The organism is Pseudomonas sp. AM8 (assembly GCF_036346475.1).
In the GTDB taxonomy this organism is placed as follows: Bacteria; Pseudomonadota; Gammaproteobacteria; order Pseudomonadales; family Pseudomonadaceae; genus Aquipseudomonas; species Aquipseudomonas marginalis.
In genome coordinates, this window is sequence record NZ_JAOTNX010000002.1 from 172402 (window position 1) to 627788 (window position 455387).

Here is a 455387-nt window from a genome sequence, read left to right on the forward strand (position 1 = left end):
CGTGGCCAGGCTCAGCAGCGCGGTGATTTCATGGCGCAGGCTCTCGGTGGCCGAGGCCTTGATGTCACCGTCGAAATCCAGCACGAACACCCGTGGCTTGACCTCGGGTTTCTTCTTGCCGTTCTTCTTTTCGGCTTTGCTTTCGGACTTGCGCAGGGCCTTGAGCTGCTCCTTGTCGAGCAGGCTCGACTCCAGGCGCTCACGCAGGCCCTTATAGAAGTCATTGAGCTTGCTGACTTGCAGTTGGCCGGCGGCTTTGCGACGCCCTTTACTGCGCAGTGCCGCGAAGCTGATCAAGACCACCAGAATAGCGACCACCAGGGTGACAGTCTTCGCCAGAAAGCTCGCGTATTCAGCCAAAAAATCCATGTGTCTCCTTAACAATGCACGGCGCCAGGCGCGGATTGCCCAAGCATACCGACGGGATCGCCGGGCGGCCAGTGCTCAAACCGCCAGCAGGAACGCGCTCCAACGAGCTTTTAAAACAAGCGTATGTTTTTTCATTGACAGCACCCTGGCATCCTCATAACCTCGCCAGACTTTCAACGTACCGGGAAAACGGACGTGGGCAGCATCTATTTGATTCGACATGGCCAGGCCTCCTTCGGTGCAGACGACTATGACGTGCTGTCGCCCGTCGGCGTGGAACAAGCGCAAGTGCTCGGCCGCCACCTGGCGGATATGGGCCTGGTGTTCGACCGCTGCATCGCCGGCGACCTGCGCCGCCAGCAGCACACCGCCACTGCCGCCTTCGATCAATACAGCACCCTCGGCCTGCCGGTGCCTGCATTGGAAACCGACAGCGCCTTCAACGAATTCGACGCCGACGCAATCATCCGCGCCCTGCTCCCCGACCTGCTCGGCAGCGAACCCGACGCCCTGGACATCCTGCGCAACGCCGCGCAAAACCGCAGCGAGTTCCAACGCATCTTCGCCCTGATCATCGAGCGCTGGCTGGCCGGCACCTATGACCCCCCGGGGCTGGAAAGCTGGCTGGGGTTCGTCGAGCGCGTCCAGGGTGGCCTGCAACGCATTCTGGAAGCGGCGGACAACACGCAGAAGATCGCGGTGTTCACCTCCGGCGGCACCATCACCGCCCTGCTCCACCTGATTACCCGGATGCCTGCCGCCCAGGCCTTCGAACTGAACTGGCAAATTGTTAACACCTCGCTCAACCAGCTGAAATTCCGCGGTCGCGAGGTGGCACTGGCTTCCTTCAACAGTCACACCCACTTGCAACTGTTGAAGGCGCCGCAACTCATCACCTTCCGATGAAGTGCGGCCAACCGTGACCCCAAGGTCACTGGACTCACCATAAAAGGATCGAAACCATGACTGACGTAGCTAAAGCCGTAGAAGCAATGAAAGCCAAATTCAACCCAAGCGCTGCCGAAGGCTTGGACCTGGTGTTCGGTTTCCGTATCGACGACACCAAGAACTTTTCCCTGGTGGTCAAAGACAAGACCTGCGAACTGCAGGAAGGCGAAAACCCGGACGCCCAAGTGACCCTGGTCATGGACAGCGAGACCCTGGAGGGCATCGTCGACGGTTCCACCGACGGCATGCAGGCCTTCATGGGCGGCAAGCTGCGCACCGAAGGCGACATGATGCTGGCCATGAAGCTGAGCGAACTGTTCCCTTCCTGATTCACGGGCAACCCTGAATCCCTGTGGGAGGGGGCTTACTCCCGATGGCGGTTTGTCAGTCGCGTCATCAGTTGACTGACCCACCGCTATCGGGGGCAAGCCCCCTCCCGCATTTGGGCTGTAGCAGCAACGCCACCAACGCACTCCATCCGGTCTGGTGCGAAGCCCCCAACCCCCGCCCCGTCTCGCCATGGAAATACTCATGGAACAACACCAGGTCACGACTGGCCGGGTCCGCCTCCAACTGCGCATACCCCGCCATCGACGGTCGTGAACCGTTTTCATCCCGCAGAAACAGGCGGGTCATCCGCTGGCTGAGGCTGTCGGCCACGTCCTCCAGGGATGCCAGATACCCGCTGCCCGTGGGGTATTCCACCGAGAAGTTGTCCGCGTAGTAGCGGTGAAATTCGCGCAGCGATTCGATCAGCATGTAGTTCACCGGCATCCACAAGGGCCCGCGCCAGTTGGAATTGCCGCCGTACAGGCGCGAGTCGGATTCACCCGGCTGGTAACGGGCGCACAGGGTGTCGCCATTCATCTTCAGCGCCAGTGGCTGCTCGGCGAACGCCTTGGACAGGGAACGCACGCCAAAGGCCGAGAGGAATTCGTCGTCATCGAGCATGCGCCGCAGCAAATCCTTGGTGCGCTCGCCACGCAACAGCGCCAGCAACAGGCGATTGCCCTGCCCCGGTTCGTTCCAGCGCGACACCAGTTTGGCCAGGTCCGGCCGGTGGTGCATGAACCCCAACAGCCGTTCACGCAACCCTTCCAGCCCCTCGTGTTCGCGTTGCTCCAGCACCAGCACGGCAAACAACGGCATCAGGCCGACGATGGAGCGCAGCCGCACCGGCTCGTTCTGGCCATCGGGACGGTGCAGTACGTCGTAGAAGAACAGGTCCTGCTCGTCCCACAGGCCTTCGGCGCTGTCGTCGACGCGGTTGATGGCGCCGGCGATATACAGGAAATGCTCGAAAAACTTCACCGCGATATCGACATACACCGCATTGCGCTTGGCCAACTCCAGGCCGATACGCATCAAGTCCAGCGCATACGCCGCCACCCAGGCGGTGCCGTCGGCCTGATCGAGCTGATACCCCGGCGGCAACGCGGCCGAGCGGTCGAACAAGGCGATATTGTCCAGCCCCAGGAAGCCGCCCTGGAACAGGTTGCGACCCTCGGCGTCCTTGCGGTTGACCCACCAGGAAAAATTCAGCAGCAGCTTGTGGAAGATCCGCTCGAGGAAATCCAGGTCGCCCACACCGGTCAGCGCCTTGTCCTGCTGGTACACGCGCCAGCTGGCCCAGGCATGCACCGGTGGGTTGGCGTCGTCGAAGCGCCATTCATAGGCGGGCAGTTGGCCGTTGGGGTGCATGAAGCGGTCCTTCACCAGCAACAACAGCTGTTGCTTGGCATACCCCGGATCGATCAGGGCAAACGCCACCGCCTGGAAGCCCTGGTCCCAGGAGGCGTACCACGGGTATTCCCAGGTGTCGGGCATGGACAGGATGTCGAAGTTGGACAGGTGCCGCCAATGGGTATTGCGGATATGCAGGCGCTCGGGCGGTGGCGCGGGCTGGGCGGGGTCGCCGTCGAGCCACTGGTTCACATCGAAATAGTAGAGCTGCTTGGACCACAGCAAGCCAGCCAGGGCCTGGCGCTGCACGTTGCGCGCGTCGTCATCGACGAGGCCTTGCTGCAAGGCGGCGTAGAAGTCATCGGCTTCCTGGCGACGCTGCTCAAACAGTTTGCGCGCGTTGACCTCCGGCGCGTCCACGGGTGCAAGGCGCAGGTAAAGGCTTTTGCTTTGCAGGCCCGCCAGCTCAAGGATAAAGCGTGCGGCCACCTTGGTACCGGTGTCGCGGCGAATCGCAGCGTCCAGCCCTTCAACCACATAATCGTTGATCCCGTCCTTGAACGGCCCCGGCGCCGGTTGCCCGCCCAGTCGCGGGAAGTTGCTCTCGTTTTCACAGAACAGCCATTCCACACTCTCCTGCCCCCAGGTGCTGAGGCGCAGATCGGGCAGTGCATGATGACGGGCCAGCACGTGTTCGCCGTCCAGCCTCAACTGCGGCTTGGGCGCATCCGAGGTCCAGCTCCAGTCATTGCGCGCCCACAGCTGCGGCAGCACCTGCAGGCGCGTCGGCTGCTGCGAACGGTTGTGCACGGTGACGCGCATGAAAATATCGTCGGGCTGGTGCTTGGCGTATTCGACGCTGACGTCGCAGTAATGGTTGTCTTCGAACACGCCGGTATCGAGGATCTCGTACTCGGCATCGCCCAGCCCACGCCGGGCGTTCTCGGCAATCAGGTCGGCGTAGGGAAAGGCCGCATGGGGGTATTTGTAGAGCATGCGCATATAGGCATGGCTGGGCACACCGTCGACGAAAAAGTACAACTCCTTGACGTCTTCACCGTGGTTGCCCTCGGCGTTATTCAGGCCGAACAGGCGCTCCTTGAGGATCGCGTCGCGCTCGTTCCACAGGGCCAGGCCCAGGCACCAGTGTTGCGCCTTGTCGCTGAACCCGGCCAGGCCATCCTCGCCCCAGCGGTAGGCGCGGCTGCGTGCATGTTCATGGGGGAAGTAAGCCCAGGCATCGCCGTCGGCGCTGTAGTCTTCGCGCACCGTGCCCCATTGGCGTTCGCTCAGGTAGGGGCCCCACTCGCGCCAACGCTCGGCCTCCGGCGTCGCCAGGCGTTGGCCTTCGATCGTGTCCAGTATTCGGGTGTCGGGTGTGGCCGTCATCGGGTCCTCCATCGCCTACCAGGTGAGGAGCAGTGTAGAGCCCAATGACGCCCGGGTGCACATGAAGACTTAGAAGATGGCGTAGGTGTAGTTGAAGATCAGGCGGGTCTGGTCCTGGTCGGCGGTGCCGGTGTTTTTGCCGTGATAGGTGCCGGTACGCAAGGTGGTACCGAAGCCTTTCAGAGGACCGGCCTGCACCACGTAGTCCAGGCGGAAGTCGGTTTCGTTTTCTTTCTGGTCAGGGCCACCGGCGACCTTCGACTTGATATCCGTACCGTCCAGGTAGGCCACGGACGCTTTCAGGCCCGGCACGTAGGCCTTGAAGTCATACGCATACTGCCCGAAGTTGACCTGCTCGCCCGCCCGGGAGAACTGGCCCACCACTGCGTCGGTGAACAGGTAGAAGTCGCTGCCGCCGGCGCCTTGGGCGTGGGGATCGGCAAGGCTGCCCTGGTTGACCCAGACAAAACCACCATCGTCACCCACGCCGATATGGCCAAGCATCAGGCTGCTGCCGCCCAGTTGGTAGGTGAACGCGGCACTGTAGGTTTTGTTGTCCACTTCGTTGGCGTGCTTGGCGTAGCCGCCGTTGTTGTTGAACTGGTAGCCACTCTCGCCATTCTTGCCGTCGCTGCTGCTGTCGAAGTAACGCAGGTCGGTCTTGAACGACTGGTCGTTGCCCAGGGGCAGCACGTGGACCAGGCCGACGTAGTTCTGTTTGTAGAAGTCCTGCAACTGGGCGTAGTAGTACTGCAACGTCAGGTTTTTTGCGATGGCGTTGTCGGACGAACCAAACGGCTTGTAGTCCACCCCACCGAACTTGAAGCTGTCGCTGTCGCGCGTACCGCCGGCCACGCTCAAGCCCGTGGAGTTGCTGGAGGCACGGCCTTCGGCGCGGTTCAGCTCGCCGCCGGTGAAGGTGACGTTGGGAATATCGTTGGAGGTGAGGATGCCGCCGTCAAAGGTTTGCGGCGCCACGCGGCTGTCGTTGGAGACCAGGATCGGCAACACCGGCGCCAGGCCACCACCGACATGCAACTCGGTCTGGGAAATGCGGAACTTCACGTTGCCGGCCGCGCGACCGAAGGAGTCGGCCGGCTCGGTGCCGTTGTTTTTGGTTGGGAAGAAGCTGTTGCCATTACCCGCCAGGCCCGGGCCCGCAGTGTGACCATCGCCACCGTCCAGGCGCAGGGCGCCGAAGGCCATCACGTCGAAACCCAGGCCAACGGTGCCTTGGGTGAAGCCGGATTTGTAGTCGAAACGCAGTGCGGTAGCAGCTTCGCGCAAGTCGTTATTGGTCCCCGAGCGGTTATCTGCGCTGTAGTACATGGTCCGCGAACTGACGGACGCATGGCTGTCTTCGAGAAAGCCGCTGTGGCCATTGCCCGTGCCCAGCGCGCCGAGCCCGAAGTCATCAGCGTAAGCCTGTTGTGCAAGAACGGCGGCGGTGATCGACAGCGCCAGTGTAGAAATTTTCATTAACTGCGGCCCCTGAATGTTTTTTTATCGTGTTTGGCGTGCAAACCCACTGTCGGCTCTGCAAACGTGACGATTCTTTCATGCCGGCCAGGGCGGACCTCGTGAAGCTTTCTTTAGAAAAGGGCCTGGAAAATGAAATTTCCCTGCCGCCGTTTTTTGTCATATTCACGTCATTTCATTCATTTGCAGAATGAAGTCCAGAGGATTCTTCGTTTGCACGCCCGCCCACAGCCCAACAAAATCCAGGTATCGGCCGCGCCCATCAGCGTCATCAGGAATTTTTCTATGCACAGCACCGCACATGTCAGCCCCGACGAGATCCGCAAGGGCTTTTCCAAGGCCATGTCCGACATGTACCGAGATGAAGTTCCGCTGTATGGCGCACTGATGGAGCTGGTCGCCGCCACCAACGCCCGCGTACTCGCCAGCGAACCGGGCCTGGCGCAACAGCTGCAACGCACCGGTGAGATCCAGCGCCTGGACATGGAGCGCCATGGCGCCATCCGCCTCGGCACCGCGGCGGAACTGGCGACCATCGGCCGCCTGTTCGCGGTGATGGGCATGCAGCCGGTGGGTTACTACGACCTGACCCCTGCCGGCGTCCCGGTGCATTCCACGGCGTTCCGCGCCGTGCACGAAAGCGCGCTGCAGACCAGCCCGTTTCGCGTGTTTACCTCATTGCTGCGCCTGGAGCTGATCGAAAACCCCGAGCTGCGCGGGTTTGCCGAAACCGCCCTGGCCAAGCGCTCGATATTCACTCCCCGCGCCCTGGCGCTGATCGAACAAGCGGAGAAGGACGGTGGCCTCAACGCTGCGGATGCCGATGAGTTTGTGCGCCAGGCCCTGGAAACCTTCCGCTGGCACCACACCGCGACCGTGACCGCCGCGCAGTACCAGCAACTCAGCGACCAGCACCGCCTGATCGCCGACGTGGTGGCCTTCAAGGGCCCGCACATCAACCACCTGACCCCGCGCACCCTGGACATCGACCAGGTCCAGGCCGCCATGCCCGGCAAGGGCATCACCCCCAAGGCCGTGATCGAAGGGCCGCCCCGCCGCCAGTGCCCGATCCTGTTGCGCCAGACCAGCTTCAAGGCCCTCGACGAACCCATCGCCTTCACCGATGCCCAGGGCAGCCATAGCGCGCGTTTCGGCGAAATCGAACAGCGTGGCGTGGCGCTGACGCCCAAGGGCCGCGCGCTGTACGACCAACTGCTGAATGCCGCGCGCGACGAACTGGGCGCCTTCCCCAACGAGGGCAATGCCGCGCGCTACATGCAGTTGATGGAGCAGCACTTCCAGGCCTTCCCGGATAACCACGGGCAGATGCGTGAGCAGGATCTGGCCTACTTCCGCTACTTCGCCACGGAGAAAGGCCTGGCGGCACGCGGCCAGGCCGATCAACCGCGCACACTGGAGGCACTGGTCGCCGCCGGCCATGTGGCTGTCGAACCCTTGGTGTATGAGGATTTCCTGCCAGTGAGTGCGGCGGGGATTTTCCAGTCGAACCTGGGGGATGGGGCGCAGAGTCACTACGCGGCCAATTCGAACCAGGCCGAATTCGAGAAGGCCCTGGGGCGCACGACTGTCGATGAATTGAAGGTGTATGGCGAGACGCAGCAGCGCTCCATAGATGAATGCACCCGGACACTGCTGGTGTAAAAACGGAGAGTGCCCACCCGGCTCACCGGCGCAATCCTTGCGCCGCAACAGTCCCCAGGGCCGGGCGGGCGGGATCATAGACAGTGGCGTGAATGATGTCCCTAAGACAATCCTGAATAAATACGCTGTGCTTTTTGTAGGAGCGAGCTTGCTCGCGAAAAACTTGAGAACGCCGCGTTAAATCAGAAGAGCTGCGTAATCGTTGACGTTCTTCGCGAGCAAGCTCGCTCCTACCGGTGGGTCAAGATTTTCATTTAACCCAATCGCCCCACAATCTCGTCCTTGACCAACAGGCGTTTCTTCTTCAGCTTCTCCACCTCCTCATCGCTGGCCTTGGCCGATTCCGCCTTCAGCACCTCCCCATCGGCCGCATCGTATTGAGTGAACAGCGAGTCCAGGCGTTTGTCGTTCGCCCTGCGTTCGTGAACGGCTTCCTTGCTCAACCCCAAATCCTGATACAGGTCGTGTTTCACTGGCATGGCGTACCTCCGCATGTTGATCAATGGCTTACCCCCTTGAAGCTAGCCCATTCCAGCCGGTCTTGTCATGTTCAGGGTCAATCCATCCCCGTTCGTCGTGGCGCGGGCAATGGGATCAAACCTTTGCCACACCCAGCCCTCCACTGTAGATCGCCACCCGAGGGAGAACGGTTTCATGACTCATGCTGCCACCGCTGTCGACACCCAATGCATTAACACCCTGCGCACCCTGGCCATGGACGCCGTGCAGAAGGCCAACTCCGGCCACCCCGGCACGCCCATGGGCCTGGCGCCGGTGGGGTATACGCTGTGGAGCCGCTGCCTGCGCTACCACCCCGAGCATCCCGACTGGCCCAACCGTGACCGCTTTGTGTTGTCGGTGGGGCATGCGTCGATGCTGCTGTATTCGCTGCTGCACCTGGCCGGTGTGGTCGAGATCGATGCCCACGGCAAACGTTCGGGGCAACCGGCGATCAGCCTGGACGATATCAAGCAGTTCCGCCAGATGAGTTCCAAGACCCCCGGCCACCCCGAGTACCGCATGACCACCGGTGTGGAAACCACCACCGGGCCGCTGGGCCAGGGCTGCGCCAACAGCGTCGGCATGGCCATGGCCGAACGCTGGCTGGGCAAGCGCTTCAACCGCGACGGCCAGGTGCTGTTCGACTACAACGTCTACACCCTGTGCGGCGACGGCGACATGATGGAGGGCATCAGCAGCGAAGCCGCGTCCATGGCCGGGCACCTGAAGCTGGATAACCTGTGCTGGATCTACGACAACAACACCATCAGCATTGAAGGCCACACCGAGCTGGCCTTCAGCGAAGACGTGATCAAGCGCTTCCAGGCCTATGGCTGGCACACCGTGCACGTCACCGATGCGAATGACTTGCAGGCCTTGAGCGAGGCGCTGAACACCTTCAAGGGCAACACCGGCGCGCCGACCCTGATCGTGGTCGACAGCGTGATCGGCTACGGTTCGCCACACAAACACAACACCGCCGCCGCCCATGGCGAGCCCTTGGGCGATGAAGAGATCCGCCTGACCAAGGCTGCGTATGGCTGGCCGCAGGATTCCAGCTTCCTGGTCCCCGACGAGGCCCGCACGGTGTTGCGTGACGCCCTGCTGGAGCGCAGCCAGCCGTTATATGACGCCTGGCAGCATAGCCTGGCGCAGCTGCAGCAGCACGAGCCGCAACTGGCCGAAGAGCTGCGCCGCATGCGTGCCGGCGAAATGCCGGAGCATTGGCAGGATGACCTGCCCGGTTTCGACCCCGACGCCAAGGGCGTGGCCAGCCGTGCCGCCGGTGGCGAAGTACTGAATGCCTTTGCCCGGCAGATCCCGTGGCTGCTCGGCGGCTCGGCGGACCTGTCGCCCTCGACCAAGACCAACCTCACCTTCGACGGTGCCGGGCGTTTCAGCGCCGACGACTACAGCGGGCGCAACCTGCACTTCGGCATCCGCGAACACGCCATGGGCGCGATTGCCAACGGCATGGCGCTGTCCTACCTGCGGCCGTATACCTCGACGTTCCTGGTGTTCAGCGACTACATGAAGCCGCCGATCCGCCTGGCCGCGATCATGGAGTTGCCGGTGGTGTTCGTCTTCACCCATGACTCGATTGGCGTAGGCGAAGATGGGCCGACCCACCAGCCCATCGAACACCTGACCCAACTGCGCGCCACGCCGGGGTTGCTGACCCTGCGCCCCGGCGACGCGAATGAAACCCTGGAAGTGTGGAAGGTCGCGCTGGCGCAGACCCACCGGCCAAGTTGCGTGGTGCTGTCCCGCCAGCCCCTGCCGACGCTGGATCGTACGAAGTACGCAGCGGCATCGGGGGCGGCCAAGGGCGCCTATGTGCTGGCGAAGGCGGATGATCCTCAGGTGATTCTGCTGGCGAGCGGCAGTGAAGTCAGCCTGGCGGTCGCGGCGTATGAGCAGTTGAAAAACGAAGGGATTGCCGCGCAGGTGGTTTCAATGCCCAGCTGGGAACTGTTCGAAGACCAGGACCAGGCCTACCGCGACAGCGTGTTGCCACCGGCAGTGAAGGCCCGGGTAGTGGTGGAACAGGCCGGGCCACTGGGCTGGGACCGCTATGTCGGCCAGACCGGCGCCAAGGTGGTGATGAACAGCTTCGGCGCGTCGGCGCCGCTGGCGAAGTTGCAGGAGCAGTTCGGGTTTACGGTTGAGAATGTGGTGAAGCAGGCCAGGGCACAGATCAACCTGAACCAATACTGATCAAATGTGGGAGGGGCGGTAAGACGATTCGGCATGAGTATCTACACAACTTCAATAGTGCGTAGCAGCTGCCGAGCGCAAGCGAGGCTGCGTCAGGCGCGCTGCCGATTCAAGCTCGAGTCGCGACCGACGCAGCCTCGCTTGCGCTCGACAGCTGCTACGGATTTGCGCGGTGTTGGATAAGACGGTATCTACGCAGAAGGCTCGCTCAAGCTGTGTAGATACCCATGGCAATTGGGGGCAAGTCGAATCGTCGCACCGCCCCTCCCACATTTGGACCTCATGTTTGTTAAAGCAGCTCTTGAGCGAGAAACGGTGCAGTCCGGCTTTTCTTGTTTTTGGCCACCGTCTGCGGTGTCCCACTGGCAACCACCTTGCCGCCCAGGTCCCCGGCTCCCGGTCCGATGTCGATCACCCAGTCACTCTGGGCCACCACACGCATTTCATGTTCCACCACGACCACCGTATGCCCCCCATCCACCAGTTGATTGAGCTGACTGAGCAGGCGGTCGACATCCCGCGGATGCAGCCCGGTGGTGGGTTCGTCCAACACATACAAGGTCGCGCCACGGGCATTGCGTTGCAGCTCGGTGGCCAGTTTGATGCGTTGCGCTTCGCCGCCGGACAGTTCCGTCGCCGGCTGCCCAAGGCGCAGGTAACCCAGGCCTATATCCCGCAGCACTTGCAGTGAACGCAGTACCCCAGGTTGCTCGGCGAACACCTCCACCGCTTGTTCCACGGTCAGCCCCAGCACCTGGGCGATGCTCAGGCCTTGCCATTTGACGGCCAGGGTTTCAGGGTTGTAGCGCGCGCCGTGGCAGGTCGGGCACGGTGCGTAGACGCTGGGCATGAACAGCAATTCGACGCTGACAAAGCCCTCGCCTTCGCAGTTCGGGCAACGGCCCTTGGCGACGTTGAAGGAGAACTGCCCGGCGTCGTAATCGCGCTTCTTCGCCGCTGGCGTGGCGGCGAACAACTTGCGCACGTTGTCGAACAAACCGGTGTAGGTCGCCAGGTTGGAACGCGGGGTGCGGCCGATGGGTTTCTGGTCCACCTGCACCAGGCGGCGAATGTGCTCCAGGCCGGCACTGATGCGCCCGCCGCTGATTTGCGGGGCGTCGTCTTCCAGGCTCGGCTCTTCGTCGTTTTCCACCCGGCTGCCGAGGCCGCTGCCCACCAGTTCCAGCAGCGCCTGGCTGACCAGGCTGGACTTGCCCGAGCCGGAAATACCGGTGACCGCCGTAAAGCAACCCAACGGGACATCCACGCTCAGGTCCTTGAGGTTATTGCGCGTCACGCCTTCCAGGCTCAGCCAGTTGCTGGGTTCACGGCGCGCCGGGTTCCCAGGGCGCTTGTCGGCGAACAGATAGGCCCGGGTCTGCGACGCCTCAACGTCCGCCAGACCGGCCGGTGGCCCGCTGTACAGCACGTGCCCGCCATGCTCGCCGGCGGCCGGGCCCACATCGATCAGCCAGTCGGCGCGGCGCATGGTTTCCAGGTCATGCTCCACCACAAACAACGAATTGCCCGCCGCTTTCAAGCGTTCGAGCGCGGTGAACAACGCTTCGCCATCTGCCGGATGCAAGCCTGCCGAGGGCTCATCCAGCACATAGATCACGCCGAACAACTGCGAGCCCAATTGCGTGGCCAAGCGCAGGCGCTGCAACTCCCCGGACGACAGGGTCGGCGTGCTGCGCTCCAGGGACAGATAGCCCAACCCCAATTCGATCAAGGTACTGACCCGCTCCAGCAGATCCTCGGCGATGCGCTGGGCCGCCAGGCGTTTTTCCACCGACAGCTTCATCTTGTCCTGCCCCGCCGCCACCGGCCGCAACAACGCGGCCAATTGCATCAATGACAGTTGCGACAACTCGCCAATGTCCACCCCGGCAAACTTCACCGACAGCGCCGCCCGGGTCAGCCGCTTGCCCTCGCACAACGGGCAGGCGCTGCCCTGCATGAACTGCGACACGCGCTTCTTCATCAGCGCGCTTTGGGTGTGGGTGAAGGTGTGCAGGATGTAGCGCCGCGCACCGCTGAAGGTGCCCTGATAGCTAGGCTCCAATTTGCGCTTCAGCGCTTCGCGGGTCTGCTCGGGGGTGAAACCGGCATACACCGGTACGGTGGGGGTTTCTTCGGTGAAGAGGATCCAGTCGCGCTGCTTTTTCGGCAGGTCGCGCCAGGGAACATCCACGTCATAGCCCAGGGTCACGAGAATGTCGCGCAGGTTCTGGCCCTGCCACGCCAGGGGCCAGGACGCCACCGCGCGCTGGCGGATGGTCAGGGACGGATCGGGCACCATCAGCGCCTCGGTCACTTCATACACACGGCCCAGGCCATGGCATTGCGGGCACGCACCCTGGGGCAGGTTCGGCGAAAAGTCCTCGGCATACAGCATCGCCTGTCCCGGCGGGTAGCTGCCGGCACGCGAATACAGCATGCGGATCAGGCTCGACAGGGTGGTCACACTGCCCACTGAGGAACGCGCACTCGGCGTGCCGCGCTGCTGCTGCAACGCCACGGCGGGCGGCAGACCTTCGATGCTGTCGACATCCGGCACGCCGACCTGATCGATCAGGCGCCGTGCATAGGGCGCCACCGATTCGAAATAGCGGCGCTGGGCCTCGGCATACACTGTGGAAAATGCCAGGGACGATTTGCCCGAGCCGGAGACGCCGGTAAACACCACCAGGGCATCCCGGGGAATGTCCACGTCGACGTTCTTCAGGTTGTGTTCGCGGGCGCCGCGCACCTTTACGAATCCAAGGTGCTGGGCAGTGATCGGAGGCATGTTGCGCTGTGACGTCATGAACAACCTTGTCTGGCGGTGAGCACGCTGCGCAGCCGTTGCGTCAGGGCCTCGGGGCTGTAGGGTTTGCTCAGCAAATGAATGTCAGCGCTGAGCAGGTGATTGCTGGAGAGGATGTCGCGGGTGTGCCCCGAGGTGAACAGCACCGCCACCGGCGGCGATTGGACGCGGGCCCACTCGGCCAGGTCAGTGCTTTTGATACGGCCGGGCATCACCACATCGGTGAAGATCAGGTCGGGCCGCACGCCGTCCTGCAAGGCTTGCATCGCGCGGTCGCCGTCTTCGGCGGTCAACACCGTGTAGCCTGCCTGTTCGAGCAGATCCACCACGGTCACCCGCACATCCTCGTTGTCCTCCACCACCAGGATGGTCTCCTGGCCCATGTCGTGGGGCACGGGTTCTGAGTGAGTCTCCTGGACTTCTTCGCCCAGGCTGCGCGGAAAGTACATTTGCACCACGGTGCCCTTGCCCTCCTCGCTCCACACGTCCACATGCCCACCGCTCTGGCGGACAAAACCAAACACCATGCTCAAGCCAAGGCCGGTGCCGTGGCCATCGCGCTTGGTGGTGAAAAACGGCTCGAACACTCGCGACAGGATCGCCGCCGGCATGCCCACGCCAATGTCGGTGACAGCCAGGCGCACATACTCGCCTGGCTTGATGCTTTTGCCGCGGCAATCCTTGGGGTTGAGGATGATGTTTTCGCCGGTGATGCGAATCACGCCTTCGCCTTTCATGGCGTCGCGGGCGTTGATTGCCAGGTTGAGCAGCGCATTTTCCAGCTGGTTGCGATCGACGTTGATGCACCAGGAATCCTGGGGCAACTGCACATCGATATGAATGGTTTCACCCAACGCACGTTGCAGCAGTTCGCCCAGCCCGGCATAGATGCGCTGCGGGTTATACACGGCCGGTGACAACGGTTGGCGCCGGGCAAAGGCCAGCAGTTGCGAGGACAGTTTGGCGCCCCGCTCCACCGCGGCGATGGCCGCCGTGACCCGCCGCTGCACCTGGGCATTCTCCGGTTCATGGCGGGCCAGCAGGTGCAGGTTGCCGGCGATCACTTGCAACAGGTTATTGAAGTCGTGGGCCACGCCACCGGTCAGGCCACCAATGGCTTCGAGCTTTTGCGACTGGCGCAGTTGGTCTTCGGCGGCGGAACGCGCCTGGACTTCGGCGGCCACCCGTTGCTCCAGGTTATGGGTCAGTTCCTGGCGCACGCGTTCGGAATGCACGTGGGCGGTGGTCTCCACCACAATCGCCAGCACGCCGGCCGGTTGCTGGTTATCCCCGGCGACGGGGCTGTAATAAAGATCCAGCCACACCGTTTCCGGCTGGCCGTTGCGCAGCAGTACCAGGTCTTTGTTGTTGAACGACAAGGTGCCGCCGGCCAGGCAGGTGTCCACCACATGGCGGTTGAAGTCGGCGACTTCCGGCCAGCCCAGCTCCACCGGCGTGCCGAGCAAATAAGGATGGCGGCCACCGGCAAACACCGAATAGCTGTCGTTGTAGATCATGTACCCCGCCGGCCCCCAGAGCATCACCATGGGCACGGGGGATGCCAGCATCATCTGCACGGTACAGGCGAGGCTGGTGGACCAGCGGTCAAGGGGTCCCAGGTCGGTGGTTGACCAGTCAAATGCGCGAATGCGCTGGGCCATTTCGCCGGCCCAACCTTCACAGCCGTGGGGGTCGGATAAGAATTGCATCGTTCGGCTCTGCGCAGAGAAAGGACGGTCGCAAAATTTGGAACGTATCAAGGGGCGATGGTTTCATTTTGTATAAATTAGGGGGTAATCATCGCCGGCGCTACCTGCCTCAGTGAAAATCCCGGCTGCGCACCGTGATGCCGTCCAGCAGCGGCGTCAGGTCGGTCAGGCGCCCGGCAATCAGGTGCCGCACCTCGCCCACCGCCTCCCAACGCCCGTCCACCTTGAGCAATCGCGACCCCACCAGGGCCTGGCGCTGACGTTCGGCCAGGTCGCGCCAGACCACCACGTTGAGGTTGCCGAATTCATCTTCGAGGGTGACAAAGGTCACGCCACTGGCCGTGCCGGGGCGCTGGCGACCGGTGACCAGCCCGGCGACGCTGACAGTGCGCCCATGCTCCACCGCCTGCAGTTCATTCGAGCTGCGGCAACGCCGCTTACGCAACTCGGCGCGCAGCAGCGCCAATGGGTGCGGGCCAAGGGTGGTGCCAAGCAGGGCGTAGTCGGCGTGCAGATCCTCGCCCACCGTCGGTTTCGGCAGTTCCACCCGCGCCTCATCGGGGCTGGGCAGACCGGCGAACAAGCCAAGCTGCTTATGCACCCCTGCCACGGCCCAGCGCGCCGTATGCCGGTTGCCGGCCAGGGCACGCAAGGCCCCGGCATCCGCCAGCAACGCCTGGGTGCGCGCATCCAGCCCGGCGCGGGCGTCCAGATCGGCAATATCCCTGAACGCCCGGCGCTGACGTGCGGCTTCGATGCGCCGCCCATCCTCTTCGCGAAACCCCGAGATCATGCGCAACCCCATGCGAATCGCCGGTTGCTGGCCATCGATGGGTTCCAGGCTGCAATCCCAGTCGCTGGCCTGCACATCCACCGGGCGGATCTGCAAGCGATGGCGCCGCGCATCCTGCAGGATCTGGTCCGGGCTGTAGAACCCCATGGGCCAGCTGTTGATCAGCGCACAGGCGAAAGCCGCCGGCTCATGGCACTTGAGCCAGCAACTGGCGTAGGTCAGCAAGGCAAAACTGGCGGCGTGGGACTCGGGGAAACCATAGCTGCCGAAGCCCTTGATCTGTTCGAAGATCTGCGCGGCAAAAGCCTCGGTGTAGCCGTTTTTCAACATGCCGGTGCGCAGGCGTGCTTGATGCGGCTCCAGGCCACCGTGGCGTTTCCAGGCGGCCATGGAACGGCGCAACTGGTCGGCCTCGCCGGGGCTGTAGTCGGCGGCGACCATGGCGATCTGCATCACCTGTTCCTGGAACAGCGGGATGCCCAGGGTGCGCTCCAGCACGGTTTCCAACTCCGGCGACGGGTAAGTCGTGGGTTCTTCCTTGTTCCGCCGGCGCAGGTACGGATGCACCATGCCACCCTGGATCGGCCCGGGGCGCACGATGGCCACCTCGATCACCAGGTCGTAGAATGTTTGCGGCCGCAACCTGGGCAACATCGACATCTGCGCCCGCGACTCGATCTGGAACACGCCAATGGTGTCGGCCTTGCTGATCATCGCGTAGGTGGCCGGATCTTCCTGGGGGATCGTCGCTAGCGACAGGTCACGGCCACGATGGCGGCGCAGCAGATCGAAACAGCGGCGGATCGCGCTGAGCATGCCCAGGGCGAGAATATCCACCTTGAGCAGGCCGACCGCATCGAGGTCATCCTTGTCCCACTGGATGATGGTGCGCTCGGCCATGGCGGCGTTTTCCACCGGCACCAGGGTATCCAGCGGGTATTCGGAAATCACGAAGCCCCCGGGGTGCTGGGACAGGTGACGGGGAAAACCGATCAACTGTTGGGTGAGCGTCAGTACACGGCGCAGGATCGGGCTGTCCGGGTCGAAGCCGCCTTCGCGCAGGCGTTCCAGGGGCGGCGCATCGTCACTCCAGCGCCCGCAGCATTCGGCCAGCGCGTTGATCTGGTCCGGCGGCAAGCCCAGGGCCTTGGCCACATCGCGCACTGCGCCGGCGGCGTGGTAACTGCTGACCACCGCCGTCAGCGCCGCGCGGGTACGGCCATAGCGCTGGAACACGTACTGCAGCACTTCTTCGCGACGTTCGTGCTCGAAGTCGACGTCGATGTCCGGCGGCTCGTTGCGTTCCTCTGACAGGAAGCGCTCAAACAGCGTACTCGTCAGGCTCGGGTCGATCTCGGTGATGCCCAGGGCAAAACACACCGCCGAGTTGGCTGCCGAGCCCCGGCCCTGGCACAGGATCGACCGGCTGCGGGCGAAGCGCACGATGTCGTGCACCGTGAGGAAGTAGCTTTCGTAACCCAGTTTGCTGATCAATGTCAGCTCGTGATGGATCTGCTGCAAGGTCTTGGCGTCGACCCCGTGGGGCCAGCGCCGGGCGATGCCTTCGTCGGTGACGGCGCGCAACCAGGATTCGGCATCGTGGCCCTCGGGCACCAGCTCGCGCGGGTAGTGATAGCGCAACTGGCCAAGATCGAAGCGGCAGCGCTGGGCGATGGCCAGGGTTTCGTCGAGCAGCGCCTGCGGGTACAGCGTGGCCAGGGCGTCGAGGCTGCGCAGATGCCGCTCGCCGTTGGGGTGCAGGCGCGTGCCGGCGTCGGCCACCGGCACGTGATGGCGGATCGCGGTCATGGTGTCTTGCAGGGCGCGGCGGCCACGGGCATGCATATGCACATCGCCGCAGGCCACCGCCGGAATCTGCAGGCTGGCGGCCAGGTGCAGGCGTTGCTCCAGATGCCGCGCATCGTCCTGGCCGCAGTGCAGGTGCACCGCCAGCCACAGGCGTTCGGCGAAGGTACGGCGCAGCCAGTGGATGGAGACCTGGGTGTCGCTGTCTTCGGCGACCCACAGCGCCAGCAGGCCGGGCAACGGCTGCTCGAAGTCTTCCAGCAGCAGGCGGTAGCGACCTTTTTCAGCCCGGCGTCGGGCCACGGTGATCAAGCGGCACAGGTGCTGGTAGCCGCTGAGGTCCTGCACCAGCAGCACCAGTTTCGGGCCGTTTTCGATGCGCACTTCGCTGCCGATAATCAGCGGCAAGCCCACCGCCTTCGCCGCCTGCCAGGCCCGCACGATGCCCGATAAGGTACATTCATCGGTGATCGCCAGGGCGCTGTAGCCCTGGCGCTTGGCCCGCTCGAACAACTCCAGGGCGCTGGAGGCGCCGCGTTGGAAGCTGAAGTTCGACAGGCAGTGCAGCTCGGCATAACTCATGGCCACCGCCGCCTGTAGGAGCGAGCTTGCTCGCGAAGCGCGTTAACGATGACGCGGGAGCCCTGGGTCATCGCGGTGCCCTTAGGTTTTTCGCGAGCAAGCTCGCTCCTACAGAGGGCCGGTTGCAGCCTATGGGGGCTCATGCGAACCAGCCCTGCAGCCACAGCCCATCGCTTTGTCCCACGCAGCGATAGGCCCAGCCTTGCTGGCCGGCGCGGGTCTGGATCAGGTAGTAGTCGCGGCGAATGTCGGCACCGTCCCACCAGCCGGATTCGATGCGCTCCGGGCCCATGAGGATCTGCACGCCCTGCTCGGCCAGCAAGGTCGGTTCGTCAAGCAACCAACCGGGACGCCGCACCTTGCTCAAGGTGGCGCACGGGCTTTTATCCGCCGCCATTTGCCAGGCGCATTCGGGCCGATGGTCGGCATGGAAGCGCAGGCCTTGCACCGCCTCATCCCCCAGGCGTGCACGCAGGCGTTCGCGCAGTTGTTCCCACGGCAGGGTCTGTTGCGGGCGATCGTCGAACAGGTCCTGGCGTTGCGGCACGAACGCCGGCAGGTCCTGGGCCACCAGGCGAAAACCACGCACCGGCGAGGTGACTTGCACGTGCTCCAGGCGCCCACGGGCCAGTTCGAACAGCATCGCCGGCTCACGCTCGGCGCTCAGCAGGCCGACCTTGATCACACTGTCCGGTGCATCGGCATGTTCCAGGTGCAGGTCGAAACGCTGCACGCCACTGTCACGGCCGCAGAGGAACGCCGAGAGGTCGCCGGTCAGACGGCGCAGGGGGAATAACAAGGCCTGGTGGGATTGCACATCGAAATTCAACTCGATGCGCACATCGAACTGGTCCGGCGGCTGATAGAACGCCAGGGCCAACGGCCGTTGCCCGGTCAAGGCATCGAGGTGCTTGAGCAGGCCGGCATCAAAGCGCCGCGCCAGGGTGTGCCGGGGCAACGCCTGCACCTGGGCCAGGGTACGCAGGCCCATGCGCGACAACGCGGTGGCCGCCTGCGGGTCGAGGCCGGCGCGGTCGATGGGCAATGGCGCCAGGGCCTGGAGCAACGCATCCTCATCGGCCACGGCCAGGCCATCGTAGAGATTGGCCAGCACCCGCGCCGCCGCCGGGTTGGGCGCGGCGACGATACGGTGACGAAAGCCCAGCTCGGTCAACTCCTGGCGCAGGCGTGCCTCGAACCGAGGCCAGGGCCCGAACAGGCCCAGGCTCGATTCGATCTCGAACAGCAAGGCACGCGGGTAATACACACTGACCTGGGAGCTGAAGCGGTAGGCCCAGGCGGCGAGAAACTGCTGCCAGCGCTCGATCTCCACGGGGTCGTATTCGGCACTGGCAAAGGTCTTGGCCAGGGCATGGGCGGCCGTCAGCGATTGCCCCGGGCGCAGGCCCAGTGCGCGGGCGGCGTCATTGACGGTTTGCAGCACGCGCCGCTGCGGCGTGCCGGCCAGCAGCGCCAGGGGTTGGTCGGGCTCGGGGTGCAGGCGCTGCACCCCGTCCAGCGCCAATTGCGGGAAGACAATACACACCCAGCGCATGGCAACCTCAGTGCCCCGCCAGTGCAATCGGCGCCGGATGAGCCAAGCCACCCCGGCACTTGAGCACCCGCACCTGGGCAGGTTTGGCCTCGACGGCCAGGCGCAGGGCGGCGGGCGAAGGGTTGATCGCTTCACTCAAGGCGCGCCAGGCAAACGCCAGGGTCTGCCCGGTTTCCGCGGCCACCTGCAAGCGACGCAAGGCGCGGTCATCCGCCTTGTGCGGCCAGCACAGCACCGCGCCGCAACTGCCGGAGCGCAGGCATTGTTCCACCGCCCACAGCACATCCCGCGCCTCGGCCTGGACCACCGACAGCTGGCGCAAATCCACCCCGGCGTTCTGCCATGCGTGGGGGTACGGGGTATAGGGCGGCGCCACCAGCACAATGCGCTCCCCCGCCGCCGATAATCGCGCCAGGGTCGGCAGCACCAGTTGCAGTTCGCCGATACCGTCCCTGGCCATCAGGATTTCGCTCAAGGCCGACTCCGGCCAGCCGCCCGTGGGCAGCACCGCATCCAGCGCCGCCAGCCCCGTAGGCTGCACGCTGGCCGGAGGCGCGACAGGCCGGCCTTTCCAGACGCGGCCGCCATTGAACAGCGTATCCAGTGCAACCACGGCGCCCATCAGCCTTGCCTCACCAGGCCGCAGAACACCCCTTCGATGGCCAGGTCCTGGTCGGGGCCGACCACGATAGGTTCGTATGCGGGGTTACGCGGCAGCAGACGCACACGCTCGCCACTGCGCTCGAAACGCTTGATGGTGACTTCACCGTCCAGGCGCGCCACCACAATCTGCCCGTTCACCGCTTCGGCACTGCGGCGCACACCCACCAGGTCGCCGTCGAGGATGCCGTCCTCGATCATCGAATCGCCTTGCACCCGCAACAGGTAATCCGGGGTTTTCGCGAAAGTGCCGGGGTCGAGTTGCAGGCGGCTGTGCACGTCGGCATCCGCGCCGATGGGCCGGCCTGCCGCCACTCGGCCGAGCACAGGGACATCCAGCCACTCCGGGCGCGGGGGCTGGTTGAGCAAACGAATGCCGCGCGCCTGGTTGGGGTTGACCTCGATGAAACCGGCTTCGGCCAGGGCCACGACGTGCTTGCGTGCGACGCTGCGGGAGGCAAAGCCGAACGCCTCGGCGATCTCGGCGAGGCTGGGGGGTTGGCCTTGCTGCGCGATACGGTCGCGGATGAAGGTCAGGATGGCGGTGCGGCGGGGGGTCAGGGTCGTCATGGAGTACATTTGTACTCCTCTGGGAAATTTCTTACAAGAGCCGGTAGTCGGGGTTGGGGGGTATGCAGATCAAACCGGGGGAGGCCCAGAAGCCGCCAAGCTCACCCCCCTCCCGCCATATGCTGCGCAATCCTGCCCCTCAACCAGCGCTCCGCCGGGTCATTGTCATGCACCCCGCTCCACACCATCGACAACTCCGCCGCATCGATCGCAAACGGCGGATCCTCTGCCCGCAGCGCCGTGCCCTCGGTCAACGCACACGCCGCATAGTCGGGCACCGTGGCAATAATCTGCGTACCGGCCAGCAGCGCCCGCAGCCCACTGAATTGCGGCACCGCCAGCACCACCCGCCGGGCACGGCCGATACGGGCCAGGTCCAGGTCGATATTGCCGCTCAAGTCCCCCGAGAACGACACCATCGCATGGGGCCGTGCGCAATAATCGTCGAGGGTCAGCGGTTCGACGCCGTCATCCCCGCGCAGCACCTTGCAGGGAATGTCCCGCAGTTTCCTGCGCTTGGCATTCGCCGGCAGTTCAGTGGTGTAGCTCACGCCCACCGAGATCTCGCCACTGGCCAGTAATGCGGACATCAGCAGGTAATTGGCGCGGCGTACCACCACGATAATGCCCGGGGCTTCTTCGCGCAGTTGGCTGAGCAACGGCGGGAACAGGCCGAACTCGGCGTCGTCGGACAGGCCGATGCGGAACACCGCACAGCTGGTGGAAGGGTCGAAATCCTTGGCGCGGCTGACTGCGCCTGAAATGGTGTCCATGGCCGGTTGCAGCTCCTTGAGTATCGCCACGGCACGTGGCGTGGGCTCCATGCCCCGGCCGTTGCGCAGCAGCAACGGGTCGTCGAACAAATCTCGCAGCCGGCCCAATGCCGCACTCACCGCCGGTTGGCCCATGAAGAGCTTTTCGGCGACCCGGGTCAGGTTCTTCTCGAACATCAGCGCTTCGAAAATCACCAACAGGTTCATGTCGACGCGGCGCAGGTCATTGCGGTTCATGGCGGTATCCAAACGGTTAGCAGGCTGCCAGCTAAGCAGACAGGACACTGCCTGGATTGCATGCCTGTGCTGTCTTTTCCGCGACCGAACCTGGCGAAATTAACAACGATTAACTCGCCAGCCAGACGGTACGGCGCCAAAAATGAGCCGGTCTACACTGCATCCATTCACCGGGAACGCTCCCATCGACTGCGGATATCCGTCATGGCCCGACCTGCGTATTGTGCTCCTCGCTTATCCGCCACCGGCGGCCTGTGCCCCCGGCGCGAACGAATCGCCAAGCAATTGATCCTCGCCAACCTCGGTGAAAGCCTGGCGATTGCCGACCTGGCCCAGGCCTGCGCCCTGTCGCGCAGCCATTTTTCCCGCGCATTCAAGTGCACCACCGGGCTGTCGCCCCAGGAATGGATACGCCAGCAACGCATCCAGCGGGCCAAGGAACTGATCACCGGCTCCTCCTTGAGCCTCACGCAAATCAGCCTGGAGTGCGGGTTTTGCGACCAGGCGCATTTCTGCCATATGTTCACGCGCAGCGAGGGCGTCAACCCGATGACCTGGCGAAATCACCAACTGCGTCACAAGCCTCGGGAGATCGCTGCCTAGTGGTCTGCATGCACTTGGAATATGCTGGCCGCTTACTTTTTCCAGAGCATGGCCACCCATGAGTGACCCACGCGACCAGGCCGTGCATTTCGGTCCTTACCGTGTCCACCCACGCCAGCGCCTGGTGCTGGAGGCCGGTCGCCCATTGCGCTTGGGACGGCGGGCCGTGGACATCCTGCTGATCCTGCTGGAGCAGGCCGGCACGGTGGTGAGCAAGCAGGAACTGATCGCCCGGGTCTGGCCCAAAAGCGTGGTGGAAGACGGCAACCTGCGGGTGCACATGGCGGCGCTGCGCAAGGCCCTGGGCGATGGCCAGGCAGGGCAGCGCTATATCGTTACGGTGGCCCAGCGCGGCTACAGTTTTGTGGCGCCACTGAGCATCGAGCCGATGAGCCTACCGACCGAAGGCGCCCCCCAACGCCCGAGCCACAACCTGCCGCTGCGACGCACGCGCATGCTTGGCCGCCAGGCCCTGATCGACAGCCTGGTGCAACAGCTGCCCGAGCAACGCTTTATCACCCTGACCGGCGCCGGTGGCATCGGCAAGACCACCGTCGCCTTGCGCGTGGCGGAATTGTTGATCGGCCATTACCGCGACGGTATTCGCCTGCTGGACCTGGCGCCTCTCAGCGCGCCGTCGATGATCCTGCCCAATCTCGCCGCGCTGCTCGACCTCACCCACACCGAGCACGAACCGTTGCCCGTGTTTGCCCGTCGCCTGCAGGAGCACCAGCTGCTGCTGGTGATCGACAACTGCGAACACCTGCTGGACGACATCGCGCTGATCAGCGAGGCCCTGCTGCGCCACGCGCCCCAATTGCACATCCTCGCCACCAGCCGCGAGGCCTTGCGCGCCGAGGGCGAGTCGGTGCAGCGCCTGGAACCCCTGGCCTGCCCGCCCGCCACCGGTAACCGCGCTCAGGCCCTGGGTTATCCAGCCCTGCAACTGCTGATCGAGCGGGCCATGTCCCATCAGGACAGCTTTGAACTGAGCGAAGCCGAACTGCCCCTGGCCATTGATATCTGCCAACGCCTGGACGGCATTCCCCTGGCAATCGAGTTGGTGGCCGCGCAGATCGAGCGCTTCGGCCTGCCCGGCCTGCTGGTGCAGATGGAAGACAACTTTCGCCTGCTCACCCGTGGCCGACGCAGCGCCCTGCCCCGCCATCAAACCTTGCGTGCCACCCTGGACTGGAGCTTCGAATTGCTCACCGGCTGCGAGCAGATCTGTCTGCGTCGCCTCGCGGTGTTCCGCGGTGGTTTCAGCCTGGCCAGTGCGGCGGCGGTAATCGCCGGGCAAAAGGTTGCACCGGCCGAGGTGCTGGGTTCGATCACCCAACTGGTGGCGAAATCCTTGCTCACAGTGGAAGCCGGGGATGACGAGGTGGTCTACCGCCTGCTGGACATCACCCGCACCTATGCCCTGGAAAAACTCAGCGTCGCCAATGAACTCGACGCCACCCGTGAACACCACGCCAAGCGCTGCCTGGTGCTGATGAACCAGGCGCAGGACGATTGGGAACAGACCGCCACCCAAACCTGGATCGACCGCTATGCGCCGCTGCGCGAAGACATTCGTGCCGCCCTCGACTGGGGCCTGGGCGACCAGGGCGTGCACCTGCTGGGCATTCGTCTCACCGTCAGCGCCATGCCGTTGTGGCAGGAGCTGTCGCTGCTGCGCGAACACGGCCTGTATGTGGGCAAGGCCCTGGCGCGGCTGGGGCAATCGAGCACGCCGAGCCCGCACTTGAACATGGCCCTGCAGTTGGCCTTCGGCAGTTTTTCCTATCACATCCAGGGCGGTACGCCGCAGACCATCGAAGCCTTTGCCCATGCACGGCGCCTGGCCGAAGCCGACAGCAACCTGGTCGGCCAACTGCGCGCGGTGTCGGGGCAAATGGCGGTCAGCCTGTGTGGCGGCAACTACCGCGAGGCCCTGGAACAAAGCCTGCATTTCGACCGGTTGGGACCTCAGGCCGAGCCGTTGCTGGCCCTCAGCGCCCAACGCCTGAGGGTGCTGGCGCAGCACTTCGCCGGCAATCAGATACTGGCGCAGCAGAATGCCGAACAGGTGATCCAGCGCATGGCCCAGAGCGGCCATCTCAACCGGTTTACCCACGGCTTTGGCGTGCAGTACGACCAGAGCGTGGCCTCGTTGACCATCCTCGCGCGCATCCTGTGGCTGCGCGGTTTTCCCGAACGTGCGTGGCGCACCGCAAGCCAGGCGCTGGAGTTGGCGTTGCAGATCAACCACGGCACGTCGATTTGCTACACCCTGGCCCTGGCCGGGGTGGTCATCGCCCATTGCAACGGCGACACCCTTGCAGCCCGCGACCGCTTGGACCTCCTCCTGCAACAGGCGCAAAAGCATTCAGTGCAGTTGTTCCACACCTGGGCGCAATGCTACGAAGGCACGGCGCAGATCGCCGATGTGCAGGGATTGGGGCTGGTCGCAGACATCCTGGTGACCTTCAATGCCCGTGCAGTGGATGAGGCCTTGTTCGAACGCGCCCGGAGCGGTGCCGCCGGCTGGTGCAGCCCGGAAATCCTGCGCGTGCGCGCCGAGGCCATGGCCGATCCCCACGGGGCCGAGGCGCTGCTGCTCGAAGCCCTGGGCCTGGCACACCAGCAAGGCGCGTTGGCCTGGGAACTGCGCTGTGCGGACTCCTTGGCGCGGCTGTGGCAACAGCAGGGTCGTGTGCAGGCTGCTCGCGACCTGCTGGGTTCGGTCTACGCGCGATTCAGCGAAGGCTTCGCCACCCAGGACCTAGTCCGCGTACGCCGCCTGCTCGACGAGTTGCAGGACAAACGGCCGGCCTGAGAACGTCCCCAGGTAATGCCCATAACCCTGCTGCAAACGCGCCACCTGCTGCGGGTTGCGCAGGAGTGCCAGGCCATAGCTGCGCACGCTGTTGAGCAGACGATAGCGTGGATAACCCGGACCGGGTTCGAGACTCAGCAGCGAGGTATCAACCAGCCGCCCGAGCAGGTACGACAAATCGGCGTGTTCCAGCTCGGTGCCGGCCACCAGCTTACCCAGGGTGGGCAAGGTCACGGCCATCTTGAACAGGCTCAGTTGCAGGAACAGCCAGCGCTCCGGCAGGCTCAGGCGCTCGTAGGTCCAGTCCAGGGCGGCGGTCAGGGATTGGTGGCGCTCCACCGCTGTGCGGCGGCCCCGGGTCAGTACCTGCAATCCACTGTGCAACTGCGCCTGTAGACCGCGCACGCCCAGCGCATCCACTTGGGCCGCCGCCAGTTCAAGGGCCAGGGGAATACCGTCGAGGCGCCGGCAGATGTCCCGCAATGGCGCCAGGTCCTGTCGGCGCAACACAAAGCCCTGTTGGCCGGCACACGCCCGGGCGACGAACAGTTGCACGGCGGGGAACGCCATCGCCTGTTCAACACTGCCCAGCGCCGACGGCGCCGGCACGGCCAATGGGGGCACGCGCAGCACCCATTCGCCTGGGGCCTGCAACGCTTCGCGACTGCTGACCAGCACGCTGACCTGGGGCGCATTTTCGCGCAGCGCCCGCAAAAGATGTCGACAGGCACCGAGCAGCAGGTCGGCGCCGTCGAGTACCAGCAGCAATTGCCGGGAGACCAACTGGCGGCACAACTGCGTGACACTGCCGCTGGGTTCCAGATGCAGGATCGTGGCCAGGTGGCGCAGCATCATCAGCGGCGCCTCCACCGTGGCCAGGTCGATCCACCACACACCGTCGCGGTAGCGCGGCAACACGCGCTCGGCCAGGGCCAGGGCCAAGGTGCTCTTGCCCACGCCGGCGCAACCGGTCAGGGTCATCAGGCGTTGCCCGGACACCCGCCGCACCAGCACGCCCAGCAGTTCATCGCGACCGATCAGCGGGCTGAGCCGGGGGGCAAGGTTATGCCGGGGCAGCACCGCGGCAGCCGCGACCCGCACGGGGGCGGCGAAGCAGTAACCGCGCTGGGGGTCGTTGATAATCAAGCGTTGCCCGTCAAGGGCACGGCGCAGTGCAGCGATGTGCACCCGCAGGTTGTTCTCTTCCACCACGCTGCACGGCCAGACCCGCTCGATCAGGGTGGCCTTGCTGATAAATTGCCCTGGCGACTCCAGCAGCACCGCCAGAATATCCAAAGCCCGCCCGCCCAACGGCACCGGCCAACCCGCCTTGCTCACCAGCCGCTGCTGCCGATGAAAGGCATAGTCACCGAAGCGCACCGTGCTATCCGCGTCAATCGCCTGAGGCATATTCATGTCTGCAATCGCGCTGAAACGCCCGATCTTGGGCTTCCGCGCATCCTTTTCCATGGGCTCGACCTTATCTTGCCAGCTACCTGTAACAGGGCAATGCTGGCACAGGGAGCGATACGGACAATCGGGTGCGCGAGACGGACATCCTGTCGTTAACTGAACTGCTGGCGATATTGGGTCGGGTTGAGGCCGAGTTTTTCACTGAATAGAAAGCGCATGTGCCGCACGCTGCCGAAGCCTGCGTGGAACGCCACGGTCTTGAGCGGCAGGTCGGTGGTTTCCAGCAGTTGCCGGGCGCGGTCGATGCGCGCGCCCTGCAGGAAGGCCATGGGCGTCATCTGCACGTCCTTGGCGAACAACCGGGCAAAGTGGCGCGGGCTCATGCCGGCCAGCTCGGCCATGGACTCGATGGTGAAGGGCTGGTCCAGATGGGCGAGCACATGGTTCTGCACCCGGGTGATCGCGGTTTCCTGGGGCGCCACGGACGCGGTCATCGGGCTGAACTGGGCCTGGCCGCCCTGGCGCTTCATCACCACCAGCAGCACCTTGGCCACGTCCACCGCCACTTGCTTGCCGTGGTCCTGGGCGACGATCGACAACGCCAGGTCGATACCGGCGGTGACCCCGCCCGAGGTAATCAACCGCCCGTCCTGCAGGTAGATGCGATCCGTCTCGACGATGGCCTTGGGGAAGGCCTTGATCAGGCGCTCGGTGTAGTGCCAGTGGGTGGTCACGCGGCGTTCGTCGAGCAGCCCGGCGTGGCCCAGCACAAAGGCGCCGGTGCAGATCGAGCCGAAGCGCCGCGCCCGTGGCGCCGCCGCCTTGAGCCAGGGCAGCAGCGCCGGATGGCATTCGTTATAGGCACCCGGGCCGCCGGGCACCAGCAGCAGGTCATAAGCCGCCCGGGCCTGGTCCAGCAGCAGGTCAGTCTGGACCAGCACCCCATTGGAGGCGCGCAACGGACCGGGCTCGGTACCCAGGGTGAGGATCTGGTAATGCTCCGCCGCCGGCAGGTAGCGGTTGGCAATGGAAAACACTTCGAGCGGCCCGGCCATGTCAAGCAGGAGGAAGTCCGGGAACAGCGCCATGGCCACGGTTTTCATACGGGAAGCATCCATCGAGGGGAAGAAAGCGAAAGGCATTATGGCATGGCTTTTACTGTCAATCTCAAGGAGACAGTTATTCAAATTTCAGCTTCTTAATGAATTTTCAGGTTGCCAGTAACCTTCTTCTCAACGCAAGCGCCCTGCATCTCGCAGCCCGCGCTCACTTGAGGACAAGACCATGCTGACCCTTCGCAAAGCTTCCGAACGCGGCGCCGCCAATCACGGTTGGTTGAAGTCGTTCCACACCTTCTCGTTCGCCAACTATTGGAACCCCGATGAACAGGGTTTTTCCGACCTGCTGGTGATCAACGACGACCGCGTCGCGGCCGGCAAAGGCTTCGGCCAACACCCGCACCGCGACATGGAGATTTTCTCCTATGTGCTTGAAGGCGCCCTGGAACACAAGGACACCCTGGGCACCGGCTCGGTGATTCGCCCCGGCGATGTGCAACTGATGAGCGCCGGCAGCGGCGTGGCCCACAGCGAGTTCAACCACAGCCAGACCCGTGGCGTGCACTTCCTGCAAATCTGGATCGTGCCCGCCGTGGCCGGTGCCGAGCCGCGCTATCAACAGGAGCACTTCAGCGCGGCGCAGAAACAAGGGCGCCTGCAACTGATCATCTCGCCGGACGGCAGCGACGGCTCCCTGACCGTGCGCCAGGACGCCCGGGTGTACGCCGGGCTGTTCAACGGCGACGAAGTCGCGACCCTCGACCTGCCGCCGGATCGCCACGTGTACATCCATGTGGCTCGGGGCAGCGTGGACATCAACGGCCAGCGCTTGCAGGAAGGCGACGGTGCCCGAGTGCGCGATGAGCGGCAAATCCGCCTGAGCCAGGGCCAGGATGCCGAGGTGCTGGTGTTCGACCTGCGCCCCCAGGAACGGCCACAGATGCCGTGACCGGCTCGGCGATGGCCCTTTGAAACGGGCCATCGCTGGCATCGATAGTCACCATCAGCCCAATGAAGTTCTCTTAAAAAATGCAACGCGTAACATCAAACCCATACCAGGCAACACCCAACTAAAACACTCGGAGCACACCATCATGAAACGCCAAATCTTGCTTAGCCTCGCTTTCTCGGTACTCGCTGCAAACGCATTTGCCCACCCTGTTGTTGCTGAAGGCGGCGCGGATCGCCTGATCGAAAGTCGTGTTGCCGAAGGTGGCTCGGATCGCCTGCTGGAACGTCGTGTTGCCGAAGGTGGTGCCGATCGCCTGATCGAAAGTCGTGTTGCCGAAGGTGGCTCGGATCGCCTGCTGGAACGTCGTGTTGCCGAAGGTGGTGCCGATCGCTTGCAGCAACGCGGTATTGTTGAAGGTGGTGCCGATCGCCTGCAAGGCAACCGCGTCGCCGAAGGTGGCGCTGATCGCTTGCAGGAACGTGGCCTGGCCGAAGGCGGTGCCGATCGTTTGCAGCAACGCGGTATTGTTGAAGGCGGTGCCGATCGCCTGCTGGACAACCACGCTTAATCCCGCACTGTTCGCGGGGCACCCCAAACCGGCCTGATCAGCCGGTTTTTTTTCGTCTTCGATTAATGCAGGTCGCGGTCCACCCACACCACAGCCTTGCCGATTTGTTGCCGCGCTTCGATGCGCTCATGTACCTGATGCAGCGTTTCCAGCGTGTAATGCCCTTCGATAGCCACCGTCAACGTACCTTCGAGCATCGCCGCAAATACCGCGTTGGCACGCCGTTGTACGGTGGCGCCGTCGGCCATATGGTCGGCCAGACGGGGGCGCGTCAAAAACAGCGAGCCCGCCTCCCCCAGTTCCATCGGGTCGAGATCGGTCAACGAACCCGAGACATTGCCATAGTTCACGATCAGTCCCCGCGTGCGGCAGGCGCGGAAGCTGTCACGCAGGGTGCTTTTGCCGAGCGAATCGAAGACCACATCCACGCCCTGCCCGCCCGTGGCCTCCAACACCCGCTCGGCAAATCGGCCGCCGTCATAGACCCAGGCCTGGTGGGCCCCGCGCTCGTGGGCAATGGCACAGCGTTCAGCGGTGCTGCCGGTGGCGAACACCGTGGCGCCTGAGCGCCGGGCCATCTGCACCAACAGCTGGCCGATGCTGCCGCACGCGGCGTGGACCAGGCAGGTGCTGCCGGCCTCCAGCCTGGCGACATCCTCGATCAAGTAGTGGGCGGTACAGCCTTGAAACATCGCCGCAGCCGCCTGATCGAAGGCGATGGCACCGGGAATCTGCGCCACCCTGGCCGCGGGCACCAGGGCGTACTCGGCGAAGGCGCCCCAGGCGATGCACCACGCCACCCGATCGCCGACGGCCAAATGGCTGACGCCTGCGCCGACTTCCACCACCACGCCGGCGCCCTCCATACCCAAGGTGCAGGGCAGGCGCACCGGATAGGTCGACGACTGCGCATATTTGCCTTGCCGGGTATGGATATCCATGAAGTTGATCCCGGCGCACGCCACCTTGACCAGCACATGCCCGGCCAACACCTGGGGTTTGGGGACGTCATGGCGCAATTGGGCGACTTCAGGGCCGCCGTAGGTTTGTAAGGTAATGGCTTTCATCGGGGACAACTCCGTGTGCACTGGGAAGCGGCCATGGTAAAAGGACGCTCTCAGTAGGAAAATTCCCCAAAGCTTCCCAACCTCCGTGCGGAAATAACCCGATGTTCGATTGGCAGGACCTGTATTACTTCACGGTACTGGCACGTAGCCAGTCGTTGTCGGCGGCCGCCCGCGAGTTGCAGGTGGAGCACGCCACCGTCGGGCGCCGCGTCGATGCGCTGGAAAAAGCCCTCGGCGTCAAACTGGTGGACCGCCTGCCGCGCAGCCGCCCACTGACCGCTCAAGGCCTGGCGCTGGCGGAGTTGGCGGCGGGCATGGACGAAATGGCGACGCAGGTGATGCGCCTGTCGCGGGTCGCGTCGATCGAAATGGCCGGCACGGTGCGGGTCAGTTGCCCGCCGTCTATCGCCCACTATTGCATTGCGCCCCATATAGCGCGGCTGCGCGCCCAATACCCGCAGTTGAACCTGGTGCTGATGCCGTCGACCCAACTGGCCGCGCTGGACAAAGGTGAAGCGGATATTGCCCTGCGCACGGTGCGTCCCGATGAGGAAGCCCTGGTACGCAGGAAAGTCGGCGTGGTGCGCTTCGGGCTGTATGGCCCGCCGACGTTCCAGCAATTGCCGGCTGCGCAGTGGACGTTCATCGCCTACGACAGCAGCCGTGACCACCTGCCCCAGCAAGCCTGGATGCACCAACTGCGCGGCGGCCGTGAGATCGCGTTTGCCGCAAGCGACCTGGCCACCCAGCAAATGGCGGCCAGGGCCCAGGTCGGCGCGGTGGTGTTGCCGACCCTGGTGGGCGATCACGACCCGCTGCTGGTCAGGCTGCCCACTGCGGTCGAAGGCCCTTTACGTGATATCTGGCTCACGGTGTACCCCGACATGCGCCGCTCGCCGTCCGTGAAGGTGGTCATGGAGTTTCTGGTGGCGTGTATCGAGGGTGAGGTGCAGTTGCGCCGTTGAGGCCATCCGAGGGGCCGGCCGCCAACCTTCGGGGCGCTCTGCAGGCGTTTTTCCGGCCTGAGAAGGTCAACGCTTAAACCTGCACCCGTCAAAAAATCGTTGGAACTAAAATACTTATCGAGCATTAAGAGTTTGCACTAGCATATGTGTAAGTCGGTACAACCTCCCATGAAATATCCCCCTCTTACCCCCTGCGCTCGTAAAAACCAAGTGGTGAATGTTAAAATTTGTCACGTTTTAGCGGAATCAATTCGATTAGTATCTAAACGCTAGCAGCGATTGAACTGACGGCCTTGCATGCCGGAAAAGGGAGTAGGTGATGCATTTTTCCAACGTCCTCGCTATTGCACGGACTCAATCGAAATCAGAGGACTTTCGGGCGCTTTTAGTTCGCACTGTAGCGAATAATTTAAAAGTCGATACACGTTGCTACGGGCAACTAATTGACACCCAGGAAAGCCACGTACATTACCGTGCCATCATTATAGAAATTGATACACCCTCCGCCAGCAATCTGAGCCTGGACATAATAAAAAAAGCGCGAACTGAAAACCCCGACTGCACGATATTCGTCGTGATCACCTTTGCATCGACCCTGAGCAAAACAAAATACTACCTGGCTGGCGCCGATTACTGCATCAAGGCGATCGAAACTTCACCCGAAAAAAAGTTGAATCTGTTTGATGCCTTTCTCAGTGAAAGCGCTCGACTCAATCAGTGCGACCTGATTCTCGACCAGGACCGCATGTGCCTATATGGCGACGGGAAAAAGTTGGAAATATCCTTCGTCGAAATGAAAGTATTGGAAGCGCTTATTCAGAATCGACTGCTCAGTCATAATGAGATCGCCCGTGTCATGGGACTTAATACCAAGTACTACGACTCCCGCGCACTGGAAAAATCCATCAGCCGTTTGCGCAGTAAAATCAAGGCGCACTACGGTGAAAACATCATCCAAAATATTCGCGGTTATGGTTATAAACTCAGCCGGGGTCTTATTTGCGCCAGCCATTTCCACCCCACTAAGGAGGGGCCGAGCCGTGAATAGTGAAAAAACGTCCCCTGTACATACCCCGCACTTCAAGATCATCAGGCAAGCCATCGTTGATCGCGGTCATGCCTGGTGGGGCAGCGAAATCAGCGTAGCGGATGGCGTTGATCCCGAACAACTTGAAAGTGCCTGCACTGAGGCCTTGCGCCATATCCACCCACCGCGCAAAACGCTTAAGGCGGTCAGCCCGGCGACGAGTCATACGCTTCTGCGCATGGGTCAATCGGCCCTGATGAACGAGGACATCCTCAAGGCGATCATTCAGGCCGCGCGGGCATTGGAAGACCACAAACACCCCTTCACCCTCAGTCTCGACAACCCACTGGACGCCCTGCCCGGTCCGGTAGAACGCCGGGCGATGGTGCGTCAGTTGTATAAGTTGAAAGACCATAGCGGTATCACGTTGGCCTACAACAACTACAGACTCGATACAAAGCCGGCAGACCTGCTGGTCGACCTCGAGCTCTACGACTATATAAAAATGCCCTTTCCGGATTCTGCCCTCAGGCTCAGCCTCAACACGCGTTCGGACCTGTTCGACCGGCTTTACGATCACATGCTGGAACTGATCAGTGCCTGCAGGGTCTGCTTCATCGCCGATCAGGTCGAGTTTGCCGACAGCGCCATGCTGGCTAAAAACTTGCCGTTCGAATACTTTCAGGGCGGCTATTACTCCCCCGCTGACTGCCTTTAACAACTGCATCTTCCTGATATGGGTGGACCCTATGAGTTCTTTCAAGAAACACGCCTTCGCTCCAACACTTGCGTCTATCGCACTGCAGGACTTCACGCCCAACGCAGAGTTCTTCTATTACGATGTAAACGCCCCGGCAACCACAGACCCCGCCGATACAAATCCGGCGTTTTCCCAACCACAGATCACCCCGCATTTTAATACCTACATTATTACCCACACCCTCAACTTGCCCTCACAATCGTTTAACCCCAAGCGGCAAGAATCCAGAATGCCAACCGCCAAGGCCCCTGACAGCGCGCCGAATAACCATACGCGTACTCAAGAGATCAGCGCCGAACGAACGCCACTGTATCCACAGGATTTCTGGCTGCTCACCCAACATGATCGAGCACTGGTCAAGGGCGGCCTGCGCATTTCATTGACCACTATTGAATCGGCGCTGATTAAAAAGATGCTGCACCATGAAGAACGCGTGGTCAGCAAAGAAGAGTTGATTCGTAATATAGGTCGTGAACCCGATTTATACCGCGGATTGGAAATGTGCCTGAGTCGTTTGCAGGAAAAGTTCAAGCGGGTCAACGACGGTGAACGCCTGTTTCGTGCGGTAAGAAACCGTGGTTATTGCCTGACGCAAAAAATCAAAAAGCCGCTCGAGCTTAGTCAGCCACGCCGTTAACAAAAATAAAAACAACACCGCCCTTTTTAATTCACCCTGCCTATTAAAAACTCTTCTACCTGCCCTTTTATAACATCCACTTCGCCAGACCCTCCTGACCTTGTTATAAGTCGTCAGCCACTGCCCCCTGCCGTTCATTACTATCAATGGGCACGCGCCTGCGCGTGCCTGTCATTTATAAAAGTTAACCGTTAACCCTTAACGCCTGCCACCACGTGCGCGGTCATCACCGGGAGCAGAACTATGCTTAATAACACTAGAATGCATCGCAACCTGACCCCCAGGGGTTTGACGTTCTGGGGGCAATGGACACTCGCATCGAGCTTAGTTGTTGCACTGTTATTTACGCTGGTTATCTTGAAGACTGGCCAACTGGAGTATTACTACCGCGTCCTGGCCGCCTTTACGATATTGGCCTCTCTCCCGGCGTATACCTTGTGCGATGTCTACAGCAAGAAAGATGATTATGCCGTGGGCCTTGGGCGCTTGTTCATGGGCTGGCTGTTAACCATGGGTATATTGTTTGCCGTGGGCGTAGCCTGTAATGCCAGCGCACTGTTCCCTGTGGAAACCTTATTACTCTGGGCGGCGGTCAGTTACCCGTTATTGGCACTGTGTTACATACCGCTGCACAGCCTGTCCCGGTATTACCACCGCCAACTTCACGAACGCCAAAAATCATTGATCGTGGGCACTGGCAAGCTCGCGGTGGACCTGGCCAGGACCCTCTCACGGCAAAAACGCTCGCCCCTGGTGGGTCTGGTCGGCAGCCGTGCCGAGGCGACCGAGGATGCGCAAGCGCAGATCCTCGGCGAGCTGCCGCAACTGCCCCAATTGATCCGGCAACACGGCATCCGCCGGCTCTACATCACCCATTCATTGCAGGACGCCACCCACATTGAGGCGTTGTACCTCAACCTGCTGGAGATCAGCGTGGATGTGATCTGGGTGCCCGACCTCAATAACATGCTGCTGCTCAACCATTGCGTGGCCGAAGTGGATGGGCTGCCGGCGATCTACCTCAACGAAAGCCCGCTGACCAGCCGCCCCACCGCTGCACTGAGCAAGTCGCTGCTGGACAAGAGCCTGGCTGCTCTGGCGATCATCGTGCTGAGCCCGCTGCTGTTGCTGGTCGCCCTGCTGATCAAGCTCACCTCCCCCGGCCCGGTGATCTTCAAGCAGGACCGCCACGGCTGGAATGGCGAGGTGATCAAGGTGTGGAAATTCCGCTCCATGCGTGTGCATGACGACCATGAGGTACGCCAGGCCAGTCGCAACGATTCACGCATTACGCCGGTGGGCCGGTTTATCCGGCGTACCTCCATCGATGAATTGCCGCAGCTGTTCAACGTGCTGCAAGGGCACATGGCCCTGGTCGGCCCACGCCCCCATGCGATTGCACACAACGACTACTACTCGGGGAAAATCCGCGCCTACATGGCCCGCCATCGGATCAAACCCGGCATCACCGGCCTGGCGCAGGTCAATGGCTGCCGGGGCGAGACCGAGACCCTGGAGAAGATGCAACAGCGCGTCGATATCGACCTGCGCTACATCAATACCTGGTCGCTGTGGCTGGACATCAAGATCCTGTTGAAGACGCCGTTTACGCTGCTGTCCAAGGACATCTACTGACCCCCTGCGTAGCAAGGCTGCGTCAGCGGTGTGCCTGGCAGACCGTAAACGCAGCCTCGCCGCGGCTCGACAGCTGCTACGAGTGCCAATCCCCATCACCACCTCACCCCCGTAGCAGCTGCCGAGCGCAAGCGAGGCTGCGTCAGCGGTGTGCCTGGCAGGCCGTAAACGCAGCCTCGCCGGGGCTCGACAGCTGCTGCGAGTGCCAATCCCCATCACCACCTCACCTGCGTAGCAGCTGCCGAGCGCAAGCGAGGCTGCGTCAGCGGTGTGCCTGGCAGGCCGTAAACGCAGCCTCGCCGGGGCTCGACAGCTGCTACGAGTGCCAATCCCCATCATCACCTCACCTGCGTAGCAGCTGCCGAGCGCAAGCGAGGCTGCGTCAGCGGTGTGCCTGGCAGGCCGTAAACGCAGCCTCGCCGGGGCTCGACAGCTGCTACGAGTGCCAATCCCCATCACCACCTCCCCCCCGTAGCGCAAGCGAGGCTGCGTCAGCGGTGTGCCTGGCAGACCGTAAACGCAGCCTCGCCGGGGCTCGACAGCTGCTACGAGTGCCAATCCCCATCATCACCTCACCTGCGTAGCAGCTGCCGAGCGCAAGCGAGGCTGCGTCAGCGGTGTGCCTGGCAGGCCGTAAACGCAGCCTCGCCGCGGCTCGGCAGCTGCTACGGATTTGAGCGGTGCTGGATGAGACAGTATCTGTGTGGGTGCATTTATTCGGTGATCTTGTCGATGTTCTTGTAGAACAGCTCACTGTCGCGCCCATCGGTCATCGAATGCAGTGAGTAGGCGCGGTTCAAGCGTGCGCCGCCATCGCGGGTCAGTGGCGCCCATACCAGGTTGGCGCGCCGCATCGTCGACAGGCTCATCAACTCATCGAACGGAATGGACAGGTACAGGCCTTTGTCGAAGCTGCCTTCGCCGTACTCTGCGCTGGATGCAGTGGTGCGGGTGATCCACGCGCCAATCCGCACGCCATTGTTGAATTCCCGCGACAGGTCCAGGGTCGCGCCCCAGTCCCTGGCCAGGTAGCGGCCGACACTCAAGGCGCCCTGAATGTTGAACGGCAGATCGGTGTAGCCGGTGATATGTCCGGTGAGGGTGCGGTAATCGCGCAAGCTGAAATCCTGCTCGAAACCACGCTGACGCACGTAGTTCAGGTCGGCCCCCAATGCCCAGCGTTGGCCCATCGGGCGGTACAGCACTTCACTGCCGACACCGGCGTACATCGACTCCAGCAAACCACCGTAGACCATACCGTAGAGGTCCTGGTCCAACTGCTGCGCATGGTTGAGCTGGAAGGTCGGCAGGGTCACATCGGAGGTGGTCATGTACCGGCGCAGGTCGGTCCGCACCCGGGGCAAGCCACTGGGCGCATCGTAGGTAAATCCGTCGTAGTTGTTCAGCAGGTTGACGCTGAGCAGGCCGCTCCACCACGTATTGCGGGTGAAACGATACTCGCCGTCGAGGTCGGCGGACACCTGGTAGAGCAAGCCATCCGGCCCGCCGACGTTCTGCTTGTAGCCCAGCCCCACCCCATAGGTGAAGGGTTTGGGCGGCTGGGTGTACAGCACTGTCTGGCTGCGGTTGCTGGCACGATTGACCTCGACCTGGCGATGCAGGTTCTGCAGGTCCTCGCGGTGGTTGACCACCTCGCGAAAGGTCTCGCGCGGCACGCTGGTTTCTTCGATCGGCAGCGCATAACGCTCGCTCACCAGGGTGAACCAATCGATCTGGTCATTCACGCTGCCATCCAGAATCCGACTGGCGCGGCCCACCGCCTTGGCGCTGTAGAAATAGCGCTGCTGTTCGCCGTACACCAACAACTCCGGCCCGCGCTGGGTAATACGCTGCACGTTGTAGCCGGCATTGTCATGCAGGCGCTGGGATACGGCGGCCCAATCCACCTGGTCCATCGGCGTGGTCGGGGCCTTGGCAGGCAACTTGGGGGCGGGTGGGTCGTAGGTTTTTACCGGGGCCTTGCGGCTGACGAAATTGGTGTGCAGGGTGATGCCGAACATGGCGGTGTTGCCACGTTCCCAGGCGGCACTCACATCGATGGAGTCGGCCAGCTTGTAGACCAGGCCCAGGTTGATGGGCGAGTCCTGGCGCTGGTTGTTGTCGCGGGGTTCGTTCTGATAGTCGTTGCCCTCGTATTCCAGCTTGAGGCTCAGCGGTGCCCAGGGTGTCTGATAGGCAATCCCGCCGAACAACGCGGGCCGGCCGCGAAAGTAGCCGTTGGAAAAACTGCCGGAGCCTTCGGCGGTGGGCCGCTGGTTGAAACGATCATCCAAGGCGCCCAACGGGTTGCCGAAATCACCGCGACTGCCCAGGTACCCCCAGGCGATGCCGGCACTGAAATCCACGTCACCGTAGCGCTTGTTGGCCACCAGGTACTCGCTGGAAAACAACCCGGTGCCACCCAGGTCCATGAACCCCAGCGCCACCTCGGGCAGCCAGTGGCTTTCCTGATACAGGCGCACTTTGGCGTCGACGGCCTTGTCCTTATAGCTCTGGCCGCCGCTGAAGGACTCGGCGCCATAGGGGCGGTTGGTGATCGCGGTGTAGCGAAAGGTGCCCTCCAGCCAGTCCAGGGGTTGCGCCGAAAAACTGTAGCGGCTGTAGGGTTCGGTGCGGTTGGCATTCACGCTGAGTTCGCCGGCGGGCGCCATGCGGGCGGTGGGGGTTTGCAGCAGCCCGACGCCGCCGAAATCGCTTTGGGTGTAACGGGGATCGCCATGGGCGACGCCACAGGGCACCAGCAGCACCGCTGCAATACATAATTTCAAGGCGTGACCTCGGCCAGGGGTTGGGTGGCAAGAAACTCGGCCAGTTGCTGATTGAGTTCGGGGGTGAGCGGGTCCAGGTCGTCGCTGCGGATCGGCACCAGCAACGTGCTGCCCGGTGCGGGAGGCGTACCCTCCTCGCGATTCCATGCCGCGATACCCAGGCGCGTGACATGGCCGTCGGGCTGGATCAGCCACAGGTAATCGCGGTCCGCTTCCGCCAGGGCCGGACAGGCGTGGAGGTAATCGAGGGGCCGCTGCAGAGGCTGGAATGCCAACGTGCAGGCCGCGGCGACGGCACCCACGACACGCACGCTGTGCGGCCTCGGCGGATAAACCAGGCGGTCGCCCTCACTGACCAGCGGGTTCGGCGCAAAGCCGACTTCCACCGCCACCGGATCCAGCATCGCCTGTTGGCGGCCGGTCACCGGCAAGGCCTGCACCTGTTGATAGAGCCGAGCCGCCGCATGCGCGCGACCTTCGCGACCGGCCGCCAACGCCGCACGCTGCAGGGTTTGCAGGTCAAACAGCACACCGGCCTTGAGCCGTGCCTGCTGTGCCAGCAAGGGTTGGCGCAGCCAGGCCGCACCGAGCCAATAGCCCTGGGCATCCGGTTGCGACGCGGTGATCACATCCAGCAAGCGCGCCTCGGGCGCCAAGGAGATCGGCCCCGGATTGCGCACCTCGCCACTGACGGTCATCGCCGCCAGGGACACACTGGCGCCACTGCACAACAGCACCAGCGCGGCCAATTTTCGCAGCATCATGGGGCATCCTTGCGAGTCGGTTGCAGTTGGGTAATGGTGAGCGTCAGGTCGGGCGTCAGGTGCTGCTCGCTCTGCACGATAAAACCGTCGCCGGGGTCGACCCAGTAACGGTTACGCGCGTGAAAGCCGGCGGCCTCGATGTCTTCATCCACCCGCAGCAAGGCATAGGATTTGTCGAGAATCTCGACGCTCTCCAGCCCATGGCGCGTCATGTGGCTGTTGACCGTAATGCCCAGGCGATAGCCGTCCACCACGTCGATCTGGCGCGTGCTGCGATAGCCGTCCGGGACACGATGCAACCCTTGCTGGAACGGTGACCGGCCCTGCCAGCGCGTGCCATCCAGGTCAGTGCCCAGGCCCACCGTGCGCACCACCAGACCATCGCGCAGCAGCAGCACCTGTTTGCCGGACGCCACCCAGAACTGCAGGTCGTCACGCTGGCGAATCAACGCCATCACCCCAGCGCCGGACACCGTGGTGACCTTGATCTGGGGGAACGGCACCGCATCCACCTGGGCCTGGCTCAACACCAGCGGCGGCGGCCCGCCCACGGCAGCCCTGAAGGTATCCAGCGAGGCCTGCATCAGCGGATTGCAGCCAGCCAACAGCCACGCCAACCCTGCGTACGTACCGATTTTCAGATTGTTCACGCAGGTACCACCCTATCGGCTGCTGGCTTCGCTCAGGTTGTTCTGGGTGGATGCACCAATGCCGATGATCGACGCGGACGGTACCAGTTGGCTGATAAAGCGGTTCCAGCGCGTGATATTCGCCGGGCCGACAAACACCACGTCCTGGGGCTGCACATCAAAACGCGTGGCCAGGGCCATGGCCGAGGGGGAGCCGGCTTCCAGCTGGAACACCTTGGCCGGTTCCACATCGATGTTCTGCGCGCCGCGAATCACGTAGATGGCATCGGCGTTGGAGGTGTTCTGGTTGACTCCGCCCACTGAACCCAGCACGTCGGAGAGGTTCATGCTGCGGGTCTTGAAACTCAGCGCGCGGGGTTGCATCACCTCGCCCATCACGTAGATGCGCTTGCGGTCGTTGTAGGCCAGGTAAAGCTGGTCGCCGTCCTTGAGATAGATGTCATTCAGGCGCGACTGCTCAAGGTTGAGCGTGTCGAGGTCCAGGGTGTAGCGCTTGCCGCCACGGGTGAGGGTGAGGTTCGACAGGTCGGCGTTGATCGGGTCGATCCCGGCGGCGCCGAGGGCCTCGCTGACGTTCATCGCAATGGTGGTGAGGGGCACCGGCCCGGCCTTGATCACCGCGCCGCTGATCACCACTTTCTGGCTGGCAAAACGCAACACGCTGACATCCACCTGGGGGCTGTCGATGTACTGGCGCAGCTTGTCGGTGATCTCGCTGCGCAGCGCTTCAATGCTACGACCCTTGGCAACCACCTCGCCGACATAGGGGTAAAACAGGTTGCCCTCCGGGCTGACCAAGCGACCGTTGGCATCGATCTGCTGCTGCGGGCCGGACGGCGCGGTGAGTTCAGGGTGATCCCACACCGTGATATACAGCGCGTCATTGGCGCCGATCAAATACGGCCCGGGTTTATAACTCAAGAGTTCTGCGGGAATGGAATAAGGCACATGACTTGCCGCGTCCATGGCCAATAACTTTGGGGTAATCGGAATTAAATCCACGCGACTGTTTTCAGGCCCGCCCTCTTCGGTCAGGGCGGCCGTGTCCATATATTGACCCGGGGAAAACATGCAGCCTTGCAACAATGCAGCGGCCACGGCTGCAATAGAAAAAATACGCATCATAGTGCTAGGACACTCGCGATAGACGACAAGAAAAAAAGACCACTTGGGCGGGGATTCCAAGCGGTCTTAAAAGCGGAAGGTGTACGACTAGTTGCTGGTACCCGTAGTGCCGGTGGTGCCGGTAGTACCCGTGGTGGTGCCGCCATTGGAGCTGCCGCCGCTGTTGGAAACAGCGGCAACACCGGCAACCAGGGCAGTGCCGACCAACAACGTTTGCCCCACCGTAACGGTTCCGGCCACTGTGGTATCAAGCCCCAACGGTAACTCGTCGGCCATCGCCGAGGTACTCAAGACACTGAGTACCAGAATAGCCAGTGATTTTCTCATTTCAGACTCCTTATCATCAGTGAGCAGGCAAACTGATAGTGCCATTCAACTAAACAGCACACCAGACAGATAATATTCAACCGACTTAGTTGAAAATAACGTTTTCCCGGCAAGCCCCCGGCCTTCAATGCATTGCGCCCGGTAAAGTTATTAAAAACGTTATTAATTGTCGGAAAACCTCAGGCCCTGCCGTACTTGTCTTCGAAGCGCACAATATCGTCCTCGCCCAGATAAGAGCCCGACTGCACTTCGATCAACTCCAGCGGGATCACCCCCGGGTTTTCCAGGGCGTGCACCTGGCCGATGGGGATATAGGTCGACTGGTTTTCCGACACCAGGTAAGTCTGTTCGCCATTGGTCACCCGCGCCGTACCGCTGACCACGATCCAGTGCTCGGCGCGATGGTGGTGCATCTGCACCGACAACTTGGCCCCCGGCTTCACCGTGATGCGTTTGACCTGATAGCGCTGGCCGTTGTCCACCGAGTCGTACATGCCCCATGGCCGATACACCTCGCGGTGGTTGAGATGCTCATGGCGCCCGGCCTGCTTGAGCAGGTCGACGATGGCCTTGACCTGCTGCACCTGGTCCTTGTGGGCCACCAATACCGCGTCCTTGGTCTCGACAATGATCAGGTCCTGCACCCCCACCGTGGCCACCAGCCGACTGTCGGCGTGGACGTAGGTGTCACGGGTGTCCAGGCTCAGCCCGTCGCCGCGTATCACATTGCCGCTGGCATCTTTTTCGCTGGCCTCCCACAACGCCGACCACGAGCCGATATCACTCCAGCCGGCCTGCAACGGCACCATCACCGCGTCATGGGTGTTTTCCATCACCGCGTAGTCGATGGAGTCGTCCGGGCACGCGGCAAAGGTCGCGGCATGCACGCGGGTGAAGGGTTGATCCTGGCTGCCGCCTTCCAGCGCCACGCGACAGGCCTCGAGGATAGCCGGCTGGAAGCGTTCCAGCTCCTCCAGGTAACGACTGGCGCGGAACATGAACATGCCGCTGTTCCAGTAATACCCACCGTCGGCCACATACGCCGCAGCGGTGACGGCGTCGGGCTTCTCGACAAAGCGCTTGACCCCATAACCGCCCTCGCCCGCCGCCGCGCCTTGTTCGATATAGCCGTAGCCGGTATGGGCGCAAGTGGGCGTGATACCGAAGGTCACCAGCTTGCCGTCGCGGGCCAGCGGCAGCGCCACTTCCAGGCTGGCATGAAACGCCGGGACGTCTTCGATCAAATGGTCCGCCGCCAGCACCAGCAGGATCGGGTCCTGGGCCTCGGCCAGCGCCTTGCACGCCGCCAGCGCGATGGCCGGCGCCGTGTTGCGCCCCACCGGTTCCAACAGGATGCTGGCCTGTTCCAGGCCCAACTGGCGCAATTGCTCGGCCACCAGGAAGCGATGCTGCTCATTGCAGATCAACTGCGGCAGCGCGACGTTGGCGCCTTCCAGCCGCGTGATGGTCTGCTGCAGCATCGACAGGTGCGCGTCGGTCAGGCGCAGGAACTGCTTGGGGTTCAGCTGCCGCGAAAGCGGCCACAGGCGCGACCCCGAACCGCCTGCCATGATCACCGGTAACAACATGAGAGCGTCCTCGGGAGAGAGAGTCAGAAATAGGCCCGCGTGTGTTCATGCACCCGCGGGCTGATGCGCAGTTCATCCTCGGACCACCAGCGGTAATGCTGGTGTTGCTCCGTGGGCGGCTGCAGGGTCTGGCCTTCCGCCAGGTCCAGGCAATAGCCGAGCACCACGTAATGGGTGTTCGGCCCGGCCCCAGCGTTGGCGAACACGCTGTCGTCGTAGAAGTGCTCGTACACCCCCAGCAGCCGCGCCTCGGCGCGCTCGAACGGCTGTCCCAGTTCGTCGCGGGTGATGCGCCGGAAGGCGTTGTCGAGGTGTTCGTTTTTCTGGATACGCCCGCCGGGCACGAACCAGAAACCATAGGCCGGCCGATTGACGCGCAGGCCCAACAGGACCTCGCCACGGGCGTTTCTCACCACCAGGTCGATCGCCACCAGCGGCGTCGATGCCACGACCGTATTGAAGGTCGGTAAATCAAGCCACATACCCATCAGACCTGTGCCATAAAGCGTTGCAGAATACGTTCCTTGTCGAGGAACTCCTTGGCGTAGTCCAGCGCCACCTCATTGCGCGCGGGCAATGCCAGTGCCCGCTCGATCCCGATGTTCAGCGCCGCGACGGACTCCGGTTCAGCCAGCACCGCAATGCCGGGGTGTTCCTCGCACAGGCGGCCGAGGGTGGTGCCGGGGTCGGCGGTGATGATGGCGTGGCCGCCCACCGCGAGGATATTGGTCAGCTTGGAAGGCAGCACCGCGTCCGCCACCCCGCGCTTCTGGATCACCAGGTGCACGTCGGCCGAGGCCAGCAGCACCGGCAGATCCTCGTAGGGCTGCAACGGCGCAAACAGCACGTTGCGCAGGCCATCGCGCTGCACACGCTCGAGCAAGCGGGCCTTGCCGGTGCCCTGGCCGACGATCAGGAACACCAGCTCCGGGCGATCGGCATAGGCCTGGGCGGCGTCGAGGATCAGTTCCAGGCCCTGCTTCTCGCCGATATTGCCGGCGTACAACAACACCCTTTGGCCTGGTGCCACACCCAGGCGCTGCAGCAGCCCGTGGCTGCGGGGCACCTGGCGAAAGCGGGCGGTTTCCGACCAATTGGGAAAGAACAGCAGGCGCTTGCTGTTCACGCCTTTGCCCCGGGCCTTGTCGAGCATGCCGCTGGAAATCGTCGAGACCCGGTCAAAACGCCGCAACAGCCAGCGTTCAAGCCCAAACGCCAGGCGCCGCACAAGGGAGCCGCCACCGATGCCGAGGCCGAACATCGCGTCCACTTCGTAATCCTGGATATGCAGCACCGAGCGGGCGCCACTGAGCTTGGCCAACAACAGTGCCTGGGGCGCACAAAACAGCGTGGGCACCACCAGGATCACCAGGTCCGGTTTCCAGCGCCACTGCCCCATGACCGCCAAAAACGAACTGGCGGAAAAGCTCATCAGGTGCAGCAGGCGCGTCAACGCCGTGGGCTGGCGTGGCACATACAGCGGGCAGCGAATCACCGTCACGCCGTCGTCCTGCTCGGTGCGAAAGCGCCACGGCGAATAGCCCTCGCCCACCTGCCACTGCGGGTAATACGGCGGCGCCGTCACCACTCGCACCTCATGGCCCTGGCCCGCCAGCCAGCGCGCCTGTTCACCGCTGTACTTGCCGATGCCGGTGAGCTCCGGGCTGTAGTTGATGCCGTACAGGAGGATCTTCATCAGTGGCCCCGAGGCTGTTCGAGGGCCGCGAGGTAGGCGTTGTAGGCGTCGCGCAGGCCCTCTTCCAGCGGCACATAGGCTTCCCAGCCGAGGGCGTTGATCCGGCTCACATCCAGCAGCTTGCGCGGTGCGCCGTCAGGCTTGCTGGCGTCAAAGCGCAACTGCCCCTTGAAGCCGGTGACCCGCACCAGCGCCTGGGCCAGTTCGGCGATAGTGCAATCCACCCCGGTACCGACGTTCAAATGCGAACGCATCGGCTGGGTCTGCTCGCGGTAGCGTTCCTGGCTGAGCTCCATCACATGCACGCTGGCCGCCGCCATGTCATCCACATGCAGGAACTCGCGCCGTGGTTTGCCACTGCCCCAGATCACCACTTCCTCATCGCCACGCTGGGTCGCCTCATGGAAGCGCCGCAGCAAGGCGGCGATCACATGGCTGTTCTGCGGGTGGTAGTTGTCGCCCGGCCCGTACAGGTTGGTGGGCATCACGCTGCGGTAATCGCGGCCATGCTGGCGGTTGTAGCTTTCGCACAGCTTGATCCCGGCGATCTTGGCCACCGCGTAGGGTTCGTTGGTGGGTTCCAGCGCGCCGTCGAGCAACACCGCTTCGATCATCGGTTGCGGGGCATGCACCGGGTAGATGCATGACGAGCCGAGGAACAACAGCTTCTCCACGCCATGGCTGTGGGCGGCGTGGATCACGTTGGCCTGGATCATCAGGTTCTGGTAGATGAAATCGGCCGGGTACGTTGCGTTGGCGTGAATCCCGCCGACCTTGGCGGCCGCCAGGTACACCTGGTCCACACGGTGCCTGGCGAAGTACGCCTGCACCGCCGCCGGGTCGAGTAGGTCGAGCTCGTCACGGCCGGCCGTAAGCAACTGTGTGTAGCCCAAGGCCCACAGGCGCCGCACGATGGCCGAGCCGACCATGCCGCGATGGCCGGCCACGAAGATTCGCGCATCAAAGTCACGTGCCATGCTCAGTTCTCCACGGCAATCGGTGCGTCATGCCCGTGCAGGCGCAACAAAGCGTGGCGCTGGGCGACCTTGAGGTCTTCGCGAACCATCTCCGCGCACATTTCCTGGGCGCTGATTTCCGGCACCCAGCCGAGCAGGCGCTTGGCCTTGGACGGGTCGCCCAACAGCGTCTCGACTTCGGCCGGGCGGAAGTAACGCGGGTCGACGCGCACAATCACATCGCCCACCAGGATGCCCGGCGCCAGGTCGCCGTCGATCCGCTCGACCACCGCCACCTCTTCCACGCCCTCGCCGACAAAGCGCAGATGCAGCCCCAGTTCCGCCGCCGACCAGCGAATAAAGTCGCGCACCGAATACTGCACACCGGTGGCGATGACAAAGTCCTCGGGGTGTTCCTGTTGCAGCATCATCCACTGCATGCGGACGTAGTCCTTGGCGTGGCCCCAGTCGCGCAGTGCATCCATGTTGCCCATGTACAGGCACTGTTCCAGGCCCAGGGCGATATTGCTCAGGGCGCGGGTGATCTTGCGGGTCACGAAGGTTTCACCGCGACGCGGCGACTCGTGGTTGAACAGGATGCCGTTGCACGCATACAGCCCATAGGCTTCGCGGAAGTTCACGGTGATCCAATAGGCGTACAGCTTGGCCACCGCATAGGGCGAACGCGGGTAGAACGGCGTGGTTTCCTTCTGCGGGGTTTCCTGCACCAGCCCGTACAGCTCGGAGGTCGAGGCCTGGTAGAAGCGGGTCTTCTTTTCCAGGCCCAGCAGGCGGATCGCCTCGAGGATGCGCAAGGTGCCGAGGGCATCCACATCGGCAGTGTATTCCGGCGAATCGAAGCTCACCGCCACATGGGATTGGGCGCCGAGGTTGTAGATTTCGTCGGGCTGGATCTGCTGGATGATACGCGTCAGGTTCGACGAATCCGCCAGGTCGCCATAGTGCAGGATCAGGTTTTTACGCAGGGCCTGGGGGTCCTGGTAAATATGATCGATGCGCTGGGTATTGAACGACGAAGAACGGCGCTTGAGGCCGTGCACGGTATAGCCTTTTTCCAGCAGCAGCTCGGCCAGGTACGAGCCATCCTGACCGGTGATCCCGGTAATAAGCGCGACTTTATTCATGTCTGTCTCCCAATTGATAGGCGAGCGAAGGCCGACACCCAAACTTGGGTGTTTGTTAAAAAACGCTCAGTTACTTCGGTGTGGGCAGGTTCAAGTTATGGCCGGTCAACTTTGAGAGTTCCCGGACAATGGCTTCCTTATCGTTTAAGTGCGCAATCGCGGTTTCCAGTTCGAGCACTTTGGCGCCCACCAGAAAGCGGTACCAATAGCCCTGGAGCAGGTGATAGACCAGGCCGCTGCGGCCATCGAGAAACCCCAGCTGGATGATGTAGCGCCACAGGAAATACGCGGTGGAACTGAGGGTGAACGGTACGCGGTTGTACACGCGGTTCTTGACCAGGCGCTTGGCCTTGGCCTGGAACGAACTCTGCCCGGCATGCAGTTCATCGCGTATCGCAAACAGCCCCAGCCGCGCGTTAAGCACTTCAATCGCTTCGCGGGTGGCGTACTGGTTGTGCTTGTGGGTGAAGAAGGTCAAGTCATGCAGGTTATGGTCGGCAAACCCGCCGTCGAGGGTGATGGTGCGGCCCTCGGCGACCGAGATGTGCTCGTCCATCCAACGGTCCTCCATGCGCCCCTGGCCGGTGCGCCACAGCCGCAGCATCTTCAACGGGTAGCGGCCACCATGGCGCACCCAGCGCCCCATGAAGATATGCTTGCGCTTGAAGTTGATGCCGGTGATATCGCGGGCCAGGGTCGGCAGCCGGGTATTGATCGCGGCGGCAAGGTCGGCCTCGATGATTTCGTCGGCGTCCAGGCGCATCGTCCAGTTGCCGGTAATCGGCAGGTGATCCAGCGCCCACTGGAACTGCTTGGCCTGGTTGACGAAGGCATGCTGCACCACCAGCGCGCCATGGCGCCGGGCGATGTCGCAGGTGTCGTCGGTGGAAAACGAATCGACCACCAGCACTTCGTCGCTGAAGGCCCGTACCGACTCGATGGCCCGGGCGATATGCAGGCTTTCGTTGTAGGTGAGGATGATCACACTGACGGTTTCGCGCTTCATATCAGCCACCGTGCATCTGCAGGACTTCGGTGGTGAGCCGGCGCGGTGAACGCGCGGCCCGGAAGTGGCTTTCCAGGGGCAGCCCCACGGCGATCATCATGATCAACCGCTCGCTGGCCGGGATGGCGCCGATGCCACGGATCTTCTTTTCCACCGAATTGAGGATCGCCAGGTTCAGCGGGCACGCGCCCAGGCCATTGGCGTGGCAGGCCAGCAGCAGGCCCATGGAAAACAACGCACCGTCGACGTAAAGCTGGTTGCGCTGCCCCGCGCCGCCCCAGGCGGTGACTTCGGACGTGACCACAAACAGGTTGTCCACCGACTGCGCAAACCCGCGCGAGCCGCCTTGCAGCTCCAGCAGCTGCGCGATCACCGCGCGGTCCTGATACACATGCACCCGCGACGACTGCCGGTTGCATTGCGAGGGTGACGACTGCGCCAGCTCCACCAGGGACGTCAGCAGGCCACTGTCGATCTTGCCGGCCTGGAACATGCGGCAACTGGAGCGCGATTGCAGGAACGCCTTGGCATCCAGCCCTCCGTTGCCCAGCCACGGCGCCGCACGCTTGATACCACCGCTGCCGGCGGTGCCGTCGCGCTTGAGGTGCTCCACATAGGCATCCAGGTAAAACACGAAGTCGTCGCTGATGCCGAGGGTGCGGTGCAGCTCGAGGTAACCCTGGAACGCGCCGAGGGCCATCTCTACCGGCAGCGCCGAATACGAGCGGTCGTATTCGTTGAGCATATGGATGATGCCGTTGATCTTGTCCTTGCCGAACAGCGGCTTGGGTTCCTTGAGGGACAGGCCCTTTTCCACGGTGTGGGTTTCGATGAGGATTTTGTAGAACAGTTTCTTGTTGCGGCTTTCCAACGGCGAATAACCGTTGTGGCGAATAAACGTGAGCATGTCGCGAAAAAACTCGCTGACGAAATACATCAACTTCCATGCCTTATCCATCATGGGTTTCACCTGTTTCATAGTGCGATGTCTCTCGTTTTGAGGGGGCGGCACGGCGCACCGACGCAAATCATCCAGGCCGGCTGGCTGGCCGTGACCACCGAGCGCGCGCCGACCACGCAGCCCTCCTCCAACACGCAACCGGGGTGGATAAAGGCCTCGGCGGCGACCCACACGTGGTCCTTGATCACAATCTCGCGAGTCACCAGGGGCCGCAGCAGGCTGCGGGTGTCGTGGCTGCCGGTGCACAGGAAGCTGCGTTGGCTGATGGTGACTTTGGAGCCCAGGGTGATTTTGGCCATGGCGTACACATCGACCCCATCGCCGATGGCGGTGTAGTCGCCGATCTCCAGGTTCCACGGCGCCCAGATGCTGCACGTGGGCGCGATGCGGCAGCCCACGCCGACCTTGGCGCCAAAGCAGCGCAGCAACCAACGCCGCCAGTTGTGCAGCATCCAGCGCGGCGTGGGACGAAACAGCAGCTGGTAGACGATGCCCCACAACAGCCGGCGTGCCTTGTTGCTGCGCGGCAGGGTGTCGACGTACTTGAGTTGCGCGAAGTCGCTCATGGCCGCAGCGCCGCCAGTTGTTCCAGCAGGTAGCGCTCGCCCACCTGTTGCAGGGCCTGGCGCCGGGCCCGCACCGCCACCCAGTCGATGGGCGCCGCGATCAAGGCGTGCACCTGGTCGGCATCGTCTGCGGGCAGGAAGCGTTGCGACAGCTCCAGCTTCTCCAGCAGATTGCGCACACGGGCGTTCAGCGAGGCCTTGTTGCCCGGCAACCCCACGGCGATAAACGGCTTCTCGAAAATGATCGCGAACACCGTGGCATGGAAGGAGTTGGTCACCACGTAGGCGCTCTCCTTGAGCAACTTGAGCCAATCCTGTGGGCCCACCTGCACGGTCTCGCCGATCTGCCGCCAGCGCCGGTGCGCGTTATACGGCGAGACAATCGGCCCGGCCACCTGCCGCGACAGCGCCTGGGCCACTTCGCGCACGCCCACGCCAGTGCGCAGTGCGTAGCAGAACACGTGGCCGGTGCGGGTCTGGGTGGACGTGGCGAGCAGCGCCGAATAGTCGCGGTGCAACAGCGTCGGGTCCGGCACGCACTGGGCGGCCAGCCCCGAGACCTGGTGCACGATGCTCACCCCGCTCTCCTCGCGCACGCTGATCGCCGACAGTTGCTTGAGCAAGCCCTCGGCTTCGGCGTGGTACTGCGGCTCCAGGTATTCTTTACCGAAACTCGCGGCGTAGGAGATGCGCCGGATCGCCTTGTCGCAATCGAAGGCGAGGAAGTACGCCGGGTCGAGGCCGGTCTGGCCCGAGGGGTTCCAGATCTGGTCACTGCCGGCCACCAGCAACTGCTGGCCGGCCACCGCCTGGTTGAGCTGGTGGGCGTGGGCGTAGCGCGGCGCCTGGATATTCAGGAAGCGCGTCTTGAACGCCTCGAACTGGCGCGACTGGGCATTCGGCCCCAGCACCCGGGTTTTCAACGCCAGGGCCTTGAGGTACAGGGCCTTGAGGTTGGCCTTGAGCTGGCGCGGGTTGAACAACTGGCGAATCTCGCTGCCATCCTCCACGTAGGCCGGGTGGTAGTTGATCAGGCTTACCTGCAAGCCCTGTTGCTGCAACCAGCGCTGCAGGGCATAGGCTTGCAGCACCGCGCCGAAGTTTTCGCTGAAGTGGTACGTCAGTATCCCGGCCCTGATGGGGCTAGCAGGTGCGTTCATGATCCAGCCTGTTTCAGTAAGTAATTGGGGTAAACCGCCTGGCGTGCAGGCGCAGCCTTGTTGAGCAGGCCGATGAACATCGACCACACCAGCAGGTAGCTGCCATCGAAGGTGGTGAAGAACTGGTAGCTGGTCTTGAACGAGAAAATCAGCAGGATCGCCACCACGGCCAGGGATACCGGGCTGCGCGGCAACCCGCTGAACAGCAGGCAAAACAGCGCCACGCCGAGCACCCCCAGCTTGGCGGTCACGCCCCAGTAGCCGTTCTCGATATCGAACTTGGAGTTCTCGAACCAGCGCTCGTCATTGGTGGGCACGCCGGGGGTCAATTGCTTGGCCAGGCCATTGCCCAGGAACACCGTGGCCGGGTTGTCGAGAAACGACTCCTTGGCATGGGCGATCTCGAACGCACGGGTTACGTCCTCGCCCTTCTCCTCGAACAGGTAAGTGGCAAAGCGCGACACCGCCAAGGGGCTGGCATAGAACGTCAGCGTGCCCAGCGCGCCGATGGCCACCACCAGCACCGCCAACGACTTGAGCTTGCGCTGGGTAATCGCCGACAACAGGATCATCACCGCCATCGCCGCGAGGATGGTCTTGGACCCGGCCGCCAGCAACGTGACCGCGAGGATCAGCATCAAGCCGACCCTGCGCTGGCAACAGGCATAGAAAAACAGCAGCACCGCCGAGCTGGTGGGAAACAACATGATCCGCCCGACTTCGTCGCTGGACTTGGACGCGGCGTTGGTCAGGTCGATGCCCACGCCATACAGGCTGACCTGCAGCAACTGGCCAAGGGCGAAGATGTAGATGATGCGTTCGAGGATGCGCCGGTAGTTGACGCTATGGGCCAGCGCGATTTTTTCCACATTGGCCAACACATAGCTGTACCCGGCCAGCAGCAGCACAAAATAGAAAAACGGAATGCCGGAACGCAGGAACTGGTACAGCGAGATCTTCGCCCCACTGCTGAGCAAAACCTGCAACACACTGGACGCGACCACCAGCGCCAGCAATGGCAGCGCGCGAGTAAAGCCACGCGCCGCGTACACCACGAACGGCAGCAACAGCAGCAGCGCCAAGGGTTGCGAGAGGTTGTTGCTCAGCGCCAGGGGCAAGGCGAAGAACGTCAGCGGCAGGTAGAGGGTCAGGCGCGCCTGGGACAGCATCATGGGCCGACCTCCCCCACGCGAATCACCCGCAGGTACACCAACACCACCAGTTCCGGCAGCGACAGCAACAGCGACGCGCCCAGCAGCGGATCGATGTGCTCCTTGCATGCCAGCCACAGCAGCAAGGCCATCACGCTGCTTACGGCATAGATCACTGAGGTGAGGGTGTGGCGATTGGTGGAAATCAGCATCGCCGCGAGGATGAACCAGGCCACATTCAAAATCGTATGGGAGCCGATCAGCGCCAATGACAGGCGATCGACCTGCACCAGGCCATGGCTCCACAGCAGGATGACCTGCGGCCCGGCCCAGATCCCGGCGACATACACCAGCAGGCACAGGCCCAGTACCAGGGAGCTGGCGCGCTGGGTAAAGCGTCGCGCCTGCTCGAACTCGCCGCGCCCGGCCAGCCGTGAGATTTCCGGGGTCAGGGCGTTGCTGCAGGTGATGCCCAACTGGATGATCAGGCGCATCAGGGTGCGCGCCATGGTGTAACCCACCACCACCGCCGGGCCGGCGATCTGGTTGAGCACTTGCAGGCCGCCTTGCAGGGTGATCGCCTGCGCCAGCGGGATCGCCGCGCTGCCCAGCGCCGGTTTCCAGATACCACGGAACTCGGCCCAGGACGCGGACGCCAGCCCCAGCAGCGGCCAGGGTGAAATCCGCCGCACAAACAGGGTCACCAGCACCAGGAACAGCACCTGGCTGAAAAACATGCCCTGGGCCAATTGCAGTTCGGAGCCACCCAGCAGCAGTACGACGATGGACAGCACAATGTCCAGGGTCCTGCGGTTGGCCATGATGAAGACGCCGCCGACGGTTCTGTCGATGGTGCGAAACCAGGCCTCGATCGGCCCACCCAGCAAGCGCGTGCACAGGTAGCCGGACATGAACAGCACCACCAGGCCGGCCTGCTCGGCGGTCAAGGTCTTGAGCCCGAGCAATGACACCCAGTCGAGCCACTGGCCCAAGGTCAGGGCGAATACCAGCACCAGCGCGACCACCGCCAGGGTAAAGGCCAGCGCGGTCTGCACACTGCGTCGCGCCCCCGGCACATCGCCCTGGCTCGCACGCAGCGTGGCGCTGGTGGCCGACGCCTGGGCCACCCCCAGGTCCAGCAGGCTGAGCATCGACGGAATACCGGTGAGCACCAGCCAATCGGCATAGCGCCCGGTGCCCCAGGCGTGCAGGAAAAACGGCACCAGCACCAGTTGCGCCGCCAGCGTCACCAGTTGGGTGTAGCCGTAGCTCAGCACGTTGAGGCGAAACCGTCGCGACAACGAGCGCGGCATTTCAAGCACTTTGCTCATGGTCATCAGGCCTTGTCGGACTGATAGGCGTAGCTGTAGTAGCCGTAGTCGCCATAGCCGTAGCTGGCGGACCGGCGTTTTTCCACACCATTGAAGATCGCACCCTTGAGCTCGATGCCGTTCTGATGGAAGCGGCGCAGGGTCAACTCGATCTCCTTCGCCGAGTTCACGCCAAAACGGGTGACCATCAGGCTGGTGCCGGCCTGGCGCCCGACAATCGCGGCGTCGGTCACCGCCAGCAATGGTGGCGTGTCGATGATCACCAGGTCATAGCGCTCGCTGACTTCGGCCAGCAACGCAGCAAAGTTGGGGTGCATCAACAGTTCAGACGGATTGGGCGGGATCTGCCCACGACCGATGAAATCGAAGCGCTCCACGGCGGTCGGGTGAATCGCTTCCTGCAGATCACAGCGCTTGGCGAGCAGGTCGGACAACCCCGCCTCCACCGCCTTGCCGAGCATCTTGTGCAAGTAGCCCTTGCGCATGTCGGCATCGATCAGCAGCACGCGCTGACCCGACTGCGCGACAATCGCCGCCAGGTTGGCCGAGACAAACGTCTTGCCCACCTCGGGGCTCGGGCCGGTGATCATCAGGCGGTTGTTCCTGGCCTCGAGCATGGCGAAGTGCAGGCTGGTGCGCAGGCTGCGCATGGCTTCCATCACCAGGTCATGGGGGTGATTGACCGCCAGCAGCGACGGCGCGACGGAACGCCCCTTGGCCGCGTTGGTTTCCTCGGCCTTTTGCAACAGGCTGAAGGGGATCGAGGCGTACACCGGCAGGCCGAGTTTCTCGATCTCATCCGGGCTTTCCAGGCCACGGTTGAGCAGGCTGCGTACCAGCACGATGCCTACCGAGAGCATGCCGCCGAGCAGCATCGCCAGCAGCACCACGATGACCTTGCGCGGCGCCACAGGCTTGGCCAGGTTGACGTCGGCACTGTCGATCAGGCGCACGTTGCCCACGGTGCCGGCGCGCATCACGTCGAGTTCCTGGGAGCGGTTGAGCAACTGGGTGTAGATCTCGGTGCCCACTTGCACGTCGCGGGTCAGGCTGAGCAATTCCTGCTGGGTCGTGGGCAAGCCTTCGACGCGCTTGGTCATCTGCGCCTGCTTGGCGTTGAGTTCCGCCAACTTGGCGATCAAGGCACGATAAGCCGGGTGCTGGGGGGTGAACTTACGGTCCATCTCAGCCTGTTGCAGCTTGAGTTCGGAGATGCCGGTATCCAGGGCCACCACCTGGTCGAGCACCGCCTTGGCTTCGAGGCTGATGTCGATGGATTTGCTGCGGGTCTGGAAGCGGTTCAAGGCGTTCTCAGCCTTCTCCAGGTCGCGCCGCACCTGGGGCAACTGGTCATTGAGGAACGACAGGCTCTGTGCCGCCTCGGCCGAGGTACGGTCGACGTTCTGCTTCACATACAGGTTGGAAATTTCATTCAGCGTACGCACCGCCAGGCCCGGACGCGTGCTCTCCAGGGACAGGCTGATGATGCCCGACTCCTTGCCGCGTTCGATCACGGTGAGCAGGTCCTGGTAGTCGGCCACCGCGTCCAGGCGCGGCTTGCGCACGATCTTGAAATGCGCGCCCGGATTGGCCCGCAGCTCCTTGACCAGCACCTCGACGCCCTCGGCGGCAAACGGCACGCCGACGCTTCCTGCGGCGATCTCGACGCCGTCCTCATCAAATAACGTGTAGGCCTGGGCCTCGCCGGCCACCAGTACCAGGGTGGTCCCGAGCAACGCCGTCGGCAGGTTCAAGCGGCTCAGCACCAGGGCCTCGCCTCCCGCCGAGTAGCGATTGAAACCGAACAGCGGCGGCGCAACATCGCCCTTGTGTTCAGGCACATAACGCCGCGCGAGGAAGCCACCGATCAACGGAAAATGCTGGGGCGTGATGGTGATGTCCAGCGCCAGGGTATCGACGGTCTTGCCAATGATGGTGCGCGACTTGATCAGCTCGATCTCGGTCACCGCCGGCGATTCCTTGCCCAGCAGGCTGCTGACGTCGGAGAAACCGAGCATGTCGTTCTTCTTCGGCTCCACCTGGATCAACGCATTCGCCTGGAACACCGGCGCCGACAGAATGGCGTAGGCGGCACCGATCAGCATGCAGGTGCCGGTGATCCCGGCGATCAGCCATTTGTGATCGATCAGGTTGCCGAGCATGCCGAGCACATCGATCTCGTCACGGTGAGGGCTTTCAGGGGAAGCGTTCTGGGGTGAATACATAAATCGCGTCTTCGTCCTTGCAATCGTTTAAAGAGGGAGCGTCAGCGCGCCAGGCGCTGGGCCCAGGCCTGTGCGGCCTGTTCGATCAAGGCATAGGCCTGCACAAAGGCGGGCTTGCCCTGGCGATAGGGGTCGGTGATCTCGCGATCGTGCTGCCACTTGCCCAACAGGAACACCTTGCCCCGTGCCTCGGGGGCGAGGTCGAGCACGCCGTCGATGTGCCGTTGTTCCATCACCAGGATCAGGTCGGCCTCACTCACGGCGCCGGCGTCGAGTTGCCGGGCCCTGTGCACCTGGGGCACATGCCCGTGCTCCGCCAGCACCTGCCCGGCCAGGGGCTCCAGCGGATGGTCACGCAAGGCCGCCAGGCCCGCCGAACTCACCTGGATCCCGGAAGGTGCAAGCGCAGCACCCAGCAAGTGTTCCGCCGTGGGGCTGCGGCAGATGTTGCCGATGCACACAATCAATATCTTTTTGAACAAGGCAACCTCCCACGCACCGCACACTTATTCTTCGGCAAAAGGGACGACCTTATTTAATGAGCTGCAACTAACGACCGAGTAATTATGACCACAGCCTACAAACCGAGACCATCTATCGCGCAAGACAAAAAATAACAATCCCGGTATTGACCGACTAAAACTAACATTCCGGTATTTTTGCACCGCCCCATAATAAAGTGCGATTTGAATGCACCAGACAGGGGACGGCCATGAACACGTCAAAGTTATTGGTAGAGCGTATTGGCCTATTTCCTTCTTCGGGAAATATTCATGTGGAAGTGCATGATTCAACCCATGTCGTCGAACGCCTGCAGGTGCTGTATGCGGATAACTCACTGGACAGCGACGCGTCCGGCGCCGGGTTTTCCATGGTGTTCGCCGACTGGCGCTTCAAGTTGCAGGTCAGTGACCCGTTGTCGGTGTGCCTGTGCGTGGAAAGTCGCGGCGACAGCCAGTTCATGCAGGTCAAGACGGCCGAACTGCTGGCCAATATCTGCGGCACCGAGGAGCGGCCATGAGCCTGTGGGCGGGCTTGAGACGCGGCTATGCGTTGCGCAGGCTGACGGGGATGTTCGAGGGGTTTGCCGAACCGGTGCAGGGCGCGCAGTACCAGCGCAACACCCGGGCCATCGGCCATTGGCTGGACCTGTTGCGCGGCAGCTCCCCCCAGCAGATCACCCATGCGCTGTTCCAGCAGATGAAACGCGCGCGGCGCCGTGGCAATGCGCAACGGTTCAACGCGCAGACCACCCTGCTGGCGCTGATGGTGGAAAGCAACCTGGCGCTGGACCTGGCGACCTACTCGGCCTTCCTGTGCGCGGTTTCCAGGCGCCAGGCAGGCTCCTGATGGGCCTGGTCGGCACCTGAGAGGGTCACTGCGACGCGGTTGAGCAGCCACTCCGCGTTGTACTTGGGCACCAGCCCACAGACCAGCAAAAACACCAGCCCGCCGCCGATGAACACGGGGGATACCTTGATGGGCGCGGCATCAATACGCCACAGGAACACACTGGCCGCTGTCGCACCCAGTGCGGCACCGGCCAGGGCTTCATTCAGCGGATGTATATAAGGCGCGACACAATAAGCACTGAACCCGATACTTATCACTAACCCCACCAACGCCGCCGGCCAGCGCCAGGCCAGGTTGAACTGGCGGGCCAGCAAACTCGTTGCCACCGTGACCATCAAACAGGTGTTCATGGCATGGCCACTTATTACAGCAATATCCAAGTGCTGGAAGGATAAGCCCCAACCTTTAAACAGCAACTTGCTGGCCGCCACGATCGAATAAGTAATACCCAGCGTTATTATCCAGGCCCGCAATGCCCACGGCGTGGAATACCTTAACCAGACAGCAATCATCAGTGCGGCCGGAATCATGACGGTAATGCCGCCATATTGCGCAAGTTCTGCCCGCATCACTGCTTAACCTTCGACGTGCCATTTTCGGCGCTCATCAGACCTCAGGCCCAAAAAAAACACAACGTTATCTAGCGTCAGCAACGCCTTCAAAATGCAATTTACTGATCACCACATACAAATATGATTCTATATTTTAATAATTAGGTTAGAACCAAACGGCATTTTACACAGGCTGTCGCGGCCCCTACCGTGGACGAGCATGACCGACCCCCTGCCCGGCGGAGGTACTCACTCCCTACTCGACAAGGACAGACCATGAGCATTGAATTCATCGGCTATATCGGCGGTCACCACGCTTCCGAGATCCACCCACGCAGCGGCCCTGCCCTGCAACCGGACTACGTGGAAACCGTGGCCCGCGCCCACGAAGACGCCGGTTTCGACCGCGCGCTGGTGGCGTTCCATTCCAACAGCCCGGACAGCACGCTGATCGCCGCCCATGCCGCCAACGTGACGAAAAAACTGCAGTTCCTGATCGCCCACCGTCCGGGCTTCGCCCAACCCACCCTGGCCGCCCGCCAGTTCGCCACCCTTGATGTGTTCAATGGCGGGCGCACCGCCGTGCATATCATCACCGGCGGCGACGACCGCGAACTGCGCGCCGATGGCAGCCATATCGGCAAGGACGAACGCTATGCGCGCACCGATGAATACCTGAGCGTGGTCCGCCAGGAATGGACCAGCGATCAGCCCTTCGACTTTGCCGGCACCTACTACCAGGTCGAAGGCGCGCACTCCGCGGTGAAGTCGCCGCAGCAGCCGCATATCCCGCTGTATTTTGGCGGCTCTTCCAAGGCCGCGATTGAAGTGGCGGGCAAGCATGCCGATGTGTACGCGCTGTGGGGCGAAACCTATGAGCAGGTACGCGAGATCGTGACCCAGGTGCGCGCCGAAGCGGCCAGGCATGGGCGTACGATTCGCTTCAGCCTGTCGCTGCGACCGATCCTCGCCGCGACCGAAGAACTGGCGTGGGCGCGTGCCGACAGCATCCTGCAACAGGCCACCGAGTTGGCAGAGAAGAATGGCTTTGTGCGGCGTGAACCGCCGAATGAAGGCTCGCGCCGGTTGCTGGCGGCGGCGGCGCAGGGCTCGCGGCTGGACAAGCGCCTGTGGACGGGGATTGCGGGGTTGCTGGGGGCGCAGGGCAACTCCACCTCATTGGTGGGGACCGCCGAACAGGTGGCAGAGGCATTGGTCGATTATTACGACCTCGGTATCACCACCTTCCTGATCCGTGGGTTTGATCCGCTCAATGATGCGATCGACTATGGCAAGCGGTTGATCCCCCTCACCCGGCAGTTGATTGCTGAACGCGAGCAGGCCAAACAGGTCGCGTAAGCAAGAACACCACAAACCCCATGTGGGAGGGGCAACTCCTCTCCCACATTTTGATCTTCACCTGGCTCGAAATCAGTTCTTGTAGTCCGTATCAGTCCGCTCCAACTGCCGAATCAGCGCATTCCAATGCCGCGCCACCCCCGGTCCTTCGCCACTGGCAAACACCTTGGCCTGTTGTTCGACTTTCTCCACCACTTCGGCCGGCGGGAAGATCAACTCCACATTCCCCGCCGCCTGCGCCGCCACCTGGATATTGCACGCGCGCTCCAACTGTTGCAGCTGCACAAATGCATGTTCAACGCTGACGCCGGCGGTCAACAAGCCATGGTTGCGCAGGATCATCACGCTCTTGTCGCCCAGGTCCGCCACCAGCCGCTGGCGTTCGTCCAGGTCGAGGGCCACGCCTTCATACCCGTGGTACGCCACGCGCCCGGAAAAACCAATGGAATGCTGGGAGATCGGCAGCAGGCCGTCTTTCTGCGCCGACACCGCAATGCCGTCGCGGGTGTGGGTGTGCAGCACCGCCTGCAGGTCATGGCGTGCGCCGTGGATCGCGCTGTGGATCACATAACCGGCGTAGTTGATGCCCAGGCCGGTAGGGTCATCGACGATAGTGCCGTCGAGGTCGACCTTGACCAGGTTGGACGCACTGATTTCATCGAACAACAACCCGAAGGCGTTGATCAGGAAATGCTCCTCCGGCCCCGGTACACGGGCGGAGAAATGGGTATAGATGTGGTCGGTCCACTTGTACAAGGCAGCCAGGCGATAAGCGGCGGCCAGTTTGACGCGCACCTCCCACTCTTGCGGGGTAACGCGCTGGCGAACATTGCTGGTGAGATTGGTGATCGAGGTGACGCTGCTCATGGCAAAACTTCCTGGATGGCCTTAAGGACTTCCAGGCAAGCCTAGGGGATGGCCAAAAATAATAAAAAGCACATTTTAATCTAAGCTAATTATTATTTTTTTTCATATAAATCGTACCAATAATACAGGGCAAATGTGGGAGATCCCACAACCTCTTCGACGCAGCGCTGTCGCGCAGCAAACTGTGGCGAGCGGGCTTGCCACAAGAATGCGGTCGCCTGAAATTGTTCAGGCAAGACTCAAGACTTCAGGGTGAAATTTTAACCCCCTAAAATCATTCAGTTATTTTAAGTTTGATAAGAGGGGGCTTGCCCCCGATGGCCATGAGTATCTCCCGCAACGCTAACACCGATGCGAAGCGAGCCGCCCTTGATCTTGCTTTAGATCTTGATCTCAGGCGCCCCGTTAACCACGCTGGCCGGAATTCGATAGTGATTTGGGGGGGTAAACCGGCAGGGATGCCGGTTTAGCCGCCCCGCGCCATGGATGGCGCGTGGCGGCGGCCCCCCCACATCACTGTCGGATTACGGGCACACCGAGCCTAGGCGAGGTGCCGAGTGGTGGGGCAAGAGCCCTTTGCTTACTTTGGGGCTTTTCCAAAGTGAGCCGCCGTCAGGGCGGAACCCTAAGCCGCCGTTACCGCAGCAACGGATATGTACCCGGTCCAATCCAAAAAAATGGTCGGCCCAGAGGCCGTCATCGGGGGCAAGCCCCTTCCCACAGGGTTACGCGGCGTCGCGGACTTTATGCAGCGACGCCGCCACCCGCTTGCCAAACGCATCCACCGGCCCCTGCAGGTTGCCCAGGAAGTGCGGATAGATCAGCCACAAATCCATCACCGGCTTGAAATCCTTGAGCGGCATCACCGCCAGCTGCTCACGGTGCGCACTGCGTTCCAGCAACGGCCGTGGCACCAGGCCCAAGCCCAGGCCGTCGGCCACCAGGCCCAGTTGCAGTTCGGTGCCGAAGGTCTCCAGGTTGACCCGCAGGGCCAGGCCCTGATCGGACAAGGTGCGCTGCAACCCGGCACGGAAGCCGCAGCCGTCCGGGTTGAGGACCCAGCCGTTCTGGTACACATCGGCCAGTTTGCAGGGTTTCTTCGGCAGTTGGGCCTTGGCGCAGACCACCACCAGTTCCATCTTGCCGATGGACTCGCCGACGATGTTGTCCGGGAAGATCTTGCCTGCCGGGAACAGCGCCGCCGCCGCATCCAGTTCGCCGCGTTCGATCTTGCCCACCAACTGGCTGCCCCAGCCGGTGGCGACCTGGGCACGCAAGTCGGGGTATTCGCTGCGCAGGTGCTTGAGCGCGTCCAGCAGCACCACGTCGCCGATGGTCTGCGGCACCCCCAGGCGCAGCAGGCCGGTGGGCGGTGCGTCGGTGGCCACCAGCTCGCGCAGGGCATCCATCTCGCGCAGGATCAACCGGCACTGCTCATAGACGCGGGTGCCGATCAATGTCGGCTTGAGGGGTTTGGTGTTGCGGTCGAACAGCTCCACGCCCAGCGCCTGCTCGAAGTTCTGCACGCGGCGGGTAATGGCCGGCTGGGTCAATTGCAACGACTCGGCGGCATGGCTGATGGACTGGCAACGAATCACTTCGACAAAGGCATCGATATCGTCAATTTTCATTTGGGCCGCACATAGAGAACAGTCATTAAGATGTGTGTGAAGCATAGTTGCAGGAACGCAGCGTGAATAGCCCGTGCTGCAATCGATAACGTCTAACGCTATTCAGACCTGTTCTAAATTACCTTCAGCTATAAGCTAATCATTAAAAAATAGCATATTAACTATAAACATTATGCTTAGATAACCCCATCCCTGCGACCACACGATGGAAGTGCCATGACCCAGGCCCGACACCCCGAGAGACTCAGAGCCTTCATAGGCGCCCTGGCGGAATTGATAGACGGCAACCCACGGGAAGGCGACCTGTTGCACCGTGGCGGCAAGCTGCTGGCGCAACTGGTCAGCCATGACGACTGGCTCCCCGATGAGTTTGCCCAACCCGACCCCGAGCGCTACCAGCAGTTCCTGCTGCATGCCGATTCGCGCCAGCGTTTCAGCATCGTCAGCTTTGTCTGGGGGCCGGGGCAAAGCACGCCGATCCACGACCATCGGGTGTGGGGGCTGATCGGCATGCTGCGCGGGGCAGAGTTCTCCCAAGGCTTCGAACGCGCGCCCGACGGCAGCCTGATCGCCGAAGGCCAGCCGATTCAACTGGTGCCGGGCCAGGTCGAGGCGGTGTCGCCCAAGGTCGGCGACATCCATCAGGTGAGCAATGCCCACAGCGACCAGGTGTCGATCAGCATTCATGTGTACGGCGCCAATATCGGCGCGGTGCGCCGTGCGGTGTACCAGCCCGACGGCAGCGAGAAACTGTTTATCTCCGGTTATTCCAACGCCTTCCTCCCGAATATCTGGGATTTGTCCAAAGAAAAGAGCCCTGCCCTATGACCACCGTACCGACCCGTAGCTTTGCCCGGATTCGCCAGGCCCTGTTGGACCGTGAAGAAGTCGCCCTGGTGGACGTGCGCGAAGAAGCGCCGTTTGCCGAATCCCACCCGCTGTTCGCGGCGAATATCCCGCTGTCCAAGCTGGAACTGGAGGTGTATTCGCGCATTCCACGCCGCGATACCCAGGTCACCGTCTACGACAACGGTGAAGGCCTGGCCGCCCGTGCCGCCGAACGCCTGGTTGCGCTGGGCTACACCCAGGTCAGCCTGCTGGAAGGTGGCCTGGACGGTTGGCGCCAGGCCGGTGGCGAGCTGTTTATCGATGTGAACGTGCCGAGCAAGGCCTTTGGCGAGTTGGTGGAGAGCGAGCGCCACACGCCGTCCCTCGCCGCTGAAGAAGTGCAGGCGCTGCTCGACAGCCAGGCCGATGTGGTGGTGCTCGACGCCCGCCGTTTCGACGAATACCAAACCATGAGCATCCCCACCGGCATCAGCGTGCCCGGTGCCGAGTTGGTGTTGCGTGCGCGGGAACTGGCGCCCGACCCGGCCACCCGCATCATCGTCAACTGCGCCGGGCGTACCCGCAGCATTATCGGCACCCAGTCGCTGATCAACGCCGGCGTGGCCAACCCGGTGTCTGCGCTGCGCAATGGCACCATCGGCTGGACCCTGGCCGGGCAGAAGCTCGCCCACGGCCAGTCGCGGCGCTTTGCGCCAACCTCGGAAGAGCATCGCCAGATCGCCGCCGTCGATGCACGCCGCGTCGCCGACAAGGCCCGCGTCGGTCGCGCCACCCTCGCCGACCTGCACGCCTGGCAGCAGGAAACCAACCGCACCACCTACCTGTTCGATGTGCGCACCCCGGAAGAATTCGAAGCCGGCCACCTGCCCGGCGCGCGCTCGACCCCGGGCGGCCAACTGGTGCAGGAAACCGACCATGTCGCCAGCGTGCGCGGTGCGCGCCTGGTGCTGGCGGATGACGATGGCGTGCGGGCGAACATGTCTGCGTCGTGGCTGGCCCAACTGGGCTGGGACGTGCATGTGCTGGATGACCTGCAAGCGGCGCACTTCAGCGAAAAAGGCGCCTGGGTCGCTCCAGCCCCCGCGCGCCCCCAGGCCGAACTGATCAGCCCGCACACCCTCGCCGAATGGCTCGAGCATGGCGACACCGTGGTGCTGGATTTCACCGCCAGCGCTAACTACGTGAAGCGCCATATCCCCGGTGCCTGGTGGGTATTGCGCGCACAACTGCCCGAGGCCCTGGCCAAGATACCCGCCGCCCAGCGTTATGTGCTGACCTGCGGCAGCAGCCAACTGGCGCGCCTGGCGGTGGCTGAAGTCGAAGCGATCACCGGCAAGCAAGTGTTCCTGCTGCAAGACGGCACCGCCGCCTGGATCAACGCGCAACTGCCACTGGAAGAAGGCGAAACCCACCTGGCCTCGCTGCGTATCGACCGCTACCGCCGGCCGTACGAAGGCACCGACAACCCCAAGGAAGCCATGCAGGCCTACCTGGATTGGGAGTTCGGTCTGGTGGAGCAACTGGCCCGCGATGGGACCCATGGGTTTTACGTCATTTGACCCCAGGCACGCCTGCCCCCATTGCGGGAGCAGGCGCTGCCCCAGGCTGATGGGGCGGGGGTACTGCGTTACTTTCTTTCTTCTGTGTCGGTGCAAGAAACCGTCCCCGAGCTACCGCTCAACTGAGACTGCATGGCGTGGACACCCGCCTCCATTTGCGAGGCCACGCTGAACTGGGCACCGAACAGCAGACTGAACATGACGCATGTGGTTGCCAATAATTTGCACATGACGAATCCTCACTGGTTCGCTGAGAGGGTACAAATACCCCCATCGTTTACTCGCAGCTGACTTGGCTGCGTACTGTCATTTTCTGCCCGACGCAACGCCTGGACACCTGTGAAGAATGACAGTGGCCTAGACAACTTCGCACTATGCAAACCTGCGTTGAGAGCGATTGGCGCCGCCCCCCTTGGACACCCAGGCACCCCAGCCGCAATTACCTATTCGAAAATACATAAAACGCATATTAGATAACAAATTATCTTAATATTATTCATAATTAACATATAACCAAAAAGACTTTCACAGCAGGTTTTTATGGGCATAACGTGAACTCCTCACCGACCCCTTCTCCAGGCGGAGGTAGCCGAACCCTTTTTCGATCTGCCTGGAGCCTGCATCCCATGGTCTTTTCCACTCCGTTCAAACGCCTGCTCCTGGGCACCGCCCTGGCCCTTGGCCTGGCCACCGGCGCCCACGCCGCCGACCTGCAACCGCTGCGGGTGGCCAATCAGAAATCGACGATCAAGACGCTGCTGGAAGTCTCCGGCGAAACGAAAAACGTGCCCTATCAAATCCAGTGGTCGGAGTTCCCGTCCGCCTCGCCCCTGGGCGAAGCCTTGAATGCCGGTGCCGTGGATATCGGTGCCCTGGGCGATGCGCCCTACGTATTTGCCCTCGGCGCCGGCGCCTCGCTAAAGGTGGTCAGCATCATCCACGCCGAAGGGCGTAACACCACCGCCCTGCTGGTGCCCAAGGATTCGCCGATCAAGACGGTGGCCGACCTCAAGGGCAAGAAAATCGTCACCGGGCGTGGGTCCATCGGCCATTACCTGGCGATCAAGGCGCTGGCCACGGCCGGCCTGACCACAAAGGACGTGCAGTTCATTTTCCTGCTGCCCAGCGAGTCGCGCCTGGTGCTGGATAACGGCACTGTCGACGCCTGGTCGACCTGGGACCCCTACACCACCGTCGTCACGTCCCAAAGCCAGGCGCGGATCCTGGCCAGCGGCAACACGCTGTTGAGCAATCACCTGTACCTCGCCGCCACCCGCCAGGCCATCGCCGACAAGCGCACGCAGCTGGACGACTTTGTCGCCCGCGTCGACCGCGCCTACGCCTGGGCCAATACCCACCCCGACGAGTACGCCGCCGCCCAGGCCAAAATCACCGGGCTGCCGCTGGCCGTGCATGTGGCCGTGGCCAAGGAAACCCGCCTGAGCCCGGTGCTGATTGACGACAGCGTGATCAGTGGCCTGCAGGCCACCGCCGACACCTACCAGCAAGAAGGCCTGCTGCCCCGGCACATCGACGTGTCCCAGGGCTTCGACACGAGCTTTAACGCCAAGCGCGCCCCCAACAACCAAGCATCACGCTGAAGGAGCAGAACATGAGCACGCCACATCCATTGAAACCCCGCCATTTGAAATTAGGCGCCATGGTCCACGGTGTCGGACACGGCTGGGGCGAATGGCGCCATCCGCAGGCGCAACCGAATGCCAGTACGAATTTCGGCTTCTACAAGCAGCAGACCGAACTCGCCGAAGCGGCCAAGTTCGACTTCGTGTTCATCGCCGACAGCCTGCACATCCACGCCAAGTCCAGCCCGCATTACCTCAACCGTTTCGAACCGCTGACCATCCTCTCGGCCCTGGCCGCGTTGACCACGCATATCGGCCTGGTGGCCACCGTGACCGTCAGCTACACCGAGCCCTACCAGGTGGCGCGCCAGTTCGCGTCCCTGGACCATATCAGCGGCGGGCGCGCCGGCTGGAACGTGGTGACCTCGTGGCTCAGCGGCACCGCCGACAACTTCGGTAAAGCCGAGCACCCACCCCACGCCGTGCGCTACCGCATCGCCAAGGAACACCTGAACACGGTCAAGGGCCTGTGGGATTCCTGGGAAGACGACGCCTTTGCCTACAACAAGCAAAGCGGTGAATTCTTTACCCCGGGCAAGCTGCATGCGCTGAACCACAAAGGCGAGTTTTTCTCGGTCAAAGGCCCGCTGAACATTGCGCGCTCGCGCCAGGGCCAACCGGTGATTTTCCAGGCGGGCACCTCCGAAGATGGGCGTAACTTTGCGGCGCAGAACGCCGACGCCATCTTTGTGCATGTGGAGAGCATCGAAGAAGGCCTGGCCTACACCCAGGACCTCAAGCGCCGCGCCAAGGGCTTTGGCCGCGACGCCGACAGCCTGTCGATCCTGCCGGGCATCCGCCCGATTGTCGGCCGCGACGAGGCCGAAGTGGAAAGCCGCTACCAGCAGGCCGTGGAGCTGGTCACCGTGGAAGACGCCATCGTCGCCCTCGGCCGCCCGTTCAACGACCATGACTTCAGCCAGTACCCGCTGGACGCCCCGTTCCCGGAACTCGGCGACCTGGGCGCCAACAGCCAGAAAGGCGGCTCCGACCGCATCAAGCAACTGGCCAGGGACGAAGGCCTGACCCTGCGCGAAGTGGCGCTGCGCTTCTCGCGGCCCAAGCGTGATTTTGTCGGCACCCCGGAGCAAGTCGCCGACGCGATCCAGACCTGGTTCGAACGCGGTGCCAGCGATGGTTTCATCATCAACTCGGTGCTGCCGGACGGCTTGCAGTACTTCACCGAACTGGTGGTGCCGGTGCTGCAACAGCGTGGCCTGTTCCGTAGCGAATACACCGGCCACACCCTGCGCGACAACCTTGGCCTGGCCGTACCGGCCAACCGTTACAGCGTCACCGCCGAGGTCGAAACGCAACAGGAGGCGCTGGCATGAGCGAATCCCTCAACCGTCAGTTGGCGGCGCTGCACGCCGAGCGTGTAGCGACCTGGGCACCGGCGGCGTTGCAGGTCAATATCGACCAGCGCCAGCGCCTGGTGGATGAAGCACGGGTAGACGACTACATGCAGCTCGGCGATGAACTGGACCCCTTCACCCTGCTCAATGTGGAAGGCGGCGAACTGACCCGCGAACGGCTGCTGGCCGACGGCCCGGCGGTGTTGATCTTCTTCCGTTTCGCCGGCTGCCCGGCGTGCAATATCGCCCTGCCCTATTACGAACGCCAACTCTACCCACGCCTGCGCGAACTGGGCGTGCCTCTGGTCGCGGTGAGTCCGCAAGTGCCAGAACGCCTGGTTGAGATCAAGAGCCGCCACGCCCTGCAATTGCTGGTGGCCAGCGACCTGGACAACCACCTCGGGCGCCGCCTGGGCATCCTCTACAGCTTCGACGAAGCCTCGCGCAATGCAGCCTTGGCCAAGGGCAATCACATCGGTGAAACCACCGGTACGGGGACCTGGGAGTTGCCACAACCGACCGTGGTGGTGATTGCCCAGGACGGCACGGTGGCGTTCGTGGACGTCAGCCCGGACTGGCTGGTGCGTACCGAAGCCGAGCCGGTGGTGCAGGTGGTGGAGCGCTTGTTGGGCCAACAGCCTGTACGCATCGCCATCTAGGCCCACCGCACCTCCCACATTTTGACCGAGTACATTCTCATGACCCAACCGTCTCTACGCTCCGTGGAGGTCGCCAACTTCGAGGCCCTGCTCGAACGCCTCAGCGCCGAGCTGGCCGGCACCGCGCACCTGTATGACGAGAGCGGCGCCTTCCCCCACGCCAACTTCCAGCGGCTGCATGACCACGGCCTGGTCGCCCTCACCGTGCCCAAAGCCCTCGGTGGCGGCGGTGCCAGCCTGCCCCAGGCGCGCAAGGCGATCAGTGCAATTGCCAAGGGCGAACCGTCCACCGCACTGATCCTGGTGATGCAATACCTGCAACATACCCGCCTGCAAGACAGCAAGACCTGGCCGCCCCATCTGCGTACACAAGTGGCCGAGGACGCGGTGCGCAACGGCGCATTGATCAACGCCCTGCGCGTCGAACCCGACCTCGGCACCCCGGCCCGTGGCGGGCTGCCGGCGACCACCGCCGTGCGCACCGCTGAGGGTTGGCGCATCAGCGGGCGCAAGATCTACTCCACCGGCAGCCATGGCCTGAGCTGGTTCAGCGTATGGGCGCGCAGCGATGACGCCGACCCGCTGGTGGGCGCCTGGCTGGTGCCCAAGGACAGCCCCGGCGTGAGCATCATCGACACCTGGGACCACCTCGGCATGCGCGCCACCTGCAGCCATGAAGTGCTGCTCGACAACGTACTGGTGCCGCTGGACCACGCCGTCAGCGTCAGCCCCTGGAGCGCGCCGCAACCGGAACTGGATGCCGAGGGTTTCCTGTGGATGTCGGTGCTGCTGTCCTCGGTGTATGACGCCGTGGCCCAGGCCGCGCGGGACTGGCTGGTGAACTGGCTGGAAGAACGCCAGCCGTCCAACCTCGGTGCAGCGTTGTCGACATTGCCGCGTTTCCAGGAAACCGTCGGCCATATCGACACGCTGCTGTTCGCCAACCGCAGCCTGCTCGACGCCGCCGCCGACGGCCACACCCCGGCCGCCAACGCCGCGCAGTTGAAGTACCTGGTCACCCACAACGCGATCCGCGCCGTGGAACTGGCCATCGAGGCCTCCGGCAACCCCGGTCTGTCACGCCATAGCCCGCTGCAACGCCACTACCGCGATGTGCTGTGCAGTCGCGTGCATACCCCGCAGAACGATGCGGTGCTGCAAGGTGTCGGTAAAGCCGTGTTCGCCCAACGCCAGAAGGAACGCACATGACTCAGGTGATTATTGCCAGCCAGTTGGACGAAGACTACAACGAGGTGATCCGCGCACGCCTCACTGCGATCCACCCCGGAGCCCAGGTGATCGGCGTGCCGGCGGGCGTGCCGAGCGACCTGCCGCCCCAGGCGAATATCCTGCTGCTGCGCCCGATCAACGTGCGCGGCTACACCGCCCCGGACACCCCGCCACCGGGCTGGCCCTACGGCGCGCAATGGGTGCATTTGGTCTCATCGGGCATCGACTTCTACCCGCAATGGCTGTTCAACGGCCCGCCGGTGACCACCTCCCGGGGCAGCGCCGCCGACAACCTCGCCGAGTTCGCCCTGGCGGCGATCTTTGCCGCGGCCAAGCATTTACCGGACATCTGGGTGAAGGACTCGCAATGGAATTTCACCGCCCTGCGCCCACTCAAGGGCACCACCCTGGGCATCCTCGGCTTTGGTGCGATTGGTAAAAGCCTGGCGCAAAAAGCCCTGGGCCTGGGCATCAACGTTGTGGCCCTGCGTCAGAGCCAGGCACCGTTCGGCGCAGGAGTGCAGGCCGCCAACGACATCCACGACCTGTTCGCCCGCGCCGACCACCTGGTAGTGGCCGCGCCACTGACCGACGCCACGCGGCATATCATCAACCGCGATGTGCTGGGCAGCGCCAAGCCGGGACTGCACCTGATCAACATCGCCCGGGGCGGTCTGCTCGATCAGGAGGCGTTGCTCGAGGCCCTGGATAACGGCCAGATCGGCCTGGCATCGCTCGACGTGACCGAACCGGAGCCTTTGCCGGATGGGCACCCGTTGTACAGCCACCCACGGGTGCGGTTGTCGCCGCACACGTCAGCGATTTCGACCAATAGCCGCAACGAGATTGCCGATACGTTTTTGGCGAATCTGGAGCGCTACGTTTCAGGGATCGCACTGGCGAACCTGGCTAACGTCTGACGCCGTTCAAAAATGTGGGAGGGGCGGTGCGACGATTTGGACTTGCTCCCGTGGCGGCCTTCGGGCCGACCATGTGGTTAGGTTTTATCGAGTACATATCCGTTGCTGCGGTAACGGCGGCTTAGGGTTCCGCCCTTACGGCGGGTCACTTTGGAAAAGCCCCAAAGTAACCAAAGGGCTCTTGCCCCAACACTCGGCACCTCGCCTAGGCTCGGTGTGCCCTCACTCCGGCTTGAATCCGTGGGCCGCCGTCATGGGCCATCCTTGGCCCAGGACGGCTAACCCGGCGTCCTGCCGGGTTACCCACGGATTCAAGCCTGCGTTCGGCCAGCGTGTTTGACGGGGCGCCTAGGATCAAAAGCAGAGCAAAAGCAGGCTGAGGTCTGCCTGCTGGATGGAGATCCAAATGTGGGAGGGGGCTTGCCCCCGATGAGGGTGGGTCAGTGATACTTGGGTTGACTGACTCACCGCTATCGGGGCAAGCCCCCTCCCACATTTACCGAGTACACCAGGCACAACTCCGGTCGGCTCTAAGGCCGCCGCGCTTTGGCTTTTGATCTCAAATCGCCCCATCAAACACGCTGGCCGAACGCAGGCTTGAATCCGTGGGTAACCCGGCAGGACGCCGGGTTAGCCGCGCTGGGCCATGGATGGCCCATCGCGGCGGCCCACGCTCCAAAGCCGGAGTGAGGGCACACCGAGCCTAGGCGAGGTGCCGAGTGTTGGGGCGAGGACCTTTTGCTTACTTTTGGGTCCCTCCAAAAGTGAGCCGCTGTAAGAGCGGAACCATAGGCAGCCGTTACCGCAGCAACGGATATGTACTCGGTCAAAGCCAACGACATGGTCGGCCCGAAGGCCGCCACGGGGGCAAGCCCCACATCTGGTTATGCGGCCAGGCGAAAAACATCATCAGATATACGCATCATAAACAAATATTAACTGCATATTTTTAATAATTAACATATAACAAAACGGACTTTTACGAACGCCTTTCCTATCCATATTGTTATGTCCAGCACCGACCCCTGACCAGGTGGAGGCCTTGCCTGAACCACCACTTTCTCAGGGTCCTACCATGAGCCACATCGCCGCGCCCAATCGCCTCACCCTTGCTGTCTCCCTCGCCCTGTTCGGCGCGTACGCCCACGCCGATGACGCCGCGCTGCCGGTGGTCAATGTCACGGCCGAGCACCGCAGTGAAGACTTGCAGAAAACCCCGCTGGCGATTTCCGCCTTCGACGAGAAGAGCCTCGACGACAAGCAGATCCGCAGCGTGCGCGATCTGTCGGGCCAGGTGCCGAACCTGACACTCAGCCGCCAGTCGATCTCCTACAGCGCCCAGACCTATGGCATTCGCGGCATCGGTGAAACCGACCCGATCCAGGAAGCCGCCGTGGCGGTGTACGCCGACGACTTGTACATCCCACGGGCTATTTCCTCGATGCTCGACTTCAATGACGTCGAGCGCGTCGAAGTGCTGCGCGGCCCCCAGGGCACCCTGTACGGGCGCAACAGCAGCGCGGGGGCGATCCGCGTGATCACCCGCGACCCCAACCAGGAAACCCGTGGTTTCGTCGAGCTCGGTGCGGGTAATTACAATGCGCAGAACGGCCGTTTCCTGATCAGCGGCCCGCTGGTAGACAACGCGTTGTTCGGCAGCTTTTCGGCGATCCGCCTGAGCCGCGACGGCACGGTGTCCAACCCGACCCGGGGCAAGGATGTCAACAACGTCGATATCCAGTCCTACCGCGGCAAGCTGCGCTACAAGCCGGAGGATTCACCCTGGGATGTGCAGTTGACCCTGGCCGGCACTTTTGACCGTGGCGACACCACCAGCTACTCGCCGTTCGACGCCAATGGCCGTTTCGACAAGTTCAAGAGCTACAGCAGCCTCGACCCGAAAAACCGCCTTGACCAGGGCAGTTCGGTGTTGCGCGCGATCTATGCGATCAACGATCACTTGAATGTCAAATCGGTCACTGCCTGGTCGTCCTTCAACCAGCCGGTGGACTACGACAACTCTGGCCAGGCCGCGCTGATCCAGAACAACCTGATCCTCTACAAGCAAAACTACGCCACCCAGGAATTCCAGCTCAACGGCGACTATGACGACCTCAGCTTCAGCACCGGCCTGTACCTGTACCGCGAACGCTTCGATGCCGACCGCGACAACCTCACCTACTCCATCGCACGCAACCGGGTGATCGGCCAGGGCCAGTACAGCACCACCAACACCGAAAGCTACGCGCTGTATGGCCAGGGCACCTACAAGATCACCCCGCAGCTGTCGCTGATCGCCGGCCTGCGCTTTACCCGCGAACACAAGAACTTCGAGTTCACCAATTACACGATCAATACCGACCGGCAGATTACCGGCACCAACTTCGCGGCCGAGTCGAGCAAATCCTGGCAATCCACCAGCCCGAAAATCGGCTTCGAATATGCCTGGACGCCGCACCTCAACCAGTACGCCTACGTCGCCAAGGGCTTCAAGGCCGGCGGATACGACAACCGTGCGCCGACCCGCGCCGCCGCCGAGCAGGCGTTTTCGCCGGAAGACGTGACGACCTGGGAAACCGGCTTCAAGGGCGACTTCTTCGACCAGCGTCTGCGGGCCAACGTCGCGCTGTTCTACAACGACTACAAAGATCTCCAGACCAACGCCTACGACCCGGCGCTGGGGGTGAGCCTGCGCACCAACGTCGGCCAGGCCCACACCTACGGCGTCGAGCTGGAAACCCTCACCGCCCTGAGCCGCGACCTGCAACTGAGCGCCAACCTCGGCTACCTGGAGAGCCAGTACGACGACTTCCAGAACGCCAGCGGTGCCGGGGTCGATGCCAATGGCAAGCAACTGGTGTTCTCGCCGCGCTGGAACGCCAGTGTCGGCCTGAACTACACTATTCCCGCAGGCCTGCCGGGCACCTGGCTGGCGGGCACGGATGCGCAGTTCCAGACCAAGTCCTACGCCAACGCGCTGAACGACGACATCCAGGAAGTGCCGCAGCAAACCTTCTGGAACGCCAACACTCGCTACATCAGCGGCAACGGCCACTGGACCACCACCCTGGCGGTGAAAAACCTGCTGGACCGCGCTTACCCGCAATCGGTGGGCTATGTGCCGTCCAGCGGCGCCCGTTATTACTCGGTCAACGATCCGCGCACGCTGTTGCTGTCGGTGCGCTATGACCTCTGAGTGCGTTACTTGATGCGGTAGTGGAAGGTATTGCGCACCGCCGGTACGGCCACGGCCTTGCCGTCAACGATCCTCGGCTGGTAGCGAAAGGTGTTCGCCGCCGCCAGTGAAGGCCGGATAAACAACGGGTGGCAGCCGTCCAGCACCTTGGGATTTTCCACGCGGCCTTGCGTGTTGACGCTGTACTCCAAGGTGCAGTCGCCCTCGATGTTCTTGTCCAGGGCGCGCTCGGGATAGTCCGGTGCCTCCTTGCTCAGGGGTTGGTATTGGCGGCTGTCGAAGGCGGTTGCCGGGGCTGGCGCGGGGGTGGCAGCCCGAGCTTTTTCAGCGGCCAGGCGTTGCTGATCGAGGCGTTGTTGTTCCAGCTCGCGGTTGCGTTGTTCGCTGGCCAGGCGTTCCTGCTGCTGCTCGATCTTCTTGTCTTCGACGCGTTTACGCGCCAGGGCGGCTTTCTCGAGTTTTTGCGCCTGGACCTGTGGATCGACCACGGGCTTTACCGGCACCGGTATCACCACCGGCTCCGGCGGTGCGGGGGCAGCCACCACCGGTTCAGGCTCGGGCGCTGGCGCCGGTGGCAGCATGACCAACTGCGTGTGCATCACCCGAGGGGCATCCACCACGGGCTTTTGCGTCGACCAGCCCAGCATCAACGCGGCCAGCACGCCGACGTGCAGCGCCACCGCCAGGCTGGCGGCGAGGCTGTTTCTCCAAAACCCCGAAGCATCCCGGGGCGCCATCGTCAGGGTGGGACTGTGCATGATCATCGCCGTCATTGCGGGGCCTCGGTCACCAGCCCCAGGTTGCTGACACCACCCTTCTGCAACACCGCCATGGCCGCGACCACACGGCCGTAACCGGCGTTGTCGTCGGCGCGGATATAGACTTGGGTGTCGCTGCGCGCCGCCACCACCTGCATGACCTTGGCGCCCATTTCATCCAGGCTCACGGCGCTGTCGGTCTGGTGCCGGGTATCGAGTTCGCCGCCGAGGTTCCAGTAGTAGCCACCGTCGGCCTTTACCGACAGCGTGAGGATCTGCTGGCGGGTGTCGGTGGCCAACGCCTCGGCGGCGACCTTGGGCAGGTCGATCTTCACGCCCTGGGTCAGCATCGGCGCGGTGACCATGAAGATCACCAGCAGCACCAGCATCACGTCGATATACGGCACCACGTTCATCTCGGCCTTGGGCCCGTGCTTGCGTTGCGGCCTGACTAACATGGGAGTTGCTCCTTTCAGGCGGCGACGGCCAGGTTGATCGACGTACCGCGCAGGGTGCGGTGCAGGCGTACCTGCAGCTCATTGCCAAACGCGTAGTAACGGGTGAGCAGGGTCTGGCCGCGCGCCGCGAAGCGGTTATAGGCGATCACCGCCGGGATCGCCGCAAACAGGCCGATGGCCGTGGCGATCAAGGCTTCGGCGATGCCCGGCGCTACGGTGGACAACGTCGCCTGTTGCACCTGGGACAAGCCGATAAATGAATTCATGATGCCCCACACCGTGCCGAACAGGCCGATGTACGGGCTGACCGAACCCACGGTCGCGAGAAATTGCAGGCCCTTTTCCAGCTCGATTTCCTGCTCGGTGATCGCCACCTGCAAGGCCCGCTCCACGCCTTCGAGCACCGCCGGGTCATGGCTATGCAAGTGCTGGTATTCCTGGACCCCGGCGATAAAGATCGGCGCAATGCCGCCCTCGCCCGCCAGCTGGACCTCACGGCACAGTGCCTGCAGATCCGGCGCGGCGCGAAAGCGCTGCACAAACGTATTCAACTGCCGCTCCAGGCGGCGCAGCACACTGCCGCGCTGGATAATCAGGTACCAGCTGAGCAAGGACGCCAACAGCAAGGTGAGCATGACAGCCTTGACCAACAGGCTGGCGTCGCTGATCAAACCCCAGATCGTCATATGTTCCATCGTCGCGTGCATGGTGAATCTCCCATTCGATTAAAAAGTGATGACCGGTTGATGACGGTTCACGGCAATTTCAATGCGCGGGTGACCTCGGCCCAGGGCACGAACTTGAAGTTCTGGGTCTGCTCGGGCATGCGCTTGCGCCCGTCCTGCACCACCAGCATGCCTTGGTTCCATGGTCCGCCGAGGTTGATGGCGGTGACTTCCAGGCCATCGGTTTCCGACGCACCGTCGATACCGGCGGCGGCGTTCAAGCCGACGCGGAAGCCGCCGTGCACGGCAAACGGCGGTTCGGCATCCACCACCAGGTAGCTGTCATTGCCTTGGCTGGAGATCACCAGGTAGTCATGTTTATCGCTCTGGTACAGCGCCAGGCCCTCGACATCCGCATGCAATTGCGCGCCGACCTTGATCACGCTGGTCAACGTCGCCGGTTGATCGGCGCGCGCATCCACCGCCCACACGCCGACGTCTTCCTCACCGATAAACAGGCGCTGGCGCTGGTCGTCGGCTACACAGCCTTCGGGTTGGCTGTCGACCTTGAACTGGCGCACCAGCTCGCCATGCACACGGCCGTCCGGCGCGCTGAGGCGGTATTGCAGGAAGGTGCCGTCCTTGCCATTGGCAATCGCGTAGATCTCGCCGCTGACGGGCTGGAACAGGCAGATGCCATAGATTTCCTTGAGCGGCGTGGGCACTTCACCGGCCTCACGCAGCTCGCCGCTCTGGCGGTCGATGCTGAACAGGCTCAGGCTGTTGTGATCGCGATTGCTCGCCACGGCCAGGTCCACCGTTTGCGCGCCAAGCTTGAAGTTGGGGCGTACGTCGACGTTATTCAGGCGGCCCACCGCCAGTTCCTGCAACAGCTTGCCGTCGAGGTCGTAGGCGAGCAGGCCCTGTTTCTTGTTGGTGCCAAGCACACGGCTGTTGGCCGGGGTTTGCGGGTGAATCCAGATCGCCGGGTCATCCGCCGCGTCGCCCTGGCGGCCGACCGGGTCGCTCTGGCGCAAGGCCGCGACTTCCGGCAGCACCGCAGCCGCCGCGACGGGCGTGGCCTGCCAGTCGAGCCTGGCCTGGTAGAGCGTGCCGCTGTCGTCATCGCGTACCAGCAACTGGCGGCCATTGAGCGCCAATTGCTCCGGCTCTTTCAGACCCGGCAGGCCCAGGCTCGATTGCTCCACCCAGCGCTCGCCGGTGTGCTGGAACAGGTGTAACCGGGCGGTCTTCGGGTCCAGGGCAACCAGGCCACCGGGTACCAGCGCCATGGCCCCGGCTTCGCGCTTGGAAGTGTCGAACAGCGCCACCGGCGTGCGTTTCACCTCGGCTTCCGGGTGCGCCGGGTAGGCCCACCAGCCGACATTCTCTTCATTCACCAGCAACTGCTGGGTGGCATCGTCCACCTGGCAGAACTGTGCCGACGGCGGCAGCGGCAGACCCCGTACACGCTGGGGGGCGGTGAGCAGCGTCGCGCCGTTGCCCACCAGCCATTGCTCGCCCTTGCCCTCTTCGCCCACCAGGAACACAAACAGGTTGGCCGCGGCGTCGCGGTACAGGCACAGGCCATTTACCGGGTAGTCGCGGGTCGGCAGGTACAGCGGCTTGCCCCAGCTTTTGCTGGTGCTGTCCAGGTTGATCAGCAACGCCTGTTGGCGCTCGTTGTCGAGGCTGGCGACCAGCACCTGGGCACCTGCGGCGCGGGTGTCGAGGCTGCTGAAGTTACCCTTGAATCGCGCCAGCTCGGCGCCCTGGCTGTCGAGCAGTTGCAGGCCGTCGCGGGTGCTGGTGGCCACGCGCTCGGTGGTGTTGGGCAGGAAGGCCACGGCTTCGGCCTTCAAGGATGGCGCCCAAGGCGTCAGGGTCAGATCGGCAGCCAGTGCATGAGTGCAGGTCAACACCGATATCAGCAAGTACAGCTTGGAAATTCTCATGTACAAACAAATCCTTCGAAAACAATGGAGTTCCAATGTGGGAGGGGGCTTGCTCCCGATAGCGGTCAATCAGTGAAGGATGCACAACTGGCCCCCCTCATCGGGAGCAAGCCCCCTCCCACATTGGAATCGAGGTGTGAGTTAGAAATGAGTGAAGGTCAGTCCCACCTTGTAGGTCGGGCCGTACTCTTCGTATTGGCCGTTGTAGCTGCGGTGGCCGGTGTAGACGAAGTACGACTCATCGGTAAGGTTCTGGGCTTCGAAGCTGACTTGCAGGTTCTTGGTCAGCGAGTAGCGCGCGCTGAAGTCGACGAAGGTCTGGGCGTCGACGTGCAGGTCGTGGGCCTTGTCGTTGATCGAGGCCAGTTCATACAGGTAGGCCGACTTGTAGTTGGCCGACAGGCGCAGGCTGAGCTTGTCGTCCTCCCAGCCGAGCATCAGGTTGCCGACGGTGTCCGACTGGTTGGGCAGGCTGATGTTGCGCTTGCGATCCGTGCCGCTGGCGGCGTCGAAGCCTTCGATATCGGCGCTGGAGCGGCTGAAGGTGCTGTTGGCGCCGATCAGCAAACCGTTCCACGGTGCGGGCAGCCAGTCGAACTTCTGTGAGTAGGCCAGTTCCAGGCCGTAGAGCTTGGCGCTGTCGCCGTTGGCGTAGGTGTGGGCCTCGGCGAAGTTGGTCCAGGCGCCGGTGCCGGCGAGGTCGGTGTTGTAGACGAAGTTCTTGATGTCCTTGTAGAACACGAACGCCGACACGGTGCCGGCACGGCCCATAAAGTGCTCGATGCCCAGGTCAAGGTTGCTCGACTCCAGGGGCTTGAGGTCCGGGTTGCCGAAGGTGGCTTCGTCATCGTCGATCACAAAACCCGGCGCCAGCTGGCCGAACGTCGGGCGCACCACCGACTTGGTCCAGGCCGCGCGCACCTGGGTGTTCTTGTCGATCTTGTAGCGCGCATGCAGGCCCGGCAGCCAATGGTGATAGCGGCGCTTGGTCTCGGTGGGCGTGAACACGCCATCGGTGGCACCGGTGCCCTTGGCTTCGAACTCGGTGCCTTCGTAGCGCAGCCCGGCGATAAAGCGCCAGTCGTCAACGTCGAGGGTGTTCATCAGGTAGCCGGCGTTGATGTCCTCGCGGATGGTGAAGTCGTTGACCCGCGATTCGGTCTCGTCATAGAAGTCCGCCGGGTTGAGGCTGCCGATCAGCTGCTTGATGGCACCGGGGCTGATGCCGGGGCCGTAGTTGCCCAGGCGATAGTCGACGCTGCCCTTCTGGAAGCGGCTGAGGTTGAGTTGGTCGGCACTGAAGCCGAGGGTGTCGAAGTCTTCGTAGACCCAGGCCTCCAGGTCGTTGTCCTTGTTGCGGCGGCTGACCTTGCCGCCGAACTTGACCTGGGACGCATAGCCGCTCAGGTCATAGTCGCGAGCCAGGTCCAGGCGCAGGTTTTTCTCGGTGTCCGTGGTGTTCTGTTTTTCCCAGTCGACCTTGTCGAGGCTGAAGTTGCTGGCGTCGTAGAAGCCGCTGCCGATGATCGGGCGGGGTTTGTCCTTGTCGTAGAAACCGCTGTTGGCAAAGTCGCCGCCGTCGAAGGTGGCGCCGGCGATATGCGCCGGGCTGTCTTCGCTGGACTGGCTGTAGCCGGCCTGGCCGCTTAAGGTCCACAGGCCGAGCATGCGTTCGCCGCCGAATACATAGGATTGGATTTCCTGGGTTTCCTCACGGTTTTTCAGCTTGCGCTTGCCCTCGGCATCGCCCAGTTGGCCCGGGGCCTGGGGGTCGGCAAACTCGATGCTGGTGGAGTTGCGGGTTTCGGTGTCGGTGTAGCGGCTGTAGAGGGTGCGCAGGTAGTAGCTGCTGAGGTCATCGGGCTTGTAGTCGAAGTTCAGGCCACCGCCGGCACGCTCGCGGCTGATGTCGTAGTCGCGCTGTTCGAACTCGTTGAGCCGGGCGCCGTCGGTGAAGTCCCAGGCGCCGCCGGTTTCGACGTTGTCTGAGCCGAAGTCGCGCTTTTGCCAGCTCAGTGCCGCGGCGACGCCGAAGTTGTCGATGCCGTCGCCGAGGCTGAAACGGTTACTGGCGGCACCGGAGAATTTCGGGCTGGTCTGGCGGGTGTTCTTGTCGTAGCTGGCTTCGCTGCTGCCGGTGTAGAACAAACCTTTATGGTCGAAGGCCGAGAGGCTTTGCACATCGACGGTGCCACCGAGGGAGTTGGCATCCATGTCCGGGGTGAGGGTCTTGATCACCGACAGCGATTGCACCAGTTCCGAAGGCAGTACATCGAGGGCCACGGCGCGGCGCGCGCTTTCCGGGGCGGGCACCAGGGTGCCGTTGATGGTGACGCTGTTGAGGTCCGGGCCCAGGCCGCGCACGCTGACAAAGCGCCCTTCGCCCTGGTCGCGCTCCACACTGATGCCCGGCAGGCGCTGCGCCGCTTCGGCGACGTTCTGATCCGGCAACTGGGCCACGCCGTCGGCATGCACCACGCTCTTGATGCTGTCGGCGCTGCGTTGCTCCTTGAGCGCCTGGTCGATGGCGGCAGCCTGGCCGACCACCTCGACGTGCTCGGTGGCGCTCGCTTCGGCGGCGCTCAACCGTTCACTGGCCATCGCCAGGGCCAAGGCGGTAAGCGTAAAGCTGACGAGCCCGGTGCGCTTGTACATGCAATCCTCCCCAAGAATCCGTTGGCGCCAGGCAAGGGGCCCGGCAACTGGGAGGGCACGCTAGGGGTGGGGGATGACGGTTCTGTGACAGGGGTCGGCGCGAAGGCCTGTAAACCGGGGTTTAGAGCAGTCCTGCAGGTGCAAATGAGCTGATATGACCTGTGTAGATCCCCTGTGGGAGGGGGCTTGCTGTGGTGAGGAGGCTTGTCCCCCCGACGGGTTCACTGAGGATACGGGGGGCCTGCTTCGCAGACCGGCGCGGGGCAAGCCCGCTCACCACAGCAAGCCCGCTCACCACAGCAAGCCTGCTCACCACATCAAGCCCGCTCACCACAGCAAGCTCCTCCCACATTTTTTGATCGCCCGTGTGTTTGAGCTGAGCTGATTCGACCCTCCTCCACCGTCATCCAACGGTCACATCCATCTGCTGTGCTGGCGCCCACCACTCATTTGCCCAAGGACCCGCGGCCATGTTTTCCGTGCTCAAGCCCCACCGCTGGAAACTCTCGTTGCTGCTGATCGCGGCCAACCTCGGGCTGATCCTGCACCTGGCCTGCGGCGAGTTGAAAAGCGTCAGCGAATGGGTATGGCTGGATATCTTCGGCGAAGGCGGTTCCGCCCTGCTCGCCCTGGTGTGGCTGGGCCTGGTGCTCAAGAGCCGCCCCGCCGGGCGCGTCACCAATTACCTGGCGCTGGGCCTGTCATGCATCTTTTTTTCCTGGTGGATCGACAGCCTCGACGAATTTATCCGCCTGCCCGATAGCATCACCTGGGACCATTGGCTCGAGTCCGGGCCGATGCCGGTGGGCATGATCCTGCTGACCATCGGCATCTACCACTGGCACCGCGAACAACTGGCGATCAGCGCGCAGATGGAAAAGCGCGAGCGCTTGTTCCGTGAGCATCGGTTGTTCGACAAACTCACACCGCTGGCCGGCGCCGATTACCTCAAGCGCCAGCTGGCCGACAGCCTGCAGGACAGCCGCGAGCAGCAACAACCGCTGTCGCTGCTGGCCCTGGACCTGGACAACTTCGCCGCCATCAACCAGGCCTACGGGCATGCCGAAGGCGACGCGGTGTTGCAGGCCCTCAGCCATTTGCTGCTGCTCAACCTGCGCCGCCAGGACCTGGTGTGCCGCCTGGCCGGCGACCGTTTTGTGGTGCTGCTGCCCAACACCGGCGAACGCCAGGCCAAGGAGCTGGCGCTGGAGTTGCAGCAAGCGGTGCGCGGCCTGGCCCACAAGACCCGGCAACAGGGCGAACGCCTGCAACTGGCGGCGACCACCGCCGTGGTCATGGCCCTTGAAGAACCGCCCCAGGACTTGCTCAAGCGCCTGAACCTGGCCTTGGCCAGGGCCAAGCAACCCCTTGCGAAAAGTGCCTGAGATGGCCGTGAAAACCAGCTGGTATGAAGCCGACAGCCGCTTTATCCCAGGGCATTACCAACCCGCCACGCTGATCGACCTGGCCTTGTCCCGGGACATCGACAGCCATCGCCTGCTGCGCGGCACCGGGCTGTTTCACGAGGACATCCTGGCCGGCACCGCGCACCTGAGCCCGCAGCAGTTTTTCGGCTTGATCGGCAACAGCCGCAAGTTACTGGACGCCGACGACAGCAGTTTCCTGTTTGGCCAGCGCCTGCTACCGGGCTATTACGGTGCCGCCAGCCACGCCCTTGGGCATGCGCAGAACCTGCACCAGGCCCTGGAGATCCTGATCCAGCAACAGGTGCTGCTCAGCCCGTTGGCCACCCTGCAACTGGAGCTGGATGAGCACCACGCCTACCTGTACTGGCTGGACAGTTGCGGCGCCGGCGAACACTGGCGCTTCCTGCTGGAAGCCAGCATGACCTCGCTGGTTGCCATGAGCCAATGGCTCAGCGGCGAGCGCCTGCCGTGGGCGTGCAGTTTCAGCCATGCCGAACCGCGTTATATCGAGCAGTACTGGGTGCATCTGGGCGAAGACACGCGCTTCGAGCGCCCGCTGGACATGATGACGATCCCGCGCGAATACCTCACCCGCACCTGGCCGGGCGCCTCGACCACGGCCGGCCAGGTTGCACGTCGGCAAGCCCGCGAGCAGATCGAGCAGCTGGGCTTTGCCGGCAGCTTTCTCGACTGCCTCTACGAGTACCTGCGCGACCAGGTGCGCCAGCCGCCCAGCCTCGAACAGGCGGCCCAGGCCTTCGCCATGAGCCCGGCGACCCTCAAGCGCAAGTTGCACAAGCACGACACCGGTTTTCAACAGCAGGTGGACCGAGTGCGCAAGCAGGTGGCGTTGCACCTGTACCAGGTCAAGGGCTACAGCAATGATGAAGTGGCGGCGTACCTGAACTTCAACGATGCGGCGAATTTCCGGCGCTCATTCAAGCGCTGGACCGGCAGCACCCCGAACCTGATCCGCCAGCTGTTCAACAGCCGCTAGCCAGGCGTTCGCGCAGAAACTCCACCAGCGCCTGCACCGGCCGTGAGCTTTGCCGATGCTGGGGATACACCGCCGACAGGGTCAGGGCTTCGGGGGCAAAATCATCGAGGAGCGTGACCAGGCGCCCGTCCTTCAACGCGTCGCCGACGATGAAGGTCGGCAGGTAGGTGACGCCCAGGCCGGCGACGGCGGTATCGCGCAGCAACTCGCCGTTATTCACGCGCATACGGCCGGTGACATTCAGTGCTTGCAGCTTGCCTTTGAAGCGCCATTGCACCTGGCGGCCATGGCCGTAGGGCAGGCAGTCGTGTTCGGCGAGGTCTTCGGGTTTAAGCGGCGTACCGCGCAGTGCCAGGTACTCGGGACTGGCGCAATACACACGCTCGATGCTGGCGATACGCCGAGCGATGAGGGTGGAATCTTCCAGGGTGCCGATGCGCAGCACCAGGTCGTAGCCCTCACCGATGAGGTCCACCGGGCGGTCGCTGAGGTCAACTTCCACCGACACCTGGGGATGGCGCTGCAAGAACACCGGCAACAGGCAACCCAGGTGCGCCATGGCGAACGACAACGGCGCACTCAGGCGAATGGTACCGCGCGGCTCGCTGTTCTGGCCGGCGATGCCCTGCTCCACTTGCTCGACTTCACCGAGCAGGCGCAAGGCGGACTCGTAGTAACTCTGGCCCAGGGGCGTGACATCCAGGCGGCGCGTGGAGCGGTTGAGCAGGCGCACGCCGAGGCGATCTTCCAGCTGGATCAGGCGGCGGCTGACGAATTGCTTGGACAGGCCCAATTGTTCGGCGGCGGCGGTGAAGCTGCCGGATTCCATGACCTGGCAGAACAGGCGCATGTCTTCGAAGGGGTTCATTGTCGCTTCTCGGTAGACGATGGGCTGTTTTATAACTGGATGGTCGCAACACCACAAATCAAATGTGGAAGGGGGCTTGCCCTAATGCCAGTCAGTTAAGGCTTTTTGTAGGAGCGAGCTTGCTCGCGAAAAACTCAAAGGCGCCGCGTTCATTCAGGAAGCACGCGTTATCGTTGACGTTTTTCGCGAGCAAGCTCGCTCCTACAGGAGGCGATGTACGCTTAACTGACTAGGCATTAGGGCTTGCCCCCGATAGCGGTGCATCAGTCAACAATACTGAGACTGACACACCGCAATCGGGGGCAAGCCCCCTCCCACATTGATCACCTACAGGCTGAGAACAACTTACTTGGCCGTAAACGCCGAGTAGCTGTTCATCAGGTTGCGGTAGTTGGGGATGCGCGGCGACAGCAGGTTGGCCAGGCCTTCCATGTCGTTGCGCCAGTCCACTTGCAGCTCGCAGGCCACGGCGAACCAGTTCACCAGTTGCGCACCGGCGGCGGTCATACGCGCCCAGGCGGCTTGTTGCACGGTTTCGTTGAAGGTACCGGAGGCGTCGGTGACCACGAACACCTCGAAGCCTTCGTCGAGGGCGCACAGGGTCGGGAACGCCACGCACACGTCCGTCACCACACCGGCAATGATGATCTGCTTACGACCGGTAGCCTTGACCGCCTTGACGAAATCCTCGTTGTCCCAGGCGTTGATCTGGCCAGGACGGGCGATGTACGGCGCGTCCGGGAACAGTGCCTTGAGTTCCGGCACCAGTGGGCCGTTGGGACCGCCTTCAAAACTGGTGGTCAGGATGGTCGGCAGGTTGAAGAACTTCGCCACGTCGGCCAGGGCCAATACGTTGTTCTTGAATTCGTTGGGGGAGAAATCCTGCACCAGGGAGATCAGGCCGGTCTGGTGATCCACCAACAGCACCACGGCGTCATCTTTGTTCAAGCGCTTGTAAGTCATGGGTTAACTCCTTTGTGGGTTTAGGTATCAGAACGCAAAGCACGAGCAGCCAAACGCCCCCCAGAAACCCTGGAAGTCGCTGACCGGCACGCTGGAAAGGCGCGCCTTTTCGTGGCTGTGGGAATGCACGCCGCACGGGCCGCTGCATTGGTGAACTTGAGCCTGCACAGGCGAACTTGGACGCCAGTGCCCCGGCACCTTGACCACCGGCGACCAGTCCGGCAGCACGGGCACCCGCGGCGGTGCAAAGTCTTCGAAGTCGCCGGTGCCGTAGACCACCTTGCCGCCAACCACGGTGAGCACCGATTCGATCCACTTGATGGCTTCTTCATCGACGCTGAAAAAGTCCGCCGACAGCGCCGCCACGTCCGCCAATTGGCCGACCTTGATCTGGCCTTTCTTGCCCTGCTCGGACGAGAACCAGGCGCTGCCATGGGTGAACAGTTCCAGCGCGGTCAGGCGCGGCAGGCCTTCGGCGTGCAGCTCCAGGCCACCGACGGTGCGGCCGCTGACCATCCAGTACAGCGAAGTCCACGGGTTGTAGCTCGAGACTCGCGTGGCATCGGTGCCCGCCCCCACCGGCACGCCTTCGGCCAGCATGCGCTTGATCGGTGGCGTGGCTTCGGCGGCCTTGGCGCCGTAGCGCTCGACAAAATATTCGCCCTGGAACGCCATGCGGTCCTGGATCGCGATACCGCCACCGAGGGCGCGGACCCGCTCGATATTCTTCGGGGTGATGGTTTCGGCATGGTCGAAGAACCACGGCAAGCCATTGAACGGGATGTCGCGGTTGACCTTCTCGAACACATCAAGCATGCGCGAGATGGACTCGTCATAGGTGGCATGCAGGCGGAACGGCCAGCGCTGCTCCACCAGATGGCGCACCACCGGTTCCAGCTCCTGCTCCATGGTCAGCGGCAGGTCGGGACGGGGTTCGAGGAAGTCTTCAAAGTCCGCCGCCGAGAACACCAACATTTCACCGGCGCCGTTGTGGCGCAGGTAGTCATCGCCCTGGTGCAGGGTGACGCTGCCGGTCCAGTTCTTGAAGTCGCTGAGTTCTTCCTTGGGCTTCTGGGTGAACAGGTTGTAGGCGATGCGCACCGTCAGTTGCTCATCCTTGGCCAGTTGCTCGATCACCGCGTAGTCATCGGGGTAGTTCTGGAAACCACCGCCGGCATCGATGGCGCTGGTCAGGCCGAGGCGGTTGAGTTCACGCATGAACTGGCGGGTGGAGTTGACCTGGTATTCCAGCGGCAGTTTCGGGCCTTTGGCCAGGGTCGAGTAGAGGATCATCGCATTCGGCCGCGCCACCAGCATGCCGGTGGGGTTGCCGTGGCTGTCGCGCACGATCTCGCCACCCGGCGGGTTCGGCGTGTCCTTGGTGTAGCCGGCCACGCGCAGGGCGGCGCGGTTGAGCAAGGCACGGTCATACAGGTGCAGCACGAACACCGGGGTATCCGGTGCGGCCTGGTTGAGTTCTTCCAGGGTCGGCATGCGTTTTTCGGCGAACTGGAATTCGTTCCAGCCACCGACCACCCGCACCCATTGCGGCGTCGGGGTTCGGTCGGCCTGCTCCTTGAGCATGCGCAGGGCATCGGCCAGGGACGGCACGCCTTCCCAGCGCAGCTCGAGGTTGTAGTTCAACCCGCCACGGATCAGGTGCAGGTGCGAGTCATTGAGGCCGGGGATCACGGTGCGGCCCTTGAGGTCGATGACCTGGGTGCCGCTGCCACGCAGGGCCATGGCCTCGCCATCGGTGCCGACGGCAACAAAGCGCCCCTCGCGGATGGCGACGGCGGTTGCCCGCGGGTTTTCACGGTCCACGGTGTGGAACTGGCCATTGAACAGAATCAGATCGGCGTTCATAGGGTTTCCTTTACAGAGGCTTCAAGCCAGGGAGCGAACAGGCGGGTGGCGGCCGGCATCAGCAGGTAGACCACCAGCAGGACGATGGTCACGGTGACCAGGAAGGTCGCGACCACGTAGTTGGAGAGAAACGGGTGCAGGCCGAGGATCGGGGCCCACACGATCGGCACCAGCAGGGTCAGCGGCAGGATCACGCACAGGGTCACCACCGCCTGCTTCCAGCGCGGCGGCTTGGCGGCGCTGTCGGCCAGGGGCGTGAACCAGAACTCGTTGAGCGCACCGATTTCGGTCTTGTCGCCGTCGGCCAGCATCGGCGTGGCTTCGGCGATCAGGGTGTTGCGCTCGGGGGAATTGAGCCAGGTTTCCAGGTCATCGGTGGAGCGGTAGCGCAATACGCAGGTGAACAGCGTCAGGCCGTTCTGTTTGCTGCGCACCACGTCGACACCGAGGTGGCCGGGACGCTCGCCGGCGATGCGCACGGTGCGGCGTAGCCAGGCTTCGTAGTCGGCTTCGCGGCCGGCCTTGATCAGGTGTTTGACGACCAGGGTGACGACTTCGTCGGGCCCTGTCTGTGGTGCTGGGTCCATGGGATGCCCCTCTGCCTTGAAATGTCAGCGATGAGGGGAGTTTGCCGAGGACAGCGTCAGGAAAATTGCATGTACGTGCTGTTTGAGGGGGATGGCTGGAAAGGGCTCACCAGCCTTCTTTCAGCATGCGCAATTCCAGGTGCTGCAACAGCATGATGGTCTTGCCGTCGGCGATCTCGCCGCTCTGCACCATGGCCAGTGCCTGCTCGAAACCCAGCTCCAGCACCTCGATGTCCTCGCCCTCCTCTTCCAGGCCGCCGCCATGGCCGACCCGGTCCCCCGGCTGGTACTCGCCGAGAAAAAAGTGAATCCGCTCGGTGACCGACCCCGGGCTCATGAACGCCGCATAGATCTTCTCTACATGGCCGACGCGGTAGCCGGTCTCTTCCTCGGCCTCCAGGCGAATGCGCTCTTCGGGGCTGGCGTTGTCCAGCAACCCCGCCGCCGCTTCAATCAGATAGCCGTGGTAGTCATTGACGAAGGTGGGCATGCGGAACTGGCGAATCAGCAGCACGGTGCGTTGCTCGCGGTTGTACAGCAGGATCGTCGCGCCATTGCCACGGTCATACACCTCGCGGGTCTGGGCTTGCCAACTGCCGTCGCGGCGACGCAGGTCGAAGCTGTATTTTTTCAGCAGGTACCAGTTGTCCGAGAGGGTTTCTTCGGCGGTGATGCGAACGGGGCTGTTGTCCATGGTCAGGCCTTTGCTCAAAAGAGCACGAGCATGTCGCGCCGGCATCAATGGCGTCAAATGCTGTAACACTTTGCAAGCAATCGCCGTGGACGGCCGTCGAATTTATACCTGCCTGTGCAGGCCATCTGGTAAAACCCCAGCTTCACCTTTGCCCAGGAATCTCCATGCCCTTTCGTTTTCTATCGCGCCTGAGCCTGCGCTGGTTTCCCCTGCTGTGCATGGCACTGTTGATCGTCGGCCTGCCCGTGGGCTGCGCGGTGCTGCAACACAAGGAGCGCGAGCTGGTGTTTCGCATCGAACCCGGCACCGCCAGTTGGTACAGCGGCTTGCCCAAGGCGGTGCAGGAATTCGAACTCAAGCCCGCCAGTTTCAAATCGGGGCAGAACATTCATGGCTGGTGGTACCCGGCAGCCAACAAGGACGCACCGGCGATCCTCTACTTGCACGGCGTACGCTGGAACCTCACCGGGCAGCTGTTTCGCATCGAGCAGTTGCACGCCCTGGGTTACTCGGTACTGGCCATCGACTATCGCGGTTTCGGCCAGAGCCACGGCGAGCTGCCCTCGGAAACCACGGTCTATGAAGACGCGCGCATCGCCTGGGAACGCTTCCAGGTACTGCAACCGGACCCCGGCAAGCGCCTGATCTACGGGCACTCACTCGGCGGCGCGGTAGCCATCGACCTGGCCGCCGAACTGGGCAAGCAAACGCCACTGCCGGTACGTGGGCTGGTGATCGAGTCCACCTTCACCTCCCTGGCCGATGTGGCCGCGGCGGTGGCCAATACCTCGCTGCCGGTGCGTTGGTTGCTGTCGCAGAAGTTCGACTCCATCGACAAGATCGCCGATATCCATATGCCATTGCTGGTGGTGCATGGCCTGGATGATCGCTATGTGCCGCCGCGTTTCAGCGAGCAACTATTTGAAGCGGCCCGGCAACCTAAACGCCTCTTATTGGTGCCGGGTGCCAGCCACAACAACAGCATGAGCCTGGCCGGTCGCAGCTATCGCCAGGCACTCGACAATCTGATGCAAGCGAAGATGCCCGCCCAGGTTGTCACCCACGCAACCGGCCGTGACAACGAGTCATAAATCCGTTTTTCGGCACTGGATTCGCGCTTGGCTGTCAAGCGCAAACCCTGCCCATACTGGCCCTCGCCGGCAGTTGATCAAATATTAACCTTTGGTTAAATCGCCAACCCTGCCGGGCGTTCGCAAAGTTATCCACAGAGATACCCACGGTTTTCGTGGACAACTCTTTTTATTTTTTTACGATTTTTTTGCTGATTAAACGATTTTTGGAAATGTACCCGGCAGCAGAATCTCGCGATTCACATCGCGTATATCGTTATAGCCACACAGCGCCATCGACACGTCCAATTCACGGGCGATGATCTCGAGCGCCTTGGTCACCCCTGCTTCGCCCATCGCGCCCAGACCATACAAATGCGGGCGACCGATCATGGTGCCCTTGGCGCCGAGTGCCATCGCCTTGAGCACGTCCTGGCCGGAGCGAATGCCGCCGTCCAGCCACACCTCAATGCGCTCGCCCACCGCGTCGACAATCGCCGGCAGCTGGCTGATGCTCGACGGCGCACCATCCAACTGGCGGCCACCGTGGTTGCTCACCACCAGTGCATCCGCCCCGGAATTGGCAGCCAGGCGCGCGTCTTCCACATCGAGGATGCCCTTGATGATCAGCTTGCCGCCCCAGCACTGCTTGATCCATTCCACATCGTCCCAGCTCAGGCGCGGGTCGAATTGCTGGGCGGTCCACGATGACAGCGAACCCATGTCCGCGACGCCCTTCACATGCCCGACGATATTGCCGAAGCCACGCCGCCGGGTACCGAGCATGCCCATCACCCAGCGCGGCCTGGTGGCCATGTTGAGGAGGTTCGGCAAGGTCAGCCTGGGCGGTGCCGACAGGCCGTTGATCAAATCCTTGTGGCGTTGCCCGAGGATCTGCAGGTCCAGGGTCAGCACCAGTGCGTCCACGCCGGCCGCCTTGGCACGTTCGATCAATTGCTCGACAAAACCACGGTCGCGCATCACATACAGCTGGAACCAGAACGGCTTGCCGACTTGTTCGGCGATGTCCTCCAACGAACAGATACTCATGGTCGACAAGGTGTAGCGCAGGCCAAACGCGGCGGCGGCGCGGGCGGTAAGGATCTCGCCATCGGCATGCTGCATGCCCGCCAGACCGGTGGGGGCCAAGGCAACGGGCATGGCCATGTCCTGGCCGAGCATGGTGGCGCGGATCGAACGTTCATCGATATTGCGCGCCACGCGCTGGCGGAATTTGATCCGGGCAAAATCGCTTTCATTGGCGCGGTAGGTGCTTTCAGTCCAGGACCCGGAATCGGCGTAATCGTAGAACATCCGTGGCACCCGCTTTTGCGCCAGCTTGCGTAAATCTTCGATGGTTGTAATCAACGACATCTAGGTCACCTCTCCCTGAACTGAGCGCAGAGAGTAACCGCCCCACGGGTGGGCAACCAACCATTGCGTTTATATCGACTGCAGACTAATCTCGCACAAACCCGCAAAAAAGCGCACAAACATGCACAACACCCATCACGCCATCGACCTGCCTTCCCTGCGCAAACAAAAGATCCTGTTACTGCTGGAACGCGACGGCAAAGTCACTGCCTCGGAGCTGGTGGAGCACTTCGCCGTGTCCCAGGACACCATCCGCCGCGACCTCGGCGAACTCGCCGCCGCCGGCCTGTTGCAGCGCGTGCACGGTGGCGCCCTGCCCCGGCCCAAGGACACCGGCAAGGACTTCTTCACCCGCGTCGGCGAAACCAATGAAGCCAAGCGTCAACTCGCGCAGCTCGCCGCCGAGCGCGTGGAAGACGGCCAGATCGTGCTGTTCGATTCCGGCTCCACCACCTTGCAGATCGCCCAGTCATTGCCGCACTCGATCCGCCTGACGGTGGTCACGCCATCACCGATGATCGCCATCGCCCTGGCCGACCATCGCGATGTGAAGGTGATACTTGCCGGTGGCCAACTCAACCCGGCCACCTTGTCCACCAGCGGTCACGAGGCGGTGCGCCTGATCCAGAGCATCAAGGCCGACCTGCTGTTTACCGGGGTATGCGCACTGCATCCGCAAGTGGGCATCAGCTCGCTGCATTTTGATGAAGTGGCGGTCAAGCAGGCCCTGCTCGACAGCGCCTCCCATGTGGTGGCGGTGACCATGGCCGACAAACTGGGTGCGGTTGAACCGTTTGTGGTGGCTCCGTGCAACCGTATTCACACGTTGATCACGGAGTGGCATGTGCCGAGTGTGGAGGCGTATGAGCAGTTAGGGTTGGAGGTGTTGCGGGTCGAGGTCGAGTAGGTACAGGGCATCAAATGGCGGTGTGGCTGGCAGGCTTTTTTTGTGGTGAGCGGGCTTGCCCCGCGCTGGGGCGCGTAGCGGCCCCTCATAAGGCCACCGCCATTATCCTGCCTGCCTGAACGCGGTGACTGGTTTAGGGCTGCTTCGCAGCCCAGCGCGGGGCAAGCCCGCTCACCACAGCAAGCCCGCTCACCACAACAAGCTCACTCACCCCAAAAAAGCTTGCTCACCACAGCAAGCTCACTAGCCACAACAAGCCTGCTCACCACGACAGCACCTTGGCCGCATCGCGCATGAAAATCTCGATGGTCTTGGGCCCCACGCCGTCAAATTCACCCAGGCGCTGTTCGAACGCCTGGCGGTTTTCGCTGGCACTGCGGATGTGGCTGATCTTGCCGGCGTACTCGGCGTTCAGCTTGGCACTCAGGTCCAGCAGGCGCTGCGCGGTGCTTTCGTCGTACCGCACGTAGTGGGCACGCCCCAACATCGCCACCAATTCCTTGGAGGTGCAATGTTGCAGCTTGCGCGCCGTATCGCGCCCCTCTTCTTCAACGATCACCTTGTAGGCCTGGGCCGCAATCAGCGCCTGGATGCGCTTGCCCATCAGGAAGCTGGCGACAAGCCACTTGAACAGGCTGGCGTCATCCCCAGGTTTGAGATCGATGCCCAGTTCAGCCGCTGAAATAGCCTTGGCCATGCTCAGTGCCCCAGCTTGCGCTCGGCCTTGTTCGCCTGCTCGTTGATGGCGTCGGCCTGGCGTTCGGTGTCCTTGATCGAGGTGGGTGTCAGCACTTTGTCGACGGTTTCGGTGCTGGGATTCGGGCGTTCCAGCGTCTGGCCCTTGGCGGCTTTATCAGTACCTTTTTGCGCCTGTTCGGAACTGATCGGGTCTGGGGTTTTATCGGCAGTCACAGTGAAATCTCCTGGCAGTTGAAGGCTCGCGAAAGCGGCGGGCACTTACGCAGCAGAGGCCTGTGAATGTCGATAGTTCAAGGAAATTGCCGCGGACAAACAGGAACAAAAAAATTTAAACCTTTTGCCCCGGCCTCGGCTCAACAGTCAGGTAACGGCATCCCGCCACTTTCAAGGAGCTCCATCATGACCACTCTGCTGATGAAACAAATGGGCCTGACTTTCGTACTGGTTGCCGGCGCAATATCCAACGCCATGGCCGCCACCTCCAACAGCTTCGTCGATGACGCAGCCCAAGGCGGTATCACCGAGGTGGAAGCCGGTAAACTGGCCCTCGAAAAAAGCAGCTCGGCCGACGTGAAGACGTTTGCCCAGCACATGGTCACCGACCATACCAAGGCCAATCAGGAACTGATGGCCCTGGCAAAAAAACTCGACATCGAAGTGCCGGATGACGCGGCCCTGACTGACAAGGCCAAGAAAGCCATCCTGGAACTGCGCGACGAATCATTTGACAAGGCCTACGCCAACAACCAGGTCGACGCCCATGAAAAAACCGTCGAGCTGTTCAAGAAGGAAGCTGCTTCCTCGGACAATGCCGAGCTGAAAGCCTTCGCCACCAAGACGCTGCCAACCCTTGAAGCCCATTTGAAAATGGCCAAGGAGCTGCAAGCCAAGCACGACCATTAATTCATTCCTGACTCAAGGAGACATTCGATCATGAGTTCGCAACTCAACGGCAAGAAGATTCTGGTCATCACCTCCAACACCGGCATCGAGCGCGACGAACTGCTCAAGCCCCTGGAAGCACTGCGCGGCTATGGCGCCACGGTGACCCACGCGTCCAGCAAAGGCGGCTCCACCCAGACCTTTGTCGGCGACACCGAAAAGGACAAAACCGTGGAATCCGACGTGCAACTGTCGGACGTGGCCAGCAGCGACTTTGACGCCCTTGTGATCCCTGGCGGTACCGTCAATGCCGATACCCTGCGCCAGGACGCGGCGGCGCTGCGCCTGATCAAGGACTTTGCCCAAGCCGGTAAAACCATCGCGGCGATCTGTCACGGCCCATGGACGCTGATCGACGCCGGCGTAATCAAGGGCAAGACCCTGACCTCGTACAAAAGCGTGCGCATCGACCTGGAAAACGCTGGCGCGGCCGGGTGGGTCGATACCGAAGTCAAGCAATGCCAGGCCAATGGCTGGACCTTGATCACCTCGCGTACACCGGACGATCTGCCTGCTTTCAACGAGGCGATTGCCCAGGCTGTCGCTGGTTGAACCGCCAACATTGAACGCAAACAGGCGCCTTTCGGCGCCTGTTTTGCTTTACCCCTGCCACTCAGCTTTTACGCTGCTCCGGCATCTCCCGCTTGGGCCCGAACATAGCCCATGCAATCAGGCCCACCAGCGGTACGAAGATCAGGATCACCAGCCATAAGCCCTTGGTCTCCCAGCCACTGGTGCTGCGCAATACGATATTGATCGCCCACAACTCCAACAGCAGCAGAATCACCGCCAACGCAATCCAGATATATTGAATTTCCATGCTTCACCTCCTAGGTCGTATGCGTTAGTTCAAGTATCGGCCGCGAGGGTTCATTTAAATTTTCCTGGGTGGTGGAATGCAACGTGCCCCCAGGCCGACCATGCAACCTGCACGACAGGCGCTCTCTGCAATCCTCTTCAACCAATTGAATTGAAAGGCCAATTTAAAATCGCTCAAGTTGGTACGCCTGATGCACCACTGCACTGGACGAGGCGTGCATATCGACGCGCCCTGAGTTTCCCGTGAGGTGTCACCGATGAATGCCATTGACCTGCTCAAAGCCGACCACGAACGCGTAAAGGCCCTGTTGACTCAATTGAGTGAGTCCACCGAACGCGGGGTGAAAAAGCGCACCGAGCTACTGGCCAAGCTGGAAGCGGAAATCAGCCTGCACACCAGGCTGGAAGAAGAAATCCTCTACCCGGCGTTCAGAAAGGCCGGCGGCAAGGAACAGGACATCATGTACCACGAAGCCAAGGAAGAGCACCGCACCGTCGACGCCCTGGTGCTGCCCGACCTGAAGCAGACCGAACCGTCGACCACCGAGTTTTCCGGCCGCGTCAAAGTGGTCAAGGAACTGCTGGAGCACCATATCGAAGAAGAGGAAACCGAGATGTTCCCCCAGGCCAAAAAGCTGCTGGGCAAGGCATTGCTTGAAGAGTTGGGCGCCGAAATGGAAGCCATGAAAGCGGCGCATAAAAAGTCGCAATCGAGCAAGCCGATGGCGGCTTGATCGAGGCAGGACCGGAGCCTGGAATTCATCCAGGCTCCTGATACATCTCCACGATAGGGGATAGCGTCATGAAGACCAGATCGTCCCAACGGATTGTGCTTATCGTCGGCCTGTCAGCCCTGCTCACCGGCCCCGCCCTCGCCGCCTTTGGCGATAACCCGGAACCTGCCGCCAACGCCTTGAGTGGCGACAGCGCCGCCGGCTCCGCCCTGCCACCGGGGACTTACCCCAGCAGCCCCTCGGACAGCGACAAAAAAACCAAGGATACCGCCAAACCGCCGAGCAAACCCGCCAGGCCGGCTGACACCCCTAAAGACGGCAAGGAAAAACCCCGCTCAGGCAGCTGACGGTTCATCCGCCACCGGCGGCTCGGGCCCTAGCCCCCAGTCGCCATGCTCGTACCAGTCATCCCCGAGCATCTCCGCCGGGTGCATGGTGCGGTCGGCGCCATTGCCGCAAGCCAGGTCGGTGGCGGCACAGTAGCGATCACAGCCCCAACAGATACGTTCGGGATGCTTGGGGTGCAGCGGGAAAGGCTTGGCCATGAGTCGACTCCCTGGCGACGAACACTCCCTGCAACCTACCGCCATCCAGCCTGTACAACCTTGACCGGCATCAAGCCTGGCCAAGATGAAATATCCTCGGAACTTGACAAGAATCATTATTATTTACTGCTGACCTTCCTAGACTCGGGTTCTCTCCCTCACCCGTCAGGAAGCCTCCATGCGTACCTCCTCTTTGCTGTCCCTTGCCCTGCTGCTGAGCACCTCCGTGGCAGTTGCCAAGGAGTACCCCATCGGCGAACCGCAACACTGCCCGGGCCTGGAAATCGGCGCGGTGTACCTGCAACCGATCGAGATGGCACCCGCCGGCATGATGCGCGCCACGGCCGATTCCGATGTGCACCTGGAGGCCGATGTACGCGCCACGGCGGACAACGCCCAAGGGTTTCAGGAAGGCAGTTTCGTGCCCTACCTCAACCTGTCTTTCACCCTGAAGAAACAAGGCAGCGACACGCCCATCAGCGGCGACTTCCACGCCATGGTCGCCAACGACGGGCCGCACTATGGCGATAACGTCAAGCTGCAAGGCCCGGGCAAATACACCCTCACCTTCAGCGTATTGCCGCCCACCGGCCACCACTCCCTGGGCCGTCATACCGACAAGGAAACCGGGGTCGCCCCGTGGTTCGAACGCTGCGAAGTGCACTACGAATTCGTCTACGCCGGCATCGGCAAAAAAGGCGGCTATTGATGCGCCGCGCCCTGTTGCTCGGCGGCCTGCTGCTAAGCGGTGCGGCAGTGGCGGCGCCGTTGCCCACCTATGAGTTGAGCCTGCAGGACGGCCACTTCGACCCGCCACAACTGGTGGTCAAGGCCGAAGAGCGTTTCAAGATCGTGCTCAAGAACATCGGCCAAGGCCCGGCCGAATTCGAAAGCACGCCGTTGCGGGTCGAGAAGGTGTTGTCTGCGGGGGTGACCACCTTTGTGGTGATCCACCCGCTCAAGCCGGGGTTGTACCCGTTCTTCGACGAGTTCAACCCACAGTTGCCCGAAGGCAGCATCCTCGCCGAATAGGAGCCGTTGATGAATCAATCGATGTTTATTGTCTGGCGTGAAAGCGTCGAGGCCCTGCTGGTGATCGGTATCCTGCAGGCCTGGATCAGCCGCCAGGCCGGCCATGCGCAACTTGCCCGCTTCCTCTGGGCCGGGGTGCTGCTGGGGTTGCTGTGTTCGGCCGGGCTGGCCGGTTTGATGCTGTGGGCCGGTGACACCATGACCGGCCCACAGGGCGAGTGGCTGCAAGCGGCGCTGACCCTGTTGGCCAGCGGCTTGATGGTGCAGATGGTGTTCTGGATGCACCGCAACGCGGCCACGCTCAAACACAGCCTGGTACGCGAGGCCGATGAGCGCCTGGCGCGCCAGGGCGGCTGGGGGGTGTTGTTACTGGCGCTGCTGGCGGTCAGTCGCGAAGGCAGTGAAACCGTGGTGTTTTTGTATGGCGCCGGGGCGCGCCTGCACGATGAGGCGCAAGGCCTGTTCGCCCTTGGCGGCCTGCTCGGTCTGGCACTGGCGGGGCTCACCGTGCTGCTGTTGCGCGGCAGTCGGCGCTTTATCTCCTGGTCACTGTTTTTCGCCCTCAGCGAGGCGCTGCTGTTGCTGCTCGGCGGCGCCTTGCTGATCGCGGCCGTGGACCGTATCAGTGGGCAACTGCTGGGCCTGGACATGCCCGAGTGGGCCTACGCCGCAGTCGGTGACAGCCGCTGGGACAGCAGCGCGCTGCTCAGTGACAGCCACGGCCTGGGCGCGCTGCTGGCCGACTTTGCCGGCTACCGCGCGGCCCCCAGCCTTATCACCGTGTTGATACTGCTCGGCTACTGGCTGTGGGTGGGCAACGGCCTGCGTCGCGCCCGGCACGCGGCATGAGCTGGTTGCAGCAACTGGGCGATGGCATGCGCCGCCATGGGCGCTTGATCCGTGCTGCGCAATGGGTGGTGGTGCTGGTCTACGCCGTGTTGCTGGTGCTGCCCGCCGTGCTGCCGTTGCCCGATAGCCAAGCGCGCATGGTGAACAACCTGACGCTGCTCGCGCAATTTATCTTCTGGGGGATCTGGTGGCCGTTCGTGTTGCTGTCGATGGTGCTGTTCGGGCGCCTGTGGTGCGGCGTGCTGTGCCCGGAGGGTTCGCTGAGCGAATGGGCCAGCCAGCACGGGCGCGGCCTGGGCATACCGCGCTGGCTGCGTTGGGGCGGCTGGCCGACCCTGGGCTTTTGCCTCACCACGCTCTACGGCCAGTTGATCAGCGTGTACGACTACGCCCAGGCAGCATTGCTGATCCTCGGCGGCTCGACGTTGGCGGCGGTGGCGGTCGGCCTGCTGTTCGTGCGCGGCAAGCGCGTGTGGTGCCGTTACCTGTGCCCGGTGAGCGGCGTGTTCGCCCTGCTCGCCCGCCTGGCGCCGGTGCATTTCGCCGTGGATGAACAACGCTGGAAAGCCAACGACGCCCCGCGCCTGCCGCTGCCCAACTGCGCGCCACTCCTGGACATCCGCCGCCTGCAAGGCGCCAGCGACTGCCACGCCTGTGGCCGTTGCAGCGGGCAACGCGGCGCGGTGCAACTGATCGCCCGCTCATGCAATCAGGAGATTCTCCACGCGCCCCATCAACCCGGCTCACCGTGGGATGCGCGCCTGCTGCTGTTTGGCGTGATCGGCCTGGCCATGGGCGCGTTCCAATGGACCGTAAGCCCGTGGTTTATCGCGCTCAAACAAACACTCGCCGAATGGCTGGTAAGCCGCGACTGGCTATGGCTGCTGCAAGACAACGCGCCCTGGTGGCTGCTCACCCACTACCCGCCACTCAACGACAGCTTCAGTTGGCTCGATGGCCTGTGCATCGTGCTGTACCTGGCTGGCAGCGCACTGCTGCTCGGCGGTGGCTGCTGGCTGCTGCTGCGCCTGGCCGCGTCTGTGGCCGGCGACCGCGCACTGTTTCGGCCCTTGGCACTGACACTCACGCCCCTGGGGGGTGCAGGGCTGTTCCTGGGGCTGTCGGCGACGACGGTGAAGTTGTTGCGCTATGAAGGGTTGGCATTGGCGTGGGTCCAACCGGCTCGTGCACTGATGCTGAGCGCCGCGATTGGCTGGTGCTTGTGGTTGGGGTGGCGACAGCTCCAGGGGCTTGGAACCCGGCGCCGTTGCCTCGGATGGTTGTGCGTACTGCTGAGTAATGGGCTGGTGGGCTATGGCTGGTGGTTGCAGTTCTGGGGGTGGGCTGGCTGATGCACACCGATCCAAATGTGGGAGGGGGCTTGCCCCCGATAGCGCCGGGTCAGTTAAAAAATAAGTGACTGACACTCCCTCATCGGGGGCAAGCCCCCTCCCACACTTTTTACCGAGTACACCAGACCCAGCTCCGGTCGGCTCTAAGGCCGCCGCGCTTCGGCTCTTGATCTAAAATCGCCCCGTCAAACACGCTGGCCGAACGCAGGCTTTGGAGCGTGGGTAACCCGGCAGGACGCCGGGTTAGCCGCGCTGGGCCAGGGATGGCCCATCGCGGCGGCCCACGCTCCAAAGCCGGAGTGAGGGCACACCGAGCCTAGGCGAGGTGCCGAGTGTTGGGGCGAAGCGTTTTTGGTTACTTTTGGCGCTCTTCCAAAAGTGACCCGCTGTAAGAGCGGAACCCTAAGTGGCCGTGACCGCAGCAACGGATATGTACTCAATCAAATCCAACGACATGGTCGGCCCGACGGCCGCCACGGAAACAAGCCCCCTCCCACAGTTTTGACCGCACCAGCCGAAGTTACACCTTGAACCGCGCCACCGTCTGATGCAGCGTCCCGGCCATCCCGGCCAGGTCGTGCCCCGCCGTTTCGGTATGTATCGCGCCCTGCAACACCTGCTGGGACAGGTTGCGAATGCCCACCAGGTTGCGATCCACTTCCCGCGCCACCAGCGCCTGTTCTTCGGTGGCGCTGGCAATCATCATATTGCGTTCGTTGATCTGCGAGATCGACCGGGTGATCTCGTCCAGCGCCTCTCCCGAGCGTTGCGCCACGTTCAAGGTCGCCTGTACCCGCTCGCTGCTGCTGTGCATGGCGGCCACGGCGTGTTCGGTGTCCTGGCGGATATTGCCGATCATCTGCTCGATCTCCTGGGTCGAGACCTGGGTACGATGGGCCAACGCGCGCACTTCATCGGCGACCACCGCAAACCCGCGCCCGGCTTCCCCGGCGCGGGCCGCTTCGATGGCCGCGTTCAACGCCAGCAGGTTGGTCTGGTCGGCAATGCTGCGGATCACTTCGAGCACGCTGCTGATGTCTTGCACGCGGCCGGCCAGTTGCTGGATACGCTCCGAGGTTTCCACCACACCGGTGGCCAAGGTATTGATCGACGCCACGGTTTCCTGCACCTGCGCCTGTCCACGCTGGGCGGTCTGCTCCGACAGGCGTGAGGCTTCGCTGGTGCTCACGGCGTTGCGTGCAACCTCGTCGACAGCGGCGGTCATTTCATTCACCGCCGTGGCGGCCTGTTCGATTTCCTGGCCCTGCAACTGCAGGCTGCTGCTGGTCTGGCCGCTGACTGCGCTCAACTCTTCCGACGAGCTGGCCACGCCGTCCACCGACGTGGCGATATGGCGGACCATCTGGTTAAGGTTCTGCTGCATCTGGTGCAGGTTGCGCATCACACTGCCGTCGATACTGTTGCCCAACGGCACCTCGAGGGTCAGGTCGCCCTCGGCGATATGACTCAACACCCGCGCCACCTCATCCGGCTCGCCGCCCAGCGGGCGGGTGACGCTGCGCGTGACGATCACCGCCGCCGCCGCCACCAGGGCCAGGCACAGCAGGAACAGCCCGAGCATGGTGCCTCGCGCCTCGTCATACAGGGTTTGCGCCGCCTGCTGACGCTCGGCGAACAGCCGCCCCTGCATGGCCATCAGCGCATCCAGGCTCTTGAACACCTCAAGCTCGGCCGGGATCACCTGCTGTTTGAGCTGGGCCAGGCCCTGCTCGCGCGCCCCTTGCCGGATCAGCGCCTGCACCTGGGTGAAGGCCGCCACGTAGGCTTCGCGGTGGGTTTTCAAGGTGGCATAGGCGGCCTTGCCTTCGGCGGTGTCGAGCAGCGGCTCGAGGGTGGCGAACGCCTGGGTGATGCGCTCGCGCGTGGTGCCGATGGAGGCCTGGGCCTGTTGGTTATCCTGGTCGATCAGCAGGTCGCGGGTGTTGCGCCCGTTATCGCGCACCCCGGTGGCGATCACCATGATCGGCGCAATTCTGGGCCAGTCCTGCTGCACGATCTGCTCGGACTGCTGCTTGAGGGTCGCCAGGTCGTGAAGGGCGTAAAACACCAAGCCGACCAGCGCCAGCGGCGCAATCGCGAAGCCGACGACAATGCGTTGTGCCGTGGTTAATTGCTTCATTGTGATAGTCCCTGATGAAAACCTGCCCGTCATGGGCAGCATCTATAAAAATCCGCTTGAGGGCGCCGATCACCCTCGCAATACAAAAGCAGGAAACAACTCGCGCAATCGGCTCCATAACTCCGGCAAGGCAGCCTGTGCCGGAGAACTCGACAATTGCGCATCGAGCATGCTGGCCGTGCGCACCATTTGCACCGCAAAGCGTTGCACGCCGTTGGCTTGCAAACGCTGGGCCAGCAACAGCAACCGAGGCGGGTCGATCAAATGCCAATGCACCGTGGTGCGGCACTCGTACTCGACGCCGCTGGCCAACAGGGTGTCGAGGCTGCGCCAGTTGGCGGCGCCGCTGTGCTTGACCTGGGTAATCAACTGGCAATCCTCGGCCAGCGCCTTGACGTCAAAGCCGACCCAATCGGCATGCCGCAACGCATTGGCAAACCCTGCCGGCTTGATCCCGGCGCTGTGCAGGCCGACGCGAAACCCCATCGCCCGCACTTCATCCATGGCCGCCGGCAAGCCTTCCTGCAAGGTCGGCTCGCCACCGCTGAACACCACGGCGTCGAGCAAGTCCTTGCGCCGCTGCAAAAACAGCAACACCCGGCGCCAATCCACCTCCGTGCTACCGCGCGGCGGGATCAGGTCCGGGTTGTGGCAGTAACGACAGCGCCACGCACAGCCCTGGCAAAACAGCACACAGGCGAGCATGCCGGGGTAGTCGAGGGTGGTCAGGGGCACCAGGCCCCCGACCCGTAGCGCTCGACTCATTGGCGCCCGGCCACGGCGGCCGTTTCAGTGAAATGCACCCGTTCCTTGTGCTCGGATTGTTTGCCGGGATTGAACGCCGACACGGGCCGGTGATAGCCCATCACCCGGGTCCAGACTTCGCAGCGCTGACGTTGTGGCTGGGATGCTTGCATGGTGAATCTCCTTGCGGGTTGGAAGATCGGTTCAGTGCGCAGCGGCCAGTGCCAGCACTTCATCGCACTTGGGACAGAACTCATGCTCACCGGCGAGGTAACCGTGCACCGGGCAGATCGAGAACGTCGGGGTGATCGTCAGGTACGGCAAACGGAAACGCCCCAACGCCTTGCGCACCAGTTGCTTGCAGGCCTGGGTCGAGGAAATCTGCTCGGCCATGTACAGGTGCAACACGGTGCCGCCGGTGTACTTGCATTGCAGTTCGTCTTGCAGCTCCAGGGCTTCGAAGGGGTCTTGGGTAAAGCCCACCGGCAGTTGCGAGGAGTTGGTGTAGTACGGCGCGACGTCGCTGCCGGCCTGCAGGATGTCCGGGTAGCGCTTGCGGTCTTCCTTGGCGAAGCGGTAGGTGGTGCCTTCCGCCGGGGTGGCTTCGAGGTTGTAGAGGTGGCCGGTGTCTTCCTGGAAGCGCAGCAACGTAGCGCGCACATGGTCGAGCAGCTTGAGGGCAAATGCGCGGCCTTCCTCGGTGTGCATGCCCTGCTCGTCGCCGGTGAAATTGCGCAGCATCTCGTGCATGCCGTTGAGGCCGATGGTGGAGAAGTGATTGCGCAAGGTGCCGAGGTAACGCTTGGTGTACGGGTACAAACCGGCGTCCATATGGTGCTGGATCACCTTGCGCTTGACCTCCAGGCTTTCCATGGCCATGTCCATCAGGCTGTCCAGGCGTTGCAACAGGCCCGAGGTGTCGCCCTTGAACAGGTAGCCGAGGCGCGCGCAGTTGATCGTCACCACGCCCAGGCTGCCGGTCTGCTCCGCCGAACCGAACAACCCACCGCCGCGCTTGAGCAGCTCGCGCACGTCCAATTGCAGGCGGCAGCACATCGAGCGCACCTGGTTGGGTTGCATATCGGAATTGAGGAAGTTCTGGAAATACGGCAGGCCGTAGCGCGCGGTCATCTCGAACAGGCGGTCGGCGTTCTCGCTGTCCCAGGGGAAATCGTGGGTGATGTTGTAGGTGGGAATCGGGAAGGTGAAGACCCGGCCCTTGGCATCGCCGGCCTGCATCACTTCGATGTAGGCGCGGTTGATCAGCGCCATTTCCGCTTGCAGATCGCCATAGGCAAACGGCATTTCCTCACCACCGATCACCGGCACCTGCTCGCGCAGATCCTCCGGGCACACCCAGTCGAAGGTCAGGTTGGTAAACGGCGTCTGAGTGCCCCAGCGCGACGGCACGTTGAGGTTGTAGATGAACTCCTGCACCGCCTGGCGCACCTCGGCGTAACTCAGTTGGTCCTTGCGCACATAGGGCGCCAGGTAGGTATCGAACGAGCTGAACGCCTGGGCGCCGGCCCATTCGTTTTGCAGGGTGCCGAGGAAGTTGACCATCTGCCCCAGGGCGCTGCTCAAGTGCTTGGGCGGCCCCGCTTCGACACGGCCCGGCACGCCATTGAGGCCTTCGTGCAGCAGCGAACGCAGCGACCAGCCGGCGCAATACCCGGCGAGCATGTCGAGGTCATGGATATGCAGATCCGCCTCACGATGCGCGCGGCCGATCTGCTGGCTGTAGACCTCGTCGAGCCAGTAATTGGCGGTGACCTTGCCCGACACGTTCAACACCAGCCCCCCCAGGGAGTAGCCCTGGTTGGCATTGGCTTGCACGCGCCAGTCTTCGCGGTCGAGGTATTCGTTCATCGAGGTGGCGACTTCCACCAGGGTCTTGCGGTCGCGACGCAGGCGGCCGTGTTGTTCGCGGTAGACGATATAGGCGCGCATGGAGAGGAAGTAGCCGGCGTCCATCAGTACGCGTTCGACGCTGTCCTGGATTTGTTCGACGTCCAGGTGTTCGATGCCCCTCAGGCGGGCCAGGACAGCGCCCAGTAACAGGTCGACGTCGGCCTCCTGGTACTCGCCGGTGGCGGTACCGGCGGCGGTCAGGGCGTGGTGGATTTTTTCGGCGTTGAAGGGGACCAGGCTGCCGTCGCGTTTGTGTAGGCGGGTGCTGACCAGCGGGGTGAGCGTGTTTTGCATTTTCCGGGCTCCAGGCACTACATATAGATGTTTTTAGTCTTTAAGACACAATATGCAGTGAGGTTACGGAGAATGGGGTGGGGGTCCCTTGATCGGGGTCAAGGTTTTTTGATTGGGTACATATCCGTTATTTAGGTAACGGCGGCCTATGGTTCCGCTCTTACAGCGGGTCACTTTGGAAAAGCCCCAAAGTAACCAAAGGGCTCTTGCCCCAACACTCGGCACCTCGCCTAGGCTCGGTGTGCCCGAACGAAGGCTTGAATCCGTGGGCCGCCGTCATGGGCCATCCTTGGCCCATGACGGCTAACCCGGCGTCCTGCCGGGTTACCCACGGATTCAAGCCTGCGTTCGGCCAGCGTGTTTGACGGGGCGCCTAGGATCAAGATCAAAAGCCAGAGCAAAAGCAGAGCAAAAGCAGGCTGAGGTCTGCCTGCTGGATGGAGATCCAAATGTGGGAGGGGGCTTGCCCCCGATGAGGGTGGGTCAGTGATACTTGGGTTGACTGACTCACCGCTATCGGGGGCAAGCCCCCTCCCACATTTACCGAGTACACCAGACCCAACTCCGGTCGGCTCTAAGGCCGCCGCGCTTTGGCTCTTGATCTCAAATCGCCCCGTCAAACACGCTGGCCAAACGCAGGCTTTGGAGCGTGGGTAACCCGGCAGGACGCCGGGTTAGCCGCGCTGGGCCAAGGATGGCCCATCGCGGCGGCCCACGCTCCAAAGCCGGAGTGAGGGCACACCGAGCCTAGGCGAGGTGCCGAGTGTTGGGGCGAGGACCTTTTGGTTACTTTTGGGTCCCTCCAAAAGTGACCCGCTGTAAGAGCGGAACCCTAAGCCGCCGTTACCGAAGAAACGGATATGTACTCAGTACCACACCACCCCACACCTCCCCCTCACCCCCCACTCATATTCATAAACCGCACCACCTGCACCTCCCCCTCCCCACTGAAGTCATGCCGCAACGGCTTGCCCTTCAACCCCCTGTGCAACGCCTCGACCAACGGCCCATCCTCCAGCGGATAGCGCCGTAACAACGCGCGAAAATCCAGCGCATCCTCCTGCCCCAGGCACAACAGCAACTGCCCTTCCACCGTCATCCGTACCCGATTACAACTGCCACAGAAATTATGGGAATTAGGCGAAATAAACCCCACCCGCGTCCCAGGATGCCCCGCCAATCGCACATACCGCGCCGGCCCGCCGCTGTTCTCGGTGCTATCGATCAGCCCATGCTCACGGGCAATCACCGCGCGCACTTCGTCGCTGGAGCAGAACGTCTCCCCCCGCGATCGCCCCACGTCCCCCAGGGGCATTTCCTCGATAAAACTGATGTCGACACCCTGGTCAATGGCATACCGCACCAACGCCGGAACCTCGTCAAAGTTGCGCCCCTTCATCACCACGCAGTTGAGCTTGACCCGCTCGAACCCCGCATCCCGCGCGGCCTCGATACCGTCCAGCACCTGGCGCAGATCACCGTTGCGGGTAATCCCGCGAAAGCGTTGCGCATCCAGGCTGTCGAGGCTGATGTTCATGCGCTTGACCCCCGCCTCCACCAACGGCCGCGCCAGTCGCGCCAACTGCGAGCCATTGCTGGTCATCACCAGTTCACGCAAGCCCGGCAGTGCCGCGATGTTGCGGCACAGCCCGACAATGCCCGGGCGAATCAGCGGCTCGCCCCCGGTGAGGCGGATCTTGCGCACGCCCTGCCCCACGAACAGCGCGGCCAGGCGTTGCAGTTCTTCCAGGGTCAACACCTGCTGGCGCGGCAGGAATGTCATGTTTTTCGCCATGCAGTACACACAACGAAAATCGCAACGGTCGGTCACCGACAAGCGCAGGTAATCGATCGAACGGCCCACCCCATCCACCAGGCTCATGTCACTGCACCAACGGTGAGTCGGCACCCTGCAGCGCGATGCCGAGGATGTCCGCTGCGCCGATCAGGGTTTGCAGGTACTGCACCAATGCCTTCTGCCACACCCCTTGCTGCAACTGGGTGCGAATCGCGACCGCGACCGCTTCATAAGGCAGCGGCTGGCCTTCGATACGCTGGTCGACGCTGATTACGTGCCAGCCATAACGGCTCTCCAGCGGCTTGGCGGCCAGGCCTGGGGCCAGGGTGAACAGCTGGCGCTCCAGCTCGGGCACGGTCTGGCCCTTGCTCACCTGGCCCAACGAACCGCCCTGGGCCTTGGACGGGCAGGCCGAGTACTTGAGCGCCAGTTCGGCAAACTGGCCCGGATGTTCTTCCAGGCTCAGCAGCAGGACTTCAGCCTGGGTGTGCGCCAGGTGGCGCGCCTCGGCGTCGTCCGGCGCGCACTCGAGCAGGATGTGCCGCACCGCCAGCAACGGCGCGCTGTGAAAGCGCCCACGGTTGTTCTCGAAGTAGCGCACGCAAGTAGCCTCGTCACAGTCGGGCACTGTGACCTCGCGCTCCAGCAACAAGCGCGTAGCGGCTTCCTCTTCGTTCTCTCCAGCGGCGATCTCCACCGCCAGGCCCAGCTCGGCGATCCGTTGTTGCAACAGCTCGCGGATCACCAGCGCGCGGGCGGCCAGGTACACCGCTTCCTCACGGCTGTCGGCCGGGTGGTATTGCAACTCCAGGGCCATGGCCTCGGGGGTGACCGCCACGCCGTTGACGCTGATGATCGGCCATTCCTGTTCACTGCTGGCGATCAACTCCGGCGCCTTGATCTCCTCGAAAGAAGCCTGGGCCACGGCCTCGGCCATCACCGGTTCCTTGGCCGACGAGCCGCAACCACCGCTGCCGCCGTTACCGCCACCACATCCGCATCCTGTAGTCATGACGTTCTCCTCAATACTTCTGCCGCACGATTTGATAACGACGCCCCAGGTACCAGATCGGCGCGCTGACCATGTGCACCAGGCGGGTAAACGGGAACAGCACAAACAGGGTCAAGCCCAGCGCCACGTGGGCCTTGTAGATCAGCGACACCCGCGCAATCGACTCGGCCGCTTCCACCGGCCGCAACAGCACCACGTTCTGCGCCCAGTCGGCGAGCATCACCATCACCGAGCCGTCCATATGCCCGGTGGAGGCGACGATGGTCAGCAGGCCCAGCAGCAACTGCGCGAGCAGCACCAACAGGATCAGGATGTCCGACGGGCTCGAGGTCGCCCGCACGCGCGGATCGCCCAGGCGACGCTTGACCAGCATCAGCAAGCCCACCAGGCACAGCAGGCCGAAAAAGCCGCCCGAGACCATCGCCAGCAACTGCTTGTTCTCAGTGCTGATCACATGGTGGTAAACCGACGCCGGGGTCAGCAGACCGACAAAATGCCCGGCCAGCACGAACAGCACGCCGATATGGAAGAAGTTGCTCGCCACGCGCATGCCCCGGTTGTTGAGCATCTGGCTGGAACCGGCCTTCCAGGTGTACTGCGACAGGTCGAACCGCGCCCAACTGCCCAACAGGCAGATCGCCAGGGCCACATAGGGGTACACCCCGAATACCAGCAAATTCCACTTAGACATTACCCACCTCCCCGGCGGGCGCTGCGGCCCGGCCTTCTTGCTGAAAATCCACCCAATGCAACGGCACCGCGCTTTCTTCGCGGGCCTTGCCGGGGGCGCTTGGCATCGAGCCGCAGCGGTCCTGTTGCTCAGCCTGCATAAAGTCCACCGCCTCCTCTTCCCAGATTTTGTCCAGGGCTTCGAGGGAGTCGTCCCGCGGTTCGGCGGCGACCTGGGCACGCAGTTCGGCCACGGCCTGGTGCGGCTCGGCGCCGGCAATCTGCAACAGCGCACGGAAGCAACTGGCATAGCCGCTCTCACGCTCGTCCAGACGCGCAGCGAGCAAGGCCAACAGGTGCGCCACATCCGCCAGGCCCTCGCGGGCCTCGATGTCTTCGCGGGTGGACAGGAACTCCAGGTACAACGGGATGTAGTCCGGCAGCTCCTTGACGCCGATGGCAAACCCGGCTTCTTCGTACTGGGCCATCATGTCGACCATGGCCTGGCCACGGTCGCGGGACTCGCCGTGCACGTGTTCGAACAACAACAGCGACAGCGAACGGCCCCGGCCAAACAGCGCGCCGTAGTGTTCCTGGCCGTCCATCAGGTCATTGGCGCAGATCAGTTCCAGCAGCTCGAACAACGCACCGCGCTGCTTGGGGCTGATTTCCCGGGATTCGAGAATCGCCTGTTCCAGTTCGTCGCGACCGTTCACCAAGGTTTCAGTGGGGTAGTCCAGCAGCAACGAAATCACTTTAAGAATGCGCATGGCTCAGTCCTCCCAGATCTGGACGGTTTTCAGCACGTCACGGCGGTTGGCTTTCTTGGCGCCGAACATGTTGGTGTCGGAGCTGCCGCTGCAACCGCTGCCGAAGCTGAAACCACAGCCGGAGCGTTCGGCGAACGCGTCGCTCATGGCGTCTTCACGGTGGGCGCTCGGTACCACGAAGCGGTCTTCGTAGTTGGCGATGGCCAGGTAGCGGTACATCTCTTCCACCTGTTCAACGCTCAGGCCGACGTCTTCGAGCACTTGCAGGTCCTGTACGCCATCGACTTGCTGGGAGCGTTTGTAGGCGCGCATCGCCAACAAGCGCTTGAGTGCACGCTTGACCGGTTTTTCATCGCCGGCGGTGAGCATGTTCGCCAGGTAGCGCAGCGGAATACGCAGGCTGTCCACATCCGGGATCACCCCGTTCATGCCCACGGTGCCGGCCGCAGCGGCGTTCTGGATCGGTGACAGCGGCGGCACGTACCAGACCATCGGCAAGGTGCGGTATTCCGGGTGCAGCGGCAGTGCCAACTTCCAGTCGACGGCCATTTTGTACACCGGCGAACGCTGGGCCGAGTCGATCACCGACTGCGGCACGCCATCGGCCAGAGCCTGGCGAATCACCGCCGGGTCATTCGGGTCGAGGAAGATTTCCAGTTGCTTCTCGTACAGGTCCTGCTCGTTGGCGGTGCTGGCCACTTCGCTGATACGGTCGGCGTCGTACAGCAGCACACCGAGGTAGCGAATCCGACCCACACAGGTTTCGGCGCACACGGTCGGCATACCGGCTTCGATACGCGGGTAGCAGAAGATGCACTTCTCGGATTTGCCGCTCTTCCAGTTGAAGTAGATTTTCTTGTACGGGCAACCGCTGATGCACATGCGCCAGCCCCGGCACTTCTCCTGGTCGATCAGCACGATGCCGTCTTCTTCACGCTTGTAGATCGCACCGCTCGGGCAGGATGCCGCGCACGCCGGGTTGAGGCAGTGCTCGCACAGGCGCGGCAGGTACATCATGAAGGTGTTTTCGTACTCGCCATAAATGTCGGCCTGGATCTGGTCGAAGTTCTTGTCCTTGCGGCGCTTGGCGAACTCGGTGCCGAGGATTTCCTCCCAGTTCGGGCCCCACTCGATCTTTTCCATGCGCTTGCCGGACACCAGCGAACGCGGGCGTGCGGTCGGCTGGTGCTCGCCCAATGGCGCGGTGTGCAAGTGCTGATAGTCGAAGTCGAACGGCTCGTAGTAGTCGTCCAGGCTCGGCAGGTCGGGGTTGGCGAAGATGTTCGCCAACACGCGGAACTTGCCGCCGATGCGGGGGTTGATCGAGCCGTTGGCGTTGCGCACCCAGCCGCCCTTCCACTTGTCCTGGTTTTCCCACTCTTTGGGGTAGCCGATGCCGGGCTTGGACTCGACGTTGTTGAACCAGGCGTATTCCATGCCTTCACGGCTGGTCCACACGTTCTTGCAGGTGATGGAACAGGTGTGGCAGCCGATGCATTTGTCCAGGTTGAGGACCATGCCGATCTGTGAGCGAATTTTCATCTCAGTTCTCCTCGATGTCAGTCGGCAATGGGCGCGGCAAGTCATCGCCGCTGGAGCCATCGAGCCAGTCGACCTTGGCCATCTTGCGCACCACGACAAACTCATCGCGGTTGCAACCGACCGTGCCGTAGTAGTTGAAACCGTAGGCCTGCTGGGCATAGCCGCCGATCATGTGGGTCGGCTTGAGCACCACGCGGGTTACCGAATTGTGGTGGCCGCCACGGGTCTTGGTGGTTTCCGAACCCGGCACGTTCACGATGCGTTCCTGGGCGTGGTACATCATCACCATGCCTTCCTTGACGCGCTGGCTGACCACCGCACGGGCGGTCAATGCACCGTTGACGTTGAAGCATTCGATCCAGTCGTTGTCTTCGATGCCGGCACGCTTGGCGTCGATTTCCGAGAGCCACACGATCGGTCCGCCACGGCTCAGGGTGAGCATCAGCAGGTTGTCGCTGTAGGTGCTGTGGATGCCCCACTTCTGGTGCGGGGTGATCCAGTTCAGCACAATCTCGGTCTCGCCATTGCTGCGCTTGCCCTTCACCCCTTCGATGGTGCGGGTGTTGACCGGTGGCCGGTAGCTCATCAACTGCTCGCCGAACGCCTGCATCCACGGGTGATCCTGGTAGAACTGCTGGCGGCCGGTGATGGTGCGCCATGGGATGTTTTCATGCACGTTGGTGTAGCCGGCGTTGTAGCTCACGTGCTCGTCTTCCAGGCCTGACCAGGTCGGGCTGGAGATGATCTTGCGCGGCTGCGCCTGGATGTCGCGGAAGCGAATCGCTTCGTGGGCCTTGGAGATCGCCAGGTGGCTGTGGTCGATGCCGGTGAATTCCGACAGCGCGGCCCAGGCTTTCAAGGCGACCTTGCCGTTGGTTTCCGGGGCCAGGGACAGGATCACTTCGGCGGCGTCGATGGCCGTGTCGATTTTCGGCCGGCCGTGGCTGATGCCCGCAGCGCTTTCGTGATGGTTCAGCTCGCCGAGGAACTCGACTTCTTCATCGGTGTTCCAGTTGATGCCCTTGCCGCCGTTGCCGAGTTTTTCCAGCATCGGACCCAGGGACGAGAACTGCTTGTAGATGTTCGGGTAGTCCCGCTCCACCACCGCCATGTTCGGCGCGTTCTTGCCCGGCACCGGCGTCACACCGGCGCTTTTCCAGTCGGTGCCGCCAAACGGCTGGGCCAGTTCGCCGACGCTGTCGTGCATCAACGGGACGGTGACCAGGTCTTGCTCCACGCCCAGGTGGCCGACCGACATGGCCGAGAACGCCTTGGCGATGCCCTTGTAGATTTCCCAGTCGGAGCGCGACTCCCACGCCGGGTCGATGGCCGCCGACAACGGGTGGATGAACGGGTGCATGTCCGAGGTGTTCATGTCGTCTTTTTCGTACCAGGTGGCAGTCGGCAAGACGATGTCGGAGTACACGCAGGTGGAGGACATGCGGAAGTCCAGGGTGGTCACCAGGTCGAGCTTGCCGATGGCGCCGTCTTCGACCCATTCGGCCTCGGTGGGCTTGCATTCGGTGCTGTGGCCGATGTCTTCGTTCATCACGCCGTTCTTGGTGCCCAACAGGTACTTGAGCATGTACTCATGGCCCTTGCCCGAGGAACCGAGCAGGTTGGAGCGCCAGATAAACATGTTGCGCGGGAAGTTCACCGGGCTGTCCGGCTGTTCGCAGGCGAAGCGCAGGCTGCCGTCCTGCCAGGATTTGACCACGTAGTCTTTCGGCGTCATGCCGGCGGCGGCCGCATCACGGCAGATGTGCAGCGGGTTGGTGTTGAGCTGTGGCGCACTGGGCAACCAGCCGGCGCGTTCGGCGCGGATGTTGTAGTCCAGGGCGTGTTCCGGGAATTGCGATTTGTCGGCCAGCGGCGAGAGCACGTCATGCATGCTCATCTTCTCGTGGCGCCATTGCGAGCTGTGGCCGTAGAAGAAGCTGGTGCCGTTCATCTGGCGTGGCGGGCGGTTCCAGTCGAGGCCGAAGGCCAGGGGCAGCCAGCCGCATTGCGGGCGCAGCTTTTCCTGGCCGACGTAGTGGGCCCAGCCGCCGCCGGTCTGGCCGACGCAACCGCAGAGCATGAGCATATTGATCAGCCCGCGGTAATTCATGTCCATGTGGTACCAGTGGTTCATCGCCGCGCCGACGATGATCATCGAACGGCCCTTGGTCTTGTCGGCGTTGTCGGCGAACTCACGGGCGATCTGGATGGCTTTCTCGCGGCTGACGCCGGTGATCGCTTCCTGCCACGCCGGGGTGCCCGGCACGCTGGCGTCGTCGTAATCCTTGGCCACGTTGTGGCCGCCCAGGCCACGGTCGATGGCCAGGTTGGCGGCGGACAAGTCGAACACCGTCGCCACTTTGGCCACGCTGCCGTCGGCCAGGGTCACGCTGTGCACCGGCACGCGGCGGAACTGCACGGCATCGCCAGCCACGTGCTGGAAGTGCTCGTGGGCTTCGCCGGCAAAATACGGGAAGGCCACTTCGGCGACGTCGTCACCGATCAGGCTGAGCTTGAGGTCGATGGCGCGGCCTTCACCGCCCTCCTTCGCGAGGATGTTCCACTTGCCCTTCTCGCCCCAGCGGTAGCCGATGGACCCTTGTGGCGAGACCAACTCACCGCTCTCGTCGAGGGCAATGGTTTTCCATTCCGGGTTGTTGTCCTGGCCGAGGTTGCCGGTGAGGTCCGAGGCGCGCAGGAAGCGGTCAGGCTGGAAGCCGGCGCCAGGGGCGAACCCGGTCATCGGCTTGAGCATCACCAGTACCGGCAAGTCGGTAAAGCGCTTGGCGTAGTCGGTGAAGTAGGCGCTCGGTTTATCCAGGTGAAATTCCTTGAAGATCACATGGTTGAAGGCCTGGGCCAACGCGGCGTCGGTGCCCTGCTTGGGGTTGAGCCACAGGTCGGTGAGCTTGGCCACTTCCGAATAGTCCGGGGTGATGGCCACGGTCTTGGTGCCCTTGTAGCGCACCTCGGTGAAGAAGTGCGCGTCCGGGGTACGGGTCTGCGGGACGTTGGAACCCCAGGCGATGATGTAGTTGGAGTTGTACCAGTCGGCCGATTCCGGCACGTCGGTCTGCTCGCCCCACACCATCGGCGAGGCCGGTGGCAGGTCGCAGTACCAATCGTAGAAGCTCAGGCACACGCCGCCGATCAGCGACAGGTAACGCGAACCCGCCGCGTAGCTGACCATGGACATGGCCGGGATCGGCGAGAAGCCGACGATGCGGTCCGGGCCGTATTGCTTGATGGTGTAGACGTTGGAGGCGGCGATGATCTCGTTGACCTCTTCCCAGTTCGAGCGAATGAAACCGCCCATGCCGCGCTTGCTCTTGTACGAGTCGGCCTTGACCTTGTCCTCGACGATGCTCGCCCACGCCTCCACCGGCGACAGGGTCTGGCGCGCGTCACGCCACAGCTTGAGCAGCGGCTTACGGATCTTCGGGTACTTGAGGCGGTTGGCGCTGTAGATGTACCAGCTGTAGCTGGCACCCCGTGGGCAGCCGCGCGGCTCATGGTTGGGCAGGTCGTTGCGGGTGCGCGGGTAGTCGGTCTGCTGGGTTTCCCAGGTGATCAGGCCGTTCTTCACGTAGATCTTCCACGAGCACGAGCCGGTGCAGTTAACGCCGTGGGTGGAGCGCACGATCTTGTCGTACTGCCAGCGCGAGCGGTAGACGTTCTCCCAGTCGCGGGACTCCTTACGGGTCTCGCCGTGACCGTCGGAGAATTCGTTTTGCTTGCGGTTGAAGAACCGCAGTTGATCCAGTAAGTGACTCATGATGCTTTCCTCATCAGGCGTGCCGTGGGGTGCGTTGCCCCGCAAATTCGTGGTCGATCAGCAGGGTGTGGCGCAGCCTTTGCGGGCGTACCACCACCAGGTCACGACAATGCAGCTCAGGTAGAAACCGACAAACATGTAGAAGGCCATCGCCGGGCTGCCGGTGGCGGCCATGGATGTGCCGAAGGACTTGGGAATGAAGAACGCACCGAAGGCACCCATGGCCGAGCTGAAGCCCAGCACGGCGGCGGATTCCTTGCCGGCATCCTTGATCGCCTGCTCGCGCTCGGCGGCGGACTTACCGGCACTGGCCTTCTCGTGCTGGGTGCGGAAGATCACCGGGATCATGCGGAAGGTGGAGCCGTTGCCGACGCCGGTGGTGATGAACAGCAGCATGAACATGCCGAGGAAACCGTAGAAGCTGCCGCCCTGCCCGTTCTGCGGCAAAAAGTGCAGCACGCCGAACACCATCACGATCATCAGCACGAAGTTCCACAAGGTCACCCGTGCGCCGCCCAGCTTGTCCGCCAGCCAGCCGCCGAGTGGGCGCACCAGGGCACCGACCAGCGGGCCGAGGAAGGCGAATTTCAGCGCCACCACATCGGGGAACGAGGTCTTGATCAGCAGCGGGAACGCCGCCGAAAAGCCGATGAATGAGCCGAAGGTGGCCAGGTACAACCAGCACATCAGCCAGTTGTGCTTGCGCTTGAAGATCACCGCCTGCTCGCTGAAAGAAGCGCGGGCGCTGGACAGGTCATTCATGCCGAACCAGGCCGCCACGGTGACGGTGAGGATAAACGGCACCCAGATGAAACCGGCGTTCTGCAGCCAGAGTTGACTGCCATCCGGCAAGGTTTGCGGTTGACCGCCCACCAGGCCGAACACGCCGAACGTGATCACCAGCGGCACGCAGAACTGCATCACCGACACCCCCAGGTTGCCGAGGCCGGCGTTCAGGCCCAGGGCCGTGCCTTGCTGCGACTTGGGGTAGAAGAAGCTGATGTTGGACATGCTCGAGGCGAAGTTGCCGCCGCCGAAACCGCACAGCAGCGCGATCAGTACAAACACGCTGTAGGGGGTGTTGGGGTCTTGCACCGCAAAGCCCATCCACAGCGACGGCAGCAGCAGCGACGCGGTGCTCAGGGCGGTCCAGCGGCGGCCGCCGAAGATCGGCACCATGAACGAGTAGAACACCCGCAAAGTGGCACCGGACAAGCCCGGCAACGCCGCCAGCCAGAACAACTGGTCGGTGGTGAAGGTAAAGCCGATGGCGTTCAGGCGCACGATCACCGTGCTCCACACCATCCACACGGCGAAGGCCAGCAACAGCGCAGGAATCGAGATCCACAGGTTGCGGGTCGCGGTCTTCTTGCCGCTGGCGCCCCAGAACGCCGGGTCTTCAGGGCGCCAGTCGTGGATCACCGGCCCCGAGCCGGGCTTTTGCGCGATGGACATGTTCATTCTCCTTGGAGAGGTTGGGCGGTTTTGCCCAACAGCGGTTGCTTGCGCATTTCGCTGAAGTACATCCAGGTCAGGGACACCCAGACCACGCCGTACATCAACATGAAGCAGGACGAGCGCACGCCGGTGAGGTCCACCAGGGCGCCAAACAGGATCGGCAGCACAAAGCCGCCCAGGCCACCGGCCAGGCCGACGATGCCGGACACCGCGCCCATGTTCTGTGGGTAGTCATTGGCGATGTACTTGAACACCGAGGCCTTGCCGAACGCGAAGGCGATGCCCATCACAAACAACAGCACGGTGAACAGGGTGGCGTTGAGGCCGATGTGGAAATCCAGGGGACCGTTGACGGTCTGCACCTGCAATTGGGTCTGCGGGTAGCTGAGCAGGAACAGGCAGATCCAGCTCACCCACAGCACCCACCAGGTCACGCTCTGGGCGCCCCAACGGTCGGACATCCAGCCGCCCACCGCGCGCAGCACGCCGCCGGGCAGGGAGAAACACGCGGCCAGCAACGCGGCGCTTTGCAGGCTGAAGCCGTATTCCTGCACGTAGTACTTGGTCATCCACAGCGCCAGGGCCACATAGCCGCCGAACACAATCGAGTAGTACTGGCAGTAGCGCCACACGGCCGGGTCTTTCAGGCACAGCAGCTGCTGGCGCAGGGTGGCGCCGCCGGCACTGCGGTGGGCCTTGTTCTCGCTGGTGAGGAACCAGAACAGTAGCGCGGTGATAAACAGGATCGCGCCGAACACCTTGGGCACCAGGTGCCAGGTGCCGAGGGCGATCAGCGCCGGGGCCAGGAACTTGGTGACGGCGGCGCCCGCGTTGCCGGCGCCGAACACGCCCATGGCAAAGCCCTGGTTGTCTTTGTCGAACCACTTGGCCACGTAGGCGATGCCCACCGAAAACGAACCGCCGGCCAGGCCGACGAACAGGCCCAGCACCAGGAACTGCCAATAGGCGGTGGCGTAGGTGATCAGGTACAGCGGCAGCACACAGGCGAGCATCAACAGGAAGAACACGATGCGCCCGCCGAAGCGGTCAGTCAGCAGGCCCAGGGGCAGGCGTACCAGGGAGCCGGTCAATACCGGGGTAGCGGCCAGCAGGCCGAACTGGGTTTCGTTGAGTTGCAACAGCTCTTTGATGGGTACGCCAAGCACGGCGAACATCATCCACACCATAAAGCAGACGGTGAAGGCGAGTGTGCTCATGCCCAGCACCAGGCCTTGTCTCATACGGGGTTGAGTCACGGTATGCGCTCCAGAAAGTGATTCCATGGGCGCAGGTTAGGGGCGACACCCCCGTGGAACTTGACCCAGGTCAACGTCCGCCTGGGGGGTATGGGGCTATGCTGGCCCCACATACCTCTAAGGAGGTAGTCCTAACAACAAGAGAAAGTCTTTATTTATCAATGGATTGGTCTCTTGTGCCGGCGTTTTCCCGTGGGAGGGTTTGCCGGCAACTCTTTAGAGGTAGTGCGCCAGGGATTGCGGTTTTTCAGCCCTTTTCCCTTTGCAGGTGCCGCCATGCAGGCTTCCAACCCCCTTCGCTTACGCCGCCATGTTTAACTGGCTGCGCAGCTCCCTGCCCGCTCGCGCCGGGCTGGCGGTGATCCTGATCGCCATCCTCGCCCTCGCCAGTTCCTTGAGCGCCGGCCTGATCGCCTGGTTCAGCCAGGGCGACGCGGCCGCCATCAACACCGCCGGTTCGGTGCGCATGGAGACCTACCACCTGAGCTGGAAACTGGCGGCCGGCGCGCCTGCCGACGAGATCGACGCCATCACCCACAGCCTGCAAGGGCGCCTCGACAGCCAATCGCTCAAGGCGGTGCTTGAAGACGGCCCGCGCAGTGCCCTGCTGCAGAGCTACCAACAGATCCAGCAGCGCTGGGACACCGATCTGCGCCCGGCGCTGGCCCGTGGCGACGCGGTGCTGTTCCAGGCCAGCGCGCCGGGGTTCGTCGAGCAACTGAACCAATTCGTCAGCCTCCTGCAACAACACAGCGAACAGAAACAGGGCTGGCAGCAAGGCATCCAGGGCCTGGCGCTGTTCAGCACGCTGATCATCCTGCTGATCGGCCTGTATGAACTGCAGTACGGCGTGGTCAACCCCCTGGAAGAACTGGTGCACGCGACCCGGCGCTTTCGTGATGGTGACTTCAAGACCCGGGTCAATCACCGCTCCGAGGATGAACTGGGGCAATTGGCCCTGAGCTTCAACGCCATGGCCGAGACCATTGAACACTCCCACCGCACCCTGGAGAGCCAGGTGCGGCAGAAAACCCTCAACCTGCAACAAGCCAACGCCGCCCTGGAGCTGCTTTACCAGAGCAGCCGCAGCCTGGCCACGCGCCTGGCGAACGCCGAGGGCCTGGATGAACTGATCCGGCGCTTCCAGAAACGCCTGCCGGGGTTGCGCCTGTCGCTGTGCCTGCAAGGGCACTTCCTGGCGCCGGCCCAGCAGATGCTCTCCCTGAATGGAGGGGATAGCCGCAACGTTTGCGCCATCGGTGATTGCGCAACGTGCCAAAAACAGAAAGTGGCGCTCCCCCAGGTATTCAGCATCAGCAACCAGGGTTCGGAACTGGGCGAACTCAAGGCCCACTTCGACGATGGCCATCCCCCCCAGGATTGGGAAAAACAACTGATCCAGGCCCTGGCCAACCTGATCGGCACCTCGCTGTCGCTCAAGCGCCAGCGTGAACAGGACCACCGCCTGCTGCTGCTCGACGAACGCACCATCATCGCCCGCGAACTGCACGATTCCCTGGCCCAGGCGCTGTCCTACATGAAGCTGCAGGTCAGCCGCATGCAAACCCTGATCCGTCGTGGCGAACCGGTGGAAACCCTGGCCACCGTCACCGCCGAACTGCGCGATGGCCTGAACAACGCCTACCGCCAACTGCGCGAATTGCTCACCACCTTCCGCCTGCAAATCCACGATGCCGGGCTGGTGCAGGAACTGCAGGAGACCGCCGAAGAGTTCTCGCGGCGTGGCGAGTTCCAGGTGCACCTGCATGTGGACGCCCTGGCCTTCCAACTGTCGGCCAGCGAACAGATCCACTTGTTGCAGGTCACCCGCGAGGCCCTGTCCAATTGCCTGCGCCATGCCCATGCGCAAAACGCCTGGCTGCAACTGCGCCAGGAAGGCGAGACCGTGAGCCTGAGCATCGAGGACGACGGCCGGGGCTTCTGCGGTGAGGTCGACACCCGCGAACACCACGGCCTGACCATCATGGACGAGCGCGCCCGCAGCCTGCATGGCCGCCTCGACATCAGCCCCCGCGAGCCCCAGGGCACCCGCGTGCAATTGCGTTTCCAACCGGAATTTCTCGGCCACTCCCTACAAGGCACCGCCTCATGAACACCCTCACCCGCCACCGTATCCTGCTGGTCGACGATCACCCGATGATGCGCCACGGCATGCGCCAGATGCTTGAACTGGAAGACGACCTGCAAGTGGTCGGCGAAGCCGGCAACGGCCAGGAAGCCCTGGACCAGATCGACGGGCTGCAACCGGACCTGGTGCTGCTGGACAACAACATGCCGCACATGAACGGCCTCGAAACCCTGCGCCGCCTGCGCGCCATGAACTATGGCGGCAAGGTGTTGCTGTTTACCGTGTCCGACGCTGAAGACGATATTCGTGATGCGTTGCGCCTGGATGCCAATGGCTATCTGCTCAAGGACATGGAGCCGGAGTTGTTGATCCAGTACATCCGTGATGCGTTGCATGGCGCGTTGGTGATCAGCCCCGGCCTGACCCGCGTACTGGCCCAGGCCCTGCGCTCGCCGCAGCCCCATGGGGCAGTGGAATTGACCGAGCGCGAACGCCAGGTGCTGAGGACGATTGCCAGTGGGCACAGCAACAAGGTGATCGGGCATAAGCTGGGGATTACCGAGGGCACGGTGAAGGTGCATGTGAAGAATTTGCTGCATAAGCTGGGGTTGCGGTCGCGGGTGGAGGCGGCGGTTTGGGCGATGGAGCATTTGCGGCAGGCGGGGTGAGGCTGTTTGATGCATACCGATTGCAGAGGGTCAGCCACAGATGCATCAACTGACACACCCTCCTCGGGGCATGGGTATCGACACAACGTTGGCTCAACGCTGAACGCGCGGCAGATAGGGCTGTTGTGGTGAGCGGGCTTGTCCCGCGCTGGGCTGCGTAGCAGCCCCAGTCCAGAACAATGCGGTGTATCAGACACTCTGTAGACACTGGTTTTGGGGCTGCTACGCAGCCCAGCGCGGGACAAGCCCGCTCACCACAGGGAGATTTGTCTGGGTCTGAAAAGTTGTGTAGATACTCATGCTCATCGGGGGCAAGCCCCCCCACATTGTTTACACAAACCCCGCAAGAGGTACCCCCACAGAGGCATATCAACCCCGCCCCAAGCCCTCTACGCTAGCCCATTGCGGAGGCCCAACCATGCTCACCCATCCCCACATCGTGCTCACCCTGCGTCGCCATCACCTGTTCAGCCAGCTCCCGGAAAAAACCTTCCAGGACGTCTGTACCCTGGCCAATCTCAAGCGCCTGCCCGGCCATGCGCCCTTGATGCATCAGGGCGACGCGGCCGAGCGTTTTTTCCTGCTGGTCAGCGGCCAGATCAAGCTGCACCGGGTCACGGGTGAAGGCCAGGAACATCTGGTGGAAGTCATCCAGCCCGGCCAGACCTTTGCCGAAGCGCTGCTGTTCACCCAGGCCAAGGCCTATCCGGTGAGCGCCACCGCGCTCAAGGACAGTGTGCTGGTCAGCATCGAAGGCCAGCACTACCGCCGGGCCCTGGAGGACCAGCCGAAAATCTGCCTGGCGATCCTGGCCAGCATGAGCATCCACCTGCATCAGCGCCTCAAGGACATCGACACCCTGACCCTGGCCAACGCCAGCCGCCGGGTGATCAACTTCCTGTTCCAGGAGCGCGATGCGCTGAGTGGCGAGGTGGTGCTGCAAGTGCCCAAGCGCCTGGTGGCGTCGAAGCTGGGGATCCAGCCGGAGACCTTTTCAAGGATCCTGCACCGGCTGGTGGAAGGCGGGTTGATCGAGGTGCAGCGGCGCACCATTCGAATCCTCTGCGAAGAACAGTTGATGGGCTATCAGGCCGGCTGATCAGTGCCCGCTATGGCCCGCTGACGCCCGCCCCGCCCGCTCCAGATTCCGCCACAACCAAGGCGGCAACACATCCGGGTCCAAACTGTCGATCAGATTCTTCAACCCCAACCCCAATTCCGTATCCCCCTCAATCACCAACCGGCGGCGAAAGAACAGCGTATCCGGATCTTCCTGGCGGCTGGCCAGCAACAGAAACTCCCGCCAATTACCACTGATGCTGACCTGCGCCTCAGCCTTTTGCGCAATCCGCAACCCATCCCGCCCCAGGGTCAGGTACCAGCACAACCCCAGGTCAGGAATACGCAAACACAGCCAACGCCCGCGCAGCAGGTCAAACCCGCCGTCGCGCAGGGGTTCGGCCAGGCAGCGGTTGAGGGCCTGCTGCAAGACCAGGCGCTGTACGCCAAACGGCACACGGCGAATCAATGGCAACAACCGGTCGGCACCCTTGAGCAGCCATGGTTTACGACTCAGCACAGGCCCACCTCCTCAACCCGCAACATGCCCGCCTGGCCGTGCCAGTAGCCGTTGCAGCCTTCGACATACAGCGGCGGCGTAGCGCCCTGGCGTACCTGGTCGTAGGCACGCACCACCTCGACCATGCCCTCGGCCCGTGGGCTCAGGCGCAACAGATCGGCACCGCTGGACACCAGGCCGGGGTAATCGGCCAGCAGGTTGGTAACGTCGGCGGACATGGTCTGGATGCCATTCAAGGTGAACAACGCCTGCCCTTCCTGGCTGGTCAGTGGCATGCCGTCGGGGTAGTTGCTGCAGCAGAACTGGCAATCGTCCTTGGGGCGGTTTTCCGCGCGGGCGGTGAAGCAACGCGCCGAGTAGGCCAGGGGCAAATGGCCGTAGGCGAAGATCTCCACTTCGGGCAATGGCCGGCCCAATTCGCGCACCTGTTCCAGCACGTCGGCGATCAAGCCCTGGGAGCACTCCACCGGCGGCACCCAGCGCTGCATGCCGGCGTCGAGCAGTTGCACCAGGGCGTGACCGTTGTAGAGGTTGAGCGCCGGGCCGCCGACAAAGGGCAGTTTGCGCTCGATCAGCATCTGCACCGCGCCCATGTCGTTGGCCTCCACCAGCAACTCGCCGTTGTCACACAGGCGGCGCAGGCTCGACAGTTCGGAGGCGGCTTCGATCAAGGTCAGGCTCGACAACACGATCTGCGCCGGGCTGCAGGTCTGCAGCTCCCGCCCCAGGCCCAACCAACGGTCCAGGGAAAACGCGCGGCGCTTGGCGCACACGGTTTCGCCCAGGTAAATCACGTCCAGGGGCAAGCCGGCCATGTCCGAGTAGAAGCGCCCCAGGTGTTCCTTATCCCAATAAAACAGCACCGGTCCCAGGCTGAGTTTCATCTGTGTCTCCTCACTGCCATGCACGATGGTAGGCGCCGAGTGTGGTCTGGCTGCCTTCGGATAACCCGGCCAGCACCTGGCGCCATTGGTCCTTGACCACAAAGCTGGCCGGTGCGCTGCGGTGGGCGTCGAGCGCGGCGCGCCAGACCCGGGTGACTTGTTCCACATACGCTGGGCTGCGTTGGCGGCCTTCGATCTTGACCGCTTCGACGCCGATGGCGCTGAGCTCCGGCAGCAGGTCGAGGGTGTCGAGGCTGGTGGGTTCTTCGAGGGCATGGAAGCGTTTGCCGCCGACCAGGAAGCGGCCCTTGCACAGGGTCGGGTAACCGGCGGGTTCGTCGGGGGTGTAGCGGTCGATCAGCACGTCGCTCAGGCGCGCGCTCAAACCCTCGGCATCTTCGCTCCAGCGCACCGCCTTGGCCGGCGAGCACACGCCGCAGAGGTTGGGCGACTCGCCGGTGATGTAGGAAGACAGGTGGCAACGCCCCTCGGCCATGATGCACAGGCTGCCAAACCCGAACACTTCGATGGGCACCGGGCTGCTCGCAGCCACCTGCTTGACCTGGGCCAGGGACAGCACACGGGGCAATACCGCGCGGCGAATACCATAGCGTTCGGCATAGAACTTCAGCGCCGCCGCGTGGGTGGCCGAGCCCTGTACCGAGAGGTGCAAGGCCATGTGCGGATGCTGGCGGCTGGCGTAGTCGAGCACGCCGGGGTCGGCGGCGATCAGGGCGTCCACGCCGTGGTCCGCCGCGCGGTCGACGGCGCGTTGCCAGCGCGCCCAGATCTTCGGTTGCGGGTAGGTGTTGACCGCCACGTACAGCTTGCGCTGGTGCTGGCGAATAAAGGCGACGGCACCGTCGAACTGTTTGTCGTCCATGTTCAACCCGGCAAAGTGCCGGGCATTGGTGTCATCGCGAAAACCGACATACACCGCATCGGCGCCTTGACGCACAGCGGCTTTAAGCGCAGGCAGGTTGCCTGCCGGGCAGACCAGTTGCATGGGGGCTCCTCAGAGAAATTCAGCGAAAGACACAAACGGCACCGGTTCATCCTTGAGCACCTGATGCTCACGCTCGACGATCACCAGGCCATCGGCCCAACAGGCGGCGGTCAGCATCGCCGAGCTTTGCTGGGGGTGCAGCACGGCGCGCAATTGCCCGTCCTCGCCAGGGCTCAGGCGTGCACGCAGGTACTGGCGGCGCTTGTTGGGCGTGAGCCATTCGAACGCGGCCGGCACCTGGATCGGCACCGGCAACACCCGCTCCACCCCTTGGGCGCGCAGCAGGAACGGGCGCACCACCACCAGCGCGGTGATCAGCGCCGCCGACGGGTTACCGGGCAGGCCCAGCCACGGCTTGCCCGCCACTTCGCCAAATGCCAGGGGTTTGCCGGGCTGGATCGCCAGGCGCCAGAAGTCCACGCGACCGAGCGCTTCGATGGCCTGCTTGAGATGGTCCTCCTCCCCCACCGACACACCCGCCGAGGTCAGCAACAGGTCGCATTCGGACGAGGCCAGGGCCAGGGCATCACGGCTGGCGGCCAACTCATCGGCCATCACCCCGTAGTCGTGCACGTCCACGCCCCAGCCACGCAACAACGCGGCCAGGGCATAGCGGTTGCTGTTGTAGATCTGCCCCGGCACCAGCGCCTCGCCCGGATCACGCAACTCGTTGCCGCTGCTGAGCAGGCACACCCGCAACGGGCGATAGACTTTCAACCGAGGAATGCCCGCCGAGGCGAGCAAGCCGATATCCTGGGCGCGCAGGCGCTTGCCGACGGCGATCAGGGTCTGCCCGCGCTGCAGCTCTTCACCCTGCTTGCGCACGTGCTCGCCGAGACGTACCGGCGGGCACCAGATGCGCTGGCCGTACAGGCGACAACGCTCCTGGGGCACCACCGTGTCAGCACCAGGCGGTAGCGGCGCACCGGTAAAGATGCGCACGGCCTGCCCGGCCTGCACGCTCACCTTGCTGTGCTGCCCCGCCGCAATGCGCCCGGCGAGCATCAGGTAGCCGCCTTCGGCCGGCACGTCCTCGGCGCGCAGGGCGTAGCCGTCCATGGCGCTGTTGTCGAAACCGGGCAAATCCAGGGGCGAGAACAGCTCTTCAGCGACCACCCGCCCCAGCGCCTGCTCCAGGCCAATCACCTGGGTGCTCGGCGGCGGCGGCGCCTGGGCCAGCAGCGTGGCGATGGCCTCGTCCACCGGCATCAGGTGGCCGCTGTCACACACCGAGACACTCATGAACGCGACTCGCAGGCTTGCAGGGTTTGCTCAGGCTGGGGCTTGAGGTGCGGCACGAAGTTGCACGGGCCGGTGCGGCTGTCCAACTGCCCCGCCAGGATCTGGTCCCAGCCGGTGCGACACGCCCCCGGCGAGCCCGGCATGCAGCACACCAGCACGCCGTTGCTGATGCCGGCCAACGCGCGGGACTGCACGGTGGAAGTGCCGATTTCGGCCAGGGATACTTGGCGGAACAGCTCACCGAAGCCTTCGACATGTTTGTCCAGCAACGGCAACACCGCCTGGGGCGTGTTGTCGCGGGCGGTGAAACCGGTACCGCCGGTCATCAGCACCACTTGCACCTCGGGGTCCGCGATCCACAGGGAGACTTGCGCACGAATCTGGTAGATATCGTCGATCACCAGGCCACGGTCGATGAGCACATGCCCGGCACTTTCGAGGCGGTCCACCAGGGTCTGGCCGGAGGTGTCGGTGTCGAGGGTACGGGTGTCACTGATGGTCAGCACGGCGATGTTCAGGGGCACGAAATTGCGTTGTTTCAAATGGGCCATGATCAAGGCTCCAGGCGTCAAGAAAGTTGCCGTCAGCCTGCGCCGCAACGGGCGCAGGGCCTATTCCTCCAAGGAGGTATCTCGTTCAGGGGGCCAGGCGCGTGCGCTGCCAAATGCCCGCGTGCAGGCGGTAGTCGAGACGGTCATGCAGACGGTCGGGCCGGCCCTGCCAGAACTCGATGCGCTGAGGTTGCAGACGGTAGCCGCCCCAATGCTCGGGGCGTGGCGGTTGCTGCCCGGCGAAACGCTCGGTGACCTCTCGCAAGCGGCTTTCCAGCTCGCTGCGATGGCCAAGGGGCTGGCTTTGCGGCGACGCCCAGGCGCCCAACTGGCTGGCGGCCGGACGCGCATCGAAATAATCGTCCGACAACTGCGCATCCGCCCGCACCACCGGGCCTTCGATACGCACCTGACGCTCCAGCCCCGGCCAGAAAAACGTCATGGCCGCATGGGGATTGCTCGCCAACTCCTGGCCCTTGGCACTCTGGTAATGGCCGAAAAAGAAAAAACCCTCGGCGCTGAAACCCTTGAGCAGCAAGATGCGGCAATGCGCATGGCCCTGGCTGTCCACGGTGGCCAGCGCCATGCTATTGGCCTCCGCCGGAGGCACCTCGGTTTTACGCGCCTGATCCAGCCACTGACCGAACAGCACCAAGGGATCGTCCTGCGCCAAGTCATCACGCAAACCATAAAGGGTGTAGTTACGGCGCAATTGCGCAAGAGACAAGGGCATGACACGGTCCTCCAGAAAGTTCGCCACAGTGTGGGAACTACCGCGCCGTTATCCCTTGACCACGATCAACATTCACCCGTGGCATGACGCCGCATGTGATTGCTTGAGGTGTGGGGTTCTACAGAACGGATCGCGTTGTTGCTGTTGCTGTTGCTGTTGCTGTTGCTGTTGCTCTGGCTCTGGCTCTGGCTCTGGCTTTTGATCTTGACCCTAGGCGCCCCGTCAAACACGCTGGCCGAACGCAGGCTTGAATCCGTGGGTAACCCGGCAGGACGCCGGGTTAGCCGTCCTGGGCCAGGGATAGCCCATGACGGCGGCCCACGGATTCAAGCCTGCGTTCGGGCACACCGAGCCTAGGCGAGGTGCCGAGTGTTGGGGCAAGAGCCTTTTTGGTTACTTTTGGGGCTCTTTTCCAAAAGTGACCCGCTGTAAGAGCGGAACCCTAAGTGGCCGTTACCGCAGCAACGGATATGTACTCATTCCAACCCCAGCAAATGGTCGGTCCAGAGGACCCATCGGGAGCAAGTCGAATCGTCGCACCGCCCCTCCCACATTTGATCTCTATACATCAGGTACCTATCAGCCTGCCTGATCAGCGCAACATCAACTTGGCCAGAATCACGATCACGACCATATGCCCCAGGATGCTGCGACGAATCCACGTCGCACGCCTCGGGCTCAAGCGCTGATGGCCCAGCAGGTACGCCAGCCACAGGTAATGACCGATGATGCTCAGGGCCAGCAGGATCTTCAGGCTCAACAGCGCGGCGAAATGGCTGGCCCAAGGCACCACCAACAGCCCGCGATAATGCCAGGCCAGGCCGATGCCCGCGCCGTACAGCAACACCACCACGCCGTGCAGTACCTGGCGCGAACGCCGTGCAATGGCGTGATCGGAGGTGAATTGCGCCGACCAGGCCAATTCCTCACGGGCGCTGTGCCAGATCACTACTTCGAAAAACAGCGTGCCGATAAACGCAATCGCCGCCAGCAGATGCACGATCAACAAGGTGGAATAGAGCATGACGTCCCCCTAGCCTGGATGCCCATCGACCCGCGCCTGCCACAGCATCGGGCCATACCGCCACAGGTACAGGCCGAGCCCGAGGGTCCAGCACACACCCGCCAGCCACAACGCGGCCATCGGCAACAGCAGGACCAGCACCACCCGGCACACACACGCCAGGTTCAGCAGCCCAAAGGCCAGGGTCATCCCGACCGGCGGCTGCAACGGGCGGCCGGTGTGGCCCAGGCTGACGCGGGCGATCATGGCCAGGATCAGCCCGGCCATGGCGCCGATGGTCAATGCATGCACGGCCAGGCTGGGATTGAGCGGCGCACCGCAGTGCCACAGCGCCATGCCCAGGCAGGCCACGGCCAGCCAGGCATACGCCAGGTGCAATGACCACAGCAACGGCACGCGCCAGAGGCCGCGATCATGCCAGCGGACCAGGCGGACCAGGTGCCCCAACCCGAGGGCGGCGAACAGCAGGCCGATCCACAGGTTGGCGCCCAATGCAGGCCCTGCGGCATACAGCACGGCGATCAGCAGCGAGCCGCCAAGCAATATAAGGTCCAGCCACACCCAGGGTTTGACCGCTTCGACCCGGCCCAAACCGCGCTGGGTGAAAAACGGAATCACCCGTCCGCCGATCAGGCCCATCATCGCCGCCACCAGCCACAGGCCTGTGAGCACCGCCTGGCGTTGCAGGCCGGGGTCATTGCGCAGCAAGCCATACAGCGACAGCGCATCGGCCACGGTCAACAGCGCCAGCACCAGCACAATCGGGTAATTACGCTTCTGTCTTACCTGCCAGAGGGTCCAGCCCATCACTGCGGCGACAGCCAGGGGAAAGGTCAGCTCCAGCACCGCCAACAGCGGCCAGTGCAGGTTGAACAACCACCCCAGGCGCGCCGCCAGCCACACGCCGGCAAGCAGCGCCAGGGCGTTGCCGCTGATGCCCGGGCGGCCGGTCCAGGTCTGCACTGCCGTGAGCAGGAAGCCGGCGATAATCGCCAGGCCAAAGCCGAACAGCAGCTCATGGCGATGCCAGGCCAGCCAGCCGCCCGCCGGCTGCCAGCTGCCGAGGTGACCGCCCAGGGCCAGCAGCCACAGGGGGATTGCCAGCGTCGCCAATACACAGGCGCCGAGGAAGAATGGCCGGAAGGCCAGGCGAAACAACGGGGTAATCGACATGGCCTTGCGCCGATCGAGCACTTGCATGACACGGTCTCCCTTCAGGACTGCGGCAATCTTGCGCCGATGAGCGTGCGTTGCCCTTGTCGTAGATCAAGTCGCAAACCCACTTCAACGCTTACGCTTGCGCTCACTGTAGGAGCGAGCTTGCTCGCGAAGGACGTTAACGATGACGCGGGCATCCTGATTAAACGCGGTGTCTGTGGGTTTTTCGCGAGCAAGCTCGCTCCTACAACACCTTTAGCATGCTTTGGAGCCATGATGAAAAACGCCTATGTCCCCCTCGCCTGGTTTGTGATCCTCGGCTCCATGCTGGCCGCCGCCAGCGGGCTTTCGCTGGTGCTGGTGTGAACGCTCCGCTGCTGTTCAAGGAACCGGGCATGGTGCTGCATCGTGTGCACCACCAGATCCTGCGCAGCCATCACCTGTTCGAACCGCTGAACGACGAAGAACTCAACGAGCTGATGGGCAACAGCCAGTTGCTGAGTATCGACAAGGGCGAGCCGCTGTTCCGCCAGGGCGAACCGGCCGACGCGTTTTACTTCGTGATTGCCGGTGCGGTGAAGATCTACCGCCTGACCCCCGACGGCCAGGAGAAGGTCTTCGAAGTGATCGGCGAGCGCCAGACCTTCGCCGAAGCCATGATGCTGATGGACACCCCCAACTACGTGGCCTGCGCCGAAGCGGTGTGCCCCACCCAGTTGTACCGTTTGTCCAACGCCACCTACATGCGCCTGCTGCACAGCAACAGCCGCCTGACCTTCGCCCTGCTCGGCACGTTGTGCGTGCGCTTGCACCAGCGCGTCAACGAGATCGAAACCCTGTCGCTGAAAAACGCCACCCACCGCGTGGTGCGCTACCTGCTGACCCAACTGATGCGCCTGCACAGCACCGACGCCACATTCGAACTGCCCATGGCCAAGCAGTTGATCGCCGGGCACCTGTCGATCCAGCCGGAGACCTTTTCGCGGATTATCCGGCGCCTGATCGATGAAAAGATCATCACCCAGGACGGGCGCCAGATCGCCATTCTGGACCGGCTGCGCCTGGAGCAATTCGAGTGAAAACCTGTCTGTACTGCCAGCAGCGCAATGCCGACAAGCATCAGCAGTGCACGGATTGCGGTATGGCCCTGCCCGCCTCGGACGCCGGCATACAGGCCCTTCGCTTGCGGCGTTTCCAGTGGTTCTGCCTGAGCCTGACGCTGTTTTGCATCGCGATGTTCTTCTGGTTGCCGCGCGACTTCTACTGACCCTCGGTCAGTTGCCGGTACAGCTGGGGCAACCGCAGCGGCAGCTGCTCCGGCTGGCGGATCAGGGTGTAGCCATGGGCACCGAACATGTAGGGCAAGTAGTCGCCGGCCTGTTTGTCGATGGTGATGCAGAACGGAACCAGGCCCTGGCGCCGCGCCTCGACCACTGCCTGGCGGGTGTCTTCGACCCCGTAGCGGCCCTCATACAGATCCAGGTCATTGGGTTTGCCATCGGTCAGTAGCAACAACAACTTGCGCCGCTGTTTGCACGCGCCCAGCAACTGGGTGGCCTGGCGAATCGCGGCGCCCATGCGCGTGTAGTACCCCGGCTTGAGGGCCTGGATGCAGCCGCGCGTGCGGTCGTCATAGACTTGCTCGAAGGTCTTGAGCTGGTGCAGGCGCACCTGATGGCGGCGCAGGGACGAGAAGCCATACAACGCAAACGCATCCCCCAGCCCGTCCAGGCTTTCGCCGAACAGCAACAGGCTGTCGCGGATCACGTCGATGACCTTTTGCTCGTCGTTCAGATGCGCGTCGGTGGACATCGACAGGTCCGCCAGCAGCAGGCATGCCAGGTCGCGTCGGGTGTGACGTTGCTCCTGGTACAAGCCGCGTTCGGTGCAGGCGCCGTGTTGGCGTTGCACCTGGAAATCCACCCAGGCTTGCAGGTCCAGCTCCGCGCCCTGGGGTTGCTGACGCAGCCATTGGCGGTCGGTGCGCAGTTGCTGGAATTGACGGCGCAGGCGCTGGGCCGGGCCGAGTAATCGGGCCGGTAACGGTTGCGGTGCATCGGCACGTGGCTGCATCAGTTGCAGATTGACGAAACCGGGTTGCAGGCATTGTTGACGGTAGCCCCACTCGGGCAGCTTGATGCCCTCGCCGAGGGGGATGTCGTCGACGTCGGCGGGCGGCAGGTCGAGGTGCAGCTTCAAGCCGCCACTCTTGCGCACGCGCTGGCGCGACAGGCTCAACTGATCGAGGTCTTCGGCGACGCGGGCGGCGTCCGGGTCCTCACTGTCGTCGGCCCAGCGATCGAGGTCGACGTGCTCGGTCCAGCTGAACAGGTTTTCCAGGCGCACCACCAGCAGGCCGCCATCACGGCTGTGATCATCCACACGGCTGGCGCGTTTGGGCGCGCCCTGCTGCTCCCCGGCCGGGGTGGCGAGGTCGTCGGTGTCGTCTTCAAGGTCGAGGGCCTGGGGCGTGTCCAGGTGCAACGGCGGGTACAGCCATAAGGGCAACGGCCAGGCGGCGCGTTCGCTGCGGGGTAAATGGCGCACGCTGCCGGGCTCGCGCAGGGCCTTGCGCAAGGCTTTTTCCAGGGCGGCTTCAGCGGGGCTCAGGCTGGCGGGGTCGGGGCGCAGCGGGATATGGGCGTCCACCAGGCGCTGGTAGCTGGGCAGCAGCGCCGGGTAGCGTTGCAGCAGCAGCCAGGTCCAGCGCTGGTTGTCCCGGGCCCAATGGTTCATGGGGCCTGCATGGGCGGCCAGCAGCGCCAGCCAGCGGTACAGCTCCCGGTTCAACGCGACCGTGGGGTACACCGCCAGGCTCGACGGCAGGCGCAGACGGTTACCATCGCAGGAGGCCAGGGGTGCATGCTTGCAGGTGCCGGCGATGCGCATCAACAGGTTGCGGCGCAGCAGCAGGTCGCGTTCGCTGGCGGCTTCGAGGGCGATCCCGCTGGCACCGCCCAGGGCGCGAAACAATACGGCGAGGCTGCGCTGGCGGTCGACCAGCTCGACCCGCGCCGCCGGGAAATCGACACTGGCGCGGCGGGTGATAAAGCGGTGCCAGGCACTGCCGACCCATTCTTCCAATTCAAGGGTAAAGGCCATGGGATGGGCTCCAATTGCTTGATATTTGACGGGCACACTGCAGTCAAACTCGACGATTCGACTTGCTCCCGATGGCGGCCTCTGGGCCGACCATTTGCTGGGGTTGGAATGAGTACATATCCGTTGCTGCGGTCACGGCCACTTAGGGTTCCGCTCTTACAGCGGGTCACTTTTGGAAAAGAGCCCCAAAAGTCCACCAAAAGGGCTCTTGCCCCAACACTCGGCACCTCGCCTAGGCTCGGTGTGCCCGAACGAAGGCTTGAATCCGTGGGCCGCCGTCATGGGCCATCCCTGGCCCAGGACGGCTAACCCGGCGTCCTGCCGGGTTACCCACGGATTCAAGCCTGCGTTCGGCCAGCGTGTTTGACGGGGCGCCTAGGATCAAGATCAAAAGCCAGAGCAAAAGCAGAGCAGAAGCAGACCGAGGTCCAGCTGATATATGGAGATCCAAATGTGGGAGGGGGCTTGCCCCCGATGAGGGTGGGTCAGTGATACATGGGTTGACTGACTCACCGCTATCGGGGGCAAGTCGAATCGTCGCACCGCCCCTCCCACATTTGGACCGCGTTACTTCAGTAGACGATCGGCACCGGTGCTCCAGCCGTCCGGGCACGTTGCCGGAAGCTGCACAGGTAGCAGACCAGCCCGAGCAGGAACACCACCCCACTGACCAACCGCGCCCAGAACAGTCCCTGCAAATGCTCCACCGTGGCCATGAACGGCAAGGCCACCCCATCCACCTGCCAGCGTTGCAGCCAGACTTGCACGGCCCCGGCGGCGGTGAGGAACAGCGTGATCATCACCATCGACAGCACCATCATCCAGAAGCCCCAGATCTCGAGGGTCTGCGAACGCGCGTCCGGCGCTTCACCGATACCGCGCAGGCGGGGCATGGCGTAGCTGATCAGGGTCATCACGATCATGGCGTAGGCACCGAAGAACGCCAGGTGCCCGTGGGCGGCGGTGAGTTGGGTGCCGTGGGTGTAGAAGTTGACCGGTGCCAGGGTGTGCAGGAAACCCCACACGCCCGCGCCGAAGAACGCCGTGACCGTGGTGCCCTTGGCCCACAACGTGGCCGCGCGGTTGGGGTGCTGGCGCCGACGTTGCTTCACCATGGTGAAGGCGAACATCACCATCGCCAGGAACGGCAGCGGCTCCAGGGCCGAGAAGATCGAACCGACCCACAGCCACACCTCGGGCGCGCCGATCCAGAAGAAGTGGTGACCGGTGCCGATGATCCCGGTGATCAAGGCCATGGCGATGATCACGTACAGCCATTTCTCCACCACTTCGCGGTCGACGCCGGTGACCTTGATCAGCACGAAGGCCAGCATCGAGCCCATGATCAGTTCCCACACGCCTTCGACCCACAGATGCACCACCCACCACCAGTAGAACTTGTCCCGCGCCAGGTTGCCGGGGTTGTAGAAGGAGAACAGGAAGAACACCGCGAGGCCGATCAACCCGGTCATCATCACCATGCTGACGGTGGTCTTGCGGCCCTTGAGCAGGGTCATGCCGATGTTGTACAGAAAGCCCAGGCACACCACGACGATGCCCATTTTGGTAATGGTCGGTTGCTCCAGAAACTCGCGCCCCATGGTCGGCAGCAGCTCGTTGTGGGTCAACCTGGCCAGCGCCGCATACGGCACCAGCAGGTAGCCGAGGATGGTCAACACCCCGGCGGCAGCGAACACCCAGAACAGGACGATCGCCAGTTTCGGGCTGTGCAGCTCGCGTTCGGCCTCCTCGGGCACCAGGTAGTAGGCCGCGCCCATAAAGCCGAACAGCAGCCACACGATCAGCAGGTTGGTGTGGACCATCCGCGCCACGTTGAAGGGGATCAACGGGAACAGAAAGTCGCCGATCACGTATTGCAGGCCCATGATCAAACCGAACAGCACCTGACCGAGAAACAGGATCAAGGCGAACACAAAGTAGGGTTTGGCCACGGCCTGGGATTGGAATTTCAAGTATGGATTGGCACTGCGCATGGCTCAGCCCTCCTTGTTCGGTGGCCAGTTATTGGTATTGATCTTCGAGCTCCATTTGAGGAACTCGGCCATATCGTCCACCTCCTGGTCGCTGAGATTGAATTGCGGCATGGCCCGCCGCCCCGGTACACCCAGGGGCTGCATCTTCATCCAGGCATGCAGGAACGGCTTGAACCCTTCTTCGCCGCCCCGGCGCTTGAACACATTGCCCAGCTCCGGCGCGAAATAAGCGCCCTCGCCCAGCAAGGTGTGGCAGCCGACGCAGTTGTTGCGCTCCCAGACGCCCTTGCCGCGCACGACGGATTCGCTGAGTTGGTCGACGTTGCTGCGGGCGGGAAAGGTTTGTTCGGTGTGGTAGGTCAGGGCCAGGAAAATCAGGAAGAAGAACACGCTTCCTCCGAAGTAGATATTCCTGGCCATGCCCTTGGTGAAGGTCTCTGACATGGTCGCTTCCTCATTGCTTGGCCAGGGGATGATAGGGAGGTGGGGGGTGAAAACTGCTTGATGGCGATCAAGAAATGTTGATGGTTTTGGTGGGGTATTTTTTGGGTTGGGTTGGGTACATATCCGTTATTTAGGTAACGGCGGCTTAGGGTTCCGCCCTGACGGCGGGTCGTTTTGACGGGGCGCCTAGGATCAAGATCAAAAGCCAGAGCAAAAGCAGACCGAGGTCTAGCTGATACATGGAGATCCAAATGTGGGAGGGGGCTTGCCCCCGATGGCAGTGGGTCAGCCAAAGATGCATCAACTGATACTCCCTCATCGGCGCAGATACCGTCTTATCCAGCACCGCGCAAACCCCCGTAGCAGCTGCCGAGCCCCGGCGAGGCTGCGTCGGCCGCGACTCGAGCTTGAATCGGCAGCGCGCCTGACGCAGCCTCGCTTGCGCTCGGCAGCTGCTACGGGGGGAGGCCTTGATGGGGTTGGCATTCGGGGGTGCCCCCTCCCACATTTTTAACCGAGTACACCAGACCCAACACCGGTCGGCTATAAGGCCGCCACAGCTTGGCTTTTGATCTGGAATGAGGGCATACCGAGCCTCGTAAGCAGCCGCTACGCAAATAACGGATATGTACTCAGTAAAGCGACCACAACCACCCCCCACCCCACCATCACAAACCGCCACAACCACGGCCCACGCCGCAACGCCATAAACCCATCCACAATCACCCACCCCTTGACCACCGCCAGCAACAACACCCCCCACCACAACCCGGACGCCCCCGTCAGTACAGTGCCAACGCTCAGCACCACCAACATCAGCCAACACAGGATCAGCGTCTGGGAATCCGTCATACCCACCTCAGTGAATCACATAGACCAACGGAAACAACACCACCCACACCAGATCCACCATGTGCCAATACAGCACCCCGGACTCCAGCCCGCCGACTGACAGCCCGCCGCACCAGCAGCCCAGCGCCAGCCACCCGAGAATCACCATCCCCAGTAGCACATGCAGGAAATGAAACCCCGTGAGTATCCAGTACAAGGTAAAAAACGTGCTGTGCTCCAGGCCCAGTCCGGCAGCGCCCAGGTGGGCGTACTCGGTGAGTTTGATCGCCACATACACCAGCGCCACCAACAACGCCGCGACGAACAAACCGGCGCCGCGTCGCCAGCGCTGCAATCGCACCTGCTGCACCGCCAACGCGGCCAACAAGCCCGCGGTCAGCAGGCTCAAGGTCATCGCCAACCCGGTCGAGGTATCCAGCTGTGCGCGCCCGGCGGCAAACAGCTCGGGCTTGAGCACCTGGGTCACGGCAAACGTGAGGATCAGAATCGCGAACACCGACAGCTCGGCGAGGATAAAAAACCACATCGCCAGGTCGCCTGGCAGCCGGCGCGGTTCAGGCAAAGTGCACATCCACCACGTCCATCAGCGCGGCGACGGTCTGCGGGTCGTCGCTCAGCGGTTCGGCCAGGCACGCCAGGCAGGCTTCGCGTGGGCTCATGCCGGCGCCGATCAGGCGGGCGGTGAAGATCAGCAGCCGGGTGGAGGCCACCTCCTCCAGGTCATGCTGGTCAAGCCGACGCAACGCCTGGCCCAGGCGCACGACCTGGGCGGCCAGCGCCACATCCACACCGGCCTCGCGGGCGACGATGCGTTCTTCGTCGGCCACCGGCGGGTAGGCAAACCGCATCGCCACGAAGCGCTGGCGGGTGCTGGGTTTCATGCCCTTGAGCAGGTTCTGGTAGCCGGGGTTGTACGACACCACCAGCATGAACGACGACGGCGCCTTGAGCACTTCGCCGGTGCGTTCCAGGAACAGTTCACGGCGTTCATCGGCAATCGGGTGCAGCACCACGGCGGTGTCCTGGCGTGCTTCGACAACTTCGTCGAGGTAGCAGATCCCGCCTTCGCGCACGGCGCGGGTCAGTGGGCCGTCCTGCCACCAGGTGCCGTCGGTGCCGATCAGGTGGCGGCCGAGCAGGTCGGCGGCGCTGAGGTCGTCGTGGCAGGCCACGGTGTACAGCGGCAGGTTCAGGCGATGCGCCATGTGCTGCACGAAGCGCGTCTTGCCACAGCCGGTGGGGCCTTTGATCAGCACCGGCAGATGGTGGCGCCAGGCGTGTTCGAACAGTTGCTGTTCGTTATCCAGCGGTTGGTAGAAGGGCTCGGTCATTACGCGTACTCGCAACGGGTTCGGCCCCCACGCTAAGGGCCCCTGCGACAACCTGGCAAGCACGTACAACGGCAAACTTGATCGCCGTCAAGCGAGCCTTGCGCCACTGCAACATAGTCTTGCCTGGCACTAAGAACCTGCGCTCTACCCCGCCTTCGCCGGGCATCGCAAAGGTCTTGCCTGAGGAGATATGGAATGCTGACTCGCAACAGAAAACCCTGGGTCCTGAGTCTTGCCAGCCTGAGCTGCGCCCTGGCCCTCGCATTGCCCATCAACGCCCATGGCGACGCGCCGACCGGGATGGTGAAAAGCCCCGGCGCGCCGGATATGAGCCAGGCGGAGTTCGACGCCTCCAAGCAGATTTACTTCGAACGCTGCGCAGGCTGCCACGGCGTGTTGCGCAAGGGCGCCACCGGCAAGCCGCTGACCCCGGACATCACCCAGGCCCGTGGCCAGGCCTATCTGGAAGCGCTGATCACCTACGGCTCCCCGGCCGGCATGCCCAACTGGGGCACGTCCAATGCGCTGACCAAGGCGCAGATCACCAGCATGGCCACCTTCATCCAGCACACCGCGCCCACCCCGCCTGAATGGGGCATGGCCGAAACCCTCAAGACCTGGAAAGTGCTGGTCAAGCCCGAAGACCGGCCGAAAAAACAACTGAACACCCTCAACCTGCAAAACCTGTTCTCGGTCACCCTGCGCGACGACGGCAAGATCGCCCTGGTGGACGGTGACACCAAGCAGATCATCAAGCTGATCGACACCGGTTACGCCGTGCATATCTCGCGTATCTCCGCGTCTGGCCGCTACCTGCTGGTGATCGGCCGCGATGCCAAGATCGACATGATCGACCTGTGGCCCCTGGAGCCGACCAAAGTCGCCGAGATCAAGGTGGGTATCGAAGCGCGCTCGGTGGAGACTTCGAAGTTCAAGGGCTATGAAGACAAGTACGCGATTGCCGGCTCCTACTGGCCGCCGCAGTTCACCATCATGGATGGCGAAACCCTGGAGCCCAGGCAGATCGTGTCCACCCGGGGCATGACCGTCGATAAGCAGGAATACCACCCCGAACCCCGCGTGGCGGCGATCATCGCCTCCCACGAGTGGCCGGAGTTCATCGTCAATATCAAGGAAACCGGCAAGGTGATGCTGGTCAATTACCAGGACATCAAGAACCTCACCATCACCACCATCGACGCCGCGCCGTTCCTGCATGACGGCGGCTGGGACAGCACCCACCGCTACTTCATGACCGCCGCGAATAACTCCAACAAGGTCGCGGTGATCGACTCCAAGGAGCGCAAGCTCACCGCGTTGGTAGAGGTCGGCAAGACCCCGCACCCTGGCCGTGGCGCCAACTTCATTCACCCCAAATACGGCCCGGTGTGGGCTACCAGCCACCTGGGCGACGGCGGTATTTCGGTGATCGGCACCGACCCGGTCAAGCACCCGCAATACGCCTGGAAGCAGGTGGAATCCCTCAAGGGCCAGGGCGGCGGTTCGCTGTTTATCAAGACCCACCCCAACTCCCATCACCTGTATGTCGACACCACCCTCAACCCCGACGCCAAGCTCAGCCAGTCGGTGGCGGTGTTCGACATCAACCAGCTGGACAAGGGCTACACCGTGCTGCCGATTGCCGAGTATTCGGGCATCAAGCAAGGCGCGCTGCGGGTGGTGCAACCGGAATACAACAAGGCCGGTGACGAGGTGTGGTTCTCGGTGTGGAACGGCCAGACCGAAGAGTCGGCGCTGGTGGTGATCGATGACAAGACCTTGAAGCTCAAGCAGGTGATCCGCGACAAGCGCCTGATCACGCCGACCGGAAAATTCAACGTCTACAACACCCAACACGACATTTATTGAGCCCCATCAACACGAGGTCACCGAATGAAAAATATTCTCCTCGCACTGCTGGCATCCGCCGCTGCGCTCAGCCTGCAACCGGTGTTGGCACAAGACGGGCCGGGGTTGTTCAACAGCAAACCCTGTGTGGGCTGCCACATGATTGACAGCAAACTGGTGGGGCCGGCCTTGAAGGACGTCGCCGCCAAGAATGCCGGTGTGAAAGACGCAGCCACCACCCTGGCCAGCCACATCAAGAACGGTACCCAGGGCAACTGGGGGCCGGTGCCGATGCCGCCGAACCAGGTCACCGATGATGAAGCCAAGGTGTTGGCCGATTGGGTCCTGACCTTGAAATAAGCACAAGGAGCACGCCATGCAAGCATCGATGATCGGTACGGCCATGGCGCTGCTCCTGCTGATTCCCGCGCGGGCAGCGGCCACCCCGGACGCTGCCCGCCTTGAACACCTGTTGACCCAGGATTGCGGGGCCTGCCATGGCCTGCACCTCACCGGCGGCCTGGGCCCGGCCCTCACACCGCAAGCCCTGGCCCACCACAGCCGCGACAGCCTGATCGCCACCGTGACCTACGGCCGCCCTGCCCGCGCCATGCCCGGTTGGGGCCCGCTGCTGAGTGCCGGCGATATTGCCTGGCTGGTCGACCGCCTATTGCAAGGAAGCCCCCCACCATGATGCGTCCTACCCTGTTATCCCTGTGCCTGTTGCTGGGTGCCTGCGCCCAACCCGCCTTGCGCGGCAGCGGCGACCTGGGCCTGGTGATCGAACGCGCCAGTGGCAGCGTGCAGATTATCGAGAGCACCGGCATGACCGAACTGGCCCGTATCGAGGGGCTGGGCGACCTGTCCCACGCCTCGGCGGTGTTTTCCCGCGACCAGCGCTATGCCTACGTGTTTGCCCGCGATGGCGGCCTGACCAAGATCGACCTGCTGCGCCAACGCATCGAGCGGCGCATCGTCCAGGGCGGCAACAGCATCGGCGGCGCCATCAGCCAGGATGGGCGCTTGATCGCCGTATCCAATTACGTGCCGGGCGGGGTCAAGGTGTTCGATGCCGAGAACCTGGCACTCATTGCCGACATCCCCTCGACGGAAATGGCCGATGGCAAACGCTCGCGGGTGGTCGGCCTGGTGGATGCGCCCGGGCAGCGCTTCGTGTTCAGCCTGTTCGACACCGGCGAGATCTGGAGCGCCGACTTCAGCCACGGCAACCCGCCGCTCATCACCCGCTTCAAGGAGGTCGGCGAGCAACCCTATGACGCGCTGATCACCGCCGACGGCCGCTACTACATGGCCGGGCTGTTCGGTGAAGACGGCATGGCCCAGCTCGACCTGTGGCACCCGGAGCGCGGCGTGGTGCGTGTGCTCAAGGACTATGGCCGGGGCGAGGCCAAGCTGCCGGTGTACAAGATGCCCCACCTGGAGGGCTGGGCCGTCGCCGATGACCAGGCGTTCGTGCCGGCGGTGGGACGCCACCAGGTGCTGGTGATGGACGCGCGCACCTGGCAGCAGACGGCGGCGATCCCGGTGGCCGGGCAGCCGATCTTTGTCACTGCGCGGCCCGACGGGCGCCAGTTGTGGGTCAACTTCGCCTACCCGGACAACGACCGGGTGCAGGTACTCGACACCGAAACCCACCAAGTGGTCGCCGACCTGCGCCCCGGCCCCGGTGTGCTGCACATGGAATTCAGCGGGCGTGGCGAGCAACTGTGGCTGTCGGTGCGCGATGGCGAACAGCTGCAAGTGTGGGACCCGTACCGCCTGACCCTGCTGAAAAGCCTGCCGGCCCAGAGTCCCAGCGGGATTTTCTTCAGCCTGCGCGCGCAAAAAATGGGGTATTGAAATGGACCTTGATTCGCTCAGCCAGCAATTGATCGAACGCTTCCAGCACGGCATGCCGCTGTGCGCCGAGCCCTACCGCGAAATGGCCCAGGTGCTGGGTTGCAGCGCGGCCGAGGTGATGGCCTGCCTGCAACGCCTGGAACTGGCCGGCGCCTTGTCGCGCATCGGCCCGGTGTTCGAACACACCCGCGCGGGCGCCAGCACCCTGGCCGCCCTGGCGGTGCCGATCGAGCGCCTGGAACAGGTGGCCGCGCGGGTCAGCCAGTACCCGGAGGTCAATCACAACTACGCCCGCGAGCATCATTACAACCTATGGTTCGTGCTCACCGGGCCCCACCGCCAGCACCTGCAGCAGATCCTCGATGAGCTGGAGCAAGACACCGGCCTCACGCCCCTGGACCTGCCGATGCTCACGGCCTATCGCATCGACCTCGGTTTCCCCCTCGAAGCAGGAGAAGCCCCGCACGTAGCAGCTGCCGAGCCTTGGCGAGGCTGCGTCAGCAGTGGGTCAGACACACCGCAAACGCAGCCTCGCCAAGGCTCGGCAGCTGCTACGAGAGATTTTTTTGAGGTGGGTAGTTTGGGAGAGCAGCCGTGATCGCGCCACTGAACCACGAGCAGATGCTCGATCTGCGCCAGTGCCTGGAACGCGGTTTGCCCATCGTGCCACGGCCCTACGACGAGCTCGCCGAGCAGATTGGTGCCCACCACGATCAGGTGCTGCAACAGATGCAGCAATGGCACGACCAGGGCCTGTTCCGTCGTGTCGGCCTGGTGCTCAATCACCGCGCCCTGGGCTATGTGGCCAACGCCATGCTGGTGCTGGATGTGCCGGATGCGCTGGTCGATGAAGTCGGTGCGCGCCTGGGCCGCGCGCCCGGCGTGAATCTGTGTTACCAGCGCCCGCGACGCCTGCCGCAGTGGCGCTACAACCTGTTCTGCATGGTGCACGGGCGCGAGCGCGCGGTGGTCGAGGCGCAGATCCAGGCGTTGCTGGAGCAGCATCTGCTCAGCGACCTGCCCCACCAACTGCTGTTCAGCACCCGCGCCTTCAAGCAATGCGGCGGGCGTTTCGCGCCGCCGACGTCACAGGTATGGGCCCATGGATGAGCTGGATCGACAATTGATCAACCGCCTGCAACACGGCCTGCCGCTGGTGCGCCAGCCCTGGCAACAGGTGGCCGAGGAACTGCACACCCATCCGAGTGAACTGCTCGACCGCTTGTATGCCCTGCTCGAAGACGGCGTGCTCACGCGCTTCGGCCCGATGTTCGATATCGAGCGTCTCGGCGGCGCTTTCACCCTCGCGGCGCTCGCCGTACCCGAGGCGCGCTTTGACGCGGTCGCCGAGCAGCTAAACGCCCTGCCCCAGGTGGCCCATAACTACCGCCGCGAACACCGCTGGAACATGTGGTTCGTGCTGGCCTGCGCCACCGCGCAGGAGTTGGCCGCCACCCTATCGGACATCGAGGCCCTCACCGGGCTGGCGGTGCTCAATCTGCCGAAGGAGCACACCTACCATGTCGGTCTGTATTTCCCGGTCTGACAACACCCTGGCCCTGCAGCTGGTCGCCCTCACCCAAAGCGGCCTGCCGCTGGTGGAGGACCCGTGGGCCTGGCTCGCCGAGCAGTTGGGCATCAGCGTCGAATCGACCCTCGACCTGCTCAAGCGCCTGCAGGCCGAAGGCGCGATCCGGCGTATCGCCGCCGTGCCCAACCACTACCGCCTGGGCTATCGGCATAACGGCATGACCGTGTGGGACGTGGCCGATGTGCACCTGCCGCGCCTGGGAGAACTGCTCGGCGCCCAGCCGTTTGTCAGCCATTGCTACCGTCGCCCCCGGCGCCCGGACTGGCCCTACAACCTGTTCGCCATGGTGCATGGCCGCAGCCGCGAAGAAATCGACAGCTACCGCGAGCACCTGCGTTTCCTGCTGGGGGATGCCTGCCACGCCGACGAGATGCTGGTGAGCAGCCGCATCCTGAAAAAGACCGGCCTGCGCCTGACGCCGGCGCACTCAAAGGAATAGCCCATGCTGCGAATCAGTCAGTACCTGCGCACCCTCGCCGGCCAATGCCCGCCGCCGCGCACCTCGCCCCCTGGCAGAGAGCGGCCGCCGGTGGTGATCTGGAACCTGCTGCGGCGCTGCAATCTCACCTGCAAGCACTGCTACGCCACCAGCGCCGACAGCGTGTTTCGCGATGAACTCGACACCCCGGCAGCATTGCGGGTGATCGACGATTTGCACGACGCCGGGGTTCGCGTGTTGATCCTGTCCGGGGGCGAGCCGCTGCTGCGCGAAGACCTCTTCGAGCTGAGCGCCTATGCCCGTGACAAAGGTTTTTTCGTCGCACTGTCGACCAACGGCACGCTGATTGATGAGCACAACATCCAGCAGATCGCCGACGCGCGCTTCGACTACGTGGGCATCAGCATCGACGGCCTGGAGGCGACCCACGACGCGTTTCGCCAACTGCACGGCAGTTTCCAGCGCTCCATGCACGCCATCCGCCTGTGCCGCGAAGCCGGGATTCGCGTGGGCCTGCGCACCACCCTGACCCAGGACAACCATGGGCAGCTCCCGCAGTTGCTGGCGCTGATGCGCACCTATGATGTACAGAAGTTCTACCTGTCACACCTCAACTACAGCGGGCGTGGCAAACGCAGCCGCCAACTGGATGCGCACCGGCAGATGAGCCGCGAGGCCATGGCGCTGATTTTCCAGCAGGCCTGGAGCGATATTCAACACGGCGTGGACAGTGATTTCGTCAGCGGCAACAACGACGCCGACGCCGTGCTGTTGCTGCAATGGGTGCACCAGCACCTGCCCGAACACTACCCGCAGCTTGAACACCTGCTGCACGGCTGGGGCGGCAATGCCTCGGGCAGCGGCATCGCCAATATCGACAACACCGGCGAGGTGCACCCGGACACCTACTGGTGGCAGCAATCGGTGGGCAATGTGCGCAACACCACCTTCCGCCAACTCTGGCTGGAGCAGCCCGACCCGTTGCTGCTACGCCTGCGCGAACACCCGCGCAGCATTGGCGGACGCTGCGCCGAGTGCCGCTGGCTGGCGATCTGCAACGGCAATACCCGCACCCGCGCCTGGGCCGATGGCGACCTGTGGGGCCCGGACCCCGGTTGCTACTTCAGCGACGCCGAGATCGCGCGCCAGCCGCTCAACCTGATCCCTTGCTCGACTACCCGGTGACACAACCGGGGGCCGCCTACCTGATGATGAACCAAGGACGTCGCATGCACACTTCAACTGCCCAACCTTCAATTGGCCTGCCGGCCAGTCTGCACAGCCCCTTGCACCCCGGCGAAGTCGCGTTGGTGGGCGCCGGCCCCGGTGACCCGCGCCTGCTGACCCTGCGCGCCTGGAGCCTGTTGATGCAGGCCGACGCCGTGGTGTTCGACCGGCTGATCAGTGCCGAACTGCTCGCGCTGATCCCGTTGACCTGCGCCCGTCATTACGTGGGCAAGGCCAGCGGTTGCCACAGCCTGCCCCAGGATCAACTCAATGAACTGCTGGCTGAGTTGGCCGACCAGGGCCAACGGGTGGTGCGCCTCAAGGGCGGCGACCCGTTTATCTTCGGGCGCGGCGCCGAGGAGCTGGAGTACCTGCTCGCGCGCGGTATCCCGTGCCAGGTGGTGCCGGGCATCACCGCCGCCGCCGGCTGCAGCGCCTATGCCGGTATCCCGCTGACCCACCGCGAGCTGGTCAATTCGTGCCGCTTCGTCACCGGCCACCTGCAACGCGACGGCGCGTTGAAACTGCCATGGGCCAGCCTGGCCGAGCCGAGCCAGACCCTGGTGTTCTACATGGGCCTGTCGAACCTGGCACTGATCGCCGAGCATTTGGTGGCGGCCGGTTTGCCCGCAGATACGCCGGCCGCCCTGATCAGCAACGGTGCGCGCGCCGATCAACAGGTGGCCCGTGGCACCCTGCGCCAGTTGCCCACCCTGGCCGCCGACTGCGAACCCGGCGTACCGACGCTGACGGTGATCGGCCACGTCGTCAACCTGTTTGCCGACGCCGCCCTGCACTTCCCCGCCAGCCTGGCACCGGCCCGTGAAGCGGTGGCGGTATGAAGCGCCTGCTGCTGGTGCCGCTGCTGTGGGCCACGGCCGCGCACGCTACGCCCGCGCAGGACTACCGCCAGTATTGCGAAAGCTGCCACGGGCTTAATCGCATCGGCGCCACCGGCCCGGCGCTGCTGCCGGAGAGCCTGGGGCGGATCAAGCCGGATGAAGTGCGCAAGGTCATCGAACACGGCCGGCCCGCCAGCCAGATGGCCGCGTTCAGTGCGCAACTGAGCGCCGCGCAGATGGATGGGCTGGCGCAGTTTCTGCAACAGCCGCCTGACTCACCGGCGACCTGGAACGAGCATGACATCCGCACCAGCCACAGCGTGCTGGCGGACCTGCGCCAATTGCCGAGCACGCCGCAGCATCACGCCGACCCGCTCAACCTGTTTGTGGTGGTGGAATCCGGCGACCATCACATGGATATTCTCGACGGCGACACCTTTGCCGTGCTGGACCGTTTCCCCACCCATTTCGCGGTGCACGGCGGGCCGAAATTCTCCCCGGACGGACGCTTTGTGTACTTCGCCTCGCGGGACGGCTGGATCAGCCAGTACGACCTGCACAACCTCAAGCTGATCGCCGAGATCCGCGTGGGCCTCAACACCCGCAACCTGGCGGTGAGCAAGGATGGGCGCTGGGTGCTGGCGGGCAATTACCTGCCGGGCAACCTGGTGCTGCTGGATGCCCGCGACCTGTCGCTGGTCAAGACCCTGGACACCGGCTCACGGGTCAGTGCGGTGTACACCGCGCCACCGCGCAACAGCTTTATCGTCGCGCTCAAGGACGTGAACGAGGTCTGGGAATTGCCCTATGCAGATGCCCGCCCCAGTTTCGAGCCCCGGCGCATCCAGGCCCAGGATGTGCTCGACGACTTCTCGTTCTCGCCCGATTACCGCCAATTGATCGCCACCTCCCGCAAGGCCGGCGGCGGCCAGGTGATCGACCTGGACAGCGGCCGTGTGGTCACCGATATCCCGCTGTCCGGCATGCCGCACCTGGGTTCCGGGACGTATTGGCAACGCAACGGGCAATGGGTGTTTGCCACGCCGAATATCAGCAAGGGGCAAATCTCGGTGATCGACCTCAAGACCTGGAGCCTGATCAAACAGATTCCCACCCTCGGGCCGGGCTTTTTCATGCGCAGCCATGTGAACTCGCGCTATGTGTGGAGCGACGTGTTTTTCGGGCCGGACAATGATGCGATTCATCTGATCGACAAGCAGACATTGGAGATCGCCCACACCCTGCGGCCGATGCCGGGCAAGACGGCGGCCCACGTGGAATTCACCCGGGATGGGCGGTATGTGTTGCTGAGCATCTGGGCCACGGAGGGGGCGCTGATTGTGTATGACAGCCAGACGCTCGAGGAGGTGAAGCGCATTCCCATGAATAAGCCGTCGGGCAAGTACAACGTGGGCAATAAGGTGGAGTTTGCGGAAGGGACATCGCATTGAACACGGGTGACAGGCAGGAAGCAGCCAGGTCATAGAGCGCATGGGCACCGCTGATCCCCTCTGGGAGATGTCGAGCTTCAGCGAGGCTTCCATGGCGGCGGCACAGTTGATAGAGGTGCTGGCTGACCCACCGCCATCGGGAGCAAGTCGAATCGTCGCACCGCCCCTCCCACATTTGAGCCCGGTTGGCAGGTGGGAAGTTGCCCGGCTGTAGATCTCGTGGGCACCGCTGATCCCCTGTGGGAGATGTCGAGCTTCAGCGAGGCTTCGATGGCGGCGGCACAGTTGATAGAGGGGCTGGCTGACCCACCGCTATCGGGAGCAAGTCGAATCGTCGCACCGCCCCTCCCACATTTGAGCTCGGTTGGCAGGTGGGAAGTTGCCCGGTTGTAGATCTCGTGGGCACCGCTGATCCCCTGTGGGAGATGTCGAGCTTCAGCGAGGCTTCGATGACGGCGGCACAGTTGATAGAGGTGCTGGCTGACCCACCGCTATCGGGAGCAAGTCGAATCGTCGCACCGCCCCTCCCACATTTGAATGTTGTTGACAGGTAGAAAACGTCCGGCCGTAGGTCTGATGGGCACCGCTGATCCCCTGTGGGAGATGTCGAGCTTCAGCGAGGCTTCGATGGCGGTGGCAGGGTTGGTAGAGGTGTTGGCTGACACACTGCTATCGGGCTGCGTGGTGGGTCAGACGGTGCGGGAGAATTGGCCTTTGTGGGCACCGCCCAGGTAGGCGTCGAAGGCCATGGCCACGCTGCGTACCATCAGTTGGCCCTTGGGCAGCAGTTGCAGCGCGTCGTCCCGAACCAGCAACAGCCCGTCCGCCACTTGCTCGTCCAACTGCGTCAACGCTTGGGCAAAATACTCATTGAAGCGAATGCCATGGGCCGCTTCCACCTGGGCGACATCGACGCGGCCGTCGCACATCAACCCATTGATCACCTCGCGGCGCAGTACGTCGTCGGGGTTGAGCCGGTAACCGCGTTGCACCGGCAGCATGCCCGCATCGATGCGCGCGTAGTACTGGGACAGTTCCTTGACGCTCTGGCTGTAGCTGTCGCCGACCTTGCCGATGGCCGATACGCCCAGGCCGATCAAGTCGCAATCGGCATGGGTGGAGTAACCCTGGAAGTTACGTTGCAGGCTGCCGTTGACGCGGGCCAGTGCCAACTCATCGTCGGGCAGGGCGAAATGGTCCATGCCGATGTAGACATACCCGGCCTCGGTGAGGCGGCGAATGGTCAGTTCCAGCAGCTCCAGCTTGCGTGCCGGGGGTGGCATGTCTTCGGGGCGGATCATGCGCTGGGCGCGGATCTGGCTTGGCAGGTGCGCGTAGCTGTAGGCGGCCACGCGGTCGGGGCGCAGGGCGATCAGCTTGCTCAGGGTTACGTCGAAGCTGGCCACGGTTTGCAGGGGCAGGCCGTAGATCAGGTCGACACTCACCGACTTGAAGCGCGCCTCGCGGGCCGCCGCCACCAGTTGCAGGATCTGCGCTTCGCTTTGCACGCGATTGACGGCGGCCTGGACGTCGGGGTCGAAGTCCTGCACGCCGAAGCTCAGGCGATTGAAGCCCAGGCGGCGCAGGGTGTTGATGCGCTCGAGGCTGATGGTGCGCGGGTCGACCTCAATGGAGAACTCATGGGCGTCGCTGTCATCCAGGCTGAAGTTGTCCGCCAGGCAGGCCATCAGTTCGGCCAGTTGCGCATCGTCCAGATACGTCGGGGTGCCGCCGCCCAGGTGCAATTGGGTCAGGCGTCGCGAGCGCTCGAACAGCGCGCCCTGCATCTGGATCTCGCGCTTGAGGTACGCCACATACTCGACGGCGCGATGGGTCTTGCGGGTGATGATCTTGTGGCAGCCGCAGTAGTAGCAAAGGCTCTGGCAGAACGGAATATGGATGTACATCGACAACGCCTTGGGCGCGGCGAGTTGGTGACTGGCGCGCACGGCCTGGTGATAGTCGTCCAGGGCAAACGCGCTGTTGAACTGCGGCGCGGTCGGGTACGAGGTGTAGCGCGGCCCCGGGCGGTCGTATTTGTGCACCAGGGCACGGTCGAACTCAAACGCCGTCATGGTCGATCACCTCGTCGTTGGCGCTGACGGGGGTGGTCAGGGGCTCGGTGACGTACAGACGCGCCGGGTCGGCGGTTTCGTGAAACCTGCCACAACAGGTGGCGAGCTGGCCGTTGCTCAGCTGGGCGCAGTACTCACGGGCATCCAGGGTGTTCTGGACACACAGCGTGTCGATCTGGCTGATGGCCCCCAGGCCAAAGCCGATGTGATCGCAGTAGCCGTGCAGGGTGAAGCCTTCGCAATTACGGCTGAGGCGACCGCGCTCCTGGGCCTGTTTGAGGTCATCGTCGGTGCGCGCGAACTGGCCCAGGCCGATGTAGTGATACCCGGCGGCGGCCAGGTGTTCAAAGCCGCTGCGGCGCATGGCGCGTTTATCCGCCGTGCTGCAAAACGCCTGGGATTGACAGCCCTGATAGCGCACTGGTGGCTGGGCGTAATCGAACAGTTGCAGGCGGTCAGGCTCCAGGGCAATCAGGCTGGCCAGTTTCTGCTCGAAACTGGCCGGCGTCTGCCAGGCATGGCCGTAGCCGAGGTCGATGTTCACCGAGCGAAAGCCAAAGGTGCGCGCCGCATCCACCAGCGATTCGATAGGCGCCGGGTCCTGGTAGCGCGCCTGGCACAGCGGTCCCTCGCGACTGACGTCGGGCACGCCGATGCTGGCATGGTTGAAGCCCTGGTCGCGCAACAGGCCCATGGTGGCCCAGTCGATGTGCCAGGGGTCGAGGTCGATTCGGTAGTCGCCACGGTCGTGGTCGAGAAAGTTGAAGCGGCTGTGCAGGTGTTCCAGCAACGTACACACCTGCTCGATCGTCGGCGTGGTGCCGCGCAGGTGAAAGTGCTCGACCGGTTGGCGCGGGCCGAGCTGGCAGCCGATCAACTGGATTTCCTCGGTGAGGCTGCGCAGGTAGTCGGCGCCGCCGTCAACCGCCGGCCACTGCAGGTTCAACGCCAGGGGCCGCTGGCGCTGGCGACTGTCGCGCAGGGCACGCAACAGGTCGAGGGAACCCACACCGCCATGGAAGCGGCGCGTGTCCGCATCGCAGGCCAGGTCCAGCACGCCCTGGCCCTGACGAAAGCGGGTGGGATGAAGATGGGTGCGCATGGCGGACTCCGGAGCGGGCGGCGGTGGTGCATTGTCCGGTGCGACTGGTCGGCGCACCTTGATATGCATCAAGGTCGTTACCAACTGAGGTAAAACATGCCCTTGGCCAGCAACACAATGGCGACCATGTGCGCGAACAGGCTCAGGTGAATAAAGCGGCTATAGCGCGCGCTGACCTTGCCCCAGCGCATCCGCGCCATGGTCACCAGAAAGTGCAGCAATACGCTGGCGGCCAGGATCAACTTGAGGCTCAGCAACGTGCCGAACGAGGACGCCAACGGTGCCGCCAACGCCGGCAGATAACGCAGCCAGACCATGCCGAGCCCGGCGCCGAACAGCACCAGCAACACCCACGGCATCACTACCCGGGCGCGCCGGCCGACGCCCTGCTCCACCAGCACCATCACCCGAATCGGCAAGTGCTGGTGCAGGTGCCCCAGGATCAGCACCTCGAAAAACACCGTGCCGATAAAGATCAGCGCGGCGAACAGGTGGGCCAATAGCAACAGGAGGTAGAGCATGGAGGCCTCGCAGAGGGACCGGCCAGTGAGGACCCTCAGTGTGCGGACTTGCGCAGGCCGTGGCCTTGATGCCGATCAAGCGCGGTTCACGGCAGCGGCAACCAGCGGTTGAATTCGCCCAGGTGCGTCAGCGGGCTCCAGGCAAACTCCCACGCTGGAGCGGGCAGCACCTGTTGTTCGGCAGCCGCGAACCGAGCGTCCTTCCAATCGAACACCTTCGACCCGCGCCACGCCAGGACGATGCCCAGCGCAGGGCTCTGATCGGTACTGATCCAGCGCGCTGCGGCGGCGGCCATGAAGGCCTCGATGGGCTCGTCGCCAATCTGCGCGCGATACGCCGAGCCCAACAGCCAACGACAGACGCTCAAGTGATACGTCCAGTCCTGGGCCGGGCGGTTGCGATAGGCCCAGGTCATAAAGCTGCGAAACAGGTTCAGGCCTTCGGGCGGGTCGAGCTTGAGCAGCGTCGGGCAGATGTCGAACACGGTGTGCCAATACGGCAACAGGCGTGCATCCAGGTGCACAAAGCAGCGGGCATTGCTGGGGTAGTCCGGGCGTGCCGGTTCCACGCGCGGGCGGCGGGACGCCTGGCTGACCAGGCGGCTGGCGCCTGCAGGCAAGTGATGGTTCATAAAGCGCACTCACAGTCGTGACGATAGAACGCCCCCTGGTCACAGGAGGCCCAAGGCACACGTCAGAATGCGGGGGATGCGCGGGGGTTGGCCGAGGGCCAGGAATAACGCGGCGGTGCCTTGTTGCGCCGTTCATGGGCCGGGCGCGGGGTTTGCCCCAGGCCCAGCAACCAGGCCAGGCCGATCAGGAACACCAGCGCGACGGTCACGGCGTTGCACACCGGGCAGGCAAAGTAGTTCGAGATGTTACTGGAAGACGGCGCGCCCAGCCCTTTGTCGGAAAGTGGCGCCTGTTGGCCGTCCACTCCACAGAACGCGCCACCGATCCCGTTGAGCTGCTGGCCGGTCATCTGGCCATGGCCCAAACCGCACACGAACAGGTTCATCAGCACGCAGAAGTACAGGGTCCAGACGATCAGGGAACGGTCGGGGTGGCTCGATTTCATGGCGGCGACTGTACCACCAGCGGTGCAAAAGGATGAAATCCAGCGTGCCCCTGTGGCAGAACGTCGCAGATTACGCGGGCTGGCCAGGGTTGGTAGACTTGGCGCCCTCCTCGTTTACTCCTATTCAAAGCCCGCCGAGTTGATTTCGCGCAATGCGGGCGTTTCACAGGATGCACCGTTGATGAGTACGTTATTCACCCGCCGCAAGGTCCTGACCGGCATGGGCCTGTTGGGCCTGGGCCTGCTGGCCGGTTGTGACAACAGCCCCAAGTTGAACTTCAAGTACGGCAAGGACTTGAGCGACAAGATCATGGGCCGCACCTTCAAGCTCAAGAACACCGAGGGCGACACCGTCACCCTCAGTTCCTACCGTGGCCTGATGCCGGTGGTGTTCTTCGGTTTCACCCAGTGCCCGGCCGTGTGCCCGACCACGCTGGCCCGCGCCGCCCAGGCCAAGAAACTGATGGGCCGCGACGGCGAGATCATGCAGGTGATCTTTATCACCCTGGACCCGGAACGCGATACGCCGGAGATTCTCGACAAGTACGTCAAGGCCTTCGACCCCAGCTTCGAAGCGCTGTATGGCACCCCGGAAGAAATCGCCGTGGCCGCCAAGGAGTTCGGGATCTTCTATGAAAAGATCCCCGCCGGCGACACCTACACCCTGTCCCACACGGCCACCAGTTTTGTCTTCGACACCCGTGGCAACCTGCGCCTGGGGTTGCAGGCATCCCTTACCGCTAAAGAGTGCGCAGAAGACCTGCTCACCGTCATGGAGGTCTGCTAATGACTGCCGTTCAACACCTCAAGCGCTTCACCCTTGGCCTCACCCTGCTGGGCCTCACCGCCCACGCCAGTGCCCAGGTGCAAGTCACCGACGCCTGGGTGCGCGCCTCGGTGCCGGGCCAACCGTCCAGCGGGGCATTCATGACCGTGACCGCCGACAGCGACAGCAAGCTGCTCAGCGTGGCCTCGCCGGTGGCCAAGGATGTGCAGATCCATGAGATGAGCATGAAGGACGACGTGATGCGCATGGCCCCCGTGGACTCGGTGGCCCTGCCGACGGGCAAGGCAGTCAAGCTCGACCCGGACGGCTACCACGTGATGCTGATGGGCCTGACCGGCCAGATCAAGGAAGGTGACCAGGTGCCGCTGACCCTGACGGTGCAGGACGCCAAGGGCGAAAAGCAGACCGTTGAGGTCCAGGCCACGGCGCGTGGGCTGGATGGCATGGACCATAGCAAGATGCATTGATACAGCGGATTTAAGGGGGTGCCTGTTCCTGTGGCAAGCCCTAACGGCAGGCAGTTAAGGGCGAACACCGTACCTGTGGCGAGGGAGCTTGCTCCCGTTGGGCCGCGAAGTGGCCCCCGCTCTTTGTTTGAAAAAACGGGACTGCTGCGCAGTCCAACGGGAGAAAGCCCTTATCAAACTTGAAATAACTAACTGATTTTAAAGGGTTAAAATTTCACACTGAAGTCTTGAGTCCTGCATAAATAATTTCAGGCGAGCGCATTCTTGTGGTGAGCGGGCTTGTCGAATCGTCGCACCGCCCGCTCACCACAGAGTTATGTGTCAGCCTTTAAGAGTTGTGTAGATACCTATGCCCCGATAGCAGTGTGTCAGCCAGTACATTCGGGGCAGACAGTACGCTATCGGGGCAAGCCCCCTCCCACAGTTTTGTCCGCGCCAGGCTTGGTGGTGGGTGCTGTTTTCGATGCATGTTGGTCAGGGCCATGACGTTCAAGAGGCAGTGTGGAACCCGCCAAAGCGGGTTTCCTCACTGCTCAAGTCACATTAACTCACCGTAAACACATCCGCCACGTCCTGGACCAGGATCCGGGCGGTATTGGCGACGGTGCAACCGATTGGCAGAACGACTGCTCGGCCTGAGTGCTTGATAGGATTAAACTGCCAAAGCGGGAGCAAGCTCCCTCACCTCCCTTATTCATTCACCCGGGCGGGCAACGGAAATCCATGACGGAAGGACCCATGCTGGAAATAAAACGCGCCACCCCCACCGACGCCAACGCCGCTTTTGACATCCGCCGCGCAGCCATTCGCAGCCAATGCATCGGTGCCTACACCGCTGAACAAATGGCGCTCTGGACCCGTGGCAAGGCCGAGGACGGCTACAGCGCGCTGATGGAAAAACCGTTCTACCTGGGCTGGTTGAACGGTGAGCCGATCGCCACTGGCATGCTCGACCCGGCCAACAACGAAGTCGGCGCGCTGTTCGTGTTGCCCGCATTTACCGGATGCGGGTATGGCAAGGCGATGCTGGATCACCTTGAGCAGGTCGCGCGGGAACTGGCGATTGAAGAGGTGGTGCTGGACGCGACGTTGAATGCCGCGAGTTTTTATCGCGCGTGCGGCTATGTGGGCGATGAACAGGCGATTTATCACTCGCCGTCGGGGTTGCGGTTGGCGTGTATTCCGATGAAAAAACAGATGGGTTGAAACGGAGTTCCAACCAAAAAAGCGCCATTGGCTTGTTACGCAATAATCTACTCCGCCCGTCACCCGCAAAGTCTGGTCAATAACCGGCGATGTTATAGTCCCGGCGCTTTTTTACCTTTTGATCGCGCCGGGAGGCCCTAGGAGACTCCGCATGAACCTCTACACCGCAGGCTACGAAGGACTGTCTATCGACGCATTCATCGCGCGACTCAGGCAGGCCGGGATCGACAAGGTGCTGGATGTGCGTGAATACCCGCTGTCGCGAAAAAAAGGCTTCTCCAAAAATGCCTTTGCCCAATGCCTGGCTGCGGAGGGGATCGCCTATGAGCACATCCGGTCGCTCGGCTGCCCGAAGCCCATACGCAAGCAATACAAGGAAGACGGTAATTGGGCCACCTATGCGCGTGAGTTCAGGGCTTATATCCGCACCCAAGGCACTGTGTTGAGCGAGCTGCTTTGCAGCGCGGTTGAACTGCGTATCTGCATGGTCTGCTATGAGGCGGACGCAAGTTTTTGCCATCGCAGTTTGATCGCCGAAGCCGCGCAGGAAGTGGAGCCGTCGCTGGATGTTCAGCATCTGCCGGTCAAAACAACGCTATTTGTTGATCGTCTTCGTTCTGTCGCTTAGGCGGATAGATCAAGCTTATAATCAGCCACTGTTTGGGAAAACGATGGATCGTGCCCATCAACAGCATGAGGTCTTTGTCGGGTAGATCGGTTTCCAGCTTGTGCCGAAAGGGGGCTTCCCAACCTTTTACACCGTGTTTGCGATACACGTTTCTAAAGAGTTGACTGGCTTCCCAGTCGACAATTTTGTGGATATGGGTTTTCAGCTCACCGTCGACCAAACACTCATAAACGTAATGAAAGTCGAAGGGCACTTTCTCCAGGCGCTTGATGCTGGCGTGTTCCTGCTCTTCAAACAGGCTGGGTTGGCGTTGCATCGATTGCAGCTTGTCAATTTCCTCTGGGGTCCATTCTGTAGATGCTGATTTCTGGATGCGTAACGCTGCGATGCGTGCCGGCCTGATCAGGCCTAGCGTGACGTTATGCTCAATCCTGGCCTTTTCCAGTGCGTCAAAACTTTCATAAACCATCAGTCTGTCCAGCAAGACTTGTCTTTCGTACCAATCGCCTGCGGGCAGGGCCCTGCCCACACAAATACTGTCCACGCCGATCTTATGGCTTTCTGGCCTGCGGTCCGCCGGGCTGCGTTCTACAGAGGCTTCGATCCATTGCCACTTGGCAAACTGCTGATCGCTAGTCACCAAGCGAAACGGTACGGGATACAGCCGTATGAGATTGCCGGCCTCATCCATCCCCGCAACGCAGGATGTTTCGGCATATTTTGCGCTCGGGGAAGGGTAGGTTTTGCACAGGATCAAGATTCGAACTTTGCGTTTCATGGGGGTCATATCCAGAAGTCTTTTCTGAACTGTATCCAGACATCGGAAAGCTGCCAGACAGACTTGTAACGGCACATGCACACATGACGAAGCACGTCGATTTCTGATGCTACGCCACCACCCGTGCCGATAAGTCAGCTCCCGCTGGGGATCTCCATCAGTGACGCAAATGCACGCGCAAGCTCTCGATCACCTGCTTAACCGACAGCCCTTTGATCACCGGCGGCATCAGGCTTTCACCCAACTCCCGCCACACAAACAGCGTCAGTTCCGCGCCATCGGTGAGGGTTTTGGCCAGGTCCTGGGAACCCAAATCCTGCAACCGCCGATAACGCTCGTCCCGCCAGAACGCGTCTTCCACCCAGTCATACACCGGGATGAAATGAAAGTGCAGCGGGAACCCCGGCAGATGCCCATAGCGGCTGATATACAACCACTTGGGCTTGAGTTGCGCCTCCATGACACGCTGGGTTTTCGCCAGCAGTCCACCCAGTTCGGCCAGCGCTGCATCCGGCATATCGGCGAGGGAATCAACAGGCGCCTTAGCACCCAGCATCAGGTAACCCGGCAGCTTCGAAGCCAGGTGATGGTTGAGCAGCCAGTGCTCGGTCTCAAACAGGATGTAGGCGGGGTCGATCTGCATCAGTGCGCGTCCTTGGGAGCAAGGTCGGCAGGATAACAAGCACGCACGCCTGTATCCCACAAAACCACGGGATCTGTGTCTACCCCATGCAGCCTCAGCCCGATAGCTTCCCGTCACGACCACCCACGACCGAGCAAACCATGGAACTCACCGCTGTCCCGTTTGGCATCACCGACTGGTCCACCGTCGAACCCGAGCTTCACCCCGGCGTCAGCGGCAGTGCCTCATGGCGCACCTGCCACTTCGGCACCACCCGCGTGCGCAGAGTGGATTACAGCCCCGGCTACCTGGCCGATCACTGGTGCCGGCGCGGGCATGTGCTGCTGTGCCTGGAAGGCGAGTTGCACACCGAGCTGGAAGACGGCCGCCGGTTCACGCTGACGGCCGGGATGAGTTATCAGGTGGGCAATGACATGGAGGCGCATCGTTCCTCGACGAGTGTCGGGGCGAAGCTATTTATCGTGGATTGAAGGGTGACCTTTGTGGCGAGGGAGGTGCCACTACCTCTTCGACGTAGCGCTGTCGCGCAGCAAACTGGGACCTCTGTGGCGAGCGGGCTTGTCGAATCGTCGCACCGCCCGCGTTGGGGTGCGAAGCGCCCCTGATGAAGACAGATGTGGTGTATCAGACACTCCTCTGCGCCTGGTTTTGGGGCTGCTGCGCAGCCCAACGCGGGACAAGCCCGCTCACCACAGGAGCCTAATTGCCATAGATTCCGTATTCACTGGAAGTTGTGTAGATACCCATGGCCATCGGGGGCAAGCCCCCTCCCACAATTTCGATCTGTGTTCTGCGCAGAGTCCCAGCGAGGCCGTTATGATGTGGCCTTTCGCTCAACGCCCCAGGAAACGCCCATGCCCGCCCTCACCTTGCGCAACGCCCTCCCCGCCGACGCCGCCCGTTGCTTTGAAATTGAAATCACCGCCTACGAGGGCGACGAAGCCGCGACCCTGGAAAAGATCGCCACGCGCATTGCCCTATACCCGCAAGGTTTTTTGATCCTGGAAGCCGATGGCGAAGTGGCAGGTTTTATCAACAGCGGCTGTGCCCACGAAGTGGTGATGTCGGACGAGGCGTTCAAGGAACTGGTGGGGCATTCGGCCGAGGCGCCGAATGTGGTGATCATGTCGGTGGTGGTCGACCCGGCGCATCAGGGCAAGGGGTATTCCAAGGTGCTGATGAGCGAGTTCGTGCAGCGCATGCACGCCATGGGCAAGCGCACGATTCACCTGATGTGCAAGGAACAGCATGTGCCGTTGTACACCCGCATGGGCTACACCTACATGCAGCCGTCACCCTCGGATCATGGCGGCATGGCCTGGCATGAGATGCTGATGACGCTTTAACCAACGGAGGGTTTCGCAATGACCGCAGCGCTTATTGAAGTCAGCGACCAGGCCAATCCCGACGCCGAGCGTATGCTCGGCAACGGCCTGGCTGCGTTCAACGAAGGTATCGCCGGCTACAACGATCGCCTGCCTCTGACGGTATTGCTCAAAGATCCCGATACCCGGCAGATCGTCGGCGGCATCACCGGCAAAACCACCCTGGGCATGGCTTTTCTCGACCTGTTCCACCTGCCCGAGACCCTGCGCGGCACAGGCCTCGGCAGCCGATTGCTGCACGCCTTTGAGCACGAAGCCCGGCGTCGCGGCTGCGCGAACGCGGTGCTCTATACCCTCAGTTTTCAGGCACCGGGCTTTTATGAAAAGCATGGGTGGGTGCGGTTCGGGGAAGTCCCATGTGAACCGGCAGGCAGCAGTCGCGTGTTTCTGTCCAAGCGGCTGTAACGTCCAAGGCTTTGCCCGACAGCCGCTTGCAGCCTGGCGTCACGCCGAACAACCGCCGATTACCAACTCCCCGACGCCCCGCCACCGCCACTGGAACCACCGCCCCCCGAGGAACTGCTGCTGGAGCTGGAGCCACTGGAGCCCGAACCGGAACCACCGCCCGAACCGGACCCCGAGCCGGAACTGGCGATGCTCTGCACAAACACGATAAACGCCACAAAGGAGGCCACTGGAATCGCCACGATCCAGCCCTGATACCCGTGCCCCAGCAGTGTCGCCGCAGCGACGTAGATGGCCATGACCGCCAGCGCACGCAGGAGGAAAAAGCGCGGGCGCTTTTTCCAGGATGCCCTGATGACGAAGAACAACCCGAGGTACAAGCCCAGCACCAACGCCGCGCCAAACGGCCACACCAGCCAATGGATATAGCTGACCTCCACGAACCGGTTGGCGATCACCACCCCGGCGATGTAGGCCAACAGCCCTATCACGCAGTAGAACGCCGTGCGCGCCAGCCACAAGGCGCCGAAGGTGGCGCCGCCGATCAGGAGGGTCAGCGGCAGTACCAGCAGGTACATCGGCCATTCCCGGCCACCGGCGAATACCACCAGCGCCACGGTAACGGCTGCGGTGGCGATCAGCGCCCCACGCCAGCCGAGCTTGCGCGCCGCGACCAGCACGCCGCCGACGGCACCGCACAAGAACGCCAGCAACACCGCAAGCGCCTCAAGACTGCCGCCCTGCCCGGCCACTTGCGGCAAGTCACCGCCATCCACCAGGACAACCAGGTCGTTCACGCCCTGCTCGACACCGCCGGCATAGTCGCCCTGGCGAAAGGCCGGGGTGATGTGTTCTTCAATAATCCGGTGGGCCAGCAGGTCGGTCACCGTGCCCTCCAGGCCATAGCCCACCTCGATGCGCACCTTGCGATCGTCCTTGGCCACCACCAGCAGGATGCCGTCGTTGACATCCTTGCGCCCCAGTTTCCAGGCGCGGAACAGTTGGTTGGCGTAGTCCTCGATGCTCGCGCCACGGGTGGTGGGCACCAGCAACACCGCCACCTGCGCGCCTTTGCGCTGCTCAAGGGCGGCGAGCTGGTCTTGCAGACGGGTGGTGGTGGCGGCGTCGAGGGTGTTAGTGAGGTCGATCACCCGCTGGTCGAGGGCCACGCCGATGGGCGACGTCTCGGCCTGGGCGGTGATAAACAGGCCGGCGGACATCAATACCAGCAGACTCAAGACGGATTGCCGCAACCACCGCATCATGTTTGTTACCTGAAGTTTCTTCCTGAAGGCGCCGACTTTACCCTATCGGCGCTATAACGCGTGACCCAAAGCCATCGACTATCTAAACTGCAGCACACCTAGCAATACGCCATAACTTCGAGATCCCCATGGGCCTACTCCAGCGCAACAACGTCAACGTGATGAGTGACGGGCCCTCGACCCTGGTGTTTTCCCATGGTTTTGGCTGCAACCAGGCCATGTGGAACTACCTCGCGCCGCAGTTCAAAGAGCGTTTTCGCGTGGTGATGTATGACCTTGTGGGCGCAGGTCTCTCCGACCTCAACGCCTTTGACAAGGCCAAGTACAGCGCGCTGGACGGCTATGCCCGCGACTTGAACGAGATCATCGACGCCTTTGCCGAGGGCCCGGTGATTCTGGTGGGGCACTCGGTCAGTGCGATGATCGGCACCCTAGCCGACCGCCTGGCCCCCGGCCGTGTCGCAGCCCATGTAATGATCGGACCGTCGCCACGCTATCTCGATGCCGACGGCTACGTGGGCGGTTTCAAACGCGCCGACATCGACGACCTGCTCGACACCCTCGACAGCAACTACCTCGGCTGGTCCAGCGCCATGGCCCCGGTGATCATGGGCGCCCCCGGCCAACCGGCGCTGAGCGACGAGCTGACCGAGAGTTTCTGCCGCACCGAGCCGGAGATCGCCAGGCAGTTCGCGCGCGTGACCTTTATGTCGGACAACCGCCAGGACGTGATCGGCCTGCCCACCCCGGTGCTGATCCTGCAATCGAGTGACGACCTGATCGCCCCGGTGGCCGTGGGTGAATACCTGCACAGCGTGCTGCCCAACAGCACCTATTGCCTGGTGGACAACGTCGGCCATTGCCCGCACATGAGCGCGCCGCAGGCCTGCACGGCGGCCATGGACGCCTTCCTGGTGCCCTGGATGGCCGCACGTGCCGGCTGATCTGTTCGACAGTGCCGCCTGCGCCCTGGCCGTCACCACGGAAGATGGCACGATCCAGCAGGCCAACGCGCGCTTCAGCGACTGGCTGGGGTTCAGCATCGCCGAGCTGCATGGCCGGCGCTTCCAAGACCTGCTGAGCATGGGCGGGAGGATCTTCCACCAGACCCACCTGGCGCCGATGCTGCGCATGCACGGCAGCGTCACCGAGGTGAAGCTGGACCTGCTGCACCGCGACGGCCACAAGCTGACCGTGCTGCTCAACGGCAACAAACGCGAACAGGCCGGCGCCGTGGTGTACGACCTGGCGCTGTTCGGCACCACCGACCGCGACAAGTACGAGCGCGAGCTGCTCAACGCGCGCCACCTGGCCGAAGCGCTGTTGCAGGAAAAAACCGCCACCGAAGTCGCGCTGCAACAAGCCCAGGCCGAACTGAACGAGGCCTACGCCATCGCCCAGCGTCGCGCCCTGTTTGCCGAGCAGATGGTCGCGATTGTCAGCCATGACCTGAAAAACCCGCTCACGGCGATCCGCATGGCCTCGGACTTTCTCAGCCGTGGCGAACGCACACCCAAGGAGCGCCAACTGCTGGGGCATATCGGCCAGTCCTCCGAGCGCGCGCAACGCATGATCGCCGACCTGCTGGACTTTACCCAGGCACGGGTCGGCCAGGGCATCACCATCAAGGCGGCGCCGCTGGACCTGCACGAGGTGATCCATCGCGCGGTGGACGAACTGCGCGTGGCGTTCCCCAAGGCAACGCTGGAGCATCACGCACAGGGCCGTGGCGACGCCTGCCTGGATGCCGATCGCGTGCAGCAGATCATCGGCAACCTGGTGGCTAACAGCGTGGCCTATGGTGACCCGCGACGGCCGATCACCATCACCTCGCGCCTGGATGCCGGCGCTTGCGAAGTGGCGGTGCACAACCACGGCACGGCGATTCCGGCAGGTTTGCTGGCCGGGCTGTTCGAGCCCATGACCCGTGGCACCGACCAGGGCAGCGACGTGCGCAGTGTGGGCCTGGGCCTGTATATCGTGCGGGAGTTGGCCAAGGTCCATGGCGGCGATGTGGCGGTGAGTTCCTGTGCCACGGCCGGCACCACCTTCACGGTGACGTTTCAGAACAGGTAGGCGCTGCCCTGCATGATCGGCTCCACACTGCCCGTCAACACCACACCGCCCTGCCCGTCCCAACACACCGTGACCGTACCGCCGTCGCACTGCACCTGCACCGTGGCATCCAGCAAGCCACGGCGGATGCCATTGACCACCGCGCCGCAGCAGCACGAACCGGAGCCCAACGGCACGCCGCCGCCACGCTCCCAAATGCGCAGGCGGATATGCCCACGGTCGAGCACCTGCACGAAATGCACATTGGTCCTGGCCGGGAACAGCGGGTGAATTTCCAGCGCCGGGCCGACGGCGGCCGGATCGATGGCGTTGATGTCGGCCACAAAAAACGTGCAATGGGGGTTGCCCATGCTGCACGCCGCCGGGTTGCCCGCCAGCGGTAACGTACCCGTATCCATGGCCTCGGCCAGCGGCACGGCCGACCAGTCCAGCGACGGCTCACCCATGTTGACCGACACTTGACGATCCGCTACCCGCACGCAGGTCAGCAGGCCCCGGTCGGTGCGCAGCACAACCGAATCGCTGCGGGTTTCATGCATCAAGCGGTCGGCCACCCCGCGCGTGGCGCTGCCACAGGCTTGCAGCGGCGTGCCATTGGGGTTCCAGAACTTGATGCGCGCAGCGGCGTCTTCGCAGTCGAGCACCACGGCCAATTGATTAAAGCCGATACCGGTGTGGCGATTGCCCAGGCGGCGGGCGACCTCGGGGGTAACAGGGTCGTCCAGGCCACGGCGGTCGATAATGATGAAATCGTCGCCGTGGGCGTGCATCTTTGTGAACGGCAAGGTCATGGGCTGTCCTGGGGTCGACCGGTGGGGGAACTGGAGGATACCCTGAACCGACCCAAGCTTATCGAGAGTCAAGCATGCTTATCGTCTTCAGCGGCCTGCCCGGCACCGGCAAAACCACGATTGCCCGCGAGTTGGCGCGCCAGACCGGTGCGGTTTACCTGCGCATCGATGTGATCGAGCAGGCGATTCGCGACGCGGGCGTATTGGCGGGTGATGTCGGTGCCAGCGGTTACGGCGTGGCGAATGCGCTGGCGCTGAGTAACTTGCAGTTGGGCCATAGGGTCGTCGCCGATTGCGTGAACCCGGTCAAGGAGAGTCGGGCAGCCTGGACAGCGACGGCCGCGACGGCAGACGTGGCGCTGGTCAATATTCAGGTGGTGTGTACAGACGCACAGGAACACCGGCGCCGGGTGGAAACCCGTAGGGGCGACATTCCTGGGTTGACGCCGCCGACTTGGCAGTCGGTATCGGCGCATGAATATGAGCGTTGGGACCAACCCGTGTTGACCCTGGACACGGCCTCCGTGACAGCTACCGAGGCCGTCACGTCAATCGTTGCCCACACGGCAATGCCCTAGAGCACACTCCCCATCGCCTTCATCAACACCAGGTCGCGCCCATAAATATCCGGCGCATACACCAGGTCACCCTGGCCGTCGACCTGCACCGTCCAGTAGCCCAACAGCACCGGCACCGGGGTGGCCAGCCGGAATTCATGGGTCACGCCGGTGGCCAGCAGTTCATCGGTGCGCGCGCGTTCGGCCGGGCTGACCAGCAGGTCGCGCAGCAGCAGCGGTTGTTCGACCCGCACGCAACCGGAGCTGAACGCCCGCGGGCCCTTGGTGAACAGCGGTTGGCTGGGGGTGTCGTGCAGGTACACCGAGTACGGGTTGGGGAAGCGCATCACGATCTTGCCCAGTGGGTTGCGCGGGCCCGCTTCCTGGCGCAGGAGGATATTGCCGGGGCGCGCCCAGTCGATATTTTCCGGCGCCAGCGGGTGGCCTTCGGCGTCGAGCACTTGCAGGTTCTGCTGGCGCAGGTACTCGGGGTTGAGGCGGATGGCCGGGAGTTTGTCCTCGCGCATGATGGTGGGCGGGATGGTCCAGGTGGGGTTGAGGGTCAACCGGGTGATGCGTGACTTGAGCAGCGGCGTCTGGCGTTCGGCGCGGCCCACTTGCAGGCGGGTCTGCCACACCGGGATGCCGCTCTGGTACACGCTCAGTTGCGCGGCGGCGACGTTGACCAGTACGCCTTCGGGCTCCAGGTCCTGGGCCAGCCAGCGGAAACGCTCGAGGTTGATGCGCAGTTGTTCGCGGCGCATGGCCGGGCTGATATTGAGTTCGGCCACGGTGCCGGCACCGATCACGCCGTCCGATTGCAGGGAGTGGCTGAGCTGGAAGGCCTTCACCGCGGTGACCAGTTCCGGACCGTATTGTTTGCCCGCGCCCTTGGGCTCGACAGACAGGTAGCCACCGCTGTGGAGCCGACGGGCCAGTTCCGGGACACGCGGGTCGTCCATGCCGGGGCGCAATAACGGGCCGCTGCCGACCGGATCCCAATGGGGCAAGGGTTGCAGGCGGACCGTGGAATAGGCGTTGCGCAGGCTGCGGTACAGGTCGGCGCTGGGGCGCGCCTGGTCAAAGGCTTGCGCCATGTTTTGCAGGCCGAGGGCAGCGAGGGCCAGCACTTCGGTGTCGGGGTCGCGGGTGGGCGGCTGCGAATGCCACAGCGGTTCGAAGCGCGATTGCTGCAGGCGCCCGTAATGCAGATCCTGCAGGGCTTGCAGGTAGTGCTGGCTGATGTCGATGTCGCTGCACAGCACATTGGCCGTGGCATCCGCCGCAGGCAGACTATAGTGGGTGGGGTCCAGCCCGTCATCGGCGAGCAGCTGCAATTGGGCGTGCAGTGCCTCGCGGCGATCGTTGGCGGACCACAGCGGCCCATTCCCCTGCTGCTGGTAGAACGCCTGCAGGCGCAGTTGGGCGGCGGCGTCTATCTGCGCGGCAAGGCCGGGGCAGACACCCGGCATTTGCGCCAGTGCCTGTTGCAGCGGGGCCAGTTCGACCGGCGCCGGCGTGGTGACCGGCAATGGCTCGACCGGCAGCACGTCGGCTGTGGCGACCAATGGTGCAACGAGCAGGCAAATGCTCAAGTAACATGCGTGTTTTTTGAACAATAGCTTTGCTCCAATCCACAGTGGGGGGGATGTACTGTAGATGCTGACTTTTATGTGCCGCCTCGGTTTGGTCACCGTGGGCCTGGCTTTACTGAGCACTATTACGCTCGCCGCCAATGGCAACCCTCCTTCCTTGTATAGCAGCCTGGCGCGCTCGGCTCCAGAACTCAATCCCACGGTACTGAAAAGCGCCCTGAACGCCGTGCAATGCGCCGTCAATAATGGCGAGGAACGCTCCGAGCGCCTGGCCGTGATTGACTATTCCCAACCTTCAACCGCCCGTCGGCTGTGGATCTTCGACCTGCGCAAGAAAACCCTGGTGCTGCGCGACCTGGTGGCCCACGGCGCAAAGTCCGGGGAAAACTTCGCCACCCAATTCTCCAACCTGGAAGGCAGCCATCAATCCAGCCTGGGCCTGTTCCGCACCCAGGAAAGCTACCTCGGCACCCATGGCTACTCGCTGCGCATGGACGGCCTGGAGCCGGGGTTCAATGACCAGGCCCGCGACCGCGCCATCGTGATTCACGCCGCCGACTACGTCAGCCCCTTGTGGAGCAAGCGCGAAGGCCGCATCGGCCGCAGCCAGGGTTGCCCGGCCGTGCGCCCGCAGGTGGCACGCCAGGTGGTGGACAAGCTCAAGGATGGGCAGTTCATGTTTTCGTGGTACCCCGACCAACGTTGGTTGAAGTCCTCGACGTACCTCAATTGCAAACCCCAGCAGGTGGCGAGTAGTCGTACAATCCGTGGCGGTTAGCCTGTCCCCACAGATAAAAGAGAGCTTCGCATGCTTCTACATCAATCGACCTGGATCGAGATCGGGCAGTTCCTGGAACGCAGCCGCACGGTGGTGATCCCCATCGGTTCCAACGAACAACACGGCCCCACCGGCCTGCTGGGTACCGACTGGATGTGCCCGGAAATCATCGCACATGAGGCGCAAAAGAACGCCGACATCCTCATCGGCCCGACCTTCAATATCGGCATGGCCCAGCACCACCTGGGTTTCCCCGGCACCATTTCCCTGCGCCCTTCCACTTTTATCGCTGCGATTGGCGACTGGGTGCGCTCGCTGGCCGGGCATGGCTTCGACAAGATCCTGTTCCTGAACGGCCACGGCGGCAATATCGCCACGATTGAAGCGGCGTTTTCCGAGCTGTACGCCGAGGCGAGCTTCGGCCGTCGCCCTGCCGGGTTTGCGTTGAAGCTGGTGAACTGGTGGGACCTGGAAGGCGTTACTGACCTGGCGCACCGCCAATTCCCGGTGGGCCATGGCAGCCATGCGACGCCTTCGGAAATCGCGGTGACGCAGTGGGCGTACCCGGACGCGATCAAGTCGGCCGACTACTCCCCGCAGATCGCCAACACCGGGCCGATCCGTGAAGCCCTGGACTTCCGCGCCCGCTTCCCCGACGGGCGCATGGGCTCGGACCCGGCGCTGGCGACGGTGGAGAAAGGTGGGGAGTTGGTGGCGCTGGCGGCTCAAGGGCTGGTGAAAACGGTTAACAGCTTCAGCAATGAAGCCAGACCTTAGGCCTTATGCAGATTCAAATGTGGGAGGGGGCTTGCCCCAATGCCAGTCAGTTAAGGAGGAACACTGTAACTGTGGTGAGCGGGCTTGCCCGCGTTGGGGCGCGAAGCGGCCCTAAAACCCGCAACCCGGTTCAGCCTGGAAGAATGCAGTGACTGTATTGGGGCCGCTTCGCGCCCCAGCGCGGGGCAAGCCCGCTCACTACGACGGGCTTGTTTACCACCATCAGCGTTGTTTCATGCGGTCGATGACCACCGCCAGCAGCAGGATCGAACCGCTGTGGTGAGCGGGCTTGGGGCTTGCCCCCTCCCACATCGGTTATCTGCAGTCCTGCGCCACCTGTTCAAGCCGCGACGGCGTAATGGTCGACGCCAGCGGCTTGCGCTCATACAAAAACACCTTGCCGCCGTCCCCCGCCTTGTAGACCTCCAGCACGTCATCGGCGGCAATCTTGCTGGTCAACACCAGCTTGGCGTGGCGTGAGTTCTGGGTCACCGTCGACGTGATGCCGTGCTTTTCCAGCTTGGGAAGCAGGCATTGCACATAGTCATCCGGGCTCTTGCCGGTTTGCAGGGTCAAGGTCGGATTATTGGGAGCGGAAACACAACCGGCCAGCAACAGGGCCGCGACCGGTACGAAAAAAGAGCGCATGAAAAAATCCTGAGTCTAAAAATAAAGGTTCACATCAACCCGCGCGAACCAGCGCCTTGAGCGAGGCATCGAACTGCTTCAACGCATCGAGCTGCACATCCCGCTGCTGTTCGATCCGCGCGGCAATCTCCGGTGCGGCCTTGTCGTGCACCCACACCGAGGGCACCTGCCTGTGCACCGAGCCTTCGGCCTTGGCGATGTATTGCAGGTTCGCGTCATAAAACCGTGCGATAAAACGCGCCTCGACCTGATCGTTGCGCTGGGTCAGCAGTTGGTTATGGGTATCGAGCATCACCACCACATCGGGGCGAGCCTGCACCAGGGCATCCAGGTTGTCGTAGACCGTCACCGACAAAAAGGTTCCCTGCAGCGAGCTCATCAACCAATCAATGGCCAGTTCCGGGTCGGAGCTGTTGACGAACGCCTCGCGGATACCTGCATCAAGGGCATCCCTGGCGCCGTTCAAGGCCATGTCGTGGTAGCGTTCAAGGTAGCTGAGGTTGTCGCGGGTGTTATCGCTTAACAACACCCCCACCGATTGCGCATGCTGCAGGGAGTCTACGCTACCGACGATAGGTAGCAAATGGCCTGCACGCAATTCATCAGCGATCGCTGCGTTGTTGACGATCACAGTGCCCAGCATCAGCATCATTAAACCCAGCTGAATCAACGTCCTCATCGCGCATTTCCTTGAACAGCGTCTCGATGCAGGCGATTTTGCGCTTTTCCTGAAAAAACAGAACTTGCGTTGCATGATGGTGACTATTATCTGAACCGATAGTGCTCACATAAAACCTATAAGGACCACGCCATGAAGCCTCACCAGAAAACCTTCGACCGCATCCGCGAAGCCGTCTTGCCGGAGTTTCGCGAGCGGGTCGCCGATTACCTGGTCGAGTATGAACAGGTACTGCTGGATGAGGCGTCAGAGGCCGACCAGGTGCACGCCAGTGCCCAGCAATTGCGCGGTTACCTGCGTGGCTTGAACACCACCCGGGTGCTGGGCATGGCCGATTGGGAAGACCTGGACCGGCGCGTCATGCAAATGACGACCCGCGCTACAGCGCAGGACGTTGCAGGTTGACCCACGCCTGCACGGACGGCCGGCGCCACTGGCGCTGCGCATAAGCCACCAACTCGGCAGGTACGCTGTCGCCGTTGAGAATCAGGCGATTGAGCATCACCGCCAGGTCCACGTCAGCAATGCACCACTCACCGAACAAGTACGAAGGGTTGCCCGCCAACAGCACCTGCGCCGCACTGATCAAGCGCCGGGCTGCCCCTTGGGCGTCGGCTGACAACGGCGGCATTTTCTGCCCATAAAACACCACCAGGGTCGAACGCTCCTGGCGAATCGGCAGCAAATCACTGCGCAACCACGCCTGCACCTGTCGTGCCCTCGCCCGCTGTTTGGGATCGGCCGGGTACACGGCTGTCTCGGGGTAGGCCTGGTCCAGGTATTCGGTAATCGCGGAGGATTCCGACAAGGCAAAATCGCCTTCCACCAGGGTCGGCACGCGCTGGGTCACGGATAGCTGGGCAAAGTCGGCTGTCTGGTTTTGCGCGGTGTCCAGGTCCAGGGTGACCAGGTCGAAGGCCAGGCCTTTTTCCCGCAGGGTGACGAACACCGACATCGCGTACGGGCTGGTGTAGAGCGAATCAACGTAGAGGCGCAACGGGGGCTGGTTCATAACGGGGCTCCTTGGGTGAAGCCCTACGCTACGAGATGCGCGCCGAGAAAGACAATGCGCGGTTTTTATGGGGGCATTCCCGGGCGGAATAGCGGGTTAACCGGCAAACCCGCCCTTGTCCAGAAAGGCGCGCTCTTCATCCGTGGTGACCCTGGCCAGCACCGCATTGCGATGGGGAAAACGCCCGAAGCGCTCGATGATCTGCGCGTGTTCCTTGGCCCAGCGGTAAGTGTTGGCGTCCAGTGGCTGGTTGAGGGCCAGGGAGCGTTGCTGGTCCCTTGGGTCTTCCGAGTGTTCGAACGGCAAATAACAGAACGCGCGCAATGCCGGCTCCACCTGCTGGTCGAGCCCGGCGTCCACCATGCGCTGGGCGTACAGGCGCGCCAGCGGGTCGGTGGCGAACATGTGCGCAGTGCCGCGAAAGGCGTTGCGTGGGTATTGGTCGAGCAGGATCAACAAGGCCAAGGCGCCTTCGGCCGAATCCAGCCAGCTTTCCAGCTCGCGCCGGGCGGCTTGCAGGTGGGTGGCGTGGAAGGTGTCGCGGAAGGTGGCGTCGAACCCATCGTCCTTGGCGAACCAGCGCTTGGGGCCGGCGTGCCGCCAGAAGTCGATGACGGTTTGAGGGGTGCTCATGCTCAGGGGCTCCGGGTGTGAATTCACTGAAGGTATCAGAAGCGGGATCAACGGAGGGCAACGCGTTGATTAATGTTATAGGATAACGCCAATTTTCCGCCCTGCCCTGTGATCCCGCCCATGACCGATGCCGTTCCCCTGCGCCAACGCCTGCTCTCCATCGACGCCCTGCGCGGCCTGGTGATCCTGTTCATGCTGCTCGACCACGTACGCGAGACCTTCCTGCTGCATCGCCAGGTCAGCGACCCGATGAGCATCGACAGCACCGAGCCCGCGTTGTTTATCAGCCGCACCCTCGCCCACCTGTGCGCGCCGGTGTTTGTGTTGCTCACGGGCTTATCCGCGTTTTTATACGGCCAGAAATACCAGGGCCGCCGCGATGTGTCGGCGTTCCTGTTCAAGCGCGGGTTGTTCCTGGTGGTGCTGGAGTTCACCCTGGTCAACTTCGCCTGGACCTTCCAGTTGCCGCCCAGCGTGATCTATCTGCAGGTGATCTGGGCGATTGGCATCAGCATGCTCGCCCTCGCCGCCCTGGTGTGGTTGCCGCGCCCGCTGTTGATCGTGCTGGCGCTGGTGATCATCGGCGGGCACAACCTGCTGGATGGCCTGCACTTCGACCCAGGCTCGGCGCTGCATATTCCGTGGACGATCCTGCATGAACGCAGTTGGATTGACGTATCCGACACCCTGCGCCTGCGCACGACCTACCCGGTACTGCCGTGGATCGGCGTGATTGCCCTGGGTTACGGCCTGGGACCGTGGTTTGCCAATGCCACGCGGCCTGCCGTGCGCCAGCGGTATTTGCTGCTCGGCGGCTTGGGTGCGTTGCTGGGGTTTGTGCTGTTGCGTGGGCTCAATGGCTACGGCGAGAAACCCTGGCAGGCGTATGACAGCGGCGTGCAGACGCTGATGAGCTTTTTCAACGTCACCAAGTACCCGCCTTCGCTGCTGTTCCTGGCGTTGACCCTGGGGATTGGGCTGTTGCTGTTGCTGGCGTTTGAACGCGCGGGGCATCGACGCTGGATCGGCGTGTTGGCGGTGTTTGGATCCGTGCCGATGTTCTTTTACCTGTTGCACCTTTATGTGCTGAAAGTGCTGTATGTCGCCTGTGTCGCGCTGCTTGGCCTGAACCAGGGCAACTACTTTGGCTTCGACAGCATGGGCGCGGTGTGGCTGATGGCGCTAGTATTACCCCTGGCGCTCTACCCGCCGGTGCGCTGGTTCGCCGGGCTCAAGGCCCGCCGCCGCGACCTGGCCTGGCTCAAATACCTCTGACCTGACACGGATCCAAATGTGGGAGCTCGCCCATACTCATCGTGGCATAGGTATCTACACAATTTTCAGAGACTGGCGAGTTCCCCCTGTGGCGAGCGGGCTTGTCCCGCGTTGGGCCGCGTAGCGGCCCCAAAACAGCCGCTATGGAGTTTCTGATATACCGCATTCTGCTTTACTGGGGCTGCTGCGCGGCCCAGCGCGGGGCAAGCCCGCTCACCACAGCAAGCCCCCTCCCACATTTTTTACGATATCAAGCCAACTCAGCGCGTAGCTGGCGAGCTGCAGTGACCATATGAATCAACGCCGCCTCCGTCTCCGGCCACCCCCGCGTCTTCAACCCGCAATCCGGGTTCACCCACAGGCGCTCGGCAGGAATCCGTTTCGCCGCCTTGCGCAACAGGTTGGCCATTTCCGAGGCATCCGGCACCCGTGGCGAGTGGATGTCGTAGACGCCCGGGCCAATGTCATTGGGGTAGGCAAAGGCTTCGAACGCGTCCAGCAACTCCATGTCCGAGCGCGAGGTCTCGATGGTGATCACGTCGGCATCCATGGCGGCGATGGACTCGATCACATCGTTGAACTCGCTGTAGCACATGTGCGTGTGGATCTGGGTTTCATCGCGCACGCCCGAGGCGCACAGGCGGAACACTTCGGTGGCCCAGTCCAGGTAGCCTTGCCACTGCGCCTGGCGCAACGGCAGGCCTTCGCGGAACGCGGCTTCGTCAATCTGTACGATCTTGATGCCGGCGGCCTCCAGGTCGACCACTTCGTCGCGAATCGCCAGGGCCAGTTGGCGCGCCTGCACTTCGCGGCTCACGTCTTCGCGGGGGAACGACCACATCAGCATGGTCACAGGTCCCGTCAGCATGCCCTTCATCACCTTGCGGGTGAGGCCTTGGGCGTAGCGGATCCACTCCACCGTCATCGCCTTCGGGCGGCTCAGGTCGCCGAAGATCACTGCCGGCTTCACGCAACGCGAACCGTAGCTCTGCACCCAGCCGAAGCGGGTGAACACATAGCCGTCCAACTGCTCGGCGAAGTACTCGACCATGTCGTTGCGCTCGGCTTCCCCGTGCACCAGCACATCCAGACCGAGGTTTTCCTGCACCTCGACGGCGTGACGAATCTCGCTGTGCATGGCTTCGACGTATTCGGCCTGGCTCAACTTGCCCTGTTTGTAGGACTGCCGCGCCAGGCGGATCGATGCGGTCTGCGGGAACGAACCGATGGTGGTGGTCGGAAACAGCGGCAGGTTCAGGCCCGCACGTTGTTTCTCGATACGCTGGGTAAACGGCGACTGACGCTGGCTGTCCTGGCGGGTAATCGCCGCCACCCGCGCCTGTACCGCAGGTTTGTGGATACGCGGCGAGGCCGCGCGGGCCGCCTGCACCGCGCGGCTTTCGGCCAGGGCAGCAAGGACGTTGGGCGCTTCAGGCTGGTTAACCGCTTGCGCCAGCACCGCCACTTCAGCGCATTTTTGCACGGCGAATGCCAGCCAGCTTTTCAGCTCGGCATCCAACTGGTCTTCACGGCCCAGGTCCACCGGGCTGTGCAGCAGCGAGCAGGATGGCGCCACCCACAGGCGATCACCGAGTTTTTCATGGGCGTGCTGCAAGATGGCCAGGGCGTTTTCCAGGTCGCAGCGCCACACATTGCGGCCGTTGACCACACCCAGGGACAGCACCTTGTACGCCGGCAGGCGGTCAAGGATGGTCGGGTACTGCTCCGGCGCGCGCACCAGGTCGATGTGCAGGCCATCCACTGGCAGGTTCGCGGCCAGGCCGAGGTTCTCTTCCAGGCCACCGAAGTAGGTCGCCACCAGCTTTTTCAGCGGGTCGCGCTGGATCAGGTTGTAGGCACGCTCGAACGCGTTCTTCCATTCCTGCGGCAGGTCGAGGACCAGGATCGGCTCGTCGATCTGCACCCATTCCACGCCGAGGTCGGCCAGGCGCTGGAAGATCTGGCCGTACAACGGCAGCAGGCGCTCAAGCAGGTCGAGCTTGTCGAAATCACCCCCCTTGGCCTTGCCCAGCCACAGGTAGGTCAGCGGGCCGATCACCACCGGCTTGACGGTGTGGCCCAGGTCGAGGGCTTCCTGCACCTCTTCGAACAACTGCTCCCAACCCAGGTGAAATTGCTGGTCGACGCTGAATTCAGGCACCAGGTAGTGGTAGTTGGTATCGAACCACTTGGTCATTTCCTGGGCATGGGCACCGCCGCAGCAGCTGTCGCTGACACCCCGGGCCATGCCGAACAACGTGTGCAGGGTGGCGTTGCCGTCGGCTGGACGGAAACGCTCGGGGATCACACCGAACATCAGCGAGTGGGTCAGCACCTGGTCGTACCAGGCGAAATCACCGGCGGGCAGCAACTCGATACCGGCCTGTTTCTGCAGATCCCAGTGGGCCTTGCGCAGTTCACGGCCGACGGCCCGCAGGCCGGCTTCGTCGAGTTCGCCCTTCCAGAACGCTTCCTGCGCTTTTTTCAGTTCACGATCGCGTCCAATGCGCGGAAATCCGAGGGAATGAGCGACTGCCATGACAAAAAACTCCAATCTGTTGAGATGGGAGCCATTGTCGGCAGTCAATCATAGTGAGACAAACTCATTTTATTTTATACGAACACAAATTTAATTCATGATCACAAGCTGCAAACCCGCCCTTTTCGCGGTGGCGCATTGGGTGATGTCTGAATGGGGATCAGCTCAGGCGCGCGAAGAAGGGACGTGTCCGTTGTAAAGGTTCCACCAACGAGGCGGTACCGGAGGACGGGGGATGGGATAGAGCTTGCGCGCAAATTGCTTGTCGCCTTCTGACAACTCACTGCCGCCCTCGACATAATGTCCACTGTTCCGAAAATCCTTGAGAATGGTGTAGTGCATGACGGACGCTTGATCATAGGGGGAGGTGACAACCGTCTGTGAGTCGAACGGGAAAAACCATTCATGGGCCGAGGGCTCATTTTTCTCTGTGTGATATTTGCGAATCCGCTCAAAATTCAGGTCGAGTGTATTTTCCGGGTGCTGATGCTCATGGGCTAATCCCAATGCATGACCGAACTCATGCATTATCACGCGAGCGTTGAGTTCATTCAGCCCACCCTTGAAGCCGATATTCATCGTAGGCTCACCGGCACCTGCCGTTTGTTTACCTTGGGTGCCGTAATAGGAGTTCCCACCGAGGAGGTCATTATCTGCCTTGATTCTGATATCGCCATCGAGCTCTTTGGTGAACTCCAGTTTCAGGTTGATATACGGCGCCCATTTGTTGATGTTGTCCTTGATGAATTTTTCCTGTTCCTTGGTCATCTCCATCAGAGAAATCCTGACCGTCGAAAACTGTGGCCACAACGCAGCCTCTAGGGCCACCCCACGCTTGCTCCTGGATAAAACCGGTGCGTCGACGGGCTGTTTCTGGCCAGTGTCATCATTCGGCTGGGCGTAGGAAGGCGGTATAAATGGCTGAATATTAATTCCTGTCATCACAATCATGATCTCCGTGGTTGTCCGGCTTTTTGCCACAATGAACAGTTGGTGCCGAGAGCGCCAACGGTTCCGCGTGAAGTACAACCGCCCATTTCAACCACTCATCTCAGGGCGCAATCACGTGCAGGTAAAACGCGTAAAACATGAAATACGCACACCCCACCAGCGCCAGCCCCCTGCTGAGCACGGCGCGCTCGACCGCAGCGCTGTTGGCGGTGCAACTGCACGAGCGCCAGCTGGAAGTGTCTTTGTTGAGCAAAGCACCGATCATGCGCAAGGGCGACCTGGACGCACCGGATATCCTCACGCTGATGGAACTGCGTACGCAATCACGCGCCGAATATGCCTGGATGGGCATCGCCGACGCCGATGGCCAAGTGCGCCAGGCCGTCAACGGGCTGCTGGTCAATCAATCGGTGCAGCATGGTTCCAGGCCGGCCTGCGCGGTGAGTACACCGGCGATCCCCACGAGGCAGTGCTGCTGGCCAAACTGCTGCCGTAACGCAAAAAGACGCCCTCCCCGATATCGAGGCCTTGATTGTCGACTTCGATGGCAAGGTGCTTTACCCCGAAGCCCTCGCGGGTGAACAGATACCCGCAGACAAGCTGCTCACGTCGGCCGGCTGGTTCTCCGGCAACGGCTACGTCACGGCCTCCGTCGCCGTGCCAAGCCCGTCCAACGCCAGGATGAACTGGTACATCATGGTGCGCCAGCCGTTGGACGTAGCCCTGCAACCGGCGCGCAGCCTGCTGTACAAATTGCTCGTGCTCGGCCTGCTCGCGGCGATCACTTTTGTAGTGGCCGCGTATTACCTCGCCTCCTCCCTCAGCCGTCCCATCGAGCGCCTGGCAAAGTCCGCCAAACAGGTGCAGGACCATCAGCCCGGCGCGGTCTTCCCCCAGGAACACCCGGTGCTGGAGATTGCCCAACTGGGACAATCGCTCACCGGCATGACGCAATCGCTGCTCGCCAAGGAACGTGAACTGCAAGACGCCAACGCCTCCCTGGAAGCCACCGTGGCGCAACGCACCGCCGACCTCACCCAGGCCAACGCCGACCTGCTCAAGCTGGCCACCCACGACGCCCTCACCGGCGTGTTCAACCGGCGCCGCTTCGACGAAAAACTCGCCGAGAACAGCCTGCTGTTCCAACGTACCGGCCGCACCTTCGCCCTGCTGCTGATCGACGCCGACTATTTCAAGCGCGTCAACGATACCTACGGCCATGCCATCGGTGACGATGTGCTGTGCCAACTGGCAGCCCTGATAGAAAACACCACGCGCGCCACCGACTTCGTTGCCCGTTATGGCGGAGAAGAATTCGCCGTGCTGCTGCCGGAAGTCGAAGCGCCGGACAGCCCTGACGTGGTCGCCGAAAAGATCCGTGTGGCTGTCGAGGCGGCAGTGTTCCCAAGCGTGGGTCGCCTGACCGTGAGTATCGGCGTGGGCGTGGCCGAGCCTTCTGACCGCGACTCCCTGGCATTGCTCAAGCGCGCGGACATGCGCTTGTATGAGGCCAAGGGCGCGGGCAGGAATCGGGTGGCGTGAGCAAGCCCCCCTGTAGGAGCGAGCTTGCTCGCGAAGAACCCAAGGACACCGCTGGCATTCTGAACAGGCGCGTTATCGTTGACGTTTTTCGCGAGCAAACTCGCTCCTACAAAGATGAGGGGCTCAGCGGTACTACATCAACGGAATCGAATAACTCACAAACACCCGATTCTGGTCCTGGTCCCGCGCCACTTCACTGCGTGACACGCCGTTACGCCAGCCGAAGCCGACGTTCTTGAACGTGCCGCTCTGCACCACGTAATCCAACGAGATGTCCCGCTCCCACTCGCTGGCGTCGTTGCCGCTGGTGGTGAGGATGTGCTCGCCCTTGAGGTACATCACCGAGGCCTTCAGGCCGGGTACACCCAGCGACGCGAAGTCGTAGGCGTACTGGGCAAAGCCGGTGCGTTCGCCGGCCTGGATGAAGGTCTGCACGGTACGGTCGGTGTAGAGGTACAGGCTGGCACCGCCCTCGCCTTTGTTCACCAGGCCGCCCTGGTTGAGTTGGGCGAAGTTGCTGTCGTCCGAGACTTGCTGGTAGCCGGCGGTGATCGCGTGCGGGCCGAGGGAGTAGATGAACGCGGCGCTCCAGGTGTTGTTGTCGATTTCACCGTTGCCGTTCTTGGTATAGCCGCCCAGCTTGTAGCCCTCGGCACGGCCGGCGACGCTGCTGTTTTTGCCGTCGGAGCGGGTATTGAAGTAGCGCAGGTCGGTTTTCAATGAGCCGTATTCGCCCAGCGGCAATACGTGGATCAACCCGGCGAAATGTTGTTGGTAATAGTCTTCGAGGTTGGCGTAGTAGTACTGGACCATCAGGTCCTTGGTCAGTTGGTAGTCCGCACCGGCGTAGGTAAATTTATTGCTCTCCCGGGTACCGCCCGCCGCTGCCAGGCCGCTGCGGTCGCTGGAGCCGCGACCGGTGGTGTGCTCAAGCTGGCCGCCGACCAGGGTCAGGTTGTCGATGTCCTTGCTGGTGACCTGCCCGCCTTCGAACGACTGCGGCAACAGGCGGCCGTCGTTGCTCACCAGGATCGGCAGGTTCGGGCGCAGGTAGCCGTAGCGCGCTTCGGTCTTGGCAAAGCGCGCCTTGGCCGTCGCGCCACCACGGGCCCAGTTGTCCGTGGCCTTGCCGTCTTCGGTGGGGATCATCGAGCTGCCGACATGGCGCGCGGCGCTGCTGTCGAGGGTCACGCCGAGCATGCCGATGGCGTCCAGGCCAAAACCGACGGTGCCGTCGGTGAAGCCCGACTGGTAGTTGAGGATAAAGGCCTGGCCCCACTCTTCGGTCTTCGACGGTGCCGCCGTGCCGTCGCGGTTGTCGTTATTGAAGTAGAAGTTACGCATGCTCAAGTTGGCTTTGCTGTCGCTCAAAAAGTCAGCAGACGCCAAGGGGCTCAGGGCAATGCCCAGGCCGCCGGTCAATACACTTAATACATTCAACGTGGCTTTCATCAGGACGAACTCCGGCGCGGAACCCAGGTTCCGGGCGCAAAAAATGGGCAGCAGGATGCCGTCGGCCAAATGTGAAGTTGGCCGCGGCGTTAACGGTTATTCAGTTGCTTAGTTGTTAGCGAGTTGAGTGAAGTGAAACCTCCGTAAACCTCAGTCAATCAATCCATGAGCGTCATAAAACGGGTACGGCCCCGGGTAATCCCCGAACACGCCGTTGTGGCTGATCAGGCCCTGTTGCGCATCCCAGCGATGCAACAGATACCCCGCCGGCTCCAGGTTGAAATGCGCGGGCGCGGCGTCCTGCAGGTCCAGCACAATCTGATGGGAAGTACCGGGGCACACACAACTCAAGCTGCCGCCAAAGCGTCGTTGCATCGGTCGGTGCAGGTGCCCGCACAGCAGGCGTTCCACTTGCGGGTGGCGAGACACAACTGCTTCCAGCGCCGCAGCGTTGATAAAGGGTTCGCGGTCCATATGGCCGATGCCGCTGATAAACGGTGGATGGTGCAGGATCAGCAACGTCGGCACGTCCGGGCGTCGTGCCAGTTGCGCGTCCAACCAGTGCAATTGGCTGTCCAGTAGCTGGCCGCCGTGCCCACCCGGAATAGTCGAGTCCAGGCCGATCAAGCGCAGCGGATGCTCGTCCACCACCCAGTCCAACGGCCCCTCTGCCGACAACGGCAAATAGGCGTGATCACGGAATGCCTCGAGCAACGGACCGCGTGTGTCGTGGTTGCCGGGCACCAGGTAGCACGGCATGTGCAGGCGCGCGAGTTCGGGGTGCAGCACGGCGTATTCATCGGCGCGGCCGAAGTCCACCAGGTCACCGCTGACCACCACGATATCGGGCCGTGGGTGGCTGGCGTTCAAATGGTCGACGGCACGGCGCAGCGCGCCCAGGGTATCGACCACCCCATACGTCAGGCGCTGGCCGGCTTTAAGGTGCAGGTCGCTGATTTGCGCAACAAGAAACGGACGATTCACAAGCAAACTCTCACGCATTCAGGGTGAACAACATGTGCGGCGCAATCGCCAGGGCAATCGGCGCGCCGACGGCGTACAGGTGGTTGTCGCTGCTGTCCACCAGCAGCGGTTGCGGGCCGCCCACGTCCACCAACAGGCGGCTTTGCGCGCCCTGGAAAAACTGCGCCAATAGATGGCCGTGCAAGTGCCCTTCGCTCTCCATCACCCGCAAGTGTTCGGGGCGGCAGTACACCGTGTTGGGCACGTCGACGGCCTGCCACGGCAACTCGCCGCCGCAGACTTTCAGGCCATGGGCTGTTCGCGAGGTGACGGCAAAGGCATTGAGGTTGCCGACAAAACCGGCGACGAAGGCATTCGCCGGCTTTTGGTAGATCTCCCGTGGGCTGGCCAGTTGCGCGACGCGGCCGTGCTCCATCACCAGGATACGATCGCCCAGGGCCATGGCTTCGCCCTGGTCGTGGGTGACAAATACCGAGGTGATACCGAGGCCGCGCAGCAGTTCATTCAGCTCGCTGCGCAGGCGCTCGCGCAATTGCGCATCCAGGGCGGCCAGCGGTTCATCCAGCAACAGCACTTTAGGGCGCGGCGCCAGGGCACGGGCCAGGGCCACCCGTTGACGTTGGCCACCGGACAATTCGTGGATGCTGCGCTTGCCATGCTGTTGCAGGCCGACCAGCTCCAGCAGTTCCTCGCAGCGCTTGTTCCGCGCAAGCGGCGCCATGCCGCGAATCTTCAAGCCGTAGACGATATTGCCGGCCACATCGAGGTTGGGAAACAGCGCGTAGTTCTGGAACACCATGCCCACGTCGCGGCGCTCGATGGGCAGGCGGGTGACGTCGTCGGTGCCGAAAAAAACCTGGCCCACATCCGGGCGTTCCAGGCCGGCAATCAGGCGCAAGGTGGTGGTCTTGCCGCAGCCGGACGGGCCGAGGATCGCCAGGGTTTCACCGCCTTCGACGGTCAGGTTCAGGTCATGCACAGCCACGGTGCCGTCGGCGAACGCCTTGCGACAGCCTTGCAGGCGAATAGTGATAGCGGTCATCGACGCTCTCCACGGGACAAACGAGCGCTGATGGCCTGCAACGCAATCAGCAGCGGCACGATCATCAGCAAAAAGATAAGGGTGTAGGCGCTGGCGATTTCCAGGCGCGCCGAGGCGTAGCTGTCGGCCAGGCCCACGGGCAATGTCTTGGTCATCGGTGTGTGGAGCATCCAGGTCAGGTTGAACTCGCCCAACGACAAGGTCACCACCATCAGCACGCCGGCCAGAATCCCCGCCCGGCAGTTGGGCACCACCACGCTGAAAAAGCGCTTGATCGGCCCGGCGCCCAGACTGGCCGCCGCCTCTTCCAGCACCGGCAGTTGCTGGCGTTGCATCACCGCCATCACCGGACGTACCAGGAACGGCAAGGTGAACAACACATGGCCGACCAGGATGAACAGCCAACTGCTGCGAAACGTGCCGAACTGGCCATAGGTGAGCAGCAACGCCAGCGCACTGGCCAGCCCCGGCATCGCCACGGGCAGCACCATCAGCTCTTCGAAGGCACGGCTGAAGCGGTTGTTCATGCGCACCAGCGCATAGGCCGCCGGCACGCCGATCACGCAGACACACACCGCGCACGCCAGGGCCAATTGCAACGACAGCCATACGGTGGGCGAATAGGCCTGCCATACCTGGATCAGCCAGTCGAACGTCAGGCCGCTGGACAGGCCGACGAAGAAATTGCGCGTCAACCCGGCCAGCAACGACATCAGCACCGGCACCAGCATGAACGCGCACACCAGCAGGGTGAACAGCAGTTGCATCACAAACAGCGATGAGCGTTTCACAAGACCGTCCCCGCATTTTTCACCAGGCGTCGCGTGAGCAACAGCACCGCCCAGGTCACCGCGCCGAGCACCACCGACAACGCGGCGGCGACGGCAAAATTGGCGTAGTTGGTGAATACATTGTAGATCGCCACCGGGGTTACATTCAGGCGCGTGCCCAAGGTGAACGCGGTGCCGAACGCGCCCATGGACGTGGCGAAGCAGATCGCACCGCAGGACGCCAACGCCGGCGCCAGGCCCGGCACGATCACGTCGCAGACCACCCGCCAGTGCCCTGCTCCCAGCGAATGCGCGGCTTCTTCCAGGCTGCGGTCGAGGCTTTCGCACGCCGCCATCACCGTGAGGATCACCCGCGGAATCGAGAAGTACAGGTAGCCGACAAACAGCCCGGCCAGCGAGTAGGCAAAGATCCAGCGCTCACCGGCCAATTGCAGGCCCAGGGACGCCAGCAACCCCTGGCGCCCGGCCAGCAGGATCACCAGGAAGCCCACCACCACCCCCGGAAACGCCAGGGGAAACGTGAGCAACGCCACCAACGCCGAGCGCCCGAAAAACTGCTGGCGCGCGAGGAACACGCCGCTGATGCCACCGATCAACAACGCGGTGAACGTCACCACGATGGCCAGCACGCAGGTCTGCGCCAGGCTGCCCAGGTACTGCGCGCTGCTGAGCACCTGCCAATAGCCGCTGCCGTGGCTGTCGCGGCTTTCGGCGCCGAGCACCATCAAGTGCGCCAGCGGCAACAGCCAGAACGCGAACAGCACCGCAAAGGCCGGGGCCAGCGCCCAGGCCGCCTGTTTTGCCGATGCAGCCACTTACTTGACCTCGTTCAGGTAACGGGCGGCGAAGGCTTCCTGCACAGCGGCCATTTTCTGATAGTCCACCACACCGGCGCGGGCGTAATCGCTGTCGGGCAGGAACTGCGCGGCCACTTCAGCCGGCATCTGCACCGGACGCACCGGGCGCAGGTAGGCCTTGGCCCAGAGTGCCTGGCCGGCGTCGGACAGCACAAAGTCCAGCACCTTCTCGCCATTGGCGCGGTGCGGCGCGTTGGCCACCAGGCTCATCACATAGGGCACGCTGATGCTGCCTTCCTTGGGGATCACGAAGGCGACATTGGCGTTGTCCTTATAGCGGGCGCGGTAGGCGTTGAAGTCGTAGTCCACCAGGATCGGCAACTCGCCGGACAGTACCCGCGCATAGGCGGTCTGCTTGGGCACGATGGGGGCGTTTTTCGCCAGTTTCTGGAAGTAGTCGATGGCCGGGGCGAAGTTGTCCAGGTCGCCGCCCATTGCGCGGTTGATCGCCACGGCAGAAACGTAACCGACGAAAGCGCTGGACGGGTCCAGGTAGCCGACCATGCCTTTATATTCAGGCTTGAGCAGGTCGGCCCAGCTTTGCGGCATCGGCAGGCCACCCAATGCCTCGACGTTGACCATGATGCCCAGGGTGCCGGAGTGGATCGCAAACCACTGGCCGGCGGGGTCTTTCAACCCGGCGGGGATCTGTTCCCAGCCCTTGGGCTTATAACCCTCGACCACGCCGGCCTTTTGCGCCTGCAAGCCGAAGGTCACGCCGTAGTAGACCACGTCGGCGACGGGCGCGGCCTTTTCGGCCACCAGTTGCGCCAGGGACTGGCCGGAGTTCTTGTTGTCCAGCGGCACCTGCACACCGGTGCTGGCGGCGATGGCCTTGAGCTGGGTGCCCCAGTCGGCCCAGTCCGGCGGGCAGTTGTAGCAAATCGCGGTGTCGGCGGCCTGGGCCAGGCTGGCCACACCGCAGAGCAGCACGGTGGCCAGGGTTTTACTGAATGCGCGCATCAAGGGACTCCTCAAAGGGTTGGGTACTTTCGCCCGGCCGGATATGGCAAGGCAGGCAATGGGAAATGGGATCGTTGCCGGCGATCTGCGCCAGCAGTTGGTCAATCACCGTGCTGGCCAGCAGCGCGATGGGCTGTACCACGCTGCACAGGGTCGGGTGCATCTGGGTGCCGAGGGCGATGCCGTCAAAGCCCATCACCGACAGTTGCCCAGGTACATTCCAGGCGTTGCGGCGCAGCTCGGCGATCAGGCTGATAGCCAGGAAATCGTTGGAACACACCAGCGCGCTGGGGGCGTCGGGGCCGTTGAGGTACGGCTGGATGGCAGCGAATTCAGCCTGGGTATGGGCGGGCATTTCGATCACCGCGCGGCTTTTGAGACCGTATGCCTTCATCGCGTCGCAGTAACCGGCATAGCGCAGGCGTGCGCGGTCAGACTGCAAGGCGGGGCCGGCGACCATGCTGATGCGTCGATGACCGGCCTCCAGCAGGTAGCGCGTGGCCAAGGCCATGCCCGCGCGGTTGTCCACCGACACGGCGCTGTAGTTGGGGTTGCTCGGTTGGTGATAGGCCAGCACGAACGGGGTTTGTTCGGTATTCAGGCTGCTGAGCACACTGTTGCTTTCGGCATCGGTGACCGTCAGCACCAGGCCATCGACGCGCTGGCGCAGCAGTTCTTCCACTACGATGCACTCGCGCTCGCTGCTGTAGTCGGTGGTCGCCAGCACCAGGCTGTAGCCACGCAAACGTGCGGCACGCTCCATGGCCTGGAACTGTTCGGCGAACACCGGGTTGAGCAGGTTGGGCACCACCACGCCGATCAACTGGGTCGTTTGCAGGCGCAGTTGGCGGCCGAGCAGGTTGGGCCGAAACCCCAACTCCCGGGCAGCGGCGAACACCTGCTCACGGGTCGCCGGGCGCACCTGGTCGGGGGAGGCAAAAGTGCGGGCGGCGGTCGCGCGGGATACGCCGGCCAGTCGCGCGACGTCTTTCAGGTCAGTCATGTTTACTCGCTTGAGATCGATCTCATTGGCGAGGACAGTAACGGCGGAATGTGGCAGGAAGGTGGTGGGGAGATGACGATTTGATGGCAGCCAGGCCTGGGCACGCTCTTACGAAAACCAATTCACCTCACGACCCCACCCCCGTAGCAGCTGCCGAGCGCAAGCGAGGCTGCGTCAGGCGCGCTGCCGATTCAAGTCCGAGTCGCGGCCAACGCAGCCTCGCCGGGGCTCGACAGCTGCTACGAAAACCAATCCACCTCACGGCCCCACCCCCCGTAGCAGCTGCCGAGCGCAAGCGAGGCTGCGTCGGGCGCGCTGCCGATTCAAGTCCGAGCCGCGGCCGACGCAGCCTCGCCGGGGCTCGACCGCCGCGGGTTTGCGCGGTGTTGGATAGGACGGTAGCTACATGCGATCGCGCTGAAAGCAGGCAAGCCTGCTGGCTCTATCCGCCGGTCCTCGTCAGGCACGAATCACCAGGCCCTCCTCAGCCGCGATCGCCAGGATGTCTTTGGCTGAAACGTTGAGCCAGGTATCTGCATCAGGCGCTCCTACCGATGCCAACCATAATCCGACCACCTGATAACCCAAGGCATACCCCAGCCATCGAGGCTTGTCGCCGGTGCCAAAAAACCAGGTGCTGTGATCGTAGTACGTCGCCTCAAGCTCTCTAAGGTGTGCAGGAAAACGCCTGAGTGCATCAAGGCTGAACGCCCTCTCCCACGCCTCGGCTTCGCTGCCCAGCACATGCTGTACAAACCGTCCCGCCAGACCTTCGCTGACCAGGGCCTCCCCCAGCGTCCAGCCATACCCCGGTCCAGCCATGCGCAGGCAATGATGCACCTCATGCACCACATGCCGACTCATTGCGCCGCCTTCGAGGCTCGTGGCGAAATTTGGGTTGTCGGGGTCCAGGGTCAGGGAGAACATCGTGCTGCGATAAGCACGGCCAACCAGGCCCAACTCCGGGATGGTTTCGCCCGGCAGCCGTTGAATCAGAACATCCAAGCGTGGTGGTGGCATCACTTGGGAGATCCCCCGGTAGGCAACATCGAACGCTTGCATCAATTCCTTGCGATGCGTGGCCAACGAGCCCGATGCTTCCAACCAGTGCAGTGTCCACGCGTCCATTCTCACCTCTCGTCATCCCAACGTCGTGTCGTCACCCCAGTGGCTCATCATACCCACGGGCTGTCACATTGGCAGGTCAGATTAAAAGCGGCGCAGCAAAATCCGCCCACTAACCTTTCGATTCGATCCAAGTGCGGGCACAATGCGTGTCCTTTTTTGGCAGGCACCGCCGCAGGCTCTCAAAAATGATCAAAACGCCGTACTACCTCATCGATAAACAGAAGCTTCTGGTCAACATGCAGAAGATTGCTTACGTGCGCGAGCAGTCCGGCGCCAAGGCCCTGCTGGCGCTCAAGTGCTTTGCCACCTGGTCGGTGTTCGACCTGATGCAGGAATACATGGACGGCACTACCTCGTCGTCGCTGTATGAGTTGAAGCTCGGTCGCCAGAAGTTCGAAGGTGAGGCGCACGCCTACAGCGTGGCCTGGGCCGATGATGAAATCGAAGAGATGCTCGATAACTGCGACAAGATCATCTTCAACTCCATCAGCCAGCTGCAGCGTTTTGCCGAACGCAGCGAAGGCAAGACCCGCGGCCTGCGCGTCAACCCGCAGGTGAGCAGCTCCGACTACCTGCTGGCCGACCCGGCGCGTCCGTTCAGCCGCCTGGGCGAATGGGACCCGGTGAAGATCGAAGGCGTGATCGAACAGATCTCCGGCTTCATGTTCCACAACAACTGCGAGAACGGCGACTTCAACCTGTTCGACCAGATGCTGAACACCATCGAAGAACGCTTCGGCGCGCTGCTGCACAAGGTCAACTGGGTCAGCCTCGGCGGCGGCATCCACTTCACCGGTGAAGGCTATGCCATCGACGCCTTCTGCCAGCGCCTCAAGGCGTTCTCGCAGAAGTACGACGTGCAGGTCTACCTGGAACCCGGCGAAGCGGCGATCACCAACAGCGCCTCCCTGGAAGTCACCGTGCTCGACACCCTCTACAACGGCAAAAACCTCGCCGTCGTGGACAGCTCCATCGAAGCCCACCTGCTGGACCTGCTGATCTATCGCCTCAACGCCAAGCTGGCGCCGAGCGAGGGTGAACACACCTACATGGTGTGCGGCAAATCCTGCCTGGCCGGGGACATCTTCGGCGAGTATCAATTTGATCGTCCGCTGGCCATCGGCGATCGGCTGTCGTTCATCGACACCGCGGGCTACACCATGGTCAAGAAAAATTGGTTCAACGGCCTGAAAATGCCGTCCATCGTAGTGAAACAACTCGACGGTACAGTCGAAGTGGTTCGTGAATTTGGTTACGACGACTACCTGTCCAGCCTTTCGTAAGCTGGCGGATATAGGAGAAATAAAGCAATTGAAAAAGAACGTTCTTATCATTGGTGCAGGAGGTGTCGCCAAGGTGGTGGCCCACAAGTGCGCGCAGCACAACGACGAACTCGGTCGTATTGCTATCGCGTCGCGCAACATCTCCAAATGCCAGGCCATCATCGACAGCGTCAAGGCCAAGGGTAGCCTCAAGGTGCCCGCCGACATCCAGGCCTTCGCGCTGAACGCCCTGGACGTGGAAGCGACCAAGGCCCTGATCCGCGAGACTGAATCGCAGATCGTCATCAACGTGGGTTCCGCGTTCCTCAACATGTCGGTACTGCGTGCCTGCATCGACACGGGCGTTGCGTACCTCGACACCGCCATCCACGAAGAGCCGGGCAAGGTCTGCGAGACCCCGCCGTGGTACGGCAACTACGAATGGAACCACCTGGAAGAGTGCAAACAGAAGAACATCACCGCCATCCTTGGCGTGGGCTTCGACCCGGGTGTCGTCAACGCGTATGCCGCGCTGGCGCAGCAACAGCATTTCGACCGCATTGATTCGATCGACATCCTCGACGTCAATGCCGGCTCCCATGGCAAATACTTCGCCACCAATTTCGATCCGGAAATCAACTTCCGCGAATTCACCGGGCAGGTGTGGAGCTGGCAGAACAGCCAGTGGACCAGCAACACCATGTTCGAAGTCAAACGCACCGACGACCTGCCGGTGGTCGGTTCGCAGAACCTGTACCTGACCGGCCACGATGAAGTGCACTCGCTGTCGAAAAACCTCGACGTGCCCAACGTGCGTTTCTGGATGAGCTTCGGCGAACACTACATCAACGTGTTCACCGTGCTGAAAAACCTCGGCCTGCTCTCCGAGAAGCCGGTCACCACCGCCGAAGGCCTGGAAGTGGTGCCGTTGAAAGTGGTCAAGGCCGTGCTGCCCGACCCGTCTTCGCTCGCCCCGGGCTACACCGGCAAGACCTGCATCGGCGACCTGGTCAAAGGCACCAAGGATGGCCAGCCACGCGAGATGTTCATCTACAACGTGGCGTGCCACGAAGAAGCCTTTGCCGAGACGGACAGCCAGGGCATCTCCTACACCGCAGGCGTTCCACCGGTAGCCGCAGCGCTGCTGGTCGCCCGGGGAGAGTGGGATGTGAAACACATGGCCAACGTCGAGGAACTGCCGGCTGAGCCGTTTCTCAAGGCGCTGGACGTGATGGGCCTGCCGACTCGCATCAAGGACGAGAACGGTGATCGGGCCTGGGATGCGGTGGCCTGATAGGCGATAGCTGACCGAACAAAAAAATGCGCCCTCAGGGGCGCATTTTTTGTTTGGGCGGATACCTATTTCCAAGACACTGAAAATTCAATGTGGGAGGGGGCTACACCCCGATAAGCATGGGTATCTACACAACTTTTCAAACCCTGAAAAATCCCCCTGTGGCGAGCGGGCTTGTCCCGCGTTGGGCTGCGCAGCAGCCCCAAAACCAGGCACAGAGGAGTGCCTGATACACCGCATTCGTCTTCATCAGGGGCGCTTCGCCCCCCAACGCGGGACAAGCCCGCTCGCCACAACTGCCCTATCTGCCGGGCGTTCAGCGTTGAACCAACGTTGTGTAGACACCTATGCCCCGATGAGGGCCCCTTGCTGCCCTGCATACACCCAGGTCCGGAACAGCTTCGGGAAATGCCGTATGACTTGCCGAATCAGCCCACTATCAGCTGAATCCTACTGCCCGCAACGCTAAGAGCTGTCCATTCTCCCCGCTTACCGCGCACGCAAAACCCGCTAGGCTTAGCCACGAAACGGCTGACCTGCAGGTTTGCTGCCCATTCACCCTGTGGGAAAGGCATGCTCATGCACCTCGACAACAACCGCACCGCCCGTGCCATCGGACTGGTGTACAGCGCCTGCTGCTACGTGGTGTTCCTCATCACGTGCTTATATTTGATCGGCTTCGTCGGCAGCGTGGCGGTGCCCAAGAACATCAACGATGGCCCCCTCCTCGCGTGGCCAATCGCCGTGCTGATCAACTGCGCACTGATCCTGCTGTTCGGCGTCCAGCACACGGCCATGGCGCGTAAAGGCTTCAAGCTGTGGCTGGCGGCAGTCATTCCGACGTCCGTGGAACGCTCCACGTATGTGCTGCTCAGCAGCCTGGTGCTCGGGTTGATCTTCTGGCTATGGCAACCCATCACGCTTACGGTGTGGGAGGTCGAAGAGACCTGGGCCAAGGCCCTGTTGATCGGCTTGTTCTGGATGGGCTGGGGCATTGCGCTACTGTCGACCTTTCTGATCAATCACTTCGAGCTGTTCGGACTCAAGCAAGCCATCGACCGTTGGCGCAAAACCACACCACAGGCACCAGTATTCAGGACGCCGCTGTTTTACAGGATCGTGCGCCACCCGCTGTACCTGGGCTTCCTGATCGCCTTTTGGGCAACGCCGTACATGACGGCCGGGCACCTGTTGTTTGCGATAGGGATGACGGTTTACCTCTTCATTGGCGCCAGCTTTGAAGAAAAGGATCTGGTGGCGTTGTTCGGTGAGCGGTATCGGCGATACCAACAGCAGGTAGGCATGATTTTGCCGGGGTTGAAGACGCGCAAAAAAGGACGCTGAATAGCCGTTTGTGGCGAGGGAGGCCCCACTACCTCTTCGACGTAGCGCTGTCGGGCAGCAAACTGGGACCTCTGTGGCGAGCGGGCTTGTCCCGCGTTGGGGTGCGAAGCGCCCCTGATGAAGACGAATGCGGTGTATCAGGCACTCCTCTGCGCCTGGTTTTGGGGCTGCTGCGCAGCCCAACGCGGGACAAGCCCGCTCGCCACAGGATGTAGCGTCTGGCCATGAGGTCCCTAGGACTTATCCCACGACTATTTCAGGTTGTCGCTCGGAACTTCCCTGACTAACCTCTCCGCCGTCGCTGCCAATTCAGCGACCGGATTTGACCGTCCGACTTCAAAGAGCAACTGCGCCAACACCGAGCTTAGGCGTTTTTTTACGTCTGATGTATCGTGTCGCGGCAGCTGTACGCGGGATACCTTCGGGTATGCCGGTTTTGTTCTTTGGGCCGGTCGGTCAACCCGCGTACAGCTGCCACCCTCTTCGATTGACCGCGAATCGTGGCAGCCCCATTTACAAAGGAGCTTCACCATGATTAAAGACACCCCCAATCCCCCAGAAAAACTCTTCACCGTGCGCCCCGACCTGGGCACGGAAACCCTGCTGGTCAACGCGTCCCAGGATCTATCCTCCATCACCGACATCGCCACTCACCTGGCCTTTGAAGTCGACGGTACGCAACGCAATGTAGCGTTGGGCATCTGCCGAATGCTGGAAGGTGTGCAATTGTTGGTGGACAAAGCATTGGATGACGCCCATCCAGCGGCATGACACTCAGATGATCGTTCCCACGCGCGTGGGAACGATCTCAAAACACCGACCACCCAATCCGCTCACTCAACAACTCCAACGCCTTGATCCCCGCCAGCGAATTCCCCGCCGCGTTCAACTCAGGCGACCACACGCACACGGTAAATTGCCCCGGCACCACCGCGACAATGCCGCCGCCCACACCGCTCTTGCCCGGCAAGCCCACGCGATAGGCAAAATTGCCCGCCTCGTCATACAGCCCGCTGGTGGCCATGATCGAGTTGACTTGCTTGGTCTGCCGCGCGGTAAGGATCTGTTCGCCGCTGTGGGCACTCGTGCCCTCGTTGGCGAGGAAGCTGAACGCCTTGGCCAGGTCCAGGCAGCTCATCTGCAGGGCGCAGTAGTTGAAGTAGCTGTGCAGCACCGCGTCCACGTCGTTGTGGAAGTTACCGAAGGATTTCATCAGGTAGGCCATGGCCGCATTGCGCGCGCCGTGCTGGGCTTCGGAGTCGGCGACGACGCTGTTGACCAGGATCTGCGGGTTGCCCGACAGGCGCCGCACGAAGTCGCGCATCGACAGGATCGGCACGGCAAAGCGTGATTGGTTGATGTCGCAAATCACCAGTGCGCCGGCATTGATGAAGGGGTTACGCGGGCGGCCGCGTTCGAATTCCAGTTGCACCAACGAGTTGAACGGTTGCCCCGAAGGCTCGTGGCCCAGGCGTTCCCAGATGGTTTCGCCGCCGTGGTCGATGGCCTGCACCAGGCTGAACACCTTGGAAATGCTCTGCACCGAGAACAGCGTATCGGCGTCACCGGCGCGGTAGGCCGAGCCGTCGTTGCCGTATACCGCGATGCCCAGTTGGTTGGCCGGTACATCGGCCAGCGCGGGAATGTAGTCGGCGACTTTGCCGCGGCCGATCAGGGGGCGCACTTCGTCGAGGATCGACTCCAGCAGCGCCTGCATGTCTTGTCCTGTCATCTGTCTTTGAATCGGTGGAAAGCGGGGTGCGGAGGATACTTCAATGGGCGCGGAAGCCCCACACAATCTCTACCACCCGCTCGGCCACCACCAGATAAACCAGGATCAGTAACAGCTGCAATGCCAGGTGATAACGCAGCTTGGCCAGCCGGCGAATGCCATCGCTGACGTTCAACAGCATCAACACTGTCGACAGAATGATCAGCCCCCACCCTGCCACGCTGGAGGCAAACACCCCGATAAACAGGTCCTGCTGCCCCACGAGGGTATTGGTGCCCGCCGCAAACAGCAGCGCGCACACCAGCAGGTTTTTGACGTTGTCGAAAACTTGCGTGCTCAGGTCGTTTTCCAGCAGGGCCACATACCGCTTCCATAACGTGCGCATGAGTCATTACCGGGTGGGGATCGCTCGTCAATCAAAGTAGTTCAATTGCCCTTGCACCGCGCGGCGACGGCAAAAAAAGGTCAAACCGACGACACAGTGTGCGTGGACTAACGCCGTAAGCGCTGCAAATAACGACCCAGCATATCGTCGGTAAAGGGCACCGGACGAAGGCTGCTGTCTCTGAGAAATGCCCGGGTATTGCTGCGATCCCAGGCATAGTTGTGCTGATACAGTTCCAGAATGGTTTCGCCTTGGCACATGTCATCCTTGAACATTCCCAGCAAGGGATACAGCAACGCGCCCCCATCGTTTTCCCACAGCGCCACCCAGCGCTTGAACGGTATGACTTCCAGCTTGCGCGCATAAAAATGCGCCACCCGCGCACAGAACTGCTTCAGGTCGGGGTCGGTATGCAACGGTTGGCACAGGTTGAACTTTTTGCCCAAGGCGTCGGGCTGACGGGCGATGTGGGCAACAGCGCCAGCCATGTAGTCGACGGTGGTCAAGCCTTCGCGCATTTTACGCAGGTCCGGCATAGCGCCGTATTGGAGGCAGGTTTGAATGAACCGGCCCCACCATTGGTAATGGGCACACAGGCCGGTGCGACTGTGACAGGTGGCGTAGCCCAGGCGAAAGGTCATCAGTGGCAAGCCTTGCGCGCCGGCCAGGTCAGCGAGTTTTTCCATTACCCATTTGCTTTGCACGTAACCCAGGTCACGGCGGATCGCCGGCAAGTTTTCGTCGATATCATCAGCCTCATACACGCGGCGCTTTTGAGTAAAACGATGCCCCCAGCTGTAGATGGAGATAGTCGACATCAGCATCAAAGCCTTGGTTTTGCCTGCACCGCAAAAACTGATAACGCGCCTTAGTCCCTCGACGTTATCGGTACGCAGGTAGGAGTAAGGCATGATGAAATTGACCGCGCTGGCCGAATGCACCACCACGTCAACCGTTGCACACAGCCACTCATAAACGGCGGGGTCCAACCCCAGTTTGGCCTGGGGCAAGTCGCAACGGTAGACCGTAACCCGCGCCCAGTCGCGCGCGGCGATCGGCACTTCGTAGCGCTCGCTGATCTGCTGCAACCGCGCCAGCCCATCCGCCGGCTGTTCGCAACGTAGCGGGCAATGAATCGCGGCAGTACTGGTGGCCAGCAACCGCTCCAGCAAATGAATGCCGACAAACCCGGTGGCGCCGGTCAGCAGCATATGCGCGGGATCGGTAAGTTGGGCGGCGTCGAAGTCCCTGCGAAACTGTGTGCCAGGATCAAGGAACACATCACGCTCGAATGCATTGCTCGTCTCACCTGTGTCGTTATCGGGCTCAGCCGTGCGGCGGCGCAACTCAGCGGCCAGGTCCTTGAAATGGATGTGCTCGTAGATGTCACGCACCGATACCCTCAGTCCTACCCGCTGGGAAAGCATTTTGGCGAGCAATGCAACGCGCAGCGAATGCCCACCCACCGCCATAAAGCTGTCATGCGCAGTGAAATTACCGTGCCCCAGCAACTCGAACCAGGACTGCGCCAGGTCTTGTTCGGCACCTGGGGCAAAGCGCTCAAGCACCAGTGAGTCGGGCGGCTGGTGGTGCAGCAAATGCTGCAAGGCCGGTTTGTCGGTCTTGCCGTTGGCATTGCTTGGCAGCGCGTCCAGACACTGATAGTGCTCGGGCAACATATACTCGGGCAGATCCGCCTCCAGGCTACGGCGCAGGCTGGCAATCAGCTGTTGCGGATGAGTGTGCGGGTCGCGCCGCACCACAAACGCCACCAGCCGTTTGTCGGCTTGGGTGCCGCAGTCGTCCACCACCACGGCTGCGTTGTTGACCTGCTGCTCCTTAAGCAGGCGTGCCTCGATTTCACCCACCTCCACCCGGTAGCCGCGAATCTTCACCTGTCCGTCCATGCGGCCGAGGAACTCGAGACTGCCATCTTCCAACAATCGCCCCTGATCGCCGCTGCGGTACACCCGACAACCGAGGGCCTCGCACTGGATAAAACGCTGTGCGGTGAGTTCGGGAGCATTCAGGTAACCCCGGGCCAGGCACGGTCCACCAAGGCACAACTCCCCCACCTCTCCCGCAGAAACAGGAAGCAGATACTCATTGAGGACGTAGACCGTGCAGTCGCCAATGGGCCAGCCAATGGACGCCGGTTGCCGCAAGCGTTTGTCAGGCACCACGCGGGACGTGACAAAAATGGTGGTTTCGGTAGGGCCATAGCAGTCCAGCAAGCAGTAGGACAAATGGTCCACCGCCACCGGATGCAGTTTCTCGCCACAGGTATAGAGATACTTGAGTTGCAGGCCAGCGGGTTGCCTGGCGTTGACCACGTCATAGATTTTCAGGGTGGGAACAAACCCATGGGTAATCCCATGCGTTGCACAGAAGTCCAGGAACGCGTCGCCGTCGAGCAGCGCCTGCTGGTCCAACACATACAGGCACGCGCCCGCCACCAGGTTGGACCAGATCTCCGCCTGGCACAGGTCGAAGCCCACGGCCGCCATCAAGGTCGAGCGGCTGGAGGCATCCAATTGCAGGTGTTTAGTGTGCTGCTGCATCAACTCGATGACCGAATGATGCTCGATGATCACCCCTTTAGGATCGCCGGTGGTGCCCGAGGTGAAGATCACATATATCGCGTCATCCCCCCGTACCTCGACGGCCTCGAACGTGGCGGCAGGAGGGGCCCCGAGCAAGCCATTGATGGTCCGCACGTCACACGCCAATAGGGGCGCGGTGTCCTGATCATGGGTCGACAGCACCAGGCGCGCCTGGCACTGGCGGGCAATATAGTCCTTGCGATTGTGCGGAAGATTGCGGTCCAGGGGCACGAAGGCAGCGCCCGTCTTGACCACCGCCAGCAAGGCAATGAGCAATCGTGCGCTACGCTCGGCCTGTACCAGCACCAGATCGCCACGCCCCAGCCCCACGGATTGCATGTACGCCGCCACGTGAGTGCTGTATTCATCGAGTTGAGCGTAAGTGAGGTGCTGAGTCCCCTCCACCACAGCCAGCCGCGAGGGGTTGGCAGCGACCTGTCGCTCAAACGCACTCAAGACAGTGGGTGTAACCACTTTCAGGACTCCTTAATGTTCCTCCCTGGCAACAAACTGTCTGCCCCATCGACGCTGTATTCTTTCGCAGGCCACACGGACCGGCAGCTGTGGAAACTGACAGTTTTTTATATCAAGAGTGAATAAACTCAATGCCACGAGCATTGTTCTATTGCTAGAAATGCGCCACATCCGACACCCGCTCATCCAGCACATCCCGCGCCAGCGCCCACGCCTGCTCCTTGGATTCCACCACCAGCAACGGGTAGCCCCAGGCCTTGCCGAACATCACCGCAAAGGGTTTGAGTGCCAGGCGTTTGGCCGCGCTGGGCTCGACCTGGATCATGCCTTTGACGAACGTGCGCAACGCCTGTCGGTGCTTCTTCATCCAGATCGAGGCTTGCTTGCGCTGTTCATGGGAATGTTCGTGGTTGTTTTCATCCACGGCTTTTTCGTGCAGCAGCAGGAAGGATTGCTGGCGTGCCAACAGGTCTTCAAAGACCCGGAAGGCGTCTTCCGGCCCGCCTTGGTTCGGTGCATCGAAGACGATTTTCACCACAGGGAACGTTGTACTGTCGAGTCGCATGGCAAAGCTCCTTAATGAGAGTGGATCTCAATATAAAGCTCGAACCCCTGGACGGCATTGCACAGAATAGCCAGACTGTTTCGCAATCCGGCCAATCTGCGATCTCCGCCATGAAGCACCACCGTCTTGATCTGCTCGACCCGTTGATGGCCAAGGACGCCGACCTGTTCCCCCGCGCCGTGGTGGCCGTGGGCGCCACCAGTACGTCGGACACCTGGGAACATGCCCAGCACGCCCACCGCAAGGGCCAGTTGATGTACACCCTGCGCGGGGTCATCCACTGTGAAATCGAAGCGGGGATCTGGATCGTGCCGCCCCAGTGTGCACTGTGGATTCCCGGCGGCACGCCCCATTCGGCACGCGGGTCCGGCGAAGCGGAGGTGTATTGCCTGCTGATCGAGCCCGACGCCGCCCACGCACTGGCGCCACGCTGCTGCACCCTGGCGGTGTCGGGCCTGCTGCATGAATTGATCAGCAAGGCCGTGAGTTTCCCGCAGTTGTACGACGAGACCGGCCCCCAGGGTCGCTTGATCCACACGTTGCTGGACGAACTGGGCGCCGCACCGATCGAAGCCCTGCACCTGCCCATGCCCCAGGACGCCCGCTTGCGCCGCCTGGCCAACAGCCTGCTGGCCGACCCGACCGATAAAGCCACCCTCGGCCAGTGGGCGGTGCGCATCGGCATGAGCGAGCGCAGCATGACGCGCCTGTTGCTGGAGGAACTGGGCCTGAGCTTCGGCCGCTGGCGCCGGCAGTTGCATGTAATCCTGTCCCTGCAACGGCTGGCCAAGGGTGAAAGTGTGCAACGGGTGGCCCTGGACCTGGGTTATGAAAACGCCAGCGGCTTCATCACCATGTTCCGCAAGGCGGTGGGCCAGCCGCCCGCGCGTTACCTGGCGGACCGTGCCGGTGTCTCAAGTACGACCACCCAGGCCATTGCGCTGAAAGACGCCCACTGACTACCAGTTTTCGCCCAACCCCAGCAGGCCCAGTATCTGCCGCCGCAGGTCCACCAGGTAAGGATCGTCCCGGTGCCGTGGATACGGCCTATCGATGCTCAACTGTGCCTGGATCTTCGCCGGGCGGTCGCTGAACACAATCACCCGGTTAGCCAGCAGCAAGGCTTCTTCCACATCGTGGGTCACCAGCAACGCCGTGTAGCCCTGGCGCTGCCACAGGTCGATCAGCTCTTTTTGCATGGTGATGCGGGTCAGGGAGTCGAGCTTGCCCAAGGGTTCGTCGAGGATCAGCAACCGCGGCTGGTTGACCAGTGCACGGGCCAACGCCACCCGCTGGGCCATGCCGCCGGACAATTGCCGAGGATAGGCGCGGGCGAACTGGCCGAGGCCGACCTTGTCCAGGGCCTCATCGACTTTGGCCGAATGGGTCTTGAGCAGGCCTTGGGCTTCCAGGCCGAGGGCGACGTTGTCCCACACGCGGCGCCATGGGTACAGGGTCGGGTCCTGGAATACCACCACACGGCTCGGGTCCGGCCCGGTGATGGGTTCGCCATCGGCCAACAGTCGTCCGGCGTCCGCCGGTTCCAGCCCCGCCACCAGGCGCAGCAAGGTGGACTTGCCGCACCCCGAAGGCCCGAGTAAAGCCACAAACTCTCCCGGCGCCACGTCCAGGGACACCCGCTCCAACACCGGCAAATGCTGGCCGTCCAGAGCAAAACCATGGCTGAGGTTTTCTATGCGCAGCGCCAATCCTTCCGAAGCCGATACCGCGTGTGCCAGGGCTACCATTTCATCGCTCCTTTCTGCCAGGCCAGCAACCGATCACGCACCAGGAACAACCCGGTGATCAACCCCGAACAGGCCAGCGCCATGATCAGCAGTGCGGCGTACATGTTCGCGTAGGCGGCCCAGCCCTGGGCCCATTGCAGGTACCAGCCGATGCCGGATTTGACCCCCATCATTTCCGCCACCACCAAGGTGGAAAACGACGCGCCCAGGCCCATGAACAGGCCGACGAAGACGTGGGGCAGCGCGGCGGGAATCGCTACTTTGAAAATCAGAAAACCCGGCCGGGCGCCGAGGGTGCGCGCCACGTCGTAATAGGCCTTATCGACGCTGGCCACGCCGGACCAAGTGAGCACCGTGACCGGAAACCAGGTGGCCAGGGCGATCAAAAACACGCTCGCACTCCAACTGCTGGGAAACAGGAAAAAACACAGCGGCAACAACGCCGTCGATGGCACCGGGCCGAGGATGCGCAGCACCGGGTGCAGCCAGTAGCCGATACGCGTGGACCAGCCAATGGCGACGCCGGCGACAAACCCGGTAGCGGCGCCCAGCGCCACCCCCGAGCCCAGCAGCAGTGCCGAATGCAGCAGGCTGTCGGCCAGGCGTGCGTAGTCTTCGATATACACCGCGAGCAAGGCTTGGGGGGGTGCGAAGAACGGCACCGGCAACAGCGCAAGCTTGGCGGTGAGCAATTCCCAGAGGCCCAGCAGCACCGGCAAGGCGATCAGCCAGGGCGCGGCCGTGCGCAAGCGCAGCGCGAGTGTCGACAGCCTGCGCCCCAGCAGGCTCAGCACAATAAACAACGCCGCCACGCCCAAGCAGAGGTTGGCCAGGCCCTGGGTCATCGGCCAGTTGCGCACCGCGTTGGGCCAGTAACTGATCAGCAGCGCGACGGCCACCCAGGCCGTCACCACCGCCGCGCCTTGCCACCCGAGCTTGAGCGCCACAGGCGGGTTGAGGACGGTTGCGTCAGTTGAAGACATCGGCAGTGATCTCCTTGGCAAACGCTATCGGGTCGGTGCCTTTGCTGATCACTTCCACGGTTTTCAGGTCGGTGACGTAGGTGGTGATCTCCTGGGTCAGCGCCGCGCCGACCGCGTGGTGGCCGTGGGTGTGGTCGTGGAGGATCGCCTGGACTTCTTCGGTGGAGGTGTTCAGTGCGTAGGCCTGGAAGCCTTTGGCGACTTCCTCCGGGTGCTGCACGGAATAGTCATGGGCTTCGAGGATCGCCTGGGTCAGCGCCGCGACCACGCGCTTGTCTTCGCGGACCAATTTGCCGGTGACGCCGACCACGCAGCAACTGAGATTGGCGTATTCCTCCACCAGGTTGGTGGACAGCTCCCGCGCCACGCCGGACTTGATCAGACGGTACATGAACGGATCACTGCCGCTCACCGCCTGCACTTCACCACGCTCCAGCGCCGTGCCGAGCAGATCGGCCGGGTACAGGCGCCACTCCACATCGCGCACCGGGTCGACGCCGTGTTTTTTCAGCAGGATCGAAAAGAAGTTGCGGTCCGGGCTGGCCATGTCGGTCACGCCGATGGCCTTGCCCTTGAGGTCTTCCAGCTTGCTCACGCCGCCGTTGGCGGCACTGAGCAACCGCAGGCAACCGCCATGGGTGCCGGCGGTGAGCTTCACGTCAAAGCCCTGCTCCAGGGCCTTGAGCCAGCGCAGCGCCATGCCCACGCCTGCGTCGGCCTTGCCGGTGGCGATGGCTTCCAGCAAGACCTCGGTGGAGTTGCCGAAGTTGACCAACTCCACGTCCAGGTTGTGCTTACTGAAGAAGCCTTGCCCATGGGCGATCACCACAGGCGCCAGGCACACCGCGTTGAGGTTGACCGCCAGTTTGAGTTTGCGCGGCGCGTCGAGGCGGATGAAATCGCCCGTGCCGGCGGGCTCCTGGGCGATGTTGTGGCCGGCATGTGCGTCAGCGGCAAAGCCCAGGCGCGGCAGCGACAGGCTGGCCAGGGTCAGGCCGGCCAGGCCCAGGAGGCGGCGACGGGTCAGGTGGTCAAAAGCAGCCATGCGAAGTATCCCTATTGAATGGATCAGCCCGCTTCAGAGAAAGGCCGACAACGTCAAAAATTCAATTTTAATTATATTAACGACTGACTTTTATGAAAGAACCATATAATTCTATGGTTATGCCTGATGGGCAGGAAGCGGATGAAAGCGCCCTAAGCTCAGATCGAAAGAGTATTTATCGAATGGTTTTCAGATCATTAAGCTTGGATCTATTTCGCTGAAGATCGAGCCCACCATGTCCCTTCGTCGTCCCCTCGCCGCTGTATTAGGATTGCTGGCCCTTTCCGTTACCGTCAGTGCGCACGCCCAGGAAACCGTGCGCATCGGTTACCAGAAATCCTCCACGCTGATCACCCTGCTCAAGACCCAGGGCACCCTGGAGAAAGCCCTCAAGGCCGACAACATCGAGGTGAGCTGGCATGAGTTCCCCAGCGGCCTGCCGCTGCTGGAGGCGCTGAACGTCGGCAACGTCGACATCAGCGCCGACGTGGCTGACACCGTGCCGATCTTCGCCCAGGCTGCCCAGGCCAAACTCACCTACTTTGCCCAGGAAGCGCCCTCGCCTTCGGCCCAGGCCATCGTGGTACGCAAGGACTCGCCGATCCAACAGTTAGCGGATTTGAAGGGCAAGAAGATCGCGGTGACCAAGGCCGCCGGCACTCACTATCTGTTGATTGCCGCGTTGGCCAAGGCCGGCCTGGCGTTCTCGGATATCGAGCCGGCTTACCTGTCGCCGGCCGATGGCCGCGCGGCGTTCGAGAACAACAAGGTGGACGCCTGGGTCACCTGGGAACCCTTCCTCACCAGCGTGCAGCGCCAACTGCCGACACGCACCCTGGCGGACGGTGCCGGGCTGGCCAGTTACAAGCGTTACTACCTGACCGGCACGCCCTACGCCAAGGCGCACCCGGAGGTATTGAAGGTGGTGTATGCGCAGCTGGAAAACGCCGGCCACTGGGTAAAAACCAACCCGCAGGACGCGGCAAAAGTGCTCGGCCCGCTGTGGGGCAACCTGGATGCAGCCACGGTGGAAGCGGCGAATGCGCACCGCAGTTATCAGGTGCAGCCGGTGACGATTGAGCAGTTGGGTGAGCAGCAGAAGATTGCCGATGCGTTCTTCAAGGCGGGGTTGTTGCCCAAGGCGGTGGATGCCAAGGATGTGCAGACCTGGCGGCCTTGAAGGCGGGTGTGATCTCAATGTGGGAGGGGCGGTGCGACGATTCGACTTGCCCTCGATGGGCATGGGTATCTACACAACTTTTCAGACTCTGACAAATATCCCTGTGGTGAGCGGGCTTGTCCCGCTCACCACAACAGCCCTATCTGCCGGACGTTCAGTGTTGAGTCAACGTTATGTAGATCCCTATGCTCATCGGCGGCAAGCCCCTCCCACAGTTGGTTTGCATATGCGGTTAGAGGAGTGTTCGGGCTAGAGCCTTTTTCCACTCTGAGTAACGCTCCGCCATCGCCGGATCCTCCTGCGGCTCAAAGCGCTCGCGCTGGCGCTCCAACTGCCCCAGCGCCGCATCACTCGCCCACACCCCCAACGCCCGTCCCGCCAGGTGCGCGGCGCCCAATGCCGAAACCTCCGGCGACAGGCTGCGCACCACCGGGCGTTGCAGCAGGTTGGCCAGGAACTGCATCAGCCAGCGGTTGCGCGTGGCGCCGCCATCCACCCACAGTTCCTTGAGCGGGCTGCCGATGTCTTGCTGCATGGCTTCGAACACATCACGAATCTGATAGCCGATGGATTCCAGCGCCGCGCGCAGGATGTGCGCGCCGGACGTGGCTTCGGTCAGCCCGCAGATCAGCCCACGGGCGTCGGCCTTCCAGTGCGGTGCGCCGAGGCCGGACAGCGCCGGGACAAAATACACGCCGCCGTTATCCGGCAGTTGCGCGGCCTGTTCGGTCAGCGCATCCAGGGATTCTCCCGCCACCAGCTTCGACGCCCACTGCACGGCAGCGCCGCTATGGACGATATTGCCTTCCATGCCGAAAGTAGGTTGGCTGCCGTCGTGCCAGGCCAGGGTGGTCGACAGGCCATGGGTGGAGGCAATCGGCCCGCCCATGGGCGTCATCAAGGACGAACCGGTGCCGAGGGTGGCCTTGACCAGCCCCGGCGCGAAACCGCCCTGCCCGTACAGCGCCGCATGGGAGTCGCCGATCATCGACATCACCGGGATGCCGGCGGGCAAGCCGCCCAACGCGACGGTTTCGGCGAAGAAACCGGCGCTCGGCCGGATCGGCGCCAACGCCGCAGCCGGAATGCCGAACAGCGCCAACAGCTCAGGATCCCAGGCGCAGGTGTGCAGGTTGAACAGTTGGGTGCGTGCGGCGTTGGAATAGTCGGTGGCGAACACCTGGCCGCCGCTGAGTTGCCACAACAGCCAGCTGTCGACGGTGCCGAGGCAGATATCGCCTGCAGCAGCGCGGGCGTGACCATCCTCAAGGTGATCGAGAATCCAGCGGAATTTGCCCGCCGAGAACATCGGGTCCAACGCCAGCCCGGTCTTTTCCAGGATCAGCGCTTCATGACCCTGCTCATGCAGTTGCGTGCACAACGCCGTAGAGCGTCGGCACTGCCAACTGATGCACGGCGACAATGGCTCACCGGTATGCCTATCCCAAGCCACCACCGATTCACGCTGGTTGCTGATGGCCAACGCAGTGATCGGACGGTCCACCTGGGCCAGGCATTCTTCAATCGCAGCCAACGTGTTTTGCCAGATCAGCAGCGGGTCCTGCTCGGAAAACCCGGCCTGGGGATGGCGGATGCTCAAGGGTCGCGAACCGCGCGCAATCACCTGGCCAAGTTCGTTGACCAGCACCGCCTTGGCGTTGCTGGTGCCTTCATCTATCGCCAGGATCAGCGGGGTATTGTTATTCATTGAATTCACCGCAACCGAGTGGCAGCCGCCACGATCCCAGCCGCGTCGATGTTATGCAAGGCGCGGGTCGGTTCGCGGGCACCGGCGGCGGCGTACTCGCCATCGCCGATACCCAGGCGGATCAGGGCAATGCCCAACCCGGCTTCGGCCAGCACTTCGGCGACCAGGCTGCCGACGCCGCCATTGATGTTGTGTTCTTCCACGCTGATAACCGCGCGCGTGCCGCTCAAGGCGCTGAGCAACACATCACGCTGCAAGGGCCGGATCGACGACAGGTTGATCACCTGCGCCTGGATGCCCTGCTCCGCCAGCAATGCCGCTGCATCCACCGCTTCATGCACCACCGAGCCCAGGGCCACGATGCTCACATCGGCGCCCTGGCGCAGGATGTCGACCTGACCGGGCACAAACTGATAATCGGCGCCGTGCACGTCGGGCAAGGCTTTGCCGTCGAGGCGGATATACACCGGGCCGTGGTAGCGCAGCGCGTAATCGACGATCTGCCGGCACTCGACGGCATCGGCGGGGGCGAAGATCTGCACATTGCCAAACCCGCGCATCACCGAAATATCGTCGAGGCTGTGGTGGGTGCTGGCAAGCGGGCCATAACTGGTGCCGGCATTCAGGCCGAACATCTTCACGTTGGCCTGGTTGTAGCAGACGTCCACCTTGATCTGCTCATTGGCCCGCGAGATCAGGAACGGCGCCGCATTGCAGGTGGCGGCGATCTTGCCGCCCAGGGCCAGGCCCGCCGCGACGCTGACCAGGGATTGCTCGGCAATGCCCACATTGATCAGCCGCTCGGGAAAACGCTGGGCAAACGGGCCGATCTTGGCCGTAGAGGTGGAGTCGCTGACCACCGGCACTACGTCCAGCCCGGCATCGACGGCAGCGATAAACGCTTGCACCATGACGCTCGCCAAATGTTCACTCGCCATGGTTCAACTCCTCCAGTGCTGCGTTGATTTCATCACCCTTGGGCACGCGGTGGTGCCATTCGGGGCGGGCTTCGATAAACGACACGCCCTTGCCTTTAATGGTGTGGGCGATCAGCACCTGGGGCGCGCCGGTCTTGGTCTGCATGCTTTCCAGGGCTTCGATCAATTGGCCGACATCGTTACCGTCGCACTCGCTGACGCGGAAGCCAAAGGCCGCCCATTTCACGTCCAGTGGGTCCAGCGGCATGATCTCGGCGGTCAAACCGGCAAGCTGCAGCTTGTTCTTGTCGACGATCACAAACAGGTTATCCAGGCCGTACTTGGCCGCCGCCATCGCCGCTTCCCAGTTGGAGCCTTCGGCCAGTTCGCCGTCACCGGTGAGCACGTAGATGCGCTTGTTGCTGCCGGACATCTTCGCCGCGAGGGCCAGCCCGACCGCCACCGGCAAACCGTGGCCGAGGGCGCCGGTGTTCAGTTCGATGCCGGGGGTTTTCTGGCGTACCGGGTGGCCGGGCAGGTGCGAGTTGAAGTGCTGGTAGGTGGGCAGCCACTCGGTGGGGATGTAGCCCGCCTGCGCCAGGCAGCAGTACAAACCGCCCACGCCGTGGCCCTTGCTCTGGATATAAATATCGCGCTCGGGGTCTTCGGTGCGTTCCGGGCCGGTGTTGAGGACGCGGAAATACAGGGTGGCGAGGATGTCGGTTTCGGAAAGATCCGCCCCGGTGTGCCCGCCGGCCGGTGAGTCGGCGTTCAGGCGGATCACATGGCGACGAATCAGGCGGGCCTGTTCCTTGATCTGGTGGGCGTCGTACTGGAAGGCATTCATGCAGCGGCTCCTTTGAGGCTGACCACGCGGGGTGAAAGTGTCCAAGGCTGTCTTTGAATATTTATTCAGCAGTGACAATATATTTCTATTTAGACGCCGATCCTCCGGCAGGTCAAGTGAGCGAACCGCCGAAAAATCAAATAAAACTCGGAAATCCCCCTCGGACAAACGGCCAAAATCCCACGCCGGCTCCTCTAGACCGTAGCTTTGCGCCGGGCAAAAACACCGTTTCAGCGGCAGGCAAGAAAAATTAAGCGCTTGACTTTGACACGGTGTCACTGGAATCTGAATTAACAGTCAGGCACGCATAAATATTCAAGAAGCCTGAAGCACTCCAAAAAAAATAACTCAGGAGAACACTGTGGACGCCAAAGCTATTGTCCAGCACCCGGCCGAACTCAAGCCGCCACCTCGCCCACGTATTGTCAAACTGCTGCCCAGTAATATCGGCGGCCCGTTGATCGGGCTGGTGCTGCTGGTGCTGGTCTTCTCCTTCAGTTCCGAATTCTTCTTCTCGTTGCGCAATGGCCTGAACATCCTCGATCAGGTCACGGTGCTGGGCATCCTGGCGATCGGCATGACGGCGGTGATCGTGATCGGCGGCATCGACCTGTCGGTTGGCTCGGTGCTGGCCTTCTCGATGATGATGCTCGGCTGGCTGTATCAGGATCAGGCGGTGCCCCTGGGCTTTGCGATTCCGATCTCGATTGCCAGCGGCATGCTCGCCGGGCTGGTCTCCGGCGCGTTGATCACCTACGCCAAGCTGCCACCCTTTATTGCCACGCTGACCATGATGTCGGTGGCCCGTGGCCTGGCGAATATCCTCACCGAAGGCCGGCAGATCGTCGGCTATCCGGACTGGTTCACCAGCCTGGCGACGGTGCGTCACTTCGGTTTCCTCTCGGCCACCGTGGGCCTGTTCCTGGTGATGCTGGTGGTGGCTTGGGTGTTCCTGCGCTTTCGTGCCGGTGGCCGCAACCTCTACGCCATGGGCGGCAGCCCCGAAGTGGCGCGGTTGTCGGGCATCAAGGTGCGGGCGATTACCCTGTGGGTGTACGCCATCAGCGGTGCGCTGGCCGGCATCGCCGCGGTGACCCTGGCCGCGCGCCTGGACTCCTCGCAACCGAGCGCCGGGCTGAGCCTGGAGCTGGACGCCATCGCCGCCGTGGTGATTGGCGGCGCAAGCCTCAGTGGCGGCGTCGGCAGCATCGGCGGCACCCTGGTGGGCGTACTGATCATTGGCGTATTGCGCAATGGCCTCAACCTGCTGGGGGTTTCGCCCTTTATTCAACAAGTGGTGATCGGCGTGGTCATCGCCCTCGCCGTCACCATCGACACCCTGCGACGCCGCTCCAGCACTGCCCGTTAAACCTGTTCGACAGTTGACACCCTCCAACAATAAAACCAGGAGTCACCGACATGTTCAGCCCCAAGAAATTGCTGTTGGCCACCGCTCTCGCCGCCGCCACCCTCACCGTTGCCGGCACCACCTGGGCCAAGGATTTGACCATCGGCCTGGCCGTGGCCAACCTGCAGGCCGACTTCTTCAACCAGATCAAGCAATCGGTGGAAGCCGAAGGCAAAGCCAAGGGGGTCAAGGTGATCACCGTGGACGCCCAGGGCAACTCCTCCACCCAGGTCAGCCAGATTGAAGACCTGATCACCCGCCAGATCGACGTGCTGATCTACATCCCGGCCGGTGCCACCGCCGCCGGTGTGCCGGTGAAAGCCGCCAAGGCTGCGGGCATCCCGGTGATCGCCGTGGACCGCAACGCCCCCGACGCACCGGGCGACACCTTTATCGCCAGCGACAGCGTGGCCGGCGCCAAGACCCTGGCCGAGTACGTGGGCAAGATCACCGACGGCAAGGGCCGCATTGCGATCCTGCAAGGCCAGATCGGTACCACCCCCGAGAATGATCGCGCCAAAGGCTTTGAAGAGGGCCTGAAAGCCTTCCCGGACCTCAAGGTCGTCGCCCAGCAACCAGCTGAATGGGCCCAGGACAAAGGCTTCGCCGTGGCCCAGGACCTGCTCCAGCGTGACCCGAACATCACCGTGTTCTTCGGCAGAGCCGATGCCATGGCCTTGGGCGCTGCCCAGGCGGTGAAAGTCGGCAACCTCGATCACAAGGTGGTCGTGGTCGGTTTCGACGGCGACGTGGCCGGGCTCAAGGCCGTGCAAAGCGGTGTGCTGAACGCGACCATGACCCAGCAGACGCAGAAAATGGGGCGCCTGGCCGTTGCCTCGGCCATCGACCTCAAAGCCGGCAAGACCCTGCCCAAGGAGCAGTTGTTGCCCACCGTGCTGACCACTAAAGAAAACGTCGCGCCGTTCCTGCAACAGCACCCGTAAGCCTTGGAGGTCGTCATGCAAGCAGCAGCCGTTGACACCGCTCGATCAGACGCGGTGCTGTGCCTGCGCAATATCAGCAAGGCCTACGGGCCGGTGCAGGTGTTGTCGCAGGTCAACGTGGACATTCGCCCCGGTGAAGTACTGGCCCTGCTCGGTGAGAACGGCGCGGGAAAGTCGACCTTGTCGTCGATCATCGCCGGGCTGGTGCAACCGGAAGCCGGGGGCAGCATGACCTGGCTCGGCGCGCCCTACGCGCCGGCGTCACCGGGGGCCGCGCTGGGGGCCGGGATCGGCCTGATCCACCAGGAAATCCGCCTGCTGCCGCAACTGTCGATTGCCGAGAACATCTTCGTCGGCCGCCTGCCCATGCGCCGTGGGCGGGTGGACCGCGAGTACATGGAGGCCCAGGCGCAGATCCAGTTAGAGCGCCTGGGGCTCAAGGTGCCGGCCTCGCGCAAGGTCGAAGGCCTGAGCGTGGCGGCCCAGCAACTGGTGGAAATCGCCAAGGCGCTGACGCTGAAGGCCAGCCTGTTGATCCTCGATGAACCCACCGCCGCATTGGGTGGCGAGGAAACCGAGCTGCTGTTCAAGCAGGTGGAACGGCTGAAGGCCGAGGGTGTGTCGTTTATCTATATCAGCCACCGCCTGGAAGAGATCGCACGCATCGCCGACCGCGTGCTGGTGCTGCGCGACGGTCGCCAGATCGCCCTGCATGCCACGGCCCAGGTGCCGGTGCGGGAGTTGGTGGAGCAGATGGTCGGGCGCAGCCTGGAGCGGATCTTTCCTGCGTTGCAGGCGCCCCAGGAGCAGGTGATGTTGCAGGTCAAGGCGTTGAGCTGCCGTGAGTTTGCCTTGCACGGCATCGACTTCAGCGTGCGTGCCGGCGAGGTATTCGGCATTGCCGGGGTGGTCGGCGCCGGGCGAACCGAGCTGGTGCGTACCATTGCCGGCGCGGCCCAGGATATTCGCGGCCATATGGTGCTGGATGGCGAGGTCCGCCAGTTGCGCTCGCCCTTCGAGGCGATCCAGGCCGGCGTGGTGCTGGTGCCCGAAGACCGCAAGCAGCAAGGCGTGGTGGTGGAGCATCGCATCGAAGACAACCTGATTTATGGCAACACCGACCTGCTGGATAAACGCGGCTGGGTGTTCCCTGCCCCACTGCGCGAATTCGCGCGCACGGCGGTGGCGCGACTGGGGGTCAAAGGTGCGCCGCAGTCGCGGATTTCCAGCTTGTCCGGCGGTAACCAGCAGAAGGTGATCATTGCAAAGTGGCTGGCGCGCAACCCCAAGGTGTTCATCCTCGATGAACCCACACGCGGCATCGACGTGGGCGCGCGGGCGGCGATTTATGAAGTGATCGCGGACCTGGCGGCCAAGGGCATGGCGGTGATTGTGGTCAGTTCCGATCTGGATGAAGTGCTGGGCTTGTCCCATCGGGTGATGGTGATGAGCCGAGGGCGGCAGATGGGGATTCTGGAGCGTGGCGAGGCCACTCCGGTTGCGGTCATGGAAATGGCCACCGCATAACCAAAGACCTACAAAGATCCAAATGTGGGAGGGGGCTTGCCCTAATGCCAGTCAGTTAAGCGTACATCGGCCTCTGTAGGAGCAAGCTTGCTCGCGAAAAACGTCAATGATAACGCGTGCTTCCTGAATGTACGCGGCGCCTGTGGGTTCTTCGCGAGCAAGCTCGCTCCTACAAAAAACCTTGGGGCAAGCCTCCTTCCACAGGGGTTCCACTGTGATTTCAAAAATTGGAGTTATTCATGCAGCTTTTTAGTCTTCAAGGCCAAGTGGCCTTTGTTACCGGCGCCGGCAGCGGCATTGGCCAGGCTATCGCCGTCGGGCTCGCCGAAGCGGGCGCGGATGTAGCCTGCTTTGATCTTCCGGGCAGCCCCGGCATTGCCAGCACGGTAGAACGCATCCAGGCCCTGGGCCGGCGCGCCTTGGCGTTGAGCGGTACCGTCACCGAGCGAGCTGCCCTGGATGCAGCGGTCGCGCACACCGAGCATGAGCTCGGCCCGCTCAGCGTGGCCGTCAACTGCGCCGGCATCGCCAATGCCCAGGCCGCCGAAGACCTGGAGCTGCAACGCTGGCAAACCACCCTGGACATCAACCTCACCGGCATTTTCCTCAGTTGCCAGGCCCAGGCCGCGGTGATGTTGCCGCGTGGCAAAGGCGCCATCGTCAATATCGCCTCCATGTCCGGCAGCATCGTCAACCGCGGCCTGTTGCAGGCGCACTACAACACCTCCAAGGCCGGGGTGATCCACCTGAGCAAAAGCCTGGCGATGGAATGGGCCGACAAAGGCCTGCGCGTCAACTGCATCAGCCCCGGCTACACCGCCACGCCGATGAACTCACGCCCGGAAGTCGCCGACCAGGTGAAGATCTTTGAACAAACCACGCCCATGGGCCGCATGGCCAGCGTGGAAGAAATGGTCGGCCCGGCGATTTTCCTGGTCAGCCAGGCCTCGTCTTTCTGCACCGGTGTCGACCTGCTGGTCGATGGTGGTTTTGTCTGCTGGTAAGGAGTTTTGTCATGTCGCAACGTTTCAGCGGTAAAACCATCGTGATCACCGGCGCCTGCCGTGGCATCGGTGCCGGCATTGCCGAGCGCTTCGCCCAGGAAGGTGCCAACCTGGTGCTGGCCTCCAACGACCTGGAGCGCGTGACATTCACCGCCGATCAACTGGCCCGGGAATACAAGGTCGACACCCTGGCCCTGGGCATCGACGTGACCCGCGAAGAAGACATCGAAACCCTCTACCGCGAAGGCCACGCGCGCTTCGGCAGCATCGACGTGTCGGTGCAGAACGCCGGCATCATCACCATCGACCACTACGACAAGATGCCCCGCGCCGACTTCGACAAGGTGCTGCAGGTCAACACCACCGGCGTGTGGCTGGGTTGCCGGGAAGCGGCCAAATACATGGTCAAGCAAGGCAGCGGGCGCTTGATCAACACCTCGTCCGGCCAGGGCCGCCAGGGGTTTATCTACACCCCGCACTACGCCGCCAGCAAAATGGGCGTGATCGGCATTACCCAGAGCCTGGCGCTGGAACTGGCGCGGCATAACATCACCGTGAACGCGTTCTGCCCCGGCATCATCGAAAGCGAGATGTGGGACTACAACGACCGCGTGTGGGGCGAGATCCTCAGCACCGACGAAAAACGCTACGGCAAGGGTGAACTGATGGCCGAATGGGTCAGGAACATCCCCCTGCGCCGGGCCGGCAAGCCCTCGGATGTCGCCGGTCTGGTGGCGTTCCTGGCCTCGGATGACGCGGCCTACCTGACCGGCCAGGCGATCAATATCGACGGCGGCCTGATCATGTCGTAAGGGTTTGGTATCCTCACCCGCATTGATGTCATCACTGAGGCCTTCATGAGCCAGATCGAAGAACAGCGCCTGATCACCAAGATCGCGAGCCTCTATTACGAAGACGGGCTCAAGCAGTCCGAGATTTCCGCCCAGCTGGACCTGTCCCAATCCTTTATCAGCCGCGCCCTGCGCCGGGCGCTGCAGGAAGGCGTGGTGAAGATCAGCGTGATGCGCCTGCAAGGCCTGCACCTGGAGCTGGAAAACCAATTGCAACGCCGCTACGACGTGCGCCAGGTGATCGTGGTGGAAGCCACCGAGCCCGGCAACGATGAAAGCATCAAGCAAGCCATCGGCTCGGCGGCTGCCCACTACCTGGAGACCAGCCTGTCGCCCCAGGACCATATCGGCATTTCGTCGTGGAGCAGCACCATTCGCGCCATGGTCGGCCACCTGCATGCCCAGCCGGGCAAACAAGGCGCCCAGGAAGTGGTACAGCTGTTGGGCGGTGTCGGCAACAAAGGCGCGTTTGAAGCCACCCTCCTCACCCAACGCCTGGCCACCCTGCTCAACTGCCCGGCGTTCCTGCTGCCGTCGCAAAGCATCGAGCAATCGGTGGAAAGCAAACAGCGCATCGTGCAGATGGAAGAGGTCAAGGAAGTGCTGCAACGCTTTGACAGCATCACCCTGGCGATCGTCGGCATCGGCGACCTGGAACCCTCACAGTTGCTGCGCAACAGTGGCAACTACTACACCGAGGACATGCTGCGCCTGCTGGCCGAGCGCGGTGCCGTCGGCGATATCTGCCTGCGCTACTTCGATGCCCAGGGCAAGCCGGTGCTGGAGGAAGATGAAGAATTCGTGGTCTCGGTGGCGCTGCCCAAGTTGCGCAGTATCCACCGCGTGCTCGGCCTGGCCGGCGGGTTGAACAAGGTCCAGGCCATTCGTGGCGCGCTCAAGGGCGGCTACCTGGACATCCTGATCACCGACCTGGACACCGCACAGGCCCTCAACCAATAACCTTTTTTGGAGATTGCCGCTCATGACGTCCAAACTCGAACAACTCAAGCAATTCACCACCGTGGTCTGCGACACCGGCGACCTGGAAGCCATCAGCCGCCTGCGCCCGGTGGACGCCACCACCAACCCGTCGCTGCTGCTCAAGGCCGCCGCGATCCCGGAATACGCCGAGCTGCTGCGCAATGCCGTCAACCTGGCCAAGGGCGACGTCGGCCTGGCCTGCGACCACTTCGCGGTGTCAGTGGGTGCCGGCATTTTGAAGGTCATTCCCGGGCGTATTTCCACCGAAGTCGACGCGCGCCTGTCCTTCGATGAAGACGCGCTGTGGGCCAAGGCCAACCAGTTGATCGCCCTGTACGACCAGGCCGGTATCAGCCGCGACCGCGTGCTGATCAAGCTCGCCTCCACCTGGGAAGGCATCCGTACGGCCGAACGCCTGGAAAAAGCCGGTATCCAGACCAACCTCACCCTGCTGTTCTCGTTCGCCCAGGCCCAGGCCTGCGCCGACGCCGGGGTGTTCCTGATCTCACCGTTCGTGGGCCGCATCTACGACTGGTACCGCAAGAACACCGGCCTGGACTACACCGGCGCTGATGACCCGGGTGTGCAATCGGTGACGCGCATCTACAACTACTACAAGGCCAACCAGATCAACACCGTGGTGATGGGCGCAAGCTTCCGCACCCTCAGCCAGATCGAACATCTGGCGGGATGCGATCGCCTGACCATCAGCCCGGAGCTGCTGCAGAAGCTCGACGAAGACCAGGGCACGCTGGCACGCAAATTGGTACCGGTGACCGAAGGCGAAGCGCGCCAGCCAATGAACGAAGCGCAGTTCCGCTGGGCGTCGAATGAAGATGCGATGGCCACGGAGAAGCTGGCGGAAGGGATTCGACAGTTTGCGCGGGACCAGGAAAAACTCGAGGCAGTGTTGTCGGCGCTATGACCCCCGTCCAGCCGCTCGGCCAGTCGCGCACCTTGGTGTTCCTGGCCTACCCGCAAATGGGCCTGCTCGACCTGACCGGTGCCCAGACCGTGTTCTGGGCTGCCACCAAGGCCATGGTCGAGCGTGGCCTGCCAGGCTATGTGGTGCACACCGCCAGCCTGGCGGGCGGCTTGATGCCAACGGCCGAAGGATTGAGCGTCGACACCCTGCCATTGGCGCAATTTGACCCCGCCGCCCTGGACACCTTGATCGTACCCGGCGCCCCCGCCATTCAACAGGCGCTGGCCGCCAACACCGACCTGGTGGACTGGCTGCGTCACGCCTCCACTCGGGCCCGGCGCACGGCCTCGGTGTGCAGCGGCACCTTCCTGCTGGCCCAGGCCGGCTTGCTCCAGGGACGACGTGCTGCCACGCACTGGGCGATGTGCGACATGCTCAAGCGCGGGTTCCCCAGCATCGATGTGGACATGGACGCGATCTTTGTCCAGCAAGGCAATGTGTGGACGTCGGCAGGCGTGAGTGCCGGCATCGACCTTGCGCTGGCGTTGGTAGAGGCCGATTGCGGGCGTCACGTCGCCCTGCAAGTGGCGCGGGAACTGGTGGTGTTTCTCAAAAGGCCCGGCGGCCAGGCCCAGTTCAGCCAACTGCTGCAAGCCCAGACCGACGACACTGCCGGTTTCGATGCCTTGCACCTGTGGATCGCCGACAACCTTAGCGACAGCGAGCTTACGGTGGAGCGCCTGGCAGAACAAAGTCGCATGAGCCCGCGCAACTTCGCCCGGGTCTACAAGCAAAAAACCGGGCGCACCCCGGCCAAAGCCATCGAGTTGTTTCGCGTGGAAGCCGCACGGCGCCTGCTGGAAGACTCCCAGCGCAACATCGACCAGGTGGCGCACCTGTGTGGCTTTGGCGACGAAGAACGCATGCGCTACACCTTCCATCGCCACCTTGCGATTTCCCCTCGCGACTACCGCGCGCGCTTTTCCCGCTGACGGCAGGCCGCTTGGCAGTTATTCAGGGTTTTCTGTCCTACCCGCCAAACCGCGGCGCTCTTAGAGTAGGCCGGTAACGCATTGCGCCTTGAGCAATCGTATCGACCTGGTCCCTGGAGCATCCCCATGAAGCAGCACATCCTTATCATCGGCGCCGGGTTCGGCGGTGTCTGGAGCGCCTTGAGCGCCGCGCGCCTGCTGGATAAACATGATCGCCATGACGTGCAGATCAGCGTCCTGGCCCCGCAGCCGGCGCTACGTATTCGCCCACGTTTCTACGAGGCCGACGTGCATGCCATGCAGGCACCGCTGGGCCCCTTGTTTGCGGCAGTCGGCGTGGACTTCATCGAGGGCGCCGCCGACCGCATCGATGAACACGGCAAGCAGGTGACCTACCGCAACACGGCAGGCATCCCCACCACCCTCAAGTACGACCGCCTGGTGCTGGCCGCCGGCAGTCGTCTCAATCGCCCGCAGATGGAAGGCCTCCAGCACGTGTTCGATGTGGACCAGATCGAAGACGCCACGCGCCTCGAAGCCCATATCAAGGGTTTGAAAAACCTGCCCGACAGCCCGGCACGCAACACCGTGGTGGTGGCCGGCGGCGGGTTTACCGGGATCGAGACCGCCACCGAAATGCCGGCACGCCTGCGCGCAGCACTGGGTGACGACGCCACTATCCGTGTGATCGTGGTGGACCGTGGCCCGCAGATCGGGGCATCCATGGGCGATGGCATTCGCCCGTCCATCGTCGAAGCCAGCCAACACCTGGGCCTCGAATGGCGATTGAACACCTCCGTGGCCGCGGTGGATGCCGGCGGCGTGACCCTGGCCGATGGGCAGCGCATCGAGTCCAGCACCGTGATCTGGACCATCGGCTTTCGCGCCAACCCGCTGACCGAACAGTTCAGCGGTACCCATGACCCCCAGGGCCGCCTGCATGTGGACGGCAACCTCAAGGTGAAGGGCCAGGCCGATGTCTTTGCCGCCGGTGATGTGGCCTACGCCGCCACCGACGACCTCGGTCACTTCGCCGGCATGTCCTGCCAGCACGCCATCGCCCTGGGCCGCTACGCCGGCAACAACGTCGCCGCCGACCTGATCGGCGTGGCCCCGATGACCTACAGCCAGCCCAAATACGTCACCTGCCTCGACCTCGGGGCCTGGGGCGCGGTGTACACCGAGGGCTGGGATCGTCAACTCAAGCTGGTGGGCCAGGAAGCCAAGGAGCTCAAGCAGCAGATCAACACGGTGTGGATCTACCCGCCAGCCGCCGAACGGGCCACCGCCCTGGCGGCGGCTGACCCGCTGATTCCGGTGGCCTGACGCCCCACACCCGGTGCCCGCCAGCCCACTGTTTGCTGGCGAGCATAAATGCCAGGAGCGATCAGGCTCGCTCCTGCCTCAGCTTTGCGCGACACCCGTCCCAAACTTGCGAATCGCCAGGCAATACCCGATCAATGCCAGCGCCGCCAGCAACCCGCCCGCCACGCCGACCCAGGCGAAGCCGAAGTGGCTGCCGACCCAACTGCCCATCAGGGCGCCACCGCCAATGCCGATGTTGTAGATACCGGAGAACATCGCCATGGCCACGTCGGTGGCGTCCGGGGCCAGCACCAGTACCTTGGACTGCATGGCGAGGCCGAAGCCCATGATCGCCATGCCCCAGAACACGCTGAGGATCACCAGGTACGACTCGGCGCCGCTCAAGGGCAGCATCAGCGCCAGGCACGCGGCCAGGATAAACACCGCGCCGACCACGAACAGGTGGGGGTTGAAGCGGTGCACCAGGCTGAACAACAGCGAACCGATGATACCCGCGCCGCCGAACACCAGCAGGATCAGGGTCACCGCGCTGCCGCTCATGCCGGCCACGCCTTCGACGAAGGGTTCGATGTAGCTGTAGGCGGTGAATTGCGCGGTCACGGTCATGGCGGTGAGCACATACAACGCCACCAGCGCCGGACGCTTGAACAGCAGTGGCAGGCTGCGCAGGGAACCGGAGTTCTGGCTCGGCAGCAACGGCAAGGTGCGCGCCAGCCAGAACACCAGGGCGGCGGCGAAAGCACCGATAACCAGGAACGTGGTGCGCCAGCCCATGGCTTCGCCGAGCAGGCGGCCCAGGGGAATGCCCAGCACCATCGCCAGGGACGTGCCGGTGGCGAGCAGTCCGAGGGCTTGCACCTGCTTGCCTTCCGGCGCCAGGCGCACCGCCAGGGAGGCGGTGATCGACCAGAACAGTGCATGGGACAAGGCAATGCCGACGCGACTGACCATCAACAGGCCGAAGCTGGTGGCGACGCTGGACAAGATGTGGCTGGCGATAAACAGGCAGAACAGCACGATCAGCAGCTTGCGTCGCTCGACGTTACGCGTCAGCAGCATCACCGGCAGCGAGGTCAGGGACACGATCCAGGCATAAATGGTGAGCATCAGGCCGACGCTGGACACGGGCATGTCGAAGCTGGCGCCAATGGCGCTGAGCAGGCCGACGGGGACGAATTCGGTGGTGTTGAACACAAAGGCGGCCAACGCCAGGGCGATGACCGGTTGCCAGTTGGCTTGGGGGGTTGCGGCTGAAATGCTCATTTACAGGTCGTCGTACTCGGTTTCCGCGCGGGTCAAGGCGGCCCAATGCCGGCCCTTGAGCAGCGCGGAAAAATAGTAACACGGACCTTCAAGGATCCACCTGTGCCATCAGTTCCGGGATTGACTCCGGCCGCTTGGCATAACGCTGGGCCAACGCCGCACAGACCATCAACTGGATCTGGTGAAACAGCATCAACGGCAAAATCAGCACGCCCATGCTCGCCCCGGCGAACAGCACCTGGGCCATCGGCACACCCGTGGCCAGGCTTTTCTTCGAGCCGCAGAACAGGATGGTGATGCGATCTTCCTGATTAAAGCCAAAGGCCTTGCCCAACAGGGTGGACGCCACCAGCACCAAGGCCAGCAACACGCAGCAGGCCACCACCAGGCCGCCCAGTTCCCACAGCGGGATCTGGTGCCAGATGCCTTCGTTGACCGCTTCGCTGAACGCGCCGTACACCACCAGCAGGATCGAACCCTGGTCGACGAACTTCAGCCAGGCTTTATTGCGCCCCACCCATGCGCCGATCCAGCGGCGGGCGATCTGCCCGGCGATAAACGGCAGCAGCAGTTGCACGCTGATTTTCAGGATCGCATCGACGGTGGAGCTGCCTTCGCCGTGCACATTGAGCAACAGCGTCACCAGCAACGGCGTCAGGAAGATGCCGAACAGGCTGGAGGCCGCCGCGCTGCAGATCGCCGCCGGGATATTGCCCCGTGCCAGCGAAGTAAAGGCAATCGCCGACTGCACCGTGGCCGGCAAGGCGCAGAGGTAGAGCATGCCCATGTACAGGTCCTTGCCGATCAGCGGCGACAACACCGGCTTGAGCGCAAGGCCCAGCAGCGGGAACAGTACAAAAGTCAGGCTGAACACCAGCAGGTGCAGACGCCAATGGCCCGCACCGGCGACGATGGCCTGGCGCGACAGCTTGGCGCCGTGCAGGAAAAACAGCAGCGCGATGGCCAGGTTGGTGACCCAGCCGAAGGCCACGGCGGTCTGGCCGCTGGCGGGCAGCAGGGAGGCGAGGATCACCGTGGCGATCAAGGTCAGGGTGAAGTTGTCGGGCAGAAAACGGGGGCGAGTCATAAGCGAATCTTCCGGGGGTTGCCAAGAGCGTCATGGCGACTCTAACGTAACGCCTTGTTACCGACTAACGCCAATGAGCCAGTAAATGCCGCCTAAAGGACATGCCAATACCGTACGCCGCAGTGTGCCTGGGCTTTCCAGCCTGCCACGACCGGTGTATGGGCGCACCGAATCGCTGCCCAACCGTGCGCTGACCCGCCGGCACAGCCACCCGTGGGTGCAATTGTCCTACGCCATTTCCGGGGTGCTGGAGATCCAGACCAGCGCCGGCCGCTTCGTCGCACCGCCCCAGCGGGCGGTGTGGATCCCGGCGGGCATGCCGCATCGGGTGTACAGCTCGCCCCATACCGAGATGCGCAGCCTGTACCTTGATTGCAGCGTCACCGCCTGGGCCGCAGAGCGCTGCCAGGTGCTGGAGGTAAGCAGTCTGCTGCGCGAGTTGATCCGCAGTTTCAGCGAGCTGCCGGTGGAATATGCCGAGGATGGCCCGGATGGGCGCTTGGCCCAGGTGGTGCTGGACCAGTTAGCGGCAGCGCCCCAGGTGGACCTGATGCTGCCCTTGCCGCTGGACCCGCGCCTGCGGCAAATCTATCGCAGCCTGAACCTGCACCCGGAACAGCAGACCACCCTGGGGCACTGGAGCCAGAAGCTAGGGGTGAGTGAGAAGACGCTGAGCCGGTTGTTCTTGCGTGACACCGGCCTGACGTTTCGGGCCTGGCGCCAGCGTTTAAGGTTACTGAGCGCCCTGCCCGCCCTGGAGCAAGGCGAGCGGGTGACGGATGTGGCGTTGAACTGTGGCTATGAGTCCACCTCGGCGTTTATCAACGCGTTTCGGCAGCAGTTCGATGCCACGCCGGGTGAGTTCTTCCGCTGACACTTCAAACGCTGAACGTGCCACAGTTACAGTGTTCCTCCTTAACTGACCGGTATTAGGGCAAGCCCCCTCCCACAAAGTTGAGCGTATTTCCAATGGGGATCGACGTTCAGCTGCCGTTACCGCCATGAGCCTCTTCGAAAAAGTAGTCCTTCCAGCTCGCCGCCTTGTTTTTCAGTACGCCCAGTTCCTGCAATTTCTCGGCGTAGATATAGGTACGCTGCGGCACGATAGTGAAATCGATTTCCGGGTCCTGGACGATTTTTTCCACCAGGTCCAATGGCAGCTTCGACTGTTCTACGCGGATGTACGCCTTGGCCGCTGCGGGCTTGTCGGCCTTGATGATCTGCTCGGCTTCGGCCAGCGCGGCGTAGAACGCCTGGTAGGTCTTGGGGTTTTCGTCGTGGAATTTCTGTGTGGTGTACAGCACGTTGAACGTCGCCGGACCGCCAAGGATGTCGTAGGAACTGAGCACCTTGTGCACATTGGGGTTCAACAGTTCCTGGTACTGGAACGGCGGGCTGGAGAAGTGCGCGTTGATCTCCGAACCACCGGCAATCAACGCGGCGGTGGCATCGGGGTGGGCCAGGCTGATGGAGATGTCATCGAACTTCTTGTAGTTGGCATCGCCGAACTGCCTGGCGGTTTCAATCTGTAAGGTCCGCGACTGGAAACCCACCCCAGCAGCGGGCACGGCGATGCGGTCTTTCTCGGTGAAGTCCTTGAGAGTCTTTACCTTGGGGTTGTTGGTCAACAGGTAGTTGGGCATCGAGCCCAAGGAGGCGATGGCCTTGACGTTCTGCTTGCCCTTGGTACGGTCCCACAGGGTAAGCATCGGCGGCACACCGGCGGACACCACATCCAGAGCGCCGGCCAGCAGCGATTCGTTCATGGCGGTGGCGCCGGAAATGCTGTTCCATTCCACCTGGATGTCCAGGCCCTGGGCCTTGCCGTGTTTTTCGATCAGGTGCTGGTCGCGCACCACATCGAGGATCAGGTAGCCGATGCCGAATTGCTGGGCGATGCTGATCTTGCCTTCGGCCTGGGCACCAGGGCTGAGCAAGACGCTGGCGGCGGCGAGGGACGCGGCCAGGAGAGTCAGGGAGGAACGCTTGAACGTCATGGGGAATCTGCCGCGTTTTCGAGAAGGTGATGGAGCGTAGCCGCGGTTTTTTAGACAGCAAAAGAATATCTGGGTCTATTGTTATGCAAATACCCCCAAAATGGCGCGCGGCTGGTATTGTGCCGCGCTTTGAAAAAACAGCCGCACACTGCGAGGAACTGCACGTTGAACACTGACGAAAAAATGACCGGGGACCTGTTCGAGGTGGATAAGCGCCTGTCACTCAAACCCGTGGTGGACTTCAACAGCTACCTGCGCAGCGCTTTCGGCGACGGCCCGTGCACCTGCATTCGTTGCACCGCCAGCGGCGGTGACGAAACCGGCTACGCGTTCCAACACACCTTCAGCTTCGACGGCAAACCGACCCAGCGCCGCTTTGCCTCCACGGCGGGCAGTGATGTGTTGATGGCGCTGAAAAAGGCCTGGTTGTCCTTCACCAAGGCTGAGTTGCCTTCGAATGGCGCGCTGGCGCTGGAGACGGTGAAGGAATTTGTCGAACCGCAGTTGCACAAGCGCCTGGTGCCGCTGTTTCTGGCCAGTGGTTTGGCCAAGGATGTCGACGGCGAGTTGCACCTGCAGCCACAAGCCACGGCCTGACGCCTTCTCCCTGAATCAAATCGTCGCGTAGCAGCTGTCGAGCCCAAGCGAGGCTGCGTCGGCCGCGACTAGAACCTGAATCGGCAGCGCGCCTGACGCAGCCTCGCTTGCGCTCGGCAGCTGCTACGGGGGATAGATGAGCGTCAGCGCAAACGGGTGACGGTGAGCGCCACCACGGCGATCCGCTCCACACGCTCATAGCCGGGCTTCTCCAGCTCTTCGCCGAACACATCGGGGTCAAGTTCGCGGTAGGTCCACCCAAAGGCATCGCTGTCCAGCAACGGCTTGACGGCGGCCAGGAACGGATCCTCACCGGCGACAATCGCCACGCCGGTGTAGAGCACCAGGCTGCCGTCGAGGGCCAGTCGCCCCAGGGACTCGCCAGCGATGCGCACCGACAGTTGCTCGCCCAGTGCCCCGCCGCCATGCCGGTAGGCACGCTGGCGGTCGTCGTTCATATAGGGCGGGTTGGCGACGATCAGGTCGAACGTGCCTTCGACGCTGCCCAGCACATCGCTGTGGTACGCAGTGACATTCGCCAGTCCGGCCAGCTCGGCATTCACTGCCGTCAGGCGCAAGGCGCGCGGGTTGATGTCCACCGCCAGCACCTCGGCGTCAGGCCGCGCCCAGGCGACCACCAACGCGCCTACGCCGGCGCCGCAGCCGATGTCCACGGCGCGCTTGATCGGCTCGAAGCGCTGTTGCATATGGGCTTCGATCAGTTGGGCAAACCGATAGCTGTCAGGCCCGAAAAATACCGCGTCCGCTTGCGTGGTGGGGTACGCCGAGTGGGCAAACAGCAGGTCGTCCAGGCTCGACCAACGCACCGCACTGCGCCACAGCGCCTCGTGTTTTTCGATCACCTCGGCCTGCTGCAGCTCCTCTCGAAACGCCTCGGGCAACAGCTCGCGGTCAAACGGCAGCGACCAGCCGAAGACGTCCCGCAGGTCCTTCGCCAGCGGCCTCCCCTGGCGCTGGAAAAACCGTTCGTGGGTCAAGGGCGTTGGCGTGATGAAGCGGTAGCCATTTTCCTTCAACCCCCGGCCCAGGTTCAGCAGGGCGCGGTCGGCGAGTTGTTGTGCAGACATGGGTGATTTCCTTAGCGCAGGCGCGCACGCAGTTGGATAAAGCGGCGAGTGGCATACAACCCGGCGGGCGTGCAGTGACGCCGCGCCGACAGCCACGGGATCAGCGCATTGAGCTGCTGCTCATCGGGCAGGTTCCACAGCGAATCCACCAGCGCCTGGGTGTCCGGGTCGGACGGGCGATGCTGCTCGCGGGAGAAGCGGCTGCCGCGTCCGGGCCGCACGGGCGCCACACGTTGAGCGCTGATCCAATCACCCGCGATCCAATCGCGCAGCAGCTGTTTCTCATAGCCGCTGAACACGCCAAACATCGCCGCGCCCGCACCTTCGATCAACTGCCAGAAGCGGCTCTCGGCCGGATCCTGGTTGCGCTTGATCCAGCCCTTGTCTTCCAGGGCCTGGAGAAAGGCGCCGATCTGCCCCGGCCGCGCCAGCCATTGGTTGACGGTCTTGCCTTCGAAGCGGCAGTAATCCGAATGCATGTGCTGGCCGAACGTGCGCTTGCGTTCAAGCATGGCGACCACTTCGTCATTCAGGTTGAAGTCGTGGATAACGGCGTTGGTCCCCGGGCCGAGGTCATTCAGGCGGTACCCCTCGGCCACGCGGCGATAGAAGTCCTCCCTGCCCTCCCCCAGCGGCAGCAGGTTCAACACCGACTGCGCGGCCTTGCAGGCGTGGCCGCTGCTGGCATTGTCGATGGTGACGTGGAGGGTGAAGTAATACGGGTCGATGCCCAGTTCGCTCAGCTCATACGCGGTGATCAGCAGGTGCAACGGCAACTGCTCATAACCGAGGTTGAAACCGATGATCTCCGGCAGGAAGTCGTCGGCGCACAGGCCCAGCGCCAGTTGCAGGGCGCCTTGCAGGTAATGGTCGTCCTCAAGGCCGGCGTCGCTGTCGGCATCATGCTCGCTGAGTAATTTGCGGTAGATCACCACATGGTTCTGCGCCGCTTCGCCGTCACCCAGCTCTTCGAGATAGGTGGTGAGCAGGCCGTCGAAGCGCGGGTCGTGCCAATAGCGCAGCAGGCCATTGAGCCAGGCACCGTCGACCTGTTTGGTCGGTGCCACGCGCTGGAGGAAATACAGCGCATGGGCCTTGTTCTGAAAATAACGACGTGGCCGGCCTTGCTGGCGTTGCTCCAGGTAATCGGCATAGGCCTGGGCCACGTCGGCGCAGCGCTGTTCGATCCAGGCCGGCAGTTGTTCGGGCATCTGCGGCAACTCACTGGGCGCGTCGCGCACCTGCGCCAAGTGCGTGCGTAGAAACTCCCGCGCAACCTCTTCAGCGCCAGGGGTTTCGCCATACAGGTGTTGGTACAACCACTGATACTGACCCGGTTGGGTGATGGAGGCCGGCTGGCCCGACAGCGCTGTGAGAAGCGTCATGATGGCAGTTTCCGCAAAGTCCGATCCAACCAGGCCTCCCGACAAGGAGGCCCCGCAAGCGCGCTCAACAGCACACGCGTCTAAAATGCAGAGCCTGCGGGCATGGGGAAAATTCAATCGGGGTTGTGCGGCTGCGGATCAGTGGTCGTCAGTAGCCCACGCCGCGGATTCTGGCGCAGCGCAAAAGCCGGCGCGCGACGTCACTTATACAAGATCGCCTGATGGATATCCTCCAGCGCCATGATGCGCTGGGCGGCATTCAGCTTGATGGCCTCCTTGGGCATGCCGAACACCACGCAACTGGCCTCGTCCTGGGCCACCGTGGCGGCGCCGGCCTCGAGCATCTCCTTGAGCCCGCGCGCGCCGTCGTCGCCCATGCCGGTCATGATGATGCCGGTGGCGTTCCTGCCGGCGAACTTGGCCACCGAGCGAAACAGCACATCCACGGATGGCCGGTGCCGGTTGACCAAGGGCCCATCAATGACCTGGGCGTGATAATAGGCGCCGCTGCGAGTCACCATCAGGTGCTTGCCACCCGGCGCGATCAGGGCCAGGCCCGGCAGAATGCGGTCGTTGTTGCGCGCTTCGCGCACCTCGATCTCGCATACGCTGTTGAGGCGCTCGGCAAACGAGGCGGTGAACTTTTCCGGCATGTGCTGCACGATCACCATGCCTGGGCACACCCTCGGCAGTGCCGTCAGAACCGCCTCCAACGCTTGGGTACCGCCGGTGGACGTGCCGATGGCGACGATACGCTCGGTGGTCTGTGCCATGGCATGGCCATTGGCGGCAGGCAGGATCGCATCTGCGGTGAGCTTGCTGGCCGGGGCCAGTGCCGGCGCCGGGCTGGCGCTGCGCTTGCCCAGGTTCCTGACGTTGGAGTTCGCTGCGGCGCGGATCGCGGCCACCAGCTCGGCCGCCGACTCGATCAGGAAATTCTTCAACCCGGTAGTGGGCTTGGTGATGATTTCCACAGCGCCCGCCGACAGCGCCTGCAGGGAGGTTTCCGCGCCTTTCTGGGTCAGCGAGGAACAGATCACCACCGGCGTCGGCCGCTCGCTCATGATTTTCTTGAGAAAGGTGATGCCGTCCATGCGCGGCATTTCCACGTCCAGCACGATCACATCCGGCCATTCCCGGGCGAGTTTGTCCATGGCGAAAATCGGGTCGGAGGCGGCGCCCATGACGTGGATATCCGGCGTATCGCTGAGAATCGCCAGCAGTACCTGGCGCACCACGGCCGAATCATCGACCAGCAGCACACTGATTTTTTTGGTAGGCATCTTGTTGAATTGTTCCCATTGGTTGGTGCCGGACCCAGACGTTGCCGTTCCACAGGTCGAACATGATCGTGCGGTAACCGGTACTGCCCATGTCCTGGGCCGTCAGGTGCAGGTGATAGCGCTCGGCCAGGGCCAGCGCCGCGCGAATATTCAGGCTGGCCACGTCCTGCGTCGGCAGGCGGCACAGTTGGGGAAACATCTTGCCGCCGCCGAACAATTTGACCTGGTAATCCTGTGCATGCGTGCCATTGATCTCGGCGTGGCGCAGCAGCAGCTCCAGGGCTTCGTCGGCATATCGGCCGTCCAGGGGCTGACGGTCGCGCACGCGCCCCGGCAGCATGAAGTGACACATGCCGCCAATCAGCCGTTGCGGGTGCCAAAAGGTGATCGCCACGCAGGAGCCGAGCAAGGTGCGCAGGCGCGTCGGCCGCGTCGCAAAGCTGACCTGGCCAGGCGCCAATACCACTTCGGCCGTACCTACGGGCTTTTTCATGGCTTGCGGTAAATCGACGGCGCCACCAGCTTCAAGGTGTCGTTGACACCGTGGAGGCTTTCCGAGTGACTGATGATCAGGTAACCGCCCGGCTTGAGCAGCGGCAACAGGCGCGCGACCACCTGGCTCTTGGTCTGCTGGTCGAAATAAATCATCACGTTGCGCAGGAAAATCACCTCGAACTCACCCAGGGCCGGCAGCGCTTCGTTAAGGTTGACCTGGACAAAATTGACGCGGCTACGCAAGGCCTTGTCGATCAGCAAGGTGCCCTCCTGGCGACCAATGCCCTTGAGGCAGTACTTGGCCAGCAGCGGTTGGGGCAATGTCTCGGTGCGTTCCAGGGAGTAATGGCCGGTGCGCGCCTTGGCCAGCACTTGGGAGCTGATGTCCGAGCCGACCACTTCCCAGGGCGTGCTGCCGAGGCTTTCGGCCAGGGTCATCGCCAGGCTGTAGGGTTCTTCACCGGAGGAGCTGGCCGCGCTCCACACGCGAAACACCTTGCCCGGCGCGGCCCGGGGCAGCACGTGCTGACGCAGGAAGTCGAAGTGCTTGGGCTCGCGAAAAAAATAGGTTTCGTTGGTGGTCAGCAAATCCAGCGCAACCTGCAGTTCGCCCTTGCGCTGGTCATTCATGATCAGCTTGAAATACTCACCATAGCTGTGCAGCTCATAGTGCTTGAGGCGCTTGAACAGGCGCCCGGCCACCAGGGCTTTCTTGGTCGGCGACAGGTTGATGCCCGCCGCGCGGTACAGCCAGGTCTGGAACTGACCGAATTCATGGTCATCGATGGACACGGTGTCTGCCATGGTCGGGTCTCAACGCGGGTCGAAGTCGAGGGCCGGCGCCTGGCCGGCCTCGGCGAGGCTGGACATCTCATCGATGGACAGCACCTTGCCCACCTCCAGCACGATCACGAACTTGCCGTCGACCTTGGCCATGCCGCTGATGAAGTCGGCGCGAATTCGCGCACCGAAGTTGGGTGGCGGCTCGATCTGCGTCGCCGGGATCTCCCGCACCGCAGACACCGTATCGACCAGCAGCCCGATGTCCTGGGCCTGGCCATCTTCGGCACTCGCCTCGATGATGATCACGCAGGAGCGCCGGGTGATCGCCGAGTTGGCCCGGCCAAAGCGCGCCGACAGGTCGACCACCGGCACCACCGCGCCGCGCAGGTTGATCACCCCGCGTACGAACGCGGGCATCATCGGCACCACGGTCAGGCTGCCGTATTCGATAATTTCCTTGATCCCCAGAATGCCGATGGCGAACATTTCGCCGCCGAGCATGAAGGTCAGATACTGCGCATCCTCATCGACCGCTGCTGCGGTCTGCCGAGTCGTCATTGCTGCCCCCATGTCACTCTCCCTAGTAGGCCCGTATTGATCGTGGGATCAGAAGCGGGTGAAATCCGCTTCGTCCGGGGCACTGGCCATGGTGTAGGCGAACGCCTTGCGCTGCACCGGTGGTTTCGGCTGTGGCGCCTGACGGTTGGGCTTGCTGCCCGGGCTGTCCACGCTGTTGCTTTGAACCGCAGCCTTGGGCGCTGAATCCAGCACGAAAAAGCTCATGGCCTGCTGCAGTTGCTCGGCCTGGCTGCTCATTTCTTCCGCCGTGGCCGCCAGTTCCTCGCTGCTCGAGGCATTTTGCTGGGTCACCTGGTTGAGCTGGGTCATCGCGGTGTTGATCTGCGCGACACCGGCGGCCTGTTCCTCGGACGCGGCGCTGATTTCCTGCACAAGGTCGGACGTCTTGTTGATGGAGGGCACCATTTCGTCGAGCAACTTGCCGGCTTTCTCGGCCATGTCCACGCTGCTGGAGGACAGTTCACCGATTTCCTGGGCGGCAACCTGGCTGCGTTCGGCCAACTTGCGCACTTCGGCGGCCACCACGGCGAACCCCTTGCCGTGCTCGCCGGCCCGAGCGGCCTCGATGGCGGCGTTGAGCGCGAGCAGATTGGTCTGGTAGGCGATGTCATCGATGATGCTGATGCGCTGGGCGATTTTCTTCATCGCCACCACGGTCTGCTGTACCGATTCGCCGCCCTCGGTGGCTTCCTTGGCGGCCTTGCTGGCCATGCCATCGGTGACCTTGGCGTTTTCGGTGTTCTGGTTGATGCTGGCGCTCATCTGCTCGACCGACGCACTGGTTTCCTCGACGCTGGCAGCCTGTTCACTGGTGGCCTGGCTCATCGATTGCGCGGTGGCGCTGACCTCCTCGGAGGCGCTGGCCAGGTTATCGGCGGCGTTACGCACTTCGCCGATGATATGGGCGAGCTTGCCGACCATGTTGCGCATGGCGTTGAGCACCATGCCGGTTTCATCTTTCCCGCCCGGCTCGATGTGCGCGTTGAGGTTGCCTTCGGCCAATTGCTCGGCGGCGCTCGCGGCCTGGCGCAACGGGCGGGAAATGATCCGCGCGATGAACACCGCCAGGCCCAGGCCGATCAACAGGGCGGCGACCAGTACCGCGATGATCGACACGCGTGAGCTTTCGTACAGCGCCGAGCCCTTGTCGCCCGCGACAGTCGCGCCGGCGTCATTGAGCTCGACCATTTTCTGCAGACGGGCCGTCACCTCATCGAAATGCCCCTTGGATTCTCCCCTGAGCAAACCGCGCGCCTGGGCTTCCTGGTTCTGGCGGGAAAACTCGAGCAACAGCTTGCTGGATGCCAGGTAGGCGTCCCAAGCGCTTTTCACGCTGGCCAGGAGTTGCCGATCTTCATCGTTCGACAGCAATTGCTCGTAGGTGCCCATGCGGGTTTCGAACTGTTGGCGCGCGTCGGCGGCTTCGCGTTCGGCCTGGGCCTTTTCCTCGGCAATCTCGGTGCCGATGTGGCGGTTCTCTTTCAAGCGATAGTTGGCGGCAAAAAAGCGCATGCCTGCCGCTGCACGCATGGAGGGCATCCAGTTGCCCTTGATGTCCTGGGCGGCCTGGTTGACGGCACCGAGCTGGAGGATGGCGAAGCCGCCCATGGCCCCGGTGAGCGCCAGGACCACCAGGAATGAACAGATCAACTTGGTGGAAATCTTAAGATCGTAGAACCATTTCATCGGGGAACCTCCATGGAATTGCAAATGCGTCAGCGAGCGACGGCCGGTGGCGACTGAGGCGCCTGGGCCGTGCGGGCTTCCAGTTGTACGATTTGGTTGAGCAGTACCGGTACATCCAGGATCAGGGCCACCGCGCCGCTGCCCAATATGGTCGAGCCGCTGATGCCACGCAGTGCACCGAACAGCTTGCCCAGGGGTTTGATCACGGTCTGGAACTCACCGAGCAGGTCATCCACCACCAGCCCGGCCTTATGCTCGGCGTAACGCACCACCACCACATTCTGGCGTCGGGACGCGGGGCCTTCGTGACTGAAGTGGTCGCGCAGGTGCACCAACGGCAATACCTCGCCACGCAGGTCCAGATAACCCGTGTCGCGACTGGACTGGCGCTGCTGTTCATCCAGCTCGATACACTCCTGGACCATGTCCAGGGGAATCACGTAGGTGGATTGGTCGATGCCGACCAGGAACCCATTGATGATCGCCAGGGTCAGCGGCAAGCGAATGCGCACCACGGTGCCCTGGCCGGGACGGCTGTCGAGGTCGACGGTGCCGCGCAACAAGGTGATATTGCGCTTGACCACGTCCATGCCGACACCGCGCCCGGACAGGTTGGTCACCGCCTCGGCGGTGGAGAACCCGGCCTCGAAGATCAGGTTGTAGATCTCCTGGTCGGTGAGCACCGCACCGCTGGCCACCAGCCCGCGTTCCTGGGCCTTTTGCAGGATGCGTTCGCGGTTAAGGCCGGCGCCGTCGTCGGCGATCTCAATGACGATGCTCCCCGAGTCGTGGTAGGCATTGAGGCTCAGATGGCCCTTGGCCGACTTGCCGGCCGCACGCCGCGCATCGGCGCTTTCAATGCCGTGGTCCATGGCGTTGCGCAACAAGTGCATCAGCGGGTCGCCGATCTTCTCGACCACGGTCTTGTCCAGTTCGGTTTCCGCGCCGCTGATGCTCAGTTCGATGTCCTTGCCCAGTTCCTGGCTGATATCGCGCACCACGCGGCGGAAGCGGTTGAATGTGTCGCCGATGGGGATCATGCGCAAATGCAGGGCGCCATCGAGGATCTCTTCCACCAGCCCCGATACCGTCGAGGAGGCCTCTTGCAAGGGGTCGTTGTTACAGGATCGGGCCAGCAGGCTCGCGCCGGCGCTGGCGATGACCAGCTCGCCAACCAGATTGATCAACTCGTCGAGCTTGTCAGCGTTGACGCGCACGTAATTGCCGTCGCGGGTTTTCGCCTCGCTGGCTGCCGGACGCTGGGGTGCGGCGGTCACAAGGCCCGGCTCGACCGGCGTGACCAACTCGCCAGCAATGGCCGCTGTGCTGTCGGGCGCTTCGTCGACGGCACTGATGTGCACTTCACAGTCGTCACGCACAAAGTCGAACACTTCGTTGAGGGTGGCGTGGCTGGCCGTCGAGCGCAGGTCGATCTCGAAACCCAGGTAGCAGCTTTCCGGGTCCCAGCTGTCCATGGGCGGGATGCTGTCGGTCAGGGTGGCGACCTGTATCAACTGCCCCAAGGTCTCGAGGTAGCGCAGAAATGACAGCGGGTCCATGCCATTACGGAACACATCCGTGCCGAAGCGCAGGGAAATATGCCAAAGCACTTCGACCGCCACGTCGTCGGTCACCTCGGCGGTTTCGACGCTGGCAACGGCGGTTCGCATCGGCTGGTAGGCACTCAGCGCCTCGCGCAATGCCTCACCGCGCTCCAAAGCGGCAGGGGTCGGCGTTTCACCGCGGTCAGCGACCACTTCGACCAGTTCGAGCATGTGGTCGCCGCACTTGAGCAGCAGCGCGATCAAGGCGGCGTCCACCGCCACACTGCCTTCGCGCAGGCGGTCAAGCACGTCTTCGACGATATGCGTGAACCCCACGATCGACGCCAGGCCGAAAAGGCCCGCCGAACCCTTGATGGTATGCGCGGCGCGGAAAATCGCGCCGATGGCATCCTGGTCGCCGGGCTCGCTTTCCAATTGCAGCAGGGATTGCTCCATGGCCTGCAACAGCTCGCGCGCCTCAACGATGAATGTCTGTTGTGCCTGATCGAGATTGATGCTCACCGTGACTTTCCTTGTCGATCAAAAAACCTGGGAAGCGCTGGCTATGAGGCCGCGCTGCGACACAGTTGGAGCGCCTGCGTGACCGCCTGGCTCTGGCCGGTCACGCTCAAGGCTATGCCGGCATTATCGGCCTCACGCCGGATGACCGCGAGCAACTGCAAGCCGGCGCCATCCATTTCCGTGACCTCAGACAGGTCCAGCTCCAGGCGTGGCGCCGCGCCCATCTGCGGCAGCAGCGCCGCCGCCAGTTCCGCTACGGTGTAGATCGTAAGCTCGCCGTCAATGCGCACGTGGGCCGTGTCGTCGAGTGTTTCAGTGGTTATCGGCATGGGAGCCTCCCTGGCGCCAGGATCAAGGCAGGATCAGTTTAGACACGGCTGCCAACATCTGCGCAGGCTGGAACGGCTTGACCACCCAGGCCTTGGCGCCGGCGGCCTGGCCCTCGGCCTTCTTCGACTCCTGGGACTCGGTGGTGAGCATGATGATCGGGGTGAACTTGTAGTTAGCCAGCTTCTTGACCTCCTTGACGAAGGTGATGCCGTCCATGTTGGGCATGTTCACGTCGCTGATGATCAGGTGCACTTTCTGCCCGGTCAGCTTGGCCAGGGCATCCTTGCCGTCGCTGGCCTCGATGACGTCATAACCGGCGCTTCTCAAGGCTATGCCGACCACTTGCCGCACGCTGCTGGAGTCGTCGACCACTAATACATTCTTCGCCATGATGTGCTCCTAAAAGAAGGTGATGTCTTGAGAATTCTGCTGCACGGCCGCCTCTCCATGGTGCAGGCGCCGTTGCTCGTCGGTGGCATAGGTGGCTTCCATGCGCGCCAGCCATTGGCGGGCGTCGACGGCCACCGGCTGGTCCGGGGCCTGGCTGGCCTGCAGGAGGTGCTCATGCAGGGCGTGCATGTTGTCGCGCACGTGGCTGAGGATCTGGCTGACCCGGTCCTGGAATTGCAGGTTGACCAGCACTTCGGTCATCTCATCCCGGATGCCGTAGCTTTCCTGCTTGAGCAGGTCGGCGGACTCGGCCAGGCGCCCGGTGATGTTCTGGAAGCGTTCGAGCACCACTTGAATACTGTTTTCGGACTCGGCCACCGAATGGCTGTCCTGGTCGGCACTGCTGGACGCGGCCTGGACCAATTGCGTAATGGCGTTGTTGATGATGTCGACCTTGGCCGACATCTGCTGGCCGGTTTCACTGGATTTGCTCGACAGGCTGCGCACCGCGTCGGCCACCACCGCAAAACCGCGCCCGGCCTCACCGGCACGCGCCGCCTCGATGGCGGCGTTGAGGGCCAGCAGGTTGGTTTGCGCGGCAATCGCCGCCACATCGGCGGCCATGGTCCGCAGTTCGCCGGTATAGGCGGTCAGGCTGCGGACCTGGGCCAGGGTCTGGTCACGGCTGGTTTGGGTGGCCTTGAGCGAATTGATCACCTGGCTCAGCTCGCTGTCACTGCGTGCCAGCACCTCAAGCGCGCCGTCGGCGGCCTGCCCGTCCAGTTCACCGGCCGCGTGCTGCGAGGCTTGTACCGTCTCCTGCAATCGTGCGGCGATCCCGGTGAAACGGTTGGCCAGGCTCACGATCGCTTCTTCGGTCTGATGGCGCGAGCTTTCCACCTGCTTGGCCCAGATGGGCATGGCGCCCAGCAATACCTCATCGAGTTGGGCACGAGAGGCCATGCCGTCGTGCACCGCGTGCGCATCTGACTGTTCCGCCAGTGCAAGCGCTTGCAGCATTGCGTTGCGCTGCGAACTCGCGCTCCAGGCACAGGCACCGAGGCCGATCAGCACCAGTACCGTGCAGGCCAGCAGATTGGCCGACGAGGTTGATTGCACGAGTATCCACAACACGGCAGGCACGACCGGGATCAAAGCGAACCAGCGAAAACGTGGATAAACGGGAAGAGGCAGGCGGCTGGATTGGCGCTGGGGCATGAGTTCGATCCTTGAACGTTGTTGCGGATGTAAGTGACATAGTTGTTATCTGCGCTGTAACTTGCAACTTGAGGTGACTTAGGTGCCTTCCGTCTGGTTTATGAACCGTGGGTGACAGATCGGTCAGTTCTGGGTCCTTGTTCCTGAAGGATCAGCGGTGGTTTACCGAACAGGGGGTTGTCGCAGCGCTGGCTAGCGAGTCTGTCTTTCAGGCTGAGAAATCTCTTTGTGGTGAGGGGGCTTGGTTCCGTGGCGGCCTCTGGGCCGACCATGTCGTTGGGTTTGACCGAGTACATATCCGTTGCTGCGGTCACGGCCACTTAGGGTTCCGCTCTTACAGCGGGTCACTTTTGGAAAGAGCCCAAAAGTAACCAAAAGGCTCTCGCCCCACCACTCGGTACCTCGCCTAGGCTCGGTATGCCCGAACGCAGGCTTGAATCCGTGGGCCGCCGTCATGGGCCATCCCTGGCCCAGGACGGCTAACCCGGCGTCCTGCCGGGTTACCCACGGATTCAAGCCTGCGTTCGGCCAGCGTGGTTAACGGGGCGCCTAGGATCAAAAGCCAGAGCAAAAGCAGAGCAAAAGCAGGCTGAGGTCTGCCTGCTGGATGGAGATCCAAATGTGGGAGGGGGCTTGCCCCCGATGAGCATGGGTATCTACACAACTTCCAGTGAATACGGAATCTATGGCAATTAGGCTTCTGTGGTGAGCGGGCTTGCCCCGCTCACCACAGAGTTATGTGTCAGCCTTTAAGAGTTGTAGATACCTATGCCCCGATGAGGGAGTGTCAGTTGATGGATTTGGTACTGACCCACTGCAATCGGGGGCAAGTCGAATCGTCGCACCGCCCCTCCCACATTTTTAACCCAGTACACCAGACCAAACTCCGGTCGGCTCTAAGGCCGCCGCGCTTTGCCTTTTGATCTCAAATCGCCCCGTCAAACACGCTGGCCGAACGCAGGCTTTGGAGCGTGGGTAACCCGGCAGGACGCCGGGTTAGCCGCGCTGGGCCATGGATGGCCCATCGCGGCGGCCCACGCTCCAAAGCCGGAGTGAGGGCACACCGAGCCTAGGCGAGGTGCCGAGTGTTGGGGCGAAGACCTTTTGGTTACTTTTGGGTCTTTCCAAAAGTGACCCGCTGTAAGAGCGGAACCATAAGTGGCCGTTACCGCAGGAACGGATATGTACTCCCCCCAAAAAAAACCGGTCGGCCCGAAGGCCGCCACGGAAGCAAGCTCCCTCGCCACAGACCACTGAAAATTGTGTAGACACCCATACTCAGGATTGCCTGACCACCGCGCGTCATCGGTCACAGAGCTGCGCCTTCATGTTTGCACCAAAACAAAACGGCACCTGGGTGCCGTTTTGTGTTCCACGCCCCGGCACGTTTACTTACGCGCTGCCTCCCACTGCTTGAGCAGGTCGCCGTAGGCCACGGTCTCGCCTTTCGGTTTCTCGTTGGCCAGTTTCGGTTTCGGCGCGCCCGGCTGGTCGAACCAGTATTGCGCGTCACGCTCGGGGTTCATTTTCGGGCCGCACACCGGTTGCACCTTGGAGCGCTCCAGGCGCGTCATGATCGCGTCCTGCTCCTTGGCCAGGTTGTCGAGGGCCTGTTGCGGGGTTTTCTCGCCGCTGGCGGCGGCGGCGATGTTGCTCCACCACAGTTGCGCCAGACGTGGGTAGTCCGGCACGTTGGTACCGGTCGGGGTCCACTCGACCCGCGCCGGGCTGCGGTAGAACTCCACCAGGCCACCGAGTTTCGGCGCCATGTCGGTCATGGCCTGGGAGTTGATGTCGGACTCACGAATCGGCGTCAGGCCGACGATGGTTTTCTTCAGGGACACGGTTTTCGAGGTGACGAACTGCGCGTACAACCAGGCCGCGAGTTTCTGCTTCTCCGGCGTCGACTTGAGGAAAGTCCAGGAACCCACGTCCTGGTACCCCTTCTTCATGCCTTTTTCCCAATACGGTCCGACCGGCGACGGCGCCATGCGCCATTTCGGCGTGCCGTCGGCGTTCACCACCGGCAGGCCCGGCTTGGTCATGTCGGCGGTAAACGCGGTGTACCAGAATATCTGCTGGGCGATGTTGCCCTGGGACGGCACCGGGCCGGATTCGGAGAAGGTCATGCCCGCCGCTTCCGGGGGGGCGTAGGCTTTCATCCAGTCCACGTATTTCTGCGTGGCGAACACCGCCGCCGGGCCGTTGGTGTCGCCGCCACGGGTGACGCTGGAGCCCACCGGGTGGCAGTCCTCCACGCGGATGCCCCACTCGTCCACCGGCAAGCCGTTGGGCAGGCCCTTGTCGCCGCCACCGGCCATGGAGAACCAGGCATCGGTGAAGCGCCAGCCCAGGGACGGGTCTTTCTTGCCGTAGTCCATGTGCCCATAGATGCGCTTGCCGTCGATTTCCTTGACGTCTTCACTGAAGAATTTGGCGATGTCTTCATAGGCCGACCAATTCACCGGCACGCCGAGGTCATAGCCGTATTTTTCCTTGAACTTGGCTTTCAGCTCCGGACGCTCGAACCAGTCGGCGCGGAACCAGTAGAGGTTGGCAAACTGCTGGTCGGGCAGCTGGTAGATCTTGCCGTCCGGCGCGGTGGTGAAGGAGATGCCGATAAAGTCCTTGATATCCAGGGTTGGCGAGGTAAAGGCCTTGCCTTCGTTGGCCATCAGGTCGGTGATGGATTCGGTCTTGCCATAGCGAAAGTGCGTACCGATCAAGTCGGAATCGTTGACCCAGCCGTCATAGATATTCTTGTCGGACTGCATCTGGGTTTGCAGTTTCTCCACCACGTCGCCTTCCTGCAGCAGGTCGTGGGTCAGCTTGATGCCGGTGATTTCGCTGAAGGCCTTGGCCAGCACCTTGGATTCGTACTCGTGGGTGGTGAGGGTTTCCGACACCACGTTGATCTTCATCCCACGGAACGGTTCCGAGGCTTTGATAAACCACTTCAACTCCTCCAACTGCTGGTCGGCCGTGAGGGTCGACGGCTTGAACTCGCTGCCGATCCATTTCTTCGCCGCATCCTCATACGCATCAGCCCAGGCCGAAGCGCTCAAACCGCTGAGGGCCAGTACGGCGGCCAATGAAATGCTATGTCGCAGCTTATTGTTTTTATTCAACATAGAGACCTCCTGGTTAATTTCAAAAAGGACTACAAACGCCACAACCCTCTGTAGGAGCGAGCTTGCTCGCGAAAAACCCGAGGACACCGCGTACATCCAGAATGCCCGCGTTATCGTTGGCGATTTTCGCGAGCAAGCTCGCTCCTACAAGGTGTCGGGGCACTAGCCCCAACGCATCACACTCAACAGCCATACCAGGGAGAGCGCGGACGCTACCCAGATGCTCCAGTCGGTAACGCCGATCACCAGCAAATGCAGGTAGGCGCTGCCGAGAAGACCGATAAACAAGCGATCACCACGGGTGGTGCTGATCGGCAGGACGCCGCGCCGCGGAATGCTCGGCGAGCGCAGCTCCCAGGTGGTCATGCCCGCCAGAATCAGGGCAATGCCGCCAAAGAACAGTGCAGTGGGGGTGGTCCAGGCCATCCATTCCATCATCGACTCCTCAGACCCGGCCCAGGGCAAAGCCCTTGGCCACGTGGTTGCGAACAAACCAGATCACCAGCATGCCGGGCAGGATGGTCAACACCCCCGCCGCCGCCAGCACGCCCCAATCGATACCCGAGGCCGACACCGTGCGGGTCATCACCGCGGCGATGGGCTTGGCGTTGACCGAGGTCAGGGTGCGCGCCAGCAGCAGCTCGACCCAGGAAAACATGAAGCAGAAAAACGCCGTCACACCGATGCCGGAGCCGATCAGCGGGATAAAAATCTTCACGAAGAACTTGGGAAAACTATAGCCGTCGATGTAGGCGGTTTCGTCGATTTCCTTGGGCACCCCGGACATGAAGCCCTCCAGGATCCACACCGCCAGCGGCACGTTGAACAGGCAGTGGGCCAAGGCCACGGCGATGTGCGTGTCGAACAGGCCGATGGACGAATACAGCTGGAAAAACGGCAGCAGGAACACCGCGGGTGGCGCCATGCGGTTGGTCAGCAGCCAGAAGAACAGGTGCTTGTCACCCAGGAAGCGGTAGCGCGAGAAGGCATAGGCCGCCGGCAACGCCACGCTCAGGGAAATCACCGTGTTCAGGCTCACGTAGTACAGCGAGTTGAGGTAACCGGTGTACCAGCTTGGGTCGGTGAAGATCACCTTGTAGTTGGCCAGGGTGAAATCCTGCGGAAACAGGGTCAGCCCGCCGAGGATTTCGGTGTTGCTCTTGAAGGACATGTTCAGCAGCCAGTAGATCGGCACCAGCAGGAACAGGATGTAGATCAGCAGCGGAATAACCTTGCGCTTGCTCATGTTGGCGGCCTCAGCGGTTGGCGTCGGAGTGGGTCATGGCGGTGTAGAACAGCCAGGACACCAACAGGATGATCAGGAAGTACACCAGGGAAAACGCCGCCGCCGGGCCCAGGTCGAATTGGCCTACGGCCATCTGGGTCAGCGTCTGACTGAGGAACGTCGTGGCATTCCCCGGCCCGCCCCCCGTGAGGACGAAGGGCTCGGTGTAGATCATGAAACTGTCCATGAAGCGCAGCATCACCGCGATCAGCAGCACGCTTTTCATCTTCGGCAACTGGATATGCCGGAACACCGCCCACGCCGAAGCCCGATCGATACGTGCGGCCTGGTAGTACACATCCGGGATCGCTCGCAGCCCGGAATAACACAGCAGCGCCACCAGTGAGGTCCAGTGCCACACATCCATCACCAGCACGGTGACCCAGGCGTCCATGGTGTTGGCCGCATAGTTGTAGCTGATGCCCAGGGCGTTGAGGCTGTAGCCCAGCAGACCGATATCGGCACGGCCGAAAATCTGCCAGATGGTGCCCACCACGTTCCACGGAATCAGCAACGGAATGGCCAGGATGATCAGCACCAGCGACGACCAGCGGCCCTTGGTCGGCATGGTCAGGGCGATGGCGATGCCCAGGGGGATTTCGATCAGCAGCACGCAAGCCGAATAGATGAACTGGCGCAGCAGCGAGTCATGCAGGCGTGGGTCGAGCAGCACCTGCTTGTACCAGTCGGCGCCGACGAAGTAGCGGCTGGACTGGTCGAAGATGTCCTGCACCGAATAGTTGACCACCGTCATCATCGGGATCACCGCACTGAACGCCACCAGCAGGAACACCGGCAACACCAGCCACCAGGCCTTGTTGTTCTGCACCTTGTTCATGGCTGCACCTCCAGCAGGTAGTCGTCGGCATACACCATCAGCCACTGCGCGGGAAAGCTGATGGACGCCCTGCCCTCGGGCACCGGTTTGTCTTCGGCCAGGCGCACCTTGAGGGTGGCGCCGTCGAGGTTGAGGGTCATGATCTTGTAGGTGCCGAGGTCTTCGAGGTGAGTGACATCGGCCTGCAGGGCGTCAGGGTTGTACTCGTCCCACACGTGAATGAATTCCGGGCGGATCCCCACCTGCAGCGTCTTGTAGTCGCTGCCGGCAATGCGTTGCTGCAAGGCCTCGGATAACGGCAGAAGCGTACCGGCAAAGCGCACACCGCCGGCCTCGGCCTGCACTTCGATCAGATTCATCCCAGGGCTACCGATGAAATAGCCGACAAAGGTGTGGCTGGGCCGTTCGAACAACTCACGGGGCGTGCCGAACTGCACGATCTGCCCGCCGTACATCACCGCGATCTTGTCGGCGAAAGTCGAGGCCTCAAGCTGGTCATGGGTGACGTAGACCATGGTGATATTGAACTGCTCATGGATCTGCTTGAGCTTGCGCCGCAGCTTCCACTTCAGGTGCGGGTCGATCACCGTCAGCGGTTCGTCAAAGAGGATGGCCGACACGTCATCCCGCACCAGGCCACGGCCCATGGAGACTTTCTGTTTTTCGTCGGCGGTGAGGTTGCGGGCTTTTTTGCTCAGCAGGTTTTGCAGGTCGAGGACTTCGGCAATTTCCTGCACCTTGCTGTGAATTTTCGCCTCGGCCATGCCTTGGTTTCGCAGGGGAAAGGCCAGGTTATCGAACACGGTCATGGTGTCGTACACCACCGGGAACTGGAACACCTGGGCGATGTTGCGTTTTTCCGGGGTGAGGTCATTGACCACTTTGCTATCGAACAGCACCTGCCCTTCGGACGGGCTCAGCAGGCCGGAGATGATATTGAGCAACGTCGACTTGCCGCAGCCCGACGGCCCGAGCAAGGCGTAGGCACCGCCCTGCTCCCACACGTGGTTCATTGCCCGGATGGCGTAGTCCTCAGGGCCGCTCGGCGTGGGACTGTAGCTGTGCGCCAGGTTCTGCAAATGGATCTCGGCCATCAGGCAACCCTCGCGACGCGGCGCCCGGGGGCCTGGACCAAACGGCCCTGGCCATCGAACACAAACAGTTTATGGGTGGGGATGTACACGCGGATCGGCGCGTCGACGTCGTACTCATGCACCCCCGGCAGGTGCAGCACCAGCAGGAAATGCTCGCTGCGCACATGCAGGAAGGTTTCCGAGCCGCTGATCTCGGCGACTTCCACGGTCACCGCCAGTTCGAGGTCGTCGTCGTTGCTCGGCACCAGGCTGATATGGCTGGGGCGCACACCAAAGCGGAATTCGCCTTCGCCGATGGGACGCAGGTCAACGTTCAGCGGGAAGTGCACGAAATTGGCGAAGCTCACCTCGTTACCGCTGATACGCCCCGGCATCAGGTTGATCGGCGGCTCGGAAAACAGCTCGGCGGCCAACACGGTCTGCGGTTGGTGATACACCTCGGCAGCCTTGCCGCTCTGGATCACCCGGCCCTCGTGAAGAATGGTGGTGGTGCCGCCCAGGGCCAGGGCCTCGTTGGGCTCGGTGGTGGCGTAGATGGCAATGGTATGCCGCGCCTTGAACAGCTCGCGCATTTCCTGACGCAGCTCTTCGCGCAGTTTGTAGTCCAGGTTCACCAGTGGCTCGTCGAACAGGATCAGTTCGGCGTCTTTCACCAACGCGCGGGCCATGGCCGTGCGTTGCTGCTGGCCACCGGACAACTCCAACGGGTGGCGTTGCAGGAATTTCTCGATGCGCAGCATCCGCGCGGTTTCCAGCACCTTGCTCTGGATCAGCTCGTTGGACACACCGGCCTGGCGCAACGGCGAGGCGATGTTTTCGAACACGGTCATGGTCGGGTAGTTGATGAACTGCTGATACACCATCGACACGTTGCGCAGGCGCACCGGTTTGTGGGTGACATCCACGCCGTTCATCAGGATGCGCCCGCTGTCGGGCTTGTCCAGGCCCGCCATCAGGCGCATCAGGCTGGTCTTGCCGGACAGGGTGCGACCAAGCAAGACGTTGAAGGAGCCGGCTTCGAAGCGCAGGTTGGCGTCGTCGATCCAGGTTTGGCCTTCGACGACGCGGGAGACATGTTCCAGGGTCAATGACATGACACGACCTTTTTATTATTGGAATGAATCTGGCCAGTCGTCAGAGCGAGTTTCATGCCAAAAACGGCAGGTGCTTGATCCGCAAGGAAATGGGTGAAACGGGATGTTCAGGAGCGAACAGAAATGAACAGGTCTGGCTGAACAACTGAACAATCCGGGGGTTGACAATGAACAGTTATGAACAACACTCTTTGAACCCGATTGACGTGGTTGCATCCGTTGATTGTGCAAGACCCCAAAACAATAAAAAGAAGGTCGCCCCATGGCCGAACCCCTGGCTCACGACACCCTTATCCAGGAATCCTGGCGCCGTTGCCGCGCCTTCGGCCTGGACCACCAGAGCACGCCCAGCTTCGATCAACTGCCCGCCGAGGGCATCAGCCAATTGCTGGAAAGCCAGCATTCCCTGGTGCAGACCACGCACCAGGAAGTCCTGCCCTACTACGAAAACATCCTGAGCAATTCCAACTGCCTGATCATGCTGGCCGACAACCAGGGCCAGGTGCTGACCAGTTGGGGCACTCAGCGCTTTATCGAGCCCAAGCTGGCCCGAGGGTTCAGCGCCGGCGCCAGCTGGATGGAGCGTTCCAGCGGCACCAATGCCATCGGCACCGCACTGGCCTGTGCCCAGGCGGTGCATATCGAACATGACGAACACTTCCTCAAGGCCAACCGCTTCATGACCGGCTCGGCAGCACCGATCTTCGATGCCCAGCGCGAAATCATCGCGGTGCTGGATGTCTCCAGTGACAGCTACCTGCCGCCCTCCCACACCCTGGGCATGGTCAAGATGATGAGCCAGACCGTGGAGAATCGGCTGATCCTCAACCTGTTTCGCGGTGAGCATTTCCAACTGACCTTCAACACCGGCCTGAGCAACCTCGACAGCCAATGGGCGGGCCTGCTGATCTTTGACGAGAGCGGCCAGGTGCTCTCGGCCAACCGCCGGGCCGACAACCTGTTGGGCATCAGCCTGTCGCGGGTGATGATCGACAGTTTGTTCAAGGTGTCGCTGCTGGAGTTGCTCAATCAACCGGAGGGCCTGCCCTTTTCGTTGCAGGCGGCGGGACGCAATCGCTTCCAGTGCCTGCTGAAGCGACCGAAGCAGATGCCGGTGCAGGCCCGCGTGTTCAGCGAACCCGTTGCGCCAAAGCCCGCCGCGATTGGTTTGAAGACCCTGCACTTTGGCGATGTGCGCGTGGAAAAAGCCGTGCGCCAGGCCGAGCGTTTGCTGGAGAAGGACATCCCGCTGCTGATCCACGGCGAAACCGGGGTGGGCAAGGAAGTCTTCGTCAAGGCCCTGCACCAGGCCAGTTCCCGCAGCCAGCAGGCGTTTATCGCGGTGAACTGTGCGGCGATTCCCGCCGAGCTGGTGGAATCGGAACTGTTCGGCTACGAAAAAGGCGCGTTCACCGGCGCCAACCAGAAAGGCAGCATTGGCCTGATCCGCAAGGCCGACAAGGGCACGCTGTTCCTCGATGAAATCGGCGATATGCCGCTGCCGACGCAAGCGCGCCTGTTGCGGGTATTGCAGGAGCGTTGTGTGCAGCCGGTGGGCAGCAGCGAGTTGTTCCCGGTGGATTTGCGCATCATCTCGGCCACTAACCGGGCCTTGCGCGAGCAGGTCCAGGCCGGGCGCTTTCGCGAGGACTTGTACTACCGCATCGGCGGCCTGACCCTTGAATTGCCACCGCTACGCGAGCGCAGCGACAAACGGGCGCTGTTCCAGCAACTGTGGCAGCAACACCGGGAGCCAGGCCAGTGGGCCGGGCTCAGCGCCGAGGTGCTGGCACTGTTCGAACAGCACCCGTGGCCCGGCAACCTGCGCCAGGTGAGCAGCGTGCTGCAGGTGGCGCTGGCGATGGCCGAGGAACAGCCGATCCGCCCGGAGCATCTGCCGGACGATTTTTTTGTCGATTTGAACGTGACGGCGCCACTGCCCGCCAGTGAACACCTGGATGCCAGCATCGACCTGACCCAGCGCTTGAAGGCCGCTGGCGGGAATATTTCCCACCTGGCGCGGGAGCTGGGGGTGAGCCGCAACACCCTGTACAAGCGCCTGCGCCAAGGCAATGACTGAACGCACGTAGCCACCCATCGCGCGCCCCCCCGTAGGATTTGTGTGAGGGTGGATATGCGGGGAGAGGCCTCAGCGCGGCTTCACCACCACCAGCAGATCGGTGAAGTACTCCACCTGGATCGGCAGGTTATCCGCCAGGGTCGACAGCGCCGCCGCCGTGTCATCCAGCTTGAACACCCCGGTCACCCGCAGGTTCTGCAGGGCCTGGGGGTCGAAGCGCACGAGGCCGTGGCGATAGCTGGCCAGGGTTTGCAGCACTTATTTCACGTCCACCGCCGAGTTGCTGTTGAGTTGCAACTGGCTGCCGTCTTCAAGGGCGATCTGGCGCCGCTCGCCCACCCCGGTGCGCTGGTCGGCCATCCACACCGGCAGGTGCGTAAGGCCCAGCCAGCCGCAGAGTAATACGCCGAGCACGCCCATCACCTGGGCACCACGCGCGCGGCGCGGGGCAAATGCGCGGTTCAGGGCCACGCGTGCGGGTTGTGCAGGCAAGGTATCGAGGCTGCCCCACAGTGAGCGCATGCGCTCGATGGCGACGGCAACTGTACAAGGGGGCTTGCTCCCGATAGAGGGTGGATCAGTCAGCTTATCTGTCGCTGATACACCGCTATCGGGGCATGGCTATCGGGGGCAAGCCCCCTCCCATAGTTTGATCTCCATGCAGCAGGTAACTGTGTGTCCTCTTAGCGCCAGCTCCATGAGACACCGGTGTAGATCCCGCGTCCGTCCGCCGGGGTGGAGCGTGCGACATCCAGGCCCTTGTCGTCGTAGCCCGGCGTGACGGTGTTGGCGTAGCGGCGGTTGGTGAGGTTGCGCAGGTCGACCCAGGCTTGCCAGTCCTGCTTGGGTGCGTCGTAGCCGAAGGTCGCGCCCAGAAGGGTGTAGGACGCGGCGTAATAGGAATTGGCGTAATCCTCCGCCACCCGCGAGGAATGCTCGGTATTGAGGCTGGTGTAGAAGCCCGTCGGGTGGCCGTAGCGCAGTTGCGCCTGATAGTAGTGCTGGGGGATGCCCGGCAAGCGGTTGCCGCCGAAACGGTCGTCGTCGCGGTAGTGGAAGTCGCTGAAGGTATAGGCCTGGCGCAGGTCGAGCTTACCGCTGCGGCCGCCGTCCCACAGCGGGCTGAGCAGACCCAGCTCCACGCCCTGATGCACGGTGGGGCTGGCATTGGATTCGGCGACGATGGCATTGCTGGTCGAGGTCTGGGCCTGGGTTTCCACGGTGAGCAGTTCGTGGCGCACTTCGGAGCGGTACAGCGCCAGGTCCCACTGGCCGAGCCATGCTTCGCCACGGCCACCGATTTCCAGGGTGGTGGCAGTCTGGTTTTTCAGGCTGACGCCTTCGCGCTGTAATCCAGTGGCCGGGCCGCTGCCCGCTGGAAAGTATTTGTTGGAACCCCAGATCATCGACCACGCATGCGGCGGCTCGACCGAGCGGCTCAGGTTGCCGTACACCTGCAACTGCGGGGTGAAGTCATAGCGCAGGCCGATGCGCGATGCGTAGTCCCAGTCATGCTGGCTGAGCGGCGCCTGGCCTTCGGGATAGGTGACCTGGGTTTCACGGCGGGTGTAGATCGCGGCCAGGCCGGTGGTCAGCCACAGGTCCTGGACCAGCTCCAGGTCATTGCCGATATGCAGCACGGTGTCTGACCCCAGGTAGCTGTAGTCGCGGGTCTTGGTGCCTGGGGCATAGGTTGCGGTGTTGCCGGCTGGCGTGCGCACGTATTCCGATGTGCCGTTGTTGGGCATCGCCTGGGTGGTGCGCAGGCCGAGGGTGGTTTTGCTGTCGTGGCCGAACAGCGTGTCCTGGCGGATGTAATTCAAGGTGCTGCTGATATCGGTGTAGGCCACCTTGAGACGGTTGGTGCCTTCGCGCAGGTCCATCGGGTAATCGTGATAGGCCAGCCCGACTTCCAGGCGCGAATTGTCGTCCAACTGCAAGGTGGTCTTGTTGGCGATCCAGGTGGAACCCGGTTGCAGGCGCTTGGAATCGCGGGCAGCGTTGAGACTGTTGGCGGCACGCGGGTCGTGGCTGATCTGGGCGCGGGTGAGTTTGCCGGGGGTGTCGTTGGTGGTTTCGCGGTAGCGGAAATAGAAGCGGGTTTCCAGGTCCGGGTTGAAGCGGTAGCCGAAGTTGGCGGCCATGCCCTTGCCGGTGGCGGCGCTCTGGCGCTGGTAGCCGTCGGATTCCGAGTCGGTGAGGCTGATGTAGTAGTCGGCATCCCCCAGCACCTGGCCCGAACTGATCTCACGCTGGGCATAGCCACGGCTGCCAGCTTCATAGCGCACTTGCAGCTTGGGCGCATCGTAGCCGGTATGGGTCACGTAGTTGACCGCGCCGCCCAGGGCCAACGCGCCTTGATCAAAACCGTTGGCGCCACGCAGCACCTCGACGCGGCTTTGCCACAGCGGGTCCTTGAGTTCATAAGGGGTGCCGCCGGGGCCGGTCAGCGGCAAGCCATCGAACATTTCGTACAGCCCTGAAGCATGGGCGCCCGGGCTGCGGTTCAGGCCCGAACCACGAATGGACAGCTTCACCCCTTCATTGTTTGCCGCCTTGGCATACACCCCAGGCTGGTACTTGAACACGTCTTCATTGGTGCTCACCCGCCCCTGCTGCACGCTGCTCATGTCGATGTAATTGGTAGCACCGGGCACGCTCTTGAGCTGCGCCTGGGCGACTTCGCCGGCGCCGGCCTCGGGCGTGGTAACTTCGACCGGCGCCAATTGCAGGTCTTCGGCGTGCACCAGGGAGCTAAAGGTCAGGGCGGCGAACAGGAACGGAGGTGGGCGCAGCAGCATGGGCGGATCCTTGGAATTCGGGGGCGTGAAAGGCTGGGCCGTCACGCGAACAGTGATGGGAAGACAACGATGCCCGCCAAGTCACGCCTTAATAACGGACCAGACGCTTCCCACAACAGCGTCGGACCGGATTTATTTTTTAAGTCCAAAATCGAATTAATACATGCAAACTCAGTATTTAAAGAAATAACCAGTACGCATTACTGTGGAGCCATCGAGTCACCTACGAGATCGCCTCCCATGCCTGCATCCGCCACCGTCATCGACTTTACCCTCCACCGCAAACGCCGCCAGGCACGTGCTGCGGCCGAGTTGATATGGGCGATGTACGCGGCGCGCGCAGGGTTGGCGGTGTTTACCACCCACGCCGCAACGCCCAGCGATACACGCCGGGCGTAGGCCAATGAATTTCCTGCATGTGATTCCCGAACCGCCCGAACCGCTGCCCAAGCCCAACACCGATGACGATGTGATCAGCCTGTGCGTTGCGCATAACCTGCAACGCCTGCGCAGCAAACGGCACTTGTCACTGGACGCCCTGGCACGCGCCTGCAGCGTGAGCCGGGCAATGCTGGCGCAGATCGAATCCGGGCGCAGCGTGCCGTCGATCAAGGTGTTGTGCAAAATTGCCAAGGGCTTGAAGGTGTCGGTGGCGGCGTTCCTGGAAGACCGCGCGTTCGAAGGGGTGGAAGTGTTGCCGGCGCAGCAGAGCAAGCGCCTGGTGAGTGCCGATGGTGCGTTTATCAGCCGCGCATTGTTTCCCTACGATACGGCACGCCAGTCCGAGTTCTACGAGATTCGCCTGCGGGCACTCGGCGAGGAAGTCTCCCAAGGCCACGGCCCGGGCATCCAGGAAAACCTGGTGGTGGCCCAAGGCGTACTGGAAGTCAGCGTCAATGACGAGCGCTACCTGCTGTCCACCGGCGATTCAATCCTGTTCTACGCCGACCAGCCCCACCGCTACCGCAACCCGGCGGACAGCGAAGCCGTGGCGTTCCTGGTGATCACCTACCCCGAGCGGCTGGATTAATCACGGCAAAAAAAACGCCCCGACTTATCGGGGCGTTTTTTCATCGCGCGCGACCTGTCAGCAGGTGCAGCACATCATCGGCATGCCGTTGCAGCTCATCATCATGGGCATGGCGCAGTCATTCATCATTTTGTTCATGAGCATGCAGCAGTTGTTCATCATGTCCATGCTCATGCCCGGCATCGGCATCATTTTGCACATCATGCCGTCGGCCATCATGGTGCATTCCATGACGCACTTCATCATCGGCATCGGCATGCCCATCATCGGCATCATGTTCATGCCGGTCATCATGGCCATGGCGTCGGCCGACATACACATCATCGACAGGTTGGCGCACTGCATCATCATCGGCATGCCGCAGTTCATCATCATCGCCATCATTTCGGCATTGGTCTTGAACTGGGCCATGTCCATGCCGGCTGCCGGCTTCATGGTGCACATCATGGCGTCAGCGGCCATTTCGCATTTCATGGTGGCCATCATCATCGGCATGCCTATCATCGGCATCATTGGCATGGAGGTGTTCATCGGCATCTGCATTGCATTCATCATGTTCGAAACTCCGTAATCGACAGGAAATGGCTAGGTTCTGGCGCCGATTCTAGAGAGACCGGAGGGCTGCGCAAGACGCCGGCAGAGCAGCAGGAATGGGTGTTCCCAGGCACGCTTAGTCGAACAAGACAGCTGTATTTGGCGTGATAACAGTGATTAGGACGCTATTGCGTTACTTATATCCGTTATCTGGCGGATATGGACGTCATGGATATTCGATTGAGGAATCTAGTCCAATCTTAAGGAAATAAACGGTCTAACGGATGACGCTAGCCGTCGGGCTTTTCCAGCGACTGCATCAATTCATCGGCCTCCGACCCTGGTGGTAGCCTGAACCCATGCATTTCATCAGTGGCCAGAATTTCCCCCAGAGCAGCGAGCAACTGCGCCTCTGTCGGCGAGTCTCGCAGCAATTTATGCGCGGGCAGCAACAGCTCAGAGGGAACGCCGTGAACGCTCGCGGCGTCGATCACAGCAAAGAGGATAAAGCGCAGGCGTATTTCGCGGTCCGTCGGCCAAGCCGTTTTTCGCTTACCCAAGGTAGGGCCTCGTTTTTTCAGAAAAATCCGAGGCTATTGCGCACAGGGAGGTGTTTCAAGCATCGGAATGCAAGATAGGCAGATTCCTACATTCAAAGGAGAAACAGCATACCGAACAACCCAGTTACTGCACCGGCAGGAAATTCATCAACAACAGGCTTTGTGCATAGTTAAGCCCAATACGGCGGTAGCGTTCGTCGAGCATCTGGGTCAACAGGTCCAGACGCGCAACAATCTTGCCGAACTCGACGGCGAAACTCAGGTTGCTGCCCTCCTCCGAAATCTCGTTGGAAAACAGGAGCAGGACGCCATTTGCATCCTGGCGCTTGCTGAGCAACCAGGTGGCCTTCTCGATGTTGCGCGCGGCATTGCTGACGAACTGCGGGTTGATCGAGTCGGTAATGTAGAACTCGGTACGCCCACCGTGGGCGGTCACGATCATGCTGCCGATGGCATAGATAAACGCCCCGACCCGATCGCCCTGAAATTCAGGGCTCAAGGAGTAGCTCAGCGCTGCCAGGTCGCGACGCTCCCCGAGGGCAGGCAATGAGCGGCGCTGCTCAATGGCCAGGCGGATCTCCCGCGCAGCGCTCACCGCATCCGGATAACCCGACTGGCGCCACTGGTTGGGGTTGCGCAGGTAGAGCTTGTTCATAAGCAAATACAGGCTTTGCAAGTTGTCGCGCATGCCCAGGGTCGCCATGCGATCGACACTGGTCTGGAAGAATTCATCGGGTTTGCCATCACTGAACTGCTTGGCGATGTCCCGCCCCTGCTGCTGGGTACAGCCACTGGCACAGAGTATCAACACCACGGCCAGCCACAGGGGCCGAGGCACTCGTCGAGTCTTGAATAAAAGTAACGTGCGATCCATCGGCACCCGATCTGGTTCTTTTGCCCACGCGGGAAATCGGCAGGGCTGGGACAAAGATAGATTGGATAAATGAAAAAAAGTGCGATGGGCTGGGCAGATAGTTGTAAGCAGAGCCTGCCGGGGGACTGAATCGGCCCAATCGTGAAAGATTCGTTTCAGGGCCTATACTCAATGGAACAGTTGCGAGTGTTGTTGGCGATCCAGGGAGGATCTACATCGCGTACGACACTTCCCCCCGCAGCTGTACAGGAGGGTCGCACAGATGAAACATCCCATTCGAGCTCAGATTTTTGTCCAGGTGATTTGCCTGCTTTCGGTGGCTCAGCTTTTCTGCTGAGCCATGGGTCACTGCCTTTAAGATCAGCTGCGCGTGTGGCTGGGGCAGTTTTCGCCCTGTATTTGGGCCCATCAACTTAAATGCCATTGCTGCCGCAGTAGCGTTCGCGCGGGTTTCAAGCGCGGACGGCCCGACACTACGAGTCTGGTATTAACGCGAATGTTTCATTTATCCAGATTCACCAGCTCGTGCATCCGCGCCCCTATCATTCCCCGCAACCATTCAGCGTGAAACGCCATTTCGTCCAGAGAGATACCCTCACCCAACCGATATTCGAAAACCTTGTCCTTGGGTCCCTGACCCACGAGGTGGAAATGCCCATAGCGATCAAACCGGGCGAGGACGTAGGGGCAGACGTAAATGATGTTGCTGAATGGCACCCGCACTTCGTAGGGCCCGCGGCCACGACGGATAACCGTGAGGCTGAGCAGTTGCTGGTTTTCATCGAACGTAAAGGCCTCCACATGAGGCGTAGAGGCCATCCAGGCAAACATCGCACCGATGAGCACTGCGGTACCGAGCATGAACAGGATGAGCGTCGACGTCGTAAAACTCGATTCAGCGCTGGGCGGCGCGCCCTGCAGCGCTCCGAGCCCGGCCAGGAGCAACATCACCAGCCCGTAGCCCGGCAACAGCATCAGTAGCGCAATGTAGAACCCCAGGTTCCCCCGACCACTGCCGCCAACGCTCGGTAGATCCGGGCCGTAATACCAGGTGGGTGGGTGCGCGACAGGGCTTCCAGTGCTTGGCGCTCCGGGAAGCGTGGCGACGAGGTGAGGTGGGTCTTGACGGTTCATCCAACAGGCTCCAGGGGTTGCAGCGTTCAATAATGGGCGAAAAGCCAGGAACCTTTGCGTTCCCCTCAAACCGTTAGTTGGACGCCCGCCTACGGGCGGCCTTACTTGAGCAGGGCAATCACCGCGCAGACAATCATGATCGCCAGCGCCGGCCACTGCATGGGCATGAAAAAGAAGTGATGGCGCACGCCATCTTCATGCACCTGCCGATTCAGGACAAAGCCCAGCACGGTATTGATGGCCGAGCCAATCCCCACCCCCATCAACAGTTGCATCAGTGAGGTATTGCCGGGTTTGACGCTGGGGTCGGGCCACACCCCCATCAGCAACAACACCATGGCCACCGGCGTGAACAGTGTCAGCCAGCCTGCGCCGCGATAGATCATCGTTTAATCCTCATGAATGACACGATTGGCTCAAGCCGGTTCGCGTGCTTGCTCTTCAGCCGCAAACACGGCATCGAGTGTGTTGAGGAACAGGTCGTGGCTCAGAATGCCGGTGGCGATGGTCGACAACACGGGTTTGCCGCTCTCGTCCTTGATCACCACCTTTTCGGTCCAGGCGTTGAGGTCGACGGTACGCAGCGACGACATCGGCACCTTGCGCCCCTGGTATTCGAGAAAATCCTGGCTCACCACAATCGGCGTCGTGGTGATTTTGAGGAAGTTGCCGCTGACACGCTTGCCCCAGACCTGCCCGGAGCTGATGCAATTGAACCTGACCGCCCCACCCGACTCCAGCGTCGCCCGCACCCCCGGCAGACGTGCACGTACGTGCAGCTCACGGACCAACTGCTGGAAATCGTGAAAGCCCTTGAGGCTCTCGATCACTCGATGAAACGGCTCCGTGGCATTACGACGGTAAGCCACGTTGGTGATCATGCCGGTCAGCACGGTTTGCCCGGAGCCAAACAGATACAAGTCATCGATCTCGGCAAAGGCGGTGTATTCGCGCTGATCGTTGATGATGCGCTCGATACCATGCTCATACACGTCGTAAAGCGGCGCACGCAGTTTCCTGTGCCAGGCGTAAGCGGCAAATACACCCAGCCCGAGAACCGCCAGCAAAGCGCTGGTGGCGTAAATCAAGGTATGGGGGCTGCTGAAGCTGAAGGCCATGCCACGGGACGTCTGGAGGCTGACCGGCCCTTCATTGCCCGGTGGCAGGATCGTGCCCAGATACAACACAAACCCGGCGAGACCTAACAACACAACGCCAAATATCAAACTGAAAATCAGAAAACCCTTGCCGTGACGGAAACTGGCGATCAGTTCGCCGGTGGCGGAAGGCGCTTGGGAGGGGGATGACTGCATAACGCTTGCGTCCTTGTAATGGGGTTGCGCGCACCGCTGTTTATGCGGGGCCGATTGAACCCTGCCGTCATTGGGCGGGCTTGGCACGGCAGGTTGGAACATGGCCCATTAACATCGTTCCCTGTGCATATGGGTTAATGCCAACGGGTTCACAACGTTCGCGACATTGGGGCCGGAAACACGAAAGCCCCGCTAAGGCGGGGCTTTCGTTTAAGTCCTGGCGGGAAACCACGCCTGGGACCCTCGTCATCTTTCGGACAGTGCAGCGCTTGTTTCACCAGCTGGCAAAAGACGTCCCCGGACGTGGAATCATTATCGGGCTTGGCGAAGCACAAGCTCCGACAGACGGGTCTTAACTCGGAAGCAGAACTCACGAATTTGAAATTGATAAGCGGGCATAACCATGTAGTTTAAATCGGGACCCAATGAGTCTTTAATTTCCATGTATTTGGCAGTCTTGGCAGCAATGGCCTGGTATTGCGCCTCGTATTTATCGTAAGACGCTTTGTTGTAGACCTTTAAAACATCCAGTTCTTTACGGCATTGCTCAGCGCGATTTTGGTTCAAGTTTGTTTCTGTTTCTGACTGAGCAGACTCCAAAGAAGCTGCTTTTGGGGCGTCAGCACTGGCGTTCGCAGGTGCAGCCTCGTATCGCACAGTCCACTTTTCTGGGGTCGAAGGTGCGACCTCAGGCGGTGCTTCCTGGACGACGGCAGGAGGTGGAGTCACATCAGGTTTTTCGGGAGTTTTCGTAGCGCATCCAGAGAGGGCAAGCCCTACCACTACAACGATGCCACACATTTTATCCATCGGTTCCACCAAGAGGTAATTACGGATGGCTGAGTCGTTAGGTTCTGGGTAAAAGTAATAACTCATTCAATGATCGAGTGTAATTTTTCTACCAGCCTCAAGGCGCTCAGCCTCTCTTCCTTGAGTGCGCAGATGAACGATAGTAGTAAAAAAATAAAAAGATGACGAGCAAAAGCTGGCTGAAAAAACCACGAATTAAATGAGCCAGTGGAAGTGGCTTCAGTTGCTTGATTCAGGTCCCGGGCTGCATCGGCAATCATCAGTATTGGCTGCGCGAGTCTGCTACAGGGCACAGTAAGCAGAAGATCGCCAAACCCCAGAAACGCGAAAGCCCCGCATAGCGGGGCTTTCGTTTGAATCTTGGCGGGAAACCAGGGATTCGAACTCTTATATAAGGTTCAACCCAATACTTCCTCAAGCGCCATTACGGTAGCTTTAAGCTGCACTTTAGTCAACATCAATGAATCCGGGCTCTCTGCCAATGAAATACGAGCGTAGCCCGTTGTCGCCCCAAAGCTTGCAAAGGTGCAACTCGTTGCATGTTAAGCGTTGCACCTTAACGAGGCCGAGAGACTCAGGACAAAAGACCGGAGCCAACCCCACCACCCGGTTCGGTCTGACGATCACTCGCGGGACTTTGCAGTCTCAGAGCGTGCTCGCATGGGCAGGCGGCTCCTAGAGATGGAGGATCAGCATTGAGAATCTCTATGCTCACAGGCTGCCCACCGCATCGTAACCTCACCAAGACTCGATCTACCGAAACACTCCTGAAGTCACCACTCATGCTCTGCAATCGCTAATTCCGCATTTTATAATTTCGGCGTCGGTCTTTTACGGAAACTCGCACAATGGATAAGCGGCTTCCGCTATAAATATAAATTATTGACAGGCACTCAATTCAACAGCAAACGTCACAAACAAAGTTTTAATCAATTGCATTCGGGATAATCGCTGAGCAATAACAGCATTTACATACTAAAACACAAACTAATGCCCCCATCACTATAACCATAACGAAAAACCAATAAAACAAAGCCGCGCTAGAAACTTTCTGAAAACCACAAAATCAAATTAAGAGTCTACTTTTAATATACTGTTAAAAGATTACCACACGCCGAAAAAAGTGCAAAAACACCTTGACGTCAGCGCAGTCACTCCTCTTAAATGGCAGCCCTCTCATGACGGTGATTGATGATGAGTCGAGCAAAAGAAGATATGCAAAGCAAAGCGACTAGGCCTTTTAGTCGAGGTGAGCTGATGCAAATAAAAGAAACTCTCGAACAGAAAGGCTCGCTTACAGATCGGTTACTTTTCTCCCTAATGCTCACAGGCATGAGGCCCAGCGAATATTTGCCGATCAGATCGCAAGACTTGGTGCTTGGATTCGAGAACACAGTAAACTTCAGAGCAGTTTCACTGCCAAAGCAAGACGTAGATCTTGCTGTAGAGATACTGAACCTGAGGAATAGCTCAAAGAATGACTATATTTTCCCCAGCGGCTCAGCTTCAAACTCTCCGATGAAGCCTGAAGAACTTAGTAAGAAGCTTGGGAGCTGGCTGAAGGCTGCGAACGTATGCCATGGCGGACGCTCGCCACACGTCGTTCGTCGTTCGGTAATTATAGCTAATGCAGAAGCGGCGATACAGGTATCCAAGCGTTTCGATCCTGCCATGGGCACAATCAGCCGGAACATGACCCATCACTACGTTATCAACAAGCGCCCGCCGCAAAACTAATAAGAACAGTGAAAGGGCGAGACCGGGCCAAGCTTTTAAGCTAACGGAATAGTCTCTAGTGGGGTTACATACCCGAAATTCTTGCCGAAAGACAGCTGACAAGCTAATCAATTGCCCACACCATCAGAAATGGCGCCTTTCGCACCTGATAGCCCTGTTCCGCCTACGCTTTAACTAAGAAGAAATGAATGAAAAACCAACAAGTTGACTTAACTTTCGGACAGCCGTCACGCGCGAGGCTGAATCTAGCCAAGCTGCTTCCGTTTGAGCAATATGAAAACAACTGTGATATACCGCCCGAATGGATCGATCTTGAAGACGTTGAGTTAATCTGGTGGATTGTTGCCTCTAGAATTAGCAAGAAAGAGCTTAGAAATCGTTTAAGAAAGATTGCGGACAGCTACCAAGATTGTGGTTGTTTCGCATTCGCTGTAGTTGCAGACGGGAATGGTCGTGGGCGCTACCCCAGAGGGGTTGTCAATACTCTCCGGTCAATTCTGAAACCAAGCAAGCTGATGTGGCGGCACCCCACGGAAGATGTTCTCCGCATCCAAATGGTGATCTGGCATTTATGCATCTCTGCTGCGCTTGATTGGTGCCCTGCTGAAGCTCTCCCCATGAGACTTCAAAGCCTGAAATTTGAAAAAGCTTTGGATTGAGAGTTGTACAAGACTAGATCGATACTTTCATAAAACGAAATCTTTCGGATCGTCGACACGGCAGACGTCCCTAGCCGCACTCTTCTTGACTCAAGCACCTCGACCTATCGGTAGCTTCTGGGAAAACCATTCCCTCGTTTCTTTAGGCGCTATACCAATGACAAAGCATAAAAATGCCACAGCAAATTCTGCCGCTAACTTCCAGCCATTACCCAATCGATGTCTCGGCGCGCCACAGTGACGCCCCACATATAAATTAAAAATCCTTCGCCAAAACGGTATCCAACATGATTTATTCCCGCTGGCTTCATACCGAACATGAGCAACCTCACAACGATGATGGTGAGGGCGCGTACACGATTTTTTCTACACAGCAGTTATTCGGCGTTGACTGCATGCCGCTCGAGGTCGTGTGCATTCAGAGATTCGCAGTGCTCTGGGAAGGACAACCTGACACTAGGGTGATCGATCTGATCGAGCAGTCTATTACCTTGGCAGTTCTCTCCCCCGTGAAGCTTTTGCATGCGTCCAAAGGGATGCTTGTCGTGGTGTATGACTCCATGTTTGCCGGTGAGACTTATAAGTTGTTTCACCTCGCCTGGGCGAAAATTGCTGCCGGCGCGTTGTATGAAAATTGGACTGTCCTTCTAATCAAAGATACGGATGTCGGACGTGGCGTTGATGGAGGCAGGATTTTCAGACATTTTGCTCGTGACATCCTGGACGACAGCGAAGTCGGAATCGCTGAATTTACGCGTGATATGTTCCTTTTCAAAGGTGACTGGTCGCCTGAAAATATCTTTGGGCCGTCTCCTGCCGAGGAATCGGACGCCGCCTCGGAACGGCAGAGAGACGAGCCAGACCTATTCGACGATGACTTGGATTCGTGGCTCCAGTCGGCGAAAGCGTGCGACTGAACCGCGAGACAAGGTGAAGGATCGGTAGCAAGGACGACGTTCTACATGTTCGACCGGTACAACCTTAAGATGTCTCGCCAGCAGCAACAGCTACTAATGGCATGGGGCAAGCGGTTTCCAGTTACGCCCTGGGAACAGGAGAAAAATAGACGTATCACCGCGATCATGGGGCATCCCAACCCTTTCGTAACTCAAGAAAGCAGTTGGAATCAAGGCTATAAGACGGTGGGCGACGGAGTAGCCATCGGCCTTACGGCAAAGTCGGCGCAATCACAAAAACCGACATCGGTATCCCGCTCCACATCAGTTGGTAGCATTATCGGTAATGGTAAAAGCCATGTTTACCATCTACCTGAAGGTTGCCCAAGCTACGACAAGGTGTCCTCGAAGACCCAGGTAACCTCCGAATCAGAATCCGCCGCTAAATCTGCGGGTTACCGAAAAGCAGGGAACTGTAAATGAAACAACAGACTGAATGACCACGAAAACTGAATCCACTGCCCCGTTCCTACAATCCGGCGACACCGCAGTTCTCTTCGACGGCACATGCAAGCTCTGCAACGGGTGGGCTAGGTTCATCATCCACTATGACAAGGCTCACCGAATTCAGCTCGCTGCGGTTCAGTCGCCTGAAGGCCAGGAGCTTTTGAGGTGGGCCGGACTGCCGCAGGACAAATTCAACACCATTGTTCTCATCTCAAACAACAAGGTGTCCATACGTTCTGAGGCGATGTTCGAGATTTTAGGTCGCCTAAATGCCCCGTGGCGCTGGCTCACGGCTGCACGTGTTGTACCAGCAGCAATGCGAGATTGGATGTACGACAAAATCGCGGTAAATCGCTATCGGTTGTTTGGTCAGTACGACTCCACCCACCTTCCAGCGTCAGATCACGATAAGCGCTTTTTGAAAGCAAACGTCGCATTGGTTCACTAGACCTCAGATTCAGGCGTCAGGGTCGGTGATATATGATCGAACGCATGGTCTTTTCGCTTTCCACTTTACAGATATCGCGAATGCCTTCTATTGCTGAAGGGGGCATTCGCGTCTCTGCAGCATCTGCACAAAAATCCTCCATTCAGCTCAAGTTTTGCCAAAACACACCGTTTTCAATTGTATGTACACGGTGAGAAATCAGCCTTGACCCAATCAATGTCTTCATCCATTAAGATTCTGCGGGGAGCGATATCGTTTCCCGAGACGATCCAGGGCAACCGTCAGCGGAGAACCTGGGAACGACTGATTAGTTACATTGAGTCATCCGACTCACCTTCCGCATTCGATAAGGCAGCATCCTACATCGAAGGCTATGTGCACGCGCTTGTCGATAGCGACCAGATCCACGTTTCTATCGAACGAGATCTGTTGATCATCGAGACGGTCGACGCTTGGCGATGCACCCGTACTGAATCGAACACTTCGCCTTATCTGAACGCCCCAGGAAAACCATGACTTCCTTTTTTAAACGCTACGCCGACGGCGGAACATCAGACCGGCACATCCATATGCCGCAGCGTCTTCTGCCCACGACTGTCAGTCATTGTCCCCTGGAGGTCTTAGTCGGCCATTGGGAAAAGTATCTGGTAGACCCCTCCTCTGCTCGTGAGCATTTTCCATGGGCAGCGCGATTCGTTATGGGCATGCCCGTTCCAACCTGGGCGCGCGGAATGGAGTGGAACCTCGGTCAGAAGTCTCGCTTCATCTCCGCAGTTTGGTCAGGCGGCGATCTGGGGAGCTACCTCACGAATGACTGGTACGAGCCAGTGATCGGTAGCAGGGCATTGGCCGAAAACAGCGAGATTCTGGTTGATGGTCAGCAACGCCTGCACAGCCTGGAAGAATATCTCCTCGACCGTTTGGCGATTCCTGATGCACAAGGACAGCCAAGGATTTGGTCTGAGCTTGGCAACGGCGAAAGGAAACGCTTTCTGTCGACGATCTTTACCCATGTCAGGGTCTCGTCTGGTGAGGAGGTGGCATTGCGGAGGACATACGATCTTTGCGCGCAGGGCGTAGTGCCTCGGTCATTTGATCAACGAGCTGTTCGGTAATCTTTTAATCAAGGCGGTCGGGCGTATCCCTTCGGGAGCGGCTGTCGTAAACCGAGCCCCGCTACGCTGGGTCTCGGCCCTTCGGGCTTCCATCCTTTCGCTCTTCGACCATCATGGTCTGCGCGCTCTGCTTGCAGAGCGATCCGACTTACCTTCTTGCTTGGACATTGGCTACCGCTCCCACATACTGCTGAGCATCCGATCAAAGATGAGGCCGGGCAAATGGGTTGGCTCTTTTGGAAAGACAAGCGCCCCGCATGGGTTCAGGCGGAAGAACGGGAATTCATCAAGGCTGCGAACAGTCTAAAATCTCTCCAGGTAACGCCTCGCGGTGGCATGCGTATAGATCCCGAGGAGATCAGGGATCAGATCCTTGAGGCCCGAGAGTTATACAAAGACCTGGTTCAGAAATAGCGATTGCTAGTGGTCAACCGATTTGGAGCCCATCCGGCCTAGCTCGTACTCCACGCCATCACCCGCCAGAGTCACCAGAATACATCAATCAGTCTTGTGCTTATTTTTCAAGCTAGTCATCTGGGGCCGTCGTGCGCTCAAAACTTCATTGAGACCGCTGAACGGTGAGCTTCCAGGTGCTTGTCCTGGGTATTCGTTCCGCTCGAGCTTACTCCATAGCCTGATTTGTACAGCACACTGACTAGGAACAACGCAGGTGGTCATCCTTGCCATATGGCCTTGCAGGTGGATTGGAACTCACCATCACTGTAAGCATCGGTAACGATTTCCGGTACAACGGATGCATTCTGATTGAAGAAAGTCGCCGCTTCGCTCGCCCGCCCCTGAGCACATAGAATTTTTGTGGCGTTGATGGCTACCCACCGACGAGTCCGGTTTTCGCTTGGGTTGAGCTTCCAGGCACGACTAATGCTGGCTAGCGCGGCAGCGAATTGCTTCGTTCGAAACTCTGAATACGCCTTGAAGTTCCATGCCAAGGGGTCATTGGGATCTCGGGCAACTGCAGTGTTGAAATTTCGCAATGCGCTCTCATAGTCCCCCTTCCTAGCATAAGCCCGACCTTCAGCCATACCAGGCGCCGACTGTTGATCTCCTGAAGCACTAAAAGCGCGAGGAGTGACGATCAATGGTGGAACAGAGCTTTCCTCTTCAGCGGTGTCGTGTTGCGCCATAGGAGTGGCGTTGGGTTCTTGAGCGCCAGAGCGCTGTGACGCGAGCTCTTGTCTGATCGTGCGAACCTGAGCAATCAGAGCATCCGCGTCCGCTGGCAGTGCAAGTCTTGCCAAGGCAATCAATCTAAACTCGGCGTCGGCTTCATCTGACATGATCATGTCTATGTGGTCTTGTAAGAACTTGACTCGGGTAGCATCTCTAGAGCGCTCTATCTCGCTCTGCTTCAGTTTCAGGTCATCTGCCTTCTGCTGTAGCTCTACCTGTTGTCGCTGGGCGTCTAGCTTGAGTCGCCCCGATTCGTTTATGTAGTTTGACGCAGCCGGGATGACAAACCCGAAAACGCTAACAAAAGCGCCTACCCATAAAACTGTTCGGTTGTGACTACTTTCCGACCTAAATTTTGTATGCTCAAGACGAAGCCTATCGCGTTCGACTCCCTGGTTGGATGTATCCTGATCCAATCGCGTTTCCCCACACCGACAATAGGTGATGAATAGTGATGGTAGTAGGCTACCTTCACCCATGTCAGATTGCCACTTAAGTACCTGCACTTCCTTGATCAGGTCGACCACTCGATTGGTGGCTGGCGGCTGATGCTGTGCGCGCCCTTCGGGACGGCTGTCGTAAACCGAGCCGCTCGCCAAGGCGGCGTATCGGCCCGGTGGGCTTCCATCCTCGCGCCTCGGCCTCTCGTCCTGCGCGCTCTGCTTGCCATCAAACAAGCAGCCGATTTCTGGCACCACAGTCCCCGAAGAACTTGATGTCTTCCCTGGCGGTTTTTCCTTGGAGCAGGCGCAAGAGTTGCGAGCCGAGCTACAGAGTGTGGTGACTGCAGCACTCGATTCTTATCCTATTGATCAGGTAAGACAGCTGGTGGCCTCGTACATGCTTACGTTGATTAGTCAAGTTTCCGCCATCAGCGAAACAGTCTCGAGCACCTGTGACATCGCTCTTGTAAAAGGTAACGAGGTGATGATTGCGATGTCCTTCAGGGCCGGCGATCAGGCGCTTACGTTCGCTCCGATGGCCCTCACAGTGCATGATTAAACTAAAAGGTGACGCTCCTTGCAGGCCTGCGTCGTGAACCAAGCTACTCGCAGTCTGACGCGTTCCGCCCAAGGGCTGCCTGCTCAGCTTGCCCCTGCGGAGGGTTACCAAGCTCCAAGCCAGCAACGATGTAACCTCCACCCTCAACAGCCTGACGACGAGTCGGGAGCACAGGCGCACTTCAGCGGCATACCCACGACCCACTGTGAACGCCAACAGGGCCTGCTCATGAAAGTCCTTAACCGCCGATTGCGACTTATCCGCCTCATAGGTCGGAGCATCCATCTTAGGCGTGAGCCACAGCGCTATAGGTGCCGGTCTCCCATTGCTAAGGCATACTTCCAGAAGGGCGGTCATAGGTTGAAGACGCTGATCACCAATGCGAGCTACCTGATCGTCCATCGAGTACGCTGTGACTAGGCTCTTGCAGCGTTAAAGTCGACCCATGAGGCCAGCTAATAAATAACACGATACGAGTTGCCTACCTTTATCTGGACATACCTAAAGGAGTAGCCATGCTTCAGGTCGCCACAGCTAAATTATTTACCCACCCTTCGCACACCAACCGCCTGAAAGGGGTGCTATACACCAATGTACATCTACCCAGTGACACAACTGTTGATACAGCAATGGGATCATTCACCCCCCTTGCGCACACCCAATACGGGAATGCACTTTATTGGGATTTCACAGAGCATGTAGAGGGCACCGAATTTGGCCCTGGTGTTTTACATTCTAATGGTATTGACGCCTATATTGATGACTGTGCAAGCGTGCTGTCTTTCGCGCTAGAGTGTATTTGCACGCCAAGCTCGTCCGTAGCTGATCGACTTATCAGAGTCGGGGCAATTAATCGGCGTGATACACCCAAACAGCTAATACCCAAAATATTTGACAAAGATAGATATATTAAACCTGAGGATATCCCTTACTTTCAGAGTTTACTGAAAAGCATAATTGGTCTACCTCGCGTTAAGTTTCTAGGCGTTATGAAGGCAATCCGGACGTACGTTGCAGCACTTCACCGCCTTGAAGAGGATGTAAATCTCTCGTATACCCTCCTTGTCATGTCCATGGAGACTTTGGTTCAGGATTTCGACGGATATGAAAGCAGTTGGTCAGACATCGAGGATCGAAAGCGCCAACCGCTTGAAAAAGCTATGGAGGACATTGAAAAATCTCATGTAGATGCCATCAAGGATACCTTAATAAAAGTTGAGCACGTGGCCGCTAACAAGCGATTCAAGGCATTCATCCGTAGCCACATCAGAGATGTCCACTTCTCTGTCGAGCTCTCTGGCGAGCCATCGCCGGTAGGTAAAAGGGATTTCGAGGAAGCGCTGAATAATGTCTACAATGTACGCTCTAAGTACGTACATACTCTCAAGCCGCTTCCCAATGAATTTTTAGCTTTTTCAGGCTCCAGTGAGACAGTCCATATAGGTGGCGAGCTCATCTTTACTCTTCGCGGTTTAAGAAGGGTAGCAAAGTCAGTAATTCAGTCCTTTATAGAAAACCAAGAACAGATTGAGAAAGAACCTTACAATTACACTTGGGAAAGCCCCAATATAATTCAGGCAAAAATGTGCCCTAGCACGTGGGTATCAAGAACAGATGGCCTTTCGAATGAGAGTTTTAGGCTGTATTTTGAGGGATACATCTCGCTTCTAGATCAGTTCCTCACCGTCCACCCAGACGGAAAATTATATGACGTTCGAGGGGTTTTAGAAATAGGATTAGCCAAACGCAGTCAACTTAAAGCGGAGCATCATCGTGCCCTTGTCGGCCTATATATTGCCTTTACTTATTTTACCCATCCGACTCTTCACCCTGAAACCAAGCTTGAAAGCATTGATTACGAAGCTATAAACCTTCCTTCTATCGAGTCACTAATAATTCACACTGCTACAGGAGAAGTTACGGATTGGCCTATCGAAGAACATATAAAGCAGCATAACGCCTATTTCAAGAAACGATATAAGACGTCCGGAATCAAGGTACCTCCCAAATTAGAGGCATGTATGGATCTTGCGTTGGCTGAGCGATGGCGGGCATCAGGCGATCACGATAAAGCGTTCGAGACGCTCAATTGCGCACGGCTTAATAGCCCTGGCATAACTGAGATACACAGTTTTAGCGACTCATTCCCTCCAGACTCAGCTATTCAATGGCTTAGAATCGTTTATCCATCGTTGAATAAAGTACGTTCACAAACCACTTTGGACGACAGCGGTCTCTAGAAGATATGCACAAGCAATCAGGTCGCACACATCGATAGCCAATATAAACTGGGGCAATACAGCAGCGGTCGCGTTAGGAACGCCAATTACCTGCCGCCCCCCGCACGGATCCGTACGTGAAACTACCGCATACAGCTCCTGCCTCGGGTATGTGACACGCAGCGATCCTCAGGGTAAGGGTGTGCATTTCTAGGTCTCGGAATATAGAGATCGGACGCCGTCCGTAACGTGACCGTTGGAGCCGATTACGCTGTCTGCGACGCTTAAGGGGGTTGCTGTCAGAGAGGACACAAGGAAAGGATGGATTGGCCGCAGCGATCTGAGCTGTGAACATAGTCGCCTGAGTGCTGCTAGCCAAAGATTCCGGTTACCAGTTGCGGATATCGCAAAGGCGTTATTAATGCGGGAAATGCGTGTCATTAACCGAGCTTTGGTGAAGCCCGCAGCTCGGCCATAGCCCTTATCCCGCGCTCCGCCTGCCATGCCCAACCGAAGCGCCCCAGAGAGCTTGACGACTGGCATTCTCTAAACTCCGGGTTTGCTTCCTATGAACCATCGCGTCACTACGCGCCCTGATCTGTTCGTAGAGGCTTGCCGACATTAAAATTTCATTGATGCAGATTAACCGGTCAATTTCGCCCCTATGTAAGCCTGCCAGCGCCGATTTAATTTTTTCTGGCTAAACTTATAAACCCCAGGCAAAGTTGCTGGAGCCCGCTCAATAGCTGCATTATAATCTGACATCAAAAGCAAAACATCAGATTCGGAATAATTTCTTGCTGCAGCCCCTTCCACGCGCGTAAAAACCTCATCAATTGTGCTCGCTGAATTCTTATACGAAAGGAACAACCCTAGCGCATCCGACGAAATTACGAATATCATGATTGCTATCATTGCACGAGAAGTTGATATCAAAGCATCAGAATCTAACGATGCGATAGCTGCACCACCAGCTACGAACACTACCGCCGCAAGAAAAAACAATACCCCAATCATTACTTTTGCACTCAACCTCTGCAAAGCACGCGTCCAGTAAGAGGATTCTTCAATCATCTCTGCTAGTCGCTTATAACTTGGCACCTCCCGAGTGGCAAAATGATCTTCTTCACGCCTAAGTGTTTTTCCTGAGGTAACTGCATGAAACCCCTCATTGATTCTAAGCTTTTGTCCAGCAGATGGTTTCATATCCAATCCGCTAATTAGCAAAACCGCACGACGTGCCTGATCACCCGCAGACCGATGTTTCTGTTGCTCCTGACTTAAATACAACCAACCCAGCATTAAACCAAACCCTAAAAACGCTAATATAAAGAGATAACTGTTACTACTTAAATACACTGAAACGGCTGCAACGACGGCTATTCCCAGCTGACTACTCATCATCCATATTTGTAATGTCTCAGCTTTACTGGACTCTGCACGCTGTTGACTTAGCAGACGATTGACACTAAATTCCCCATCTACCTCACGCAACCTTTCCTCAATAAATGGCTTCTTACCAATCATATAAGTACCAACATTACCATCATGCTCCTCAGCAAGTTTCCCTTTCAACTTACCGTAGGCCCGAGCCAACCCATCATCAGACGCCAGCTCATTCCTGAAAACCAGCATATCTCTACCCCAGCTACGAGCCGGCTCACAGACATGAATATGGTATCCCTCTAATTCTCCATGCGTATTTTTTGTAAGAAAATATCTAGGAACTTCCTTGCACACTTCGCTGACACTATAGCCAATCCCCTCCAACTCAGTCACTAGACCTTCCACAGCAGCCCAATCACCAAGCGAAATTAAAATATCAATTATAGGTTTGCTCGAGAGTCCTCTCACTGAAGTTGACCCGACATGATCTACATAAATCTTTGCACACTTAACAGAGGACTCAATTAACTTTGCCTCCCTCGAAAAATCTTCCGCCCATGCACGGCTGTATTTAGAGATTTTAACAGCATTCACCTTCCTCCCAGGCCTTAGTTCTTCCCTGCACTTCAAAAATCTCATCATCGCAGCAAGTTTTTTCAATATATATCGAAGTACATCAACCAAACCTTCACCCCTTTTTAGTTAACTAAAGACTGAACTTCTCCACCACTGCGCCTGTCAGTTCGTATCATCCATTGGCAAGTATAAAGACCTAGCTGCACAAGACCTTTGTATTAATCGTTACAATAACCTGTAGGGCTGGTCTCAGTTAATACGGACGTGTCGCAATCATCGCATCTTCTCGCCGCGTCCATCATTCCGGCAGAGCAGTACCTTGCTGCTAAGGCGGACGGGCATGCTCAAGGATAACGCGCTTTCCGGTGCCAACCATGTACTCGATATGGAGATCCTCGCACCCGACGATGACGGCTAACAGCGGCCTTCCGTCGACTCGGTCAGCTGCTAGTATCTGCCACTCGTTAAGGTCTATTGAAGACGGCGTCGGATGATTCTGGGGATGGGTATGCCACTCTCCGATGTATCGTACTAGGCCATTGCTGTCTTTCCACCGATTCATGGCCAGGCGGTGATGGAAGTAGGGCATTCGCTCAAAGAGAAACCTGAAGCGCCTGTCCCAAAATGAGGGTTCTGTCGCTTCGATAATCTCCAAATGCTCACCGCGAACGTGACCAAGCAAGATCCCCCCAGCCTCCTTTGAGTCGAGGCCCTCTTGGATATACCTACAGAAGACCTCTAACGGCTGCTGATGGAGATAAACCAAATTCTGTGTGCCGGGCACAACCCAAGTGGTTACGAACGGCATGCTGGACATCCCACATGCGGCAACGGTGAGCAATCTGGAGTTCCTATCTCGTAGCTGTGATCGGTCAGCCGGGTTGAGAGAGCGGGCCATGGCTTGTCTCCAACCCAAGCCAGGGCAGTATCCAATGCTAGGGCAGCAGCCTGAATTGACACAGATGCAGGGAACGGTACGTATAGCCCTTCACACCCCTGCCCTGCAAAGATGGGTGGAACGCCACCGACTACCGACAACAGGCAACCTTGGATATTGGCCTCGGTGAGGCACCGGAAGCAGCCCTGCTCTGTGCTAGCTCTGACCAGCGAGCGCACGGCGACACCCGCTCCCTCAATCCAAACGTTCAAGGTAGGACAGGATGCGGATTTTGCGAGCCAATGTCCGAATGACTCTTCACCGGTGGCATCAATGATCATAGCCAGGCCATCCAGGTTCACATCCCTGGCGTCTATTGCGAAGGCACGCACGTTCACAGTCGGCATGATCATCTTGATCTCATCTGCCATTGCCTCCGCTTTCGGGCGGAAGAGATAATTGAAACCCAGTCGATGTCGTCCCAGGTTTTGGGGCATCAGATAGTCGTTGTCAATCAGCAACAACTCTCCACCGCTGGTTCCCGCGCCAGCCTTCACGAGCATATCGGCAAGGAAGCCGCCGATAGTGCCGCACCCTATCAGCGCGATTCGCTTGCCGACGAAAGTCGTCCGTCCTGGGATGTTGCGCTCAGTCAGATACTTGTCATCCATGCGAAGCAACGACAGAGGCTCGATGGCACACTCGAAGATGGGCAGACGCTGATCAAGGGAGCGTCGGTCATCTGGTCGATCACGTTGCAGGTCGTGAACGATAAATCCATAGCTGTAACCCGTTTTCTCTGACTCAATCACAATCACCATACCGGGACAGCCTTCGCGATAAGCAGCTGTGATTTTGTCCCGCACTTTTCGCCTGCAGGCAACATCCATTTCGCCTTGCCAGTCGAGAATGTCGCCAACTGTCTTAGGGGGCCATTTTTTTTGCATCGGTCTAGGTGCAGCGCTGGAGGTAATCATCTCCACTTTCGCGGGATATGCATTAACCGCTCTACCTGGCCGCGTGAATTTGAGTCTACTTCTCAGGGGGGAGTCAGTTAGCACATATCGTTTAGTGTCCGAAAGTTGAAGGACTTCTATCTCACCGGATGAGCGCCGCTCAATGTCATGGAAGCAGTAGATGCCATCCCAATAGACAAAAAACTCTTCCTGTAAATCATCCATCATCTTTCCAGCCAGCACCTGCTCAAGCACCTCCGTCGCTTGAAGCAGAGACGTACGGGTCTGCCCTACGGGATCAAAAATGTCGATGACCTGGGTACCGGGGGCAGCATAGCAAAGGTAACCATCAGGACTCAGGTGAGGAACGAGGTTAGGAAGAGGCTTGGGGGTTTTCGTAACCCAGACCTTTAGGGGGCGCTCAAATGAGCGATCAATCCATACTTCGCAGTGAACAGATCCTTGGGTGGCTGTCAGCAACTCCCCAACCATAAGAAGCCAAGAAGAGGTTGGTTGGGGATCTACCTTGATAAACCCCCAACCAACCATATGGCGAAGCACTTCCGGTATGGCATCCATGAAGCTCAGCCTGCCTTCGTACGCTTTACAGGCTCTGCAGGGCCAGCGAGAGGCGCAATCGCGGCCATCGGTGCCGGTATGCCGTCAGAGTTGGACTTCATACGATGCGGCGCATTTGGGAATCGGTTACCGAGCATCCGGAGCAACCAGACGCAAGCCGTCTCAGCGTCAGGAGAGTTGATGGCGCCTTCCAAGTGAGTGGCGAATATCTGGAATTTCTCAACAGCATCAGCAATAGCTTCTCTAGGCATGTGAGCGGTTAGCGATGCCTCAGGATCGATTGGGCTCATGACGCCGTTTTGCAGTGCAGCCGGGATTCCCTTAACCACGTTGAGCAGCGCGCGGTCATCGCGTTTGTCGATGGACTCAAAAAGCTGGCAGGCCATAGCCATCAGAAGGATCGAACTCGGGCCCTTCTCTTCCCATTGCTTGTCCCGGAAAGCCTTGAGATAACGGACGACGCGGATGAGTTGATCCGGGCCCTTATCCTGGCACTCCTGTTTGAACCAGTTTTTCATGGCCATTGGATCTGACTTACGCCAACCCTGATTACGGTCAGCCAAAAGGATCCTATCTGACGGGAGGGTTTTCCAAGTGTCTCTCTCGGAATTAATCGCGCTATCAAATACAACCTGCCCACGATTTTCCATATTGGACTTGATCAAGAGAAACAGCGTGTCCGGGATCACGTAAAGGGGCAGATCTATGTGGGCATAGGGAGAAATGGTCACACGTACGCACGTATCCTTACTCTCAGTTTGCCAATTTCTTTCGGCGCAAATTGGGTCAAGGACGTCAACGACAGCATCAAAGAACAATGCAATCGCAAGTTTAGGGCTAGTCTCTTCCCGCATCACACTCAACGGAAGATAAACACCGTCATCAATATCCGACTGCTGGGGCGGAGTCGTGCAAGGGCTATTGAGGGTTTTGTACGACCGTGATCCTTGAATGTAGAACCGAGGTGGACAGATATCACCGTCTAATCCTTTTTCACGAAGCACCCGAGGCAGGTCAGCCTTTAAAGCCTCTCTGATATCTTTACGAGCTCCATCGATTCGTGCCAGCTCATCGGGAGCAAGGTTGAGCTCATCAAGGAAACAGTCTTCCTCGGTGGTAGTGAATAGCAATGTACTAAAGTTTGGCATGAAGCCTCCGCTCAAACGCGAGATGAACGGTGCCTCCAGCAATTGCTGACCTTCACATCAAGACTACTAAGCGCCTCTGCGCTCTTGAATCTCGTCACTGCCACCCTACGCCAACCACGTAATCCAAAGGGTGCAGTCCTTCCCGGTTTGTCAGCTACCATGCTCGATGACACATGTGAGATGACATAGTGCCACCTCACCACATATAGATCAATAAAAACCAAAAAACACCACATGTAGTGCTGTTTGAGCTTCGCGATCAGTACGGTCGCTTTTAGTTTCTCCGTCACGTTCAACAGGCCTAAGGTCTGGTGAACGTGACTTGCCCTGCCGTATTGAGCCCTTCTGTCCACTTACGGTCGGTGAAATAGGTGCCGTCCATCACTAACCCGTCGCCAGTCTCTTTAACGAATACCCGAGCCGCTCCGGTGTGCGTGTTCGTGTCAGTAGCCACTGGAACCTGGGTGTAATTTATGTACATGTAGTTCAGCTCAAGAATACCAATCTGATCGCTGGAACGGACGGAGACGCTGATCGTTTTGGATTCGGAGTATGGGATGTCCGAAGTAAATTCCATTTTGACGCTGAACAGACGTGCTTTGATCTTGGCCTTACCCTGGACTATATGCAGCGAAGATCCGTCACCCTGCCCAAGCCATTTCTGCATGATCCCCCAGTTAGATTGCAGTCTCATGTTCCACTCCCCGTCGATGGGCGGGAAAAATTTGCGAACAAAAGGCAGCTTGCAAAGCCATACAAACACAGGGGTTTGGCCCAGGACGTAGAAAACGGCAGCTCCGATCCCTACAGCTGATCTTACAGGCCGATAAAGATCAATTAGAGACCCGGACAATATCTCTGACATGTCCCTGAAATGCAGTACCAGGAAGACGACCAGGCATGTGGTGGCAAAGCATCCGAGGGTCTTGGTGATCCCTATGACTTGATACATTCCCCGTCCTCTATATTTTAGCGTACGAGACCTACCCTATACGCTCGCACGGCGCCGCGCTACGAATGTCTCCATACCAGAAGCGCGGGTAGTACGCTGTCGCATCGGCTAACCCGTTCTCAGGCGGTACGGATTTTTACCAATCATGGCTCACGATAGCGTCACAGGCGGATGCTTGCGCAATAGGCTGCTTGTCCCAGTTTTTCCAGTTTGCGATAAACCAGTCATGTTGCAAGCTTCCATCCTTTGCGAACAGGTCTTTGCCTCGTGCAAGCGGGAGAACGTAGATATGCTTGTCACCGGATTGAGTCGAATACAAAGTGACCTTCAATGCTGCATCTCGACCGTAGGTATCAGAGAAAAACTGGTTCAGTTCATCCACATAAATTGATTGGGCAATCGAATATGGCTGGCCATCGATGCTATGAACGAATACCGGCTGCAGCTTTTCGTCACTTAGGAATTTCGACACACCAGGCAGGTCGACGGTTCGGCTAATCGCCAGCCTAGTTGATTTGCCGGGCGCAATTGTCAGGGGAGTGTTTTCATTGTCGACCGCCTTCAGTACACACCTACCGAATATCCCCCCCTTACCGACCTTTGCTCCGCTGGCATGCACCACCTCTAGGTCTGCGGAAGTCAGCATCACCATCTCTTTTCCGTAGTTTCTGACCTCTAAGCTAAGTGACGCTTCATCTCTCCCATTCCGAATTCTAGGATCTCTAGCCAAAGGAGAAAGTCGGGCGGTTACCAGAACCAAGGGATCATCCTGCCCGAATAGCTTTTTGACGTTTTCCAGCGCCCCACCTACATCACTCAAAAAACCAACAATGCCTGCTGCAACAACAAAGGCCGAATAGGTGAAATATTTTTTGTATCGAGAAAGCATCTACAGCTCCTTAGTAATAGCTCCACCCAACAGCGAAGCACTTCCATGTGCGCCGAGAATGTACTTCAACTTAGCGCTAAGTCGGCAATAATAGCTGCCTTCGCACCGTTATTGAATCGAAGGATTTGTGACAGACAGACTGGTCTCTTCTTCGTGCGCAACCCCTGGTTGTGCGTACACATATCGAAGGCAGATCTCAGCGTTCAACCAGCTAAACCGTAGGTTTGCAACTTACAGCTTTTGAGCATGCCCCCTATGCAGGGGACGGCTGACGTGAGCCAAGCCGCCTACGCGAGCGGGCATCTTGACCCTCCGGGCTTTCATCCTCACGCCGACGCGCTCCGCTTGCGTCGCTCCCACATTTCAGCTGAAGAATTCAGCACAGGCATAACGGCTGCACAGAGGGTAACCGCGATAATCTTCGATACCCTGCTGACAAGTACGTAACTGGCTTAGTTATTTTTAGCCACACATTTTCGCCTCGAGCTAAGCCCGTAAAGCTTGAGGTGATTGAAGAGCACCTTTTCCTAAAGTGTTTGATCGTTCAAATCTGAGTCCGAGCCGGTACGCCAATCGATAATCTTGTCTCAGATCCTCCAAGACTTGGTTTCAAGTGAATACACGCAGCTAGTGAGGCTTTGAAGCAGCTGGTACGCCTGCTCGCCTGTTAGCAGTAATCCACATTGCCCTTGCCGAAGAGGAACCCGCCCCGCTAGCCAAAGCTGGACGGGCAATCTCTCATTTCAAGGACGACAAATTTTTCCACCGATGGCAAATCCCAACCTCGAAATCAACGCTGCCGAATTTGAGCGGTTGGTCAGGGACTGGATCGTAAAGCAAGGAGGTGAGCTGACATCGATGGAGGTGAAACACGACGTGAAGGTCGAGGCCTACGACTCAACCTACCAGATCGACGTGCTGGCGAAACTCCAAGCTTTTGCAGGGGCCGAATTCACCGTGCTGATTGAGTGCAAAAAATACCGTAACGCAGTCGAGCGAGAGCTGATTCAGGTGCTGCACGACAAGGTGAGATCTGTGTGCGCTCATAAAGGAATGCTGTTCAGCACAACAGGGTTTCAATCCGGAGCGATAAAGTACGCTACAGCACACGGTATAGCGCTGGTCTCGATAATCGACGGTGGAGCTACCTACGAAACTCGCTCGGCGTATCCAGTTGCGGTGAAGCCACCGACTTGGCTCAACTTGCCGAAATTTGCGCTCTGGCACGTCGGTGAAAATGGCGCCGGCAACATCACGATGAAATCCTTGGGGCGTGCTGATACGGAGCTCAACGAGATGTTTGGTGACTAAACCTAACTCTACAGCCTAGGTACCTATAAACCTCCCCGTTAGTGGGTTCTCCAAGAAATCGATGGGCGTACTGCACTAATGCTTTATGCCGGCAGTCGTCTTGGATAACGAATTCCCCGCAGTCACGGGCTTTATATAGAACCCTACCCTGCAAGAAGGGTCTGCTCTAGTATCAGATCTCGGGAATACATCGAATGTCCGCGCAACACAGCCTAGTAATACTCGCTCGGGGAGGCTACGCCGCTCGGGGAATGCTGTATTTGATCATCGGTATTTTCGCGTTGCTCGCAGCACAAGACTCGACAAAACCGAAGGACAGCCACAAGAGCCTGGAAGCATTGCTAAGCCAACCTTTTGGCTATTTTTTAGTTGGGCTTGTTGTGGCGGGTCTCCTCGCGTTTGCGGCTTGGCGCGTCCTGCAAGCTACGCGTGACGTCGATCACCACGGCAAAAAATTCAAAGGTTTGGTGATTCGCGCAGGCCTGTTCGCGGGAGGCATCGTCAACGGCGCTCTTGCGTTTTTTGCGTTGGGCCTACTCATTAGCGGTATTAAAAGCTCGGGCGATTCCGGAGGGCAAAGCAAAGACTGGCTAGCGCATTTCCTATCCTGGGATCACTCGAATTTGTTGGTGTACCTTATCGCTCTCGTTCCCCTTGGTGTGGGTGTTGCTCACATCATCAAGGGATGGAAGGCATCGTTCGAGAAATATTTTGAAGCTGACGAAGACGTCATGCGGTATGTCCGTCCGGTGTCGCGGTTCGGCCTAATAGCCCGAGGGGTTGTTTTTATAGAGATTGCGTTGCTGCTGGCAATCAGTGGTTCCACTTATCAAGCCATGGATCCACCTGGTATGAAGGAATCACTGGATGCGCTCCAAAATCTGCCAGCTGGTTGGTTGATTTTGATGGTGATGGCCTTAGGGCTGATTGCCTTCTCAGTTTACAGTTTCTCAGAAGCCTTTTGGCGCAAGATCAACATGGATGTGCCGGGAGTACCGAGCAGGGGTTGATGAGAAACGGAAGTCTCACCGCGATGAGGAGCCTTACTCGCACCAAGACCCCCATGTTGGCGGGTTATCTACGATATCGATGGACGTACTGAGTTCGTCTTGCATGTGCTCGAAGACTTTGTCGAGACGCGGATGAGCTCTCGATTCTCGGAGTGCATTTACTAATTCCAGAAGCTCTCGGCCCTGGGCTAGCGGCATCTGGATATCGCAGTACACCGTGTCATCGTCTTCAACCAGGCCCTCACCCGCTCAGTCTTTTTTAGATTTATTTCTTGCGGCCCGATGCTGCTCCAGGTGTCGCATCTCTGCTTCCCAACTCGCAAGGAATTTATCCCAGCCTGAGGCGTATGGCCCATCGACCAACCTGGTCGACCCGACGCTTGCCTGGTAGAAACGCTCTCTCCAGGGTTGCGGAATAGTCTGCTCCAAAATAATGATGATTCCGGAGTTATGGCGCATCACCGAGACAGAGTTACGAACCTGAATGAGGTCGAGTGGCTTATCGCTAGAGGGGGTGTCGTTTCGCTCTTGGTCGTCGAGATCATCGAGGATGGCAAGGAGGTCGGATGCGTTGGGATCACCAGGACGGAGGCTGGCAAGTGCCCACAGAGTCCTTCGTCTAGCGCCCTCAAGCTGACGGAGTTCATGGTGGGTCATTTCAGCCGCATCCTTATTGATTTATATCGGGCAGTAGCTATGGCGTGCCACCTGCGGTGGAAGGCTGGCGTGAACCGAGCCGTGGCAAGCCACGTCTCGGCCCTCCGGGCTTTCATCCAGCACGCCTGCGCGCTCCGCTTGCCCGATACTCGCAAGGAAAGGAAAGTCTGGCGTAGCGAGTCCGAAGCCGGGGCAGGTGTAACCGCCCCCTACGTACAGGATTATTACTTATGGAGCTTACTGAAGCGACTCGATAGCACTGCAGCTTCGGTAGTTTTCCAAGCTTCAGGATCAGAAGTAGCGTTGAACATCACCCATGCCCTCCACAGGAAAAAGGCGGCAACCAAGCTCGACTCAATTACTGCAAATACCGTAGTGGTATACATATAATCTGAATTTTCCCCGAAGACAAACAGCACTGGAAAGATCGAAGCGATCCAGCCGGCGACGAAAGTTAGACAAAATGCGATGGCCGCAGTGACCGTCAGGAAAATCGGGACTTGATATCTATACTGGGTTGCAAATGAGTTCTCGCCGTTTTGCTTCGCTAGGCCGTACAAGATGCCTGTGTTTTTTTCTTTGTCATTGTTTCTTTTAAACAAGCCATACAAAGTTACACTCTCGCCGACCTCTAGCTCTTCGTAAAGCTTGTTCGACACTTGCAAATTCGGAATAACTGCACCGTCAATGCTGACTTTAGCTTTATGTCCGCCGTTCATTCGATCAACAGATCGAACGTAGTCAACTTTTCCTGAAACTTTCACGCAATCGAACTTCATCACTCACTATCCCTGCCTTCGCTTAAAAAAGTGGATCTGGTTTTTGCCAAGACGTCGCTCAGTGACGAATGCAGGCGGGCTTACGCAGGCCATAAACGGAGGACTTGATGAGCGCGTCTCCCATCGAGACACCCTTGACCGTGTCTTAGGTGCTGCTCTCATGACCAATCCATCACCAATCCAAACATCCCGCCGCTATGATCAAACGACTGCTTGGCAAACCATATGTCACGATAATATCACCATGGCCTGTTTATCGAAACACGCTTGCCGTGGCTCTATCCTCAGTTTTGAGGATCCGACTCATGCATCTGAAAGAAGCGCTGGCAGGAGCATTGCGTGGAGCTCGTGCTCATCAGGGGTTGAGTTACGAAGAGTTGGCGGGGGCAACGCACAGAACGTACGTGGGTAAGCTTGAGCAGGCCCGAGCGAATGCGACGTTGGAGAAGCTGGACGAGATCGCTGACTACCTAGGCCTCGACCTTTTGACTATGGTCACTCTCGTCATTGCTGCGCAGGGTGAAGAACTCCCGTCAGAGGCCTTACAGCGTACTGCCTTGCGTGTCAGGGAATTCGAGATGTCTGGAGGGTGGCAGTTGGTGGAGGAGCAATTTAGTGACGGAAAGCTCATCAAGCGCTCCCAAGGCAAGCCAAAGCGGCCCGTTAATGCGAATTACATTCGAGCCCTGAAAGCGCAAGGTTTCGACAGGAAAACAATAGCCGAAAAGCTCGGCGTTGCGCGAAGCACTGTCCAAAAATATTGGAATACCTGAGCCGGTAGATCATCAGCGATCCTTGACTCACCCTGGCGTAACCATCCCACTCGACCAACCGTTTCTCCTGCATTCGCTCACGCAGTTTCTGACGCGGTTTTGAGTGGTTGCTCTAACTTCGTAGAGGTAAGGTCTGCCCTCAACTAAAGAAGAGAGCCGATGTTTTGATGAAAAAAGTCTTAGGCGTAGCTTTGCTGCTAATTGTGGCGGATGCGCAGGCACAGACTGTGGAAGCGGAGATGACAAAGCTGAAGCGGCTTGCCGAAAGCTGTATCGCTTCACTTTCTACTCAGAGTTGCGGCGCAACCACTTCCTGTAATGTGTTCAAGATCTACAGCAGAGAATTGATGCCGGATGGCCCTGCTGGCTATTACGAGTTGCATGGCCCGGATAAGTCAATGAACCCTCAAAATGGAAAGCTGGTTAGCGAGGCAGTGAAAGCCGCTTCCAAGGCAAATAAGGCCGGAGAAAAGTGCAATCCGACGTAGCTGCTTTGGGATCTGCAGGGCGCATTCCTATGCGATTCAGGTGGCCTATAGCAGTCTAGCGCCAGGCAGCTATCAGCCGGTTCCGTCCGTTTACGTAAAGCCCAGACGCTCGAGCGACTGCTGAAGACAATCTGAGCAAATCGCGGTTTATGGCGCGCCCTATCGGGTCGGCTGTCGTAAACCATGCCATGGCTGATGCCAAGTCATGGCCCTTTGGGCCTCCATCCTCGCGCCTCCGGCCTACTGGCCTGCGCGCTCCGCTTGCCCGAAAGCAATGGAGCGGAGTCATCCTGCTTTGTCATATTTCTGTTGGAAGGTGCGGTTGCCGGGGGGACAATACGGTTTTGGTAGCCTGGTAAGTGGGCATTGAGGAAGGAACCCCGCGCATGAGTCAGAAAGTCCTGAGGCTTCCCCGGAACGAGGTCGGTCGCGACTTCGTTATCGGTGACATTCACTTCAAGTCGATTGATCTCTACAAAGGATTATTGAAGCTCGGTTTCGACAAAACTATCGACCGAGTCATTGGGGTGGGTGATCTAATAGATCGCGGGCCTGGAGTCCTCGACGGTCTGAAGCTTCTTGGTGAGCCATGGTTCTTCACCGTTCAAGGTAACCATGAGCAGATGCTTATCAAGGCTTACAGGGAAAACCCCAGCGCTCGTTATGTAGCTCATGGTGCGGGCTGGTGGTCGACCATCGCTGACGAATCGAAAGAGATGGTCATTGGGAAGCTCGAGAGCCTTCCCACAGTCATAGAAATCGAGTCCCCTCGCGGTTTGGTTGGCGTTGTTCATGCTGATGTCCCTGCCGGGATGTCATGGGTCGAGTTCACTCGAGACATATCAATCCCTGCTGTAGAAGAGATCGCGCTATGGGGGCGCGAGCGGATCAAAAAGCACCATCGAGAAGGTGTCAAAGGGGTCTGGCGTGTGTGCACGGGGCACACCTGGATTCCAGAGCCTGTTCGGCTAGGGAACGTTCTTGCACTTGATTGCACCGGAGGGGGTGAAGGGCCACTAGCTGTCTATTGCGTTCAGGCGGACACGATTTATGTGGAGGGGCGCCCCGTGTCACTTGACCAGTCGGAGGCTGTTACCGAGCTACTGGACGAACTTGAGCAGGCTTTAGGTCATCTTAAGGCCACCACCAACGCTAACAAGCTAATTGAGTCACAACGCTTGAGCCACGAGGCCGACGAGTTAGTTCGTCGATTGAACACTACCTGGCTGACTTTGAGTTCGGAAATCGGTGAGTTTCAGAAGTTGCTGAATGCGCTTCACGGACTCAGCTTGCTCACCGGCGAACGAAGGGAAGCTAAGCTCGAAGACCTGAAATTCAAGCATGCAGGCACCCAGATTGAGGGATTGCTGTCGAGGCTTCTTGATTGAAGGTTGAGTACCCGTAACCTTTGGGATCTAAGAGAAATGATGGCCGAATCTGTGCGAGTAGTTCGTAAATGAAGCATGTGAGACTAATACGACATGGAGAAAGCGCTGCGAACGCGGGCGAAGCCACTTTAGATCACGCGACTATTACTCTCACCCCGAAAGGAGTTGAGCAAGCGCAGCTGGTCGCATTGTCGTTCAACCATGCTCCGGCTCTGATCGTTGCCTCGCCTTTCACCCGAGCGCACTCAACCGCTATGGCGACCGCATCGGTGTTTCCTCATATCCCTTTTGAAACTTGGCCCATCCAAGAATTCACTTACCTTGAACCCGCGCGGTGCACTAGCACAACCGTCGCTGATCGGCGCGAATGGGTGGAGGCGTATTGGGCCAAAGCAGATCCTGGTTTCACGGATGGTGAAGGCGCTGAGTCATTTCTAGATTTCATAGCTAGAGCTCAGTCTTTCCTGGAGCGTCTTGCTGAACATCCCGCCCAAGACATCGTAGCGTTTTCGCATGGTCAGGTTATCAACGCTGTAGCCTGGCTGATTGAGCGCAAGCCTCTCGGCATCGATGGCGGAGCTATGGTGGACTGGCGTGAGTACGAGATCGCGAACCACGTGCCCAATTGTGGTGAGTGCCTGCTTGCAAAAGCACACGACGAAGCCGGTTGGAGAGTAAGCCGGTCAGCCACTGAGAAGCCACGAATGGATGCCGCTTGGCGCGTGCCGGGCAGAGCCTATCAAGTCGCTCGTGATCCTGAGCGCCTGCTCATTGAAGAGCGTGCCGAAGCTCTCTCAGTCGCAGGCTATCCGCTGCCAGGTGATGATCCGGCTATGTACGCTGAGCAAAGGCTGAAAGCTGCCAGAACGGCAGCTCGTTCATCCCAGGTAGGTAGCGTTAGCGAAAACACTGCGGCTGAGCTATCCGCAAGAGAGGTATCTCAGGTACTGAGGGAGGCGATTTTCGGTCGAAGCGTTATGAGTAAGGTTGGTCATGAATCGTGGGACGAGATTTATTCCGGCCACTTCCAGATCAATGTAGATGATTGGCAGATGTCGATTTATAACGACTGCGATCAGCTGGGTTACTGCGAAGAATGCGTCAGTCCGGATGGACGGCGATGGTCGTTTGACGCGGGGGATAGATTTGGAACAGATCCCATTGCGTTGCTCAGCACATGGGAACATCAGACGCTTAAGCGTCTCCTGAAGGCGCTCTAGGGAGCCAATGTCGAGCGGGCCTCTGCGAGGACGGCTGTCGTGAACCAAGCCTCGCCGTTGCCGAGTCTTGGCCCTGTGGGCTTCCATCCTCCCGCCTGCGCGCTCCGCTTGCTACTGACCCCATGTCACCTTTCCACGAGCCAAGAGGCCCAACAGCCTCGCCTTAATTCAGACGCGGTGCTTGGATGGAAGTGAGTCGGGCACACGAGACTTCACGAATGAAGCGCCTCAACGAGCGCGGCAAGCAGCAAGCAGACGCTCGCCACGAAGGTAAGCCGTAATCGCATCGGCAGGTACCAGGCGGGCAAGCTCATAACCCGCAACAGCTGCCTGTCCTGCCGGAGGTGGATAACAAAGCCGATGACCAACAGCAAGCAACCCAATGGCATTGGCAATAACGTGGCAATCCAAGCAATAAGTGCAGGAGTGACACTCCAGATAAACCGGTCGGAGCGTTGCTCGGCGCTTATGTCTTGCACGCTCATGGCGAAGCCCCAGTGCAAGGCTCCGACGAAGCTCAGGATGACTGCGCCATAGTTAACAAGCGCAATTTCAAACAATGGCCGATAGTCGAGAGAGAACGGGATCAGCAGCGCCAGAAAAATAAACGGCAACAGACCGCCATAACCCAGCAGGCTGACGCGCTTTGGCATAGAGGTTAAAGGCAACGCGTTCATTTGTATTCCTTACGCAGTGAGCGACACTCAAGACTCTAGGCCCAAAAGCCCTGCTTGGGCGAGATATTGATGGCAAGGTGGGCTACATGAGAGCCCGCTTAAAAACGGGAGACACCATCGCTCCAAATACTGGAGTTCGGGAGGTGTGTTCGACATCCTCTTACGACGGCCCCCCGTACGGATCCGGTTTAGGTTGAACCTCTGTTACTTAGGAGGACTCCCAAATCTAAATCCAGGAGAAACGTATGACCCAGACAGCTTTGGTTGTGGGCGCCAGTGGCATCGTCGGCAGCGCCATCACTCAGTTACTAATCGACAACAAGTGGCAGGTCGCCGCGCTATCGAGGCACCCGTCGCAATCGCAAGGCGTGATCCCCGTCGCGGCAGATCTCCAAGATCCAGCTTCGCTGGAAGATGCGCTTGCGGATCTGAAACCTACTCATGTGTTCATCACCACATGGTCACGGCAAGCTACGGAGGCCGAAAACATTCGCGTTAATGCCGCCATGGTTCGCAATGTGCTCACCGCCATTCGCCCAGCCAAGAGCGTCGAGCACGTAGCATTGGTCACTGGCCTGAAACACTACCTCGGCCCATTCGAAGCCTATGGAAAAGGCAGCCTCCCGCAAACGCCGTTCCGCGAAGAGCAGGGTCGTTTGGACGTTGAGAATTTCTACTACGCCCAAGAAGACGAACTCTTCGTTGCTGCTGAAAAGGACGGCTTCACATGGAGCGTTCATCGCCCGCATACCGTCACCGGGGTTGCTGTAGGTAATGCTATGAACATGGCAACTACCCTCGCCGTCTATGCCTCGATTTGCAAACAGACCAATCGCCCTTTTGTGTTTCCCGGATCAAGGGTGCAGTGGGACAGCCTCACCGATATGACGGACGCCCGGCAGTTGGCGAAACAACAAATGTGGGCGGCCACCACACCGGCTGCGGCCAATCAAGCATTCAACGTCACTAACGGCGATGTATTTCGTTGGAAATGGATGTGGAGCCGAATTGCCGACTACTTTGACTTGCCTGCCGCCGATTATCCCGCTTCACTCTCCCCTCTTGAGAAGCAGATGGCTGACGATCAAGCCCTATGGACGCAAATAGTCGCGGAGAACGGCTTGAAAGAATCCGATATTGGTCGCCTGATATCCCCATGGCATACCGATGCAGACCTCGGTCGACCAATCGAAGTAGTAACGGATATGTCGAAAAGCCGTGTCATGGGCTTCACTGCCTACCAAGCGAGCGATCAAGCATTTTTCGATGTGTTCGACAAACTACGCGAGATGCGCTTGATACCCTAGGTCGTGCCACAACGGATATGCTCAGATGATTCCAAGGAGAGGAGAGGGAAAATGGCAAGCGAATATTCGTTATCAGACGTTCTGGAAAGAATGTACCAAAATCAGCTCGCTCTCGAAGCTGCACTCATGGAATTGACCCTCCATGTGGAGGCTCACGGACATGCGGATGTAGGAAACAACGTCCGTGGCGCCCTTGAAACCATTGGCGAAAACGCCGGACATATCAAGCAAGGTCTAGCCCGGCTCAAAAAACTCCCATGAGGCAGCCGCTTTTTGATTTTGATCTCAAACGTGTCTCACGCGAGCACTACGTCACAGGGAAAGCAGCCATCAACTTTCCGCATTCAGGAAGCACAACGGGTGGTTGGCATTACCTGTCCTACTTTGACCGAGTGTCCGGCGTAGCCAAGGTATCTCTCGCGGGTATTCACTATCCTGACACCACCGCCTTCTTTAGCGACCTGGGCATCATCGATGTCACTGAGCAAATGGCGAAGCTTGGCTGGTCTGTAGAAGGTCGACAGTTACACATGGCGGATCACTATCGAGCCGCCGCCGACATGATCGTGCGGTGGGCATTGAGTGAGTCTGCTCACTGCAATCTCGAGGTTGATGAGTGGTTTCCATCCCCATCAGAGAAACAACAACTCCTTAAGGTACTCGACGTGGCAAAGCCGGAGCTCTTCCAGGTTGGCAGGCTGCAGAAAGTGGAGGCTTGGCTAAGCTTGCAGTGAATACCGGCACGCAACCAGCAGCTTGGTGCGAACTGTACGAGGGCAATGGATATGCGCAAAAAATCCCAGTCGTGGTTAGTCCCGCTTGTAATTCTCTTCGTGGTCTTTTGGGCAATAAGCAAGAAAGACACGCCTCCCGCTAAGGTTCCGCCCAACAAGCAGCCCACGCCGAACGCCTTAATTTCTGCTCCGCTACCAGCGACCCAGCCAGTACAGAGCGTACCAGTCGATCAGTTTGTAAATGCGGATAGGTTGAACCTGCGGAACCAGCCTGGAGGAAAGGTTATCTCGACCTTGAAACGTGGCGACAGGATTCAAGTCTTCGAAAAGAAAAATGATTGGGTTCGCATCAGCGTAGATGGTCAGCCAGCTAAATGGCTATCATCTAAAAGCCTCTGTGACGGGGCGAATTGCTACGCAGTCTCCAAGCAGGAACCAGTGCGTCAGACGAGACCTGCTCCTCAGCCTATTCCTCGGCAAACGCCGAGCTATGGATCCTCTTGCCCTTGTTCATCCGGAAACGTCTGTATCGGGCCTAGAGGCGGTCGGTACTGCATCACTTCTGGGGGGAACAAACGTTACGGTGTTTGATTCCATCTCCATCACAGCACACCAGTCCTAATGGGCTGCGGCGACTCGCAGGGAGCTAATGGGCACAGCGACCTCGATGGTGTAGTACATAGCCACCATCCTATAATCCGTGCCTGCAATCTCCCCAGGAGCTCATCACTATGGAAGCGAACATGCCTCAGCCTTGGTACAACACTCGTCCAGCCCCCGTCTTCATGACCGTCTTCTACTGTTTCATCATCCTGCTTCAAGCTGGCGTCTGGGTGGTGGAGGAAGGTTTCGAGCAAACTCGCTTTGGTGACATTTCTATCTCGGTGTTTCTCAATATCTGCGTAGTAGCGCTGCTGATGTTCGTTGGCGGCTTGATGCTATTAGCCAGGAAAAAGAGTAGTTCGCTTTGCTTCATTCTTGCCTTGGCGTTAGGTGTAACGTTTTCCATTAGCCGAATGGGCAGCGGTTCTATAGTCCACCTGCTCACCCTTCCGATGTTCAAGGAGTACGCTTTGGTTTTCGGGATCTGGGTTTACAGCCTTCAACTGCGCACCACCGGATACTTCTTATCGAAGTAAACTGCTAACCATCATCAACGTGGGTGCCGGTGTGAAAAAGAGCGAGCTTCCGGTAAAAACATGCCTTACGTGCGGCCTTCCTTTCACTTGGAGGAAGAAATGGGCGCGCTGCTGGGAGGAAGTTCGTTATTGCTCGGAGCGCTGCCGGCGCACAAAAAGTTGAGCCAAAAAAGGGCCATTAGGGGCCCTTTTCTATCAATAGAGATTACTTCGCGAGCCAAGACTCTACAGTCGCCGCGCCGTGCTCACTTTTCCACTCTTTCAAACCTTTGTGATTGCCGCCCTTCGTTTCGATGACCTCGCCGGTATGCGGGTTCTTATAGACTTTCACCTGGCGGGCCTTGCGCGTGCCCGCTTTCGGCGTGTCTACAGGAACGCGTCGACCGGCTTGCGGATCAAGCAGGTTGATAACGTCCTTCAGGCTGTAGCTGTATTTTGTGAGCAAATCGCGGAGCTTCGTTTCAAACTCAATTTCTTTCTTGAGGCCTGCATCGCCCTTGAGAGCTTCGAGCGCCTGGAGTTGTTCAGCTAGATGTTTTTCGAGTTGGCGGAATTCTGCGAGTTTGGACATGAGAGTTTCCTTAGTAATTAGTATTGTCACGTTACGAGAGAATAGACACTCGCAGGAAGGAGAAGACTCAACTCTTAGATCCCTATAAAATGCTGGGTGTTCTTCGTTTACGATTGAATCAACGCGCTATCGGTAGGAGCGTAAGCAAAAGCTGGGGGGAGGCAACAAGTTGAGCTCCCCTTCTGTCGCGTTACAGCTTGAAACGCGAAACGACAGTACGCAGTTGCCCAGCCAGCAGCGAGAGTTCTTCCGCAGTCACAGCGTTGTCCTCTATCCCCTCCATCAATGCAAGGCTACCGTTACGAATCTCGGTCACATTGCGATTTATATCCTCCGAGACGGCGTGCTGCTGAACCGCCGCGCTGGCTATCTGGGTGTTCATTCCTACGATTTGCTCAACGCCGTCATTGATTGCATCCAGGCTGGTAGAGGCCTGATCAGCGGATTCGATGCACTCCTGCGCGCGCAGTTTTCCCGCTTTCATTTGCTCGACGGCGTCGCCTGTTGCAGTTGCAGCTCTTGGATAATCCGGCGGATCTCTTCAGTGGAGTTTTGTGTGCGCGAGGCCAGAGTTCTGACCTCGTCGGCGACCACCGCGAATCCTCGACCCTGCTCAGGCTTAGGCACAATCATCGGGCCTGCTGGTAACTTCTCGTCATTACCTGACGCTGCAAAATGGTTGCTTACCATTGGCATGCTGCTGGGACGGCTGGAGATACTCACCGTCCTGGTACTCGTAACACCGGTTTTTTGGAGGTATTAGTCCTATCAATGAATAGGTGAATACCCATGGGCGCAAAAAAGCCTGTCGAGCGGCTCCGCCAAAGCTGTTTGGAACGAGCTGCTTATTTGGTTAGTCTTGCGGTCAATATGGCGACTTCAAGGAAGCCCTTCGGGTGATCAAACCGATAATGCTGTTACGCCGAGGCTTCGCCTCAATGCGCTGGCGCACCAGGGTCACGTTATGGATTGCGGCAACCATTGCCGGCCTACTGGTGGTGGCTTTCGCAAGGCTGGCAGACATGGCACTGGCGCAGTTTGCTCAACAGACCGCTGAGCGAGCGTGGCTACCTTTTATTTACACCCCACTGATCGGCATGCTCGTAGTCTGGCTGACAACGCGCTTTTTCGTGGGCGCCCAAGGCAGCGGAATTCCTCAGGTAATCGCAGCAACACGACTTGCACGTCAAGGTAAGCCCATTAACAGACTGGTTTCACTGCGCATTGCTTTTGCCAAGATAAGCCTTGGAACTCTAGCACTGACCGGCGGTTTTTCGGCGGGGCGTGAGGGGCCCTCAGTTCAGGTTGCGGCATCCATCATGCACTTCTTTCACCGTTTCTTGCCCAATGCGCGAATCGTACGCAGCGAGGATCTTATTCTGGCGGGAGGTGCAGCGGGTATTGCGGCAGCATTCAATACGCCCCTGGCAGGGATAGCATTCGCGGTAGAAGAGCTGGGACGCAAGCTGGAAACCCGTACCAGCGGCGTTCTTCTTAGTACCATCATCCTATCTGGGATGGTTGCCATTGCCTTGCAGGGAAACTACAACTATTTCGGTCACTTCGGCATTCAGGAAATCAACTTCGATATAGTCGTGCCGGCACTGGTAATCGGGATTGGATGTGGGCTATTGGGTGGTTTGTTTAGCCGCATGTTGTTATGGCCCCAGCGTCACCCACAGTTCATCATCTGGCAATGGCGGCGCCTGCATCCGGTGTGGTTTGCCGGTATCTGCGGATTGATCGTTGCCATATTGGGCTGGCTGAGCGGCGGAATGTCGTTCGGCAGCGGTTATGGCATTACCTCGCAGGTCATCGCATCCGATGTTGTCCTGCCATGGCACGCACCAATTACGCGTTTCTTGGCGACCGTAGTGACATATTTTTCGGGTATCCCTGGCGGGATTTTTGCCCCTTCACTGGCGGTAGGGGCCGCTGTCGGCGCGAATACCGCAGAGCTGTTCCAGCTTGCCGCGCAGCCTACTATCGCACTCTGTATGGTGGGTTTTCTAGCTGCCGTTACTCAGTCGCCAATCACCTCCGCCATTATTGTGATGGAGATGATTGATAGTCACAGTATGGTGATCAGCCTCATGGCGGTAGCCTTGATTGCCAAGGCCGTCAGCTCAAGAATGGGGCCTGAATTGTATCAGCAATTAGCACGCGGCTTTCTCCAGGCCGGAGAGCCCAATTCCACGGCAAGGAATCCGACCTGATGGGCTTTACTAGGGCATCGTGCTGCGTAACGTCAGTTGAAAGACACACCAGTAAAAACGAACTTTTCATTCTGATCTAAAGCTTAAATTGGGCTACCAGCTGATTGAACGACACTGCAAGCCTTGAGAGTTCGCGGCTCGAAGCATTTGTCTGATGTGCTCCTGTAGCAGTTTGAGCTGATAAGCTTTGGATGTTCACGAGATTACGATCTACCTCACGAGCAACCTGCGCCTGCTCTTCTGAAGCGCTGGCGATCACGAGGTTGCGTTCTGTAATCGCCGCAACACCCTCGGTGATTGATTCCAGCGCAACGCCGGCTGCCTGCGCAAGCTGACGTGTGTTATCTGCCTGGCGCTGACTTTTGCTCATGGTTTCCACTACAGAAGTCGCGCTTATCTGCGCGGCACTGATCATTCCCTCAATTTCGACTGTGGAGGATTGAGTACGATGAGCCAAGGCTCTTACCTCGTCGGCCACTACCGCAAAGCCGCGCCCCTGCTCACCCGCTCTAGCAGCTTCAATGGCGGCATTCAATGCTAGCAGGTTGGTTTGGTCAGCAATCGAGCGAATCACCTCAAGCACCTTGCTAATCTCTTTCGTCTGATGAGCCAACTCTTGGACTTGCGAGCTGGACGAGTTGATTTCGCCAACCATGCCTTCAATCGCTACAACCGCTTCTCCAACCTTACTCTTGCCAGCCATGGCATCTTGATTGGTGCGTTGCGATATTTCTGCTGTAGAAACCGCATTGCGAGCAACTTCATCGACAGCTGCGGTCATCTCATTGACCGCAGTGGCTGCTTGCTCAATTTCGCTGTTCTGCTGAGTAAGGCCACGCGTACTTTCGTCCGTGACGACGCTTAGTTCTTCTGCTGCAGAAGCAAGCTGGTCGGAAGCACTCGATATATTTTGGATCGTATTTCGAAGGTTGGTCTGCATTCCACCCAGGGAGGAAAGCAGCTGCCCGGTTTCGTCGTGGCTACCCGCGTCGATATGTTGCGTAAGATCGCCGCCGGCAATGCGCTCTGCAGCGGCGACTGCGTAAGACAACGGGCGTGTAATAAGGCGTGTGATAAGAAGACCCAAACCCATTGCCAGAAAGAAGGCAATTACCATACCCGCAATCAATATGAGTTTAGAGTTCAGAATGAGTACATCACTATCACGTTTGAGATCATCTGCTTGATCAATATTAGATGCTATGATCCCCAACATCTCTTTTTCAGCGAAACCATACTTACTACTCACCTCTCCTGTCAGAAGCGATCTCGCGCCTGGCAAATCCCCCGACTTCAAAGTATTGGCGAACTGATTAGCCGCCTTTATATAAGCAGGCCATTCAATTTCAAACTTGTCACCTAGCACTTTTTCGTCGTCACGCAGCGGTGTGCTACGATAAATGGCGAATGCATTTTCTACAGTACGCTGACGGTCAGACAATGATTTTTGAGTAGTTGCAAGCTCCGCCTCACTTGCGTTACCTGCCTTTTGTGCCAGCAGTAGGTACAGATCTCTATTGTGATAAATTACTTGTTGAAGCGCCTCATTGACTTTGTTGATTGAGGTTATATTGTTGCTGAATACGGATGCGATGGTGTCGCCTAACCGGGAGTTGCCGTTCATCCCGACAAGCCCAATCGCGACAGTGATCAATGCGCAGAGCAAAAAGGATATCGACAGCTTTGCCGCAAGACGCAGGTTCAGGAACCAAATCATAGAGTTTTCTCTTCATAGTGTGAGATCTGGTTAACCGAGAGGCATGCCATTGATCAGAAGAAGTATCGGCTAATCATTTTTTTTATTTAGTATTATTTTTCGCCGAATGCTAAATAGATAACTTTAATCCTGCACACTAACACTGGAAATATTGCTTTCAATAATAATTCGCACTTAGAGTCCCAATACTGTAGTTCGAGAGGTGTGCTCCCGAAACCCTACTGCCTAAAAGCTTCTCATAATGTTCATCAAGCTGAGCCATGATTTCGCAATCCTCTTTCTGTACCGTCTGACAGCTCGTGGAAGTGCGAGTTATCCGCACTACACAGTCCAAAGCTGATCAACACGGGTCGTAAAACTTTGGCTCATCGCCTCTCTTCGCATTCCCCAACCGGGATCGGTAGGTGCAATCGCCAATCGCATCGTCCCCCTGCCCCAACGACCATTGATCGCATCCAGCCCCATGACTTTCTCGATAGCCTCAGGCTGGGGGATGGAAAAATTTATCGATGTACTCACCCTTCTGGCAGAGGTTGACCAGAAGCACTTCTGCTTTGCTGGTAAGCGTCCGAGGAAGTCATCTACCCGATCCCTGCGATGGCTGAATGTGTACGGCAACGTCTTTCAGCAGGCTTTTGAGAAGGTATTCAGCCCTCCCTAGCCCGCAAAAGCTATATTCGCTAGCTCTTAAATCACTGTCGATTTCTCGGTGGAGACGTCGGTGTAGTCAGCTTACGATAGCGCGCTCTGCATCTGTCTTTTCTCACCGGGGTACCACTGAATGACGCCACTAAGTGCGGTTTTTCGCAACCTTCACCAAGATAATTTGTTGGTACTCGCCAACGTGAGCGATGCTGGCAGCGCACGTATTGTCGAGAGCGTAGGGAGTAAGGCAGTCGCGACCAGCAGCGCCGCCGTTGCTTGGGCGCATGGATACCAGGATGGCAATCAACTTCCCCTAAAACTGCTGACTACTACAGTTGAGTCAATGGTTCGAGTGCTTACAGTCCCCCTCACGGTCGATGTCGAAGGGGGCTATTCCGACGACCTTGAGTCGGTTGCTAAAGTTATTGACTGCGTAGTTAGGGCTGGAGCCGTTGGAATCAACATTGAGGACGGAACAGGCAGCACTGATCTGATTTTGCGAAAAATCGAAGTGGCAAAGAAGGTAGCAAACAAGCATGGAATAGACTTGTTCGTGAACGTACGAACTGACGTTTATCTGAGATGTTTGGTAGAGCCAGCGCGACAATTGCCAGAGACCCTCTTCCGTGCATCGCTGTTCGAGCAAGCAGGTGCAGACGGCATTTTTGCGGCTGGAATGGTTGAGGAAAACGACATTGCTACACTGTGCGAGGCAACGCGGCTACCCGTCAACCTGCTTGCCTGGAACGGCCAACCCGGCATGGATGAATTAACGAGTCTAGGCGTCAAACGGCTAAGCGCTGGTTCCAGCATTTCTGAATTCTTATGCGGCGCCAACAAGGCGTTCGCCAAGAGCTTCCTGCGAACGGGAAAGCTTTTCGAGTATCCATTGGACGCATATACCTACAGCGACCTGAATAACCTTATGGCAGCAAAAAAACACCTAAGCGAAAAGTTATCTTCGCCCTATTAATCTGTGATCCGCATGAAAATCGCCGCTGTTTTCCGCACCTCGAAAGCGATTTTCACACCCATTCGAGGACGAGGCTACGCTCTAATGAGATCTTACAATCACGCTCTTCCGCCCAGAAGCGAGATGGTAAATGCGATGCTATGCAGCGACACCGCCTATGAGGGCGTTTTTTTCACTGCTGTCAAAACTACAGGTATTTTTTGCCGCCCTACATGTGGTGCACGTAAGCCAAAGCCCGAGAATGTAGAGTTCTTTTCGCAGGCCAACGAAGCGATGGCTGCAGGTTATCGGCCTTGCTTACGATGCAAGCCATTAGATCTCGCGGCTTCCGCGCCAGATTGGGTCAAGGGGCTACTGGCCTCTGTATCTGCATCACCTGACGCTCGCTGGAGTGATGCTGAACTAACTACGCGTGGTATCGATCCGTTACGCTTACGCAGGTGGTTCAAACAAAATTTTGGCATGACTTTTCATGCATGGATGCGCTCTAGAAGGCTCGGTGTCGCCCTAGGCCGGATTTCTTCGGGCGAAACCCTGGATAACACAGCATTTGACTTAGGATACGAGTCATTGAGTGGCTTTAGGGATGCTTTCAAAAAAACATTTCAAATGCCCCCCGGTAAGGCAACTGAAACGTCCCTCCTGCTTTATCGCCATCTGACTACACCGTTGGGCCCAATGATTGCCATGGCAGAGGAACGAGGTTTGGTACTCCTCGAATTTCTTGACCGTCCGGCGCTAACCGCTGAATTAAACGAACTGCGTGGGCGTCATGGGTATTCAATTGCGCCTGGCGAGCATCTCCACATCAAGCAAATCGAAGTGCAACTAAAACTTTATTTTGAGGGAAAGCTAAAGAAATTTTCAGTACCGCTCCATATGCCAGGCAGTTCTTTTGACAGGCTTGTGTGGGCAGAGCTTTTAAAAATCGACTATGGAACCATTTCAACCTACGGTGCCATCGCTGGGGCCATCGGTAAGCCAGGTGCAAGCCAAGCAGTGGGCAATGCAAATGGACACAATCGCTTATCCATTATCGTTCCCTGTCACCGTGTCATAGCGACGAATGGAGCACTCGCCGGATATGGCGGAGGACAGCCCCGAAAAGAATTTTTACTGCGTTTGGAGAAGACTACTTTGCAGATAACTCAACAGGACGAATTCCTGTTGGATTAGCTGCTAATCGGAACATATGCAGACACAACTAAAGAGTTCCGGAAACAGACCCTCCGAACTCCAGAACTAATAGCGTAAGTCCCCACGTGTCAGCAGGTTAATTCCACATCACCTATTTCCCAACGGTGCTGGATTGAGTGATACGCGATGAGACATCCCGGGCTAACCACAAGACGTGTTGGACAGAACCTTACGATCAGCTATTGTCGCACCAGTTTAAGCTTGGCTTCTAACGTATCAGCGAGCGTTCTAAATGCAATCAATACTACGCTTCAGGACTATCACGTTTGGTCTGATGCTTTTTGCAAGCCAACCCCGTGCAGACTCACTGGTAAGCGAAGAACAACTCTTACTGCCCATCCAGGTTGACTCACATATTGAGAAAATCGAAGCATTAATCGTTCGTCCCGTAAAGGAGGGTAAGTACCCCATTGCACTGATTGTTAACGGCTCGGCGGCAACATCTCCGTCCGCCGCACATGCCGATTGGCTTGCTCATATCGCTCACGACTTTGCGCACCGTGGCTGGCTTGCCGCATCTATTGTATGGCCCGGCTATGGTCGTTCGACCGGAAACTTCATGAATGAAGGGGGAACTTGCACCAATCCCAACGTGGCACGATTTCTCGATGCGCATGGCAGAGAGCTTGGCGCCGCATTGGCGGCTGTGCGTGAGCGTCCAGATGTAGATCCATCCTTGGCAGTAGGTGTTGGTATCTCTATCGGCGGAGCGTCAATGCTAGACCTCGCGGCTCAACCAAGTCACCCATTGACGGCGGTAGTTAACATCTCTGGCGGCGTTTACCACTACACAAATGTGGGCTCTGCGGACTCTAATTGCTCGTTATATCAAACTGATCTTGTGCGAAACCTCACGAAATTTGGCAAAGGCAACCCAACGCCAACGCTCTGGATTTACGCCGAGAATGATCCGTTTTTCAGCCCAGATCTTGTAGGTCGGATGATCGCGGGCTACCGCTCGGCGGGAGGTAATGCTGAACTGGCGTTGCTACCCCCATTCGGTAGGGATGGGCACTCGCTCTACAAACAAGAGGCCAATACCCTTTTAAAGCCTCATATCGAAGATTTTCTCAGGAGCAACCGGCTTCCTGCCATGGACGACAGCGCATTAATGCTGCTGCTTTCGAAGCTGGCGCCCGAAGACCGTGCGAGCGCTGAGGCTTATCTTCAGAGCGTTACCGAGAAAGCCATGGCCATGTCCAAGGAAAGTAGCAGCATTTACTGGTACTACGGCGCGCGCTCACTCAAGACAGCACGAAAGCAGGCGCTTAGCAATTGTCGCAAGGCAACTGGCAAGCCCTGCCAGCTCGTTGCGCAAAATATGGAATTGATTGATGGCTGGCAAGATGTGGTTTCCCCATCGGAGAAATGACGAGCTGCTTGGCGTATCGACCATATGCACTGAGTAACCAACGCAAGCGGAGCGCGCAGGCTGGCACAGCCGAAGGCGTGAAGGATGGACGCCCGCAGGGCCGAGATACGGCGGGACGCGGGAGCTCGGTTCGCCACAGCCTGCCCGCGCACAGCGGCTCGCCAACTGAAGTAAGTCAGTCAGATCTTGCGGCCCGACTCAGTAGCGCTAGAGAAGCCACCAACCCCACATCGGTAAACTCCCAAATTTTCCCACCAGGATAAGCAATCAAAATGGGGAGTGTATCGTAATGATAAATTGCGACTGCTGCTTTGCCAGCTCAGCGATACCTCCATTGCCGTGCGCCAGAGTAGTAGAGCACTGATCACAAGGTAGTCAGGCGATTAAGCTGCTCAACCGAAGGAAATCCCAGTGTCCGATAGCGACGTGGATAGCCCGCTTCTGTAGCCAGCAGATCGCCAAGCTCGGATTCAAGTTCACTCCAGGAGACGGTTTTGACTGTCGCTTCCCCACCCTCAACAGGTTCAACCAACGCGACGCGATCTGTCTTGGGCAACAGCGTCAGCACACCTTTTGTCCAGGCGCTCATCGATACCGTCTGGTTTGGTTGGTCAGCCATTTGGAAGAGGTTGTAGGAGGCGACGAAGATGTCGATGCCCTTTTCCAGATTGAGCTTGTCGAGCAACTCTTTCTGATTGGCATAATTACTTTGCAGCAGCAAATGCTCCAGTGTAACCAACCGACTGCTGACCCCTTCATCATCACAGTTAAACGGTATGATATCGCGACCTTCGTAGGTGTAAATATCGGTAGAGACAGCACGCCCCCTTTCAAGAGCCTGGAAAGCAAGCTCTACCATCTGACGAATTCCCTGTTCGTCCTTGTCTCCAGTGACCATCAGGACGTCTCGACTGGGCACCATGAACACTGGCCGACCTTTAACTGGCACGCGCTGAAGGACATCTGGCAACAACACCCTGCTGGTGTCGTACCCATCCGCCCACTCCCCAGCGTATAGGCCTGGAATAATCTCCCCGAAGGCTTCGTCTGTCGTATCACGCAGGTTCTCGATGGAGATCTTTACCGCCTCTTCCATCGTCACACCCCAATGTGCTTCGGGGCCATTGGTAAGGGTGGCAGTGGACTCGGGCGAATCGACAGCAAGCAGAATAACGCAGTCTCGGCCCAAAGGCAGTGAAACATAATCGTACTGCTTGTCGCCATTTTTACGGGCGTGTTCCAGTCGAATTTCTTCAAGCATGGCAAGGTTGCGAATCACCGGACGCAGCTGTGCTTTGACATTATCAAACACAGTCTCGGTTTTTCTACCCGCCTCTAACAGAGTCGATACGTATCCGGTCAGAACGGCGGATTTCTGTGCTTTGTCTGCATTTTGATAGTCGCGAAAGGCATTATGGAGATTGAAGTACGATCCATCCCCATGGCGGATGCGGAACTCGTTCTTCTCAAAATTCAGATTCTCGCTGAAGCCAGCTTTACGAGTCGAATCCATAAATTTTTTGGCAAATGCTTCATCAGTTAGCGGTCGATTGAAGAATTTGTCGAGCAGGGAAAAAAGCATGTACAGAATCCTTTTTGTCAGCAGGCAATTGTAAACAGTGGGAATTGGGCAGGCTTAAACTTGTTCAGAGCTTGGGACGGCTGCTCTCCATATCGACAGCTATCAGACGAAATTGAGGTTACGTAACGGAAAACGAGCAGCGCCAATCATGTGCCTGATTGTAGTGGATGTGTGGATACTGCCCTCCTACGAGGCGGCAAAAAGCTCCAGACCTCTCACAAGCTTTGTTAACTATTCAGCCGGACTTTGGATGCGACGAAGCTCACTCCACGTAACGGAGCCAAAGATGCGTCCGACCGGAGATCGCCTGCGCAACTTTGGAAACACGTCCCTGTAGGTTTTCATCGCTAGTGTTATAGAGCGCACAGAAGTCTTTGGCTACGACGTTAGCAAATGATGTATCAGGCGGTTCAGCACGAATGAAGCCGATGTAAGAAGCACCTACGCCCATCAACTCATAGCCATGCGCTTCTGAAAAATGACGCGCAACGGCAAAGTTTTTCGCGGGATCCAGATCCGAAGTGAAATAGCCATTCGGAAAAGCCGCGAGTGCCTGGCAGGACTGCTGAACGGGTACCAGGAGCGCTGAAAGAGGCTGCTCTAGAAGAGAGATAGGGTTGTTCTGGTAACCGATCCACTCCTGGAGGGCCTGCTGATCTAGCGTCAAACCATGAGTACAAGCATCCTCGAAAGACGTGGCTGCAACCAGGGTCATGAAATTGCGAAGACAGATTGCGAACTCCTCTTTCGTAGTCGGATAGCCTATGTATTCACCATTCTCAAAGCACTCTGGAGGCAAGCCCGCTATGTCCTGCTCCGATGCATCGTCCATCCCTAAATTATTGCGCACATGTCCCGAGGTGTAGCGGGCTTGGTGCAGATCATCGAGCGAGAACAGAGGTTTAAAGCCTGGATGCGCCTCAGCAATCTTACGACGAGCTTCGGTCAGATCGTCAAAGCTGGTAATCCCGCTCACGCCGTACTCATCGCATGTACCTACAGACGGATTATCACGCTTGCCGTTACCGCGAAATTCGATATCCATAAACCGTGGCCTTCTCCATTTTGGTACTGAATTGAGTGAGTAATCCTAAGCGTTTCAGGATCATCATTGAAGGTCTGCCGCCAAGCGACAATAAGTCTTCCTGCCACCACATAGCAGCGCGCTACGCTAACTTTGACGTTCGCACTTCGAGGTAATGTTGATGTCCGAAACTGGCCTACCATGCAATTTCTAATCGACTCAGGGAAGAAACTGATGACTACAGATCCATTATGTCTAGTCTTTGTGCCGGCTCTGGCGGCAGTGCTGCAAGCCGCCGAGGATAAAAAGGGCCAGCCGCTTACCGAGATTGAGGTGTGTGAAATCCGAGACAGATCCACCTGCATCGCTTTGCCTTTTAGCGCAGCCTTGGGAGTGGAAGAAGATCGTGGTTATCCAGACATCGTCGCGGAGGACTGCTGGAATGAATGGCAACGTCTACGCTCCCAGTGATTTGCGCCTGTACCAAAACAATGCAGCCCTTATGTGATCAGACAATCATCCGACTGTAAGCAACCGTTGCTCTCTGTCGGCCACGAGACGCTGATAGCACACCGAGTACCTCCCTATCTGCCAAAAATGAGTCACCCCCTCATGAACGAAGGTTGGCAAAACGACGACTATTTCATCATCTTCACGGAGGATGAGAGCTTAGCTGCCATGAAGGCCTACGGATTTGATCATCATCTTCCGGGGTACACGCTATTAGGTCTAAGAGGGTGGGACGACTTTATCGTCATCAACTCTTCCGGAGTAATGTTTACCATTCCGACGCTGCCACTCAATGCGTCCTATGCCGCGCCGTTTGCCCTTCCCCAGCAGATTTCCCTTGAGCCGGACGAGCGTTTCGCTGGCAAGATCAAGTGGTATACGAAGCCCTTAGTCTTTGGGGGCGACCCGGCGGACAAAACAAATTTTGCATGGATCACTCACGAGCAACATGCTGAACTTGTCATCTGGTGGAACGAACAGTGCAGGAGCGCCAAATCACAGAGCTAGTGCAATTTGCCCATAAAGCGGAAATCGCAACACATGCTCAAATGGCGTACTGAGGCACTCACGACTAGCCGAGACCCTATTTTTTTACCAGAGCTGCTGGGTGCTATCGATGAGTGTCCGTCTCCTCAGCCGGATAAAACTCGCCTTCCTTCCCCATCTTTTCCAGCCGTTCGCGCACCATCAACTCAACGTTGGCCACAGCAGCGTGATCGCCAAGGTTGACCACCTTCACGCAAAGACGTCTGACATTCTGATCGTGGGTGCCCTCGCTCATCATCTCGTGGGTGAAGACCTGTTCGCCACGCCATAGGCATAGCTGGGTATGAGTCCCGCCGAGCCATATCTCGTTGATTGATCTCAGGTCAGTGGTCGCCAGTTGATCGACGGTGATTGTCTTATCCATTGCACTGTACCTTATCCGTGAGTAGACACAGGTAGACATACAGGCATAGCGGGTCGTTCCAAGCGTCTGCAGCTCAACCGCGCCAATGGTGGAAAGTACGCCCCGGATCAACGTCGGACAATTGAAGGCGCAAGTACGAACAGACAAGGGGAATCCCATGACTGACCCGCCTGGTTTTACATGCAGATGGCCGCGCTTGGATAAACCTTAACCCACCCTCCCCTGTCCAATACTGCCAGCTCAATAATCAGCACAGCACGGAAGAAAAGCACTGGCTTCAGACGCATTCCGGCACAGTTCACGACGGCGTGCTGCCTATGGAACGACTGACAGCTATCGGCCAAAAGCGGTCAGTCGTCCCTACGAAATTTTGGACGATTCAGCGTGCTACCTGAGGGCAGTAGCTTGTTAAAGGAGTTGGGTAACATCTTCATCGGTGTCACGACTATGCACAGCTGTTATGAAAGTGATACACGAGCCTGTGCAAGATTATTAGCCGGAAGGCGAGCCCGCGCTGATGCCCGTCAGCACCAGAAAATAAGGAGATTGATCATGTGGCTCAAAAATGTAGCATTTGCGCTGTTGATTTGCCCCCTCGTCACCGCATGTTTCAGCGAGCCTTTTCAGCCCCCTACGGCTGATGCTGACTTATGGGAGAAGCCGGGAGCGAGCAGGAATGATGTCTTGGCGTCCATGCTAGCTTGCGGTGAGAAAAATGGCTCCGGCATCGATCCTAATGCCAGCTTCCAAGAGATGGCCCAGCGATTTGTATGTATGAAGCGTGCGGGCTATACCCGGCGTGACGGTTTCGACATCTGTGCATTGCACCCGAAGGAGCCGTTGAAGGCCTGTGAGTCGGCGCAATGAAGCCATAAAGGCGTCGCACGGTATTGAGGGAGTCGGCATTGAACTCTTTAGGGTGAATTGGCCCAAGTATTTATAGGTACATGCGACTGACTGCTTCCGCCCCAAAGCGGTCTGTCAGCTGCTTAAAGATCGGCCAAATCGACGATGGTGAGGGGGCGCCCTGTGAAGTCCCACTTGCTTATCTGCTTGGCGTTACAGCACGATGCCGGCTCAAGAGCAAGGATAGGCCCGATGACCAAGCCCCTCGAACAAGAAATCTCAATGTGAACTCACCAAACTACACGGCTAAGGGCGAAGACCTCGGCAACCGCATGATGAAGGTCGACCATGCGGGCGAGCATGGTGCGATCTGTATCTACAGTGGACAGTTGTTTATGGCCCGGCTTTTCGTCCCGGGCATGGTGAACGAACTCAAGGAGTTCCTCTCCCACGAGCGCCGCCATCGGACGGTTTTTCTGGAGGAGCTGCAACGTCGCAATTATCCCCGCTGCCGTAGCTATTGGTTGTGTGGCATCGGCGGTCTGGCGTTGGGTCTGGTTACTGGCATCTGTGGCCGCAAAGCCATTGTCGCTACTACCGTCGCGGTTGAAAGTGTGGTGCTCAAGCACCTGGCTCATCAACTTGATGTGCTGGCTGTTATCGATCTCCACGCGGTGGCTGCCATTACGTCGATTGTGGAGGAGGAGCAGCAACATCATGACCACTCAGCAGCGCAGATTGATGTGCGCGATCCCTGGTTCAGGGTACTGACACCGATGGTGACTGCATGGACTGAAGCGGTAATCTGGATGGGTATGCGTTCTTAGAAAACAGGTGTAATTATCCCAGTTTCACTGCCGCAATTTGGACAAATGACTGACCGCTTCTGGCCGATAGCTGCCCGTCACGAACGGCAGTAATCGGCCAAAAGCTGACGGTGGCTACAGGCAGAAATCGACCCACTGCAGCCGTCTAGATCAGATGTGATCTTTGTTGGAGCGGGCTTACCCGCAAAGAGGCTGCTTGAGCAACGCACATACTCTTCGAGCGATGTCATCTGCGCCATCGGGAATGTCCACTGAAATGCCTAAATAGTGTTCAAGGTGTAGGGTGAGCGTGTGTTCATCTACCAACAGATCCCAGTAGCGCTGGTCTTGGCCATTGAGCCTCTCTTTCCAGCAACCTCCCAGCCCTTGCTCAAGCACCCGGGCCACGTCCTCGAAAAGCGTCCAGTCGGCTTCTTCTGATACTTCAATCCTCACCATGCGTCACCTCACCACCAGAAGTCCCCCGATTCTGGTGGCTCCTGCGAATGGTCGCAATGGGTCGATATCTGCCGGTGACTACCGGCCAATAGCAGACAAGAGGAGTAAAAATAAGCTGCCCGTTATTCCTATGCATACGACAGAATGTGACCTTCCCTTATGTTTTTAGGCCTTGGACACCATGGACGACTCTCGTTTCACACCCGAGCAGGTGGCATTGCGATCTGGTAATGCTCAGGTGGATAAGGATGTGAGGCAATGGTTAGTGGGCCTTCCAATCGCTGAGAGACTCGATTTTTTAAAGCAACTGTGGCCACTGAACTTTCGGCACTCACTCAGACTGCTCCAAGCGGCACAGCTACCTAGGCAGAAAAACGAATACATGTTCAGGCACTGGCTGCGTGCTGGCCATCACAATACGGCGCAAGAACTCATCAAGCGGTTTGAGCCGGTTCTCGGGGAAAGAAAATTCTGGCAGATTGCTTCGCAAGAGACACTTTCACCGACTATGCGCGAATTCATGAATTACTACGGCCTTGGACGCCTGGACTCACAAACCCAAGGAAAATAAACCTTGAGCCTTCTAGAAAATCTGTTTTTGGCGCACCCGGATACTGACGCCATTGGTGCTGACTGTTCTCCGCTGGGTTGATTCCTCCTCTTAGTGCTAGGGCAAAAAACGACCATTAATCGGGGGAGAAGATGAACGAAGAATTGAGCTATGTCTGGCTATTACCGTTGCTTGAGAAACCTTTCGAAACGGCTGCACTCGATTTGCCAGATGCGGCAAGTGCTCTTAGCAAAAAATATACGCTACCTGCCGACATTGCGTTGCAGCCGCTGGTGATCACAGCCTTGACGTCGCATTCCGAATATTGGTCGGGACTGGCGCTTAAATGGTTGGAGGATGGTTTTCCTGTAGACATTGCGCTGACCGAGCTCTTGGCTCATTGCGCCGAGGACAAAACGCGGTCTCAGTCTTGCCGTCATAGAGCACGCAGGATTGTTGGCAGGTAAAATCATGGGGCTAAATCCTATGTCTGGCTGTTATCGGCCAGAACCGGTCGACTCGCTCTGGCTTTTTTGCCGCTTTCAAGCACTGGTGTAAGTCAGATTAGGGTAGCTATTGTCCTCACCTTTAACCTATCGAAAGGCAAGAAATCTGGTCATTGCTGTCTAAGTAATACATCCCATCTAGGAAGCCAACCATCGGCGTAAGCCCGAGCAATGGTTCAGACTTAAATGTGATAGGGAAAGAAATCCGTTTCGCTTCATTTGAGGCTTCATCCCAGGAGGGTTTAACAATTCCTCCCCAGAACGAGACAGCTGTGCCGTCATTGAGGAACAGAGTGGGTTGTCGATGGCCAATATGTTCAACCAGACTCCAGTGCACATACCCCAGATAGCGAGTGCCATCGGCATCGCAAAATTCGGCTCGCACGATCATCGCCAAGCCTACTTCCTCAACACAAGGTCGGACTGTGCATTCATCTTCAACGGACTCGTCCATCGGAAAGCACCATACCCCAACATCGTGCAGATCGTTTTCTGTCAGTTCCCAAATCTGCTTGTCGCGCACCTCACGCCTCCTCGTACGTTGATTAAGATCCTGCAAAGTGCAGGTGCCAGCTTTGTCCTTCAACAAGCTAAAGAGGTCAGGGCTGTTGTTTTAGTCTAAGCGTTCGGCTTGAAGCGGGCGCTAGGGCTACAACTGATTGTGCCGTTTTGACCGTACGTACTTAGCCGAAAGGTTGCTGAACGTCCGCCATGGGTCGAAAGTCGTCAATCGCGAAGCGCAGCTATTGGCCGGGAGCTGCGGTACGCAACTGAAAGCTTCCGGCCCAAAAAAGCGGCTCCGAATCGCCGAATGAAGGCTAAGAAACCTGATCACCTATCACTATGATGGGTGCTCCGAAGGTTACATCAGATAGCCGAGTAGCCTCAGCTAATGCCCGTAAAGGGGCAGGCAAATCGAAAAGTGTCAGTGGATTCAGTGGGCGGCATTGCAGCTCATACCTCCTCAAGGCCTGGCGTGAATCGCGATGAACGTCTGACCAGTCGTACGCGAAGAACCCACGTTTGGCAAATTCAACGAAAGCGTTTACGCCAGCCCTGGCAGTGACCCGATCTACATCGGACACCTCCGGCAATGAAAGGACAAATTCTTCGGAGTTTTCGACGGAGGGCATTGCGGAATTAGGAACCGGCCCCGGCCCCCCCGTAGTGAAGAGCGCAACCTGCCCGACGGCGTCGGTGGCGACCCATCCAACATCAAAGTCCTGGAGAACGAAGGGAGCCACCATTTGCACCTACTTTATAAAAAGGGACGAGTTGATTTCCTAACTCTACTTGCCAGCCCAGAGTGTGTAAGAGCGCGTCGGCAAACTCTTAAAGCGGGAAGAAATTCGACGAGTTCATTGCCCCAGCTTTAAACATCCGGTTCTGGCCGATTACTGCCCGCTACGACAGGCAGAAATCGGCCAAAAGCAGCCGATAGGATTAGACTACATCTAAGTCCTGTCAGAGATTATTTGTATGCTGATTGAGTGCCAAAGGTGCAGCCAAGGTTACGTTCGAGCAATGCGGGTGCGCTCCACAAATATTTTGCTGTGGGTGTGCGAAGAGTGTGAAGCAACGTGGACGAGCCAGGATGAGGTGAGTGCCAGTAATTTTGAAGACTACGGTACGTTAATGGCCGGCATTGGGCGCAGTTGTTTATGGTCAGAATTGGAGCCACAGTGAAAAATTCGTTACCGCTTACATTTCTGTCAAATGTCCGCTTTGGGTCGCTTGCTGCTCCTCACGACAGGCAGCAATCGGCCAGCAGTAGCTCTTCATGACAGCCTGCAATCGGCCAAGAGCAGACTTCAGCTATCTACCAGGCGATATAGCGCTTGAGCGTGGGATGTCGCTAGCCCTGTACGCTGCAAATTTCGGCGACTTTGCGAGCTGGGAAGCGCGGTTGCGGCGATCACAAGACTGCCGTGTTTTTTTGCTTGCTCTATCCGATGAGATATCAGGGCTCCATGGTAGCCCTGGCCTCGTGCATTTTTTCGGGTGGCAGCCGTCCCAAGGTAGGCAACTCCATTGCAGGCCAGGTACATCAACGCTCCTGCCACGACCTTTCCATCAGCTTTAAGGACGTACATTTTCAGACGTTCATTTGACATCAGTCCTGCGAACGAAGCCTGGCTCAACTGAAGATACTCTGGCTTGGTATGAAATCCACTCGCATGCACGGCTGCGAACTCAAGAAGCGTTTGTGAGGTGGCTTCTTCGATTTCGAATGAGTGGTGATTCAAGACCACATTTTCGATGGTGCACGCGAGTTGCAGATGCGTCCACCCCCTCAGACGCTCCAGCCGCTTCTCACCCACCAAAGTGTACTGTTCCAAAGTCGAGGCCTTTCCGATAAGAGGCGTTACTGTCGAATACTCTGCTGATTCCTTGAGCAAGCTCAATAGTGACTTGGGTCTGTCGGTACTATCGCCGTAGATGCGATTGAGCATCGGGCTAGGTGATGCCTTCACCTGAAAGCATGGAAAAGCTTCGTTGAAAAACACACGAGCACCAAAAGGGTTTCCACTTATCCGAGACAAACTCTCGACGCGGGCACACAAATACTCGCTTTCTGCGGCCTCAATCGCATTAGCCATTCCGACATTCATGTGCATAGCCCTTATTGCGTGATGTCCCAGAAGGGTAACGGCAAATTCAACAATACACACCTCCAAACACACAGCTGGTAGATAACCTGCTCCGGTGTGCCTTTGGGATCGACAACTGCCTGTCGCGAAGGGCTGCAATCGGCCAGAAGCAGTCGTTCAGCACAGCACAAACGGCTGACGTCACCCCGGCGAAGAAGAGTAATTGAGATATCTTGTCGAGCTGTCGATTCGCTCAACATTCCAGGGAAGCCAATGCTCATTTCACTCTTGTCAAATGGTCAGCCACAAACGCCAGACCGATTGGAACTGATCGCCCCCTGGTGGAGTTTCACGAAAACGGTCTTGGCTGCGACGGCCCTATCGTTGGTGCGTGACGGACTGATCGGATTGGACGACCCCATTCCCGATCACCCTTTCACGTTACGCCAGCTACTGCGGCACGAGGCCGGCTTGGCTGATTACGGAGAACTTGCGGAGTATCACACCGCCGTTACTAACGGTGAGCCAGCATGGACGGCAGATGAAATGATGCGGCGCCTTGACGGTACTCGACTTCGATACACCTGCGGAACCGGCTGGCGTTACTCGAATGTCGGCTATTTACTCATCGGCAGGCTAATTGAACGGCTGACTGATCTGGCGCTTGATGATGCGGTGATTCAACGTGCTCTTTCCCCTCTGGGCATCTCGAACGTTCGCTTTGCTAAAACACGAGCCGACTTACAAACGTCCCCTCTTGGACGCGCCTCAAATTATGACCCCGCATGGGTTTACCATGGCTTGTTGATCGGCCCGATTTCGCAAGCAGCGCTCTTTCTGGATCGACTTCTCTGCGCAGATCTCCTCTGCGCGGGCTTGCTCAAGGAAATGCAGACAGCACGAACACTAGGCGGCCCGATTCCCGGGCGCCCATGGGTCACCCCGGGCTACGGCCTCGGCTTGATGCACGGTTCGATTGACGGTGGGTATTCTCTATCCGGGCACACAGGCTGCGGGCCAGGCAGCGTCATTGCTGTCTACCGCATCTGCGACGGCGACGCATCGGCTTGCTGCGCTGCTTTTGAGGCGGATGCCAGTGAAGGTGCCGTTGAAGCCCTCGTTGTTGGGCAACTGATGCAAGTTTTGCGACAGGGGGGTGACGGCATCAAAATCCTTTAGCCGGAGGCCTTATGGTTCGCCGGATGACCGCTTCGGTTCGAAAGCGCGCAGTCGTATGCAAACGCAGACATGCCCTTTCGAGCAGTCAAATTGAGTTGAACAGACCGAGATATGACATGGTTGCGGTGCTCTCCGGTAAGCGCACCAGCGGCTCTACATCGGTAGTGGTCGAACGTCGGTCGCCCCAGATGGCATTCGAAACCAGCCTCTTCAAGGGCGGCTTTCGCGAGCCGAGCCGCCGGGGGGGCTCGGCCCTTCGGGCATTCATCCTTCACACCTACGGGCTTCGGCATGCGCGCACCGCTTGCGATGGAACGCGCCAGTCCTCGTTAATCTGTAACCTGCGGGCAAGGGTTAAAAACCTCGGTTACGTCGAGTGTTGTATGCCACGGGATGGCAGTGCCTGACACCATTCCGCCTACGGTTTGCTTTCGACCCGACTTGCGCACATATCCGCCATCCGTCCCAGTGAAGACGTGCTGCCCTGGCTTCGTCAGATAATCAAAGAAACTGACTTTCACAGGCACATTCATTTGCCCACCCGGCGTAATGACGGCGAGCATGATCGCTCGGTCTTTGGTGAATACAACGAACGGTTCGACTCCAGTGCGACCACCAAGTGTCTTCACGCACTGCACTTGTTCTGGGAGGATGCGTGCGGTTTCAGTGTAGGTGTGGTTGTTGTAGAGGCTGAGGATCAGGCCTTTGCTGGTCAACACTCCCAGGCCTTGAGTGGCCCTGCAGCTGCCTTCGCTTCCATATGGGAACAAGCACCAGTTAGTTTCCGATACGGCTTGAATATCCGATGGTGCAATTTTCAGATCGCGCTGGATTTGGGCTTTTGATTCCGGCGTGTCGTAAGGGATCATGACGCATCCGCCGACTGTCACTGCTGCGATGAGGCCTATGGCCGCAGATACGTTTTGAACTGATGATTTGAAGGTGTTCATTGTTCGCTCTCCTTGCTGTATTACCACCACTGGAAGGCTGTGGCGATTTTGGTAGCGAACCTTACGGCATGGGCGAAAAGCAGTCATCCTCGTGCTGATAACTGGATCGGTAGATGACTTGATTGGACGCTTACCTATTTCTGACCGATTGCTGCACCCTGGCAAAATCGTACGCAATACCTTGCTTAAAGAGCCAGCAACTCAACGCTCGAGCCTGTCGTCACTCTCCTCCGACATTTTGGTACTCGCTTTCATCGCAGATAGCGTCGGCTTGGCAGCAGCGATGACAAGGCGCCATTGAGGGAGCGCAATTGCCGCAGCGTCGTTCTCTATGAGTTCAGGTGTTGCTTCGCAAAAATCCTCGATGGCTGCGCTTACATTTACCAAAAAAACGCTCTGCATTGGAGTGAACCCCTGATCGACGAAGTATCCTTTTGGCGACGGAGTTGGCACCCAATCTTCCCATGAATTGATTAACTCATTCATACCACACCGAGGTGGCTCATTCTCGCACTCGATCAGCCACTCAAGTAGCTCGACAATTCGATTTCGTATTCGTTGGTAGACAAGCTGTCTGGTCATAATTTCACGTCTGGTTGAATCGTCATCCGCCCCAAATGAGGACAATTTTAGCCTTAGTCCAGTGCCTGCGCCTGGTCAAAAACGGGCCTAACCTATGAGGCCGTCAGCTCAGTTGAACAGGCCGAGATATGTGATGGTTGCAGTGCTCTCCGGCAAGCGCACCAGCGGCTCTACTTGGGTAGAAGTCGAACGACGGTCACCCCAGATGGCATTCGAACCCACCATTATAAAATGCGTGAACTCTCCTACCCTAGAGCTGACCAACACTCTCTCGGACTGACTGCGGATTTGCGCTATGACGTCTTGTGGGGTGCCGGCAAGCTCAACGAAATCTGAATCCATAGAGAACCCCAGCTCCTCCGCTAGACGCCAGGTTGGATTGCGGTCTTCCCACGAAATGTACTCGGCTTCGCTTACGCTTTCAGGGGGCTCTGGCTCCCACTGCTCAAACACAAATTTCTTCGCCTCGGATTCAGTGGCAAAATTGGCACCGAAGAGATGGAAGGGCCAGCAGCCATCTTGCATGACACGATCTCGATTGTTGATGAGTCGTCAGGATCGTAACTGATTACAATCGGAGGAGCAGCTTGTCAGGGAAGCCCGACGGGAAAAGATGCTCACAATCCGACCTCGTCCTCATCGTTGTACCAAGGTTGAAATCTGCCCGTCCGTCCAGGTGCAATATAGGCTGCCCTTCAAGCGTCCGAGAGTAGTGATCTGACGCGTAGGGTGATATCACTGGAGTATCATCATTCTCTGTGACACAGCCGCACGGCTTTAAAGGACTTCGCCATGCACCAAGCTATCAGCGCCGCCTACCACCGACCTGGATTCGCCAGGAGCGCTTGCGCATGGTTAATGATTGACGGCATTGGAATTGAGCAATGGCTGTCCACTCATCTTGAATGGTCGGACGTCGCAAGCCTTGGTCTTTCTCTGATCTGGCTTATCGACGAAGACGAAGACGCTCTTGCGAACCGTCGCATAATCCCAGCCGAAGATGGAAGCTCTACAATCGTGCCGTTACTGGTCTGTAGCGATGACATGAATTTTGACTGCATCGTCTTGGTCGCAGAGCAGGTAATCGATGCTAACACCGTACACTGGCGGCGCTTCGGTCGAAGTATTTCGGACAAACTGGAGGTTGGAATTGAATCGCCCCGGATTCTCTAGACACCTTGCAAGCTCATTGCGTAACGCTTTTCAAACTCTACCGGTGACAGCTGATTGTTGAAACCATGGCGGCGTTTTACGTTGTAGAACATCTCGATGTAATCAAACACATCACTCCGAGCATCTTCCCGCGTGGTGTAGATTTTTCGCTTGATCCGTTCCCGTTTCAGAAGCTGGAAAAAGCTCTCGGCCACGGCGTTGTCATGACAGTTGCCTCGGCGACTCATGCTGGCAACCAAATTGTTTGCCTTCAAAAAGCTGCGCCAATCGGAGCTGCTGTACTGGCTGCCTTGGTCGGAATGAACCATCACCTCTTGCTTCGGTTTACGCCTCCAAACCGCCATCAACAACGCATCAATAGCCAAATCACTGGTCATCTGCGACTTCATTGACCAGCCAACGACCTGCCGAGAAAACAGATCCAGTACCACCGCCAAATACAACCAGCCTTCATACGTACGAATGTACGTGATGTCGGTTACCCAAACCTTGTTGGGTTCCACAACATCGAACTGGCGCTTCAGCAAATTGGGTGAGACGACCGCTGGCTTACCGCCGTACTTTCCAGGGCGGCGTCGATAACCTGTCTGAGAACGTAGACCTTCAAGACGCATCAGCCTCGCCACACGATGACGACCACAATCCTCACCGACCTCGCGCAGATCGTCGTGGATTTTGCGATAGCCATAAACGACGCCGCTCTCCAGCCAGGAATGCTTGATCAAACCCAGCAGCCGCTGGTCGTCTTTGGCGCGTACAGATTGCGGCTCAGACAGCCAGGCGTAATAACCGCTGGGATGGACTTTCAGGGTCAGGCAAAGCCGTCGAATCGAATAGTCGCCCGCGCGCTGCTTGATAAAGGCGTACTTCAGCCGCACTCCTTGGCAAAGTACGCGGCGGCCTTTTTTAATATGTCTCGCTCTTCAGTGACGCGCTTGAGTTCCGCTCGCAGACGACGTAGCTCAGCGTGCTGATCATCATCCTGCTGCCGTTCTTCTTGAGGTTTGCTGTAGCGCTTTATCCAAGCATAGAGGCTATGCGTCGACACGCCGAGACGGGCCGCTACCTCAGCGACAGGCAGCTTCTTTTCGGTCACTTGATTGACTGCTTGGATTTTGAATTCTTCGGGATAACGCGGATTGCTCATGGCACCTCCTGATTGGCCTCATTTTAAGGCATGGAGGTGTCTACGAAACCCGGGGCGATTCAAATCTCGACAAAATGGATCGCCGAGAGCAAGCCGGTAAGCTTTGCATTAGAGGACTTCCAAAACGCATTGGAGCAGTTCACTCAGTTGTCGAAGACGAAGCCAGCCAACCATTGCGATGAACCCTTAAGCCCTCAATAGCCTAGCTTACGTTGCATCATTTTTATCGCTATCAAGCCCACTACCACGTTGACATGTTGTGACCACGTAGCCCGAATTCACAGTGGCCATACATGCTCCCAGAGGACACGCTGGAGCCGCCATCCTAGTAGAATTCGTCGAGCTGATTACCGCCCACTTTGAGATGTTCTATGAACTCTGATTTAACCGAAGAAGAAATGCGTCGTGCCCTGTTCGGTGCGGCTCAGCCCGAAGAGCAGGTGCCCACTCCTCTAATAAAGGAGCCTGTGGAAGAGGTTGTGCTCGCGAAGCAGGTGCTCGCTCCAGCAACCAAGAAGAAAGTGGCGAAAGCATTTACGCCCAGGCTGAGGGTCACGCTTCGGGTTGGAAACGAGTTTGAGGGGAAAATGATCGAGTTGATTCACGAGGCCGATACGCTGAGCTCGTTGCTTGCTGAGCAGGAGGCTGTGAAGGCTGCCAAGAAAAAGTACAAGTACGTGGAATTGGTATCGGTCAAATCTATGTAGAAAACGTAGCTGGGCTCATGAGGTAAGACGTCGTGCGCTTAGGAGATCCCGTATCTCTCATGAGCAAGCCCCTATTCGCTCTGCTCTCTATCTGAGTCAACTCGGCGGCGTTGTCGACGAACAGCCCGTCACTTGTGGGTAAGTCTGGCAAACCAGCATAATTTTGTTTTTGGGCTCAAAGCCATGATCAATCATGCAGCGTTGCACTTCTGCAGTGCGCCCGATGCTGGCGACGTCCAGATTCGACCCAAGTGGTTTCGCATAACCGCACGCATACATCACTGGCAGGGCTTCACTATCATTGGCTACCTCGAATTCGAAATGGCGTGATGCTCCCGCTTTACGCCATGAGACCTGCATACGTTCATCCCGACCAGAATTAGGCTTGATTGGATGAAATGCTTCATCTTCTACAAACGGCAACGCTTCGAGCTGCGACAAACTGAGCGGGCGACCCTGCCTTTTTTCGACGCAGGCTGGCATATTCTCCATTATTTCACAGTATTCAAAGCCGTCTTTACGGGTAAAACCGAGACGCTGCATACACTGAAAATGAATTATTTCTTCGTTTATTGGGAAACGGTTTAATGGCCCTGCCACAGGGTCACCACATTCTGCCATTGCGGCTTTAACGTCCTCTACAGAGGTAGAAGCGCGTTTCCATTGGGTGAAAGACGCCGGTGGCGGGCACCCGGTGAGCAGAAGTACCGATGAGATCAGGACTGGGATGGTAATGATCTGAGATTTTCTGAACATATTTTGTCCTTAATTTATGTCAGGCCACCCGAATGGTGTCCAACTCCTCGGGGCGAATAATTCCACCATATGACTCCCACGGTACCAGTCGCTACCTGGGCGGTCTCAGGTATGCCGGGTGTCAAAACTGCCGGTTGATTTAAGCGATGTCCGTTCTTAATGAAATCTGATAAGCGCTACTCATGGAAAGGCTTAGCAACGCTGCAGTTGCCATCCATCAACATCGATAACTGAATCTACATAAGCCGGGCATTCGGGAGAGTTCTCGTGCCGCTCCTGTGACCTAGACCATGTAACGCGCACTCTAAAGGCGCTTGTGTCCTCTGGTGCCGCTGTAGCACCTGCCATTGTTATGTGGCGCAGAGCCCTGTGTTCATTCAAGATCGAAAATCACTCTGTCAGGCACATGCAGCTTTCCAAGCTTACACAGCTTGTAAAACCTCCGCCCACCGTGAGCGGGCTTCTTTTATTCCGGTTCCTGCTTGCCCTTCAAAATCGACTCCGTCTGCTTAAGTACAAACGCAGAGCAAGCCCCTGAGAGGTGATTGATAAGCTGTGCAACATCAGAGCCTGGCGGCGTGTAACCATCGTTTTTGCCATGGGCGGTGCTGCTGGAGTTCCTGAGAGTCCCGACCCCGTGGAAAATAGTTCCGATCCCTATAAGTGATTGCTTAGCTCCTTCATTCAGCGTGCCGGCTTCATGCAGTTTTTTTGCGGTACGAGAAATGAGACTTTGCATGGTCAGTGCTTCATATCCAGTATCCCTAAGCTGCTTGAGGCACGCTTTCAGGACTGTTTCTCCGTGAGAGCTGCTGCGAGCGATGGAGTCTTCTGGATCGACCTCTACAGCCTTCTGAGCCTTCTGCCATGACTCAAGCAAAGTGGGATGGTGCTCGAGCTGTTTTTCAATGTCTGAGTCAATGGCCGCTTTTTCTGCTGAGACAAACTCGGTTAACCATGCATTGGTGGTGCTGATAGTGATGTGCTCTTCTTCCAAACTCCTTGTGATATCTGCTACTAGCGATTCTAAGATTTCCGGTGTACTCAGCAAGAGCAGCCATTCAGGCTTGATTTCTGCTAGCTCGCATTCATTCCATTCAGGTTCGGGCCAGCCGTCTGCAAACCGCTCGACTCTTACAATCAGTCTCTCGCCATTGAAGAACAACCAGCCGGTGGTACCACCGCTTACGGCAATATCTTCTATCTCCCAATGATCAAGCGTTAATGACTTGCTAGAGCCGCAGCAGCCAAGGCCACCCGAAGAATCTAATAGCTTTTTATCGAACGTTTTCAGACGATCTATTAATCGTTGCCGTTCGCCCTTCACTTTTGTGGACAATGCCGCCAATCCGGTTAACACATCGTTCTTCGCCATGATTTTCTATCCCCTCAATCAGAACTGATCTTTTACAGGAGCCCGCCGAAAATCTCGACTGGGTACTCGACCCAGAACGGCAAACTAAAGTCTGCGGTCTGCCTCTAGGTGTAGTTACTACACGCAAACCGCAGTATCAACTCGCCTACAAGCCAAGAAATACAGGGCTCACAACGTTTCATCCTATGGCAGCTAATGGCGGTAAACAGGCGTTGCAGGATTCCCCAAGAACGACGATCAGTCGGCTGCTGACCGAGAACATCGCCCTACGCGAAAATACATCCCTCCCGCGATTCGAGCTCCAAACCTCGGGATCGTCCTCTGTTCACCTTGGGCATGAGCACAGTTTCTATGTGTGTAGCGCGCCCTATCAGCGAGAGCAAGCACAGGGATCAAGCTTGCAATGGCTTTTAGCCTCGATGCCAGCTAGATTTGGAGCTTTCTACGATCAAGGAAGGATATGAAAAAGCTCATCGCAGTAATGGGGATCTGTGTCGTACTTGGCGGTTGCGCTACGTCCCACTACACCGCAGGCCGAGACTTTCCGTCAGCTAGTGTAGCGAGCATCACCAAAGGCAAAACCACGACTGCTGAGTTGAAGTCGCTGTTTGGTGAGCCCTACGCCAAGAGCGCAGTCAGCGAGACTGACGAGAAGTGGATCTACACCTACACCAATGGCTCAGCCCATGCCCAAAGCTACGTGGTCACCATGAAGGTGACAACTACGGGCACTCAGAAAACGCTCGACGTCTTGATCCGAAATGACGTGGTCATCAACTACACGTTCAGCGAAGGCCCCGCTCCAGGCACTACCACTGCGACGAACTGAGTTCGCCACCTTGCCATTGGGCGACCCCACTGCGCTCAGCACGTTGTTGATGGAGCAAGCTCATGGACAGAACATATGCCTTCGTGGATGAGTCCGGGAACTCCGACCTTGATACGTCAAAGGGAGGAAGCTCGGGCTTCTTCATCGTGTGCTCCATTCTGGTGGCAGAGAAAGACCTGGAGGCTGCTTATGCCCAAGCTGAAGCACTCCGCATGCGTCATTTTCAAACGGGCGAGATCAAATCCAGCAATCTGAAGCCCAAGGATTCAGATCGCCGTGCTCGGATCCTAAATGAGCTCGCCGAGCTGCCATTCAAGCTCTATTTCACCGTCGTTGATAAGTCCCGAATTCACGAAGACGGCGGTCTCCGTATCAAGACCTCGTTCATAAAATACGTGAACGGGTTGCTCTATGAACGTTTGTTCCGCGCATACCCTGACCTCCAGATGATCGTAGACGAGCATGGTGGCCAGGAATTTCAGGAGAGCCTCAAAAGCTACGTTGCAGAACGATTCGTGGACGACCTATTTGGCGATAAGGATGCCTTCCGGACGATGGCCAGTAAGGACAACGTTTTGGTTCAGGTTGCAGATTTTTTTGCTGGCTCAGTCGCTCAGATCTACGAAGAGAAAGCATCGGAAGAAGCAGTTCTTGCCTACAAAAAGATCCTACGCAGCCTGACTCTTGGAATGCTTGAGTGGCCATCCAAGTACCAGTCTCTTCTGCCACCGCCGAAGGATGAGTCTGGGTATGCAGACTACCAGGTACACCAAGAAGCTCTCCGCCAGGCTGATCGTTTTAGCGAGCGGGCTGGCGAACACCCTGATGAAGATGAGCGCCTGCAATTGAGTATCCTGCGGTTCTTAAGATTTCAAAGCGAATTCGTCACCAAGGATTACGTGCTGACTACGGAGATCATGGCCCATCTAAAAGACAGCGGACTGGGAGAGGTCAACGGCCAGAGAATTCGTTCCAGTGGCATTGCCAAGCTTCGGGATGCGGACGTCATCATCACAAGCGCGGCCAAAGGCTACAAGATCCCTCAAACACGGGCAGACATTAACGAATTTCTTGAAAGAGCGTCAGGCATTGTTGTTCCTCTACTGGAACGGGTGAAAAAGGCTCGAGAGGTATATCGGCTGAGTAGTCGAGGAGAATATGACATCGTGACTGCAGCCAACCTGACTGAGCTAGCCAAGCTGCTCGCTGCGCTCGAGGCATTTGCAGATGACTGAACTCAGTAATGGCCAGGAACCTCACCAGGCTGCATTGATCCAGGATGAAATCCTAGAGATTTTGAAAGAGGCCAAGGTGCTCGCGCGTAGATTCTATCGCCTGACCGGCAAGCCGCTGGGCGTGACCGGCGAGGTCGCAGAGTACGAAGCTGCTGCTAGGCTCGGCCTGTTACTACATCCTGCAAGGCAGGCAGGTTACGACGCTACAGAGGCGCTGGAAGATGGTGTCGCGAGAATCCAGATCAAGGGTCGCTATATCCTGAACCGGCAAAAGATTACGGGACGTATGGGTGCAATCGATCTACGACAACCCTTCGATACTGTGCTCTTGGTGCTGCTTGATTCTGAGTTCAACGCATTTGCAATGTACGAAGCGAGTCGCGGCAAGGTAGAGGCAGCACTGACCCTGCCTGGCTCGAAAGCCAGAAATGAACGGGGAGCGCTGGCGATTAGGCAATTCATGTTGATAGCTACCTTACGCTGGTCTCGCCATGAGGCCAGCGGTGTTGGCGCTGACGCTGAATTGACCCATTGACCGATGCGGTACTGACCCAACACCAACCGACAGAATCCAGCGCTGGTAACACTCCCCCAAGCGAGGAGCCCGGGCCAGTGTAGTTTCGGTAACTGGGTCAATCCTGCTCTGGCGATAACAGCCAAGGCGTCAGGTGATCCAAGCGAGATGAAGAATGCCAAGGATCGCGTTCAGGCTGCCAAAGTGAGTCTAGGGGAGCGTGGGCCAGTTTGGTAGGGCGACGGTGCACCAGATTCGAATCGGCACCCAGTGGAAAACACTCTGTATGCTGACTGGTTTCGAACCACCGGGAGAGGTCAATAAGACTTATATGCTGCTCATAATTGTTTGAGCCTCAATCAGAGCTCTGAGCAAAACGCGCTGGCATACAAACGATGCCAGCGCTAGCCGGGTAACGCATCTGACACGCATGGAATCGGCTACGCCGTTCTGGATCAGCTCACCAAACGGTTCAGGTGTTCTATGAACGATTCGTCATCAGACAGTTGGGATGAGCTCAACGCTCCGAGTAGTTCTTGGGATCGAACCTTGAAGAACATTTGAGCAGTTTCATCCCAATCTTTTCCATTGGTCATACCGAAAATATCAATGAACGTGAGACGGGTGGAAAAGATGTAAATTGGGGCGCCGTTGTACGCTTGAGTATCCACATGCCATGCCCACTTACCATCAGTGCCGGAGGGAATGGAAAGCTCTAGTTGACTGATCAGGGCTTCATCAGGGCCGACGAAGTCGATACTGTCCCCCCAAACACCGAAGCCTATGCTCAGCTCAGGCAAACCTTCCGAAGCCGGTGAGATGTCGTAACAAGTTTTAGAGAGAACCCCAGCCCAGACTAGGAGTGACGAAGCGCTGGCCTTTTGTCCCTCGTAGCTAAGGGCTGCTCCGAAAAACGTAGGTGGGGTCAGTTCACCTAGATGAGCATGCTGTAAAGGGAAGCCATCAGTCGTGCTGTTGATTGCCACCAAGCTTTGGGATAATTCACGTTTTGCAATGCTTCCAAGCTGCGTCATCCCCTGATGGAGTCGCTCATAGGCTGGAAGCACAACGATGTCGCTTAGTTCGAAATGAGTACCGGCCATCCCAATTTCCTCCATGTGTTGTGTAACTTTCAGTCCAATATAATTAAAAGCACTACCAGGGTTCCCTTTGCGATAGCAGCGGCGCATCACGTTGAATACACGGCTCCAATAGCTAACAGGCCCGAACCAGCAGGCGGGTGGATCAGTGGTATAGGTGATGAAAGCGACCCCGCCGTATCGCTCCGGCCTGCTATCTCGATACGCTTGATAGAGTGGGAGCTGATGTTTTACTTCTCCTGTCTCCTCACTCTCGTAAGAAGTGAACCCAGCTGAGACCTTGTTCTCGATGATCAGGAAGAAATTCTTCCCAGAGCCTACAAGGTCTGGACGCTTACCGGTCGCGTCTCCGTAACCTGGCCCAATAATGTGCTGCGTGTCCCAGCGAACAGTTGCCAAGGTAGAGCTATCACCGATTGAATCTTCGCAGTATCCAAAAATGCCTTCTAGCACCTCTCCGAGCATTCCGGCCTCAGTAGCAAGCCGCAGCCATTCGGCCAAGAGCTCCGTTAGATAATCTTCGCAGGCATTCCTAAATTCAGACTGACGATAGCGGTATAACCGAGAGAAAAATGTCATTTGGTACCTATCCCTGAGACTCCCAAAACACTGCAGCCTTTGTCGGTTGATGTTGGCCAGAACTTTAGGAAAAGGAGTAAGTACCACAGTCCTCAGCAAGCGGAGTGCGCCGGCCCGAAGGGCCATAGTCGTGAGGTTGGAAGCCCATACATTCGCTCATGGCTATCTCCTCACCGGTTTGATGATTCTGGGAAAGCATTCGAAGTCGGTGAAACGAACAAGCAATCTCAGAGATCGTCTTTTTCCTTTCGGATTTCAAACTCCCCAAACGCCTAAATAGATATTCTTACAGGTCATTTTGGTGATGAGGCCGTGTTCCAAAAATATTCGTGGGATGTCACTCATCAGACTGGCTATTTCCCAGGGCTCCGTCACGGGCGGTGTAATTTCTTCCACAAAGTCGTCGAGATCAAACTATCGCATAACTTTAAAAGGGCCCGCCCTGTCGTACCCTTCGAAGATACCTGATGCGATGCAAATGACTTCGCCTTCTCTAACGATCATGACAAAACCTCTAGGTTTTTCAGGAGGCTTCGCTCACGGCAAAAACAAGCAGACCGTTACTGAAGTACCGGTGGTACGGAATGGTGCTGTCCTCGTGAAAGGCGCAAATATTCACGCAGGCTCGTGCGCCCGTTGTCACGTTGGAAGGTTGCGAGCACGTACCGGCTATTTTCCGTAGTCATCACCCAAAACCTCCCCTCACGTTCGACCTTCAGCACGTCAGAAGTCCTGATCAGGTGGCCATCGCCAAACCGACCGTACTGGTCTTTACGCTTGTGGCCAAAAACAACACCGATGCCTGCGCGCGCCCTGATGGATACGCCGCAAAGGTAAGCAGTTACCGGTATGTCGAAGCCCTGTTCTTGGGCTTTTATGATTCGCAAAAGGTCGAAGTCTGTATGGCGTTTAGCATGGAAATTTACATCAATGGTGTCGAGCATCTTTGCGCTCCAATGGGGAGTCCGTATGGCGTCATCAGGAATTTCACACGCAACCAGAGGCGCTGGTATCGTGGGGGATTCTTGATAAATTTCAGGCTGATCGAATCATGGTTTCAAGAAAAATTGGCCGGCAGTTCTGTAGTAACTGAACTTGAAAACCTGGGCGGTGTGAGTTGTGGTAAATAGCTCCACTGTCCACCTCCATCAGACTGACTTCAAAGTCGTTATCATCACCGACAGTCACCTTAACGACACGATCCATGCGCCAGCCATCGCAGTTATTCATCCAAGGCGGGGTAACCACTTGCACGTCGACTATCACTTCCCCCGCATTTTGCTGCACAAGCATTTGCTGCAGTCTGTGCTCACCTTCGATCATTCGCGTGAACTCAGTGCTTCGACCCTGCTCGCTGATTCGAACGGTCAAGTGATACCAGTGCGATCTGAGCACCCGTGACACGCCCTGCCAGTGCATCAAGCCTTCGCCAAACAATCCCGGAACGCCAATAGCGTCTGAGTCTTCAGTTCTGAACATCAGGTGCCTCAGTTTTCTGCGGACGCAAAGCAGCCCGGTTGGTTAATTCAAAATAGAGAGAAGATCTCTTTGATGGTTGCTGATTTGCGATGACCCGGCCCGAGCAGCACATAGACGCTATTCCGAGTTTCGAACAGAAAGCCGTCGTTGAACGCAGTGCCCATACTCGACCTGACCCAGTGGCCAGGTTCAAAACGTCTCTGCTCGTCATCCACGACCTTGTGGGCAAACATAAACATTGGTTGGCAGCCTGCGGCGGATACTTTGGCTCGCTCTTCGTCGGTGACGATGGCATCTAGGACAATCCACTCCTCGACGGCGCATAGGGGCATCCATTTGTAGCGCTTTCTGGCTACATTAAGGGCCTCGTCTATAGCGAGTCTGCAGCCTTCCAATTCAGTCCCAGCATCCCCCAACAGCCCATCGTCGATAAGACTGCCCATCCACTCCTCCCTAAATTTGCATGAATTGACGACGCCCACCAACAGCAGCAGAGATTGATTGCGGCGCAATACTCGCATGTCATCTCGACCTAAGCGCCACTCATATCAATATATAGATTTGTGTGACGCTAGGCAAACACGGCATACCGTCTACTTTTGCGGGTATGGAAAATGTCGCTGCGTAAATCCTTCGCAGCAGCGCTCAAGCTGCTTCGCACACAACGTGGTTTTTCTCAGGTTGAGATCTCCAAAACCGTTGTGCAATCCCACGTCAGTCAGCTCGAGAGTGCATTGACCACTGCTACAGTCGACGTGAGCTACGAGCTCGCCTGCGCCCTAAGTATTCAACCACTGACGTTGTTCACGCTGACACTCGCTGGACACAAGCAACAGACGGGACGCCAAATTCTTCTAGACTGCTTGGCTGAGCTCGAAAACTTAGATTTAGCGGATACGCTCCTACCAGATGAACCACCCGCAAAAATGACGCCAGCGATGGTAGAAGCTAGAAAGAAGTGGGTCGCAGTACAGGAAATGAAAGCTCAAGGTTTAACCCAAGCAGAGGTGCGCAAGCGACTAGCCCTACCTGAGCCGACAGTACGTAGGCTCTGGCATCGAGAATCGGCGGGCAACTAAGAGGACGGCAGACGATTGCAACCTTGGATTAGATAGCTATCCATCAACCAGAAAAAGTGCTTTGAGTTGAGATGTGCTAAATCGTAAAAGATTTATTTTAAATACGGATCTACTCCATATTTTCCTGAGGTGAGTTTTATATATCCAGTTTCTGACGCAAGCCCTCAAGCCGCAATAGGTCATCGTACGTAGCAATCAAGTCCATCGGCCCATGCAAGCCAGCAACCGTGAAATCTGTATCTTCCTCACCTGGCATTTTCGTAACAAACATCCCGCCTGCGCCACTTAATACGTCATCAAGCATACCAATAACGAACTTAAGATCGCCTGATAAGCAAGCATTATCTTTTAGCAATTTCTCGCCATCTAGACTCGATACAGAGTCGCCTGAATCAAGATTTCGGATCGTCAGTTTAAGCTGTTCAATGTGGCCCGCCAGACTAGCATTTCGTATTTTTAGCGCTTCGAAGTCTGAGGAGCTTATCGAGACTGGAACGCAAGATTCCACGTTCTGACCTAGATGCTGCTCAAGGATTTGCCGGTACTTATCATTTCTCAACAGTGTGATGTGACTGATAGGTTTAAAGACTTTAGCTTGCATCTCACTTGGCAAACCTAAATAGTTCCTTAACTCAATTTCGGCGACGATTTTGGCAACTGCTTTAGCCAAATTAGTTATATTTTCATAGTTAGCAGATGACAAAACATCCAAGGCACTTTGGATACGTGCAATCCGAGCAGCCCTAGCCTCCTCCCTGTGCTCTTCAAATGTATCAACGCGCGATGCCAAGAGATTACCCCTCCGGTAGAATGACCCCAATTTTAGCAGACATGGATTGCACAGGCTTAGCTTCCAAGGACGGATTAGCAGCAGCGTGTCCAATTTTAACCACATCCCTCACATTCAGCACTCCGGCGGTAAGCATGCTCGCAATCTGGGAGGATAGCTGATGGCTCGGAGGCCTGGGGTCGACACGCAACAGTTCTTCAAACCTACCTTGCCGCACAAGCATCATGCTACGCATGTAAGCAAATTTTTGATCAAGACGCGCACTGTTAACATCAGGAAAGTTTTGAACGTCGATAAGACGCTTCAGCAGGTGCTCACCTTCTGAAAGGTGAATTTTCTTATAATGAGCGGTCAACCCTTTCTTATCCGTGAGAAATAGGCTTTTGACATCCCCATCAGTAGCCATTTTGTAGAGCTGTTGTTCAATTGCTTCAAGAGCACAAGCCTCCCTAGCATGGCGGTCGTATTCACTATTGAGCGTCTCCTCCACCTGGTGATTCCGAGAGGACGGTTTCAGAGCCTGGTACTCCCTCAGTTTGTCCAAGACACCCCGCATCATTTCTTTAGACTTATCTTTTTCCGCACACACGGCTGGCAGATGATCAACGCCTCGAATTGCGTAGGGGCAAAGTGCGCAAGGTCTACCCACGCCGAGTTGATCCACAACCTCTTTCGGACAATGGTTGTTAAAAGGACAGATATGACAGTTGTTATATGCCAGTGTCGTGTAACGTTTGGCGCGCAAAACCTCCAGGCCGTTTTGCTCTTCCTTAACACCAGTCAAGCTCATCAGACCATGAGTCTCAATAGCCTTAATTGGGTCTTGATGTATGCTGTCCTTCAACCTTGCATTCAGCTTGAGAACCGCCTGCGCAAGTTCTGGCGCTTCACCGCCTTGAAGCTTGTCCATATTCTTGGTCATATAGTCAGCGAGTAGTTTCTGGTGGTCGGGCATATTTTCATCATCGAAAATGGTGTAATACCATACAAGCTCTTCCGTCTGTCCCGTCATAAATTGACCAATGATAGAAGGTGGCAGGAAGCGCATCGCCTCAGTCACAAATCCAGCACGCAAACCGTGAGGGGTATGCGGACTGCTGAGTGAGCTCACTGAAACCTTACTCAGAGACAAATCGTCGTATCCTGCGATAGGCGTTTTCTCATTCGGTGCGGTCTTAATGAAAACCAAATCCTCACCAGAGTCATCTTCCATAATGATCTTGATGAAATACTGAAGAATCATCAAAAAAATAGGAAAATGCCGGTTATTTTTCCAGTTACTGTCTGTGGTACCTGAATTACGAAAAAGAGGTTTGTATTGACCAAATTTCGAACCCTCTGTCATACCATACCAGAGATCTTCCTTGTAAGACTCGGAACTGCACGAGTCATACCATTTCTTTTGTCGATCCATGATATGGATAACATGCCTGGACACAATGGCAGTCCATTCACCATGAGACTTATCTGAACTTACGAAAAGCGGCGCTAAAGGACTCTTCCAGTAGCGATCCAGAACACAATCATATTTATCCTTGTTAAGCCACGCGAGGTGGTGCTGACGAAGCCCCGTCTCGCACATAAGCTGTGTCAATCGTACCTCGTTGGGAGAGACGAGTTGCAACACACGCCCTCCAATTTCGAAGTCAACAATTTTATAAAAGCGGGGTAAGAAATCAAACCTATATATCTGTTTCTCATGATAAAAAATAGGCGTGTAATTCAACAGGGATTGGTTGACCTGCTCCATGCCCTGAACCTCCCGCGAAATCAACCCCGCCCATGCATGGGAGTGCAGAAGGTCAGCCATAGACGGCTGAAGTAGCTTTCCATCCATTACGCCGTAATTGATGTCCATTTCCTTCCGACCTGCGACGAATGGCATCAAATTGATATGCTCGGCCAGGTACTCAAGGCTATAGAGCATGCTGAGAAATGTGGCGAAATAAGGGCGTGGGATAGGGCGCTTTACTGTTCCCGACTTCTTTTCAATCGACGGAAAGCAAGAACTTGTGAAAGTACACTTAGATTCGTTAGCGTCAGGCAAGGCAAGACGATTATCTTCAACATACTCACAGAAGTGCTGCATAATCAACACTCGCGAATAGTGAGTTTCATTAGTCCAACCATGCGCTCTAGCGAACGCCTCCACATATGTCAAAAAAGTATGAGGCGGAGCCCGCAAATATTTGATAACGCCGTCTAAGAAAATTGATTCACGTGTAAAATACAGACTGCAAGAAAAGTCATTAAGTGTCCTGGGATAGTTTTCAAGCGACCCGTCACGGCGCATGAAGAAATTCGGTAGGTAGGCTAACAAATAGCTCATAAGCATACCAAGCATGAACGTGTGGCCGTCCGACTTCTGCAACCGCTTAGACTTCAAAAAAGATCTGAAAACGGCGTCGATATGAAGCGCAAACGCCTGTACTTGCGGATGCGACCATTCAAAAAAAGGGAACCGGGCGCCCTCCTCTCCTAAACTAAAGATTTCTCTGATACGAGGTGAGGGGAAGTGGGCTTTGAACGTTTCTTTGAAGTCGAAATCACGATTTCCAGAGGCTAACTGTTGCGCGACTTCAAACGACCTCAAAACGGACTCTTCAGCTGCAGTCTTTACCTTCACCTTAGTCGAAATGCGACGTCCCAAGCGAACACGCTCCGGCTTTGCTACTAGCTTAGATATCTTGTATTGGGCAAAGATCGCTTCTACTAGCGCCTTTTTTTCTTCGCACGCGGCAGTAACACTCAGGAGGAAGTCGTTGACGTAATACCTACGAAGCGGCAAGACGCCAACACCGTTCGCACTATCAAATAACTTCTGACAGTCCTCCGACTGGATATCATCCACACCATAAAAGTTTGTACTCAGCAGCAACCTCAGCCAAAAATTAACTCGACTACTTCCGTCATTGAATTCGCCTCTTTTGAAGATACTCGCGATCTTTGACTCAGGATGCAGGCCCCGAATCAAGGTGAGCGACTCAACATCAAGCTTCTCACAGAGCATATCAAAACACTCAACCTGATGATTGATTGTCTGAATTGACAACGGTGCAATCAGCACTCTCCGCCCCCAAAGGGCAATGAACACCATACGAAAAAATTGGCTCAGTGCCGTGCCGTAGGAGGGTGGTGTATTTGCGAGCGTGCGGTCGACATAGCTAAGCGTGACTTCACTATCACGAAATGTCACTTGCAAAAGAGCATCGAGTTCTGGTCTTCCCCACCTACTGATATCGACGCCACAATTCAAAACCGCCTCAACCTTATAAGCTAAGGAAGTGGTGCTGCTTACACCATGAACTTTCCTGTAAATTTGGCGTACAAGCGAGACGGCCTGTCGAAACTCGCCATTCAGTTGCTCGTCGGAAACCAACCAAATAGCGCTGTTCTTATTCAAATTAATCATGCCGCCTCCCCTACAGAGATCAAAAGCTTCAACTGCTCAATTTCACTCTCCAGATGTTTGATCTGCACTTGAGTTACGCTAAAATTAGATGCAGACATTCGAAGCATGTTAATCGCGGCAAATGTCGCCTCGAGCATTTTTGCATCCTTGCGCGCGTAACGTTCCGTAGATTTGATTGACTTATGCCCCATCAACGTCTGCACCACCTTGAGCTCCAACCCGAACTTGTTTTTACCCGCTGGATTAGGACAATGATTAACAAGATAATAGGCGTACATATGACGCAATGAATGGAAGCCATAGCTAGTGCCCGTCAAGTTGGCTGCGGCCCTACTAAATCGCTCCCAAACTGCTTGGTAGGATAGAGGCATAGCATTGCCATTTTTGAGGTTACGAAAAAGAAAACGATGCAGAACTGGACGGCGCCGTTCTTTTTCCTTTGCACGCTGCTCTTCGTTGTAGAGACCAAGGTTGTACCAAAACATCGAGGCAAATGGCTCAATAAGGAAAGTACCGGGCTTGTCCCTTCCTTTATGATTAAGCTTATTCAGATCTGCTTCAGACATGTAATCAATCAGCACATCCCGACGCGTATCAGGATCAACGATATATATCTTGTTCAGATTCGGATGCTCAGTGTCGACCTCAATATCATCAAGCAGTACCGTCAGGGCTTCTGAAATCCTACAACCAGATGCAGCGATGAGCGACCACAGCACCTTGTCTCTCAGACAAAGTGCGCTGTCGATCAGAGATTTGCACTTATCAATAGGAAATGCTATCTCATCGCCCCCAAACTCATCTGTGCGCGCCAAAGTTGATGCCTTTGATTTGGGTGCAAGATTTTGCATCTTGATTCGCTTCACACCGCCTGCAAGGCAACCCGCTAACCAACTATTAGCTTTAATAGATGCACTGACAGCCTTAGGGGCATCAATGTGTTTAGAGATAGTAAGAGGCATCATCGAGATCGCCGCTTCAGATACATAACCACTGCGCTGCATTTGAAGCAAGCCGTCTCGCATAGCCTCACTAGCAGCGATGAAACGGTTTACTGCAACAAGATGCACACCGACAGATGCCCCCGAAATTTTCGGGGAGCTCAGCGCCTTTGCAGCATCACGAGCAATCGGTGCATCACTACCTTCTCCGAAGACCAGATAACTTTCATAGCTATCCAAAGCATCATTGAGAAGAGTCGGGGTAAGGCCGTGGTTATAGATGCTAACTTGGTGCATGAAGTTAAGAAGGCTTTGAACCGCATAGCAGTACGCCTTAACGGTTTTGAATTTCTTCAATTTGGCTAACTGATAAGCCCAGCTATCAAAAAATTCAGACATCGCCTGATCCGGACATAGGAGCCGGAAAGTAGGGATACCGTTACGGGTGGTTTCATACAGTTCTACGTGTTTCATAACCTGACATGCGCCCTCATATAATTCTTCAGAGCATGACTGGCTCCAAATTTCGGGCGCATCCTTCCACATCAAAATGATGAACGCAATAAGATGCAATAAATTAGTTGCATCTTACAGTATGCTCGCAGCATACCGTTTTTTAAACGCTCAATGAGGGCTGCTATGATGGTGTGACACCGCCCCCAATAGAGGGCTAGTCATATCGTCGCGATTAACAGCGACGGACGAAACAGGTGGCTCTGCGTCCAAGCGAATGCTTTGTCAGCTCGGGCTCTCCTATGACGCACATCCCATCTCGTTTACCGCTGCTAAGTGAACGGAAGCTTTTTAAGACCAGAAATGGATTCAAGCTGGCGCCACATCGGCGACTTTTCGATACCAAAAATCCAGCAACATCGTGCGGGGAGGATCAGCCAGGAATCGGAGGAAATCGGTCTCTGAACGAAGACTCTGCACGAGAAGTAATGTTGCCGAAGGAGGAAGCCAATCAGTTCGCCAATCTGAAAATGTCCCTACCGAGCATCTTACGCCGCAGCTTTTTCATTTCTGCTAGTCATCAACGGGGCATCACAATGTGCACATGCCCTCTCCTTTGGCCACCATCAGACTCTGGGCTCTAGCTCATATTAGGATTGAGGCAAATCGCCCGACTAGCGAACCACGTTCATTTATTGGACGTGCGTCTAGGGGAAGAACAGAGAGAAGTGAAAGGTAGCCACTCACCAACCCAAAGCGTCAACTCAAAGGATTGGCAAGGCGCAACTGGAATTGTTGCAGTCTTAGAGAGCACCTCATTTTATCCAGAGAGCGGCACGCCCTACTCCATCTCTCGTCCGAAAAAAACACAAAAAAAGGGCCTAGATTTTCATCTAAGCCCTTGATTTTGTTGAGTTCGCGGCGGGAAACCAGGGATTCGAACCCTGGGAACGCTATTAACGTTCGCCGGTTTTCAAGACCGGTGCATTCAACCACTCTGCCAATTTCCCGTTTATTCCGATGACGCGATGAAGCGGTACAGCAAGGTGCAACTGGAGATAGCCTTAGATAAGAACCCTGGGAACGCTATTAACGTTCGCCGGTTTTCAAGACCGGTGCATTCAACCACTCTGCCAATTTCCCGTTTATTCCGATGACGCGATGAAGCGGTACAGCAAGGTGCAACTGGAGATAGCCTTAGATAAGAACCCTGGGAACGCTATTAACGTTCGCCGGTTTTCAAGACCGGTGCATTCAACCACTCTGCCAATTTCCCTTGTGCATCACAGGATTAGGGTAGCCCATCCTGTCTCAGCGGGCGCCATAATACCCGAATGAAACACACTGTCAAACTCTCGCCATCGCTTGTTACAGAGCGTCTGTTATGATCTTTGCGACTGAACGTTTCAAAACCGAAGGAGTGTCGCCATGCGCGAACAGAATTACGCAGTGAATGGTAACGCGCAGGCTGAGCAGCTTGAAGTCAGCCGCGTGTTGCGCAACACCTATGGCCTGCTCGCCCTTACCCTCGCATTCAGCGGCTTAATGGCGTTCGTGGCCCAGCAGATGCACGTCGGCTACCCGAATATCTTTGTCGTACTGATCGGTTTCTATGGCCTGTTCTTCCTGACCAACAAGCTGCGTGACTCGGCCTGGGGCCTGGTGTCGGCGTTTGCCTTGACCGGTTTCATGGGCTTTATCCTCGGCCCGATCCTCAACCGTTACCTCGGCATGGCCGGTGGTGCGGAAGTGGTCAGCTCGGCGTTTGCCATGACCGCCCTGGTGTTTGGTGGTCTATCGGCCTACGTGCTGGTCACCCGCAAGGACATGAGCTTCCTGGGTGGCTTCATCACCGCGGGCTTCTTCGTGTTGCTGGCGGCGGTGGTGGCGGGCATGTTCTTCCAGATCAGCGGCCTGCAACTGGCGATCAGCGCGGGTTTTGTGCTGTTCTCCTCCGTGTGCATCCTGTTCCAGACCAGCGCCATCATCCACGGCGGTGAACGCAACTACATCATGGCGACCGTCAGCCTGTATGTGTCGATCTACAACCTGTTTATCAGCCTGTTGCAGATCTTCGGCATCATGAGCCGCGACGACTGATTTACTCGCTGCATAAAAAATGCCCCGTATCGAAAGATGCGGGGCATTTTTGTTTTCGGGGTATCAGTACTGGTTGGGTTCCATTTCCAGCTCGACCTTGAAACGCTGGGCGATGTCGCGCTGGATACGCTGGGCCAAGTTAGCAATATCGTGCCCTGTGGCGCCGCCATAGTTGACCAGCACCAGCGCCTGCAGGGCATGCACGCCGGCATCGCCGTCACGAAAGCCCTTCCAGCCGGCCTTGTCGATCAGCCAGCCAGCGGCCAGCTTCATCTGCCCATCCGCCTGTGGGTAAGCCACCAGGTCCGGATACTGTGCCTGTAACTCTTCAGCCAGGGCTTTGGACACCAACGGGTTCTTGAAGAAGCTGCCAGCATTGCCAAGCACTGCCGGGTCGGGCAATTTTTCGCTACGGATGCTGCAAATCGCGCGACTGACATCGCTCGGTGTCGCCTCGGTGATCCCCTGCCCTGCCAGGCGCTGCTGCACTGGGCCGTAGTCGAGCTTGAGGTGGCTGGCGCGGCTCAGGGCAAAGCGTACCCGCAGGATCAACCAGCGCCCGGTTTCGTGCTTGAACAGGCTGTCGCGGTAGGCAAAGTTGCATTCTTCCAGGCTGAAATCGCGCAACTCGCCCGTCTGGCGATCGAGGGCGGTCAAGCCGGCAAAGACGTCCTTGATCTCCACACCGTAGGCACCGATGTTCTGCATGGGGGCGGCACCGACGGTGCCGGGGATCAGGCTGAGGTTTTCCAGACCACAGAAGCCCTGCTCCAGGGTCCACAGCACAAACGGGTGCCAGGCCTCGCCTGCTTCGGCTTCGACCACCACCTGCACGCCATCATCCTGCAGCACGCGAATACCCTGGGTGGCCATGCGCAACACCAGGGCAGGAATGTCCTGGGTCAGCAGCAAGTTGCTGCCACCGCCGATCACCAGCAAGGGCAACGCCTGGGTCGACGCATAGGCCAGTGCCTCGCGCACATCGGCGTCACTGCGGGCCTCGGCGAAGAGTTGGGCACGCACATCAATGCCAAAGCTGTTGAATGGCTTGAGCGACACCTGCGCCAGCACTTGCAAGGTCATAACCGCCCCTTCAATTCGATCACCAATAAATCACACGCCTGCTCGATCAAGTCCAGGACCCGTTCGAAGCCTTGTTCGCCTTCGTAGTAGGGATCTGGCACCTCGTCCACTTCAGCCTCATAGCGCCGCAGGAACAGGTCCAACTCCGCCTTGCCCTGGCCGGGCTGCATGGCCTTGAGGTTGCGCAGGTTGCTGTGGTCCATGGCCAGGATCAGGTCGTACCGTGCAAAGTCGGCGCGGGAGACCTGCCGGGCCCGCTGGGCCGACAAATCGTAGCCGCGCACCAGCGCCGCACGTTGGCTGCGCTGGTCCGGCGGGTTGCCGACATGCCACTCGCCGGTGCCGGCGGACGCTACGTCGACCTGCCCCGCCAACCCGGCTTCGCGCAATTTATGGCGCAGTACGCCCTCAGCGGTGGGCGAGCGGCAGATATTGCCCAGGCAGACAAACAGAACCTCCATCAGGCCCCCAGCAGGCGACGGACGCGCTCAAGGTCTTCCGGGGTATCGACACCCGCAGGCGGTGCTTCCAGAGCATCGCCCACGTGGATGCGTACGCCGTGCCAAAGGGCTCGGAGTTGCTCCAGGGATTCGGTATTTTCCAACCAGCACGGCCCCCAGCTGACGAAGTCATGCAGAAACCCCGCACGATAGGCGTAGATACCTATATGGCGACGATACGGCACGCCTTCCGGCAGCAGGTCAGGGTTCCTGGCGAAGGCGTCGCGCGCCCAGGGCAAGGTCGAACGGCTGAAGGTCAGCGCCAGGCCGTTGACATCACTGACCACCTTGACCACGTTCGGGTTGAACAGGGTGTCGATGTCTTCAATCGGCTCAGCCAGGGTCGCCATACGCGCTTCACCGTGGGCGGCCAGGTTGGCGGCCACCTGGTCGATCACGCCCGGCGGGATCAACGGTTCGTCGCCTTGTACATTGACCACGATGGCGTCTGGCGCCAGGCCCAACTGCGTGGCCACTTCGGCCAGGCGATCGGTGCCGGAGTTGTGATCTTCACGGGTCAGCACCGCTTCGGCGCCGAACCCTTTGCAGGCTTCGATGATGCGCGGATCATCAGTGGCCACCACGACACGCTCAGCGCTGCTTTTGCAGGCCTGCTCCCACACCAGCTGGATCATCGGCTTGCTGCCGATCAGTTGCAGCGGCTTGCCCGGCAGGCGTGTCGAGGCGTAGCGGGAAGGAATGACAACGGTAAAGGCTGTGGTCATTTATCCAGGCGCTCGTCGGTGGTCAGGGTGCGGGCTTCGCTTTCCAGCATCACCGGGATGCCATCACGGATCGGGTACGCCAGGCCGGCGCCCTTGCTGATCAGCTCGGTTTTATCGGCGCTGAGCTTGAGCGGGCCTTTGCAGATCGGGCAAGCGAGGATGTCGAGCAGTTTGGTGTCCATGAGTGTTTCCTGGAAAAAAGCGTTTAAGGCAAAAGACGGGCGGGCAGCAGGCGCATCAGCTGCGTGTCGAACCAGGCGACGAACGCCGGCGACGGCACCGCATCCACCGCAAGGTACCACCAGTCGGGCTGGGCAAAGGCGCGGCACTTCACCGCGTCCTTCTCGGTCATGACCAGTGGCAATGACGGGGTAAAACTCAAGACCTCGGCACTGTAGGGCGCATGGTCGGCGAAAGCATGGGGAATCGGCTGCCAGTGTAGCGTTTCGAGGGTGTTGAAGAAACGTTGCGGGTTGCCGATACCGGCAACCGCATGTACCTGCTGCCCCTCAGGAAAATACGCCAGCGACTGGCGCTCGCCGCTGTGCAGGTTGACCAATGCGGTAGGTTGCAGGCGAAATCCAAAGCCGTCGTCGCGATCCGAGCCGGCACCGTTGTAGAGCAGTGCATCCACACTGTGCAAACGCTCAACCGGTTCGCGCAACGGCCCCGCCGGCAGGCAACGGCGATTGCCCAGGCCCCGGGCGGCGTCGATCAGCACCAGTTCCAGGTCACGGGCCAGGCGGTAGTGTTGCAGCCCGTCGTCGGAGAGGATCAGGTCGAGGGTCTCGCTGGCAAGCAAGGCCTGCACCGCACGACTGCGGTCGGGATCGATCATCAGCGGCACGCCGCAGCGCTGCACGATCAGCAAAGGCTCGTCGCCCGCCACCGTGGCGCTGTGGCTCGCCTCGACGCGCCATGGCAACTGCGGCGGCTTGGCGCCATACCCGCGACTGACCACACCCACCCGCAGGCCACTGCGCCGACAGTGTTCGATCAACCACAGGATCAACGGCGTCTTGCCGGTGCCGCCCACGGTGATATTACCGACCACCACCACCGGCACCGGCGATTGATAGATCTCGCCCTCTCCCGCCAGGAACCGCGCGCGCTTGCGCTGCACCACCCGGCGATACAACGATTCCAGCGGACGCAACAACGCCAGCGCCGGATGGCCCTCGTACCAGGCCTTGAGCAAACGATCGGACATGGCCATCAGGGTTGGCTCGCCGCCTCGACAGTGCTCATGCGCAGATGGCTGAAACCGAGCTTGCCGGCAGCGTCCATCGCAGTGATCACGGCCTGGTGCTGGGTCTTGCCATCGGCACTGATGGACAACGGCATCTTGGTATCGCCGCCGGACTCTTTCTCCAGGGCCGCCATGAGGCTGGCGAGGTCGTTTTTCTCGAGCACCTGGTTATTCACCGAAAACGCGCCGTCGGCGCTGATGGCGATGTCCAGTTGCTTGACTTCCTGGTCTTCGGCCGGCGAACCACTCACGGCTTCCGGCAGGTCGACGCGCAGTTCGGTCTGCCGGGTGAAGGTGGTGGTGACGACAAAAAACAGCAGCAGGATAAACACCACGTCGATCAACGACGCGAGGTTGATGTCGACATTTTCCCGTTGCTTGCGGCGAAATTTCACGCTTTGCCCCCAACCAGGTCCACATCACGGTCGCCCTGCACCACTTCCACCAGCTTGATGGCTTCCTGCTCCATACCGACCACCAGTTCATCGATGCGCCGCTGCAGGAAACGATGGAAGAACACCGAAGGAATACCGACCATCAGGCCCGCCGCCGTGGTAATCAGGGCCTTGGAGATACCGCCGGCCAGCACGGCCGCGTTGGTGGTCATGCCCGAGCCCATGAACGAGCTGAAAATATCGATCATGCCCAGTACCGTCCCCAGCAAACCGAGCAACGGCGCCATGGCTGCGATGGTGCCGAGGGCGTTGATATAGCGTTCCAGTTCATGGATGACCCGGGCGGCGGCCTCTTCGATGCACTCCTTCATGATCTCGCGACCATGCTTGGAGTTGGCCAGGCCGGCGGCGAGGATTTCACCCAGGGGCGAGTTGGCGCGCAGTTCCTTGAGTTTGTCCTTGTCCAGCTGCTTGTTCTTGATCCAGCTCCAGACCTGCCCCAGCAGATGCTCGGGGGTGACGCGACTGGCGCGCAGGGTCCACAAACGTTCGGCAACGATGCCGAGTGCGGCGATGGAGCTCAGGATGATGGGCAACATCATCCAGCCGCCAGATTTGACCAATTCCCACACAGTGAATGTCCCCTCGAAAAAGTGCGCCACTTTACCATATAGGTTCGGCGGCGGGGTTCGTCGGCCATGGACCCGTCTGTCCCAGGCGCCGGCCTTTGGCATGGCCGGCTCAGGGTAACGTTTCGCGCCAAAAACGGCGTTGACTACGCGCAACAGTGGGTGGCTGGAAAGCCCCTAATTGCACGCGCACCGCGCCCAGCTCGGCACTGTCGTATATCTGGCTGCCCAGTCGCTGGTAGCGCTCCACCACCTGCGGGTGAGGATGGCCGAACGCATTGCCACGCCCACGGGAAATCAGCACCGACGTGGGCGCCAGCCGCTGTAGAAAAGGCCAGGACGACGAACTGCGGCTGCCATGGTGAGGGGATTGCAGCCAGTCGGTGTGCACGGCCAACGAAGACGCGAGAAATGCTCGCTCGGCAGCCCGATCAATATCCCCCGTGAGCAGCAGCCGCTCACCATTGGCCTGGACCTGCAGAACACAGGACTTGGGGTTGCCATCAATCGCATCAGGCCACTGCCACAGCTCGAATGCCACACCGTCCCACTCCCACTGTTCGCCGCTGACGCAGGGCTGGGTGGCGAGAAACGCGGGCAACCCTTCGGTTTCACCGCCCACGACACGCCGGATCGGCAACCCTCGGGCAACAGCCGACGCCCCACCGGCATGATCGGCGTCGGCGTGGCTCAGCAGCATCATATCCAGCGTCCCGACGCCGAGCTTTTTCAACGCGGGCACTACCACACGGGCACCGAGGTCAACCGTCCCCGAACGCGGGCCGGCATCGTAGAGCAACGTGTGATGGCGGGTACGCAGGATCAAGGCCTGACCCTGCCCGACATCCAGCTGTACCACCTCCATCCGCCCATGGGGCACGAGCTCGCGGGGTGGAAACACGGCCAACAACAGCAGTGGCAAGCCCAGGGGCCGAAACGGCACGCCGCTGGGCAGCAATAACAGCACCGCGCCGACCAGGCTGATCAGCCAGTAACCCAGGGGCACCTCGGCCGGTATCCAGGCAGGCATTTGCCCAGCGAGCCATGCCAAGCCCCGGAACAACCCGTCAAGCGCCCCGCCCGCCAGCCACAACAAACCCTCCCCGGCATACGGCAGCGGCAACAATGCGCTCCCCAGCAAGGCCAGGGGCAACACCACCAGGCTGATCCACGGCACGGCAACCAGGTTGGCCAGCGGCGCACTGACGCTGACGGGCAAGCCGAGCACCAGCAACACAGGAAACAGACCAACGGCAATCAAGCACTGGGGACGTGTCCATGCCTGCCAGACACTCCACGGCCCCAAGCGCCCACCAAATCCCAGGACCAGCACCGCGACAGCCATGAAGGACAGCCAGAATCCGGGTTGCAGGCTGGCCAGTGGCTCCAGGATCAGCACGCCATTGAGTGCCAGCAACAACGGCCACCAGAAGCCCAGATGACGAAAGCGCAGGCGCCACAACAACACCAGCCCCACCATGACGCAGGCCCGTTGCACCGGCACGCCAAACCCTGCCAGCAGGCCGTACCCCAGCGCGGCGGCAAACGCCAGGCCGCACGCCCACGGCAGCCACGGCCAGGTGCGGGGCCAGCAGCCGTAGCGTGCAAGTAGCGCGACCAAGCCGTAGATCAACCCCGCCAGCAAGCCAATGTGCTGGCCGGAAATCACCAACAGGTGCACCGTGCCAGTGTCCTGCAACACCTGCCAGTCTTCGGCCGCCAGCCCGGAGCCATCCCCCAGCACCAAAGCCGCCAGGCCCGCCTCGCGGCCTTGGGCATCCACCGCCATCAGACGTTGGCGGACAGTGTCACGCCAGGCATGACGAGCCGGTGCCAGGCGCTCACCATCCTTCACCGAGCCGGTGGCGCCAATGCGCTGGGCCAGCAGCCAGGCCTCCTGATCGAAACCGTGAAAATTGAGCAGCCCGGCAGGCCGTTTCAGCGTCACGGCCAGACGCCAGCGCTCGCCACTGCGTACCGGCGGCCCGCCGTGCCAAAACACCCGGATGCGCTTGGGCAACCGGGCGTTGCGCGCCTGGCTGTCGGCCAGCTCAAAACGCACCCCCGTCCCTGTCTGCTGCGGCAACCCGGTTACACGGCCTTCCAGCCATCGCGTCTGGCCATCCAGCACCGGCCGTAGTCGATCATCCAGCGCCCATTGCGCGCTGATGCAGGCCCAGCTCAAACCCAGCAGGAAAAATGCCAGTGGCGACGTACGAAAAGGCAATAGCATCAATGCCAGCACCAACATGGCTATCAGCCACCCCGTCGACGGCAACGCCGGTAGAAAGCGCAAGGCAAGCAACCCCAGCGCGAGCGCGAACATCCCTGTCTTCATGAACCATCCTTTTCAAGTGATCCACTCAGTCTTAGACGAGGGCCCAGCGTGTCCTATGATGTTTTGTCACAAAGTCTGAATTTTCTGTTTATAGAATGCGGGCATACTTGCCCCTCGAACTGACCTGGACCCCCTATGCCTCGGCGCTTATTCAAACGGTACATGCCCGACCCCACCAGTATCAGGGAACACAAGTCATTACAGTTTCTTGGCACGTTGCTGCACGACCCGAACCTCTGGCACCTGAATCGGCATTCCGTGGCACGCGCCATGGCCGTGGGTTTGTTCGCGGCGTTTATCCCGATCCCGTTGCAGATGCTGCTGGCGGCAGTGCTGGCGATCACCGTGCGCGGCAATATGCCCATCGCCATCAGCCTGGTATGGCTGACCAACCCGATCACCATGCCGGTGGTGTTCATCTGCACCTACATGACCGGCGCCTGGCTGATGAATGTGCCACCGCGCAGCCTGCCCGACGACCTGACCTGGGAGTGGATCAGCGGCCAGTTGAGCACGCTGTGGCAGCCCTTCCTGCTGGGTTCGGTGGTGTTGGGGCTGGTGCTGGGCGCACTGGCCTACTGCCTGACCATGGGGTACTGGCGCTGGTGGGTCGCGCACCAATGGAAAAAGCGCAAGCAGCGCCGAGGCTGAGACCTATCGCGCCGGCAACCGCAGGTGCACACGCAGGCCCTGGCCGGTATTTTCCGCCCACAGGCTACCGTCCTGGCGTTGCACGGCATTGCGTGCGATGCTCAGGCCCAGCCCGAAGCCACCATCGCCGGGCCTCGAACCGTCCAGCCGCGTAAACGGCGCAAAGATTCGCTCCAGATCCTGCTCATCGATTCCCCCGCCCTGGTCTTCCAACCAGAGGTGCCAATACTCCCCCTCGCGGCATCCATCCAGGCACACGACCCCCTCCGCCGGGGAATGGCGTATGGCGTTGCGCAGGATATTCTCCAGGGCCTGGGCCAGGGCATTCAGGTTGCCCCGTACCCAACTGTCGGCGCCCAGAAGGCAGGGCAGCCGCGACGCCGGCCAACCGCTTTCAAAGCACGCGTTCTCGCGCAGCATGTCCCACAGCGCCTGCACCTGAATATCTTCTTTGGGCAGCGGCGCCCGCTCGGTATCCAGCCAGGCCAGTTGCAGGCTGTCTTCCACCAGGCGCTGCATGGCATCGATCTCCCGCCCCAGCCGCTCACGCAGGCGCGCAAGATCCTGCTCACTGTCACAGGCCACCCGCAAACGGCTCAAGGGCGTGCGCAGTTCATGGGACATGTCCCTTAACAGCTGCTGTTGCAGCATCACCGTACCCTGCAAGCGCTCGGACATATGATCAAACGCGCGCCCCAGCTCGCCCAATTCGTCCTGGCGGCTGGTGGCGTCGTGGGACATCCGCGTATTCAATTGATCGGCACGCCATGCGTTGGCCTGCTCGCGCAGTTGATTGAGGGGCATGATCAGCAACCGATAGAGGCCGATGCACAGCAACAAGGTAAAGAGGCCGGGAATCACGCCGTTGGTCAGCACCCGCCAGAACAGTTGGTAGCGCCCCGGCATAAAGCGCTGCGGCAGTTCAATCACCAGCGAACCGGCGCCCGGATCCACCGCAAACGGGATCTTCAACCACGGCAACCCCTTGACGTGGCGGCTGACCGGCCAGTCCAGGCCCCGCAGGAAGGTCAGGCGCTGGCTTTCCGTATCGGTCAGCGGGTAGCTGCTCAACGACTGCAAGTCATTGCCGATCACCCCGATCCACGTGCTTTCGCGCTTGCCCATTGCCTGCAGCCACGCATCGACTCCGGCATTGCCGCCCTGGTTCCAGGCCTGCTCGGCGCCTGCCGCATAACCACTCAAGGTGCTCCTGGCCTCATCGGACAGGTAGGCGTTCTTTTGCTCCATGTACCGGCCCCAGGACCAACTGAGCCAGATCATCAGCAAACAGAAGGCGATCAGCAGGCAGGCAAGTTTCCAGAATAACGAGTGCCTGCCCGGCAGCCGTTTCAGCGACGCCTCAAAGCCCATCGTCGTGACCGCTCAGCACATAGCCCTTGCCCCACACCGTGCGTACCTCACGCTCGGTGTAGCCGATGGCCTTGAGCTTGCGGCGGATCTGGCTGATATGCATGTCGAGGCTGCGGTCATGGGGCGCATAACCCCGTTGCAACACGTGCTGGTAGAGGAAGGCTTTGCTGAGGACTTCTTCAGCGTTGCGATGCAGGGTTTCCAGCAGGCGATATTCGCTGCGGGTCAGGCCCGCCCAGTGCTCCTGATGAAAAACATCGCACAGCTCATCGTCGAAACGCAGCGTGCGGGTATCCTCGCGCACGGGCGCAAGCGTCGGCAACGGGCGCCGATCCAGGGCCACCCGCCGCAGGATGGCTTCGATACGCACGCGCAGCTCTACCATGCTGAAGGGCTTTGGCAGGTAATCATCGGCACCCAGGCGAAAGCCGCTGACGCGATCGGTTTCAGCGCCCAGGGCCGACATCAGGATCACCGGAATCGAATGGCTCCGGCGCAGATGGGTGAGGATCGACAAGCCATCCAGGCCCGGCAGCAGAATATCCATCAACACCACGTCGAATGCCTGGTCGCGCGCCATCTCCAAGCCCTGCTGACCGTTCTGGCACCAGGTGACCTGGAAGCCACAGCGCCCCAAATGCTCATGCACATAGGCACCCAGCACGGGGTCATCTTCAATTGTGAGGATACGGGGTAGGACAACTGCTGCGGGATTCATTAGCGTCTGCAAGTCATTCTCAATCACTGATTATTCAAGATAACCCCGCCGCAGGCAATCGCCACACGGCGTCCAACGGCCCGAAGATTGCCCTCTGTCATTAATTTGCAAGATTCCAGGCCGCGCAAATGGCTACACTGCGCAGGTGGCGCGGGCCGGATGCCGGCGCGGAAGATTGATATCAGTGTGGTAGCAGGAGAGTGGCGTGCTTAAAAGAATGGGGATAAAAGGCCGCGTACTGTTGCTGACCTTATTACCGACCAGCCTGATGGCCTTGTTGTTGGGGGGTTACTTCACCTGGATGCAGCTCTCGGAGTTACAGGCCCAGTTGCTGCAACGCGGCGAAATGATCGCCGAGCAGCTGGCGCCCCTGGTGGCCCCCGCCATGGGCAGCAGGAACACCGACCTGCTGGAGCGTATCGCCACCCAATCCCTGGAACAGACGGACGTGCGCACCGTGGCATTCCTCGCGCCGGACCGCACGCCCCTGGCCCACGCCGGCCCGACCATGCTCAACCAGCCGCCGGTGGGCAACAGCTCCCACCTGCTGCAGCGCACCGGCAACGACGCCACGCGCTACCTGCTGCCGGTGTTTGGTCGCCATCGCAACCTGGCGGGCGATTTGATCCCCGATGAAGCCGATCGCCTGCTCGGTTGGGTCGAGGTGGAGTTGTCCCACAACGGCATGTTGCTGCGCGGCTATCGCAGCCTGTTCGCCAGCCTGCTGCTGATTGCCATCGGCCTGATCTGCACCGCAGCCCTGGCCTTGCGCATCAGCCGTACGATCAACGCGCCGATTGGCCTGATCAAGCAAGCGGTGGCCCAACTCAAGGACGGCAACCTGGAAACCCGCCTGCCACCCTTGGGCAGCCAGGAGCTGGATCAACTCGCATCGGGCATCAACCGCATGGCCGAAACCCTGCAAAACGCCCGGGAAGAATTGCAGCACAGCATCGACCAGGCCACCGAAGACGTGCGCCAGAACCTGGAAACCATCGAGATCCAGAACATCGAGCTGGACCTGGCGCGCAAGGAGGCCCTGGAGGCCAGCCGCATCAAGTCCGAGTTCCTGGCGAACATGAGCCATGAAATCCGTACGCCGCTCAACGGCATACTCGGCTTTACCCACCTGCTGCAAAAAAGCGAGCTGACCCCGCGCCAGCTGGACTACCTGGGCACCATCGAAAAATCCGCCGACAACCTGCTGGGCATCATCAACGAGATCCTCGATTTCTCGAAGATCGAGGCCGGCAAGCTGGTGCTCGACAGCATCCCGTTCAACCTGCGGGATCTGCTGCAAGACACCCTCACCATCCTCGCCCCCGCCGCCCATGCCAAGCAGCTGGAACTGGTCAGCCTGGTGTACCGCGACACGCCGCTGGCGCTGGTGGGCGACCCGCTGCGGCTCAAGCAGATCCTGACCAACCTGATCAGCAATGCGATCAAGTTCACCCGCGAAGGCACCATCGTGGCCCGGGCGATGATCGAGGACGAGCAGGAAGACAGCGTGCAACTGCGCATCAGCGTGCAGGACACCGGCATCGGCCTGTCCAGCCAGGACGTGCGGGCGTTGTTCCAGGCGTTCAGCCAGGCCGACAATTCACTGTCGCGCCAGCCCGGCGGCACGGGGCTTGGCCTGGTGATATCCAAGCGCCTGATCGAACAAATGGGCGGTGAAATCGGCGTCGACAGCACGCCGGGCGAAGGCTCTGAATTCTGGATCAGCCTGAACCTGCCCAAGACCCGCGACGACGTCGAAGACCTGCCCTGCGCGCCGTTGTTGGGCCATCGTGTAGCGGTGCTGGAAAACCACGACCTGGCTCGCCAGGCCCTGCAGCACCAATTGGAAGACTGTGGCCTGGAAGTAACGCCGTTCAATACCCTGGAAAGCCTGACCAACGGCATCACCAGCGCTCACCAGACCGAGCAGGCTATCGACCTCGCGGTACTCGGCGTGACCGCCAACGATATTCCGCCCGAGCGCCTCAACCAGCACCTGTGGGACCTCGAACACCTGGGTTGCAAAGTGCTGGTGCTGTGCCCCACCACCGAACAGATGCTGTTCAACGAGTCGGTACCCAACCCCAACAGCCAGTTGCAGGCCAAGCCGGCGTGTACCCGCAAGCTGCGCCGTGCCCTGTCCGACCTGATCAGCCCGCGGCCCTCCCGCAGTGAACCGGGCGAGCCGTTGTCCAGCCGTGCGCCGCGTGTGCTGTGTGTCGACGACAACCCGGCAAACCTGCTGTTGGTGCAAACCCTGCTGGAAGACATGGGCGCGCAGGTCCGGGCAGTGGAAAGCGGCTACGCGGCGGTCGACGCGGTGAAACAGGACACCTTCGACCTGGTGCTGATGGACGTGCAGATGCCGGGCATGGACGGACGCCAGAGCACCGAGGCGATCCGCCAGTGGGAAAGCGAGCGCCATGGCACGCCCTTGCCGGTGGTCGCCCTCACCGCCCACGCCATGGCCAACGAAAAGCGCGCCCTGCTGCAAAGTGGTATGGACGACTACCTGACCAAACCCATCAGCGAACGGCAACTGGCCCAGGTGGTGCTGAAATGGACCGGCCTGGCCCTGCGCAACCAGGTGCCGGAGCGCGCCGTCGAAGGCCTGGGCCCCGGGGTGCAATTGCCGGTGCTGGACCACGAGGAAGGCCTGCGCCTGGCCGCCGGCAAGATGGACCTGGCGGCCGACATGCTGGCCATGCTGCTGGCCTCCCTGGAAGCCGATCGCCAGGCCATTCACGTCGCCCGCGAGGCCAAGGACAACCTGGCCCTGATCGAACGCGTCCACCGTCTGCACGGCGCCACCCGCTACTGTGGCGTGCCGCAACTGCGCGCCGCCTGCCAGCGCGCCGAAACCCTGCTCAAGCAGGACGACGCCAAGGCCATGACCGCGCTGGACGAGCTGGACATGGCCATTGCACGGCTGGCTAGTGAAGCGCGGGTCAGCGCCTGAACTCATCAAAAAGGACGCCTTTGATGCGCGTGATTCTTTTCAGCAGCCAGACCTACGACCGCGACAGTTTCCTCGGCGAACCCTTGCCGCGCGGCCTGGAACTGCAATTCCAACCCGCCCGGCTCAACCTCGACACCGTCGCCCTGGCCGAACACCACGAGGTAGTCTGCGCCTTTATCAACGATGACCTCAGCGCCCCGGTGCTGGAACACCTGGCCAAGGGCGGCACGCGGTTGATCGCGTTGCGTTCGGCCGGCTACAACCATGTGGACCTGCCTGCCGCCAAACGTCTGGGCCTGACCATCGTGCGCGTCCCGGCCTATTCGCCCCATGCGATCGCCGAACACGCGGTGGCCCTGATCCTCGCCCTCAACCGCCGCCTGCATCGCGCCTACAACCGCACCCGCGACGGCGATTTCAGCCTGCATGGCCTCACCGGCTTCGACCTGGTGGGCAAGACCGTCGGCGTGGTCGGCACCGGCCAGATCGGCGCCACGTTCGCCAGGATCATGGCGGGCTTCGGTTGCCGGCTGCTCGCCTACGACCCGTTCCCCAACCCCCAGGTCCAGGCCCTCGGCGCTGACTATGTGAGCCTGCCGGAGCTCTTGGCCCAGGCCCAGATCATCAGCCTGCACTGCCCGCTGACCGCCGACAGCAAGCACCTGATCAATGCGCACTCCCTGGCGCGGATGCAACCCGGCGCCATGCTGATCAACACCGGTCGCGGTGGCCTGGTCGACACGCCAGCGCTGATCGAAGCACTCAAGGACGGCCAGCTCGGCTACCTGGGGCTGGATGTGTACGAGGAGGAAGCCCAGCTGTTTTTCGAGGACCGCTCCGACCTGCCCCTGCAGGACGACGTGCTCGCGCGCCTGCTGACCTTCCCCAACGTGATCGTCACCGCACACCAGGCGTTCCTTACCCGCGAAGCCCTGGCGGCGATTGCCGGCACCACATTGGCCAATATTGCGGCATGGGCCGATGGCCGGGCGCAGAACCTCGTCGAAGGATGATCAGCGGTCACATACCAGGCTCATGATCAGCAGGCACCCGTGATAGGATGCCGCGCCTATTTGGAGGATCCATGGCCGAACACGATTTCCGCTTCAGCTTGCTGAGCCCGCAACACACCCTGATCGAATGCCGTGCCCTGGTGCCGGGCCGTTACCAGGTCACCGGCAACGGTGGCTCGATCAAGCATGACGACGTGCTGATCGTCACCCTGCGCGGCAGTAAAACCTTGTCCATGCGCCTTACCGTCGAAGGTGACGCGCGCTACTCCATCCGCCCTGCCGGCCAGTGGGTCGCCATGGCCCGCGGGCCGAAGTTCGGCGAGCTGGAGATTCACACCTGGAAGGTCAACTGCGACAGCTGCGACACCGTGCTGGAGTTTGAATTCGCGGTGGAAACCAAGCTGACCAAGGAGCCGCTGCAACCGGCCGCCAATGCACGCATTGCCGAGTTGGGTTGGGCCAGCGAAGGCGACAAACATCGTTGCCCGAAATGCCAGAAGGCCGGGCAATGAAAGGCCTGCTTCTGCTCGCCGCCGTCGGTGCGGCCCTGAGTGGCTGCGCCGGTGACGCGGCCAAGCTCAAGCAGGATCACAGCTACGTGGTGGAGTGGATTGGTGAGCGGCCGTTGATGGATTACGCACACCTGACCGTCACCCTCGGCGCCGATGGGCGTGCCTACGGCAACGGCGGTTGCAACCACTGGTTCGCGCCGTACACCCTTGAGGGCGACAAACTCAGCTTCGGCAAGCTCGGCAGCACCCGCAAGCTCTGCGCCGAGGCCCTGATGGAGCAGGAACAGCGCTTCTTCCAGGCCCTGCAAGGCGTACAGCGCTGGGACATCTCGCCGATCGAGCAGACCCGCTTCTGGCCGACCGAAGGCAAGCCGATTCGCCTATGGCTCGAAGAGGGCTGATTCCACCGACCTACAGGTTGGTGAGATTTAAATAATGAGATGGGTTGGCAGGTGGGAAGTTGCTCGGCTGTAGATCTCGTGGGCACCGCTGGGCCCCTGTGGGAGATGTCGAGCTTTAGCGAGGCTTCGATGGCGGCGGCATGGTTGGCAGGTGTGTCGGCTGACACACCGCTATCGGGGCAAGTCGAATCGTCGCACCGCCCCTCCCACATTTGATCGGGGGCAATACTCTAGCCGCGCAAGGCCTTGAGCTTGGCCAGCACCCCTTCCGCCGTCTGCTCACCCATCAACTGCTCGCGCACCTTGCCCTTGTCATCGATGATGTAGGTCACCGGCAACGCTTCGCTGCGCGGAATATCGAAGATCCCATCCGGGTTCTGCGCCAGCACGGTGAACTTGATCCCCAGTTTGTCGCTGGCCTCCTTAAGCTCCGCCCCCTGCACATTGTCGAAGTTAACCCCGAACACCCCCACGCCCTGCCCCTTCAACTGTTCTGCCAGGGCGTTGAGTTCGGGGATTTCCGTACGGCATGGGCCACACCATTCCGCCCAGTAGTTGACCACCAGCCACTGTTTGTCCAGGCGCTCGGCCGCGACCTTCTGGCCGTATTGGTCAACGCCGTAGTCATTGCCGCAGCCGCTGAGCAGCAGGGTTGTGATGATCGCCAATGCACCGATCAGTCGCCTTGTCATGGGGTAATCCTTCGCAAAAATGAACGTTGGCTGCGACCTATCGCCTCTTACGGTTTAAGGACAGGACGCCGCGCAGGTAGAATACCCGCCACCTTACGCAAGATGCGACCCGCACATGACCGATCTGACGCTTTATCACAACCCGCGCTGCTCGAAATCCCGCGGTGCGCTCGAACTGCTGGAAGCCCGAGGCCTCGCCCCCACCGTGGTGCGTTACCTGGAAACCCCGCTGAATGCCGCGCAATTGAAGGCACTGCTGGCCAAGCTGGGCATCAGCGCCCGCCAACTGCTGCGCACCGGCGAAGACGAATACAAGGCCCTCAACCTGGCCGACGCCAGCCTCAGCGAAGCGCAGTTGATCGCCGCGATCGCCGAACACCCCAAGCTGATGGAACGCCCGATCCTGGAAACCGCCGATAAAGCCATCATTGGCCGTCCGCCGGAGAACGTGCTGGAGATCCTGCCGTGACTGCGCCGTATGTGCTGGTGTTGTATTACAGCCGCAATGGCTCGGTGAGCGAAATGGCTCGGCAGATTGCCCGGGGCATCGAGCAAGGCGGCATGGAAGCGCGGCTGCGCACCGTACCGGCGATCTCCACCGAATGCGAAGCCGTGGCGCCGAGCATCCCCGACGAAGGCGCGCTGTACGCCAGCCTCGATGACTTGAAAAACTGCTCGGGCCTGGCCCTGGGCAGCCCGACGCGCTTCGGCAACATGGCCGCGCCGCTCAAGTACTTCCTCGATGGCACCAGCAACCTGTGGCTGACCGGTGCGCTGGTCGGCAAGCCGGCCGGGGTGTTCACCTCCACCGCCAGCCTGCATGGCGGCCAGGAAACCACGCTGATGTCGATGCTGCTGCCGCTGCTGCACCACGGCATGCTGATCACTGGCCTGCCCTACAGCGAACAGGCGCTGCTCGACACCCAGGGCGGCGGCACGCCGTATGGCGCCAGCCACCATGCCGGGCCGGATGGCAAGCGCCTGCTCGACCCGCATGAAATCACCCTGTGCCGGGCCCTGGGCCTGCGCCTGGCCAAGACCGCCACGCTGCTGGAGAACGGCCGTGGCCAGGAAGCCTAAGGTCCTACCGCCGCAAGCGTGGCTGGAGCCACGGGTCAAGGCGGCACGCGCGTTATGCCTGCTGGCGTTTTTCGCCCTGGTGGGTTTGTTGTGCGGGTACTACCTGTTCGTCGCCGACCTGCACGGCGCACGCCCGTGGGTGATCCTGCTGATCGAACTGGTGCCGCTGCTGGTGCTGGCGCCGGGGATGATCATCGGCAGCGCGCGCGGGTATTCGTGGATGTGCTTTGCGGTGAACCTGTATTTCATCAAGGGCGCGCTGGCGGCGTATGACCCGAACCGGCAATGGTTCGGGGTGCTGGAGATGCTGGCCAGCCTGGCGGTGTTTTGCACGGCGCTGCTGTATGTGCGCTGGCGGCACCAGTTGAACCGCCGGTTGGCCATACCCTAGAACCCGGTCAGTGATTCACCGTATAGGCCAGCATCATCGACAGCTGGCACATCGGCCGCCCACTCTCGGCATGCCACTGGTTGAACGCAGCCTGCACCGTGGCCAGGTCGCGCAGGCTGGTGGGTGCCTTGTCGACAATCTTCTGCGCATTCAATGCCGCGACCACGTCATCGCTCGGCACAAAGGTATCCTTGCCCACCATCCGCAAAAAGCGCGGGGCCGACAGCCCGCCCAGCTGATGACCGTGCTTGCTCAGGTATTTCCATAACCCGACGATATCGGTCACCGGCCAGTCGGCGATAAATGCGCCGAAGCTGCCTTTTTCCTGCTCGATGTCCAGGATCATCTGCGCATTGCGCGGCACGCTCTTGAGCTTGCCCAGGTGACGGATGATGCGCGCGTCCTGCATCAGCCGCTCCAGGTGCTCGGCCCCCATCAACACGACTTTTTCCGGGTCGAAGCCGAAGAACACCTGCTCGAAGGCCGGCCACTTGGCATCCACCACGCTGTGTTTCAAGCCGGCGCGAAACACGCGCAACGCCAAGGTCGACAGGTAGCGATCATCACTGATCTTGCGTAACTGCGCCGGAGTCTTGGGCACCGGCAGGTGGGCGTCCAGCTCGGCCGCTGAACCGAAGCGATTCAGACAATATTCGTGCAGCCACTTGTAATCGCGCATGCCCTCTCCTGCTGTTGAATGCTGGCAATGGAATTGAAAACGGCGCCCGCGAGCGCCGTGTGTCAGAGCGTTGAATGAGCTCAGAGGTTCACAACATTGACGAAACGCGGCGCGGCGCTCTCATCGATTTTAAGGCTGGTGAAGTCGAACAGGTTGCGGTCGGCCAATTGCGACGGCTGCACGTTCTGCAGGCTGCGGAAGATACTTTCGGTACGCCCGGGGGTCTTGCGCTCCCAATCCACCAGCATGTCCTTGACCACCTGGCGCTGCAGGTTTTCCTGGGAGCCGCACAGGTTGCACGGGATGATCGGGAATTGCTTGAAGTCGGAATAGGCCTGGATGTCCTTCTCGTTGCAATACGCCAGCGGGCGGATCACCACGTTGCGCCCGTCATCGGCACGCAGCTTGGGCGGCATGGCCTTGAGCGAACCGTTGAAGAACATATTGAGGAAGAAGGTCTCGACAATATCGTCGCGGTGGTGACCCAGGGCCATCTTGGTCGCCCCGATCTCATCGGCAAAGGTGTAGAGCGTGCCACGGCGCAGGCGCGAGCATAGCGAGCAGGTGGTCTTGCCTTCAGGGATCAGTTCCTTGACCACCGAATAGGTGTCTTTTTCGACGATGTGGTACTCGACGCCCAGCGCCTTGAGGTAGGCCGGCAGCACGTGCTCGGGGAAGCCCGGTTGTTTCTGGTCCATATTGACCGCAACGATGTCGAACTTGATCGGCGCGACCTTTTGCAGGTGCAGCAGCACGTCGAGCATGGTGTAGCTGTCTTTGCCGCCGGAGAGGCAGACCATGACCTTGTCGCCGTCCTCGATCATGTTGAAATCGGCGACTGCCTCACCGGCCAGGCGGCGCAGGCGTTTTTGCAGTTTGTTCTGGTTGACCGTAAGAGTGCCCATGGCGCTTGGATCCGCTGGAGGTGTGTGACGAAAAGCCGGGTATTTTACGCAAAAAAAACAGCTAAAGGGCTAACAGTAAAAGACCCCGCCGCGATTAGGCCCCCTGTTTACAGCGCAATTTGCTCTAAAGGCCCTACGGTTATTCCGGTCATCCCTTCCTATACTGCGACTTGAGGTCGCACACATATATCCAGACCTTTGTGGCCATCTGGCCCGTGGGCGCTCCGATGGGGGGCGATGGTAATAACGACAGGAGTGACTGGCATGATCCATCACGTCGTGGGGCTGTTTACCCATCCCGACCAGGAATGGCGGGAAATTCGTGGCGATAAAGAAGAAAGCATCGGCCACATGTACCTCACTCACACCCTGATTCTCGCGGCGATCCCCGCCGTATCGGCTTTTATCGGCACCACCCAGGTCGGCTGGGTCATCGGCAACCGCTCCCCGGTCATGCTGACCCAGGAAAGTGCGCTGTGGATGACTCTCATGTCCTACGCGGCCATGCTCGGCGGCGTGGCAGTGATGGGCGCGTTCATCCACTGGATGGCCCGCACCTACGACGCCAACCCCAGCATGGCGCGGTGCGTGGCGTTTGCCACCTATACCGCGACACCTCTGTTTATCGGCGGGCTGGCGGCGCTCTACCCGCATATGTGGCTGGGCATGGTGGTGGGCACTGCGGCGATCTGCTACACGGTGTACCTGCTGTATGTCGGCGTACCGACCTTCATGAGCATCGATCCGGATGAAGGCTTCCTGTTTTCCAGTTCGATACTGGCCGTAGGGCTGGTGGTGCTGGTGGCGATCATGGCGTTTACCGTGATCGTCTGGGGCCTGGGCGTGGGGCCGATCTACACGAACTGACCCGTTCAATGGCAAAGGCAAGGCCACCGCAAGGTGGCTTTGTGCGTGATGGATGACCATTCGGCGCCTGACAGATTCGGAAACACCCCGCTTTGCGGCATACTGGACGCCTCTGGAGATATGTACAGCATGCCCGAGCAACTCAATACCCGCGTCGAAGATTGTTTCCTGCAAGCCGAATCCTTTTTCAAACGAAGCTTCAAACGCCCCCAGGTCAGCCTCAAGCTGCGGGGCCAGAAGGCCGGTGTCGCGCATTTGCACGAGAACCTGCTGCGCTTCAACCCACAGTTGTACCGAGAAAACAGCCAACACTTCCTGAAACAGACCGTGGCCCATGAGGTGGCGCACCTGATTGCCCACCAATTGTTCGGCGAACGCATCCAGCCCCATGGCGAGGAATGGCAACTGATCATGCGTGGGGTCTATGAACTGCCGCCGGACCGCTGCCACACCTATGCCGTGAAGCGTCGCCAGGTAACCCGCTATATTTATCGTTGCCCGTGTGCCGACAGTGACTTTCCGTTTTCGTCGCAACGCCATGGCATGGTGGCTCAGGGGCGGCGGTACCTGTGTCGGCGCTGTCGGCAGACATTGGTGTTTACCGGCGAAACCAGAGTGGAATAAAGGCCTCATCGGGAGCAAGCCCCCTCCCACATTTTGATCGTATTCACAGGCCTAATGTGGGAGGGGGCTTGCTCCCGATAGCGTCCGCCCAGCCACTACATAATCACCTTGGAGCTGCGCAGCTCGCTGATGCGCTGGGGGCTCAAGCCCAGCTCCGCCAACACTTCATCACTGTGCGCACCCACGGCGACGCCAATGTGCCGGGGCGCTGGCAACCCTTCCGAAAACTTCAACGGGCAGGCTATCTGCGCCTGGCTCGAGCCATCGCCCCTGGGCACCTGGCTGACCAGCGCCCGCGCCTTCAACTGCGGATGGGCCACGGCTTCGCTGAGCGTCAGCACCGGCTCCACGCAGGCATCCACCCCGGTAAACAGCTCGCACAATTGCTCGAAACTGCGCTTCTCGAACTCCACCTGCAAGGCCTGCTTAAGCGCCGGCTGCTGCTCAGGCTTCAAGCCCTGCGCGGCCAACTCCGGGCGGCCCAACGCTTCACACAACTGCTGCATGAAAGCCGGTTCCAGGCTGCCGACCGACATCCAGCGCCCATCTCGGGAGCGGTAGTAATCGTAGAAACTCCCGCCATTGAGCACATGGCCCTCCCGCTCAGGCTCCACACCACACGCCAGGTAACCCGCGCCGGCCATGGCGTTCAGGCTGAACGAGCAATCGGTCATGCTGACATCCAGGTATTGGCCGACCCCGCTCTGCTGCCGGGCGATAACGGCCGCCAGCAGCCCCACCACCGCATGCAGCGAACCGCCGCCCACGTCCGCCAACTGCACGCCCAAGGGCAGTGGCCCGCTGTCCCGGCGCCCGGTGTAACTGGCGACCCCGGCCAGCGCCAGGTAGTTGATGTCATGCCCGGCGCGGTCCTTATAGGGCCCGGTCTGGCCATACCCGGTGATCGACACATAAATCAGCCGCGGGTTGATCGCCTTCAGCGCCTCGTACCCCAGACCCAGGCGTTCCATCACGCCGGGGCGGAATTGTTCGAGGACAATGTCGTAGTCCTTGACCAGTTCGCGCACGATCTCCAGCGCCTGGGCCTGCTTCAAATCCAGCGCCAGGCTGCGTTTGTTGCGATTGAGATAGGCATGACTGGCCGAAGTCCCCCGGTCATGGGGCGGCAGCACCCGCAGCAGGTCCATGCGCGTAGGGGACTCGATGCGCAGCACCTCGGCGCCCATGTCCGCCAGCATCAAGGAAGCAAACGGGCCGGGCAGCAAGGTGGAAAAATCCAGCACTTTGAGGGACGCCAAGGGACCTGACATGGAGACTCCATTTGGGTTTCGGATTCCCACAGACTAGGCAGCCTGGCGCCTACCGGCAATCGTCAGAACGATCATCGAGGGTGACCGTTTTGATCATGGCGGGCTTTTTCGTGGCGGCGGCTTTATCATTGCCCCACGTTTGCTTGCAGAGTGTTCCATGAAGTTTGCGATTGCAGTGTTTTCCGCCGCCCACGCGCCCTCCTCGCGTCGCGCCCTGCTGTTCGCCCAGGCAGTACTGGCCGGCGGGCATGAGATTGTGCGGCTGTTCTTCTATCAGGACGGCGTCTACAACGCCTCCAACACCCTCGTTGCGCCCCAGGATGAGCAGGACGTCGCCCGCCAATGGCGCGAGTTGGTCAATGCGCATCAACTCGACGGCGTGGTGTGCATCGCTGCCGCCTTGCGTCGTGGCGTGCTGAATGCCGAGGAAGCCACGCGCTATCAACGCAGCGCGGCCAACCTGGATGCGCCCTGGGCGTTGTCGGGCCTGGGGCAATTGCACGACGCCGCCCAGGCCGCCGACCGCCTGATCTGTTTTGGAGGGCCGTGACATGTCCAAATCCTTGTTAGTGATCAGCCGCCAGGCGCCCTGGTCCGGGCCGAGCGCGCGCGAAGCGCTGGATATCGTGCTGGCCGGGGGCGCGTTTGATCTGCCGATCGGCGTGCTGTTCATGGATGACGGCGTGTTCCAACTGGCGCCGCACCAGGACGCCAAGGCCGTGCAGCAAAAAGACCTCAGCGCCAATCTGCAGGCCTTGGGCCTGTTCGGCATCGATGAGGTGTTCGCCTGCCGCCATAGCCTGGGTGAGCGCGGGCTGACGCAGCCGGCCAATGCCCAGTCACTGGACAGCGAAGCGATCTCCAGGCTGATTGACCGTTACGACCAGGTGATAACCCTCTGATGTCGACTTTACATGTGGTATCTCACTCTCCTTTTACCGATAGCCGCCTCGCCAGTTGCCTGCGCATCTGTGGCGCCGAGGATGCGATCCTGCTCTGCGGCGATGGCGCCTACGGGCTGCACGACCCGGCCCTGCGCACCAAGGGCGTGAAGGTGTTCGTGCTGGCGGAAGACATGCAGGCGCGCAATCTGCCGCTGCCGGACTGGGCTGACAGCGTGGACTACCCGGGTTTCGTGCAGCTGTCGCTCGACTACAGCAAGGTCAACACCTGGCTATGAACACCCTGACCGTAGGCGCGCGCACCCTCGAGCTGGACAAGGACGGTTACCTCGTCGACCTGAACGAATGGTCCCCTGAGGTGGCCGATGCCCTGGCCGCCGCCGAGGCCCTGGTGTTGACCCCGGATCATTGGCAGATCCTCGAACTGCTGCGCCAGTTCTACGCCGAATTCCAGCTGTCCCCCGCCACGCGCCCGCTGATCAAGTACACCGCCTTGAAGCTCGGCCCGCAAAAGGGCAACAGCCTGCACCTCAACACACTGTTCAACGGCACTCCCGCCAAACTCGCCGCCAAGCTGGCGGGCCTGCCCCGGCCGACGAATTGCTTATGACCGACTTTGCCCCACTGACCCTTGAAACCCCTGCCGAGCATCCGTTTGCGCAGTTCGTGCGCATCCTGGGCAAAGGCAAGCGCGGCGCGCGCAACCTCACCCGCGAAGAGGCCCGCGAAGCCATGGGCATGCTGCTCGACGAAAAAGTCGAAGACACCCAGCTCGGCGCCTTCCTGATGCTGCTGCGCCACAAGGAAGAAAGCCCGGAAGAACTCGCCGGCTTTACCGAAGCCGTGCGTGAACGCTTGAACGCCCCGGCACTGAATGTGGATGTCGACTGGCCGACCTACGCCGGCAAGAAGCGCCACCTGCCGTGGTTCCTGCTGGCGGCCAAGTGCCTGGCGCAACATGGCGTGCGCATCCTCATGCACGGCGGCGGCGCACACACGGCGGGCCGGCTGTACACCGAACAATTGCTGCAAACCCTGCACATCCCGCTGTGCCGTAATTGGCAGCAGGTCGGGACCGCGTTTGAACAAGGCAACCTGGCGTTTATCCCGCTGGGCGATTGGGCGCCGCAACTGCAACGCATGATCGACCTGCGCAACACCCTCGGCCTGCGCTCGCCGATCCACTCCCTGGCGCGCCTGCTCAACCCGCTGAATGCGCGCTGCGGCCTGCAAAGCATTTTCCACCCCGGTTACCAGGGCGTGCACCGCGATGCCAGCGGCCTGCTTGGCGATCATGTGATCGTGGTCAAGGGCGACGGCGGCGAAGTCGAGATCAACCCCGACACGATCAGCCACCTCTATGGCACCACCGGTGGCGAAAGCTGGGATGAAGAATGGCCTGCCCTCTCCGACCAGCGCCACGTCAAGCCGGCAACCCTGGAGCCTGATCACTTGAAGGCCGTGTGGCGCGGCGACGTAGAAGACAGCTACCCGCAACTGGCGCTGATCGCCACCATGGCCCTGGCCTTGCGCGGCCTCGGCCACCCACGGGAACAGGCGTTCGAATTAGCCCGGCAATACTGGGATGCACGGGACAAATCGATTTAATCGATCATTCACGCCCGGTCTTTGCGCTTTTAGTTCGAACTCATCCCTTTAGACTGGGCTCCAACGCTTATTAGCCAAGGAGCCAGTCATGGGTTTGCTGATCGAAGGACACTGGAAAGACCAGTGGTACGAAAGTAGCGCAGATGGCGCTTTCCAGCGCGAACAGGCCCAGCGCCGGCACTGGGTGACCGCCGATGGCCAGCCGGGGCCCAGCGGCGAAGGCGGCTTCAAGGCCGAGGCCGGTCGTTATCACCTTTATGTGTCCCTGGCCTGCCCCTGGGCCCACCGCACCCTGATCCTGCGCAAGCTCAAGAGCCTGGAAAGCGTGATCGACGTGTCCGTGGTCAGCTGGCTGATGCTGGAAAACGGCTGGACCTTCGACAAGGCCCACGGCTCCACCGGCGATAAGCTCGATGGTTTCGAATTCATGCACCAGCGCTATACCGCCGACACCGCCGACTACACCGGCCGCGTCACCGTGCCGGTGCTGTGGGACAAGCAGCTCAACCGCATCGTCAGCAATGAATCGGCAGAGATCATCCGCATGTTCAACAGCGCGTTCAACGGCCTGACCGGCAACACCCTGGACTTCTACCCTGAGCCGCTGCGCGCGACCATCGATGGGCTCAACGAGCGGATCTACCCGGCCGTGAACAATGGCGTGTACCGCGCAGGCTTTGCCACCTCACAAAAAGCGTATGAAAGCGCGTTTGATGATGTGTTTGCCGAACTGGATCACCTGGAGCAGCACCTGGGCGACCATCGCTACCTGGCCGGCGAGTACCTGACCGAGGCGGATGTGCGCTTGTTCACCACGCTGATTCGTTTTGATGCGGTGTATTACAGCCACTTCAAATGCAATCTGCGGCGGATTGCCGATTATTCGAACCTGTCGAATTGGCTGAGGGAGATGTATCAGTGGCCGGGCGTGGCCGAGACGGTGGATTTCACACACATCAAGGGGCATTACTATGGGAGCCACCGCACCATCAACCCGACGGCGATCGTGCCGAAGGGGCCGTTGCAGGCGTTTGATGCCGGGCATGATCGAGCGCGGCTAACCAGCAAAGGCATTTGGAGCTGATACAAAACCCGTAGGAGCGAGCTTGCTCGCGAATAACTCAAAAACACCGCGTGCATTCAGGATGGGCGCGTTATCGTTGACGATTTTCGCGAGCAAGCTCGCTCCTACAGTCGATGTGTGCGCAGGTGCTCAGACTTGTGACTGGGCGCCTTCAAACCACTTCAGCTTCTCGCGCAGCACCACCACCTCACCGACGATCACCAGCGTCGGCGCATGCACTTCATGCTCCGCCACCATGCGCGGCAAGTCCGCCAGGGTGCCGGTAAACACGCGCTGGTTGGACGTGGTGCCCTGCTGGATCAACGCCGCCGGGGTATCCGCGGCACGCCCATGCTTGATCAGTTGCTCACAGATGATCGGCAAGCCAATCAAGCCCATGTAGAACACCAGGGTCTGCGACGGCCCTACCAGGTCACTCCAAGGCAGGTCCGACGTCCCATTCTTCAAGTGCCCGGTGATAAAGCGTACCGACTGTGCGTAGTCGCGATGGGTCAGCGGAATCCCGGCGTACGCCGCGCAACCACTGGCTGCGGTGATCCCCGGCACCACCTGGAACGGGATGCCATGGGCCGCCAGTTCCTCGATTTCTTCACCGCCACGGCCAAAGATGAACGGATCGCCCCCCTTGAGGCGCAGCACGCGCTTGCCTTGCCTGGCCAGGTCCACCAGTTGCTGGTTGATCTGGTCTTGCGGCACGGCGTGGTCGGCGCGGCGCTTGCCGACGTAGATGCGCTCGGCATCACGACGGCACAGCTCCAGAATCGCCGGTGCAACCAAACGGTCGTACAGCACCACGTCGGCTTGCTGCATCAGGCGCAGGGCACGGAAGGTCAGCAGGTCCGGGTCGCCTGGGCCGGCACCGACCAGGTACACCTCACCCGGCGCATAAGGCGGTGCGCCGTTGACCTTTTCGATCAACAGACGCTCAGCCTCATCGCCCTGCCCGGCCAACTGACGGTCGGCAATCGGCCCTTGGAACACTTCTTCCCAGAACGCCCGACGCTGCTGCACATCCGGGTACAAACCTTTGACCTGGGCACGAAAGCGCGCCGCCAGCCCGGCCAACTGGCCGTAGGTGGACGGAATCCAGGTTTCCAGCTTGGCGCGGATCAAGCGCGCCAGCACCGGCGCATCGCCGCCGCTGGACACCGCGATCACCAAGGGCGAACGGTCGACAATCGCCGGGAAAATCACGCTGCACAAGGCCGGCGCGTCCACCACATTGACCGGTACGCAACGACGTTTGGCGTCACTGGACACTTGCGCGTTCAGTGGCTCGTCGTCGGTCGCCGCGATGATCAGGGTGCAGCCTTCCAGGTCGGCCTCCTGATAACCGCGCAGAATCATTTCCCCGCCACTGCCATGCACCAACTCACGCAACTGGTCTTCGATCTGGGGAGCAACCACCCGCAGCACTGCGCCGGCGTCAGCCAGCAGGCGGGATTTGCGCAAGGCAATCTCCCCCCCACCGACGACGAGCACACGACTGCCGCGCAGGTTATGAAACAGCGGCAGGAATTCCATTTAGCGGATGACCTCGACGCCCGCCATGTAAGGCTTGAGCACTTCAGGTACGCGGATCGAACCGTCAGCCTGCTGGTAGTTTTCCAGCACCGCCACCAGGGTGCGACCTACAGCCAGGCCCGAACCGTTGAGGGTGTGCACCAGCTCCGGCTTGCCGGTTTCCGGGTTACGGAAACGCGCCTGCATGCGCCGGGCCTGGAAATCACCGCAGTTGGAGCACGACGAAATCTCGCGGTATTTGTCCTGGCTGGGTACCCACACCTCGAGGTCATAGGTCTTCACGGCGCTGAAGCCCATGTCGCCGGTGCACAGCGCCAGGACGCGGTACGGCAGCTCCAGCAGCTGCAGGACGCGTTCGGCGTTGGCGGTCAGGCCTTCCAGGGCTTCCATGGATTTGGACGGCTCGACCACCTGGACCATCTCGACCTTGTCGAACTGGTGCTGGCGGATCATGCCGCGGGTGTCGCGGCCCGAGGCGCCGGCTTCGCTGCGGAAGCACGGGCTGTGGGCGACGAACTTGAGCGGCAGTTGCTTGGCATCGAGGATCTCGCCGGCAACGATATTGGTCAGCGACACTTCGGCGGTCGGGATCAGGTACAGATCGGCTTCGCCATCGCGGCTGATCTTGAACAGGTCTTCCTCGAACTTCGGCAGCTGGCTGGTGCCCATAAGCGCCGGCGCCTGCACCAGGTACGGGGTGTAAGCCTCTTCGTAACCGTGCTCGCCGGTGTGCAGGTTGATCATGAACTGCGCCAGGGCACGGTGCATGCGTGCGATCGGGCCGCGCAGCAAGGCAAAGCGCGCACCGGACATCTTGGCGGCGGTTTCGAAATCCAGGCCGCCAGTCAATTCGCCCAGGGCGACGTGGTCCTTGATCTCGAAATCAAACGCTTTTGGCGTGCCCCAGCGACGCACTTCGACGTTGCCGTCTTCGTCTTCGCCAATCGGCACGGACTCGTGCGGCAGGTTGGGGATGCCCAGCAGGATCGAATCCAGCTCGGACTGAATGCCTTCCAGCTCGACCTTGCCGTCGGACAGCTCGGTGCCCATGCGCTCGACGTCCGCCATCAACGGCGCGATGTCTTCGCCACGTTGCTTGGCCTGACCGATGGATTTGGAACGCGCATTCCGCTCAGCCTGCAGTGCTTCAGTGCGGGTCTGGACGGTCTTGCGCTGTTCTTCCAGCGCTTCGATGCGCGCAACATCCAAGGCAAAGCCACGGGATGCCAGGCGGTCCGCTACGTCCTGAAGGTTGCTACGTAACAGTTTGGAATCGAGCATGTCGGTCTCTCGTTTATCAAAGTTTGGTCAAGGACAGGCCGGCCCAGGTGGCGAGCAGCCCGCCGAACACGCTGATGCCCAGGTACCCGAAGGCGATCAGGGCCTGCCCGCTTTCCAGCAGGCGCAGCGTATCCAGTGAAAAGGATGAAAAGGTCGTCAGACCGCCTACAAAGCCGACAATCAAGCCGGCGCGAATTTCAATCGGTACTTCCGGGCGCAACAGGAACCAGCCGTACAACAACCCGATGATCAGGCAACCCACCAGGTTGACCGCCAGGGTCGCCGCATAAAAATGCTTCGGCCAATTGGCGCTCACCCAAGTACCGGTGGCGAAACGCAATAATGTACCAGCGATGCCGGCTGCGGACACGGCAAGAATCGTCTTGAACACTACTTTCTCCGCTGTTTTGGGCTGAGGCGGTCGAGTTGGGCGAGGTGATTGAGCTTTTCACCGATCTTCAGCTCCAGGCCACGGGGCACCGGCTGGTAGAACGGCTGCGGCTCAAGCTCGTCGGGGAAATAGTCTTCGCCGGCGGCATAGGCGTCCGGCTCATCATGGGCATAGCGGTATTCATCACCGTAGCCCAGTTGTTTCATCAACTTGGTCGGCGCATTGCGCAGATGCAGCGGCACTTCGAGGGAGCCGTGTTCGGCGGCCGCACGCAGGGCGGACTTGAAGCCCATGTACACCGCGTTGCTTTTCGGCGCGCAGGCCAGGTACGTGATGGCCTGGGCCACCGCCAGCTCACCTTCCGGGCTGCCGAGGCGCTCCTGCACTTCCCAGGCCGCCAGGCACAGGCTCAGGGCGCGCGGGTCGGCGTTGCCGATGTCTTCACTGGCCATGCGCACCACGCGGCGCGCCAGGTACAGCGGGTCGCAGCCGCCGTCGATCATGCGCGCAAACCAATACAGCGCGCCGTCCGGGTTGGAGCCACGCACGGATTTGTGCAGCGCCGAAATCTGGTCGTAGAAAGCTTCGCCGCCCTTGTCGAAACGCCGACGCGTATCGCCGAGCAGGCTTTGCAGCAGGTCGACGCCAATCTCGCTGCCGTCTTCGGCCAGGTCGGAGGCGTTCTCCAACAGGTTGAGAAAGCGGCGACCGTCGCCGTCGGCACCGCTGAGCAGGATCTTGAAGCCTTCGTCGCTGAGGCTCAGCTGACGCTTGCCCAGGCCCTTGTCTTCGCTCAAGGCGCGGTGCAACAGCTTTTGCATCGCCGCTTCGTCGAGGCTCTTGAGCACATAGACCCGCGCCCGCGAGAGCAACGCGTTGTTCAACTCAAACGAAGGGTTTTCGGTGGTGGCCCCGATAAAAATCAGCGTGCCATCCTCGACGTAGGGCAAAAACGCATCCTGCTGCGACTTGTTGAAGCGATGCACTTCGTCGACAAACAGGATGGTGCGCTTGCCGTACTGTCCGGCCTGCTGCTTGGCCACCTCGACGGCCTGGCGGATCTCCTTGACCCCGGCCAGCACGGCCGAGACCGTTTCGAAGTGTGCATCCGAGACTTTTGCCAGCAGTCGCGCCAGGGTGGTCTTACCCACGCCCGGCGGCCCCCAGAAGATCATCGAGTGCAGCGCACCCTGCTCCAGGGCTTCGCGCAACGGCTTGCCGCGAGCGAGCAGGTGTTCCTGACCGACGTACTCATCCAGGTTGGTCGAGCGCAGGCGCGCGGCCAAAGGCTGGGCAATCGGGTCACTTCGAAACAGATCCATGGGCAGCGTTTGAAACCTCTGGGCAGTTTATTCCTGGATCACGTCGGCACCCTTGGGGATGTCGAACTTGAACTTGGACGCCGGTACCGGCTGGTTGGCCTTGACCCCGGAGAACAGGATATCGGTGCGCTGGCCGACGCTGTCGACCAGGCGCATGTTATTGATCACGCCGTTGCCGAACGACAGGGACAGCGTGTCAAACAACGTGTCCTTGGATTTCGGCTTGAGGGTGAACTCGATCACGTTGCTGGTTTGCTTGGAGGTGATGTCGAAGCTGTCGTTGATTTTCGACACATCGCCCGACAGCAGCAGCGCCGGCGTCTGGTTCAGGCGCGGGTCGAGCTTCTTGATGGTCGCCTGCTCCAGGTCCGGGTCCCACAGGGTGACTTTCTGGCCGTCCGAGACGATGGTCTGCTCGGCCTTGCCTTCGGTGTGCCAGTAGAACAACCCTGGGCGCTGCACGGCCATCTCGCCGGCGGTTTCCTGCAACTGGGTGCCACCGGCATCCAGGGTGAGCTGGGAGAAGCGCGCAGTCAGGGTCTGGGATTTGTCCAACAGGTTTTTCAGGCTGGCGACGGAGGCCGGGTCAGCGTGGGCCGAAACAGCGGTCAGGGCCAGTGCCGGCAACAACAGCATGCGGATAAGACGCATGGGAGTCCTCATTGAGTCGTAAGGGCGCGCCGCGTGCTGCCACGCGGCACGGAATCAGTCGCGCATCTGCCCGGGGGCGATGACTTCGCGCGAGCCGTTGGTGTTCATTGCAGTGACGACGCCAGCGTTTTCCATGGCTTCGATCATGCGCGCAGCGCGGTTATAGCCGATCTTCAGCTTGCGCTGCACCGCAGAAATCGAGGCGCGGCGGCTTTCCAGCACGAACGCCACGGCTTCGTCATACAGCGCGTCGGTTTCGGCATCATCGTCGCCACCGCTGCTACCACCGTCGAAGCCGCTGCCGGCCTCTTCGACACCGGCGAGGATGTCGTCGTTGTATTCGGGCGCGCCACGCAGCTTCCAGGCCTCCACCACGCGGTGCACTTCATCGTCGGAGACGAAGGCGCCGTGGACCCGGATCGGCAGGCTGGTACCCGGCGGCATGTAGAGCATGTCACCGTGGCCCAGCAGTTGCTCGGCACCGCCCTGGTCGATGATGGTCCGTGAGTCGATCTTGCTCGACACCTGGAACGCCATGCGGGTCGGGATGTTGGCCTTGATCAGGCCGGTGATCACGTCCACCGACGGACGCTGGGTGGCGAGGATCAAGTGAATACCGGCCGCCCGCGCCTTCTGGGCGATACGCGCGATCAGCTCTTCGACCTTCTTGCCGACGATCATCATCATGTCGGCAAACTCGTCGACCACCACCACGATGGTCGGCAGCTTGCTCAACAGCGGTGCTTCGTCGTGGATACTTTCGCGCTTGTACAGCGGGTCGGTCAGCGGCGTGCCGGCGTCCTGGGCTTCCTTGACCTTGGCGTTGAAGCCCGACAGGTTACGCACGCCCATCTTCGCCATCAGCTTGTAGCGGCGCTCCATCTCGGCAACGCTCCAGCGCAGGGCGTTGGCGGCGTCCTTCATGTCAGTGACCACCGGGCAGAGCAGGTGCGGAATGCCTTCATAGATCGACAGTTCGAGCATCTTCGGGTCGATCATGATCAGCTTGGCGTCTTCCGGGCCGGACTTGAACAGGATCGACAGGATCATCGCGTTCACGCCCACCGATTTACCCGAACCGGTGGTACCGGCCACCAGCAGGTGAGGCATTTTGGCAAGGTCGGTGATCACCGGCTTGCCGCCAATGTCGTGGCCCAGGGCCAGGGTGACCGGCGACTTGAAGTTGTCGTATTCGGGCGTCGACAGCACTTCGGAGAACCGCACGATCTGGCGGTCCTCGTTGGGAATCTCGATACCCACGGTGGTCTTGCCCGGGATCACTTCCACCACGCGCACGCTGGTCACGGCCAGGGAGCGCGCCAGGTCCTTGGCCAGGTTGGAAATGCGGCTGACCTTGACGCCGGCAGCCGGCTGGATTTCGTAACGAGTAATCACCGGACCGGGATGGATCGAGTCCACCGACACCTCGACGCCGAATTCCTTGAGCTTGATTTCCAGCAGATGGCCGACGGCCGCCAGGGACTCAGGGGAATAGTTGAGCTGTTTCTTTTCGGCCGGGTCGAGGATCGAGATCGGCGGCAAGGTGCCTTCCACGGCGCTGTCGACAAACAACGGCGCCTGTTTCTCTTTCTGCACGCGGTGGCTGGGCTCGGCCGGCTTGGGCGGCGCCGGGGCGATCACCGGCGGCACCTGCTTCTCGCGGTCCGACATGTGTTTGCTCAGGGCCTGCTCGCGTTCGATCAGGCGTTCCTTGACCTTGGCCTGCTCACGGCGGTCCGGTGTGCTTGGGGCCACCACTTCGTTGACGCGGGTATCCACCTCGCGCAACTGGGCCACCATGCGCTTGCGTTCGACCCGGGCGGCCCACCAGCGGTTGGCAGCGCCCTGGAACAGCTCCAGCAGGTCGAGCGTGATCTTGCCCGTCACGTCCATCACCTTGAACCACGACAGGTCGGTGAACACGGTGAGGCCAAACAGGAACAGCGCGATAAACATCAGGGTGCTGCCCTGGATATTCAGGGTCTTGCGCGCCAGGTCGCCGAGGCTCTCGCCCAGCGCCCCACCCGCGCCCGCCGGCAGGCCGGTGGGTGCGTGGAAATGAATATGCGCCAGGGCGGCACCCGACAGCACCAGGAATACCAGGCCGATCAGGCGCCACGAAAACAGCCAGCCGCTCCACTGCCACGGCTCATGACGCTGGCGGAAGATCTGCCAGGTCTTGATCGCCAGCAACAGCGGGAAGATATAGGCGAAGTAACCCAGCACCATGAACAGGATGTCGGCGCTGTAGGAGCCGGCAGGCCCACCGAAGTTCTGCACGTCTTCGATCTTGCTGTTATGGCTCCAGCCCGGATCGTCCTTGCCATAGGTGAGCAAGGCCATCATCAGGAACAGGCACAGCGCGCCGATAGCGATCAGCGCGCCTTCCTTGAGTCGATAGTGCAGGTGCTGGCGCCAGGCCGGCACGACGGCTGCTTTAGGTGTTGCGGCGGATTTCTTCAAAACGGGTCTTTTCCTGCGCCTGTTAGCGCGTCCATCTGTTGAATAACTGCAAATACTGCCCAATCCGAGCAGCTGAAAAATGAACGAACGTCGTGGAATCTACTTTTAACACTGGGCGATTGCTGGATGAAATGGCGATAACACCACAATGGCCGCATTGTACGGGTTTGTGTTGCGGTTGCCACGCCACTTGGCTTTCTTCAGGCAGCATAGCCAATTGTGTGTCACAACATGTTCAATTTGAGCATGCATTGTCTTTGCTGACAAAGGCTTATGAGCTGTTTTTACCAATCCAGGCAAGCTTGGCAAATGGCCTGCAGGGGCCAGACCCGATTACGACCACGCCTCACGCAGAGAGTTGCAGAAACACCCGCTCATGCTTCTGCACGCCAACAGCCGATTCGGGCTGGCCCCACAGCGCTGCGTCGACAATAATCACACCCCTTGGGGCAGGCGATCCGCCTGCCACTCCCCTCCCCTTCCGCAAGCCTGGATGCCATGCTGACCTGGTTACAACGCGACTCACTGACATTTCCCCCGCTGGCCAAGGCCATGCGTGAACCCAATGGCCTGCTCGCCGCCGGTGGCGACCTGTCGGCCGAGCGACTGGTGCAAGCCTACCGCCACGGTTGCTTTCCCTGGTTCTCGGAGGGCCAGCCGATCCTCTGGTGGTCGCCGGACCCGCGCACCGTGATATTCCCCGACGAGCTGCACGTTTCCCGCAGCCTGGGCAAACTATTGCGCCAGCAGCGCTATACCGTGACCTTCGACCAGGACTTTGCCGCCGTCATCCAGGCGTGCGCCGCGCCGCGCGCGTATGCCGATGGCACCTGGATCACCGAAGGCATACAGAGCGCCTACCTGACGCTGCATCAGCGCGGTTACGCCCATTCGGTGGAGGTATGGGACAACGGCGAGCTGGTAGGCGGCCTGTATGGCCTGGCGATGGGCCAGCTGTTCTTCGGCGAGTCGATGTTCAGCCGTGCCGACAACGCCTCGAAATTCGGCTTTGCCACATTGACCCGGCAATTGCAGGCCTGGGGCTTTGTACTGATCGACTGCCAGATGCCCAACGACCACCTGCACAGCCTGGGCGCCCGCGCCATATCCCGCAGCGACTTTGCAGGTTTCCTGCGCAACCATCTGGACCAACCCAACGCAGGGCCATGGGTTTCTTAGGCGACATCCGCACACCTGGCTTACACTTATTTCAAAGCTTATCCGAGGGTTGATCATGACCGAGTTGGCGCGTTTGAAGTTCTATGCCACTCAACCCCACTCTTGCAGCTATCTGCCCGACGAGCAGGCCACCACGCTGTTCCTCGACCCCAGCCAGCCAATGGATGTGCACGTGTATGCCGATCTCTCGGAAATGGGTTTTCGGCGCAGCGGCGATCATCTGTACCGGCCCCACTGCCAGAACTGCAATGCCTGCGTGCCGGCACGCATCCCTGTGGCGCAGTTTCTGCCGGACCGCAATCAGAAGCGCATCCTCAAGCGCAATGCCGACCTGACGGTGGCAGCTGCCAAGCCACGATTCACCGAAGAGTATTTCGACCTGTACCAGCGCTATATCGAGCAGCGCCACGCCGACGGCGATATGTTCCCACCCAGCCGCGACCAGTTTTCCACCTTCCTGGTGCGTGACCTGCCGTTCTCGCGCTTTTACGAATTTCGCGCGGACGGCCGCCTGGTGGCCGTCGCCGTGACCGATTTGCTGCCTAACGGCCTGTCAGCGGTCTACACCTTCTACGAGCCGGCCGAAGAGCGGCGCAGCCTCGGGCGCTTCGCGATCCTCTGGCAAATCGGTGAAGCACTGCGCCTGGAACTCGACGCGGTGTACCTCGGATACTGGATCAAGAACTGCAAAAAGATGAACTACAAGACCCAATATCGCCCCATAGAACTGCTGATTAATCAAAGATGGGTCACGCTTAACTAGAACCCCTTGGCTTAAACACCCTTTTTCGGGCACAATGCACGCCGCTTTTGCCTGGCGCAGTTGCACCGGGCCATTCACTGGATACCGAGGGCTTTACTGCATGTCGAAAGAAGACAGCTTCGAAATGGAAGGCACTGTCGTCGACACCCTGCCCAACACCATGTTTCGTGTGGAGTTGGAAAATGGGCACGTCGTAACCGCGCATATCTCCGGCAAGATGCGCAAGAACTACATTCGTATTCTTACCGGTGACAAAGTGCGCGTCGAGCTGACGCCCTATGACTTGAGCAAAGGGCGTATCACTTACCGCGCTCGCTAAGCAAGTCAATACAAGACGCCCGGTTATGCCGGGCGTTTTTGTGTGCATGGGATTTCTCAAACACCGAGGAATCCTGCGGGAGGGGGGCAAGCCCCATTCTGAGAATTGCATTTCAAGACAGCAAAAAGGCGCCTTTCGGCGCCTTTTTGCGTTATTGCAGAACGATCAGGCCATTTCAGCCGTGGTTTCGAACTCGAAGGTCAGCTCGCCATCCTTCAGGTCGATATGCACCACGCCACCATGGTCGGAAAGCTCGCCAAACAGGATCTCTTCGGCCAACGGCCGCTTGATCTTGTCCTGGATCAGGCGCGCCATCGGGCGAGCGCCCATTGCCGCGTCGTAGCCACCTTCGGCGATCCAGCTGCGTGCCGCTTCCGTGACATCCAGTTGCACGCGCTTGTCTTCCAACTGCGCCTGAAGCTCGGTAAGGAACTTGTCCACCACACTCTTGATGACCTCATGGCTGAGGCGACCAAACTGGATAATGGTGTCCAGGCGGTTGCGGAACTCCGGCGTGAAGCTCTTCTTGATCACTTCCATCGCATCGGACGAGTGATCCTGGTGGGTAAAGCCGATCGAAGCCCGCGCGGCCGTCTCGGCACCGGCGTTGGTGGTCATGATCAGGATGACATTGCGGAAGTCCGCCTTGCGCCCGTTGTTGTCGGTCAGGGTCCCGTGGTCCATTACCTGCAGCAGCAGGTTGAAGACTTCCGGGTGGGCCTTCTCGATTTCATCGAGCAGCAGTACGCAATGGGGCTGCTTGGTAATCGCCTCGGTCAACAGGCCGCCCTGGTCGAAACCGACATAGCCCGGAGGCGCACCGATCAGGCGCGACACGGTGTGACGCTCCATGTATTCGGACATGTCGAAGCGCACCAGCTCGATCCCCATGGCCTTGGCCAATTGCCGCGCCGCCTCGGTCTTGCCGACACCGGTAGGACCGGCGAACAGGAACGAACCGACAGGCTTGTCCGGCGACTTGAGGCCCGCACGCGACAGCTTGATCGCGGTGGACAGCGCGTCGATCGCTGCGTCCTGGCCGAACACGGTGAGCTTGAGGTCGCGCTCCAGGTTACGCAGCAGCTCCTTGTCGGAACTGTTGACGTGTTTTGGCGGAATCCGCGCGATCTTCGCGACAATGTCCTCGACCTGAGGCACGTCGATGCGCTTCACACGCTTCTCGACCGGCTGCAGGCGCTGGTAGGCCCCTGCCTCGTCGATCACATCGATGGCCTTGTCCGGCATGTGCCGGTCATTGATGTAGCGCGACGCCAACTCGGCGGCCGCACGCAACGCCTCATCGGTGTACTCGATGCCGTGGTGCGCTTCAAACCGCCCCTTGAGCCCGCGCAGGATGCCGATGGTGTCTTCGACCGACGGCTCGGACACGTCGACTTTCTGGAAGCGACGCGCCAGGGCACGGTCTTTCTCGAAGATGCCGCGGAATTCCTGGAAGGTGGTCGAACCGATGCAGCGGATATCACCCGACGACAGCAGCGGCTTGAGCAGGTTGGAAGCGTCCATCACCCCACCGGATGCCGCACCGGCACCAATGATGGTGTGGATCTCGTCGATGAACAGGATCGCCTGCGGGCGTTTTTTCAGCTCGCCGAGCAGGGCCTTGAAGCGCTTCTCGAAATCGCCACGGTACTTGGTCCCGGCGAGCAACGCGCCCAGGTCAAGGGAGTAGACGACACTGTTGGCCAGCAGGTCCGGCACCTGGTTGTCGACGATGCGCTTGGCCAGGCCTTCGGCAATCGCGGTCTTGCCCACGCCCGCCTCACCCACCAGCAACGGGTTGTTCTTGCGACGGCGCGCCAGGATCTGCGCTACGCGCTCGACCTCAAGCTCACGCCCCACCAGCGGATCGATCCGCCCCTGGCGCGCCAGCTCATTGAGGTTGCTGGCATAGGCATCCAGCGGGTTGCTTGAAGAAGAAGACTCACCGCCCTCGTCGTCCTGCATATCCTGCTCACCCTCGGAATGATCGCCGTGCCCAGGCACCTTGGAGATACCGTGGGCGATGTAGTTGACGACATCGATACGGGCAACGCTCTGCTGCTTGAGCAGGAACACTGCCTGGCTTTCCTGTTCGCTGAAGATCGCCACAAGCACATTGGCGCCTGTGACTTCACGCTTACCGGAGCTCTGTACGTGGAAAACAGCACGTTGCAATACCCGCTGGAAGCCCAGGGTTGGCTGGGTTTCACGGTCCTCGTCATGCACGGGGATCAGTGGCGTGGTGGAGTCGATAAACTCCTGCAGGTCATGCTTGAGCTTGTCGAGATTGGCGCCGCACGCACGCAGAACCGTGGCGGCAGCTTCGTTATCCAAAAGTGCCAGCAGCAGGTGTTCGACAGTCATGAATTCATGACGCTTCGAACGAGCCTCCTTGAAGGCAAGATTGAGGGTGACTTCGAGCTCGCGGTTTAACATAGCTTCACCTCATACCCAAGTGGTCGGCGTTAACCGTCCTTCTCGATTTCACAGAGTAGCGGATGCTGGCTTTCCCTGGCGTACTGGTTGACCTGCATGGCCTTTGTCTCGGCGATGTCACGGGTAAACACTCCACATACTGCCCGTCCTTCTGTGTGAACGGCCAGCATTACCTTGGTCGCCAACTCGCGGTTCAGGTTAAAAAACACCTCGAGCACTTCGACCACGAAATCCATCGGTGTGTAGTCATCGTTGAACAAAACCACCTTGTACATCGGCGGCGCCTGTAAAGCAGGCTTGGCCTCCTGAACAGCAATGCCTGCAGAACCGTCGTCATCGTGTTCGTGATCCGGTCGATCCTGATTGAATGTTAGTCGAATCTGGCTGATTGCATGCATGGAAAGAAAGGTTCGTCAGTGGTTCAAATACAGTGGTGGGGGCGACCTGTCAGAATTTCAACTCCTGACCACCCGGTCGCCTTGACTATCGGCAAATCGGTGTTACAACCAATAGAACCCACAGTGGGTAAAAAAGGTCCGCGCAGTCAACCTTATTTATTCGGGTTAGGACGGATAAACTGGATGATACTCCAGTGATGGAGTCTGGTGCAGAGGGATATGGGTATGTCTGGCGTCAAGATCAGTGGCAAGGTCAAGTGGTTCAACAATGCCAAGGGATATGGCTTTGTTAATGAAGACGGTAAAACCGAGGACCTTTTTGCGCACTACTCAGCGATTAACATGGATGGGTACAAAACGCTGAAGGCGGGCCAAGCTGTGAGCTTTGAAATCATTCAAGGACCGAAAGGGCTGCACGCCGTGAATATCGGTGCAGTGAAAGCCGAAACACATGAAAAAAACACGCCATCAACCGCTCATAACGAAAAGAAACAAACGGCCTGACACCCCGCGAAGCGAGTGACATGCGATAAAAAACCGGCCGCCCGATCGACTTGGGTTGGCCGGTTTTTTTGTACCAGGCTTTTACATATGCGAAATCAACGCATCCCCAAAGCCCGACGAAGACACCAGCTTCGCGCCATCCATCAGGCGTTCGAAGTCATAAGTCACGGTCTTGGCCGAGATAGCACCGTTGGTGCCCTTGATGATCAAGTCGGCCGCTTCGGTCCAGCCCATATGACGCAGCATCATTTCCGCCGACAGGATCAATGAACCCGGGTTGACCTGGTCCTTGCCCGCATACTTGGGCGCAGTACCGTGGGTCGCCTCGAACATGGCAACGGTGTCGGACAGATTGGCACCCGGCGCAATCCCGATACCGCCCACCTCTGCCGCCAGGGCGTCGGACAGGTAGTCGCCGTTCAGGTTGAGGGTCGCGATCACGTCATACTCGGCCGGACGCAACAGGATCTGCTGGAGCATGGCATCGGCGATGGCATCCTTGACCACTACATTCTTGCCGGTCTTCGGGTTCTTGAACTGCATCCACGGGCCGCCATCCAGCAGGGTCGCACCGAATTCTTCAGCCGCCACTTCGTAGGCCCATTCCTTGAAGGCCCCTTCGGTGAACTTCATGATGTTGCCTTTGTGCACGATGGTCAGCGAGTCGCGATCGTTATCCACTACATATTGCAGGGCCTTGCGCGCCAGGCGCTTGGTGCCTTCCAGCGATACCGGCTTGATACCAATGCCGCAATCCTGATCGAAACGAATCTTGGTGACGCCCATTTCCTCCTTGAGGAACTTGATGACCTTTGTCGCTTCCGGCGAGCCGGCCTTCCACTCGATCCCGGCGTAAATATCTTCGGAGTTTTCGCGAAAGATGGTCATGTCCACATCGCCTGGTTTCTTGACCGGGCTGGGCACACCTTCGAACCAGCGCACCGGGCGCAGGCACACGTAGAGGTCGAGTTGCTGACGCAGGGCCACGTTCAGCGAACGAATGCCGCCCCCTACCGGAGTGGTCAGCGGGCCCTTGATGGACACCACGTAATCCTTGACCGCATCCAGGGTTTCCTGGGGCAGCCAGGTGTCCTGGTCGTAGACCTGGGTCGCCTTCTCGCCGGCGTACACCTCCATCCACGAGATCTTGCGCTTGCCGCCGTAGGCCTTTTCAACAGCTGCGTCGACCACCTTGATCATCACCGGGCTGATGTCGACGCCAATACCGTCACCTTCGATATACGGGATGATCGGTTGGTCAGGAACATTGAGAGAATGGTCTGCATTGACGGTGATTTTGTCGCCGACTGCCGGAACCTGAATCTTCTTGTATCCCATGCTGAACTCCATCTATGGATTGAACATCTGGCTGCGTTCGAGCCTACTCCAGATAAATGGCGACTGAAACCTCGCGCCATGCTCATTTGCATCGAAAACAGCATAAATTGTCGCCTACAAGCCTGAAAGCAAAGGGAAAAGCGCCAATCTTGAGCACTTCGTGCGACTTTAGGCGTAACCCGGTACCTGCGACCTTTAGACCAATGGACGACACACCTTTTGTATGAAGGCTCGGCGTAAGCATAGCGACCTATGTATAATGCCGCCGCTGACCAAAGAGTCACGATGGCAGACCGCTCTGGAACAGGGCCCTCCGCTACAAAGCAGGACTAATACAATAGTCCACCCGCTTGACGCTCGACTGATGCAACCCAACATCACCGCGAAGAAACCTCGACCTTTCGCTCATGGATGACTTTGAACGAACGCGCTCCACCCGGCGCATCTCGAGTTTCTGCGCACGCTTTCAGCAAAGAAGAGAGTTAATCCGAATATGCCCACCCGCTCGAAGATCATCTACACCTTCACCGACGAAGCCCCAGCCCTCGCCACCTATTCACTGCTGCCTATCGTAGAGGCCTTCACCGCTTCCGCTGATATTGCCGTGGAAACCCGCGACATCTCCCTCGCAGGGCGCATCCTCGCAAGCTTCCCCGAGCAACTGGGCACCAAGGCCGTACCGGACCACCTCGCCGAACTGGGCGACCTGGCCGTTACCCCTGAAGCCAACATCATCAAGCTGCCTAACATCAGCGCCTCGACCCCGCAGCTGCAAGCGGCGATCAAGGAACTGCAGGCCCAGGGCTACGCCCTGCCGGACTACCCGGAAACCGTAACCACCGACGCGGAAAAAGAAACCCGTGCACGTTACGACAAGGTCAAGGGCAGCGCCGTGAACCCGGTACTGCGCGAAGGCAACTCCGACCGCCGCGCGCCGCTGTCGGTCAAGAACTACGCTCGCAAGCACCCGCACAAGATGGGCGCCTGGGCTGCAGACTCCAAGTCCCACGTTGCCCACATGAGCAACGGCGACTTCTACGGCAGCGAAAAAGCCGTGCAGATCGAAGCCGCTGACGCTGTCAAGATCGAGCTGGTCGCCCAGGACGGCACCACCACCGTCCTGAAAGAAAAGACCAGCGTCAAGGCCGGCGAAATCATCGACAGCGCGGTACTGAGCAAGAACGCCCTGCGCAGCTTCATCGCCGCTGAAATTGAAGACGCCAAGAAACAAGGCGTGCTGCTGTCGGTCCACCTGAAAGCCACCATGATGAAGGTCTCCGACCCGATCATGTTCGGCCAGATCGTTGCCGAATTCTATAAAGACGCCCTGGCCAAGCACGCAGACGTGCTGGCACAAATCGGCTTCAACCTGAACAACGGCATCGGCGACCTGTACGCCCGCATCAAGGCCCTGCCGGCCGAGCAGCAGGCGCAGATCGAAGCTGACATCCAGGCGGTCTACGCCGCTCGCCCTTCCCTGGCGATGGTCAACTCCGACAAAGGCATCACCAACCTGCACGTGCCGAGCGACGTGATCGTCGACGCCTCGATGCCGGCCATGATCCGTGACTCCGGCAAGATGTGGGGCACCGACGGCCAGCTGCACGACACCAAGGCCGTGATCCCGGATCGCTGCTACGCCACCATCTACCAGGCGGTGATCGAAGAGTGCAAGGCCAACGGCGCCTTCGACCCTACCACCATGGGCAGCGTGCCAAACGTTGGCCTGATGGCGAAAAAAGCCGAAGAGTACGGCTCCCACGACAAGACGTTCCAGGTCAAGGCTGACGGCGTCGTCCGCGTGACCGACAGCAAGGGCAACCTGCTGATGGAACAGAAAGTCGAAGCCGGCGACATCTTCCGCATGTGCCAGACCCAAGACGCGCCGATCCAGGACTGGGTCAAGCTGGCCGTCAACCGTGCCCGCGCCAGCAACACCCCGGCCATCTTCTGGCTGGACCCACAGCGCGCTCACGACGGCGTCGTGGTCGAGAAAGTCCAGGCCTACCTGAAAGACCACAACACCGAAGGCCTGGACATCCGCATCATGTCGCCGGTCGACGCGATGAAGTTCACCCTGGAACGTACCCGCAAAGGCCTGGACACCATCTCGGTGACCGGCAACGTACTGCGCGACTATCTGACCGACCTGTTCCCGATCATGGAACTGGGCACCAGCGCCAAGATGCTGTCGATCGTGCCGCTGATGAATGGCGGCGGCCTGTTCGAAACCGGCGCCGGCGGTTCGGCGCCGAAGCACGTGCAACAGCTGCTGGAAGAGAACTTCCTGCGCTGGGATTCCCTGGGTGAGTTCCTGGCCCTGGCCGCTTCCCTCGAGCATTTGGGTGTGACGTACAACAACCCGAAAGCCCTGGTGCTGTCCAAGACCCTGGACCAGGCCACCGGCCAGTTCCTCGACAACAACAAGTCGCCATCGCGCAAAGTCGGCAACATCGACAACCGCGGCAGCCACTTCTACCTGGCGCTGTACTGGGCCCAGGCCCTGGCCGCCCAGACCGAAGACACTGCACTGCAAGGTCAATTCAGCGAACTGGCCAAGACCCTGGCCGCGAACGAAGCAACCATCGTTGCCGAGCTCAATGCCGTACAGGGCAAGCCAGTGGACATCGGCGGCTACTACGCGCCGAACCCGGAGCTGACCAGCAAGGCCATGCGCCCAAGCAACACCCTCAATGCGGCGATTGCCAAGTTGAAGTAAGGTTGTAGGGATGCATCACAAACCCCGGCCACGTGCCGGGGTTTGTGTTTTCAGGGTTTATGCAACACCGTATTCCTCGCGCCATGCGGCCTCGATAATCGCCAGGAACTGCGGTTTGTACCAAGGCTCCCAGCCCGGCCTCTGCTTGAGTTCAACCCCAAACCCCGGCAGCGCAGGCAAATGCGCGAGCGCTTCGACGTTTTTCAAGCCCGGCACCTGGGCAAACCAGGGTAAAAGCGTCACACCAACTCCCGCCTGGACCGCTGAACGCAGCGACATCAAGTCTTCAGACTCATACACGCAGCGCCACCTGATGCCACTCTCCTCCAAACGCCGAATCGCCAGGCTCCTGAACACGCAGGGCGCCTTGAACAGCGCCAGCGAAACTTCCTGCCCTTCCATGGGGGCTGCCGCACACTCGCCACCCAGCCACATCAACGAAAGTGCATGCAAAGGCACGCCAGCGACTTTTGGCAACTCATCAATCATCAGGCCAATATCGATTCGTCCCTCACTGAACGCCTCTGCGAGCAACAGGGAACGCGCGACCTTGACCACAATTCGCACTGAAGGTAATTCAACCGCCAGAGCAGGAATAACGCGCTGCAGGATTTCCTCGCTGAAATATTCGGGAATACCCAGCGTCACGGACTCTTGAGTGCGACTGGCATCAAACAGGCTCCCCACCTTGTCGTTGACGCTGACCATCTGCTGGGCATAGCCGGTCAAGCGCTCTCCTTCGAGGGTGAGCAACACCTGCCGATTGTCGCGAGCAAAAAGCTCGACACCCAGCAAATCCTCAAGTCGTCGAATTTGCTGGCTGATTGCCGGCTGGGTCAGGCTCAACGCTTGCGCGGCCCGGGTGAAACTGCCCAGCTCTGCGACCTTGAGGAAACTGCGCAGCGACTGAATATCAAGATTGACTCTCATGCCACCCCCATGGGAGTGAGTAATTATTCCCCGCCATTAGTGCAAGGCGCCCGCTATACCTGTCAAGACTACCTACTTGGCGCGCACATGATTCATCCAATAAACCCCTGCCCCTGAAACAACAAACCCCACAATCGCCACCCCACTCGGCACCTCACCCAACACCAACGACGCCATGATCTGCGTGACCGCCGGAATCACATGAAACAAGTTCGTCGCCTTACTCGCCTCCCCACGTCGAATCATCAAATACAGCAGCGTCAGCGCACCCACGGAGTTCATCAGCGTGATCCAGGCCACCGACGCTACGAATGGAACCCACTCGGTGACCTGCATGGTTTCGGTGGTGTATGCCAGCAGCAACATGACCAACGACGCGGTGACCATCTGAATGAAACACCCCACCCATAGATTCACCCCGCCCAGAAAGCGCTTCTGGTAGAGCGTGCCAAGCGTGATACCCAATAGCGCCAAGCCCACCGCGCCGTAACCCCCCACTGACGCCTCGGAGCCAAAAAAGCTGCTGGCCACGACGATGGCCACGCCGCCAACGCCGAGGATCGAACCCGGAAGGTCGCGCCAACTCAATTGTTCACCCAGGCAGAAATAGGCACCGATCACCACGAACACCGGCATCAGCCCGACGATCAATGCCGCCTGCCCTGCGGGAACGCCGTGGCTGATGCCGGTGTAAAGGCCGCCGAACTGCAGGGCCTGCAACAGCAGCCCCACTGTCGCAGCATGGAAGTAGGGTGCAAGTCGTTTCGGCCATTGCGCCTTGATGGCGAGTGCAACGCCCAGGAACACCAGGGCAGCCAGGGCAAACCGATAGAACGTCATGGTGAACGGCTCGCCATAGCGCACACCGAACGCACCGCCGATGTAGCCGGAACTCCACAGCAGGATGAAGGCAATGGGCAGTGGCGATGTAAGGCGTACTTCGTAGCTTTTATCGGCAATCGGGTTCATGACACTCTCCAAACTGAGGGTTCTGGAGAGATAAGCTGCGCCAGGCGCTGAAATCGGTAAAATCATAAAATGTCAGGCGCATCATGCAGATTGCTTATGCATCATCCTTGTGGGAGGGGGATTGCCCCCTCCCACACTGCTGTAATCCTGCTCCAAGACTGCGCTGCATTCAGAATCGAGAGGCATCCCATGACCTGGCAACCCCACATCACCGTCGCCACCATCGTCGAAGACAACGGCAAGTTCCTGATGGTCGAAGAACTCAAGGGCGGCCGCGCCGTGCTCAACCAGCCTGCCGGCCACCTCGACCCAGACGAGACCCTGACCGAGGCCGCCGTGCGCGAAACCCTCGAGGAAACCGGCTGGGACGTGGAAGCCACCGGCATCGTCGGCATCTACCTGTACACCGCACCCAGCAACGGGGTTACCTATCAACGCGTCTGCTTTATTGCCAAGGCACTGAAACACCACCCGGACTATCAACTGGACGAAGGCATCCTGCGCACCCGCTGGCTGAGCCGTGACGAGCTGATGGCCGTGCGCGACGACTGGCGTAGCGAGCTGATCATCCGCTGTATCGATGATTATCTGGCCGGCCAGCGTCACAGCCTGGAATTGATCCGCCCTTCTCTTTAGCCTTGCGGGCCCAGGCCTGTTAGAATCGCGTCCTTTTTCAAGACACCCGTTGAAACCCTATGCGTGATCCAGCCCCTTCTGACACACAAAAGAAGCGCGTCATCGTCGGCATGTCCGGCGGCGTGGATTCTTCCGTTTCCGCCGTTCTGCTCATGGAGCAGGGTTATGAGGTGGAAGGCCTGTTCATGAAGAACTGGGAAGAAGACGATGGAACGGAATATTGCACCGCCATGGACGACCTCGCGGACGCCCAGGCCGTGTGCGACAAAATTGGCATCAAGCTGCACACCGCCAACTTCGCCGCCGAGTACTGGGACAACGTGTTCGAGCACTTCCTGGCCGAATACAAGGCCGGTCGCACGCCGAACCCGGACATCCTGTGCAACCGCGAAATCAAGTTCAAGGCGTTCCTCGACTACGCCATGATCCTTGGCGCCGACTTGATTGCCACTGGCCACTACGTGCGCCGCCGCGACATCGATGGCCGCACCGAACTGCTCAAGGGCCTGGACCCGAACAAGGACCAGAGCTACTTCCTGCACGCCGTCGGCGGTGAACAGATCGCCAAGACCCTGTTCCCGGTGGGCGAGCTGGAAAAGCCCGAAGTCCGCAGGATCGCCGAGCAACACGGCCTGGCGACCGCCAAGAAGAAGGACTCCACTGGGATCTGCTTTATCGGCGAGCGCCGCTTCAGCGACTTCCTCAAGCAGTACCTCCCGGCGCAGCCGGGCGAGATCAAGACCACCGACGGCGAAGTGATCGGCCGTCACCATGGCTTGATGTACCACACCATCGGCCAGCGCCAGGGCCTGGGCATCGGCGGCTTGAAGGATGCCGGCGAAGAGCCGTGGTACGTGCTGGTCAAGGACCTGGAGCACAACGTGCTGATCGTCGGCCAGGGCAATGAACACCCGCTGCTGTTCTCGGGCGCGCTGCTGGCCTCGGAGATCTATTGGGTCAACCCGATCGACCTGAGCACCCCGCGCCGCCTGACGGCCAAGGTGCGCTATCGCCAGGGCGACCAGCCCTGCACCCTGGAAAAAACCGCGACGGGCTACCGCGCCACCTTTGATGACCCGCAACGTGCGGTCACTCCTGGCCAGTCCGTGGTGTTCTATGACGGCGAAATCTGCCTGGGCGGCGGCGTGATTGAAGTCGCCGAAGCCTGGAGCAACCCGGCATGAGCCCGACCCAGGAGCAATTGACGGCACTCGGCGGGGTATTTCTCTCCGCCGTGCTCGTGGACAAGATCGCCAAGACCGGCCAGGTCACCGAAGCCGGCCTGACCTGCATGCTCGGCAGCCTGCTGATCCGCGACCCCAAGGACACCCTGGAAGTCTACGGCGGCGACGACCTCGCACTGCGTGAAGGTTATCGCGCCCTGATCGGCGCCCTGGAGCGCGACCCCAGCACCTTGCAGCGCGAGCCGCTGCGCTACGCCCTGTCGATGCTCGGCCTCGAGCGCCAGTTGGCCAAGCGCGAAGACATGCTGGAAACCATCGGCAAACGCCTGCCACAGATCCAGTCCCAGGTAGAACACTTCGGCCCGGCCCACGAAAACGTGATCGCCGCCTGCGGTGCGCTGTACCAGGACACCTTGAGCACCTTGCGCCAACGCATCCAGGTGCACGGCGACATGCGCAACCTGCAGCAACCGAACAACGCCTCGAAAATCCGCGCACTGCTGCTGGCCGGTATTCGGTCGGCGCGGTTGTGGCGGCAATTGGGCGGTCATCGTTGGCAGCTGGTGATCAGCCGACGCAAATTGCTCAAAGAGCTTTACCCGTTGATGCGCAACGAATAAGTCGCACCGACAGGCTATTTTCAAGCCGTTACGCGTAATACGCCGGTCAGTTGGCAACGGACCGGCGAATTTTTTCATGTATGATACGCGCCCCATTTCGTTGCCCGACTGTCCGAGAACACCCCATGCAGCTCTCTTCGCTCACTGCGGTTTCCCCTGTTGACGGCCGCTACGCCGGCAAAACCCAGGCCCTGCGCCCTATTTTCAGCGAATACGGCCTGATCCGTGCTCGTGTACTGGTTGAAGTGCGCTGGCTCCAGCGCCTGGCCGCTCACCCCGCCATCAGCGAAGTACCGGCGTTCTCCGCCGAAGCCAACGCTGTACTCGATGCCCTGGCGGACAACTTCTCCCTGGAGCACGCCGAGCGTGTGAAAGAGATCGAGCGCACCACCAACCACGACGTCAAGGCCATCGAATACCTGCTCAAGGAGCAGGCGGCCAAGCTGCCGGAACTGGCCAAGGTCAGCGAATTCATCCACTTTGCCTGCACCAGCGAGGACATCAACAACCTGTCCCACGCCTTGATGCTGCGCGAAGGCCGTGATGACGTGATGCTGCCGCTGATGCGCCAGACCGCCGAAGCCATCCGCGAGCTGGCCATCCGTTTCGCCGACGTGCCGATGCTGTCGCGCACCCACGGCCAGCCGGCGTCGCCGACTACCCTGGGCAAGGAACTCGCCAACGTGGTGTACCGCCTGGAGCGCCAGATCGCTCAAGTCGCCGCAGTCCCACTGCTGGGCAAGATCAACGGCGCTGTCGGCAACTACAACGCCCACCTGTCGGCCTACCCGGAGATCGACTGGGAAGCCAACGCCCGCGCCTTCATCGAAGACGAGCTGGGCCTGGGCTTCAACCCGTACACCACGCAGATCGAACCGCACGACTACATCGCCGAGCTGTTCGACGCCATTGCGCGCTTCAACACCATCCTGATCGACTTCGATCGCGATATCTGGGGCTACATCTCCCTGGGCTACTTCAAGCAGCGCACCATTGCCGGTGAAATCGGTTCGTCGACCATGCCGCACAAGGTCAACCCGATCGACTTCGAAAACTCCGAAGGCAACCTCGGCATCGCCAACGCCCTGTTCCAGCACCTGGCCAGCAAGTTGCCGATCTCCCGCTGGCAGCGCGACCTGACCGACTCCACCGTACTGCGCAACCTCGGCGTGGGCTTTGCCCACAGCGTGATCGCGTACGAAGCCAGCCTCAAAGGCATCAGCAAACTGGAGCTCAACGCGCAGAAAATCGCCGCTGACCTGGACGCGTGCTGGGAAGTGCTGGCCGAGCCGATCCAGACCGTGATGCGCCGCTACAACATCGAAAACCCTTACGAGAAGCTGAAAGAGTTGACCCGTGGCAAGGGCATCAGCCCTGAAGCACTGCAAACTTTCATCGACGGCCTGGACATGCCAGCCGCGGCCAAGGCCGAGCTGAAACTGCTCACCCCGGCCAACTACATCGGCAACGCTGTAGAGCAAGCCAAGCGCATCTGATTAGCGCAAGCCCCCTTGAGACGCCCGGCCGCGCCGGGCGTTTTTATTTCAGTCTGAAAAGTGCTTTTTTTCAATAGGTTACACATGAATCCTGATATCCCTCTTCAACTTCTGGGCGGCATCACGGCACGGGAATTCCTGCGCGACTACTGGCAGAAAAAACCACTGCTGATCCGCCAGGCGATCCCTGACTTCGAAAGCCCGATCGACGCCGACGAACTCGCCGGCCTGGCCCTGGAAGAAGAAGTCGAATCGCGCCTGGTGATCGAACACGGCGAACGCCCGTGGGAACTGCGCCGCGGCCCCTTCGCCGAAGACGCCTTCAGCACCCTGCCTGAGCGTGAGTGGACCCTGCTGGTACAGGCGGTCGACCAGTTCGTGCCGGAAGTGGCCGAGTTGCTGGAGCAGTTCCGCTTCCTGCCAAGCTGGCGCATCGACGATGTGATGATCAGCTTTGCCGCACCCGGCGGCAGCGTAGGCCCGCACTTCGACAACTACGACGTGTTCCTGCTGCAGGCCCAGGGCAAGCGCAACTGGAAGATCGGCCAGATGTGCAGCTCCGAAAGCCCGCTGCTGCAACACGCCGACCTGCGCATCCTCGCCGAATTCGAAGAAAGCGCCGAATGGGTGCTGGAACCGGGCGACATGCTCTACCTGCCGCCACGCCTGGCGCATTTCGGCATCGCCGAAGATGACTGCATGACGTACTCAGTGGGCTTTCGCGCCCCAAGCGCCGCCGAAGTGCTGACCCACTTCACCGACTTCCTCGCCCAGTACCTGACCGACGAAGAGCGCTACACCGACGCCGACGCGCAGCCGGTCAGCGACCCGCACCAGATCCAGAGCGACGCCCTCGACCGCCTCAAGAGCCTGCTGGCCGAGCACATGAGCGACGAGCGCATGCTGCTGACCTGGTTCGGCCAATTCATGACCGAGCCGCGCTACCCGGAACTGGTGGCGGGCGAAGAACTGGGCGAAGACGACTTCATCAACAGCCTGCAGGACGGTGCGATCCTGGTGCGCAACCCAAGCGCGCGCATGGCCTGGTCGGAAGTCGACGATGACGTCCTGCTGTTCGCCAGCGGCCAGAGCCGTTACCTGCCGGGCAAACTGCGCGAACTGCTGAAACTGGTCTGCGCCGCCGATGCCCTGCACGCCGAAAACCTCGGCGAATGGCTGTTGGACGAAGACGCCCGCGACCTGCTGTGCGAACTGGTCAAGCAAGGAAGCCTGGGGTTTGCCGATGAATAGGATTCACGTAGGTGTCGCGGACTGGCATAAGGATATCGCCGAGATTCGGCGCATTCGTGAAGCGGTATTTATCGCTGAACAGTCCGTCCCACCTGAACTTGAGTGGGATGCGGACGACGCAGACGCAGTGCATTTCCTTGCATTCGAAGGCGACTTTCCGATTGGTACCGCGCGCCTGCTGCCCAGCGGCGAGATCGGCCGGGTGTCGGTACTCAAGGACTGGCGCGGGCTGAAGGTCGGCGACAAGCTGATGGAAGCGGTGATTGGCGTGGCCGAGCAACGTGGCCAGACCAAGCAGTTCCTGAGCGCGCAGGTGTATGCGGCGCCGTTCTATGAGCGACTGGGCTTCAAGATCGTCAGCGAGGAATTCCTGGAAGTCGGGATTCCCCATGTCGATATGGTGCGCGGGGCCTGATCCCTGCTGTAAGGGCTTGCCTGTGGTGAGCCAGCTTGCCTGTGGTCCTGTGGTAAGCGGGCTTGCCCCGCGCTGGGCTGCGCAGCAGCCCCAAACCAAACGCCGCATTCTTTCCGTAAGAACGCGGCGTTTTTTATAGGGGCTGCTACGCAGCCCAGCGCGGGGCAAGCCCGCTCACCACAGGCAAGCCCGCTTACTACACTCCAGGCCGACAAACTGGCACTATCAAGCCCAAATGACTCGCAGAGATCACGGACATGTCCCTACGCACCCTGCTCACCGCCCTCCTCCTCACCGCCAGTTGCTCGGCAATGGCCGACACCGAAGTCGTCAACCTGAGCAACCGCACCAGCACCGACCTGCTCCCGGTTGCGCAGAACTTCATCGGCAAGGACGGCACCGTCAGCGCCTACGGCAACCAGCTTATCGTTAACGCTGCCCCCGGCAAGATCCAGGACCTGCGCACGCTGCTCGCCCAGCTGGATACACCAGCCAAACGTCTGCTGATCACCGTCGATACCAATGAAAACAACCAGCAGAACAGCGGCGACAGCCAGACCCGCATCATCAGCTACGGCACCGCCAGCCGCGACGGCGGCATCCAGCAGATTCAGGCCAGCGAAGGCGTGCCCGCGCTGATCCAGGTCGGCCAGAGCGTGCCAATGACCACCACTCAGCCTGACGCCTACGGTCGCCCGCAGAACCAGACCCAGTACCGCAACGTCACCCAGGGCTTCTATGTCACCGCCAGCGTCACCGGCGAGACCGTGCATCTGGCGATCAGTACCAACCGTGACCGCATGAGCCAGGAACGTCCCGATGTAGTGAATGTGCAAAGCACCGACACAACCGTCAGCGGGCGCCTTGGCGAATGGATCCCCCTGGCCGGCATCAACCGCGAGACCCAGGCCGACAAATCCTCCACAACCCGCAGCTACTCTACCCAGGGCCGCGATGACCTGACGTTGCGGGTTAAGGTCGACACCCTGAACTGAAGCACCAAAAACTGACTGATGAGTCGTATTAGACTAAAGATGTAGTGCCTGAAAAAAAGCACTACAAAACATTTGACGATCCAAAAAAGCATGGGCATGATGGCCTCGCTCCCGCTAATCAGGGGCCCTGGCAAGGGCCTTCGGATCGACGCTCCAAGCTACCCACCCGAGCCGATTCGTGTCTGTACCGCCCACAAGGTGTGTTTGACGAGGTTGCGACTGGAACGAAGTTGTCCCGAGGGACGGAAGCTAACCAGGTAACCCGGCTACACACTGATGGATCGTACAAAGGCCCACGATGCCCGAAGACCGTTCGCAGTTCGCCCTTACCTGCTCAACTCCCCCCTTGAGCCATCGTTCATCCCGTCGCCTGCCCCGCCGAACTTGACTTGAACACCTGAGCTTCTGGTCAGCGAGCAGCCATAACCACGCATTCACTACGTGGCTGGCAAATGGAATTTTCCACCTAGACCTATGCGACGAGGTTTTCCCCCATGGCACTGACACGCGAACAGCAAATTGCAGCCCTCGAGAAAGACTGGGCTGAAAACCCACGCTGGAAAGGCGTAACCCGCGCTTATTCCGCTGCTGACGTCGTCCGCCTGCGTGGCTCGGTTCAACCTGAGCACACCTTTGCAAAACTCGGCGCCGAGAAGCTGTGGAAGCTGGTCACCCAAGGTGCCAAGCCGTCCTTCCGCCCCGAGAAAGATTTCGTCAACTGCATGGGCGCCCTCACTGGCGGCCAGGCAGTTCAACAGGTGAAAGCCGGCATCCAGGCGATCTACCTGTCCGGCTGGCAAGTGGCAGCGGACAACAACTCCGCTGAATCCATGTACCCCGACCAATCGCTGTACCCGGTGGACTCCGTGCCGACCGTGGTCAAGCGCATCAACAACTCGTTCCGTCGTGCCGACCAGATCCAGTGGAAAGCCGGTAAAGGCCCGGGTGATGAAGGCTACATCGACTACTTCGCGCCCATCGTGGCCGACGCCGAAGCCGGTTTCGGCGGCGTACTGAACGCCTACGAGCTGATGAAGAGCATGATCGAGGCTGGCGCGGCCGGCGTGCACTTCGAAGACCAACTGGCTTCGGTGAAGAAATGCGGCCACATGGGCGGCAAGGTACTGGTACCGACCCAGGAAGCTGTACAGAAGCTGACTGCTGCCCGTCTGGCGGCTGACGTTGCCGGCACGCCAACCATCATCCTGGCCCGTACCGACGCCAACGCCGCGGACCTGCTGACCTCGGACTGCGACCCGTACGACCAGCCGTTCGTAACCGGCGAACGCACCCAGGAAGGTTTCTACAAAGTGCGCGCCGGTCTCGACCAGGCCATCGCCCGCGGCCTGGCCTACGCGCCGTACGCCGACCTGATCTGGTGCGAAACCGCCAAGCCGGATCTGGACGAAGCGCGTCGCTTTGCCGAAGCGATCAAGAAGGAATACCCGGACCAACTGCTGTCCTACAACTGCTCGCCTTCCTTCAACTGGAAAAAGAACCTGGACGACGCGACCATCGCCAAGTTCCAGCGCGAACTGTCCGCCATGGGCTACAAGCATCAGTTCATCACCCTGGCCGGCATTCACAACATGTGGCACAGCATGTTCAACCTGGCGCACGACTACGCCCGCAACGACATGACTGCCTACGTGAAGCTGCAGGAGCAGGAATTCGCTGACGCCGCCAAGGGCTACACCTTCGTGGCCCACCAGCAGGAAGTCGGCACCGGCTACTTCGACGACATGACCACCGTGATCCAGGGCGGCACCTCGTCCGTGACCGCGCTGACCGGTTCGACCGAAGAAGAGCAGTTCCACTGATCGATGTGAGTACACGGCCACGGCGGACCCGTTAAAGAGCTAACCGCAGTGCCGCACGATCTGACGCCCCGACTGGTTCGGGGCGTTTTTTTGCCGGTACACATCACGCTGATTCAATAAGGGCAAAAATGTGGGAGCCCCCCCTCCCACATGAGGAACGCTTGCAGCCTGAAGATTTTGTGCAAACCTTGATCCAGAGCGGTATTTGCCGCAGATAAATCGGTTAAAAGATCCGCTCCAACAACTCGCGCTAATCAGGCAAGTAACGGCAACTTACTCCGCTGTATGAGAAACAATCGCTTAAACCCCACGCAAACAATATTCATTATCATTTAGAACATAAAAACTTCGTTACAGGTTAAACAAAACACATTTGATCAAATGCCCGCTAATGCCCGCCCCGCAAGGGCTACAGCCCCAAGAAGGTGCACTATGTGCTTATTCCATCGAATAATTTCGCCCTAGGAATTTTACTTGCCCGGTGTTTAGCCATAAAATCACCGCGATTGATTGCAGTGCGACATATCGTCACTGCATCGTTACTTTTTCGAGCTCAGAGACCTTTGCTCTCTGTTAAGGATTTCCAGCATGACCGAAGCGACAGGACTCATGGCCCACAACTGGGGCTTTGCCATTTTCCTCCTCGGTGTTGTCGGCCTTTGCGCCTTCATGCTCGGTGTGTCCAGCCTCCTCGGGTCAAAAGCCTGGGGCCGCAGCAAGAATGAACCGTTCGAATCCGGCATGCTGCCTACAGGTGGCGCCCGCTTGCGGCTCTCAGCCAAATTCTATCTGGTCGCGATGCTCTTCGTGATCTTCGACATCGAAGCCCTCTTTCTCTTTGCCTGGTCTGTGTCCGTCCGCGAAAGCGGCTGGACCGGATTCGTCGAAGCCCTCGTTTTCATAGCAATTCTGTTGGCAGGCCTTGTCTACCTATTTCGAGTGGGCGCCCTTGACTGGGCTCCGGAAGCTCGTCGTAAGCGGCAAGCGAAGCTGAAACAATGAGGCTTTGGCGATGCAATACAATCTCACCAGGATCGACCCGGATGCTCCTAACGAGCAGTACCCCATCGGCGAACGGGAAACCGTTTCCGATCCGTTAGAAGACCAAGTCCACAAGAACATCTACATGGGCAAACTCGAAGACGTGCTGAGTGGCGCGGTCAACTGGGGACGTAAGAACTCCCTGTGGCCGTACAACTTCGGCCTTTCGTGCTGCTACGTGGAAATGACCACCGCCTTCACGGCGCCCCACGACATCGCGCGCTTTGGCGCCGAAGTTATCCGGGCATCACCGCGCCAGGCGGATTTCATGGTTATCGCCGGTACCTGCTTTATCAAGATGGCGCCGATCATTCAGCGTCTCTACGAGCAAATGCTCGAGCCAAAGTGGGTTATCTCCATGGGTTCGTGCGCCAACTCCGGTGGCATGTACGACATCTACTCCGTGGTTCAGGGGGTGGACAAGTTCCTGCCCGTGGACGTCTACGTGCCTGGCTGCCCGCCCCGCCCCGAAGCATTCCTGCAAGGCTTGATGCTGTTGCAGGAATCGATTGGCAAGGAGCGTCGCCCGCTTTCCTGGGTCGTCGGCGATCAAGGCGTGTACCGCGCCGAGATGCCGTCGCAAAAGGAACAGCGCCGCGAACAGCGAATCGCAGTCACCAACCTGCGCAGCCCAGACGAAGTCTGATCCAGCACCGCTTCTTTTATAGAACGAAAACCTGGCTTCATTCTTTACGTTGACCGAAAGCGATAAAAAACCATGACTACAGGCAGTGCTCGACGCATCCCGCCTTATAAGGCAGACGACCAGGATGTGGTCGTCGAACTCAATAACCGTTTTGGCCCTGACGCCTTCACCGCCCAGGCCACACGCACCGGCATGCCGGTGCTGTGGGTGGCGCGCGCCAGGCTCGTCGAAGTCCTGACCTTCCTGCGCAACCTGCCCAAGCCGTACGTCATGCTCTATGACCTGCATGGCGTGGACGAACGCCTGCGCACCAAGCGCCAGGGCCTGCCGAGCGGCGCCGATTTCACCGTGTTCTATCACCTGCTGTCGCTGGAACGTAACAGCGACGTGATGATCAAGGTCGCACTGTCCGAGAGCGACCTGAGCGTGCCGACCGTGACCGGTATCTGGCCGAACGCCAGCTGGTACGAGCGCGAAGTCTGGGACATGTTCGGTATCGACTTCCCGGGCCACCCGCACCTGACGCGCATCATGATGCCGCCAACGTGGGAAGGTCACCCGCTGCGCAAGGACTTCCCTGCCCGCGCCACCGAATTCGACCCGTTCAGCCTCAACCTCGCCAAGCAGCAGCTTGAAGAAGAGGCCGCGCGCTTCCGTCCGGAAGACTGGGGCATGAAGCGCTCCGGCACCAACGAGGACTACATGTTCCTCAACCTGGGCCCGAACCACCCTTCGGCCCACGGTGCCTTCCGCATCATCCTGCAACTGGACGGCGAAGAAATCGTCGACTGCGTGCCGGACATCGGCTACCACCACCGTGGTGCCGAGAAGATGGCCGAGCGTCAGTCGTGGCACAGCTTCATCCCGTACACCGACCGTATCGACTACCTCGGCGGCGTGATGAACAACCTGCCGTACGTGCTCTCGGTCGAGAAGCTGGCCGGCATCAAGGTTCCGGACCGCGTCGACACCATCCGCATCATGATGGCCGAGTTCTTCCGGATCACCAGCCACCTGCTGTTCCTGGGTACCTATATCCAGGACGTCGGCGCCATGACCCCGGTGTTCTTCACCTTCACCGACCGTCAGCGCGCCTACAAGGTCATCGAAGCCATCACCGGTTTCCGCCTGCACCCGGCCTGGTACCGCATCGGCGGTGTCGCCCATGACCTGCCGAATGGCTGGGAACGCCTGGTCAAGGAATTCATCGACTGGATGCCCAAGCGCCTGGACGAGTACCAGAAGGCTGCGTTGGATAACAGCATCCTCAAGGGCCGTACCATCGGCGTCGCCCAGTACAACACCAAAGAGGCCCTGGAATGGGGCGTCACCGGTGCCGGCCTGCGTTCCACCGGTTGCGATTTCGACCTGCGCAAGGCGCGTCCGTACTCGGGCTACGAAAACTTCGAGTTCGAAGTACCGCTGGCCGCCAATGGCGATGCCTACGACCGTTGCATCGTGCGCGTCGAAGAAATGCGCCAGAGCCTGAAGATCATCGAGCAGTGCATGCGCAACATGCCGGCCGGCCCGTACAAGGCGGATCACCCGCTGACCACGCCGCCGCCGAAAGAGCGCACGCTGCAGCACATCGAAACCCTGATCACGCACTTCCTGCAGGTTTCGTGGGGCCCGGTAATGCCGGCCAACGAATCCTTCCAGATGATCGAAGCGACCAAGGGTATCAACAGTTATTACCTGACGAGCGATGGCGGCACCATGAGCTACCGCACCCGGATTCGTACCCCAAGCTTCGCCCACTTGCAGCAGATCCCTTCGGTGATCAAAGGCGAGATGGTCGCGGACTTGATTGCGTACCTGGGTAGTATCGATTTCGTTATGGCCGACGTGGACCGCTAAGCATGAACAGCACGCTTATCCAGACAGACCGTTTCACCTTGAGTGAAACCGAGCGCTCGGCCATCGAGCACGAGCTGCATCACTACGAAGACCCGCGCGCGGCGTCGATCGAGGCCTTGAAGATCGTCCAGAAGGAACGTGGCTGGGTGCCGGACGGCGCCCTCTACGCCATCGGCGAGATCCTCGGCATCCCCGCCAGCGACGTTGAAGGCGTGGCGACGTTCTACAGCCAGATCTTCCGCCAGCCGGTCGGCCGCCACATCATTCGCGTGTGCGACAGCATGGTCTGCTACATCGGTGGCCACGAGTCGGTGGTCAGCGAGATCCAGGCCAAGCTGGGCATCGGCCTCGGCCAGACCACCCCGGACGGCCGCTTCACGCTGCTGCCGGTGTGCTGCCTGGGCAACTGCGACAAGGCGCCGGCGTTGATGATCGACGACGACACATTCGGTGACGTGCAGCCCGCTGGCGTGACCCAATTGCTCGAGGGCTACCCATGACCCTGACTTCCTTCGGCCCGGCCAACCTGATCAAGCGTTCGGCCGAAACCCACCCGCTGACCTGGCGCCTGCGTGACGACGGCGAGCCGGTATGGCTCGACGAGTACCAGGCCAAGAACGGTTACGCCGCTGCGCGTAAGGCCTTCGCCGACATGGCCCAGGACGACATCGTCCAGACCGTGAAGGACGCCGGCCTCAAGGGTCGCGGCGGTGCAGGCTTCCCCACCGGTGTTAAGTGGGGCCTGATGCCCAAAGACGAATCCATCAACATCCGCTACCTGCTGTGCAACGCGGATGAAATGGAACCCAACACCTGGAAAGACCGCATGCTGATGGAGCAACTGCCCCATCTGCTGATCGAAGGCATGCTGATCAGCGCCCGCGCGCTGAAAACCTACCGTGGCTACATCTTCCTGCGCGGCGAATACACCACCGCCGCCAAGCACCTCAACCGTGCCGTGGCAGAAGCCAAGGCCGCAGGCCTGCTGGGCAAGAACATCCTCGGTTCGGGTTTTGACTTCGAACTGTTCGTGCACACCGGCGCCGGGCGTTACATCTGCGGTGAAGAAACCGCACTGATCAACTCCCTCGAAGGCCGCCGCGCCAACCCGCGCTCCAAGCCGCCCTTCCCTGCCGCCGTGGGCGTGTGGGGCAAGCCGACCTGCGTGAACAACGTCGAGACCCTGTGCAACGTGCCGGCGATCATCGCCGACGGCGTGGACTGGTACAAATCGTTGGCCCGCGAAGGCAGTGAAGACATGGGCACCAAGCTCATGGGCTTCTCCGGCAAGGTCAAGAACCCTGGCCTGTGGGAACTGCCATTCGGCGTGACCGCCCGCGAGCTGTTCGAGGACTACGCCGGCGGCATGCGCGACGGCTACACCCTCAAGGCCTGGCAGCCAGGCGGCGCCGGCACCGGCTTCCTGCTTCCTGAGCACCTCGACGCACAAATGTATGCCGGCGGCATCGGCAAGGTGGGCACCCGGATGGGTACCGGCCTGGCGATGGCGGTGGACAACACCGTGAACATGGTCTCGCTGCTGCGCAACATGGAGCAGTTCTTTGCCCGTGAATCCTGCGGCTTCTGTACCCCCTGCCGCGACGGTTTGCCGTGGAGCGTCAAGCTGCTGATGGCCCTGGAAAATGGCGAAGGCCGCGAGGGTGACATCGAGACCCTGCTGGGCCTGGTCGGTTTCCTCGGCCCAGGCAAGACCTTCTGTGCTCACGCACCGGGCGCCGTGGAGCCATTGGGCAGCGCAATCAAATACTTCCGCTCGGAGTTCGAAGCCGGCATCGCGCCCACCAGCGCCGCCGTCCCGCCTCTGGCAAGGCCGATCGTAGTCGGCGCGTAACGCTTAAACAGGCAAAGGGTCCGTGCCCTTCGCCTGCTCATGTGCTGACGCCGTGAAGGCTGTGTAGATGCACATGAATAACAAGATTCCATTAGCCACGCCCGCTGACAACGGGCCAACGAAGAACTTTGAACCATGGCCACTATCCACGTAGACGGCAAAGCGCTCGAAGTCGATGGGGCGGACAACCTGTTACAGGCGTGTCTGTCACTCGGCCTCGATATCCCGTATTTCTGCTGGCACCCCGCGCTTGGTAGCGTCGGTGCCTGTCGCCAGTGTGCGGTCAAGCAGTACACCGACGAAAACGACACCCGTGGTCGTATCGTCATGTCCTGCATGACCCCAGCCACCGACAACACCTGGATCTCCATCGACGATGAAGAATCCAAGGCGTTCCGCGCCAGCGTTGTCGAATGGCTGATGACCAACCACCCCCACGACTGCCCGGTCTGTGAGGAAGGCGGTCACTGCCACCTGCAAGACATGACGGTGATGACCGGCCACAACGAGCGCCGCTATCGCTTCACCAAGCGTACCCACCAGAACCAGCAGCTGGGCCCGTTCATTTCCCACGAAATGAACCGCTGCATCGCCTGCTACCGCTGCGTACGCTTCTATAAAGACTACGCCGGCGGCACCGACCTCGGCGTATTCGGCGCCCACGACAACGTGTACTTCGGTCGCGTTGAAGACGGCGTGCTCGAAAGCGAGTTCTCCGGCAACCTCACCGAGGTCTGCCCGACCGGTGTGTTCACCGACAAGACCCACTCCGAGCGCTACAACCGCAAGTGGGACATGCAGTTCTCGCCGAGCATCTGCCACGGCTGCTCGAGCGGTTGCAACATCTCCCCGGGCGAACGCTACGGCGAACTGCGTCGCATCGAAAACCGCTTCAACGGTTCGGTAAACCAGTACTTCCTGTGCGACCGTGGTCGTTTCGGCTATGGCTACGTCAACCGTGAAGACCGTCCACGCCAGCCACTGCTGGCCGATGGCGCCAAGCTGAGCCTGGACGCGGCGCTGGACAAAGCCGCCGACCTGCTGCGCGGCCGCAACATCGTCGGTATCGGCTCGCCCCGCGCCAGCCTCGAAAGCAACTACGCGTTGCGTGAGCTGGTGGGTGCCGAGCACTTCTACTCCGGTATCGAAGCCGGTGAGCTTGAGCGCATCCGCCTGGTCCTGCAGGTGCTGAACGACAGCCCGCTGCCGGTGCCGAACATGCGCGACATCGAAGACCACGATGCCATCTTCGTGCTCGGTGAAGACCTGACCCAGACCGCCGCGCGTATCGCGCTGTCCCTGCGCCAGTCGGTCAAAGGCAAGGCCGAAGACATGGCCGACGCCATGCGCGTCCAGCCTTGGCTCGACGCTGCGGTGAAAAACATCGGCCAGCACGCGCTGAACCCGCTGTTTATCGCCAGCCTGGCGGAAACCAAGCTCGACGACATCGCCGAAGAATGCGTCCACGCCGCACCGGACGACCTGGCCCGCATCGGTTTCGCCGTGGCCCACGCCCTCGACGCCAGCGCGCCGGCAGTCGAAGGCCTGGACACTGAAGCCGTCGAACTGGCCCAGCGCATTGCCGACGCCCTGCTGGCAGCCAAGCGTCCATTGATCATTGCCGGTACCTCGCTGGGTTCCAAGGCCTTGATCGAAGCCGCCGCCAACATCGCCAAGGCCTTGAAGCTGCGCGACAAGAACGGCTCCATCAGCCTGGTGGTGCCGGAAGCCAACAGCCTCGGCCTGGCCATGCTCGGTGGCGAGTCCCTGGACGCCGCCCTGCAAACCGTGATCGACGGCACTGCCGATGCGATCGTGGTGCTGGAAAACGACCTGTACACCCGCACCGACGCCGCCAAGGTTGACGCTGCGCTGAACGCCGCCAAGGTCCTGATCGTCGCCGACCACCAGAAGACCGCCACCAGCGAGCGTGCCGACCTGGTACTGCCAGCCGCTACCTTCGCCGAAGGCGACGGCACCCTGGTCAGCCAGGAAGGCCGTGCCCAGCGCTTCTTCCAGGTGTTCGATCCGAAGTACATGGACGCCAGCATCCTGGTTCACGAAGGCTGGCGCTGGCTGCATGCCCTGCGCGCGACCCTGCTGAACCAGCCGATCGACTGGACCCAGCTCGACCACGTCACCGCCGCAGCCGCCGCGAGCGCGCCGCAGCTGGCGCGTATCGTCGACGCCGCACCGTCCGCCGCGTTCCGCATCAAGGGCATGAAGCTCGCCCGTGAGCCGCTGCGTTACTCCGGTCGTACCGCCATGCGCGCCGACATCAGCGTGCACGAGCCGCGTACCCCGCAAGACAACGACACCGCGTTCGCCTTCTCCATGGAAGGTTACTCGGGTTCGGTCGAGCCGCGTCAGCAGGTGCCGTTTGCCTGGTCGCCGGGCTGGAACTCGCCACAGGCCTGGAACAAGTTCCAGGACGAAGTCGGTGGTCACATCCGCGCCGGCGACCCGGGCACCCGCCTGATCGAACCCCAGGGCGACACGCTGAACTGGTTCGCTGCGGTCCCGCGTCCGTTCAACCCGGCCCAGGGCACCTGGCAGGTCGTGCCGTTCTTCCACCTGTTCGGCAGCGAAGAGACCTCTTCCAAGGCCGCGCCGGTACAAGAGCGCATTCCCGAGGCCTACGTGTCCGTGGCCAAGTCCGAAGCCGACCGCCTGGGCGTCAACGACGGAGCCTTGCTCAGCGTGACCGTGGCCGGCCAGACCCTGCGTCTGCCGCTGCGTATCAACGAAGAGCTGGGTGCCGGCCTGGTTGCCCTGCCTAAAGGCCTTGCCGGCATCCCGCCGGCGATCTTCGGCAAAACCGTTGACGGTCTGCAGGAGGCAGCGCAATGACCTGGTTCACCCCTGAAGTGATCGACGTGATCATCTCGGTCGTCAAGGCCATCGTGATCCTGTTGGCCGTGGTCGTCGCGGGCGCCCTGCTCAGCTTCGTCGAACGTCGCCTGCTGGGCTGGTGGCAGGACCGTTACGGTCCGAACCGCGTTGGCCCGTTCGGTATGTTCCAGATCGCCGCCGACATGCTGAAGATGTTCTTCAAGGAAGACTGGACCCCGCCGTTTGCCGACAAGGTGATCTTCACCCTGGCACCGGTCGTGGCCATGAGCGCCTTGCTGATCGCCTTCGCGATCATCCCGATCACCCCGACCTGGGGCGTGGCGGACCTGAACATCGGCTTGCTGTTCTTCTTCGCCATGGCCGGCCTGTCGGTCTACGCGGTGCTGTTCGCCGGTTGGGCCAGTAACAACAAGTTCGCCCTGCTGGGCAGCCTGCGGGCCTCGGCCCAGACCGTGTCCTACGAAGTGTTCATGGGCCTCGCGCTGATGGGCATCGTGGTGCAGGTCGGCTCGTTCAACATGCGCGACATCGTCGAGTACCAGGCGCAGAACCTGTGGTTCATCATTCCGCAGTTCTTCGGCTTCTGTACCTTCTTCATCGCTGGCGTGGCCGTGACTCACCGTCACCCATTCGACCAGCCGGAAGCAGAACAGGAACTGGCCGACGGTTACCACATTGAATACGCCGGCATGAAATGGGGCATGTTCTTCGTCGGTGAATACATCGGCATCATCTTGATCTCGGCCCTGCTGGTCACGCTGTTCTTTGGCGGCTGGCACGGTCCGTTCGGCATCCTGCCGCAGCTGGCGTTCTTCTGGTTCTTCCTGAAGACCGCGTTCTTCATCATGCTGTTTATCCTGCTGCGCGCTTCCATTCCGCGTCCACGATATGACCAGGTGATGGATTTCAGCTGGCGTTTCTGCCTGCCGCTGACCCTGATCAATTTGCTGGTGACTGCTGCCGTTGTGTTGTTGAACACGCCAGCGGGCGCGGTTCAGTGAGGATTTGACCCATGTTCAAATATATTGGCGACATCGTTAAGGGTACCGGTACCCAGTTGCGAAGCCTGGTGATGGTGTTCGGTCACGGCTTCCGTAAACGCGACACCCTGCAATACCCGGAAGAAGCGGTGTACCTGCCGCCGCGCTATCGCGGCCGCATCGTGCTGACCCGCGACCCCGATGGCGAAGAGCGTTGCGTGGCCTGCAACCTGTGCGCCGTGGCGTGCCCGGTGGGTTGCATCTCCCTGCAGAAAGCTGAAACCGAAGACGGTCGCTGGTACCCGGACTTCTTCCGCATCAACTTCTCGCGCTGCATTTTCTGCGGCCTCTGCGAGGAAGCTTGCCCGACCACCGCGATCCAGCTCACACCGGATTTCGAGATGGCCGAGTTCAAACGTCAGGACCTGGTGTACGAGAAAGAAGATCTGCTGATCTCTGGTCCCGGTAAAAACCCTGATTACAACTTCTATCGTGTTGCAGGTATGGCCGTTGCCGGTAAGCCGAAAGGCGCCGCACAAAACGAAGCCGAGCCGATCAACGTGAAGAGCTTGCTGCCTTAAGGAAGAAAGATGGAATTCGCTTTCTATTTCGCATCGGGTATCGCGGTTGTGTCCACGCTTCGCGTGATCACCAACACCAACCCCGTGCACGCCCTGCTCTACCTGATCATTTCGCTGATCGCCGTGGCCATGACCTTCTTCAGCCTCGGCGCACCGTTCGCCGGTGTGCTGGAAGTGATCGCCTACGCCGGCGCCATCATGGTGCTGTTCGTGTTTGTGGTGATGATGCTCAACCTCGGGCCGGCCTCGGTCGCCCAGGAACGCGTCTGGCTCAAGCCCGGCATCTGGCTCGGCCCGGTTGTCCTCGCAGCGCTGCTGCTGGGTGAACTGCTGTATGTGCTGTTCGCTCACCAGAGCGGCCAGGCCATCGGCCACACCACCGTGGACGCAAAAGCCGTGGGCATCAGCCTGTTCGGCCCGTACCTGCTGGTGGTCGAACTGGCTTCGATGCTGCTGCTCGCCGCAGCCATCACCGCCTTCCACTTGGGCCGTAACGAAGCCAAGGAGCAATGACGATGCCTGCTATCCCTTTGGAGCATGGTCTGGCGGTCGCCGGCATCCTGTTCTGCCTTGGCCTGGTCGGCCTGATGGTTCGCCGTAACATTCTGTTCGTGTTGATGAGCCTGGAAATCATGATGAACGCTGCGGCACTGGCGTTCATCGTTGCAGGTGCACGTTGGGGCCAGCCGGATGGACAAGTCATGTTCATCCTGGTGATCAGCCTGGCAGCCGCCGAGGCCAGTATCGGCCTGGCGATCCTGCTGCAACTGTATCGTCGCTTCCACACGCTTGATATCGACGCTGCCAGTGAGATGCGCGGATGAACATGATCTTTCTGACTTTCGTATTTCCCCTGATCGGTTTCCTGCTGCTGTCGTTCTCTCGCGGACGCTGGTCGGAAAACCTTTCTGCCCTGATCGGTGTGGGCTCCATTGGCCTGTCGGCCATCGTTGCCGCCTACGTCATCTGGCAATTCAACGTGGCGCCGCCGGAAGGCGGTCACTACACCCTGGTGCTGTGGCAGTGGATGTCGGTGGAAGGCTTCAAGCCCAACTTCGCCCTCTACGTCGACGGCCTGTCGATCACCATGCTCGGCGTGGTGGTGGGTGTGGGCTTCCTGATCCACCTGTTCGCGTCCTGGTACATGCGTGGTGAAGCGGGCTACTCGCGCTTCTTCTCGTACACCAACCTGTTCATCGCCAGCATGCTGTTCCTGGTGCTCGGCGATAACCTGTTGTTCCTGTACTTCGGCTGGGAAGGCGTGGGCCTGTGCTCGTACCTGTTGATCGGTTTCTACTACAGCAACCGCAACAACGGTAACGCGGCACTCAAGGCATTTATCGTCACCCGGATCGGCGACGTGTTCATGGCCATCGGCCTGTTCATCCTGTTCCAACAGGTGGGCACGCTGAACATCCAGGAACTGCTGGTGCTGGCACCGCAGAAATTCCAGGTCGGCGACTTCTGGATCACCCTGGCGACCCTGATGCTGCTGGGCGGCGCCGTGGGTAAATCCGCGCAACTGCCGCTGCAGACCTGGCTGGCGGATGCCATGGCCGGTCCTACCCCGGTGTCGGCACTGATCCACGCCGCAACCATGGTTACCGCCGGTGTCTACCTGATCGCCCGTACCCACGGCCTGTTCACCCTGGCGCCGGACATCCTGCACCTGGTGGGCATCGTCGGCGGCGTGACCCTGGTACTGGCCGGCTTCGCCGCGCTGGTGCAGACCGACATCAAGCGGATCCTCGCCTACTCGACCATGAGCCAGATTGGCTACATGTTCCTGGCCCTGGGCGTCGGCGCCTGGGACGCGGCGATCTTCCACCTGATGACCCACGCCTTCTTCAAGGCCCTGCTGTTCCTGGCCTCCGGTGCGGTGATCGTGGCCTGCCACCACGAGCAGAACATCTTCAAGATGGGCGGCCTGTGGAAGAAACTGCCACTGGCCTACGCCAGCTTCATCGTCGGTGGTGCCGCCCTGGCCGCCCTGCCGCTGGTGACCGCCGGTTTCTACTCCAAGGACGAAATCCTCTGGGAAGCCTTTGCCAGCGGTAACCAGAACCTGCTGTACGCAGGCCTGGTGGGTGCGTTCATGACCTCGCTGTACACCTTCCGCCTGATCTTCATCACCTTCCACGGTGAAGCCAAGACCGAAGCCCACGCAGGCCATGGCATCTCTCACTGGCTGCCACTGTCGGTGCTGATCATCCTGTCGACCTTCATCGGCGCGCTGATCACCCCGCCACTGGCCGGTGTACTGCCGGAAAGCGCCGGCCATGCCGGCGGCGCCGCCAAGCACAGTCTGGAAATCGCCTCGGGCGCCATTGCCATCGCCGGCATCCTGCTGGCGGCCCTGCTGTTCCTCGGCAAGCGTCGCTTCGTGACCGCCGTGGCCAACAGTGGCATCGGCCGTTTCCTCTCGGCCTGGTGGTTCGCCGCCTGGGGCTTCGACTGGCTCTACGACAAACTGTTCGTCAAGCCCTACCTGGCCATCAGTCATGTACTGCGTAAAGACCCGCTCGACCAGACCATCGGTTTGATCCCGCGCGCGGCCAAAGGCGGTCACACCGCCCTGAGCCGTACCGAGACCGGCCAGTTGCGTTGGTATGCGGCTTCCATGGCGGCCGGTGCCGTGCTGGTGATCGGCGCCATCGTTGTGGTAGCGGTCTGATATGAACTTTGCGAACTTGCGAAAGGAAACGAGCCCGTCATGATTCTGCCCTGGCTAATCCTGATCCCCTTTATCGGCGGCCTGCTCTGCTGGATGGGTGAACGCTTCGGCGCCACCCTCCCCCGCTGGATTGCGTTGCTGACCATGTCCCTGGAACTCGCACTCGGCCTCTGGCTGTGGGCCCATGGCGACTATTCATTCGCTCCGGCACCGGGTGTCGATCCAACGTTCGCGCTTGAATTCAAGCACGTGTGGATCCAGCGCTTCGGCATCAACGTGCACCTGGCCCTCGACGGCCTGTCGCTGTTGATGATCCTGCTGACCGGCCTGCTGGGTATCCTCTCGGTACTCTGCTCCTGGAAAGAGATCCAGCGTCACGTGGGCTTCTTCCACCTGAACCTGATGTGGATCCTGGGCGGCGTTGTCGGCGTGTTCCTCGCCCTCGACCTGTTCATGTTCTTCTTCTTCTGGGAGATGATGCTGGTGCCGATGTACTTCCTCATCGCGCTCTGGGGTCACAGTTCTTCGGACGGCAAGAAAACCCGGATCTACGCGGCGACCAAGTTCTTCATCTTCACCCAGGCTTCCGGCCTGATCATGTTGGTGGCGATCCTGGGCCTGGTACTGGTCAACTTCAACTCGACTGGCGTGATTACCTTCAACTACGCCGACCTGTTGAAAACCAAGATGTCCCTGACCACCGAGTACATCCTGATGCTGGGCTTCTTCATCGCCTTCGCGGTGAAGCTGCCGGTGGTGCCGTTCCACTCCTGGCTGCCTGACGCTCACGCCCAGGCGCCGACCGCCGGTTCCGTGGACCTGGCCGGTATCCTGCTGAAGACGGCGGCCTACGGCCTGCTGCGTTTCGCCCTGCCGCTGTTCCCGAACGCCTCGGCCGAGTTCGCGCCGATTGCCATGACCCTCGGCCTGATCGGGATCTTCTACGGTGCATTCCTCGCGTTCGCCCAAACCGACATCAAGCGTCTGATTGCCTTCTCGTCCGTTTCCCACATGGGCTTCGTACTGATCGGCATCTACTCCGGCAGCCAGCTGGCGTTGCAAGGTGCGGTGATCCAGATGTTGGCCCACGGTGTCTCGGCCGCGGCACTGTTTATCCTGAGTGGCCAGTTGTACGAGCGCCTGCACACCCGTGACATGCGTGAGATGGGCGGCGTGTGGTCGCGCATTGCGTACCTGCCGGCGATCAGCCTGTTCTTCGCCGCCGCTTCCCTGGGCTTGCCGGGTACCGGTAACTTCATCGGCGAGTTCCTGATCCTGATGGGTGCCTTCGTGCAAACACCGTGGATCAGCGCCATTGCTACCTCCGGCCTGGTATTCGGTTCGGTCTACTCGCTGATCATGATCCACCGCGCCTACTTCGGCCCGGCCAAGTCCGACACCGTCCTCAAAGGGATGGATGCTCGCGAACTGATCATGGTGCTCGGCCTTGCGGTATTGCTGATCTACATCGGCGTGTACCCGCAACCGTTCCTGGACACTTCTGCCGCGACGATGCATGGCGTGCAGCAGTGGTTCGGCACCGCCTTCTCTCAACTCGCTTCGGCCCGGTAAGAGCGCTATGGAATTCACGATCCAACACTTTATCGCGCTTGCGCCGCTGCTGATCACCAGCCTCACCATCGTGGTGGTGATGCTGGCGATCGCCTGGCGCCGCAATCACTCACAAACGTTCCTGCTGTCCTGCGCCGGTTTGAACCTGGCCTTGCTGTCGATTATCCCGGCACTCAAGGTCGCGCCACTGGCGGTGACCCCGCTGATGATGGTCGATGATTTCGCGCTGCTGTATATCGCGCTGATCCTCGTCGCCACCCTCGCCTGCGTCACCCTCGCCCACGCCTACCTCGGCGAAGGCGGCACCGGCTACCCGGGCAACCGCGAAGAGCTGTACCTGCTGATCCTGCTGGCTGCGGCCGGCGGTATCGTGCTGGTCAGCGCGCAGCACCTGGCCGGCTTGTTCATCGGCCTGGAACTGCTGTCGATCCCGACCTACGGCCTGGTGGCCTACGCCTTCTTCAACAAGCGTTCCCTGGAAGCCGGCATCAAGTACATGGTGCTGTCGGCCGCCGGTTCCGCGTTCCTGTTGTTCGGTATGGCCCTGCTCTACGCCGAAGCCGGCAGCCTGAGCTTCACCGGTATCGGTCACGCCCTGGCCGCCACCAACAGCCCCGCGCCGATTGCCCAACTGGGCCTGGCGATGATGCTGATCGGCCTGGCGTTCAAGCTGTCGCTGGTGCCGTTCCACCTGTGGACCCCGGACGTGTACGAAGGCGCCCCGGCGCCGGTGGCGGCGTTCCTGGCGACCGCGTCCAAGGTCGCTGTGTTTGCGGTGATGGTGCGTCTGTTCCAGATCTCGCCTGCCGCCAACACCGGCGTGCTGAGCAACGTGTTGACCGTGATCGCCATCGCGTCGATCCTGTTCGGCAACCTGCTGGCGCTGACCCAGAACAACCTCAAGCGTCTGCTGGGTTACTCGTCCATCGCCCACTTCGGCTACCTGTTGATCGCCCTGGTGGCGAGCAAAGGCCTGGCCGTGGAAGCCATCGGCGTGTACCTGGTCACCTACGTGATCACCAGCCTCGGCGCGTTCGGCGTGATCACCCTGATGTCCTCGCCTTACAAGGGCCGTGACGCCGACGCCCTGTACGAATACCGCGGCCTGTTCTGGCGCCGTCCGTACCTGACCGCCGTACTCACCGTGATGATGCTGTCCCTGGCCGGTATCCCGCTGACCGCGGGCTTTATCGGCAAGTTCTACATCGTCGCGACCGGTGTCGAAGCCCACGAGTGGTGGCTGGTTGCGTCCCTGGTGCTGGGCAGTGCCATCGGCGTGTTCTACTACCTGCGCGTGATGGTCACCCTGTACCTGATCGAGCCAAACCTGCGCCGTGTGGATGCCGAGCTGCACTGGGAACAGAAAGCCGGTGGCGTGATGCTGCTGGCTATCGCCCTGCTCGCCTTCTTCCTCGGCGTGTACCCACAACCGTTGCTGACCCTGGTGCAGCACGCGGTGCTGGGGGTTTGATCCCTTAGCGGTATGCGAATCAACAGAAACGGCGCCCCAGGGCGCCGTTTTTGCGTTCTGGGCTGACCTGCAACAGCCCAAAAAAACGCCCCGAATGTTCGGGGCGTTTTACATTGCAACCGCGTCAGAACGCGATGCCTAGCTTGACCCCGTACTCATCCCGCTTGAGCCGAGTGTTATCGGCCACTTCGGAATCACCGTCGAGCTTGTATTCGGTGCGGGTGTAGTAAAGGCCCGCCATCACCGGCAGGTCGCCCTTCTGGTTCATCAGCAGGCTGACTTCCGCATACGGGTTAGTGCGGTCCTTGAGGTCTACGGTGTCGCTGCCCACGCCGTCCACCTTGAGCTTGGTACGACCATCAATGGTGCGACGCGCACCGGCTTCGAAACGCAGCGTCATGTCATCGAACTGATGGTTGTAGCCCAGGGCTGCCTTGGCGAACGGCGACTTGTTGGTGAGTTCCATGTCGTAGTCGTTCGAGTCCAGCTCATAGCGGGTCCAGCTGTAACCGCCGCCAACGATCACGTCGACGAAGTTGCGCGCATCCAGCGCGGCACGCCAGCCGAGATCCAGGTCGGCCTGGCCTTCCTTGAGTTTGTTATCACTCTTTTTACCGTACTTGGCTTCCACACCTGCCTGGTAGATAAAGCCCGACTCGGCGGTGAGCTTGTTGCCGAAGTTGTAGAAAAGACCGGCTTCGGGCATGTGGTCCTTATCACTTTCACTACCGCCTTCGAGCTTGAAGTCGTTGTAGCTGCCCAGAATCCCAAAGGTAGAAATCGGGTCAGTGGACGGTGCGGCGAACGCCACTGCTGGCGCGGCGACCAGCGCCAGCAGTGAGGAATGCTTGAGGAGGTTTCCGAATAGTTTGGACATCGTTTACATCTCCTTGTCTGGTGGGCAAATTATTCAGGAAACGCTTCGAACCCAGGCTGGCACCAAAGGTTCGAAAAAATTTGCCCCCACTTGGAGGTAAAACGGTTCAGCGATGGCTCTAGATCAATACTCCTGGCGTGCAGCCATTACCAAGCCCTCAAGGGTTGAATCAAGCTGAGGGTGAACCGGCACGCGAATCCCAAAGGTAGTGCCCAGTACGTCCAGCAGCTCGTCGGCGCTCTGGATCACACGCTTGTCACTCGGCCGATCCAGGTAGTGAATCCCATAGTGGGCGTTGTTCAAGGTGTGGCGTTCGCCCGCTGCCAGGCGTGCGACTTTCAATTGGCCCAGGAACGGCGAACCTGGATGGGTCGAGACGTACCAGTTACCGATTTCGTAGTCGATGTCTGCCTGCACTTGCAGGTCGAACACATACAAGCCACGCCACTCCCCCGCGACCTCGGCCCACAACGTGTAGCTGCCCTCCTGCTCATTGAGTGTCAGGCGATACGGCTCATGGGCCGTGGCCTGCACGGCCTGCGTGTCCAACTGCAACGGATTGCTGGGCACCATGCCACCAAAGCCGACGTCGGTGATGTAGCGCACGCCGTCCAGGGTCACCAGGCTCAGGCGATGGGTGCGCGCCGTACGTGCGTCCGGCGGACCACCCATCACAACCCGCCCGGTAATGCCGCGCGCCTCGAACCCCAGTTCCTGCAACAGCGCCAGGAACATCTGGTTCAACTCATAGCAATACCCACCGCGCCCATCGAACAAGACTTTCTGCTCGACGCTGGGCAAGTCGATCGGCACCGGCAGGCGCAGCAGGGTCGACAGGCTTTCAAAGGCGAAGGTGCACACATGGCGCAGTTGCAAATCCCGCAGGGTCTGCAGGGTGGGCGGTGGCGGCGACTCGTAACCCAGGCGTTGCAGGTACAGGCGGCTGTGGTTCAGGAGGGTCATGGCGCGATCCTTGGGCGCGGGAGGAATGCGTCACTATGCCGCGCAAGCATGCAGATTGTCATTTTGAGTGAACCTTTTTAAACCGTTCCCTATCCATCTATAACAAGACAGGGAGGCAACATGAGTACCGCAAAAATCTACACCATCCACTACCAACTGCACGGTCAACCGAAGTCCTTTGTGGTGCGTGCCGAAGTGATGAACAACGCCGAGGCCTGGCACTGGGCAGCCGTTGACGCTGACATTGCGCATGTGAGCCGTATCGGCCGGGTCGGCCATGAGCAAGTGAAAAAAACCACGCGCCCGTGGGCCGAGAAGTACGGCATTACCGACGTCACCTGGATGCCGCCCAGATAAACAAAAAGCCCCGCTCATTGGCGGGGCCCAGCTCATTTCTTCAAGTCGCCCAACGGATCGTAGGGCGGCTTTTTTTTCCCGTCGTCCTTGGCCTTTTTATCCAGAGGGGCGATGGCCGGACCGATGGGATCAACCTGCGGATCAGCCACATCGGGCGAGTCCGGATCAAATCCCAGCTCATCCTTGCCGCTGGCGTGTTCATTGGAGGGCGGTCCATCCGAGCGCTTGTTCATCATGGTCTCCTGTTATAGCGGGCGAGCTTTGTCGTGGAGGTTTTCCAGGTCGTCTTCGACGCGCTCCACATCATTCTGGGCGTCACGCTCTTTCGGGTCATTGGGGCGCAAGGCATCGTTGTCGCGCTCCTCTTCACCGGGCGTGCGGTCAGGGTCGGGGGTTCCGGGCGGTGGCTGCTTGTATTCGGGCATGGTGGTTGACCTCAAAGGGACTACACCGGTTTAGAGAAACTGCCCCAGATCATGGTTCAACTTGATTGCCCCACCACTGACCGCTGACCATGAGAAGATGCCTTCCCCCTACCCGCCCTGGAGACCTGGACCGGATGTTCGAGCTCAAACCCTGCGACCCCGTCACCTACCGCCAACAGACGCGCCGCAGCACGCTGATCGTGGCCGTGCTGTTCGTGGCCCTGGCCATGCTGCTGTCGAGCCTGGCGGTGATGCTGTTCGGCGAACCCGGCGGTGACAACTTCCGCTTTAATGTCGGTGGCGTATTCGCCGGGGTGTTGATAACGGTCGCCCTGCTGCGCGGCCCGTTCCGCACCCAACCGTGGCTGGCACCGGCCGTGTATGGCTGGCAGCTCAAGCGCACCCTGATGCGCGTGACCAACGTGATGCACACCGTCACCGAGCGTGTGCAGGCGAATGATCCGACGGCCATGAAGATACTGCGTTTCTATCACCTGGGGCTGACGCAGATGCACGCCCTGGACGCCAACTCCAGTGCCCAGGCGCAGTTGGTCGGTGAAATGGACGCGCATAAGAACACGATGCTGGCACTGGGGATCGACACCGAACAAACCCGCTTTGATCCCGCCTGGCTGGAAGGATTGAAACGCACGTAAGTCAGTCTGCTGCCACACGGGTGCGCCAGCAGAACAACGCACTCACCGCAATCGCCGCACCCGCCACGCCAAACACCAGGGGTGCCGAGGCCACCGGCAACAGCAGGCCTGCCAGCAGTGGCCCGAGGCCCGCACCGATGTCACGCCATACCGCATTCGACGCCAGGGCCGACACCCGCAGCGAACCGGGGTTGCGCTCGGCGACCAGGGTGGTCACCAGGGGCAGTTGCAACGCGCGCAGCACCAACACCGCCGCCGCGCCGACAATCACCCAATAGCTGCCGAACGCCGTCAAGGCCAAGGCACTCAGGAACGAAAACAGCAACAACATCGAGGTCGCGCCAAAGCGCTGGGCGGCGTGACCTCCCAGGGGGCTCAGGAGCATTTCCGAGACATAACGCAGGGCCATCAAGCCGCCGGCGATCAGCACCGCATTACCGCCGAGCAGCTTCTGCGCCTGGATCGACAGGCCGAAAATAAACAGTCCGTCCAGCGCCACGCCTTCGATAAACGACCACAGCGCCACGCTGTCGGGCCACTTGAAACGGCGCCCCGGGGTGCTGTGCAAATCATGCCCGGCGCTGGGCAGGCCGCGCGCCATCCACAGCCCCACCAGGCAACAGCCAGCGAGGATCACAAAGATCGGACGCGGCCCGGCCCACAGCGTCAGCCAACCACCGAACGGCAACGCCAGCATCGGCCCCCAGGCGATCAGGGCCCGCGAACGCCCGGCCCGGCGCGCGGCGCCCTCCGGTTCGGAGGTGGCCAATACCTGAGTCGACAGGTTCAACGCGGCAAAACACAGGCCCCACACCAGCCGCAGCCCCAACAACGCGGCAAAACCCGACAGCACCGAATTGCCCAGGGCGCACAGCGTTGCGGCGCCGGCGGCAATCATGCAGGTCAGGCGATCACCGTTGCGCGCGTAGAAATTCAACACATGCCGATAGCCGAAAATCCGCACCAGGCGGTTGGCCGCCAGCAACACCCCGGCCTGGGCGAGCGTGATGCCGAAGGCCTGGGACTCCATGGGCAGCAGCAGATAGAGCAACACGTCACTGGGCAGGCATAAGGCCAGGGTCAACGCAGCGCGGCGGGAATGGGTATCAGCAGTGCGGAGGGCCAGGCTTGACATAAATCTGAAACATCCCGAAATATTCAGGTCGCCACGTTAGCCCTCCCGCCGCAGGTTTTACAACGGCTTTTTCCCGTAGGGCAGCAAACGCAGGCCGCTGGCCACAGCGCCCACCAGCGCAAACACACACCCCAACCACAACGCGTATTGCGGCCCGCTGCCCACGAACACGTGGAAACACAACGCCACCAACGACGCGCCGAGTGTCTGCCCCAGCAACCGCGAAATCGCCACGATGCCGCTGGCCCCACCGCTGCGCGCCAACGGCGCACTGGTCATCAAGGCCTTGAGGTTGGGCGACTGGAAGAAGCCGAAACCGGCACCGCACAACGCCATGCGCCAGCCAATATCAAAGGCCGACGCGCCGTGGCCCAAGGTCGCCAACCCGGCCATGCCCACACTCAACATCAACAGCCCGATACCGCACAGCAGGCCCAGGGACACACGGTCAGCCAGGCGCCCGGCGACCAACGCCATCACCGCCACGACCGCCGGCCACGGCGTCATCAGGAACCCGGTTTCCACCTGGCTATGCCCCAACACCGCCTGCAACAGAAAGGGCAGCGACACAAAGGCCAGGCCCTGGGCGCTGAAGGCGCAGATCGCCGTCAAGGAAGACAAGGCAAACACCGGCCGCTTGAACAGATCCAACGCCAGCATCGGCGCCGGGTGACCGGCCTGCCGACGCAGCAGCAAGGCGCCACACAGCAGCGCCACCGCAATCAAGCCCAGGGTCAACGCCCCCTGCGCACCATGCACCGCCGTGCCCAGCCCCAGCACCAGCAAGGCGAACAACCCGGCACACAGCGCGGCCGCGAGGCGGTCAAAGGCATGTCCGGTCATCGGCAGGGTCGGCAATGAACGCAGGCCCAATCCCAGGGCCAACAGCCCCAACGGCACATTGATCAGGTACAGCCAGTGCCAGGTCGCCACCGACAGAATCGCCGACGCCGCCGTGGGCCCCAGGGTAAACGCCAGCCCCACCACCAGCGAGTTATAGCCCAGGCCACGCCCGAGCATTTTTGACGGGTAGATATGCCGCAGCAACGCCGTATTGACGCTCATGATCGCCGCCGCCCCCAGCCCCTGCACCACACGGGCGGCAGTCAGGGTCACCAGCGAGCCGGCCAGCCCGCAAAACAGCGACGAGACGATAAACAGCAGCAACCCGCCGAGATACACGCGGCGGTGCCCGAGCACATCGCTGAGGGACGCAAACGGCAGAACCGTGGCGATAATCGCCAACTGGTAGGCATTGACCACCCAGATCACCGAGGCGGAATCGGTGCCAATCCCTTCGGCCAGGGTCGGCAACGCCGTGTTGACGATGGCCGTGTCCAGGGTCGCCATGCCGATCCCCAGGGAGATCGCGATCACGGCCGGCAGGCGTTTATTGAGGGGCAGCCCATCGACGACAGAAGACATGAACCATCCGGACAGGTAACAAAGGCCACTAGCATACGATCAACGGGGATTGATTTCAGTGGCCCATGGCGCCGCTGTCAAAATTTTCATGTTGATGAACATGGAATGTGCGCCTCATCGCGCATCACGCCTGCCTGTCATCCCTTAGTAAACAATCAAGCTCGCAGCAATGATGGGACTGGGACGGCAAGCTTCTGGAGTTGAAGCAGAGCATTGTGGGGGAACGTCCGATAACTTGGCGGCGGCCATCTTCGGATTCCAGCGGCCAATAATACCGTCCCGACCCGCAACATCCACCGTATCCAGCTGATTCATCACCTGGTCACGCTTGAGCACTTCCCTGGCCAACATTGTCAACTTGTTTTGTTGCGCATCTCCCGTCAGCGGGCGCCTCGCGACCTCACGAATTTTCCCCTGTGTCGCATGTGGCGAGCCTGCTGGCCTGAATGCATCGAAATTTTTGTCAAACTCCCGCGCCAGCGCGGCGTCGGACAGCCCCGCATAAGGGTTGGCAGGGTGCCAATGGGCAACAACAGGGGCATGGGTGGCGAAAGATGCACTATGGACAAGAGACACGTGGTGCTGATGAATAATAGCCATGAGTGAGTTTCCTTGATTACTCGACAAATCCGCTCTACATACCGTCGAAAAACGGATATGCAAAGCAGACTGTTGTCTCTGTGGCGACCCACGCCAGGGTGGTTCCGCAGTCGTACGCAAAAACCGCTTCGCCACCCAAGTCCGGACAGCGTTAGATACGCGGTCCTTGAAGGATTGCACTCAGGTCCAGGCGTCCGTCCTTGACCGGCGCGCACCAGTAGTAACCACCGGTCAACGGCGTGCTGATGCGATACAGGCCATCGACAATCCCGTCCTCCAACCCGCTCATGCGGCGCAGTTGGGCTTCGAACGCATCGAAGGAATGGCCGAATGCGAGGAACATCAACCCGGCCTGGCCATTTTCGGCCCAGGGCATGGAGCGGCGCACCACGAAGGCTTCCGGGGTGAAGCTTTCCTGGGCGGTACGTTTGGTGTGGGCGGATTCGGGAGCGTCTTCAAGCTCTTCGTTGTCGCCATGGCGGCGGCCGATGATGTGGTCGCGCTCCTGGGCGGGCAACGCGGCGAAGCCATCAAGGTCGTGCTGCCATTGCTGGATCGCGGCGAAGCTGGCACCGCTGTCGGTCAGGGCGGCTTCAACGGCAGCGTCGTCGTGGGGGTTTTCAGTGCCGTCTTCGTAGTCGGTGAGGTCGAAGCCGGTCTTGTAGCGGAAGCCTTCGGTTGACTGCACCAGGCGAAACGCCGGGGCCAGGGCCTTCTCGAAAGCGCGACTGCGCAGCAGCAACTCACCGCGATCGACGCCATGCAGCCACACCCACAGTGCCTGCTGGGTGGACGGGTTGTGCGCACCCGGTGCGCTCACGGCAGGAAAGCTGCGCAAACCATCAATCGTTGCACCCAGCGCGTTGACCAGCGGCTCGCCAAATCCGACCACTGCCGCCGAATCGGCCAACTGCACCAGCGCGTCCAGCGCAGCGGGCACGGCTGCCAGGGTGTCCACGGCAAAAAACAGATGGCGTGCCTGCAAAGGCACCGGTGCGGCAAGAATGCCCGGCTGGTACTGACTCATGTGAACTCCTTCAAGAAAGGCGCGCAGTCTACTATCTCGAAGAGCAGGCGACACGCCCCGGTGTGTAGTGCAACGCGCACAAGCCTTGCCATAGAGCCCTGTGTTGGGTGACTCTCTCGTCATGTTTTGCAACTATTTCAGGGGTAGTGCCATGACCACCAGCAACCTGCTCGCCCAGCTGTTTCCCACCAGCGTCGCCGATATTCCCGAGCAATACCGCCTGGCGGCGCCCATCGAACAGCGTGACTACCTGGTGGATGGCCAGTTGCAGGTGTGGAACGGCCCCTTGGCCCAGGTGCAGAGCCCGGTGCAATTGGGCGACCGCCGCGTGGTGATCGGCAGCACGCCGTTGCTGGACGCCGACACCGCCCTCACCGCCCTCGATGCCGCCGTGCGCGCTTATGATCGTGGCCAGGGTGAATGGCCGACGATGCGGGTGGTGGAGCGTATCCAGCACGTCGAGGCGTTTTTGCGACGTATGCGCGAACAGCGCGACGCAGTGGTCACCCTGCTGATGTGGGAGATCGGTAAGAACCTCAAGGACTCGCAGAAAGAATTCGACCGCACCTGCGACTACATCACCGACACCATCAATGCCCTCAAGGAACTCGACCGCCGCAGCAGCCGCTTCGAGCTGGAACAGGACACCCTCGGGCAAATCCGCCGCGTGCCCCTGGGCGTGGCGCTGTGCATGGGCCCCTACAACTACCCGCTCAACGAGACGTTTACCACGCTGATCCCGGCGCTGATCATGGGCAATACCGTGGTGTTCAAGCCGGCCAAACTCGGTGTGCTGCTGATCCGTCCGTTGCTGGAAGCCTTCCGCGACAGCTTCCCGGCCGGGGTGATCAACGTGATCTACGGCAGCGGCCGCGAAACCGTCAGTGCGTTGATGGCAAGCGGCAAGATCGACATCTTTGCCTTTATCGGCACCAACAAGGCCGCCAGCGACTTGAAAAAGCTGCACCCCAAGCCGCACCGCCTGCGTGCGGCCCTGGGCCTGGATGCGAAAAACCCCGGCATCGTGCTGCCCGAGGTGGACCTGGACAACGCCGTCAGCGAGGCCGTCACCGGTTCGCTGTCCTTCAACGGCCAGCGTTGCACCGCGCTGAAAATCCTGTTTGTGCATGAAGACGTGGTCGACAGCTTCATCGAGAAATTCAACCGCAAGCTGGAGACCCTCAAGCCCGGCATGCCCTGGGAAGACGGGGTTTCACTGACACCGCTGCCGGAAGTCGGCAAGGTGGATTACCTCAACGACCTGGTGGCCGATGCCCAACAACACGGCGCCCACGTGGTGAATGCCAATGGCGGTACCCATCGTGGTTCGTTCTTCTACCCGGCGGTGCTGTACCCGGTGAACCCGCAGATGCGCGTGTACCACGAGGAACAATTCGGCCCGGTGGTGCCCATCGTGCCCTACCGCGATCTGGAGACGGTGATCGAGTACGTACTCGACTCGGACTTCGGCCAGCAATTGAGTATTTTCGGCACCAACGCCGTGGAAGTCGGACGCCTGGTGGACACCTTCGCCAACCAGGTCGGCCGCATCAATATCAACGCCCAATGCCAGCGCGGCCCGGACACTTTCCCGTTCAACGGGCGCAAGAACTCGGCCGAAGGCACGCTGTCGGTACATGACGCGCTGCGCGTGTTTTCGATCCGCACCCTGGTGGCGACCAAGTTCCAGGACAGCAACAAGGCGCTGGTCAGCGATATCCTGCGTAACCGTGACTCAAGCTTCCTGACCACCGACTATATCTTCTAAGCACAATGCCGATCGCAATGTGGGAGGGGACCGCCCCCTCCCACATTTGGATTGTGTACATATCCAAAACCGAGGCCACTTTAATTACCGATGAACCTGCCACTCTTCGCCCGGCGCCTGCTGCGCCCCTTGCTCGACCCCTACCGCCGCTATCGTCACGCCAAGCTGATCCACGCCGTGCGCGTGTCCATCGGTTTGCTGGCGACGATCCTGCTGACCACCGGCATCAACCTGCCCCATGGTGAATGGGCGTCGGTGACCATGCTGATTGTGATCGGCGGCTTGCAGCACCACGGCAATATCGGCAAGAAAGCCGTGGAACGCGCCTACGGCACCTTGATCGGCGCCAGCGTCGGCTTGTTGCTGGTGGTGCAACAGGCCTACTTCGGCCAGCCGCTGTTGACCTACTTGCTGATGTCGGTGGTGTGCGGGTTCTTTTCCTATCACGCCATCGGCAAGGGCGGCTACATCGCGCTGTTGTCGGCGATCACGGTGTTTATCGTCGCCGGGCACGGTGACAATCCGATCTCGGATGGCTTGTGGCGCACGGTCGACATCCTGATCGGTATCGTGCTGGCGTTGGCGTTCTCCTTCGCCCTGCCGCTGTATGCGGTGTACTCGTGGCGCTACAACCTGGCCAGCGCGTTGCGCGATTGTGCCGCGATCTATAGCCGGATCATCAATGGCCAGTCGGTCACTGACGATGAACACCTCAAACTGCTGAACCGCTTGAATGCGGCGATGCTGCAATTGCGCTCGCTGATGCCGTCGGTGTCCAAGGAAGTGCGGATTTCCATGACCGAACTGGACGCCATCCAACGGCACCTGCGCATGTGCATGAGTACCCTGGAGATTCTCGGCAACACGCGACCGGACCCGCGCGATGAACAAGCGATGGCGCGCATGCAAGTGATATTGAAAGCCGAACACCGGCAGATTCGAGTGCAGTTGGTGGGGATGGCACGGGCATTGAAGTCGGGCGTCACGGAACGCCTGGAGCGCCCCAGCCCTATCGGCGGCGGCGAGCCCACGCTGGATGCGCCGGTTTACAGTGCGCTGGATGGGTATCGATTGTTGACGGTGCAACTGGCGGCGAATGTGGACGCGATGCGCCAACGGCTGGCGAAGAGCGCCAGCCACTGGAAGATCTGACCGAGCGGCCTCAGACAATATGCAAGGGCGTGGTCAGGGAATAGCGCTCAGGCAAGTTCCCCCGTTTGAGGGTGTAGTAGAGAGAGGTATCTTCGCCACGGTTGGGCTCCAGGTCTTGTGGCAATACTTCAAACAATACGGCAACGCCGGGGATATTCACCTGCTTTGGCAGATTCACACTGTGCACGCCCTTGATGCATAACGTTATCCAGTCACCGAACTGCACATCGCTGAAAGGCGCCTCTATAGGCGTGCCGAATGGTGATACGTCATCCAGGTGGAGGACACCGTCTTGCTCGTCTTTAACGATCGGCGAGGGCATATCCGGCTGCAGCTCACCGATTCTCAATGTTCGACGCAAAGAATCACGAGGCGTTTCGCCACTCTTGGACGCGCTGTAGAACACATCGGTCAAGCGGCCTTTGAATCGCCGGAGGTCATCGCCATCAATCGCCACCGTCAAATGATCCTCATCGGGAGGAGTTTCACCGAGGGTAACTCCAACACGGTGTTCAATGGTGCCTCCCACATCGCTGGCCAGTAGTATCAACTCAAGAGATTCAAATGATTGCCAGCCCGGTTGTACCGGGATGTGGATTCTGATTTCCGGCAGGTCGGGATCAATCTCTCCGCCAGCCTCTCCTTCCACGGTGGGTGGCAGCCATTGCCTGATTTCCCCAACGACGCTCAAATGCCGGTAGTTTGAACGAACGCTGCTACCGTCCTGGCTGTCGAGCACGTAATAGGCAATTGCACGCCCCCTGGCAATGGCCGCGACCAAGCCATTGGGCACCTCGAAATAATAGGCCATGGCACCGGCGAGCTCCCGCATTTCAGAATGGGGAACCGAACCGCCCTCTTCTTGGGTGCCTATCCAGTAAAAATGGACATGGGTGTAGCGCCGGGCATCTTCCGAGGTCAGGTAAAAACCAATCCGCACCGCATCATTGCCGATAGCCGCAAGGTTGATTTCAGATTCGGTCTGAGGGTAGTGGACCCAAGGCTGCTCCAGGCGCTGGCTATTGGCATGCACCTCTACATACGAGACGACTGACCACAGTGCATTTTCGTCCGGCAAATTACCGGTATTCCCCGTCACGGTCATTGCCACGGGGAGAATGTCACTGTCGCCGGCGGCGCGGATCATCTCGGGAGTCACGGTGACCTGAATATCGCGGCCCACCTCAGCCGGCTGTACCTGGCGCTCGAGCTTTTCCGAGCCCCAAACCAGTGTAATGACGTCATAAGGGGCCATGTTCTCCCACTTGCGGCAGATGACGGCGACACCCTCCCTGGCCTTTCCTTCATCGACGCCTTCCAGCGCTACTTGGGGTTCAAGATCAAATACCAGCCCGCCATGGCCTTTATCCGTGGGTTCGGGTGCCTTGCCGCCAGGTCTCTGCAGGTTGACCCTAAGGCGCAACGGCGGGGTCTGCTGGGGAGCCTCATTGTCCGGGATGATCTTGCAGTACACCGCGTCAGCCCACCCCTCAAGGATGGAGTGAGCGGGGACGGTGATCGGGTAGCGGGTGCGGGGTGAGTCGCCATCACGTACGAGATAGAAACCCACGGGGGTCCCCCCCTGCCATATCAGCTGAAATGTCGTACCCACCGGCGCGGCAAAGGGATAAGTCACGTAAACAACCAGGTCACGCGTCACATGGAGCCTGCCGATTCCACCGTCCGCCGCCTCCACATCATCCTCAATCCGGGGAAACATCAACGGAATATCTACAGGTTCCAACTGACGTTTCTGTTTGACTGGGGTCATTGCGCGGCTCCTTGTCATAGTCACCACAGTCCACTTTCCGATGGACTGAGTGTTGGGTGCATCAAATACCCAAACAAGGAGGTCGCCTACTGTCAGAGTTAACAGGTGCCGACGAAAGGCACCTGGCCGCCTGCCAATAGGTCTTTTTGAGCCTCTAACTTTTTCCTACATTTTTTTCACGTTTTATTCACATCCGCAGACGTAGGGTGAAGCCTCATCCGTTACAAATGTTGCACATCAAGCCCGCCGCCCCAGCGGGCTTTTTTTTGCCTGGGGTTTGAGTCAGCGCGAGGCCTTGGCAGCGGGCGCAGTCGCTTGCTCGCGAATGGCGCGCTGGGTATCCAGCACCTTGGCCAGCGCGTGTTCGGCTTCCGGGCTTTGCTGCGGCACACGAATCGCCGCCGAGACCAGGGTGATCAGCTTGGCCATCACCTCGGCATCGGTCGCCGGGCGGCCCAGGCTCATGGAGTTCATCAACAGGCGCAGCTCGGTGCCGGCCATGACCCCGGAAATCGCCTTGAGGGCAAATTGCAGGCGCACTCCCAGCTCATTGCGCGGCAAGTCCGGCAAGGCCAGGGCGAAGGCTTCGAAGAAGCGCTGGAACACCGGCTGGTAATGCACCTTGAGGTATTCCTGGATAAACGGCGAGGTGTCGCTGTACACCCGACCGAGGAAACGGATGAACGAACGCCCTTCCCCACTGGCGCTGGCCGGATCGCTACGCTCCAGGCCCATGGCCGGAGCGAAGAGCACACCGAGCAAGGTGTCGCAATCAAGCGGGCCATCGGACTCGGCTTCACAACGCGCCAGCAGTTCCAGGCGCTGCTCGTTGAGCGGCTCCAGGCGTTGCATCAGCAGGGTCTTCATCAGGGAGTCCTTGTCCCCGAAGTGGTAGTTCACCGCAGCCAGGTTCACCTGGGCGCGCTCGGTAATCTGCCGCAGCAGCACGGCGTCATAGCCGTATTTGATGAAGAGAGCCTCTGTCGCATCCAGCAATCGAGTCTTGGTAACGTTTGGAGCGCTGAGTTTCTTCGCGACCATAAGGGTTCCACGGCGGAAATATTGTTTTAAAAAATAATTTGATTTTTTATACCGGTGTGGCCGGTCGAAAGCAAGTAGTGACACACCGCCATACTATCCAAAGCCTTTGCCCATGGGGATTCTCAGGCAAGCCAGGGACCTTTCGGTAGACCCCCGTACCGGCGAGGGAAATCTTTTCAAAGCGTAAAACCGCTCTACATCCACGGCTGGCGAAGCACCGGGAACACGGTTAGTATTCAAACAATATTTTAAAAACAAGAAATAAAACCAGTCCGTGACGCGAACCAGATAGCCCCCGAACTTGTTACAAAGATTTACAAAGGGCGCATGACGGCAGCGTCGAGACTGCAGGCGTAGTCACGATGACAGATACCCCCGCGCACCCAGGCTTGATTTCCCTGCAAGGCATCGGCAAGCGCTATCAGCTCGCCGGGCAGGAACTGACCATTCTCAATGAGGTGTGCCTGTCCATCGAGCGCGGTGACAGCTGCGGCATCCTCGGCGCCTCGGGCTCAGGCAAAAGCACCCTGCTCAATATCCTCGGCCTGCTGGACCTGCCCAATTGCGGCCAGTACCACTTTGCCGGCCACGATATTTTCAGCGCCACTCCAGATCAACTGGCGGCGATCCGCAACCAGCAGATCGGCTTTGTGTTCCAGAGCTTCAACCTGCTGCCGCGCCTCAGCGCCCTGGACAACGTCGCCCTGCCCCTGAGCTACCGCGGTGTATCGCGGCATGAATCGGTGGCGCAGGCCCTGCGCATGCTCGAACAGGTCGGGCTGGCCGAGCGCGCCCACCATCGCCCCGCCGACCTCTCCGGCGGCCAGCGCCAACGTGTGGCGATTGCCCGTGCATTGGTGGGCAAGCCGTCGGTGATCCTGGCCGACGAGCCCACCGGCAACCTCGACAGCAGCACCGCCCAGGACATCATGGACCTGCTGCTGGCATTGAACCGCGAGCAACAGGTCACGCTGATCATCGTCACCCACGACCCGCATATCGCCGAGCGCCTGGAGCGCAAGATCCTGGTGCGCAACGGCGTAGTGCACGAGGCCGGGCGCCTATGAGCCTGCGGGTCGAACAGAGCTTCAGCCAACTGCTGCATGAAGCCTTCGTCAGCCTGCGCACCCTGGGCAAGCGCTCGGTGCTGGCCCTGCTGGGCATCGTCATCGGCAGTTCGTCGGTGGTGGCGCTGATCAATATCGGCCATAACGCCGCGGTGGATGCCGCGATGATTTTCAAGGACATGGGCACCGACACCCTGGTCGCCCAGTTCCCGCCCAAGGGCAACAGCACGGTGCCCGCGCCTGCGAGGCTCGACCTGGATGCCGTGCGCCAGGCCGTGCCGGGCATCGCCCATATCGGCGCGCTGACCTTGTTCAGCGGGCCCATCGTGTTCCATGGCCGCACCACCAACGCCAACCTCGTCGGCAGCACACCGGACATCCAGGCAGCGATGCGCCTGGTGGTACGGCAGGGGCGCTTCCTGTCTAGCTTCGACGCCAACGAAACCTATGGCGTGATCGGTGACCAGCTGGCCCAGGCCCTCGGCGCGCCGGGCGATCCGCTGCAACTGGGCGACCGCGTGCGCATCAACGACTACCTGTTCCTGGTGGTGGGCATTCTGCAGAACCAGCCCAGGGCAATGCTGATGCCGGTACAGGCCAACGAGTCGTTGTTCATTCCCGCCGAAGGCATGCGCCGCATCCATGCCATGCCGCAGATCGGCAATGTAATTATCCGCGCCGCGCCCGGCCAGGACATGGAACACATTGCCAGGGAAGCCGCCAGCGCCTTGCAGGCCCAGCTCACCGACCACACTGTCGACATCCAGGTGCCCCAGCAAATGATCGACGGCATGACCCGGCAAAGCCGCACCTTCGCCTACCTGCTGCTGGCCCTCGGCGCCATTTCCCTGGTCGGCGGCGGTGTAGGCGTGATGAATGTGATGCTGATGAACGTGTCGGAGCGCCGTCGTGAGATCGGCATTCGCATGGCCCTGGGCGCTCGCCAGCGCGACATCCGCAACCTGTTCCTGCTCGAAGCCGTCACCCTCACCGCCGTCGGCGCGCTGTGCGGTGCGGTACTTGGCATGACCGCCGCCTGGCTCTATGCCTGGCTGTCGGGCTGGCTATTCGACCTGGCCGTCGCCGCCCTGCCCCTGGGGGTGGGCAGTACGTTGCTGGTGGGCTTGTTCTTTGGCATCTACCCGGCGGTATCGGCCTCACGGTTGCAGCCGGTGGAGGCCTTGCGCGATGAGTAAATGGCTGGGGTTGCTCGTGTTGATCAGCCTGCACGGCATGGCCGCCGAGGTGGTCATCAAGCCGTCGGCCCCCAGCAGCACGCGCAGCGGTTACGACCGGGGCGTGTCCTTGAATGCCCAGGTCACCACCATGACCCTGGGTGACGCCGTGTACCTGGGCCTGCGCAACAACCCGGCGATCCGCAGCGCCTACCTGCAACGGGTGGCGCAGAAGTTCGACCTGCGCGTCGCCGAAGACGTGTTCAACCCCAAGCTCACCCTCAACAGTTATTACCGCAGTACCCGCGGCTCTCAGGACAGTGCGCGCAATGCCAACGTGGCGCCGGCCACCAGCTTGCTCAGTGAATACGGCACTCGCCTGAGCATGGCCTGGACCCAGCAGCTGAACAACGCCGACCGCGCCGGGCGCTACCGCAGCGACGGCCTCGACCTGGCGATCATCCAGCCGTTGATGCGCGGCGCCGGCTGGGACGCCACCACCGCACCGTTGCGCCTGTCGCGCCTGTCGGAGCAGGCCAACCGCCTGAACCTCAAGGCGACCGTGGCGCAGACCATCAGCCAGATCATCGCCACCTACCGCGAACTGCTGCGGGCCCAGGAGCAACTGAGCATCGTACAGGACGCCCTTAAGCGCTCCGGCACCTTGCTGGAGGTGAACAAGGCCTTGATCAGCGCCGGGCGCATGGCCGAATTCGAAATCGTGCAGACCGAAGCCGACATCGCCACCCAGCAACTGGGCGTCGAAGAAGCGCAGAACCAGCTCGACACCAACCGCCTGGCCTTGCTGCGCCTGCTGGCCCTGGACCTGTCCACGCCGATTCGCGCCACCGAAGCCCTGGAGGCCAAGCCCATGCAGATCGACAAACGCCAGGCTTTCAACCTGGCGCAGACCCAGCAACCGGAATACCTCGCCGCCCTGCTCGGCAGCCAGCAGGCCGACCTCAACCTGGTGATCGCCAAGGACTCCGGGCGCTGGCAGGTGGACCTGGTGGCCGGCGCGAACCAGATACGCGACGCCTACAATAACGATGCCGGCAGCACCAACAACCGCACCTGGGACAGCTACGCCGGGGTGCAGGTGCAGATCCCCATCGGCGACATCAGCACGCGCCAGGCCGAAGTGCGCGCGCGGGTCAACGTGGAGGACCAGGAGATCCGCATCACCGACGCACGCCAGGAACTGGAACGCAACGTCAACGACGTGGTACGCGACCTCGGCACCCGCTGGCGTCAGTATGAAATCTCCCAGCGCGCGGTGGAGTTGTCGCGGCGCAAGATCGAGATCGAACGCGAGAAACTCAGCGCCGGGCGCTCCACCAACTTCCAGGTGCTGAGTTTCGAGACCGACCTGCGCAATGCCGAAAACGCGCAGCTCAACGCCCTGATCGCTTATTTGAACGCCCAGACCCAGCTCGACTTGACCCTGGGCATGACGCTGGAAAGTTGGGAAATCACCCTCAATGACTATTAAACAGAAAGGCCTGCTGGGCGCTGTATTGATCGTGCTGCTGGCCGGCGCCGGGCTGGTCCTGCGCAGCCCGGCCGAAGGCCCGGCTACCACCGGCGAGCAATGGCTGGCCGTCAAGCCCGACCCGCTGGTGCACCAGATCGGCCTGGTGGGCAAGATCGAACCCGACACCACCCTCACCCTCACGGCGCCGTTCGACGGCAACGTGCAGGCCAATCTGGTGGAGCAAGGCCAGCGGGTCGAGGCTGGCCAGGTCCTGCTGCGCATGGACCCGGCCACCCTTGAAGTGCAGTTGCGCGACGCCCTCTCCGCCCAGCTCAAGGCCCGCCGCGCCGTGCAGGAGCTGCAGGACTGGGACAGCGGCCCCACCGTCAGCCGTGCGCGCCGCAGCCTGCGCACTGCCGAAATGACCGCCGGCAATACCCAACGCAAACTCACCGAAAGCGAAAACCTGTTCAAGCGCGGCATCATCCCGCGCAATGAGCTGGACGACCTCAAGCAACAGGCCCAGCAACAGCAACTGGACCTCGCCTCCGCCCGCAGCGAACTGCAACAGGCCCTCGACCAGGGCAAGGGCGAATACCGCCAGATCGCCGACATGGAACTGACCAACGCCACGGTGAAATACGAGGCCTTGCGCACCCTGCTCGCAGGCAAGGAGGTGAAGGCGCCGTTCTCCGGCATCGTGGTGCCCGCCCCCGGTAACAATGCGCCCCAAGGCGGCGGCAACACCAACGCGCCGATTCAGGCCGGCAGCAAGGTCAGCCAGGGCCAGGTGCTGTTCGGCCTGGCCAATATCGAGCGGCTGAAAATCGTCGCCAAGGTCTCTGAGCTGGACATCAACCAACTGCACCAGGGCCAGGCGGTGGAAGTGCTGGGCGACGGTTTTGACGGCGAACGGCTGAGCGGCTCGGTGAGCGTGGTCAGCGGCCTGGCGATTGCCAGCGACAGCCAGGGCAGCGCGCAGTTTCCGGTGACGTTGTCGATTCCCAAGCTGACCCCGCAACAGTTGCAGCGGGTGCGCCTGGGAATGAGTGCGCGGTTGACCATCGTCACTTACAACAATGCGCAGGCGATGGTGATTCCGAGCGAGGCGATCCAGGCGGACAGGACGGTGGAGTATCGAGAAGCGATGGATAAGCCGGTGGAGCGGGTGAAGGTGACTACCGGGCAATCGACGCCGCAGGGGGTGGAAGTATTCGGCCTAAAACCCGGCTTCGTAAAGACCTCAAGATAAATGAAGATCCCCTGTGGGAGGGGCATAGGTTTCTACAAAACGTTGGCTCAACGCTGAACGCCCGGCAGAGAGGGCTGTTGTGGCATGCCAGTCAGTTAAGCGTACATCGCCTCCTGTAGGAGCGAGCTTGCTCGCGAAAAACGTCAACGATAACGCGTGCTTCCTGAATGAACGCGGCGCCTGTGAGTTTTTCGCGAGCAAGCTCGCTCCTACAAAAAGCCTTAACTGACTGGCATTGGGGCTTGCCCCCTCCCACATTTAGAAATGCGCCAACTTCAATGCCAATGCCAATGCCTTGGCCTGAAGCGCCACATCCGTCACCGCCGTGCTCTCCCACCACATCCCCCTCAACGGCGGGCCCATGGCGAATAATCGCGCACTGACCCGGCCCTGGGCATCCAGCACTGCGCCGCACGTGTCCGCCGCAATCCCCAACGCCAACGGCCCAGGCGTGATCAGCCCGCGCTTGAGCAACTGCTGCGGCAACGGCCGGGCCACGCGGCGCCAGTCGTATTCGATACCGCTGGAGTTGATCAGCGCCGCCCCCGACACTTGGCTGATCACCTGCTCGCCACGGTAACGCAAGCGAATGGTCACGCCCTCGCCCGAAGGCTCCAGCCCCTTGAACGACGCCGCGCGAATGCGCAACCGCCCTTGCTCATGCAGCCGGGCCACCAACTGTGCACTCAACGGCGGCGAGCGGTGGTGATGGCTTTCCCACCAGGGCCGTACATGCCGCACGAACTGGCGTTTCTCGCCCTCGCTGGCCTGGCTCCACAGCCGGCCGATATGGGCGCGCACGGTGTCCAGTGGCGCCTGCCAATCGATGCCCTGCGCCAGTGCCAGGCGGCATTGACGACGCACTTCGCGCAGCAGTTGCCGAGGGCTGCGCAAGGCGTGGTCGGCGGCGAGGAAATCGTCCCAGCCCGGCGGCTGCCGGCGCACATGGGGCAACAAGCCGTGGCGTGAAAACACCTCGATGGGCCCACGATGCCCGGCCTGTTCCAGGGACACCACGGCGTCGACCATGGTCAACCCGGAGCCGATGATCAGCACCGGCGCCTGCGGGTCGATCCGGGTCATGGCCTGCACGTCCCAGGGGTCCACGGCGGCGGCGTTCAAGCCACTGGACTGGGTCTGCGGTGTGCGCGCCGCCGGGAACATGCCGGTGGCCAACACCGCCTGGGCGCCGCGCAGTTGCTGGCCGTTGTCGAGGGTCAGCAACACTGAATCGTCGCCGACCTGCAGGTCGACGACTTCGGCGCGGATATGCTCGACGGTGGACGCCGACAACGCCTTGGCTTCAGCCAGCCGTTGCTGCGCATACAGGCCAAAAATCCCGCGTGGCGGGAACAGCTCGCTGATGGGCACGTGCTGCTGGTCCGACTCGGGCCAACCGCCGGCGGCGATGTAGGCGGTGAGCCATTGGGTCAGGTCGTCGGCGTTGTCCGGGTCGACGCTCATGCGCGCCGCGTTGCCGTTCAGGGTGTGGCCCAGTTCGACGGCGCTGTAGGCCTCGCCACGGCCGAGTTCGGCGCGCGGTTCGATCACCAGGATCCGGCGCTGCCCAGGCCGGCGCAGCAGTTGCACCGCCAGCATCGTGCCGCTCAGGCCGCCGCCGATGATCAGCACATCAGCGTTGCGGAGGGATTCAGTCATGCACATTCGCCTTTACTGTTTACCCAGATAAATGTCGTGCAAATCGCCCCGCGCCAACAGCTCGGCAGCGCTGCCACTCAAGGCCACGCGCCCAGTATCCAGCACGTAGCCCTGGGACGCATAGTTGAGCGCGACGTTGATGTTCTGCTCGGCGATCAGGAAGCTCACCTGCTGCTCGCGGTTGAGCTGCGCGATGATCTCGAAGATCTCCTGCACGATCATAGGCGCCAAACCCATGGACGGCTCGTCGAGCAGTACCAAAGTAGGACGGGTCATCAACGCGCGACCGATGGCGACCATTTGCTGCTCGCCGCCGGACGTCAGGCCGGCGCGGGTGTGGCGCTTGGTCTTGAGCCGGGGGAACCAGGAGTAGATGCGCTCCAGATCCTGCTCCATGGCCTTGCGGCTCAGGCGCCGGACAAAGCCGCCGCTGCGCAGGTTGTCTTCGACGCTGAGCTGGCCGAAGACATGGCGGCCTTCCAGCACATGCACCATGCCCTGGCGCACGCGCTGGCTGGGGTCGACGCCGGCCTGGTCGACGCCCGCGTATTCGATCACGCCCCGGCTGACTTCGGCGCGCTCGGCACGCACCAGCCCGGAGATCGCCTTGAGGGTGGTGCTCTTGCCGGCGCCATTGGCCCCCAGCAAGGCGACGATGGCGCCCTTGGGCACGCTCAGCGACACCCCGGCCACGGCGAGGATCGCGCCGTCGTAGATCACTTCAATATCGTTGACCGTCAACAACGACGGGCGCGTGGCTGCGCTGGCGAGCTGGCTCATGGTTTATTCATCCCCGGTGCAGGTGCGTGGCGTCAGGCCTTTTTCCTTGGCGAACGCCGCGGATTTTTCATCGATCAGCGGGCGCAACAGGGCGCGGTCGGCGGCGATCCAGTCGCTGATCAGCGTCCAGTGGGCGCCGTCCCATTGCTGCACGCGCGCCGAGCCGCCGCCTTCGTGGTCGCGGCACGACAGCTTGAGGTTCTGCATCAAGCCCAGGTAGCCCATGTCCTTCAAGCGCGCGTCATCGATATTCAGGTGTTCCAGGCCCCAGCGGCCTTCTTCGCCATTGAGCGGACGCTTGCCGAACCTGGCCTGGCCGGTGCGGATCGCTTCCACGGCCACGGCGGCGTTCACCAGGCCGGAGTTGTAGTAGACGCTGCCGAAATTCTTCAGGTCCTTGAGGTCGCTGTGGCCCTTGTCGAGGATGTATTGCTTGAGGCGCTTGTGGATCTCGAAATCCGCACCTGCCGGGTAAGGCGTGAGCGCCAGGTAGCCCTTGGCGGCGGCGCCTGCGGGCAATACGTCTTCGCTGGAGCTGGCCCAGATGTCGCCGATGATATGGTCCACCGGGAAGCCAAAGCGGGCGGCGGTTTTCACCGCCACCGGGGTGGACACGCCCCAGGTGCGCAGGAACACCCAATCCGGGTTGGCCTGGCGTACCTGGCGCCATTGCGCGGACTGCTCATTGCCCGGGTCGGCCACCGGAATCTGGATGTTTTCAAAACCGTATTTTTCCGCCAGCAATTTCAGCGGGCCAAGGGTTTCGCGACCGTAGGCCGAGTCGTGGTAGACCGTGGCGATCTTCTTGCCCTTGAGTTTGTCGAAGCCGCCTTCGCGCTGGGCGATGTAGTTCACCAGGGTCGACGCCTCGCTGTAGAACGTCAGCATCACCGGGAAGTTGTACGGGAACACCGTGCCGTCGGTGGCTTCGGTGCGACCGTAGCCGAGGGTGATCAGCGGGATCTTGTCCACCTCAGCCCTTTCACTGAGCGCATAGGCCGCCGGTGCACCGTTGGGCTGGTACACCGCGACCGGCGCGCCATCCAGGCCGTTCTTAAAGCGCTCGTAGCACTCGATGCCCTTCTCCGCCGTCCACTCGGTCTCGCATTCCTGCCACACCAGCTTGACGCCATTGATGCCGCCTTCGACCTCGTTGATATAGCGCAGGTAGTCGATCATCCCGGCCCACACCTGCACGCCGCTGGAGGCGTAGGCACCCACCCGGTAGGTGGCCAGGGGAAAGAACTGCTGGTCGGCCGAGGCTACCGCCTGGGGCACGGCACCGGCCAGGGCTGCCAGCGCGAAGGCGGCGCCGGCCAGGGAACGTTTCAAGGATGCACGCATAGGGATTCTCTTATTCAGTCAGAAACGTAGGGGCCACTGACGCAGCCGATCGCGAAGGTTATGCAACAGGCGAATCAAGCCCTCGGGTTCCTTGATCAGGAACACGATGATCAACACGCCAAAAATGATTTTCTGCAGGTTCTGCAACTGCCCGGCATCCACCGCACCACCGAACAACGCCTGCCCGGCATGGCTGAGGAAGATCGGCAGCAAACTGATGAATGCCGCGCCGACGAAGTTGCCGGCAATGCTGCCCATGCCGCCGATAATGATGATGAACAGGATCTGGAATGAGCGGTTGATGTCGAAGCTGCTGGCGCTGGCCGTGCCCAGGTAGGCAAACGCCCACAACGCGCCGGCGATGCCGAGGTAGAACGAACTGACCGCAAACGCCAGGCGCTTGTAGCGCACCACCGGGATGCCGACCACGGCGGCGGCGGTGTCCATGTCGCGGATCGCCATCCAATTGCGGCCCACCTGGCTGCGCACCAGGTTGACCGCGGCCCAGGTCAACAACAGCACCGTGACCAGGGTCAGCCAGTAGCGGCCCAGCGGCGTGTTGAGGTCATGGCCGAACAACGCCAGCTTCGGCGCCGAAATGGTTCCGGACGAACCGTAGTTGTAGAACCAGGGGAATTTGACGAGCAGCCACTCCAGGAAAAACTGCGCGGCCAGCGTGGTGACCATCAGGTAGAAGCCTTTGATCCGCGAGCTGGGCAAGCCAAACAGCAGCCCGACCAGCGCGCTGATGATCCCACCGCCGAGCAGCGCCACCGGCAGGCCCAGCTCCGGCAGGCGCAGCAAAAACCCATAGGTGGCGAAGGCACCGACGGCCATGAACCCGGCGGCACCGACCGAGGTTTGCCCGGTATAGCCGGTGAGTAAATTCAGGCCCAGCCCGGCCAGGGACAGCACCAGGAACGGGATCAGGATCGCATTGAGCCAATAGTCATTGCCCCACAGCGGCACCACGATAAACGCCAGCGCCAGCAGGCCGAGCAGGCTCCAGGGCACGCGCCGCTGGACCAGCAGCAAGGGGGCGGTGTGTTCAGCAACAGGGATCGACATGCTTTCAGACTCGCTCGATGGCGCGCTCGCCGAACAGGCCGGCGGGACGGATATACAGGAAGGACAACGCCAGGACATAGGCGAACCACGGTGTGATGCCGCCACCGATCAGCGGGCCGATATACACCTCGGCGAGGTTTTCCGCCGCACCGACAATCAGCCCGCCGACAATTGCCCCGCCAATCGAGGTGAAGCCGCCGATGATCAACACCGGCAAGGCCTTGAGCACCACCAGCGACAGCGAAAACTGCACGCCCTGGCGCGCCCCCCACAACAACCCCGCCACCAGCCCGACGATGCCGGCCACCGCCCAGACGATCTGCCAGATGCGGTTGAGGTTGATGCCGATGGACAGCGCCGCCGTGGTGTCATCCGCCACCGCGCGCAGCGACACGCCGATACGGGTCTTGTTGAACAGCAGCGCCAGCACCGTCACCAGCACCACGGCCACGGCCGCGGCGATCAGGTCGAACTGGCTGAGCATCAGCGGCCCGACGAACAGCGGTACATCGTCGATGCCCAGGTCCAGAGCGCGCACCTGCGAGCCCATCACGCCCTGGGCCAGGCCTTCGATAATGAACGACAGGCCCAGCGTCGCCATGAACAGCGTGATCTGCGAGCGGTTCACCAACGGCCGCAGCACCAGGCGCTCGATGAGCAAGGCGCCGACAATCATCACGATCACCGTCAACAGCAACGCCAGGGCAAACGGCACGCCCTGGTCGTGCAGGCTGACGAAGGTCAGCGCGGCAAACAGCAGCATCGAGCCCTGGGCAAAATTGAACACGCCGCTGGCCTTGTAGATCAGCACGAAGCCGATGGCGACCAGGGAATACATGGTGCCGGCGAGCAGGCCGCCGAGCAGGGTTTCGAAGAAGAACGTCATCAGTGCGTCACTCCCAGGTAGGCCGCGATCACCTCGGGATTGGCCTGCACCTCGGCAGGGGTGCCGTCGCCGACCTTGCGCCCGTAGTCGAGCACCACAACATGGTCGGACAGCCCCATGACCACGCCCATGTCATGCTCGATCAACACCACGGTGGTGCCGAGGTCGCGGTTCACGTCGGCGACAAAGCGCGCCATTTCCTGTTTTTCCTCGGCGTTCATGCCGGCCATGGGTTCGTCCAGCAGCAACAGGCTGGGCCCGGCGATCAATGCACGGCCCAGTTCCACACGCTTTTGCAGGCCATAGGACAGGTTGCCCACCAGCACATCGCGGTAGGCTTGCAGCTCCAGGAACTCGAGGATGCCCTGGGCGCGCAGGCGGAAGGCGTCGGCTTCACGGCGTGCGCGGGGCAAGCCGAGGGCCTGTTCGATAAGGCTGGTGTGCATATGCCGCGACAGGCCGGTGAGGATGTTGTCGAGCACACTCATTTTCTTGAACAGGGCGTTGTTCTGGAAGGTACGGCCAATGCCTCGACGCGCGGCGCCCAGCGGGTCGATACGCTGGAAATGCTGCGCCTCGAACACGATCTCGCCGGCATCGAAGCGATACACGCCGTTGAGGACGTTGAGCAATGAACTTTTGCCGGCACCGTTGGGCCCGATCAACGCGCAGATTTCCCCGCGCGCCACCTCGAACGACAACCCATTGATCGCCTTGACGCCCTTGAACGACAGCGAGATGTCCCGCACCTGGAGAATGGCTTGGCTCATGCACGTTCCCGTTTGAATTCGGCGAGCCACGTCGGCTCGGCATTGGATTTGAGGGGCTGCCAGATATAGGCCAGGCGCTGGAAGCCCAACAGTGTGCGCACGCGGTTTTTCAGCAGGCGGCGCAGGCCGCTGTGCGGGTGGGCAATGGCCCAGTCGCACAGGCGTCGACGCCAGGTGCCGTGGGGTGGCAGACGGCTTTCGATCTCGTCGGCCAGGTGCAGCAAACGGGCGGGCGACAGCAGCAGGCCGGTGGGCGCGACGTCGCTGCGATCACGTCGAGCCGAGGCCAGGCTTTCCGGGAAGGCCAGGCCGTGGCCGCTGCTCAGCCACTGCTCCAGCACCACCGCCAGGCCACCTTGCCAGTGGGTGCCCTCCTCGCTCCACAACGCGGTTTCACCGGCGGGCTGCCACCAGCGCTGCAGGTGTTGCGCCGGGTCGACGGGGCCGAGCAGTTGGGCGAAATCCAACCGCTGGGTGAAGGTCCAATCGCGCTGGCGACCTTGAACGTAGGCATGGCTGGGATGAATACGCCACAGCTGTTGCTCCAAGGCCTGCGGCTCGAGGTTATCGGCCAGCGTCAGTACCTGTGCGCCGACGGACTGGGCCGCCAACGCCAGCAACAGCAGGTTCGGCTCAAAGGCGCCGCTGAGCACCAAGCGTGACTGTTGATTGAAACCTTGCTGGCGCAAACCATCGGCCAGGCGTTCGACATCGCGCAAGGTGTCGATCCAGCGCCAGGCGTACCACTGGCCCTGGCGCTTGTGGCGCAGGGCGATGTGCAACGGTGTGAGTTGCGCCCAGTGGCGCAGGTGTTCCAGGAGGGCCGTTGGTTCGTGCACGCTCATAGGGGGTTGCTCCTATTGGGGGGTGTGCGTGCGGTGGTCCGCTGGCTGAAATAAATCAAACTCAATTTCCCGTAAGTAGATACCGAGCACCACGCAAGTCCGTAGCAGTTGCCGAGCGCAAGCGAGGCTGCGTCAGGCGCGCTGCCGATTCGAGCCCGAGTCGCGGCCGACGCAGCCTCGCTTGCGCTCGGCAGCTGCTACGGGATGAGGCCGCGATGGGGATTGGCATTCGCAGCCTCGCCAAGGCTGCGCAGTTGCTACGCAACATTTGCTTTGCGGGACTCAGCAAGGTTTCGATAGCCAGCGCCCGGGTGGTTCGCACCCAACCTTGCACCGTCGCCAAACAACTTCTCGCGCAATGTGCCCTGGGCGTATTCGGTCTTGTACACGCCGCGCTTCTGCAACTCCGGCACCAGCCATTCGACGGCGTCGACAAAGGTTTCATGGGTCAGCGCATAGGCGAGGTTGAATCCGTCCACGTCGGTCTCTTCGACCCACTCCTGCAACAGGTCCGCCACGGTTTCCGGGCCGCCGACGAACAGCGGGCCAAAGCCGCCGATACCGACCCAATCGGCCAGCTCGCTGGGGGTCCAGACCTTGTTCGGGTCCGCCGTGGAGAAAGCTTCCACCGCCGATTGAATCGCATTGGTGTGCACATGCTTGAGCGGTTCATCCGGCTTGAACTGGCTGAAATCGATCCCGGTCCAGCCGGAGATCAGCGCCATCGCACCTTCATAACTGGCATAGGATTTGTATTCGTCAAACTTGGCCTTGGCCTTGGCGTCGGTCTCGTCGACGATCACGGTCTGCAAGTTGAAAATCAGGATTTTCTTCGGGTCGCGCCCGGCTTCGGCCGCACGGCGGCGGATGTCGGCGACGGTCTTTTTCAGCAGCACCTTGGACGGCGCGGCAACGAACACGCATTCGGCCTGCTCGGCGGCGAACTGCTTGCCACGGCTGGAAGCACCGGCCTGGTACAGCACCGGCGTGCGCTGCGGCGAGGGTTCGCACAGGTGGATGCCGGGCACCTGGAAGTGTTTGCCGACGTGGCGGATCTCGTGGATCTTGCTCGGGTCGCTGAAGATCCGACGTTCGCGGTCGCGCAGTACCGCGCCCTCTTCCCAACTGCCTTCCCAGAGTTTGTAGCAGACCTCCAGGTATTCCTCGGCATAGTCGTAGCGGGCGTCGTGTTCGGTCTGGGCTTTCTGGCCAAGGTTCTTGGCGCCGCTTTCCAGGTAGGAGGTGACGATGTTCCAGCCGATGCGGCCCTTGGTCAGGTGGTCGAGGGTCGACAGCCTGCGTGCAAACGGATACGGGTGTTCGAACGACAGCGACGCGGTCAGGCCAAAACCCAGGTGCTCGGTGACCAGCGCCATCGGTGCGATCAGCGACAACGGATCGTTGACCGGCACCTGGGTCGCCTGGCGAATCGCCGCGTCGCCATTGCCGTTGTACACGTCGTAGATGCCCAGCACGTCGGCGATAAACAGGCCGTCGAACTTGCCGCGCTCAAGAATCTTCGCCAGGTCGGTCCAGTATTCAAGGTCCTTGTACTGCCACGAGCGATCGCGCGGATGCGCCCACAGGCCCGGCGATTGGTGGCCGACGCAGTTCATGTCGAAGGCGTTCAAGCGGATTTCACGGGACATCACAGCACTCCGTTGAGGTGGTAGTTGCCGACGACCTGGTATTTCCAGCGCAACGGATCATCCAGGGTCGGTGGCAGCGCGGTGCGTTGGCCGGTCAGTTCGAATTCGGTGTTGCTGGCAAAGAGCAAGGCTTCAGCGGCGGCGATCTGCGCTTCGGTGACGGCGACCGGGCTTGGATCGGTTTCGGCGCGTTCAAGCAAGGCGGCCGCTACATCCACGCGAATCTGCCAATCGCCGAAGCGGCTGATCACGTAGGGGTCGTCGCTTTTTTCGACGTGGCGACGGGTGCTGTCCAGCAGTTGGCGTGCGAGGGTCAGGGCGGTCATGGGTCAGGTCCTCAGTTCCAGGCGTGGCGCGCAGGCTTGACGCCGTTGAGCACGAAATTGCCGATCAGGTGGTATTTCCAGCGGGCCGGGTCGTGCAGGGTGTGGGTCCGCGCGTTGCGCCAGAAGCGGTCGAGGTTGTGCTTGGCGGTGACCGAGCGGGTGCCGGCCAGTTCGAAGAGTTTGCTGCTGGCGAGCAAGGCAGTTTCGGCCGACAGGACCTTGGCCTGGGCGACCACCAGTGAAGCCTGGGCGACGGTGTCTTCATTCGGTTCGGCGAGGGCGCGGTCGACGGCCAGGCCGGCCTTGGCGAGGATCGCTTCGGTGCCGTGCACACGCCACTCCAGGTCGCCGATGGCGGCGATGGTGAACGGGTCCTGCCAACCGTGATCCTGCTGGCTGTCGATCCACGGACGGGCCTGCCGCGCAAAGATTTTTGCCTGTTCAAGGGCGCCGAGGGCAATGCCGGTGTCGACCGCCGCCTGGATAATTTGCGAAATCGGCCCATCGGCCGTGGGCTGGTCAAACGCCAGGTGGGCGGGAACCACCGCGCTCAAGGGCACGGTCACACCGTCGAGGGTCACGCCGCCGCTGGCGGTGGTGCGCTGGCCGAAGCCGTCCCAGTTGTCGATGACGGTCAGGCCAGGCGCATCGCGCTCGACGAGGCCGATGAAGGCCTGACCCTTTTCGTTATTACCCACGGTGGGCACGATATGGGCGAACAACGCGCCGGTGCAGTAGAACTTCTCACCGTTGATTTGCGCGGTGTCGCCGTGGAAGCGAATCTGGGTATCGAAGGTGCCGGCGTTTTTGCTCTTGGCCTCGGAGAAGGCGTTACCAAAGCGATAACCCGCCAGGACTTTGCCAAAGTAGTGGCGCTTTTGTTCCTCGGTGGCGGTTTGCAGCAGGATGTCCACCACGCCCAGGTGGTTCTGCGGGATTTGGCCCAATGACGGGTCGGCGGCGGAGATCAACTTGATCACCTCGGCCACCGTCACATAGGACACCCCGGCGCCGCCATAGGCCTTGGGAACGGTGATGCCCCACAGGCCGCTGGCGGAAAACTCGTCCAGTTCGGCGACGGGCAGGCGACGCTCACGGTCACGCGCGCTGGCGTCGACGGCAAAGCGTTCGGCCAGGCGCTTGGCGACCTCGATGGCCTCCGCGTCCGAGCGGATGATATGGGCAGGTTGTTGAGGGTGGGCAGACATGGGCCGACTCCAGGCTCCGAGGGGATACTGGAGTGTTTGCAGGAGTCGTGCCTGAATTTAATCGTCAGTAAAATCAGCCGGTTGCCGCGTAAACAGGCGTACAACCGCAGTTTCAAACCAGCAAAGTGTGCATCCACTGTTGGCTGGCAAACAGTTAGATCACCACATTGCGCACAAAGCGCACGGCGACGTCACCGTCATTGCGATAGGCATGGGGCTGGTGGCTGGCGAACATGAAGAATTCGCCGGCGCCGATGGTGTTTTCCTGATCGCCGACCACCAACGTCAGGCTGCCCTCGAAGACGAACAGTTGCTCGCTCCACCCCTCCAGGTCGGGGTCCGGGCAATAACGATCGCCCGGTTCAAGACGCCACTCCCATAACTCGACCTCGCGCCGCGCCGTGGCCTTGGCCAGCAACACCGCCTTGCTGCCGTCGATTTCCCCCGCCCAGGCCAGTTCGTTGATGCGGCTGTGATCGCGCACATCCGGTGCCTGAATCAGGTCGCTGAACGCCACATCCAACGCTTCGGCCACACGGTCGAGGGTGGACAGGCTGACGTTCTTTTCCCCGGCCTCAATGGCCACCAGCATGCGCCGGCTGACCCCGGACTTTTCCGAGAGCGCAGTCTGGCTCAGGTCGGCGGCATGACGCAGGCGACGAACGTTCTGGCTGACGTGCTGCAGGACCGAGGCCCGTTGTGGATTTTCTTTGTGCACTATATTGCTCAATGGGTGGGTGTGCGCAGTATACTGCCCAGCGTGCGGCGCATTGTGCGGTCCGTGCCTTTCCCTTGCAAGACCGAGCCGCCATGACCACGCCGAACTCCCCCTCGCGTTTCCACCGTTTCAGCAAAGCCGAGTGCATCCTGGTGTTTATCACCATGATCTGGGGCGGCACGTTTTTGCTGGTTCAGCATGCCATGACTGTCAGCGGACCGATGTTTTTCGTGGGCCTGCGCTTTGCAGCGGCGGCGATTGTGGTCGGGTTCTTTTCCTTGCGTACACTGCGCGACCTGACGTTGTTCGAGCTGAAGGCGGGCGTGTTCATCGGCGTAGCGATCATGTTCGGCTACGGCTTGCAGACCATTGGCCTGCAGACGATCCTGAGCAGCCAATCGGCGTTCATCACCGCGCTGTATGTGCCGTTCGTGCCGCTGCTGCAATGGCTGGTGCTGGGCCGGCGCCCGGGGTTGATGCCAAGCATCGGCATCATGGTGGCGTTTGCCGGGTTGATGTTGTTGACCGGTCCCGCCGGGGCTTCGCTGAATTTCAGCCCCGGGGAAATCGCCACCCTGATCGGTGCCGTGGCGATAGCGGCGGAAATCATTTTGATCAGTGCGTTCGCCGGGCAAGTGGACGTACGCCGGGTGACGGTGGTGCAACTGGCGACGGCGTCGCTGCTGTCGTTTTTGATGGTGGTGCCGATGGGCGAGGCACTGCCGGGGTTCTCCTGGCTGCTATTGTTCAGCGCCGTGGGCCTGGGCCTGACCAGTGCGGTGATCCAGGTCGCCATGAATTGGGCGCAGCAAAGCGTTTCGCCGACACGGGCCACGTTGATCTATGCCGGTGAGCCGGTGTGGGCCGGGGTAGTCGGGCGGATCGCCGGCGAGCGGTTCCCGCCGATTGCCATGCTGGGGGCAGCGTTGATTGTGGTGGCGGTGATTGTGAGTGAGATCAAGACAAAAGGGCAAAAGGCCATCGAGTTGCAGGATGAGCGGGAACAGGAGCAACAGGGCTAGGGTCCGAAACAATGCCAAACGGGAGTTTTCGACCTACTTTGTAGGATCCTGCCACATGTTGCCGTTTGGTGATCGACAAAGCGGCACGTATGATGCATCCCAAACTCCCGCAGATTAGAAGCCTATGTCCCTGATAGTTCTACTGCTTCTGCCTTTTATCGGCAGCTGTCTGGCGGCCTTGCTGCCGCACAATGCACGTAACACCGAATCCCTGCTGGCTGGCCTTGTGGCCCTGGTCGGAACCGTTCAAGTCGCCCTGCTCTACCCCCAGATCGCCCACGGTGGCGTGATCCGCGAAGAATTCATGTGGTTGCCCAGCCTTGGGCTGAACTTCGTGCTGCGCATGGATGGATTCGCCTGGCTGTTCTCGATGCTGGTGCTCGGCATCGGCGCGCTGGTGTCGCTGTATGCGCGCTACTACATGTCGCCGGACGATCCGGTGCCGCGTTTCTTCGCGTTTTTCCTGGCCTTCATGGGCGCCATGCTCGGGCTGGTGATTTCCGGCAACCTGATCCAGATCGTGTTCTTCTGGGAACTGACCAGCCTGTTCTCGTTCCTGTTGATCGGCTACTGGCACCACCGCGCCGATGCGCGTCGTGGTGCGTACATGGCCTTGATGGTCACCGGCGCGGGCGGCCTGTGCCTGCTGGCGGGCGTGATGCTGCTGGGGCATATCGTCGGCAGCTATGAGCTGGACCAGGTGCTGGCCGCCGGCGAGCAGATCCGCGCGCATTCGCTGTACCCGGTGATGCTCGCGCTGGTGCTGATCGGCGCCCTGAGCAAAAGCGCGCAGTTCCCGTTCCACTTCTGGCTGCCCCACGCCATGGCCGCACCGACCCCGGTGTCTGCCTATCTGCACTCGGCGACGATGGTGAAGGCCGGCGTGTTCCTGCTGGCCCGCCTGTGGCCGTCGCTGTCCGGCAGCGAAGAATGGTTCTGGATCGTCGGCGGTGCCGGCGCCCTGACCCTCCTCCTCGGCGCTTACTGCGCCATGTTCCAGAATGATCTCAAAGGCCTTTTAGCCTATTCCACCATCAGCCACCTCGGGCTGATCACCCTGCTGCTGGGCCTCAACAGCCCGCTGGCCGCCGTCGCCGCGGTGTTCCATATCCTCAACCACGCCACCTTCAAGGCCTCGCTGTTCATGGCGGCAGGCATCATCGATCACGAAAGCGGCACGCGGGACATCCGCAAGCTCAGTGGCCTGGTGCGCCTGATCCCGTTTACCGCGACCCTGGCGATGGTGGCCAGTGCATCCATGGCCGGCGTGCCATTGCTCAATGGTTTCCTGTCCAAAGAGATGTTCTTCGCTGAAACCGTGTTTATCTCGTCGACCCAATGGGTGGAAATCGCCCTGCCCATGATCGCAACCATCGCCGGTACGTTCAGCGTGGCCTACGCCCTGCGCTTTACCGTGGATGTGTTCTTCGGCCCGCCCGCCACCGACCTGCCCCACACACCTCACGAACCCCCGCGCTGGATGCGCGCCCCGGTTGAGCTGCTGGTATTCACCTGCCTGCTGGTGGGCATCTTCCCGGCCCAGGTGGTCGGTTCGATCCTCGCCGCCGCGGCGCTGCCGGTGGTCGGCGGCGTGCTGCCGGAATACAGCCTGGCGATCTGGCATGGCTGGAATGCACCGATGATCATGAGCCTGGTGGCCATGTCCGGTGGCGTGGTGCTCTACCTACTGCTACGCAAACAACTGAAGCGCGGCCGTTTCAAGTACCCGCCGGTCATCAGCTACTTCAACGGCAAGCGCGGCTTCGAGCGCAGCCTGGTGGTGATGATGCGCGGCGTGCGCAGGATCGAGAAACGCATCAGCACCAAGCGCCTGCAGACCCAATTGTTCCTGTTGGTGATCGTCGCGGTGATCGGCGCCATGATCCCGATGCTCAACAGCGGCCTCAGCTGGGGCGACCGCCCGAAGATCCCGGGCTCCATCGTGTTCGTCACCCTGTGGCTGCTGGCGATTGCCTGTGCCCTCGGCGCCGCCTGGCAAGCCAAGTACCACCGGCTCGCGGCCCTGACCATGGTCAGCGTGTGCGGCCTGATGACCTGCGTCACCTTCGTGTGGTTCTCGGCGCCGGACCTGGCGCTGACCCAGCTGGTGGTGGAAGTGGTCACCACCGTACTGATCCTGCTCGGCCTGCGCTGGCTGCCACGGCGGATCGAAGAGGTCTCGCCACTGCCCAGTTCGCTGCGCAAGGCGCGCATTCGTCGTCTGCGCGACTTCCTGCTCTCCACCGTGGTAGGCGGCGGCATGGCGCTGCTGTCCTATGCGATGCTGACGCGCCAGACGCCCAACGATATTTCCTCGTTCTACTTGAGCCGCGCCCTGCCCGAGGGCGGTGGCAGCAATGTGGTGAACGTGATGCTCGTGGACTTCCGGGGCTTTGATACCCTCGGCGAAATTACCGTGCTCGGCGCCGTGGCGCTGACGGTGTACGCCCTGCTGCGTCGTTTCCGCCCGTCCAAGGAAAGCATGGAGCTGCCGCCACAGCAGCGTCAACTGGCGCCGGACGTGGCCACCGACCTGGTCAACCCGCGCCAGGCCAGCGACACCGCCCTGGGCTTCATGATGGTGCCGGCGGTGCTGGTGCGCCTGCTGCTGCCGATTGCGCTGGTGGTGTCGTTCTACCTGTTCATGCGCGGCCACAACCAACCGGGCGGCGGGTTTGTCGCCGGCCTGGTGATGTCGGTGGCGTTTATCCTGCAATACATGGTTGCCGGCACCCAGTGGGTCGAGGCGCAGATGAGCCTGCGGCCGATGCGCTGGATGGGCTTCGGCCTGTTCTCGGCGACGCTGACCGGGATCGGCGCGTTGTTTGTCGGCTACCCGTTCCTCACCACCCATACCTGGCATTTCAGCCTGCCGCTGCTGGGCGATATTCATGTTGCCAGCGCGTTGTTCTTCGATGTGGGCGTATACGCCATGGTCGTCGGCTCGACGCTGCTGATGCTCACCGCCCTCGGCCACCAGTCGGTGCGCGCGCATAAACCGAGCAACCAGGCCAAAGTAGTCGCCGCCACCGAAGGAGCCGCCTGATGGAAGAAGTCATCGCAATTGCCATTGGGGTCCTGGCGGCCTCCGGCGTCTGGTTGATCCTGCGGCCACGGACGTTCCAGGTGGTGATGGGCCTGTGCCTGTTGTCGTACGGGGTCAACCTGTTCATTTTCAGCATGGGCAGCCTGTTTATCGGCAAGGAGCCGATCATCAAGGACGGCGTGCCCCAGGACCTGCTCAACTACACCGACCCCCTGCCCCAGGCCCTGGTGCTCACGGCCATCGTGATCAGCTTCGCCATGACCGCGTTGTTCCTGGTGGTGCTGCTGGCATCACGGGGCCTGACCGGCACTGACCATGTGGACGGCCGGGAGCCCAAGGAATGAATTGGGTCAACCAACTGATCGTCGCCCCCATTTTGCTGCCGTTGCTCACCGCCGCGCTGATGCTGATGCTCGGCGAAAAACGCCGCCCGCTGAAGGCCAGGATCAACCTGTTCTCCAGCGTCATTGGCCTGGGCATCGCGATCCTGCTGTTGTACTGGACGCAAAAAGGCGGCCCCGGCTCGATTGGCGTGTACCTGCCGGGCAACTGGCAGGTGCCGTTCGGCATCGTGCTGGTGGTCGACCAGCTCTCGGCGCTGATGCTGGTGCTCACCGGGATCATCGGCGTGAGCGCGCTGCTGTTCGCCATGGCCCGTTGGGACCGCGCCGGCACCAGCTTCCATGCGCTGTTCCAGATCCAGATGATGGGCCTGTACGGCGCGTTCCTCACGGCGGACCTGTTCAACCTGTTCGTGTTCTTCGAGGTGCTGCTGGCGGCGTCCTACGGCTTGATGCTGCACGGCTCGGGCCGGGCGCGGGTGTCGTCGGGGCTGCATTACATCGCGATCAACCTGTTGGCGTCGTCGCTGTTCCTGATTGGCGCGGCGATGATCTACGGCGTGACCGGCACGCTGAACTTCGCTGACCTGGCACTGAAAATCCCCCTGGTCCCCGAGGCGGATCGCGGCCTGCTGCATGCCGGTGCGGCGATCCTCGCCACCGCATTCCTGGCCAAGGCCGGCATGTGGCCGCTGAACTTCTGGCTGGCCCCCGCCTACTCCTCGGCCAGTGCGCCGGTGGCAGCGATGTTCGCGATCATGACCAAGGTCGGCGTGTACACCGTGCTGCGCCTGTGGACCCTGTTGTTCTCCGGCCAGGCCGGCGCGTCGGCGTTGTTTGGCGGCGACTGGCTGGTGTACGGCGGCATGGCCACGATCATCTGCGCGGCGCTGGCGATGGTGGCGGCGCAGCGGCTCGAGCGCATGGCCAGCTTGAGCATCCTGGTCTCGGCCGGCATCCTGCTGTCGGCCGTTGGCTTCGCCCAGCCAAGCCTGACCGCCGGAGCGCTGTTCTATCTGGTCAGCTCCACCCTGGCGTTGAGTGCGCTGTTCCTGCTGGCCGAATTGATCGAGCGTTCGCGCTCGGCCAACGACCTGCCGCTGGATGAAGAAATCGACGCACTGCCCAAGGCCATGGAATCCCTGCATCCGCGTCCTGGCGTGAACCTGGATGACGAGCAGAAAGCCGTGGTCGGCCAGGTGATTCCCTGGACCATGGCCTTCCTGGGCTTGAGCTTTGTCGCCTGCGCCCTGCTGATCATCGGCATGCCGCCGCTGTCCGGGTTTATCGGCAAGCTGAGTTTGTTGAGTGCGCTGGTTAACCCCTTGGGCCTGGGCGTCAGTGTGGATGAACCTGTTCGTCCGGCGGCCTGGGGCCTGGTGGCTTTACTGATCCTGTCCGGCCTGGCTTCACTGATCGCTTTCGCGCGCCTGGGTATCCAGCGTTTCTGGACCCCGGAAGAGCGCCCATCGCCGCTGCTGCGCCGTTACGAGTGCCTGCCGATCTTCCTGCTGCTGGGCCTGAGCATTTCGCTGACCTTCAAGGCCGAACCGCTGATGCAGTACACCCTGGCCACTGCCCGGAGCCTGAACAACCCGGAAACCTACGTGATGGCCGTCATGGCCACGCGCCCGGTGCCGAGCCCTGAAGCCAAGACCGCCGCACTGGAGGTACAGCCATGAGACGCCTGTTCCCGGCCCCGTGGTTATCGTTGGCCTTGTGGATACTGTGGCTGGTGCTGAACCTGTCCGTCAGCCCCGGCAACCTGCTGTTGGGCGCGCTGCTGGGGTTTCTTGCACCGCTGATGATGGCGCCGCTGCGTCCGCAACCGATCAGACTGCACCGCCCCGGTGTGATCCTGCGCCTGTTCCTGTTGGTAGGCCGCGACGTGGTCGTCTCCAACCTGCAAGTGGCGTGGGGCGTGCTGACGTGCGGCTCGCGACCACCGCGCTCGCGCTTTATCAGAATCCCCCTGGACCTGCGCGATGCCAACGGCCTGGCGGCGCTGTCGATGATCACCACCGTCGTGCCCGGTACCATCTGGTCGGAACTGGCCCTGGACCGCAGCGTCCTGTTGTTGCATGTATTCGATCTGGAGGACGAAGCGTCCTTCATCGAACATTTCAAAAGCGCCTACGAACGGCCCCTGATGGAGATCTTCGAATGAGCGCCCTGCTCTCCAATGCGATCCTGTTCAGCCTGTTCCTGTTCTCCCTGGCCATGGTGCTGACCCTGATCCGCCTGTTCAAAGGTCCCTCGGCCCAGGACCGGGTACTGGCGCTGGACTACCTGTACATCCTCGCCATGCTGATGATGCTGGTGCTGGGTATTCGTTATGCCAGCGATACCTACTTCGAAGCGGCGCTGCTGATCGCGTTGTTCGGCTTCGTCGGCTCGTTTGCCCTGGCCAAATTCCTGCTGCGCGGAGAGGTGATTGAATGATGCCGCTGTGGATGGAAGTGATAGTGGCGGTGCTGCTGGTGCTCAGCAGCGTGTTTGCGCTGATTGGCGCGATTGGCTTGCTGCGCATGAAGGACTTCTTCCAGCGCATGCATCCGCCGGCATTGGCTTCGACTCTGGGCGCGTGGTGCGTGGCGTTGGCGTCGATTGTTTACTTTTCGGTGCTCAAGTCCGGGCCGGTGCTGCACGGGTGGTTGATACCGATCCTGCTGGCGATCACGGTGCCGGTGACCACGTTGCTGCTGGCCCGCACCGCGCTGTTCCGCAAGCGCATGGCCGGTGACGACGTACCCGCCGAGGTCAGCAGCCGCCGCTGAGTGACAGACCGTACACAGTCAATATGTGGGAGGAGGCTTGCTCCCGATTGCGGTGGGTCAGCTACAGATGAGCCGACTGATCCACTGCAATCGGGAGCAAGTCGAATCGTCGCACCGCCCCTCCCACATTTGGATTTGTGCTAGACGAAAGATCGGATTCGCTCTGCCAGCTCAGCCAATTCGGCATCATCCGCCCGCACATGGTCATGGGAAGAGATATAGCCTTCATAAGCTTCGAAAAACTTATCCACCTTCGAACTCAACGGCTTGAACGCACTGTCCTGCCCCGTCCCATGCATGGGAAACAACTTCGCATGCAAGTGATCCACACCATACCCTTCCAGCATCATCCCCGTGCGGGCCACATCGGGAAACGCCCGGTCGATCAGCAAAGCGGTTTTCTTGGTCGCGACCATCAGACCAGCCAGCACCTCATCCGACTGCGCAAACGCATAACTGCCGTAATGCTGTTTGGGGATGACCACGCTGAAGCCTGGGGTGTTGGGGAAGATCGAGAGGAACGCCATGTGGTGGTCGTCTTCCCACAGGATGTGGGCGGGGGAAGTTTTGCGGACAATGCTGCAGAAAATACAATCCATTTGAATTACCGCCAGTTTCGTCTTGGGTTTGGTCGTGGCAATCATCTAAAGCTAGGATGGAATGAGCGTCAAACCCTACGGGCATTTTGGGAAATGTCCTAAGACCTGGGTATGCCCGCTGTGCTGAGACAGGAGTTCACCATGGATAAAAACATTATTGTCATCGGCGGCGAGTCCAGCGAAGACATGACGCGCATGACCGGCATCGACGAATATATCGTCGCTTCGTCGGGCAAAACCCAGCCCACGGTGCTCTATATCTCCACCGCCAATGGCGATGACCGTACGAAGATTGCCGACTTCACGCTCAAATACCAAAGCGCCGGCTGCACCGTTGTGCCATTGACGTTTTTCATTCCGCCTTTTCCAGCCCCGGGTCATGTTGCCGCGCTGTTTGAGCAGGCTGACATCATCTATGTGGCCGGCGGCAACACCCGAGCCTTGCTGGCCATCTGGCGTGAATTTGACGTGACCGCCCTTTTGAAGCAAGCCCAGGAACACGGCAAAGCGCTTTGCGGCGTCAGTGCCGGCGCCATCTGCTGGTTCGACCACGGGCATTCCGACTCAGGAGGCGTATATGCGCTGATCGACGGGCTGGGTTTTCTCCCTGGCGCGCTGTGCCCGCACTTCAGTTCAGAGGTGGGGAGAGAATCTTCGTTTGTTGAACTGGTTCGACTTAAAAACATACACCCCGCCTACGCGCTGGATGACGGCGTTGCCCTGCATTTCAAGAACGGTGAATACCATGCGACTGTCCATAACGACGCAGCTGGTAGCGCTTATGAGGTCAGCAACACCTCGATATTGGTCGTAGAGAAACTTCCTACAAAGATTTAGTGTTGTCGCTCGGAAAATGGCTTTCTAATCTTAGGTGGTCGCTGCAAATTCAGCGACCGGGTTTCGCAGCCCGATTAGACTCTAGGTGACTCCAATACTCTGGGAGCTTCGCCATGATTAAAGACAATTCGAATCCGCCGCTGGATTCATCTTCGCTTCACGCTTGTGCTGATCAAGCGATTAACCATCATTTGAATCCGTCTTCAACGCCTGGGCCACCTGATGACGGGCTAGGTCTTTTTACTGTACGTAAAGGACTGGATGCCGAGACACTACTGGTCAATGCTTCGGAGGACCTTGCGTCAGTTCAGGCATTGGCTAGTCATTTAGCCTTTGAGATTGATGGCACACCACGCAGCGTGGCACTAGGGATTTGCCGAATGGTGGAAACTATCCAGCTTCTGGTGAATGAAGCACTGAATGAGCATTGCGCGGGAATTGAAAAATAGTAGGCGACGAATGCCGTCATTACCTTCGCTCACACAACCACAGCAAAACGCCCCTGCATAACGGGGCGTTTTTCTTCTCGCACAAAACCGAATAATCCTACATCCCGCTCGCACGATAAAAGGCGAAACATCCGATATTTCCTATTTACATTTTTCCGTATGTTTATGGTGAATAAATCAGGATACCAACTTCCATGGCTAACCACGGTTACATGTCCATTAACGGAAAATCTCAAGGCCTGATCTCGGCTGGCTGCTCAACTCAAGACTCTATTGGCAACAAATGTCAGGAGGGGCACAGGGATGAAATCATGGTGATGTCCTTCAACCACAATATGCTCAACACCGGCAACGTCAGTGCTTCCACTCACGGCCCTGTGGTCATCACAAAAAGCATTGATAAATCCTCGCCCTTGCTGGCCGTGGCGTTATCCAACAGAGAAGAACTGAACTGCGTCATCAACTTCTATCGAATTTCACAGTTTGGTCGGCACGAAAAATACTACACCGTCGATATAAGGGGCTGCATCATTGCCAGCCTGACCGTCGACGTTCCCCATTCCGTACTCCTGAATGATGTAGACGCACAAGAACATCTGTCGATTTGTTATCGGGAAATTATCTGGACACATCACATCGCGGGGACCAGCGGCTATGGCTCATGGGAAACCGGGCGATGAACTCAAAGAACAAAAATCAAACGCCTACTTTCTATGACTTGGGGGTAGTCAGCCAAGCCGCTGCAAAACTGACCAATCATGCGTGCGCAATAAGTGCCCGACATCTACAGGATGGCGTTAATCGTTCGATATTCAATCGGGAAGTGGCCTATTACGCTCGCAGTATTGTTAACGATGTGGAGCAGGGAAAAAAGACGGTTGCGCAGGGGCTCGTGGAGATAAAAACCGAACAACAAAGCCTGCTGAACCAGTCAATGGAGATTGGGCGTAAAGGTATTGGAGTTGTAGCAGGCGCGCTGCAAATGGCCACAGGAGCTGGAATTTGCTACGCATCAGTTGGCACGCTCTGTCTCATTGCGGGGGTGCCGCTGATCGCACATGGTGCAAATAACGTATATGAGGGTGGGCGTAATCTAGTGACGGGACAATCAGATGCGGTCGGCCCGGTTCGTGCTGCATATCAGTCGGCCGCATTCGCTATGGGTCATGATGAACGAGCAGCCAATATGGCCTACGGTGCAGCTGATATTGGCTTATCCGTCTACAGTGCTGCAAGACACGTACTTAAACCTGATGCTTGGCGCCTATTTAGATACCTCCCAACCGATTACATCCGAGCGTACAAAACAATGACCCCAACTACGATGGGAATCGAAGTCTATACAGATTTTCAAACGATAAAGCAGATGTACGACGAGGAAAAACATTGACACTCTGGTTCGTTTTGACTTTCCCGCTATTTGCCACATGGGGAATTCTTTGCGCATACACACTAAAAATACGCTTCTCTGGAACCGAGTATTTTCTTGCAAAATTTCTACTATGTTTAATATTTAATGGCTTTTTTTCGATCACATACTTAAGCATGATCGAAAAAAACAACTTTCCCTTACTCGGATACAACCCAGATCTTATATCAAACTACCCCTTCATTGGATGGATTGCTTTTTTCTGTATACCCGCTCACGCGGGGGCTCTACCTGTTAGATGGGAAATCAGATGGTGGTTTTGATGAGAGCGCTATAAATCCAGCTAGTTTGACGCATACTAATCTCCATACTACAAAAAACGCCCCGAACCAGTCGGGGCGTTTTTTTATTCAACGTACAGCAACCAACCGTCAGTCAGCCAACCGCCAAGTAGTCCCACCTTTCCCATCTTCCAACACCACACCCATCGCGGTCAGTTGGTCACGGATACGGTCGGACTCCGCCCAGTCCTTGTTGGTACGCGCAGCCAAACGCGCCTGGATCAACGCATCGACTTCAGCCGCATCCACACGCCCTTCGGCGCCGGCCTGCAGGAACTCGTCGGCTTCCATCTGCAACACGCCCAACACACTGGCCAGTTCTTTCAGGCGCGCCGCCAGGCCCGCCGCTGCGTCGAGATCGCTCTCGCGCAAACGGTTGATCTCGCGCACCATCTCGAACAGCACCGCACAGGCTTCCGGTGTGCCGAAGTCGTCGTTCATGACTTCGGTGAAGCGTGCCACGAAGGCTTCGCCGCCGGCCGGCGCCACGGATGGCAGGCCTTTCAACGCGTGGTAGAACCGCTCCAGGGCGCCCTTGGCGTCCTTGAGGTTGTCTTCGGAGTAGTTGATGGCGCTGCGGTAGTGGCTGGACACCAGCAGGTAACGCACCACTTCCGGGGGGTACTTTTCCAGCACGTCGCGGATGGTGAAGAAGTTGTTCAAGGACTTGGACATCTTCTCGCCATTGATGCGGATCATGCCGCAGTGCATCCAGGCGTTGGCGTAGGTCTTGCCGGTGGCGGCTTCGCTCTGGGCGATTTCGTTTTCGTGGTGCGGGAACTCGAGGTCGCTGCCGCCGCCATGAATGTCGAAGGTCTCGCCCAGGCAGCAGGTGGACATCACCGAGCATTCGATGTGCCAGCCCGGACGCCCGGCGCCCCATGGCGATTCCCAGCTCGGCTCGCCGGGCTTGGTGCCTTTCCACAGCACGAAGTCGAGCGGATCCTGCTTGGCTTCGTCGACTTCGATGCGCGCGCCGATGCGCAGGTCTTCGATTTTCTTGCGCGACAGCTTGCCGTAGCCCATGAACTTGGCGACGCGGTAGTACACGTCGCCATTGCCCGGGGCGTAGGCGTAACCCTTGTCGATCAGGGTCTGGATCATCGCGTGCATGCCAGGGATGTGGTCCGTGGCGCGCGGTTCCATGTCCGGCTTGAGGATGTTGAGGCGCGCCTCGTCCTCGTGCATGGCGGCGATCATGCGCTCGGTCAGGGCGTCGAACGACTCGCCGTTTTCATTGGCGCGGTTGATGATCTTGTCGTCGATGTCGGTGATGTTGCGCACATAGGTCAAGTCATAGCCGCTGAAACGCAACCAGCGGGTCACCAGGTCGAAGGCAACCATGCTGCGGCCGTGGCCGATGTGGCAGTAGTCGTACACGGTCATGCCGCACACGTACATGCGCACCTTGTTGCCATCCAGCGGCTTGAAGACTTCTTTGGTCTTGCTGAGCGTGTTGTAGATCGTTAGCACGATGTTTCCCTTAAATCACTGGCCCCACGAATCTCGCAAGGTCACGGTACGGTTGAATACCGGAGCGCCTGGTTTCGAGTCCTTGATATCCGCGCAAAAGTAGCCTTCGCGCTCGAACTGGAAACGGTCTTCCGGCTGTGCGTCGCCAAGCGATGGCTCGGCACGACAACCAGTGAGTACTTGCAGGGAATCAGGGTTGATGTTGTCGAGGAAACTCGCGCTGTCTTCAGCCTTCTCAGGGTTTGGCGAGCGGAACAGACGATCGTACAGGCGCACTTCGCACTCGATGCTGGCAGCGGCAGGCACCCAGTGGACCACGCCTTTGACCTTGCGGCCTTCAGGGTTCTTGCCCAGGGTGTCCGGATCGTACGAGCAGCGCAGCTCGACGATGTTGCCGTCGGCGTCCTTGATCGCTTCGTCCGCACGGATCACGTAGCTGCCGCGCAGGCGCACTTCGCCGTTCGGCTCCAGGCGCTTGTAGCCTTTTGGCGGCTCTTCCATGAAGTCGTCACGGTCGATGTAGATCTCGCGGGCGAATGGCAACTTGCGCACGCCCAGCTCATCTTTCTGCGGGTGACGCGGCAGTTCGAGGTTCTCGACCTGGCCTTCGGGGTAGTTGGTGATCACGACTTTCAACGGGCGCAGCACGCACATGGCGCGCGGGGCGTTGGCGTCGAGGTCCTGACGGATGCTGAATTCCAGCATGCCGAAATCGACCACGCCGTCGGAACGGTTGGTGCCGACCATGTCGCAGAAGTTGCGGATCGAGGCCGGGGTGTAGCCACGGCGACGGAAGCCCGACAGTGTGGACATGCGCGGGTCATCCCAGCCATGTACGTGCTTTTCATCCACCAGTTGCTTGAGCTTGCGCTTGCTGGTGATGGTGTAGTTCAGGTTCAGGCGGCTGAACTCGTACTGACGCGGGTGCGCCGGGACCGGCAGGCTGTCGAGGAACCATTCGTACAGCGGGCGATGGCTCTCGAACTCCAGGGTGCAGATGGAGTGGGTGATGCCTTCGATGGCGTCCGACTGGCCGTGGGTGAAGTCGTAGTTCGGGTAGATGCACCACTTGTCGCCGGTCTGGTGGTGATGGGCGTGGCGGATGCGGTACATGATCGGGTCGCGCAGGTTCATGTTCGACGAGGCCATGTCGATCTTGGCGCGCAGTACGCGGGCGCCGTCCGGGAACTCACCGGCGCGCATGCGGGCGAACCAGTCGAGGTTCTCTTCTACGGAGCGGTCGCGGAACGGGCTGTTCTTGCCCGGTTCGGTCAGGGTGCCACGGTATTCCTTGGCCTGCTCCGGGGTCAGGTCGTCGACGTAGGCCTTGCCGGCCTTGATCAGCTCGACGGCCCAGTCGAACAGCTGGTCGAAGTATTTGGAGGCATAGCGCACTTCACCGGACCATTCGAAGCCCAGCCACTTGATGTCGCTTTCGATGGCGTCGATGTATTCCTGGTCTTCCTTGGCCGGGTTGGTGTCGTCGAAACGCAGGTGCGTGACGCCACCGAACTCCTGGGCCAGGCCGAAGTTCACACAGATCGACTTGGCGTGACCGATGTGCAGGTAGCCGTTGGGCTCTGGCGGGAAGCGGGTGACGATCTGCGTGTGCTTGCCCGAATCCAGGTCCGCCTGGATGATCGGGCGCAGGAAATTGACCGGGACGGCAGGTCCGGCCTTGGAATTCGAGGTAGGGTCGACAGTGGGCTTGCTCATAGGATCCTTGAACAGACAGGTTCGTGGCCGGTTGGGGCCAGATAAAACAAAGGCGATATCATAGCTGATGCTGTCAAGACACTGACAGGTCACGACCAAAAACTGCTGCTTTAATTAACCGGGCGGTAAAAAACCACCTCGAAATTCCTGCCGGGCACGCTAAACTGCGCGCCTTGGCCGCCGTTTAGCCAGACAGGTAAGGCGCCCCAGGCGTCCAAACCCACGAATTCCCTGAAAAGAGTAGTGAACATGACTCAAGTCAAACTGACCACCAACCACGGTGACATCGTCATCGAGCTGAACGCCGAGAAAGCGCCGATCACCGTCGCCAACTTCATCGAGTACGTTAAGGCCGGCCACTACGAAAACACGGTGTTCCACCGTGTCATCGGTAACTTCATGGTCCAGGGCGGCGGTTTCGAGCCTGGCATGAAAGAAAAGAAAGACAAGCGCCCAAGCATCCAGAACGAAGCGGACAACGGCCTTTCCAACGACAAGTACACCGTCGCCATGGCCCGTACCATGGAGCCGCATTCGGCCTCCGCGCAGTTCTTCATCAACGTGGCCGACAACGCCTTCCTGAACCACAGCGGCAAGAACGTACAGGGCTGGGGCTACGCCGTGTTCGGTAAAGTCACCGAAGGCCAGGACGTCGTCGACAAGATCAAAGGCGTGTCGACCACCTCCAAGGCCGGTCACCAGGACGTTCCGGTCGAAGACGTGATCGTCGAGAAAGCCGAGATCGTTGAGTGATATTACTGATTTCAGATTTGCATCTGGAAGAGGAGCGCCCGGACATTACCCGGGCGTTTCTGGATCTGCTTCACAACCGCGCCCGTGGCGCCCAGGCGTTGTACATTCTGGGGGACTTCTTTGAAGCCTGGATTGGCGACGATGGGATGACGCCCTTCCAGCGTTCGATCTGCGAGGCTCTGCGCGAGCTGAGCGACAGCGGCACCCCGATTTTTATCATGCATGGCAACCGCGACTTCCTGCTCGGCAAGGCGTTCTGCAAAGCGGCAGGCGCCACCTTGCTCAAGGACCCGAGTGTCGTGCAGCTCGCAGGCGAACCCGTGCTGTTGATGCACGGCGACAGCCTCTGCACCCGCGACCTTGGCTATATGAAGCTGCGGCGCATCCTGCGTAATCCCATCGTGCTGTTTATCCTGCGTCACCTGCCGTTGCGCACCCGCCATCGGCTGGCGCGCAAGCTGCGCAGTGAAAGCCGCGCGCAAACGCGCATGAAGGCCAACGACATTGTCGATGTGACGCCCGAGGAAGTGCCGCGGGTGATGCAGCAGTTCGGCGTGCGCACCCTGGTCCACGGCCACACGCACCGCCCGGCGATCCATAAGCTGCAGATTGGCGACCAGGCGGCCAAGCGCATTGTGCTGGGGGATTGGGACAAGCAGGGCTGGGCGTTGCAGGCGGATGAGCAAGGCTTTCAGTTGGCGGCGTTTGACTTCGTCAATCCGCAGCTGGCGTTGCCTGGCGCCTGATCCTCAAACACCACTGATCCAATGTGAACAGAGATCAAAATGTGGCAGGGGGGTTGCCCTAATGCCAGTCAGTTAAGGCTTTTTGTAGGAGCGAGCTTGCTCGCGAAAAACGCCCAGGCAACGCGTTCATTCTCGATAAGCGCGGTGGCCCTGAGTTCTTCGCGAGCAAGCTCGCTCCTACAGTGAATCACTTTCGCTTAACTGAACGGCATTAGGGCAAGCCCCCTCCCACAATTGATTGCATTTCAGTCTTTGCCAATCAGTGGCCGGACGCTTCCGGCCCTGCCTTGGCGCCAAACGGCGGTTTGGCCAGCCACACCAGCAGCATCAACCCCATGAACATCCACCCCAGCAACGTGAAGTAATCCACGGTGGACATCATGTACGCCTGGCTGGTGAGGATCTGGTCCAGTTGCGCGTAGGCTTTGTGCCCTGCCCCACCGAGCGCCTGCAGCGCGTCGCGGGTGGCCGAGTCATAGGTGGTCATGTTCTCGCTCATGTACGCATGGTGCTGGTCCGCCCGGCGAATCCAGATCCAGGTGGTCAGCGAGGCCGCAAAGCTGCCGCCCAGGGTCCGCAGAAAGGTCGCAAGACCGGCGCCATCGGCGATCTGGTGCGGTGGCAGGTCGGACATCAGGATGCTCAAGGTCGGCATGAAGAACAGCGCCACGCCGATGCCCATGAACAGCTGCACCAGGGCGATGTGGGTGAAGTCCACCTCATTGGTGAAGCCCGCGCGCATAAAGCAGCTCAGACCAATCGCCAGGAACGCCAGGCCTGCCAGCAGGCGCAGGTCGAACTTGTGCGCGTACTTGCCCACGAACGGTGACATCAGCACCGGCAGGATGCCGATCGGCGCCACCGCCAGGCCGGCCCAGGTGGCGGTGTAGCCCATCTGGGTTTGCAGCCATTGCGGCAGGATCAGGTTGATGCCGAAGAAGCCCGCGTAGCCGAGGATCAACACAATCGTGCCGATGCGAAAGTTACGGTAGGCAAACAGCCGCAGGTTGACCACCGGGTGCTTGTCGGTCATTTCCCAGATGATGAACACCGCCAGGGCAATCACCGAAATCGCCGCGCCCACAATGATGAAGTTGGATTCGAACCAGTCCAGGTCGTTGCCCTTGTCGAGGATGATCTGCAGCGCGCCGACGCCCACGATCAGGCTCAACAGCCCGACGTAATCCATCGGCTGGTAGCTGGTGGTCACCGGGCGCTTCTTCAATTGCGCACGCACCACCATCACCGCAAAGATGCCGATGGGGACGTTGATAAAGAAGATCCACGGCCAGCTGTAACTGTCAGTGATCCAGCCGCCGAGGATCGGCCCCGCAATCGGCGCCACCACCGTGACCATCGCCAGCAACGCCAGGGCCATGCCACGCCTCGCCGGCGGGTAGACCGCGATCAGCAGTGTCTGGGTCATCGGGTACAACGGCCCGGCCACCAGGCCTTGCAGCACCCGGAAGCCGATCAATTCGGGCATCGAAGTGGAAATACCACAGAGGAACGAGGCCAGCACAAACAGCATGGTGGCCCACAGGAACAGCTTCACTTCGCCAAACCGCCGGCTCAACCAACCGGTCAGCGGCAAGGCGATGGCGTTGCTCACCGCAAACGAGGTGATCACCCAGGTGCCCTGCTCCGAACTCACGCCGAGGTTGCCGGAAATGGTCGGCAAGGCCACGTTGGCGATGGTGGTGTCGAGCACCTGCATAAAGGTCGCCAGCGACAGGCCAATGGTGGCCATCAACAGGCTGGGCGGCGTGAAGGAGGCGTTATTGCTCATCAGCGTTGCGCAGCCTTGGGCGCGGCGATGCTGTTGGCATGGATCAACTCGGTGATCATGGCGTCAGCCTCGGCCAATTGGCGGTCGTACACGTTGGTGGTGAAGGTCGCCTTTTGCGGCGCCTGTTGCGCCAACACCGGGCCGCTCTGGTCATGCAGGTCGACATTGACGACGGTGCTCAGGCCGACCCGCAGCGGGTGCTTGGCCAGTTCTTCGGCATTGATGTGGATGCGTACCGGCACCCGTTGCACGATCTTGATCCAGTTACCGGTGGCGTTCTGCGCCGGCAGCAGGGCAAACGCACTGCCGGTGCCGGCGCCAAGGCTATCCACGGTGCCGCTGAATTTCACGTCGCTGCCGTAGATGTCCGACTCGATGTCCACCGGCTGGCCAATACGCATGTCGCGCAATTGGGTTTCCTTGAAGTTGGCGTCGATCCACAGCTGGTTCAGCGGGATCACCGCCATCAACGCCGTACCCGGCTGCACGCGCTGGCCCAGTTGCACGGTGCGCTTGGCCACGTAGCCGGTGACCGGCGCGATCAAGGTGCTGCGCGCATTGGCCAGGTAGGCCTGGCGCAGTTGCGCGGCGGCGGCCTGCACGTCCGGGTGGGACGAGATCACGGTGTCATCCACCAGTGCATTGCTGGTCTTGAGTTGCTGCTCAAGGTTGGTCAGCGCGTTTTTCGCGGCCGTCAGGCTGTCACGGGCGTGGGACAGTTCTTCCTGGGAAATCGCGCCGCCCTGGGCCAGGGTCTTGCGGCGGTTGAAATTGTCCTGGGCGGTTTGCACATCGGCTTTCTGTGCGTTGACCTGGGCTTTCATGCCATCGACGTTGCTGTACAAGCCACGCACCTGGCGCACGGTGCGGGCCAGGTTGGCCTGGGCACTTTGCAGGCCGACGGCGGCGTCGTTGGGGTCGAAGTTGATCAGCACCTGGCCTTCGTGGACCAGGTCGCCATCGTCGGCGCCGATGCTGACCACGGTGCCGGTGACCAGCGGGGTGATTTCCACCACGTTGCCGTTCACATAGGCGTCGTCGGTGCTCTCGTTGAAGCGTCCGTAGAATTCATACCAGCCCCATACGCCCACGACACCGAGGATGACGATCAGCGCGAGGCCGATCAGCATGACCTTGCGTTTGCGTGGGTTGTTGTCTTTGGGTTGTTCTGTAGCGTTGGTGTTTTCGGCAGTGGCCATGACAAATACCTCAAATTATTCCGTGCGGGTGGCTGGGGTGGTCGACGCCACGTTGTCGGCGCTGTATCCGCCACCCAGGGCCTGCATCAATTGAATCGACAGATCGATTTGCCCGGCATTCAGGGTCGCCAGCTGACGCTGGGCCTGCAGCAATTGCTGATCGATGCTGAGCACGTCCAGGTAGTTACCGACCCCTGATCCGTAGCGCTGGACCACGGTGTCGTAGGACTGCTGGGCAATGTCCGTGGCGTGTTGCTGGGCCTGGATCTGCCGACCGGTTTCGCGCAGTTGCGAAAGGGTGTTGCCGATATCGCCCAAGGCCTGCACCAGGGTTTTGTTGTACTGGGCCACGGCCAGGTCGTAGTCGGCATCGCGCGCATCGAGGTCGGCGCGCAGGCGGCCGCCATCGAAGATCGGCAACGAGATCGTCGGCGCAATGTTGAAGAAGCGACTGGCCGAGCCGAACATCGCATCCCCCAGCAACGACTCGGCCCCGGCGCTCGCGCTGAGATTGAGGTTGGGGTAGAAGCGCGTCTTGCTGGCGGCGATGTCCTTGCTCGCAGCCTCGACTCGCCAGCGCGCGGCGATCAGGTCCGGGCGGCGGCCCAGCAGCTCGGCGGGCAACACCGAAGGCACGGCGACAGCGGCGGGCTTGAGCACATTCGGACGAGCCAGTTCGCCGCCTCGGTCCGGGCCTTTGCCGAGCAATACGGCGAGTGCGATCTGGGCGCTCTGCAGTTGTTTGTCGGCATCGATCAATTGCGACTGGGAGCTGGCTTCCAGGCTTTCGGTCTGCTGGTACTGGTACTGGCTGTCGATGCCCGCAGCCAGGCGGCGCTTGCTCAGGTCGAGCATTTGCCGGGTGCGCTTGAGGTCATCGCCGGCCAGGTCGCGCACGATGTGCGCCTGGCCCAGGTCGCTGTAGGCCTTGGCCACATCGGCAGCGAGGGTCAGGCGCGCGGCCTGCTGGTCGACTTCGGCGGCGCGGGCCTGGCCCAGCGCGGCTTCCCAGGCGGCGCGCTGGCCACCCCAGAGGTCGAAGTTGTAATTGAAGCTGGCGCCGATATTACGCACGGTCGAGTAGGCATCGCCCTCGCCGCGCGGGTCCTGGTCCTTGGCCAGGCGTGAACGGCTCACGCCGGCGCTGGCATCCAGGGTCGGCATGCGTGCGGCATTCGCGGCATAGGCGGCGGCTTCGGCCTGATGGGCACGGGCGCTGGCGACTTGCATGTCGGGGCTGTTTTGCAGGGCTTCCTGGATCAGGCCGTCGAGCTGCGGGTCGCCGAGGTTTTTCCACCAGTCGGCGCTGGGCCAGGCGGCACTCGACAGGGTCACCCCGCTCAGGGATTTACCGGTCTGCAAGGTGTTGGCGTCGAGGCGCCGGCCCTGGGTGTCGAGGCCGCTGTAGTTGGCGCAACCGGCCATGCTCATGGCCACGAGCACCAGGCATAGGGCACGTGTGTTCATGCTTTACCTACCCGCTGCAGGGTGATGGGATCACCGGCAGCTATCAGAATTTTCTTGAGAATCCGTTCCAGGGTTTCCAGCTCGCCAGCCTCAAGTACGCCCGCCAGTTGGTTCAACGCCTGGGCGCCTATGTGCGGCAGCATGTCTGCCAGGCGCTGGCCGTCGGCAGTCAGCACCAACTGCACCTGGCGGCGGTCCTGCTCGGAGCGTTTGCGGTCCAGCAGGCCTTTCTGCTCGAGGCGGTCAAGCATGCGGGTCATCGAACCGCTGTCCAGGGACAGGTTGCGGCACAGTTCGGCCGGGGTGTCTACGCCGAACTGGGCCATGATGATCAGCACCTTGAACTGCGCGGCCGTGATGCCGTGGGGTTCCATGTGGGTGTCGATGATGCGGTCCTTGAGGAGCGCCGCACGGCCCAGCAACAGCCCGAGGTGGCAGTTGTGGAAGTTTTCAGGGGTGAAGTGGGGCATCGGAAGTCACCTTATTACTGCCTAGGCAGTGAATGTATGACGAGATGTTACTGCCTAGGCAGCGAAAGTCAAATGGATTAATTAGCTTGCTTGCTAATTTCACGACCGGCGGGCTGGAATGCAAACCAATGTGGGAGGAGGCTTGCCAGTCAGTTAAGGCTTTTTGTAGGAGCGAGCTTGCTCGCGAAAAACTCACAGACGCCGCGTTCATTCAGGAAGCACGCGTTATCGTTGACGTTTTTCGCGAGCAAGCTCGCTCCTACAGGAGGCGATGTACGCTTAACTGACTGGCATTAGGGCAAGCCCCCTTCCACATTTTTTGATCGAGCAGGACTCAGAAATCGCGCTTGTAGAAGATGTCGAGGGAACTGGCCACGCCACTCGCCACTTCCAGATACACCTTTTTGCTCAGCAGGTAGCGCAAGGCAATGGTGCTGGCCGGTTCGAACACCCCTACCCCGTAACGCAGGCTGAGTTTCTCGGTGATCTTGCCGCTGGCCACCACCGCCGTGCTGTTGCCGCTGCCCTGGGTGTCGAGGTCGAAGTCGCGAATCCCCAGTTTGTTGGCAAGATCCGAGGTGACCCCGGCGCTGCCCATCAGGCCCAGGCCGAGGGCGGCCTGGGCAAGCATGTTGTTGTCTTCGCCGGTAGAGCTCAGCGGACGGCCCAGCACCAGGTAGGACAGCGCCTGTTCCTGGCTCATGGCCGGTTCCGAGAAGATCTGCGTGGTGGGCTGCTCGGCGCTGCCGCTGAGGCGGATACCGGCGACTACATCGTCGGTCTTGCGGATCGCTTCGATATCCAGGTACGGCTGGTCGAGCGGCCCGGCGAACAGCAGGCGTGCGCGGCGCACATCCAGGCGCTGGCCATAGGCACGGTAGCGACCGTCGTTGAGCCACAGCTCGCCACGGGTGTCCATGTTGTCGCCGATGTGCACATGGCCCTGTACCTTGGCGGTGAGGCCGAAGCCCGAGAAGTTGAGCTGATCTTCGCCCACCGCCACGTCGATATCCATGGCCATGGCCATCGGCGGCTTGCCCTCTTCGGTCTGGCTGCCGACGATTACGGTGTCATCCGAGACCTTGACCGTCGAAGGCGGCAGTTCGCGCACGGTGATGTCGCCGCGCGGGATCCGCACCTTGCCGGCAATCGCCAGTTTGTCGTTCTTCAGGCTGATCTTCAGGTCCGGGGCCACTTCGAGCACCGCATAGGGCTCCACCGTGACCGGCAGTTGCGAGCCTTGCAGGCTGAGGTCCACCACCAGGGCCTGGCCCCAGTCGATCTGGCCCTTGAGGCTGCCCTGCCCGGCCTTGCCACTGCGCCATGCGCCGTTCAACTGCACGCTTTCACCGGCAATCAGCGCCTGCACGTTCAGGCCTTCAAGGCTGATGGGCAGCTCCGGCCCGGAGACTTCGCCGCCCACCAGGTTGACGTTACCGTTGACCTGCGGCGCCAGCAGGCCACCGGCGATCCGGCCGCTGCCATTGAGCTTGCCGCTGAGTTTCTCGACCATCGGCACAAACGGCCGTGCCACGGCGAGATCCAGACCGGTGAGGCTGAAGTTGCCGCTGATCGGCTTGTTTTTCGGCAATGGGTTGATCTGCGCCTGCAACAGCAACTCGCCGAGCTTGCCGCCTCTGAAGTTCAGCTGGGTGTCGATGCGCTTGGGGTTGAGGGTGGTTTCCAGCGTGAGGGTGTCGTAGGGGAAATCCAGCCACTGGTCCTTGTCCTTGACCCGCAGGGTGCCGCCGCTGGCATCCACCGCGACCACGCCTTTGGGGCCACTGCCGGGAAGGTCCAGTTGGACGTCGGCGTTGAGCTTGCCCTGCCAGGCGAAGTCCTTGGGCAGAAACGCCGCCAGGCTATCGATGGGGAATTGCTTGAGGTGGTAGCGCAATTTGGGGTCGGGCATCAGGCGCTGGTCTTCACCGCACAGGCTGGCGGCGCCGGAGATCCAGCAGTGGGCCGCGAAGGTCAACTTGCCGTCGGCCATGCGCTCGATTTTTGCCGGCGCCTGCAGCTTCCAGTCCTGGCCACCCGCCTGCACATCGCCACTGGCCAGGCGACCGCGCCAGTTGCCTTTGTCGAGGTTGCCATCCAGGGCCAGGGCCAGTTTGACCAAGGGGCCGGCCAGGTCGAGTTGGACCTTCTGGCTCCTGATATCGCCCTGGGCGCTGGCGGTGAGCGTGCCCACCTGGGTGTCACCGCTTTGAATGCCGCTGCCCTTGAGGTCGATTTTCCCGCGCTGGGCACTGTCCAGGGTCGCGCCCAGGCTCAGGCTTTGCAGGCGATTATCGGCGAACGCCAGTTGCTGGCCCTTGAGGTCGAGTTTGCCTTGGGGCGCCTTGAGGCTGCCGGCCACGTCGAGTCGGCCATTGACCTGACCACGCAACTGCGGCCACAGCTGAGCCAGGCGCGCCAGCTTGATGTCGATCTGCCCGGCCAGGCGTTGCTGCAGGCTGCCGCTGCCGTTGACGCGGTTGTCGCCCAGGCGGATATCCAGGTTGGCCAGGGTCCATTGCTCGCCCGCGCCTTCGGCCTTGGCCGCCAGCACGGCGGTTTGCCCACGCAGGCGGCCCTTGAGGTCGAGGTCGGCGTTGAGCTTGAGCTGTTCGTTTTTGAATTCACCTTTGCTGCGCAAGGGGCCAGCCAGCGTGCCCGGCAATTCCGCCACCCAGTACGCCGGGTTCAGCGCCGACAGGTCCAACGCGGTGTCCCAGGCAATCCCATCGGCAAATTGCAGGTTCAGATGCCCTTCGGCCTTGCCTTGGCCAGCGGTCAGTTTCAGCTCCGGCAGGAAGATTTGCGTGAGGTCGCCACTGAACGGCGTGACCAGATTGAAATTGCCGGCCGGGCCGTCGAGGTCAGCCTTGAGGTTGCCGAGGTAGTTGCCGTCTTTGTAGGAAATCTCACCGTTGAAGGTGCGCAACACCACCTGTGGCTCGTCGATCAGCGGGTAGAGGCGATGCCAGGGAAAGTCCAGCCAGTCGATCTTGGCCTCGGCACTGAAGCCTTGTTGCCAGTCCAACTGCGCCGTGAGCTTGAGGCTTTGTTTGTCGCCGGCATTCAGGTCCAGGCCGGCGATCTGCGCGCCGTTGGCGTCGACCTTGCCTTGCAGCAGCAGGCCCACCGGGCCTTTTTCCGCCGGCAGTACAGCCTTGCCCAGCAGTTGGTAGCCGCTGCCCAGGTCGCCCTTGGCGGCGAGGTCCAGTTGATTGAGTTGCAGGGTGTCGGGCAGATCGGCGCTGGGTTTGAAGCCATCGGCAGTGAGGTGCAACTGGGCCGGGAGGTTGTCCACCAGGGGTTGCAGCTCGCCCTTGAGTTTGGCCGGCAGGTAGCCGCTGCTGTCGGCGTCGAGCCTGAGGGTCTTGAGCAGGTCGCCCTCGACCTTGAGCGCCACCGTCCACGGCGCGCCGCCGGGGGCGTAGGGCAGGCTCAGATTGCCGCTGGCGGTCAGCGGCCAGTCGCCGCTGGGTTGCAACAGGCCGTTCAGGTCCAGCACCAGGCCGTCCCGTTGCAGGTGCACCGCGTCAATCTGCATGCCGGCGGCGGTCCAGTGCGCGGCCAGTTGCAGGCCCTTGAGTTGTTCGCTGCCGTTGAACAGCAGGCTGCCGACGCGAATGTCGCCCAACTGAATGGAAACGGGCAGCTTCAGGTCCGGCAAGTGAATCGGCCCACTGCTCTCTTCAGTGCTCGGCGCGACGTCCAGGCGGACTTGCTCCACATCCAGGCGATTGATGCACAGGGTCATGCGCAACAGGCACGCCGGCGACCAGTCAAACGTCGGCGCATCGAGTTCGACGCGACTGCCGTCCTGCGCCCACAGCAGATGATCGGCGCGCCACTGGCCGCCCAGACGGCCGTGGAAATTCTCTACGCTCAAACCCGGTACACGCCCCAGCGCCCAGCGACTGCCCGCCTGGGTGCCGAGGACCGCCCACAGGGCCAGCAACAGCACGACAAGGACGGCCAACACGGCCAGCCCCGCTATTTTCACACCACGCATCACAGCTCAGGCCCCATGGAAAAGTGCAATCGAACGCCGCCCGGGTCTTCCAGGGCGTGGGCCAGGTCCAGGCGGATCGGGCCGACCGGCGAGACCCAGCGGATGCCGACACCCACACCGGTCTTCAAGCTGGGCAACTCCAGGGAGTTGAACGAGTTGCCCTGGTCGATAAAGGTCGCAATCCGCCATTTTTCGGCGATGGAATATTGATACTCGGCGCTCAGGGCCACCATGTAGCGGCCACCGATACGGTCGCCCCGGTCATTCTCGGGTGACAGGGTCTGGTACTCGTAGCCGCGCACGCTCTGGTCGCCACCGGCGAAGAACCGCAGCGATGGCGGCACCGACTTATAGCCGTTGGTGGCACTGCCGCCGACCTGGGCCCGCGCCAGGAAGCGGTGGTTGTCCCACAGGGTGGTCAGGCCCTTGACCATGGCCGTGCCGTATAACAGGTTGGTGTCGGAGCCCAACCCTTCCTTGGCCACCTTGCTGTCGAATTGCAGGCGGTAGCCGTTGTGGGGGTCGATGCGGTTATCGCTGCGCAGGTAGGAATAACTCACACCCGGCATCACCAGGTTACTGAGGCCCGAGTCATTGCCCAGGCGATATTCTTCGCGCTGGTATTTGAGCGAGATCACCCGGGTCCAGCCACTGGGCAACTTGCTGTGCCATTCGGGCCCGAGGGTGAGCAATTTACTCAAGGTGTCGGTGTTGGCGATTTCTTCATTCTGGTAACCGCCGGCGAAACGCAGTTTATCGGTGAGCGGCGGGTCCAGCGGGATGTCGTACCACAACCCGACGTTCTGCCGTGGCGCCGACAACTCGGCTTCCCAGCCATAGCTGTGGCCCTGGGGATTGACCCAGTGGCGCGTCCAGTTGGCCTTGCCGCGCGGGCCGACGTCGGTGGAGAAACCCAGGCCCAGGCCCATGGTGCGTGGCTTGCGGGTCTCCAGGTTGACGGCCACCGGGATCACGTCATTGGCCGAAGCCGCAGGCGCGGCGTCGACGCGCACGCCTTCGAAAAAGCCGCTGGCTTGCAGGTTCTGGTTGAGTTCGGCGATCAGTTCGGAATCGTAGGGGGCGCCACTTTTAAACGGCACCATGCGTTGCAGCAGCTCTTCGTCAAACGGCGTATCGCCGGCAAAGCTGACCTTGCCCAAGGTGTAGCGCGGGCCGCTGTCATAGATGAGTTCGATATCGGCGACACCGGCCTGGGGGTCTACCGAGAGTTTCTGGTGAGTGAAGCGCCCGCTGAAAAAGCCGTAGCGCGAGGCCTGGTTCTGGATCAGACGCTTGGCGTCTTCGTAGTGGCCGTGGTTGAGCACGGCGCCGGATTTCAGGTCGTCGCTGGCGGGCACGCGAAAGGCCTTGAGGTCCGCGGCCGGGCCGTCGACCCGAATGGTCACGTTGCGCAGATGCACCGGTTCGCCGGGGTCGATGGTGAGGATCAGGCGCGGGTTCTTGCCGCCCTTCACATCGCTTTCGATCCGGGGCTGATAGAAACCTAAAGCCTGGGCGGCTTTGCGCGCCTGCTCTTCGGCCCCACGGCTGAACCGCAGCAAGGCCTCTTCGTCACGCTCGCCCACCCCGCCGATATAGCCTTCGATGTTGGCTTTCAACGCGTCGTTTTTTGGCTTGATCCGCACGTCCAATTCGCTTTGCGCGAATGCGCCGCAGCTTGTGAACAGCAGAACCAAGCCGCTGGTAAATCTTCCTGGAAACTTCATAGGCGCGGATGCTACACGAGCTGGGGAGAAACTTAGAACTCAGAGGATTCTGAAAAATTCTGCGCTAAGCCGTTGCAGCATGTAACACCTGCGGATTGGGGTGGAAAAATACGTGTTCCAGAATCGGTCCTACCGCCACTTCGCCGATCTCCTCATAGCCCTGGCGTTTGTAGAACTCCAGATAGCGCGAATTCCCCGTGTCCAGTACCACACCGGATGAATGCGGGTCTTCCGCGCACCAGTTGTGCACCGCTCCCAGCAACTGCTCACCATAGTGCTTGCCCTGGAATTGCGGGTGAATGCCCAGCAGCGGCAACACATGCACCGACTCGTTGGGCAGGCAGGCCATCACCGCATAGTGGTAGTCCAGGTAGCGCCGGGTGCCGCGCACGCCGGTGCTCAACCACATGCGCAATTGCCAGGCCCAACTTTCGGTAATCCCCAGGCGCCGCTGCGGGGGCGCGATCAGCGCGATGCCGATCAGGCGGTCGTTGACGAACAGGCCGATGGCGGGAAGTTTCTGGAAGAAATGCTGCTTGACCAGTTCGCGCACCGTGGCACGTACCCGTTGTTCATAGCCTGCGCGTTCCGCCTCGAAGATGTAGGCAAACGTCGGCTCATGCCGATAGGCCTGGTACAGCAGCGAGCGGGCTTCGCGGGAGTAGCCGCTGTTGAGCAGGCGAACTTCGCCAATGGCAGTGTCAGTCATACAGTCAATCTCCCTGGGCGCCACTCAATAGATGGCGTTCTTATGGGTACGAACCTACGCAGCACCAGTCGTTCCCAGACATTAGCAGTGCATCTGTCCTACCGCCACGCTGGCCCCCGTCCGACTTGTCCGCTAGCATCGCCCTTTTGCCAGACTGGACCGCCGACCATGAAAATCGTCTCCTTCAATATCAACGGGCTGCGCGCCCGCCCTCATCAGCTGGCGGCACTGATTGAAAAACACCAACCCGACGTGATCGGCCTGCAGGAAACCAAGGTCCACGACGACCAGTTCCCCCTGGCCGAAGTGCAGGCCCTGGGCTATCACGTGTACTACCACGGGCAAAAAGGCCACTACGGCGTGGCACTGCTCTCGCGCAAAGAAGCCTTGAGCGTGCACAAGGGCTTTGCCAGCGATGAAGAAGACGCCCAGCGTCGCTTTATCTGGGGCACCTTCGCCGATGAAAATGGCCAGCCGGTGACCATCATGAACGGCTATTTCCCACAAGGTGAAAGCCGCGACCACCCGACCAAGTTCCCGGCCAAGCAGCGCTTCTACGCAGATTTGCAGCACCTGCTGGAAAGCCAGTTCAGCAACGACCAGGCCCTGGTGGTGATGGGCGATGTGAACATTTCCCCGGAGGACTGCGACATCGGCATCGGCGCCGACAACGCCAAGCGCTGGCTGAAAACCGGCAAGTGCAGCTTCCTGCCTGAAGAGCGCGAGTGGATGGCGCGCCTGAAGAACTGGGGCCTGGTGGACAGCTTCCGCCACCTCAACCCCGATGTGGCCGACCGTTTCAGCTGGTTCGACTACCGCAGCCGTGGGTTCGAGGATGAGCCCAAGCGTGGGCTGCGCATTGACGTGATCATGGCCTCCAATGGCTTGCTGGCGCGGGTCAAGGATGCCGGCGTGGATTACGACCTGCGGAGCTTGGAGAAACCGTCTGACCATGCGCCGATCTGGCTTGAACTGAGCTGATCCCCTTGACTGTGTACTCGGGCCAAATGTAGGAGGGGGCTTGCCCCCGATCGCGGTGTATCAGTAACAGATAAGCTGACTGTCAGTCACATTATTGAAATCCAAGTGACTTAATCTCGCGGCACTCCCTTTGGCTTGAGAAGGTGCCGGCATGATGCTGCGCGTTCTGTTCCTGTTGTGTAGCGCGTTTTCCCTCTGCGTCGTGGCTGCCCCCCTCCCCGTTCCCGACCAAGGCCCGGCTTTGCGCATCCAGGGTTCCAACACCATTGGCGCGGCGCTGGGGCCGGCGTTGGTCAAGGGGTTGATGGAGCATCAGGGCCTGCAGGCGGTGCACAGCGAACCGGCCGAGGGCGCCAATGAACAGCGCGTGATCGGCAAGACACGCCAGGGCAGGACGGTGACCGTCGAGGTGGCGGCCCATGGTTCCAGCACGGGGTTTGCCGCGCTGAAAAACGCCAGCGCCGACCTGGCCGCCTCGTCCCGGCCGATAAAAGACAGCGAACTGGTGGACCTCGAACCGCTCGGCGACCTGAAAAGCCCCGAGGCCGAACAGGTGATCGCCATCGACGGCCTGGCCATTATCCTCAACCCGCGCAACCCGCTGAATACGTTGAACACCGAGCAACTGGCGCAGATTTTCAACGGCGAAATCAACACCTGGGAAGCATTGGGCGGGATCGGCGGCGCCATTCACCTGTATGCGCGGGATGATCAATCCGGCACCTATGACACCTTCAAGGACCTGGTGCTGCGCCTGCGCGGCAAGCCCCTGGCCGCTGACGCCAAGCGCTTCGAGTCCAGCGAAGCGTTGTCCGATGCGGTGAGCCGGGATCCCCAGGGCATCGGTTTTATCGGCTTGCCTTACGTGCGCCAGGCCAAGGCGGTGGCGATTGTCGATGGCGACTCGCAACCGATGTTGCCGTTGAACAGCCTGATTGCCACCGAGGATTACCCGCTGTCACGCCGGCTGTTCTTCTACCTGCCGCCCTCCTCCAGCAACCCGTGGGCCAAGGCCCTGGTGGACTTTGCCCAGAGCAGCAAAGGCCAGGCGATTGTGGCGGCCAATGGGTTTATTGCGCAGCAGGTGCAGGCGATGACGGTGGAGCCGCGCCCTTCGATGCCCGACGATTACCAGGCGATTGCCCGTGACGCCCAGCGTTTGAGCGTGAATTTTCGCTTCGAGGAAGGCAGCGCCAGCCTGGACAACAAGGCGCGCCAGGACGTGCAGCGCGTCGTGGCCTATATAAAGCGCCACAACCAACTCGACAAGCAGGTAACGCTGGTGGGATTCGGCGATGCCAAGAATGACCCGCAACGGGCCGCGCTGCTCTCGAAGCTGCGGGCGATGGCGGTACGCCGGGAGCTGGTCAAGAACGGCGTGGTATTGCGCGATATTCGCGGCTTCGGCGCACAGATGCCGGTGGCGGCGAATACGGCGGATGAGGGGCGGATCAAGAATCGGCGGGTGGAGGTTTGGGTGTACTGAGGGCTGCTGGATCTTCAGGGCCTGATCCGGCCTCATCGGGCAAGCCCCCTCCCACACTTTGAATGTATTCCCAAATCAAAATGTGGGAGGGGGCTTGCCCCCGATTCAGGCGACGCGGTGTTACTGCCCGCTGCGCATCAACTCTTTAGGCACATACTTGCCGATCTCGAACTTGCCGATGGCCGCGCGGTGCACTTCGTCCGGGCCGTCGGCCAGGCGCAGGGTGCGTTGCATGGCGTACATGTAGGCCAGCGGGAAGTCGTTGGAGACGCCGGCGCCGCCGTGGATCTGGATCGCGCGGTCGATCACCTTCAACGCCACGTTCGGCGCCACCACCTTGATCTGGGCAATTTCACTTTTCGCCACTTTATTGCCCACGGTGTCCATCATGTACGCCGCTTTCAAGGTCAGCAGGCGCGCCATGTCGATTTCCATGCGTGAGTCGGCGATCTTGTCGATATTGCCGCCCAGGCGCGCCAAAGGCTTGCCGAACGCGGTGCGGCTGACGGAGCGTTTGCACATCAGTTCCAGCGCGCGCTCGGCCATGCCGATGGAGCGCATGCAGTGGTGGATACGGCCGGGGCCAAGGCGACCTTGGGCAATCTCGAAGCCTCGGCCTTCACCCAGCAGTACGTTTTCGTACGGCACGCGGACATTGTCGAACAGCACTTCGGCGTGACCGTGGGGCGCGTCGTCGTAGCCGAACACCGGCAGCGGGCGTACGATTTTCACGCCGGGGGCGTCCACCGGCACCAGGATCATCGAGTGCTGCTGGTGGCGCGGTGCATCCGGGTTGCTCAGGCCCATGAAGATCAGGATCTTGCAGCGCGGGTCGCAGGCGCCGGAGGTCCACCACTTCTTGCCGTTGATCACCCACTCGTCGCCCTGGCGCTCGGCGCGGGCGGCCATGTTGGTGGCGTCCGAGGAGGCGACATCGGGCTCGGTCATGGCGAAGGCCGAACGGATCTCGCCGCGCAGCAGCGGCTCGAGCCAGCGTTGTTTCTGCTCTTCATTGGCGTAGCGCACCAGCACTTCCATGTTGCCGGTGTCGGGGGCGGAGCAGTTGAACGGCTCCGGACCCAGCAGCGAGCGGCCCATGATCTCGGCCAGGGGGGCGTATTCAAGGTTGGTCAGGCCGGCGCCCAGTTCGGACTCGGGCAGGAACAGGTTCCACAGGCCTTCGGCTTTCGCCCGGGCCTTCAGCTCTTCCATGATGGCGGTGGGCTGCCAGCGGTCGCCTTCGCTGACCTGGCGTTCGAACACCGGCTCGGCCGGGTAAACGTAAGCGTCCATGAACGCTGTGACGCGTTCACGCAGTTCCTGAACCTTGGGCGAATAGGCGAAATCCATGAGCAGCTCCCTTCTTTGAGAGGTTGTTTAGGTCATGCAATCGATGCTAGAACAGCGTTGATAATTTACCTAGCCTATTCTCGGCGTGTATTAACATTCATCACCGATATATGATCGACGTATGGCCAACTAACAATAAGAGCGCAACGAAATGAATCTGAGCAAGGTCGACCTCAACCTCTTTATCGTCTTCGACGCGATCTACACCGAAGCCAACCTGACCCGCGCCGGGCAGATTGTCGGCATCACCCAGCCGGCGGTGTCCAACGCCCTGGCGCGCCTGCGCGAGACGTTCAACGACCCGCTGTTCGTGCGCACCGCCCAAGGCATGGTGCCCACGCCGATGGCGCAGAACATCATCGGCCCGGTGCGCAATGCGCTGTCGTTGCTGCGGGTGTCGGTGCAGGAAAGCCGCATCTTCAATCCGCAGCAGGCGGCCAAGACCTACCGCATCAGCATGACCGACCTTACCGAAGCGGTGATTCTGCCGCTGCTGTTCCAACGCCTGCGCCGCCTGGCGCCCACCGTGGTGATCGAGAGTTTCCTGTCCAAACGCCGCGAGACCACCAAGGAACTGGCGGCCGGGCGCCTGGATTTTGCCGTGGATGCGCCGCTCAACACCGACCCGCAGGTGCGCCACGTCAAGCTGATGGAAGACCGCTACGTGTGCGCCATGCGCAAGGGCCATCCCATGGCGGGCAAGGACAAGTTCACCCTGGATGACTACCTGTCGCTGACCCATATCCATATCTCCAGCCGCCGCAACGGCTTGGGCCACGTCGACCTGGCCCTGGGCAAGATGGGCATCCAGCGCAAGATCGCCCTGCGCTCCCAGCATTACCTGATGGCCTCGCAAGTGTTGCAGCAGACCGACATGGTCATGACCGTGCCCGAACGTTTCGCCCGCCGCCATGAGCTGCATTGGTTCAACCTGCCGGTCAACGACGTGCCACCGGTGGAAACCCACCTGTACTGGCATGAAAGCACCGACCAGGACCCGGCCAACCGCTGGATGCGCGAGCAGATGATCGAGTTGTGCCAGCAAGTCACCGCCCACGAGAAGAAGCTGGACAAACAACAGGCCTGAGGCTGAAGAGCGCCCCCTGTGGCAGGGGGCTTGCCCCGATGGGCTGCGCAGCGACCCTTGACGTTTACGTCAACCTGCCATTAGCTTAGCGCCAAGACCTTCTTGAGCGCCCCCATGAGCACGACCTACAGCATCTCCGACCTCGCCCGCGAGCTCGACATCACCACCCGCGCCATTCGCTTCTATGAGGAACAAGGCCTGCTGGCCCCGGAACGTCGGGGGCAGGAGCGCATCTATTCGGCGCGGGACAAGGTCAGCCTCAAGCTGATCCTGCGGGGCAAACGCATCGGTTTTTCCCTGGCCGAGTGCCGTGAGCTGATCGAACTCTACGACCCCACCGGCGGCAACCAGATCCAACTCAACAGCATGCTGGCCAAGATCGCCGAGCGCCGTGAGCAGTTGGAGCAGCAACTGCTGGATATCGAACAAATGAAGCTGGAGCTGGACACTGCTGAAGAGCGTTGCACCCAAGCCCTGGCCCACACCATGAGCCAGGTTGGCCATTGATCAGAAGGTAGCTGCCATGTCCCTCCCCTCCCATGTGCGCCTGGTGGAAGTCGGCCCGCGCGACGGTTTGCAGAACGAAGCCCAGCCCATCAGCGTGGCTGACAAGGTCCAACTGGTGGATGCCCTCAGCGCGGCGGGCCTGAGCTATATCGAAGTCGGCAGTTTTGTCTCGCCCAAGTGGGTGCCGCAAATGGCCGGTTCTGCCGAAGTGTTCGCGCAGATCCAGCGCAAGCCCGGCGTGACCTATGGTGCGCTGGCGCCAAACCTGCGCGGTTTTGAGGACGCGCTGGCGGCGGGCGTGAAGGAAGTGGCGGTGTTCGCTGCGGCGTCCGAGGCGTTTTCCCAGCGCAATATCAACTGTTCCATCAGCGAAAGCCTGGAGCGTTTTGCGCCGATCATGACGGCGGCCAGGCAGCACGGCATCAGCGTGCGTGGCTATGTGTCGTGTGTGCTGGGTTGCCCTTACGAAGGTGAGATTGCGCCGGAACAGGTGGCGGCGGTCGCGCGGGAGTTGTATGCCATGGGCTGCTACGAGGTGTCCCTGGGCGACACCATCGGCACCGGCACGGCGGGCACCACGCGGCGGCTGTTCGAGGTGGTCGGCGCGCAGGTGCCACGGGACAAACTGGCGGGTCACTTCCATGACACCTATGGCCAGGCCATCGCCAATATCTATGCCGGCCTGCTGGAAGGCATCACGGTATTCGACAGCTCTATTTCAGGCCTCGGCGGCTGCCCCTATGCCAAGGGCGCCAGCGGTAACGTCGCCACCGAAGATGTGCTGTACCTGCTCAATGGCCTCGGGATCGACACCGGCATCGACCTGGACGCATTGATTCGCGCGGGCCTGCAAATCAGCCATGTCCTCGGCCGCCCTACCGGCTCGCGCGTAGCCAAGGCGCGGACAGCCGGTTGAGTAGCGTAGCCGTGACAATGTGTTACCGCACGGCTACACATCGAGTAACACGGGAACATATTTTGTCGTATTTTCTGTAGGCCAAACCCTACTAAAAAATTAACTTATTGATTTTAAATGGATTTTAAAAGTTGGCACGCCTTCTGCTATCTCTATGGCATAACAAGAATAAAAAGCGCCAAACCTAATAAAAATAAGACGAAACGACTCTGACATAACAAAAACAACACGGCAGAGACGCAGCTAACAGATTTTTTTGGAGAAGATGTGCTTCGCAGGGTACGGCATGCCGAAACCCGCAACCGGTTAGAGAAAAATAAAACTACCTCAGGTAGCTACCCACTGGTTGGATCGTTAACGAAGAAGCAGATCAGCGCTCAAAAAAATACGTTTGCTCTTGACCCCGGATGGGGGTCGCCAAAAACAGCGGTAAAGGGTAACGGTTGCCAAAAACAACAATAGACCGCCCCTCAATAATAAAAAAAGAGCACGCAACGACAAATTAAAGGGGACCTTCGGGTCCCCTTTGTGCTTTCTGGCCTTTAACCCTGCCCTGCCCCCAGCTCTTCGATCGAGATCTCGCGCATGCGGAATTTCTGGATCTTGCCCGTCACCGTCATCGGAAACTCCTCCACGAACTTGAAGTACCTGGGCGTCTTGAAGTGCGCGATGCGGCCCTTGCACCAGGCCTGCAGCTCCAGTTCGCTGGCCACATGGCCGGGATGCAACTTGACCCAGGCCACGATCTCCTCGCCGTAACGCTCGTCCGGAATGCCGATGACCTGCACATCGGCCACCGCCGGATGGGTGAAGAAAAACTCTTCCACCTCGCGCGGGTACACGTTTTCGCCACCGCGAATGATCATGTCCTTGTTGCGCCCGGCGATGCACACATAGCCGTGGGCATCCATGGTGGCCAGGTCGCCGGTGTGCATCCAGCCCGCAGCGTCGATGGCCTCGCGGGTGCCGTCGGGGTTGTTCCAGTAGCCGAGCATCACGCTGTAGCCACGGGTGCACAGTTCGCCGACCTGGCCACGGGGCAGCGTGTTACCGGCTTCATCGATGATCTTGCTTTCCAGTTGCGGCTGGGTGCGGCCGACGGTGGTCACGCGACGCTCCAGATCGTCATCCGCGCCGGTTTGCAGGGACACGGGGCTGGTTTCGGTCATGCCGTAGGCAATCTGCACCTCGCCCATGTGCAATTCGCCGATGACCCGGCGCATCACCTCGATGGGGCACGTGGCGCCGGCCATGATGCCGGTGCGCAGGGTGGACAGCTCGAACTCGCCCCGGCGTGGGTGATCAAGCAAGGCAATAAACATCGTGGGCACGCCGTACAGGCCAGTGGCACGTTCTTCGGCGACGACGGTGAGGGTCAGCAGCGGATCGAAGCCGTCATTCGGGTAGATCATGGTGGTGCCATGGGTAATGCAGCCCAGGTTGCCCATCACCATGCCGAAGCAGTGGTACAGCGGCACCGGGATCACCAGGCGGTCCTGCGCGGTGAGGCCCAGGCTTTCGCCGACCATATAGCCGTTATTGAGGATGTTGTGATGACTGAGGGTGGCGCCCTTGGGGAACCCCGTGGTGCCGGAGGTGTACTGGATATTGACGGCTTGATCGAAGTGCAGGCTGGCCTGACGGCTGTGCAGCTGCTCGGGCGGCAGGCCCGCACCGAGGGCCGCCAGTTCCGACCAGGGCAGGAAGCCCGGGGGCGGGCTGGGGTCGAGGCTGATCATGCCACGCAGCTCAGGCTGCAATGCCTGCAACATCGCGTGGTAGTCGGAGGTCTTGAACGCGCCGGCGCACACCAGCCACTCGCAGCCGGACTGCTTGAGCACGTAGTCCAGTTCACTGCTGCGGTACGCCGGGTTGATATTGACCAGGATCACGCCAATCTTGGCGCTGGCGATCTGGCTGATGCACCACTCGGCACAATTGGGCGCCCAGATCCCCAGGCGGTCGCCGGTCTGCATACCCAAGGCCAGGAACGCGCGAGCGTGCACCTCGACGGTCTCGGCCAGTTGCCGCCAGGTGTAGCGACGCTGCTGATGGCGCACCACAAGGGCCTCGCCATCGGGGTGTTGCGCCACGGTGTGATCGAAGGCCTGGCCAATGGTCATGGCCAGCAAGGCCTTGTCCTGGGAGCCACGGCTGTAGCTCGGATGCGGTTGATCCATAACGACCCCTGTTGTCTTTTTTGTAGGTTGACGTATACGTAAACTACGATTGACAGCACCGTAACGCAAGCTTACGTTAACGTAAAGGTGAGCGCCCTTCCCTGGCGCGCCATCCACACAACAACAACGCTCACATTAAGGTGCCTGTCCATGAGTTACCCGTCCCTGAACTTCGCCCTCGGTGAAACCATCGACATGCTGCGCGACCAGGTGCAGTCCTTCGTGGCCAAGGAAATCGCGCCCCGTGCGGCACAGATCGACATCGACAACCTGTTCCCCGCCGACCTGTGGCGCAAGTTCGGGGACATGGGCCTGCTGGGCATCACCGTACCGGAAGAATACGGCGGCGCCGGCCTGGGCTACCTGGCCCACGTGGTGAGCATGGAAGAAATCAGCCGTGGCTCGGCCTCGGTGGCGTTGTCCTACGGCGCCCACTCCAACCTGTGCGTGAACCAGATCAACCGCAACGGTACTCACGAACAGAAACTCAAGTACCTGCCCAAACTGATCAGCGGCGAACACGTCGGCGCCCTGGCCATGAGCGAGCCCAACGCCGGTTCCGATGTGGTCTCGATGAAACTGCGCGCCGACAAACACGGCGACCACTACGTGCTCAACGGCAGCAAGACCTGGATCACCAACGGCCCCGACGCCAGCACCTATGTGATCTACGCCAAGACCGACCTGGAAAAGGGCGCCCACGGCATCACCGCGTTTATCGTCGAGCGCGACTGGAAAGGCTTCAGCCGCAGCAACAAGTTCGACAAGCTCGGCATGCGTGGCTCCAACACCTGCGAGCTGTTTTTCGATGACGTGCAAGTGCCGGAGGAAAACATCCTCGGCGTGCTCAACGGCGGCGTGAAAGTGCTGATGAGCGGCCTCGATTACGAGCGCGTGGTGTTGTCCGGCGGCCCCACCGGGATCATGCAGGCGTGCATGGACCTGATCGTGCCGTACATCCACGATCGCAAGCAGTTCGGTCAAAGCATCGGCGAGTTCCAGCTGATCCAGGGCAAGGTCGCCGACATGTACACCCAGCTCAACGCCAGCCGCGCCTACCTCTACGCGGTGGCCCAGGCCTGCGAACGCGGCGAAACCACGCGCAAGGACGCGGCCGGGGTGATCCTGTACAGCGCCGAACGCGCCACGCAAATGGCCCTCGACGCGATCCAGATCCTCGGCGGCAATGGCTACATCAATGAATTCCCCGCCGGGCGCCTGCTGCGGGACGCCAAGCTGTATGAAATCGGCGCCGGCACCAGTGAGATTCGGCGGATGCTGATCGGTCGCGAACTCTTCAACGAAACCCGCTGAAGGAGCGCCCCATGGCCACCTTGCACACCCAGCTCAACCCACGCTCGGCGGAGTTCGCCAGCAACAGCGCGGCGATGCGCCGACAGGTCGACGCCCTGCACACCCTGCTCGCCCATGTGCAGCAAGGCGGCGGCGCCAAGGCCCAGGAGCGCCACACCTCGCGCGGCAAACTGCTGCCGCGCGAGCGCATCAATCGCCTGCTGGACCCAGGCTCGCCGTTCCTCGAACTCAGCCAACTGGCCGCCCATCAGGTGTATGGCGAAGACGTGCCGGCCGCCGGCGTGATCGCCGGCATCGGCCGCGTGGAAGGCGTCGAATGCATGATCGTCGCCAACGACGCCACGGTGAAAGGCGGCTCCTACTACCCGCTCACGGTGAAAAAACACCTGCGCGCCCAGACCATCGCCGAACAGAACCGCCTGCCGTGCATTTACCTGGTGGACTCCGGCGGCGCCAACCTGCCGCGCCAGGATGAAGTGTTTCCCGACCGCGAACACTTCGGGCGGATCTTCTTCAACCAGGCCAACATGAGTGCCCAGGGCATCCCGCAGATCGCCGTGGTGATGGGCTCGTGCACCGCCGGTGGCGCCTACGTGCCGGCCATGGCCGACGAAGCGATCATGGTGCGCAACCAAGCCACCATCTTCCTGGCCGGCCCGCCATTGGTGAAGGCGGCTACCGGTGAAGTGGTCAGCGCCGAAGACCTCGGCGGTGCCGACGTGCACTGCAGGATATCCGGCGTGGCCGACCACTATGCCGACAGTGACGAACACGCCCTGGCCCTGGCCCGCCGCAGCGTGGCCAACCTCAATTGGCGCAAGCAGGGCCAATTGCTGCAACGCACGCCCGTGGCGCCGCTGTACAGCAGCGAAGAGCTCTACGGCGTGATCCCGGCCGATGCCAAGCAGCCGTTCGATGTACGCGAAGTGATCGCACGGCTGGTGGATGGCTCGGTGTTCGATGAGTTCAAGGCGCTGTTCGGCACCACCCTGGTGTGCGGCTTCGCGCATGTGCACGGCTACCCGATTGCGATCCTGGCGAACAACGGGATTCTGTTCGCCGAAGCCGCGCAAAAAGGCGCGCACTTTATCGAGCTGGCCTGCCAACGCGGGATTCCCCTGCTGTTCCTGCAGAACATCACCGGGTTTATGGTCGGCCAGAAATACGAAGCCGGTGGCATCGCCAAGCACGGCGCCAAGCTGGTGACCGCGGTGGCGTGCGCCAAGGTGCCGAAATTCACGGTGATCATCGGCGGCAGCTTCGGCGCCGGCAACTACGGCATGTGCGGCCGCGCCTATGATCCGCGCTTTTTGTGGATGTGGCCCAACGCGCGGATTGGCGTGATGGGCGCCGAACAGGCTGCGGGCGTGCTGGTGCAGGTCAAGCGTGAGCAGGCTGAACGGGCAGGCGTCGGCTTCAGCGCTGAAGAGGAAGCGGCGATCAAGCAGCCGATCCTCGACCAGTACGAAACCCAGGGTCACCCTTATTACTCCAGCGCACGCCTGTGGGACGACGGCGTCATCGACCCGATGCAGACCCGCGATGTGCTGGCCCTGGCCTTGTCCGCCGCGCTGAATGCCCCCATCGAGCCGAGCCGCTTCGGCGTGTTCCGCATGTAACCTGTAGGAGCGAGCTTGCTCGCGAAGGTCGTTAACGATAACGCGAGCATTCTGGATGAACGCGTTGCCTGGACGTTTTTCGCGAGCAAGCCCGCTCCTACAGGAGACCTCTCATCATCATGGAGCTCCTTGCATGAGCGATTTCAACACCCTCGAACTGATCACCGACAGCCGTGGCTTTGCCACGCTGTGGCTCAGCCGAGAAGCCAAGAACAACGCGTTCAACGCCGAGATGATCCGCGAACTGATCATCGCCCTCGACCATGTGCAAGGTGATGCGTCCCTGCGTTTCCTGGTCCTGCGTGGGCGCGGCAGGCACTTCAGCGCCGGTGCCGACCTGGCCTGGATGCAGCAGTCGGCCGAACTGGATTACCACACCAACCTGGACGACGCCCGCGAACTGGCGGAGCTGATGTACAACCTGGCCAAGCTGAAAATCCCCACCCTGGCAGTGGTGCAAGGCGCGGCCTACGGTGGCGCGCTGGGCCTGATCAGTTGCTGCGACATGGCCATCGGCGCCGATGACGCGCAGTTTTGCCTGTCGGAAGTGCGCATCGGCCTGGCCCCGGCCGTGATCAGCCCGTTCGTGGTGCAGGCCATCGGCGAACGGGCGGCGCGGCGCTATGCCCTGACCGCCGAGCGCTTTGGCGGCCAGCGTGCACGGGAAATCGGCCTGCTGGCGGAAAGCTACCCGATTGGCGAACTGGACCAACAGGTGGAACAGTGGATCACCCACCTGCTGCATAACAGCCCGGCGGCGATGCGCGCCAGCAAGGACCTGCTGCGTGAAGTCGGTAACGGCGCGCTCACCCCTGCCCTGCGCCGCTATTGCGAAAATGCCATTGCACGCATCCGTGTCAGCGCCGAAGGCCAGGAAGGTTTGCGCGCTTTTTTGCAAAAACGCCCACCCAGCTGGCAACCCCAGGAGCCGCGTTCATGAGCACGCTGACCACCGTACTGGTGGCCAACCGCGGCGAGATTGCCTGCCGGGTGATGCGCACCGCCAAGGCCATGGGCCTGACCACCGTGGCGGTGCATAGCGCCGTCGACCGTGATGCGCGACACAGCCGCGAGGCGGATATTCGTGTCGACCTGGGGGGCAGCAAGGCCACCGAGAGCTACCTGCAAATCGACAAACTGATCGCCGCCGCCCAGGCCAGCGGCGCCCAGGCCATTCACCCAGGCTACGGCTTCCTGTCGGAAAACGCCGGGTTTGCCCGTGCGATCGAGGCGGCGGGCCTGATCTTCCTCGGGCCGCCCGCCTCGGCCATCGACGCCATGGGCAGTAAGTCCGCCGCCAAGGCCCTGATGGAAACCGCCGGCGTGCCCCTGGTGCCGGGGTATCACGGCACAGAACAGGACCTGGAAACCTTCCGCGCCGCCTGTGAGCGCATCGGCTATCCGGTACTGCTCAAAGCCACGGCCGGCGGCGGCGGCAAGGGCATGAAGGTGGTGGAGGATGTCAGCCAACTCGCCGACGCCCTGGCCTCGGCCCAGCGTGAGGCGCTGTCGTCCTTCGGCAATGGGCAGATGCTGGTGGAGAAATACCTGCTCAAGCCACGCCACGTAGAGATCCAGGTGTTTGCCGATCAGCACGGGCATTGCCTGTACCTCAATGAGCGGGATTGCTCGATCCAACGCCGCCACCAAAAGGTCGTCGAGGAAGCCCCGGCACCGGGGCTGAGCGTTGCACAGCGCAAGGCCATGGGCGAAGCGGCGGTGCGTGCGGCCCAGGCCATCGGTTATGTCGGTGCGGGCACGGTGGAGTTCTTGCTGGATGCGCGCGGCGAGTTTTTCTTCATGGAGATGAACACCCGGCTGCAGGTGGAACACCCGGTCACCGAAGCGATTACCGGCCTGGACCTGGTGGCCTGGCAGATTCGCGTCGCCCAGGGCGAGGCGCTGCCGATCACCCAGGAGCAGGTGCCGCTGATCGGCCATGCGATTGAAGTGCGTTTGTACGCCGAAGACCCGGCCAACGACTTCCTGCCCGCCACCGGGTACCTGGCGCTGTATCGCGAGTCCGGGCCGGGCCCGGGGCGCCGCGTGGACAGTGGTGTCGAGCAAGGAGACGACGTGTCGCCGTTCTACGACCCGATGCTCGGCAAGCTGATTGCCTGGGGTGAAGACCGTGAACAGGCACGCCTGCGGTTGCTGAGCATGCTCGACGAGTTTGCCGTGGGTGGGCTGAAGACCAACCTGGGCTTCCTGCGGCGCATTATTGGTCATCCGGCATTTGCGGCGGCCGAGTTGGATACCGGGTTCATTCCGCGCTATCAGGAGGATCTGCTGCCGGTGGCCGGGACGCTGAGCGATGCGTTCTGGCAGGCTGCGGGTTCGGCCTTTATGCAGAGCTTGCCTGCGGGTGACGGGCCATGGGCGGACACCCGTGGATTCCGTGCAGGACTGCCCGCCGAGGTCTCGCTGCACTTGAGCTGCAATGGCCAGGACCGCCTGGTGACACTGGCCGCCGTCGCCGCGACACTGCATGGCGAACAGTTAGTGATCGAACACCAGGGCGTCCGTCGTTCACATCTGGCAGTGCGCAACGAGCACACGGTTTTCCTGCGTTGGGACGGCGAGATGCAGGGCGTGAGCCTGTTCGATCCGATTGCGGCAGTCGAGGCCAGCCAGTCGCACCAGGGCGGCCTCACGGCACCCATGAACGGCAGCATCGTGCGGGTACTGGTGGACGTCGGCCAAACGGTCGAGGCCGGCACGCAACTGGTGGTGCTCGAGGCGATGAAGATGGAGCACAGTATCCGCGCGCCCCAGGCCGGGGTAGTCAAGGCGCTGTTCTGCCAGGAGGGCGAAATGGTTGCCGAAGGGTGTGCGTTGGTGGAGCTCGAAACGGAGGACTAGAACTTCACCGTGGCCTGCACAACGACGCCGAGGATGCGGCAATCAGCGGTGAACAGCAGTTTCGGGTAGGTGGGGTTGAGCGGCACCAGGTAGAGCTGGCCGCTCTCTTCCAGCAACTGGCGAAAGGTCGCCTGGGTACTGGCGGCCCGTTGGGCGACTACCAGTTTGCCCGGTTCGGCGGCGATGGCCGGATCTACCAGGATCATCATCCCCGCTGCGATGCTCGGGCCGCTGAGCGCGGTCATGGCGTCACCTGTCACCGGCAGCCAGAAGGCGTCTCCCCGGGCGTGGTAATCCGTCGGTTCGAAGCGTGCGGCGCCATAGGCCGGGCGCTCTTCGCGCGTTTCGCCCAGGCCTTTCCACTCGCTGACCGGGTAGCGAAAATACGACGTGTATTGTTTTGCCGGGCCACGGACTTCGTCGGCCTTCTCGCGCAGCTCCTGCACCACTTCCAGGTCGCCCAGCCCCAGCTCCGCCAGCACCCGGTTCATATCCGCCAGGCTCGGCACGCGGCGCTTGTTGAGCCAGTGGCCAACGCCACCCTGGGACATGCCCAAGCGTTCAGCCAGCTCGCCCTGGGTGACCTCGCGGTCTTTCATGTTGGCCTTGACCAATGCTATCCATTTATCCATGGCCGCCGACAATACGTCAGCCAGTTTCCAGGGCAATAAACAGTTTGTAGTAATCCATAAAACGACATAAATACGATACGTACTATCATCGGGCATAAGGTTTTCGACACCCACCCAGAGTACCGCCCCTTATGACGACGAGCCCGTATCCCCTGCCTGAAACACCCGAAAACGATGACGTTCAAGGCCTGCGCAGCAGCGGTGCTGCCCAGCGTGCCTTGGACTTCTACTTGAAAGAAAATATGTCAGCACCCGTCCCGGATGACAGCTTTTTCGCCATCAAGCCCGGCATCAGCCAGGAGGAAGCCCTGGTGCACGCCTCGGACCTGTTGCGCAGTGCCGCCGCCACGGCCTACGAATCAGCGAGCAGCCATCAGGGCAACCAGCGAGACCTGGCGTTTTCAGTGGTGTATTTGATTGATATGGCGAAGGCGATGGTCGAGCGGTCGTTGCGGGCACCGGAGGTTCGGGCGAACGGATAACAACCGCGAAAGAAAAATATTTCTATCCCATGGATAAAAACATTTGACTTGCAAATGATAATGATTATTATTGGACCCAGCTGATCGCGAGATCAGTCGATAGACCAAGGGACCTTAGGTCGGACTCTTGGAATATCTCCTCATCAGGCTAATCACGGTTTTTGACCCGGCTCTTTGGCCGGGTCTTTTTTTTGCCAGTTTCCCTGGCATGGCTTCAGGCTAATGAAGACTGTGTGTTGCTTGATGGCGCGCATGGTAGCAAAAGACCATCGCCAAAAGAAAGCCAGTCCAGTGCTCCAGCGCACATCTCTGCGAAATAGCGCTTGAGAATCAATCTCATAGATTCTAAGCTGCGGCGGCGTCACGGACGACGCCCCCTCCCCGCAACAATTTTGCATCCAGGCTTTACCAAACTCCTGTGTAATATAGCCGCCACAACACTCATATTCAGGCAACCAGACTATGACCGTGGCCTTGACCTCCATCAAGATCAGCACCGACTTCGACAGTGGCAATATCCAGGTGCTCGACGCCAGCGACGCCTACCAGCTGCTGCTGGCCATCCAACCCGATACCCGCAGCCACCATTACCAATGGTTCCACTTCAAAGCCGAAGGCATGCACGTGGGCCACACCCATAACTTTCGCCTGAGCAACGCCGGTGGCTCTTCGTATAAGCACGCCTGGAGCGGCTATAACGCTGTCGCGTCCTATGATCACGTCAACTGGTTCCGAGTCCCCACTCGCTTTGACGGCGAGATCCTGCACATCAGCCTAGAAACCCGTGAGAAGCATGCCTGGTTGGCCTACTTCGAGCCCTACAGTCGCGAACGCCACAACTGGCTGATCGACCAGGCCCTGAAGTACGCCGGCACCCAACTGCTGGCCACCGGCAAAAGTGTCGAGGGCCGCGATATTCAACTGTTGCGACGTGGCAAAGGCGGCGAAGGCCGACGCAATGTCTGGATCATTGCCCAGCAGCACCCCGGCGAACACATGGCCGAATGGTTCATGGAGGGCATCATCGAACGCCTGCAACAGGATGGCGATGCCGAGATGAAAAAGCTCCTGGCCGTTGCCGACCTGTACCTGGTGCCGAACATGAACCCCGACGGCGCCTTCCACGGTCACCTGCGCACCAACGCCATGGGCCAGGACCTCAATCGCGCCTGGCAAAGCGCCAGCCAGGAGATCAGCCCGGAAGTGCTGTTCGTGCAACAGCAAATGCAGCAGTACGGTGTCGACCTGTTCCTCGATATTCACGGCGACGAAGAAATCCCCTACGTGTTCACCGCTGCCTGCGAAGGCAACCCCGGCTACACCCCGCGTATCGAAGCGCTGGAAAAACGCTTCCGCAGCCATTTGAGTTCGCTGACCCGTGACTTCCAAACCACCCACGGCTACACCCGCGACTTGCCGGGCGAAGCCAATATGACCCTGGCCTGCAATGCCGTCGGCGAGCAATACGACTGCCTGTCCCTGACCCTGGAAATGCCGTTCAAGGACAACGATGACGCCCCCAACCCGAAAACCGGTTGGTCAGGCGAACGCTCCAAACAGCTGGCCAAGGACGTCTTGAGCACCGTGGCCGATATCGTCACGGTCCTGCGCTAACGCCCCTGGCCCCCGGCATCAGTCCTTGGTGCCGGTCATGCTCTGCAACACACCATCGCGCCGAATCAACCCATGGAACAGCGCCGCCGCCAAGTGCAGCAGTACCGTCAGGAACAGCAGGTAGGCCAGATAACCATGGGCCTTGCGCAATAGCGCAAACAGCGGCGCATCCGCCGCCACCAGCGCCGGCAACTGCACCGAACTGCTGAGCATCACCGGGTCGCCCGCCGCCGAAATCATCGCCCAGCCCAGCAGCGGCAACACCAGCATCAACCCATACAAGACCAGATGGGACGCCTTGGCCGCCAGCACTTGCCACAGCGGTAAGTCAGACGGCAACGGCGGCTGGCGGGTGGAGAAGCGCACCGCCAGGCGCACGATCACCAGCACCAGGATCGCGATCCCCAGCGGCTTGTGCAGGTGGATCAACCACTCATGCCGCTCCGACACTGACGCCGCCAGGCCTGCGCCGATAAACAACATGGCGATGACCATCAGCGCCATCAACCAGTGCAGCAGGCGCGCCAGGGGCGCAAAAAACCGTGGTTGGGCATTCATGGCTTCGACTCCGCTGGGGCACTGTGCAAGGGGCTGACTTCACCGGCACGGCGCAGGTAAGAACTGGCATATGCCGCCGAACGTGCAGCCAGCAGCGGGTCATTGGAGGCTTCGATGCCGCTGGGCAAAATCAACGGATCGAAATTAATGTCGCGACAATCGCCGTCAGCCTGAGGCTGGCTGCTTTGCAGCACCAGGGTGCCGGCATTCAACACCTTGTGCTCACCGGTCCAGGGTTTGCTCGCGTCCTCCAGCGGGTCGCCGGGGTTGGCCAGGGTCATGTTCAACTGCCAACGCAACGGCCCTGTGGCCAGGCGTTGCACCAGGTCTTTCTCCAGAAAGTCGGCGCCCGTCGGTGCGGTCTCCCCCGCTGCATCCTGACTCTGGGGCACTACGCCCCAACGCACGGCCTGGCGCTTGCCCTCGGCACTCACCAAATAAAACGCGTTGATACCGTTATAGGTTTCGGTCGCATAACTGGCCGATGGCCTGGCCGTCTTGACCCACGCCAGGAATGGCGCCGCCTCAGGGTGTGCGGCAAAAAACGCCGGCATATTCGCCGGGTTCGGCTTGCCGGTGGCCGGGTCCGGCGCGCCGGCCTTGAGCATCTGGTAGAACGCCTCGGGCGTGCCCACCGGGAACACCGGCATGCTGTTCATGCCGGTACGCCATTGCTGGCCGTTGGCCAGGCTGAACTGCACGGCAAAGCTGCGGATCGGTACACTGCTGTCCGGCGCATAGGGGTTGCCGCTGGGCAGGGCGAAGCGGCCGATCAACGGCGTCCTGGCCGCGCTGAACACCTGGGCGCGGGAGTAGGCACGCGCCTTGGCACTGCTTTCGAAGTACCCGGCCACGCACACGCCCTTGGCATGGTTACGCCGGAATCCAGGGTGCACGCCGTTGTTGGTTTCCAGGGCATTGACCAGGGTTTTCGGGCGCAGGCGTTGTGGGTCGAGGCTGCCGTTGACGTAGGCAAATGCCCCGGCCATAACCGCAACCACGGCACCAATTCCCGCAAGTCGTGCGATCAGGCTCGCCGTGCTTAACGGGGGACGTGGCGGTGATGAGTGATCTACCATGAACAGACTCCAGGGCCTGAAGGCCTTTGGGGGTAACCATAAGGTCGGAGCATTAAGACGAACGCCGATCCGCTCTATTCCCAGGCCCTGGATTTATTTTCCACGGCCGGGAATAACCGTTCACGCCGGACGTCTCTCTAGTCCCAGCGTAGTGACCAGCCAGACACCCATGCATGAACTCGACGAACCGTTACGTGAACTCATCCCCAGGCTGCGGCGTTTCGCTGTGTCCCTGACCCGTAACGCCAGCAGTGCCGACGACCTGGTGCAGGCGACCCTGGAGCGGGCGATCACCCGTTGGGCCGACAAACGCATCGAGGGCGATTTGCGCGCCTGGCTGTTCTCGATCCTCTACCGGCAGTTCCTCGATGCCCACCGCCGCACCCGGCGCTATGCACGCATGCTGGAATTCTTTACCGGCCGCGATGATGCGCAGCCGTCGGTGGAGCGCACCGTCATCGCCCAAGCGACCCTGCAAGCCTTCGACCAACTCAACACCGAACAACGCGCACTGCTGTTGTGGGTGTCGGTGGAGGGCTTGAGCTACAAGGAAGTCGCGCAAATACTCGAGGTGCCGATCGGCACCGTGATGTCGCGCCTGTCCCGGGCGCGCCAAGCGTTGCGTCAACTCAGCGATGGCGACATCGCCAGCCCTTCCCTGCGGATACTCAAATGATCAGCCTGCCCCCCAGCGAACGCGACCTGCATGCCTACGTCGATCATCAACTCCTGGACAGTGATCGCCGCGTGCTCGAAACCTATCTGGCCGCCCACCCCGAGGTCGCGGCCCAAGTGCAGGCGTGGCAACAGGACGCGCAATTGCTGCGCGCGTCCTTGAGCGGCGCCCTGCAACAACCGGCTAACCCGGCGCTGGACCCGGCACTGATTCGCCAGCGCCTCAAGCATCAATCGCGCCGCCACTATGCTACCGCTGCGGTGCTGCTGATGGCCGTCAGCCTCGGTGGCCTCGGCGGCTGGCAGGCCCGTGAAGCCACGCAACCGCCGCTGCTGCCGATGGCCGATGCGATGCAAGCGTTCCGCCTGTTTGCCCAGGAGGGCATCATGCCCGCCGACTATAACGGCCAGGACCGCGGCACGATGCAGGCGTGGCTCGACCGCTACTTCAATCAAGCCCATCGCCTGCCGGACTTGAGCCAAGCGGGCTTCACGCCCGTCAGCGGGCGACTGCTCACCACCGATCAAGGCGCCGCCGCCATGGTGCTGTACCAGGACGCACAAGGTCGACGCATCAGCTTCTACATCCGCCCACCGGGCCCGGACAACGGTTTCCTGCCCCGTGGCGAGCGCACGGCGGATGGGTTGCAAGCGCAATACTGGTCCGGCGGCGGCTACAACTATGCGGTGGTCAGCCCGGCCGGCCAGGCGACGCCACCCCTGCAGCCGTTCTAGATTGGTCAAATCGCCAGCGGCGCCCTAAAGTAAGCGACCACCGCACTACAGAGTGACTCGCATTGGCCGTGCTCCCCCTTATCCGTCGTTTGCTCGGTAAAAAAACCGACACACACGACGACGCGCCCATCCAGACGTTCTTTCAGGACAAAACCCGACAACTGGGTTACACCCTCAGTGCTGGTCAAGCCCAGGCCATCACCGCGATGGCGCGCCAGACCCGGCACCTGCTCGCCAGCCAGCCGACCCGCAGCCTGTACCTGCACGGCCCGGTGGGGCGCGGCAAAAGCTGGCTGCTGGACGGTTTCTTCCAGGCGCTGCCCATCGCCGAGAAGCAACGCGTGCATTTCCATGAGTTTTTCGCCCGACTGCACCGCGGTATGTTCACGCACCAGGCGACGGACGATGCCTTGGCCATGACCCTGGACGAACTGCTCGACGGCTGCCGCGTGCTGTGTTTCGACGAGTTCCACGTGCACGACATCGGCGATGCCATGCTGATTACCCGGCTGTTCAAGGCCCTGTTCCAGCGTGGCGTGTGGGTGCTGGTCACCTCCAATTATCCACCCGAAGGGCTGTTGCCCAACCCGCTGTACCACGAGCGTTTCAAGCCGGTGATCGACTTGATTGCCGCGCGTATGGACGTGCTGGAAGTCAGTTCGCCCGAGGACTTTCGCAGCCTGCCCCAGGCCCATGCAGCGCAACGCTTTACCACCGGTTGTTACCTGTGGCCGGGCACGCAGGCCCAGCGTGCGGCGCTCGGCCTGCCTGTCAGCGGCGGCCCGACGCAGACGCTGACGGTGGGCAACCGCACATTGATCTGCCGCCAGCATCAGGCCCGCACCATCGTATTCACCTTCAACGATCTGTGCGAACAGCTGACGGCGGTGATGGACTACCTGTTGCTGTGCGAGGCGTTCGATCACTGGGTCATCGACGGCCTGCCCCACCTGGCAGAGTGCCCGATCGCCGTGCAACAGCGTTTTATCAACTTGGTGGACGTGCTTTACGACAAGGACAAGCACCTGGTCCTGATCGGCGAACAACCGCTGGCACAGGCCATGAGCGGCCAGGCCATCGACCTGGCGCGCACCGCCAGTCGCCTGAACCAATTGCAACAGGCCAACCCGCAACGGGCGCGCGACCCGGTATCATGAGC

The 455387-nt window shown here is 60.7% G+C and carries 431 protein-coding genes, 1 tRNA gene and 7 pseudogenes (1 of these 439 running past the window's edge); 206 read left to right on the top strand and 233 right to left on the bottom strand.

Annotation, left to right across the window (positions count from 1 at the left end; translation table 11 throughout):
• Positions 1-369 carry the start of a protease SohB gene (gene sohB, locus V3W40_RS05740; RefSeq protein ID WP_065927176.1) on the bottom strand. It extends 657 nt beyond the left edge of the window, so the window shows 369 of its 1026 coding nt (coding positions 1-369); the start codon lies at positions 367-369; its stop codon lies beyond the left edge, outside the window.
• Between the two features lie 195 nt (positions 370-564).
• Here sohB and V3W40_RS05745 point away from each other — a divergent pair, with 195 nt between their 5' ends.
• The gene (locus V3W40_RS05745) at positions 565-1275 is read left to right on the top strand and encodes a histidine phosphatase family protein (RefSeq protein ID WP_092356735.1); all 711 of its coding nucleotides are present in this window, start codon (positions 565-567) and stop codon (positions 1273-1275) included.
• 56 nt (positions 1276-1331) lie between these two features.
• Positions 1332-1646, top strand: a complete 315-nt coding sequence (locus V3W40_RS05750) for an SCP2 sterol-binding domain-containing protein (protein ID WP_005788868.1) — start codon at positions 1332-1334, stop codon at positions 1644-1646.
• Positions 1647-1713: 67 nt separating this feature from the next.
• Here V3W40_RS05750 and V3W40_RS05755 read toward each other — a convergent pair whose 3' ends face one another.
• Positions 1714-4389 carry an MGH1-like glycoside hydrolase domain-containing protein gene (locus V3W40_RS05755; protein WP_330214609.1) on the bottom strand — a complete coding sequence of 892 codons (2676 nt, stop codon included), beginning with the start codon at positions 4387-4389 and terminating at the stop codon, positions 1714-1716.
• Positions 4390-4458: 69 nt separating this feature from the next.
• Positions 4459-5868 (bottom strand): OprD family outer membrane porin, encoded by a 1410-nt coding sequence (locus V3W40_RS05760; RefSeq protein WP_065941962.1) that lies wholly within the window; start codon positions 5866-5868, stop codon positions 4459-4461.
• Between the two features lie 285 nt (positions 5869-6153).
• Between V3W40_RS05760 and hglS the strand changes: the two genes are divergently transcribed.
• A complete protein-coding gene (hglS, locus tag V3W40_RS05765) occupies positions 6154-7530 on the top strand; it encodes a 2-oxoadipate dioxygenase/decarboxylase HglS (protein ID WP_065948186.1) in 1377 nt (458 codons plus the stop codon).
• A 254-nt stretch (positions 7531-7784) separates the two neighbouring features.
• On the opposite strand, the gene V3W40_RS05770 is transcribed toward hglS, so the two are convergent.
• A complete protein-coding gene (locus V3W40_RS05770) occupies positions 7785-8009 on the bottom strand; it encodes a DUF465 domain-containing protein (protein WP_027608652.1) in 225 nt (74 codons plus the stop codon).
• 175 nt (positions 8010-8184) lie between these two features.
• Between V3W40_RS05770 and tkt the strand changes: the two genes are divergently transcribed.
• Positions 8185-10248, top strand: a complete 2064-nt coding sequence (gene tkt / locus V3W40_RS05775) for a transketolase (protein ID WP_330214610.1) — start codon at positions 8185-8187, stop codon at positions 10246-10248.
• A gap of 289 nt (positions 10249-10537) precedes the next feature.
• On the opposite strand, the gene uvrA is transcribed toward tkt, so the two are convergent.
• The 7 genes from uvrA to V3W40_RS05815 form a co-directional block, all read right to left on the bottom strand.
• Positions 10538-13057: an excinuclease ABC subunit UvrA gene (uvrA, locus tag V3W40_RS05780; protein WP_330214611.1), complete on the bottom strand. Its 2520-nt coding sequence runs from the start codon at positions 13055-13057 to the stop codon at positions 10538-10540.
• Positions 13054-14766: an ATP-binding protein gene (locus V3W40_RS05785; RefSeq protein ID WP_074847018.1), complete on the bottom strand. Its 1713-nt coding sequence runs from the start codon at positions 14764-14766 to the stop codon at positions 13054-13056. The genes uvrA and V3W40_RS05785 overlap by 4 nt, the downstream gene beginning before the upstream one ends.
• 109 nt (positions 14767-14875) lie before the next feature.
• Entirely contained in the window at positions 14876-17947 is a 3072-nt protein-coding gene (locus tag V3W40_RS05790; protein WP_330214612.1) for an error-prone DNA polymerase, read from the bottom strand.
• A gap of 139 nt (positions 17948-18086) precedes the next feature.
• Positions 18087-19502, bottom strand: a complete 1416-nt coding sequence (locus tag V3W40_RS05800) for a Y-family DNA polymerase (protein WP_330214613.1) — start codon at positions 19500-19502, stop codon at positions 18087-18089.
• A 7-nt stretch (positions 19503-19509) separates the two neighbouring features.
• Positions 19510-20124, bottom strand: a complete 615-nt coding sequence (imuA, locus tag V3W40_RS05805) for a translesion DNA synthesis-associated protein ImuA (protein WP_330214614.1) — start codon at positions 20122-20124, stop codon at positions 19510-19512.
• Positions 20124-20741, bottom strand: a complete 618-nt coding sequence (lexA, locus tag V3W40_RS05810) for a transcriptional repressor LexA (protein ID WP_330214615.1) — start codon at positions 20739-20741, stop codon at positions 20124-20126. Before lexA ends, imuA begins: the two co-directional genes overlap by 1 nt.
• A gap of 92 nt (positions 20742-20833) precedes the next feature.
• A complete protein-coding gene (locus V3W40_RS05815; RefSeq protein WP_027608660.1) occupies positions 20834-21742 on the bottom strand; it encodes a LysR family transcriptional regulator in 909 nt (302 codons plus the stop codon).
• Between the two features lie 204 nt (positions 21743-21946).
• Here V3W40_RS05815 and V3W40_RS05820 point away from each other — a divergent pair, with 204 nt between their 5' ends.
• Together V3W40_RS05820 and V3W40_RS05825 are read left to right on the top strand one after the other, a co-directional pair.
• On the top strand, positions 21947-22345 hold the full coding sequence (locus V3W40_RS05820; protein ID WP_027608661.1) for a helix-turn-helix domain-containing protein: 399 nt from the start codon (positions 21947-21949) through the stop codon (positions 22343-22345).
• 58 nt (positions 22346-22403) lie between these two features.
• Positions 22404-25166: an ATP-binding protein gene (locus V3W40_RS05825; protein ID WP_330214616.1), complete on the top strand. Its 2763-nt coding sequence runs from the start codon at positions 22404-22406 to the stop codon at positions 25164-25166.
• Here the strand turns inward: V3W40_RS05825 and V3W40_RS05830 are convergent.
• Positions 25113-26636 (bottom strand): winged helix-turn-helix domain-containing protein, encoded by a 1524-nt coding sequence (locus tag V3W40_RS05830; RefSeq protein WP_330214617.1) that lies wholly within the window; start codon positions 26634-26636, stop codon positions 25113-25115. The two genes, V3W40_RS05825 and V3W40_RS05830, sit on opposite strands and share 54 nt — an antisense overlap.
• A 95-nt stretch (positions 26637-26731) precedes the next feature.
• On the bottom strand, positions 26732-27682 hold the full coding sequence (locus V3W40_RS05835) for a GlxA family transcriptional regulator (protein WP_065948178.1): 951 nt from the start codon (positions 27680-27682) through the stop codon (positions 26732-26734).
• 181 nt (positions 27683-27863) lie between these two features.
• On the opposite strand from V3W40_RS05835, the gene V3W40_RS05840 reads away from it, so the two are divergent.
• Together V3W40_RS05840 and V3W40_RS05845 are read left to right on the top strand one after the other, a co-directional pair.
• Complete coding sequence (locus tag V3W40_RS05840; protein WP_323147513.1) at positions 27864-28586, top strand: pirin family protein; 723 nt, start codon at positions 27864-27866, stop codon at positions 28584-28586.
• Positions 28587-28731: 145 nt separating this feature from the next.
• Complete coding sequence (locus V3W40_RS05845) at positions 28732-29157, top strand: phage infection protein (protein ID WP_330214618.1); 426 nt, start codon at positions 28732-28734, stop codon at positions 29155-29157.
• 62 nt (positions 29158-29219) lie between these two features.
• Here V3W40_RS05845 and V3W40_RS05850 read toward each other — a convergent pair whose 3' ends face one another.
• Positions 29220-30224 (bottom strand): quinone oxidoreductase family protein, encoded by a 1005-nt coding sequence (locus tag V3W40_RS05850; RefSeq protein ID WP_330214619.1) that lies wholly within the window; start codon positions 30222-30224, stop codon positions 29220-29222.
• 101 nt (positions 30225-30325) lie between these two features.
• On the opposite strand from V3W40_RS05850, the gene V3W40_RS05855 reads away from it, so the two are divergent.
• The 5 genes from V3W40_RS05855 (at position 30326) to V3W40_RS05875 (ending at position 35248) form a co-directional block, all read left to right on the top strand.
• The gene (locus V3W40_RS05855; RefSeq protein ID WP_330214620.1) at positions 30326-31189 is read left to right on the top strand and encodes a LysR family transcriptional regulator; all 864 of its coding nucleotides are present in this window, start codon (positions 30326-30328) and stop codon (positions 31187-31189) included.
• Positions 31190-31508: 319 nt separating this feature from the next.
• Positions 31509-32237 carry a winged helix-turn-helix domain-containing protein gene (locus V3W40_RS05860; RefSeq protein WP_065948176.1) on the top strand — a complete coding sequence of 243 codons (729 nt, stop codon included), beginning with the start codon at positions 31509-31511 and terminating at the stop codon, positions 32235-32237.
• Positions 32230-32934 (top strand): hypothetical protein, encoded by a 705-nt coding sequence (locus V3W40_RS05865; protein ID WP_330214621.1) that lies wholly within the window; start codon positions 32230-32232, stop codon positions 32932-32934. The genes V3W40_RS05860 and V3W40_RS05865 overlap by 8 nt, the downstream gene beginning before the upstream one ends.
• Before the next feature lie 31 nt (positions 32935-32965).
• Positions 32966-33613: a winged helix-turn-helix domain-containing protein gene (locus V3W40_RS05870; RefSeq protein WP_065925171.1), complete on the top strand. Its 648-nt coding sequence runs from the start codon at positions 32966-32968 to the stop codon at positions 33611-33613.
• Between the two features lie 243 nt (positions 33614-33856).
• Positions 33857-35248, top strand: a complete 1392-nt coding sequence (locus tag V3W40_RS05875) for an undecaprenyl-phosphate glucose phosphotransferase (protein WP_027608671.1) — start codon at positions 33857-33859, stop codon at positions 35246-35248.
• Between the two features lie 713 nt (positions 35249-35961).
• Here the strand turns inward: V3W40_RS05875 and V3W40_RS05880 are convergent.
• From V3W40_RS05880 to V3W40_RS05965, 18 genes are all read right to left on the bottom strand, one after another.
• Complete coding sequence (locus V3W40_RS05880; protein WP_330214622.1) at positions 35962-38037, bottom strand: YjbH domain-containing protein; 2076 nt, start codon at positions 38035-38037, stop codon at positions 35962-35964.
• Positions 38034-38801: a capsule biosynthesis GfcC family protein gene (locus V3W40_RS05885; protein ID WP_092485401.1), complete on the bottom strand. Its 768-nt coding sequence runs from the start codon at positions 38799-38801 to the stop codon at positions 38034-38036. Before V3W40_RS05885 ends, V3W40_RS05880 begins: the two co-directional genes overlap by 4 nt.
• Positions 38798-39451: a YjbF family lipoprotein gene (locus tag V3W40_RS05890; protein ID WP_442962822.1), complete on the bottom strand. Its 654-nt coding sequence runs from the start codon at positions 39449-39451 to the stop codon at positions 38798-38800. Before V3W40_RS05890 ends, V3W40_RS05885 begins: the two co-directional genes overlap by 4 nt.
• 12 nt (positions 39452-39463) lie before the next feature.
• A complete protein-coding gene (locus tag V3W40_RS05895) occupies positions 39464-40576 on the bottom strand; it encodes a polysaccharide biosynthesis/export family protein (protein WP_065925167.1) in 1113 nt (370 codons plus the stop codon).
• Positions 40577-40663: 87 nt separating this feature from the next.
• On the bottom strand, positions 40664-40903 hold the full coding sequence (locus tag V3W40_RS05900; protein ID WP_027608676.1) for a hypothetical protein: 240 nt from the start codon (positions 40901-40903) through the stop codon (positions 40664-40666).
• A gap of 179 nt (positions 40904-41082) precedes the next feature.
• Positions 41083-42492, bottom strand: a complete 1410-nt coding sequence (locus V3W40_RS05905) for a mannose-1-phosphate guanylyltransferase/mannose-6-phosphate isomerase (protein WP_330214623.1) — start codon at positions 42490-42492, stop codon at positions 41083-41085.
• A gap of 23 nt (positions 42493-42515) precedes the next feature.
• Entirely contained in the window at positions 42516-42974 is a 459-nt protein-coding gene (locus V3W40_RS05910; RefSeq protein ID WP_330214624.1) for a GDP-mannose mannosyl hydrolase, read from the bottom strand.
• 5 nt (positions 42975-42979) lie between these two features.
• Complete coding sequence (locus tag V3W40_RS05915; protein ID WP_092485407.1) at positions 42980-44188, bottom strand: glycosyltransferase WbuB; 1209 nt, start codon at positions 44186-44188, stop codon at positions 42980-42982.
• Positions 44188-45165, bottom strand: a complete 978-nt coding sequence (fcl, locus tag V3W40_RS05920; RefSeq protein ID WP_065925164.1) for a GDP-L-fucose synthase — start codon at positions 45163-45165, stop codon at positions 44188-44190. The genes V3W40_RS05915 and fcl overlap by 1 nt, the downstream gene beginning before the upstream one ends.
• Before the next feature lie 2 nt (positions 45166-45167).
• On the bottom strand, positions 45168-46289 hold the full coding sequence (gene gmd / locus V3W40_RS05925; protein ID WP_027608681.1) for a GDP-mannose 4,6-dehydratase: 1122 nt from the start codon (positions 46287-46289) through the stop codon (positions 45168-45170).
• Positions 46290-46359: 70 nt separating this feature from the next.
• Entirely contained in the window at positions 46360-47295 is a 936-nt protein-coding gene (locus tag V3W40_RS05930; RefSeq protein ID WP_027608682.1) for a glycosyltransferase family 2 protein, read from the bottom strand.
• Position 47296: 1 nt separating this feature from the next.
• Positions 47297-48256 (bottom strand): nitroreductase family protein, encoded by a 960-nt coding sequence (locus V3W40_RS05935; RefSeq protein ID WP_175539030.1) that lies wholly within the window; start codon positions 48254-48256, stop codon positions 47297-47299.
• Positions 48257-48270: 14 nt separating this feature from the next.
• Positions 48271-48822: an acetyltransferase gene (locus tag V3W40_RS05940; RefSeq protein WP_027608684.1), complete on the bottom strand. Its 552-nt coding sequence runs from the start codon at positions 48820-48822 to the stop codon at positions 48271-48273.
• On the bottom strand, positions 48819-49982 hold the full coding sequence (locus V3W40_RS05945) for a polysaccharide pyruvyl transferase family protein (RefSeq protein ID WP_092485413.1): 1164 nt from the start codon (positions 49980-49982) through the stop codon (positions 48819-48821). The genes V3W40_RS05940 and V3W40_RS05945 overlap by 4 nt, the downstream gene beginning before the upstream one ends.
• Complete coding sequence (locus V3W40_RS05950; RefSeq protein ID WP_330214625.1) at positions 49979-51154, bottom strand: O-antigen ligase family protein; 1176 nt, start codon at positions 51152-51154, stop codon at positions 49979-49981. Before V3W40_RS05950 ends, V3W40_RS05945 begins: the two co-directional genes overlap by 4 nt.
• Entirely contained in the window at positions 51151-52464 is a 1314-nt protein-coding gene (locus V3W40_RS05955; RefSeq protein WP_330214626.1) for a lipopolysaccharide biosynthesis protein, read from the bottom strand. Before V3W40_RS05955 ends, V3W40_RS05950 begins: the two co-directional genes overlap by 4 nt.
• A 5-nt stretch (positions 52465-52469) precedes the next feature.
• Positions 52470-54689 (bottom strand): polysaccharide biosynthesis tyrosine autokinase, encoded by a 2220-nt coding sequence (locus V3W40_RS05960; protein ID WP_330214627.1) that lies wholly within the window; start codon positions 54687-54689, stop codon positions 52470-52472.
• Positions 54690-54730: 41 nt separating this feature from the next.
• Positions 54731-55171: a low molecular weight protein-tyrosine-phosphatase gene (locus V3W40_RS05965; RefSeq protein ID WP_065925156.1), complete on the bottom strand. Its 441-nt coding sequence runs from the start codon at positions 55169-55171 to the stop codon at positions 54731-54733.
• A 230-nt stretch (positions 55172-55401) separates the two neighbouring features.
• Between V3W40_RS05965 and V3W40_RS05970 the strand changes: the two genes are divergently transcribed.
• The gene (locus tag V3W40_RS05970) at positions 55402-55710 is read left to right on the top strand and encodes a phosphomannomutase (RefSeq protein WP_235865593.1); all 309 of its coding nucleotides are present in this window, start codon (positions 55402-55404) and stop codon (positions 55708-55710) included.
• On the top strand, positions 55707-56039 hold the full coding sequence (locus V3W40_RS05975; RefSeq protein ID WP_065925155.1) for a hypothetical protein: 333 nt from the start codon (positions 55707-55709) through the stop codon (positions 56037-56039). The genes V3W40_RS05970 and V3W40_RS05975 overlap by 4 nt, the downstream gene beginning before the upstream one ends.
• Here V3W40_RS05975 and V3W40_RS05980 read toward each other — a convergent pair.
• On the bottom strand, positions 55991-56611 hold the full coding sequence (locus tag V3W40_RS05980; protein WP_428977862.1) for a hypothetical protein: 621 nt from the start codon (positions 56609-56611) through the stop codon (positions 55991-55993). The genes V3W40_RS05975 and V3W40_RS05980 overlap by 49 nt on opposite strands.
• A 258-nt stretch (positions 56612-56869) precedes the next feature.
• Here V3W40_RS05980 and V3W40_RS05985 point away from each other — a divergent pair, with 258 nt between their 5' ends.
• Positions 56870-57952, top strand: coding sequence for an LLM class flavin-dependent oxidoreductase (locus tag V3W40_RS05985; protein WP_330214628.1), 1083 nt, complete (start codon positions 56870-56872; stop codon positions 57950-57952).
• A gap of 72 nt (positions 57953-58024) precedes the next feature.
• Here V3W40_RS05985 and V3W40_RS05990 read toward each other — a convergent pair whose 3' ends face one another.
• Both V3W40_RS05990 and V3W40_RS05995 read right to left on the bottom strand, forming a co-directional pair.
• Positions 58025-58819 (bottom strand): class II aldolase/adducin family protein, encoded by a 795-nt coding sequence (locus tag V3W40_RS05990; RefSeq protein ID WP_092485437.1) that lies wholly within the window; start codon positions 58817-58819, stop codon positions 58025-58027.
• A 725-nt stretch (positions 58820-59544) separates the two neighbouring features.
• Positions 59545-60450, bottom strand: a complete 906-nt coding sequence (locus V3W40_RS05995) for a LysR family transcriptional regulator (RefSeq protein WP_027608694.1) — start codon at positions 60448-60450, stop codon at positions 59545-59547.
• A 216-nt stretch (positions 60451-60666) separates the two neighbouring features.
• On the opposite strand from V3W40_RS05995, the gene V3W40_RS06000 reads away from it, so the two are divergent.
• The 8 genes from V3W40_RS06000 to V3W40_RS06035 all read left to right on the top strand — a co-directional run bounded on the left by V3W40_RS06000 (position 60667) and on the right by V3W40_RS06035 (position 71861).
• Positions 60667-61278 carry a cysteine dioxygenase gene (locus tag V3W40_RS06000; RefSeq protein WP_065948165.1) on the top strand — a complete coding sequence of 204 codons (612 nt, stop codon included), beginning with the start codon at positions 60667-60669 and terminating at the stop codon, positions 61276-61278.
• On the top strand, positions 61275-62858 hold the full coding sequence (locus V3W40_RS06005; protein ID WP_330214629.1) for a rhodanese-related sulfurtransferase: 1584 nt from the start codon (positions 61275-61277) through the stop codon (positions 62856-62858). The genes V3W40_RS06000 and V3W40_RS06005 overlap by 4 nt, the downstream gene beginning before the upstream one ends.
• Before the next feature lie 626 nt (positions 62859-63484).
• A complete protein-coding gene (locus tag V3W40_RS06010) occupies positions 63485-64459 on the top strand; it encodes an ABC transporter substrate-binding protein (RefSeq protein WP_330214630.1) in 975 nt (324 codons plus the stop codon).
• A gap of 11 nt (positions 64460-64470) precedes the next feature.
• A complete protein-coding gene (locus V3W40_RS06015; RefSeq protein WP_330214631.1) occupies positions 64471-65835 on the top strand; it encodes an LLM class flavin-dependent oxidoreductase in 1365 nt (454 codons plus the stop codon).
• Positions 65832-66515: a peroxiredoxin-like family protein gene (locus V3W40_RS06020; protein WP_330214632.1), complete on the top strand. Its 684-nt coding sequence runs from the start codon at positions 65832-65834 to the stop codon at positions 66513-66515. Before V3W40_RS06015 ends, V3W40_RS06020 begins: the two co-directional genes overlap by 4 nt.
• 39 nt (positions 66516-66554) lie before the next feature.
• Entirely contained in the window at positions 66555-67724 is a 1170-nt protein-coding gene (locus V3W40_RS06025) for an acyl-CoA dehydrogenase family protein (RefSeq protein WP_330214633.1), read from the top strand.
• Positions 67721-68665 carry a D-isomer specific 2-hydroxyacid dehydrogenase family protein gene (locus tag V3W40_RS06030; protein ID WP_330214634.1) on the top strand — a complete coding sequence of 315 codons (945 nt, stop codon included), beginning with the start codon at positions 67721-67723 and terminating at the stop codon, positions 68663-68665. Before V3W40_RS06025 ends, V3W40_RS06030 begins: the two co-directional genes overlap by 4 nt.
• Positions 68666-69740: 1075 nt before the next feature.
• Complete coding sequence (locus V3W40_RS06035; RefSeq protein WP_330214635.1) at positions 69741-71861, top strand: TonB-dependent receptor; 2121 nt, start codon at positions 69741-69743, stop codon at positions 71859-71861.
• A gap of 5 nt (positions 71862-71866) precedes the next feature.
• Here V3W40_RS06035 and V3W40_RS06040 read toward each other — a convergent pair whose 3' ends face one another.
• From V3W40_RS06040 to V3W40_RS06060, 5 genes are all read right to left on the bottom strand, one after another.
• Positions 71867-72634, bottom strand: a complete 768-nt coding sequence (locus V3W40_RS06040; RefSeq protein WP_330214636.1) for an energy transducer TonB — start codon at positions 72632-72634, stop codon at positions 71867-71869.
• Positions 72631-73077 carry a protein TolR gene (tolR, locus tag V3W40_RS06045; RefSeq protein ID WP_092485465.1) on the bottom strand — a complete coding sequence of 149 codons (447 nt, stop codon included), beginning with the start codon at positions 73075-73077 and terminating at the stop codon, positions 72631-72633. Before tolR ends, V3W40_RS06040 begins: the two co-directional genes overlap by 4 nt.
• A gap of 14 nt (positions 73078-73091) precedes the next feature.
• Entirely contained in the window at positions 73092-73784 is a 693-nt protein-coding gene (tolQ, locus tag V3W40_RS06050) for a protein TolQ (protein WP_065948159.1), read from the bottom strand.
• A 47-nt stretch (positions 73785-73831) separates the two neighbouring features.
• The gene (locus V3W40_RS06055; RefSeq protein ID WP_330214637.1) at positions 73832-75697 is read right to left on the bottom strand and encodes a phytase; all 1866 of its coding nucleotides are present in this window, start codon (positions 75695-75697) and stop codon (positions 73832-73834) included.
• A 141-nt stretch (positions 75698-75838) separates the two neighbouring features.
• Positions 75839-78352: a TonB-dependent receptor gene (locus V3W40_RS06060; RefSeq protein WP_330214638.1), complete on the bottom strand. Its 2514-nt coding sequence runs from the start codon at positions 78350-78352 to the stop codon at positions 75839-75841.
• Positions 78353-78822: 470 nt separating this feature from the next.
• On the opposite strand from V3W40_RS06060, the gene V3W40_RS06065 reads away from it, so the two are divergent.
• On the top strand, positions 78823-79737 hold the full coding sequence (locus tag V3W40_RS06065; protein ID WP_065941920.1) for a GGDEF domain-containing protein: 915 nt from the start codon (positions 78823-78825) through the stop codon (positions 79735-79737).
• A gap of 1 nt (position 79738) precedes the next feature.
• Positions 79739-80776, top strand: coding sequence for an AraC family transcriptional regulator (locus tag V3W40_RS06070; protein WP_065948155.1), 1038 nt, complete (start codon positions 79739-79741; stop codon positions 80774-80776).
• Here the strand turns inward: V3W40_RS06070 and V3W40_RS06075 are convergent.
• The 5 genes from V3W40_RS06075 to V3W40_RS06095 form a co-directional block, all read right to left on the bottom strand.
• Positions 80763-81644, bottom strand: coding sequence for a LysR family transcriptional regulator (locus V3W40_RS06075; RefSeq protein WP_065927198.1), 882 nt, complete (start codon positions 81642-81644; stop codon positions 80763-80765). The genes V3W40_RS06070 and V3W40_RS06075 overlap by 14 nt on opposite strands.
• A 345-nt stretch (positions 81645-81989) precedes the next feature.
• On the bottom strand, positions 81990-82607 hold the full coding sequence (gene ycaC / locus V3W40_RS06080; RefSeq protein ID WP_027607149.1) for an isochorismate family cysteine hydrolase YcaC: 618 nt from the start codon (positions 82605-82607) through the stop codon (positions 81990-81992).
• A 27-nt stretch (positions 82608-82634) separates the two neighbouring features.
• Complete coding sequence (locus V3W40_RS06085) at positions 82635-84473, bottom strand: amidohydrolase (protein ID WP_330214639.1); 1839 nt, start codon at positions 84471-84473, stop codon at positions 82635-82637.
• A complete protein-coding gene (locus tag V3W40_RS06090; protein ID WP_027607151.1) occupies positions 84470-85060 on the bottom strand; it encodes an antibiotic biosynthesis monooxygenase in 591 nt (196 codons plus the stop codon). Before V3W40_RS06090 ends, V3W40_RS06085 begins: the two co-directional genes overlap by 4 nt.
• Before the next feature lie 106 nt (positions 85061-85166).
• Positions 85167-85754 (bottom strand): NUDIX domain-containing protein, encoded by a 588-nt coding sequence (locus V3W40_RS06095; protein WP_027607152.1) that lies wholly within the window; start codon positions 85752-85754, stop codon positions 85167-85169.
• A 164-nt stretch (positions 85755-85918) separates the two neighbouring features.
• Here V3W40_RS06095 and V3W40_RS06100 point away from each other — a divergent pair, with 164 nt between their 5' ends.
• The gene (locus V3W40_RS06100) at positions 85919-86845 is read left to right on the top strand and encodes an alpha/beta hydrolase (protein ID WP_141606622.1); all 927 of its coding nucleotides are present in this window, start codon (positions 85919-85921) and stop codon (positions 86843-86845) included.
• Between the two features lie 195 nt (positions 86846-87040).
• Here the strand turns inward: V3W40_RS06100 and V3W40_RS06105 are convergent, their stop codons facing one another.
• A complete protein-coding gene (locus V3W40_RS06105) occupies positions 87041-88198 on the bottom strand; it encodes an alpha-hydroxy acid oxidase (protein ID WP_065927201.1) in 1158 nt (385 codons plus the stop codon).
• Positions 88199-88319: 121 nt separating this feature from the next.
• Here V3W40_RS06105 and V3W40_RS06110 point away from each other — a divergent pair, with 121 nt between their 5' ends.
• Positions 88320-89105 (top strand): DeoR/GlpR family DNA-binding transcription regulator, encoded by a 786-nt coding sequence (locus V3W40_RS06110; protein WP_330214640.1) that lies wholly within the window; start codon positions 88320-88322, stop codon positions 89103-89105.
• Positions 89106-89367: 262 nt separating this feature from the next.
• On the opposite strand, the gene V3W40_RS06115 is transcribed toward V3W40_RS06110, so the two are convergent.
• Both V3W40_RS06115 and V3W40_RS06120 read right to left on the bottom strand, forming a co-directional pair.
• Entirely contained in the window at positions 89368-89802 is a 435-nt protein-coding gene (locus V3W40_RS06115) for a DNA methylase (RefSeq protein ID WP_141606624.1), read from the bottom strand.
• A gap of 2 nt (positions 89803-89804) precedes the next feature.
• Positions 89805-90017 carry a hypothetical protein gene (locus tag V3W40_RS06120; RefSeq protein WP_141606625.1) on the bottom strand — a complete coding sequence of 71 codons (213 nt, stop codon included), beginning with the start codon at positions 90015-90017 and terminating at the stop codon, positions 89805-89807.
• 186 nt (positions 90018-90203) lie between these two features.
• Between V3W40_RS06120 and V3W40_RS06125 the strand changes: the two genes are divergently transcribed.
• Together V3W40_RS06125 and V3W40_RS06130 are read left to right on the top strand one after the other, a co-directional pair.
• Entirely contained in the window at positions 90204-90707 is a 504-nt protein-coding gene (locus V3W40_RS06125; protein ID WP_065927205.1) for a DUF4142 domain-containing protein, read from the top strand.
• 30 nt (positions 90708-90737) lie between these two features.
• A complete protein-coding gene (locus V3W40_RS06130; protein WP_065927206.1) occupies positions 90738-91298 on the top strand; it encodes a type 1 glutamine amidotransferase domain-containing protein in 561 nt (186 codons plus the stop codon).
• Positions 91299-91359: 61 nt separating this feature from the next.
• Here the strand turns inward: V3W40_RS06130 and V3W40_RS06135 are convergent, their stop codons facing one another.
• Complete coding sequence (locus V3W40_RS06135; RefSeq protein WP_027607158.1) at positions 91360-91566, bottom strand: PLD nuclease N-terminal domain-containing protein; 207 nt, start codon at positions 91564-91566, stop codon at positions 91360-91362.
• A 256-nt stretch (positions 91567-91822) separates the two neighbouring features.
• On the opposite strand from V3W40_RS06135, the gene V3W40_RS06140 reads away from it, so the two are divergent.
• The gene (locus V3W40_RS06140) at positions 91823-92299 is read left to right on the top strand and encodes a hemerythrin domain-containing protein (RefSeq protein ID WP_027607159.1); all 477 of its coding nucleotides are present in this window, start codon (positions 91823-91825) and stop codon (positions 92297-92299) included.
• 68 nt (positions 92300-92367) lie between these two features.
• Positions 92368-92646 (top strand): hypothetical protein, encoded by a 279-nt coding sequence (locus tag V3W40_RS06145; RefSeq protein WP_092485507.1) that lies wholly within the window; start codon positions 92368-92370, stop codon positions 92644-92646.
• Here the strand turns inward: V3W40_RS06145 and V3W40_RS06150 are convergent.
• Positions 92635-92844 carry a DUF3079 domain-containing protein gene (locus V3W40_RS06150; RefSeq protein WP_092485510.1) on the bottom strand — a complete coding sequence of 70 codons (210 nt, stop codon included), beginning with the start codon at positions 92842-92844 and terminating at the stop codon, positions 92635-92637. The two genes, V3W40_RS06145 and V3W40_RS06150, sit on opposite strands and share 12 nt — an antisense overlap.
• 178 nt (positions 92845-93022) lie before the next feature.
• Between V3W40_RS06150 and V3W40_RS06155 the strand changes: the two genes are divergently transcribed.
• From V3W40_RS06155 to V3W40_RS06170, 4 genes are read left to right on the top strand one after another with little or no spacing between them, the layout of a single operon-like run.
• Entirely contained in the window at positions 93023-93553 is a 531-nt protein-coding gene (locus tag V3W40_RS06155) for an iron transporter (protein WP_330214641.1), read from the top strand.
• Entirely contained in the window at positions 93553-93876 is a 324-nt protein-coding gene (locus tag V3W40_RS06160; protein ID WP_137212131.1) for a cupredoxin domain-containing protein, read from the top strand. Before V3W40_RS06155 ends, V3W40_RS06160 begins: the two co-directional genes overlap by 1 nt.
• Before the next feature lie 9 nt (positions 93877-93885).
• Positions 93886-94725, top strand: coding sequence for an FTR1 family iron permease (locus V3W40_RS06165; protein WP_330214642.1), 840 nt, complete (start codon positions 93886-93888; stop codon positions 94723-94725).
• A complete protein-coding gene (locus V3W40_RS06170; protein ID WP_330214643.1) occupies positions 94722-96077 on the top strand; it encodes a 4Fe-4S binding protein in 1356 nt (451 codons plus the stop codon). Before V3W40_RS06165 ends, V3W40_RS06170 begins: the two co-directional genes overlap by 4 nt.
• A 520-nt stretch (positions 96078-96597) precedes the next feature.
• Here the strand turns inward: V3W40_RS06170 and V3W40_RS06175 are convergent.
• The 12 genes from V3W40_RS06175 to V3W40_RS06230 all read right to left on the bottom strand — a co-directional run bounded on the left by V3W40_RS06175 (position 96598) and on the right by V3W40_RS06230 (position 113446).
• Positions 96598-98217 carry a methyl-accepting chemotaxis protein gene (locus tag V3W40_RS06175; RefSeq protein ID WP_330214644.1) on the bottom strand — a complete coding sequence of 540 codons (1620 nt, stop codon included), beginning with the start codon at positions 98215-98217 and terminating at the stop codon, positions 96598-96600.
• Between the two features lie 69 nt (positions 98218-98286).
• Positions 98287-98982: an anaerobic ribonucleoside-triphosphate reductase activating protein gene (locus V3W40_RS06180; RefSeq protein ID WP_065927214.1), complete on the bottom strand. Its 696-nt coding sequence runs from the start codon at positions 98980-98982 to the stop codon at positions 98287-98289.
• On the bottom strand, positions 98979-99134 hold the full coding sequence (gene nrdD, locus V3W40_RS06185; protein WP_049712898.1) for an anaerobic ribonucleoside-triphosphate reductase: 156 nt from the start codon (positions 99132-99134) through the stop codon (positions 98979-98981). The genes V3W40_RS06180 and nrdD overlap by 4 nt, the downstream gene beginning before the upstream one ends.
• Before the next feature lie 31 nt (positions 99135-99165).
• Complete coding sequence (locus tag V3W40_RS06190; RefSeq protein ID WP_330214645.1) at positions 99166-101166, bottom strand: ribonucleoside triphosphate reductase; 2001 nt, start codon at positions 101164-101166, stop codon at positions 99166-99168.
• Positions 101167-102061: 895 nt separating this feature from the next.
• The gene (gene moaA / locus V3W40_RS06195; RefSeq protein WP_330214646.1) at positions 102062-103048 is read right to left on the bottom strand and encodes a GTP 3',8-cyclase MoaA; all 987 of its coding nucleotides are present in this window, start codon (positions 103046-103048) and stop codon (positions 102062-102064) included.
• Position 103049: 1 nt separating this feature from the next.
• Positions 103050-103976: a peptidylprolyl isomerase gene (locus V3W40_RS06200; RefSeq protein WP_330214647.1), complete on the bottom strand. Its 927-nt coding sequence runs from the start codon at positions 103974-103976 to the stop codon at positions 103050-103052.
• A 10-nt stretch (positions 103977-103986) separates the two neighbouring features.
• Complete coding sequence (gene narI, locus V3W40_RS06205; protein WP_065924655.1) at positions 103987-104667, bottom strand: respiratory nitrate reductase subunit gamma; 681 nt, start codon at positions 104665-104667, stop codon at positions 103987-103989.
• Positions 104660-105415 carry a nitrate reductase molybdenum cofactor assembly chaperone gene (gene narJ / locus V3W40_RS06210; protein WP_065948143.1) on the bottom strand — a complete coding sequence of 252 codons (756 nt, stop codon included), beginning with the start codon at positions 105413-105415 and terminating at the stop codon, positions 104660-104662. The genes narI and narJ overlap by 8 nt, the downstream gene beginning before the upstream one ends.
• A 3-nt stretch (positions 105416-105418) precedes the next feature.
• A complete protein-coding gene (narH, locus tag V3W40_RS06215; RefSeq protein WP_027607174.1) occupies positions 105419-106957 on the bottom strand; it encodes a nitrate reductase subunit beta in 1539 nt (512 codons plus the stop codon).
• A gap of 1 nt (position 106958) precedes the next feature.
• Positions 106959-110732, bottom strand: coding sequence for a nitrate reductase subunit alpha (locus V3W40_RS06220; RefSeq protein WP_065948142.1), 3774 nt, complete (start codon positions 110730-110732; stop codon positions 106959-106961).
• A 57-nt stretch (positions 110733-110789) separates the two neighbouring features.
• On the bottom strand, positions 110790-112187 hold the full coding sequence (locus tag V3W40_RS06225) for a NarK family nitrate/nitrite MFS transporter (RefSeq protein ID WP_330214648.1): 1398 nt from the start codon (positions 112185-112187) through the stop codon (positions 110790-110792).
• A gap of 2 nt (positions 112188-112189) precedes the next feature.
• The gene (locus V3W40_RS06230) at positions 112190-113446 is read right to left on the bottom strand and encodes an MFS transporter (protein WP_141155276.1); all 1257 of its coding nucleotides are present in this window, start codon (positions 113444-113446) and stop codon (positions 112190-112192) included.
• Positions 113447-113756: 310 nt separating this feature from the next.
• On the opposite strand from V3W40_RS06230, the gene V3W40_RS06235 reads away from it, so the two are divergent.
• The 3 genes from V3W40_RS06235 (at position 113757) to V3W40_RS06245 (ending at position 117302) form a co-directional block, all read left to right on the top strand.
• Complete coding sequence (locus tag V3W40_RS06235; protein ID WP_315871670.1) at positions 113757-115559, top strand: HAMP domain-containing protein; 1803 nt, start codon at positions 113757-113759, stop codon at positions 115557-115559.
• Complete coding sequence (gene narL / locus V3W40_RS06240; RefSeq protein ID WP_330214649.1) at positions 115556-116203, top strand: two-component system response regulator NarL; 648 nt, start codon at positions 115556-115558, stop codon at positions 116201-116203. The genes V3W40_RS06235 and narL overlap by 4 nt, the downstream gene beginning before the upstream one ends.
• Positions 116204-116621: 418 nt before the next feature.
• Positions 116622-117302: a Crp/Fnr family transcriptional regulator gene (locus V3W40_RS06245; RefSeq protein WP_065924648.1), complete on the top strand. Its 681-nt coding sequence runs from the start codon at positions 116622-116624 to the stop codon at positions 117300-117302.
• Here the strand turns inward: V3W40_RS06245 and ubiT are convergent, their stop codons facing one another.
• The 8 genes from ubiT to V3W40_RS06285 all read right to left on the bottom strand — a co-directional run bounded on the left by ubiT (position 117303) and on the right by V3W40_RS06285 (position 124422).
• Complete coding sequence (ubiT, locus tag V3W40_RS06250; protein ID WP_065924647.1) at positions 117303-117782, bottom strand: ubiquinone anaerobic biosynthesis accessory factor UbiT; 480 nt, start codon at positions 117780-117782, stop codon at positions 117303-117305.
• Positions 117776-118666 carry a U32 family peptidase gene (locus V3W40_RS06255; RefSeq protein ID WP_330214650.1) on the bottom strand — a complete coding sequence of 297 codons (891 nt, stop codon included), beginning with the start codon at positions 118664-118666 and terminating at the stop codon, positions 117776-117778. The genes ubiT and V3W40_RS06255 overlap by 7 nt, the downstream gene beginning before the upstream one ends.
• A gap of 10 nt (positions 118667-118676) precedes the next feature.
• Positions 118677-119672, bottom strand: coding sequence for a ubiquinone anaerobic biosynthesis protein UbiU (gene ubiU / locus V3W40_RS06260; RefSeq protein ID WP_281113657.1), 996 nt, complete (start codon positions 119670-119672; stop codon positions 118677-118679).
• Between the two features lie 9 nt (positions 119673-119681).
• The gene (locus V3W40_RS06265) at positions 119682-120914 is read right to left on the bottom strand and encodes a molybdopterin molybdotransferase MoeA (RefSeq protein WP_330214651.1); all 1233 of its coding nucleotides are present in this window, start codon (positions 120912-120914) and stop codon (positions 119682-119684) included.
• A complete protein-coding gene (moaB, locus tag V3W40_RS06270) occupies positions 120911-121465 on the bottom strand; it encodes a molybdenum cofactor biosynthesis protein B (RefSeq protein WP_065924644.1) in 555 nt (184 codons plus the stop codon). The genes V3W40_RS06265 and moaB overlap by 4 nt, the downstream gene beginning before the upstream one ends.
• Positions 121466-121550: 85 nt before the next feature.
• Positions 121551-122198 carry a pyridoxamine 5'-phosphate oxidase gene (pdxH, locus tag V3W40_RS06275; protein WP_074847062.1) on the bottom strand — a complete coding sequence of 216 codons (648 nt, stop codon included), beginning with the start codon at positions 122196-122198 and terminating at the stop codon, positions 121551-121553.
• A gap of 592 nt (positions 122199-122790) precedes the next feature.
• Positions 122791-123222: a hypothetical protein gene (locus tag V3W40_RS06280; RefSeq protein ID WP_330214652.1), complete on the bottom strand. Its 432-nt coding sequence runs from the start codon at positions 123220-123222 to the stop codon at positions 122791-122793.
• Between the two features lie 9 nt (positions 123223-123231).
• Positions 123232-124422 (bottom strand): NnrS family protein, encoded by a 1191-nt coding sequence (locus V3W40_RS06285; RefSeq protein ID WP_074847064.1) that lies wholly within the window; start codon positions 124420-124422, stop codon positions 123232-123234.
• A 120-nt stretch (positions 124423-124542) separates the two neighbouring features.
• On the opposite strand from V3W40_RS06285, the gene V3W40_RS06290 reads away from it, so the two are divergent.
• From V3W40_RS06290 to V3W40_RS06300, 3 genes are read left to right on the top strand one after another with little or no spacing between them, the layout of a single operon-like run.
• Positions 124543-124746: a hypothetical protein gene (locus V3W40_RS06290; RefSeq protein ID WP_330214653.1), complete on the top strand. Its 204-nt coding sequence runs from the start codon at positions 124543-124545 to the stop codon at positions 124744-124746.
• A gap of 29 nt (positions 124747-124775) precedes the next feature.
• Positions 124776-125459 (top strand): Crp/Fnr family transcriptional regulator, encoded by a 684-nt coding sequence (locus tag V3W40_RS06295; protein ID WP_053134436.1) that lies wholly within the window; start codon positions 124776-124778, stop codon positions 125457-125459.
• The gene (locus V3W40_RS06300) at positions 125456-125647 is read left to right on the top strand and encodes a protein DnrP (protein ID WP_065924640.1); all 192 of its coding nucleotides are present in this window, start codon (positions 125456-125458) and stop codon (positions 125645-125647) included. Before V3W40_RS06295 ends, V3W40_RS06300 begins: the two co-directional genes overlap by 4 nt.
• Here the strand turns inward: V3W40_RS06300 and V3W40_RS06305 are convergent.
• From V3W40_RS06305 to V3W40_RS06330, 6 genes are all read right to left on the bottom strand, one after another.
• Positions 125641-127482, bottom strand: a complete 1842-nt coding sequence (locus V3W40_RS06305; protein ID WP_330214654.1) for a nitric oxide reductase activation protein NorD — start codon at positions 127480-127482, stop codon at positions 125641-125643. The genes V3W40_RS06300 and V3W40_RS06305 overlap by 7 nt on opposite strands.
• A 572-nt stretch (positions 127483-128054) precedes the next feature.
• Complete coding sequence (locus V3W40_RS06310) at positions 128055-129476, bottom strand: cbb3-type cytochrome c oxidase subunit I (RefSeq protein WP_330214655.1); 1422 nt, start codon at positions 129474-129476, stop codon at positions 128055-128057.
• A 3-nt stretch (positions 129477-129479) separates the two neighbouring features.
• Complete coding sequence (locus V3W40_RS06315) at positions 129480-129920, bottom strand: c-type cytochrome (protein WP_074847069.1); 441 nt, start codon at positions 129918-129920, stop codon at positions 129480-129482.
• 609 nt (positions 129921-130529) lie between these two features.
• Positions 130530-130772, bottom strand: a complete 243-nt coding sequence (locus V3W40_RS06320; protein WP_330214656.1) for a cytochrome C oxidase subunit IV family protein — start codon at positions 130770-130772, stop codon at positions 130530-130532.
• 7 nt (positions 130773-130779) lie between these two features.
• Positions 130780-131343: a cytochrome c oxidase subunit 3 gene (locus V3W40_RS06325; protein ID WP_065948129.1), complete on the bottom strand. Its 564-nt coding sequence runs from the start codon at positions 131341-131343 to the stop codon at positions 130780-130782.
• Positions 131327-132103 carry a CbbQ/NirQ/NorQ/GpvN family protein gene (locus V3W40_RS06330; protein WP_330214657.1) on the bottom strand — a complete coding sequence of 259 codons (777 nt, stop codon included), beginning with the start codon at positions 132101-132103 and terminating at the stop codon, positions 131327-131329. The genes V3W40_RS06325 and V3W40_RS06330 overlap by 17 nt, the downstream gene beginning before the upstream one ends.
• Before the next feature lie 300 nt (positions 132104-132403).
• Between V3W40_RS06330 and nirS the strand changes: the two genes are divergently transcribed.
• From nirS to V3W40_RS06385, 11 genes and pseudogenes are all read left to right on the top strand, one after another.
• Positions 132404-133972: a nitrite reductase gene (gene nirS, locus V3W40_RS06335; protein WP_235865625.1), complete on the top strand. Its 1569-nt coding sequence runs from the start codon at positions 132404-132406 to the stop codon at positions 133970-133972.
• A gap of 24 nt (positions 133973-133996) precedes the next feature.
• Entirely contained in the window at positions 133997-134311 is a 315-nt protein-coding gene (locus tag V3W40_RS06340; RefSeq protein ID WP_065948127.1) for a c-type cytochrome, read from the top strand.
• Positions 134312-134327: 16 nt separating this feature from the next.
• Positions 134328-134645: a c-type cytochrome gene (locus V3W40_RS06345; RefSeq protein ID WP_027607199.1), complete on the top strand. Its 318-nt coding sequence runs from the start codon at positions 134328-134330 to the stop codon at positions 134643-134645.
• A complete protein-coding gene (locus V3W40_RS06350; protein ID WP_330214658.1) occupies positions 134642-135811 on the top strand; it encodes a cytochrome D1 domain-containing protein in 1170 nt (389 codons plus the stop codon). The genes V3W40_RS06345 and V3W40_RS06350 overlap by 4 nt, the downstream gene beginning before the upstream one ends.
• A gap of 1 nt (position 135812) precedes the next feature.
• Positions 135813-136262 (top strand): annotated as a pseudogene (locus V3W40_RS06355) (Lrp/AsnC family transcriptional regulator); the annotation flags it as partial.
• 143 nt (positions 136263-136405) lie between these two features.
• A complete protein-coding gene (gene ahbB, locus V3W40_RS06360; protein WP_065924630.1) occupies positions 136406-136921 on the top strand; it encodes a siroheme decarboxylase subunit beta in 516 nt (171 codons plus the stop codon).
• Positions 136914-137357 (top strand): Lrp/AsnC family transcriptional regulator, encoded by a 444-nt coding sequence (locus V3W40_RS06365; RefSeq protein WP_330214659.1) that lies wholly within the window; start codon positions 136914-136916, stop codon positions 137355-137357. The genes ahbB (V3W40_RS06360) and V3W40_RS06365 overlap by 8 nt, the downstream gene beginning before the upstream one ends.
• A complete protein-coding gene (gene ahbB / locus V3W40_RS06370) occupies positions 137332-137841 on the top strand; it encodes a siroheme decarboxylase subunit beta (RefSeq protein WP_330214660.1) in 510 nt (169 codons plus the stop codon). The genes V3W40_RS06365 and ahbB (V3W40_RS06370) overlap by 26 nt, the downstream gene beginning before the upstream one ends.
• Positions 137842-137844: 3 nt before the next feature.
• Entirely contained in the window at positions 137845-139026 is a 1182-nt protein-coding gene (nirJ, locus tag V3W40_RS06375) for a heme d1 biosynthesis radical SAM protein NirJ (protein ID WP_065924627.1), read from the top strand.
• Between the two features lie 44 nt (positions 139027-139070).
• Positions 139071-139910 carry a uroporphyrinogen-III C-methyltransferase gene (gene cobA, locus V3W40_RS06380; RefSeq protein ID WP_330214661.1) on the top strand — a complete coding sequence of 280 codons (840 nt, stop codon included), beginning with the start codon at positions 139071-139073 and terminating at the stop codon, positions 139908-139910.
• Complete coding sequence (locus V3W40_RS06385) at positions 139907-141361, top strand: cytochrome D1 domain-containing protein (protein WP_330214662.1); 1455 nt, start codon at positions 139907-139909, stop codon at positions 141359-141361. The genes cobA and V3W40_RS06385 overlap by 4 nt, the downstream gene beginning before the upstream one ends.
• Positions 141362-142050: 689 nt before the next feature.
• Here the strand turns inward: V3W40_RS06385 and hemN are convergent.
• The 5 genes from hemN to V3W40_RS06410 all read right to left on the bottom strand — a co-directional run bounded on the left by hemN (position 142051) and on the right by V3W40_RS06410 (position 146137).
• Positions 142051-143436, bottom strand: coding sequence for an oxygen-independent coproporphyrinogen III oxidase (hemN, locus tag V3W40_RS06390; RefSeq protein WP_065948121.1), 1386 nt, complete (start codon positions 143434-143436; stop codon positions 142051-142053).
• On the bottom strand, positions 143423-144538 hold the full coding sequence (locus V3W40_RS06395) for a coproporphyrinogen III oxidase (protein ID WP_330214663.1): 1116 nt from the start codon (positions 144536-144538) through the stop codon (positions 143423-143425). Before V3W40_RS06395 ends, hemN begins: the two co-directional genes overlap by 14 nt.
• A gap of 77 nt (positions 144539-144615) precedes the next feature.
• Positions 144616-145059, bottom strand: coding sequence for a CopD family copper resistance protein (locus tag V3W40_RS06400; RefSeq protein ID WP_065948120.1), 444 nt, complete (start codon positions 145057-145059; stop codon positions 144616-144618).
• A gap of 86 nt (positions 145060-145145) precedes the next feature.
• Positions 145146-145691: a putative natural product biosynthesis protein gene (locus V3W40_RS06405; protein WP_330214664.1), complete on the bottom strand. Its 546-nt coding sequence runs from the start codon at positions 145689-145691 to the stop codon at positions 145146-145148.
• Between the two features lie 62 nt (positions 145692-145753).
• Positions 145754-146137: a DUF2946 domain-containing protein gene (locus V3W40_RS06410; protein ID WP_065924620.1), complete on the bottom strand. Its 384-nt coding sequence runs from the start codon at positions 146135-146137 to the stop codon at positions 145754-145756.
• A gap of 181 nt (positions 146138-146318) precedes the next feature.
• On the opposite strand from V3W40_RS06410, the gene V3W40_RS06415 reads away from it, so the two are divergent.
• The 4 genes from V3W40_RS06415 (at position 146319) to V3W40_RS06430 (ending at position 149225) form a co-directional block, all read left to right on the top strand.
• Positions 146319-146924 (top strand): SCO family protein, encoded by a 606-nt coding sequence (locus V3W40_RS06415; RefSeq protein ID WP_024074981.1) that lies wholly within the window; start codon positions 146319-146321, stop codon positions 146922-146924.
• Complete coding sequence (locus V3W40_RS06420) at positions 146924-147391, top strand: copper chaperone PCu(A)C (RefSeq protein WP_330214665.1); 468 nt, start codon at positions 146924-146926, stop codon at positions 147389-147391. The genes V3W40_RS06415 and V3W40_RS06420 overlap by 1 nt, the downstream gene beginning before the upstream one ends.
• A 738-nt stretch (positions 147392-148129) precedes the next feature.
• A complete protein-coding gene (locus tag V3W40_RS06425) occupies positions 148130-148597 on the top strand; it encodes a GNAT family N-acetyltransferase (RefSeq protein ID WP_065948113.1) in 468 nt (155 codons plus the stop codon).
• A 151-nt stretch (positions 148598-148748) separates the two neighbouring features.
• Positions 148749-149225, top strand: a complete 477-nt coding sequence (locus V3W40_RS06430) for a DUF488 domain-containing protein (protein ID WP_065948114.1) — start codon at positions 148749-148751, stop codon at positions 149223-149225.
• On the opposite strand, the gene V3W40_RS06435 is transcribed toward V3W40_RS06430, so the two are convergent.
• Entirely contained in the window at positions 149182-150003 is an 822-nt protein-coding gene (locus tag V3W40_RS06435) for a hypothetical protein (RefSeq protein ID WP_330214666.1), read from the bottom strand. The two genes, V3W40_RS06430 and V3W40_RS06435, sit on opposite strands and share 44 nt — an antisense overlap.
• Before the next feature lie 157 nt (positions 150004-150160).
• Positions 150161-150646 (bottom strand): HIT family protein, encoded by a 486-nt coding sequence (locus tag V3W40_RS06440; RefSeq protein ID WP_330214667.1) that lies wholly within the window; start codon positions 150644-150646, stop codon positions 150161-150163.
• 140 nt (positions 150647-150786) lie between these two features.
• Between V3W40_RS06440 and V3W40_RS06445 the strand changes: the two genes are divergently transcribed.
• The 3 genes from V3W40_RS06445 (at position 150787) to V3W40_RS06455 (ending at position 152436) form a co-directional block, all read left to right on the top strand.
• Positions 150787-151116, top strand: a complete 330-nt coding sequence (locus tag V3W40_RS06445) for a DHCW motif cupin fold protein (RefSeq protein WP_330214668.1) — start codon at positions 150787-150789, stop codon at positions 151114-151116.
• Positions 151117-151500: 384 nt separating this feature from the next.
• Positions 151501-151992 (top strand): GNAT family N-acetyltransferase, encoded by a 492-nt coding sequence (locus V3W40_RS06450; RefSeq protein WP_323147416.1) that lies wholly within the window; start codon positions 151501-151503, stop codon positions 151990-151992.
• 18 nt (positions 151993-152010) lie between these two features.
• The gene (locus V3W40_RS06455) at positions 152011-152436 is read left to right on the top strand and encodes a GNAT family N-acetyltransferase (protein ID WP_065924614.1); all 426 of its coding nucleotides are present in this window, start codon (positions 152011-152013) and stop codon (positions 152434-152436) included.
• 59 nt (positions 152437-152495) lie between these two features.
• Here V3W40_RS06455 and V3W40_RS06460 read toward each other — a convergent pair whose 3' ends face one another.
• On the bottom strand, positions 152496-153701 hold the full coding sequence (locus V3W40_RS06460; RefSeq protein WP_330214669.1) for a TPM domain-containing protein: 1206 nt from the start codon (positions 153699-153701) through the stop codon (positions 152496-152498).
• 128 nt (positions 153702-153829) lie between these two features.
• Here V3W40_RS06460 and V3W40_RS06465 point away from each other — a divergent pair, with 128 nt between their 5' ends.
• Both V3W40_RS06465 and V3W40_RS06470 read left to right on the top strand, forming a co-directional pair.
• Complete coding sequence (locus V3W40_RS06465; RefSeq protein WP_330214670.1) at positions 153830-154645, top strand: alpha/beta fold hydrolase; 816 nt, start codon at positions 153830-153832, stop codon at positions 154643-154645.
• Positions 154635-155777 (top strand): PAS domain-containing sensor histidine kinase, encoded by a 1143-nt coding sequence (locus V3W40_RS06470; protein WP_330214671.1) that lies wholly within the window; start codon positions 154635-154637, stop codon positions 155775-155777. The genes V3W40_RS06465 and V3W40_RS06470 overlap by 11 nt, the downstream gene beginning before the upstream one ends.
• Here V3W40_RS06470 and dapF read toward each other — a convergent pair.
• Positions 155765-156568 (bottom strand): diaminopimelate epimerase, encoded by an 804-nt coding sequence (dapF, locus tag V3W40_RS06475; protein ID WP_330214672.1) that lies wholly within the window; start codon positions 156566-156568, stop codon positions 155765-155767. The two genes, V3W40_RS06470 and dapF, sit on opposite strands and share 13 nt — an antisense overlap.
• A 74-nt stretch (positions 156569-156642) precedes the next feature.
• Between dapF and V3W40_RS06480 the strand changes: the two genes are divergently transcribed.
• Positions 156643-157146, top strand: a complete 504-nt coding sequence (locus V3W40_RS06480; RefSeq protein WP_330214673.1) for an AAA family ATPase — start codon at positions 156643-156645, stop codon at positions 157144-157146.
• On the opposite strand, the gene V3W40_RS06485 is transcribed toward V3W40_RS06480, so the two are convergent.
• Positions 157143-158744: a L,D-transpeptidase family protein gene (locus tag V3W40_RS06485; RefSeq protein WP_330214674.1), complete on the bottom strand. Its 1602-nt coding sequence runs from the start codon at positions 158742-158744 to the stop codon at positions 157143-157145. The two genes, V3W40_RS06480 and V3W40_RS06485, sit on opposite strands and share 4 nt — an antisense overlap.
• Before the next feature lie 40 nt (positions 158745-158784).
• On the opposite strand from V3W40_RS06485, the gene V3W40_RS06490 reads away from it, so the two are divergent.
• Positions 158785-159498 (top strand): murein L,D-transpeptidase catalytic domain family protein, encoded by a 714-nt coding sequence (locus V3W40_RS06490; RefSeq protein ID WP_053134289.1) that lies wholly within the window; start codon positions 158785-158787, stop codon positions 159496-159498.
• Positions 159499-159528: 30 nt separating this feature from the next.
• Entirely contained in the window at positions 159529-160275 is a 747-nt protein-coding gene (locus V3W40_RS06495) for a creatininase family protein (RefSeq protein ID WP_027607227.1), read from the top strand.
• 315 nt (positions 160276-160590) lie between these two features.
• On the opposite strand, the gene V3W40_RS06500 is transcribed toward V3W40_RS06495, so the two are convergent.
• Both V3W40_RS06500 and V3W40_RS06505 read right to left on the bottom strand, forming a co-directional pair.
• Positions 160591-160923, bottom strand: a complete 333-nt coding sequence (locus tag V3W40_RS06500) for a hypothetical protein (protein WP_027607228.1) — start codon at positions 160921-160923, stop codon at positions 160591-160593.
• A gap of 34 nt (positions 160924-160957) precedes the next feature.
• Positions 160958-161602, bottom strand: coding sequence for an ATPase (locus V3W40_RS06505; protein WP_065924605.1), 645 nt, complete (start codon positions 161600-161602; stop codon positions 160958-160960).
• A gap of 132 nt (positions 161603-161734) precedes the next feature.
• Here V3W40_RS06505 and V3W40_RS06510 point away from each other — a divergent pair, with 132 nt between their 5' ends.
• Entirely contained in the window at positions 161735-162007 is a 273-nt protein-coding gene (locus V3W40_RS06510) for a hypothetical protein (protein WP_330214675.1), read from the top strand.
• On the opposite strand, the gene yfcF is transcribed toward V3W40_RS06510, so the two are convergent.
• Both yfcF and V3W40_RS06520 read right to left on the bottom strand, forming a co-directional pair.
• On the bottom strand, positions 161982-162614 hold the full coding sequence (gene yfcF / locus V3W40_RS06515) for a glutathione transferase (RefSeq protein WP_065924603.1): 633 nt from the start codon (positions 162612-162614) through the stop codon (positions 161982-161984). The two genes, V3W40_RS06510 and yfcF, sit on opposite strands and share 26 nt — an antisense overlap.
• Positions 162615-162710: 96 nt before the next feature.
• Positions 162711-163247, bottom strand: a complete 537-nt coding sequence (locus V3W40_RS06520; RefSeq protein ID WP_330214676.1) for a DUF924 family protein — start codon at positions 163245-163247, stop codon at positions 162711-162713.
• Positions 163248-163367: 120 nt separating this feature from the next.
• Here V3W40_RS06520 and V3W40_RS06525 point away from each other — a divergent pair, with 120 nt between their 5' ends.
• Complete coding sequence (locus tag V3W40_RS06525; RefSeq protein WP_330214677.1) at positions 163368-164522, top strand: DUF1624 domain-containing protein; 1155 nt, start codon at positions 163368-163370, stop codon at positions 164520-164522.
• A gap of 250 nt (positions 164523-164772) precedes the next feature.
• On the opposite strand, the gene metE is transcribed toward V3W40_RS06525, so the two are convergent.
• Together metE and V3W40_RS06535 are read right to left on the bottom strand one after the other, a co-directional pair.
• Positions 164773-167061 (bottom strand): 5-methyltetrahydropteroyltriglutamate--homocysteine S-methyltransferase, encoded by a 2289-nt coding sequence (gene metE, locus V3W40_RS06530; protein WP_330214678.1) that lies wholly within the window; start codon positions 167059-167061, stop codon positions 164773-164775.
• A 165-nt stretch (positions 167062-167226) separates the two neighbouring features.
• Positions 167227-168012 (bottom strand): M12 family metallopeptidase, encoded by a 786-nt coding sequence (locus V3W40_RS06535; RefSeq protein WP_065948104.1) that lies wholly within the window; start codon positions 168010-168012, stop codon positions 167227-167229.
• A gap of 158 nt (positions 168013-168170) precedes the next feature.
• Here V3W40_RS06535 and V3W40_RS06540 point away from each other — a divergent pair.
• A pseudogene (locus V3W40_RS06540) lies at positions 168171-169554 on the top strand (GGDEF domain-containing protein); the annotation flags it as partial.
• Positions 169555-169686: 132 nt separating this feature from the next.
• On the opposite strand, the gene V3W40_RS06545 reads toward V3W40_RS06540, so the two are convergent.
• The 8 genes from V3W40_RS06545 to V3W40_RS06580 form a co-directional block, all read right to left on the bottom strand.
• Positions 169687-171006: an OprD family porin gene (locus V3W40_RS06545; protein WP_330214679.1), complete on the bottom strand. Its 1320-nt coding sequence runs from the start codon at positions 171004-171006 to the stop codon at positions 169687-169689.
• Between the two features lie 150 nt (positions 171007-171156).
• Positions 171157-171990 carry a phosphodiesterase gene (locus tag V3W40_RS06550; RefSeq protein ID WP_065924658.1) on the bottom strand — a complete coding sequence of 278 codons (834 nt, stop codon included), beginning with the start codon at positions 171988-171990 and terminating at the stop codon, positions 171157-171159.
• Between the two features lie 10 nt (positions 171991-172000).
• A complete protein-coding gene (locus tag V3W40_RS06555) occupies positions 172001-173032 on the bottom strand; it encodes an ABC transporter ATP-binding protein (RefSeq protein ID WP_137212209.1) in 1032 nt (343 codons plus the stop codon).
• The gene (locus V3W40_RS06560) at positions 173029-173823 is read right to left on the bottom strand and encodes an ABC transporter permease (protein ID WP_065924597.1); all 795 of its coding nucleotides are present in this window, start codon (positions 173821-173823) and stop codon (positions 173029-173031) included. The genes V3W40_RS06555 and V3W40_RS06560 overlap by 4 nt, the downstream gene beginning before the upstream one ends.
• Complete coding sequence (locus V3W40_RS06565; RefSeq protein ID WP_315338365.1) at positions 173820-174638, bottom strand: ABC transporter permease; 819 nt, start codon at positions 174636-174638, stop codon at positions 173820-173822. The genes V3W40_RS06560 and V3W40_RS06565 overlap by 4 nt, the downstream gene beginning before the upstream one ends.
• Positions 174639-175643: an ABC transporter substrate-binding protein gene (locus V3W40_RS06570; RefSeq protein WP_330214680.1), complete on the bottom strand. Its 1005-nt coding sequence runs from the start codon at positions 175641-175643 to the stop codon at positions 174639-174641.
• Positions 175627-176646, bottom strand: coding sequence for a LacI family DNA-binding transcriptional regulator (locus V3W40_RS06575; RefSeq protein ID WP_330214681.1), 1020 nt, complete (start codon positions 176644-176646; stop codon positions 175627-175629). The genes V3W40_RS06570 and V3W40_RS06575 overlap by 17 nt, the downstream gene beginning before the upstream one ends.
• Positions 176647-177105: 459 nt before the next feature.
• Positions 177106-177774: a DUF2268 domain-containing putative Zn-dependent protease gene (locus V3W40_RS06580; protein WP_065948100.1), complete on the bottom strand. Its 669-nt coding sequence runs from the start codon at positions 177772-177774 to the stop codon at positions 177106-177108.
• A gap of 185 nt (positions 177775-177959) precedes the next feature.
• On the opposite strand from V3W40_RS06580, the gene V3W40_RS06585 reads away from it, so the two are divergent.
• The 4 genes from V3W40_RS06585 to V3W40_RS06600 all read left to right on the top strand — a co-directional run bounded on the left by V3W40_RS06585 (position 177960) and on the right by V3W40_RS06600 (position 182445).
• On the top strand, positions 177960-179057 hold the full coding sequence (locus V3W40_RS06585) for a carboxynorspermidine decarboxylase (RefSeq protein WP_027607243.1): 1098 nt from the start codon (positions 177960-177962) through the stop codon (positions 179055-179057).
• A gap of 28 nt (positions 179058-179085) precedes the next feature.
• Positions 179086-180330 (top strand): saccharopine dehydrogenase family protein, encoded by a 1245-nt coding sequence (locus V3W40_RS06590; RefSeq protein ID WP_330214682.1) that lies wholly within the window; start codon positions 179086-179088, stop codon positions 180328-180330.
• Positions 180331-180909: 579 nt separating this feature from the next.
• Positions 180910-181674 carry a methanethiol S-methyltransferase gene (gene mddA / locus V3W40_RS06595; RefSeq protein WP_330214683.1) on the top strand — a complete coding sequence of 255 codons (765 nt, stop codon included), beginning with the start codon at positions 180910-180912 and terminating at the stop codon, positions 181672-181674.
• Between the two features lie 531 nt (positions 181675-182205).
• The gene (locus tag V3W40_RS06600) at positions 182206-182445 is read left to right on the top strand and encodes a DUF6124 family protein (protein WP_053134339.1); all 240 of its coding nucleotides are present in this window, start codon (positions 182206-182208) and stop codon (positions 182443-182445) included.
• A gap of 37 nt (positions 182446-182482) precedes the next feature.
• Here V3W40_RS06600 and glsB read toward each other — a convergent pair whose 3' ends face one another.
• From glsB to V3W40_RS06620, 4 genes are all read right to left on the bottom strand, one after another.
• On the bottom strand, positions 182483-183391 hold the full coding sequence (gene glsB, locus V3W40_RS06605; protein ID WP_137212203.1) for a glutaminase B: 909 nt from the start codon (positions 183389-183391) through the stop codon (positions 182483-182485).
• A gap of 55 nt (positions 183392-183446) precedes the next feature.
• On the bottom strand, positions 183447-183791 hold the full coding sequence (locus V3W40_RS06610) for a hypothetical protein (protein ID WP_330214684.1): 345 nt from the start codon (positions 183789-183791) through the stop codon (positions 183447-183449).
• A gap of 107 nt (positions 183792-183898) precedes the next feature.
• Complete coding sequence (locus tag V3W40_RS06615) at positions 183899-186868, bottom strand: non-ribosomal peptide synthetase (protein WP_330214685.1); 2970 nt, start codon at positions 186866-186868, stop codon at positions 183899-183901.
• A 154-nt stretch (positions 186869-187022) separates the two neighbouring features.
• The gene (locus tag V3W40_RS06620; RefSeq protein WP_330214686.1) at positions 187023-187433 is read right to left on the bottom strand and encodes a hypothetical protein; all 411 of its coding nucleotides are present in this window, start codon (positions 187431-187433) and stop codon (positions 187023-187025) included.
• 110 nt (positions 187434-187543) lie between these two features.
• Between V3W40_RS06620 and V3W40_RS06625 the strand changes: the two genes are divergently transcribed.
• The gene (locus tag V3W40_RS06625; RefSeq protein ID WP_330214687.1) at positions 187544-188392 is read left to right on the top strand and encodes an AraC family transcriptional regulator; all 849 of its coding nucleotides are present in this window, start codon (positions 187544-187546) and stop codon (positions 188390-188392) included.
• On the opposite strand, the gene V3W40_RS06630 is transcribed toward V3W40_RS06625, so the two are convergent.
• Genes V3W40_RS06630 through V3W40_RS06640 form a run of 3 tightly spaced genes read right to left on the bottom strand, consistent with a single transcriptional unit; the run spans position 188393 to position 191209 of the window.
• The gene (locus tag V3W40_RS06630) at positions 188393-189181 is read right to left on the bottom strand and encodes an ABC transporter ATP-binding protein (protein WP_053134355.1); all 789 of its coding nucleotides are present in this window, start codon (positions 189179-189181) and stop codon (positions 188393-188395) included. It abuts the gene before it with no gap.
• Positions 189175-190164: an ABC transporter permease gene (locus tag V3W40_RS06635; RefSeq protein ID WP_143045145.1), complete on the bottom strand. Its 990-nt coding sequence runs from the start codon at positions 190162-190164 to the stop codon at positions 189175-189177. The genes V3W40_RS06630 and V3W40_RS06635 overlap by 7 nt, the downstream gene beginning before the upstream one ends.
• Positions 190151-191209, bottom strand: a complete 1059-nt coding sequence (locus V3W40_RS06640) for an ABC transporter substrate-binding protein (protein ID WP_065924586.1) — start codon at positions 191207-191209, stop codon at positions 190151-190153. Before V3W40_RS06640 ends, V3W40_RS06635 begins: the two co-directional genes overlap by 14 nt.
• A 235-nt stretch (positions 191210-191444) precedes the next feature.
• Here V3W40_RS06640 and V3W40_RS06645 point away from each other — a divergent pair, with 235 nt between their 5' ends.
• Positions 191445-192389 carry an aliphatic sulfonate ABC transporter substrate-binding protein gene (locus V3W40_RS06645; RefSeq protein ID WP_074847092.1) on the top strand — a complete coding sequence of 315 codons (945 nt, stop codon included), beginning with the start codon at positions 191445-191447 and terminating at the stop codon, positions 192387-192389.
• A 232-nt stretch (positions 192390-192621) separates the two neighbouring features.
• Here V3W40_RS06645 and V3W40_RS06650 read toward each other — a convergent pair whose 3' ends face one another.
• Genes V3W40_RS06650 through V3W40_RS06660 form a run of 3 tightly spaced genes read right to left on the bottom strand, consistent with a single transcriptional unit; the run spans position 192622 to position 195861 of the window.
• The gene (locus V3W40_RS06650) at positions 192622-194097 is read right to left on the bottom strand and encodes an FGGY family carbohydrate kinase (protein WP_330214688.1); all 1476 of its coding nucleotides are present in this window, start codon (positions 194095-194097) and stop codon (positions 192622-192624) included.
• A 5-nt stretch (positions 194098-194102) separates the two neighbouring features.
• On the bottom strand, positions 194103-195035 hold the full coding sequence (locus tag V3W40_RS06655) for a transketolase family protein (RefSeq protein ID WP_065948089.1): 933 nt from the start codon (positions 195033-195035) through the stop codon (positions 194103-194105).
• Positions 195025-195861 (bottom strand): transketolase, encoded by an 837-nt coding sequence (locus V3W40_RS06660; protein WP_065948088.1) that lies wholly within the window; start codon positions 195859-195861, stop codon positions 195025-195027. The genes V3W40_RS06655 and V3W40_RS06660 overlap by 11 nt, the downstream gene beginning before the upstream one ends.
• Positions 195862-196222: 361 nt before the next feature.
• On the opposite strand from V3W40_RS06660, the gene V3W40_RS06665 reads away from it, so the two are divergent.
• From V3W40_RS06665 to V3W40_RS06705, 9 genes are all read left to right on the top strand, one after another.
• Positions 196223-197230: an ABC transporter permease gene (locus tag V3W40_RS06665; protein ID WP_027607262.1), complete on the top strand. Its 1008-nt coding sequence runs from the start codon at positions 196223-196225 to the stop codon at positions 197228-197230.
• A gap of 50 nt (positions 197231-197280) precedes the next feature.
• Complete coding sequence (locus V3W40_RS06670; RefSeq protein WP_065924581.1) at positions 197281-198213, top strand: sugar ABC transporter substrate-binding protein; 933 nt, start codon at positions 197281-197283, stop codon at positions 198211-198213.
• 15 nt (positions 198214-198228) lie between these two features.
• Positions 198229-199740, top strand: a complete 1512-nt coding sequence (locus tag V3W40_RS06675) for a sugar ABC transporter ATP-binding protein (RefSeq protein ID WP_065924580.1) — start codon at positions 198229-198231, stop codon at positions 199738-199740.
• Between the two features lie 239 nt (positions 199741-199979).
• Positions 199980-200744, top strand: coding sequence for an SDR family oxidoreductase (locus V3W40_RS06680; RefSeq protein WP_330214689.1), 765 nt, complete (start codon positions 199980-199982; stop codon positions 200742-200744).
• Positions 200745-200755: 11 nt separating this feature from the next.
• Positions 200756-201556: an SDR family oxidoreductase gene (locus V3W40_RS06685; protein WP_027607266.1), complete on the top strand. Its 801-nt coding sequence runs from the start codon at positions 200756-200758 to the stop codon at positions 201554-201556.
• 45 nt (positions 201557-201601) lie between these two features.
• Positions 201602-202555 carry a sugar-binding transcriptional regulator gene (locus tag V3W40_RS06690; protein ID WP_027607267.1) on the top strand — a complete coding sequence of 318 codons (954 nt, stop codon included), beginning with the start codon at positions 201602-201604 and terminating at the stop codon, positions 202553-202555.
• A 22-nt stretch (positions 202556-202577) separates the two neighbouring features.
• The gene (gene tal / locus V3W40_RS06695; RefSeq protein WP_330214690.1) at positions 202578-203501 is read left to right on the top strand and encodes a transaldolase; all 924 of its coding nucleotides are present in this window, start codon (positions 202578-202580) and stop codon (positions 203499-203501) included.
• Positions 203498-204493, top strand: a complete 996-nt coding sequence (locus tag V3W40_RS06700) for a GlxA family transcriptional regulator (protein WP_330214691.1) — start codon at positions 203498-203500, stop codon at positions 204491-204493. The genes tal and V3W40_RS06700 overlap by 4 nt, the downstream gene beginning before the upstream one ends.
• 126 nt (positions 204494-204619) lie before the next feature.
• Complete coding sequence (locus V3W40_RS06705; RefSeq protein ID WP_330214692.1) at positions 204620-205819, top strand: NAD(P)/FAD-dependent oxidoreductase; 1200 nt, start codon at positions 204620-204622, stop codon at positions 205817-205819.
• 78 nt (positions 205820-205897) lie between these two features.
• Here V3W40_RS06705 and V3W40_RS06710 read toward each other — a convergent pair whose 3' ends face one another.
• Together V3W40_RS06710 and V3W40_RS06715 are read right to left on the bottom strand one after the other, a co-directional pair.
• Positions 205898-207082 carry a sugar transporter gene (locus tag V3W40_RS06710; protein WP_108572729.1) on the bottom strand — a complete coding sequence of 395 codons (1185 nt, stop codon included), beginning with the start codon at positions 207080-207082 and terminating at the stop codon, positions 205898-205900.
• An 88-nt stretch (positions 207083-207170) separates the two neighbouring features.
• Positions 207171-208169 (bottom strand): bile acid:sodium symporter family protein, encoded by a 999-nt coding sequence (locus tag V3W40_RS06715; RefSeq protein ID WP_027607273.1) that lies wholly within the window; start codon positions 208167-208169, stop codon positions 207171-207173.
• A gap of 85 nt (positions 208170-208254) precedes the next feature.
• Between V3W40_RS06715 and V3W40_RS06720 the strand changes: the two genes are divergently transcribed.
• A complete protein-coding gene (locus tag V3W40_RS06720; RefSeq protein ID WP_074847098.1) occupies positions 208255-209043 on the top strand; it encodes an AraC family transcriptional regulator in 789 nt (262 codons plus the stop codon).
• Between the two features lie 109 nt (positions 209044-209152).
• Here V3W40_RS06720 and V3W40_RS06725 read toward each other — a convergent pair whose 3' ends face one another.
• Entirely contained in the window at positions 209153-210166 is a 1014-nt protein-coding gene (locus V3W40_RS06725) for an ABC transporter substrate-binding protein (RefSeq protein ID WP_065924570.1), read from the bottom strand.
• A gap of 165 nt (positions 210167-210331) precedes the next feature.
• On the opposite strand from V3W40_RS06725, the gene V3W40_RS06730 reads away from it, so the two are divergent.
• The gene (locus V3W40_RS06730; RefSeq protein WP_074847099.1) at positions 210332-210763 is read left to right on the top strand and encodes a hypothetical protein; all 432 of its coding nucleotides are present in this window, start codon (positions 210332-210334) and stop codon (positions 210761-210763) included.
• A 143-nt stretch (positions 210764-210906) separates the two neighbouring features.
• Here V3W40_RS06730 and V3W40_RS06735 read toward each other — a convergent pair whose 3' ends face one another.
• From V3W40_RS06735 to V3W40_RS06815, 17 genes are all read right to left on the bottom strand, one after another.
• Entirely contained in the window at positions 210907-211851 is a 945-nt protein-coding gene (locus V3W40_RS06735) for a class I SAM-dependent methyltransferase (protein ID WP_330214693.1), read from the bottom strand.
• Between the two features lie 11 nt (positions 211852-211862).
• A complete protein-coding gene (locus V3W40_RS06740; RefSeq protein ID WP_330214694.1) occupies positions 211863-213236 on the bottom strand; it encodes an iron-containing redox enzyme family protein in 1374 nt (457 codons plus the stop codon).
• A gap of 200 nt (positions 213237-213436) precedes the next feature.
• Positions 213437-214519, bottom strand: coding sequence for a protein-glutamate methylesterase/protein-glutamine glutaminase (locus V3W40_RS06745; RefSeq protein WP_065948072.1), 1083 nt, complete (start codon positions 214517-214519; stop codon positions 213437-213439).
• Positions 214482-215012 carry a chemoreceptor glutamine deamidase CheD gene (gene cheD, locus V3W40_RS06750; RefSeq protein ID WP_315872071.1) on the bottom strand — a complete coding sequence of 177 codons (531 nt, stop codon included), beginning with the start codon at positions 215010-215012 and terminating at the stop codon, positions 214482-214484. The genes V3W40_RS06745 and cheD overlap by 38 nt, the downstream gene beginning before the upstream one ends.
• Positions 215009-215818 (bottom strand): CheR family methyltransferase, encoded by an 810-nt coding sequence (locus tag V3W40_RS06755; protein WP_065924564.1) that lies wholly within the window; start codon positions 215816-215818, stop codon positions 215009-215011. Before V3W40_RS06755 ends, cheD begins: the two co-directional genes overlap by 4 nt.
• A 9-nt stretch (positions 215819-215827) precedes the next feature.
• Positions 215828-216367 carry a chemotaxis protein CheW gene (locus tag V3W40_RS06760; RefSeq protein WP_330214695.1) on the bottom strand — a complete coding sequence of 180 codons (540 nt, stop codon included), beginning with the start codon at positions 216365-216367 and terminating at the stop codon, positions 215828-215830.
• Positions 216368-216403: 36 nt separating this feature from the next.
• On the bottom strand, positions 216404-218062 hold the full coding sequence (locus V3W40_RS06765; RefSeq protein ID WP_330214696.1) for a methyl-accepting chemotaxis protein: 1659 nt from the start codon (positions 218060-218062) through the stop codon (positions 216404-216406).
• A 29-nt stretch (positions 218063-218091) separates the two neighbouring features.
• Positions 218092-220128 (bottom strand): chemotaxis protein CheA, encoded by a 2037-nt coding sequence (locus V3W40_RS06770; RefSeq protein ID WP_330214697.1) that lies wholly within the window; start codon positions 220126-220128, stop codon positions 218092-218094.
• 41 nt (positions 220129-220169) lie between these two features.
• Entirely contained in the window at positions 220170-220457 is a 288-nt protein-coding gene (locus V3W40_RS06775; protein ID WP_330214698.1) for an STAS domain-containing protein, read from the bottom strand.
• Positions 220458-220479: 22 nt separating this feature from the next.
• Positions 220480-220848: a response regulator gene (locus tag V3W40_RS06780; protein ID WP_330214699.1), complete on the bottom strand. Its 369-nt coding sequence runs from the start codon at positions 220846-220848 to the stop codon at positions 220480-220482.
• A gap of 9 nt (positions 220849-220857) precedes the next feature.
• The gene (locus V3W40_RS06785; protein WP_137212188.1) at positions 220858-222066 is read right to left on the bottom strand and encodes a methyl-accepting chemotaxis protein; all 1209 of its coding nucleotides are present in this window, start codon (positions 222064-222066) and stop codon (positions 220858-220860) included.
• 1388 nt (positions 222067-223454) lie between these two features.
• Complete coding sequence (locus V3W40_RS06790) at positions 223455-225197, bottom strand: ABC transporter substrate-binding protein (protein ID WP_065927121.1); 1743 nt, start codon at positions 225195-225197, stop codon at positions 223455-223457.
• Between the two features lie 162 nt (positions 225198-225359).
• Positions 225360-225632, bottom strand: a complete 273-nt coding sequence (locus V3W40_RS06795; protein ID WP_027607297.1) for a DUF2160 domain-containing protein — start codon at positions 225630-225632, stop codon at positions 225360-225362.
• Between the two features lie 10 nt (positions 225633-225642).
• Positions 225643-226443: a carbohydrate ABC transporter permease gene (locus V3W40_RS06800; RefSeq protein WP_003174634.1), complete on the bottom strand. Its 801-nt coding sequence runs from the start codon at positions 226441-226443 to the stop codon at positions 225643-225645.
• A 10-nt stretch (positions 226444-226453) separates the two neighbouring features.
• Positions 226454-227320: a carbohydrate ABC transporter permease gene (locus tag V3W40_RS06805; protein ID WP_025858174.1), complete on the bottom strand. Its 867-nt coding sequence runs from the start codon at positions 227318-227320 to the stop codon at positions 226454-226456.
• Positions 227317-228414, bottom strand: a complete 1098-nt coding sequence (locus V3W40_RS06810) for an ABC transporter ATP-binding protein (RefSeq protein WP_065927119.1) — start codon at positions 228412-228414, stop codon at positions 227317-227319. The genes V3W40_RS06805 and V3W40_RS06810 overlap by 4 nt, the downstream gene beginning before the upstream one ends.
• Positions 228414-229508, bottom strand: coding sequence for an ABC transporter ATP-binding protein (locus tag V3W40_RS06815; protein ID WP_027607299.1), 1095 nt, complete (start codon positions 229506-229508; stop codon positions 228414-228416). The genes V3W40_RS06810 and V3W40_RS06815 overlap by 1 nt, the downstream gene beginning before the upstream one ends.
• Before the next feature lie 262 nt (positions 229509-229770).
• Here V3W40_RS06815 and V3W40_RS06820 point away from each other — a divergent pair, with 262 nt between their 5' ends.
• Positions 229771-231588, top strand: coding sequence for a sigma-54-dependent Fis family transcriptional regulator (locus V3W40_RS06820; RefSeq protein ID WP_330214700.1), 1818 nt, complete (start codon positions 229771-229773; stop codon positions 231586-231588).
• Positions 231589-231657: 69 nt separating this feature from the next.
• On the opposite strand, the pseudogene V3W40_RS06825 reads toward V3W40_RS06820, so the two are convergent.
• Positions 231658-232128 (bottom strand): annotated as a pseudogene (locus tag V3W40_RS06825) (FecR domain-containing protein); the annotation flags it as partial.
• 143 nt (positions 232129-232271) lie between these two features.
• The gene (locus V3W40_RS06830) at positions 232272-234389 is read right to left on the bottom strand and encodes a TonB-dependent receptor family protein (RefSeq protein WP_330214701.1); all 2118 of its coding nucleotides are present in this window, start codon (positions 234387-234389) and stop codon (positions 232272-232274) included.
• Between the two features lie 240 nt (positions 234390-234629).
• On the opposite strand from V3W40_RS06830, the gene V3W40_RS06835 reads away from it, so the two are divergent.
• From V3W40_RS06835 to V3W40_RS06845, 3 genes are all read left to right on the top strand, one after another.
• Entirely contained in the window at positions 234630-234788 is a 159-nt protein-coding gene (locus V3W40_RS06835; protein WP_330214702.1) for a hypothetical protein, read from the top strand.
• Positions 234789-234792: 4 nt separating this feature from the next.
• A complete protein-coding gene (locus tag V3W40_RS06840) occupies positions 234793-235419 on the top strand; it encodes a helix-turn-helix domain-containing protein (RefSeq protein ID WP_065927114.1) in 627 nt (208 codons plus the stop codon).
• A 64-nt stretch (positions 235420-235483) separates the two neighbouring features.
• A complete protein-coding gene (locus tag V3W40_RS06845) occupies positions 235484-235990 on the top strand; it encodes a hypothetical protein (protein WP_330214703.1) in 507 nt (168 codons plus the stop codon).
• Positions 235991-236243: 253 nt separating this feature from the next.
• On the opposite strand, the gene V3W40_RS06850 is transcribed toward V3W40_RS06845, so the two are convergent.
• From V3W40_RS06850 to V3W40_RS06875, 6 genes are all read right to left on the bottom strand, one after another.
• Positions 236244-236513, bottom strand: a complete 270-nt coding sequence (locus V3W40_RS06850; RefSeq protein WP_065927112.1) for a hypothetical protein — start codon at positions 236511-236513, stop codon at positions 236244-236246.
• A 124-nt stretch (positions 236514-236637) separates the two neighbouring features.
• On the bottom strand, positions 236638-237387 hold the full coding sequence (locus V3W40_RS06855; RefSeq protein ID WP_027607308.1) for a hypothetical protein: 750 nt from the start codon (positions 237385-237387) through the stop codon (positions 236638-236640).
• 501 nt (positions 237388-237888) lie between these two features.
• Positions 237889-238521, bottom strand: coding sequence for a hypothetical protein (locus V3W40_RS06860; protein WP_330214704.1), 633 nt, complete (start codon positions 238519-238521; stop codon positions 237889-237891).
• A 101-nt stretch (positions 238522-238622) separates the two neighbouring features.
• On the bottom strand, positions 238623-238907 hold the full coding sequence (locus V3W40_RS06865) for a hypothetical protein (RefSeq protein WP_027607310.1): 285 nt from the start codon (positions 238905-238907) through the stop codon (positions 238623-238625).
• 30 nt (positions 238908-238937) lie between these two features.
• Positions 238938-239834 carry a hypothetical protein gene (locus V3W40_RS06870; RefSeq protein WP_137212182.1) on the bottom strand — a complete coding sequence of 299 codons (897 nt, stop codon included), beginning with the start codon at positions 239832-239834 and terminating at the stop codon, positions 238938-238940.
• A 312-nt stretch (positions 239835-240146) separates the two neighbouring features.
• Complete coding sequence (locus V3W40_RS06875) at positions 240147-240710, bottom strand: hypothetical protein (protein ID WP_323146479.1); 564 nt, start codon at positions 240708-240710, stop codon at positions 240147-240149.
• A 1128-nt stretch (positions 240711-241838) separates the two neighbouring features.
• Between V3W40_RS06875 and V3W40_RS06880 the strand changes: the two genes are divergently transcribed.
• From V3W40_RS06880 to V3W40_RS06905, 6 genes are all read left to right on the top strand, one after another.
• Entirely contained in the window at positions 241839-242381 is a 543-nt protein-coding gene (locus V3W40_RS06880) for a tyrosine-type recombinase/integrase (RefSeq protein ID WP_330214705.1), read from the top strand.
• A 188-nt stretch (positions 242382-242569) separates the two neighbouring features.
• Positions 242570-243040 carry a hypothetical protein gene (locus tag V3W40_RS06885; RefSeq protein ID WP_330214706.1) on the top strand — a complete coding sequence of 157 codons (471 nt, stop codon included), beginning with the start codon at positions 242570-242572 and terminating at the stop codon, positions 243038-243040.
• A gap of 287 nt (positions 243041-243327) precedes the next feature.
• Positions 243328-243957, top strand: a complete 630-nt coding sequence (locus V3W40_RS06890; RefSeq protein WP_330214707.1) for a hypothetical protein — start codon at positions 243328-243330, stop codon at positions 243955-243957.
• Positions 243958-244002: 45 nt separating this feature from the next.
• Positions 244003-244419, top strand: a complete 417-nt coding sequence (locus V3W40_RS06895; RefSeq protein ID WP_330214708.1) for an endonuclease — start codon at positions 244003-244005, stop codon at positions 244417-244419.
• A gap of 13 nt (positions 244420-244432) precedes the next feature.
• Complete coding sequence (locus V3W40_RS06900; protein WP_330214709.1) at positions 244433-244891, top strand: thiol-disulfide oxidoreductase DCC family protein; 459 nt, start codon at positions 244433-244435, stop codon at positions 244889-244891.
• Positions 244892-245403: 512 nt separating this feature from the next.
• Positions 245404-246006 carry a hypothetical protein gene (locus V3W40_RS06905; RefSeq protein WP_330214710.1) on the top strand — a complete coding sequence of 201 codons (603 nt, stop codon included), beginning with the start codon at positions 245404-245406 and terminating at the stop codon, positions 246004-246006.
• 674 nt (positions 246007-246680) lie between these two features.
• Here V3W40_RS06905 and V3W40_RS06910 read toward each other — a convergent pair.
• Entirely contained in the window at positions 246681-247613 is a 933-nt protein-coding gene (locus tag V3W40_RS06910; RefSeq protein ID WP_330214711.1) for a tetratricopeptide repeat protein, read from the bottom strand.
• A gap of 247 nt (positions 247614-247860) precedes the next feature.
• Here V3W40_RS06910 and V3W40_RS06915 point away from each other — a divergent pair, with 247 nt between their 5' ends.
• Together V3W40_RS06915 and V3W40_RS06920 are read left to right on the top strand one after the other, a co-directional pair.
• Complete coding sequence (locus V3W40_RS06915) at positions 247861-248199, top strand: hypothetical protein (RefSeq protein WP_330214712.1); 339 nt, start codon at positions 247861-247863, stop codon at positions 248197-248199.
• Between the two features lie 515 nt (positions 248200-248714).
• A complete protein-coding gene (locus V3W40_RS06920) occupies positions 248715-250439 on the top strand; it encodes a hypothetical protein (RefSeq protein WP_330214713.1) in 1725 nt (574 codons plus the stop codon).
• A 621-nt stretch (positions 250440-251060) separates the two neighbouring features.
• Here V3W40_RS06920 and V3W40_RS06925 read toward each other — a convergent pair.
• From V3W40_RS06925 to V3W40_RS06950, 6 genes are all read right to left on the bottom strand, one after another.
• Positions 251061-252488 (bottom strand): GrpB family protein, encoded by a 1428-nt coding sequence (locus V3W40_RS06925; RefSeq protein WP_330214714.1) that lies wholly within the window; start codon positions 252486-252488, stop codon positions 251061-251063.
• Between the two features lie 217 nt (positions 252489-252705).
• Positions 252706-253278 (bottom strand): Mov34/MPN/PAD-1 family protein, encoded by a 573-nt coding sequence (locus tag V3W40_RS06930; protein WP_330214715.1) that lies wholly within the window; start codon positions 253276-253278, stop codon positions 252706-252708.
• On the bottom strand, positions 253176-254792 hold the full coding sequence (locus V3W40_RS06935; protein ID WP_330214716.1) for a ThiF family adenylyltransferase: 1617 nt from the start codon (positions 254790-254792) through the stop codon (positions 253176-253178). Before V3W40_RS06935 ends, V3W40_RS06930 begins: the two co-directional genes overlap by 103 nt.
• A 5-nt stretch (positions 254793-254797) precedes the next feature.
• Positions 254798-255940: a CBASS cGAMP synthase gene (locus V3W40_RS06940; protein ID WP_330214717.1), complete on the bottom strand. Its 1143-nt coding sequence runs from the start codon at positions 255938-255940 to the stop codon at positions 254798-254800.
• A 301-nt stretch (positions 255941-256241) separates the two neighbouring features.
• The gene (locus V3W40_RS34670) at positions 256242-256634 is read right to left on the bottom strand and encodes a hypothetical protein (RefSeq protein WP_442962828.1); all 393 of its coding nucleotides are present in this window, start codon (positions 256632-256634) and stop codon (positions 256242-256244) included.
• A 394-nt stretch (positions 256635-257028) separates the two neighbouring features.
• The gene (locus V3W40_RS06950) at positions 257029-257781 is read right to left on the bottom strand and encodes a hypothetical protein (protein ID WP_330214719.1); all 753 of its coding nucleotides are present in this window, start codon (positions 257779-257781) and stop codon (positions 257029-257031) included.
• A gap of 768 nt (positions 257782-258549) precedes the next feature.
• On the opposite strand from V3W40_RS06950, the gene V3W40_RS06955 reads away from it, so the two are divergent.
• Together V3W40_RS06955 and V3W40_RS06960 are read left to right on the top strand one after the other, a co-directional pair.
• Positions 258550-259092, top strand: a complete 543-nt coding sequence (locus tag V3W40_RS06955; protein WP_330214720.1) for a restriction endonuclease — start codon at positions 258550-258552, stop codon at positions 259090-259092.
• Between the two features lie 194 nt (positions 259093-259286).
• Positions 259287-260102 (top strand): DUF1206 domain-containing protein, encoded by an 816-nt coding sequence (locus V3W40_RS06960; RefSeq protein ID WP_330214721.1) that lies wholly within the window; start codon positions 259287-259289, stop codon positions 260100-260102.
• Between the two features lie 249 nt (positions 260103-260351).
• Here the strand turns inward: V3W40_RS06960 and V3W40_RS06965 are convergent, their stop codons facing one another.
• Together V3W40_RS06965 and V3W40_RS06970 are read right to left on the bottom strand one after the other, a co-directional pair.
• Positions 260352-260759 (bottom strand): hypothetical protein, encoded by a 408-nt coding sequence (locus V3W40_RS06965; protein ID WP_330214722.1) that lies wholly within the window; start codon positions 260757-260759, stop codon positions 260352-260354.
• Between the two features lie 224 nt (positions 260760-260983).
• Positions 260984-261538, bottom strand: a complete 555-nt coding sequence (locus V3W40_RS06970; RefSeq protein ID WP_330214929.1) for a hypothetical protein — start codon at positions 261536-261538, stop codon at positions 260984-260986.
• Positions 261539-261843: 305 nt separating this feature from the next.
• Between V3W40_RS06970 and V3W40_RS06975 the strand changes: the two genes are divergently transcribed.
• The 5 genes and pseudogenes from V3W40_RS06975 (at position 261844) to V3W40_RS34675 (ending at position 265407) form a co-directional block, all read left to right on the top strand.
• On the top strand, positions 261844-262311 hold the full coding sequence (locus V3W40_RS06975) for a transcriptional regulator (RefSeq protein ID WP_310863894.1): 468 nt from the start codon (positions 261844-261846) through the stop codon (positions 262309-262311).
• A gap of 167 nt (positions 262312-262478) precedes the next feature.
• Positions 262479-262799, top strand: a complete 321-nt coding sequence (locus V3W40_RS06980; protein WP_330214723.1) for a hypothetical protein — start codon at positions 262479-262481, stop codon at positions 262797-262799.
• Positions 262800-263185: 386 nt separating this feature from the next.
• Complete coding sequence (locus tag V3W40_RS06985; RefSeq protein ID WP_330214724.1) at positions 263186-264187, top strand: metallophosphoesterase; 1002 nt, start codon at positions 263186-263188, stop codon at positions 264185-264187.
• Positions 264188-264255: 68 nt separating this feature from the next.
• Positions 264256-264864: pseudogene (locus V3W40_RS06990) on the top strand (histidine phosphatase family protein); the annotation flags it as partial.
• A 156-nt stretch (positions 264865-265020) separates the two neighbouring features.
• Positions 265021-265407 carry a DUF7693 family protein gene (locus tag V3W40_RS34675; protein ID WP_442962835.1) on the top strand — a complete coding sequence of 129 codons (387 nt, stop codon included), beginning with the start codon at positions 265021-265023 and terminating at the stop codon, positions 265405-265407.
• A 212-nt stretch (positions 265408-265619) separates the two neighbouring features.
• Here the strand turns inward: V3W40_RS34675 and V3W40_RS06995 are convergent, their stop codons facing one another.
• Entirely contained in the window at positions 265620-266084 is a 465-nt protein-coding gene (locus V3W40_RS06995; RefSeq protein WP_122528465.1) for a DUF3429 domain-containing protein, read from the bottom strand.
• Between the two features lie 245 nt (positions 266085-266329).
• On the opposite strand from V3W40_RS06995, the gene V3W40_RS07000 reads away from it, so the two are divergent.
• The 6 genes from V3W40_RS07000 to V3W40_RS07025 all read left to right on the top strand — a co-directional run bounded on the left by V3W40_RS07000 (position 266330) and on the right by V3W40_RS07025 (position 269427).
• Complete coding sequence (locus V3W40_RS07000) at positions 266330-267391, top strand: SDR family oxidoreductase (protein WP_122528464.1); 1062 nt, start codon at positions 266330-266332, stop codon at positions 267389-267391.
• A gap of 51 nt (positions 267392-267442) precedes the next feature.
• On the top strand, positions 267443-267652 hold the full coding sequence (locus V3W40_RS07005) for a hypothetical protein (protein WP_065945829.1): 210 nt from the start codon (positions 267443-267445) through the stop codon (positions 267650-267652).
• Positions 267649-268125, top strand: a complete 477-nt coding sequence (locus V3W40_RS07010) for a hypothetical protein (protein WP_330214725.1) — start codon at positions 267649-267651, stop codon at positions 268123-268125. The genes V3W40_RS07005 and V3W40_RS07010 overlap by 4 nt, the downstream gene beginning before the upstream one ends.
• Before the next feature lie 51 nt (positions 268126-268176).
• On the top strand, positions 268177-268716 hold the full coding sequence (locus V3W40_RS07015) for an SH3 domain-containing protein (protein ID WP_330214930.1): 540 nt from the start codon (positions 268177-268179) through the stop codon (positions 268714-268716).
• Between the two features lie 152 nt (positions 268717-268868).
• On the top strand, positions 268869-269264 hold the full coding sequence (locus tag V3W40_RS07020) for a hypothetical protein (RefSeq protein WP_330214931.1): 396 nt from the start codon (positions 268869-268871) through the stop codon (positions 269262-269264).
• 31 nt (positions 269265-269295) lie between these two features.
• Positions 269296-269427 (top strand): DUF2256 domain-containing protein, encoded by a 132-nt coding sequence (locus tag V3W40_RS07025; protein ID WP_083221774.1) that lies wholly within the window; start codon positions 269296-269298, stop codon positions 269425-269427.
• Between the two features lie 42 nt (positions 269428-269469).
• Here the strand turns inward: V3W40_RS07025 and V3W40_RS07030 are convergent, their stop codons facing one another.
• Positions 269470-269835, bottom strand: coding sequence for a histone-like nucleoid-structuring protein, MvaT/MvaU family (locus V3W40_RS07030; RefSeq protein ID WP_330214726.1), 366 nt, complete (start codon positions 269833-269835; stop codon positions 269470-269472).
• A gap of 190 nt (positions 269836-270025) precedes the next feature.
• Positions 270026-270450: pseudogene (locus tag V3W40_RS07035) on the bottom strand (methyl-accepting chemotaxis protein); the annotation flags it as partial.
• A 1-nt stretch (position 270451) separates the two neighbouring features.
• Between V3W40_RS07035 and V3W40_RS07045 the strand changes: the two are divergent.
• Together V3W40_RS07045 and V3W40_RS07050 are read left to right on the top strand one after the other, a co-directional pair.
• Positions 270452-270598 (top strand): annotated as a pseudogene (locus tag V3W40_RS07045) (potassium transporter TrkH); the annotation flags it as partial.
• Between the two features lie 133 nt (positions 270599-270731).
• Positions 270732-272051 carry a chloride channel protein gene (locus V3W40_RS07050; protein WP_330214728.1) on the top strand — a complete coding sequence of 440 codons (1320 nt, stop codon included), beginning with the start codon at positions 270732-270734 and terminating at the stop codon, positions 272049-272051.
• 76 nt (positions 272052-272127) lie between these two features.
• Here V3W40_RS07050 and V3W40_RS07055 read toward each other — a convergent pair whose 3' ends face one another.
• Both V3W40_RS07055 and V3W40_RS07060 read right to left on the bottom strand, forming a co-directional pair.
• The gene (locus V3W40_RS07055) at positions 272128-273768 is read right to left on the bottom strand and encodes a methyl-accepting chemotaxis protein (protein WP_330214729.1); all 1641 of its coding nucleotides are present in this window, start codon (positions 273766-273768) and stop codon (positions 272128-272130) included.
• A gap of 321 nt (positions 273769-274089) precedes the next feature.
• A pseudogene (locus V3W40_RS07060) lies at positions 274090-274327 on the bottom strand (DUF4113 domain-containing protein); the annotation flags it as partial.
• Positions 274328-274549: 222 nt separating this feature from the next.
• Between V3W40_RS07060 and V3W40_RS07065 the strand changes: the two are divergent.
• The 3 genes from V3W40_RS07065 to V3W40_RS07075 all read left to right on the top strand — a co-directional run bounded on the left by V3W40_RS07065 (position 274550) and on the right by V3W40_RS07075 (position 277955).
• Positions 274550-275386 carry an isocitrate lyase/PEP mutase family protein gene (locus tag V3W40_RS07065; RefSeq protein ID WP_330214730.1) on the top strand — a complete coding sequence of 279 codons (837 nt, stop codon included), beginning with the start codon at positions 274550-274552 and terminating at the stop codon, positions 275384-275386.
• An 84-nt stretch (positions 275387-275470) separates the two neighbouring features.
• Entirely contained in the window at positions 275471-276562 is a 1092-nt protein-coding gene (locus V3W40_RS07070) for a bifunctional transcriptional activator/DNA repair enzyme AdaA (protein ID WP_330214932.1), read from the top strand.
• 295 nt (positions 276563-276857) lie between these two features.
• Complete coding sequence (locus V3W40_RS07075; protein ID WP_224265960.1) at positions 276858-277955, top strand: hypothetical protein; 1098 nt, start codon at positions 276858-276860, stop codon at positions 277953-277955.
• A gap of 364 nt (positions 277956-278319) precedes the next feature.
• Here V3W40_RS07075 and V3W40_RS07080 read toward each other — a convergent pair whose 3' ends face one another.
• Together V3W40_RS07080 and V3W40_RS07085 are read right to left on the bottom strand one after the other, a co-directional pair.
• Complete coding sequence (locus V3W40_RS07080; protein WP_330214731.1) at positions 278320-279537, bottom strand: DUF1444 family protein; 1218 nt, start codon at positions 279535-279537, stop codon at positions 278320-278322.
• 262 nt (positions 279538-279799) lie between these two features.
• Positions 279800-280582: a DUF4253 domain-containing protein gene (locus V3W40_RS07085; RefSeq protein ID WP_330214732.1), complete on the bottom strand. Its 783-nt coding sequence runs from the start codon at positions 280580-280582 to the stop codon at positions 279800-279802.
• A 213-nt stretch (positions 280583-280795) separates the two neighbouring features.
• On the opposite strand from V3W40_RS07085, the gene V3W40_RS07090 reads away from it, so the two are divergent.
• The gene (locus V3W40_RS07090) at positions 280796-281032 is read left to right on the top strand and encodes a hypothetical protein (RefSeq protein ID WP_330214733.1); all 237 of its coding nucleotides are present in this window, start codon (positions 280796-280798) and stop codon (positions 281030-281032) included.
• Between the two features lie 141 nt (positions 281033-281173).
• Positions 281174-281578: a hypothetical protein gene (locus tag V3W40_RS07095; protein ID WP_330214734.1), complete on the top strand. Its 405-nt coding sequence runs from the start codon at positions 281174-281176 to the stop codon at positions 281576-281578.
• A 103-nt stretch (positions 281579-281681) separates the two neighbouring features.
• Here V3W40_RS07095 and V3W40_RS07100 read toward each other — a convergent pair whose 3' ends face one another.
• Positions 281682-281981 carry a hypothetical protein gene (locus tag V3W40_RS07100; RefSeq protein ID WP_068933373.1) on the bottom strand — a complete coding sequence of 100 codons (300 nt, stop codon included), beginning with the start codon at positions 281979-281981 and terminating at the stop codon, positions 281682-281684.
• A gap of 552 nt (positions 281982-282533) precedes the next feature.
• Between V3W40_RS07100 and V3W40_RS07105 the strand changes: the two genes are divergently transcribed.
• Together V3W40_RS07105 and V3W40_RS07110 are read left to right on the top strand one after the other, a co-directional pair.
• Positions 282534-282848, top strand: coding sequence for a hypothetical protein (locus V3W40_RS07105; RefSeq protein ID WP_017530066.1), 315 nt, complete (start codon positions 282534-282536; stop codon positions 282846-282848).
• A 263-nt stretch (positions 282849-283111) separates the two neighbouring features.
• Positions 283112-283654, top strand: coding sequence for a demethoxyubiquinone hydroxylase family protein (locus V3W40_RS07110; protein ID WP_330214735.1), 543 nt, complete (start codon positions 283112-283114; stop codon positions 283652-283654).
• Positions 283655-283831: 177 nt separating this feature from the next.
• Here V3W40_RS07110 and V3W40_RS07115 read toward each other — a convergent pair whose 3' ends face one another.
• Positions 283832-284092: a DUF3630 family protein gene (locus V3W40_RS07115; protein WP_064053293.1), complete on the bottom strand. Its 261-nt coding sequence runs from the start codon at positions 284090-284092 to the stop codon at positions 283832-283834.
• A gap of 181 nt (positions 284093-284273) precedes the next feature.
• On the opposite strand from V3W40_RS07115, the gene V3W40_RS07120 reads away from it, so the two are divergent.
• Together V3W40_RS07120 and V3W40_RS07125 are read left to right on the top strand one after the other, a co-directional pair.
• Positions 284274-284663: a hypothetical protein gene (locus tag V3W40_RS07120; RefSeq protein WP_122680920.1), complete on the top strand. Its 390-nt coding sequence runs from the start codon at positions 284274-284276 to the stop codon at positions 284661-284663.
• 131 nt (positions 284664-284794) lie between these two features.
• The gene (locus tag V3W40_RS07125; RefSeq protein ID WP_122753675.1) at positions 284795-285109 is read left to right on the top strand and encodes a hypothetical protein; all 315 of its coding nucleotides are present in this window, start codon (positions 284795-284797) and stop codon (positions 285107-285109) included.
• 121 nt (positions 285110-285230) lie between these two features.
• Here V3W40_RS07125 and V3W40_RS07130 read toward each other — a convergent pair whose 3' ends face one another.
• A complete protein-coding gene (locus V3W40_RS07130; protein WP_147469625.1) occupies positions 285231-285671 on the bottom strand; it encodes a hypothetical protein in 441 nt (146 codons plus the stop codon).
• A gap of 1288 nt (positions 285672-286959) precedes the next feature.
• Positions 286960-287760 carry a GNAT family N-acetyltransferase gene (locus V3W40_RS07135; protein ID WP_032900661.1) on the bottom strand — a complete coding sequence of 267 codons (801 nt, stop codon included), beginning with the start codon at positions 287758-287760 and terminating at the stop codon, positions 286960-286962.
• Between the two features lie 252 nt (positions 287761-288012).
• Here V3W40_RS07135 and V3W40_RS07140 point away from each other — a divergent pair, with 252 nt between their 5' ends.
• Entirely contained in the window at positions 288013-288918 is a 906-nt protein-coding gene (locus V3W40_RS07140; protein ID WP_236446448.1) for a serine hydrolase domain-containing protein, read from the top strand.
• Between the two features lie 329 nt (positions 288919-289247).
• Here the strand turns inward: V3W40_RS07140 and V3W40_RS07145 are convergent, their stop codons facing one another.
• From V3W40_RS07145 to V3W40_RS07155, 3 genes are all read right to left on the bottom strand, one after another.
• The gene (locus tag V3W40_RS07145; RefSeq protein WP_330214736.1) at positions 289248-289868 is read right to left on the bottom strand and encodes a hypothetical protein; all 621 of its coding nucleotides are present in this window, start codon (positions 289866-289868) and stop codon (positions 289248-289250) included.
• A 201-nt stretch (positions 289869-290069) separates the two neighbouring features.
• Positions 290070-290354 (bottom strand): hypothetical protein, encoded by a 285-nt coding sequence (locus V3W40_RS07150; protein WP_003191463.1) that lies wholly within the window; start codon positions 290352-290354, stop codon positions 290070-290072.
• Between the two features lie 204 nt (positions 290355-290558).
• Positions 290559-290975, bottom strand: coding sequence for a hypothetical protein (locus tag V3W40_RS07155; protein ID WP_003191464.1), 417 nt, complete (start codon positions 290973-290975; stop codon positions 290559-290561).
• A 267-nt stretch (positions 290976-291242) separates the two neighbouring features.
• On the opposite strand from V3W40_RS07155, the gene V3W40_RS07160 reads away from it, so the two are divergent.
• On the top strand, positions 291243-291623 hold the full coding sequence (locus V3W40_RS07160; protein WP_330214737.1) for a hypothetical protein: 381 nt from the start codon (positions 291243-291245) through the stop codon (positions 291621-291623).
• Here the strand turns inward: V3W40_RS07160 and V3W40_RS07165 are convergent.
• A protein-coding gene (locus V3W40_RS07165) for an IS3 family transposase (RefSeq protein WP_330214738.1) occupies positions 291620-292770 on the bottom strand; the annotation gives its coding sequence in 2 pieces (ribosomal slippage) (positions 291620-292527 and positions 292527-292770; 1152 coding nt in all). The genes V3W40_RS07160 and V3W40_RS07165 overlap by 4 nt on opposite strands.
• Before the next feature lie 371 nt (positions 292771-293141).
• Here V3W40_RS07165 and V3W40_RS07170 point away from each other — a divergent pair.
• Entirely contained in the window at positions 293142-293477 is a 336-nt protein-coding gene (locus tag V3W40_RS07170; RefSeq protein WP_330214739.1) for a hypothetical protein, read from the top strand.
• 96 nt (positions 293478-293573) lie between these two features.
• Here V3W40_RS07170 and V3W40_RS07175 read toward each other — a convergent pair whose 3' ends face one another.
• On the bottom strand, positions 293574-294233 hold the full coding sequence (locus V3W40_RS07175; RefSeq protein WP_330214740.1) for a hypothetical protein: 660 nt from the start codon (positions 294231-294233) through the stop codon (positions 293574-293576).
• A 466-nt stretch (positions 294234-294699) separates the two neighbouring features.
• Positions 294700-295608: an abortive infection family protein gene (locus tag V3W40_RS07180; RefSeq protein ID WP_056789510.1), complete on the bottom strand. Its 909-nt coding sequence runs from the start codon at positions 295606-295608 to the stop codon at positions 294700-294702.
• 460 nt (positions 295609-296068) lie between these two features.
• Between V3W40_RS07180 and V3W40_RS07185 the strand changes: the two genes are divergently transcribed.
• The 3 genes from V3W40_RS07185 to V3W40_RS07195 all read left to right on the top strand — a co-directional run bounded on the left by V3W40_RS07185 (position 296069) and on the right by V3W40_RS07195 (position 298207).
• A complete protein-coding gene (locus tag V3W40_RS07185; protein ID WP_056789514.1) occupies positions 296069-296437 on the top strand; it encodes a hypothetical protein in 369 nt (122 codons plus the stop codon).
• A gap of 62 nt (positions 296438-296499) precedes the next feature.
• The gene (locus V3W40_RS07190) at positions 296500-297672 is read left to right on the top strand and encodes a DUF3800 domain-containing protein (RefSeq protein WP_330214741.1); all 1173 of its coding nucleotides are present in this window, start codon (positions 296500-296502) and stop codon (positions 297670-297672) included.
• Complete coding sequence (locus tag V3W40_RS07195; protein WP_330214742.1) at positions 297665-298207, top strand: hypothetical protein; 543 nt, start codon at positions 297665-297667, stop codon at positions 298205-298207. The genes V3W40_RS07190 and V3W40_RS07195 overlap by 8 nt, the downstream gene beginning before the upstream one ends.
• 434 nt (positions 298208-298641) lie before the next feature.
• On the opposite strand, the gene V3W40_RS07200 is transcribed toward V3W40_RS07195, so the two are convergent.
• From V3W40_RS07200 to V3W40_RS07215, 4 genes are all read right to left on the bottom strand, one after another.
• A complete protein-coding gene (locus V3W40_RS07200; protein WP_330214743.1) occupies positions 298642-299865 on the bottom strand; it encodes a hypothetical protein in 1224 nt (407 codons plus the stop codon).
• A 560-nt stretch (positions 299866-300425) separates the two neighbouring features.
• Positions 300426-300809, bottom strand: coding sequence for a hypothetical protein (locus tag V3W40_RS07205; RefSeq protein WP_330214744.1), 384 nt, complete (start codon positions 300807-300809; stop codon positions 300426-300428).
• A gap of 91 nt (positions 300810-300900) precedes the next feature.
• Entirely contained in the window at positions 300901-301344 is a 444-nt protein-coding gene (locus V3W40_RS07210; RefSeq protein WP_099489887.1) for a hypothetical protein, read from the bottom strand.
• A 47-nt stretch (positions 301345-301391) separates the two neighbouring features.
• On the bottom strand, positions 301392-301865 hold the full coding sequence (locus V3W40_RS07215) for a DUF6957 family protein (RefSeq protein ID WP_330214745.1): 474 nt from the start codon (positions 301863-301865) through the stop codon (positions 301392-301394).
• A gap of 93 nt (positions 301866-301958) precedes the next feature.
• Here V3W40_RS07215 and V3W40_RS07220 point away from each other — a divergent pair, with 93 nt between their 5' ends.
• Positions 301959-302423 (top strand): helix-turn-helix domain-containing protein, encoded by a 465-nt coding sequence (locus V3W40_RS07220; RefSeq protein WP_330214746.1) that lies wholly within the window; start codon positions 301959-301961, stop codon positions 302421-302423.
• 136 nt (positions 302424-302559) lie between these two features.
• On the opposite strand, the gene V3W40_RS07225 is transcribed toward V3W40_RS07220, so the two are convergent.
• The 4 genes from V3W40_RS07225 to V3W40_RS07240 form a co-directional block, all read right to left on the bottom strand.
• Positions 302560-303213 (bottom strand): hypothetical protein, encoded by a 654-nt coding sequence (locus tag V3W40_RS07225; RefSeq protein ID WP_330214747.1) that lies wholly within the window; start codon positions 303211-303213, stop codon positions 302560-302562.
• Between the two features lie 4 nt (positions 303214-303217).
• The gene (locus V3W40_RS07230) at positions 303218-306625 is read right to left on the bottom strand and encodes a hypothetical protein (protein ID WP_330214748.1); all 3408 of its coding nucleotides are present in this window, start codon (positions 306623-306625) and stop codon (positions 303218-303220) included.
• Positions 306622-307965, bottom strand: coding sequence for a tyrosine-type recombinase/integrase (locus V3W40_RS07235; protein WP_330214749.1), 1344 nt, complete (start codon positions 307963-307965; stop codon positions 306622-306624). The genes V3W40_RS07230 and V3W40_RS07235 overlap by 4 nt, the downstream gene beginning before the upstream one ends.
• A 976-nt stretch (positions 307966-308941) precedes the next feature.
• Positions 308942-309029 (bottom strand) — tRNA-Ser (locus tag V3W40_RS07240).
• Positions 309030-309447: 418 nt separating this feature from the next.
• On the opposite strand from V3W40_RS07240, the gene V3W40_RS07245 reads away from it, so the two are divergent.
• Positions 309448-310119 (top strand): Bax inhibitor-1/YccA family protein, encoded by a 672-nt coding sequence (locus V3W40_RS07245; RefSeq protein ID WP_027607314.1) that lies wholly within the window; start codon positions 309448-309450, stop codon positions 310117-310119.
• A gap of 63 nt (positions 310120-310182) precedes the next feature.
• Here V3W40_RS07245 and murB read toward each other — a convergent pair whose 3' ends face one another.
• The 8 genes from murB to V3W40_RS07285 all read right to left on the bottom strand — a co-directional run bounded on the left by murB (position 310183) and on the right by V3W40_RS07285 (position 317038).
• Positions 310183-311202: a UDP-N-acetylmuramate dehydrogenase gene (gene murB, locus V3W40_RS07250; protein WP_330214750.1), complete on the bottom strand. Its 1020-nt coding sequence runs from the start codon at positions 311200-311202 to the stop codon at positions 310183-310185.
• A complete protein-coding gene (locus tag V3W40_RS07255; protein WP_065940044.1) occupies positions 311199-311663 on the bottom strand; it encodes a low molecular weight protein-tyrosine-phosphatase in 465 nt (154 codons plus the stop codon). Before V3W40_RS07255 ends, murB begins: the two co-directional genes overlap by 4 nt.
• Positions 311663-312427, bottom strand: coding sequence for a 3-deoxy-manno-octulosonate cytidylyltransferase (gene kdsB / locus V3W40_RS07260; protein WP_065927093.1), 765 nt, complete (start codon positions 312425-312427; stop codon positions 311663-311665). The genes V3W40_RS07255 and kdsB overlap by 1 nt, the downstream gene beginning before the upstream one ends.
• Entirely contained in the window at positions 312424-312609 is a 186-nt protein-coding gene (locus V3W40_RS07265) for a Trm112 family protein (RefSeq protein WP_003174668.1), read from the bottom strand. The genes kdsB and V3W40_RS07265 overlap by 4 nt, the downstream gene beginning before the upstream one ends.
• Positions 312610-312632: 23 nt before the next feature.
• A complete protein-coding gene (gene lpxK / locus V3W40_RS07270; protein ID WP_074847165.1) occupies positions 312633-313643 on the bottom strand; it encodes a tetraacyldisaccharide 4'-kinase in 1011 nt (336 codons plus the stop codon).
• Positions 313643-314071, bottom strand: coding sequence for an ExbD/TolR family protein (locus tag V3W40_RS07275; RefSeq protein WP_027607319.1), 429 nt, complete (start codon positions 314069-314071; stop codon positions 313643-313645). The genes lpxK and V3W40_RS07275 overlap by 1 nt, the downstream gene beginning before the upstream one ends.
• The gene (locus tag V3W40_RS07280) at positions 314068-314703 is read right to left on the bottom strand and encodes a MotA/TolQ/ExbB proton channel family protein (protein WP_027607320.1); all 636 of its coding nucleotides are present in this window, start codon (positions 314701-314703) and stop codon (positions 314068-314070) included. The genes V3W40_RS07275 and V3W40_RS07280 overlap by 4 nt, the downstream gene beginning before the upstream one ends.
• Before the next feature lie 109 nt (positions 314704-314812).
• Entirely contained in the window at positions 314813-317038 is a 2226-nt protein-coding gene (locus V3W40_RS07285) for a ComEC/Rec2 family competence protein (RefSeq protein WP_330214751.1), read from the bottom strand.
• Between the two features lie 135 nt (positions 317039-317173).
• Here V3W40_RS07285 and V3W40_RS07290 point away from each other — a divergent pair, with 135 nt between their 5' ends.
• Complete coding sequence (locus V3W40_RS07290) at positions 317174-317689, top strand: DUF2062 domain-containing protein (protein WP_027607322.1); 516 nt, start codon at positions 317174-317176, stop codon at positions 317687-317689.
• Between the two features lie 3 nt (positions 317690-317692).
• On the opposite strand, the gene V3W40_RS07295 is transcribed toward V3W40_RS07290, so the two are convergent.
• A complete protein-coding gene (locus V3W40_RS07295; RefSeq protein WP_330214752.1) occupies positions 317693-319060 on the bottom strand; it encodes a sensor histidine kinase in 1368 nt (455 codons plus the stop codon).
• A complete protein-coding gene (locus tag V3W40_RS07300) occupies positions 319050-319778 on the bottom strand; it encodes a response regulator transcription factor (protein ID WP_330214753.1) in 729 nt (242 codons plus the stop codon). The genes V3W40_RS07295 and V3W40_RS07300 overlap by 11 nt, the downstream gene beginning before the upstream one ends.
• 205 nt (positions 319779-319983) lie before the next feature.
• Here V3W40_RS07300 and V3W40_RS07305 point away from each other — a divergent pair, with 205 nt between their 5' ends.
• The 4 genes from V3W40_RS07305 (at position 319984) to V3W40_RS07320 (ending at position 324663) form a co-directional block, all read left to right on the top strand.
• Positions 319984-322737, top strand: a complete 2754-nt coding sequence (locus V3W40_RS07305; RefSeq protein ID WP_065948339.1) for a response regulator — start codon at positions 319984-319986, stop codon at positions 322735-322737.
• Between the two features lie 23 nt (positions 322738-322760).
• Positions 322761-323750, top strand: coding sequence for a 2-hydroxyacid dehydrogenase (locus V3W40_RS07310; protein WP_065940052.1), 990 nt, complete (start codon positions 322761-322763; stop codon positions 323748-323750).
• 71 nt (positions 323751-323821) lie between these two features.
• The gene (locus tag V3W40_RS07315; RefSeq protein ID WP_027607327.1) at positions 323822-324262 is read left to right on the top strand and encodes a hypothetical protein; all 441 of its coding nucleotides are present in this window, start codon (positions 323822-323824) and stop codon (positions 324260-324262) included.
• Positions 324259-324663 carry an META domain-containing protein gene (locus V3W40_RS07320; RefSeq protein ID WP_065927086.1) on the top strand — a complete coding sequence of 135 codons (405 nt, stop codon included), beginning with the start codon at positions 324259-324261 and terminating at the stop codon, positions 324661-324663. The genes V3W40_RS07315 and V3W40_RS07320 overlap by 4 nt, the downstream gene beginning before the upstream one ends.
• Before the next feature lie 230 nt (positions 324664-324893).
• Here the strand turns inward: V3W40_RS07320 and V3W40_RS07325 are convergent, their stop codons facing one another.
• Positions 324894-325355 carry a TlpA disulfide reductase family protein gene (locus tag V3W40_RS07325; RefSeq protein ID WP_090402869.1) on the bottom strand — a complete coding sequence of 154 codons (462 nt, stop codon included), beginning with the start codon at positions 325353-325355 and terminating at the stop codon, positions 324894-324896.
• A gap of 115 nt (positions 325356-325470) precedes the next feature.
• On the opposite strand from V3W40_RS07325, the gene arsC reads away from it, so the two are divergent.
• The 3 genes from arsC to V3W40_RS07340 are packed head-to-tail and all read left to right on the top strand — an operon-like array spanning position 325471 to position 326826.
• Entirely contained in the window at positions 325471-325824 is a 354-nt protein-coding gene (gene arsC / locus V3W40_RS07330) for an arsenate reductase (glutaredoxin) (RefSeq protein WP_053128537.1), read from the top strand.
• Positions 325821-326435 carry an NAD(P)H:quinone oxidoreductase gene (wrbA, locus tag V3W40_RS07335; protein WP_027606360.1) on the top strand — a complete coding sequence of 205 codons (615 nt, stop codon included), beginning with the start codon at positions 325821-325823 and terminating at the stop codon, positions 326433-326435. The genes arsC and wrbA overlap by 4 nt, the downstream gene beginning before the upstream one ends.
• On the top strand, positions 326419-326826 hold the full coding sequence (locus tag V3W40_RS07340; RefSeq protein WP_330214754.1) for a DUF2069 domain-containing protein: 408 nt from the start codon (positions 326419-326421) through the stop codon (positions 326824-326826). The genes wrbA and V3W40_RS07340 overlap by 17 nt, the downstream gene beginning before the upstream one ends.
• 7 nt (positions 326827-326833) lie before the next feature.
• Here V3W40_RS07340 and V3W40_RS07345 read toward each other — a convergent pair whose 3' ends face one another.
• Entirely contained in the window at positions 326834-327505 is a 672-nt protein-coding gene (locus tag V3W40_RS07345; RefSeq protein ID WP_065948341.1) for a DNA-3-methyladenine glycosylase I, read from the bottom strand.
• Between the two features lie 80 nt (positions 327506-327585).
• Positions 327586-328410, bottom strand: coding sequence for a tRNA 2-thiocytidine(32) synthetase TtcA (ttcA, locus tag V3W40_RS07350; protein WP_065948342.1), 825 nt, complete (start codon positions 328408-328410; stop codon positions 327586-327588).
• A gap of 264 nt (positions 328411-328674) precedes the next feature.
• On the opposite strand from ttcA, the gene V3W40_RS07355 reads away from it, so the two are divergent.
• The gene (locus V3W40_RS07355; protein WP_027606356.1) at positions 328675-329277 is read left to right on the top strand and encodes a Yip1 family protein; all 603 of its coding nucleotides are present in this window, start codon (positions 328675-328677) and stop codon (positions 329275-329277) included.
• 129 nt (positions 329278-329406) lie between these two features.
• Positions 329407-329901, top strand: coding sequence for a SprT family zinc-dependent metalloprotease (locus V3W40_RS07360; RefSeq protein ID WP_027606355.1), 495 nt, complete (start codon positions 329407-329409; stop codon positions 329899-329901).
• Positions 329902-329996: 95 nt separating this feature from the next.
• Here the strand turns inward: V3W40_RS07360 and V3W40_RS07365 are convergent, their stop codons facing one another.
• A complete protein-coding gene (locus V3W40_RS07365; protein ID WP_330214755.1) occupies positions 329997-331172 on the bottom strand; it encodes a CaiB/BaiF CoA transferase family protein in 1176 nt (391 codons plus the stop codon).
• Positions 331173-331329: 157 nt separating this feature from the next.
• Between V3W40_RS07365 and tusD the strand changes: the two genes are divergently transcribed.
• The 6 genes from tusD (at position 331330) to V3W40_RS07395 (ending at position 334766) form a co-directional block, all read left to right on the top strand.
• A complete protein-coding gene (tusD, locus tag V3W40_RS07370; RefSeq protein ID WP_330214756.1) occupies positions 331330-331722 on the top strand; it encodes a sulfurtransferase complex subunit TusD in 393 nt (130 codons plus the stop codon).
• 1 nt (position 331723) lies between these two features.
• Positions 331724-332074 carry a sulfurtransferase complex subunit TusC gene (gene tusC, locus V3W40_RS07375; protein WP_027606352.1) on the top strand — a complete coding sequence of 117 codons (351 nt, stop codon included), beginning with the start codon at positions 331724-331726 and terminating at the stop codon, positions 332072-332074.
• A complete protein-coding gene (gene tusB, locus V3W40_RS07380; protein WP_065940060.1) occupies positions 332074-332352 on the top strand; it encodes a sulfurtransferase complex subunit TusB in 279 nt (92 codons plus the stop codon). Before tusC ends, tusB begins: the two co-directional genes overlap by 1 nt.
• Positions 332349-332684: a TusE/DsrC/DsvC family sulfur relay protein gene (locus V3W40_RS07385; RefSeq protein WP_065927079.1), complete on the top strand. Its 336-nt coding sequence runs from the start codon at positions 332349-332351 to the stop codon at positions 332682-332684. Before tusB ends, V3W40_RS07385 begins: the two co-directional genes overlap by 4 nt.
• Positions 332681-333682: a glycosyl transferase family protein gene (locus tag V3W40_RS07390; RefSeq protein WP_065927078.1), complete on the top strand. Its 1002-nt coding sequence runs from the start codon at positions 332681-332683 to the stop codon at positions 333680-333682. The genes V3W40_RS07385 and V3W40_RS07390 overlap by 4 nt, the downstream gene beginning before the upstream one ends.
• A gap of 88 nt (positions 333683-333770) precedes the next feature.
• A complete protein-coding gene (locus V3W40_RS07395; RefSeq protein WP_330214757.1) occupies positions 333771-334766 on the top strand; it encodes a glutathione S-transferase family protein in 996 nt (331 codons plus the stop codon).
• A gap of 129 nt (positions 334767-334895) precedes the next feature.
• Here the strand turns inward: V3W40_RS07395 and cysG are convergent, their stop codons facing one another.
• Genes cysG through V3W40_RS07425 form a run of 6 tightly spaced genes read right to left on the bottom strand, consistent with a single transcriptional unit; the run spans position 334896 to position 342398 of the window.
• On the bottom strand, positions 334896-336290 hold the full coding sequence (cysG, locus tag V3W40_RS07400; protein WP_330214758.1) for a siroheme synthase CysG: 1395 nt from the start codon (positions 336288-336290) through the stop codon (positions 334896-334898).
• Positions 336291-337571, bottom strand: a complete 1281-nt coding sequence (gene serS, locus V3W40_RS07405; RefSeq protein ID WP_330214759.1) for a serine--tRNA ligase — start codon at positions 337569-337571, stop codon at positions 336291-336293.
• A gap of 16 nt (positions 337572-337587) precedes the next feature.
• Positions 337588-337962, bottom strand: coding sequence for a fluoride efflux transporter CrcB (gene crcB / locus V3W40_RS07410; protein WP_330214760.1), 375 nt, complete (start codon positions 337960-337962; stop codon positions 337588-337590).
• On the bottom strand, positions 337962-339284 hold the full coding sequence (locus tag V3W40_RS07415; RefSeq protein ID WP_330214761.1) for a replication-associated recombination protein A: 1323 nt from the start codon (positions 339282-339284) through the stop codon (positions 337962-337964). The genes crcB and V3W40_RS07415 overlap by 1 nt, the downstream gene beginning before the upstream one ends.
• A gap of 27 nt (positions 339285-339311) precedes the next feature.
• Positions 339312-339935 carry an outer membrane lipoprotein chaperone LolA gene (gene lolA, locus V3W40_RS07420; RefSeq protein WP_016975527.1) on the bottom strand — a complete coding sequence of 208 codons (624 nt, stop codon included), beginning with the start codon at positions 339933-339935 and terminating at the stop codon, positions 339312-339314.
• A gap of 54 nt (positions 339936-339989) precedes the next feature.
• A complete protein-coding gene (locus V3W40_RS07425; RefSeq protein WP_065927074.1) occupies positions 339990-342398 on the bottom strand; it encodes a DNA translocase FtsK in 2409 nt (802 codons plus the stop codon).
• Positions 342399-342896: 498 nt separating this feature from the next.
• Between V3W40_RS07425 and aat the strand changes: the two genes are divergently transcribed.
• The 3 genes from aat (at position 342897) to infA (ending at position 344659) form a co-directional block, all read left to right on the top strand.
• Positions 342897-343577, top strand: a complete 681-nt coding sequence (gene aat / locus V3W40_RS07430) for a leucyl/phenylalanyl-tRNA--protein transferase (protein ID WP_027606341.1) — start codon at positions 342897-342899, stop codon at positions 343575-343577.
• A 55-nt stretch (positions 343578-343632) separates the two neighbouring features.
• Complete coding sequence (locus tag V3W40_RS07435; RefSeq protein ID WP_092488798.1) at positions 343633-344340, top strand: arginyltransferase; 708 nt, start codon at positions 343633-343635, stop codon at positions 344338-344340.
• Between the two features lie 100 nt (positions 344341-344440).
• Positions 344441-344659 (top strand): translation initiation factor IF-1, encoded by a 219-nt coding sequence (gene infA, locus V3W40_RS07440; protein WP_002553999.1) that lies wholly within the window; start codon positions 344441-344443, stop codon positions 344657-344659.
• Positions 344660-344824: 165 nt separating this feature from the next.
• Here the strand turns inward: infA and clpA are convergent, their stop codons facing one another.
• Both clpA and clpS read right to left on the bottom strand, forming a co-directional pair.
• Positions 344825-347095 carry an ATP-dependent Clp protease ATP-binding subunit ClpA gene (gene clpA, locus V3W40_RS07445; protein ID WP_027606339.1) on the bottom strand — a complete coding sequence of 757 codons (2271 nt, stop codon included), beginning with the start codon at positions 347093-347095 and terminating at the stop codon, positions 344825-344827.
• A gap of 29 nt (positions 347096-347124) precedes the next feature.
• On the bottom strand, positions 347125-347493 hold the full coding sequence (gene clpS / locus V3W40_RS07450; protein WP_010567912.1) for an ATP-dependent Clp protease adapter ClpS: 369 nt from the start codon (positions 347491-347493) through the stop codon (positions 347125-347127).
• 225 nt (positions 347494-347718) lie between these two features.
• On the opposite strand from clpS, the gene cspD reads away from it, so the two are divergent.
• On the top strand, positions 347719-347997 hold the full coding sequence (gene cspD, locus V3W40_RS07455) for a cold shock domain-containing protein CspD (RefSeq protein WP_043293603.1): 279 nt from the start codon (positions 347719-347721) through the stop codon (positions 347995-347997).
• A gap of 81 nt (positions 347998-348078) precedes the next feature.
• Here cspD and icd read toward each other — a convergent pair whose 3' ends face one another.
• Complete coding sequence (icd, locus tag V3W40_RS07460; RefSeq protein WP_027606337.1) at positions 348079-349335, bottom strand: NADP-dependent isocitrate dehydrogenase; 1257 nt, start codon at positions 349333-349335, stop codon at positions 348079-348081.
• A gap of 493 nt (positions 349336-349828) precedes the next feature.
• Here icd and V3W40_RS07465 point away from each other — a divergent pair, with 493 nt between their 5' ends.
• The gene (locus V3W40_RS07465; RefSeq protein ID WP_330214762.1) at positions 349829-352054 is read left to right on the top strand and encodes an NADP-dependent isocitrate dehydrogenase; all 2226 of its coding nucleotides are present in this window, start codon (positions 349829-349831) and stop codon (positions 352052-352054) included.
• Positions 352055-352111: 57 nt separating this feature from the next.
• Here V3W40_RS07465 and V3W40_RS07470 read toward each other — a convergent pair whose 3' ends face one another.
• The gene (locus V3W40_RS07470; RefSeq protein WP_092488800.1) at positions 352112-352984 is read right to left on the bottom strand and encodes a LysR family transcriptional regulator; all 873 of its coding nucleotides are present in this window, start codon (positions 352982-352984) and stop codon (positions 352112-352114) included.
• A gap of 72 nt (positions 352985-353056) precedes the next feature.
• Positions 353057-353953 (bottom strand): DMT family transporter, encoded by an 897-nt coding sequence (locus V3W40_RS07475; protein ID WP_186295998.1) that lies wholly within the window; start codon positions 353951-353953, stop codon positions 353057-353059.
• A 189-nt stretch (positions 353954-354142) separates the two neighbouring features.
• On the opposite strand from V3W40_RS07475, the gene V3W40_RS07480 reads away from it, so the two are divergent.
• The 21 genes from V3W40_RS07480 to nuoN all read left to right on the top strand — a co-directional run bounded on the left by V3W40_RS07480 (position 354143) and on the right by nuoN (position 377897).
• Positions 354143-354589, top strand: coding sequence for an NUDIX hydrolase (locus tag V3W40_RS07480; protein ID WP_330214763.1), 447 nt, complete (start codon positions 354143-354145; stop codon positions 354587-354589).
• Between the two features lie 59 nt (positions 354590-354648).
• Positions 354649-355773, top strand: coding sequence for a tRNA 2-thiouridine(34) synthase MnmA (gene mnmA / locus V3W40_RS07485; RefSeq protein WP_065927068.1), 1125 nt, complete (start codon positions 354649-354651; stop codon positions 355771-355773).
• Positions 355770-356393, top strand: a complete 624-nt coding sequence (gene hflD / locus V3W40_RS07490; protein ID WP_027606331.1) for a high frequency lysogenization protein HflD — start codon at positions 355770-355772, stop codon at positions 356391-356393. Before mnmA ends, hflD begins: the two co-directional genes overlap by 4 nt.
• Before the next feature lie 125 nt (positions 356394-356518).
• A complete protein-coding gene (gene purB / locus V3W40_RS07495) occupies positions 356519-357889 on the top strand; it encodes an adenylosuccinate lyase (RefSeq protein ID WP_065927067.1) in 1371 nt (456 codons plus the stop codon).
• A gap of 84 nt (positions 357890-357973) precedes the next feature.
• A complete protein-coding gene (locus V3W40_RS07500; protein ID WP_027606329.1) occupies positions 357974-359140 on the top strand; it encodes a ribosomal protein uL16 3-hydroxylase in 1167 nt (388 codons plus the stop codon).
• Positions 359133-359555, top strand: a complete 423-nt coding sequence (locus V3W40_RS07505; protein WP_065927066.1) for a GNAT family N-acetyltransferase — start codon at positions 359133-359135, stop codon at positions 359553-359555. The genes V3W40_RS07500 and V3W40_RS07505 overlap by 8 nt, the downstream gene beginning before the upstream one ends.
• 257 nt (positions 359556-359812) lie before the next feature.
• Positions 359813-360550 (top strand): secretin N-terminal domain-containing protein, encoded by a 738-nt coding sequence (locus V3W40_RS07510; RefSeq protein ID WP_065927065.1) that lies wholly within the window; start codon positions 359813-359815, stop codon positions 360548-360550.
• 494 nt (positions 360551-361044) lie between these two features.
• Entirely contained in the window at positions 361045-362370 is a 1326-nt protein-coding gene (aceA, locus tag V3W40_RS07515; RefSeq protein ID WP_003219577.1) for an isocitrate lyase, read from the top strand.
• Between the two features lie 588 nt (positions 362371-362958).
• Positions 362959-363372 (top strand): NADH-quinone oxidoreductase subunit A, encoded by a 414-nt coding sequence (locus tag V3W40_RS07520; RefSeq protein ID WP_003219575.1) that lies wholly within the window; start codon positions 362959-362961, stop codon positions 363370-363372.
• A 10-nt stretch (positions 363373-363382) separates the two neighbouring features.
• Positions 363383-364057: a NuoB/complex I 20 kDa subunit family protein gene (locus tag V3W40_RS07525; protein ID WP_003174719.1), complete on the top strand. Its 675-nt coding sequence runs from the start codon at positions 363383-363385 to the stop codon at positions 364055-364057.
• A gap of 72 nt (positions 364058-364129) precedes the next feature.
• Entirely contained in the window at positions 364130-365914 is a 1785-nt protein-coding gene (nuoC, locus tag V3W40_RS07530; RefSeq protein WP_065927064.1) for an NADH-quinone oxidoreductase subunit C/D, read from the top strand.
• A gap of 2 nt (positions 365915-365916) precedes the next feature.
• Positions 365917-366414 (top strand): NADH-quinone oxidoreductase subunit NuoE, encoded by a 498-nt coding sequence (gene nuoE, locus V3W40_RS07535; protein ID WP_010566874.1) that lies wholly within the window; start codon positions 365917-365919, stop codon positions 366412-366414.
• Entirely contained in the window at positions 366411-367766 is a 1356-nt protein-coding gene (gene nuoF / locus V3W40_RS07540) for an NADH-quinone oxidoreductase subunit NuoF (protein ID WP_027606325.1), read from the top strand. Before nuoE ends, nuoF begins: the two co-directional genes overlap by 4 nt.
• Positions 367767-367901: 135 nt before the next feature.
• Positions 367902-370616 (top strand): NADH-quinone oxidoreductase subunit NuoG, encoded by a 2715-nt coding sequence (gene nuoG / locus V3W40_RS07545; protein ID WP_330214764.1) that lies wholly within the window; start codon positions 367902-367904, stop codon positions 370614-370616.
• On the top strand, positions 370613-371620 hold the full coding sequence (gene nuoH / locus V3W40_RS07550) for an NADH-quinone oxidoreductase subunit NuoH (protein WP_017737147.1): 1008 nt from the start codon (positions 370613-370615) through the stop codon (positions 371618-371620). Before nuoG ends, nuoH begins: the two co-directional genes overlap by 4 nt.
• An 11-nt stretch (positions 371621-371631) precedes the next feature.
• Complete coding sequence (nuoI, locus tag V3W40_RS07555) at positions 371632-372180, top strand: NADH-quinone oxidoreductase subunit NuoI (protein WP_003174725.1); 549 nt, start codon at positions 371632-371634, stop codon at positions 372178-372180.
• Positions 372181-372189: 9 nt separating this feature from the next.
• Positions 372190-372693 carry an NADH-quinone oxidoreductase subunit J gene (gene nuoJ / locus V3W40_RS07560; protein WP_003174726.1) on the top strand — a complete coding sequence of 168 codons (504 nt, stop codon included), beginning with the start codon at positions 372190-372192 and terminating at the stop codon, positions 372691-372693.
• Positions 372694-372695: 2 nt separating this feature from the next.
• Entirely contained in the window at positions 372696-373004 is a 309-nt protein-coding gene (nuoK, locus tag V3W40_RS07565) for an NADH-quinone oxidoreductase subunit NuoK (RefSeq protein WP_003174727.1), read from the top strand.
• Complete coding sequence (gene nuoL / locus V3W40_RS07570) at positions 373001-374854, top strand: NADH-quinone oxidoreductase subunit L (protein WP_065927062.1); 1854 nt, start codon at positions 373001-373003, stop codon at positions 374852-374854. Before nuoK ends, nuoL begins: the two co-directional genes overlap by 4 nt.
• Positions 374855-374893: 39 nt before the next feature.
• Positions 374894-376426 (top strand): NADH-quinone oxidoreductase subunit M, encoded by a 1533-nt coding sequence (nuoM, locus tag V3W40_RS07575; RefSeq protein WP_017527174.1) that lies wholly within the window; start codon positions 374894-374896, stop codon positions 376424-376426.
• Between the two features lie 7 nt (positions 376427-376433).
• Positions 376434-377897 (top strand): NADH-quinone oxidoreductase subunit NuoN, encoded by a 1464-nt coding sequence (gene nuoN, locus V3W40_RS07580; RefSeq protein WP_003174731.1) that lies wholly within the window; start codon positions 376434-376436, stop codon positions 377895-377897.
• A gap of 124 nt (positions 377898-378021) precedes the next feature.
• On the opposite strand, the gene V3W40_RS07585 is transcribed toward nuoN, so the two are convergent.
• Both V3W40_RS07585 and V3W40_RS07590 read right to left on the bottom strand, forming a co-directional pair.
• Complete coding sequence (locus V3W40_RS07585) at positions 378022-378774, bottom strand: outer membrane beta-barrel protein (protein ID WP_330214765.1); 753 nt, start codon at positions 378772-378774, stop codon at positions 378022-378024.
• 123 nt (positions 378775-378897) lie between these two features.
• Entirely contained in the window at positions 378898-379737 is an 840-nt protein-coding gene (locus V3W40_RS07590) for an arylamine N-acetyltransferase family protein (RefSeq protein WP_330214766.1), read from the bottom strand.
• A 120-nt stretch (positions 379738-379857) separates the two neighbouring features.
• On the opposite strand from V3W40_RS07590, the gene V3W40_RS07595 reads away from it, so the two are divergent.
• Entirely contained in the window at positions 379858-380094 is a 237-nt protein-coding gene (locus V3W40_RS07595; protein ID WP_027606320.1) for a DUF6555 family protein, read from the top strand.
• A 32-nt stretch (positions 380095-380126) separates the two neighbouring features.
• On the opposite strand, the gene V3W40_RS07600 is transcribed toward V3W40_RS07595, so the two are convergent.
• Together V3W40_RS07600 and V3W40_RS07605 are read right to left on the bottom strand one after the other, a co-directional pair.
• Entirely contained in the window at positions 380127-380327 is a 201-nt protein-coding gene (locus tag V3W40_RS07600; RefSeq protein WP_027606319.1) for a DUF6021 family protein, read from the bottom strand.
• A gap of 12 nt (positions 380328-380339) precedes the next feature.
• Positions 380340-380519: a hypothetical protein gene (locus tag V3W40_RS07605; RefSeq protein WP_323146489.1), complete on the bottom strand. Its 180-nt coding sequence runs from the start codon at positions 380517-380519 to the stop codon at positions 380340-380342.
• Positions 380520-380653: 134 nt separating this feature from the next.
• Between V3W40_RS07605 and V3W40_RS07610 the strand changes: the two genes are divergently transcribed.
• Positions 380654-381175 (top strand): DUF3087 domain-containing protein, encoded by a 522-nt coding sequence (locus V3W40_RS07610; protein WP_065927058.1) that lies wholly within the window; start codon positions 380654-380656, stop codon positions 381173-381175.
• Position 381176: 1 nt separating this feature from the next.
• Here V3W40_RS07610 and V3W40_RS07615 read toward each other — a convergent pair whose 3' ends face one another.
• The 4 genes from V3W40_RS07615 to V3W40_RS07630 form a co-directional block, all read right to left on the bottom strand.
• Positions 381177-382310, bottom strand: coding sequence for an MFS transporter (locus tag V3W40_RS07615; protein ID WP_065927057.1), 1134 nt, complete (start codon positions 382308-382310; stop codon positions 381177-381179).
• 57 nt (positions 382311-382367) lie between these two features.
• Complete coding sequence (locus V3W40_RS07620) at positions 382368-383735, bottom strand: MFS transporter (protein WP_330214767.1); 1368 nt, start codon at positions 383733-383735, stop codon at positions 382368-382370.
• A gap of 144 nt (positions 383736-383879) precedes the next feature.
• Entirely contained in the window at positions 383880-384335 is a 456-nt protein-coding gene (locus V3W40_RS07625; protein WP_330214768.1) for a hypothetical protein, read from the bottom strand.
• Positions 384336-384486: 151 nt separating this feature from the next.
• A complete protein-coding gene (locus V3W40_RS07630) occupies positions 384487-385362 on the bottom strand; it encodes a Dyp-type peroxidase (RefSeq protein ID WP_065948359.1) in 876 nt (291 codons plus the stop codon).
• A gap of 151 nt (positions 385363-385513) precedes the next feature.
• On the opposite strand from V3W40_RS07630, the gene V3W40_RS07635 reads away from it, so the two are divergent.
• A complete protein-coding gene (locus V3W40_RS07635; RefSeq protein WP_330214769.1) occupies positions 385514-387130 on the top strand; it encodes an NADP-dependent glyceraldehyde-3-phosphate dehydrogenase in 1617 nt (538 codons plus the stop codon).
• 90 nt (positions 387131-387220) lie between these two features.
• The gene (locus V3W40_RS07640) at positions 387221-388282 is read left to right on the top strand and encodes an FUSC family protein (protein ID WP_330214770.1); all 1062 of its coding nucleotides are present in this window, start codon (positions 387221-387223) and stop codon (positions 388280-388282) included.
• Positions 388283-388292: 10 nt separating this feature from the next.
• Here the strand turns inward: V3W40_RS07640 and V3W40_RS07645 are convergent, their stop codons facing one another.
• Both V3W40_RS07645 and V3W40_RS07650 read right to left on the bottom strand, forming a co-directional pair.
• Positions 388293-390053 (bottom strand): hypothetical protein, encoded by a 1761-nt coding sequence (locus tag V3W40_RS07645; RefSeq protein WP_330214771.1) that lies wholly within the window; start codon positions 390051-390053, stop codon positions 388293-388295.
• Between the two features lie 282 nt (positions 390054-390335).
• Positions 390336-391094 carry a TetR/AcrR family transcriptional regulator gene (locus V3W40_RS07650; RefSeq protein ID WP_330214772.1) on the bottom strand — a complete coding sequence of 253 codons (759 nt, stop codon included), beginning with the start codon at positions 391092-391094 and terminating at the stop codon, positions 390336-390338.
• 362 nt (positions 391095-391456) lie between these two features.
• On the opposite strand from V3W40_RS07650, the gene V3W40_RS07655 reads away from it, so the two are divergent.
• From V3W40_RS07655 to V3W40_RS07670, 4 genes are read left to right on the top strand one after another with little or no spacing between them, the layout of a single operon-like run.
• On the top strand, positions 391457-392161 hold the full coding sequence (locus V3W40_RS07655) for an ABC transporter ATP-binding protein (protein ID WP_137212171.1): 705 nt from the start codon (positions 391457-391459) through the stop codon (positions 392159-392161).
• Complete coding sequence (locus V3W40_RS07660; RefSeq protein ID WP_065948361.1) at positions 392158-393357, top strand: ABC transporter permease; 1200 nt, start codon at positions 392158-392160, stop codon at positions 393355-393357. The genes V3W40_RS07655 and V3W40_RS07660 overlap by 4 nt, the downstream gene beginning before the upstream one ends.
• A complete protein-coding gene (locus V3W40_RS07665) occupies positions 393350-394828 on the top strand; it encodes a TolC family protein (protein ID WP_330214773.1) in 1479 nt (492 codons plus the stop codon). Before V3W40_RS07660 ends, V3W40_RS07665 begins: the two co-directional genes overlap by 8 nt.
• Positions 394818-396062: an efflux RND transporter periplasmic adaptor subunit gene (locus tag V3W40_RS07670; protein WP_330214774.1), complete on the top strand. Its 1245-nt coding sequence runs from the start codon at positions 394818-394820 to the stop codon at positions 396060-396062. Before V3W40_RS07665 ends, V3W40_RS07670 begins: the two co-directional genes overlap by 11 nt.
• A gap of 258 nt (positions 396063-396320) precedes the next feature.
• Here V3W40_RS07670 and V3W40_RS07675 read toward each other — a convergent pair whose 3' ends face one another.
• From V3W40_RS07675 to V3W40_RS07725, 11 genes are all read right to left on the bottom strand, one after another.
• Entirely contained in the window at positions 396321-397721 is a 1401-nt protein-coding gene (locus tag V3W40_RS07675) for an FAD/NAD(P)-binding protein (RefSeq protein WP_330214775.1), read from the bottom strand.
• 12 nt (positions 397722-397733) lie between these two features.
• Complete coding sequence (locus V3W40_RS07680) at positions 397734-398501, bottom strand: ABC transporter ATP-binding protein (protein WP_330214776.1); 768 nt, start codon at positions 398499-398501, stop codon at positions 397734-397736.
• Positions 398502-398504: 3 nt separating this feature from the next.
• Positions 398505-399845 (bottom strand): ABC transporter substrate-binding protein, encoded by a 1341-nt coding sequence (locus V3W40_RS07685; protein ID WP_065940088.1) that lies wholly within the window; start codon positions 399843-399845, stop codon positions 398505-398507.
• A gap of 18 nt (positions 399846-399863) precedes the next feature.
• Positions 399864-400913 carry a branched-chain amino acid ABC transporter permease gene (locus tag V3W40_RS07690; protein ID WP_330214777.1) on the bottom strand — a complete coding sequence of 350 codons (1050 nt, stop codon included), beginning with the start codon at positions 400911-400913 and terminating at the stop codon, positions 399864-399866.
• Between the two features lie 4 nt (positions 400914-400917).
• Complete coding sequence (locus tag V3W40_RS07695) at positions 400918-401799, bottom strand: branched-chain amino acid ABC transporter permease (RefSeq protein WP_027606301.1); 882 nt, start codon at positions 401797-401799, stop codon at positions 400918-400920.
• A complete protein-coding gene (locus V3W40_RS07700; RefSeq protein ID WP_065927043.1) occupies positions 401799-402569 on the bottom strand; it encodes an ABC transporter ATP-binding protein in 771 nt (256 codons plus the stop codon). The genes V3W40_RS07695 and V3W40_RS07700 overlap by 1 nt, the downstream gene beginning before the upstream one ends.
• Positions 402566-403414: an AMP-binding protein gene (locus V3W40_RS07705; RefSeq protein WP_259193312.1), complete on the bottom strand. Its 849-nt coding sequence runs from the start codon at positions 403412-403414 to the stop codon at positions 402566-402568. Before V3W40_RS07705 ends, V3W40_RS07700 begins: the two co-directional genes overlap by 4 nt.
• Positions 403415-403671: 257 nt before the next feature.
• On the bottom strand, positions 403672-405063 hold the full coding sequence (locus V3W40_RS07710; RefSeq protein ID WP_315872146.1) for an LLM class flavin-dependent oxidoreductase: 1392 nt from the start codon (positions 405061-405063) through the stop codon (positions 403672-403674).
• Positions 405063-405389 carry an acyl-CoA dehydrogenase gene (locus V3W40_RS07715; RefSeq protein ID WP_065927040.1) on the bottom strand — a complete coding sequence of 109 codons (327 nt, stop codon included), beginning with the start codon at positions 405387-405389 and terminating at the stop codon, positions 405063-405065. The genes V3W40_RS07710 and V3W40_RS07715 overlap by 1 nt, the downstream gene beginning before the upstream one ends.
• A gap of 11 nt (positions 405390-405400) precedes the next feature.
• Positions 405401-406597 carry an SfnB family sulfur acquisition oxidoreductase gene (locus V3W40_RS07720; protein ID WP_330214778.1) on the bottom strand — a complete coding sequence of 399 codons (1197 nt, stop codon included), beginning with the start codon at positions 406595-406597 and terminating at the stop codon, positions 405401-405403.
• 154 nt (positions 406598-406751) lie between these two features.
• Positions 406752-407315: a helix-turn-helix domain-containing protein gene (locus V3W40_RS07725; protein WP_330214779.1), complete on the bottom strand. Its 564-nt coding sequence runs from the start codon at positions 407313-407315 to the stop codon at positions 406752-406754.
• Positions 407316-407407: 92 nt separating this feature from the next.
• Here V3W40_RS07725 and V3W40_RS07730 point away from each other — a divergent pair, with 92 nt between their 5' ends.
• The 7 genes from V3W40_RS07730 (at position 407408) to V3W40_RS07760 (ending at position 414501) form a co-directional block, all read left to right on the top strand.
• On the top strand, positions 407408-408337 hold the full coding sequence (locus V3W40_RS07730; RefSeq protein WP_330214780.1) for a DMT family transporter: 930 nt from the start codon (positions 407408-407410) through the stop codon (positions 408335-408337).
• Between the two features lie 124 nt (positions 408338-408461).
• Positions 408462-411383 carry a monovalent cation/H+ antiporter subunit A gene (locus V3W40_RS07735; protein ID WP_065927039.1) on the top strand — a complete coding sequence of 974 codons (2922 nt, stop codon included), beginning with the start codon at positions 408462-408464 and terminating at the stop codon, positions 411381-411383.
• The gene (locus tag V3W40_RS07740) at positions 411383-411727 is read left to right on the top strand and encodes a Na+/H+ antiporter subunit C (RefSeq protein ID WP_003192163.1); all 345 of its coding nucleotides are present in this window, start codon (positions 411383-411385) and stop codon (positions 411725-411727) included. The genes V3W40_RS07735 and V3W40_RS07740 overlap by 1 nt, the downstream gene beginning before the upstream one ends.
• Positions 411724-413406: a monovalent cation/H+ antiporter subunit D gene (locus V3W40_RS07745; RefSeq protein ID WP_330214781.1), complete on the top strand. Its 1683-nt coding sequence runs from the start codon at positions 411724-411726 to the stop codon at positions 413404-413406. The genes V3W40_RS07740 and V3W40_RS07745 overlap by 4 nt, the downstream gene beginning before the upstream one ends.
• The gene (locus V3W40_RS07750; RefSeq protein WP_074847185.1) at positions 413403-413891 is read left to right on the top strand and encodes a Na+/H+ antiporter subunit E; all 489 of its coding nucleotides are present in this window, start codon (positions 413403-413405) and stop codon (positions 413889-413891) included. The genes V3W40_RS07745 and V3W40_RS07750 overlap by 4 nt, the downstream gene beginning before the upstream one ends.
• Positions 413888-414166 (top strand): K+/H+ antiporter subunit F, encoded by a 279-nt coding sequence (locus V3W40_RS07755; protein ID WP_005789171.1) that lies wholly within the window; start codon positions 413888-413890, stop codon positions 414164-414166. The genes V3W40_RS07750 and V3W40_RS07755 overlap by 4 nt, the downstream gene beginning before the upstream one ends.
• Positions 414163-414501, top strand: coding sequence for a Na+/H+ antiporter subunit G (locus V3W40_RS07760; protein ID WP_074847186.1), 339 nt, complete (start codon positions 414163-414165; stop codon positions 414499-414501). Before V3W40_RS07755 ends, V3W40_RS07760 begins: the two co-directional genes overlap by 4 nt.
• Before the next feature lie 140 nt (positions 414502-414641).
• Here the strand turns inward: V3W40_RS07760 and V3W40_RS07765 are convergent, their stop codons facing one another.
• Complete coding sequence (locus tag V3W40_RS07765) at positions 414642-415100, bottom strand: HIT family protein (RefSeq protein ID WP_074847187.1); 459 nt, start codon at positions 415098-415100, stop codon at positions 414642-414644.
• Positions 415101-415241: 141 nt separating this feature from the next.
• Here V3W40_RS07765 and V3W40_RS07770 point away from each other — a divergent pair, with 141 nt between their 5' ends.
• The 4 genes from V3W40_RS07770 (at position 415242) to V3W40_RS07785 (ending at position 417776) form a co-directional block, all read left to right on the top strand.
• Complete coding sequence (locus V3W40_RS07770) at positions 415242-415937, top strand: peptidase E (RefSeq protein WP_074847188.1); 696 nt, start codon at positions 415242-415244, stop codon at positions 415935-415937.
• Positions 415938-416050: 113 nt separating this feature from the next.
• Positions 416051-416386 (top strand): DUF6124 family protein, encoded by a 336-nt coding sequence (locus V3W40_RS07775; RefSeq protein WP_074847189.1) that lies wholly within the window; start codon positions 416051-416053, stop codon positions 416384-416386.
• A gap of 194 nt (positions 416387-416580) precedes the next feature.
• Positions 416581-417066 carry an Hcp family type VI secretion system effector gene (locus V3W40_RS07780; protein WP_074847190.1) on the top strand — a complete coding sequence of 162 codons (486 nt, stop codon included), beginning with the start codon at positions 416581-416583 and terminating at the stop codon, positions 417064-417066.
• Positions 417063-417776, top strand: coding sequence for a DUF4225 domain-containing protein (locus tag V3W40_RS07785; RefSeq protein ID WP_315872148.1), 714 nt, complete (start codon positions 417063-417065; stop codon positions 417774-417776). Before V3W40_RS07780 ends, V3W40_RS07785 begins: the two co-directional genes overlap by 4 nt.
• A 410-nt stretch (positions 417777-418186) precedes the next feature.
• Here the strand turns inward: V3W40_RS07785 and cysS are convergent, their stop codons facing one another.
• Positions 418187-419569: a cysteine--tRNA ligase gene (gene cysS / locus V3W40_RS07790; protein WP_330214782.1), complete on the bottom strand. Its 1383-nt coding sequence runs from the start codon at positions 419567-419569 to the stop codon at positions 418187-418189.
• 15 nt (positions 419570-419584) lie between these two features.
• The gene (locus V3W40_RS07795) at positions 419585-421285 is read right to left on the bottom strand and encodes a glutamine--tRNA ligase/YqeY domain fusion protein (protein ID WP_330214783.1); all 1701 of its coding nucleotides are present in this window, start codon (positions 421283-421285) and stop codon (positions 419585-419587) included.
• Between the two features lie 249 nt (positions 421286-421534).
• Between V3W40_RS07795 and V3W40_RS07800 the strand changes: the two genes are divergently transcribed.
• Both V3W40_RS07800 and lpxH read left to right on the top strand, forming a co-directional pair.
• Positions 421535-422038: a peptidylprolyl isomerase gene (locus V3W40_RS07800; protein WP_065927032.1), complete on the top strand. Its 504-nt coding sequence runs from the start codon at positions 421535-421537 to the stop codon at positions 422036-422038.
• Positions 422035-422784, top strand: a complete 750-nt coding sequence (gene lpxH, locus V3W40_RS07805) for a UDP-2,3-diacylglucosamine diphosphatase (protein WP_027606286.1) — start codon at positions 422035-422037, stop codon at positions 422782-422784. Before V3W40_RS07800 ends, lpxH begins: the two co-directional genes overlap by 4 nt.
• Positions 422785-423043: 259 nt before the next feature.
• Here lpxH and V3W40_RS07810 read toward each other — a convergent pair whose 3' ends face one another.
• The 7 genes from V3W40_RS07810 to V3W40_RS07840 form a co-directional block, all read right to left on the bottom strand.
• Entirely contained in the window at positions 423044-424573 is a 1530-nt protein-coding gene (locus V3W40_RS07810; protein WP_027606285.1) for a DHA2 family efflux MFS transporter permease subunit, read from the bottom strand.
• Positions 424573-425772, bottom strand: a complete 1200-nt coding sequence (locus V3W40_RS07815; RefSeq protein ID WP_065948374.1) for an HlyD family secretion protein — start codon at positions 425770-425772, stop codon at positions 424573-424575. Before V3W40_RS07815 ends, V3W40_RS07810 begins: the two co-directional genes overlap by 1 nt.
• A gap of 15 nt (positions 425773-425787) precedes the next feature.
• Positions 425788-427239 (bottom strand): efflux transporter outer membrane subunit, encoded by a 1452-nt coding sequence (locus V3W40_RS07820; RefSeq protein ID WP_330214784.1) that lies wholly within the window; start codon positions 427237-427239, stop codon positions 425788-425790.
• Positions 427236-427709, bottom strand: a complete 474-nt coding sequence (locus V3W40_RS07825; protein WP_027606282.1) for a MarR family winged helix-turn-helix transcriptional regulator — start codon at positions 427707-427709, stop codon at positions 427236-427238. The genes V3W40_RS07820 and V3W40_RS07825 overlap by 4 nt, the downstream gene beginning before the upstream one ends.
• Positions 427710-428043: 334 nt before the next feature.
• Positions 428044-431715 (bottom strand): translocation/assembly module TamB domain-containing protein, encoded by a 3672-nt coding sequence (locus tag V3W40_RS07830; protein ID WP_330214785.1) that lies wholly within the window; start codon positions 431713-431715, stop codon positions 428044-428046.
• Positions 431715-433442, bottom strand: coding sequence for an autotransporter assembly complex protein TamA (locus V3W40_RS07835; protein ID WP_108572655.1), 1728 nt, complete (start codon positions 433440-433442; stop codon positions 431715-431717). Before V3W40_RS07835 ends, V3W40_RS07830 begins: the two co-directional genes overlap by 1 nt.
• Before the next feature lie 64 nt (positions 433443-433506).
• The gene (locus tag V3W40_RS07840) at positions 433507-434151 is read right to left on the bottom strand and encodes a GNAT family N-acetyltransferase (RefSeq protein ID WP_092488838.1); all 645 of its coding nucleotides are present in this window, start codon (positions 434149-434151) and stop codon (positions 433507-433509) included.
• Between the two features lie 168 nt (positions 434152-434319).
• Here V3W40_RS07840 and xthA point away from each other — a divergent pair, with 168 nt between their 5' ends.
• Together xthA and V3W40_RS07850 are read left to right on the top strand one after the other, a co-directional pair.
• Positions 434320-435132 carry an exodeoxyribonuclease III gene (gene xthA / locus V3W40_RS07845; protein ID WP_065924116.1) on the top strand — a complete coding sequence of 271 codons (813 nt, stop codon included), beginning with the start codon at positions 434320-434322 and terminating at the stop codon, positions 435130-435132.
• A 151-nt stretch (positions 435133-435283) separates the two neighbouring features.
• Positions 435284-436618 carry a substrate-binding domain-containing protein gene (locus tag V3W40_RS07850; RefSeq protein ID WP_065948378.1) on the top strand — a complete coding sequence of 445 codons (1335 nt, stop codon included), beginning with the start codon at positions 435284-435286 and terminating at the stop codon, positions 436616-436618.
• Between the two features lie 120 nt (positions 436619-436738).
• Here V3W40_RS07850 and V3W40_RS07855 read toward each other — a convergent pair whose 3' ends face one another.
• On the bottom strand, positions 436739-437968 hold the full coding sequence (locus tag V3W40_RS07855) for an acyl-CoA dehydrogenase (protein ID WP_032860248.1): 1230 nt from the start codon (positions 437966-437968) through the stop codon (positions 436739-436741).
• Positions 437969-438119: 151 nt separating this feature from the next.
• Between V3W40_RS07855 and V3W40_RS07860 the strand changes: the two genes are divergently transcribed.
• The 3 genes from V3W40_RS07860 to V3W40_RS07870 all read left to right on the top strand — a co-directional run bounded on the left by V3W40_RS07860 (position 438120) and on the right by V3W40_RS07870 (position 440478).
• The gene (locus V3W40_RS07860; protein WP_027606275.1) at positions 438120-439055 is read left to right on the top strand and encodes a LysR family transcriptional regulator; all 936 of its coding nucleotides are present in this window, start codon (positions 438120-438122) and stop codon (positions 439053-439055) included.
• 114 nt (positions 439056-439169) lie between these two features.
• Positions 439170-439562: a MerR family transcriptional regulator gene (locus tag V3W40_RS07865; RefSeq protein WP_330214786.1), complete on the top strand. Its 393-nt coding sequence runs from the start codon at positions 439170-439172 to the stop codon at positions 439560-439562.
• A 16-nt stretch (positions 439563-439578) separates the two neighbouring features.
• A complete protein-coding gene (locus V3W40_RS07870) occupies positions 439579-440478 on the top strand; it encodes a hydroxymethylglutaryl-CoA lyase (RefSeq protein ID WP_330214787.1) in 900 nt (299 codons plus the stop codon).
• Positions 440479-441020: 542 nt separating this feature from the next.
• Here the strand turns inward: V3W40_RS07870 and V3W40_RS07875 are convergent.
• Entirely contained in the window at positions 441021-442658 is a 1638-nt protein-coding gene (locus V3W40_RS07875) for an AMP-binding protein (RefSeq protein WP_330214788.1), read from the bottom strand.
• Between the two features lie 150 nt (positions 442659-442808).
• On the opposite strand from V3W40_RS07875, the gene V3W40_RS07880 reads away from it, so the two are divergent.
• The 4 genes from V3W40_RS07880 (at position 442809) to V3W40_RS07895 (ending at position 448453) form a co-directional block, all read left to right on the top strand.
• Positions 442809-443972 (top strand): isovaleryl-CoA dehydrogenase, encoded by a 1164-nt coding sequence (locus tag V3W40_RS07880; protein WP_330214789.1) that lies wholly within the window; start codon positions 442809-442811, stop codon positions 443970-443972.
• A gap of 11 nt (positions 443973-443983) precedes the next feature.
• On the top strand, positions 443984-445591 hold the full coding sequence (locus V3W40_RS07885) for a carboxyl transferase domain-containing protein (RefSeq protein WP_330214790.1): 1608 nt from the start codon (positions 443984-443986) through the stop codon (positions 445589-445591).
• A gap of 133 nt (positions 445592-445724) precedes the next feature.
• A complete protein-coding gene (locus V3W40_RS07890) occupies positions 445725-446531 on the top strand; it encodes a gamma-carboxygeranoyl-CoA hydratase (RefSeq protein WP_027606269.1) in 807 nt (268 codons plus the stop codon).
• Complete coding sequence (locus V3W40_RS07895) at positions 446528-448453, top strand: acetyl/propionyl/methylcrotonyl-CoA carboxylase subunit alpha (RefSeq protein ID WP_330214791.1); 1926 nt, start codon at positions 446528-446530, stop codon at positions 448451-448453. Before V3W40_RS07890 ends, V3W40_RS07895 begins: the two co-directional genes overlap by 4 nt.
• Here the strand turns inward: V3W40_RS07895 and V3W40_RS07900 are convergent.
• Positions 448450-449085: a LexA family protein gene (locus tag V3W40_RS07900; protein ID WP_330214792.1), complete on the bottom strand. Its 636-nt coding sequence runs from the start codon at positions 449083-449085 to the stop codon at positions 448450-448452. The genes V3W40_RS07895 and V3W40_RS07900 overlap by 4 nt on opposite strands.
• Before the next feature lie 131 nt (positions 449086-449216).
• Between V3W40_RS07900 and V3W40_RS07905 the strand changes: the two genes are divergently transcribed.
• Together V3W40_RS07905 and V3W40_RS07910 are read left to right on the top strand one after the other, a co-directional pair.
• Positions 449217-449567 carry a DUF6124 family protein gene (locus V3W40_RS07905; protein WP_027606266.1) on the top strand — a complete coding sequence of 117 codons (351 nt, stop codon included), beginning with the start codon at positions 449217-449219 and terminating at the stop codon, positions 449565-449567.
• A 462-nt stretch (positions 449568-450029) separates the two neighbouring features.
• Positions 450030-451181 (top strand): M14 family metallopeptidase, encoded by a 1152-nt coding sequence (locus tag V3W40_RS07910; RefSeq protein WP_065924125.1) that lies wholly within the window; start codon positions 450030-450032, stop codon positions 451179-451181.
• Positions 451182-451199: 18 nt separating this feature from the next.
• On the opposite strand, the gene V3W40_RS07915 is transcribed toward V3W40_RS07910, so the two are convergent.
• Both V3W40_RS07915 and V3W40_RS07920 read right to left on the bottom strand, forming a co-directional pair.
• The gene (locus V3W40_RS07915) at positions 451200-451739 is read right to left on the bottom strand and encodes a cytochrome b (RefSeq protein WP_065940125.1); all 540 of its coding nucleotides are present in this window, start codon (positions 451737-451739) and stop codon (positions 451200-451202) included.
• A complete protein-coding gene (locus tag V3W40_RS07920; RefSeq protein ID WP_330214793.1) occupies positions 451736-452818 on the bottom strand; it encodes a catalase family peroxidase in 1083 nt (360 codons plus the stop codon). Before V3W40_RS07920 ends, V3W40_RS07915 begins: the two co-directional genes overlap by 4 nt.
• A gap of 169 nt (positions 452819-452987) precedes the next feature.
• Here V3W40_RS07920 and V3W40_RS07925 point away from each other — a divergent pair, with 169 nt between their 5' ends.
• The 3 genes from V3W40_RS07925 to zapE all read left to right on the top strand — a co-directional run bounded on the left by V3W40_RS07925 (position 452988) and on the right by zapE (position 455385).
• Positions 452988-453494: an RNA polymerase sigma factor gene (locus tag V3W40_RS07925; protein WP_027606262.1), complete on the top strand. Its 507-nt coding sequence runs from the start codon at positions 452988-452990 to the stop codon at positions 453492-453494.
• Positions 453491-454228: an anti-sigma factor family protein gene (locus tag V3W40_RS07930; RefSeq protein ID WP_315872156.1), complete on the top strand. Its 738-nt coding sequence runs from the start codon at positions 453491-453493 to the stop codon at positions 454226-454228. The genes V3W40_RS07925 and V3W40_RS07930 overlap by 4 nt, the downstream gene beginning before the upstream one ends.
• A 62-nt stretch (positions 454229-454290) precedes the next feature.
• The gene (zapE, locus tag V3W40_RS07935) at positions 454291-455385 is read left to right on the top strand and encodes a cell division protein ZapE (protein WP_330214794.1); all 1095 of its coding nucleotides are present in this window, start codon (positions 454291-454293) and stop codon (positions 455383-455385) included.
• The last annotated feature ends 2 nt before the right edge of the window (positions 455386-455387 follow it).

Bases quoted from the DNA above. Each gene is read 5' to 3' on its own strand.
- V3W40_RS05855 (WP_330214620.1), top strand. From the start codon at position 30,326: ATGTTCGATTGGCAGGACCTGTATTACTTCACGGTACTGGCACGTAGC.
- V3W40_RS07300 (WP_330214753.1), bottom strand. From the start codon at position 319,778: ATGAATCCCGCAGCAGTTGTCCTACCCCGTATCCTCACAATTGAAGAT.
- V3W40_RS07125 (WP_122753675.1), top strand. From the start codon at position 284,795: ATGAACGAAGAATTGAGCTATGTCTGGCTATTACCGTTGCTTGAGAAA.
- V3W40_RS06870 (WP_137212182.1), bottom strand. From the start codon at position 239,834: ATGCAGTCATCCCCCTCCCAAGCGCCTTCCGCCACCGGCGAACTGATC.
- nuoL (WP_065927062.1), top strand. From the start codon at position 373,001: ATGAACATGATCTTTCTGACTTTCGTATTTCCCCTGATCGGTTTCCTG.
- V3W40_RS07830 (WP_330214785.1), bottom strand. From the start codon at position 431,715: ATGCGTGGTGTGAAAATAGCGGGGCTGGCCGTGTTGGCCGTCCTTGTC.
- V3W40_RS06170 (WP_330214643.1), top strand. From the start codon at position 94,722: ATGAGCTGGTTGCAGCAACTGGGCGATGGCATGCGCCGCCATGGGCGC.
- V3W40_RS07735 (WP_065927039.1), top strand. From the start codon at position 408,462: ATGTCCCTGATAGTTCTACTGCTTCTGCCTTTTATCGGCAGCTGTCTG.
- V3W40_RS07120 (WP_122680920.1), top strand. From the start codon at position 284,274: ATGGACGACTCTCGTTTCACACCCGAGCAGGTGGCATTGCGATCTGGT.
- V3W40_RS07675 (WP_330214775.1), bottom strand. From the start codon at position 397,721: ATGACTGAATCCCTCCGCAACGCTGATGTGCTGATCATCGGCGGCGGC.
- V3W40_RS07385 (WP_065927079.1), top strand. From the start codon at position 332,349: ATGAACACCCTGACCGTAGGCGCGCGCACCCTCGAGCTGGACAAGGAC.
- V3W40_RS06830 (WP_330214701.1), bottom strand. From the start codon at position 234,389: ATGCTGCTGCGCCCACCTCCGTTCCTGTTCGCCGCCCTGACCTTTAGC.
- V3W40_RS06930 (WP_330214715.1), bottom strand. From the start codon at position 253,278: ATGGCCCGCTCTCTCAACCCGGCTGACCGATCACAGCTACGAGATAGG.
- V3W40_RS05820 (WP_027608661.1), top strand. From the start codon at position 21,947: ATGGCCCGACCTGCGTATTGTGCTCCTCGCTTATCCGCCACCGGCGGC.
- V3W40_RS05995 (WP_027608694.1), bottom strand. From the start codon at position 60,450: ATGAAAATTGACGATATCGATGCCTTTGTCGAAGTGATTCGTTGCCAG.
- V3W40_RS07895 (WP_330214791.1), top strand. From the start codon at position 446,528: ATGAGCACGCTGACCACCGTACTGGTGGCCAACCGCGGCGAGATTGCC.
- nirS (WP_235865625.1), top strand. From the start codon at position 132,404: ATGGTGAAAAGCCCCGGCGCGCCGGATATGAGCCAGGCGGAGTTCGAC.
- tusD (WP_330214756.1), top strand. From the start codon at position 331,330: ATGAAGTTTGCGATTGCAGTGTTTTCCGCCGCCCACGCGCCCTCCTCG.
- V3W40_RS07850 (WP_065948378.1), top strand. From the start codon at position 435,284: ATGATGCTGCGCGTTCTGTTCCTGTTGTGTAGCGCGTTTTCCCTCTGC.
- lpxK (WP_074847165.1), bottom strand. From the start codon at position 313,643: ATGGCCATGTCCGATCGTTTGCTCAAGGCCTGGTACGAGGGCCATCCG.
- V3W40_RS06065 (WP_065941920.1), top strand. From the start codon at position 78,823: ATGTTTTCCGTGCTCAAGCCCCACCGCTGGAAACTCTCGTTGCTGCTG.
- V3W40_RS06880 (WP_330214705.1), top strand. From the start codon at position 241,839: ATGAGTCGAGCAAAAGAAGATATGCAAAGCAAAGCGACTAGGCCTTTT.
- V3W40_RS07795 (WP_330214783.1), bottom strand. From the start codon at position 421,285: ATGAGCAAGCCCACTGTCGACCCTACCTCGAATTCCAAGGCCGGACCT.
- V3W40_RS07900 (WP_330214792.1), bottom strand. From the start codon at position 449,085: ATGGATAAATGGATAGCATTGGTCAAGGCCAACATGAAAGACCGCGAG.
- V3W40_RS07745 (WP_330214781.1), top strand. From the start codon at position 411,724: ATGAATTGGGTCAACCAACTGATCGTCGCCCCCATTTTGCTGCCGTTG.
- kdsB (WP_065927093.1), bottom strand. From the start codon at position 312,427: ATGACCACAGCCTTTACCGTTGTCATTCCTTCCCGCTACGCCTCGACA.
- V3W40_RS07710 (WP_315872146.1), bottom strand. From the start codon at position 405,063: ATGTCCCGTGAAATCCGCTTGAACGCCTTCGACATGAACTGCGTCGGC.
- V3W40_RS05840 (WP_323147513.1), top strand. From the start codon at position 27,864: ATGCTGACCCTTCGCAAAGCTTCCGAACGCGGCGCCGCCAATCACGGT.
- V3W40_RS07905 (WP_027606266.1), top strand. From the start codon at position 449,217: ATGACGACGAGCCCGTATCCCCTGCCTGAAACACCCGAAAACGATGAC.
- V3W40_RS07655 (WP_137212171.1), top strand. From the start codon at position 391,457: ATGACAGATACCCCCGCGCACCCAGGCTTGATTTCCCTGCAAGGCATC.
- mnmA (WP_065927068.1), top strand. From the start codon at position 354,649: ATGCGTGATCCAGCCCCTTCTGACACACAAAAGAAGCGCGTCATCGTC.
- V3W40_RS06965 (WP_330214722.1), bottom strand. From the start codon at position 260,759: ATGACCCACCATGAACTCCGTCAGCTTGAGGGCGCTAGACGAAGGACT.
- V3W40_RS05950 (WP_330214625.1), bottom strand. From the start codon at position 51,154: ATGATGCTGTCCCAGGCGCGCCTGACCCTCTACCTGCCGCTGACGTTC.
- V3W40_RS07005 (WP_065945829.1), top strand. From the start codon at position 267,443: ATGGCAAGCGAATATTCGTTATCAGACGTTCTGGAAAGAATGTACCAA.
- V3W40_RS07500 (WP_027606329.1), top strand. From the start codon at position 357,974: ATGAATCCTGATATCCCTCTTCAACTTCTGGGCGGCATCACGGCACGG.
- V3W40_RS06280 (WP_330214652.1), bottom strand. From the start codon at position 123,222: ATGCTCTATTCCACCTTGTTGATCGTGCATCTGCTGGCGGCGATTGCG.
- V3W40_RS07605 (WP_323146489.1), bottom strand. From the start codon at position 380,519: ATGCCCGAATACAAGCAGCCACCGCCCGGAACCCCCGACCCTGACCGC.
- V3W40_RS07680 (WP_330214776.1), bottom strand. From the start codon at position 398,501: ATGAGCCAGCTCGCCAGCGCAGCCACGCGCCCGTCGTTGTTGACGGTC.
- V3W40_RS07175 (WP_330214740.1), bottom strand. From the start codon at position 294,233: ATGTTCAGAAAATCTCAGATCATTACCATCCCAGTCCTGATCTCATCG.
- hflD (WP_027606331.1), top strand. From the start codon at position 355,770: ATGAGCCCGACCCAGGAGCAATTGACGGCACTCGGCGGGGTATTTCTC.
- V3W40_RS06895 (WP_330214708.1), top strand. From the start codon at position 244,003: ATGTTCGACCGGTACAACCTTAAGATGTCTCGCCAGCAGCAACAGCTA.
- V3W40_RS05980 (WP_428977862.1), bottom strand. From the start codon at position 56,611: ATGCGGGCAGAACTTGCGCAATATGGCGGCATTACCGTCATGATTCCG.
- V3W40_RS06090 (WP_027607151.1), bottom strand. From the start codon at position 85,060: ATGGACCCAGCACCACAGACAGGGCCCGACGAAGTCGTCACCCTGGTC.
- tusB (WP_065940060.1), top strand. From the start codon at position 332,074: ATGTCGACTTTACATGTGGTATCTCACTCTCCTTTTACCGATAGCCGC.
- V3W40_RS07185 (WP_056789514.1), top strand. From the start codon at position 296,069: ATGAAAAAGCTCATCGCAGTAATGGGGATCTGTGTCGTACTTGGCGGT.
- V3W40_RS06295 (WP_053134436.1), top strand. From the start codon at position 124,776: ATGGTGCTGCATCGTGTGCACCACCAGATCCTGCGCAGCCATCACCTG.
- V3W40_RS05850 (WP_330214619.1), bottom strand. From the start codon at position 30,224: ATGAAAGCCATTACCTTACAAACCTACGGCGGCCCTGAAGTCGCCCAA.
- V3W40_RS07065 (WP_330214730.1), top strand. From the start codon at position 274,550: ATGACGCCACTAAGTGCGGTTTTTCGCAACCTTCACCAAGATAATTTG.
- V3W40_RS07635 (WP_330214769.1), top strand. From the start codon at position 385,514: ATGACCACCAGCAACCTGCTCGCCCAGCTGTTTCCCACCAGCGTCGCC.
- uvrA (WP_330214611.1), bottom strand. From the start codon at position 13,057: ATGACGTCACAGCGCAACATGCCTCCGATCACTGCCCAGCACCTTGGA.
- V3W40_RS06575 (WP_330214681.1), bottom strand. From the start codon at position 176,646: ATGACTGACCTGAAAGACGTCGCGCGACTGGCCGGCGTATCCCGCGCG.
- V3W40_RS07075 (WP_224265960.1), top strand. From the start codon at position 276,858: ATGCTTTTTGCAAGCCAACCCCGTGCAGACTCACTGGTAAGCGAAGAA.
- cheD (WP_315872071.1), bottom strand. From the start codon at position 215,012: ATGAAAAAGCCCGTAGGTACGGCCGAAGTGGTATTGGCGCCTGGCCAG.
- V3W40_RS07835 (WP_108572655.1), bottom strand. From the start codon at position 433,442: ATGAAGTTTCCAGGAAGATTTACCAGCGGCTTGGTTCTGCTGTTCACA.
- V3W40_RS06555 (WP_137212209.1), bottom strand. From the start codon at position 173,032: ATGACCGCTATCACTATTCGCCTGCAAGGCTGTCGCAAGGCGTTCGCC.
- V3W40_RS06720 (WP_074847098.1), top strand. From the start codon at position 208,255: ATGCCGCCTAAAGGACATGCCAATACCGTACGCCGCAGTGTGCCTGGG.
- V3W40_RS07730 (WP_330214780.1), top strand. From the start codon at position 407,408: ATGACCACGCCGAACTCCCCCTCGCGTTTCCACCGTTTCAGCAAAGCC.
- V3W40_RS05945 (WP_092485413.1), bottom strand. From the start codon at position 49,982: ATGAACGCACCTGCTAGCCCCATCAGGGCCGGGATACTGACGTACCAC.
- V3W40_RS06180 (WP_065927214.1), bottom strand. From the start codon at position 98,982: ATGAGTCGAGCGCTACGGGTCGGGGGCCTGGTGCCCCTGACCACCCTC.
- V3W40_RS07155 (WP_003191464.1), bottom strand. From the start codon at position 290,975: ATGCAAGATGGCTGCTGGCCCTTCCATCTCTTCGGTGCCAATTTTGCC.
- V3W40_RS07295 (WP_330214752.1), bottom strand. From the start codon at position 319,060: ATGGGCTTTGAGGCGTCGCTGAAACGGCTGCCGGGCAGGCACTCGTTA.
- nirJ (WP_065924627.1), top strand. From the start codon at position 137,845: ATGCTGCGAATCAGTCAGTACCTGCGCACCCTCGCCGGCCAATGCCCG.
- V3W40_RS07325 (WP_090402869.1), bottom strand. From the start codon at position 325,355: ATGACAAGGCGACTGATCGGTGCATTGGCGATCATCACAACCCTGCTG.
- V3W40_RS06655 (WP_065948089.1), bottom strand. From the start codon at position 195,035: ATGGCGAGTGAACATTTGGCGAGCGTCATGGTGCAAGCGTTTATCGCT.
- V3W40_RS05955 (WP_330214626.1), bottom strand. From the start codon at position 52,464: ATGAGCAAAGTGCTTGAAATGCCGCGCTCGTTGTCGCGACGGTTTCGC.
- V3W40_RS07415 (WP_330214761.1), bottom strand. From the start codon at position 339,284: ATGGATCTGTTTCGAAGTGACCCGATTGCCCAGCCTTTGGCCGCGCGC.
- V3W40_RS06085 (WP_330214639.1), bottom strand. From the start codon at position 84,473: ATGAACGCCGATCTGATTCTGTTCAATGGCCAGTTCCACACCGTGGAC.
- V3W40_RS06885 (WP_330214706.1), top strand. From the start codon at position 242,570: ATGAAAAACCAACAAGTTGACTTAACTTTCGGACAGCCGTCACGCGCG.
- V3W40_RS07105 (WP_017530066.1), top strand. From the start codon at position 282,534: ATGTGGCTCAAAAATGTAGCATTTGCGCTGTTGATTTGCCCCCTCGTC.
- V3W40_RS05970 (WP_235865593.1), top strand. From the start codon at position 55,402: ATGAACACGTCAAAGTTATTGGTAGAGCGTATTGGCCTATTTCCTTCT.
- V3W40_RS07200 (WP_330214743.1), bottom strand. From the start codon at position 299,865: ATGACATTTTTCTCTCGGTTATACCGCTATCGTCAGTCTGAATTTAGG.
- nuoE (WP_010566874.1), top strand. From the start codon at position 365,917: ATGAACAGCACGCTTATCCAGACAGACCGTTTCACCTTGAGTGAAACC.
- V3W40_RS07160 (WP_330214737.1), top strand. From the start codon at position 291,243: ATGCACCAAGCTATCAGCGCCGCCTACCACCGACCTGGATTCGCCAGG.
- aat (WP_027606341.1), top strand. From the start codon at position 342,897: ATGCTGACCTGGTTACAACGCGACTCACTGACATTTCCCCCGCTGGCC.
- V3W40_RS07265 (WP_003174668.1), bottom strand. From the start codon at position 312,609: ATGGACACCAAACTGCTCGACATCCTCGCTTGCCCGATCTGCAAAGGC.
- V3W40_RS06480 (WP_330214673.1), top strand. From the start codon at position 156,643: ATGCTTATCGTCTTCAGCGGCCTGCCCGGCACCGGCAAAACCACGATT.
- nuoK (WP_003174727.1), top strand. From the start codon at position 372,696: ATGCCTGCTATCCCTTTGGAGCATGGTCTGGCGGTCGCCGGCATCCTG.
- V3W40_RS06865 (WP_027607310.1), bottom strand. From the start codon at position 238,907: ATGATCTATCGCGGCGCAGGCTGGCTGACACTGTTCACGCCGGTGGCC.
- V3W40_RS06960 (WP_330214721.1), top strand. From the start codon at position 259,287: ATGTCCGCGCAACACAGCCTAGTAATACTCGCTCGGGGAGGCTACGCC.
- V3W40_RS06815 (WP_027607299.1), bottom strand. From the start codon at position 229,508: ATGTCATTGACCCTGGAACATGTCTCCCGCGTCGTCGAAGGCCAAACC.
- V3W40_RS06010 (WP_330214630.1), top strand. From the start codon at position 63,485: ATGGTCTTTTCCACTCCGTTCAAACGCCTGCTCCTGGGCACCGCCCTG.
- V3W40_RS06760 (WP_330214695.1), bottom strand. From the start codon at position 216,367: ATGGGGGCAGCAATGACGACTCGGCAGACCGCAGCAGCGGTCGATGAG.
- V3W40_RS07590 (WP_330214766.1), bottom strand. From the start codon at position 379,737: ATGACCCTCCTGAACCACAGCCGCCTGTACCTGCAACGCCTGGGTTAC.
- V3W40_RS07140 (WP_236446448.1), top strand. From the start codon at position 288,013: ATGCTCATTTCACTCTTGTCAAATGGTCAGCCACAAACGCCAGACCGA.
- V3W40_RS07780 (WP_074847190.1), top strand. From the start codon at position 416,581: ATGGCTAACCACGGTTACATGTCCATTAACGGAAAATCTCAAGGCCTG.
- V3W40_RS07030 (WP_330214726.1), bottom strand. From the start codon at position 269,835: ATGTCCAAACTCGCAGAATTCCGCCAACTCGAAAAACATCTAGCTGAA.
- V3W40_RS07770 (WP_074847188.1), top strand. From the start codon at position 415,242: ATGGATAAAAACATTATTGTCATCGGCGGCGAGTCCAGCGAAGACATG.
- nuoN (WP_003174731.1), top strand. From the start codon at position 376,434: ATGGAATTCACGATCCAACACTTTATCGCGCTTGCGCCGCTGCTGATC.
- V3W40_RS06125 (WP_065927205.1), top strand. From the start codon at position 90,204: ATGACCACTCTGCTGATGAAACAAATGGGCCTGACTTTCGTACTGGTT.
- V3W40_RS05940 (WP_027608684.1), bottom strand. From the start codon at position 48,822: ATGAGCGACTTCGCGCAACTCAAGTACGTCGACACCCTGCCGCGCAGC.
- V3W40_RS06610 (WP_330214684.1), bottom strand. From the start codon at position 183,791: ATGCGCACGTTATGGAAGCGGTATGTGGCCCTGCTGGAAAACGACCTG.
- V3W40_RS07150 (WP_003191463.1), bottom strand. From the start codon at position 290,354: ATGAATGAGTTAATCAATTCATGGGAAGATTGGGTGCCAACTCCGTCG.
- V3W40_RS06710 (WP_108572729.1), bottom strand. From the start codon at position 207,082: ATGAGCATTTCAGCCGCAACCCCCCAAGCCAACTGGCAACCGGTCATC.
- V3W40_RS06600 (WP_053134339.1), top strand. From the start codon at position 182,206: ATGATTAAAGACACCCCCAATCCCCCAGAAAAACTCTTCACCGTGCGC.
- nuoC (WP_065927064.1), top strand. From the start codon at position 364,130: ATGACTACAGGCAGTGCTCGACGCATCCCGCCTTATAAGGCAGACGAC.
- lolA (WP_016975527.1), bottom strand. From the start codon at position 339,935: ATGCGTCTTATCCGCATGCTGTTGTTGCCGGCACTGGCCCTGACCGCT.
- V3W40_RS05770 (WP_027608652.1), bottom strand. From the start codon at position 8,009: ATGCCAGTGAAACACGACCTGTATCAGGATTTGGGGTTGAGCAAGGAA.
- V3W40_RS06765 (WP_330214696.1), bottom strand. From the start codon at position 218,062: ATGAAATGGTTCTACGATCTTAAGATTTCCACCAAGTTGATCTGTTCA.
- V3W40_RS05750 (WP_005788868.1), top strand. From the start codon at position 1,332: ATGACTGACGTAGCTAAAGCCGTAGAAGCAATGAAAGCCAAATTCAAC.
- V3W40_RS06160 (WP_137212131.1), top strand. From the start codon at position 93,553: ATGCGCCGCGCCCTGTTGCTCGGCGGCCTGCTGCTAAGCGGTGCGGCA.
- V3W40_RS05800 (WP_330214613.1), bottom strand. From the start codon at position 19,502: ATGCGCTGGGTGTGTATTGTCTTCCCGCAATTGGCGCTGGACGGGGTG.
- V3W40_RS07055 (WP_330214729.1), bottom strand. From the start codon at position 273,768: ATGATTTGGTTCCTGAACCTGCGTCTTGCGGCAAAGCTGTCGATATCC.
- V3W40_RS06535 (WP_065948104.1), bottom strand. From the start codon at position 168,012: ATGATTGTGATGACAGGAATTAATATTCAGCCATTTATACCGCCTTCC.
- V3W40_RS06490 (WP_053134289.1), top strand. From the start codon at position 158,785: ATGCTGACTTTTATGTGCCGCCTCGGTTTGGTCACCGTGGGCCTGGCT.
- V3W40_RS07870 (WP_330214787.1), top strand. From the start codon at position 439,579: ATGTCCCTCCCCTCCCATGTGCGCCTGGTGGAAGTCGGCCCGCGCGAC.
- V3W40_RS07685 (WP_065940088.1), bottom strand. From the start codon at position 399,845: ATGCGTGCATCCTTGAAACGTTCCCTGGCCGGCGCCGCCTTCGCGCTG.
- V3W40_RS06410 (WP_065924620.1), bottom strand. From the start codon at position 146,137: ATGAAATCGAGCCACCCCGACCGTTCCCTGATCGTCTGGACCCTGTAC.
- V3W40_RS07840 (WP_092488838.1), bottom strand. From the start codon at position 434,151: ATGACTGACACTGCCATTGGCGAAGTTCGCCTGCTCAACAGCGGCTAC.
- narH (WP_027607174.1), bottom strand. From the start codon at position 106,957: ATGAAAATTCGCTCACAGATCGGCATGGTCCTCAACCTGGACAAATGC.
- V3W40_RS06135 (WP_027607158.1), bottom strand. From the start codon at position 91,566: ATGGAAATTCAATATATCTGGATTGCGTTGGCGGTGATTCTGCTGCTG.
- V3W40_RS06790 (WP_065927121.1), bottom strand. From the start codon at position 225,197: ATGTTGAATAAAAACAATAAGCTGCGACATAGCATTTCATTGGCCGCC.
- yfcF (WP_065924603.1), bottom strand. From the start codon at position 162,614: ATGAACCAGCCCCCGTTGCGCCTCTACGTTGATTCGCTCTACACCAGC.
- moaA (WP_330214646.1), bottom strand. From the start codon at position 103,048: ATGAGCCTGGTGGATGGGGTGGGCCGTTCGATCGATTACCTGCGCTTG.
- V3W40_RS06385 (WP_330214662.1), top strand. From the start codon at position 139,907: ATGAAGCGCCTGCTGCTGGTGCCGCTGCTGTGGGCCACGGCCGCGCAC.
- V3W40_RS07630 (WP_065948359.1), bottom strand. From the start codon at position 385,362: ATGAGTCAGTACCAGCCGGGCATTCTTGCCGCACCGGTGCCTTTGCAG.
- V3W40_RS06645 (WP_074847092.1), top strand. From the start codon at position 191,445: ATGTCCCTTCGTCGTCCCCTCGCCGCTGTATTAGGATTGCTGGCCCTT.
- V3W40_RS06220 (WP_065948142.1), bottom strand. From the start codon at position 110,732: ATGAGTCACTTACTGGATCAACTGCGGTTCTTCAACCGCAAGCAAAAC.
- V3W40_RS05960 (WP_330214627.1), bottom strand. From the start codon at position 54,689: ATGTATTCACCCCAGAACGCTTCCCCTGAAAGCCCTCACCGTGACGAG.
- V3W40_RS06670 (WP_065924581.1), top strand. From the start codon at position 197,281: ATGTTCAGCCCCAAGAAATTGCTGTTGGCCACCGCTCTCGCCGCCGCC.
- V3W40_RS06620 (WP_330214686.1), bottom strand. From the start codon at position 187,433: ATGCGACTCGACAGTACAACGTTCCCTGTGGTGAAAATCGTCTTCGAT.
- V3W40_RS06150 (WP_092485510.1), bottom strand. From the start codon at position 92,844: ATGGCCAAGCCTTTCCCGCTGCACCCCAAGCATCCCGAACGTATCTGT.
- V3W40_RS06330 (WP_330214657.1), bottom strand. From the start codon at position 132,103: ATGACCGAGCCCTTCTACCAACCGCTGGATAACGAACAGCAACTGTTC.
- V3W40_RS06835 (WP_330214702.1), top strand. From the start codon at position 234,630: ATGCCTGCATCCGCCACCGTCATCGACTTTACCCTCCACCGCAAACGC.
- V3W40_RS06020 (WP_330214632.1), top strand. From the start codon at position 65,832: ATGAGCGAATCCCTCAACCGTCAGTTGGCGGCGCTGCACGCCGAGCGT.
- V3W40_RS06875 (WP_323146479.1), bottom strand. From the start codon at position 240,710: ATGAGTTATTACTTTTACCCAGAACCTAACGACTCAGCCATCCGTAAT.
- V3W40_RS05830 (WP_330214617.1), bottom strand. From the start codon at position 26,636: ATGGAAAAGGATGCGCGGAAGCCCAAGATCGGGCGTTTCAGCGCGATT.
- V3W40_RS06630 (WP_053134355.1), bottom strand. From the start codon at position 189,181: ATGGTAGCCCTGGCACACGCGGTATCGGCTTCGGAAGGATTGGCGCTG.
- V3W40_RS07925 (WP_027606262.1), top strand. From the start codon at position 452,988: ATGCATGAACTCGACGAACCGTTACGTGAACTCATCCCCAGGCTGCGG.
- V3W40_RS05990 (WP_092485437.1), bottom strand. From the start codon at position 58,819: ATGAGCAGCGTCACCTCGATCACCAATCTCACCAGCAATGTTCGCCAG.
- V3W40_RS06200 (WP_330214647.1), bottom strand. From the start codon at position 103,976: ATGACTACAGGATGCGGATGTGGTGGCGGTAACGGCGGCAGCGGTGGT.
- V3W40_RS07640 (WP_330214770.1), top strand. From the start codon at position 387,221: ATGAACCTGCCACTCTTCGCCCGGCGCCTGCTGCGCCCCTTGCTCGAC.
- nuoJ (WP_003174726.1), top strand. From the start codon at position 372,190: ATGGAATTCGCTTTCTATTTCGCATCGGGTATCGCGGTTGTGTCCACG.
- V3W40_RS05785 (WP_074847018.1), bottom strand. From the start codon at position 14,766: ATGCAATTCTTATCCGACCCCCACGGCTGTGAAGGTTGGGCCGGCGAA.
- V3W40_RS06635 (WP_143045145.1), bottom strand. From the start codon at position 190,164: ATGTCTTCAACTGACGCAACCGTCCTCAACCCGCCTGTGGCGCTCAAG.
- V3W40_RS07090 (WP_330214733.1), top strand. From the start codon at position 280,796: ATGACTACAGATCCATTATGTCTAGTCTTTGTGCCGGCTCTGGCGGCA.
- V3W40_RS07705 (WP_259193312.1), bottom strand. From the start codon at position 403,414: ATGAGCGTGCACGAACCAACGGCCCTCCTGGAACACCTGCGCCACTGG.
- V3W40_RS07435 (WP_092488798.1), top strand. From the start codon at position 343,633: ATGACCGAGTTGGCGCGTTTGAAGTTCTATGCCACTCAACCCCACTCT.
- V3W40_RS07825 (WP_027606282.1), bottom strand. From the start codon at position 427,709: ATGCCCCACTTCACCCCTGAAAACTTCCACAACTGCCACCTCGGGCTG.
- V3W40_RS07100 (WP_068933373.1), bottom strand. From the start codon at position 281,981: ATGGATAAGACAATCACCGTCGATCAACTGGCGACCACTGACCTGAGA.
- V3W40_RS06175 (WP_330214644.1), bottom strand. From the start codon at position 98,217: ATGAAGCAATTAACCACGGCACAACGCATTGTCGTCGGCTTCGCGATT.
- V3W40_RS06890 (WP_330214707.1), top strand. From the start codon at position 243,328: ATGATTTATTCCCGCTGGCTTCATACCGAACATGAGCAACCTCACAAC.
- tolR (WP_092485465.1), bottom strand. From the start codon at position 73,077: ATGTTAGTCAGGCCGCAACGCAAGCACGGGCCCAAGGCCGAGATGAAC.
- V3W40_RS06650 (WP_330214688.1), bottom strand. From the start codon at position 194,097: ATGAATAACAATACCCCGCTGATCCTGGCGATAGATGAAGGCACCAGC.
- serS (WP_330214759.1), bottom strand. From the start codon at position 337,571: ATGCTCGATTCCAAACTGTTACGTAGCAACCTTCAGGACGTAGCGGAC.
- V3W40_RS06420 (WP_330214665.1), top strand. From the start codon at position 146,924: ATGACTGCCGTTCAACACCTCAAGCGCTTCACCCTTGGCCTCACCCTG.
- V3W40_RS05910 (WP_330214624.1), bottom strand. From the start codon at position 42,974: ATGTGGCTTGATTTACCGACCTTCAATACGGTCGTGGCATCGACGCCG.
- V3W40_RS06950 (WP_330214719.1), bottom strand. From the start codon at position 257,781: ATGCTTTCTCGATACAAAAAATATTTCACCTATTCGGCCTTTGTTGTT.
- V3W40_RS06265 (WP_330214651.1), bottom strand. From the start codon at position 120,914: ATGAGTGTCTCGGTGTGTGACAGCGGCCACCTGATGCCGGTGGACGAG.
- V3W40_RS06140 (WP_027607159.1), top strand. From the start codon at position 91,823: ATGAATGCCATTGACCTGCTCAAAGCCGACCACGAACGCGTAAAGGCC.
- V3W40_RS06795 (WP_027607297.1), bottom strand. From the start codon at position 225,632: ATGGAATGGATGGCCTGGACCACCCCCACTGCACTGTTCTTTGGCGGC.
- V3W40_RS07170 (WP_330214739.1), top strand. From the start codon at position 293,142: ATGAACTCTGATTTAACCGAAGAAGAAATGCGTCGTGCCCTGTTCGGT.
- metE (WP_330214678.1), bottom strand. From the start codon at position 167,061: ATGGCAGTCGCTCATTCCCTCGGATTTCCGCGCATTGGACGCGATCGT.
- V3W40_RS07285 (WP_330214751.1), bottom strand. From the start codon at position 317,038: ATGAAGACAGGGATGTTCGCGCTCGCGCTGGGGTTGCTTGCCTTGCGC.
- V3W40_RS05895 (WP_065925167.1), bottom strand. From the start codon at position 40,576: ATGATGCGTATTTTTTCTATTGCAGCCGTGGCCGCTGCATTGTTGCAA.
- V3W40_RS07740 (WP_003192163.1), top strand. From the start codon at position 411,383: ATGGAAGAAGTCATCGCAATTGCCATTGGGGTCCTGGCGGCCTCCGGC.
- V3W40_RS06345 (WP_027607199.1), top strand. From the start codon at position 134,328: ATGCAAGCATCGATGATCGGTACGGCCATGGCGCTGCTCCTGCTGATT.
- V3W40_RS05870 (WP_065925171.1), top strand. From the start codon at position 32,966: ATGAGTTCTTTCAAGAAACACGCCTTCGCTCCAACACTTGCGTCTATC.
- dapF (WP_330214672.1), bottom strand. From the start codon at position 156,568: ATGACCTTGCCGTTCACAAAGATGCACGCCCACGGCGACGATTTCATC.
- V3W40_RS06505 (WP_065924605.1), bottom strand. From the start codon at position 161,602: ATGAGGACGTTGATTCAGCTGGGTTTAATGATGCTGATGCTGGGCACT.
- gmd (WP_027608681.1), bottom strand. From the start codon at position 46,289: ATGAATAAAGTCGCGCTTATTACCGGGATCACCGGTCAGGATGGCTCG.
- V3W40_RS06395 (WP_330214663.1), bottom strand. From the start codon at position 144,538: ATGCGCACCCATCTTCATCCCACCCGCTTTCGTCAGGGCCAGGGCGTG.
- V3W40_RS07915 (WP_065940125.1), bottom strand. From the start codon at position 451,739: ATGAATGCCCAACCACGGTTTTTTGCGCCCCTGGCGCGCCTGCTGCAC.
- V3W40_RS06305 (WP_330214654.1), bottom strand. From the start codon at position 127,482: ATGGCCTTTACCCTTGAATTGGAAGAATGGGTCGGCAGTGCCTGGCAC.
- V3W40_RS06775 (WP_330214698.1), bottom strand. From the start codon at position 220,457: ATGCCGATAACCACTGAAACACTCGACGACACGGCCCACGTGCGCATT.
- V3W40_RS07720 (WP_330214778.1), bottom strand. From the start codon at position 406,597: ATGTCTGCCCACCCTCAACAACCTGCCCATATCATCCGCTCGGACGCG.
- V3W40_RS06425 (WP_065948113.1), top strand. From the start codon at position 148,130: ATGCTGGAAATAAAACGCGCCACCCCCACCGACGCCAACGCCGCTTTT.
- V3W40_RS07095 (WP_330214734.1), top strand. From the start codon at position 281,174: ATGAACGAAGGTTGGCAAAACGACGACTATTTCATCATCTTCACGGAG.
- ycaC (WP_027607149.1), bottom strand. From the start codon at position 82,607: ATGACTTACAAGCGCTTGAACAAAGATGACGCCGTGGTGCTGTTGGTG.
- V3W40_RS06430 (WP_065948114.1), top strand. From the start codon at position 148,749: ATGAACCTCTACACCGCAGGCTACGAAGGACTGTCTATCGACGCATTC.
- V3W40_RS06745 (WP_065948072.1), bottom strand. From the start codon at position 214,519: ATGCCTACCAAAAAAATCAGTGTGCTGCTGGTCGATGATTCGGCCGTG.
- V3W40_RS06740 (WP_330214694.1), bottom strand. From the start codon at position 213,236: ATGACGCTTCTCACAGCGCTGTCGGGCCAGCCGGCCTCCATCACCCAA.
- V3W40_RS06755 (WP_065924564.1), bottom strand. From the start codon at position 215,818: ATGGCAGACACCGTGTCCATCGATGACCATGAATTCGGTCAGTTCCAG.
- V3W40_RS07620 (WP_330214767.1), bottom strand. From the start codon at position 383,735: ATGTCTTCTGTCGTCGATGGGCTGCCCCTCAATAAACGCCTGCCGGCC.
- V3W40_RS07320 (WP_065927086.1), top strand. From the start codon at position 324,259: ATGAAAGGCCTGCTTCTGCTCGCCGCCGTCGGTGCGGCCCTGAGTGGC.
- V3W40_RS07390 (WP_065927078.1), top strand. From the start codon at position 332,681: ATGACCGACTTTGCCCCACTGACCCTTGAAACCCCTGCCGAGCATCCG.
- cysG (WP_330214758.1), bottom strand. From the start codon at position 336,290: ATGGAATTCCTGCCGCTGTTTCATAACCTGCGCGGCAGTCGTGTGCTC.
- V3W40_RS05760 (WP_065941962.1), bottom strand. From the start codon at position 5,868: ATGAAAATTTCTACACTGGCGCTGTCGATCACCGCCGCCGTTCTTGCA.
- icd (WP_027606337.1), bottom strand. From the start codon at position 349,335: ATGGGATACAAGAAGATTCAGGTTCCGGCAGTCGGCGACAAAATCACC.
- moaB (WP_065924644.1), bottom strand. From the start codon at position 121,465: ATGGCCCATTTGAAACAACGCAATTTCGTGCCCCTGAACATCGCCGTG.
- V3W40_RS07510 (WP_065927065.1), top strand. From the start codon at position 359,813: ATGTCCCTACGCACCCTGCTCACCGCCCTCCTCCTCACCGCCAGTTGC.
- V3W40_RS07395 (WP_330214757.1), top strand. From the start codon at position 333,771: ATGGGTTTGCTGATCGAAGGACACTGGAAAGACCAGTGGTACGAAAGT.
- V3W40_RS07670 (WP_330214774.1), top strand. From the start codon at position 394,818: ATGACTATTAAACAGAAAGGCCTGCTGGGCGCTGTATTGATCGTGCTG.
- V3W40_RS34670 (WP_442962828.1), bottom strand. From the start codon at position 256,634: ATGAGACTGCAATCTAACTGGGGGATCATGCAGAAATGGCTTGGGCAG.
- V3W40_RS07365 (WP_330214755.1), bottom strand. From the start codon at position 331,172: ATGTCAGGTCCCTTGGCGTCCCTCAAAGTGCTGGATTTTTCCACCTTG.
- V3W40_RS06580 (WP_065948100.1), bottom strand. From the start codon at position 177,774: ATGGACGCGTGGACACTGCACTGGTTGGAAGCATCGGGCTCGTTGGCC.
- clpA (WP_027606339.1), bottom strand. From the start codon at position 347,095: ATGTTAAACCGCGAGCTCGAAGTCACCCTCAATCTTGCCTTCAAGGAG.
- V3W40_RS07750 (WP_074847185.1), top strand. From the start codon at position 413,403: ATGAGACGCCTGTTCCCGGCCCCGTGGTTATCGTTGGCCTTGTGGATA.
- V3W40_RS07650 (WP_330214772.1), bottom strand. From the start codon at position 391,094: ATGGTCGCGAAGAAACTCAGCGCTCCAAACGTTACCAAGACTCGATTG.
- V3W40_RS06325 (WP_065948129.1), bottom strand. From the start codon at position 131,343: ATGTGCACTTTGCCTGAACCGCGCCGGCTGCCAGGCGACCTGGCGATG.
- V3W40_RS06805 (WP_025858174.1), bottom strand. From the start codon at position 227,320: ATGAACAAGGTGCAGAACAACAAGGCCTGGTGGCTGGTGTTGCCGGTG.
- V3W40_RS06460 (WP_330214669.1), bottom strand. From the start codon at position 153,701: ATGATGCGGTGGTTGCGGCAATCCGTCTTGAGTCTGCTGGTATTGATG.
- V3W40_RS07505 (WP_065927066.1), top strand. From the start codon at position 359,133: ATGAATAGGATTCACGTAGGTGTCGCGGACTGGCATAAGGATATCGCC.
- V3W40_RS06130 (WP_065927206.1), top strand. From the start codon at position 90,738: ATGAGTTCGCAACTCAACGGCAAGAAGATTCTGGTCATCACCTCCAAC.
- V3W40_RS06980 (WP_330214723.1), top strand. From the start codon at position 262,479: ATGAAAAAAGTCTTAGGCGTAGCTTTGCTGCTAATTGTGGCGGATGCG.
- V3W40_RS07755 (WP_005789171.1), top strand. From the start codon at position 413,888: ATGAGCGCCCTGCTCTCCAATGCGATCCTGTTCAGCCTGTTCCTGTTC.
- V3W40_RS06715 (WP_027607273.1), bottom strand. From the start codon at position 208,169: ATGACTCGCCCCCGTTTTCTGCCCGACAACTTCACCCTGACCTTGATC.
- cobA (WP_330214661.1), top strand. From the start codon at position 139,071: ATGCACACTTCAACTGCCCAACCTTCAATTGGCCTGCCGGCCAGTCTG.
- V3W40_RS06095 (WP_027607152.1), bottom strand. From the start codon at position 85,754: ATGGACAACAGCCCCGTTCGCATCACCGCCGAAGAAACCCTCTCGGAC.
- V3W40_RS05815 (WP_027608660.1), bottom strand. From the start codon at position 21,742: ATGAACCGCAATGACCTGCGCCGCGTCGACATGAACCTGTTGGTGATT.
- V3W40_RS07345 (WP_065948341.1), bottom strand. From the start codon at position 327,505: ATGCGCGATTACAAGTGGCTGCACGAATATTGTCTGAATCGCTTCGGT.
- V3W40_RS06075 (WP_065927198.1), bottom strand. From the start codon at position 81,644: ATGAACCCCTTCGAAGACATGCGCCTGTTCTGCCAGGTCATGGAATCC.
- V3W40_RS06235 (WP_315871670.1), top strand. From the start codon at position 113,757: ATGTTTAACTGGCTGCGCAGCTCCCTGCCCGCTCGCGCCGGGCTGGCG.
- V3W40_RS05930 (WP_027608682.1), bottom strand. From the start codon at position 47,295: ATGAAGCGCGAAACCGTCAGTGTGATCATCCTCACCTACAACGAAAGC.
- V3W40_RS07235 (WP_330214749.1), bottom strand. From the start codon at position 307,965: ATGTCTGAATTTTTTGATAGCTGGGCTTATCAGTTAGCCAAATTGAAG.
- hglS (WP_065948186.1), top strand. From the start codon at position 6,154: ATGCACAGCACCGCACATGTCAGCCCCGACGAGATCCGCAAGGGCTTT.
- V3W40_RS07625 (WP_330214768.1), bottom strand. From the start codon at position 384,335: ATGGCTATTATTCATCAGCACCACGTGTCTCTTGTCCATAGTGCATCT.
- purB (WP_065927067.1), top strand. From the start codon at position 356,519: ATGCAGCTCTCTTCGCTCACTGCGGTTTCCCCTGTTGACGGCCGCTAC.
- V3W40_RS06975 (WP_310863894.1), top strand. From the start codon at position 261,844: ATGCATCTGAAAGAAGCGCTGGCAGGAGCATTGCGTGGAGCTCGTGCT.
- V3W40_RS06165 (WP_330214642.1), top strand. From the start codon at position 93,886: ATGAATCAATCGATGTTTATTGTCTGGCGTGAAAGCGTCGAGGCCCTG.
- V3W40_RS05900 (WP_027608676.1), bottom strand. From the start codon at position 40,903: ATGAGAAAATCACTGGCTATTCTGGTACTCAGTGTCTTGAGTACCTCG.
- V3W40_RS06060 (WP_330214638.1), bottom strand. From the start codon at position 78,352: ATGTACAAGCGCACCGGGCTCGTCAGCTTTACGCTTACCGCCTTGGCC.
- V3W40_RS07810 (WP_027606285.1), bottom strand. From the start codon at position 424,573: ATGAGCAATAACGCCTCCTTCACGCCGCCCAGCCTGTTGATGGCCACC.
- V3W40_RS06000 (WP_065948165.1), top strand. From the start codon at position 60,667: ATGACCCAGGCCCGACACCCCGAGAGACTCAGAGCCTTCATAGGCGCC.
- V3W40_RS06685 (WP_027607266.1), top strand. From the start codon at position 200,756: ATGTCGCAACGTTTCAGCGGTAAAACCATCGTGATCACCGGCGCCTGC.
- V3W40_RS07080 (WP_330214731.1), bottom strand. From the start codon at position 279,537: ATGCTTTTTTCCCTGCTCGACAAATTCTTCAATCGACCGCTAACTGAT.
- V3W40_RS07020 (WP_330214931.1), top strand. From the start codon at position 268,869: ATGCCTCAGCCTTGGTACAACACTCGTCCAGCCCCCGTCTTCATGACC.
- V3W40_RS34675 (WP_442962835.1), top strand. From the start codon at position 265,021: ATGTACGCTGAGCAAAGGCTGAAAGCTGCCAGAACGGCAGCTCGTTCA.
- V3W40_RS07815 (WP_065948374.1), bottom strand. From the start codon at position 425,772: ATGGCCACTGCCGAAAACACCAACGCTACAGAACAACCCAAAGACAAC.
- arsC (WP_053128537.1), top strand. From the start codon at position 325,471: ATGACCGATCTGACGCTTTATCACAACCCGCGCTGCTCGAAATCCCGC.
- V3W40_RS06405 (WP_330214664.1), bottom strand. From the start codon at position 145,691: ATGAACCATCACTTGCCTGCAGGCGCCAGCCGCCTGGTCAGCCAGGCG.
- V3W40_RS07070 (WP_330214932.1), top strand. From the start codon at position 275,471: ATGAGATCTTACAATCACGCTCTTCCGCCCAGAAGCGAGATGGTAAAT.
- V3W40_RS06545 (WP_330214679.1), bottom strand. From the start codon at position 171,006: ATGAAAGCCACGTTGAATGTATTAAGTGTATTGACCGGCGGCCTGGGC.
- V3W40_RS06350 (WP_330214658.1), top strand. From the start codon at position 134,642: ATGATGCGTCCTACCCTGTTATCCCTGTGCCTGTTGCTGGGTGCCTGC.
- V3W40_RS05975 (WP_065925155.1), top strand. From the start codon at position 55,707: ATGAGCCTGTGGGCGGGCTTGAGACGCGGCTATGCGTTGCGCAGGCTG.
- V3W40_RS07700 (WP_065927043.1), bottom strand. From the start codon at position 402,569: ATGAGCCAAGCCATTCTCCAGGTGCGGGACATCTCGCTGTCGTTCAAG.
- V3W40_RS06255 (WP_330214650.1), bottom strand. From the start codon at position 118,666: ATGAAACTCAGCCTGGGACCGGTGCTGTTTTATTGGGATAAGGAACAC.
- clpS (WP_010567912.1), bottom strand. From the start codon at position 347,493: ATGCATGCAATCAGCCAGATTCGACTAACATTCAATCAGGATCGACCG.
- V3W40_RS06320 (WP_330214656.1), bottom strand. From the start codon at position 130,772: ATGACGGATTCCCAGACGCTGATCCTGTGTTGGCTGATGTTGGTGGTG.
- V3W40_RS07585 (WP_330214765.1), bottom strand. From the start codon at position 378,774: ATGTCCAAACTATTCGGAAACCTCCTCAAGCATTCCTCACTGCTGGCG.
- V3W40_RS07475 (WP_186295998.1), bottom strand. From the start codon at position 353,953: ATGAACCCGATTGCCGATAAAAGCTACGAAGTACGCCTTACATCGCCA.
- V3W40_RS07610 (WP_065927058.1), top strand. From the start codon at position 380,654: ATGTTCGAGCTCAAACCCTGCGACCCCGTCACCTACCGCCAACAGACG.
- V3W40_RS06440 (WP_330214667.1), bottom strand. From the start codon at position 150,646: ATGCAGATCGACCCCGCCTACATCCTGTTTGAGACCGAGCACTGGCTG.
- narJ (WP_065948143.1), bottom strand. From the start codon at position 105,415: ATGCGCATTCTTAAAGTGATTTCGTTGCTGCTGGACTACCCCACTGAA.
- V3W40_RS07465 (WP_330214762.1), top strand. From the start codon at position 349,829: ATGCCCACCCGCTCGAAGATCATCTACACCTTCACCGACGAAGCCCCA.
- V3W40_RS07290 (WP_027607322.1), top strand. From the start codon at position 317,174: ATGCCTCGGCGCTTATTCAAACGGTACATGCCCGACCCCACCAGTATC.
- V3W40_RS06340 (WP_065948127.1), top strand. From the start codon at position 133,997: ATGAAAAATATTCTCCTCGCACTGCTGGCATCCGCCGCTGCGCTCAGC.
- V3W40_RS06840 (WP_065927114.1), top strand. From the start codon at position 234,793: ATGAATTTCCTGCATGTGATTCCCGAACCGCCCGAACCGCTGCCCAAG.
- V3W40_RS05985 (WP_330214628.1), top strand. From the start codon at position 56,870: ATGAGCATTGAATTCATCGGCTATATCGGCGGTCACCACGCTTCCGAG.
- V3W40_RS06920 (WP_330214713.1), top strand. From the start codon at position 248,715: ATGCTTCAGGTCGCCACAGCTAAATTATTTACCCACCCTTCGCACACC.
- V3W40_RS07230 (WP_330214748.1), bottom strand. From the start codon at position 306,625: ATGATTAATTTGAATAAGAACAGCGCTATTTGGTTGGTTTCCGACGAG.
- V3W40_RS07195 (WP_330214742.1), top strand. From the start codon at position 297,665: ATGACTGAACTCAGTAATGGCCAGGAACCTCACCAGGCTGCATTGATC.
- nuoG (WP_330214764.1), top strand. From the start codon at position 367,902: ATGGCCACTATCCACGTAGACGGCAAAGCGCTCGAAGTCGATGGGGCG.
- V3W40_RS06455 (WP_065924614.1), top strand. From the start codon at position 152,011: ATGACCGCAGCGCTTATTGAAGTCAGCGACCAGGCCAATCCCGACGCC.
- V3W40_RS06015 (WP_330214631.1), top strand. From the start codon at position 64,471: ATGAGCACGCCACATCCATTGAAACCCCGCCATTTGAAATTAGGCGCC.
- V3W40_RS06155 (WP_330214641.1), top strand. From the start codon at position 93,023: ATGCGTACCTCCTCTTTGCTGTCCCTTGCCCTGCTGCTGAGCACCTCC.
- V3W40_RS05860 (WP_065948176.1), top strand. From the start codon at position 31,509: ATGCATTTTTCCAACGTCCTCGCTATTGCACGGACTCAATCGAAATCA.
- V3W40_RS07085 (WP_330214732.1), bottom strand. From the start codon at position 280,582: ATGGATATCGAATTTCGCGGTAACGGCAAGCGTGATAATCCGTCTGTA.
- V3W40_RS06785 (WP_137212188.1), bottom strand. From the start codon at position 222,066: ATGCCCCAGCGCCAATCCAGCCGCCTGCCTCTTCCCGTTTATCCACGT.
- V3W40_RS07875 (WP_330214788.1), bottom strand. From the start codon at position 442,658: ATGGATCAACCGCATCCGAGCTACAGCCGTGGCTCCCAGGACAAGGCC.
- V3W40_RS07470 (WP_092488800.1), bottom strand. From the start codon at position 352,984: ATGAGAGTCAATCTTGATATTCAGTCGCTGCGCAGTTTCCTCAAGGTC.
- V3W40_RS06860 (WP_330214704.1), bottom strand. From the start codon at position 238,521: ATGAACCGTCAAGACCCACCTCACCTCGTCGCCACGCTTCCCGGAGCG.
- V3W40_RS07315 (WP_027607327.1), top strand. From the start codon at position 323,822: ATGGCCGAACACGATTTCCGCTTCAGCTTGCTGAGCCCGCAACACACC.
- cspD (WP_043293603.1), top strand. From the start codon at position 347,719: ATGTCTGGCGTCAAGATCAGTGGCAAGGTCAAGTGGTTCAACAATGCC.
- V3W40_RS06900 (WP_330214709.1), top strand. From the start codon at position 244,433: ATGACCACGAAAACTGAATCCACTGCCCCGTTCCTACAATCCGGCGAC.
- V3W40_RS06055 (WP_330214637.1), bottom strand. From the start codon at position 75,697: ATGAGAATTTCCAAGCTGTACTTGCTGATATCGGTGTTGACCTGCACT.
- V3W40_RS07760 (WP_074847186.1), top strand. From the start codon at position 414,163: ATGATGCCGCTGTGGATGGAAGTGATAGTGGCGGTGCTGCTGGTGCTC.
- V3W40_RS06525 (WP_330214677.1), top strand. From the start codon at position 163,368: ATGACCGATGCCGTTCCCCTGCGCCAACGCCTGCTCTCCATCGACGCC.
- V3W40_RS07855 (WP_032860248.1), bottom strand. From the start codon at position 437,968: ATGGATTTCGCCTATTCGCCCAAGGTTCAGGAACTGCGTGAACGCGTC.
- V3W40_RS05755 (WP_330214609.1), bottom strand. From the start codon at position 4,389: ATGACGGCCACACCCGACACCCGAATACTGGACACGATCGAAGGCCAA.
- hemN (WP_065948121.1), bottom strand. From the start codon at position 143,436: ATGACGGCGTTTGAGTTCGACCGTGCCCTGGTGCACAAATACGACCGC.
- V3W40_RS06445 (WP_330214668.1), top strand. From the start codon at position 150,787: ATGGAACTCACCGCTGTCCCGTTTGGCATCACCGACTGGTCCACCGTC.
- V3W40_RS06465 (WP_330214670.1), top strand. From the start codon at position 153,830: ATGGGCCTACTCCAGCGCAACAACGTCAACGTGATGAGTGACGGGCCC.
- V3W40_RS07480 (WP_330214763.1), top strand. From the start codon at position 354,143: ATGACCTGGCAACCCCACATCACCGTCGCCACCATCGTCGAAGACAAC.
- V3W40_RS06040 (WP_330214636.1), bottom strand. From the start codon at position 72,634: ATGACGGCGATGATCATGCACAGTCCCACCCTGACGATGGCGCCCCGG.
- tusC (WP_027606352.1), top strand. From the start codon at position 331,724: ATGTCCAAATCCTTGTTAGTGATCAGCCGCCAGGCGCCCTGGTCCGGG.
- V3W40_RS06435 (WP_330214666.1), bottom strand. From the start codon at position 150,003: ATGAAACGCAAAGTTCGAATCTTGATCCTGTGCAAAACCTACCCTTCC.
- V3W40_RS07310 (WP_065940052.1), top strand. From the start codon at position 322,761: ATGCGCGTGATTCTTTTCAGCAGCCAGACCTACGACCGCGACAGTTTC.
- V3W40_RS06735 (WP_330214693.1), bottom strand. From the start codon at position 211,851: ATGTCTGCACAACAACTCGCCGACCGCGCCCTGCTGAACCTGGGCCGG.
- narL (WP_330214649.1), top strand. From the start codon at position 115,556: ATGAACACCCTCACCCGCCACCGTATCCTGCTGGTCGACGATCACCCG.
- pdxH (WP_074847062.1), bottom strand. From the start codon at position 122,198: ATGCCCTTGTCTCTTGCGCAATTGCGCCGTAACTACACCCTTTATGGT.
- V3W40_RS05790 (WP_330214612.1), bottom strand. From the start codon at position 17,947: ATGAGTTATGCCGAGCTGCACTGCCTGTCGAACTTCAGCTTCCAACGC.
- V3W40_RS05845 (WP_330214618.1), top strand. From the start codon at position 28,732: ATGAAACGCCAAATCTTGCTTAGCCTCGCTTTCTCGGTACTCGCTGCA.
- V3W40_RS07355 (WP_027606356.1), top strand. From the start codon at position 328,675: ATGATCCATCACGTCGTGGGGCTGTTTACCCATCCCGACCAGGAATGG.
- V3W40_RS07360 (WP_027606355.1), top strand. From the start codon at position 329,407: ATGCCCGAGCAACTCAATACCCGCGTCGAAGATTGTTTCCTGCAAGCC.
- V3W40_RS06905 (WP_330214710.1), top strand. From the start codon at position 245,404: ATGACTTCCTTTTTTAAACGCTACGCCGACGGCGGAACATCAGACCGG.
- V3W40_RS06810 (WP_065927119.1), bottom strand. From the start codon at position 228,414: ATGGCCGAGATCCATTTGCAGAACCTGGCGCACAGCTACAGTCCCACG.
- V3W40_RS07880 (WP_330214789.1), top strand. From the start codon at position 442,809: ATGAGTTACCCGTCCCTGAACTTCGCCCTCGGTGAAACCATCGACATG.
- V3W40_RS07220 (WP_330214746.1), top strand. From the start codon at position 301,959: ATGTCGCTGCGTAAATCCTTCGCAGCAGCGCTCAAGCTGCTTCGCACA.
- V3W40_RS06035 (WP_330214635.1), top strand. From the start codon at position 69,741: ATGAGCCACATCGCCGCGCCCAATCGCCTCACCCTTGCTGTCTCCCTC.
- V3W40_RS06030 (WP_330214634.1), top strand. From the start codon at position 67,721: ATGACTCAGGTGATTATTGCCAGCCAGTTGGACGAAGACTACAACGAG.
- ubiU (WP_281113657.1), bottom strand. From the start codon at position 119,672: ATGCAACTGGTCTGCCCGGCAGGCAACCTGCCTGCGCTTAAAGCCGCT.
- V3W40_RS07190 (WP_330214741.1), top strand. From the start codon at position 296,500: ATGGACAGAACATATGCCTTCGTGGATGAGTCCGGGAACTCCGACCTT.
- mddA (WP_330214683.1), top strand. From the start codon at position 180,910: ATGCACCTCGACAACAACCGCACCGCCCGTGCCATCGGACTGGTGTAC.
- V3W40_RS07860 (WP_027606275.1), top strand. From the start codon at position 438,120: ATGAATCTGAGCAAGGTCGACCTCAACCTCTTTATCGTCTTCGACGCG.
- ahbB (WP_330214660.1), top strand. From the start codon at position 137,332: ATGTCGGTCTGTATTTCCCGGTCTGACAACACCCTGGCCCTGCAGCTG.
- V3W40_RS07255 (WP_065940044.1), bottom strand. From the start codon at position 311,663: ATGGAGGTTCTGTTTGTCTGCCTGGGCAATATCTGCCGCTCGCCCACC.
- V3W40_RS07145 (WP_330214736.1), bottom strand. From the start codon at position 289,868: ATGAACACCTTCAAATCATCAGTTCAAAACGTATCTGCGGCCATAGGC.
- V3W40_RS07800 (WP_065927032.1), top strand. From the start codon at position 421,535: ATGACTCAAGTCAAACTGACCACCAACCACGGTGACATCGTCATCGAG.
- V3W40_RS06690 (WP_027607267.1), top strand. From the start codon at position 201,602: ATGAGCCAGATCGAAGAACAGCGCCTGATCACCAAGATCGCGAGCCTC.
- V3W40_RS07600 (WP_027606319.1), bottom strand. From the start codon at position 380,327: ATGAACAAGCGCTCGGATGGACCGCCCTCCAATGAACACGCCAGCGGC.
- V3W40_RS07215 (WP_330214745.1), bottom strand. From the start codon at position 301,865: ATGCGAGTATTGCGCCGCAATCAATCTCTGCTGCTGTTGGTGGGCGTC.
- V3W40_RS07660 (WP_065948361.1), top strand. From the start codon at position 392,158: ATGAGCCTGCGGGTCGAACAGAGCTTCAGCCAACTGCTGCATGAAGCC.
- V3W40_RS06365 (WP_330214659.1), top strand. From the start codon at position 136,914: ATGGATGAGCTGGATCGACAATTGATCAACCGCCTGCAACACGGCCTG.
- V3W40_RS07115 (WP_064053293.1), bottom strand. From the start codon at position 284,092: ATGGTGAGGATTGAAGTATCAGAAGAAGCCGACTGGACGCTTTTCGAG.
- V3W40_RS07645 (WP_330214771.1), bottom strand. From the start codon at position 390,053: ATGACCCCAGTCAAACAGAAACGTCAGTTGGAACCTGTAGATATTCCG.
- V3W40_RS06675 (WP_065924580.1), top strand. From the start codon at position 198,229: ATGCAAGCAGCAGCCGTTGACACCGCTCGATCAGACGCGGTGCTGTGC.
- tkt (WP_330214610.1), top strand. From the start codon at position 8,185: ATGACTCATGCTGCCACCGCTGTCGACACCCAATGCATTAACACCCTG.
- V3W40_RS06190 (WP_330214645.1), bottom strand. From the start codon at position 101,166: ATGCAAAACACGCTCACCCCGCTGGTCAGCACCCGCCTACACAAACGC.
- V3W40_RS06780 (WP_330214699.1), bottom strand. From the start codon at position 220,848: ATGGCGAAGAATGTATTAGTGGTCGACGACTCCAGCAGCGTGCGGCAA.
- V3W40_RS07205 (WP_330214744.1), bottom strand. From the start codon at position 300,809: ATGCTCGACACCATTGATGTAAATTTCCATGCTAAACGCCATACAGAC.
- V3W40_RS07820 (WP_330214784.1), bottom strand. From the start codon at position 427,239: ATGAACACACGTGCCCTATGCCTGGTGCTCGTGGCCATGAGCATGGCC.
- murB (WP_330214750.1), bottom strand. From the start codon at position 311,202: ATGACCTTGCAAGTGCTGGCGCAGGTGTCGCTCAAGCCATTCAACAGC.
- V3W40_RS06025 (WP_330214633.1), top strand. From the start codon at position 66,555: ATGACCCAACCGTCTCTACGCTCCGTGGAGGTCGCCAACTTCGAGGCC.
- V3W40_RS06310 (WP_330214655.1), bottom strand. From the start codon at position 129,476: ATGCGCAGTGCCAATCCATACTTGAAATTCCAATCCCAGGCCGTGGCC.
- tolQ (WP_065948159.1), bottom strand. From the start codon at position 73,784: ATGCACGCGACGATGGAACATATGACGATCTGGGGTTTGATCAGCGAC.
- V3W40_RS06070 (WP_065948155.1), top strand. From the start codon at position 79,739: ATGGCCGTGAAAACCAGCTGGTATGAAGCCGACAGCCGCTTTATCCCA.
- xthA (WP_065924116.1), top strand. From the start codon at position 434,320: ATGAAAATCGTCTCCTTCAATATCAACGGGCTGCGCGCCCGCCCTCAT.
- V3W40_RS05835 (WP_065948178.1), bottom strand. From the start codon at position 27,682: ATGAAAACCGTGGCCATGGCGCTGTTCCCGGACTTCCTCCTGCTTGAC.
- V3W40_RS07715 (WP_065927040.1), bottom strand. From the start codon at position 405,389: ATGACCGCCCTGACCCTCGCACGCCAACTGCTGGACAGCACCCGTCGC.
- V3W40_RS06115 (WP_141606624.1), bottom strand. From the start codon at position 89,802: ATGGCCAAGGCTATTTCAGCGGCTGAACTGGGCATCGATCTCAAACCT.
- V3W40_RS06955 (WP_330214720.1), top strand. From the start codon at position 258,550: ATGGCAAATCCCAACCTCGAAATCAACGCTGCCGAATTTGAGCGGTTG.
- V3W40_RS06625 (WP_330214687.1), top strand. From the start codon at position 187,544: ATGAAGCACCACCGTCTTGATCTGCTCGACCCGTTGATGGCCAAGGAC.
- V3W40_RS06855 (WP_027607308.1), bottom strand. From the start codon at position 237,387: ATGGATCGCACGTTACTTTTATTCAAGACTCGACGAGTGCCTCGGCCC.
- V3W40_RS07690 (WP_330214777.1), bottom strand. From the start codon at position 400,913: ATGTCGATCCCTGTTGCTGAACACACCGCCCCCTTGCTGCTGGTCCAG.
- V3W40_RS07785 (WP_315872148.1), top strand. From the start codon at position 417,063: ATGAACTCAAAGAACAAAAATCAAACGCCTACTTTCTATGACTTGGGG.
- V3W40_RS05875 (WP_027608671.1), top strand. From the start codon at position 33,857: ATGCTTAATAACACTAGAATGCATCGCAACCTGACCCCCAGGGGTTTG.
- nrdD (WP_049712898.1), bottom strand. From the start codon at position 99,134: ATGCAAGCATCCCAGCCACAACGTCAGCGCTGCGAAGTCTGGACCCGG.
- nuoH (WP_017737147.1), top strand. From the start codon at position 370,613: ATGACCTGGTTCACCCCTGAAGTGATCGACGTGATCATCTCGGTCGTC.
- V3W40_RS07135 (WP_032900661.1), bottom strand. From the start codon at position 287,760: ATGAATGTCGGAATGGCTAATGCGATTGAGGCCGCAGAAAGCGAGTAT.
- nuoI (WP_003174725.1), top strand. From the start codon at position 371,632: ATGTTCAAATATATTGGCGACATCGTTAAGGGTACCGGTACCCAGTTG.
- imuA (WP_330214614.1), bottom strand. From the start codon at position 20,124: ATGGGCGCCGTGGTTGCACTGGATACGCTGTTCAATGGCGGCCGCGTC.
- nuoF (WP_027606325.1), top strand. From the start codon at position 366,411: ATGACCCTGACTTCCTTCGGCCCGGCCAACCTGATCAAGCGTTCGGCC.
- V3W40_RS07015 (WP_330214930.1), top strand. From the start codon at position 268,177: ATGCGCAAAAAATCCCAGTCGTGGTTAGTCCCGCTTGTAATTCTCTTC.
- ttcA (WP_065948342.1), bottom strand. From the start codon at position 328,410: ATGGGCACTCTTACGGTCAACCAGAACAAACTGCAAAAACGCCTGCGC.
- V3W40_RS06510 (WP_330214675.1), top strand. From the start codon at position 161,735: ATGAAGCCTCACCAGAAAACCTTCGACCGCATCCGCGAAGCCGTCTTG.
- V3W40_RS05885 (WP_092485401.1), bottom strand. From the start codon at position 38,801: ATGATGCTGCGAAAATTGGCCGCGCTGGTGCTGTTGTGCAGTGGCGCC.
- V3W40_RS06495 (WP_027607227.1), top strand. From the start codon at position 159,529: ATGCTTCTACATCAATCGACCTGGATCGAGATCGGGCAGTTCCTGGAA.
- infA (WP_002553999.1), top strand. From the start codon at position 344,441: ATGTCGAAAGAAGACAGCTTCGAAATGGAAGGCACTGTCGTCGACACC.
- V3W40_RS06520 (WP_330214676.1), bottom strand. From the start codon at position 163,247: ATGAGCACCCCTCAAACCGTCATCGACTTCTGGCGGCACGCCGGCCCC.
- V3W40_RS06725 (WP_065924570.1), bottom strand. From the start codon at position 210,166: ATGACGTTCAAGCGTTCCTCCCTGACTCTCCTGGCCGCGTCCCTCGCC.
- V3W40_RS06985 (WP_330214724.1), top strand. From the start codon at position 263,186: ATGAGTCAGAAAGTCCTGAGGCTTCCCCGGAACGAGGTCGGTCGCGAC.
- V3W40_RS07920 (WP_330214793.1), bottom strand. From the start codon at position 452,818: ATGGTAGATCACTCATCACCGCCACGTCCCCCGTTAAGCACGGCGAGC.
- aceA (WP_003219577.1), top strand. From the start codon at position 361,045: ATGGCACTGACACGCGAACAGCAAATTGCAGCCCTCGAGAAAGACTGG.
- V3W40_RS06500 (WP_027607228.1), bottom strand. From the start codon at position 160,923: ATGCGCTCTTTTTTCGTACCGGTCGCGGCCCTGTTGCTGGCCGGTTGT.
- V3W40_RS05915 (WP_092485407.1), bottom strand. From the start codon at position 44,188: ATGAAGATCCTCCTGTACGGCATCAACTACAGCCCGGAGCTCACCGGC.
- V3W40_RS07765 (WP_074847187.1), bottom strand. From the start codon at position 415,100: ATGGATTGTATTTTCTGCAGCATTGTCCGCAAAACTTCCCCCGCCCAC.
- V3W40_RS06640 (WP_065924586.1), bottom strand. From the start codon at position 191,209: ATGGCTGCTTTTGACCACCTGACCCGTCGCCGCCTCCTGGGCCTGGCC.
- V3W40_RS06995 (WP_122528465.1), bottom strand. From the start codon at position 266,084: ATGAACGCGTTGCCTTTAACCTCTATGCCAAAGCGCGTCAGCCTGCTG.
- V3W40_RS05935 (WP_175539030.1), bottom strand. From the start codon at position 48,256: ATGATGGATAAGGCATGGAAGTTGATGTATTTCGTCAGCGAGTTTTTT.
- V3W40_RS06940 (WP_330214717.1), bottom strand. From the start codon at position 255,940: ATGCCAAACTTTAGTACATTGCTATTCACTACCACCGAGGAAGACTGT.
- lexA (WP_330214615.1), bottom strand. From the start codon at position 20,741: ATGTACTCCATGACGACCCTGACCCCCCGCCGCACCGCCATCCTGACC.
- V3W40_RS06660 (WP_065948088.1), bottom strand. From the start codon at position 195,861: ATGAATGCCTTCCAGTACGACGCCCACCAGATCAAGGAACAGGCCCGC.
- V3W40_RS07695 (WP_027606301.1), bottom strand. From the start codon at position 401,799: ATGACGTTCTTCTTCGAAACCCTGCTCGGCGGCCTGCTCGCCGGCACC.
- nuoM (WP_017527174.1), top strand. From the start codon at position 374,894: ATGATTCTGCCCTGGCTAATCCTGATCCCCTTTATCGGCGGCCTGCTC.
- V3W40_RS07525 (WP_003174719.1), top strand. From the start codon at position 363,383: ATGCAATACAATCTCACCAGGATCGACCCGGATGCTCCTAACGAGCAG.
- tal (WP_330214690.1), top strand. From the start codon at position 202,578: ATGACGTCCAAACTCGAACAACTCAAGCAATTCACCACCGTGGTCTGC.
- V3W40_RS07930 (WP_315872156.1), top strand. From the start codon at position 453,491: ATGATCAGCCTGCCCCCCAGCGAACGCGACCTGCATGCCTACGTCGAT.
- V3W40_RS06820 (WP_330214700.1), top strand. From the start codon at position 229,771: ATGGCCGAACCCCTGGCTCACGACACCCTTATCCAGGAATCCTGGCGC.
- V3W40_RS07890 (WP_027606269.1), top strand. From the start codon at position 445,725: ATGAGCGATTTCAACACCCTCGAACTGATCACCGACAGCCGTGGCTTT.
- V3W40_RS05825 (WP_330214616.1), top strand. From the start codon at position 22,404: ATGAGTGACCCACGCGACCAGGCCGTGCATTTCGGTCCTTACCGTGTC.
- V3W40_RS07885 (WP_330214790.1), top strand. From the start codon at position 443,984: ATGGCCACCTTGCACACCCAGCTCAACCCACGCTCGGCGGAGTTCGCC.
- V3W40_RS06450 (WP_323147416.1), top strand. From the start codon at position 151,501: ATGCCCGCCCTCACCTTGCGCAACGCCCTCCCCGCCGACGCCGCCCGT.
- V3W40_RS06935 (WP_330214716.1), bottom strand. From the start codon at position 254,792: ATGGATGCCATACCGGAAGTGCTTCGCCATATGGTTGGTTGGGGGTTT.
- V3W40_RS06585 (WP_027607243.1), top strand. From the start codon at position 177,960: ATGATCAAAACGCCGTACTACCTCATCGATAAACAGAAGCTTCTGGTC.
- V3W40_RS06110 (WP_330214640.1), top strand. From the start codon at position 88,320: ATGCACAACACCCATCACGCCATCGACCTGCCTTCCCTGCGCAAACAA.
- V3W40_RS06400 (WP_065948120.1), bottom strand. From the start codon at position 145,059: ATGCTCTACCTCCTGTTGCTATTGGCCCACCTGTTCGCCGCGCTGATC.
- glsB (WP_137212203.1), bottom strand. From the start codon at position 183,391: ATGCAGGCGCTGCTGGAGTCGATCCTCGACGAAGTGCGCCCCCTGATC.
- V3W40_RS06105 (WP_065927201.1), bottom strand. From the start codon at position 88,198: ATGTCGTTGATTACAACCATCGAAGATTTACGCAAGCTGGCGCAAAAG.
- V3W40_RS05905 (WP_330214623.1), bottom strand. From the start codon at position 42,492: ATGTTGTTACCGGTGATCATGGCAGGCGGTTCGGGGTCGCGCCTGTGG.
- V3W40_RS07520 (WP_003219575.1), top strand. From the start codon at position 362,959: ATGACCGAAGCGACAGGACTCATGGCCCACAACTGGGGCTTTGCCATT.
- fcl (WP_065925164.1), bottom strand. From the start codon at position 45,165: ATGGCACGTGACTTTGATGCGCGAATCTTCGTGGCCGGCCATCGCGGC.
- V3W40_RS07210 (WP_099489887.1), bottom strand. From the start codon at position 301,344: ATGTTCAGAACTGAAGACTCAGACGCTATTGGCGTTCCGGGATTGTTT.
- V3W40_RS07180 (WP_056789510.1), bottom strand. From the start codon at position 295,608: ATGGCGAAGAACGATGTGTTAACCGGATTGGCGGCATTGTCCACAAAA.
- V3W40_RS06705 (WP_330214692.1), top strand. From the start codon at position 204,620: ATGAAGCAGCACATCCTTATCATCGGCGCCGGGTTCGGCGGTGTCTGG.
- V3W40_RS07615 (WP_065927057.1), bottom strand. From the start codon at position 382,310: ATGTCAAGCCTGGCCCTCCGCACTGCTGATACCCATTCCCGCCGCGCT.
- V3W40_RS06005 (WP_330214629.1), top strand. From the start codon at position 61,275: ATGACCACCGTACCGACCCGTAGCTTTGCCCGGATTCGCCAGGCCCTG.
- V3W40_RS07865 (WP_330214786.1), top strand. From the start codon at position 439,170: ATGAGCACGACCTACAGCATCTCCGACCTCGCCCGCGAGCTCGACATC.
- V3W40_RS06245 (WP_065924648.1), top strand. From the start codon at position 116,622: ATGCTCACCCATCCCCACATCGTGCTCACCCTGCGTCGCCATCACCTG.
- V3W40_RS06415 (WP_024074981.1), top strand. From the start codon at position 146,319: ATGAGTACGTTATTCACCCGCCGCAAGGTCCTGACCGGCATGGGCCTG.
- V3W40_RS06145 (WP_092485507.1), top strand. From the start codon at position 92,368: ATGAAGACCAGATCGTCCCAACGGATTGTGCTTATCGTCGGCCTGTCA.
- V3W40_RS07010 (WP_330214725.1), top strand. From the start codon at position 267,649: ATGAGGCAGCCGCTTTTTGATTTTGATCTCAAACGTGTCTCACGCGAG.
- V3W40_RS06315 (WP_074847069.1), bottom strand. From the start codon at position 129,920: ATGTCAGAGACCTTCACCAAGGGCATGGCCAGGAATATCTACTTCGGA.
- V3W40_RS06680 (WP_330214689.1), top strand. From the start codon at position 199,980: ATGCAGCTTTTTAGTCTTCAAGGCCAAGTGGCCTTTGTTACCGGCGCC.
- V3W40_RS06100 (WP_141606622.1), top strand. From the start codon at position 85,919: ATGCCCTTTCGTTTTCTATCGCGCCTGAGCCTGCGCTGGTTTCCCCTG.
- V3W40_RS06570 (WP_330214680.1), bottom strand. From the start codon at position 175,643: ATGCGCGCATTCAGTAAAACCCTGGCCACCGTGCTGCTCTGCGGTGTG.
- V3W40_RS07775 (WP_074847189.1), top strand. From the start codon at position 416,051: ATGATTAAAGACAATTCGAATCCGCCGCTGGATTCATCTTCGCTTCAC.
- V3W40_RS06800 (WP_003174634.1), bottom strand. From the start codon at position 226,443: ATGAGCAAGCGCAAGGTTATTCCGCTGCTGATCTACATCCTGTTCCTG.
- V3W40_RS07665 (WP_330214773.1), top strand. From the start codon at position 393,350: ATGAGTAAATGGCTGGGGTTGCTCGTGTTGATCAGCCTGCACGGCATG.
- V3W40_RS07910 (WP_065924125.1), top strand. From the start codon at position 450,030: ATGACCGTGGCCTTGACCTCCATCAAGATCAGCACCGACTTCGACAGT.
- V3W40_RS06285 (WP_074847064.1), bottom strand. From the start codon at position 124,422: ATGCAAGTGCTCGATCGGCGCAAGGCCATGTCGATTACCCCGTTGTTT.
- narI (WP_065924655.1), bottom strand. From the start codon at position 104,667: ATGTCTAAGTGGAATTTGCTGGTATTCGGGGTGTACCCCTATGTGGCC.
- V3W40_RS07245 (WP_027607314.1), top strand. From the start codon at position 309,448: ATGCGCGAACAGAATTACGCAGTGAATGGTAACGCGCAGGCTGAGCAG.
- V3W40_RS06225 (WP_330214648.1), bottom strand. From the start codon at position 112,187: ATGTCCATCGCGCAAAAGCCCGGCTCGGGGCCGGTGATCCACGACTGG.
- V3W40_RS06700 (WP_330214691.1), top strand. From the start codon at position 203,498: ATGACCCCCGTCCAGCCGCTCGGCCAGTCGCGCACCTTGGTGTTCCTG.
- V3W40_RS07000 (WP_122528464.1), top strand. From the start codon at position 266,330: ATGACCCAGACAGCTTTGGTTGTGGGCGCCAGTGGCATCGTCGGCAGC.
- V3W40_RS07595 (WP_027606320.1), top strand. From the start codon at position 379,858: ATGAGTACCGCAAAAATCTACACCATCCACTACCAACTGCACGGTCAA.
- V3W40_RS06970 (WP_330214929.1), bottom strand. From the start codon at position 261,538: ATGAAGTTCGATTGCGTGAAAGTTTCAGGAAAAGTTGACTACGTTCGA.